General features: G+C 54.1%; 368 protein-coding genes, 4 tRNA genes and 4 pseudogenes (1 of these 376 only partly in view). 139 read left to right on the forward strand and 237 right to left on the reverse strand.

What is annotated here, in order from left to right; translation table 11 throughout:
* A protein-coding gene (locus EYC98_RS12610; RefSeq protein ID WP_279245696.1) for a PilZ domain-containing protein crosses the window boundary here: on the reverse strand, nt 1-225 show its 5' portion. The gene continues 156 nt to the left of window position 1, outside the view; 225 of the gene's 381 nt are visible here — the first part of the coding sequence; it begins with the start codon at nt 223-225; its stop codon lies off the left edge, out of view.
* Nucleotides 226-293: 68 nt separating this feature from the next.
* On the reverse strand, nt 294-923 hold the full coding sequence (locus EYC98_RS12615) for a TetR/AcrR family transcriptional regulator (RefSeq protein ID WP_279245697.1): 630 nt from the start codon (nt 921-923) through the stop codon (nt 294-296).
* A gap of 197 nt (nt 924-1120) precedes the next feature.
* Here EYC98_RS12615 and EYC98_RS12620 point away from each other — a divergent pair, with 197 nt between their 5' ends.
* Nucleotides 1121-2482: a cytochrome P450 gene (locus EYC98_RS12620; RefSeq protein WP_279245698.1), complete on the forward strand. Its 1362-nt coding sequence runs from the start codon at nt 1121-1123 to the stop codon at nt 2480-2482.
* 2 nt (nt 2483-2484) lie between these two features.
* Complete coding sequence (locus EYC98_RS12625; RefSeq protein ID WP_279245699.1) at nt 2485-2703, forward strand: ferredoxin; 219 nt, start codon at nt 2485-2487, stop codon at nt 2701-2703.
* Nucleotides 2704-2712: 9 nt separating this feature from the next.
* Here EYC98_RS12625 and EYC98_RS12630 read toward each other — a convergent pair whose 3' ends face one another.
* Together EYC98_RS12630 and EYC98_RS12635 are read right to left on the reverse strand one after the other, a co-directional pair.
* Entirely contained in the window at nt 2713-3006 is a 294-nt protein-coding gene (locus EYC98_RS12630) for a Dabb family protein (protein ID WP_279245700.1), read from the reverse strand.
* Nucleotides 3003-4199: an LLM class flavin-dependent oxidoreductase gene (locus EYC98_RS12635; RefSeq protein WP_279245701.1), complete on the reverse strand. Its 1197-nt coding sequence runs from the start codon at nt 4197-4199 to the stop codon at nt 3003-3005. The genes EYC98_RS12630 and EYC98_RS12635 overlap by 4 nt, the downstream gene beginning before the upstream one ends.
* Before the next feature lie 225 nt (nt 4200-4424).
* Between EYC98_RS12635 and EYC98_RS12640 the strand changes: the two genes are divergently transcribed.
* On the forward strand, nt 4425-5549 hold the full coding sequence (locus EYC98_RS12640) for an Rv3169 family protein (protein WP_279245702.1): 1125 nt from the start codon (nt 4425-4427) through the stop codon (nt 5547-5549).
* Nucleotides 5550-5566: 17 nt separating this feature from the next.
* Here EYC98_RS12640 and EYC98_RS12645 read toward each other — a convergent pair whose 3' ends face one another.
* From EYC98_RS12645 to EYC98_RS12660, 4 genes are all read right to left on the reverse strand, one after another.
* On the reverse strand, nt 5567-6643 hold the full coding sequence (locus tag EYC98_RS12645; protein ID WP_279245703.1) for a phosphotransferase: 1077 nt from the start codon (nt 6641-6643) through the stop codon (nt 5567-5569).
* Between the two features lie 103 nt (nt 6644-6746).
* On the reverse strand, nt 6747-7496 hold the full coding sequence (locus EYC98_RS12650; protein WP_279245704.1) for a thermonuclease family protein: 750 nt from the start codon (nt 7494-7496) through the stop codon (nt 6747-6749).
* Between the two features lie 398 nt (nt 7497-7894).
* Nucleotides 7895-7971: transfer RNA gene (locus EYC98_RS12655), tRNA-Asp, on the reverse strand.
* A gap of 46 nt (nt 7972-8017) precedes the next feature.
* Nucleotides 8018-8093, reverse strand: a tRNA-Val gene (locus tag EYC98_RS12660).
* 182 nt (nt 8094-8275) lie between these two features.
* Here EYC98_RS12660 and queD point away from each other — a divergent pair.
* Nucleotides 8276-8635 carry a 6-carboxytetrahydropterin synthase QueD gene (gene queD, locus EYC98_RS12665; RefSeq protein WP_279245705.1) on the forward strand — a complete coding sequence of 120 codons (360 nt, stop codon included), beginning with the start codon at nt 8276-8278 and terminating at the stop codon, nt 8633-8635.
* A gap of 419 nt (nt 8636-9054) precedes the next feature.
* Here the strand turns inward: queD and EYC98_RS12670 are convergent, their stop codons facing one another.
* From EYC98_RS12670 to EYC98_RS12680, 3 genes are read right to left on the reverse strand one after another with little or no spacing between them, the layout of a single operon-like run.
* Nucleotides 9055-9381: a DUF3301 domain-containing protein gene (locus tag EYC98_RS12670; protein WP_279245706.1), complete on the reverse strand. Its 327-nt coding sequence runs from the start codon at nt 9379-9381 to the stop codon at nt 9055-9057.
* Nucleotides 9381-9797: a PaaI family thioesterase gene (locus EYC98_RS12675; protein WP_279245707.1), complete on the reverse strand. Its 417-nt coding sequence runs from the start codon at nt 9795-9797 to the stop codon at nt 9381-9383. The genes EYC98_RS12670 and EYC98_RS12675 overlap by 1 nt, the downstream gene beginning before the upstream one ends.
* Nucleotides 9794-10813, reverse strand: coding sequence for a TIGR03617 family F420-dependent LLM class oxidoreductase (locus tag EYC98_RS12680; RefSeq protein ID WP_279245708.1), 1020 nt, complete (start codon nt 10811-10813; stop codon nt 9794-9796). The genes EYC98_RS12675 and EYC98_RS12680 overlap by 4 nt, the downstream gene beginning before the upstream one ends.
* Before the next feature lie 169 nt (nt 10814-10982).
* Between EYC98_RS12680 and EYC98_RS12685 the strand changes: the two genes are divergently transcribed.
* Complete coding sequence (locus tag EYC98_RS12685; RefSeq protein WP_279245709.1) at nt 10983-11762, forward strand: hypothetical protein; 780 nt, start codon at nt 10983-10985, stop codon at nt 11760-11762.
* A gap of 40 nt (nt 11763-11802) precedes the next feature.
* Here the strand turns inward: EYC98_RS12685 and EYC98_RS12690 are convergent, their stop codons facing one another.
* The 8 genes from EYC98_RS12690 to EYC98_RS12725 all read right to left on the reverse strand — a co-directional run bounded on the left by EYC98_RS12690 (nt 11803) and on the right by EYC98_RS12725 (nt 19011).
* Complete coding sequence (locus EYC98_RS12690; protein WP_279245710.1) at nt 11803-12789, reverse strand: HupE/UreJ family protein; 987 nt, start codon at nt 12787-12789, stop codon at nt 11803-11805.
* A complete protein-coding gene (locus EYC98_RS12695) occupies nt 12786-13712 on the reverse strand; it encodes a peptidylprolyl isomerase (RefSeq protein ID WP_279245711.1) in 927 nt (308 codons plus the stop codon). The genes EYC98_RS12690 and EYC98_RS12695 overlap by 4 nt, the downstream gene beginning before the upstream one ends.
* Before the next feature lie 22 nt (nt 13713-13734).
* Complete coding sequence (locus EYC98_RS12700; RefSeq protein ID WP_279245712.1) at nt 13735-14556, reverse strand: crotonase/enoyl-CoA hydratase family protein; 822 nt, start codon at nt 14554-14556, stop codon at nt 13735-13737.
* 7 nt (nt 14557-14563) lie between these two features.
* Nucleotides 14564-15127: a nitroreductase family protein gene (locus tag EYC98_RS12705; RefSeq protein ID WP_279245713.1), complete on the reverse strand. Its 564-nt coding sequence runs from the start codon at nt 15125-15127 to the stop codon at nt 14564-14566.
* 74 nt (nt 15128-15201) lie between these two features.
* A complete protein-coding gene (locus EYC98_RS12710) occupies nt 15202-16023 on the reverse strand; it encodes an FkbM family methyltransferase (RefSeq protein ID WP_279245714.1) in 822 nt (273 codons plus the stop codon).
* A complete protein-coding gene (locus EYC98_RS12715) occupies nt 16023-16544 on the reverse strand; it encodes an SRPBCC family protein (protein WP_279245715.1) in 522 nt (173 codons plus the stop codon). Before EYC98_RS12715 ends, EYC98_RS12710 begins: the two co-directional genes overlap by 1 nt.
* 82 nt (nt 16545-16626) lie before the next feature.
* A complete protein-coding gene (locus EYC98_RS12720) occupies nt 16627-17049 on the reverse strand; it encodes a PilZ domain-containing protein (protein WP_279245716.1) in 423 nt (140 codons plus the stop codon).
* 99 nt (nt 17050-17148) lie between these two features.
* On the reverse strand, nt 17149-19011 hold the full coding sequence (locus tag EYC98_RS12725; RefSeq protein ID WP_320415555.1) for a beta-ketoacyl synthase: 1863 nt from the start codon (nt 19009-19011) through the stop codon (nt 17149-17151).
* 118 nt (nt 19012-19129) lie between these two features.
* On the opposite strand from EYC98_RS12725, the gene EYC98_RS12730 reads away from it, so the two are divergent.
* The 3 genes from EYC98_RS12730 to ribB all read left to right on the forward strand — a co-directional run bounded on the left by EYC98_RS12730 (nt 19130) and on the right by ribB (nt 22504).
* Nucleotides 19130-20119, forward strand: coding sequence for a GlxA family transcriptional regulator (locus EYC98_RS12730; protein WP_279245717.1), 990 nt, complete (start codon nt 19130-19132; stop codon nt 20117-20119).
* Nucleotides 20120-20196: 77 nt separating this feature from the next.
* Nucleotides 20197-21378: an acetyl-CoA C-acyltransferase gene (locus EYC98_RS12735; RefSeq protein WP_279245718.1), complete on the forward strand. Its 1182-nt coding sequence runs from the start codon at nt 20197-20199 to the stop codon at nt 21376-21378.
* Between the two features lie 10 nt (nt 21379-21388).
* On the forward strand, nt 21389-22504 hold the full coding sequence (gene ribB / locus EYC98_RS12740; protein WP_279245719.1) for a 3,4-dihydroxy-2-butanone-4-phosphate synthase: 1116 nt from the start codon (nt 21389-21391) through the stop codon (nt 22502-22504).
* A gap of 3 nt (nt 22505-22507) precedes the next feature.
* Here the strand turns inward: ribB and EYC98_RS12745 are convergent, their stop codons facing one another.
* The 9 genes from EYC98_RS12745 to EYC98_RS12785 are packed head-to-tail and all read right to left on the reverse strand — an operon-like array spanning nt 22508 to nt 30829.
* Nucleotides 22508-23275: an enoyl-CoA hydratase/isomerase family protein gene (locus EYC98_RS12745; protein ID WP_279245720.1), complete on the reverse strand. Its 768-nt coding sequence runs from the start codon at nt 23273-23275 to the stop codon at nt 22508-22510.
* 23 nt (nt 23276-23298) lie between these two features.
* Nucleotides 23299-23973 (reverse strand): nitroreductase, encoded by a 675-nt coding sequence (locus tag EYC98_RS12750; RefSeq protein ID WP_279245721.1) that lies wholly within the window; start codon nt 23971-23973, stop codon nt 23299-23301.
* Entirely contained in the window at nt 23973-25124 is a 1152-nt protein-coding gene (locus tag EYC98_RS12755; protein WP_279245722.1) for a CaiB/BaiF CoA transferase family protein, read from the reverse strand. Before EYC98_RS12755 ends, EYC98_RS12750 begins: the two co-directional genes overlap by 1 nt.
* Before the next feature lie 15 nt (nt 25125-25139).
* Nucleotides 25140-25958, reverse strand: coding sequence for a crotonase/enoyl-CoA hydratase family protein (locus EYC98_RS12760; RefSeq protein WP_279245723.1), 819 nt, complete (start codon nt 25956-25958; stop codon nt 25140-25142).
* Nucleotides 25959-25998: 40 nt separating this feature from the next.
* On the reverse strand, nt 25999-27633 hold the full coding sequence (locus EYC98_RS12765) for an acyl-CoA synthetase (protein WP_279245724.1): 1635 nt from the start codon (nt 27631-27633) through the stop codon (nt 25999-26001).
* A gap of 4 nt (nt 27634-27637) precedes the next feature.
* Nucleotides 27638-28801, reverse strand: coding sequence for a thiolase domain-containing protein (locus tag EYC98_RS12770; RefSeq protein WP_279245725.1), 1164 nt, complete (start codon nt 28799-28801; stop codon nt 27638-27640).
* Nucleotides 28801-29862, reverse strand: a complete 1062-nt coding sequence (locus EYC98_RS12775) for a thiolase domain-containing protein (protein WP_279245726.1) — start codon at nt 29860-29862, stop codon at nt 28801-28803. The genes EYC98_RS12770 and EYC98_RS12775 overlap by 1 nt, the downstream gene beginning before the upstream one ends.
* Before the next feature lie 2 nt (nt 29863-29864).
* Nucleotides 29865-30380: a Zn-ribbon domain-containing OB-fold protein gene (locus tag EYC98_RS12780; protein WP_279245727.1), complete on the reverse strand. Its 516-nt coding sequence runs from the start codon at nt 30378-30380 to the stop codon at nt 29865-29867.
* On the reverse strand, nt 30377-30829 hold the full coding sequence (locus EYC98_RS12785; protein WP_279245728.1) for a Zn-ribbon domain-containing OB-fold protein: 453 nt from the start codon (nt 30827-30829) through the stop codon (nt 30377-30379). Before EYC98_RS12785 ends, EYC98_RS12780 begins: the two co-directional genes overlap by 4 nt.
* Before the next feature lie 328 nt (nt 30830-31157).
* Between EYC98_RS12785 and EYC98_RS12790 the strand changes: the two genes are divergently transcribed.
* Genes EYC98_RS12790 through EYC98_RS12800 form a run of 3 tightly spaced genes read left to right on the forward strand, consistent with a single transcriptional unit; the run spans nt 31158 to nt 32852 of the window.
* On the forward strand, nt 31158-31565 hold the full coding sequence (locus EYC98_RS12790; protein WP_279245729.1) for a PilZ domain-containing protein: 408 nt from the start codon (nt 31158-31160) through the stop codon (nt 31563-31565).
* A gap of 13 nt (nt 31566-31578) precedes the next feature.
* On the forward strand, nt 31579-31923 hold the full coding sequence (locus EYC98_RS12795) for a hypothetical protein (protein ID WP_279245730.1): 345 nt from the start codon (nt 31579-31581) through the stop codon (nt 31921-31923).
* The gene (locus EYC98_RS12800) at nt 31920-32852 is read left to right on the forward strand and encodes an AAA family ATPase (RefSeq protein ID WP_279245731.1); all 933 of its coding nucleotides are present in this window, start codon (nt 31920-31922) and stop codon (nt 32850-32852) included. The genes EYC98_RS12795 and EYC98_RS12800 overlap by 4 nt, the downstream gene beginning before the upstream one ends.
* On the opposite strand, the gene EYC98_RS12805 is transcribed toward EYC98_RS12800, so the two are convergent.
* The 21 genes from EYC98_RS12805 to EYC98_RS12905 form a co-directional block, all read right to left on the reverse strand.
* Nucleotides 32853-33785 (reverse strand): hypothetical protein, encoded by a 933-nt coding sequence (locus tag EYC98_RS12805; protein ID WP_279245732.1) that lies wholly within the window; start codon nt 33783-33785, stop codon nt 32853-32855. It abuts the gene before it with no gap.
* 62 nt (nt 33786-33847) lie between these two features.
* Complete coding sequence (locus EYC98_RS12810; RefSeq protein WP_279245733.1) at nt 33848-34738, reverse strand: ABC transporter ATP-binding protein; 891 nt, start codon at nt 34736-34738, stop codon at nt 33848-33850.
* A 2-nt stretch (nt 34739-34740) separates the two neighbouring features.
* Complete coding sequence (locus tag EYC98_RS12815; RefSeq protein ID WP_279245734.1) at nt 34741-35112, reverse strand: group III truncated hemoglobin; 372 nt, start codon at nt 35110-35112, stop codon at nt 34741-34743.
* A gap of 8 nt (nt 35113-35120) precedes the next feature.
* Nucleotides 35121-36524: a ribosome biogenesis GTPase Der gene (gene der / locus EYC98_RS12820; protein ID WP_279245735.1), complete on the reverse strand. Its 1404-nt coding sequence runs from the start codon at nt 36522-36524 to the stop codon at nt 35121-35123.
* A 21-nt stretch (nt 36525-36545) separates the two neighbouring features.
* The gene (gene bamB / locus EYC98_RS12825) at nt 36546-37730 is read right to left on the reverse strand and encodes an outer membrane protein assembly factor BamB (protein ID WP_279245736.1); all 1185 of its coding nucleotides are present in this window, start codon (nt 37728-37730) and stop codon (nt 36546-36548) included.
* 4 nt (nt 37731-37734) lie between these two features.
* Nucleotides 37735-38439: a YfgM family protein gene (locus tag EYC98_RS12830; protein WP_279245737.1), complete on the reverse strand. Its 705-nt coding sequence runs from the start codon at nt 38437-38439 to the stop codon at nt 37735-37737.
* The gene (hisS, locus tag EYC98_RS12835) at nt 38439-39722 is read right to left on the reverse strand and encodes a histidine--tRNA ligase (RefSeq protein ID WP_279245738.1); all 1284 of its coding nucleotides are present in this window, start codon (nt 39720-39722) and stop codon (nt 38439-38441) included. Before hisS ends, EYC98_RS12830 begins: the two co-directional genes overlap by 1 nt.
* A gap of 14 nt (nt 39723-39736) precedes the next feature.
* Nucleotides 39737-40861, reverse strand: a complete 1125-nt coding sequence (ispG, locus tag EYC98_RS12840; protein WP_279245739.1) for a flavodoxin-dependent (E)-4-hydroxy-3-methylbut-2-enyl-diphosphate synthase — start codon at nt 40859-40861, stop codon at nt 39737-39739.
* A complete protein-coding gene (locus EYC98_RS12845) occupies nt 40861-41793 on the reverse strand; it encodes a RodZ domain-containing protein (protein WP_279245740.1) in 933 nt (310 codons plus the stop codon). Before EYC98_RS12845 ends, ispG begins: the two co-directional genes overlap by 1 nt.
* A complete protein-coding gene (pilW, locus tag EYC98_RS12850; RefSeq protein WP_279245741.1) occupies nt 41780-42571 on the reverse strand; it encodes a type IV pilus biogenesis/stability protein PilW in 792 nt (263 codons plus the stop codon). The genes EYC98_RS12845 and pilW overlap by 14 nt, the downstream gene beginning before the upstream one ends.
* A complete protein-coding gene (gene rlmN / locus EYC98_RS12855) occupies nt 42568-43692 on the reverse strand; it encodes a dual-specificity RNA methyltransferase RlmN (RefSeq protein WP_279245742.1) in 1125 nt (374 codons plus the stop codon). Before rlmN ends, pilW begins: the two co-directional genes overlap by 4 nt.
* Before the next feature lie 3 nt (nt 43693-43695).
* Nucleotides 43696-44121 (reverse strand): nucleoside-diphosphate kinase, encoded by a 426-nt coding sequence (ndk, locus tag EYC98_RS12860; protein ID WP_279245743.1) that lies wholly within the window; start codon nt 44119-44121, stop codon nt 43696-43698.
* 176 nt (nt 44122-44297) lie between these two features.
* Nucleotides 44298-44498, reverse strand: coding sequence for a Fe-S cluster assembly protein IscX (gene iscX / locus EYC98_RS12865; protein WP_279245744.1), 201 nt, complete (start codon nt 44496-44498; stop codon nt 44298-44300).
* Between the two features lie 9 nt (nt 44499-44507).
* The gene (fdx, locus tag EYC98_RS12870) at nt 44508-44846 is read right to left on the reverse strand and encodes an ISC system 2Fe-2S type ferredoxin (RefSeq protein ID WP_279245745.1); all 339 of its coding nucleotides are present in this window, start codon (nt 44844-44846) and stop codon (nt 44508-44510) included.
* A complete protein-coding gene (gene hscA, locus EYC98_RS12875; RefSeq protein ID WP_279245746.1) occupies nt 44846-46711 on the reverse strand; it encodes a Fe-S protein assembly chaperone HscA in 1866 nt (621 codons plus the stop codon). Before hscA ends, fdx begins: the two co-directional genes overlap by 1 nt.
* A gap of 5 nt (nt 46712-46716) precedes the next feature.
* On the reverse strand, nt 46717-47247 hold the full coding sequence (gene hscB, locus EYC98_RS12880; protein WP_279245747.1) for a Fe-S protein assembly co-chaperone HscB: 531 nt from the start codon (nt 47245-47247) through the stop codon (nt 46717-46719).
* Between the two features lie 3 nt (nt 47248-47250).
* Nucleotides 47251-47577, reverse strand: coding sequence for an iron-sulfur cluster assembly protein IscA (iscA, locus tag EYC98_RS12885; protein ID WP_279245748.1), 327 nt, complete (start codon nt 47575-47577; stop codon nt 47251-47253).
* Nucleotides 47577-47966, reverse strand: a complete 390-nt coding sequence (gene iscU / locus EYC98_RS12890) for a Fe-S cluster assembly scaffold IscU (RefSeq protein ID WP_279245749.1) — start codon at nt 47964-47966, stop codon at nt 47577-47579. Before iscU ends, iscA begins: the two co-directional genes overlap by 1 nt.
* 17 nt (nt 47967-47983) lie before the next feature.
* A complete protein-coding gene (locus EYC98_RS12895) occupies nt 47984-49198 on the reverse strand; it encodes an IscS subfamily cysteine desulfurase (protein WP_279245750.1) in 1215 nt (404 codons plus the stop codon).
* Between the two features lie 30 nt (nt 49199-49228).
* The gene (iscR, locus tag EYC98_RS12900) at nt 49229-49708 is read right to left on the reverse strand and encodes a Fe-S cluster assembly transcriptional regulator IscR (RefSeq protein ID WP_279245751.1); all 480 of its coding nucleotides are present in this window, start codon (nt 49706-49708) and stop codon (nt 49229-49231) included.
* Nucleotides 49709-49873: 165 nt separating this feature from the next.
* Nucleotides 49874-50623: an RNA methyltransferase gene (locus EYC98_RS12905; RefSeq protein WP_279245752.1), complete on the reverse strand. Its 750-nt coding sequence runs from the start codon at nt 50621-50623 to the stop codon at nt 49874-49876.
* 84 nt (nt 50624-50707) lie between these two features.
* Here EYC98_RS12905 and EYC98_RS12910 point away from each other — a divergent pair, with 84 nt between their 5' ends.
* Complete coding sequence (locus EYC98_RS12910; RefSeq protein ID WP_279245753.1) at nt 50708-51505, forward strand: inositol monophosphatase family protein; 798 nt, start codon at nt 50708-50710, stop codon at nt 51503-51505.
* Between the two features lie 36 nt (nt 51506-51541).
* On the opposite strand, the gene secF is transcribed toward EYC98_RS12910, so the two are convergent.
* The 3 genes from secF to purL all read right to left on the reverse strand — a co-directional run bounded on the left by secF (nt 51542) and on the right by purL (nt 58273).
* A complete protein-coding gene (gene secF, locus EYC98_RS12915; protein ID WP_279245754.1) occupies nt 51542-52456 on the reverse strand; it encodes a protein translocase subunit SecF in 915 nt (304 codons plus the stop codon).
* Entirely contained in the window at nt 52453-54327 is a 1875-nt protein-coding gene (gene secD / locus EYC98_RS12920) for a protein translocase subunit SecD (RefSeq protein ID WP_279245755.1), read from the reverse strand. Before secD ends, secF begins: the two co-directional genes overlap by 4 nt.
* A gap of 67 nt (nt 54328-54394) precedes the next feature.
* Complete coding sequence (gene purL, locus EYC98_RS12925) at nt 54395-58273, reverse strand: phosphoribosylformylglycinamidine synthase (RefSeq protein ID WP_279245756.1); 3879 nt, start codon at nt 58271-58273, stop codon at nt 54395-54397.
* A gap of 130 nt (nt 58274-58403) precedes the next feature.
* Here purL and mltF point away from each other — a divergent pair, with 130 nt between their 5' ends.
* Nucleotides 58404-59831: a membrane-bound lytic murein transglycosylase MltF gene (mltF, locus tag EYC98_RS12930; protein WP_279245757.1), complete on the forward strand. Its 1428-nt coding sequence runs from the start codon at nt 58404-58406 to the stop codon at nt 59829-59831.
* Here the strand turns inward: mltF and tadA are convergent.
* Nucleotides 59828-60301 carry a tRNA adenosine(34) deaminase TadA gene (tadA, locus tag EYC98_RS12935; protein ID WP_279245758.1) on the reverse strand — a complete coding sequence of 158 codons (474 nt, stop codon included), beginning with the start codon at nt 60299-60301 and terminating at the stop codon, nt 59828-59830. The genes mltF and tadA overlap by 4 nt on opposite strands.
* A gap of 238 nt (nt 60302-60539) precedes the next feature.
* Here tadA and EYC98_RS12940 point away from each other — a divergent pair, with 238 nt between their 5' ends.
* Nucleotides 60540-61355 (forward strand): SDR family NAD(P)-dependent oxidoreductase, encoded by an 816-nt coding sequence (locus EYC98_RS12940; RefSeq protein ID WP_279245759.1) that lies wholly within the window; start codon nt 60540-60542, stop codon nt 61353-61355.
* Between the two features lie 11 nt (nt 61356-61366).
* On the opposite strand, the gene EYC98_RS12945 is transcribed toward EYC98_RS12940, so the two are convergent.
* The 13 genes from EYC98_RS12945 to guaB form a co-directional block, all read right to left on the reverse strand.
* Nucleotides 61367-62422 carry a sugar phosphate isomerase/epimerase family protein gene (locus EYC98_RS12945; protein ID WP_279245760.1) on the reverse strand — a complete coding sequence of 352 codons (1056 nt, stop codon included), beginning with the start codon at nt 62420-62422 and terminating at the stop codon, nt 61367-61369.
* Nucleotides 62415-63602 carry a Gfo/Idh/MocA family protein gene (locus EYC98_RS12950; protein ID WP_279245761.1) on the reverse strand — a complete coding sequence of 396 codons (1188 nt, stop codon included), beginning with the start codon at nt 63600-63602 and terminating at the stop codon, nt 62415-62417. Before EYC98_RS12950 ends, EYC98_RS12945 begins: the two co-directional genes overlap by 8 nt.
* A 105-nt stretch (nt 63603-63707) precedes the next feature.
* Complete coding sequence (locus tag EYC98_RS12955) at nt 63708-64562, reverse strand: SDR family NAD(P)-dependent oxidoreductase (RefSeq protein WP_279245762.1); 855 nt, start codon at nt 64560-64562, stop codon at nt 63708-63710.
* Between the two features lie 59 nt (nt 64563-64621).
* Nucleotides 64622-65608, reverse strand: coding sequence for an NADP-dependent oxidoreductase (locus tag EYC98_RS12960; protein ID WP_279245763.1), 987 nt, complete (start codon nt 65606-65608; stop codon nt 64622-64624).
* Nucleotides 65609-65960: 352 nt separating this feature from the next.
* Nucleotides 65961-66746, reverse strand: coding sequence for a hypothetical protein (locus tag EYC98_RS12965; protein ID WP_279245764.1), 786 nt, complete (start codon nt 66744-66746; stop codon nt 65961-65963).
* A gap of 407 nt (nt 66747-67153) precedes the next feature.
* Entirely contained in the window at nt 67154-67846 is a 693-nt protein-coding gene (locus EYC98_RS12970; protein ID WP_279245765.1) for a SapC family protein, read from the reverse strand.
* 39 nt (nt 67847-67885) lie between these two features.
* The gene (locus EYC98_RS12975) at nt 67886-69526 is read right to left on the reverse strand and encodes a ShlB/FhaC/HecB family hemolysin secretion/activation protein (protein WP_279245766.1); all 1641 of its coding nucleotides are present in this window, start codon (nt 69524-69526) and stop codon (nt 67886-67888) included.
* Between the two features lie 32 nt (nt 69527-69558).
* On the reverse strand, nt 69559-87129 hold the full coding sequence (locus EYC98_RS12980) for a leukotoxin LktA family filamentous adhesin (protein WP_279245767.1): 17571 nt from the start codon (nt 87127-87129) through the stop codon (nt 69559-69561).
* Nucleotides 87130-87499: 370 nt separating this feature from the next.
* On the reverse strand, nt 87500-88114 hold the full coding sequence (locus EYC98_RS12985) for a hypothetical protein (protein WP_279245768.1): 615 nt from the start codon (nt 88112-88114) through the stop codon (nt 87500-87502).
* Between the two features lie 68 nt (nt 88115-88182).
* Entirely contained in the window at nt 88183-88731 is a 549-nt protein-coding gene (locus EYC98_RS12990) for a DUF501 domain-containing protein (RefSeq protein ID WP_279245769.1), read from the reverse strand.
* A 479-nt stretch (nt 88732-89210) separates the two neighbouring features.
* A complete protein-coding gene (locus EYC98_RS12995) occupies nt 89211-91115 on the reverse strand; it encodes an acyltransferase family protein (RefSeq protein WP_279245770.1) in 1905 nt (634 codons plus the stop codon).
* Between the two features lie 108 nt (nt 91116-91223).
* Complete coding sequence (gene guaA / locus EYC98_RS13000; protein ID WP_279245771.1) at nt 91224-92798, reverse strand: glutamine-hydrolyzing GMP synthase; 1575 nt, start codon at nt 92796-92798, stop codon at nt 91224-91226.
* A gap of 51 nt (nt 92799-92849) precedes the next feature.
* Complete coding sequence (gene guaB, locus EYC98_RS13005) at nt 92850-94319, reverse strand: IMP dehydrogenase (protein WP_279245772.1); 1470 nt, start codon at nt 94317-94319, stop codon at nt 92850-92852.
* An 86-nt stretch (nt 94320-94405) separates the two neighbouring features.
* Between guaB and xseA the strand changes: the two genes are divergently transcribed.
* Entirely contained in the window at nt 94406-95785 is a 1380-nt protein-coding gene (xseA, locus tag EYC98_RS13010) for an exodeoxyribonuclease VII large subunit (RefSeq protein ID WP_279245773.1), read from the forward strand.
* 5 nt (nt 95786-95790) lie between these two features.
* Nucleotides 95791-96174 (forward strand): SirB2 family protein, encoded by a 384-nt coding sequence (locus EYC98_RS13015; protein WP_279245774.1) that lies wholly within the window; start codon nt 95791-95793, stop codon nt 96172-96174.
* Between the two features lie 42 nt (nt 96175-96216).
* On the opposite strand, the gene EYC98_RS13020 is transcribed toward EYC98_RS13015, so the two are convergent.
* Entirely contained in the window at nt 96217-96864 is a 648-nt protein-coding gene (locus EYC98_RS13020; protein ID WP_279246083.1) for a Crp/Fnr family transcriptional regulator, read from the reverse strand.
* 143 nt (nt 96865-97007) lie between these two features.
* On the opposite strand from EYC98_RS13020, the gene EYC98_RS13025 reads away from it, so the two are divergent.
* Genes EYC98_RS13025 through EYC98_RS13035 form a run of 3 tightly spaced genes read left to right on the forward strand, consistent with a single transcriptional unit; the run spans nt 97008 to nt 100379 of the window.
* A complete protein-coding gene (locus EYC98_RS13025; protein WP_279245775.1) occupies nt 97008-98459 on the forward strand; it encodes an adenylate/guanylate cyclase domain-containing protein in 1452 nt (483 codons plus the stop codon).
* Nucleotides 98452-98835 carry a response regulator gene (locus EYC98_RS13030; RefSeq protein ID WP_279245776.1) on the forward strand — a complete coding sequence of 128 codons (384 nt, stop codon included), beginning with the start codon at nt 98452-98454 and terminating at the stop codon, nt 98833-98835. The genes EYC98_RS13025 and EYC98_RS13030 overlap by 8 nt, the downstream gene beginning before the upstream one ends.
* Complete coding sequence (locus EYC98_RS13035; protein ID WP_279245777.1) at nt 98832-100379, forward strand: sensor histidine kinase; 1548 nt, start codon at nt 98832-98834, stop codon at nt 100377-100379. The genes EYC98_RS13030 and EYC98_RS13035 overlap by 4 nt, the downstream gene beginning before the upstream one ends.
* On the opposite strand, the gene EYC98_RS13040 is transcribed toward EYC98_RS13035, so the two are convergent.
* The 16 genes from EYC98_RS13040 to ffh form a co-directional block, all read right to left on the reverse strand.
* Entirely contained in the window at nt 100321-100776 is a 456-nt protein-coding gene (locus EYC98_RS13040; protein ID WP_279245778.1) for a hypothetical protein, read from the reverse strand. The two genes, EYC98_RS13035 and EYC98_RS13040, sit on opposite strands and share 59 nt — an antisense overlap.
* Before the next feature lie 161 nt (nt 100777-100937).
* Nucleotides 100938-102419, reverse strand: coding sequence for a lysine--tRNA ligase (lysS, locus tag EYC98_RS13045; RefSeq protein ID WP_279245779.1), 1482 nt, complete (start codon nt 102417-102419; stop codon nt 100938-100940).
* Nucleotides 102420-102445: 26 nt separating this feature from the next.
* Nucleotides 102446-103544, reverse strand: a protein-coding gene (prfB, locus tag EYC98_RS13050; RefSeq protein WP_338140839.1) for a peptide chain release factor 2 whose coding sequence is annotated in 2 segments (ribosomal slippage) — nt 102446-103468 and nt 103470-103544 — 1098 coding nt in all. Because the reading frame shifts where the segments join, the coding sequence is not laid out codon by codon here.
* Between the two features lie 95 nt (nt 103545-103639).
* Nucleotides 103640-104740, reverse strand: a complete 1101-nt coding sequence (locus EYC98_RS13055) for a permease (protein ID WP_279245780.1) — start codon at nt 104738-104740, stop codon at nt 103640-103642.
* Nucleotides 104733-105134, reverse strand: coding sequence for a Cu(I)-responsive transcriptional regulator (gene cueR / locus EYC98_RS13060; protein ID WP_279245781.1), 402 nt, complete (start codon nt 105132-105134; stop codon nt 104733-104735). Before cueR ends, EYC98_RS13055 begins: the two co-directional genes overlap by 8 nt.
* A 66-nt stretch (nt 105135-105200) precedes the next feature.
* On the reverse strand, nt 105201-106934 hold the full coding sequence (recJ, locus tag EYC98_RS13065; protein WP_279245782.1) for a single-stranded-DNA-specific exonuclease RecJ: 1734 nt from the start codon (nt 106932-106934) through the stop codon (nt 105201-105203).
* Nucleotides 106935-106939: 5 nt separating this feature from the next.
* On the reverse strand, nt 106940-108337 hold the full coding sequence (gene thrC / locus EYC98_RS13070) for a threonine synthase (RefSeq protein WP_279245783.1): 1398 nt from the start codon (nt 108335-108337) through the stop codon (nt 106940-106942).
* A 50-nt stretch (nt 108338-108387) separates the two neighbouring features.
* On the reverse strand, nt 108388-109692 hold the full coding sequence (locus EYC98_RS13075) for a homoserine dehydrogenase (RefSeq protein WP_279245784.1): 1305 nt from the start codon (nt 109690-109692) through the stop codon (nt 108388-108390).
* A gap of 1 nt (nt 109693) precedes the next feature.
* Entirely contained in the window at nt 109694-110881 is a 1188-nt protein-coding gene (alaC, locus tag EYC98_RS13080) for an alanine transaminase (RefSeq protein ID WP_279245785.1), read from the reverse strand.
* 109 nt (nt 110882-110990) lie between these two features.
* Nucleotides 110991-111731: a DsbC family protein gene (locus EYC98_RS13085; RefSeq protein WP_279245786.1), complete on the reverse strand. Its 741-nt coding sequence runs from the start codon at nt 111729-111731 to the stop codon at nt 110991-110993.
* A gap of 61 nt (nt 111732-111792) precedes the next feature.
* The gene (gene xerD, locus EYC98_RS13090) at nt 111793-112710 is read right to left on the reverse strand and encodes a site-specific tyrosine recombinase XerD (protein ID WP_279245787.1); all 918 of its coding nucleotides are present in this window, start codon (nt 112708-112710) and stop codon (nt 111793-111795) included.
* Nucleotides 112711-112764: 54 nt separating this feature from the next.
* Nucleotides 112765-113121, reverse strand: a complete 357-nt coding sequence (rplS, locus tag EYC98_RS13095) for a 50S ribosomal protein L19 (RefSeq protein ID WP_279245788.1) — start codon at nt 113119-113121, stop codon at nt 112765-112767.
* Nucleotides 113122-113205: 84 nt separating this feature from the next.
* Complete coding sequence (trmD, locus tag EYC98_RS13100; RefSeq protein WP_279245789.1) at nt 113206-113937, reverse strand: tRNA (guanosine(37)-N1)-methyltransferase TrmD; 732 nt, start codon at nt 113935-113937, stop codon at nt 113206-113208.
* A gap of 3 nt (nt 113938-113940) precedes the next feature.
* Nucleotides 113941-114477 (reverse strand): ribosome maturation factor RimM, encoded by a 537-nt coding sequence (gene rimM, locus EYC98_RS13105; RefSeq protein ID WP_279245790.1) that lies wholly within the window; start codon nt 114475-114477, stop codon nt 113941-113943.
* 15 nt (nt 114478-114492) lie between these two features.
* Nucleotides 114493-114741: a 30S ribosomal protein S16 gene (gene rpsP, locus EYC98_RS13110; RefSeq protein WP_279245791.1), complete on the reverse strand. Its 249-nt coding sequence runs from the start codon at nt 114739-114741 to the stop codon at nt 114493-114495.
* Nucleotides 114742-114952: 211 nt separating this feature from the next.
* Nucleotides 114953-116350: a signal recognition particle protein gene (ffh, locus tag EYC98_RS13115; RefSeq protein WP_279245792.1), complete on the reverse strand. Its 1398-nt coding sequence runs from the start codon at nt 116348-116350 to the stop codon at nt 114953-114955.
* A gap of 201 nt (nt 116351-116551) precedes the next feature.
* Here ffh and EYC98_RS13120 point away from each other — a divergent pair, with 201 nt between their 5' ends.
* Nucleotides 116552-117226 carry a cytochrome C assembly family protein gene (locus EYC98_RS13120; protein ID WP_279245793.1) on the forward strand — a complete coding sequence of 225 codons (675 nt, stop codon included), beginning with the start codon at nt 116552-116554 and terminating at the stop codon, nt 117224-117226.
* A gap of 81 nt (nt 117227-117307) precedes the next feature.
* Nucleotides 117308-118576, forward strand: a complete 1269-nt coding sequence (locus EYC98_RS13125) for an HlyC/CorC family transporter (RefSeq protein WP_279245794.1) — start codon at nt 117308-117310, stop codon at nt 118574-118576.
* On the opposite strand, the gene EYC98_RS13130 is transcribed toward EYC98_RS13125, so the two are convergent.
* From EYC98_RS13130 to EYC98_RS13160, 7 genes are all read right to left on the reverse strand, one after another.
* Nucleotides 118573-118764, reverse strand: a complete 192-nt coding sequence (locus EYC98_RS13130; protein ID WP_279245795.1) for a DUF1289 domain-containing protein — start codon at nt 118762-118764, stop codon at nt 118573-118575. The genes EYC98_RS13125 and EYC98_RS13130 overlap by 4 nt on opposite strands.
* Entirely contained in the window at nt 118761-119288 is a 528-nt protein-coding gene (locus tag EYC98_RS13135; RefSeq protein ID WP_279245796.1) for a gamma carbonic anhydrase family protein, read from the reverse strand. Before EYC98_RS13135 ends, EYC98_RS13130 begins: the two co-directional genes overlap by 4 nt.
* On the reverse strand, nt 119285-119899 hold the full coding sequence (locus EYC98_RS13140) for a CoA pyrophosphatase (RefSeq protein WP_279245797.1): 615 nt from the start codon (nt 119897-119899) through the stop codon (nt 119285-119287). The genes EYC98_RS13135 and EYC98_RS13140 overlap by 4 nt, the downstream gene beginning before the upstream one ends.
* A complete protein-coding gene (locus EYC98_RS13145; protein ID WP_279245798.1) occupies nt 119896-120237 on the reverse strand; it encodes a YqfO family protein in 342 nt (113 codons plus the stop codon). The genes EYC98_RS13140 and EYC98_RS13145 overlap by 4 nt, the downstream gene beginning before the upstream one ends.
* Nucleotides 120230-121342, reverse strand: a complete 1113-nt coding sequence (tgt, locus tag EYC98_RS13150; protein ID WP_478219250.1) for a tRNA guanosine(34) transglycosylase Tgt — start codon at nt 121340-121342, stop codon at nt 120230-120232. The genes EYC98_RS13145 and tgt overlap by 8 nt, the downstream gene beginning before the upstream one ends.
* Nucleotides 121343-121359: 17 nt before the next feature.
* The gene (queA, locus tag EYC98_RS13155; protein ID WP_279245800.1) at nt 121360-122424 is read right to left on the reverse strand and encodes a tRNA preQ1(34) S-adenosylmethionine ribosyltransferase-isomerase QueA; all 1065 of its coding nucleotides are present in this window, start codon (nt 122422-122424) and stop codon (nt 121360-121362) included.
* A 93-nt stretch (nt 122425-122517) separates the two neighbouring features.
* Nucleotides 122518-122802 (reverse strand): hypothetical protein, encoded by a 285-nt coding sequence (locus EYC98_RS13160; protein WP_279245801.1) that lies wholly within the window; start codon nt 122800-122802, stop codon nt 122518-122520.
* Nucleotides 122803-122957: 155 nt separating this feature from the next.
* Here EYC98_RS13160 and EYC98_RS13165 point away from each other — a divergent pair.
* The 5 genes from EYC98_RS13165 (at nt 122958) to EYC98_RS13185 (ending at nt 127608) form a co-directional block, all read left to right on the forward strand.
* Nucleotides 122958-123044 (forward strand) — tRNA-Leu (locus EYC98_RS13165).
* A 677-nt stretch (nt 123045-123721) separates the two neighbouring features.
* The gene (locus EYC98_RS13170; RefSeq protein ID WP_279245802.1) at nt 123722-124105 is read left to right on the forward strand and encodes a hypothetical protein; all 384 of its coding nucleotides are present in this window, start codon (nt 123722-123724) and stop codon (nt 124103-124105) included.
* The gene (locus EYC98_RS13175; protein ID WP_279245803.1) at nt 124098-125531 is read left to right on the forward strand and encodes a hypothetical protein; all 1434 of its coding nucleotides are present in this window, start codon (nt 124098-124100) and stop codon (nt 125529-125531) included. The genes EYC98_RS13170 and EYC98_RS13175 overlap by 8 nt, the downstream gene beginning before the upstream one ends.
* Nucleotides 125528-126346, forward strand: a complete 819-nt coding sequence (locus tag EYC98_RS13180; protein WP_279245804.1) for a hypothetical protein — start codon at nt 125528-125530, stop codon at nt 126344-126346. The genes EYC98_RS13175 and EYC98_RS13180 overlap by 4 nt, the downstream gene beginning before the upstream one ends.
* Before the next feature lie 125 nt (nt 126347-126471).
* Nucleotides 126472-127608, forward strand: coding sequence for a thrombospondin type 3 repeat-containing protein (locus EYC98_RS13185; protein ID WP_279245805.1), 1137 nt, complete (start codon nt 126472-126474; stop codon nt 127606-127608).
* Nucleotides 127609-127772: 164 nt separating this feature from the next.
* On the opposite strand, the gene EYC98_RS13190 is transcribed toward EYC98_RS13185, so the two are convergent.
* A complete protein-coding gene (locus EYC98_RS13190) occupies nt 127773-128123 on the reverse strand; it encodes an IS66 family transposase (protein ID WP_279246085.1) in 351 nt (116 codons plus the stop codon).
* Between the two features lie 6 nt (nt 128124-128129).
* Between EYC98_RS13190 and EYC98_RS13195 the strand changes: the two genes are divergently transcribed.
* The 3 genes and pseudogenes from EYC98_RS13195 to istB all read left to right on the forward strand — a co-directional run bounded on the left by EYC98_RS13195 (nt 128130) and on the right by istB (nt 130598).
* Nucleotides 128130-128354 (forward strand): hypothetical protein, encoded by a 225-nt coding sequence (locus EYC98_RS13195; protein WP_279245806.1) that lies wholly within the window; start codon nt 128130-128132, stop codon nt 128352-128354.
* 66 nt (nt 128355-128420) lie between these two features.
* Nucleotides 128421-129831 (forward strand): annotated as a pseudogene (gene istA / locus EYC98_RS13200) (IS21 family transposase).
* Between the two features lie 60 nt (nt 129832-129891).
* Nucleotides 129892-130598: pseudogene (istB, locus tag EYC98_RS13205) on the forward strand (IS21-like element helper ATPase IstB).
* 160 nt (nt 130599-130758) lie between these two features.
* Here the strand turns inward: istB and EYC98_RS13210 are convergent.
* A complete protein-coding gene (locus tag EYC98_RS13210; protein WP_320415559.1) occupies nt 130759-131319 on the reverse strand; it encodes an IS66 family transposase in 561 nt (186 codons plus the stop codon).
* Nucleotides 131320-131479: 160 nt separating this feature from the next.
* Between EYC98_RS13210 and EYC98_RS13215 the strand changes: the two genes are divergently transcribed.
* The 7 genes from EYC98_RS13215 to EYC98_RS13245 all read left to right on the forward strand — a co-directional run bounded on the left by EYC98_RS13215 (nt 131480) and on the right by EYC98_RS13245 (nt 139089).
* A complete protein-coding gene (locus EYC98_RS13215) occupies nt 131480-133273 on the forward strand; it encodes a DUF1800 domain-containing protein (RefSeq protein ID WP_279245807.1) in 1794 nt (597 codons plus the stop codon).
* Between the two features lie 21 nt (nt 133274-133294).
* Complete coding sequence (locus EYC98_RS13220; protein ID WP_279245808.1) at nt 133295-134713, forward strand: DUF1501 domain-containing protein; 1419 nt, start codon at nt 133295-133297, stop codon at nt 134711-134713.
* 354 nt (nt 134714-135067) lie between these two features.
* The gene (locus EYC98_RS13225) at nt 135068-135217 is read left to right on the forward strand and encodes a periplasmic nitrate reductase, NapE protein (RefSeq protein ID WP_279245809.1); all 150 of its coding nucleotides are present in this window, start codon (nt 135068-135070) and stop codon (nt 135215-135217) included.
* A gap of 4 nt (nt 135218-135221) precedes the next feature.
* Complete coding sequence (locus EYC98_RS13230; RefSeq protein WP_279245810.1) at nt 135222-135503, forward strand: chaperone NapD; 282 nt, start codon at nt 135222-135224, stop codon at nt 135501-135503.
* 14 nt (nt 135504-135517) lie between these two features.
* Nucleotides 135518-138007, forward strand: a complete 2490-nt coding sequence (gene napA, locus EYC98_RS13235) for a nitrate reductase catalytic subunit NapA (RefSeq protein WP_279245811.1) — start codon at nt 135518-135520, stop codon at nt 138005-138007.
* Nucleotides 138008-138019: 12 nt separating this feature from the next.
* Nucleotides 138020-138508, forward strand: coding sequence for a nitrate reductase cytochrome c-type subunit (locus EYC98_RS13240; RefSeq protein WP_279245812.1), 489 nt, complete (start codon nt 138020-138022; stop codon nt 138506-138508).
* A 2-nt stretch (nt 138509-138510) separates the two neighbouring features.
* Nucleotides 138511-139089 (forward strand): NapC/NirT family cytochrome c, encoded by a 579-nt coding sequence (locus EYC98_RS13245; protein ID WP_279245813.1) that lies wholly within the window; start codon nt 138511-138513, stop codon nt 139087-139089.
* A gap of 111 nt (nt 139090-139200) precedes the next feature.
* Here the strand turns inward: EYC98_RS13245 and EYC98_RS13250 are convergent, their stop codons facing one another.
* Nucleotides 139201-140541 carry an aldehyde dehydrogenase family protein gene (locus EYC98_RS13250; RefSeq protein WP_279245814.1) on the reverse strand — a complete coding sequence of 447 codons (1341 nt, stop codon included), beginning with the start codon at nt 140539-140541 and terminating at the stop codon, nt 139201-139203.
* A 174-nt stretch (nt 140542-140715) separates the two neighbouring features.
* Between EYC98_RS13250 and EYC98_RS13255 the strand changes: the two genes are divergently transcribed.
* Nucleotides 140716-141735, forward strand: coding sequence for an NADP-dependent oxidoreductase (locus EYC98_RS13255; RefSeq protein WP_279245815.1), 1020 nt, complete (start codon nt 140716-140718; stop codon nt 141733-141735).
* A gap of 104 nt (nt 141736-141839) precedes the next feature.
* Here EYC98_RS13255 and EYC98_RS13260 read toward each other — a convergent pair whose 3' ends face one another.
* Complete coding sequence (locus EYC98_RS13260) at nt 141840-142484, reverse strand: carboxymuconolactone decarboxylase family protein (RefSeq protein ID WP_279245816.1); 645 nt, start codon at nt 142482-142484, stop codon at nt 141840-141842.
* 233 nt (nt 142485-142717) lie between these two features.
* Between EYC98_RS13260 and EYC98_RS13265 the strand changes: the two genes are divergently transcribed.
* Complete coding sequence (locus EYC98_RS13265; protein ID WP_279245817.1) at nt 142718-145528, forward strand: hypothetical protein; 2811 nt, start codon at nt 142718-142720, stop codon at nt 145526-145528.
* A gap of 467 nt (nt 145529-145995) precedes the next feature.
* Entirely contained in the window at nt 145996-147318 is a 1323-nt protein-coding gene (locus tag EYC98_RS13270) for a flavin-containing monooxygenase (RefSeq protein WP_279245818.1), read from the forward strand.
* Between the two features lie 17 nt (nt 147319-147335).
* Here EYC98_RS13270 and EYC98_RS13275 read toward each other — a convergent pair whose 3' ends face one another.
* A complete protein-coding gene (locus tag EYC98_RS13275; protein WP_279245819.1) occupies nt 147336-148595 on the reverse strand; it encodes a cytochrome P450 in 1260 nt (419 codons plus the stop codon).
* Nucleotides 148596-148852: 257 nt separating this feature from the next.
* Between EYC98_RS13275 and EYC98_RS13280 the strand changes: the two genes are divergently transcribed.
* Complete coding sequence (locus EYC98_RS13280; RefSeq protein ID WP_279245820.1) at nt 148853-149539, forward strand: FadR/GntR family transcriptional regulator; 687 nt, start codon at nt 148853-148855, stop codon at nt 149537-149539.
* Nucleotides 149540-149546: 7 nt separating this feature from the next.
* Nucleotides 149547-151586: a TonB-dependent receptor gene (locus tag EYC98_RS13285; RefSeq protein WP_279245821.1), complete on the forward strand. Its 2040-nt coding sequence runs from the start codon at nt 149547-149549 to the stop codon at nt 151584-151586.
* Between the two features lie 24 nt (nt 151587-151610).
* Here the strand turns inward: EYC98_RS13285 and EYC98_RS13290 are convergent, their stop codons facing one another.
* Genes EYC98_RS13290 through tsaB form a run of 5 tightly spaced genes read right to left on the reverse strand, consistent with a single transcriptional unit; the run spans nt 151611 to nt 156597 of the window.
* Nucleotides 151611-152618, reverse strand: a complete 1008-nt coding sequence (locus tag EYC98_RS13290; RefSeq protein WP_279245822.1) for a tryptophan--tRNA ligase — start codon at nt 152616-152618, stop codon at nt 151611-151613.
* A 27-nt stretch (nt 152619-152645) separates the two neighbouring features.
* The gene (locus EYC98_RS13295) at nt 152646-153752 is read right to left on the reverse strand and encodes a tRNA-queuosine alpha-mannosyltransferase domain-containing protein (RefSeq protein ID WP_279245823.1); all 1107 of its coding nucleotides are present in this window, start codon (nt 153750-153752) and stop codon (nt 152646-152648) included.
* Complete coding sequence (locus EYC98_RS13300) at nt 153749-155068, reverse strand: M18 family aminopeptidase (RefSeq protein WP_279245824.1); 1320 nt, start codon at nt 155066-155068, stop codon at nt 153749-153751. Before EYC98_RS13300 ends, EYC98_RS13295 begins: the two co-directional genes overlap by 4 nt.
* A gap of 21 nt (nt 155069-155089) precedes the next feature.
* Nucleotides 155090-155881, reverse strand: coding sequence for an undecaprenyl-diphosphate phosphatase (locus tag EYC98_RS13305; protein WP_279245825.1), 792 nt, complete (start codon nt 155879-155881; stop codon nt 155090-155092).
* Nucleotides 155881-156597 (reverse strand): tRNA (adenosine(37)-N6)-threonylcarbamoyltransferase complex dimerization subunit type 1 TsaB, encoded by a 717-nt coding sequence (gene tsaB, locus EYC98_RS13310; RefSeq protein ID WP_279245826.1) that lies wholly within the window; start codon nt 156595-156597, stop codon nt 155881-155883. Before tsaB ends, EYC98_RS13305 begins: the two co-directional genes overlap by 1 nt.
* 70 nt (nt 156598-156667) lie before the next feature.
* On the opposite strand from tsaB, the gene mobA reads away from it, so the two are divergent.
* Nucleotides 156668-157231 (forward strand): molybdenum cofactor guanylyltransferase MobA, encoded by a 564-nt coding sequence (gene mobA, locus EYC98_RS13315; RefSeq protein WP_279245827.1) that lies wholly within the window; start codon nt 156668-156670, stop codon nt 157229-157231.
* Between the two features lie 86 nt (nt 157232-157317).
* On the opposite strand, the gene EYC98_RS13320 is transcribed toward mobA, so the two are convergent.
* The 17 genes from EYC98_RS13320 to rpoE form a co-directional block, all read right to left on the reverse strand.
* Nucleotides 157318-158100, reverse strand: coding sequence for a hypothetical protein (locus EYC98_RS13320; RefSeq protein WP_279245828.1), 783 nt, complete (start codon nt 158098-158100; stop codon nt 157318-157320).
* Between the two features lie 130 nt (nt 158101-158230).
* Nucleotides 158231-158878 (reverse strand): adenylate kinase, encoded by a 648-nt coding sequence (adk, locus tag EYC98_RS13325; protein ID WP_279245829.1) that lies wholly within the window; start codon nt 158876-158878, stop codon nt 158231-158233.
* Between the two features lie 77 nt (nt 158879-158955).
* Complete coding sequence (gene mazG, locus EYC98_RS13330) at nt 158956-159792, reverse strand: nucleoside triphosphate pyrophosphohydrolase (protein WP_279245830.1); 837 nt, start codon at nt 159790-159792, stop codon at nt 158956-158958.
* On the reverse strand, nt 159789-162020 hold the full coding sequence (locus EYC98_RS13335; protein WP_279245831.1) for a RelA/SpoT family protein: 2232 nt from the start codon (nt 162018-162020) through the stop codon (nt 159789-159791). Before EYC98_RS13335 ends, mazG begins: the two co-directional genes overlap by 4 nt.
* Nucleotides 162013-162909, reverse strand: coding sequence for a cysteine synthase CysM (gene cysM, locus EYC98_RS13340; protein WP_279245832.1), 897 nt, complete (start codon nt 162907-162909; stop codon nt 162013-162015). The genes EYC98_RS13335 and cysM overlap by 8 nt, the downstream gene beginning before the upstream one ends.
* 24 nt (nt 162910-162933) lie before the next feature.
* Nucleotides 162934-163308, reverse strand: a complete 375-nt coding sequence (gene acpS, locus EYC98_RS13345) for a holo-ACP synthase (RefSeq protein WP_279245833.1) — start codon at nt 163306-163308, stop codon at nt 162934-162936.
* Between the two features lie 9 nt (nt 163309-163317).
* Nucleotides 163318-164031 carry a DNA repair protein RecO gene (gene recO, locus EYC98_RS13350; RefSeq protein ID WP_279245834.1) on the reverse strand — a complete coding sequence of 238 codons (714 nt, stop codon included), beginning with the start codon at nt 164029-164031 and terminating at the stop codon, nt 163318-163320.
* A 14-nt stretch (nt 164032-164045) separates the two neighbouring features.
* A complete protein-coding gene (gene era, locus EYC98_RS13355; protein WP_279245835.1) occupies nt 164046-164945 on the reverse strand; it encodes a GTPase Era in 900 nt (299 codons plus the stop codon).
* On the reverse strand, nt 164932-165612 hold the full coding sequence (gene rnc / locus EYC98_RS13360) for a ribonuclease III (protein ID WP_279245836.1): 681 nt from the start codon (nt 165610-165612) through the stop codon (nt 164932-164934). Before rnc ends, era begins: the two co-directional genes overlap by 14 nt.
* A 7-nt stretch (nt 165613-165619) precedes the next feature.
* Complete coding sequence (locus EYC98_RS13365; protein ID WP_279245837.1) at nt 165620-165988, reverse strand: DUF4845 domain-containing protein; 369 nt, start codon at nt 165986-165988, stop codon at nt 165620-165622.
* 21 nt (nt 165989-166009) lie between these two features.
* A complete protein-coding gene (gene lepB, locus EYC98_RS13370; protein ID WP_279245838.1) occupies nt 166010-166849 on the reverse strand; it encodes a signal peptidase I in 840 nt (279 codons plus the stop codon).
* Between the two features lie 15 nt (nt 166850-166864).
* Entirely contained in the window at nt 166865-168661 is a 1797-nt protein-coding gene (gene lepA / locus EYC98_RS13375; RefSeq protein WP_279245839.1) for a translation elongation factor 4, read from the reverse strand.
* A 156-nt stretch (nt 168662-168817) separates the two neighbouring features.
* Nucleotides 168818-170200, reverse strand: coding sequence for a DegQ family serine endoprotease (locus EYC98_RS13380; RefSeq protein WP_420887180.1), 1383 nt, complete (start codon nt 170198-170200; stop codon nt 168818-168820).
* Nucleotides 170201-170240: 40 nt separating this feature from the next.
* Nucleotides 170241-170705 carry a SoxR reducing system RseC family protein gene (locus tag EYC98_RS13385; RefSeq protein WP_279245841.1) on the reverse strand — a complete coding sequence of 155 codons (465 nt, stop codon included), beginning with the start codon at nt 170703-170705 and terminating at the stop codon, nt 170241-170243.
* Complete coding sequence (locus EYC98_RS13390; RefSeq protein ID WP_279245842.1) at nt 170695-171645, reverse strand: MucB/RseB C-terminal domain-containing protein; 951 nt, start codon at nt 171643-171645, stop codon at nt 170695-170697. The genes EYC98_RS13385 and EYC98_RS13390 overlap by 11 nt, the downstream gene beginning before the upstream one ends.
* A gap of 7 nt (nt 171646-171652) precedes the next feature.
* Nucleotides 171653-172288 carry an RseA family anti-sigma factor gene (locus EYC98_RS13395; RefSeq protein ID WP_279245843.1) on the reverse strand — a complete coding sequence of 212 codons (636 nt, stop codon included), beginning with the start codon at nt 172286-172288 and terminating at the stop codon, nt 171653-171655.
* Nucleotides 172289-172307: 19 nt separating this feature from the next.
* The gene (rpoE, locus tag EYC98_RS13400; RefSeq protein ID WP_279245844.1) at nt 172308-172898 is read right to left on the reverse strand and encodes an RNA polymerase sigma factor RpoE; all 591 of its coding nucleotides are present in this window, start codon (nt 172896-172898) and stop codon (nt 172308-172310) included.
* Nucleotides 172899-173059: 161 nt separating this feature from the next.
* Between rpoE and nadB the strand changes: the two genes are divergently transcribed.
* Nucleotides 173060-174655, forward strand: a complete 1596-nt coding sequence (gene nadB / locus EYC98_RS13405) for an L-aspartate oxidase (protein ID WP_279245845.1) — start codon at nt 173060-173062, stop codon at nt 174653-174655.
* Nucleotides 174656-175080: 425 nt separating this feature from the next.
* Here the strand turns inward: nadB and EYC98_RS13410 are convergent, their stop codons facing one another.
* Entirely contained in the window at nt 175081-175410 is a 330-nt protein-coding gene (locus EYC98_RS13410; RefSeq protein ID WP_478219248.1) for an FAD assembly factor SdhE, read from the reverse strand.
* 189 nt (nt 175411-175599) lie between these two features.
* Here EYC98_RS13410 and ygfZ point away from each other — a divergent pair, with 189 nt between their 5' ends.
* On the forward strand, nt 175600-176316 hold the full coding sequence (gene ygfZ / locus EYC98_RS13415; protein WP_478219249.1) for a CAF17-like 4Fe-4S cluster assembly/insertion protein YgfZ: 717 nt from the start codon (nt 175600-175602) through the stop codon (nt 176314-176316).
* Here ygfZ and ung read toward each other — a convergent pair whose 3' ends face one another.
* Nucleotides 176317-177009 (reverse strand): uracil-DNA glycosylase, encoded by a 693-nt coding sequence (gene ung, locus EYC98_RS13420; RefSeq protein ID WP_279245848.1) that lies wholly within the window; start codon nt 177007-177009, stop codon nt 176317-176319.
* A gap of 94 nt (nt 177010-177103) precedes the next feature.
* On the opposite strand from ung, the gene EYC98_RS13425 reads away from it, so the two are divergent.
* Nucleotides 177104-177529, forward strand: coding sequence for a group II truncated hemoglobin (locus EYC98_RS13425; protein ID WP_279245849.1), 426 nt, complete (start codon nt 177104-177106; stop codon nt 177527-177529).
* Between the two features lie 8 nt (nt 177530-177537).
* Here the strand turns inward: EYC98_RS13425 and cofH are convergent, their stop codons facing one another.
* The 5 genes from cofH to npdG are packed head-to-tail and all read right to left on the reverse strand — an operon-like array spanning nt 177538 to nt 183156.
* Nucleotides 177538-180027: a 5-amino-6-(D-ribitylamino)uracil--L-tyrosine 4-hydroxyphenyl transferase CofH gene (gene cofH / locus EYC98_RS13430; RefSeq protein ID WP_279245850.1), complete on the reverse strand. Its 2490-nt coding sequence runs from the start codon at nt 180025-180027 to the stop codon at nt 177538-177540.
* On the reverse strand, nt 180014-180742 hold the full coding sequence (gene cofC / locus EYC98_RS13435) for a 2-phospho-L-lactate guanylyltransferase (RefSeq protein WP_279245851.1): 729 nt from the start codon (nt 180740-180742) through the stop codon (nt 180014-180016). Before cofC ends, cofH begins: the two co-directional genes overlap by 14 nt.
* On the reverse strand, nt 180742-181701 hold the full coding sequence (gene cofD, locus EYC98_RS13440; RefSeq protein WP_279245852.1) for a 2-phospho-L-lactate transferase: 960 nt from the start codon (nt 181699-181701) through the stop codon (nt 180742-180744). Before cofD ends, cofC begins: the two co-directional genes overlap by 1 nt.
* Before the next feature lies 1 nt (nt 181702).
* Nucleotides 181703-182473 carry a coenzyme F420-0:L-glutamate ligase gene (gene cofE / locus EYC98_RS13445; RefSeq protein ID WP_279245853.1) on the reverse strand — a complete coding sequence of 257 codons (771 nt, stop codon included), beginning with the start codon at nt 182471-182473 and terminating at the stop codon, nt 181703-181705.
* A gap of 5 nt (nt 182474-182478) precedes the next feature.
* Nucleotides 182479-183156, reverse strand: coding sequence for an NADPH-dependent F420 reductase (npdG, locus tag EYC98_RS13450; RefSeq protein ID WP_279245854.1), 678 nt, complete (start codon nt 183154-183156; stop codon nt 182479-182481).
* A 154-nt stretch (nt 183157-183310) separates the two neighbouring features.
* Here npdG and EYC98_RS13455 point away from each other — a divergent pair, with 154 nt between their 5' ends.
* The 3 genes from EYC98_RS13455 to EYC98_RS13465 all read left to right on the forward strand — a co-directional run bounded on the left by EYC98_RS13455 (nt 183311) and on the right by EYC98_RS13465 (nt 190413).
* Nucleotides 183311-184093 (forward strand): SDR family oxidoreductase, encoded by a 783-nt coding sequence (locus EYC98_RS13455; RefSeq protein ID WP_279245855.1) that lies wholly within the window; start codon nt 183311-183313, stop codon nt 184091-184093.
* Entirely contained in the window at nt 184090-186072 is a 1983-nt protein-coding gene (locus tag EYC98_RS13460; protein WP_279245856.1) for a pyrroloquinoline quinone-dependent dehydrogenase, read from the forward strand. The genes EYC98_RS13455 and EYC98_RS13460 overlap by 4 nt, the downstream gene beginning before the upstream one ends.
* Before the next feature lie 153 nt (nt 186073-186225).
* Nucleotides 186226-190413, forward strand: a complete 4188-nt coding sequence (locus tag EYC98_RS13465) for a DUF1631 family protein (RefSeq protein WP_279245857.1) — start codon at nt 186226-186228, stop codon at nt 190411-190413.
* 7 nt (nt 190414-190420) lie between these two features.
* Here the strand turns inward: EYC98_RS13465 and EYC98_RS13470 are convergent, their stop codons facing one another.
* The gene (locus EYC98_RS13470; RefSeq protein WP_279245858.1) at nt 190421-191647 is read right to left on the reverse strand and encodes an acyl-CoA dehydrogenase family protein; all 1227 of its coding nucleotides are present in this window, start codon (nt 191645-191647) and stop codon (nt 190421-190423) included.
* A gap of 118 nt (nt 191648-191765) precedes the next feature.
* Here EYC98_RS13470 and EYC98_RS13475 point away from each other — a divergent pair, with 118 nt between their 5' ends.
* Nucleotides 191766-192926 carry a helix-turn-helix transcriptional regulator gene (locus tag EYC98_RS13475; protein ID WP_279245859.1) on the forward strand — a complete coding sequence of 387 codons (1161 nt, stop codon included), beginning with the start codon at nt 191766-191768 and terminating at the stop codon, nt 192924-192926.
* Nucleotides 192927-192939: 13 nt separating this feature from the next.
* Here the strand turns inward: EYC98_RS13475 and EYC98_RS13480 are convergent, their stop codons facing one another.
* Nucleotides 192940-193839 (reverse strand): VOC family protein, encoded by a 900-nt coding sequence (locus EYC98_RS13480; RefSeq protein ID WP_279245860.1) that lies wholly within the window; start codon nt 193837-193839, stop codon nt 192940-192942.
* Between the two features lie 323 nt (nt 193840-194162).
* Between EYC98_RS13480 and hemN the strand changes: the two genes are divergently transcribed.
* From hemN to EYC98_RS13540, 12 genes are read left to right on the forward strand one after another with little or no spacing between them, the layout of a single operon-like run.
* On the forward strand, nt 194163-195566 hold the full coding sequence (gene hemN / locus EYC98_RS13485) for an oxygen-independent coproporphyrinogen III oxidase (RefSeq protein WP_279245861.1): 1404 nt from the start codon (nt 194163-194165) through the stop codon (nt 195564-195566).
* 37 nt (nt 195567-195603) lie between these two features.
* Nucleotides 195604-196365 (forward strand): fumarate/nitrate reduction transcriptional regulator Fnr, encoded by a 762-nt coding sequence (gene fnr / locus EYC98_RS13490; RefSeq protein ID WP_279245862.1) that lies wholly within the window; start codon nt 195604-195606, stop codon nt 196363-196365.
* A 48-nt stretch (nt 196366-196413) separates the two neighbouring features.
* The gene (locus EYC98_RS13495) at nt 196414-197013 is read left to right on the forward strand and encodes a Yip1 family protein (RefSeq protein ID WP_279245863.1); all 600 of its coding nucleotides are present in this window, start codon (nt 196414-196416) and stop codon (nt 197011-197013) included.
* Nucleotides 197014-197032: 19 nt separating this feature from the next.
* A complete protein-coding gene (gene ccoN, locus EYC98_RS13500; RefSeq protein ID WP_279245864.1) occupies nt 197033-198466 on the forward strand; it encodes a cytochrome-c oxidase, cbb3-type subunit I in 1434 nt (477 codons plus the stop codon).
* An 11-nt stretch (nt 198467-198477) separates the two neighbouring features.
* Nucleotides 198478-199086: a cytochrome-c oxidase, cbb3-type subunit II gene (gene ccoO / locus EYC98_RS13505; protein WP_279245865.1), complete on the forward strand. Its 609-nt coding sequence runs from the start codon at nt 198478-198480 to the stop codon at nt 199084-199086.
* A gap of 2 nt (nt 199087-199088) precedes the next feature.
* Complete coding sequence (locus EYC98_RS13510; RefSeq protein ID WP_279245866.1) at nt 199089-199265, forward strand: CcoQ/FixQ family Cbb3-type cytochrome c oxidase assembly chaperone; 177 nt, start codon at nt 199089-199091, stop codon at nt 199263-199265.
* Nucleotides 199262-200152 carry a cytochrome-c oxidase, cbb3-type subunit III gene (gene ccoP, locus EYC98_RS13515; protein ID WP_320415556.1) on the forward strand — a complete coding sequence of 297 codons (891 nt, stop codon included), beginning with the start codon at nt 199262-199264 and terminating at the stop codon, nt 200150-200152. The genes EYC98_RS13510 and ccoP overlap by 4 nt, the downstream gene beginning before the upstream one ends.
* Nucleotides 200153-200162: 10 nt before the next feature.
* Nucleotides 200163-201578, forward strand: a complete 1416-nt coding sequence (gene ccoG / locus EYC98_RS13520; RefSeq protein ID WP_279245867.1) for a cytochrome c oxidase accessory protein CcoG — start codon at nt 200163-200165, stop codon at nt 201576-201578.
* The gene (locus EYC98_RS13525) at nt 201578-202033 is read left to right on the forward strand and encodes a FixH family protein (protein WP_279245868.1); all 456 of its coding nucleotides are present in this window, start codon (nt 201578-201580) and stop codon (nt 202031-202033) included. Before ccoG ends, EYC98_RS13525 begins: the two co-directional genes overlap by 1 nt.
* Nucleotides 202034-202039: 6 nt before the next feature.
* Nucleotides 202040-204430, forward strand: coding sequence for a heavy metal translocating P-type ATPase (locus EYC98_RS13530; RefSeq protein ID WP_279245869.1), 2391 nt, complete (start codon nt 202040-202042; stop codon nt 204428-204430).
* Between the two features lie 26 nt (nt 204431-204456).
* Nucleotides 204457-204645, forward strand: coding sequence for a cbb3-type cytochrome oxidase assembly protein CcoS (gene ccoS, locus EYC98_RS13535; RefSeq protein ID WP_279245870.1), 189 nt, complete (start codon nt 204457-204459; stop codon nt 204643-204645).
* A complete protein-coding gene (locus EYC98_RS13540; RefSeq protein WP_279245871.1) occupies nt 204629-205381 on the forward strand; it encodes a sulfite exporter TauE/SafE family protein in 753 nt (250 codons plus the stop codon). Before ccoS ends, EYC98_RS13540 begins: the two co-directional genes overlap by 17 nt.
* A gap of 42 nt (nt 205382-205423) precedes the next feature.
* Here the strand turns inward: EYC98_RS13540 and EYC98_RS13545 are convergent, their stop codons facing one another.
* A complete protein-coding gene (locus EYC98_RS13545) occupies nt 205424-206299 on the reverse strand; it encodes an HTD2 family dehydratase (protein WP_279245872.1) in 876 nt (291 codons plus the stop codon).
* Nucleotides 206300-206313: 14 nt separating this feature from the next.
* Nucleotides 206314-207057, reverse strand: coding sequence for a dienelactone hydrolase family protein (locus EYC98_RS13550; RefSeq protein WP_279245873.1), 744 nt, complete (start codon nt 207055-207057; stop codon nt 206314-206316).
* A 56-nt stretch (nt 207058-207113) separates the two neighbouring features.
* On the opposite strand from EYC98_RS13550, the gene EYC98_RS13555 reads away from it, so the two are divergent.
* Complete coding sequence (locus tag EYC98_RS13555; RefSeq protein ID WP_279245874.1) at nt 207114-208280, forward strand: iron-containing alcohol dehydrogenase; 1167 nt, start codon at nt 207114-207116, stop codon at nt 208278-208280.
* Between the two features lie 4 nt (nt 208281-208284).
* Nucleotides 208285-208716, forward strand: coding sequence for an acyl-CoA thioesterase (locus EYC98_RS13560; protein WP_279245875.1), 432 nt, complete (start codon nt 208285-208287; stop codon nt 208714-208716).
* Between the two features lie 28 nt (nt 208717-208744).
* Here EYC98_RS13560 and EYC98_RS13565 read toward each other — a convergent pair whose 3' ends face one another.
* The 12 genes from EYC98_RS13565 to EYC98_RS13620 all read right to left on the reverse strand — a co-directional run bounded on the left by EYC98_RS13565 (nt 208745) and on the right by EYC98_RS13620 (nt 216522).
* The gene (locus EYC98_RS13565) at nt 208745-209416 is read right to left on the reverse strand and encodes an MliC family protein (RefSeq protein ID WP_279245876.1); all 672 of its coding nucleotides are present in this window, start codon (nt 209414-209416) and stop codon (nt 208745-208747) included.
* Nucleotides 209413-210561: a helix-turn-helix transcriptional regulator gene (locus tag EYC98_RS13570; protein WP_279245877.1), complete on the reverse strand. Its 1149-nt coding sequence runs from the start codon at nt 210559-210561 to the stop codon at nt 209413-209415. The genes EYC98_RS13565 and EYC98_RS13570 overlap by 4 nt, the downstream gene beginning before the upstream one ends.
* The gene (locus EYC98_RS13575; RefSeq protein WP_279245878.1) at nt 210551-211003 is read right to left on the reverse strand and encodes a hypothetical protein; all 453 of its coding nucleotides are present in this window, start codon (nt 211001-211003) and stop codon (nt 210551-210553) included. The genes EYC98_RS13570 and EYC98_RS13575 overlap by 11 nt, the downstream gene beginning before the upstream one ends.
* 4 nt (nt 211004-211007) lie before the next feature.
* A complete protein-coding gene (rarD, locus tag EYC98_RS13580) occupies nt 211008-211874 on the reverse strand; it encodes an EamA family transporter RarD (RefSeq protein WP_279245879.1) in 867 nt (288 codons plus the stop codon).
* A gap of 42 nt (nt 211875-211916) precedes the next feature.
* Nucleotides 211917-212639, reverse strand: a complete 723-nt coding sequence (locus EYC98_RS13585) for a TSUP family transporter (RefSeq protein ID WP_279245880.1) — start codon at nt 212637-212639, stop codon at nt 211917-211919.
* A gap of 109 nt (nt 212640-212748) precedes the next feature.
* Complete coding sequence (locus EYC98_RS13590; RefSeq protein WP_279245881.1) at nt 212749-212943, reverse strand: hypothetical protein; 195 nt, start codon at nt 212941-212943, stop codon at nt 212749-212751.
* A 21-nt stretch (nt 212944-212964) separates the two neighbouring features.
* Nucleotides 212965-213210, reverse strand: coding sequence for a hypothetical protein (locus EYC98_RS13595; RefSeq protein ID WP_279245882.1), 246 nt, complete (start codon nt 213208-213210; stop codon nt 212965-212967).
* 96 nt (nt 213211-213306) lie between these two features.
* Nucleotides 213307-213843, reverse strand: a complete 537-nt coding sequence (locus EYC98_RS13600; protein ID WP_279245883.1) for a hypothetical protein — start codon at nt 213841-213843, stop codon at nt 213307-213309.
* Between the two features lie 233 nt (nt 213844-214076).
* Complete coding sequence (locus EYC98_RS13605) at nt 214077-214421, reverse strand: hypothetical protein (protein ID WP_279245884.1); 345 nt, start codon at nt 214419-214421, stop codon at nt 214077-214079.
* A gap of 259 nt (nt 214422-214680) precedes the next feature.
* Nucleotides 214681-214911 (reverse strand): hypothetical protein, encoded by a 231-nt coding sequence (locus tag EYC98_RS13610; protein WP_279245885.1) that lies wholly within the window; start codon nt 214909-214911, stop codon nt 214681-214683.
* A 77-nt stretch (nt 214912-214988) separates the two neighbouring features.
* On the reverse strand, nt 214989-216140 hold the full coding sequence (locus EYC98_RS13615; protein ID WP_279245886.1) for a cytochrome P450: 1152 nt from the start codon (nt 216138-216140) through the stop codon (nt 214989-214991).
* Nucleotides 216141-216144: 4 nt separating this feature from the next.
* A complete protein-coding gene (locus tag EYC98_RS13620) occupies nt 216145-216522 on the reverse strand; it encodes a limonene-1,2-epoxide hydrolase family protein (RefSeq protein ID WP_279245887.1) in 378 nt (125 codons plus the stop codon).
* Between the two features lie 160 nt (nt 216523-216682).
* On the opposite strand from EYC98_RS13620, the gene EYC98_RS13625 reads away from it, so the two are divergent.
* Entirely contained in the window at nt 216683-217387 is a 705-nt protein-coding gene (locus EYC98_RS13625; RefSeq protein ID WP_279245888.1) for an OmpW/AlkL family protein, read from the forward strand.
* Between the two features lie 44 nt (nt 217388-217431).
* On the opposite strand, the gene EYC98_RS13630 is transcribed toward EYC98_RS13625, so the two are convergent.
* The 9 genes from EYC98_RS13630 to EYC98_RS13670 all read right to left on the reverse strand — a co-directional run bounded on the left by EYC98_RS13630 (nt 217432) and on the right by EYC98_RS13670 (nt 224775).
* On the reverse strand, nt 217432-217809 hold the full coding sequence (locus tag EYC98_RS13630; protein WP_279245889.1) for a hypothetical protein: 378 nt from the start codon (nt 217807-217809) through the stop codon (nt 217432-217434).
* Nucleotides 217810-217816: 7 nt separating this feature from the next.
* Nucleotides 217817-218560, reverse strand: coding sequence for an enoyl-CoA hydratase/isomerase family protein (locus EYC98_RS13635; RefSeq protein ID WP_279245890.1), 744 nt, complete (start codon nt 218558-218560; stop codon nt 217817-217819).
* 68 nt (nt 218561-218628) lie between these two features.
* Nucleotides 218629-218970, reverse strand: coding sequence for a DUF3307 domain-containing protein (locus EYC98_RS13640; RefSeq protein WP_279245891.1), 342 nt, complete (start codon nt 218968-218970; stop codon nt 218629-218631).
* A gap of 176 nt (nt 218971-219146) precedes the next feature.
* A complete protein-coding gene (gene dmpG / locus EYC98_RS13645) occupies nt 219147-220178 on the reverse strand; it encodes a 4-hydroxy-2-oxovalerate aldolase (protein ID WP_279245892.1) in 1032 nt (343 codons plus the stop codon).
* Between the two features lie 12 nt (nt 220179-220190).
* A complete protein-coding gene (locus tag EYC98_RS13650) occupies nt 220191-221105 on the reverse strand; it encodes an acetaldehyde dehydrogenase (acetylating) (protein ID WP_279245893.1) in 915 nt (304 codons plus the stop codon).
* Nucleotides 221106-221208: 103 nt separating this feature from the next.
* Nucleotides 221209-221994, reverse strand: coding sequence for a fumarylacetoacetate hydrolase family protein (locus EYC98_RS13655; RefSeq protein WP_279245894.1), 786 nt, complete (start codon nt 221992-221994; stop codon nt 221209-221211).
* A 152-nt stretch (nt 221995-222146) separates the two neighbouring features.
* The gene (locus tag EYC98_RS13660; protein WP_279245895.1) at nt 222147-223337 is read right to left on the reverse strand and encodes a flavin-dependent monooxygenase; all 1191 of its coding nucleotides are present in this window, start codon (nt 223335-223337) and stop codon (nt 222147-222149) included.
* A 149-nt stretch (nt 223338-223486) separates the two neighbouring features.
* Nucleotides 223487-223915 (reverse strand): GlcG/HbpS family heme-binding protein, encoded by a 429-nt coding sequence (locus EYC98_RS13665; RefSeq protein ID WP_279245896.1) that lies wholly within the window; start codon nt 223913-223915, stop codon nt 223487-223489.
* Nucleotides 223912-224775: an SDR family NAD(P)-dependent oxidoreductase gene (locus EYC98_RS13670; protein ID WP_279245897.1), complete on the reverse strand. Its 864-nt coding sequence runs from the start codon at nt 224773-224775 to the stop codon at nt 223912-223914. The genes EYC98_RS13665 and EYC98_RS13670 overlap by 4 nt, the downstream gene beginning before the upstream one ends.
* Nucleotides 224776-224883: 108 nt before the next feature.
* On the opposite strand from EYC98_RS13670, the gene EYC98_RS13675 reads away from it, so the two are divergent.
* Nucleotides 224884-225852, forward strand: a complete 969-nt coding sequence (locus EYC98_RS13675) for a D-2-hydroxyacid dehydrogenase (RefSeq protein WP_279245898.1) — start codon at nt 224884-224886, stop codon at nt 225850-225852.
* A gap of 83 nt (nt 225853-225935) precedes the next feature.
* On the opposite strand, the gene EYC98_RS13680 is transcribed toward EYC98_RS13675, so the two are convergent.
* The 3 genes from EYC98_RS13680 to EYC98_RS13690 all read right to left on the reverse strand — a co-directional run bounded on the left by EYC98_RS13680 (nt 225936) and on the right by EYC98_RS13690 (nt 230003).
* Nucleotides 225936-227135, reverse strand: coding sequence for an acyl-CoA dehydrogenase family protein (locus EYC98_RS13680; RefSeq protein WP_279245899.1), 1200 nt, complete (start codon nt 227133-227135; stop codon nt 225936-225938).
* A 139-nt stretch (nt 227136-227274) separates the two neighbouring features.
* The gene (pyk, locus tag EYC98_RS13685; protein ID WP_279245900.1) at nt 227275-228702 is read right to left on the reverse strand and encodes a pyruvate kinase; all 1428 of its coding nucleotides are present in this window, start codon (nt 228700-228702) and stop codon (nt 227275-227277) included.
* Nucleotides 228699-230003 carry a glycerate kinase type-2 family protein gene (locus tag EYC98_RS13690; protein WP_279245901.1) on the reverse strand — a complete coding sequence of 435 codons (1305 nt, stop codon included), beginning with the start codon at nt 230001-230003 and terminating at the stop codon, nt 228699-228701. The genes pyk (EYC98_RS13685) and EYC98_RS13690 overlap by 4 nt, the downstream gene beginning before the upstream one ends.
* A gap of 126 nt (nt 230004-230129) precedes the next feature.
* Between EYC98_RS13690 and EYC98_RS13695 the strand changes: the two genes are divergently transcribed.
* Nucleotides 230130-230708, forward strand: a complete 579-nt coding sequence (locus EYC98_RS13695) for a phosphoribosyltransferase (protein ID WP_279245902.1) — start codon at nt 230130-230132, stop codon at nt 230706-230708.
* Here EYC98_RS13695 and EYC98_RS13700 read toward each other — a convergent pair.
* Nucleotides 230700-231680, reverse strand: a complete 981-nt coding sequence (locus EYC98_RS13700) for an LLM class flavin-dependent oxidoreductase (RefSeq protein WP_279245903.1) — start codon at nt 231678-231680, stop codon at nt 230700-230702. The two genes, EYC98_RS13695 and EYC98_RS13700, sit on opposite strands and share 9 nt — an antisense overlap.
* A 150-nt stretch (nt 231681-231830) precedes the next feature.
* Between EYC98_RS13700 and EYC98_RS13705 the strand changes: the two genes are divergently transcribed.
* Nucleotides 231831-232568, forward strand: coding sequence for a trypsin-like serine peptidase (locus EYC98_RS13705; RefSeq protein ID WP_279245904.1), 738 nt, complete (start codon nt 231831-231833; stop codon nt 232566-232568).
* Nucleotides 232569-232586: 18 nt separating this feature from the next.
* Here EYC98_RS13705 and trhO read toward each other — a convergent pair whose 3' ends face one another.
* The 3 genes from trhO to EYC98_RS13720 all read right to left on the reverse strand — a co-directional run bounded on the left by trhO (nt 232587) and on the right by EYC98_RS13720 (nt 234964).
* Nucleotides 232587-233534 carry an oxygen-dependent tRNA uridine(34) hydroxylase TrhO gene (trhO, locus tag EYC98_RS13710; protein ID WP_279245905.1) on the reverse strand — a complete coding sequence of 316 codons (948 nt, stop codon included), beginning with the start codon at nt 233532-233534 and terminating at the stop codon, nt 232587-232589.
* On the reverse strand, nt 233531-233857 hold the full coding sequence (locus tag EYC98_RS13715; protein WP_279245906.1) for a BolA family protein: 327 nt from the start codon (nt 233855-233857) through the stop codon (nt 233531-233533). The genes trhO and EYC98_RS13715 overlap by 4 nt, the downstream gene beginning before the upstream one ends.
* Before the next feature lie 63 nt (nt 233858-233920).
* Nucleotides 233921-234964: an AraC family transcriptional regulator gene (locus EYC98_RS13720; protein ID WP_279245907.1), complete on the reverse strand. Its 1044-nt coding sequence runs from the start codon at nt 234962-234964 to the stop codon at nt 233921-233923.
* Nucleotides 234965-235098: 134 nt separating this feature from the next.
* Here EYC98_RS13720 and EYC98_RS13725 point away from each other — a divergent pair, with 134 nt between their 5' ends.
* Nucleotides 235099-236001 (forward strand): hypothetical protein, encoded by a 903-nt coding sequence (locus tag EYC98_RS13725; RefSeq protein ID WP_279245908.1) that lies wholly within the window; start codon nt 235099-235101, stop codon nt 235999-236001.
* Nucleotides 236002-236011: 10 nt separating this feature from the next.
* Here EYC98_RS13725 and EYC98_RS13730 read toward each other — a convergent pair whose 3' ends face one another.
* Both EYC98_RS13730 and EYC98_RS13735 read right to left on the reverse strand, forming a co-directional pair.
* Nucleotides 236012-237382 (reverse strand): sensor histidine kinase, encoded by a 1371-nt coding sequence (locus EYC98_RS13730; protein ID WP_279245909.1) that lies wholly within the window; start codon nt 237380-237382, stop codon nt 236012-236014.
* Between the two features lie 5 nt (nt 237383-237387).
* Nucleotides 237388-238071: a response regulator transcription factor gene (locus EYC98_RS13735; RefSeq protein WP_279245910.1), complete on the reverse strand. Its 684-nt coding sequence runs from the start codon at nt 238069-238071 to the stop codon at nt 237388-237390.
* A 61-nt stretch (nt 238072-238132) separates the two neighbouring features.
* Between EYC98_RS13735 and EYC98_RS13740 the strand changes: the two genes are divergently transcribed.
* The 5 genes from EYC98_RS13740 (at nt 238133) to EYC98_RS13760 (ending at nt 243691) form a co-directional block, all read left to right on the forward strand.
* Complete coding sequence (locus EYC98_RS13740; RefSeq protein ID WP_279245911.1) at nt 238133-238582, forward strand: RDD family protein; 450 nt, start codon at nt 238133-238135, stop codon at nt 238580-238582.
* 71 nt (nt 238583-238653) lie between these two features.
* Nucleotides 238654-240147, forward strand: a complete 1494-nt coding sequence (locus EYC98_RS13745; RefSeq protein WP_279245912.1) for a leucyl aminopeptidase — start codon at nt 238654-238656, stop codon at nt 240145-240147.
* 1 nt (nt 240148) lies between these two features.
* Complete coding sequence (locus EYC98_RS13750) at nt 240149-240568, forward strand: DNA polymerase III subunit chi (RefSeq protein WP_279245913.1); 420 nt, start codon at nt 240149-240151, stop codon at nt 240566-240568.
* A gap of 46 nt (nt 240569-240614) precedes the next feature.
* Entirely contained in the window at nt 240615-243380 is a 2766-nt protein-coding gene (locus EYC98_RS13755) for a valine--tRNA ligase (RefSeq protein ID WP_279245914.1), read from the forward strand.
* A 95-nt stretch (nt 243381-243475) separates the two neighbouring features.
* Nucleotides 243476-243691: a cold-shock protein gene (locus EYC98_RS13760; RefSeq protein ID WP_279245915.1), complete on the forward strand. Its 216-nt coding sequence runs from the start codon at nt 243476-243478 to the stop codon at nt 243689-243691.
* A 9-nt stretch (nt 243692-243700) separates the two neighbouring features.
* Here EYC98_RS13760 and EYC98_RS13765 read toward each other — a convergent pair whose 3' ends face one another.
* Nucleotides 243701-243847, reverse strand: coding sequence for a hypothetical protein (locus tag EYC98_RS13765; protein ID WP_279245916.1), 147 nt, complete (start codon nt 243845-243847; stop codon nt 243701-243703).
* A 268-nt stretch (nt 243848-244115) separates the two neighbouring features.
* Here EYC98_RS13765 and EYC98_RS13770 point away from each other — a divergent pair.
* Nucleotides 244116-244316: pseudogene (locus EYC98_RS13770) on the forward strand (cold-shock protein); the annotation flags it as partial.
* A 15-nt stretch (nt 244317-244331) separates the two neighbouring features.
* Here the strand turns inward: EYC98_RS13770 and EYC98_RS13775 are convergent.
* The gene (locus tag EYC98_RS13775) at nt 244332-244556 is read right to left on the reverse strand and encodes a SlyX family protein (RefSeq protein WP_279245917.1); all 225 of its coding nucleotides are present in this window, start codon (nt 244554-244556) and stop codon (nt 244332-244334) included.
* A gap of 134 nt (nt 244557-244690) precedes the next feature.
* Between EYC98_RS13775 and EYC98_RS13780 the strand changes: the two genes are divergently transcribed.
* Entirely contained in the window at nt 244691-245056 is a 366-nt protein-coding gene (locus tag EYC98_RS13780) for a translation initiation factor Sui1 (RefSeq protein ID WP_279245918.1), read from the forward strand.
* 42 nt (nt 245057-245098) lie between these two features.
* Here EYC98_RS13780 and EYC98_RS13785 read toward each other — a convergent pair whose 3' ends face one another.
* The 6 genes from EYC98_RS13785 to EYC98_RS13810 all read right to left on the reverse strand — a co-directional run bounded on the left by EYC98_RS13785 (nt 245099) and on the right by EYC98_RS13810 (nt 250628).
* Nucleotides 245099-245767: a TIGR04282 family arsenosugar biosynthesis glycosyltransferase gene (locus EYC98_RS13785; protein WP_279245919.1), complete on the reverse strand. Its 669-nt coding sequence runs from the start codon at nt 245765-245767 to the stop codon at nt 245099-245101.
* A 10-nt stretch (nt 245768-245777) separates the two neighbouring features.
* Nucleotides 245778-246458 carry a TIGR04283 family arsenosugar biosynthesis glycosyltransferase gene (locus tag EYC98_RS13790; RefSeq protein ID WP_279245920.1) on the reverse strand — a complete coding sequence of 227 codons (681 nt, stop codon included), beginning with the start codon at nt 246456-246458 and terminating at the stop codon, nt 245778-245780.
* The gene (gene arsS / locus EYC98_RS13795) at nt 246451-247413 is read right to left on the reverse strand and encodes an arsenosugar biosynthesis radical SAM (seleno)protein ArsS (RefSeq protein WP_279245921.1); all 963 of its coding nucleotides are present in this window, start codon (nt 247411-247413) and stop codon (nt 246451-246453) included. The genes EYC98_RS13790 and arsS overlap by 8 nt, the downstream gene beginning before the upstream one ends.
* Before the next feature lie 3 nt (nt 247414-247416).
* Nucleotides 247417-249327 (reverse strand): transglycosylase SLT domain-containing protein, encoded by a 1911-nt coding sequence (locus EYC98_RS13800; protein ID WP_279245922.1) that lies wholly within the window; start codon nt 249325-249327, stop codon nt 247417-247419.
* 119 nt (nt 249328-249446) lie between these two features.
* On the reverse strand, nt 249447-249968 hold the full coding sequence (locus EYC98_RS13805) for a VOC family protein (protein WP_279245923.1): 522 nt from the start codon (nt 249966-249968) through the stop codon (nt 249447-249449).
* 15 nt (nt 249969-249983) lie between these two features.
* The gene (locus tag EYC98_RS13810; protein ID WP_279245924.1) at nt 249984-250628 is read right to left on the reverse strand and encodes a carboxymuconolactone decarboxylase family protein; all 645 of its coding nucleotides are present in this window, start codon (nt 250626-250628) and stop codon (nt 249984-249986) included.
* A 105-nt stretch (nt 250629-250733) separates the two neighbouring features.
* On the opposite strand from EYC98_RS13810, the gene EYC98_RS13815 reads away from it, so the two are divergent.
* Nucleotides 250734-250810: transfer RNA gene (locus EYC98_RS13815), tRNA-Arg, on the forward strand.
* A gap of 93 nt (nt 250811-250903) precedes the next feature.
* Here the strand turns inward: EYC98_RS13815 and EYC98_RS13820 are convergent.
* Both EYC98_RS13820 and EYC98_RS13825 read right to left on the reverse strand, forming a co-directional pair.
* A complete protein-coding gene (locus tag EYC98_RS13820; RefSeq protein ID WP_279245925.1) occupies nt 250904-253858 on the reverse strand; it encodes an HD domain-containing phosphohydrolase in 2955 nt (984 codons plus the stop codon).
* A gap of 36 nt (nt 253859-253894) precedes the next feature.
* Nucleotides 253895-254641: a hypothetical protein gene (locus EYC98_RS13825; protein ID WP_279245926.1), complete on the reverse strand. Its 747-nt coding sequence runs from the start codon at nt 254639-254641 to the stop codon at nt 253895-253897.
* A gap of 238 nt (nt 254642-254879) precedes the next feature.
* Here EYC98_RS13825 and EYC98_RS13830 point away from each other — a divergent pair, with 238 nt between their 5' ends.
* Nucleotides 254880-255713 carry an SDR family oxidoreductase gene (locus tag EYC98_RS13830; protein ID WP_279245927.1) on the forward strand — a complete coding sequence of 278 codons (834 nt, stop codon included), beginning with the start codon at nt 254880-254882 and terminating at the stop codon, nt 255711-255713.
* Nucleotides 255714-255734: 21 nt separating this feature from the next.
* Here EYC98_RS13830 and EYC98_RS13835 read toward each other — a convergent pair whose 3' ends face one another.
* Nucleotides 255735-256256, reverse strand: coding sequence for a nuclear transport factor 2 family protein (locus tag EYC98_RS13835; protein ID WP_279245928.1), 522 nt, complete (start codon nt 256254-256256; stop codon nt 255735-255737).
* 6 nt (nt 256257-256262) lie between these two features.
* Nucleotides 256263-256793: a nuclear transport factor 2 family protein gene (locus tag EYC98_RS13840; protein ID WP_279245929.1), complete on the reverse strand. Its 531-nt coding sequence runs from the start codon at nt 256791-256793 to the stop codon at nt 256263-256265.
* A gap of 150 nt (nt 256794-256943) precedes the next feature.
* Between EYC98_RS13840 and EYC98_RS13845 the strand changes: the two genes are divergently transcribed.
* From EYC98_RS13845 to EYC98_RS13865, 5 genes are all read left to right on the forward strand, one after another.
* The gene (locus tag EYC98_RS13845) at nt 256944-258344 is read left to right on the forward strand and encodes an aromatic ring-hydroxylating oxygenase subunit alpha (RefSeq protein ID WP_279245930.1); all 1401 of its coding nucleotides are present in this window, start codon (nt 256944-256946) and stop codon (nt 258342-258344) included.
* A gap of 7 nt (nt 258345-258351) precedes the next feature.
* A complete protein-coding gene (locus EYC98_RS13850; RefSeq protein ID WP_279245931.1) occupies nt 258352-258678 on the forward strand; it encodes a Rieske (2Fe-2S) protein in 327 nt (108 codons plus the stop codon).
* Nucleotides 258679-258793: 115 nt separating this feature from the next.
* Nucleotides 258794-260113, forward strand: coding sequence for a DEAD/DEAH box helicase (locus tag EYC98_RS13855; RefSeq protein WP_279245932.1), 1320 nt, complete (start codon nt 258794-258796; stop codon nt 260111-260113).
* A 320-nt stretch (nt 260114-260433) separates the two neighbouring features.
* Nucleotides 260434-260640 (forward strand): transcription antiterminator/RNA stability regulator CspE, encoded by a 207-nt coding sequence (gene cspE, locus EYC98_RS13860; RefSeq protein ID WP_279245933.1) that lies wholly within the window; start codon nt 260434-260436, stop codon nt 260638-260640.
* A gap of 122 nt (nt 260641-260762) precedes the next feature.
* Nucleotides 260763-261632 carry an LLM class F420-dependent oxidoreductase gene (locus EYC98_RS13865; RefSeq protein WP_279245934.1) on the forward strand — a complete coding sequence of 290 codons (870 nt, stop codon included), beginning with the start codon at nt 260763-260765 and terminating at the stop codon, nt 261630-261632.
* A gap of 24 nt (nt 261633-261656) precedes the next feature.
* Here EYC98_RS13865 and EYC98_RS13870 read toward each other — a convergent pair whose 3' ends face one another.
* The 3 genes from EYC98_RS13870 to EYC98_RS13880 all read right to left on the reverse strand — a co-directional run bounded on the left by EYC98_RS13870 (nt 261657) and on the right by EYC98_RS13880 (nt 263537).
* Nucleotides 261657-262505, reverse strand: coding sequence for an SDR family NAD(P)-dependent oxidoreductase (locus EYC98_RS13870; protein WP_279245935.1), 849 nt, complete (start codon nt 262503-262505; stop codon nt 261657-261659).
* Nucleotides 262506-262520: 15 nt separating this feature from the next.
* Nucleotides 262521-262892: a VOC family protein gene (locus tag EYC98_RS13875; protein ID WP_279245936.1), complete on the reverse strand. Its 372-nt coding sequence runs from the start codon at nt 262890-262892 to the stop codon at nt 262521-262523.
* Nucleotides 262893-262997: 105 nt separating this feature from the next.
* Nucleotides 262998-263537, reverse strand: a complete 540-nt coding sequence (locus EYC98_RS13880) for a hypothetical protein (protein WP_279245937.1) — start codon at nt 263535-263537, stop codon at nt 262998-263000.
* Nucleotides 263538-263699: 162 nt separating this feature from the next.
* Here EYC98_RS13880 and EYC98_RS13885 point away from each other — a divergent pair, with 162 nt between their 5' ends.
* Nucleotides 263700-264242, forward strand: a complete 543-nt coding sequence (locus tag EYC98_RS13885) for a carboxymuconolactone decarboxylase family protein (RefSeq protein WP_279245938.1) — start codon at nt 263700-263702, stop codon at nt 264240-264242.
* A gap of 9 nt (nt 264243-264251) precedes the next feature.
* Here the strand turns inward: EYC98_RS13885 and EYC98_RS13890 are convergent, their stop codons facing one another.
* Nucleotides 264252-265247, reverse strand: coding sequence for an amidohydrolase family protein (locus EYC98_RS13890; RefSeq protein WP_279245939.1), 996 nt, complete (start codon nt 265245-265247; stop codon nt 264252-264254).
* On the reverse strand, nt 265244-266605 hold the full coding sequence (locus EYC98_RS13895; protein WP_279245940.1) for a serine hydrolase domain-containing protein: 1362 nt from the start codon (nt 266603-266605) through the stop codon (nt 265244-265246). The genes EYC98_RS13890 and EYC98_RS13895 overlap by 4 nt, the downstream gene beginning before the upstream one ends.
* Before the next feature lie 153 nt (nt 266606-266758).
* On the opposite strand from EYC98_RS13895, the gene EYC98_RS13900 reads away from it, so the two are divergent.
* The 10 genes from EYC98_RS13900 to EYC98_RS13945 all read left to right on the forward strand — a co-directional run bounded on the left by EYC98_RS13900 (nt 266759) and on the right by EYC98_RS13945 (nt 275202).
* Nucleotides 266759-267586 carry an enoyl-CoA hydratase-related protein gene (locus tag EYC98_RS13900; RefSeq protein WP_279245941.1) on the forward strand — a complete coding sequence of 276 codons (828 nt, stop codon included), beginning with the start codon at nt 266759-266761 and terminating at the stop codon, nt 267584-267586.
* An 11-nt stretch (nt 267587-267597) separates the two neighbouring features.
* Nucleotides 267598-268125, forward strand: coding sequence for a CDP-alcohol phosphatidyltransferase family protein (locus EYC98_RS13905; protein WP_279245942.1), 528 nt, complete (start codon nt 267598-267600; stop codon nt 268123-268125).
* Nucleotides 268122-269051 (forward strand): SDR family oxidoreductase, encoded by a 930-nt coding sequence (locus EYC98_RS13910; protein ID WP_279245943.1) that lies wholly within the window; start codon nt 268122-268124, stop codon nt 269049-269051. The genes EYC98_RS13905 and EYC98_RS13910 overlap by 4 nt, the downstream gene beginning before the upstream one ends.
* Nucleotides 269052-269118: 67 nt before the next feature.
* Nucleotides 269119-269622 carry a hypothetical protein gene (locus EYC98_RS13915; protein WP_279245944.1) on the forward strand — a complete coding sequence of 168 codons (504 nt, stop codon included), beginning with the start codon at nt 269119-269121 and terminating at the stop codon, nt 269620-269622.
* A 16-nt stretch (nt 269623-269638) separates the two neighbouring features.
* Complete coding sequence (locus EYC98_RS13920; RefSeq protein ID WP_279245945.1) at nt 269639-270058, forward strand: hypothetical protein; 420 nt, start codon at nt 269639-269641, stop codon at nt 270056-270058.
* 8 nt (nt 270059-270066) lie between these two features.
* Nucleotides 270067-271482, forward strand: a complete 1416-nt coding sequence (gene pyk / locus EYC98_RS13925) for a pyruvate kinase (RefSeq protein WP_279245946.1) — start codon at nt 270067-270069, stop codon at nt 271480-271482.
* Nucleotides 271483-271612: 130 nt separating this feature from the next.
* On the forward strand, nt 271613-273520 hold the full coding sequence (locus EYC98_RS13930; protein ID WP_279245947.1) for a DEAD/DEAH box helicase: 1908 nt from the start codon (nt 271613-271615) through the stop codon (nt 273518-273520).
* Complete coding sequence (locus tag EYC98_RS13935) at nt 273517-273975, forward strand: YaiI/YqxD family protein (protein ID WP_279245948.1); 459 nt, start codon at nt 273517-273519, stop codon at nt 273973-273975. The genes EYC98_RS13930 and EYC98_RS13935 overlap by 4 nt, the downstream gene beginning before the upstream one ends.
* An 84-nt stretch (nt 273976-274059) precedes the next feature.
* A complete protein-coding gene (locus tag EYC98_RS13940; RefSeq protein ID WP_279245949.1) occupies nt 274060-274851 on the forward strand; it encodes a hydroxyacylglutathione hydrolase in 792 nt (263 codons plus the stop codon).
* A 9-nt stretch (nt 274852-274860) separates the two neighbouring features.
* On the forward strand, nt 274861-275202 hold the full coding sequence (locus EYC98_RS13945) for a hypothetical protein (protein WP_279245950.1): 342 nt from the start codon (nt 274861-274863) through the stop codon (nt 275200-275202).
* Between the two features lie 49 nt (nt 275203-275251).
* Here EYC98_RS13945 and EYC98_RS13950 read toward each other — a convergent pair whose 3' ends face one another.
* Nucleotides 275252-276562 (reverse strand): aromatic ring-hydroxylating oxygenase subunit alpha, encoded by a 1311-nt coding sequence (locus EYC98_RS13950; RefSeq protein WP_279245951.1) that lies wholly within the window; start codon nt 276560-276562, stop codon nt 275252-275254.
* 186 nt (nt 276563-276748) lie between these two features.
* Here EYC98_RS13950 and EYC98_RS13955 point away from each other — a divergent pair, with 186 nt between their 5' ends.
* Complete coding sequence (locus EYC98_RS13955) at nt 276749-279010, forward strand: outer membrane protein assembly factor BamB family protein (protein WP_279245952.1); 2262 nt, start codon at nt 276749-276751, stop codon at nt 279008-279010.
* A 2-nt stretch (nt 279011-279012) separates the two neighbouring features.
* The gene (locus EYC98_RS13960) at nt 279013-280248 is read left to right on the forward strand and encodes a cytochrome P450 (RefSeq protein WP_279245953.1); all 1236 of its coding nucleotides are present in this window, start codon (nt 279013-279015) and stop codon (nt 280246-280248) included.
* On the opposite strand, the gene EYC98_RS13965 is transcribed toward EYC98_RS13960, so the two are convergent.
* The 5 genes from EYC98_RS13965 to EYC98_RS13985 are packed head-to-tail and all read right to left on the reverse strand — an operon-like array spanning nt 280232 to nt 284863.
* Complete coding sequence (locus tag EYC98_RS13965; protein WP_279245954.1) at nt 280232-280873, reverse strand: cupredoxin domain-containing protein; 642 nt, start codon at nt 280871-280873, stop codon at nt 280232-280234. The genes EYC98_RS13960 and EYC98_RS13965 overlap by 17 nt on opposite strands.
* The gene (locus EYC98_RS13970) at nt 280852-282519 is read right to left on the reverse strand and encodes a multicopper oxidase domain-containing protein (RefSeq protein ID WP_279245955.1); all 1668 of its coding nucleotides are present in this window, start codon (nt 282517-282519) and stop codon (nt 280852-280854) included. The genes EYC98_RS13965 and EYC98_RS13970 overlap by 22 nt, the downstream gene beginning before the upstream one ends.
* Nucleotides 282506-283150, reverse strand: coding sequence for a hypothetical protein (locus EYC98_RS13975; RefSeq protein ID WP_279245956.1), 645 nt, complete (start codon nt 283148-283150; stop codon nt 282506-282508). Before EYC98_RS13975 ends, EYC98_RS13970 begins: the two co-directional genes overlap by 14 nt.
* 19 nt (nt 283151-283169) lie before the next feature.
* The gene (locus EYC98_RS13980; protein WP_279245957.1) at nt 283170-284228 is read right to left on the reverse strand and encodes an alcohol dehydrogenase catalytic domain-containing protein; all 1059 of its coding nucleotides are present in this window, start codon (nt 284226-284228) and stop codon (nt 283170-283172) included.
* Nucleotides 284225-284863, reverse strand: a complete 639-nt coding sequence (locus EYC98_RS13985; RefSeq protein ID WP_279245958.1) for a class I SAM-dependent methyltransferase — start codon at nt 284861-284863, stop codon at nt 284225-284227. The genes EYC98_RS13980 and EYC98_RS13985 overlap by 4 nt, the downstream gene beginning before the upstream one ends.
* 73 nt (nt 284864-284936) lie before the next feature.
* Here EYC98_RS13985 and EYC98_RS13990 point away from each other — a divergent pair, with 73 nt between their 5' ends.
* Together EYC98_RS13990 and EYC98_RS13995 are read left to right on the forward strand one after the other, a co-directional pair.
* Nucleotides 284937-285677 carry a glutathione binding-like protein gene (locus EYC98_RS13990; RefSeq protein ID WP_279245959.1) on the forward strand — a complete coding sequence of 247 codons (741 nt, stop codon included), beginning with the start codon at nt 284937-284939 and terminating at the stop codon, nt 285675-285677.
* Between the two features lie 14 nt (nt 285678-285691).
* On the forward strand, nt 285692-286543 hold the full coding sequence (locus tag EYC98_RS13995) for an SDR family NAD(P)-dependent oxidoreductase (protein ID WP_279245960.1): 852 nt from the start codon (nt 285692-285694) through the stop codon (nt 286541-286543).
* Nucleotides 286544-286585: 42 nt separating this feature from the next.
* On the opposite strand, the gene EYC98_RS14000 is transcribed toward EYC98_RS13995, so the two are convergent.
* Entirely contained in the window at nt 286586-287356 is a 771-nt protein-coding gene (locus EYC98_RS14000) for a ferredoxin--NADP reductase (protein ID WP_279245961.1), read from the reverse strand.
* A gap of 115 nt (nt 287357-287471) precedes the next feature.
* Here EYC98_RS14000 and EYC98_RS14005 point away from each other — a divergent pair, with 115 nt between their 5' ends.
* The 4 genes from EYC98_RS14005 to EYC98_RS14020 all read left to right on the forward strand — a co-directional run bounded on the left by EYC98_RS14005 (nt 287472) and on the right by EYC98_RS14020 (nt 290195).
* Nucleotides 287472-288356 (forward strand): LysR family transcriptional regulator, encoded by an 885-nt coding sequence (locus tag EYC98_RS14005; protein WP_279245962.1) that lies wholly within the window; start codon nt 287472-287474, stop codon nt 288354-288356.
* 27 nt (nt 288357-288383) lie between these two features.
* Nucleotides 288384-288806 carry an alternative ribosome rescue aminoacyl-tRNA hydrolase ArfB gene (arfB, locus tag EYC98_RS14010; protein WP_279245963.1) on the forward strand — a complete coding sequence of 141 codons (423 nt, stop codon included), beginning with the start codon at nt 288384-288386 and terminating at the stop codon, nt 288804-288806.
* A 6-nt stretch (nt 288807-288812) separates the two neighbouring features.
* Nucleotides 288813-289337, forward strand: coding sequence for a SprT family zinc-dependent metalloprotease (locus EYC98_RS14015; RefSeq protein WP_279245964.1), 525 nt, complete (start codon nt 288813-288815; stop codon nt 289335-289337).
* Nucleotides 289338-289403: 66 nt separating this feature from the next.
* Entirely contained in the window at nt 289404-290195 is a 792-nt protein-coding gene (locus EYC98_RS14020) for a class II aldolase/adducin family protein (RefSeq protein WP_279245965.1), read from the forward strand.
* Here EYC98_RS14020 and EYC98_RS14025 read toward each other — a convergent pair.
* The 5 genes from EYC98_RS14025 to EYC98_RS14045 form a co-directional block, all read right to left on the reverse strand.
* On the reverse strand, nt 290187-291602 hold the full coding sequence (locus tag EYC98_RS14025; RefSeq protein WP_279245966.1) for a carotenoid oxygenase family protein: 1416 nt from the start codon (nt 291600-291602) through the stop codon (nt 290187-290189). The two genes, EYC98_RS14020 and EYC98_RS14025, sit on opposite strands and share 9 nt — an antisense overlap.
* A gap of 46 nt (nt 291603-291648) precedes the next feature.
* Nucleotides 291649-294066 carry a TonB-dependent receptor gene (locus tag EYC98_RS14030; RefSeq protein WP_279245967.1) on the reverse strand — a complete coding sequence of 806 codons (2418 nt, stop codon included), beginning with the start codon at nt 294064-294066 and terminating at the stop codon, nt 291649-291651.
* A 403-nt stretch (nt 294067-294469) separates the two neighbouring features.
* Nucleotides 294470-296422 carry a pyrroloquinoline quinone-dependent dehydrogenase gene (locus EYC98_RS14035; RefSeq protein WP_279245968.1) on the reverse strand — a complete coding sequence of 651 codons (1953 nt, stop codon included), beginning with the start codon at nt 296420-296422 and terminating at the stop codon, nt 294470-294472.
* 85 nt (nt 296423-296507) lie between these two features.
* Nucleotides 296508-297170: a peptide-methionine (S)-S-oxide reductase MsrA gene (gene msrA, locus EYC98_RS14040; RefSeq protein ID WP_279245969.1), complete on the reverse strand. Its 663-nt coding sequence runs from the start codon at nt 297168-297170 to the stop codon at nt 296508-296510.
* A 38-nt stretch (nt 297171-297208) separates the two neighbouring features.
* The gene (locus EYC98_RS14045) at nt 297209-299320 is read right to left on the reverse strand and encodes a molybdopterin-containing oxidoreductase family protein (protein WP_279245970.1); all 2112 of its coding nucleotides are present in this window, start codon (nt 299318-299320) and stop codon (nt 297209-297211) included.
* 138 nt (nt 299321-299458) lie between these two features.
* Here EYC98_RS14045 and EYC98_RS14050 point away from each other — a divergent pair, with 138 nt between their 5' ends.
* From EYC98_RS14050 to htpX, 7 genes are all read left to right on the forward strand, one after another.
* A complete protein-coding gene (locus EYC98_RS14050; protein ID WP_279245971.1) occupies nt 299459-300052 on the forward strand; it encodes a UbiX family flavin prenyltransferase in 594 nt (197 codons plus the stop codon).
* A 64-nt stretch (nt 300053-300116) separates the two neighbouring features.
* Nucleotides 300117-302051 carry an alkaline phosphatase D family protein gene (locus EYC98_RS14055; RefSeq protein ID WP_279245972.1) on the forward strand — a complete coding sequence of 645 codons (1935 nt, stop codon included), beginning with the start codon at nt 300117-300119 and terminating at the stop codon, nt 302049-302051.
* 134 nt (nt 302052-302185) lie between these two features.
* Nucleotides 302186-302374 (forward strand): hypothetical protein, encoded by a 189-nt coding sequence (locus tag EYC98_RS14060; protein WP_279245973.1) that lies wholly within the window; start codon nt 302186-302188, stop codon nt 302372-302374.
* Entirely contained in the window at nt 302375-303067 is a 693-nt protein-coding gene (locus EYC98_RS14065) for a VWA domain-containing protein (protein WP_279245974.1), read from the forward strand.
* Between the two features lie 9 nt (nt 303068-303076).
* On the forward strand, nt 303077-303796 hold the full coding sequence (locus EYC98_RS14070; protein ID WP_279245975.1) for a DnaJ domain-containing protein: 720 nt from the start codon (nt 303077-303079) through the stop codon (nt 303794-303796).
* A 117-nt stretch (nt 303797-303913) separates the two neighbouring features.
* Nucleotides 303914-304252: a hypothetical protein gene (locus EYC98_RS14075; RefSeq protein ID WP_279245976.1), complete on the forward strand. Its 339-nt coding sequence runs from the start codon at nt 303914-303916 to the stop codon at nt 304250-304252.
* A 191-nt stretch (nt 304253-304443) separates the two neighbouring features.
* Nucleotides 304444-305331, forward strand: coding sequence for a protease HtpX (gene htpX, locus EYC98_RS14080; RefSeq protein ID WP_279246088.1), 888 nt, complete (start codon nt 304444-304446; stop codon nt 305329-305331).
* Between the two features lie 15 nt (nt 305332-305346).
* Here htpX and EYC98_RS14085 read toward each other — a convergent pair whose 3' ends face one another.
* The 4 genes from EYC98_RS14085 to EYC98_RS14100 form a co-directional block, all read right to left on the reverse strand.
* On the reverse strand, nt 305347-306057 hold the full coding sequence (locus EYC98_RS14085) for an EthD domain-containing protein (protein WP_279245977.1): 711 nt from the start codon (nt 306055-306057) through the stop codon (nt 305347-305349).
* Between the two features lie 30 nt (nt 306058-306087).
* On the reverse strand, nt 306088-306432 hold the full coding sequence (locus EYC98_RS14090; RefSeq protein WP_279245978.1) for a nuclear transport factor 2 family protein: 345 nt from the start codon (nt 306430-306432) through the stop codon (nt 306088-306090).
* Between the two features lie 133 nt (nt 306433-306565).
* Nucleotides 306566-307618 (reverse strand): BtrH N-terminal domain-containing protein, encoded by a 1053-nt coding sequence (locus tag EYC98_RS14095; RefSeq protein ID WP_279245979.1) that lies wholly within the window; start codon nt 307616-307618, stop codon nt 306566-306568.
* A gap of 67 nt (nt 307619-307685) precedes the next feature.
* Complete coding sequence (locus tag EYC98_RS14100) at nt 307686-308690, reverse strand: LLM class flavin-dependent oxidoreductase (protein WP_279245980.1); 1005 nt, start codon at nt 308688-308690, stop codon at nt 307686-307688.
* A gap of 87 nt (nt 308691-308777) precedes the next feature.
* Between EYC98_RS14100 and EYC98_RS14105 the strand changes: the two genes are divergently transcribed.
* Together EYC98_RS14105 and EYC98_RS14110 are read left to right on the forward strand one after the other, a co-directional pair.
* On the forward strand, nt 308778-310847 hold the full coding sequence (locus tag EYC98_RS14105; RefSeq protein WP_279245981.1) for a DUF3604 domain-containing protein: 2070 nt from the start codon (nt 308778-308780) through the stop codon (nt 310845-310847).
* Nucleotides 310844-312043 (forward strand): CaiB/BaiF CoA transferase family protein, encoded by a 1200-nt coding sequence (locus EYC98_RS14110; RefSeq protein WP_279245982.1) that lies wholly within the window; start codon nt 310844-310846, stop codon nt 312041-312043. Before EYC98_RS14105 ends, EYC98_RS14110 begins: the two co-directional genes overlap by 4 nt.
* Nucleotides 312044-312064: 21 nt before the next feature.
* Here the strand turns inward: EYC98_RS14110 and EYC98_RS14115 are convergent, their stop codons facing one another.
* Nucleotides 312065-313231 carry an acyl-CoA dehydrogenase family protein gene (locus EYC98_RS14115; RefSeq protein WP_320415560.1) on the reverse strand — a complete coding sequence of 389 codons (1167 nt, stop codon included), beginning with the start codon at nt 313229-313231 and terminating at the stop codon, nt 312065-312067.
* A 218-nt stretch (nt 313232-313449) separates the two neighbouring features.
* On the opposite strand from EYC98_RS14115, the gene EYC98_RS14120 reads away from it, so the two are divergent.
* Complete coding sequence (locus EYC98_RS14120; RefSeq protein WP_279245983.1) at nt 313450-315822, forward strand: TonB-dependent receptor; 2373 nt, start codon at nt 313450-313452, stop codon at nt 315820-315822.
* A gap of 105 nt (nt 315823-315927) precedes the next feature.
* On the opposite strand, the gene EYC98_RS14125 is transcribed toward EYC98_RS14120, so the two are convergent.
* The 3 genes from EYC98_RS14125 to EYC98_RS14135 are packed head-to-tail and all read right to left on the reverse strand — an operon-like array spanning nt 315928 to nt 318493.
* On the reverse strand, nt 315928-316374 hold the full coding sequence (locus EYC98_RS14125; protein WP_279245984.1) for a nuclear transport factor 2 family protein: 447 nt from the start codon (nt 316372-316374) through the stop codon (nt 315928-315930).
* Nucleotides 316367-317239 carry an oxidoreductase gene (locus EYC98_RS14130; RefSeq protein WP_279245985.1) on the reverse strand — a complete coding sequence of 291 codons (873 nt, stop codon included), beginning with the start codon at nt 317237-317239 and terminating at the stop codon, nt 316367-316369. The genes EYC98_RS14125 and EYC98_RS14130 overlap by 8 nt, the downstream gene beginning before the upstream one ends.
* Nucleotides 317240-318493 carry a hypothetical protein gene (locus tag EYC98_RS14135; RefSeq protein ID WP_279245986.1) on the reverse strand — a complete coding sequence of 418 codons (1254 nt, stop codon included), beginning with the start codon at nt 318491-318493 and terminating at the stop codon, nt 317240-317242.
* Nucleotides 318494-318608: 115 nt separating this feature from the next.
* On the opposite strand from EYC98_RS14135, the gene EYC98_RS14140 reads away from it, so the two are divergent.
* The gene (locus EYC98_RS14140; protein ID WP_279245987.1) at nt 318609-319946 is read left to right on the forward strand and encodes a spinster family MFS transporter; all 1338 of its coding nucleotides are present in this window, start codon (nt 318609-318611) and stop codon (nt 319944-319946) included.
* A gap of 7 nt (nt 319947-319953) precedes the next feature.
* On the opposite strand, the gene EYC98_RS14145 is transcribed toward EYC98_RS14140, so the two are convergent.
* Entirely contained in the window at nt 319954-320601 is a 648-nt protein-coding gene (locus EYC98_RS14145) for a nitroreductase family protein (RefSeq protein WP_279245988.1), read from the reverse strand.
* Between the two features lie 107 nt (nt 320602-320708).
* On the opposite strand from EYC98_RS14145, the gene EYC98_RS14150 reads away from it, so the two are divergent.
* Nucleotides 320709-321359 carry a hypothetical protein gene (locus EYC98_RS14150; protein ID WP_279245989.1) on the forward strand — a complete coding sequence of 217 codons (651 nt, stop codon included), beginning with the start codon at nt 320709-320711 and terminating at the stop codon, nt 321357-321359.
* Here EYC98_RS14150 and EYC98_RS14155 read toward each other — a convergent pair.
* Nucleotides 321312-322499: an MFS transporter gene (locus EYC98_RS14155; protein WP_279245990.1), complete on the reverse strand. Its 1188-nt coding sequence runs from the start codon at nt 322497-322499 to the stop codon at nt 321312-321314. The two genes, EYC98_RS14150 and EYC98_RS14155, sit on opposite strands and share 48 nt — an antisense overlap.
* 68 nt (nt 322500-322567) lie before the next feature.
* Entirely contained in the window at nt 322568-323938 is a 1371-nt protein-coding gene (locus tag EYC98_RS14160) for a M20 metallopeptidase family protein (RefSeq protein WP_279245991.1), read from the reverse strand.
* 45 nt (nt 323939-323983) lie between these two features.
* Between EYC98_RS14160 and EYC98_RS14165 the strand changes: the two genes are divergently transcribed.
* Nucleotides 323984-325516, forward strand: coding sequence for a Ppx/GppA phosphatase family protein (locus EYC98_RS14165; RefSeq protein WP_279245992.1), 1533 nt, complete (start codon nt 323984-323986; stop codon nt 325514-325516).
* Between the two features lie 4 nt (nt 325517-325520).
* Here EYC98_RS14165 and EYC98_RS14170 read toward each other — a convergent pair whose 3' ends face one another.
* Entirely contained in the window at nt 325521-326918 is a 1398-nt protein-coding gene (locus tag EYC98_RS14170) for a DsbA family protein (protein WP_279245993.1), read from the reverse strand.
* Nucleotides 326919-327030: 112 nt separating this feature from the next.
* The gene (locus EYC98_RS14175) at nt 327031-327384 is read right to left on the reverse strand and encodes a glycine zipper family protein (protein WP_279245994.1); all 354 of its coding nucleotides are present in this window, start codon (nt 327382-327384) and stop codon (nt 327031-327033) included.
* Nucleotides 327385-327652: 268 nt separating this feature from the next.
* On the opposite strand from EYC98_RS14175, the gene EYC98_RS14180 reads away from it, so the two are divergent.
* Nucleotides 327653-329569: an AsmA family protein gene (locus tag EYC98_RS14180; RefSeq protein ID WP_279245995.1), complete on the forward strand. Its 1917-nt coding sequence runs from the start codon at nt 327653-327655 to the stop codon at nt 329567-329569.
* A 115-nt stretch (nt 329570-329684) separates the two neighbouring features.
* A complete protein-coding gene (locus EYC98_RS14185) occupies nt 329685-330533 on the forward strand; it encodes a CvfB family protein (protein ID WP_279245996.1) in 849 nt (282 codons plus the stop codon).
* 47 nt (nt 330534-330580) lie between these two features.
* Here the strand turns inward: EYC98_RS14185 and EYC98_RS14190 are convergent, their stop codons facing one another.
* Complete coding sequence (locus EYC98_RS14190) at nt 330581-331366, reverse strand: putative hydro-lyase (RefSeq protein WP_279245997.1); 786 nt, start codon at nt 331364-331366, stop codon at nt 330581-330583.
* 254 nt (nt 331367-331620) lie between these two features.
* Here EYC98_RS14190 and EYC98_RS14195 point away from each other — a divergent pair, with 254 nt between their 5' ends.
* The 4 genes from EYC98_RS14195 to EYC98_RS14210 all read left to right on the forward strand — a co-directional run bounded on the left by EYC98_RS14195 (nt 331621) and on the right by EYC98_RS14210 (nt 334129).
* Nucleotides 331621-331902 (forward strand): DUF427 domain-containing protein, encoded by a 282-nt coding sequence (locus EYC98_RS14195; RefSeq protein WP_279245998.1) that lies wholly within the window; start codon nt 331621-331623, stop codon nt 331900-331902.
* 45 nt (nt 331903-331947) lie between these two features.
* Nucleotides 331948-332367, forward strand: coding sequence for a VOC family protein (locus EYC98_RS14200; protein WP_279245999.1), 420 nt, complete (start codon nt 331948-331950; stop codon nt 332365-332367).
* Nucleotides 332368-332488: 121 nt separating this feature from the next.
* Nucleotides 332489-333169 (forward strand): type 1 glutamine amidotransferase domain-containing protein, encoded by a 681-nt coding sequence (locus EYC98_RS14205; RefSeq protein WP_279246000.1) that lies wholly within the window; start codon nt 332489-332491, stop codon nt 333167-333169.
* A gap of 60 nt (nt 333170-333229) precedes the next feature.
* Nucleotides 333230-334129 carry a DUF302 domain-containing protein gene (locus tag EYC98_RS14210; protein WP_279246001.1) on the forward strand — a complete coding sequence of 300 codons (900 nt, stop codon included), beginning with the start codon at nt 333230-333232 and terminating at the stop codon, nt 334127-334129.
* Between the two features lie 76 nt (nt 334130-334205).
* On the opposite strand, the gene EYC98_RS14215 is transcribed toward EYC98_RS14210, so the two are convergent.
* The 3 genes from EYC98_RS14215 to EYC98_RS14225 form a co-directional block, all read right to left on the reverse strand.
* Complete coding sequence (locus EYC98_RS14215; protein ID WP_279246002.1) at nt 334206-335879, reverse strand: N-acyl-D-amino-acid deacylase family protein; 1674 nt, start codon at nt 335877-335879, stop codon at nt 334206-334208.
* 143 nt (nt 335880-336022) lie between these two features.
* Complete coding sequence (locus EYC98_RS14220; RefSeq protein ID WP_279246003.1) at nt 336023-336391, reverse strand: nuclear transport factor 2 family protein; 369 nt, start codon at nt 336389-336391, stop codon at nt 336023-336025.
* Between the two features lie 68 nt (nt 336392-336459).
* Nucleotides 336460-336612: a hypothetical protein gene (locus tag EYC98_RS14225; RefSeq protein ID WP_279246004.1), complete on the reverse strand. Its 153-nt coding sequence runs from the start codon at nt 336610-336612 to the stop codon at nt 336460-336462.
* A 147-nt stretch (nt 336613-336759) separates the two neighbouring features.
* Here EYC98_RS14225 and EYC98_RS14230 point away from each other — a divergent pair, with 147 nt between their 5' ends.
* Nucleotides 336760-337584, forward strand: coding sequence for a hypothetical protein (locus EYC98_RS14230; RefSeq protein WP_279246005.1), 825 nt, complete (start codon nt 336760-336762; stop codon nt 337582-337584).
* Between the two features lie 3 nt (nt 337585-337587).
* Here EYC98_RS14230 and EYC98_RS14235 read toward each other — a convergent pair whose 3' ends face one another.
* Genes EYC98_RS14235 through EYC98_RS14245 form a run of 3 tightly spaced genes read right to left on the reverse strand, consistent with a single transcriptional unit; the run spans nt 337588 to nt 342362 of the window.
* Nucleotides 337588-338997 carry a WS/DGAT/MGAT family O-acyltransferase gene (locus tag EYC98_RS14235; RefSeq protein WP_279246006.1) on the reverse strand — a complete coding sequence of 470 codons (1410 nt, stop codon included), beginning with the start codon at nt 338995-338997 and terminating at the stop codon, nt 337588-337590.
* A gap of 15 nt (nt 338998-339012) precedes the next feature.
* Nucleotides 339013-340638 (reverse strand): acyl-CoA synthetase, encoded by a 1626-nt coding sequence (locus EYC98_RS14240; protein ID WP_279246007.1) that lies wholly within the window; start codon nt 340636-340638, stop codon nt 339013-339015.
* Nucleotides 340635-342362 carry a wax ester/triacylglycerol synthase domain-containing protein gene (locus tag EYC98_RS14245; protein WP_279246008.1) on the reverse strand — a complete coding sequence of 576 codons (1728 nt, stop codon included), beginning with the start codon at nt 342360-342362 and terminating at the stop codon, nt 340635-340637. Before EYC98_RS14245 ends, EYC98_RS14240 begins: the two co-directional genes overlap by 4 nt.
* Before the next feature lie 129 nt (nt 342363-342491).
* On the opposite strand from EYC98_RS14245, the gene EYC98_RS14250 reads away from it, so the two are divergent.
* The 4 genes from EYC98_RS14250 to EYC98_RS14265 all read left to right on the forward strand — a co-directional run bounded on the left by EYC98_RS14250 (nt 342492) and on the right by EYC98_RS14265 (nt 346714).
* Nucleotides 342492-343436 (forward strand): hemerythrin domain-containing protein, encoded by a 945-nt coding sequence (locus EYC98_RS14250; RefSeq protein ID WP_279246009.1) that lies wholly within the window; start codon nt 342492-342494, stop codon nt 343434-343436.
* Nucleotides 343437-343516: 80 nt separating this feature from the next.
* A complete protein-coding gene (locus EYC98_RS14255; RefSeq protein ID WP_279246010.1) occupies nt 343517-344446 on the forward strand; it encodes an alpha/beta hydrolase in 930 nt (309 codons plus the stop codon).
* Nucleotides 344447-344493: 47 nt separating this feature from the next.
* The gene (locus EYC98_RS14260; protein ID WP_279246011.1) at nt 344494-345915 is read left to right on the forward strand and encodes a WS/DGAT/MGAT family O-acyltransferase; all 1422 of its coding nucleotides are present in this window, start codon (nt 344494-344496) and stop codon (nt 345913-345915) included.
* On the forward strand, nt 345896-346714 hold the full coding sequence (locus EYC98_RS14265) for an SDR family NAD(P)-dependent oxidoreductase (protein ID WP_279246012.1): 819 nt from the start codon (nt 345896-345898) through the stop codon (nt 346712-346714). The genes EYC98_RS14260 and EYC98_RS14265 overlap by 20 nt, the downstream gene beginning before the upstream one ends.
* 57 nt (nt 346715-346771) lie before the next feature.
* On the opposite strand, the gene EYC98_RS14270 is transcribed toward EYC98_RS14265, so the two are convergent.
* The 4 genes and pseudogenes from EYC98_RS14270 to EYC98_RS14285 all read right to left on the reverse strand — a co-directional run bounded on the left by EYC98_RS14270 (nt 346772) and on the right by EYC98_RS14285 (nt 349364).
* Nucleotides 346772-347968: a cytochrome P450 gene (locus EYC98_RS14270; RefSeq protein ID WP_279246013.1), complete on the reverse strand. Its 1197-nt coding sequence runs from the start codon at nt 347966-347968 to the stop codon at nt 346772-346774.
* A gap of 228 nt (nt 347969-348196) precedes the next feature.
* Entirely contained in the window at nt 348197-348370 is a 174-nt protein-coding gene (locus tag EYC98_RS14275; RefSeq protein WP_279246014.1) for a hypothetical protein, read from the reverse strand.
* Between the two features lie 100 nt (nt 348371-348470).
* A pseudogene (locus tag EYC98_RS14280) lies at nt 348471-348665 on the reverse strand (Rdx family protein); the annotation flags it as partial.
* 573 nt (nt 348666-349238) lie between these two features.
* Nucleotides 349239-349364, reverse strand: a complete 126-nt coding sequence (locus tag EYC98_RS14285) for a hypothetical protein (RefSeq protein ID WP_279246015.1) — start codon at nt 349362-349364, stop codon at nt 349239-349241.
* A 406-nt stretch (nt 349365-349770) separates the two neighbouring features.
* Between EYC98_RS14285 and EYC98_RS14290 the strand changes: the two genes are divergently transcribed.
* Nucleotides 349771-350538 carry an SDR family oxidoreductase gene (locus EYC98_RS14290; RefSeq protein WP_279246016.1) on the forward strand — a complete coding sequence of 256 codons (768 nt, stop codon included), beginning with the start codon at nt 349771-349773 and terminating at the stop codon, nt 350536-350538.
* Nucleotides 350539-350569: 31 nt separating this feature from the next.
* Here the strand turns inward: EYC98_RS14290 and EYC98_RS14295 are convergent, their stop codons facing one another.
* The 10 genes from EYC98_RS14295 to nadE all read right to left on the reverse strand — a co-directional run bounded on the left by EYC98_RS14295 (nt 350570) and on the right by nadE (nt 362257).
* Complete coding sequence (locus EYC98_RS14295; RefSeq protein WP_279246017.1) at nt 350570-351232, reverse strand: acetyltransferase; 663 nt, start codon at nt 351230-351232, stop codon at nt 350570-350572.
* Nucleotides 351233-351324: 92 nt separating this feature from the next.
* Complete coding sequence (locus EYC98_RS14300; RefSeq protein ID WP_279246018.1) at nt 351325-351606, reverse strand: chorismate mutase; 282 nt, start codon at nt 351604-351606, stop codon at nt 351325-351327.
* 105 nt (nt 351607-351711) lie between these two features.
* Nucleotides 351712-352734, reverse strand: coding sequence for a phosphatidylinositol-specific phospholipase C1-like protein (locus EYC98_RS14305; RefSeq protein ID WP_279246019.1), 1023 nt, complete (start codon nt 352732-352734; stop codon nt 351712-351714).
* A gap of 346 nt (nt 352735-353080) precedes the next feature.
* Nucleotides 353081-355654, reverse strand: coding sequence for a TonB-dependent receptor plug domain-containing protein (locus EYC98_RS14310; RefSeq protein ID WP_279246020.1), 2574 nt, complete (start codon nt 355652-355654; stop codon nt 353081-353083).
* A 315-nt stretch (nt 355655-355969) separates the two neighbouring features.
* Nucleotides 355970-356593: a LysE family translocator gene (locus EYC98_RS14315; RefSeq protein WP_279246090.1), complete on the reverse strand. Its 624-nt coding sequence runs from the start codon at nt 356591-356593 to the stop codon at nt 355970-355972.
* 157 nt (nt 356594-356750) lie between these two features.
* Complete coding sequence (locus tag EYC98_RS14320) at nt 356751-358160, reverse strand: DUF2130 domain-containing protein (protein ID WP_279246021.1); 1410 nt, start codon at nt 358158-358160, stop codon at nt 356751-356753.
* A 178-nt stretch (nt 358161-358338) separates the two neighbouring features.
* Nucleotides 358339-358608: a hypothetical protein gene (locus EYC98_RS14325; protein WP_279246022.1), complete on the reverse strand. Its 270-nt coding sequence runs from the start codon at nt 358606-358608 to the stop codon at nt 358339-358341.
* Nucleotides 358609-358969: 361 nt separating this feature from the next.
* Nucleotides 358970-360205 (reverse strand): sulfotransferase family protein, encoded by a 1236-nt coding sequence (locus EYC98_RS14330; RefSeq protein WP_279246023.1) that lies wholly within the window; start codon nt 360203-360205, stop codon nt 358970-358972.
* 114 nt (nt 360206-360319) lie between these two features.
* On the reverse strand, nt 360320-361201 hold the full coding sequence (locus EYC98_RS14335) for a hypothetical protein (protein ID WP_279246024.1): 882 nt from the start codon (nt 361199-361201) through the stop codon (nt 360320-360322).
* 231 nt (nt 361202-361432) lie between these two features.
* Nucleotides 361433-362257 (reverse strand): ammonia-dependent NAD(+) synthetase, encoded by an 825-nt coding sequence (nadE, locus tag EYC98_RS14340; protein ID WP_279246025.1) that lies wholly within the window; start codon nt 362255-362257, stop codon nt 361433-361435.
* A 358-nt stretch (nt 362258-362615) separates the two neighbouring features.
* Here nadE and EYC98_RS14345 point away from each other — a divergent pair, with 358 nt between their 5' ends.
* Nucleotides 362616-363230 (forward strand): outer membrane protein, encoded by a 615-nt coding sequence (locus EYC98_RS14345; protein ID WP_279246026.1) that lies wholly within the window; start codon nt 362616-362618, stop codon nt 363228-363230.
* A gap of 142 nt (nt 363231-363372) precedes the next feature.
* Here the strand turns inward: EYC98_RS14345 and EYC98_RS14350 are convergent, their stop codons facing one another.
* Both EYC98_RS14350 and EYC98_RS14355 read right to left on the reverse strand, forming a co-directional pair.
* Nucleotides 363373-364149, reverse strand: coding sequence for an SDR family NAD(P)-dependent oxidoreductase (locus EYC98_RS14350; RefSeq protein ID WP_279246027.1), 777 nt, complete (start codon nt 364147-364149; stop codon nt 363373-363375).
* 178 nt (nt 364150-364327) lie between these two features.
* Nucleotides 364328-366586: a TonB-dependent receptor gene (locus EYC98_RS14355; protein ID WP_279246028.1), complete on the reverse strand. Its 2259-nt coding sequence runs from the start codon at nt 366584-366586 to the stop codon at nt 364328-364330.
* A 254-nt stretch (nt 366587-366840) separates the two neighbouring features.
* Here EYC98_RS14355 and EYC98_RS14360 point away from each other — a divergent pair, with 254 nt between their 5' ends.
* Together EYC98_RS14360 and EYC98_RS14365 are read left to right on the forward strand one after the other, a co-directional pair.
* Nucleotides 366841-367425, forward strand: coding sequence for a nuclear transport factor 2 family protein (locus EYC98_RS14360; RefSeq protein ID WP_279246029.1), 585 nt, complete (start codon nt 366841-366843; stop codon nt 367423-367425).
* 185 nt (nt 367426-367610) lie between these two features.
* Nucleotides 367611-370109 carry a N,N-dimethylformamidase beta subunit family domain-containing protein gene (locus EYC98_RS14365; RefSeq protein ID WP_279246030.1) on the forward strand — a complete coding sequence of 833 codons (2499 nt, stop codon included), beginning with the start codon at nt 367611-367613 and terminating at the stop codon, nt 370107-370109.
* An 83-nt stretch (nt 370110-370192) separates the two neighbouring features.
* Here EYC98_RS14365 and EYC98_RS14370 read toward each other — a convergent pair whose 3' ends face one another.
* From EYC98_RS14370 to EYC98_RS14390, 5 genes are all read right to left on the reverse strand, one after another.
* Nucleotides 370193-370531: a zinc-binding metallopeptidase family protein gene (locus tag EYC98_RS14370; protein ID WP_279246031.1), complete on the reverse strand. Its 339-nt coding sequence runs from the start codon at nt 370529-370531 to the stop codon at nt 370193-370195.
* Between the two features lie 139 nt (nt 370532-370670).
* A complete protein-coding gene (locus tag EYC98_RS14375) occupies nt 370671-371747 on the reverse strand; it encodes an SMP-30/gluconolactonase/LRE family protein (RefSeq protein WP_279246032.1) in 1077 nt (358 codons plus the stop codon).
* A gap of 217 nt (nt 371748-371964) precedes the next feature.
* On the reverse strand, nt 371965-373653 hold the full coding sequence (locus tag EYC98_RS14380) for a matrixin family metalloprotease (protein ID WP_279246033.1): 1689 nt from the start codon (nt 373651-373653) through the stop codon (nt 371965-371967).
* Nucleotides 373650-374369 carry a hypothetical protein gene (locus tag EYC98_RS14385; protein ID WP_279246034.1) on the reverse strand — a complete coding sequence of 240 codons (720 nt, stop codon included), beginning with the start codon at nt 374367-374369 and terminating at the stop codon, nt 373650-373652. Before EYC98_RS14385 ends, EYC98_RS14380 begins: the two co-directional genes overlap by 4 nt.
* 198 nt (nt 374370-374567) lie before the next feature.
* Nucleotides 374568-375605: a phospholipase A gene (locus tag EYC98_RS14390; RefSeq protein ID WP_279246035.1), complete on the reverse strand. Its 1038-nt coding sequence runs from the start codon at nt 375603-375605 to the stop codon at nt 374568-374570.
* Between the two features lie 110 nt (nt 375606-375715).
* Here EYC98_RS14390 and EYC98_RS14395 point away from each other — a divergent pair, with 110 nt between their 5' ends.
* Both EYC98_RS14395 and EYC98_RS14400 read left to right on the forward strand, forming a co-directional pair.
* Entirely contained in the window at nt 375716-376156 is a 441-nt protein-coding gene (locus EYC98_RS14395) for a hypothetical protein (protein ID WP_279246036.1), read from the forward strand.
* 329 nt (nt 376157-376485) lie between these two features.
* Complete coding sequence (locus EYC98_RS14400; protein ID WP_279246037.1) at nt 376486-377316, forward strand: fibrinogen-like YCDxxxxGGGW domain-containing protein; 831 nt, start codon at nt 376486-376488, stop codon at nt 377314-377316.
* Nucleotides 377317-377531: 215 nt separating this feature from the next.
* On the opposite strand, the gene EYC98_RS14405 is transcribed toward EYC98_RS14400, so the two are convergent.
* Nucleotides 377532-378074 carry a hypothetical protein gene (locus EYC98_RS14405; RefSeq protein WP_279246038.1) on the reverse strand — a complete coding sequence of 181 codons (543 nt, stop codon included), beginning with the start codon at nt 378072-378074 and terminating at the stop codon, nt 377532-377534.
* Nucleotides 378075-378380: 306 nt separating this feature from the next.
* On the opposite strand from EYC98_RS14405, the gene EYC98_RS14410 reads away from it, so the two are divergent.
* Complete coding sequence (locus EYC98_RS14410) at nt 378381-378911, forward strand: VPLPA-CTERM sorting domain-containing protein (RefSeq protein WP_279246039.1); 531 nt, start codon at nt 378381-378383, stop codon at nt 378909-378911.
* A gap of 137 nt (nt 378912-379048) precedes the next feature.
* Here EYC98_RS14410 and EYC98_RS14415 read toward each other — a convergent pair whose 3' ends face one another.
* Entirely contained in the window at nt 379049-379588 is a 540-nt protein-coding gene (locus tag EYC98_RS14415) for a methyltransferase family protein (protein WP_279246040.1), read from the reverse strand.
* A 440-nt stretch (nt 379589-380028) separates the two neighbouring features.
* Between EYC98_RS14415 and EYC98_RS14420 the strand changes: the two genes are divergently transcribed.
* The 4 genes from EYC98_RS14420 to EYC98_RS14435 all read left to right on the forward strand — a co-directional run bounded on the left by EYC98_RS14420 (nt 380029) and on the right by EYC98_RS14435 (nt 383109).
* Nucleotides 380029-380262: a thioredoxin domain-containing protein gene (locus EYC98_RS14420; protein WP_279246041.1), complete on the forward strand. Its 234-nt coding sequence runs from the start codon at nt 380029-380031 to the stop codon at nt 380260-380262.
* A 9-nt stretch (nt 380263-380271) separates the two neighbouring features.
* Nucleotides 380272-381270, forward strand: a complete 999-nt coding sequence (locus EYC98_RS14425) for a redoxin domain-containing protein (protein ID WP_279246042.1) — start codon at nt 380272-380274, stop codon at nt 381268-381270.
* A 162-nt stretch (nt 381271-381432) separates the two neighbouring features.
* A complete protein-coding gene (locus EYC98_RS14430; RefSeq protein WP_279246043.1) occupies nt 381433-382038 on the forward strand; it encodes a hypothetical protein in 606 nt (201 codons plus the stop codon).
* A gap of 87 nt (nt 382039-382125) precedes the next feature.
* The gene (locus tag EYC98_RS14435) at nt 382126-383109 is read left to right on the forward strand and encodes an MOSC domain-containing protein (protein WP_279246044.1); all 984 of its coding nucleotides are present in this window, start codon (nt 382126-382128) and stop codon (nt 383107-383109) included.
* 51 nt (nt 383110-383160) lie between these two features.
* Here EYC98_RS14435 and EYC98_RS14440 read toward each other — a convergent pair whose 3' ends face one another.
* The 4 genes from EYC98_RS14440 to EYC98_RS14455 all read right to left on the reverse strand — a co-directional run bounded on the left by EYC98_RS14440 (nt 383161) and on the right by EYC98_RS14455 (nt 386045).
* Nucleotides 383161-383511: a hypothetical protein gene (locus EYC98_RS14440; protein WP_279246045.1), complete on the reverse strand. Its 351-nt coding sequence runs from the start codon at nt 383509-383511 to the stop codon at nt 383161-383163.
* A 72-nt stretch (nt 383512-383583) separates the two neighbouring features.
* Nucleotides 383584-384420 (reverse strand): sterol desaturase family protein, encoded by an 837-nt coding sequence (locus EYC98_RS14445; RefSeq protein ID WP_279246046.1) that lies wholly within the window; start codon nt 384418-384420, stop codon nt 383584-383586.
* A 145-nt stretch (nt 384421-384565) separates the two neighbouring features.
* The gene (locus tag EYC98_RS14450; RefSeq protein WP_279246047.1) at nt 384566-384919 is read right to left on the reverse strand and encodes a hypothetical protein; all 354 of its coding nucleotides are present in this window, start codon (nt 384917-384919) and stop codon (nt 384566-384568) included.
* Between the two features lie 106 nt (nt 384920-385025).
* Nucleotides 385026-386045: an AraC family transcriptional regulator gene (locus tag EYC98_RS14455; protein WP_279246048.1), complete on the reverse strand. Its 1020-nt coding sequence runs from the start codon at nt 386043-386045 to the stop codon at nt 385026-385028.
* A gap of 157 nt (nt 386046-386202) precedes the next feature.
* On the opposite strand from EYC98_RS14455, the gene EYC98_RS14460 reads away from it, so the two are divergent.
* Nucleotides 386203-387081, forward strand: coding sequence for a metal-dependent hydrolase (locus EYC98_RS14460; RefSeq protein WP_279246049.1), 879 nt, complete (start codon nt 386203-386205; stop codon nt 387079-387081).
* Between the two features lie 141 nt (nt 387082-387222).
* Here the strand turns inward: EYC98_RS14460 and EYC98_RS14465 are convergent, their stop codons facing one another.
* Complete coding sequence (locus EYC98_RS14465; RefSeq protein ID WP_279246050.1) at nt 387223-388053, reverse strand: TauD/TfdA dioxygenase family protein; 831 nt, start codon at nt 388051-388053, stop codon at nt 387223-387225.
* 110 nt (nt 388054-388163) lie between these two features.
* Complete coding sequence (locus EYC98_RS14470) at nt 388164-388961, reverse strand: hypothetical protein (protein ID WP_279246051.1); 798 nt, start codon at nt 388959-388961, stop codon at nt 388164-388166.
* Nucleotides 388962-390027: 1066 nt separating this feature from the next.
* Between EYC98_RS14470 and EYC98_RS14475 the strand changes: the two genes are divergently transcribed.
* Complete coding sequence (locus tag EYC98_RS14475; protein ID WP_279246052.1) at nt 390028-390963, forward strand: zinc-dependent alcohol dehydrogenase; 936 nt, start codon at nt 390028-390030, stop codon at nt 390961-390963.
* Nucleotides 390964-391178: 215 nt separating this feature from the next.
* Nucleotides 391179-392408, forward strand: coding sequence for a carbohydrate porin (locus tag EYC98_RS14480; RefSeq protein WP_279246053.1), 1230 nt, complete (start codon nt 391179-391181; stop codon nt 392406-392408).
* A 160-nt stretch (nt 392409-392568) separates the two neighbouring features.
* Here the strand turns inward: EYC98_RS14480 and EYC98_RS14485 are convergent, their stop codons facing one another.
* Entirely contained in the window at nt 392569-393612 is a 1044-nt protein-coding gene (locus EYC98_RS14485) for a glutathione S-transferase family protein (protein WP_279246054.1), read from the reverse strand.
* Between the last annotated feature and the right edge of the window lie 215 nt (nt 393613-393827).

A 393827-nucleotide genomic window follows, 5' to 3' on the forward strand; every position in this document is an offset into this window, starting at 1 on the left:
ATGAAACTCGAGATCCCGCCCGCCATCTAATCGCAACATGAAGCTAAACGGGTGCGAATAATCTGCGTCCCAATCGTCGGGCTCGCTAACACCGAGGCCGGTCAATGAGATGTCGAGCAGTTGCAGGGGCCACACCTTAGAGCCCTGACGCACCTCAATCAGACTGTCCAGGGTCAAACGGGTAAATGCACGTCGCTCCTGAGTTGCCGCGAAGTTATCTGCCATGTCTATTCTACTCCAAGTAATCCGGGTCGCCCTGTCCACGCTCATTCAACACCGTTCTGTGGAGGGTATCAAGCTTGACCGGGGTACAGCATCTCCATCACTGTTGCCTTCAAACGCCGAATATAGCTGGCAGATTTGAAGCTAAGTGGCTCCAGAGCAATTTCAATCAATATTCCGGTCAACATACAATGCACCGTGTAAATCACCTCCTGAAACACTTTATCAGAAGCTTTACTATCGTGAAATATGCTGCGTGCCAGCTCCAGATGTGCGTCACGGCTGCGGCTAATCGACAGATCATTGGCGGGTCTGCCATGGCCCCGGGTCGCCAGCAATATTTCCATGGTCGCCATGTATTCTTGGCCCTGATAGTGACGCCAGGCAGCATCGACATATTTAGCGACACGGCGCAGCGGTTTGCCCTTGGTGAAGCTGCTGGCACTCAGAGTGTCATGAAACTTTGTATGTGAACGCAGCAGTATTTCTTCGAGAATCTCTTCCTTGCCACCAAAATGATGTTGTACCGCGCCCCAAGTCACACCGGCGCGGCGGGCAATCTTGCTGGAGCTGGCAGCCGAGTAACCCTCCTCCTTTATCAGGCTGATCACGGCACCGACAATGGCGTCTTTAGTCGCCTTGCTTTTCGCCGCCTGACGGCCCATTGCGTCTACGTCCGCCTGATTAAGCTTTACTGGCACAATATACTCCGCAGGCCTGCATCACTGAAGCTGGGCAATGTAGCAGAGATTGACTGACAGAACACGACTATTAGTAGCGCCGTGACTTGGCTGTCTTTATGCCGCCAACTTGTCGCTGCATAGGCAATAACCTATACTCATAAAAAATTGCAGTATAAATGTTTTCCCCTGCCCCGCATATAATTAGAGACGGCGCCATGAGTCAATCAGAACACTCCATCCCATTTGTCAGCGGTGCAAAAACCGCTGCGCAAGGTGGCCATTTTGAGGAGTTCAGCCAGCACCCCGCCTACTTCTTGACTCGGGCTCACGCCGAATGTGGTGAGCTAGCCGAGTTTGATATGGGAGGTACCCGTACGGTGCTGATGGTGGGACCAGAAGCGCATGAAGCGGTATTTCGCGAGGATGATATTAAGGTCAGCGCGCGCGAGGCGTACCAGTTTATGGTTCCAATCTTTGGTCAGGGTATTCAGTACGGAGCACCGCTGGACATCGAGCGCCAACAACTGCGCATGCATTCCCGCGGCCTCGCTAGCGAAAAAATGAATCACTACGCACCTATCATCGCCAAGGAAGCCCGCGACTGGATAGCAGAATGGGGGGAATCCGGGGAGTTCGACTTTTATGAAGGTTTCGCCGACCTAACCATAAAGACTTCAACGCATTGCCTGCTCGGCGCTGAGTTCCGCTACTCACTGACCGATGAGTTTGCCAGCCTTTACCACACGCTTGGCGCAGCCGCAGATGCCGGCGGCCTGCAGGACCCGGGCGCTCGCAAGGGCGCCTACGATGCCCGTGACAAAGCGCGGGCGCGGCTAGAGGAGCTGATTACCGAGCGGGTTGAGCGACGGCGGCTAGCCGGTGAAGTACACCCCGACCTGCTGCAAGTCTACATGGATGCGACTTACGCCGATGGCAGCCAGCTATCTACCAGCGAAATCGCGGGGATGATCGTCTGGTTCATGTTTGCCGGCCACCACACCAGCGCCAATACGGCGGCCTGGGTACTGGTCGAACTGGCCCGCTACCCCGAACTTGCGAAAACCGTTGTCGAAGAAGTGGACGCCGTGATAGCAACGGGCAATCAGTTTGACATGAAAGTACTCAGACGCATGTCAGCGCTGGAAGGTTTTATTCGTGAAACGCTACGCGTGCATCCGCCGCTGAATACCTTGACCAGACGTGTGGTAGAACCTTTCGAGTACAAAGGACACATCATCGACAAGGGCAAGAACGTTATGCTTTGCCCCTATGTGGCACACCGATTGGAGAGCAGTTTTGAGAACGCCCTGGAGTTCCAACCAGACCGGCCGGCTCCGGACAACCCCTTCGCACTGATTCCTTTCGGCGGCGGTCAACGCAAGTGTGTTGGCAACGCCTTTGCGATTTTGCAGGTGAAAGTGATTTTTTCGGTGCTGTTGAGTGAATACGAATTTGAGCTGGCTGGCCCACCTGGGGAGTATGCCGAAATCATGCCCTCGCTGATACTGCGCCCCTCCGACCCCTGCGTATTACGCTACCGCCGCCGCGCGCCGGGGAAATCGACGCAGGTGCAGTGAGCATGACGAAATATCGCGTAAAAGTAGATTTGATGTTGTGCCAGGGTCACGGCGTCTGCACCGAAGAATGTCCTGAGGTATTCAAGGTCATCGATATGGGAACCGGTTATCCCAAGGTCTCGCTGACCACCGAGAACCCTGCGGAAGAACTGCGCAGTAAAGTTCAGGATGCAGTGGATTACTGCCCCAATCGAACCTTGAGTATCGTCGAGATAGACTAGCTGGCTAGCTCAAATTTCGAACTGACTGGTCGCGTAAGACGCCATCACTTCCCCACACACCGGAAAGATCACATCCATGTGCGCACTATGGGTCGCGTAGGCAAGGAAATTCTCTTGTCTGGAAAACTGCGCTGTTACTGCCAACCCTGCATTACCCTCCAACAGTCCGAGATCGAGCCCCGCGTGAAAATTCTGCATATCAGGAATCAGCCCTGGCAGACGTTTGAAGGCCGCTAGTACTGCCTGCTGCTGCACGGAGTCAGTGTCCGCTTTGAACGTTATCAAAGTAATGTGCTGGATCATGATGAACCCGCCTTCTCCTTACCAGCGACTTCAGCGTCGTGGTGATCAATAGCCTTTTGAATACCACCCATATATTCGGCCATAAACCGATCTGCGTTGCTGGAGGCCCACTCCAGCGACGGCGTGCGATTATCATTACAATGCTGAAAATGTGGCATCACGTAACGCGCCAACAATTCATAAGATTTACGGGTGGCTTCATAGCTGGCCGCGTTGTGAGCCAGCGATAAAAATGCGCCAAAGCCTCCAGACTGTTCCTGCAAATTCTGGATATGCTCGACCAGATCATCAGGCGTACCCACCAGCCCCACGCCAAACGCGCCCAGTCCCCCGTTGCACCAGACTTCTATGGCTTCATCCAGGTCTTTCACCTGCGGAAACAACTCGCCACCAAATTTGTGGAAGTAGTTAAACATATCCATTAATCCATGCTCCAGATCCTGCCGCGCCTGCTCGCGAGTTTCCGCAATATGGAACGGAGCCACCACCCGCCAGGTACTGCGGTCCACGGTCTGCCCATATTCGGCGGCCTTATCTTCACAAATCTGCCAGCTATCGGCCAAAGCCTTAAACCCCTGCGGGCTGGAAGCCGCCACCGATAGCATGTTGGCACCGTACTGGCCTGCCAGGCGCGCTCCCGATGGAGAGATCGCCGAGGCCACAGTAATCTCCAGGTTCTCCTGATAAGGCAAAATATGCATACGCGCTTCATTCAGCGTAAACCAATCGGTGGACACGGTGACCACTTCTCCGCGCAGCAACTTGACCAGCACATCCAGCGACTCACCCATGCGTTCACGCAGGCGCTGAGGATCTACGCCCATCATATGAGCATCGGCTATTAGCTGACCCGGTCCTACCCCAAACATAATGCGACCACGAGTCTGGTGGTCCAGTTGGGCAATACGATCAGCCAGTATTAGAGGCTGGTGGTAGGACAGTGAACTTACCCCGGTGCCGAAGCGGATATGGCGGGTGCGCTCTGCTGCAGTTGCGATAAACACTTCTGGCGACGAAATACACTCGTAGGCACCCGAATGGTGTTCGCCAATCCAGGCCTCGTCATAATCCATCTCATCGAGAAATTTGACCAGATCCAGATCTCTCTCCAACGCAAATGTAGGGCTGGTGCGATCATTGTGAAACGGTGCCAAAAATGCGCCGAACTTGAGCTTTCTGGGTTTGTAAGTCACTGCTCTCTCCCGATATATTACATTTCTTGTGAAATGTTTTTGTACTATAAACGCGAGCGTTGATATTCGCAAGATTGAAGCCTTTAGCTGCGCAGGTTTGTACACCACCGGGTTTGGGCTACGTCTGCTTTCACGGTTGACCCGCATTTTTCACTTAGGCTAATCTAGTCACCTGCGCTACTAGCGCTACGCCATCATAGAACCCCCCTGCGCAGGAGCCACACCATGCTCTCCAAAATGGACGACTACCCTATTCATCAAACTGCCGAGCCGCTGGCGCAGACCGCCAGCAGCGACCGCTTCTGCTATGACCGCTTCTGGTACAACGGACACGCCCGCGACGGTTCTTTCTATTTCGGAGTGGGCATGGCGCGCTATCCCAACCTTGGCATACTCGATTGCGGCTTCAGCCTGGTCATCGACGGACGCCAGTATGCCTTCCACGGGTCACGCCGGGCACCGCAGGAGCCCAGCGAGACCAGTGTGGGGCCCTTCTCCCTGCAGATTCTGGAACCCATGGGCCGACATCGTTTGATCATTGGGGAAAACGAAACCGGTATCAGTTGCGACCTTATGTTCACGCCCTATACCGGCGCGATCCAGGAAGGAAGGCAAACCCTGCGCAACGAGCGCCACGTAGTCATGGATGCTACTCGCCTGGACCAGTTTGGACATTGGTCTGGCACGATTCAATATCACGGTCGAGAGCTGGTCGTAGGGCCGGAAACTTTTGGGCTTAAGGATCGCTCCTGGGGAGTGCGGCCTGTCGGCGACAGCTATACCGGCGGCGCGCCCATGGACAATTTTCAACCCGTGCACTTTACCTGGCTGCCTATTCACTGGGAGAACCGTTGCACTCTGGCAGGCTTTTTTGAGGATTCCGGTGGCTATCAATGGCACAACGACCAGGTCATAGCGCCCACCTATAAACGACAGGAGGACATTCCCGGAGTTAACGATGCCGGGGTTGATATCTGGAAAGGTACAGTCGGGCATAAACTTGAATTACACACGGGAACCCGCTGCGCCAGCGGCGGCGTTATCGAGATGCAGGATAAGGACGGTCGCAGGCTGGAAATATCCATCAAGCCAAAACTGCTGTATCGCATGAAAGGTATCGGCTACCAGCACCCGGAGTGGGGACACGGTAAATGGCATGGTGAGTTAGCCATAGACGGTGAAGTCTGGAACTGCGATGAAGCCGACCCGCTGGCGCTCGAGAATATGCACATCCAGCAAGTGGTTGAAGCGCGCTGCGGCGATGAAATTGGCCACGGCGTGCTGGAGCAAATATGGCTTGGGCCGTACCAGAGCTATGGCCTGGAGGATTGGTTTGACGGCGCTGAGTAGCGCCTCCCCGCTACCTTTCAACTAAGAAATTCTTGCGCATCCAGGTCAACACACTGCTGCAAGTGGCGTTGAATCATAGTCAGAAACATGCGGTCACCGCGCTCTTCAGCCCCACTAAAACTGGCACCTAACACAGTAATCAATATACCGTGCATCGCATACTCCCGGTATTGCTCCCAGCATTCAGATAGGTTCAATTCAACCCCTTGGTGCGCCAGTTGAACGCGATATTCCGCAACCAACTCACGCTCCCAGTCGCGGCGATCTTGCGACTGCAGACTGCCACCCAGAAAATAGGCCGCATCTGTCATTACACTGGTGTGTGAGGGCGTCTGCCAATCCACAATGATTGCAGTATCACCATTAAACAAAATATTCTCACAGCGAAAATCACCGTGCGCCAGGGTCTTGGCTCCCTGGTATCGATTCACAAAATGGGTGTACGACTCAATAAAGCGCTCACCAAACTGCACACACTCAGCAGAGATTCCATGACCAAATCTATCGAGGAACCCGGGCCAGTTCTGCTGCAGCAGAAGCTGGCCAAATGCACCACCATCTGCGGGATCCACTTTCATTACATGATCTGCGTCGGTAATCGTCTCATCACCGTAAAAGGCGGCGGCCAGCTTAGCCGCTTCCGCCAAAGCCGTACCCGCACGCGCGCGACTTTCACCGACCAGTTGACTACCCGGCTCCGCCGGCGCCATATCTTCCATCAGTAGCATAAAGCTGGTTTTATCCGGGCTCAGTTCACTGGCAAAAATCTGTGGCGTTCGCATGCTGGTGCGCTTGGCAAACTGACGGTAGAACATGACCTCGTTATAATATGCACCCTGCAAGCCCGCCATATTACGCGCAGTTTCATCCGTTGCCGGAAGCTTGGCCACCAGACTGGACGGCAAACCACCCGCATCGCCTTCATAGGTCATGGAGATTCGCGCGTTATCGCCCATTTTACCGGTACCTATGAGCACCCCAGACGCGCTCGCCACTCGACCCTGACCGAGGTGACCGGACTTTTGCAGACATTGCGTCAGAGCCAGCGGGGTTAACTCTGCGATTGTGGTTGGAAATTCTTGTTCAGTACTCATTCATGCACTCCATTACATCGCCTTGGCGGCACATTATCGGCTGTAAAAGCCTGGCTGGCAGCCAATGCCTAGACCTTTGACGCAGCCTGCACCAACTCAAATATCAACGCCTGCCATTGCGCCAGTCATAGGGGTTGATTGGCTGCGGGTCAGACCACAAACCCCAGCGCCGGGCCTTGGCTTCATCTTCGGCAGACTCATAACGCCCTCTATCCTCCGGCGACTGTTCCTTGGCGTAGTAACGATACCACCAAGCTAACCCTGCCAGCAGCTGCGCGTGGTTGGTATTCAGCGTCATGCCACAGCGTGAACAATCAGCGGGTTGAACCCAGACCTTACCCAGCACACGTCCATAACGATCAAGCTTGGTGTATTCAATCCTGACCGATTGTCCGGCTACCATTTGTGCCAGCTTATTCCGCGACTCCTGACCAAAGGGCTGATCACCTTCGGGAGCGTCGATACCCGACAGGCGAACTTTTCGCTTAACGCCACCACTATCAATTACGTCGATGGTATCGCCGTCGATAACAGCAACTACATCCACAACGATATCGACAACGACATCGCCAAAAGAGTCAGTGTTTGGCGGCGCCGTTGCCGAATCATGCCCAGCACCCAGAAGCGACCGGGCAGTGCCGTTGGCTTGCTGTAACATCGGCTCACTAGCTTGTTGCGCCTGCAGCACTAGTGGCGCAGCCCGGGCCTCCATCCAGCGCAAACTATCTGTAAGCCAGGTGACCTGCCCTTTATCCGCATACTGCCAAACGCTAGCCGCCGCCAGTATGAGCAGTAACCACAGAGATTTGTTGGGCGCAAAGCGCGTGTTTGAGTCGTTTTTCACTGTTCTCACTAAATTAGAGCAACCTGACAGAATTCTTGCAGCTTATACTTTTACGCCAAAAAAGGTCCAGCAAATACGCATCAACGGATTTTACGCGGCTCTTGTGCTGTTCTACAGCAAGACCGTAAACGTATCCTCATATACCCAATTTTCCATTACAGCACCTTCAGCGGCAGTGATGGGGGTACTCGAAGGCGTACCTGAAGATATTCCTGACGGAATACTTCAAGCGCTCCGGCAGTAGCCCAATACAAGGGACGGGAACCATTAGCCGAGGGCGAAATTTTGCGAGACAGGTAGGCCGCTGTAGTCATACATAGGCGTAAGCGTGATATTTTTGAGCTTGATCTGGCAAAGGAGTCTGGAAACAGACGCTCTGAGGCGCAGGACTTGCTACATCATCTAAATGGCGGACCGGACGGGACTCGAACCCGCGACCTCCGGCGTGACAGGCCGGCATTCTAACCAACTGAACTACCGGTCCAACGGTAGAAACTTGTGAAGACATAACCACAAGCGTACTCGAATAGTGGTGGGTGGTGACGGGATCGAACCGCCGACCCTCTGCTTGTAAGGCAGATGCTCTCCCAGCTGAGCTAACCACCCCCGAATCCGAGAACGCGCATTCTACAGTTTTATCGATAACTGTCAAACACTTACCCGTGAAAAATGTGCGATACCCATGACAGCTGAAACCGCAGCGCATTTCGGTGTAAAATTCCCGCCTTCGCGGCCGCCCGGCACTCTGCTGTAAGACCGCTCTGACCCCACAACGCGGATAGCCAGCCATGGATATTTACAAAGAGTTTCACTTTGAAGCGGCCCACCGCTTGCCCAACGTACCTCCCGGACACAAATGCGCGCGTCTTCACGGCCACTCCTTTCAGGTACGCCTTGTAGTCAGCGGACGTGTTGGTGATGACAGCGGCTGGGTCATGGATTTCGGCGATCTGAAGCGCGCCTTCAATCCACTCCTGGAAATGCTCGATCACAACTACCTGAATGACATAGCCGGCCTGTACAACCCCACCAGCGAAAATATTGCGCGCTGGATATGGACTCGACTAAAACCCGAACTCGAAGGGCTAAGCCAGGTAGAAATTAGAGAAACCTGCACCTCTGGCTGCGTCTATCGAGGCGAAGAATAGTTTTAGGTAACACGACGGGTTTTTCTTGACAAAAGCATTCACGCTACAGAAAAAGAGGTTTTGCACTTGGTCCTGTAGCGGTCTCTAGGGCGGGTCTGTGATTTGTTTCCGGTAACCCGCAGAAGTTACCTTTGGTAGCACCGCCTCAGCATGTTATGCACAACAGCTAGAGTTTGGGTTAACTTACCGAGGTTAGCAGTAACTTCAATCAAGTTGGTTTATATTAAGCTTGTAAGTTATTGATTAATATAGATATATATGTATTGAACAATTTTTAACCAATTTGTCACATTCCTGTAATCACGGCGTTTGCAGCAGTAAAAAACAATTTATCCACCGACTTACCCACAGTTTCTGTGGAAAACATTAGTAGCAACAATTGTTGCACAGGCACGCATTTTGTGCTCCCACGGTCGCTCTCAATGGAGTGTTGGTGTGCGTTCAGCCATCACCATTGCCTCCACTCTCTGACCCAACATTATGACGGTTCCAGCGACCCTTTGTTCACCGTCATAACTGTACTCGAAGCGGTACTGGCGCCAGAACCTCCAGCGCCCTGCCGCATCCCTGCTCAGCGACAAGCGCCCCACACTGACGGTGTCGTCCAGCAGTTGTGCATCATCAGCTACGCAAGCGCGCTTGGCAGCCTGCAAAGCCAGCTCCCGCACTCTCAGCGCCTGCCAAAAATATAGAGCCACTGCTCCAAAACCTAACAAGGTCGCCACTTCTCCGAGTGTAAAATGCATCACTCAGGCTTCTTCAAGCGCCGCACCACCGCTTGAAAGGTCAGTACCACAGCCCCTGACACCAGCAGTTGGCCGCTCACAAACGTCATTGAGCCACTCCTGCGCACGACTTCGCCACGACCTTCTACCCAATCATCCAGGCGTGCCGCAGACACAAAGTCGCTGGTAAAGCTGATGGTGGCGCAGTTTTCCTTCACGCCCGACAATGCCAACATCGTGACCACATAGTCAGCAAAGCACATCAGTACTCCACCGTGGACCGTGCCAATGCCATTGCAGTTCTGCGCGCTGGCCCGAAAACCCATAGTCAGGCCTCCATCAGATTTCTGATAGTAAAACGGGCCTATATAGTCCTCTGCGGGGCTTACGCCCGTCAGGCTTTTGTAGCCGTCTGGGATATCCAGTGCCTCACTCATGCTGCACCCCCGGCTTTAAGCTCAGTCAGTATGCCCTTCCAGGTCTCTGGAGGTAGCGCATACGGCGCGTAAATGCTGAGACGGGTGGTAAACTCAGCGTACTTGTCCTGTAACTGCCCGGCAATGCTCGCGGGTTCCCCGCACACGGCGAACGCCTTTAGCATGTCATCGTCAATAAGGTCGGTCATTTCATCCCACCGCCCCTGTTTTGATAATGTGTTCAGTTCCGGGTGCAGAGCTTCGTAGCCGATCGCCGCCATTGGCGCTAAGTAAGCCGGTGTTGAGCCGTAGAATGCCAGCAGGCCACACACTGTGCGACGCGCAGCCTCGTATTCTTCTTCCGTAGAGCCGGTGACCACGATGCCAGCCACTTGGGTGATATAGCCGTCACCGGTGCGCCCGGCTTTTTCCCAGCCACGCTGTAATGCGGGCAATTGCTGCTCAAGCAAAAACGGCATGGTGTTAAACGGATGCACGATCAGGCCATCGGCGACCTCACCCGCCACCGCGGTCATGCCAGGGCCCATCGCCCCCAGTAGTATGGGTGGAGCGCCCCACTCCAGTGGGCCGGGGTTAAACATTGGAGTCATTAATGTATGGCGATAGTATTTGCCGCGATAGTCCAGTCGCTCCCCATTCTGCCAGCAATCGAAGAAAGCTTTTACCGCCTCAATGTATTCGCGCATGCGCGAGGCCGGGGGGTCAAAGTCGATACCAAAACGTTTCTCAATATGGGCGCGCACCTGAGAGCCAATACCCAGCATAAAGCGCCCCTGGCTGAAGCGCTGTAAATCCCATGCCTGGTAAGCTATGTGCGAGGGGTTGCGCGGGAATGCTACTGCAATGCCTGTAGCTATCTTGAGCTCGGGGGCATGCTCGCTGGCTATAGCCAGCGGCAAAAACGGGTCACCAGCGCCCTCCAGAGTGTAAATGCCATCGTAACCAATATCGCGTAACTGCGCCGCTTCGCGCGCGGCATCTCCCAACTGGGCGTAGAAAGGTCCATCTATTTGCATAATCGTAGTTCTGCCTTCAAAGTCTATAACCGGCCTAGGGTTTCATTCCGGCCCCCCGCTGTCAAACCTGCGACCACTCACATCCGCACCGCTGCCTGATATGCTAAAACAGACTGTTACTGAATTGTGTTTTTGCTAAGATGTGCCGGCACTTAAACAGGAAGCCTTTATGAAAAACCGCATCATCCTATCCCTGCTCCTTCTACCGCTGCTGTTGGTCGCTTGCTCTAGCGCGCCCTCTTACAACGCCACGGTATTCCAGTACGATCTTCAACAGGAACTAATCGCCGATAAGCCGGTAGAGACCGTGGTGTTGGCCAGCATCAATTTGGGCGGCCCATCGCGAGGCTATCTAGAGGACTCCTCTGCCAAAATAGACAAAGCGGTGACCAGCTACCTACGCGAGAATGGCTACAACGTGATTTCCCAGCGCCGCTTCCAACAGCAGTGGAAAAGCGCCGTGCGCGCCTATGGTAATCCGATAGACCCCACCACCGGCCGAGTCAACCAGAAGACTTTTACGCTGTGCTTGATGCAGGTACGAGACGAACTCAAAAAGACTGATCAGGTAGATGCCATCGTCTTCACTGATATTATAGAGCGTGATATCACTTTCTCGGGCGGACTGAAACACCTCGCGCGCTGGGACGGCGTCAGCCGTAAGCCATCGCTACAGGGCCCGGGAGATGGCGTATCCACCGATTTTGACTGGAATCGCACGGCCAAGGCGGCATCAATCTGGGTCAGTGTCTATAATGAGGACTTGCAACGCGTCTTTACCAGCATTGGTGGTATGGACACCACCGAAGCTATCGATACTCGCTCTTCCAGCGGTGAATTTGTCCGCCGCCGCTCTATTCTGGACAATGATAACCATGTTCGCGAAGGCATAGAATTGGCGTTCCATCCACTGATTAAGATGAAAAACTACCCCGGCGACAAAAAATAGTCCGTCACGAACACAGGTGCTGACCCGCTCGGGTCAGCGCCTAGAATACCTCCAGGCCTCGCTCGATACACCACATCGCAGATAAAGCACCCAGCACATACACTGGCAGAGGCAGCCAACGGTGTTCCTGACCGCGAAACAGGTTGCGCACCAGCAACCAAAGCGCAAATATAAGGGCAATAAACGCCAGTTGACCAAGCTCGATCCCAATATTGAAGAACAACAGGGCCAGCGGTAGCTCACCCTGTGGCAGACCCACCTCAGACAGAGCACCGGCAAAGCCCATACCATGCAGTAGCCCAAATCCGCCGGCCAACCACCAGGGGTAATGACTCAGCAGCCCACTGCGATCTTTGCGGGACAATTCAAGTGCGAGGATAAAAACACTAAGCGCAATCGTGAATTCCACCAGCGCTACCGGATAGTCAAAATAACCCAGAGTGACCAGCGACAGCGTAATCGAGTGACCCAGAGTAAACGCCGTAATGGTCCACAGCAGTCGTTTGCCGCCGCCGACAAGCAGTAACAGACCAAACACAAACAACAAGTGATCGATGCCACCCCAGATATGATCTGCACCCAGCCAGCTGTATTCCTGTACAACCTGCAGTACCGATGGAGTTTCAGGTATGCTGAAGACTGGCTGCTCAGTGTTCAGCAGTGATTGGTAATAACTGCCATCCGCTGCTTCCAATGAAGCCAGCACTGAGGCCTGATTATCGCTCAAGCCTACCACTTCAACGTCCTGCCCTATCAGTCCCCCGTCGCATTGCATACGCCAGCTACGCACTACGCCAGTGCCTTCCATCTCTCCAGCCGCGTCGTCCATGGCACTGCACTGGGCGGGAAAGACCGGGCGTAAAGCCACCGAACTAGTGGTCTGAGCCGGTGTTTTCCAGACCACGTTGTATTGCTGCTCACCCACTTCCACCATACGCAGTAGCGAGGGGGCAAAACGATGTGCCTGACTGGCCGGGGCCAAAACTACCGACAGCAAAAGCAGCGCGGCAACGATATAAGCCTTCACAGTATCACCTCATAATCTTGTCGCAGCTCACTAACAGCATCTCTAAGCGCCTGTTGACGCTGCTCCAGCAACAAATCCCTGCTTATCTGCGGGCGCACTTCTTCAAGCTCTGCGTCTCGCTCCGGTTCTATCGCCTCCACCCAAACCAGATGCTGGCCGTAAGTGGACTGTACGGGACCGACCCATTGCTGGGGCTGTAACTCCTGCTGCTGCAGGTTGAGCACAAAGGCGCTACCGAAATGGCGGGCCAACTGCTCGGCTGACTGGGCCCGAAACAGATACCCGGGTAGAAAAGGCGAGCCCAACTGTCGAGCCTGCTCGGGGGAAAGCTGCTGCTCAAGAATTGCTGCCACCTGTTGCTCCAACTCTGCCTCACGATCACGACTGAAAAATACATGCTCAATGGTGTAGCGGGCGGGCCGTCGTAGCAATTCTGTATCACGAACAAAACGCTCACTAATGTCGGACTCGGATGGTTGCGCCAGCCTGGCCTGCGCCAGCAGCAGCTGCTCCATAGCCTGAATCAACCGCCGCTTAACCACTTCATCGCCAAGATGCAGTTCCATACGCAGCGCGTCCTCATACATCTCCTGCTCGGTTTTGTCCTCACCTAGACGCAGAAAACGGATATTACGAATCAAACGCTGCCGCACCACGTTATCGTAGAGATGCAGGTTCAGCGCTATCGCTTCCTGAAAGAGCATATCGCGATCCAGTTCTGCAGCAATCATAAAGTCAAGCTGCTCCTCACTGGGACTGCGTCCAGCGGTGGTAAACCATTGCCGCTGCAAGGACTCGATACGCGGCTCACTCAGTGGGCCCACACTGGGACGCGGTGGTGGATCAATCCAGCGGAAAAGGTAAAACAGGGCAAACCCCAGCAGAACAAAGTGTAGCCAGGGCCGGCTAAGAAGTTTCATCATCAGTTAGGTCTCGTGCAAACGTCTAATCTTCGTAAGTAATGGATTCACCGTTGGCCTGCGCCTGTATGGTGCCTAGTAAATCTTGCTGACTGAGCATGGCGGCATTCCAGGTAGCGATGTAGTTCAAACCATCGCTGACACTGTGGTCACGCCCGTAAACAATCATTTCCTTACTACCTCGAATCGCCAATGGCGACTTGGCGGCAATATCTCGGGCGATACCCATAACGCCGTCCAGTAACTCATCGCGGTTGGGGAAAACCCTGTTCACAAAGCCAATTCTGAGCGCCTCATCGGCCTCAAAACGCCTACCGGTATACGCCAGCTCGCGCACCATGCCATCTCCAATCAGGCGCGGCAAGCGCTGCAGTGTACCCACATCTGCGACCATACCGAGCTCTATTTCCTTGACCCCAAACCAGGCATCAGCGCTGCAATAGCGCATATCGCAGCAACAGGTCAGATCGATAGCGCCACCAATACAGGTATTGTGTATAGCAGCGAGCACCGGCACCCGACATTGCTCGATAGCACTCAGGTTATCTTGCATACGCAAAACAGTTCGTCTGAGTGCTTCGGCGCGACGGGCCGGTTCAGTGCTGCCGCCATCGCCAGCAATACCCGCAAACATTGTCAGATCCAGACCTGAGCAAAAGTGTTTGCCGTTGCCAGACAGCACCGCTACCCGAACTTCGGGCGCCTGGTCGATCCACTCGAAACAGTCCTGTAATTCGCGCCACATCGGAGCATTCATAGAATTTGCTTTGGTCGGCCGGTTCAGTGCTACTTCGGCAACGCCATCGCTGACGCATAATGACAATGTCTGGTATTGAGGAATTGTCATAGTGCTCTCACTGGTTCCAGTATTTGACATAATTATCCACCTCTCTTAACGGCAATTGCTTGGCTTCGCTGTCACGTGAACCCAGATACAGGAAGGCGACGATCTCTTGGCTGGGCTCATGCTCTAGAGCGGTTTTTACAGTGTGATCCGTAGCATAGCTGCCAGTGCGCCATACTCCTGCATAACCCATCGCTTCCGCCGCCAGCAGTATACTGTGCGCTGCGCAGCCCGCCGATAACAGCTGTTCATCGCGCGGTACTTTCGGATGCGGTTGCACTAGGCAGCTGACTACGATCAGCACCGGTGCCCGTAACGGAGCAGCACGTGCCTTATCCTGTGCAGCTGCGGCTGCCAGTGGATCGTTGGCGAGCAAGGCGTCCACAAACACTTGCCCGAGACGATCTCGCCCAGCACCGGTTATCACATTAAAGCGCCAGGGCTGCAGCCAGGCATGATCCGGCACACGCAGGGCGGCTTGCAGCAAGCCTTCAACCTGCGCAGCATCCGGACCCGGAGCGCACAAACGCGGCGCGGAGTTGCGCTGCTGCAAAAATTTCAAAACATCACTCATGATAAGACGACCCAATCAACGACGTGCAATGATGGCGACATTGGCAGGAAAACGCCAGCCTCAAACGCCCGGCTTTAGACCTCGCCGACCAGAATATTCATGAAGCCCTGATCTTCTGGCACCGAGTCGACATTGTCACACCACAGAGCCAGGTCAGCTTCCGGGGTGGCAACCAGACGATGTTCTATGTGATCAATAATATGAAAGGGCAACCCAAGTTGCGCCAGCAATTCCACCAATTCACGCCCGGAACTGTCCGCGGCGCGAAGAGCGGCAGGTGTAAGTTCAACGATCAGACGCAATCCAGCCCCAACAGTTTTTAATACCGGCATTAAGCCTGCGACTACTGCGCTCTCAGCACCCTGAGTATCAATTTTGACCAGATCCGGCAACAAACCATGTGTTGATAGGTACTCAGCGCCATTCAGCAACTGCACTTGCAGACTCTCACGGGTCTCATCCTGAGGAAACAACTGGTGATCGCCGCGATTCTCGAGATTAAGGTGTAACCGCGCAGTACCGCTGGTCGCTGCCAGAGCCGCTGCAACAGCAGTGGCCTGAGTAAGCTGATTGAGTTGGATGTTGTCCTGCAGTAGGGCAAAGTTAGCCGGCTCAGGCTCGAATGCTACTACTCTGCCCTGCGGCCCCACCAGATGAGCCGCGAGCACGCTGTAATAACCAATGTTCGCACCCACGTCCAAAAAACACTGACCAGGGCCCAAAAGACGCACGACCAGTTCGGTTTCGAACGCCTCCCAAATACCATGCTCGCGGATTTGTCGGGATACGTGAATGTCGGTTTTCTCATGCACGTAAAGGCGCAGACCGGCATTTACTCCAGTAACCCGCAGCGGAAAACTATCCACCATCGAGCGTACGGGCTTATCGTGCGTCATCAATGCCCTTGCTCGCTGCGCAACGTCGCCAACTGCTCGGAACTAACGGCTGCGCCGGTTTCATAATAGAGTTTCTGCGCCAGCGTGGTATCGCGCACGGCGTTCGACGCTACCCGTTCAATAAACAAACGCTGTAGTGCCTTACCGAGCCAACCCAGTCCCAGTCGATAACGCATGCGATTAGCCAGTAAGACCTTTCCATCCTGCTCTATCAAGCCATAGTCAAACCAGGCTTCGGTCATGGGCGGCAGCGGCCCTTTTTCACCCCGGTGCAAACGCAGGCTAAAGCCTTGGCCCTCATCCCAGCTGACCACAGTTTCATCAAGGGTCAGCCGTGTGCCCTGATAGACACGGCGACTGGCACCCACTCCGGTTCGCAATTCAGTGGTCATGTCGAGCCCGGTCAGCCCAGGCACATACAAATGCGCTTTACTCAAGTCACTGAGTTTTACCCATGCCTCATCGGCGGGCAGGGACACAGGTACCGAATACTCGACGGTATATATTGGTGTGGTGTTCATGGAATTCTCGCAGCCAGACATTGCTGCGCAGAAAAGTACTATAAATAGAAAGGCGCCGCCAGCGCTGTAGCGGTCATGGTGATTACCAACCCACGGCCTCGGCAAAGTCGCCGGCGAACTGCTCAATCCATTCTTGCGCCGCCTCATCGGTGGTAAGTAGGCGGCCTTCTGCATCGAGCACAGAGCGCCGATAGTCTTCGATCTGGCACAGTTGCGCGACCATCCGCGCCTTGAATGCTTCACTAGCCTCTGCAAACTGCAAGCCCGCCTCAATTGAACTCTTGTTGGCACGGCACCATACCACACGACCTCGCGCTCTGTAGTCGGGCCATATCTGTGGAATAGAGACGATTATCTGAGACCCTACTGGAACCACTTTGGGCAACTGGAATGCCAGCCCACCCGCAGAAATATTCAGCAGACGGGTTTGACTATGAACTTCCATTTCATCAACCACCTCTACTTCAATGGGTACTGTAATGGGGTGTCGAATATATTTACGCATGAGTCTTGTTCCACCGAGCTTTTCTATTAAGCGTTACCTTAATGTAAGCCGGTGAACGGCACAGATCACGCGCCAGCCACTGATTCTGTGACAGATCGCTCACATTTTGAGCATATCAGCGTACGGGTTCTCGAGCTCCAGAGAGATTTCGGGGCCTTTAGCACCCAGCCGCACACGGCGGTCCGTCAGCTCAATATCATCCTGCCCCAGTACGCCGTCATCAAACCGATAGGTAGGCCTGGATGTGCCGGCGCTCGCCGCGGCGTCATAAGTTGCCGCCCGCTCTTGCACACCTTCGTTCAAGCTCTGCCACTGTGCCATCGCTTTGTGGCCATGTCGTTGCTGCAGCATCTTATGGGTAACTCCGGGCGCTAATACTGTGGCTGATGCATTATTGCCCCCGAAGCCTTTGGCGTTAATTACGGCATACGCCTGTTGCTGCTTATCTATTTGTACATGCTCGTGAGAAAAAGACAGATTGGTCTGATGCACATCCTCGGCTAGCTCATCGATAGTGCTAATCCCCGGCAGCCAACCGTGACGCCAGATACCTAGAGTAGCGACCAACTGATCGGCTGCCGCGGCACCAATTGAGTGTCCCAGATAAGCTTTTACAGCTACTACAGGCCAGCTTTCGATGCCGAAAGCACCAGCAACCTGGCTCAGAATATGTGATTCGGTCACCCGGTTCTGTGGGGTTCCAGTGCCATGCGCCTGCACCAAACCCGACTCACGCAAGGCTTTTTCTCCCACCATATTTCGCGCAGCGGCTACCGCCTTGGCTACCGTAATATAGTTACCGACGCCAGGTGCTGCGATTGATTTTTTGGGACCATCTGCGTTCACGAAAACATCGCTGACCGAGCCGTAGACCGATGCACCGAGCTCCAGCGCCAGCTCATCATCAAACAGGACCACCATTTGCGCCGACTCAGCAATGGTAAAGCCACAGTTGTTTCCAAAGGGTCTGCAGGCGCGACGATGATCCGGGCCCTGCGATGGGTCCAGCCCATCCAACTCACACAACTCCTTGTCACTGGCCAGCGCACCCATCGCCGCATAACCTTCCATAACTTCCGGGGTAATCGGCGCCTCAGCATTGCCGACAATAACCACCCGACTGCGGCCACTTTGAATATCAGCGATACCATGGCGCAGGTTATAGAGAAAGGAGGCGCAGGCTCCCATACTGGTGCCCGTGGTACCGAGACTGCCCAGCACGTAAGCGTTGATAAAGTCAGCCGGCATCTCGGCAAAACCAAACGGACAGTACTTGGATGTCACGCGGCGTCCGTTGTAGATGGCCTTTAACATGCCGCCATTACCATCGGCGTCCAATTGGCTCATGCCGCTACCCGCATAAACTGATATCTGATCAGGTGCGACCCGCTGTTGAAGAACTTCCCAGGGGATACCGGTATTGGCCAGTGCATCAGAGGCGGCAAAAACCGTCATCTGCAAACCGCGGGGATGACTGCGTGACTGGTAGAGTTTGCCCGGCTCAAAACCGCTGGGCAATTGGCCAGCGGCCTTAACCTGCGCCTCACGCGTGGTCGGCAATAAAAATACCGCGCCCTGATCTATCTCTACACGCATGTAGAGGTCGTCTACCGGCGTTGCATGCCAGCCTGGCGGGAGCGGCTCGGGGAGATGTTTGCGCTGACTGGTGAAACTCATTGGCTGATGTCCGGAGTGCGCCACCATACGTCGATTCCAGGCTACCGCATCGACATCAAACAGATGGGGCTCAATGCGCCGAATCAAACTATTGCGGCCCAACAGTGCGCGGGTAGCATCGGTGCTGTCCCACTGCGTCCCCGTCAAACCCGCGAGCGATGCCCAAGTATCATCGGCAGTCTCCTGTGGCAAGGCCTCAATAACCATGCGTCTATAGCCATGATCCGACGAGCTCCTGCCAGCGGCATTAACACCGCCATATCCCACCACTACCGGTAACTTCACTATTTTCTGCCCTGCTAGACGCTAATTATCGAAGCCCTATTGTATAAATGAATGGCATTGCATTTATAAGCCATATGCGCCATTTTATACGCCAATAAAGACAGTGTGAACTAATGCCATGAAGCGCGTGATTGCCGCCGTTTATCCTCGTAGCCTTGCTTCCAGCCTGACACTCCCGATGGACGTGCTGCGTGCGGCCAGTCAAATAGCGCAGGCCTCACAACAGCCTGGCAGCACCCTGGAGGTAATGCTGGCGGGCACCGAATTGGCCCCAATCGCAACAGCGGGAGGATTGGAACTGACTCCGCAGCTGACGCTGGCGCAGGTCAACAGCTGCGATATGCTGCTGCTACCCGCACTCTGGCGCAACCCTGCCCCCGTGCTCAAGAGTCAGGCTGCCTGGATACCGAAGCTGCGCGAACTGGCAGCCTCCGGTACCGTCATTTGCAGTGTCGGTACCGCCAGCTGTTTTCTGGCTGAAGCTGGACTGCTTGATCATAAGGCGGCCACTACACATTGGAACTATTTTGCGGAATTTGAACGCCGCTATCCCAACGTGAACCTGAAGAAGCATCACCTCATAACCCAAAGCGAAAACCTCTACTGCGCTGGCAGCATTAACTCTATCACCGACCTGATGATACATATGGTTGAGGGCTGGTATGGCACCCGTGTCGCGCGCGCTGTGGAAAGCCAGTTCTCACCCGAGATCCGTCGCCCCTTCCGCGCCCACGCCTTTTTGTCCGGCGATGCCAGCATTCATCAGGACGAATTAGTCGTCGAGGCCCAGCAATGGCTGCAGGATAACTTGCATCAGCGCGTCAACATCGCTGATATGTTGCCATTATTACAGGTATCCAGTCGCACACTGCAGCGCCGCTTCCGACAGGCCACCGGACAAACACCGCTACAATACCTGAACCGCAAACGCCTGGAGGCGGCTACCGATATGCTGCGTGCCAGCAATCTCAATGTCAGTGAAATTGCCTGGCAACTGGGTTGGCAGGATGTCAGTTACTTCACCCGACTGTTTCGCCAGCACACCGGAATGACGCCCGCACGTTATCGCCAAAGCGTGCGCGGCAAGCTCTTCGGAACCCACGACTAGCTTCAGCCTTAGCTTGTCTCTAACACCCTGTTATGGCTAAATGGGCGCCCCCAAACCCTCTTGCTCTGGACCCTTTTATGACCGTGGAATCTGTAGTTATTGTCAATGGCGCCCGCACTCCCATGGGAGGCCTGCAGGGTGCACTTGCCGCCGTGCCCGCTCCGCAATTAGGCGCCATCGCGATCGAAGCCGCGGTAGAGCGTAGTGGCATTGCTGCAGACGAAATTGATGAAGTGTTCATGGGCTGCGTGCTACCCGCCGGGCTCAAACAAGCACCGGCCCGCCAGGCGGCTATTGGTGCCGGTATTCCTGTCGCTACCGGCGCGGTCACGGTTAACCGTATGTGTGCTTCAGCCATGCAGGCCACCATCTTTGCTCACGACAGCATCATCGCCGGCACCAATCAAACTGTTGTCTGCGGCGGCATGGAGAGCATGACCAATGCTCCACATTTGGCGATTGGCGCGCGCACAGGAGTGCGTACAGGTCATGCCACACTCGCCGACCATATGTTTATCGACGGGCTTGAAGACGCCTATACAGGCCGCGCCATGGGTTCTTTTGCACAGGACACCGCTGACCAGAATGGCCTGACACGGGAACAGATGGATGCCTACGCCATCGAATCACTCACCCGTGCCAAGCGAGCCATCGAAGACGGCAAACTGACTGCGGAAATTGTACCCGTAACAGTAAAGACGCGTGCCGGTGAAACCGTGGTCACTGATGATGAACAGCCCCACAAAGCCAATATAGACAAGATTCCCAGCCTGCGCCCTGCTTTCGCCAAGGACGGCACTATCACCGCCGCTAACGCCAGCTCAATATCCGACGGTGCCAGTGCACTAGTGCTTATGGCAGAAAGCGAGGCCAAGCGTCGCGGTCTAAAACCCTTGGCACGCATTGTCGCCCATGCGCGCCATTCGCAGGAGCCGGCAGAATTTACCACAGCTCCGATTGGCGCGATGGAAAAGCTTTTTGCAAAAACCGGCTGGAGCAAAGACGACGTCGACCTGTTTGAGATCAATGAGGCTTTTGCCATGGTCACAATGCTTGCCATGCGCGCCTTTGACCTGGACCACGCCAAGGTCAACATCCACGGAGGGGCCTGCGCACAAGGTCATCCCGTTGGCTCAACTGGCGCACGGATTATCGTCAGCCTGATGTATCAATTAAAACAATATGGCAAACAACGCGGCGTCGCCGGGTTGTGTATTGGCGGTGGCGAAGCCACTGCTATCGCCATTGAAATGTTGTAGGTCGCCACTCATGCCTCTTAATAGCGTAGCAGATATCATTGATGACATTCGTCAGGGCAAGATGGTCATCCTCATGGACGATGAAGACCGCGAGAATGAAGGCGATCTGATTATTGCCGCGGAAGCGGTGACTCCGGAAATCATCAACTTTTTCTCCAGTGAAGCCTGCGGGCTCATCTGCATGCCAATATCTGAAGCTCAGGCGCAGCAGCTACAGCTACCACTGATGGTGCGCAATAACCGCTCACAACATGAAACCAACTTCACCGTTTCTATCGATGCCGCCAATAGAATCGGCCCCGGCATCAGCGCAGCACAGCGCGCCCAAACCGTACTCGCAGCCGTCGCCGCCGATGCCAAACCAGAGGACATCATTCAGCCCGGGCATATATTCCCGCTGGTAGCCAAAGCCGGCGGAGTTCTGCGCCGCGCTGGTCACACAGAGGCCGGCGTTGATCTGGCGCGCATGGCCGGCTTTGCACCGGCAGCGCTGATCGTAGAGATTATGAATGAAGACGGCACCATGGCACGGCGCCCAGAGCTGGAGATTTTTGGCGAAAAGCACGGCATCAAAATCGGCACCATTGCCGATATGATCGCATATCGTGCTATGCACGAGCAGTCTGTTGACCTGAAGGACCGCCGTCAGATAGATACCGAATTTGGCGAATTTACGCTATTCACTTTCATGGATGCACTCGACGACATTCTGCATTACGCACTGGTCAAAGGTGAATTCAGCGACGCCGATCCAACATTGGTGCGCGTTCAACACATCAATACCCTGCGTGACATCTTCAGCACACGACTCACCGATGAGCAACCTGGATGGTCATTTCGTCGCGCCATGCAGCGCATCGCTGATGAAGGTACCGGCGTCATGGTTCTGATCGGGCAACAAGAATCCGCCGGACAACAGTTAGAGCAAGTACTGCAGTTTCCTGAGGTACCCACACCCGTTAACTCAACGGCGGAAGACGGTACTTATATCTACCGGTTAATTGGTACCGGCGCACAAATCTTGAAGCAGGTCGGTATTGGGAAAATGCGTGCACTGTCAGCACCCACGCGCTACAACGCTCTGTCCGGCTTTAACCTGGAAGTCACCGAGTTCATAGAGAGCTAACGGCTAACGAAAATTGGGGGTGCGCTTTTCCATAAAAGCCATAATCGCTTCTATATTTTCCGGGCTGCCAGCCTGACGCGCCATACCCTCGTTCTCTGCCGCAAACGCGGCTTCGATATGCGCCCGATGCGGCAGGCGCAGAGTTTGCTTGATTTCCTTGAGTGCATTGACAGGCCATTGTGCTATTTCAGCGGCCTTTGCCATTGCCTGAGGTAACAGCTCATCGTCGGCGTAACTGCGCGCCGCAATGCCGGTAGACACGGCGCGCTCGGCATCGATCCACTCTGCGGTATAAAACAGCTCTGCAGCGTTCTGTGCTCCGATATTAGCCTGCAGCATATAACTGCTGGCAAATTCCGGCACCAGGCCCAAGTTCGCAAACGGCAAGCGCATCCGCAAAGTTGAGCCGACATAGCAGATATCCGCATGAAACAATATGGTCGCTCCACCGCCAACTGCAACACCGCGGGCAGCACCGATCCAGGGTTTGCCAAAATCTGCGACCGCACGGGCGCAGGAATCAAACGGATGCTCGCCCGACTCTGTATCGGGGTCGCCACCGCCGAAACTGGAAAGATCAACGCCCGCGCAGAAATTGTCTCCCGCGCCTGTCAGCACCAGACAAACTACATTGTCATCCGCCTCAGCGGCACGAAACGTCTCACGAATTTGCACCCACATAGCATCATTGATCGCGTTTTTCTTTTCTGGACGATTCAGGGTGACCAGCAATACGCCGTCACGGTTTTCAGTCAGTACATAATCTGTCATGGGTTTTCTCCGCGGTCGCGCTACTAACTATGAAAATGAACGATATCGGCGAGCCCACCGCGATCGGTATGACAGGAGTTTACGGGGGCTTCCTCTACTTCGTAGCCAAAAGAAATACCAAATAGCAGTTTATTGCTGGCATCAACCTCCAGCACCTCACGCACCAGGTCGCACTGAAAACTCAGTGCTGTCTGCGGGCAACAGGCTGCACCGTGAGCCACCATAGATAACATCAGCGTCTGCGCATACATACCCAAATCACAGGCTTCGCGCAGACCTAAAGGTGCGGGCAGAAATAGAAAGGCTACATGCGGCGCGTCAAAAAAAGTGAAGTTACGCATGAAGCTGGCCTGACGTTTTTGTTTCTCTTCACGTTTGATCCCCATGGAATCATACAGAGCTTGCGCTGAGCCATATTGACGCTCTTTGTAGACCCCCTCATAAACACCGTCATAGGGGAAGTCTATGGTCATCTTGCCGGCCATAAAGTCTGCGGGCATGCGCTCGCGCAATACCTCCAGACGTTCGCCGGACGCGACATGTACCTGCCATGGCTGCGTATTACAGTTGGAAGGCGCACGCAGAGCAGCACTGAATATCTGCGCCAGTAGTTGTTCGCTCAGTGGCTCGGGCTTAAAGGCCCGCACCGACTTGCGTGCTGCAACAACTTGGGAAAATTCTTTGGCCAGTTCCGTCATTAAATTACTGCTCCAGATTCCTTAAGGGTAGCTATTGTAGCTTCAGTACAGCCGATTTCCTGCAATATTTCATCAGTATCGGCACCTGGACCTACCGGCAGGCGACTGATCTCTCCGGGGGTGCGACTGAACCTTGGCGCTGGCGCGGTTTGAGTAAAACCGGCGATATCGACAAACGACTTGCGGGCGATATTGTGTGGATGCGCAGGCGCTTCAGAGATCGATAACACCGGTGCGAAACAGACGTCAGTACCTTCCATAATCTGTGTCCACTCGTCGCGACTGCGAGTCATGATGATGGTGGCTATCTTTTCCTTCATAGGTCCCCACTGGGTCTTGTCGAACTGCGCAGCAAAGTCGACCTCACCTGACTCCAGCCCCAGCTTCTCCAGCAGCAGCGCGTAAAACTGCGGCTCAATGGAGCCAATAGAAACCCACTCGCCATCACTACATTGATAGGTATCGTAATAGTGCGCACCGCCGTCCAGCATATTGCTCTGACGACCACTGTCTTCCCAGAGTCCCACACCCTGAAAACCCTGCATGCAGGCCATCAGAGAAATCACGCCATCGGTAATCGCTGCATCTACCACCTGACCCTTGCCCGAAACAGAGCGCTCGAACAACGCAGACAGTATTCCCATAATCAGATACATGGAGCCGCCACCAAAATCACCCACCAGATTTAGCGGCGGTACCGGTCCAGAATCCTTACGGCCAATAGCGCCCAAGGCCCCCGTCAATGCAATGTAGTTAATGTCGTGTCCGGCAGCATGAGCCAACGGGCCATCCTGCCCCCAGCCCGTCATGCGCGCATAGATCAATTTGGGATTGCGCGCTAAAACCACATCGGGACCGAGACCCAGTTTTTCCATCACACCAGGCCGATAACCTTCAGTCAATACGTCAGCGGATTCGAGCAACTTCAACAGCGTGTCGACACCCTCTGGCGTTTTTACGTTAATAGCTATGGAGCGACGATTGCGCTGCAACACATCCCCGGGGGCGCCATCGGCGCTCATGGCACCACCTACCGGTCTATCGACACGAATCACCTCGGCACCAAGATCAGATAGCAACATGCAGGCAAACGGGCCGGGGCCTATACCTGCCATTTCAATCACTTTAAGGCCTTTCAGTGGTCCTGCCATAGCCAAGTTCTCCGGTTACTCGCCGGTAAAAACAGCGGGACGCTTTTCTTTAAAAGCGCGCATGCCTTCACGTGCATCGCTAGAGGCAAAGACTGGATTGGCAAGCTCGTCGGACGCGACCATGGCATCTTCCTCACTCATGCATTCCTGGTGCTCGCGCAACGAGCGCACCACGGCTTTGACCGCCAGCGGTCCATTCGCGCAAATTTTCGCGGCGATTTTTTTGGCCTCAGCCAAGGTCTGGCCTTTATCGACAATACGATTAATCAGACCGAATTCCAGTGCCTGCTGTGCGCTAATATGCTCACCACAAAGCAGAATCTCAGCCGCCAGGCAGTAAGGTATTTGACGCCGTAGGCGAACCGTTGAACCGGACATGGGATATAAACCGCGAGCCACTTCAGTAACACCGAAAATGGCATCCTCAGCCGCTACCCGGATATCGGTGCCCTGCAAAATTTCAGTACCTCCGGCCAGGGCATATCCCTCTACCGCCAGAATCAATGGCTTGTTGGGGCGATTGTCTCGCAGCAAAGCTTGCCAATGAATATTAGGCACGCTCCCCATCAGCTCCATAAATTCTTCAGTGGAGCGATGCTCACCGTCAGCGCCTGCTTTGAGATCCATGCCCGCGCAAAAAGTATCGCCGTTGGCGGTCAGAATGGCGCAGCGCAAGTCGTCATCTTCGTCCAACAGTCGCCAGGCTTTATACATGCCCAACAGCATCTCGGGGCTAAAGGCATTCTTCGCTTCAGGGCGATTAAGGGTCACGATCAGTACGTTGCCGTCCTGCTCAACGATGCAATTGCTGGTGCTGATATCCAGTTCAGCCATGATGCTATTCTCCCGTTATCTGATTGTTGTGCGCACTGATCTAGCCCACCAGAAACTGGCCGCCTAGCGCTATTTCCTTTGCCTTTGGGTAAGCTGGCTTACCACTGGGGGCACGAGGGATTTCAGCCACTACGTGCAGTTCGCGCGGTATCTTATAGCCTGCCACGTGCTTACGAGCCTCATCTTGCAATTCCGTTAACGTCACGGTGTTATCGCCACGCAACGCCACCACCGCCGTCACCTTGCTGCCAAAACGTTCATCAGGCGTATCAACGACTAAACAGTCAAATACAGCCGGATGCGCTTTAAGTGCTTCCTCGACTTCTTCCGGGAATATTTTTTCACCGCCGGAATTAATGCAGTTGGAACCGCGGCCATAGATCGTTATCGACCCGTCTTCCTCCAACCGTGCCTCATCGCCGGTCAGCAACCACATCTTGCCGTCCACGTTGACAAAAGTACGCGAGGTTTTTTCGGGGTCGCCGTAATAACCTACCGGGATATAGCCTGAACGAGCAAAGATACCCATCTCTCCGGGCTTGACGTGGCTATGAGGAACGCCCTCTTCATCGGTAATAACGTCCATGAAATCTGACTGCGCAACATTGCCCAGACCTTTCTCCTCAGATTTCTTTTCCCCGCTGTCAAAACCCATATTGCCCGACTCGGAAGACCCGAACGAGTTGCTAATAAAGACGTTGGGAAAGTGATCGCGAAACTCCTGCTGCTTTGACACTGAGAATACCGCGCCACCAGAACCGACACTGAATACCGAACTCAAGTCCCAGCGTCCGGGGTTGGCTTTAATAGCATCCAACAACGGTATCCCCATCGCATCACCGACAATGGAGATTGAATTTACTTTCTCACGCTCGACGATGTCCCAGACGGCAGCGCCGTCCAATGAGCGATCGGGGTTTAGTATGACGCTGTTACCTGCCAGTAACTGGATACAGGCATACCACCAGCAGGCGCCATGCATGAGCGGAGCCAGTGCCATACCCACGATCGGAAAATCACCAATGCGCGCAGCGATTTGCTCTGGCGCTGTAATCGGTCCGTCGGGATGAAACCAACCACCGCCACCCAGCGCGGCAAAAAAGAGATTTTTGTGCGGCCACATAACGCCCTTGGGCATACCCGTGGTACCGCCGGTATAGAGTAGAAACAAATCGTCGTCGCTGCGCTCGCCAAAGTCTGCCGCCTGACTCTGACCAGTCAATGCAGTCTCGTATTCCACCGACCCAATGCTGTCCAGATCTTCACCACTGGCATCAGCCACGGCGACAAAGACATCCAGCTCCGGTACTTGCGCCCGAATTTCAGCAATGTGCGGCGTAAATTCCTGATGATGAATAACGGCGACCATATCCGCGTTATTAAAGATGTAACTCAGCTCTTCCTGCACATAGCGATAGTTGACGTTGACCGGCACGGCGCGCAACTTAAAGCAGGCCATCATGCCTTCGAGGTACTCGTTACAGTTGTACATATAGAGCCCAACATGATCACCAGGCTTTACTCCACGTTCGCGCAGATAGTGGGCCATCTGATTGGCGCGGATATCCAACTCGGCAAAACTGGTGCGATCTTCACCGCACACCAGTGCATCGCGATCCGGGACCTTTTGCGCCACCATTTCGAACATATCAGCAAGATTAAATGCTTTTTTCATCAAATTACCCCTTGTCTGCGCTAACAACCCACATGGCGAAAAACTGTGCGCCGCCACCATAGGCATGACCCAGCGCAGTCCGCGCGCCTTCTACCTGATGCGCTCCAGCATCACCACGCACCTGACGCGCGGCCTCGGCAAAACGAATCATGCCGGAGGCGCCAATGGGATTCGACGAGAGTACGCCACCGGAGCAGTTCCAGGGAATATCCCCGTTCTCGTCCAGTGATGTCGCGCCTTCCATAGTAAGTTTCCAACCTTTGCCCTCTTCGGCAAAACCGAGATTTTCCAACCACATGGGTTCGTACCAGGAAAACGGCACATACACCTCGGCACAATCGAAGTCCTTTCTCGGGTTGGTGATACCAGCCTGGGCATAGACATCCGCAGCACAATCTCTGCCTGCCTGCGGGCTGACCTCTTCCCGGCCGGCATACATAGTAGGCTCACTGCGCATGGCAACACCGCGAATCCAGGCCGGTGGTTTTGGTGACTCGGATACCAGCGAAGCATCTGCTATAACCATGGCGCAGGCACCGTCTGAGGAAGGACAACTCTCCAGAAAACGTATCGGATCCCATAGCATCGGTGACTCTTCTACCTTGGCCATCGTTATATCAGGAAGCTGAAGATGCGCGAGCGGGTTGCGAGCGCCGTGCAGGCGATCTTTGGTAGCCACTTTAATACCGACATCGTACGGCGCACCCGAACGGCGCATATACTCACGGATAATCGGCGCAAAATAACCACCGGCACCGGCATTCAGATGCGGCGAGAACGGATGCGGACTGGATAGCGCCCACATCGCATTCGACTCAGACTGTTTCTCAAATGTTACAGTCAGCACGCGTTTAAACGTACCGCTCTGCACATGCGATGCAGCCACCAATGCTGTCGAACCACCTACCGATCCGGCCGTATGCACGCGCAACATGGGTTTGCCATTAGCGCCCAGGGCATCCGTCAGATATATTTCAGGCATCACAACACCTTCAAACATATCCGGCGCCTTACCGATAATCACCGCATCTATATCATCAAAACCCAGCCCTGCATCCTCCAGCGCTTTAACCGCCGCCTCGCGCAGTAAGCCCGCGATCGAAACATCGCCGCGTCGGGTTTGGTATTTGGTTTGGCCTATGCCGACCACTGCTGCCAAATTAGCCATTACGCTGCCTCCAAAACCGTGACAAGGTTATGTTGTAAACAAGGACCGCTGGTCGCATGAGCGAGCCCGCGCTTGATATCACCGTTAATGATACGTTGTGCCACCTCGCCAATCCGTGAAAGACCAGATGCCATCATCAGATTACCGGCCAACACGCCGCCCGACGGATTGACCACTGTCTCTGAGCCAAGGCCCAGTGCCCGCGTCAGGATGATTTCCTGATGACTGTAAGGTGCATAAATTTCTGCGACTTCAATGGCGCCATCACTGACACCTGCAACCGCAGCGGCCTGTTCGGTAGAAACCGAGCGAGTCAGGTCACGAGCCCCCAGATTATGCGTTTCGATACGATGATCAATACCACTGATAACCGCATAGGGCTTACCCCATTCACGTGCTTTCTCGACGGTACACAAGACCATCGCTGATGCGCCATCTGAAACCGGGCAGCAATCATGCTTACGCAGCGGCGAAACCCAAGTCTCTTCCGCCAGTAACTGTTCTACAGCCACCTCTCCCTTAAGCTGTGCGTGCGGGTTATTGGCGAGTGCGTTGCGACGCGATCGTGCCACTACAGCCGCCATGTCCGCCTCTTCCATGACACCCTGATCCAGCATCATGCGGGCCTGCATGGCCGCTAGACTGACCGTATCTACCCACAGCGGAGCCAAGTAGTACGGGTCCAGTTGTTGAGACAGCACGGTAGGCAGTTCGCCCGGCGATGACTTGCCGAAGCCATACACCAATGCTGAATCAGCATGCCCCATACGAATTTTCAGAATGGCTTCATACAGTGCCCAAGCCGCGTCCATTTCAACATGGCTTTCCTTAATCGGGGGCACCGCTCCCAGTGCATCAACCCCAAGTACAAACGCAAACGCTGCGCCCTGCTGATAGTCACAGCTCCCGGAGCAGGTAAAATCAACGTCCTGCGCGGTGCTGAGGCCAGCAGCGCCAAGTGCACTCTTGATCACCGGCATGATCAGCTCAACTTCGTTTTTGGCACCAGCGTTGCGCACACAATCCGACTGCGCAAACGAAACTATCGCTATATCCTTCATATTCAGACCTCCCAGCCAGTTACAGGTACTTTGCCAATGCTCTCGCTGGGTACATCAGGTTCGTCTAGCGGTTTAAAGTAGCGAATATTGTCCATAGCGTAATCCCACTCCTCCTGAGGTTTCCAAACTGCCTGCACGCGCTGTCCGCGATGCACGGTATCGTTGTCGCACTCGCTGAGCAGGTGAATAAAGGAAATGTTAGCGCCATCAGGTATCAGGTTGGCAATCACGTAGGGCGGCTGGATGGGGTTACCCGGGATCGGGATGTACACGATAGTAAAAGATTCCACCGTGCACTTGTCAGCTACCTCGACCTCTTCTGTGGTAGCCACACCACAAGCCGCGCAAGAACCCCGCGGCGGTAAATAGACGTTATTACAGGAGGGGCAGCGTTGCCCTACCAGTTTGCCCTGGCGTACCTGCGACAAAAATCGAGCCGTCGCTTCGCCCGCCGTAAAGTGATACTTGAGGTAAATCGGTACTTCGATACCGGTGATCATCTCACGTTCTTCGCTCATGACTCGTCTCCTGCTGCAACAAAGCCGTCTATATCTGTAATGAAGCCGCGCGTCTCCTCAGCCCAGCGCGCAGTCACGCGCATACCAGTACTGACCTCCGACTCAGCACTGGCGCGCAAAACATGCACCATCGGTACGTCGGCTCCGTCCAGCTTGATCAAAGCCCAAGCAAAGGGCACAGCCGACGGATGTGAGTCTCTGGGCTCCTTGACCCAGCACCAGCTGACCACTTCTCCGCTCTGCCCAACCTCGACGAACTCCGAAAGCTCCTCTGCTGTGACCGGGTCATACTCCATGGGTGGCACATAGACCTTGCCATCGCTGCCTTTAATACCAACGATGATCCGGTCACGCAGATCTGTGAGAAAACGGCCCACAACGGGGCCCGTAGAGCGGGTATAGGTAAATCCCAGCTCAAAATCCTGACTGAGTAGCTCCGGCTGTGACATAGGTGCCTCCTGATGATTGACGGCCCGAAAAGGGAGAGAAAGTATCGACCAGCCACTGCACCAACTCAATGGCGCATCCGACCAATTGGCACTGACAAATGTGATCACCGGATGCGTTAGCGGCCATTTTGGTCAATTGACGGTCCTGGAAAGTCCTGGAAGGCCCTATAAGGTCCGCTAATTATGGGAGCCAGATCACAGATCTGTTGGCTTTTATTGCTAGTCGTAATTTTTTACTTCAATGCATCCAGCGACAGACCTATTCTGAGTGACAAGCTGATCGCAAGGTCGGCATCTGATAACAAAGGTAACAGAGGTTTGTTAACCCATGTACGAGAGAAGTGGCGAGTCACTTGAGTTTCACAGCATTGAAACTGATGAACAGCTGGAACATTTTGCCAGGAAGTTTTTTCGGGTCCGGGTCCGCCACCTGCAGGGTCATTACCTCAGGCTGGGTTCGCTGAAACTGACGATTGCTGATGTTTCTGCCAGAGGTATCAGTCTGGTTTCAGACAAGGTTACCGCTATGGTACTCGGTGACCTGATCTCCAATAGCGAGCTGGTATTGGATCAGGAGCGATTCCAAGGCTTAAGTGGTCGCATCGTACATCACTCTCTGGATGGTGAAGGCAACACTGTCACCGGAATACAATGGCTGGAGCTCAACACTATTACCGAAAAGAGAATGGAAATAGTGGTCGAGAGCTTGCGACAAAAACTGTTCGACGACATCTAAGGACGCCGCATTAATGGCCGATTCCTGTGAAACCCCCGACATGGCACAAAGCGGCGACATCATGGAGCGCCTGTTGTCTGCACAAAGCCGAGATCCACATCCCTCTGCTGCGAAGCTGGATAGCCTGCTCTATCGTGACCCGGCAACCTCCCCTCCAATAGCAATAGCAACCGCTACCGACAACGTCGACCGACCACAAACACCCGACAAAAATCAGGTAGCGCTAGAGGTTAGGGGCACCCGAGCTAATATCCGCATCACCATAGCGGACGTGGCAAGACAGCCGACTACAATGAACAAGCTGGCCGACGTTGCCGTGAAGGCCATAGTCAACGAGCTGCGGAGAGGTATCGTATGAAAGTTATTGTCTGCCCAAAGTGCACTCGAAAACACAAGGTCAACGCTGCATCCTTGCCGCAGGCTGAGATGGTGTTTGCACGATGTCGCGCCTGTAGCCACAAATTCCCGGTACAACTCGACCAGCTGAGGCGTACCGAGGTAGGCGTTAGCTCACCTCAGTCAGGCGCGGGACGAGCAAGAAAAATATGCGTTACGCTCAGCAAAGGCGGGGTCGGCAAAACCACCACTGCCGTCCATGTCAGCGCTGCATTGGCCGAGTCAGGCAAGCGCGTGTTACTGGTAGATACTGACACTCAAGGACAAGCGGCGTATATGCTGGGGCTAAAGCCCAAAGCAGGCTTGACCGAGCTGCTCACTGGCGAACTTACGGCCGAAGATGCGATCACCCCGGCACGCGATAATCTGTGGCTGCTGGCAGGTGGACGCTCATTGGCAGGTGCGAAACGTATTATCGACAAAAAAAGCTTCGGTAGCGAACACACGCTCGCTGAAGCTCTGGCCGGCATCGATCGTCAATTTGACTTCATTATAATTGACACATCACCAGGCTGGGACCAGCTCACCGTAAACGTACTGTTCTACGCAGACGAGATCATGATACCGGTAGCGCTTGAAGTCATGCCGCTGCATGGGCTGTCCGAGTTCAGCAAGAGCCTGCAGGCCATCCAGCAGTATCGTAAGGATCTACGAATCAGCTATATCGTGCCCACCTTCATGGATAACAGAGTCCAGCACCCGCAAGAAATCTTTCAGAAACTGGTGGATGCCTACGGCACAAAAATTTCTAAACCCATTCACTATGACGAGCGTTTTAGTCACGCTCCGTCATACGGCAAGACCATCTTTGAGTATGCACCGGAAAGTCGCGGCGCAGCCGACTATCGCGATCTGGTAACCCGCATAGTCTGCGAAAAGATGGCAGCCTGACTACAACTCAAAGCGAAATTTACGCAGCCAGGCTGTTACAGCAAACATAACTGCAGCTGCTACCCAGCCCGCTACCAGCCACTGCAACCCCGGGCTTGGTTGCACGCCACCAGAATCATCTGACACTGGCGAGAATTGGGGCAGATACAATTGCCCCAGCGCTGAACTGTAACTACTCCCCAATACAACACGCTCAACCACGATCAACGCAATGGGTACCAAAATTGCTATCAGCACTGGAGATCGACTCGCCGCCGCGGATGCTAATAGCAGCCACATATAGAAAGGCACAACCCAGAGCAAACCGGTCAGTAGAGCCAAACCTTGCTGCGACCAGAGCTGCAATAGACTAAAGGGCTCCGCCCCCGCTACGGTTACTGAACCCACTACAGAGCCGGAGTCCATCGGCTGATCCCCCGTACCAAGGAGCAACCACAGCATCCCCTGACTGAGGCAGGATGCAAACAGGTAAATGGCCGGTGCCAGCAGTACCGCTACCAATAGCTTGGACCCAAGTTCCTGCCACTCAGCAACCGGCATCGACTTAAAGAACAAGATGCTGCGATCGCGCCGGTCGTTATAGAGCGTACCCAGCAAGTAGATAGTGCTAATCAATATCAACACCCATACAAACAGCAGGTGTACCAAAGGCAATAACACGGTGAGCAGACTGCCAGCATCAGGGGCACCCCCAAGTTGACCACCAACCGGACCTGTCGCTCCAGGCAGAGGCTGTTTACCAACCGCAGCACTGTTACCAACCTCTATCGGTTGATCAACCGTAACCGAGATGCTGACATTATTGCCGCTACTGGAAACCCAGGCGCCCACTTTATCCAGGTTAGTAGTCAATATCTGCTCGGCAGCGAACATCCCCAACAATACGATCAAGACCTGCGCCAACACCAGTATCGCAGGCGTTATTAGCAGCATCGTACGGTGCTCTGCAAATTCCCTTCGCAGCAGCCCGCGCAGCCGAACGCTGCTAGTAGAGATCACTGAGATTTGCCCATGCCGAGCTTGGCTAGAAATATGTCCGCAATCTCCGGCGCACGCAGCCTTCCCAGCGCAGCCAGTTCCTCTGCATCACCATCTTCAAACATCAGCACTGTACCTGCTGTGGTAGCGCGCTCGCTAATGGGAGCCCGTTGTCGAGCGAGTTCCAGTTGCTCTGTGGTCACTTCAATTTCAATGTAACGCTCGGCAAGTGCAGCTAAGGGCTGGTTCAAAATAACTTTACCGGCGTCCATAAACACCACGTCAGTAAGAATGCTCTCTACCTCCTCTATATGATGAGTAGAGATGACAATGGTGCGCTGATCATGGTGGTAGTCTCTCAAGAGTTGATCAAAGAAACGTTTTCTAAACAGAATATCAAGACCCAAGGTAGGCTCATCGAGAATCAACAGCTTCGCATCAATGGCCAACACCAAAGCCAAATGCAGTTGCACAGTCATACCTTTGGACAACGTGCGGATCTGAGTCTGCGGCGCAATGTTGGTATCTGCCAAAATTGCCTCCGCGCGCGAGCGATCAAAGCGTGGATGCACGCTGGCGGTATAATCCAACAGCTGGTGCACTCGCATCCACCGCGGCAATACCGCGGTGTCTGCAATGAAGCACACCTGCTCCTGCACACGGTGACGCTGCCGCCGAGGGTCACGCTGCATAACCAGAAGGTCGCCACGGCTGCGCTCTAGTCCAAGCAAACAGCGCAGCAGAGTAGTTTTACCGGCGCCGTTGGGGCCCACCAAACCAGTAATTGATCCTGGCTTCAAGGTAAGGTCTACGCCATCGACCGCCCGCACGGAACCGAAATGTCGCTGCAGAGATCGCGCCTCTACCACCGCGTTCGTGCCAAACTCCTGATTCATTGGTTCACCCATTATCAGCCCGCTTTAAGGGCAACTTGCATATTGCCTGCAATGGACGCCGCCACGCGCTTCGCACGCTCCGCTTTAGGTCCCGCCCAAGACTGATCTACGCTGTCCAGAAAAAGCTGCAACCAGCGCGAGAAATCGTCCGTGGTTAACAATTTTTTGGCATTAAGCTGACGATGAATATTCATAGTATGCCGCTGGTAATCGCTGCTACCGAGCAGGAGTTTGGCCCAATAACGTTTTATATGCGGCAAGTGCACTTGCAGATCGACCTGAGCCACGTCAATGAATATAGGCGCCAGTTGTTCATCCCGCAACAAGCCGGCATAGAAACATTCTACAAGTTCGTCAATGCGTTGCTGAGTATCCAGGTCCGGCATTGCCACCACTATTTCTTACGCTTGTTTTTCTTAACATGCTGCATGAGTTGGCGCTTACGCTGGATCTGACGACCGGTCAGCTTGTTGCGCTTGTCCGCATAGGGGTTGTCCCCGGTCCGGAACTCAATACGCACTGGCGTACCTGACAGTTTGCACTCACGGCGAAACACTTTTTCCAAATAGCGCTGGTAAGAATCCGGTATTTTGCCAGTCTGGCTACCATGAATAACGATGAGCGGTGGATTCTGGCCACCCGCGTGCGCATAGCGCAGTTTAATCCTGCGTCCATTGAGCATCGGCGGCGGATGATCCAAAACAGCGCCTTCCAGTACTCTGGTGAGATGGTTTGTCGACAGCTTGCGGGTCGCAGATTCATGGGCGGCGTTAACAGATTTGTACAAGTGGCCAACACCAGTTCCGTGCAGCGCGGAAATAAAGTGAATGTCAGCGTAGTCAATAAATTGTAGTCGTCGCTCCAATTCAGAACGAATACGGTTCTTGTCGTGACTCTCAAGCCCGTCCCACTTATTGAGGGCGACCACCAAACCACGTCCGGCTTCAATAGTCTGGCCCAGCAAATGCAGATCCTGATCGACCACACCTTCATGGGCATCCATCAACAAAACCACAACGTGAGCGTCATCGATGGCTTTAAGCGTTTTTACGATAGAGAATTTTTCCACCGTTTGCGATACATTCTTACGACGCCTGATACCTGCGGTATCGATCAAGGTGTACGCGATACCGTCCCGCTCAAACTCAATGTAAATGCTATCTCTTGTAGTGCCAGGGTGGTCGAATACCACCAGACGTTCTTCGCCCAACATGCGATTAATCAAGGTTGATTTACCCACATTGGGTCGGCCAATCACCGCAACCCGCACGCTACTGTCGCGCGCCTGCTCGGCTTCAGCGGTTGGCAGCGGGAACGACGTCAGAGCCTCCTCTACCAGCGCCTTAACACCGCGTCCGTGGCTCGCGGCGATTGCGTAAAGATTCTCCACGCCAAGTCCGTAAAAATCGACCAGCGCTATATCTTCGTTAATACCGTCAACCTTGTTCACGACTAGCAGGAATGGCTTGCTGGCGACGCGTAAGCGACGCACCAGCATTTCATCTGCCGGCGTTAGCCCGGCGCGGGCATCTACTAACAGAAACACCACATCGGCTTCATCAATCGCTGCCTGTGATTGCTGCGCCATATGGCTGTCAATGCCATCTTCCTCGCCGCTGATACCGCCAGTATCGATGGCAATAAAGGGGCGTTCGCCGATACGACCCTTACCGTATTTACGATCACGGGTAAGCCCCGGCAGGTTAGCAACCAGGGCATCGCGACTTCGCGTAAGTTGGTTAAACAGCGTGGATTTGCCGACGTTGGGACGCCCAACCAAGGCGATTACGGGAATCATGTAAAACTAACGCTTCGCAAACTAATCATCTAACCCCGTCACTCGATAGGCAACAAGCTTTCCCGAATTGGTATACACGTACAGAATATTACCTTCTGCCAACATACGTCCTCGGACACCCTTACCATCAACTTTAATCCGTCCGACAAACCGACCGTCTACCTGATCGAGAAAGTGCAGATGCCCTTCAAGATCGCCCACGACAACATAACCCTTAACTGCTTTGGGTGGACTCAGACGGCGGTTTTCCAGCGACGGTTGCTCCCAGCGCACGCCCTCACCATTGCGATAATAGGCAACCACTGAACCGGCAGAATCAGACACGTATATGTTGCCAAAACCTTGATCAAGACCCATATAGCTGGACGCATCCTGCTGCCAAATTTTACGCCCGGCGGAAATATCGATCGCCACCAGTCGTCCCTGATAACTGGCCACATAGAGCAAATTACCCAGCAGCAACATTTCACCGTCAATATCCACAATCCGATCTATTTCTGATCGTCCCTGGGCAACGGCAACGCGGGCCTCCCAACGCATACCACCAGTATTCAGATCAAGCGCTACCACCTTGCCGGTGGCCAGTCCTGCAATAACAATCCTGTCGGCTATGATTGGCGTGCTGGTGCCGCGCAGTGTCAGCACCGGAAGGTTGCTATCGAATACCCACAACTCCGCACCATCGCTGGCGTCCAGTGCCCGCAACTTACCGTTGTAGGTCTGCACTACCACAATCCGTCCGTCACTTTGCGGCGCGGCCAAAATTTCGCCGTCAAGCACGACGCGCCATTGCTCGCTACCATCACTGGCATCCAGTTTAATAACTGATCCATCACTGCTACCGAGCAATACGCTATCGGGGCCAATACCCACAGCGCCGGTTATCGGCTGATCAAGGTCCTGCTTCCACAATTTTTTGCCGTTGCTTTTATCCAGCGCCAGCACCAGACCATCAGTGCTGGCTGCATAGATAACATCGCCACTGATAACCGGTGCCAGATTATTAAAAATTTTGCCCTGCCCTTTGCCTACACTGCTACTCCAGACACGGTCGGCTTTCATTTCAGGCTCAAATTCAACCAGTGGCGCAGGCTCATTCGCATCGTCGTCATCATCAGCAAACCAGCCTTTGACGGTACTGCATCCACCGCTTAAAAGCAGGCTCGTGATCAAGACCAACCCGGCCACGCGACGAGTGTTACTCATTATCTCAGTCTTCACTGGTGACCAACTCCGGAATGGTAGCCTGCGGCTCGCGCAACTGAGCGATCGCCTGCAGCTTCAGTTCCAATATCGGGGCTGTGGCGCCGCTGTCGAGTTGCAGCGCGGCAGCGCGCCGATAGGCCTCTACCGCGGCGTCCAGATTACCCAATTGTTGCTGAATATCGCCTTCCGCTTCGGCATAGGCTGCGCTATACGTACCGACGTTTTCACCACGCAACATGGATAGCGCGGAATCAGGATCGCCGGCGGCGGCGACAACTCTAGCCAGGCGCAACTGCACCACCCGTTGCATATCAGTATCCGGACCACTATTTAGAACCCAGCGCAGCTCAGCCTCAGCGGTGACCAAATCTTCTTCACTAACCGCCAGCTTGGCCAAATGCAGTGCCGCGAAATGTGCGTACGTAGTGCCACTGAAATCTGTCTTAAGCGTGCCTGCAAGATGCCTGACGGTAACCTCTTGCTCGGCGCTGGCAACATTACCGCCAGAGACGTTAATGGCATCAAGCATGCTTTGGTAAACCGTCGATGCGGCTTCCGCCTGCTCGCCAGTGCGCTGCTGCCAGCTCTGCCATCCCAAACTACCGGCCAGGGCCAGAACGATAACAGCAATGGTAGATTTACCATTATCCTGCCACCACTTCTTCAGTGCCTCTACTTGTTCTTCCTCAGTACGAAATTCTTCGGCCATTAGTGCTCCCTCAATAACTCATCAATGCGACTCGCGAGTGCCTGCTGCGAAATCACTTCTTGCTGCCCGTCGCCAGCGGCGCTGCGCATCTGTTTTAGTCCAACCGTGTTTTGCTCTACTTCATTGTCGCCAAGGATCACCGCCAGACGAGCACCGCTTCGATCAGCTTTTTTTAGCTGACTCTTAAAGCTGCCACCGCCGCTATTGCAGTGGATATGATACTTTGAATCAGCCGTACGCAATGATTCAGCCAAGCGCAAAGCTGCCACTTCGGCATCAGCACCCGCTGCTACAAAATAGATGTCAGCGGCAGGGTTCTCACTTACCTTGCCCAGCCCTTGTAGCATCAATACCAGCCGTTCCATGCCCATAGCAAAGCCCGCCGCTGGAACCGGCTTTCCGCCCAGTTGCTCTACTAAACCATCGTAACGCCCACCGGCACAAATAGTACCCTGAGCGCCCAAGGCATCAGTCACCCACTCGAATACCGTGCGATTGTAATAGTCCAATCCACGCACCAGACGCGTGTTGACGGTGAAAGCGATACCGGCAGCCGTCAGGAATTCTTGCAAGCGAGAAAAATGTGCTTCAGATTCAGGGTCCAGATAGTCACGCAAGTCTGGTGCGCCATCGAGCAGCGCCTGCGTCTGTTGATTTTTACTGTCCAATATACGCATTGGGTTGGTCTGCAAACGACGCTGACTGTCCTCGTCCAACTCATCTACATAGTCATTCAGATAAGCCACCAGAGCTTCTCTATAACGTTGCCTCGACCCCGAGTCACCAATAGAATTAAGCTGCAAATGCACTTGGTCTGTTAGCCCCAGCGACTCCCAAAGTCGGGCCGACATGCACACCAATTCGGCATCCATATCAGGCGAAGCCACGCCAAAGCTCTCTACACCAATTTGATGAAACTGACGCTGCCTTCCCTTTTGCGGACGTTCGTATCGAAACATGGGCCCGGCGTACCAGAGTTTGGTGGTGCTTGCCGCCAGATTGTGTTGGCAAACTGATCGCACACAGCCCGCGGTACCCTCAGGCCGCAGTGTCAGACTCTCGTCATTGCGATCCGGAAAGGTATACATCTCCTTTTCGACGATATCGGTGACCTCACCAATACCGCGATGAAACAGATCCGTGAACTCGACCAGAGGTAAGCGAATTTCCTGATAGCCGTAGCTCGAAACTACGGCGGCAACCTGCCACTCCAGATACTGCCACAACGGCGTCTCCTGCGGGAGGATATCGTTCATGCCGCGAACTGAACGCACATTTTTCACTCGATCATATCCTGTCAATTCCTGGCAATAATGCTGTCGTCTTCAGCAACGCGCTGCTCTTCCAGACGTGTTGCACGTTGACGAATAACTTCTTCAAGATGATCGATGAAGTCTTCATTGCTGACTTTATGGTCCGGCTCACCATCGACATAAATAAGATTACTGGGGCTGGCACCCGTCAGACCCACGTCGGCTTCGCGTGCTTCGCCTGGCCCATTGACGATACAGCCAATAACGGCAACATCCATGGGAGTGCGCACATCCTCCAGGCGCACCTCCAACTCATTCATGGTTTTAACAACATCAAAGTTCTGTCGCGAACAGCTGGGGCAGGCAATAAAGTTGATGCCGTTAGAGCGTAACTGCAGCGACTTGAGAATATCAAAGCCGACTTTAATTTCTTCCACCGGATCAGCGGCCAAAGACACCCGTATGGTGTCTCCGATCCCATCCATCAGCAGCATACCAAGGCCAACAGAAGACTTTACCGTACCACCGCGTAAGCCACCTGCCTCTGTAATACCCAGGTGCAGGGGTTGTTCAATCTGGCTGGCGATTAACCGGTAAGCATCTACAGCCATAAACACCTGAGAGGCTTTAACGCTGAGCTTGAAATCTTGAAAATCGAGCTTGTCGAGTATATCGACATGACGCATCGCCGATTCCACCAATGCTTCCGCCGTGGGCTCACCGTACTTTCGCTGCAGGTCTTTACCCAGAGAGCCCGCATTCACACCAATGCGAATAGGTATGCCTTTATCACGGCAGCTCTCAACCACGGCTCTGACGCGATCGTCACGACCGATGTTGCCAGGATTAATGCGCAGACAGTCGACACCGTACTCGGCAACTTTCAGTGCAATCTTGTAATCAAAATGGATATCCGCGACCAATGGCACGTTAACCTGGCTGCGAATTTTCCGAAACGCCTCGGCAGAATCCATATCCGGAACCGAAACGCGAACAATATCAGCACCAGCGTCAACAATACGCTGAATCTGGCCAACGGTTGCCGGCACATCGCAGGTATCCGTATTAGTCATGCTCTGCACGCTAATGGGTGCATCACCACCCACTGCTACATCGCCAACCATGATTTGACGTGACTTGCGGCGCTTAATTGGAGATTCAGTGTTCATTATTCACCTACCGTAAATCTGGCAATCACCCGGCCCGGGCGACGTTTTATGGGTACCGCTTCGCCCAGGTAGGTCAGAGTTACCATTCGAGCATCTCCTACCAGCACATCAAAGGGCGCCTCTCCACCAACCTGCAGAGTATTCCCCGCATCATGCAGGTTGGCGTAAATCAGCTCCGCAGCAGCATTTCGAATTTCTATCCAACAGGCACCCGAAAAGCTGAAATTTAGCAGCGGGCCAGACTCAACAACCACTGGAGACAACATATCCGGAGCCTCGGCAGCCGGGTTTTCTATTGCTGCCGCCTGGATCGGAGGCTCAACCGCAGTGCTCTCGGATAGAGGTTCCGGCTCTGAACTCTGCTCCTGCAGGGGCTCTGACCCTGACCCCAACTCCAAGCCCTGCGCTTCGATAACAGCGTCGCTTGCAAGCTGCTGCTCAGTCATCTCACCCAGCGGCAGCGGCGACGTTGGCTCGGCGCCCGCCTCCTGCACAGCCGTTACGGCGGGCACTACTATCGGCTCAGCTTCGTCACCACGCAGATACCACAACAGAGCAACCAACAGTAATGCTGCCATAATACCTGCGGGAATAGCCGGCCCCAGCTTCTGTACCTGCGGAACCGCACGTTTAACACGTCGAGTGCGAGCTTTGTCGGCTTCATCGACATCAGGCAATGCTTCATAAGCTTCGATCAGATCTACTTCAGAGACACCAACCAATTTGCCATAGGCCTTGAGATAACCGCGTCCGAAATTAGGGTTACGCAGTTGGTCGAAACGATTGGACTCGATGGCGCCAACGTAATTGGGCAACCAGTTGAGTCGATCCGCCATTTCTCGCTGCGAGATGCCCTGGGCCTCACGTGCAGCCGATAGTAACCCGCCAGGAGCGCCTGAAGACTGCGCTGCTTTAGTGTCAGAATCCTCCACGCTGCACCGCTTTTTCGTAAGCCTGAAATTCCGCCGAGTCAGGATACATATTGCGCAAGGCAAGACCATAGCTCGCCGCTGCATTAGGGTCATTCAGCTTCTCAGCCAAGCGCACCCCTAACCACAACGCGCGCGGAGGCTGGCGTTTCACAATCGATTTATAATAATCGTAATAGCGCTCCGACAGCGCCCAGTCTTCGGCGCGGAACTCAATATGCGCGAGCTCCATCAGCGCCAGCGTATTGGTTCGATCCATCGTCAGTGCACGCTGAAGCGCGTCACGCGCACCAGAGTCATTCTCGAGCGCCAGTCGGCATAAGCCAAGATTCAGATATGCCCGAGGCCGCGACTCGTAGAGCGTATCCTGAATCACTATCTCCAACTGTTCCTCAGCATCGTCAAAGCGCTGCTGCTGGTACAGGAAGGCCGCATAGTTATTACGCGCCCTGGAAAAATCGGGTTCCTGCTCAAGGGCGCGCCGAAAGTGCTGTTCGGCGAGCTCATATTCACCCGTGCTCTGGTAAACCAGAGCAAAGGCTTCGTTAACTTCAGGCGCGTCAGGATCGATCTCAGCAGCCAATTTCAGATTGCGCTTGGCGTCCTCCCAATTCTGTTCACCAATATAGCTACGCGCCAGTGCCACCCGGCGCGTCAGCGCTGCTTCTGGCGATGCCTCGGAGGTAAACACTTGTCCTTCCTGAGTAACGCATGCCGGTAACAGCACTAGCAAACACGTCAGCACAGAAAACCTCAGCAACACCTTTATGAACATGCTCATCCGACTGTTACCACCTGTACCTGGTTGTTATTCTGCCTGTGCCGCTCCGCCCGTCGCGTACGGTCTACCACCTGCCCCACCAACTGGCCGCAAGCAGCATCAATGTCGTCACCGCGGGTTGTTCTCACAGTGACAATAAACCCGGCATCTACCAGCACCTGCCAAAAACGTGACACCGCGTTACCGCTTGGGCGTTCATAGCCGCTTTGTGGAAACGGGTTGAACGGAATCAGATTGATCTTGCACGGGAAATCGCTTAGCAGAACTGCCAGTTCGCGCGCCTGATCCGGCTGATCATTAATACCCGCCATCAGCGTATATTCAATGGTCACCACGCGCTTTTTGTCAGTCTGACTATCAATATAATTCCGACAGCTCGCCAGCAGTTGAGCGATGGGGTATTTGCGATTGATGGGCACCAGTTGATCACGTAACTCATCGTTGGCAGCGTGCAGAGATACAGCCAGCGACACTTCACTGCACTCGGCCAGCTTATCCAACGCTGGCACCACACCGGATGTACTCAGCGTTACGCGACGTTTGGAGATGCCATAGGCAAGATCCTCCATCATCAAATCCATCGCGGCGACTACATTGTCAAAATTAAGTAGCGGTTCACCCATGCCCATCATCACCACGTTGGTCACAATCCGGCCATTGCCGGACTGAAACGCATCGTAGGACTTGATCGCCAGCCAAACCTGACCAATGATCTCCGCTGCAGTAAGATCGCGCTGAAAACCCTGCTTGCCGGTAGAGCAAAAACTGCAGTCCAGACTACACCCTACCTGCGAAGAAACGCACAATGTGGCGCGTTTGCCCTCAGGAATGAGCACTGATTCGACCAACCCTCCGCCCTCAACCCGAATCGCCCATTTGCGGGTGCCGTCAACAGAATCCTGCTGGCTGACAATCTCCGGGGGGCGCACTTCAGCGATCTGCTTGAGCGTTTCGCGAAAGCTCTTGCTGAGGTTGGTCATCTGGTCAAAGTCATCAACCCCCGCATGGTGGATCCACTTCATCAATTGCTGGGCGCGAAAAGGCTTCTCCCCATGTTCGGCACAGAATTTCTGCATCCGTTCAAGCGGCAAGCCCAGCAGGTTGATGCGCTCAGCAGTCATAGCCTAGCGCTCGCAGATCTCACTAGCGGCGAAGAAATAGGCTATTTCACGCGCCGCAGATTCCGTGGAATCTGACCCGTGCACCGCGTTGGCATCAATCGATTCGGCAAAATCTGCCCGAATAGTGCCGGCGTCAGCCTCTTTTGGGTTAGTGGCACCCATCAGTTCACGGTTCTTCAAAACCGCATTTTCGCCTTGCAGCACTTGCACACACACAGGTCCTGAAGTCATAAACTCTATCAGGGCGGGAAAGAACGGACGTTCACTGTGCTCAGCATAAAAGCCACCGGCCACTTGCTCGCTCAATTGCAGCATTTTTACGGCCACAATTTGCAAGCCATTTTGCTCAAAGCGATTGTAGATTTCGCCCACTACGTTTTTGCCGACAGCGTCAGGTTTTACAATCGACAGGGTGCGCTCAACAGCCATTTCCAATATCTCCGTACAGTCAGTAGAACGGCCAGCGACGGATGCCGCAGGTGCGACAGGCCGATGACCTTGAATTAACCGGCCGATTATAGAGATTTTATGCGAATCTTTCACCCAAAATAAGCATTTCAGGCGAACTCATTTGACTTGGAAATCAGTGGTTTAGCTGTTGGATCTCAGCTTGCTTCCTCAATCCACGCGCCCTGAATAGCCTCAAGGATTTTCTCGCCACAGCGATTGGGGTCATCATCGAAGCCTTCCAGCTCCATTACCCAGCGGCGAAGATCAACAAAATTGACCGTCAACGGGTCGGTTTCCGGGTATTTCTCCGCCAATTCAATAGCGATATCCAACACATCTGTCCACACCAGACTCATAGCGACTCCTTAATGACGTTCCGAAACCATATTGATCGTGTAACGCGGAATCTCGACCACCAGATTCTCGTCATCGACTATAGCCTGGCAACTCAAACGGGAGTCCGGTTCCAGCCCCCAGGCCTTATCAAGATAATCATCTTCGAGCTCATCCGCTTCGGCCAAAGACTCATAGCCCTCACGAACGACCACATGACAGGTGGTGCAGGCACAGCTCATTTCACAGGCGTGCTCGATATCCACATGATTACGCAACAAGGCCTGACAGATGGTTTCGCCGCTGTCCGCCTCAATCACAGTCCCCTCGGGACATAATTGTTCATGCGGTAAAACTACAATCTGTGGCATCAGTCGGCCTCTCCCAGTTGATCCAGTTGCGCCACCGACAATCCGGTCAACGCCTGTTTAATACTTGCATCCATTCTTCTTGCTGCGAAAGATTCGCTGGCGCGGGCAAGACTGTCAGTAGCCATCTTAAGCGTCTGAATGTCGTCTAGCTCCTGCCCCGCCGCCAGTGCCGCCATTTGTGCCAGCAACGCCTCGCGCTCAGCCGTTTCAAGCAGCGTAGCGCCATCCTGATCGAGCGCACTTTGCAAATTCTCCAGCAGCTGCCTGGCGTCCAGCCGCTGCTCGGCCAGCTGTCGTGATTGCATGTCTTCTGCTGCAAACTCCCAGGAAGCGCGTAACATCTCTGCTATTTCGTCTTCTTCCAGACCGTAGGACGGCTTAATGGTAATCCCTGTCTCTACGCCGGTAGTTTCCTCACGTGCAGACACGTTTAACAGTCCATCAGCGTCTACCTGAAAAGTAACCCTGATTCTGGCAGCACCGGCCGCCATAGGCGGTATATCGCGCAGCTCAAAACGTGCCAGTGACCGGCAACCCTCTACCATTTCACGCTCGCCCTGCAGAACATGGATAGACATCGCCGTCTGGCCGTCTTTATAAGTGGTGAATTCTTGCGCCTTGGCGACCGGGATGGTCGTATTACGTTCAATGACGCGCTCCATCAAGCCGCCCATTGTTTCCAGGCCCAGAGACAATGGAATCACATCCAACAGCAACATATCGGAATCTGGTTTGTTACCTACCAGCACATCAGCCTGTAATGCGGCCCCCACTGCCACTACCGTATCAGGATCGATATCTGCCAGTGGCTCTCTGCCAAAAAACTCAGACACTGCGGCCCTTACCAGAGGCACCCGGGTAGAGCCCCCCACCAGCACCACACTGTCGATATCCGTCGTCGCCACGCCAGCATCTCGCAGCGCCCGCTTGGAGGCGAGAATAGTGCGCTTGACCAGCGGCTGAACCAAACCCTCCAACACCTCTCGTGTCAGGGTTAGCTCAGGCAATCCGGGGACAGTAAAATTAACCTGCTCGACGTCTGAAAGTGCTTGTTTAGCGGCGCGCGCCGCCGTCAACAGTGCTCGCGCCTGAGCGGGCTCTGGTTCCTGCAAACTGTATTCTTGCTGCGCCCAGGCGGCAATCAAGGCGTCGAAGTCATCGCCACCCAAGGCGCTATCGCCACCGGTCGCCAACACCTCAAACACACCTCGGTCCAGGCGCAGAATCGAGACATCAAAAGTGCCGCCCCCAAGATCATAAACCGCGACCACACCATCATCGCCGCTATCAAGTCCATAGGCTACCGCTGCAGCCGTCGGCTCATTCAGCAAACGCAGCACTTTAAGCCCGGCCAGCTGTGCAGCATCTTTAGTCGCCTGACGCTGCGCATCATCAAAGTAAGCCGGAACCGTGATCACCACGCCATCGATATCGGCACCAAGGGTGTTTCGTCCGCGCTCTGCCAGTACATTCAAGATGGCCGCAGAGGCTTCAACTGGCGTAATTTCACCGGCGCTGGTTAAAAAGCGCACCTGCCCCTCCTCGCCTCCGCCTAACTGATATTCTGACCCGGCCACATCATTCCGCGAGCGCCCCATGAAACGTTTAACTGATTGCAGGGTATCCAGCGGGTACTCGGAGGCCAGTGTCAGCGCAGCATTACCTACCTGCGGTACGCCTTGCGCCGAATAGTAAACCACCGAGGGCAACAGCATATTGCCAGCAGCATCCGGCAGAGTTTCCGCGCTGCCACTGCGGACACTGGCGACTAACGAGTTTGTGGTACCCAAATCGATGCCCAGGGCATGCTTACCCTCGTGCGGCGCCGCCGCTTGTCCGGGCTCAGAAATTTGTAGCAAGGCCATGTCTATTACCCTTCGAGTAACCAGCTTTCCATTTGTTCAGCTTCTGCGCGCAGTTTATCCAAATACTGCAGCTTTAAAACCGCGGTAGCCGAAATTTCATAATCCTCGGCTGCCAATCCGCTAGCAAGCTGACTCATCAACTGCGCCGAGTCGGCACCTATCTCTGTCAAAATATGGTCAAGTACGGGCTCCGGATCTACCAGGCCAGAAACGCTTTCCAGTTTTTCCCGCAAGTCCATTTGTTGTATCAAAAAACCGCCATCGACCTGCCGTGAGCTCAACACATCTCTGTCATACCCCTGCTGAGCCAACATATAGATGGCTCTGCGCAGAGGGTTACGCAAGGTTTCATAGGCTTCATTAACAAAGGCTGAGTACTGCACTGCCAAACGCTGCTCCTGGGGATTACCCGCCGCGTGGCGATCAGGGTGCAGTTGCTTTTGCAGCGCACGGTAGCGCTGGGCGACATTCTGGTCGTCTACCTCGAAACGCACTGGCAGATCGAACAGAGCGAAATATGACTGGGTTAGATCCAAGATTTAAACGGTGAAACTTTCGCCGCAGCCGCACTCGCCAGAGACGTTCGGGTTCTTAAATTCAAATCCCTCGTTGAGGCCTTCCTTTACAAAATCCAGTTCGGTTCCCTCAAGGTAAACCATGCTTTTGGGGTCAACGACCACTTTGACGCCATGGCCCTCGAACACTTCGTCCACCGCTTCGGTCTCATCGACGAATTCAAGCACATAGGCCATCCCGGAACAGCCGGACGTGCGCACACCAACGCGAATGCCTAGCCCACTGCCACGGTTATCGAGATAGCGGCGCACATGATTAGCGGCCGCTTCAGTGATGGTGACCGGTCGCATTAGACTGTCTCGCCACGCTTCTCGCGGAAATTCGCTACAGCGGCCTTAATCGCATCTTCGGCCAGCACTGAGCAGTGTATTTTCACTGGCGGCAGCGCCAACTCCTCAGCAATCTCAGTATTACGAATCTGCTCTGCGTCTTCAATGCGCTTACCCTTGACCCATTCGGTCAGCAGCGAGCTCGAAGCAATAGCTGAGCCGCAGCCATAGGTTTTGAACTTGGCATCTTCAATAACGCCGTCGTCATTAACCTTGATCTGCAAACGCATAACATCGCCACAGGCGGGAGCACCTACCATACCGGTACCTACGCTGTCATCGCTATCATCCATCTTGCCGACGTTACGCGGGTTTTCATAATGGTCTAAAACTTTATCACTGTAAGCCATAAATACTCCTTTTTACCCTAGTGGGCAGCCCATTCAATTGTACTAAGATCAATACCGTCTTTATACATATCCCAAAGTGGCGACAACTCGCGTAGCTTGTCTACCGCCTGCCGCAACTGCGCAGCGGCAAAGTCTACCTGCTCGTTGGTGCTAAAACGCCCGAAGCTGAAGCGCAGCGAACTGTGCGCCAGCTCATCGCTCAAGCCAAGCGCCCGCAGCACGTATGAAGGCTCCAGGCTAGCTGAGGTACACGCTGAACCGCTACTAACAGCCAGATCCTTCAGCGACATGATCAGCGATTCGCCTTCCACAAAGTTAATACTAACGTTGAGTGCACCCGGCAGACGAGCCTCTTCATCGCCATTGATATGCACTTCTTCAATATCGCTAATCGCATCCCAGAAGCGCGCACGCAAACCGCGCAGACGCTCTGCTTCAGCACCCATCTCTGCTTTGGCTATGGCAGCGGCAGCGCCCATGCCTACTATCTGGTGAGTGGCAAGGGTTCCAGAACGCATACCGCGCTCATGACCACCACCATGCATCTGTGCTTCCAAACGAATACGCGGCTTGCGACGAACGTATAAAGCACCCATACCTTTTGGCCCATACATCTTATGCGCCGACATGGAAAATAGGTCAACCTTCATCTGTTCCATATCAACCGGAATCTTACCGGCTGACTGCGCGCCATCGACGTGGAAAACCACACCGCGCTCGCGGGTCACTTCACCGATCCCGGCAATATCATTAATCACACCAATCTCATTGTTGGCATGCATAATACTGACCAGCGTTGTGTCATCGCGCAGAGCGCCTGCCACAGCTTCCGGCGAAATCAAACCGTTGCTATCGGGGTCAAGATAAGTCACCTCAAAGCCTTCACGCTCAAGCTGCCTGCAAGTATCCAGCACCGCCTTATGTTCTATCTTGGAGGTAACGATGTGCTTACCTTTTCGATGATTAAAATGGGCAACGCCTTTTATCGCCAAATTGTCGGATTCAGTCGCGCCGCTAGTCCACACGATTTCGCGTGGGTCAGCATTCAACAACTCGGCAACCTCACGCCGCGCATTCTCGACAGCTTCTTCGGCTTTCCAGCCAAACAGGTGCGAACGTGAAGCGGGGTTACCAAAGTTCCCCTCCATGGTAAGACACTCAGTCATCTTTTCGGCGACGCGCGGGTCAACCGGTGTCGATGCCAAATAATCCAGGTAAATAGGCAACTGCATGTACTACTACTCCTTCGGGTACGAACCGGCTTAGTGACTTACTTCGCGCAGCCGGAGATCATCAATGACTTCTTTACGCTCGTCCTGACGTGCAGATATATTTTGCACCTCGCGTCGCTCTACGAGACTCGACAGACTGATACTCGCTAGAAAGCCATGAATTTGATTGCTGAGATCACACCAGAGGTGATGCGTGAGACAAATTTCACCCTTCTGGCAGTCGGTAGAGCCACCGCAGCCGGTCGCATCTACATTTTCATTCACCGCGTCGACGATTTCGGCCACATATATTTCCTGGCCGGCTCGGCTTAAACGATAACCGCCGCCTGGACCGCGCACACTGGTAACCAATTCACAGCGACGCAACTTGGCAAACAACTGTTCAAGGTAAGACAGGGATATTGCCTGTCTGCCTGAGATATCTGCAAGGCTTACTGGACCGCTGTGCGCGTGAATCGCTAGATCCAGCATCGCTGTCACGGCGTAGCGTCCCTTGGTGGTTAATCGCATGCTCTGAACCTGCACTTCGGATGAGCCAGAATTATGCAATAACCGACTATTTTAATCAACTATTTAACCCAGTAAATTAGTCTGGTATCCGGTTTTCTGCTAGCTGCACAAATATCTTTATACTCTATAACTATCAACCACTTACATGGATTATAAAGAAATTTACTATTTCGCTGTAGAGCTTTTGTGCAGGGATTTCTGGGTTTCTGTCAAAATCCCGCGCAGGATATTGAGTTCCATTTCATCCAGATTCATACGCCCATATAAGCGACGCAGACGCGTCATCAGCTGGCGCGGAGCGACTGGGTCCAGAAACCCAATTTCGATCAGAGTTTGCTCCAAATGCTCGAGATAACGCTCTACATTCTCAGCCGTCGCAAAAGGAGCGTCCCACTCCGACTGCGCGTCACTCGATAAACTGCCCTCCAGAGCCAACATACGCAGTTCATAACAAACCACCTGCACCGCCATCGCAAGATTCAGGCTGGTGTAATCTTCGTGACTGGGGATATGCAAGTGCAGGTTACATATCTGCAGTTCTTCATTAGTCAGACCACGATCTTCGCGTCCAAACACCAGTGCCACCTGCTGTCCGCTATTCCTGCGCTCCAATACTTGCCTGGCGCAGGCACGCGGGTCCAGTGTTGGCCAGGGTATACGACGGCCGCGCGCACTGGTACCGACGATAAAGTGACAATCCGCCACTGCTTCTGCCAACGTTTCAACGACCGTGGCGTTTTCCAGAATATCGGCCGCACCCACTGAGCGCCAAACCGCCTGTTCGTCAGGAAAGCTGCGCGGTGCAACCAGCACCAGCTCACTCTGCCCCATATTCTTCATCGCGCGGGCAACTGCCCCGATATTGCCAGGATGGGTCGTGTTAACCAGCACTACCCTGACCGATTCATTACTCATGTTTATATGCCTGTTTTTGTGCGGCGCGCAGTGTACCAGATCTGCTATAATCGCGCGCCGTCGCCACCAGCAAGGAACACTCCCATGGAGCCAATGACCAACATCGCCCTTAGAGCAGCGCGCAAAGCAGGCGAGTTGATTGCGCGGGCCACCGATAACATTGACCACCTTGAGATTCAGTCCAAGAGTGCCAACGATTACGTGACCGAAATTGATGTCGGCGCCGAGCGCGAAATCATCTACCATCTCAGCAAGGCCTATCCCGATCATGGGTTTCTCGGAGAGGAGAGTGGCGCCAGCGGCAATGCCGACAGTGACTATCAATGGGTCATTGATCCTTTGGATGGCACTACCAACTTTATTCGCGGTATTCCCCACTTTGCCGTTTCTATAGCCTGTAAGTACAAGGGCAAGCTTGAGCATGCGGTGGTGCTGGACCCGATGCTGCGGGAAGAATTCACCGCCAGTCGCGGTCGCGGCGCGCAGTTAAACGGTCGTCGGATTCGAGTCAGCAAGCTGGCAGGATTGGAGAGCGCCCTGCTCGGAACAGGTATCCCGTTCAAGTCACAGCATCAGGAGCACCTACCCGCTTACACCGAAACGCTAGAAGCCCTGGCTGGTCAATGTGCCGGCATTCGCCGCGCTGGTGCCGCCTCGTTGGACCTGGCCTATGTGGCTGCCGGACGGCTCGATGGCTTCTGGGAAATAGGCTTATCCGAGTGGGATATCGCCGCTGGCGCCCTACTGATTACTGAAGCTGGCGGCCTGATAGGCGACTTCAACGGCGGGGCCGGTTTTATGGACAGCGGTAACGTGGTCTGTGGTAACCCAAAGTGTTTCAAGGCCGTACTACAGGTTGTCAAACCCGCACTGGGCAAATAACCGCAGGCGCAAATCGCGCCTGCGCGTCAGCTCGACTTAGACTACACCGCCATCTTCGGAGGAGGCTTCCTTCACCGGCACCATCAGGTCTTCTTTGCTGATGTTGAGCAACATCAGCACATTAGCAGCAACGTAGATAGAAGAATACGTACCGACAACAACACCCACCGTCAGCGCCAACGCAAAACCGTGAATCATCTCGCCACCAAAAATCAGCAATGCAGTAAGCACCAGTAACGTGGTCAAAGACGTGACCAGCGTGCGGCCCAATGTCTCTGTCAAAGAAACGTTAATCGTATGTGCCGCATCGCCCTTACGAATTTTCCGGAAGTTTTCCCGAATACGGTCCGAGACCACAATCGTGTCATTTAGCGAATAACCAATTACCGCCAACAGAGCCGCAAGTACAGTGAGATCAAACTCGATACCGAGGATCGAAAAGAAACCCAGCGTGATCACCACATCGTGCACCAAAGCCGTGACCGCGCCCAGCGCAAACTTCAGCTGAAATCTGAACGCTACGTAGATCATCACCAGGCCCAAAGCCATCAGCATGGCCAGACCACCTTGCTCACGTAATTCATCGCCCACCTGTGGACCCACAAATTCAATACGGCGCAATTCCACTTCACCCGGATACGTCGACTGCAGTAGTGCCAACAGCCGGTTACCATCTTTATCGGAGTAGCCCTGCGGCAAGCGAATCATCACGTCCCGGTCGGAACCAAAACTCACCACCACGGCACCGGCAAAACCCCCTTCGTCGAGGGTGCCGCGAATCTCCGACAGCTGCGCTACATCGCTGTAATGCACTTCAACCAGCGTGCCGCCGGTAAAATCCAGCCCCCAATTCACCTGCTTGATAAACAGTGAGCCCAGCGCGACAGTTATCAGCACCAGCGAAAATACGGCAGCAATACGTCGCTTGCCCATAAAGTCTAGAGTTTTCATTTGCGGCTCCCTCCAATCTGGATCGAATTGAGGGTACGTCCTCCGTAAACCAGATTAACAAGGGCGCGGGTTCCCATAATCGCCGTTAGCATTGAAGTCACAATGCCTATCGACAAGGTCACAGCAAACCCTTTAACGGGCCCGGTCCCTACTGCGTAAAGAATCACCGCTACCAGTAATGTCGTAATATTGGCATCCAATATCGTCACCACGGCGCGTTCAAAACCCGAGTGGATGGCCATCTGCGGCGACAGCCCATTCACCAGTTCTTCCCGTATTCGTGAAAAAATCAGCACGTTAGCATCTACTGCCATACCCACAGTAAGCACAATACCCGCAATACCCGGCAAGGTCAGAGTCGCCCCCAGTATCGACATACAGGCTATCAGCAGCACCAGGTTGGCGCTCAGCGCCACAATGGCTGCAATTCCAAACACCCGGTAATACAGCACCATAAACAGCACCACCAGACTCAGGCCTACCTGCACTGACATAAGCCCCTGGGCAACGTTTTCCGCGCCTAGCGAAGGTCCGACCGTGCGTTCCTCTACAAAATCCATGGGTGCCGCCAGCGCGCCGGCGCGCAGCAACAATGCTAACTCAGAGGCTTCCTGAACGCTGTCCAGCCCGGTAATCTGAAACTGAGCCCCCAGCGCCGACTGAATAGTGGGTGCTGTGATTACGCTTTTTTCGTCATAGGGCGTCTTGATAATAATTTCTTCGCCCTGTTCGTTGATTTCGTAACGGGTGCGGTTTTTACGCTCGATAAACAGCACCCCCATCCGGCGCTTGATGTTGTTACGCGTGGCGCGGTGCATCAGAGCGCCACCCTCACCGTCCAGACTGATATTGACGTTGGGGCGTCCGTTTTGGTCAAAACTGGACTGAGCGTTGGATACCCGCTCTCCGGTAATGACTATTTCACGCTCCAACCACTCACTGGCGCCAGCACGCGAGGCGCTGCGAAACTTGAACTGCTCACGTGATGAGGCACTCGCGTCGCTGGTAGCGACCAGCCTGAACTCAAGATTAGCGGTTTTACCCAGAATACGTTTTGCTTCAGCAGTATCTTGAATACCCGGCAGTTCAACCACAATTCGGTTATTGCCTTGCGGCTGAACTAAAGGCTCCGAGACGCCCAGTTCATTGACGCGATTACGCAGCGTGGTCAAGTTTTGGGTCAGTGCGTAGCTGCCAATTTCCTTACGTGCTGCTTCAGACAGCGTGGCCTTCAAGCCCCATTCCTCGGCCGTACGCTGCACCACCAGTTCCGGGTAAGTTTTACGAATCGCCGCTATCGCATCATCCCGCAGCTGCTCCGCTTTGAACACTCCGTGCATAGCGCCGGTATCATCTTGCTTGAGAATACCGCGCAAGCCTTCTTCACGCAGCAGCTTACGACTGCCCACGAAGAACGTTTCCATGCGCCGCTCAACCGCGCTGTCGATATCAACCTCGAGCTTGAAATGCACACCACCGCTAAGGTCCAGCCCGTATTTCATAGGCTGGGCGCCATAATCACTGAGCCAGGCTGGCGTCGTCTCAGCCAGGTTTAAGGCCACTACATAGCCGTCACCCAGCGCCCGTTTCAGCATCCGCTGAGCGCGTAACTGGTCATCGCGCTGACGCAGACGAATCAGTCCGCTAGCGGCCCGCTCACCGACTTCGGCACCAAAAAATTCAACCCCGCCCTCAGTGAGAGCATCGGTAGCACGTTTGAGCGTGCGCTCATCAATCAGCGTGGCGCTGGACTGACCGCTAATCTGCAAGGCAGGATCGGGCGCGTAAAGGTTAGGCGCCGCGTAAAACAGGCCCAACGCTACTATCATCAATAGCAGCAGGTTCTTCCACAGGGGGTAGCGATTTAGCATAGGGGTCTCAAATCGAAAGTTGCGACATTATAAGGAATTGCAAGGGCACAACAAGGGCACAGCAAGGTCAGCCCAGCCAGACGCGTGCATTGCGGAATAATCGCATCCACGCAGCGTCTTCGGCCCATTCAGCAGGAGCCCAGGAACATTGCACCGTACGGAATACTCGCTCCGGATGCGGCATCATGATAGTGACCCTGCCGTCAGCGCTGGTAACGCCAGTTATACCCCCACTGGAACCATTGGGGTTAGCCGGGTAGGTTTCCGTCACCGCACCCTGATTATCCACATACTGCAGGCTAATCAGGCCAGCGGCGACTGCCGCCTGCCGGGTTGCGTCCGAGGCAAAATCTGCGCGGCCCTCACCGTGAGCAACAGCGATAGGCATCTGCGAACCGCTCATGCCCTGTAAGAGTATCGACGCGCTATCAGGCACTTTAACCAAAGAGTAACGGGCCTCAAATTGTTCAGAAACATTGCGCACAAAACGTGGCCAGAGTTCAGTACCCGGGATCAGTTCCTGTAAAGAAGACATCATCTGACAGCCATTACAGACACCCAGACTAAAACTGTCGGTGCGCTCGAAGAACCCGGTAAAACTATCGCGCAGCTGGTTATTCAGCAAAATACTGCGCGCCCAACCCTGCCCGGCGCCCAATACGTCGCCATAGGAAAAGCCACCACAGGCCACCAGTCCCTTGAAGTCGGCCAGCTCGTACCTGCCGCTGAGCAGGTCAGACATGTGTACATCCACGCTCTCAAAACCGGCTCGATCAAACGCCGCTGCCATTTCTACCTGACCATTCACGCCCTGCTCTCGCAGCACTGCCAGACGCGGCCGCGCACCGGTGGCGATATAAGGTGCGGCAGTATTATCGTTGCAATCAAAGCTCAACGCCGCGCTCAGTCCCGGGTCGGCCTCAATCAACTGAGCGAACTCCTGCTCGGCGCACGCTGGGTTATCACGCAGTCCCTGCAAGCGATAGCTGGTTTCGCTCCACACCCGCTCCAGTTCAATTCGCGGCATATTCAGCAGTCGCTCACTACCGTTGGTCAACACTACCGCTTCACCAGCGGTGACGCTGCCCAGATCATGCAGCTGCCCGGCCAGACCGAGCGTGTCAGCAGCGGCCTTTACCTCTTCCAAAGCCGTTTCGCTGACCTGCAGCACCATACCGGCTTCCTCATTGAACAAGGCCGCCAGAGTCTCGCCGCCAAGGCCGGCAATATCCACCTGCCAACCACAGTGTCCAGCAAACGCCATTTCCAGCAGGGTAATAAGCAAGCCACCATCGGAGCGATCGTGATACGCCAGCAATCGCTGTTGCTGCAGCAGTTGTTGTACCAGCTCAAAGGCCGACTTCAGCAGCAGTGGTTGCTCTACGTCCGGCGCTTGATTGCCGATCTGGCTGTAAACCTGAGCCAATGCTGAACCGCCCAGGCGCTGCTGTCCGCCGCTAATATCTATCAGCAGCAGTCGGCTCGGGCCGCTACTGGTGCGCAATTGTGGTGTCACCGCCTTGCGCACGTCAGTAACCGGGCTAAATGCGGATACAATCAATGACACCGGCGCGGTCACTGCCTTATCGGTGCCCTCATCTTGCCAACTGGTGCGCATGGACATAGAGTCCTTACCCACCGGTATCGTCAAACCCAAAGCCGGGCAGAACTCCATTCCCACGGCTCGCACCGTGTCATACAAGGTCTCATCTTCCCGGCCATAGCCTGCGGCGCACATCCAGTTGGCCGACAGTTTAACGTCCGAGAGTTGCCTGATAGGTGCCGCAGCGATATTGGTAATCGCCTCAGCTACCGCCATACGGCCAGAAGCAGGGCCGTCGATCAGTGCCAAAGGCGTGCGCTCGCCCATGGCCATGGCTTCACCCAGTGTTGAATCATAGGAAACGGTGGTAATAGCGCAATCCGCGACCGGAACCTGCCAGGGGCCAACCATCTGGTCGCGACTGACCATTCCTGTCACGCTGCGATCACCAATGGTTATGAGGAATTTCTTGCTGGCCACGCTGGGCAGGCGTAGCACTCGATGCAAGGCATCATCCAAAGTCACTGACTGCAATTGCAGCGGCGCTTGATCCACAGTCTGGCGCGTCACCTGGCGATACATATGCGGCGCTTTACCAAATAGCACCGACATCGGTAAGTCGATGGGCGAGTCACCAAAGCTGGCATCGGTCAACTCCAGGTGCATCTCATCAGTTGCCTCACCGACGACAGCAAAAGGACAGCGCTCGCGCTCGCAGATAGCGCTGAACAGGGCCAGATGCTCAGGCTCGACCGCCATCACATACCGCTCCTGAGACTCATTACACCAGATTTCCAATGGCGACATACCCGGCTCATCATTGGGTACGTTGCGCAGTTCAAAGCGGCCGCCGCGACCACCATCCTTCACCAACTCGGGAAAGGCATTTGACAGCCCGCCAGCGCCTACATCGTGAATAAAGGCGATAGGGTTGTCTGCTCCCAGTTGCCAGCAACGGTCTATCACTTCCTGACACCGACGCTCAATTTCGGGGTTTTGGCGCTGTACCGAAGCAAAATCAAGCGCCTCGGCACTGTCGCCGCTGGCCATGGACGATGCCGCGCCACCACCAAGTCCGATCAACATGGCTGGTCCGCCCAATACGATCAATTGCGCACCGGCGGCAAAATCACCTTTCTCAACGTGCTCAGCACGGATATTACCGTAGCCCCCAGCAATCATAATGGGCTTGTGGTAACCACGCACTTCGCTGCCGGCAACGCCGTCTGCCTGCATTTCAAAACTACGAAAGTAACCGCACAGATTGGGCCGCCCAAACTCATTGTTGAAGGCCGCGCCACCAATCGGTCCTTCGAGCATGATATCCAGCGCCGATACAATCCGCTGCGGTTTGCCATAGGCCTGCTCCCAAGGCTGCTCCGCGCCTGGAATATTCAGGTTAGACACCGAAAAACCGCTCAGCCCCACCTTCGGTTTGGAACCTCTGCCGACTGCCCCTTCATCGCGAATCTCCCCCCCGGAGCCGGTACCGGCACCGGGGTGCGGCGCAATAGCGGTCGGATGGTTATGGGTTTCCACCTTCATCAGCAGGTGAATATCCTCGTCGCTGTAGCCATAGCTGCCCGAGGCGGGGTCTGGGTAAAAACGCCCCGCCCGGCTGCCCACAATAACGGCGGCGTTGTCCGAATAGGCCGAGAGCACGTCTTCGCCACCGACCGCATGGGTATTACGGATCATCTTGAACAGAGAATGCTCCTGCTCTACGCCATCAATAGTCCAACTGGCGTTGAATATCTTGTGCCGGCAATGCTCCGAGTTAGCCTGAGCAAACATCATCAGCTCGATATCGTTGGGATTACGCGCCATGTCGATAAAAGCCTGATACAGGTAATCCACTTCATCATCGGCCAATGCGAGCCCCAGCCTTGTATTGGCTTCCACCAGCGCGTCGCGTCCGCCGCCCAGCACATCAACACTTTGCAGCGGTCGCGGTGAGTCATGATGAAACAGGCTTGCTGCCGCAGCTGGCGAGGACAGCACCTGCTCAGTCATACGATCATAAAGCTGCGTTTGTAAGCTGTCTGCAACACCGCTTGCGGCTTGCACATACCACGCAGTACCGCGTTCAATGCGCAACACGCTGTCTAGCCCGCAGTTGTGCGCGATATCGGTAGCCTTACTGGACCAGGGCGAAATGGTGCCATCGCGAGGAGCCACCAGCACCAGCTCTCCGGGTCCACTTAATTCACCGTTATCAAAGTGACCGCCCAGCAACTGTTGCAGCGAGGTTCGCTCCGAGTTGCTCAAATCACGAGCAACCTCAACGAAAAAAACATGATCGCAGCTTAGCGCGTCCACCGAAGTGCCGTTCGCATCACATTGTTGCTGCAGTTTGGTCAGTCTAAAATCCGACAGAGCGGAAGCACCGCGCAGGATGAGCATACCGGAATGGGCCTCTGGACAGGGGGGTTTAAAAACCGCGACATTGTACTGTATTTAGCCGCGACAGGTTAGCGCAGGAGGCAAATTATTGGGTTTTGTCAGCGCGCGGGCGCAACGCTAGAATAGGGTCATGCCCCGCCTACCCCTACAGCTCTCATTTTGGCTTTGCCTGCTCCTCATCAGCGGCTGTGAAAACGGCGATAGCCTGGCTATGATCCTTGAAAAAGGCGAGATCAGCATTGCCACTCGCAACGCACCCACTACATTTTACCAAGTGCAAGACGAGGCCGCGGGCTTTGAATTCGTGCTCGCCTCACTGTTTGCTGAAGAACTGGGGGTGAACGCACGCTTTATCCAGCTGCACAATAAGGCCGACGTGGTGGAGAGTCTGCAGCGTGGTCAAGCCGATATGGCGGCCGCGGGAATGGCGCGAACGGCAGAGCGCGCGAGTCTGTTCGACGCAACCAACTCCTATGGCGAGTTACACCTGCAGATTGTGTATCTGGCAGGGACCAAGCGTCCCCGACAGATTAGCGACCTGGCGCAGGGACGCCTGGTTATTAGTAATAGTCAGCGTCATATCGATACCGTGACTTTTTTGCGCTCCCTGCAACCGGCGCTGGAATGGCGCCAGATAGACACCGAAGACAGTGCCGAACTTTTGGAGATGGTGACAGACAGGGAAGCTGACTTTGCGCTCATCGACTCGAATGAGTTTAAGGTTAACCGCAGCTTTTACCCGCGCATGCGGGTCGCCATGGAGCTGGATCGGGTCGATGAACTGGCTTGGCTCATGCCCGATGCTCGCGATAACACCCGCCTGCTCAACCGCGCCAACCAGTTTCTGGCCCGCGTCAGTGCAGACGGCACGCTGGAGCGACTCAAGGAGGAACACTTTTCAAGGGCCTGGAACAACAACCCGGTAGGATCTCAGACATTTAATCGCATGGTACGCACCAAGCTGCCTCGCTACGAAACCCTGATTCGAGAGGTGGCCAAGGAATACCAATTGGACTGGCACCTGTTAGCGGCAATTGCCTATCAGGAATCACATTGGAATCCGCGCGCACGGTCACCAACCGGGGTCAGGGGTATGATGATGCTGACCCGCTCCACCGCCAAAGAGCTGGGTATAGTCGACCGACTGGACGTGACCGAGAGCCTGCGCGGCGGTGCCCGCTACTACAAGCTACTCAAACGTCGGCTACCCGAGGATATTCTGGAGCCGGATCGCACCTGGTTTACGCTGGCCGCTTACAATATCGGCCGCGGACACCTGGAAGACGCCCGGGTGATTACGCAGCGCCAGGGCGGCGATCCTCACTTCTGGAAAGACGTGTCTCAGTACCTGCCGCTGCTACAAAAGAGCGCCTACTACAGCAAGGCCCGCTATGGCTACGCCCGAGGCTCAGAGCCCGTCACCTACGTCAAGAATATTCGCCATTACCACAGTATATTGGCCTGGCGCGACATCAATCAGAATCAACCGGCACCGCCTGTGAACAGCATCGAACTGCTGCCGCCTATCTTACGCGAGACCGGCCTCTTCGCTCTCTAACGGCGGCGCCGGAAGAAATTTCGCAGGCGCTGACTACTGGCCTCAGCCAGCAAACCACCACGCCAGGTAATACCGTGATTGTAAAAGGCTTCATCCAACAGTTGCAGCTGACTACAAACCGCACCGGCGCGCGGCTCGGTAGCAGCGAACACCAACTGCTCCACCCTGGCGTGAACCAGAGAGCCGACGCACATTGTGCAGGGTTCCAGCGTCACATAGAGAATACTATTGGGGACCCGATAATTATTCCTGGCCGCTGCTGCCGCCCGCAGTGCGACGACTTCAGCGTGCGCGGTGGGGTCGGCCGCCGAAATAACCTGATTCCACCCCTCTCCAACACACTCTCCGTCCTGCACTAAAACAGCACCAACCGGCACTTCGCCTGCATCGGCAGCGAGGTCGGCCAAGGCCAGCGCGCGCAGCATCCACTGCTCATCTGCTTCTGTAAAGTCGTTGCTGTCTACTTCCATGGCATGGCTAATCACTTCAATGAGCTTGGGATGTCTGGGCTGGGTATGATTGTAACTAGCAACTGCTGCAGGTTCCCACAATAACCGATGCTGCTACTGCTCTGCTGCGGAGTTTAACATTCGCTGCCACGTTCGGCACCGCCCAACACAAGAGCGCACAACAACCCGCTCTTTACCTGACCACACAAGTCAGCTAGCTTGCAGATAAACTTATGAATATGAGGCGAGGCAGCTTTTGATGTCAGAATTTTGCAGCAGGTACGGTCCTTGGGCACTGATTGCCGGAGGCGCACAGGGTATTGGCGAGGCCTACTCGCGCTACGCCGCCGGTCAGGGACTAAACGTCATAGTGTTAGATTTCGACGCCACTGCCTTAGCCCGCATCGAAAGCGAGTTGACCAACGAGTTTGACGTCGAATGCCTGCCCGTTGAAATCGACCTGGGCTCCGCCTCGATGCTTGCCAACGTCATTAGCGCCGTCGCTGAACGCGAGGTAGGGCTGCTGGTATACAACGCCGGTCTAGCCGACGTAGGACCGTTCTTCAAAACCGACACCGGACTGGACTTTGAGCTACAGCGCATCGCGGTAAACGTCACTGGCCCGCTGGTTTTGACCCACCACTTTGCGGCCCCTATGCTGGCCCGAAAACGCGGCGGCATTATTCTTATGTCATCCGGTGCCGGCTTGAAAGGTGCGCCCTACTACGCTCATTACTCAGCCACCAAGGCCTACGATATAGCGCTAGCTGAAGCACTCTGGGGAGAGTTCAAACCTTATCAGGTAGACGTACTGGCAGTGGCTGCGGGCATGACTTTGTCGACCGCTGCCAAGGGTTACCAACATCTGGATACCTCAGGTTTTCAGACTCCGCAAGAGTTGGTAAAGGAGGCCATGGAGGCCATCGGCAAGCAACCGCTGCTGGTGGCGGGACAACAACATCGTGCCGGTCACGAGAAAATGAAAAAGGTACCCGATGAACAATTGATTGGGTACCTGGCCAAGCATGCGATCGACAATTTCATGGACGGCAAGCCGCCCAAACAGGCTATCTAACAAGCCTCAGATCAGCTCAGACCGAGAATGCGGCGGTTGGCTTGCTCGTCGGACTCGCCGCCAGCAAAGTCGTCGAAGGCTTTATCGGTGGTGCGTATGATATGCCGATTTATAAATTCAACGCCCTCTCTGGCGCCATCCTCGGGGTGCTTCAAACAACACTCCCATTCCAGCACCGCCCACCCCTCAAAGTCGTACCTGGCAAACTGGCTAAAAATACCACTGAAATTCACCTGCCCATCGCCCAGTGAACGAAAGCGCCCAGGACGTTCTTTCCAGTCTTGATACCCACCATACACACCGCTACGTCCATTGGGGTTAAACTCCGCGTCCTTGACGTGGAACATCTTGATACGCTCATGATAGATATCAATAAACTGTATGTAGTCCAGTTGCTGCAACATGAAGTGGCTGGGGTCATACAGAATATGGCAGCGCGGGTGATTACCCGTGGCTTCTAAAAAGCGCTCAAAAGTCACCCCGTCGTGCAGGTCCTCGCCCGGATGGATCTCGTAGCAGAGGTCGACACCGGCGGCGTCAAACGCTTCCAGAATCGGTAGCCAGCGCGCTGCCAGTTCGGCAAAACCGGTTTCTACCAGACCCTGCGGTCGCTGCGGCCATGGATACATGGTGTGCCACAACAGGGCACCTGAGAACGTTGCGTGCTGTGTCAGCCCCAGATTGTGACTGGCCTGCGCGGCCCACTTTAATTGCTCTACAGCCCAAGCCTGACGTGCGTCCGGGTTGCCACGGCATGCCTCGGGAGCAAAACCATCAAACTGTTCATCATAGGCAGGATGCACGGCGACTAACTGGCCCTGTAAATGGGTCGATAGCTCGCTAATTTCCACTCCATTACCACGGCACACGGCATGTAATTCAGCGCAGTATTCCTTGCTCTTGGCTGCCTGCTCCAGGTCAATCAAACTACTTTCCCAGGTGGGTATCTGCACCCCTTTGTAACCTAGCTCGCCCGCCCAGCGCGTAATATTATCCAGACTATTAAACGGCGCCTCCGCGGCGACAAACTGCGCGAGAAAAATGGCCGGTCCCTTCATTTTAGACATGGTCTGTCTCCGTAGCGGTAGGTTGTAGTTCAGGCATATCGTGCCACTTAATTTCACTGGCGCTTGCGGCAACAGCCAGTTCGATAAACGCCATGCCCCGAACCGCTTCCTCGATACCGGGGCAGTCTGCGGCGCGCTCACTGGCCTCCAGACCCTGCTGCCGGGCACGCACCTGCTCTGCAAAGGCCAAATAGAGGTTAGCGAAGGCTTCCAGGTATCCTTCGGGGTGCCCCATCGGGACACGCGTGTTGGCGGCTGCCGCGACGCCCAGATAGTCGGCCCCGGTGCGCAGCATTTCGGTGGGGCGATCACTCCACTTTAGCCATAGCGTATTGGGCTGCAAATGTTCCCATTCAAGCCCACCCTTGTTGCCGTAGACCCGAAGGCGCAGGGCATTCTCCTCGCCCACACTGACCTGGCTTGCCGCGAGAGTCCCGCGGGCACCATTGTCGAAACGCAACAACATGGCGCCGTCATCGTCCAACTGTCGGCCCGCCACGAAACTGGTCAGGTCGGAACACACTTGCGCTATCTTGAGGCCTGAAACGTACTCGACCAGATTCGCTGCGTGCACTCCAATATCGCCCATGCAACCGCTGATTCCCGCCTGCTGCGGATCCAACCGCCACGTCGCCTGCTTGTTACCCTGTGCTTCCTCGGCATACGCCAGCCAGCCCTGCGTATACTCCACCGTAACCTTGCGGATTACGCCCAGTTCACCCGCAGCGATTCTGGCACGCGCCTCTTTGATAAGTGGGTAGCCGGTGTAAGGATGCGTCAAACCGTACAGCAGGCCAGTCTCCTTGACGATTTCCTGCAACCGCAGCGCTTGCTGCAAGTCCAGTGTCGCCGGCTTGTCGGAAAGCACATGAAAACCAGACTCCAAAGCCGCCTCGGCAATGGGAAAGTGAAGATGATTGGGTGTGACAATAACGACAAACTGCATTCGCTGAGAGGCCGGTAGCGCAGCCTCCAACCGCATCATGTCAGCGTAATCGGAGTAAACCCGGTCAGCTGCAAGATGCAGGGCGGCGCCAGAGCGTTGTGATCGACTCTCATCAGCACTGAAGGCGCCGCAGACCAGCTCAATCTCACCATCGATAGCCGCAGCCATGCGGTGCACCGCACCGATAAAGGCTCCCTCGCCCCCGCCAACCATTCCCATCCTGACTTTTGCCACTCTAATGCTCCTTACACGTTATACGGAAGTGCCGCGCGCCAAGGTTACACGGCTAAAGCGGGGGGTCAAACTATGCAACCGCCGATGGCGCGTGTAGCGCCTACACTAACCAGCTTGCAGCAACGCCGCGAGCTCTGCCGATAACTGCGGCTGCGGCCTATCAGTCAAAGTCTGCGCTCGTTGCTCCGCCATCTCTGCCGTCATCTCCGGATGCGTGGATACCCAAAAATTGCCGCTGGCAATCTGCGGCAATATTAACTGCGCTGCTTCGTTGGCGCTGATGCCACTGTGCGTGAGCATCGCTTTCATCTGCTCGCGGTGAAGTTCACTGATAGGGTCAGCGCCGCCTTCGGCGTCGATAAATATTCGGGTCGCGACCGGACCGGGTAAAATCACTGACACTTCTATAGGTGCCTGCTTCAGCTCCATTTCCAGGCGCAAACATTCACTGAAAGCCAGCACTGCGTGTTTACTCATGATATAGGCGGTTTGCACCGGCATAATACCCAAACCACCCACTGAGGAAGTGTTGGCAATGAACGCAGGCTTACCCGCAGCAATCATGCGTGGAGCGAACGCTCGAACACCGTGCACAACCCCGTTAATGTTGATTCCAAGAGCTTTATCCCAGGTTGCCGCCGGAATCTCCCAGCTAAAACCCAGCGTCTCGATACCAGCGTTATTGACTAGTAGTCGCACTTCGCCAAACGCATCATAAGCAGCATCAGCGAGTGCATCCAAAGCCTCTGGCTTACTCACATCAGTCTCCACTGCCAGCGCCCTACCGCCGTTCGCTTCAATAGTCCCAGCCAGTTCATCAATGCGCTGCTTGGAAATATCTGCCAGAACCACCGACATATCCAGCTCAGCGGCCTGCAGCGCTAACGCTTCACCGATACCGGAAGCAGCGCCCGTAATGACTGCCACTCCACCGCGTAACCTGTCCAATTGTTCAGTCATATTACTCTCCACTATTGAAAATTTTTCCCGCTACGTCAACGACTGCCGCGTGGCAAATCTCAGAATAACGCCGCTACTTTTAGCACAATCTTTCCCCGGTTGTGGCCGCCCTCTATCAACTCATGCGCCTGCGCCACATCGACCAATGGAAACTCTTTTATTGGCGGTAACTGAATCTCTCCACTCACCAGCAACCCCGCTATTTTTTCCAGAGTCGACGCGCAGTGGCTGTCATCCATGGTTGAAAAGTGATGCGTGATACCTCTACGCTCTGCTTCTGCCAAGGCGGCAACTGCGTCGCCGTCGTCTACCAGCGTGGGAATACTGACCAGCGTGCCGCCCTCAGCGACCAGATCAATCGCCCTTGGCAGGGTGCTGACGCCTACCGCATCGAGCAGAAAATCAAGACCCTTTGGCTGCCACGCCTGCACCGCCACTGCAATATCTTCGGTGCGGTAGTCAATCACGCGCTCGACCCCCAACGACTTCAGGTACTCCACGTTGGGACTACTGCAGGTAGCTGCTACCCGCGCGCCGCACCACTGCGCAAACTGAACCGCAAAACTGCCCACGCCGCCGGAGCCACCGTGTACCAGTACCTTTTGATCGGCTTGCAGCCCCCCACGATCGAACAAGCCCTGCCAGGCCGTTAACGCCGCCACCGGCAAAGCCGCAGCGTCGCGAAGCGCAAGCCCGGGTGGTATCCGGGCCACTCTGTCAGCGTCTGCCAAGGTGTATTCAGCATAACTACCCTGCCCGCCCTGACCATGATTGGTAGGCGTAAATACGCGGTCACCTATGGCTAAACCTTGCACCCCAACACCAACAGCGGCGACCACTCCGGCGGCATCAAAGCCAATAACATACGGGAAGCTATAGGGGCGATAGGCGGCAAGCATGCCCTGACGATTCTTCCAGTCCGCTGGATTGACACCTGCGTAGGCAACTTGCACCAGCACTTCACCGGGACCTGGAGCAGGCGTGGATAGCTCGGCGTATTCAAAAACCTCTGGACCGCCTGTCTCGCGGATTATCATGGCAAACATCAAGAACCCCTCCAGTTGACGGCTAAAGTGCACAATATGAACAGTATCTGATTGTGCAACAGGGGTTAGTGTACTCAACAATGACGCCGCTGCACCAACCTACTGGCATGGAGTACATGCAACCTGCCAGCCACGGTATGCACTGACAAACTCGGGAGAACAATGACTCAAGCGAACTCAGCTCGCCATCGAAATTAGCCGTCTCCGCTATACGGATCAGGTTGGATGGTAGCTAGACGTTCGGAAAGATATGAAAAAGTCTCAGACTCACAAATACAGCAAATGTTTGCCGAACTATTGCCGAACTATGGACGCCGGGACTAAGCCCGGGCAGGTGTTGTGAATACGAACCTCAGAATTTGAAGATGAAACCAACCAGGGGACCCGACATCTCAATCTCAACTTCAGTTTGCTCACCCATTGGGGTGGAACCCTTTAAATCCATACGCAGGTAACGATAGCCAACGTCAAGTGAAAACAGGCCCGATTGTCCGAAGGTGTAACCAACCGAGGCTTGTCCGTTGTAGATCCCTTCAGAGCCACCAAATGAATAATCTCCGCGCAACGTCCAATGCCAACGCGGCGTAAACTCACCGTAGGCACGACCACCTATCATCACATCTGTTTCAGAGGGACCCGTTTTAATGTTCAACGGCGTCATCATGGGGCCAGGCGGCATCACGGTTGCCTGCACATCAAGGTCTACGTTACGCAGTCCGGCCAACAAGTCGAAGCGTACCGCTGCGTCAGGCGCACTAAGTTGATAAATAGCACCACCTTCCCACAGTTTTAACGTCAAACTGGCATCCGTGTCCACAACAGCCGGCAGCGGACCGCCGGGGCCAACAGACGTCGATTTACTGTCACTCAAATCAATATAAATCGTATCTAGATACATGCCCCAGCGGTCGCGGCGACCTTCTACGCGCCCCATGAAGGCCGCGTCAAGTTTGTCCAGCAGGTCCGAGAACTCTGCTTCTCCACCAATACCGTCACCATCCTGTACCGACAGGTCTAACACTACATCAGATCCCCACAGGTAAGGTGCTACTGTCCATTCCCATTGCTCGGCTTCTTCCGCTCGGACCAGGCTCGCCATCATTAGAAGCGACGCGAGCGCTGCAGTTTTGAGTTTCATGTTGTAGGTGCTCCATTGTGTTGGTTGTCGATCAAGTTAGTGACTTCTCAGATCGTGTGATTGGCTCGCATGGACTACTTCAGCAGTACCCGTGCCATTGGCAGCAAAGTAACGGTAGAAAGCCGTTAGCAGTCTGGCAAACAAAACGGGTATTGCCATCCGCGACTCGCACCAGCAATGTATGCAACTGCGCCATCGCTGACCGGTTTTCTTAACACACGCAGAAACTCTAATGCTGTGGAAGTAGAGTAGCCCGACAGGCCCTCATTCAGATATCAACAAATCGTCAACATGGCAGTGTCTTACCGACATTACCAGTCATGATACTAGCAGAGAAGTATGCTGTGACTGGTGACCAGCTCGCCATGCCAGCAGGGCTGGCGGGCGAGACTATCTAGTGTGGCAATTTAGAGTTTATCGCTTAAGCGGTTGAGTGAGCCAAGTGAGTGCATATGGGCATAAATCCATGCGAGAAAGCCCTTACGAAACCAGGCACCTACTTTCTCGTTATCGAGGTCACCCAATTTGTCTTCATCAATAATAAATAACCCGTCAAGGCGCAGGGCGCTCTTGTCCACTGTCATGACTTGCAGCATAAAAGGCTTGAACATAGACAACTCAGACAGCTCGCTGCAAAATTCTCTTGTCAGCTGATGCTGAGCATCGAAGTCGGTTAAGAACGTAATGATACTATCGAGTGTCTCAGTATTTTTTCCCTCATCATCAAACAGCCTGTCACCCTCTTCTGAGAATCCAGCAGCAGTGCTGTCATAGCAAAGATCTTTACCTTCTGTTAGTGCAAAAGGGTAACGCCGGATAAAAGCGGGAATATAGTTACCCGTCCATTCACCTTCAGCGCCTATTTGTTCGTGCCCATCGCCGCGTAGAGACAAAAGTACTATCGGAAAGTAATTTCCCTCTTCGTCTTTGCTGAACAAAACCGGTAAATCCCGACTGGCCTCAAAGAATTCAATACCTGTCAAAGGGACCGAGTTGACGCCTTTTGAAAAGCCATAATCAGATGTTGCTGTGAAGCACAAATCCTTGTTAGTTTCCCGATTGAGCACTATCGGCTGCTGATAAAACATAAGCTCAGCCATGAAATCTATCCCCTTACTTGCAAAAAAAACAGAATAAGATCAGTCAGACCAATTCCAACTGAACCTGCCATAAAACACCCAGTCATCCTGATCTGGCAGAACATCTTCGGTAGGATGCGCGATGGTCGAGGTAAAAGAAAACCCGGGGCCGCCACTCCAGCCAAGCCCTGCACCCACTGCTTGAGCCGGCTGTGTGAGATCGAGAGCGTAAACTTTACCGGCGTCATAAAACAAAAAGGCATCCACGTTACCGCCAAACAGCTGGAACCCACCGTAGTGAGCCTCCAGGCTTAGCCGAAAAGCAGAATCTCCACTAATAAACCCAGCTTTATAGCCTCTCACTGAAGTAGCACCTCCCATCGAATACGCTACTGCACCCGGAATCAGATCCTCATCAGTATACTGGTAATCAAACTGCGCCAGTCCGTACCAATTAGATGCTCCCAGTCGATAGAAAATGCTGGAATCTCCGCTGAGCATCATAAAGTCCTGGTCACTGTCAGCCACCGCCTTGTTCTTGGTACTAACCCAGCCGAACATCTGTCTGGCAGACCACTGCCATCCGGAGCCCACCCAGGTAAAGTCGGCACCGGCATCCAGCCTGACTATTTCATAGTCGCTTATGATTTCTCCGGCCACCGTGGACTCTGAGTTTGAGTAATAAGCTGTCCCTAGTAAGTTTATCCAACGGTTGGTGGCAGAATGCGCCAGAAACGAGGATTCCAGGCTGATGCTATTGGATGATCCTTCAACCGATACATCCTTAAAGTCGCCGCTAACAACCTCGGTTTCATTCAGGGAAACTGTGCTGCCAAGCCGCCAGCGAGATGCTTTCAGCGGTGCGTTGTAATTTGCACTGAAAGCCAAGTTACCTTCCGTCGCGAGTGCGTAAACCCAGGCCCGGTCAGCGCCGCTAATGAGGCCATAGCGACGATAGATCGCCCCAACTTCTTCCTCGCCTGAGCTCTCGAAGCCATAGTTATCGGCAAACACCTGAAGGTTATTCTGTGCGACCTCATCAACCCGCAGCACCAGGTCAGTCAGTCCAAACGCTTTGCCTGCACGCAGTTCAGCTTGCAGGCGCGAGTCATTCACCCGGTTGTAACGGAGAATATCGACCTCAAGCAGGTTCATATCCTCCAATCTCTCGCCTTCCGCTGGGTTCAGCCAGCCTTCTACAAAATCTTCAGCGACATAACTGTTCCCTTCCACCAAGACATCGCCAAGCTGGCCTTCCACCAGCCTGATGACAACGGTACCGTTATCCACTTCTTGCTGAGGCAACAGCGCGGCTGCGGTAAAAATACCTTTCTGACGGTAAAGGCCATTTATGGCTGCGACCAGGCGATTCAGATCTGAGAGTCCTGTCTCTTGACCAATGTAGGGTTCCACCAGTGATCTAAGTTCGTCCTCGCTAAGCAGTTCCGATTGACTAAAGCGCACACTAGTGAGCACAAAGGTCTCTTCGTCGAGTTCGGACTGAGCTTCAACACTCGTCTCTTCTTCCTGCTCTCGTGTTTGCTCCAGCAGTTCCTCTCGCTGCCGCAGTATCTGCTCGCGGCGCATCAGATCCTGCTCTTGCCCGGCTGGATCAATAGCCGGAGGCAGTACTTGTGAAGAAACGCTGGAAGAAAATACGACAAGAACCAGGGATCGACCCAGTTGACTGCAAAAATTCATAGTTAGCCCGCTTATAGTTCTTCTGCAGTTCACTAGCCGCCACCGCCGCTAGCGGAAACTTCCAGCCATTTATAATCCGATTCCGGCAACTCCTGGCCAGCCACCGTATCAATAAAGCTGGCCTGAATAGCACCACCTTCAATACTTACGTTTTGGAGACGCTGAGTACCGGATACGGCGGGTAGGATTGGCTGTTTGTGCAGGTCCCTCTGTACCTGATTTTCCGTACTTAATCGCTGAAAAGCGTCCAGAATAGAAGCGCGTTCAACGGCTTGAACACCTGCCAACAAATCTTCTGGCGGAGCAAAAAACAGCGATACAGGATCACTGAAGCGCGAAACCACCGCATCAGTGCGCACCTCAGTTCCACTCATAGCCAGCCAGAACTCGCCATACGGCGTCAGCAGCTGAGCATCAACATTGATAGCGCCGGGCTTGATATTGTCCAACCTCATGGTCAGGGAATTGGACTCAATGTCGAGACTGCTGTCGACGATTCCCTCAGCAAGTCTCAGGGCGCCATCAAACTGCAATGACCCGGTGTTGGTATAGAGCTGTTCCAGCCTCAGCTTTGCAGTATTACGAACCGTCAAATCAATCGACTCTGCGCTACCACCACCAAAACCTGTCAGTGAAAGACGGGTTTCAGGCGCATCATTACTATCCACCTGGACATCGATGACATCTGACTCAAAAGCCACTGGCCCTCCTCCCGTCAAATCAAGCTGATTCACAGCCAGTCCCTGCCTGGCTGCAATGCTGCCCTCTTCCATCACCACTCGGTCAGCCTGCAAAGTTCCGTCGACCCAGAGATAAGGGTTACCTAGTAGATCGCCTAGCACCAGATCGCCACTGACCTGAAGCTGAACCTTGCCATTACGCGCGTCCATCAGGGGAGAGCGCATACCGCTTTGCGCAACAATATTGATATCACCCGTTGAGGTTTGTGCTGACAGCCATGGCATATCAACCACAAGCGGGCTACCGATTCCCGTTGCAGCCATTATCAGGCCCTCCGAGTCAGAGCCGCTGGCACGCACATGAAGCGGGCTATCGGTCCGGCCTTCAATAGCGCCACCGCTAATCAGGCTCAGCGCTTCTTCCCCGTTCCAGGCAGTGCTGACAGATGACAGCAACATGTCACCTACGCTGCCTATACTGACTTTGCCAGCAGTCGACAGGTAGGAATCACGTCCCATTACCAGCTCCGCACTGTCTACTATTGCGTCAGAACCGGCATCAATACTGCCATTCAGAGCGACCAGACCTGCGCCGGCTAACAGCGTCAATTCGCCACCTGCGACTATAGATTTGGCGATCGATAAATCACCACCCGCGGTGGCGCTGAGTGCATCGCCGCTGCTCAGTGTTCCACCGAGCCCCACGTGCTGGCCCGCTTCTAGCATCAGGGCGCCCTCTGCCACCATGGCAGCGGCCGAGACTACATCAGTCTTGGCATCAACAACCAAGTTGCCAGCACTGCTAACCACTTGCTGAAACAGAGCGCTGGCAGCGCTGTTGACCGTCAGGTCACCACCGGCTTGTAATAGTGCCAATACCGCATCTCCCTGTGTGCTATCGACAGAGAGCGTATCGCCGCTTTGCAAGCTGGCATCGCGACCCATCTTCACGGTCGAGCCCAGCAGGTTGACCGAGTTCATCGCAGCAAGTGTTACACCATTGCCTTGTTCTATCTCTTCCGCAGCCTGCAACGACGCCGACTGACCAATCTGAACATCTTCTGTCAAGTGTATGGCCGCATCGCTGTCTACCATCAACGCGCCGGTAGCTGTCACCAACCCCAGCCCAACACCCTGCTCTGCCGCAGTGATTTGTATGTCTCCGGCGCTGTCGATAACGCCATCAGACCAGGCTACACCGGCTCCGGACAGGCTCACCCCATCCACCGTAGAACGCAACAACGCATTGGGCGTCGCCGTGATCTGGCCCGCACTTGCAGCAAGTGCCAGGCTACTACCGGTCACATCCGATTGCACCGCAATGTCTCCAGTCGCTGACTCTAGCGATACCGTTTGCGCTACCTGCACACTATCCGTCAGGTCTATACTCGCTGCGCTGTCCACCACCAACTCGCCGGTAGCTGTCACCAGCCCCAGCCCAACACCCTGCTCTGCCGCAGTGATTTGTATGTCTCCGGCGCTGTCGATAACACCATCAGACCAGGCTACACCGGCTCCGGACAGGCTCACCCCATCCGCCGTAGAACGCAACAACGCATTGGGCGTCGCCGTGATCTGGCCCGCACTTGCAGCAAGTGCCAGGCTACCGCCGGTCACATCCGATTGCACCGCGATGTCTCCAGCCGCCGACTCTAGCGATAGCGTTTGCGCTACCTGCACACTATCCGTCAGGTCTATACCCGCTGCGCTGTCCACCATCAACGCGCCGGCAGCTGTCACCAGCCCCAGCCCAACACCCTGCTCTGCCGCAGTGATTTGTATGTCTCCGGCGCTCCCGATAACACCATCTGACAATGCAACACCGGCAGCGGACAGGCTCACGCCACCCACTGTGGAACGTAACAGCGCACCGGGCGCACCCGTAATTTGACCAGCACCTGCAGCAATCATCAGGCTGCTACCGGTCAACGTGGACTGCACGGCAATACCGTCATTAGCTCGCAACTCGATGGCCTGTGCGCTAACCACATCAAGCAATTCAATCGTACCCGAGCTCAATGCAGCCGGCGCAGCGGTCACAGTCAGGTCGCCGGTAACATCCAGTATTTGTAAACTAACGGCATCTATAGCACTTAAGGTCGCTTCGCCATCTACAACCACTTTAGTACCCGTCAGCATCTCGATACTTTGGGCATCGGCCAACAAATCACCCGCCGCAATCTCAACATCGCCGTTCAGGCTAAGAGCAGCGGTGGCCAGAAGATCCAGGTTGCCAGCACGCAAGGTAGAATCGCCCAGTCTGAGGCTGCCCGCATTCGCCTCCAATCGTCCCGAGTCAGCTGACACCGCAACTGCAGCCAGATCGACGCTGCCCGCTGTAATATCAATGGCATCAATCGCAGCCAGAGAAGCTCCGGCAGTCCCGCTCAAAGCGCCTGCGGCATTGAGCGTCAACGTATCGGCACTAATATCGCCAACCACGCCCACGCCAGCCTCGGCATCTACCTGGAACTGACCCGCGACCTGTATATCACCAAGCACCTGTGTTACAGCACCATTAAGATTCAACCACGCATTAGCGGCATTAATAGTAAGGCCATCTGGGCCGCTCACCGTGAGGTTCAGGCGGCTGTCCACGGCACCCAGGTCAAAGGCTCCGCTGTCCAGAAAAACCTGACTAGCCAACATAAACTGATTGCTATCATCGGCCAGGATACTATGGTCGTTACTCAGGGAAAGTATGCCACCCGCTTCTAAAGAGCCTACTTTCAAGTCACTGCCGAGGTGGGTCAGATACAAATCACCGACCGCTCCGGCCTGTCTCAGCGCACCGGAGACCTGTAATGAAAGGGCCTGCCCCAGTGTTCCTATATTGCCTTGAGTATTCGCCAGGAAGACATCCCGGCCTACAACGTTGATCACACCCGCGCTTGCTGAAATCTCGTTACCCACAATAATACGAACATCGTTGGTTGCGGAATGTATTTCGCCAAGCCGCAGCGCTGCTTCTGACTCAATGTAAATTTCATCGCGAGCAGACACGTTCAATTCGCCATTGGTCTCGACTTTGATCGGGTCCACCTGCGCCACGGTCAAAGTCACAGTGCGGCCATCCACTGTTTGCTGAATGTCACCAGGACCGGCTTTCAAGAGCGCTGTTTTCTGTTCATCGCTAACCGTACCCGGGTTATCCAGATCAATCGCAAACTCCATCGCTTCCAGGTTCTCACCGACACTGCCGGAATTGGCGACTATATTGATATTCGATGCGACTATATTGGGAGCCCGATCGGTGAGCTGACCGGCAGCATCTGCACTCAGGGCCGCTGCGGAGATACTGATATCCAACTGGCTTTGCTTCCACTGGGAGCCCTCTACCATTTGCGCGTACCAGTCACTACTCTCAGCAATTTCAAGCGTGAACTCGCTGTCATAAGCGCCGTCAAGCAGGTCGCCATACTCGTAGCCAACCAACACTCCTTTCTGCTCACGACCGATGATATCGTCAACGCTGGCGAAGCTCTCAGGCTCTGCCACCTGATCTGCAAACCAGCGCTTCGAGTCATCATATTCAGATTTGACCAGAGCAGTCAGCTCATCGACATCAGTTACTCCATAGCGCGCCTGCAGACCCGGCAGGAAATCGGGGTCAATCGCAAAGCCAGACTCGCTGTCGTCGCTTAACCTCAACTTTATTAACCAGTAACCGTGATAACGGCTGACAAACTGGTTTTCGTAGGCGCTGACATAGCGATCGCCAGAGCTACCGTCGAGCAGGCTCAGACTATCCCAGACCGCTGCCTGCTCAGCTAGCTCCTCGGCTGACTTGGCCTGCCCACCAATCGCGTTCACAACACTGCCATTGTCGGCACGCAGCACCACATTGTTACGTGCTGCAATACTTAGAATCGATAGTTCGCCATCGCGTTGAGATACCGCGATATCGGTCTCCGCATTCAGTGTAACGGCACCCGCCACATCAATTTCGAGAAACTCGTGGCTCGCAGGCTGGCCCATTGTGCCGATCTGTCCAATGCTACCAGTGCGACTCGTCAAGTTGATGCTGTCAGCACTTATCAGGGTGGAAGCGTCTCGGGCTACAAGGCTTTTATCTGCAACTCCAACAATGTTGTACAGACTACTCAGTTCACCGATCTCTATCGCATTACTGTTCAGCGCTGTAGCCTCAAAATTAATTGAGCCCTGCGTAGAGACGAGCGAAAGCTCGTCCGAACGTACCTTGAGTGCCTTACCGTTTTCGCCGATATTGCCATTGGCAGTAATACTGGTGATTGCCGATGTAATTTGTGCATTACCACTGAGGATCAAGTTGGCATCAGTATTAATAGATGTGGTGCCCAGAGGATTACTAATGTTGCCCGTTAGCTCCAGAGACGCCACTGAGTCCAGCGATACGCTGCCTGTAGACGCACCGGTAAATTCAAAACGAATAGAATGATCCGCCTTAATGTAAGTATTCGATCGCATGTGCAGCTCTTTGGCTATCTTGATCGACGGATCAGCAGCGACTAGCGCGCCTCCGTAATAGGGTGCGTAGCTCAAATTCCATGCGCTGAAGCCAGTTGACCGCTCCCAGCTACGTTCGAATTCATGCTGCAGAAAAGCCTTGGCGACGCCGTTACTACAGGCGCCCGGTGCCGCCCCGCAGTCTGTATAACGATAGGAATCCGGCTCCCCGCCCCAGTCTTTCTCGTAACCCCAGCTTCCAACAACACCCGCGTGCCTGGCAAAGTACCCATCCGGCGGCAGCTCTACATTGCGCTTTAGCGTTGCGCTATCACGGAAGTAGAAGAGCTGGCCCTGCTTGGGTGTATAAGTCGTCGAAACCGTCTCACCGGTACCACCGAAACTACCTTTATAGGCTCCGTCCAGGTAGGACACTGCCGTAGCCGACGTTTCGTACTGATCTATGCGATTGCCAGGCGTATGCACGTACCACTGTGACTTCGTTCGGTCTTTATCAAGGTCGGTGATCCGAATAATACCCTCTGGGTTGTCGCCAGGGCTAAGCTTGCCGACCACTAACTCTGTATTGGAAAGGTTGTTGACAGAAATTTGCCCCAGGCCATCCTTGACCACTATTTTCCCGTCTTCGCCCGTCGAGGAAATAGCCGCCCTGATTGCCACATAGCCACCACCACTCACAGGGACCTCCTCGACCTGTAGTTTACGAGTCCCAACATCATAGATCAGGGATATACCCTCGCTATTGGCGGTTTTAGAGATATCAAAATCGTAAGTCTTAACGCTATAAAACGACGGGTCGTAGTCCGGGAACAATGTGAATGGCTGATAATTTGGGTTGAAAAAGCTTCTGGTGAAATTCTCACCGGGCGACAATTCAACGGTATCGCCCGCGACCAGACCCAAATCACTCACATACTCACTGATGACACTATCAAAGCCAGTGCCTACATTGGCCGTCCAATTATTATCCCGGCCAACCCGGATGGTGCCATTGATATCCAGTCGACGGGCGTTAATGATCACCTTGCCACCAACCAACAGCTCTCCGCTAGGGGTTAGCTCGCCCACATCGATGTTAGGGTTAGCCGTAAAGCTGTTCTTTACATCCTGATAGCTTGCGGTTTCCTGGAGCTCGCCGCGTTTATCAGCTATTGCCCGGAAACCCCACTTTGTACCGCCCCTGGAAGTATCTGATCCAAAGTTATAAAAAGTAGAGGACGGAGTTGCCGCCGAGGAATCCGTACGGAAACCCCAGTTAAAGTAGACATTAATCTGATCGTAGCCATAGGGTTCAGCAGCATAGTAGGGTGTTGGGGACACTCCCTGAAAACCAAAAGCATTATAGCCGCCTAAGGCGGAGCCAGTGAACCACCCATTGAAGGCGTTTATGTTCGTAGCACCTATGGCTGTTGAATATTTGTCGCTCAAGTAATAATGGACAAAATCTACCTCTGAAGGCGACCAGCGTTGTACAAAATTAATTAGGCTGGAAGGCGAGCGAGTATATGCCTGATCAATATTGGGCTGATTGAGCAAAAGTGTACCCGCAACATCCAGATCAATAGAGGCAGCCTCAATCACCGCCTGCTGCAGCAAATCACCTTCACGTACAGTAATATCCACCGTCGACAAAAGGTTTCTCAACTCGGCATTGACAATGACGTCTGCATTGAGACGATTCGCACCCTTGGGATCGTGCACGATATACATGCCAGCCTTATAGGGAGAATCTACATCAGCAGGATCTACCCTGACTCCTAGGTCTTCGAGAATATCGCCAACCACTCGCGATGCCCCACCTGAGACATACACATTGCCACCATTCTTGTTAGCTATCAGAAGATTGCCAAGCTGCAGGTGCTTATCAGACTCGTTGACGATATCGATAGTGGCATTACCCAGTGCGGTGAAACGCTTTTCTTCCTGCGTGCCTTCTAACGTAATCGACTCGGCCACCAGGTTTATATTGCCGGCAGACGCACGCACATCTTTGACCTCTATGACCCTGTTTGCCTCCGCTGAAAGGTCATCGACAACAGCCAGCAGCAAGACTTTTTCAGCCCGCAAGTCCTCTATTTGTGCCAGGTAAGGGCTCACGCCGGTGGTTGAGGTTGTTGTCGTGGCGCCACCGCCGGAACCCGCTCCGGACCCATCTATCACCGCAACTTCGAGCTCGTCTCCTGGCAACCATGCATCCAGTGCACTCAGTTCCAGAGTAAGGGTCGCTGCGTAGCTGGGATCAGCAGTAGCGTCAACATTATCCAATAGCACTTGCACCTGGCCGCGATAAGAATCCACTGCACCTTGCGTCGCGAGCAGGATAAGCGCTTCGCCCGCCGCGCCAGACAGATCAGACGTGGACACCGGTGCTGCCTGCAGCTCAGCAATTCTGGCATCTAATTCGGCAATATATGCTTCTAACTGGCCGCGCGAAGAAAATGTATCGTCCAGTTCGGCAGCAGTGCCAAAACGGGCGAGGTTCTCGACAATGGCCCCATTTTGATTAACCCTGACAAGCTGCCGCGCATACTGCCCGGCCGTCACGGTGCCGGTTCCGAATTTCAAGGTATTGTCGCCGATAACCAACGACGAACCAAACTTGGTCTCAGCGCTAAAGAGTTCCAGATAGGGATTACGCTCAACACCCTGGCCGCTGGCCAGCAGTGTGCCTTGTATCGCGCCTATATTGACATCGCCATCGCTGCCGATCGAGAAACCATCACCCAGCACCAAACTGTTGTTCAAATACGATCGAGCGCGAGCCCTATTCCCCGCGGGAATTGGAGTCGCCGTCCAGTTATAGACATTTGCGCTGGCAGTAGCCTGCACCAGATTTTGCCCAAACCCGTCGGAGGACTTACCGGCATGAATACTGATTTCCTCGATAGAATCAACAAAGAAATCATCCCCAACTGATACGATGTTGCCGACGTTCACGTAAGCGTCAGCAACACCTCCAGCAACACCCGCAATGGCCCATACGGTCACATTGGCTGAAGACCTCGCCGCACCAGACGCATAGGCGCCAATGCCAACCGCCCCGATGCTATTTTCAAGATGAACATTGTCTTTGAGGGTAATGGTATTACTGACGTTAACATCGACATCGGACTCGGTGCCCGCGCCTTGCAACGCGCCGCCTACTTCCAGAACCGCTTGGTCAAAAACATTGAAGCGAGTAAGCGCGTCGATGGCGATCCGTTGTGTCAGAGCACCCGACAACTGTGAAACTTTAAGTTTGACGTTATCGCCCAGTTCCACCTGAGCTGCCAGACCCTTGAGGTTCTGGTATGACAGACCCGCGCTGCCGTTGGCTCCACCGCCACCACCAGCATTAATGCTCATTCCAAAATCCGAGTTGTAAGGAGTCTGGATCTGCCGCGCCTCGTTAATGGCATCAATATCTATATCTGAAGCTTCAAAACTTACGTTGTCGCCAAGTTCAACCCGCGCGGTTGTATCAACCTCTACATCAGATTCGGCGCCAGAGCCGCCGACAGCTGAAACCGTCAGCGAGCTGGTACCGGCAAAAAAGCTTACCTCGGTCTTGGCCGTGATTTGTACGTTACCGGCATCAACCGGCAACTCGTGATAGATGCCATCCCAGTCGTCCAGCAGTACAGCGGCAGAAAATTGCCCGCTACTGTGATCCCCCGCATCGACAACCGATTCTGCTGCGTTGCCGGAAAAGACACCGCCGCCGCCTGCTGTGGTGAATGCCTGGTTTTCATTCAAGCTGGTCGCATCGAGAATTAAATCTCCCTGCCGCCCTAAAAGGTAGCTCGGGTTACTGCCGAACTCCACCCGAGTGGAAGTAAAAGACTGCGCCAAACCGGTCTGATACCCGCCGGCTGCGAGGCCAATAAAGTAGCCGTCGGATTCTGCAATCTGAATGCCCGTGTGGCGGGCAAGAACCTTAAAGTTGGCATTCGGCAAGGTGACATTGTCACCAATCTGCGCAACTGATTGAGCATTGTTGGTCGCGTTGGCCTCTGAGCCAGCAATCCCTAACAGTAGTCCGCCTGAAGCCGCAAATGCCGCCGCGTAGGTGGATTGATAGTCCTCACGCGACCCGTCGCCAGTCTCGCTACGCACTTCAACATCACCAAAACCACCGAAGGTCACGCCATCGGCCACTACGGTCTTGGCCTCAGTGTTGGTTGTGGCATAGGCAAACGAACCACCCATTGAGGCTGATCCGGACAGTGTTACTCCAAAGGCGCTGGAGAACAGCTCTGGCGCAGACTGGGCTGTCAGCTTTAACAGACCGGTACCGGTACTAACCGAACCGTCCAGTGTTGCAGTGACTTTGGCATTGTCTTCTGCGGTTGTAATAACCCCTTGCAGAGCGCCACCGATACCGCCCGCCAAGCCGAAGCCCGTGGCTTTTACCAAGCCTGCGCTGCTGGCATCAATCGTCAGGTTGTTGTAACCGTCAACAGATCTCCCAGCCTTACCCAGCCAGGCATCCACCTTGCCGCTCTTTTCTGCATAACCAACGCTGACACCAACGGCTCCGGCGCCCAAGGTAACGCTCACATCACCATCTGCCACGGAAGATGGCCTGCCTGCATCAAGGCTACCGATCCGCACTTCAGTCGTATCTACAGCAGTGATGGTCAAGTCGCCGCTATCGCTGCCCGTCGCACCCGCGACTCCAGCAACCACACGCTGTTCACTGCGCGCATCATTATAGTTTACGACGACGGTTATGCCGCCCAGCGAGCCAACAAAGGAACTCGACTCGGCTGCCGCATCGGCGGCTGAAAGATTGCCCGCCCGCGCATCAACCACCACTGTGTCAGCCGAGAGATCTGTATCTACGGTGGCAATACTCATATCGTATAGCCGGGTGATACCTATACCGCCAGCAATACCGGCCAAAGAGACCTGGGCCGCACCTATACTCTGTGAAGAATGTATACGATTACTGCTGTTGACATTGAGTTCATCAACATCGGTACGGCCACCGGAAATTCTTGCTGCTGTTACGCTCTCTCCGGACAGCGCCAGCGATGTTCCGGACATCGTAGTAGTGTTAGAAGTACCAGATGTAGCGGCTGCTACCGATACACCCGTAGCAGTAATCTTGGCGCGATCTGCGGCAGTGATACTGGCGTTGGAGGCCAGAGTATCTTGTCCCAGCATGGAGTTAGCCACCACCCGAGAACCGTCAAATTCATCATCCGCATTGGTGCCATCATCAGCCGTCGTATCACCTTGGCCGAACATAGACACACCTATGCTAATCGCCGCAGCAAACTTGCCCGCCGCGCCGGCTATGCTTAAAAGCTCTGCCTCGCGCCGGGCGTTAGCGTCGATATCGAGCAACTGCGCGGATATGTCGGAGCCAACAATTTCGCCATAGACCTGACTGCGCCCGAGGACAACATTCGCCACGGCGCCAATACCAACCTTGCCGACACCAATGCCCGCAGCAGCGTGATTGGCTCTGAGTATCTCCTGAGCACTCACGGTAACAGTAGTGGCAGCGTCACTGGCATTCTTGCCGCGTAGCGTTGTGCTGTAACCACCTCCCGTGGAGTTTGCCCGACCATGAATCGCCGCGCGAGTCTCGCCTCGAAACTCAGTCACATCAATCATGGCTGCACCACCAAAACCCGGTGAAACACCCGCGCCAAAGGTGTAGCTATTCACGTCTTCGAAACGAGCGGCGTCAACCGCAACCGTTGTAACGTTGACTGCCGTTGTTCGCGTATCGCCTGCGTCACTGAGATCATTGCCTATAAGCGCAGTACTGTCACCACCCACAATGTTCACCGCCAGACCAAATCCAATGCCGGCTTTCGCGCCAATGCCCACTGACCCGGCAGCAACATTAGCTTCCTGGCGACGGTCAGACTGTACCGTCAGCTCATTGGCAGTAACGGTACCACCACGCAACCAGGCTCGGGTACTACCCGCTTGCTCGGTAATAACCACGGAAGCGGCCCCGCCCAGTCCTCCGGACCCCGCCCCGGCAGCAATCCCTGCCGAAACCGCCTGCGCCACCTTGGAACTCTTGGCCGCAATGTCTACTTCATCCGCATTGATCTGACTGTTTGACACTGTCGCCAGCGCCGATTTCTGCTGACTATTGGTTGCAAAGCCGGCAATGCCAGCGCTACCACTCAGCGATACAGCTCCGCCTGCTGATAACGCCAGGCCCGCCTCATGGGCACTGGCCCTAACGCGAACGTCGGCACCTGCTTCATCGGCGCTGCTCATATTGATTGTGCTATTGGTGATCCGGGCTTCAGTAGTACTGGTCGCTACGTTGGTAGCCACATTGGCCACCAGCGCAGTTGAGGACGCGCCGGCACCGCCAATCGATACGGATTGTTGCTTGGTACGACTGGTCGCATTGACAACCAATCCCGAAACATTCTCCGAGCTTTTCTCCAGACTCAGCAGGCTGAAACCCGTCGTCGCCTGATCCAGCAGGTCACTCGACTCCTCGGCTTCGGTATCGCCTTCTTCAACCTCCCCTGAAGTTGACAAGTCCAGCAGCGCGCCATAGTTGCTTAATTCACCCGTATCTACGGTCAGCAGGTTTGCGGCATTCTTACCTTTAGCGTCTACAGACGCATCCGCTATGTATGCCTCTGTTTTGCCAAACTCTATGGACGTGGTAATCGCCAGCGCACCGGCGTTACCGTCTACCCCTACGCCAATCGCACCGCTACCCACCAGATTCTCGCTGTAAGCATCGGCGTTCACGAGCACATTGTTGTAGGCGCTGACCGTAGCCTGATCTGCAATACGCGCAACCACGTTGCCATCAATAATTCCGGTACCTACCGAACCTGCCAAAGCACTGCCCTTGGCCAGAGCTACACCGGCATTGATCGTCAATAGCTCGTTATACCGCGCCGCATCCACCTTAATGTCCTGGACCTTCAAGGTCGTGCTACCACGTGTACTTGCGTCGCCCAGCACCTCGGCTGTCACATCGGAATCAACCCGATTGGTTCCAATTGCCGCGCCGGCACTGTCCCCACCGTTACTCAGCGCCACAATCCAGCCGGTAGCCACACTGTCGGTAAAGTCATAGGCCTGCACAACGACCGCACCGCCTTCGTCAGCACCGACCTCGCCGTCACGGTTGGTACCAACATCCTTAATGGATGCGGCAACCAACTGGTCAATATTATTAACGCCGATGGCGCCAGCAAACGCGGCGTTGCTGCCATTGGTTGCGCCTACGCCGATCGCATTACCCACCATCAAGTTGTGATCGTTGGTTTCGCCACTAATGGCACGCACGAGTATGTCACCACTAACCAACAGTTGTGTGTTGGCTATCCGCGCCCGAGTCTCGTGGGCGTCAGTACCCACCAGATTGACCGCAACGGCCAGGCCCGCTGCTCCGACTAGTCCAGGGCCCGCGCTGCCGGCGGTGCTGCCTGCAACGGCGCCCGCTACATTGATGAGATCCATGGCGTTGTTAGCGGCAACCAGGACGTTCTCAGCCTTAACAGTACCGCGGTCAACACCATTCCAGTCACCTATTTCAGCAATCACCTTATTGTTCAGTCGATTAACCGCAACAGAACCCACCCCTGCTCTGGAACCGGTAGCAACACCTACCCCAACAGAAACCGAGTACAGCAAAGAATCATCTCGTGCCTCAACGCTAACAGTGTTCGCCTCAGTATCGCTCTCTTCGGCGTTGACATCGGTATTCTTGATGCTCGCAGTAGTTTCACTGAAGACATCCGCATGGGCATAAGAAATACCGACATTGCTATCACCTACCTGAACCAGGCCAGCGACCGCGGTAATGCGTTTCCCTTCCAGTCCGGAGTCATAGCTGCTCTCGGCACCGCTTTCGGTGGTATAAATACTGCTGTTATCGATAGCATCTGCACCACTGAAATCAAATTCCTGATTCAGCGTACTACTGCCCAAGCCATCAATAAGCTGTTCAAGCGCTTCATCGCGTTGACTGCTGGCGTTCACGTAAAGACCTGAAACACCGTCAATAGAAACCCCATCAACATCCGCCAAGGTATCAGCGCCGATAGATCCTATGGCGAAACTGCCAGCATATCCCTTTGAATTTTCAACACCGGAATAACCACCACCCGCAGCACCAATACCGATGACATTAAATGACGACCCGGCTACAGTCACCTCATCAAAATTGCTGAGACTGCCTCCGTTAATCACCGCCTCTACGGCAGCGCCAGAATAGACATCTTCATTGTAGGCAGAAAACATAGCGGAAGGATCATTGATCTCTGCAAACGTAACAGCTAATCCGCCGCCCTTGCTACCGCCAACATACAAAGCGCCGCCGCCAACGCCGATATCGGAATCACTGTAGGCGAAAACCTCAAGATTCTCTGGTTCAACGCTTAAGGCATCATCCTCTGACACGGCTATATCGCTGTTATCGATACGTGCCGAGGTTCCATCGTAAATCTGAGCCCCGGAAATCGACAGCGCGCCGTTGTTGGTTTCCGTTGTCTGGGATGCCTTTGATACGGCAGCTGATAAGCCGATAGAGACGAGTTCGCCGCCATGCAGAGCAGCCACACTGACATTACCTGCCTGATTGATACTGCTGTCGGAAATACCAGCCAACGCGTCATTAAAACTAATCTGGTAGGCGATAGCACCGGCTATCGTATTCTGGCGCGCCGGCTGAGGGTTCGCATCCTTCAGATAAGAAACCGCCGCCGATCCAGCCACTGCGGCTGATATCACTTTCTCGAGGGCCTTAACGCTCACCTCTACTTTTTCACCACTGTCGTCACCTCTGTCTTCACTGCCAATGATGGCACCCTGAATAAAGGCCTTGGAGTCGATATTGTTGACCGCTACGGTAAAACTACCGGCGCCGCTGCTTCCAGTGCTATTCGCGTTGAGCGAGGGTGAGCTTGGGTCGGAAGATGCACCTTCAGAGCTGCGAGCCCGGGTGGTTACTGAATTTAGAGATGCATCTCCGTTGCCGGAGCTGGCAGAGTTAAACGCCGAACTCAGGCCATTCTTGAGGGAATTCCAGTAGGTCTGAGACTGGTTAGGGGTGCTCGAGGGGCCACAGTCTACCGAGGTAGTTACGGTGCAGCCACTGACGGTTCCTGCCAATGATATTGCGCCATTGGTACCGCCAGATCGCGAACGCACGGTGACGTTATTGGCCAGAATACCGCGTTCGACGGGGGGCCCATTGGGCGAGTCAGGCGCGGGACGGGAACCGGACTCAAGCTCTATCTCGACACGCTCGGCCTCAGCGCTATTGTCACCGATGTAGGCCTTGTTATCGCCCTGCGTGATATTCACTGCTATAGCGATGCCCTTGGCGCTATCTTTGGCACTGCTGGCAGCGCCGGCTATAGCCCAGTTACCGAAGCCGTGATCAGCTAACACTTCCAGTCCGGCTACATTAACTTTTGCCTGGTTGCTGAGCGACGCGTGATTGAGTGTTTCGCCATTGAGGATAGCGATCACGCCGTTGAAGCCCATACCACTGCTCGCGCCAGAAGACGGCGTAATCAGGAAGTGCCGTTCCTCGGTGTTGCTCTTGACCAACACGTTCTGCAAGCTGCCACCGATTTTAGCATTCAGCGTGGCTTGCCCAACCCCAGCTACCGCCGTGGCGTTCTGTTGAATAAAGCTGATGCTCCCGCCCACAGCTCCGCCACCGTCATTGGCGCCAACTCCGCTTGGGAGTCCCAAGGCGCCAATATTGCCAGCCATATTAATGCTTTCATTCAAGTTGTAAGCCTGGACATCAATGGCCGCTGCATCAAAATTGAAGCTGTATGTAATTTCTTTAAAAGGCCGCGATGAACCGGTAATACCCGGTGTTCTGAGTCTGCCAGCAACCACTCGGTCTACCGACCAGGGCTGACTCGAGCTTGTTGTGATATTCGCATTGTCGCCAATCCAGGCCTTGGTGTTCAGATCATTAACCACGACATTGACGGAGCCACCGGTGGCGGATGTCTGGGCATCGGCACCGGCATTGGCGAAAGAAGTCAATATATTGCTCTGTATACCGCCGACGCCATTAACAAAAGTCTTTAAGCGCTGCAGTCCACCTGCCAAACTTTCAAACTTGTCGTAGGTCGAAACCGCGGGGACTTTTTGCCGCGCCTGCACCGCTACACCGCTGGCATCGACTGTCACTGAGTCGCCAATCTCGGCAACCGCATCACTGGTATTGGTCGCGATATTCACCGCCACAGAGAGGCTGGCTTCCGACTGATTACTCACCTCCTCCGGCGAGGCGATAGCGGACTCAGCAGATGTTCGCCAGGCGCCCTGATCCTCGCCCTGTGCCGCATTGGGATTGCCCCCGGCAATCGCGACATTGTCAGTCCCGAGGTCGGTTTGTGCAATCACTGCCACTCCGCCGCTAGTAGCCACCGTAGGAGCCGCGTTCTGGCCCTCTACGTTTGTGCCCAGGTAGGCATAAGCCTCGTGATCTGAAAGGTTAAGCGTGAACGCCAGACCGCCCTTCAGATCAACCTTGCCCTGGCTGTTTTTGGGCACGCTGGTTCCGTCGGGTAGCTTGGTAAGATTCCCGGTTAAATAGTTTTGTACCTTGCCTAAACCATTGACCAGGCCTTTGAGTGCCTTGGTTCGCAACAGAGCCGGAGACCCCACCGTCACACCTGATTGCACAATCTGGTTAACAGTGCGGTCCAGTGCAGTGATGGTGACATTACCGTTAGCGGTGCGAACACCGCCCGCATCATCCGGGTTGAAGCTCGCACCCAGCTCAGCGGTGGCATTTGTGTCAAAGTCGCCTACCGCTACAGCCAGACCATAACTTGTGTTTTTAAGGCCGGCAGCCGTCGCCGTAACCTCGTAATAGTTCTGGTTCTCTGCGGCGACTTCCAGCCCGTTTCCAGTCACGATCGCGCCGGTCTCTATGATGGCGGTTGAGTTAACGTCTGATTCGCCAATAGCAATGGCCATGACCGCAACATTTGCATCATCAGCTATCAGGTCGACCGCGGAGGCAAGCATACCCGCCTCATTGTGTGACTCGACCGTGATCTGTCCACCCGCATTCAAGGTTGCACCTGTCTTGACGCGCGTTTCGCTGTTTGCGTCAGAGCTGGCATAAATTGCCGCCAAGGACGCCTGGGAAAACGCACCGCCCGCAGACAGCGGAATGGAGGTCGCCTGGGTCCAGGATAACGACTCACTTTCTAGCGAGATATCACCACCAGCCTGTAAATTGGCATTGCTACCTACCTCTACGCGGGCGGAGGCATCCGCGGCCAGGTAGTAGGCTGAAAGCCCGGTAATCAGACTTTGGCTAAGCTCAAACACCGGCACAACCGCCGATTCGTCGAACCATGAAGACACCGCCGAACTACTGGCGCTGGCCACTATTTCGTCGCCCCATATACTGCCATTCAGGGAGATTGAGGTACCGGCTTCCGCCAAACCAAAACCCACCCCACTTTCGGCAATCGCATCAATGCGAACATTACCTCCGACGTCCGCACCACCGTCTGCAGGAACAACCGTCCGACGAGCATCAATCTGACCACCACTCACCAGCGAAAAGTCTTCTGCTGAGATAGTAATACCACCGTCGGCTAACAGCGCTCCCGCAATTTTGACATCAACGCCAATGTCAGAAGAGCCGGAATCCTGAGGACGCGCGACATTGTCAGCACCCACAATCCGGATAGTTCCGCCGTCACTCTTAAGCGCTACCGGGGCCGTGTAATCGCCCACATTGACCGCCATGACATCCGCAAGCGACACATAGGATGCCTGTCTGGCGTTACCCACTGTAATACTGCCAGCAACAGTGACGGTATGCCCATGGAGGTCGACGCTGGTCTTGGCGTTGATCTTGCCACTGATTGAAATCAAACCACTGGGCGAGACCGCCAGAGAGTATGCCTCCGGCCCCTCGAGTAATCGGGCTGGAGCGTCGATCAGACTATCAATGTCCACGGCGGTCGGGGTTCGCACGGTGAGGCTGCCCACGTTAACAATCCCGCTCTCGCCAACCAGGAAACCATGGGAACTCGCGAACACCACGTCTCCCCCGAGTGCGCCATTCTTATAACTATTGAGAATGCCGTGTACCGCCGGCTGACTATCTTTTACGATATTAACCAGTTTACTGGCGTCTGCAGGCACCACGAGCTTGACGGTATTACCGGTACCGACCACGAAATGTTTGAACACATTGACCGGAATGCCAGCTTTGACATTATCGTTAGTTATTTGAAAGCTCTTGCCGCCAGTGCCAACTGGGTCATACTTCGCTGTCGCGCCATCGACAGCGATATTATGATCCACTGCGACAGCGTGCATAGCCCCGCTGGATAGCAGTAAGCCCCAACCGACAGAGCGCGGCAAGGAGCGTTTCCCGCGAAGTCCTGCACACACTTCTGCCACCGCGCGGGAGAGCGGACGTAGGCTCTTGGGGTTGCGCGTTAAGGATGCTGAAGGGGTCAAGGGGAGATTCTCTTCTTCGAGAACTTTACGCATTTTTCTAGCATCCATGTCAATTTTTTGATCCAACGCAGAAAAGTAACTCATAACAAGCTTTTAGGCAATATTCGTCACTCGGTTATGGCAAAGTTTGCGCACTGGTACCGGCTTCGCCTGATACGACGGAAGCCGCTGGCGCTTCACAAACAATCAGATATAGCAATAATCATGCCCCTTACTAAAATGCTTGTGTAATCAAAGCAGTAGAACGCCCCATTAGGCGACAGATTGGGCTGTTGTAAATAAACCTGACAGCCTGTACGGCGCACCTCCCATACGTGGGCGCAACCGCAGCCTCAATCAAAGGAAGGGCCGCAGCCACAGCAACAGACCGGCTAACTCCCGGTAGCTACACAATTAGCCGAGCCTACAGACAGGTTCTACTCGTGCCGGCCTGTTCCCGAATATCTTCCAGGTCAGTGATAACCTCTATTAACAAGACCTTGGCCTGCGTGGTAGAAGTCAATTTGCTATCGCGCTCTACCAATCCCGGAAGCATAGCCACAGCTGCGTTCTCTCCATCAGTCTCTGCCACACTCATCACCTCCAGCCAGTATCCGGCCAACGCGTAATCATAGTTTTTGTCTGTTTGGGCGGCCTCCGCATAAGCAATGGCCACCGTGTGCTTACACCTGGCCAACGCCTCCAGACCGCGATAGGCATCGTCTCCCAGCTCGCGACGCAAATCCTCCATTTCCGCAGCTACCCTACGGCGCTCCGCTTCCTGGTTACTCTCCGCCTTTTGGGAACCACGCACAGCACCTGTAACTGCACCCGTGCTGCCCCCCCATACCGCGCCACGAGCAGCGGCATCACCAACGTCGCCGCCAAATACCAGCGCCGTCATCATGCCACCGATAGCCCCCACCGCCGCACCACCCGCAGCACCCTCTGCGGCGCCGCGAGTAGACTCTGTGGAGCAGGCCGTAAAAGCCAATGTGAATACCACTGAGAGTAGTAAGACTCTATAACACTTATCCATGGGTAGTTTTCTCTGCCAGTTTATGAATGCGATCAGTAGGCTCATGTTTGAGCAGCGCCAGCTAACTCTTAGACTAGGTGCGAAAAAGAAATACCCTCAGCCAACCAATAGTCGTCAACCATGTCGCCCACTTTGTTAGGCACCACCAAGTGTGCTGCGTAATACGTATGCAAGCAGCGAATACGCGAGAAATTCTGGATACCCCCAATCCCTCGCTGCTGCAAAGGCGCCGAAAAACCCAGGTTCTCCAGAGTATTCTGCTCTTCTGGGGAGGTCAGCGAATGTCGCAAGTCGATATAAGCCTGATGCTGAGCAGCCAATTCCTGCTGTAATGTTGTCGAGGCATCGACCCGCGCCTGACATAAAGTGATAAACCCTCCCGCCTCCATTCTATCAATCGCATAATTCAACTGCTTATCAACCAGCCAAAATAGAGTAGGAAACGGTTTTTCATCGACCAGACTGGAGACCTGGATGACCACTGGCGACCCATTGTCTGCGCGTATCGCAATAGACTTTAAGCCACGGGGACTGCGACCAAGGAGCTCAGCAACAAGCTCAGAATCTGCTATCGAAACGTCAGGATCTACGGATAAAAGGGGAACATTGGTATTCACGGTAGGGTTCTTTATAAAGTGATGCTGCCATAATAACGTTAACGGCGGCCGGTGCCACGCCGCTTCAGACATAATTTCAAAAACTAAAAGCCGCTTTTTTCCACTACTCCAGCATGCCCGAGTAGGTTTTATGGCTCTCCGCTAACTGGCTCTTCAGCTATAGCACCAAGATTGCTGCGCATAATGTACAGACCGACCATCCTTTGTTTTCAGAGAGGGAGTCACAGCCCCGCGAGAGCTCTAACCGAAGCAAACAGCTTGGTGAACTGGTCTTGCGGCGGCGACATGGACTATTCCCACTCAATCGTATAGATCAGTTTAATATTTTTGCTGTTGGAAATTTTACAATTCTAATGCCCTACTTCAAGCACGCAATTGATAACTGCTTATAAATTACTTTTTGGACATGGCAATTAAGTCACACCTGTTAGTGCGTATCCTGTCCGCTGTACTTCTTCACAAAAAATAAATCTTTAACATTAGTCGCTATCTAATATAGAAGAGTTTTGAGTTAAAAACTTTCCAACCATAATGCTTGCCGGAATATTTATGTGGTCATTATCCCTGTATAAAATAGTTCGATCTTTCACCATATTGCATTCTTCATCTCCACAAAAAAGTACCGACGGATCTAATAATTCAGCTCCAAAATCAGAGGCTATTCTTTTTAGCATAGGAAGATATCTTCTCTGCGATTGAAAGTCAGAGATAGAGATGCCGCATTTGTGTTTCTTTTCATTGAACATCTTCACGTAATAGCAAAACTTAGCATCAAAAATAAAATCTGGCACATCAGCAACAATTATCAAATTTTTCCCAGCTTGACTAAATAAATTTAGCGTCTGAGTTAATCTTTCATTCAAAACATCTTCGCCATATCTGTCGTATTTTTTATGCCAATAGATAGAGTAAATAACCGTTTTGATTTCTGTGTTGTTTACAATGTAGTCGATTAAATACTGGTGGGTTTCCTCTCCTGCAAAAGCATCCCCTCCTCTTATAAGGTAAATGTAATCATTATTAGACTCTGCGTTAAGCCCTAAAAATAAATGCTCTGCGTGACTATCACCAAATATGGCAACATCAGGTGCATTATCCGACGATTGCTGGCACCTGATGAGCCCATCCCAAACCGGCGCTTTACTTAATATCACTTCATCTGAGCACAAAGAATAATTTTCCTTTACATATAAGTGAAATTCATCATGCCCAATATCACCAGAAGTTATATCTAAATTTTCAGTTGTGACGTAATCAAACCATCCATTTTTAACATCCGCATAGATTCCAATTGCGCTGATGATAATCATTCCAGCAATCGAAAAAACAAAAATAAACTTACGAGAAAAAACATGCTTGTTTCTAAAGGGTTTTTCAACGAAGCGCCAGCTAAGCCAGGCCATTACTAATGAAGCACTACATAAAATTAATAAAAGAACTTCGGAAATGTCTCCTACTGCTCTATGTCTTGCAAATGCCAGTAAAGGTTGGTGCCATAAGTAGGCGCTATAGGAAATGAGCCCGATACCAACAATAGCCTTTAGGCTTAGCAGATTATGAACAATAGTTTTTGGAACGGCACACAGAATCAACAAACCGGTTCCAATAGTTGGGATCAAAGCGTACAAACTTGGAAATGGAGTAGTTTCATCGAAGACGATGATCGAATAAGCGATCATACTAAAACCGAGTAAACTTAAAATTTGATTAAAAGTACGTGATTTTAGATGGGTTTTGTATTTCAAATAAAACGCAGCAAATACGCCAACCAACAACTCCCATCCTCTTGTGGGAAGGAGAAAAAACGTTCCTGATGTTATTTGGGGATTAGTGGCATATTGGGTTCCCAATACTGCTAAGCCTAAACTCAACAGGAAGACAAACGATAAAATTATTGAAATCCACTTTACCCCTAATCGCCAGGTTAACATTAAGAATATCGGAAATAGTATGTAGTACTGCTCTTCTACAGCCAGACTCCACGTATGGAGTAGCGGCTTGAGTTCAGCAGCAGTATCGAAATATCCGCTTTCTAACCAAAATAGCATGTTGGACGAAAAAAACGATACAGCAATAAGACTCTGACCAAAGTCTTTCAAATCACTTGGTGTAAGCCACAGCCACGCGAAGGGTAAACATGCAGCCATCACGAAAAACAGCGCCGGCAATATACGACGAGCTCGCCTTTCGTAGAAATTTACCATGCTGAATTTACCTTCAGCCATTTCTGAGATAATGATGGTAGTGATTAAGTAACCACTAATCACAAAAAATACATCAACACCAACAAAACCACCGCTGAACCATTCAAACCCAGCGTGAAAAAGGATTACTGGGATCACAGCTAGGGCGCGCAGCCCGTCTATCTCAGCACGATATTTCAAGTAATTTTCACCCGTGAAAAAAACGTTACTATTTAGTTACTGCCGCGTGATTCTCTGAAAGAGCGCCATAACCAGAATCTAATAAATCAAAAATTTACAAAAGAAAAGCTATTCCCACTCAATAGTCGCTGGCGGCTTGCTGGAAATATCGTAGGTAACCCGGGACACGCCGGATATCTCATTAATGATGCGGTTGGATACTTTTTCCAGCAATTCATAAGGTAGATGCGCCCAACGCGCGGTCATGAAATCGACCGTTTCTACGGCACGCAACGCGATAACGTATTCGTAACGGCGGCCGTCACCCACAACTCCCACCGACTTGACCGGTAGAAATACGGCAAACGCCTGACTGGTCTTGTGGTAGTAACCCGAGGTGTGCAATTCTTGAATAAAAATGGCATCCGCCTCACGCAGCAGATCCGCATATTCCTTTTTAACTTCACCCAAAATACGCACACCCAGACCGGGTCCCGGAAACGGATGACGATAGACCATGTCATGGGGTAGACCGAGTTCCAGGCCAATCTTACGAACTTCGTCCTTGAACAAGGTGCGCAGGGGCTCTACCAGGTCCATAGCCATGTCATCCGGCAGACCACCAACGTTGTGGTGCGACTTGATGACATGGGCCTTGCCCGTCTTGGCGCCCGCCGACTCAATAACGTCAGGGTAGATTGTTCCCTGAGCCAGCCATTTCACGTCCTCAATACCAACCGCTTCCTGGTCAAATATCTCAATAAAGGTATTACCAATAATCTTGCGCTTCTTCTCAGGGTCGTTAACCCCTACCAGTCGCGACAAAAACAACTCCTGGGCATTGCTGCGGATCACTTTGACACCCATATTCAGGGCGAACATATCCATAACCTGCTCACCCTCGTTTTTGCGCAACAAGCCGTTGTCGACAAAAACACAGGTCAGTTGAGCGCCGATCGCCTTGTGCAACAGCGCCGCCACCACAGATGAATCAACGCCGCCGCTGAGACCCAGTAGTACCTTGTCGGTGCCCACCTGTGCACGCACGGTGGCTATCGCATCTTCGACAATATTAGCTGGCGTCCACAGCGGTTCGCAGCCACATTGCTCCAATACGAAGTGCTCAAAAATACGCTTGCCCTGAGCGGTGTGAGTCACTTCAGGGTGAAACTGGATGCCCGAAAATGGCAGCTCAGTGTGGAACATCCCCGCAATCGGGCAGCTCTCGGTTTCCGCCATGAGCTCAAATTTAGGGGGGAGCTCTACGACTTTATCGCCATGGCTCATCCACACATCCAGCAAACCACGGCCCTGCTCATCAATGTGATCACGAATATCATGCAGCAGTGAGCCATTGCCCACTTGCGTTATCTGCGCATAGCCAAATTCTCGTACGTCGGAGCCAGCCACCTTGCCCCCAAACTGCTCGGCCATGGTCTGCATGCCGTAACAGATACCCAGTACCGGCACGCCCAGCTCAAACACCAACTGCGGTGCGCGCGGCGAACTGCACGCTGCTACGGATTCCGGACCACCAGACAGAATGATGCCGCTGGGATTGTAAGCACGAATATCCTCATCCGACATATCATAGGCGTGGATCTCACTGAACACGCCTACCTCACGCACGCGCCGCGCAATGAGCTGGGTGTACTGGGAGCCAAAATCCAGGATGAGAATCTTCTGGGAATGAATATCAGTCAAGCTGTTGTCCTGCGTTATGGGGTAGAAACTGCGGGGAACCCCCGCGGGGGGTTAGCGCACTGGATAATTGGGCGCTTCCTTGGTAATGGACACATCATGCACGTGGCTCTCACTCATACCGGCTGAGGTGACCCGCACAAACTCGGGCTTGCTGCGCATCTCTTCAATGGTATGGCTACCGGTGTAACCCATCGCTGAGCGCAGGCCGCCCATTAACTGATGCACGATACTCGCGACCGGCCCTTTGTAAGGCACCCTGCCCTCAATACCTTCTGGGACCAGTTTCTCGGCACCTTTACTGGCATCCTGAAAATAACGATCACTGGAACCCTGAGTTTGGGCCATAGCGCCCAAAGAGCCCATTCCTCGGTAGGATTTGTACGTGCGGCCCTGATAGAGCTCTACTTCTCCAGGCGCTTCCTCGGTACCGGCAAACATGCTGCCCATCATCACCGAATGAGCGCCTGCGACCATGGCTTTCGAAAGATCGCCGGAGAACCGAATACCACCGTCCGCTATCGCGGGGACACCAGTGCCCTTTAATGCGTGGCTGACATTGGCAATAGCAGTAATTTGCGGGACACCGGTACCCGTCACAATCCGCGTCGTACAGATAGAACCCGGCCCTATACCGACCTTGACCCCATCGGCACCGGCCTCAACCAGCGCCAAGGCAGCAGCAGCCGTAGCAATATTGCCACCGATGACCTGCATGTGCGGGTAATCCGCCTTAATCATCTGCACGCGCTGAATAACATTGGCGGAATGACCGTGCGCAGTGTCCACTACCAGTACATCTACACCCGCATGCACCAGCGCGCTGACGCGATCATCGGTATCCGGACTGGTTCCGACAGAAGCACCTACCAGCAATTGGCCTGCGGCGTCCTTAGCGGCTCGAGGAAAACTCTCAGCCTTGTCAAAATCCTTAACGGTAATCATGCCGCGTAGGTCGAAGGCATCATTGACCACCAGAATTTTCTCAATCCGGTGTTGATGCAGCAGTTGCTGTACTTCCTCAGAGGAGGCGCCTTCCAGCACGGTGACCAGCTTTTCACGGGTGGTCATGATACTAGCCACCTGTTTAGCCATATCGGTCTCAAAACGCATATCGCGCCGAGTGACAATACCAACCAAATCATTGCCTTTGAGCACCGGCACGCCAGAAATACCATTGGCCTGGGTCAGCTCCAGCAATTCAGCGATGGTCGCGTTCTGCTGGATAGTGATGGGGTCTGTGACGACGCCACTCTCATATTTTTTGACTTTGCGGACCTGCGCAGCCTGCTCGGCAATCGTCATACTCTTATGCACAACACCCAGACCACCTTCCTGGGCGATCGCAATCGCCAGGCGCCATTCGGTGACGGTGTCCATGGCCGCTGAAACCAGCGGTATATTGAGTTCGATTTCACGGGTCAACATTGTCTTGAGGCTGACGTCGTTTGCCGTGACATCAGAATATCCAGGCAACAGCAGCACATCGTCAAAGGTCAGGGCTTCCTGGGAGATACGTAGCATGGGCGTTTCTCTTCCGCTGCGGGGTTAAACGTGTAATTATAAATCTTCCGCGGTACCTGCGTAAATGAAAACAAGTTAATACCCTCTTGCAATCGACCCCAATTAACCCAGAAACCCTCTCTGTCAGCGAGCTTAACCGCCGGGTAAAGCGTGTTTTAGACAATCACTTTGATTTTCTGTGGGTTGAGGGTGAAATCAGTAACCTGGCCCGCCCTGGCTCTGGGCACTGGTACTTTAGCCTCAAAGATGACCGTGCACAGGTGCGTTGCGCTATGTTTCGCAACACCAATCAGCGTGTCCGCTTCGCCCCTGCCAATGGCGACCAAGTGCGTATTCGGGCTTCTGCATCGCTTTATCCGGGCCGCGGCGAGTTTCAGCTGGTAGTTGAGCACATGGAGGCGGCGGGTGCCGGCCGGCTGCAACAGGCGTTTGAGGCACTCAAGACAAAACTGCAGGCTGAAGGCCTGTTTGATACCGAACTCAAACAAGCTCTGCCGCAATACCCCGCCCATGTGGCCATCATTTCTTCACCAACCGGTGCTGCGATCCGGGATATGATCACCGTTTTCAAGCGCCGCAGCCCTGGCACCAGGCTGACACTCCTGCCGGTGGCGGTTCAGGGCGAAGCAGCCGCCCCCCAGTTGGCCGCTGCTGTGGGCTACGCCAATCGTTATCAGATGTCCGATCTACCGCCATTTGACGCACTAATCATCGGTCGCGGCGGCGGCAGTATCGAAGATTTGTGGGCGTTTAATGATGAAACTCTCGCCCGAGCTATAAACGCCAGCAAGATTCCAGTCGTCAGCGCTGTCGGCCATGAGGTAGATTTCACCATTGCTGACTTTGTCGCGGATGCGCGCGCAGCCACTCCCTCCGCTGCCGCAGAATTACTCAGTCCGGAGCAACCCCAGCTCATCGCCAGCCTGCGTTCTACCGAGCAGGCACTGTATCGGAGTATTAGCCGACGACTGCGCGCGGAACGAGAGGGTGTGCAAAATCTGCGCCGCCTGCTGAAACACCCCGGTGAACGCCTGCAGGAACAGTTTCAGCGCCTGGACGACCTCGAACTGCGCTTGAACTTGAGCTTATCGAACCAGATGGAGCGGCGGCGCCAGAAATTAAGCCTGACCCGCGCTCATCTGGGCCGACTTTCGCCAGAACGCGGCATCAGTCAGTATCGCTATGCTTTACACAATGCAATGGCAGCGCTGCGCTCATCGATGCGACTGCAGCTACAGACCCAGGGCAGTCGTCTTGGTCGTACCACCGGCATGCTCAACTCATTAAGCCCGCTGGCAACACTGGAGCGCGGCTATGCGTTAGTCACGACCGAGGACGGGGCGGTGCTGACAGATGCGAGTCAAACCCATGTTGGCGCGACTATTCATACTCGGTTGGCGCACGGGCAGCTCAGTAGTGTTGTTGATAGCATGAGTAGCGAGACAGTGAACAATAAGAATGAATAGCCGCCTTGCCTGACTACTACCCAGCAATCAAGTTGGTGCACATGGCCTGCGCCTGGATTTCGATTTGTGGGTTTATTCTGCGTGGGGTTTGGATGCTCAGAGGCTCCCCCCTATTACGATTGGCACTTACCCGGCGACTCGCCATGAGTATCGACAGCCTGCTATTGCTCAGCGCGCTGGGGCTGGCGACTATCTCTGGCCAGTGGCCTTTGCAGCAAGCGTGGCTGAGTGCCAAGTTGGCAGCGCTGTTGTTGTATATCGGGCTGGGAATGGTGGCATTGCACTGGGGCCGCAATCGAGTTGAGCGCGGGGCTGCGCTGGGAGCGGCAATTTTAACGTTTGCTTATATTGTTGGGGTGGCGACTAGCCGGCAGCCTATACCTTGGTGAGAATCTTGGCAGAATGAATTCTGCCAAACAGCCCAAACAGATCTAGTATTTCGCGGGCAGGCGCGAGTTGATGATGATGTGGCGACCTTCGAAGCGAATATAATCGCCGATGGTGAGGTCCTTGAGGATACGCGCTACCATTTCACGGGACGCACCGACACGGTCGGCTATGTCTTGCTGAGTGAGTTTCTCCGGAATTAGCAGAGTACCGTCACCGCGCTCCTCCGCCAGATCCATCAGCACGTTCGCGACCCTGCCATAGACGTCCTGCAGTGCCAGACTCTTGACGTCAGCAGTCAGCTTACGAACTCGGGCCGAGAGATTACGAATCAGCTGCCGAGAAATATTGGGGTGTTCGTCCAGCACGCGATTAAAGTCATCTTTGAAAATAATGCAGAAGCTGGATTTCTCTACCGTTCTTACCGAAGCGGAACGGGTCGAATCATCTAGCAAAGCCAGCTCACCAAAATAGTCACCCTGACCCTGAGTGTTCATGATGAACTCTTTGCCATTCTTATCACTACAGTAAACTTTTACCTTACCGCTTTCGATAATGAACAATGAGTCAGCCGGGTCGTTCTCGTGGATGACCACCGTATTTTTGGGGAAGGAACGGCTGCTGCTGCTCGAAGACAACGCATCCAATTCGGCTTCCGACAGCCCTTCAAATATCTCAACCTGTTGCAAAATCAAGGTCATACTCCAATCTTGGTCGCACTAGCCCCCGTGCGTTGATCTATGTTAACCCAAACTGTATCCGCTGCGCACTATTACTGAGCTACACGGCTAGCTATAATCCGTGTTCGACGTCACAAGATCAGGATTCAGTTTAATTGGCCAATAACATAGCTGGCAGTCCGTGGACCGACCATGTCTTTAAAGCCATGGCGGAGTTGCGTGGGCTGGAATACAGTCGTGCGGAGCTCAGCCGTGAGCAGTCGGATGATTTTGACAAGCTATTATCCGCCAGCGCAGCACTGGAAGCGCTACTCGCGGACCTTGACGAGCACAGCGAACACAATCTCCGCAATGTGCTGGGAGCGATGCGCGGCTATGCCGAGCTGTTGTGCGAAGACCTCACGGCAATACACAGCAATCTTCACGCCGTACTGCAGCGTTTGCTCAAAGCGATCACGTCTGCCGCTAGTGACAACAGCGCACTACGTAGCCTACAGGTTGTGGATGAGGCCGAATCCGGCACTATTCTGGCGGTCGATGATACCGCCGAGAACCTGGACTTGCTGGGACGCTACCTGACGCGCTCCGGGCACCGGGTGCTGACCGCCAGCAGCGGTGCCCAAGCGCTGGAATTATTAGAGCACAACTCTATAGATACCGTATTACTCGACCTTATCATGCCTGGCATGGACGGTAATGAGGTGCTCAACCGCATCAAGGCCAATGCAGAGTGGCGTGCCATACCGGTCATCGTGATCTCCGGCCGCCAAGACATGGAAGGTATTATTACTTGCATCGAGGCTGGCGCCGACGACTACCTGTTCAAACCCTTCAACCCGGTACTGTTACAGGCCAGGATCAAGGCCGGCCTGGAGCGCAAACGCTGGCATGACCTGGAAGATCAGTACCGCCAGCAACTGGAGCGCAATGAAGCTTTCATCCGATCTACCTTCGGCCGCTATGTATCCGATGAAATCGTCGCCAACCTACTGGAACAACCAGAAGGGCTAAGCCTGGGCGGTGACCTGCGCGAAGTCACCATCCTTATGTCAGATATTCGCAAGTTCTCGACTATCTGTGAAAACCTGGCACCCGAAAACGTTATGAAGTTGCTAAACACGTATCTGGGCACCATGTCAGACATCATTATGGCGCACCAGGGCACCGTCGATGAATTTATTGGTGACGGTATTCTTGCGATTTTTGGTGCACCTATCAGTCGCGACGACGATACTGAGCGTGCAGTGCAATGTGCACTGGAGATGCAGGCTGCGGTAGCTACCATCAACCGCGAATATGTCGAGGCGGGGCTGCCAGAGGTAACAATGGGTATCGGCGTCAACACGGGAACCGTGGTGGCCGGAAATATCGGTTCTGAAAAACGCAGCAAGTACGGCATCGTCGGACACCACGTAAATCTCACTGCACGCATTGAAGAGCGCACCGCCGGCGGTGAAATACTGGTGTCGCAAAGCACACTGGAGAAATTACCCACCGGCTTCACTACGGGGCGCCGCGAACAGGTAAAGGTCAAGGGCATTAACAAAAGCGTCGATATCATCCAGATTACTGCCGCACCTGTGACGGGAGCTGTTAGCGATGTCTGAAATAGTCCTATTAGTTGAGGACAATGAGCTCAACAGGGATATGCTGAAGCGGCGCCTTAGCCGCGCTGGGTTTGAGGTGGTAACCGCTGGCGATGGACAGCAGGCGTTGGACAAATTGCGCGCAGCACCCGCTAACGTAGTGTTACTGGATATGAATCTACCCATAAAAGACGGCTGGACCACCTGTAGCGAGATACGCCAAGACCCAGCCCTGTCAGACACGCCGATTATTGCACTGACAGCACATGCCATGAACGAGGATCGCGAGAAGGCCATGGCAGTCGGCTGCGATGATTACGCTACCAAGCCAATCGACTTTCCAGACCTGCTCGAGAAAATCGCCAGCGTGTGCCGCGGGCGGAGTAAACCGGGGTGAGCCTGACCCGGCGACTAACGCTGTCACTGCTGGCTATTCTGCTCATCCTGTCGCTGAATGTGGGGACTCATTTCTGGGGTAGTTTGGCGCGTACCGAAAGCATGGCAGCCTACCGACACTCCGTCGCAGCACAGCAACTCAGTACCAGTATCGGCCTGGAACTGGAGGACCAGCGCAAGCAGATTCGAATACTCGCAACTCTGCGTGAGACTACCGATGACCTACTGGACGAAAATGAACAACGGCGCGCCAGCGCCAGTCTGGATTCGATTGCCGGAGAAATAGACGCTCTCGGTCGTCTGTCCGAGGAGATTACACGCCCGCAATACAGCGCTCTGTGGCAGGTCAGCCAACGGCTAATTCCGGCCTGGCAAGTGTTCTACGATAATTACAATAATCCTGGCTACCAGGCGCCGGCAACCGGCGCAGATGCACCGGAAGACTATAGTGAGACCTTGGCCTTACTAAACCGACTGGAACAACGTCAGAGTTTCATTGCAGAACAACGCGCGATCATCATTGACCAGACTATCTCCCTCACTGACCGCATCACAGTTATCGGTTTTGTCGCCTCCATTTTCCTGACCAGTATTCTTGGGTTTTTTCTGATTCGTTATACCAATGAATCTCTCAGCCGACTGAAAACCGGCACCATGCGAATTGGCAGCGGCGATCTGAATTATCGTATCGACAATATTGAAGATAGCGGGGAACTCGGGGAACTGGCCGATGCGTTTAACGATATGTCAGATAAACTTCGCAACGCCATCGACGAGGTGCAGGAAGCTAAAGAGACCGCTGATCAGGCCAACCAGGCCAAAAGTAATTTCCTCGCCAATGTCAGTCATGAGCTCCGCACACCACTGAACGCCATCATCGGCTACAGCGAGATGCTCTTCGATGAACTAGGCGACGGCGGTGAAATAGACACACCGCAGGTGCAACAGGACCTCGACAAGATCATCCTGTCGGGCAAACAACTGTTATCGCTTATCAACGACATTCTTGATCTGTCGAAGATAGAAACAGGAAAGATGACCGTACACTTCGAGGAGTTCGATGCCGCTGCATTACTGGAGCAAGTGTGCGAGTCGGTGGCGCCATTACTGGAAAAACAAAGCAATACGCTGGAACTCAGCCTTAACTCTGATTTACCCATGCTCTACAACGATGCGACCAAGTTCCGCCAGGTGTTCCTCAACCTGCTGGGCAATGCTACCAAGTTTACTCATACGGGCACGATCAAGGTCACGGCTCAGGCTCGCCCAGACTCCCCAAACTGGCTTGATTTTACGGTAGCTGATAGCGGTATCGGCATGAGCGAAGATCAGCAGGAACGCATTTTTGAAGCATTTGTGCAGGCAGAAGACAGTACAACTCGAAACTACGGCGGTACTGGATTGGGGCTCGCGATCTGCAAAGAGCACTGTGATTTGATGGGTGGCTCTCTGGCAGTAGAGAGCGAGCTTGCCGCTGGAACGACGTTTACGGTGTCGCTGCCGGTGCGGGTTCAACGCCGAGAGTCAGATCACGCAGCCGTTTGATCGCTTGTTCGCGCTTGGCCAGTTCCTCGCGCAGTCTGGCGTTTTCTTGCTTCAGGTTACCGATACCAGAGTCCATCTCCAGAAAGGTCTCCAAAGAATCCTGCACCAATTGAATCTTTCCGTATAAGGGCTCGTGCGTCGCAATCTGTTGGCGCAGCTGTCGATAGCTATCGCGTGCGGCTTCGCTGTCATAGATCGGGCTGTCGGGAATAATACTCAGATACGCAATTGCAATCTTAGCCTGCAGATCTGCGCGGTCGGTTTTCTCCAGTCGCTGGTAGCGCTGAAAGTACTGCAAAGCTTCGAGATATTGCTCATCATGCAACGATTCAAAGCCCTTTTCCAGAAACGCTTCCTCGCCCGGCGAAGTTTCACACTGACAATTTCGCTGAGGCATATTGAGGGTAATTTCCTCTGCCGGCCCAGCCGAGCCTGAGCCACTTCCCGAAGGCGGTGAACTCGCACACCCCCCTACCAGCAGCAGGGCAATCAGACTCAGGACGATCGGATAATGATTCAACATGGACTCAGTGTAACATCGGCAAGGACCGCCGCCACCTATTCGGGTCGCATATGTGGAAACAGCAACACATCGCGAATAGACGACACATCAGCGAACAACATAACCAGTCTATCAATACCAATGCCCTGCCCTACTGTCGGCGGTAAACCGTACTCGAGTGCGGTGATATAGTCGGCATCGTAATGCATGGCCTCCTCATCACCAGCGTCTTTTTCAGCCACCTGATTGCGGAATCGTTCGGCCTGATCCTCAGCATCGTTGAGCTCCGAAAAGCCATTCGCCAACTCACGGCCACCGACAAAGAACTCAAAGCGGTCAGTCACAAATGGGTCAGCATCACTGCGTCTGGCCAATGGCGAAACTTCGGTAGGATAGGCGGTAATAAACGTCGGCTGATCCAATAAATGCTCGACCGTTTTTTCGAAAATTTCGATCTGGACTTTACCCAGCCCCCAGCTGTCTTTGAGGGGAATCTCCAAGGCTGTGGCGATTTCACGAGCCCCGGTAACGTCAGCCAGCCGCGCCGCATCCAGCTGCGGATTAAAGTGCAAAATGGAGTCGAATACGGTCATGCGCGCGAATGGCTGTTCCAGGTCGTATTCGGCTCCCTGATAATTCAATCGCGTTGTTCCCAGCACCGCCTCGGCCAGTTGACGCAACATGTCCTCAGTCAGGTCCATAGCGTCCCGGTAGTCCGCATAGGCCCAATAATACTCCAGCATCGTAAACTCGGGATTGTGACGGGTGGATAAACCTTCGTTACGAAAGCTGCGGTTAATTTCAAATACTCGCTCAAAGCCACCGACAACCAATCGCTTCAGATACAGCTCAGGCGCAATACGCAGGTACATATCCATGTCCAGCGCATTGTGGTGAGTTACAAACGGCTTAGCCGCGGCACCACCTGGAATCACCTGCATCATAGGTGTTTCGACTTCCATGAAGTCCTGAGCCTGCATATAGCGGCGAATAAAATCGACGATCGCCGAGCGCAAAATAAAGACGTTGCGTGATTCCGCGTTGACGATCAGATCTACATAGCGCTGCCGGTAGCGCATTTCCTGATCCGCCAGACCGTGATACTTATCGGGTAAAGGGCGCAGCGCCTTGGTCAGCAGTCGCGCCTCTTCCATATTGATGTAAAGATCACCCTTGCCCGACCGATGCAGTGGTCCACGTGCGGCCACAATATCACCCAGGTCCCAGCTTTTAATCTGCTTCAGGGTCTCCTCATCAAGCTCCTTACGGTTAACGTAGAGCTGAATTTCTCCGCTAACATCCTGAATCAACAGGAATGCACCGCGGTTACGGATCAAACGCCCGCATACGGCATACTCTCTATTCTCGGTTTCCAGCGTGGCTTTTTCGCTAGCTTCAAACTCACTCTGTAACTCGCCAGCAAAGCCGGTGCGACGAAAGTCATTGGGAAAGGCGTTACCGTGCTCACGTAGCTCGGTCAACTTGCCGCGCCGTTCCGCGATCAGCTTATTCGTATCCTGTGCATCAGTCTCTGTCATTACCTGCTCCGTTCCCGCCGCTTGGGCTACAGCCCGCTTTTCAGCGAGGCCTCAATAAACTTATCCAAATCACCATCCAGCACCGCTTGAGTATTGGAAGTCTCTACACTGGTCCGCAGGTCCTTGATGCGCTGATCATCCAGCACATAGGAGCGAATCTGGCTGCCCCAGCCAATATCAGATTTACTGTCTTCCACCGCCTGCGCTTTCTCAGAGCGACGCAGCATTTCCTGCTCATACAGCCTGGCGCGTAACATCTTCCAGCACTTGTCGCGGTTTTGATGCTGTGAGCGCTCGCTCTGGCACTGCACCACAATGCCCGAAGGCTCATGGGTCAAGCGCACAGCTGAATCAGTCTTGTTGACGTGCTGGCCACCCGCTCCGGAGGCGCGGTAAGTATCGGTGCGCACGTCCGCAGGGTTGATATCGATGTCTACGTTGTCGTCAATCTCCGGTGAAACAAACACTGAACAGAACGACGTGTGGCGACGATTTCCAGAGTCAAAGGGCGACTTGCGGACCAAGCGGTGCACGCCGGTTTCAGTGCGCAACCAACCAAAGGCATATTCTCCCTCAAAACGAATAGTGGCACTCTTGATACCGGCAACATCACCCGATGAGGCTTCTTCCAGGGTGGTCTTGAAGTTCTTGGCCTCGCCCCAGCGTAGATACATACGCAGTACCATTTCTGCCCAATCTTGTGCTTCGGTACCGCCAGACCCAGACTGGATGTCCAGATAGGCATTGCTGGCGTCCATCTCACCGGAAAACATACGACGGAATTCCAGCTTCTCTAACTGTCCGATCAGCCCAGCCAGATCGACCTCGATCTCCTCGACCGTGCTGGCATCTTGTTCTTCAACGGCCATTTCCAGCAGATCGCTGGCATCTGTGCAGCCCGCGTCCAGCTGTTCAATCGTATTGACGATAGTTTCCAATGCGGAACGCTCGCGCCCCAGCTCCTGGGCGCGCTCTGGCTCTTCCCAAACGCCGGGCTCGGCTAACTCCAGCTCTACTTCAGCAAGACGCTCTTTGCGGTTGGCGTAGTCAAAGATACCCCCTAAGCACATCGGTGCGCTCACTGATATCCTTGATCATTTGGACAATGGGGTTAACTTCCAACATAAACGGCGTGACCAGCTAGTGTAAAAGGCGCGCATTTTAGCGCAGCGGGCAGCTCAGCTCTAGTACCGCCGCACGCTAATTGCGCTGCACACCACTCATACGGGGAATTGGTTAAGCACAATCGCCAACACGATAATCTGCGGTAAGGTGATCAATGGTAAAAACAGCGCGATTTTCCAGGACCGGGTGGTATCTCGAATCGACATAATTTCGGTATAGTCGGTGGCTACACCGGCCATCAGAAAAGCAAAGGAATTACCGGGTGCAGACCCTCTATGCATAAGATCCGCAGCCACAGGGGTAGTGCCCTCGGAGCAAACCTCGATAATCGTGGCCGCCAGTATAGTCAGCCCCAAACCCGTCATAGTGGCTCCAAACCAGGTGGCAAAGACGGCTTCCGGCACCAACATACGGATGACTGAGGCCAGTAATATCCCAAAGAGACCCCACCGAATCACAATTCGCGAGCCGCGCACACCTTCGAGCAACAGGCGTCCGCTGCCGGCCATTGAAAATTGCCAGGAAGCTCGAAATTCACGCCATAAAAGCCCTGCGTTAGCCTCTGCATTAAGAAACTCACGATGTGGGTTCTCCGGCAGTCTACCCCGCGCCACCAGCGCATCAAAAATGGCACCGCTTATCAGTCCAATGACCAGAGACAGCGCAATAAACAGCAACGTCCAACCCACCCCTATCAGGCCAAAAAGAATCAACGTCAAGCTGAAGGAATTCCAGGGGCTGGCCAGCAAAAAGGCCATCACTTGACCCAACGAGGCCCCACGTTCATAGAGCTTCATTGCCACGGCGAGAATACCGTGGCTGCACAGGTCCAGAAATACGCCGGCGACTGTTGCCCTCAGTAATGAGCTGAACCCAGGCGCATAACCCAACACCGACATCACCAGATCGCGAGGGATATAACCAAGAATACCGACAAACACCACACCAATAGCCATGCCCCACCACATGCTATTGAACAGGTCGATGACCCCGTGAGACAGAATCGACAGGCGGCCAGGATCCAGCGATTCATGGGGCAGCCAGAGACCAATAGCGTAAAGCACTACCACCGAGCTCACGCAAAACCAGAGAAATCGGTCGGGCTTGCGAGGGCCTGCAGCGTGCCCCGAACAGTGATCGGTCGCAGCGTCGTCCGCAGCTGGCGCCGGCTTTTCTGTATCACAGCAATCACTCATGCGCGCTACCCCGACCCAGTTCATCGAGAATGGCGCAGTCCGGACCCTCGTTGCCGCTGCAACGGCTGGCCAGATCACGCAGCATCGACTGCATTTGCAGCAGCTCCTCAATGCGTTGCTCCAACTGGTCACACTTTTCCAGCACCAGGCTTTTGACGTGGGCACTGTGACGCTGGGAGTTACTCTGCAGCTCCAGCAACTGTCGGCATTCCGCTACAGAAAAGCCCACCAGACGGGCTTGATGTACAAATCTGAGCTGCTCTACCGCCGATACATCGTAGTAGCGATAGCCGTTATCCGCGCGACTCGCTGGCGGGATTAGTTCAATGTCTTCGTAGTAGCGAATTGTCTTACTACTGAGGCCGCTGGCGGCAGCGGCGGCGCTGATATTCATGGTCGTCTCCATCGGGCTACGACTACAATGTAAACCTTACAGCTGCTGGAAGGTCAAGCCCCTTCTTCAGACCGGTTCCAACACCTCTATCAGCATCTGCACCGTCTCTCGCCCCCGGAACTCGTTACTGTCCAGTTTATAGGCGACGCGCACTTGCTCAAGCTCGTGATCAGGCCACAATGCTGTATCGATATTAAAGGCTATAGCATCCAACAGCTGATCAGGTTGCTGCGGATGCGCCAATACCAGTTTCAGGTGGCGTTCACCGACAATCCGTTGCTGCACTAAGGTAAACACACCATCAAACACCGGTTCCGGAAAGTGCTGCCCCCAGGGTCCACCAAAGCGCAGCTGCCGCGCCAGCTCCAATTGCATCTGGGAGGCCGGCAGCTCACCATCCGATTCTATCGCCGCCTCCAATTCTACACCGTCGAGCAGGCGCTCAACCTCGTGCTCAAACAGGTCGCGAAAACGTTCAAAATCCTTGCGCTCAATGCTCAAACCCGCCGCCATAGCATGACCGCCGAACTTTATAATCAGACCGGGCGCCAGTGTCGACACGCGCTCCAGCGCGTCGCGAATATGCAGGCCGGGGATGGACCGCGCCGAGCCCTTAATAGTTGTTTCATCGCCATCGGCAAATGCAATAGCCGGTCGATGCAAGCGTTCCTTAATCCGCGCTGCGAGAATACCCACCACGCCCTGATGCCACTGCTTGTCATATAAACACAAGGCCGCCGGTGGTGTGGTGTCCGCACCGGGCAGAAAATCGTCCAGTTTACGCAAGGCATCGGCATGCATTTCACGTTCAATCTGCTGGCGGTCGCGATTAAAGTCATTCAGCTCACTGGCCAACGTGCGCGCACGTTGTGGATTATCGGCCAGCAGGCACTCAATACCGATGGACATATCATCGAGCCTCCCGGCAGCATTCAAGCGCGGCCCCAACGCAAATCCCAAATCTGCAGCCGTGAGCCGAGCCAGGGATCTTTGCGCTACTTCGGCCAATGCCACTATGCCGGGCCGCACGCGTCCGGCTCGCATACGCTTCAAGCCCTGCTCTACCAGCACGCGATTGTTATGGTCTAGCGGCACCACGTCGGCTACCGTTCCCAGCGCCACCAGGTCAAGCACCTCCGCCAGATTCGGCTCCGCAACACCGCTGCGCTGAAAATAGTCGCGCTCGCGCAATTGCGCACGCAGCGCCAGCATCACGTAAAAGATTACGCCCACACCGGCCAGGTTTTTACTGGCGAAACTGTCGCCGGTCTGATTCGGGTTGACGATCACATCCGCAGCAGGAAGCTCAGTTCCGGGTAGATGATGATCTGTGACGAGGGTTCGAATACCGAAGCCGGTGGCAGCAGCAACGCCACTGACGCTGGAGATACCGTTGTCTACGGTGATAATAATATCGGGTTTTTGCTGCGCAGCCAGCGCCACAATCTCCGGCGTCAAACCATAGCCGTATTCAAAGCGATTGGGCACCAGGTAAGCCACCTGCTGAAACCCCAACTGTCGCAGCACGGTGACTACCAGCGCCGTGCTGGTAGCGCCATCGGCATCAAAATCTCCGACGATGACAATACTGGACTGTTGCTGCAGGGCATCTGCGAGCATGACTGCCGCCGAGTCCAATCCCATTAAGTCATTGGGTGGTAATAATTGATCCAGGCTTAGCGCAAGGTCGGCTGTCTTGCGAACACCACGATTGGCATAGACCTGCTCCAATATCGGGTGCAGCCCAAAACCCGCCGCTGGCAGCTCTGCTTGCAAACGACGACGAATGGCTTTTTTCAAACGCTTTAGACTTTGATGTGCGCGATCATGTGCGCCTGAACCGCGCTCAAGTCGTTGGGCGTCACCGCGAAGCGTTCTTCGCGCTCAAACAGGTCGGACAGATGCTGGGGTAATGCAGGCTTCACACTAAGACCCGCCTCGGCAACGGCCGCCGGGAATTTCGCGGGATGCGCAGTAGCCAGGGTTATCACCGGTGTAGCTGATCCCGCACAAAGATCACGTGCCGCGCTGACTCCAATCGCCGAGTGCGGATCCAGCAGGTACTCACTGGTGTCATAGACGTGTTTGACCAGAGCGCAGGTTGTCGCATCGTCCACGCTCTGACTGCTGAACAACTCGCGTGCAGTCGCCATCGCTTCACTACTGAAAGTGATATCGCCGTGCTGAAAGGTATCCATTAACTCCGCTATGGCAGCACCATCACGCTGATAAAGATCAAACAACAGGCGTTCAAAGTTACTCGAGACACTGATATCCATGCTCGGTGAGAGCGTGTGCTGCAGCTGACCGCGATGGTAGACGGCGTTTTGCATAATCCGGTGCAACACGTCGTTGGCATTAGTGGCAATAATCAGCTTCTCGACAGGCAGCCCCATCTTCTGAGCCAGATAGCCGGCAAAAATATCACCGAAATTGCCGGTAGGTACTGAGAAAGATACCTTGCGGTGCGGACTGCCAACGGCCACTGCCGCGTAAAAGTAGTAGACAATCTGCGCCATGATGCGCGCCCAGTTGATCGAGTTGACGGCCACCAGATGGCGATCTTCAGGCAGAAAGCTGCGATCATTAAAGCTGGCCTTCACCATCGCCTGGCAGTCATCAAAATTACCTTCGACTGCGATATTGTGGATATTGTCACCGACCACAGTGGTCATTTGGCGGCGCTGCACATCGGATACCCGCCCATGCGGGTGTAGAATAAAGATATCGATATTCTTGCAGCGTTTGCAGCCCTCGATTGCAGCAGAACCGGTATCACCCGAGGTCGCCCCCATGATCACCACCTTGCGGTGTTGGCGTTCCAATATGTAATCCAGCAAGCGCCCCAGCAACTGCAGGGCGAAATCTTTGAACGCCAGCGTCGGGCCGTGAAACAGTTCCAACACCCATTCATTGGCGCCCAGCTGCACCAACGGGGCCACAGCTTCGTGACGGAACTCGGCGTAGCAGTCATCAATAATAGTGGCGAGGTCAGCTTCGGGGATCGACTCTGCCACAAACGGACTGATGATCCGCAGCGCCAACTCCGGGTAGCTCAAACCGGCCATGGCGGCGAGATCAGCGCTGGAAAACTGCGGCAGTGATTCGGGCACGTAAAGACCACCGTCAACCGCCAGACCGGTTAGCAGTACTTCTTCAAAATTCAGTGCCGGAGCCTGGCCCCGGGTGCTAACGTATTTCAACGCCACTCTCTCCTCTTACTCACGCCTTAGTGACAACGTAGTGCCGCTATTTAACCGTCCAGACTTTCTACCCGCAACCGGGCCACAGCGTCTACCACACTGGGCAAAGCCTCCAACTGAGCGCAGGCCGCATTAACGGTCGCACCCAATGCCTGATTAGTCAGGATAATAATAGGTACATGGCTGATACCCGCGGGCGGCTGCTTTTGAATCAAAGCTTCAATACTAATACCCGCATCACTGAGTATGCTTGCCACGTTTGACATCACACCCGGTTTGTCCTCAGCGCGCAAACGCAGATACCAGGCACAGTTGACGTCTTCAATCGGCACCACCTGGGGCACATCAGAGCCCTCTGCGGCGCCCAACACAGCAACGCTGGGGCTCTGACCGCAGGCCATATCACGAGCCAGGTCTACCAGATCAGCCAGCACCGCAGAGGCGGTCGGCTCAGCACCAGCACCAGCACCGTAGTATAACGTCGGACCTACCGCATCGCCCTCGACCAGTACCGCGTTCTTAACACCGTTTACGTTGGCCAGCAGACGCGACTCAGGAATCAGAGTTGGATGTACACGCATCTCTACGCCGCCGGCTGAGCGCCGGGCGATACCCAGGTGCTTTATGCGATAGCCCAACTCTGCTGCGTAATCCACATCTTCGGATTCCAGAGTACTAATGCCTTCAATATAAACCTTATCGAACTGCAGTGGCATGCCAAACGCGATCGCCGCCAGAATGACCAATTTGTGCGCCGCATCAATCCCCTCTACATCAAAGGTGGGATCAGCTTCAGCGTAGCCCAGGGCTTGTGCTTCGGCCAGGACATCGGCGAAGTCACGGCCTTTCTCACTCATCTCGGTAAGAATAAAGTTACCCGTACCATTGATGATGCCAGCCAGCCATTCGATACGGTTGCCGGACAGACCTTCGCGCAGCGCTTTGATGATCGGAATACCGCCAGCCACTGCAGCTTCAAAAGCGATACTCACTCCGGCAGCTCTGGCTTCGGCCAAAAGTTCGTTACCGTGCTCGGCAATCAACGCCTTGTTGGCTGTAACCACATGCTTGCCATGACTGATGGCCGTGCGCACCAACTCCAGCGCGGTGGTAGTGCCACCGATCAATTCCAGCACGATATCAACATCTGGGTCGCGGGCAACATCAAAGATATCGCGACTCACCTTGATTCCGGTGACGTCGACGTCAGGCTTGTCACTGCGTGTACCGATGTGCACAATTTCAATATCGCAGCCTGCCCGCGCACATATCTCTATGCGGTTGCGCTGCAATACGTTCAAAGTTCCTGCACCTACTGTACCCAGGCCGCAAAGCCCTACTCTGACCTTATCCATCTCAGGCAAAACCATCCTTCTTGATCATTCTCTTTATATTACGAATAGCCTGTCGGGTCCGATGCTCGTTTTCAATCAATCCAAAACGCACAAAGCCCTCACCATATTCACCAAAACCAATACCGGGTGAAACCGCGACCTGCGCATCACGCAAGAGCTTTTTACTGAACTCCAGGGACCCCATCTCGCGATAAAACTCGGGGATTTCTGCCCACACAAACATCGTCGCCTTGGGCGGCACCACTGGCCAACCCGCCGAATTCAGGCCGTCACACAGGACGTTGCGGCGACTCAGGTACAGTTGCCGAATTTCTTCCACACAGCTCTGATCACCCTCAAGCGCACTAATCGCCGCTACCTGTACCGGGGTGAACATACCGTAGTCCAAATAGGATTTCATACGCGCTAATGCGCCGACCAGCTGATGGTTTCCCACGCAGAATCCGACGCGCCAGCCTGGCATGTTATAGCTCTTGGACAGAGTAAAGAATTCACAGGCAACTTCTCTCGCGCCTTCAACTTGTAGAATAGAGGGCGCTTCGTAGCCATCAAAACACAGGTCTGCATAAGCCAGATCCTGTACCACCCAAATTTGATGTTCACGCGCTATTGCTACCACTTTTTCAAAGAAGGGCAGCTCCACACAGTGGGTGGTCGGGTTGGACGGAAAGTTAAGCACCAGCATCTTGGGCTTGGGCCAGCTGTTGCGAATAGCATTATCCAACTCGGCAAAAAACTCTTCCTCTCCCGCCATCGGCACGTGGCGAATATCGGCGCCGGCTATGACAAAGCCATAAGGGTGAATCGGGTAAGACGGGTTGGGTACCAAAATGGCATCGCCGGGACCTGTCGTGGCCAGTGCCAGGTGCGCCAGACCTTCTTTGGAGCCCAGCGTGACGATGGCTTCGGTTTCCGGATCCAGACTGACATCGTAGCGCCGTTGATACCAGTCACAAATAGCTTTACGCAGACGCGGTATACCGCGCGACTGGGAATAGCGATGAGTGTCGCCACGGCGCGCGGTTTCTACTAATTTATCAACGATATGGGACGGCGTCGGCTGATCGGGATTACCCATGCCGTAGTCGATAATATCTTCACCAGCGGCGCGCGCCTGCTGCTTCAAATCTCCGATAATGTTGAAAACATAGGGGGGTAGTCTTTCAATTCTCTGGAACTGATCTTCCACGACGGACACCAATCATTGGCCGGCTATGCGCCGACAGAAACAAGGGAGGGAACCTTACTGAGGCGCGCCGGACCTGTCAACGCGGCCCGCCACTACAGAGGAAGTTTGGTTAATTAATACCCAAGCGTGCAGCGAGATCGGCGGCGGAAAGATAGCCCGGTACCATTTGTCCACTTTCTAACACCATCGCCGGTGTTCCGCGCACACCCATCTCCTGCCCCAGCGCGAACTGATCGGCTACTGGATTGTCTTCACAGACGTTTTGAGCGATGCTTTCCCGATTCTTCAGCTTGTTCATTGCTGCGTTGGGATCTGCTGCACACCAGGCGCTGGCAATCTTTCGATAGGAATCACCGCCAATACCTGAGCGCGGATAAGCGAGGTAGCGAATTTCAATGCCCATCGCATTCATTTGCGGGACTTCCTGGTGCAGTTTCTGACAGTAGAAGCAGTCAACATCAGTAAATATCGTCACCCGCGCGCGGGTTTCTCCTGTAGCCGGGTAGACGATCATGTCCTGCATCGAGACCTCGGCCAGCAATGACTTACGACTGTCATCACGACGCTGCTCTGCAATATTGACCAGACCATCATCATTCACCGCAAACAGATCTCCGAGGAAAAAATGCGTCGCGTCTGCCGTAACGTACACCAGCGGACCGGCTGCGATCTGCACCTCGTACATGCCCTTGACCTCACTCTGTTTGATCGAGAGTATGTTGAAATCAGGACGTGCCTGAGTCAGCCGCTCACGGATTAGATCCTCCGGAGTTGCCGCCGCAAGCGCACCCTGCGCTACGCTCAGTAGTACAGCGAATGCAAGATATCTGCCTAAATGTGTAAAACGCATGCCTGTTTCCTTTCGTGAGTATCTACTTTGGAGCACATTGGTCCTGGTTGGTTCCCTGCTGCTAGCCACGCGGATGATGCTGGGCATGCAGTTCTTTCATTCGTTCTCGGGCCACATGCGTATAAATCTGCGTGGTAGTCAGGTCGCTATGGCCCAGTAGCAGCTGCACGACGCGTAAATCTGCGCCGTGATTGAGCAGATGAGTGGCAAACGCATGCCGCAGCGTGTGCGGAGATAGCGGACTGGTTATCCCTGCACGTTGCGCGTAGATTTTAATACGATACCAAAAGGCCTGGCGAGTCATTTGTGCACCCCGTCGACTGGGAAATACCGCCTCACTGGGCACATGCCCCAATAACTCGGCCCGCGGCCCCTGCATAAAGCGTTGCAACCAACTTAATGCTTCTTCACCCATGGGCACCAGGCGCTCCTTATTGCCTTTACCAATGATGCGCACCACCCCCTGATTAAAGCCCACCTGCGATACCTGCAGGGAAATCAGCTCAGTGACACGCAAGCCGCAGGCATAAAGCAGTTCGAGCATAGTGCGGTCGCGAAACTCCAGTATCAAATCCAGGTCTGGTGCCTGCAGCAGGCGCTCAACGTCGGCTTCGCTCAGGGATTTGGGTAGCGGTCGCCCCAAACGTGGGCTATCGATATCCAGGGTTGGGTCGCTAGTGACCTGACCTTCGCGCAGCTGATAGCGGTAAAAGCCGCGGATACAGGACAAAAAGCGTGCACTGGAGCGAGCGGAGTAGCCTTCGACAATGCGTTCACCGAGGTAATCAAGCAACTCGGACCGCTGCGCCTGCAGCAGTATCGCGCCGCGAGACTGCAGCCAGCTAGCGTAATGAGTCAAATCGCGGCGGTAGGCCATTAAGGTTTGGTCGGCGAGCCCCTTCTCCAGCCACAAGGCGTCCAGAAAGGCGCTGATAATCTGCGCCTCGGGGTCGCTAATGGTGAGCTGCGCTGGCGCCATAGTGTTTCTGCCCGAGTACAAAAAAGGGCGACTCGCGTCGCCCTTTCGGAGATCTTAGCGAGACAGCTTTTCCTTGATTCGAGCTGCCCTGCCGCTGAGCTCACGCAAGTAATAGAGCTTGGCCTGACGCACATCGCCGCGACGCTTGACCTGAATGCTCTCTACCAGAGGACTAAAGGTCTGGAAGGTACGCTCTACGCCAATACCGTGAGAGATTTTACGCACGGTAAACGCAGAGTTGATGCCGCGGTTACGCTTGCCCAATACCACGCCTTCAAAGGCCTGCAAACGCTCGCGACTGCCTTCCTTTACCTTGACCTGGACAACCACGGTATCACCGGGGGCAAACTCAGGAAGTTCCTTTTCCATCTGTTCCGCGTCCAGCTGCGAAATAATACTGTTGCTGCTCATGTTGTGCTCCTGTTAAAAATCTGCCCGAGGGCGTTGTCTGCTATCCGGCAGCGGAACCAGGTCCCGCGCACCGCTATGTGTCTGTTACTGCTGGCTCAAATGCGCCAGTATTGCTTCCTCTTCGGCACTCATTTGTCGCTGCTGCAACAAATCCGGGCGCCTTTTTAACGTTCTCTCCAGCGCTCGTTCCAGCCGCCAGCGTCGAATCTTTTCATGGTTGCCGCCCAGTAACACCTCGGGCACGCCCTTCCCCTGCCAGACTTCTGGCCGGGTATAGTGAGGACAATCCAACAGGCCATCGGCAAACGAATCCTGTTCCGCCGACAACTCATGTCCCAGTACCCCGGGTAACTGCCGCGTTACCGCGTCAATCACCACCATGGCGGCCAATTCACCACCACTTAATACATAATCGCCAATGGATAATTCCATATCCACCTGCGCTTCTATTAACCGCTCGTCTACGCCTTCGTAGCGACCAGCCAGTAATATCAGCGACTCTTGACCCGCCAGTTCCACTGCCGTGGCGTGGTCAAACGTCTTGCCCTGGGGTGACAAATAAATCACCTTGGCATCACCCCCGACCAGACTTCGGGTCTTGGCGATCGCCTGTTCCAGTGGCTCTGTCTTCATCACCATGCCTGGGCCACCACCATAGGGCCGGTCATCGACCGTGCCATGACGGTCCACGGCAAACTCCCGTGGATTGGTGAGGTGCAAGCTCAATAACTCCTGCGCCACCGCCCTGCCAGTAACCCCGAGCTCACTGACTGCAGCAAACATTTCGGGGAACAGAGTGACCACGCCTACCTGCATACTCTAGAACTCCGCATCCCATTCCACCGTCATGGTCTGCTGTACCAGGTCTACCTGTAACACCACGCTACCCCGTAACCAGGGTATAACTCGCTCGCGCTGGTCAATACTGCCCTCACAGGGCTTTACAACTACTACATCGTTAGCGCCGGTCTCCATCAGGTGATCCACACGCCCCAGCAGCTTATCGCCGCTAGTTACTGCCAACCCTTCAAGCTGGTGCCAGTAATATTCTTCCTCTGGCAGCACTGGCAGAGCCTGCGCTGCTATCGCTATCTCACAACCTTTCAGGCTCTCCGCTGCGGTGCGATCGTCAACCCCTGCAACGTGTCCTACCAGGCCCTTGCCGTGCACTTTACCGGCGTCTAGCGCCAGCGCTTGCCAGCTTTCTTGGCCCGGCTTACCCCGGTTTATCAACCAATCACCGTACTCGAGGAGATTTTCTCCCGGGTCGGTAAACGAGTGAATCTTCAGCCAACCCTTGATGCCGTAGGGTGCTCCAAAACGGCCAACAATCACTGGGGCGGCGGCGTCACTCATGCCGTCTGGCAGCCCTTAGGCAGCGGCTCTGTTTGTCTTGACCAGGTTAGCAACGCGATCAGAAACCTGTGCGCCCTGTCCTACCCAAAAGTCCACACGATCCAGGTCAACGCGCAGGCGCTCTTCCTGTCCACGGGCAATCGGATTAAAGAATCCAACACGCTCAATAAAGCGCCCGTTACGTGGGTTGCGGCTATCAGTCACGGTCAAGTGATAAAAAGGGCGCTTTTTGGAACCGCCTCTTGCTAATCTGATTGTTACCATCGTCTGCTAACTTCCTTTAAAGTGGTGGTATTTGCGTACATCGCAGTACGAGACACGCATACCTAACCGACCGGGGGGCCGGAAAAGGCGCGTATTCTACGCCAAAGCGGGGGCATTTTAAACCCCGTAGAAGAGAATTTCTTCAGGTATTTCCGCGCCTTAGCGCTACCTGCCGAGCCACTGGCGAGGCACCTTTACCGCAGCTGGGGCTCTACTTGAACGGCGGCATACCCGGGGGCATACCGCCAGGACCAGGACCACCGCCGCCCTGCATCATGCCGCCCATGCCACGCATCATTTTCTCCATACCGCCGCCCTTCATCTTTTTCATCATCTTCTGCATTTGCTTGTGCTGCTTCAAGAGACGATTAAGATCCTGCACCTGGGTACCGGAGCCCAGCGTGATGCGACGCTTGCGCGAGCCCTGAATCAGCTCAGGGCGCCGACGTTCAAGGGGTGTCATGGAATTAATCATAGCTTCCATACGAGCGAACTGCTTGACGTCAACCTGTTGCTGGGCCATTTGCGCCATGTTGCCCATACCGGGTAGCTTGTCCAGCATCCCGGTGATACCGCCCATACTGGTAATCTGCTGCAGCTGATCGCGGAAATCCTCAAGGTCGAAGCGCTTACCCTTCTGAACCTTACGCGCCAGTCGTTCAGCCTTTTTCTTGTCGAGCTTCTGCTCTGCCTCTTCGATCAGCGACAATACGTCGCCCATACCAAGAATGCGCGAAGCGAGGCGATCAGGGTGAAACGGGTCCAGCGCTGTAGTCTGCTCGCCCACACCCAGGAACTTGATTGGCTTGCCCGTAATCGCACGCACCGACAGCGCCGCACCACCGCGGGTATCTGCGTCAACTTTAGTCAGTACGACGCCGGTCAGCGGCAGTTTCTCATTGAAGGCTCGTGCCGTGTTCGCGGCGTCCTGACCGGTCATTGCATCCACCACAAATAAGGTCTCGACCGGGTTAATCGCCTTATGCAGACCAGCAAGCTCATCCATCATGGCTTCATCAATACCCAGACGACCGGCGGTATCGACCAGCAACACATCACAAAACTTGATACGCGCCTGCGCCAGTGCCGCCTCGACGATATCAATAGGCTGCTGCGAATCATCACTGGGAAAGAAGGTCACCCCCACTTCCTCAGCCAGCGTTTCCAACTGTTTGATAGCCGCAGGACGGTAAACATCAGCGCTTACTACCATTACCGACTTTTTATCGCGCTCTTTGAGCAATCGGGCAAGTTTAGCGACCGAAGTGGTTTTACCCGCTCCTTGCAGGCCGGCCATCAATACCACTGCGGGCGGCTGCGCCGTAAGGTCTAGGGCCTCGTTACTTGCCCCCATCAGTGACTCAAGTTCGGCTTGAACGACTTTAACAAAGGCCTGTCCGGGGCTGAGGCTGCGCGAGACTTCCTGACCGATGGCCCGCTGTTTCACCGCCTCGACAAAATCTTTTACCACTGCCAGAGCGACATCTGCTTCCAGCAGCGCCATACGCACTTCGCGCAGCGTCTCCTGGATATTATCTTCGCTCAGCGTGGCCTTGCCAGTAATACTGCGCAGGCTATGGGATAGACGGTCAGTCAGATTCTCAAACATGGATAGATCTCGCTACTATTGCTTATACCCGGACAAATCGGTACAAAGGCGGGAGTATACGTTACCGCGAAGTCATCCCCAACCATGGTTGTCACCAGTTTTACTGCCGCTGCTATTTATCTACTGGTCGCCACCTTGCAATACAGGTCGATCCGGAGCCAGCAGCCTGCCTCACGCACCGCAATACTGAGCCTATCCTGGATGGCTCTCTTGCTGCATGCCGTCTGCGCTATTGCCGCGATTCAGTACGCGGAGGGCATCAATCTTGGCTTTTTCAAGATATCCGCCATTATTTCTCTGATCATTAACCTGGCCTTTTTGCTTAATGTGCAGTGGCGGCCGGTCCAGAACCTGCTGATCATACTGTATCCGATAGCCGCCATCACAGTCGTCACTGCCTCCCTCGCCCCGGGTAATCAGACTCCTTTACATAACCTCACGGGCGGTATGCTGTTGCATATTGGCAGCTCTATACTGGCCTATGCCGTGCTCACACTGGCAGCCTGTCAGGCCGGCATGGTGGCTCTACAGGACTATCAGTTGCGCCATCGGCACCCCATTGGCCTGGTGCAAATCTTGCCACCGCTGCAGGTCATGGAAAAAATCCTGTTTGAAATGCTGTGGGCGGGCCTGCTGCTGCTTACCCTGTCAATCGGCTCGGGGATGGTATTTCTGGAGAACATGTTCGCCCAGCAACTGGCTCACAAGACGGTCCTGTCTATCTGCGCCTGGGCACTTTTTGCGGTGCTGCTCTGGGGGCATCACCAACTCGGCTGGCGCAGCCAGACCGCAGTGCGCTTTACACTAACCGGTTTCATTGCCTTGATGCTCGCCTACTTCGGCAGCAAGCTGGTACTGGAAGTTATCTTACAGTAGCAATAGCCACAATTGAGTGCTTGCGAGTCGACCGCTTTTTCTGCAAGATTGCGTTTTATTCCATTGCAGGTTTACCCCTAGTTGAACGAAGCACCGCTGGGTCTTCTCTTTTCCATTCTTGTAGCACTTATTTTTCTGTCGGGATTCTTCTCCAGTTCGGAGACCGGCATGATGTCGCTGAATCGCTATCGCTTAAAACATCTGAAGAGTTCAGGGCATAAGGGCGCCAAACGCGTCAGTAAGCTACTGGCCAGACAAGATCGCCTGATCGGGTTAATCCTTATCGGCAACAATCTGGTGAATATTCTGGCTTCCGCCATTGCTACGGTCATTGCCATTCGACTGTGGGGCGACGCTGGCATCGCCATTGCCACACTGCTGTTAACACTGGTGATTCTGATTTTTGCCGAGATCACACCCAAAACCCTGGCCGCCCGTTACCCGGAGAAAATAGCCTTCCCGGCCAGCCTGATACTGACTGTACTACTGCGAGTCTTTTACCCGCTGGTGTGGTTGGTGGGCGGCATTACCAACGGCATACTCAAACTGTTTGGCGTCAACCCTGCCGAGCGCGCCGACATGTCAATAACCACCGATGAACTGCGCACCATTGTGAATGAGGCGGGCAACCTGATACCGGACCGCCACCAGGGGATGCTGCTGAATATACTTGAGCTTGAAAGCGTGACTGTCGATGACATTATGGTGCCGCGCAGTGAGGTCTATGGCATCGACCTGGCAGAAGCCGACGAGGTGATTCTGAAGCGCATTCAAGCCTCGGAATATACCCGTTTGCCGCTCTATACGGATGATATCAATGAGGTCAGTGGTGTACTGCACATGCGCACCACCAGTCGTTTTATCAGCGAAGCCGGACTGGATCGCAACAAAATGCTGGCCGAAGCTGCCGAGCCCTACTTCATACCCGAAGGCACGCCACTGCACACGCAGCTGCTTAACTTCCAACGTAAAAAGAACCGTATGGCGGTGGTGGTTGATGAATACGGTGTGTTGATGGGCCTGGTGGCACTGGAAGACATTCTGGAAGAAATTGTTGGCGAGTTTACGTCTAATCTGGCCGAAACCATTGAAGATATTTATCCACAGAAAGACGGTTCCTATATTATCAATGGCAGCGCTACGGTGCGCGACATCAACAAATCGCTGGAATGGCTCCTGCCAACCGAGGGACCCAAAACCCTCAGTGGATTACTACTGGAGCATCTGGAGGGTTTTCCCGACGGCAACGTGTGCATCAACATCGAGGACTACCGACTGGAAATTCTGGAGCTGCGCGACAATGTGGTGCAGGCTGCGAGAGCCAGTGAGGCTTCTTCTCAAAGGCGCTAAAGGTCTATCACAGCACCTGCATCGCGCGCACGCTGCGCACACCGCGCCAGCACCTCACGCTTGCCATCATCATTGAGCATGCTCCAATCGGTTATCTCAATAGCACTGCGGTAGCAGCCCTGACAAATATCTTCCTCGTCGAGAAAACAGATAGAAACGCACGGTGAACTTATCTGCCGCTCACTCATCCCTTTTGTTCCTCCAGCCCCCGGCTGAAGCGGTGGCCATTTTCGACATAATGAACGGCGTTCATGGCAAATAGCTCGCGCTGCTCGGCACTCAACTCGCGCTTGATGCGCGCCGGCGTGCCCATGACCATACTGCCATCGGGAATTTCCATGCCCTCAGGTACCAGGCTATTGGCACCAATTACGCAGCCTTTGCCGATCTTCGCACCATTGAGCACCACCGCATTAATACCGATCAACGTGCCGTCGCCAATGGTGCATCCGTGCAACATGGCGTTGTGACCCACCGTGACATTAGCACCGACGGTCAACGGCACACCGGCGTCAACGTGGCACACGGTACCGTCCTGAATATTACTACCCGCGCCAATATGGATTAGGGCGCTATCACCGCGCATCACCACGCTGAACCAGACGCTGACGTCTTGCTCCAGCACAACGTTACCGATCACCGCCGCATTGGGGGCTATAAAATGCCCGCTGCCGCGTAGTTCCACTTCGTGCCCATCGAGGCTGTACATCATGTATCGTTTCTCCAATAAGCGCCCAACGGTAGCTGAGCAGCGTGGGTAATATTAACCAGGCGCACCAGCATGGCTGCGGTTATGCCCCAAATACAATATTGCTGATAATCATACCGCGGAACCTGCCGCTGCGCGCCGGCATATTCAAAACTGTCGAAGCTGAGATTACTGGCATCGGCCAAAAATTCCAGCGGCACGCTGAAGATTGTATCTAACTCTTGCGGGTTCGGCTCAAATTTGACCTCTCCCAACAGGCGACCCACGCAGGGCGTGACCTCAATACCAGTGCGCGTCACAACCGGAGCCATCGTCCCTAGCTGTTCCACCTGACGCGCGGGCAAGGCAACTTCTTCATTGGCTTCACGCAGCGCCGTAACCCAATGGTTGGAGTCTTCGGTATCGCAGCGGCCGCCGGGGAACGCTACCTCACCCGCATGCAGGCGCATATGATCAGCGCGGCGCGTTAGCAGAACCTCGGGCTCTGCCTCCAATTGCTTAAGTAACACCAATACCGCTGCCTGCGGCAATGTCGCGCTCTGCTCACTGGCACCGCCGGCGGACTCTAACGGCAGGGCCTGCTGTAAACGCAATAGCATTTTGTCTCGAGTCAACGGCTTGCTTGCTCCAGGCTCAAAGGCCAAAGATCATAGGCCGGCTCTTCATAAGGATGCGCTAGCAGCAGTGCCTCACGCGCAGAGTTGACCCATTCTTCGGCAACCACCATTTCAACTTTATACTCGGCCAGCTGCTCCAGCTGACCCAGCTCTCCAATATGCGGCTGGCTACCCACAAGCGGCCGAAACTGTCCCATACCAACGGTTTGCCAGCAGCAGTGCTCATAGTCACCAACGCGACCAGCGCCCGCCGCAAATAACGCCGACTTAACCGGCTCCAAATGCGATTCTGGCACATAGAAACACAGCTTATAAAGCTTGCGTGCTTCAGGCACCTTCGGGGCCCCGCTGCTGCTCCGCGTACCAACGTTCGCTGTACTGTTGCAAACTACCGGTTTCGATCGCAGTCCGCATCGCCTGCATATGCGTTTGGTAGTAGCGCAGGTTATGTATGGTGTTCAACTGCGAGCCCAATATTTCGTTGCACTTGTCCAGGTGGTGCAGATAAGCACGGCTGAAGTTTTTGCAGGTGTAGCAATCGCACTCCGGGTCAAGCGGCAAAGTACTGTGGCGGTGCATGGAGTTGCGCAGCCGCACTACGCCGCGGGAGGTAAACAGATGGCCATTGCGGGCATTACGCGTCGGCATAACACAATCAAACATATCGACGCCCTGCTTGACGCCTTCCAACAAGTCGGCGGGCGTACCCACCCCCATCAGATAGCGCGGACTCGCAGCGGGTATAGCACTGGTAATACCGCGCAGCACCTCCATCATTTCGTCTTTGGGTTCACCCACCGACAAACCACCAATCGCGTAACCATCAAAACCGATTTCGAGTAGTCCGGCCAGCGACTGCTGGCGCAGATCCACGTGCATACCGCCCTGAATAATGCCAAACAAGGCGGCACCACTGTCGCCATGGGCATCTTTACTCCGCGCAGCCCAACGCAAAGAAAGTTCCATGGAGTCCAGCGCTTCCTGATGCGTGGCCGGATAAGGCGTGCATTCATCAAATATCATCACGATGTCTGCGCCCAAAGTACGCTGTATCGACATGGATGTTTCCGGGTCCAGGAACACACTGGCACCATCGACCGGAGAGCGAAACTTGACGCCGGCTTCGCTGATTTTGCGCATTTCTCCCAGACTGAACACCTGAAAGCCACCAGAATCAGTCAGAATCGGACCCTGCCATTGCATAAAGTCATGTAGATCACCGTGGGCGGCAATCACTTCCATGCCCGGCCGCAGCCACAAGTGAAAAGTATTGCCGAGGATGATCTGTGCACCAATTTCCTCAATATCTCGGGGCAGCATGCCCTTGACCGTGCCATAGGTGCCCACCGGCATAAACGCCGGTGTCTCCACCACGCCGCGCGGAAACTCGAGGCGACCACGACGCGCTGCACCATCGGTGGCAGCCACGGCAAAACTCATCTGGCAATTATCAACACTCATCGCGCACCCCTTTGCGGCAGCAGAAACATGGCATCACCATAACTGAAAAAACGATAACGCTCCTCCACCGCTTGTTGATAGGCGCTCATGACTTGCTGATGTCCAGCCAGGGCACTGACCAACATAATCAACGTCGACTCCGGTAAATGAAAGTTAGTGAGCAACGCGTCTATTACCTGAAACCGATACCCCGGATAGATAAAAATTCGGCTATCCCCCTGCCAGGGTTGCAGTGTGCCGCCGCCTTCACTTGCAGCCGTCTCTAAAGCACGAACGACGGTGGTACCCACAGCTACCACGCGACCGCCGCGGGCCTGAGTGTCGGCTACCTGCTCACACAGTGCCGCCTCCACCTCGAGATACTCCGCGTGCATGTGATGGTCTTCTATGGCATCGGCGCGCACCGGCTGAAACGTTCCGGCACCCACGTGCAAGGTGATAAAACCCGTGTCCACCCCGCTCGCCCGCAGCTGTTCGATAAAATCAGCACTAAAATGCAGACCTGCCGTAGGTGCAGCTACCGCACCGTCACGTTCACCATAAACGGTTTGATAGCGTTCCCTATCGAGGCTTTCGTCTTCACGCTCGATATAAGGTGGCAGTGGCATGTGGCCGATCTCGCGCAGCATGTCCAACAGGCTGGCCTGCTCCTGAAGCTGCAAATGAAACAGCTCGCCCTGCCGCCCCAGCACCAACAATCGAGCGCGGGTTGCGCCCGGCTCCTGCTGTGCTCGCAGTAACAGCTCGGTGCCAGCACGCGGTGATTTACTGCAGCGCACATGCGCCAGCATCTCGGTATCGGAGAGCATACGCTCTACCAATACCTCAGCCTGGCCGCCGCTGGTTTTCTGGCCCCACAAACGGGCGGGTATAACCCGGGTATTGTTGAAAACCAGTAAGTCGCCGGGCTGCAGGATGTCCTGCAAATCCACAAACTGTCGGTGTTCGGTGCTGCCGTCGCGCCCATCCAGGCACAGCAACCGACTGCCCGTGCGTTGCGGCAATGGATAATCGGCGATCAGTTCCGCCGGTAGATCGTAATCAAAGTCACTGCGTTGCATAAAAGATAAATCCGCGTCCAAGCGTCGTGATTATACAGACCACTAAATCAAAAAAGCCGGCACAAGGCCGGCTCCTTCAGAACAAGTCGAACTCTACTTGTCCTTTTCTTCCTCAGCAGCTTCTTCTGCCGCAGGGGCTTCTTCTTCAGCAGGTGCTTCTTCGGCAGCCGCTTCTTCAGCAACTTCTTCTGCTGCTTCTTCAACTTCTGGCTCAGGCTCAGGCGCCGCAGCTACCGAGACGGTCAGCAGACCTTCCTCGACCAAAATGCGCACCTTCTCCTCACCGTTGACCTGACGCTTGTTGGCATCTTGCACAGCGTAACGCTTGTCACCGCGCTGATAGATGGTGTATTCGCTGGTCTTCTTAACAACTTTCATCGCCATTTCTCTTTCTCCTCGAGATACTCAGACAGACGGGGTAGCCCCGAAACAGGCGCGAAGTCTACAGATAATCGGAGAAATCGCAAGGGAAAGTCATTGAAGTCCGGCGTCTGTATAGATAGAATCCGCGCTCTGCAATATACCTTCCCTGTGCCGGAGTGGTGAAATTGGTAGACACGTCGGATTCAAAATCCGATGCTAGCGATAGCGTGCCGGTTCAAGTCCGGCCTCCGGTACCACTTTTTTGTTTTAACCCGAGCGCTCCAGCAGGCGTGCCGGCCGAATGTCGGACCATCAAGTACGGCCTCCGGTACCATCTTTATACAAATACTGAACCACCCAGCAGGCGTGCCGGCCGAATGTCGGACCATCAAGTACGGCCTCCGGTACCATTTAACACCCCCGCAATCTCTGATAATTGCGTACACCCTCCGAAAGCCCAGGCATTCGTATCTCAGCGTGTTGACTTGCTGATGTTTCAAACGCTGATGAAAACATCATTTCCTGAAGCTGACTATATGTGATAGCTAGCCGCAGGCTGCGCTCATGATCCATTCTCCGGACGCACTTAGCATAAGATCACCCAGCGCGGAGCACTGAGTCAGGGGCCCACCCGAATTGAAAAGACTTGAATCCGTTGTATAGACGCCCAAATTCTCTGTGCCAGACAAACTGAACAGAGCCAAATTCGCTAAAAACCCTGATAGTGCTGCTCATTTTGTGACCCGGGTCAAAAAACGATTTTGCTGGCTTTGATAAAGTGGAGAGAGTTGGTGAAACTGGCCCGTCAACACTAACCTGATCTTCGTCATGAAAACCAAGACCAGAGCACTGACACAACTTCTGCTTGTGAATATATACTGGCATTGGTATTGCTTGATCTCTTGTTATTAAAGGTTAAAAAAGGCATTGCTAAATGAATCGACGTGAATTTTTCCATCTCACAGCTGTTGGTGGAATTATTGCTTCATTCCCAACGGTTTCACTTTGCCGAGAAAGTATTTACCTCATGCCTTCAGGTGGCGATGATACCGAAGCAATTAACACTGCGTTGAAAGCCAGCGCTCGTATTGGCGTGCCCGTGATACTTTCACAGGGTGCTTATACTGTTACAGATAGTATTATTGTTCTAGTTGGCGCTAAGCTTATCTCGCAAGGGGAGTCTAGCTTGATCACATTTACTGGTCAAAGCACGCACGCAGCCATCACGATCCATAGACCATGCCATAGTGATGCTGTTAAGAACCTGCATGTAAAGGATAGCCGATCACTAGTTCCAATGACGGCCATGATTGGGTGATGAAATGTCTTTAGCTATTAGACTTGGTGATGCAACGACATCCCAGCAATTATTAAATGTTGTTACGTTAAAAAATCCTAAAGATTTCCCCATAGCTGCAACAGTTTCTAAAAATGGAACTGTTAATATTGATTCAGCGTCACTGCGATTAGATGAATTACCGGACAGAGGAATCTGGACAATACGTGTGAGGTTTACAGACTTGTCGCCTTGGACAAGTTATACGTATTCTATAGTTCAAGATGGTAAATCCATTGATGGATCTTTCCAAACATTGCCCGATAATCAAACAACGCCATTTTCCTTTATTATCGGCACGTGTGATGGCCCAAATCCTACCAATCCAACCAATACATATAAGACAATAAGGCAAGTTGTTGAGAATTCAACTATTCCGGTTCTCCATATGTTCATCATTGATGATGTGCATTATGCAGACAATTTTACTGTTGATGATCCAACAACTGGGTTTGTGTCGACAGGATTACCACAGGATACAGGCTTAGCAGGTGACTATGCAAAGTCATGGGCTGCAAACTATGGCCTGATACCTAGTGAACCAAAATGGATGATGCCAGATCGACAATGGGTATACAGGAACATTTCTTGTAGTTACTCAGGTGGCGATCATGCTATCGCGTCTAATTGGTGTAGAGGTGACGCGAATCCGGAAGGTCATGATAGGATGAGTAAAGATTGTATGAGAGGCCCTGGTAGCTTAGAAGATGTTGCTGGTAGTGAATGGGATTCTTTTTTTGGAAATATCAATCCAGATCCATTAAGAGCTGGACAATGGTATTGGGGAAAAGAGATGGGGCCAGTCAAGATGACGCTTTGGGATATGTCAAAAACATGTGAACCTTTTGACTCAAGGTTGCCAACTGACACGCAGTGTTACGGTGCTCAGCAAATTTCAGATCACATGAAGTATTTAGATGTAGATACGCACCCATTTAAAATAGGATTACATGAGTCAGGATTGACTTTAATGGGCCAACCATGGCTTGAATTTCATAGAACAGAAGCAGAGGCTTGGTATAAAGACTTTATAACGCGTCCTAACTTAAATGGCTCTAATGGGAGTTTTGTTTCTATTTATGGGGATAATCACACAGTACATACTTTAAAACTTGATGACTTTTGGGTGTGGAGCCCTGGGACATTAGGTGATGCAAGAGCTGTAGGAGGTATAAATGCTTTTAATCCAGATCGGTCATGGGGATGGGGTGGTATTCCCAAATATGGCGAATCCTCGAGTAAATTAATAGGTGACAGGTTCATACATAACTTCACAATGGTTACTGTTCACGCTGATAAATCACCTATGTACATTGATATTGCACACATTGATGGTGGCAGAGGTGTAGTTAAGTATTCTGCACGACTTATTCACAAGTCTATAAAGAATCAAATGGTAGAGCTATGATCTTTAACTGGTGCTATTACCCTCTTGAAACAGATGGAAATGTAAATGGAATTCAAAATCCATTGCCAAATTTTACTATTCAGCATGGCAACCCCTGGGAAGCAGGTAATGATTGGTTTAATGGTAACGGGCTAGATACAAGCATAGTATTACCTTGGGAATCAAATGTTGCTTTGTTTGATGGTCTGGCGTTGCCTGATAATGGTGCTTACATGCTTGGTTTTCAGATCCAACTTGGTGCTGCGCCACAATCTAATCAAACAATTCTCTTTTGCGGTCACGTAGGCAATGGAAATAAAGACAAAGATGGTATTAGAGTTGATTACAGAACAAATGGAAGGGTAAGGTTCACTTTCTTTAATAAAAATCATACAAATATTATCAAAGAAACTGATATTGTAAGTAATAGCCTAAGAAATATATTTTGCTATATTGACCATCGACCAGCAGGGATAGGAGTTGATAGCGCTAATGTTCATGTATATGAGGATGGTACAGATGTAAATGCAACTCCTTCAGGAGTCAGTTTAAGCTCATTAGGTAGTATATATCCACAGCAGGTAAATTCGGCTACAGCGTTGATAATAGGTGCCTATCAAGTAAATGGGCAACCATTTGCAGGTACGCATTACAACGGAAAGGTTAGAAGGATTCATATAATGAAGTTTGGTTCATTGGCAGAAGATACGCCAAGCAACATAGCTGAAATAATGAACGAACTTTCCCTGAAAAACATGATACCAACGGCTGCAGTTGTTCAAATTGCAGGCTTACCATTAGATGAAATCACACAAGACTTTGTAAGATATGTTTAATAAGCATAGTACAAGTAGTTGTTGGTTATAAAAAAACATCATACATGCTGCAAAATCACTCATTAATCATTTTATTACCTTTTCGTAGGCTTATACTTTTTTTGGCGTATTTATGTTCTTCTCTCATGAGTACACCATCTGTTGCTGATTTGGTAGACCGAGGTTTTGGTTTTATCTATGACACAGATTTAAATATAACATGGTTATACGATGCAAATTATGCTTCTTCTGAGCTCTCTGATACAAGAGTGAGTGACATCATAAGTGCCGTTGTTTCGGTTGATGGGCACGCATTATCTGCAAACGACTTTTTCAAAAATGCCTCCAGCGAGTATACCGGTCAGATGACATGGTGGGGCGCAAAAGCATGGGTTGATCAACTCGAATACTCTCACCCACAGCTTGGAATCATATATGATCAATGGCGACTACCTTTAGTATCCATATCTAATGGAAGCTGCGCTAACTTTGATGGCTCACCTAGAGCCGATACATATGGATACAATTGTGTAGATAGCGAGTTAGGCAGTCTTTATTATACTGAGTTAGGTGGTACATCCTCAATTACAACTTCAGGGATTGGTTCGAGCGATGATCAAGATTTATCCAAGTTTATAAATGTTCGTGAAAGTTTCTATCACTTAGATAACATCGCTAGCCCATGTTTGAATTTACCTGGCTCTGCCTGTAATGTGTATTTCAGCTTTTATAGTGGATTTCAGTGGGGTACTTTAAAAAGAAACATGAATTATGTCTGGGCCGCTCTTGATGGTGATATTGCTGCATTTGATGTTGATCAGGACACAATTACAGACTTAATCGATAATTGTCCAGTTAAGTCGAACACTGATCAGTTAAATAATGATCTTGATGGTCAGGGCGATGCATGTGATACCGATGATGATAATGACGGATTAACAGATGCTACTGAACAAATAATTGGAACGAATCCGTTAGCTATAGACACCGATAATGATGGGTTCTCTGATTACGATGAGGTTAGTGCTGCTAGTGACCCACTGGATGATGCCTCTATACCTATTACCGCAGATGGTGATCTAAACAATGATAGCATTGTAGATGCTCGGGACATTCTTCTTGGTCAGCAAATTCTGCTAGGAATGGTTCAATTAACTGCCGATCATCTGGCTCATGGTGATGTTGCGCCGTTAATTAGCGGTACGCCTTCACCAAATGGTTTATTTAATCTTGGTGACTTAGTTGTTATACAACGGAAAGTTATGGGCACAATTAGTTATTAAAAGCACTTGTCATATCAAATTTCTAGATTGAGAATGACCGCTATTGGCTGCGGTTTCAACCGGTCAATGCAACACACTGGTTAAATCGTTCTGCCGGTATTTCATAGTTTAGCGTTTTTCTTGGTCGCTCGTTTAGTGTAGGTTTCCGGTGAAGGACCCCGTAGCTAGTCAGGCATGTTCCATGGCATGAGTTTTTCTACATCGGCCATGTAAGCACTAGGCAATTTCTCAAACAACCAACTCAGGTAACTGTAGGGCTTTTTGCCGTTCGCCTTTGCACTTTCCACTAAACTATAAAGATTTTCACTAGCAGTGGCGCCGCGCTGACTATTACTAAATAACCACGATTTCCTACCTATCACAAAGAGACGTATCGCATTTTCGGCTGGATTATTATCAATCGGCCACTCACCATTCTCAATATATCGACTCAGCTCAGGCCAATACTCCAGGGTGTAATTCACGGCCTTGTCCAATGTCGTTTTCGGCGGTATCTGCTGCTGACTTTTGAGCAGCTAGGTGTGGAACTGCTTGAGAACTGGCACGCTGCTTTGCTGTCGGCAACGATGCCGCGTAGCGGCATCGCTATCCTTGGTTTGTTTTTCTGCGCCGTATTGCGTATTCCGGCCCAACGTGAACACCCATTCCGGGTTGAACGTGAACACTTTTCCAGTTTTTCCGGAATGGGTGTTCACCTTCCCGGAATCACTGCCCACGTTCAACCGGAATCTTTCTTAACGCATTGATATTCCATTGATCTGGTAGGCTCTCCGCTTTTTAGGGGAGAGACCATACCAGCCAAGAGGATCAAGATGCGTAAAATCAGAGATGTGCTCAGGCTCCGAATCTCTGGTGAACTGGCCGTTCGCCAGCTCAGCCTGAGCACCAAACTTAGTGTTGGCGGCATCCAGAAGCTGCTGAACACGGCCAAAGCCCTAGATCTGTCCTGGCCCCTGCCCTCGGATCTGGACGACAGCCAGCTGGCGGCGTTGTTTTATCCCCGTACCGATACGCGTCGATCCGAACGGTTTGAAATACCGGACTGGCCGGCGGTGCACCAGGAACTCAAGCGCCGGCACATGACCAAGCAGTTGCTGTGGGAGGAATACACCCAGCAATACCCCAACCGCTGCTACAGCTGCTACCGGCACTGGTGTGGCAGACAGAAGCGCTCCATGCGTCAGCACCATAAAGCCGGTGAGAAGTGTTTTTTGGATTACTGTGGTCCCACTGTGCCCATTATTAACAGCAGCACCGGCGAGGTGAAGGAAGCCTAGGTCGTCGTGGCGGTACTGGGTGCATCCAACTACACCTACGCCGAAGCCACCTGGAGCCAGTCTCTACCCGACTGGCTGGGAAGCCATGTGCGTACACTGGAATATTATGGGGGCACGCCAGAGCTAATTGTCCCAGACAACCTCAAAAGTGGTGTCAGCAAAGCCTGTCGTTATGAGCCGGATCTCAACCCCAGCTACCAGCAGCTGGCCGAGCACTATCATTTAGCGGTGGTGCCCGCCCGGCCCTACAAACCCAAAGATAAAGCGAAGGCCGAGAACGGCGTGTTGATTGTAGAGCGTTGGATACTGGCCCGGTTGCGCCATCACAGCTTATTCTCGCTGGCGGAGTTGAACAAGTGCATCCGTGCTTTGCTGAAAGATTTTAAAAAAAAACCTTCAAGCAACTGCCAGGATGCCGCAGCACAGCCTTTTAACAGCTGGATAAACCAGCGCTGCAGGCGTTACCCACCCAGCCGTACTGGTATACCGCCATCAAACCGGTAAAGGTGAACATTGATTACCATGTGCAGTACCAACAATACCATTGCTCCGTACCCCAACAGTATGTGGGTGAGCGACTGGAGCTGCATGCCGGTGAGATCCTGGTAGAAATCTACCTCCACCGCCAGCTGGTGGCCTCACATCCACGAAAATTTACCCCGAGGATCACCACCAACGCCGCTCACATGCCCAAGCGGCATCGTCCACATCAACAGTGGACGCCCCAACGATTGAAACGTTGGGCACAGGATATTGGCCCGGTCACGCAGCTGTGGGTGACAGGTCAACTGGACGGCTCAGCGCCAATACAGCCGGGCTGAACCGGCTCAAGCAGGTCAAATCCATCCTGCGCAGCAACCGTGACCAGCTACCCGAAGAACTCAGCCTCAGCGCTGAACTACCCCAGGACCACGAAAACGTGCGCGGGCCTCACAACTTCCATTAGGAGCACACAATGACAGCAACACTGACCATCTCACGTCTGCAGGATCTGCGCCTGGGCGCCATGGCCCAGGCACTGCAAAGCCAGCAGGAGCAAGCCGGCACCTATGAGGGCTTGTCGTTCATGGATCGCCTGGGGCTGCTGTTGGACCAAGAGTGTCTGGAGCGGGAGCACCGCAAACAGGAACGCCTGGTCCGCCAGGCCCGTTTTAAGCTCAGCGCCAGCATCCAGGAAATCGACACCAGCATCCGCGCAACATCAGGCAAGCACAGATTGCCCAGCTGGCGCAGGGAGGGTGGATTGATCGCGCTCGGAACTTACTCATCACCGGCCCCTGTGGCAGCGGTAAAACCTACCTGGCCTGTGCCCTGGGACACAGCGCATGTTTGCAGGGGCACCGCGCCCGCTATTACCGGCTGTCGAAGTTACTACTGGCATTGACCCAGGCCAAAGCAGACGGCAGCTATCAGAAGCAGCTGGCACAGCTCGCCAAGATCCAGGTACTAATCATCGACGACTGAGGTCTGGAGGCGCTCACCGCCGCGCAGCGCAATGACTTGATGGAAATTATGGATGATCGCCACGGCAATCAATCAACGATGATGATCAACCAATTACCGACCGATGAATGGTACGCGGCCATCGGTGACAACACCCTGGCAGATGCCATCCAGGATCGCCTCATGCATAACTCGCATCGTCTGCAACTGACGGGTGAGTCGATGCGCAAAATAATAGTGGATTTGACTGATGGTGAACACCTGGATTAGAAGGTGTTACTCGTGATGCGTTGAGAAATCAGGGGTTCACGTTCTCCGGAATGAGTGTTCACGATCACCGGAATACGCAATATAGCTTGCCAATAAAGTTAATCGCTATATCCGCTTTACCGGTCTTTCCCTTCGGTTGCGCCTTTTGCGCATCCATAAATTAGCGGCGACTGTGTGCCCAGCAGCACAGGTGGTTTAATCCCTGACGTTTAGCGACTTCCCGGTAAGGCTTATAACCATCAGTCATAAATGTGCCGGTAAAACCGTTCAGCAATCGAGCCGCCGTCGCCGCTGATCGGCCAGCGTCGTAATGGAACTGAACAACAGGCTTATCGGGTGGCCCACCACGCTGCACCCACATGTACGAGTTGCTCTCGGGTGTTTTTCCCGGCTCATTGAGAACCTTAACCCGTATTTCATCCATAAACAGAGCGGGGCTACTCATTAGCAGCTGTTTGATATAGTTTGTCAGTGGCTCGATCTTTTCGGCTACCTTTAAAACCGATTCCGACAGGGTTTTTCGGGAGAACTCAATCCCGTACCTATCAAGAATGCCGCTCAACCGATACAGCAGCAAACCATCAATATACTTGGATGTAATGATATACGCCATGGTACTGCCCGATGCAATGGACTTGGACAGCAGTAAATCGGCTTTGGGTGCACTTTTGATGGAGTCATCACAACCCTTACAGGCGTATTTCTTGCGAACGTGCTGTATGTGCGGGTTAGATGTTTTAGAGTTAGATTGTCAGGCGCTTACTAAAAAACCGCGGACAGCAACTCATTTTGTGACTTGAGTCTAAGAAAATATTTCTTGCCTTTGATAAAGCGGTACGGGTTGGTAACACTGGCGCTCCAACACTAACTTGATCATCGTCATGAAAACCAAGACCAGAGCACTGACACAACTTCTGCTGATCATCTTTATCGCGATCGGCTGCATAGCCTGTGGGGGCGAAGAAGTCGAGGGCGGAGGCTTTGCTCCGGGTTTGAGCGGATCGGATAGCGCAGCACCCAATGACGATCTCGATCCCGATCCCGATCCCGCGACTGAAGCTCTCACACCTGAGGAAGCTGCACGCTTTCTGAGTCAAGCTACCTTTGGACCTACCCAGGAGAGCATTGATCAACTGGCGTCATCCAGCCTGGAAGCCTGGTTTACGGACGAGCTGGATAAGACCGCCTCGCTGCACCTGCCCTATGTGCTCGCAAGTTTCGGTCCAGGTGAGGAGTTCCTGGACGAAAAAAACAATGTCAAATCTGATGTTATTTACGCCTCCGATTCCTTCTGGCTGGCGGCCATCGAGGGTGACGACCAGCTGCGACAGCGGATGGCGTTTGCACTTTCGCAGATTTTTGTTATCTCAACTAAGAGCCGTCTGGATCGGACACCGCAAACAGTCGCTGCCTACATGGACGTATTGACGGAGGGCGCGTTCGGCAACTACCGGGATCTGCTCGAGGAGATTACTTACTCTCCGGCCATGGGCGTCTATCTGACGTACCTGCGCAACCAGAAGGCCAATGAGACTATCGGTAGGGAACCCGACGAGAACTTCGCGCGTGAGATTATGCAACTCTTTACTATCGGTCTGGTGGAGCTTAATCAGGACGGCACCCCGGTAACGGACTCCGGCGGCGTTACGATAAAAACCTACAATAATGAAGATATCACAGGGCTCGCCAAAGTATTTACCGGCCTCAGCTACAATCACTCGAGTTATTGGGGGTCGCTGCAGGAGCTGCCAAAAGAGGCCTTATACCAGCCCATGGTCATGTTTGAGGAACATCACTCACCTGAAGAGAAAGCTTTTCTGGGGCAGTTCATCCGCGAGGGCGTCGATGGAGCTTCCAGCATAAGTAGCGCCCTGGATACCCTTTTCAACCATACTAACGTGGGCCCGTTTATCGGTCGCATTCTAATACAGCGTTTTGTCACCAGTGACCCGGAGCCTGCCTATATTGAGCGTGTGGCAGACGCATTTGACGCGGGCAGTTATACCTTGCCGTCAGGAGACGAGGTCGGTGAGGGACGTCGTGGGGATCTCACCGCAACACTGGCGGCGGTGCTGTTCGACGAAGTGGCGCGAGATAGGACGACAGCGCTTGAGTCCCTAAGTAATGGCAAGCTGCGCGAGCCGGTCATCCGATTTACTCACTGGGCGCGGGCATTCCGTGTTAACAGTGCGGACGCCAACAACGAAGTTATTCTGCGTGACGCTAGCAGCCCGAAGTATCTGGCGCAACATCCTTACGGATCGCCCTCGGTATTCAATTTCTATCGGCCAGGTTATGTCGCGCCTGGAACGGAAACCGGGGATGCGGGGATGACCGTACCGGAACTCCAGATATTCAATGCGACTTCTTCGGTGGGATACCCCAATGTACTTACTCTGTTTTCACTCGGTATAAGCCCGAAGATAGAGGACGGTTTTTCGCCTGCTTTCGTACCCAACTACAGCACAGAGATCTCGCTGGCGGAGGATGCTGGAGCCTTGCTTGATCACCTTAATCTACTCCTCACGCACGGCACGCTGCGGGAGGACACTAGGGCAAGAATAGCGGAGACACTGTCGCTAATACCGCCCAATAGCGACGAACAGTTGCTGGCCCGCGTTCAGCTGGCGAGCGTAATGGTGATGACAGCACCTGAATATATCGTACTGCGATGAATCGACAAGAGAACAAATATTATGCAAACGCGTAGAAATTTTCTTAAGCTCTCAGCCAGCGCCCCCCTGTTAATGGGAGCTGGTTCTTTGCTCGGTGGTATTCCGGCCATGAGCAGCCAGGCTGCAGAGGTTGGGGGCTACCGCGCATTAGTCTGCATCTTTCTGGATGGTGGTATGGATTCCCACGACACCGTCATTCCTTACGATAACACCTCTTACCAGAGCTTCGTCAGCCATCGTACTTCGCTGATGAATGCCTATGATTCGACCAACACTGACTCATCGAGAAACCGTAACAACCTGCTGCCACTGGATCCGGTCAGCGCGAGTTTCAGTGGCCGCCAATTCTCATTACCGCCACAAATGGCCGCATTGCACTCGCTGTTTGACCAGGGAAACGCAGCCATCGTTGGTAACGTGGGCCCGCTGCTTCGCCCCGTCGATAGCGCAGCATTGGAAGGCCGGGAAGATTTAACGCCTGCAAGATTGTTTTCGCACAATGATCAGATGTCGACTTGGATGTCATTCGCTCCTGAGGGCTCATTGACCGGCTGGGGTGGTATGTTCGGGGACGCCGTGACGGCCGTCAGCGCCAATCGAGAGCCCGTTTTTTCCCAGATTTCGTTGGGCGGAAATAGCGTATTTCTAGCGGGTGATACCGTCGGTGCCTACGAAATGGAAAAAGACGGGATACCCTCGATCGCCTTAATCGAGGAGGCGGGTAGAAACCTGCCGCTCACCAGCATACCGCTGCAGCTGCAAGGCCTGCTGCGCGACCACTTTGCCTCGGCAGGGAACAATCGCGGCAACCTGCTGGAGCGCGATATCATTGATCTAAGCCGGGTTTCGCTGGACGCGAACGATAAGATGCGCATTGCCTTAGAGGGAGCCCCAAGCTTTACAACCGAATTCCCACGCTCTTCACTGGGCAAGCAACTGGCGCAGATCGCCCGCACGATCGCCGTCAGAGATACACTGGGGGCGTCCCGCCAAGTGTTTTATGTAAGAGTCGGTGGTTTCGACACTCACTCTGACCAGACAACCACGTTACCTTACCTCCAGCAGGACCTATCCGACTCTATTGCCGCCTTCTACGCGGCGACCCAGGAACTGGGTGTCGAGCAGGATGTCACATCGTTTACTATGTCCGACTTCGGTCGCACACTCACGGCCAACGGTAACGGAACGGATCACGGCTGGGGTGGCCACCATTTTGTCGTGGGCGGTAGTGTGCGCGGTGGCGATATCTATGGCGATATCCCTAAGGCAGAACTGGGTCACGCGCAGGATGCGGGCAGTGGCCGTCTCATACCCACTATGTCGGTGCAACAATTTGCCAAGCCGCTGGGCTCTTGGTTCGGCTTGTCAGACGAGGATCTGAATACGGCGCTTCCCGGGCTGTCCGAATTCCCCACAGGTGGGCCCAATCTATTTGTTTAGTACTGCGCGGTGAGCCCCTAAACGCCTCGGAACAGTTTACGCTTGCGATTTCTACCGCAGGCCATAAGGTACTGGCGTTTTAGCGGGCAATACCCTTAGATCAGCAAAGCCAGTCAGCTCACCGCAGCCCGCTTACATTTCTTGTAAGTCGCACAGGATTCTGTGCACTAACCTCCCCCATATCGTCACTTTGTTCCGCACAACCCAAATTTTATGGATTTTTTACCGCAGTCATCTGACAGTGCATCTAATCTAGATTAGTATTGCGCCCGCAGAAGCGTTCCCATACCAAAACACGCGCGGTCCCACCTGCCACTCGTTCACCACAGCAAGCAGCACCACATGGAGCACCACATGGAGCAAGCACCTACCGAGGCGGAGGAAAGACAGACCTTCATACTGCTGGTCGTTTTCCTTGCACCCATATTATCGTTCATGATTGTAGGCGGTTACGGCTTCCTGGTCTGGATGAGCCAGCTGGTCCTCGGACCCCCGGGAGGTTGAAGTAATGAGACTTAATCGACGCGAACTTCTTGGCGGAAAAACCAACACACAACAGGGTCATGTTGCCAGTCTGGTGGTGCAATGCCTGCCGGACAAACAGAGCAAGACCTGCGCAGCGATAGAGGCACTGCAATCAGCGGAGATTCCGCTGCGTGAGGAAAGCGGCAAAATGGTCGTTTTAATCGAGGTCGAGAGCGAATCGGAGCTGTTGGAAACCATCACCGAAATAGAATCTATACCCGGCGTCATCAGCGTCAACCTGGCCTTCCACCAGGTGGATGCGTAAAGGAGCAACACCCCATGAAATCATCACGTCGAGATTTTATCAAAGCCAATGCCATAGCAACGGCTGCCGCCGCCGCTGGCATGAGCGCGCCCGTCAGCGCCTCCAATCTGGTGGCCACTGACAATAAACTGAAATGGGCCAAGGCACCCTGTCGCTTCTGCGGCACTGGCTGCAGCATGAATGTAGCGACCCGCGACAATCGGGTGGTAGCCACCCACGGAGACATTAAGTCACCCGTGAACAAAGGGCTGGCGTGCGTGAAAGGATACTTTCTGTCCAAGGTTATGTATGGCGAGGACCGATTGCAGCAGCCACTGCTGCGAATGACCGATGGCAAGTACGACAAGCACGGCGAATTTACCCCGATTAGCTGGGACGCCGCCTTTGACATCATGGAAGAGAAGTTTAAAGCGACGCTTAAAGAAAAAGGCCCACGCGGCGTCGGCATGTTTGGTTCAGGCCAGTGGACGGTATGGGAAGGCTATGCTGCTGCCAAATTGTTCAAAGCCGGCTTCCTCTCAAACAATATCGACCCTAACGCTCGCCATTGCATGGCTTCTGCAGTGGTTGGCTTCATGCGTACCTTTGGTATTGATGAGCCGATGGGGTGCTATGACGACTTCGAGCATGCAGATGCCTTTGTGCTGTGGGGTTCCAACATGGCCGAGATGCATCCGATTCTGTGGACGCGCCTGACAGATCGCCGACTCAGTAATCCCCATGTCAAAGTCTGTGTTATGTCCACTTACGAGCATCGCTCATTCGAGCTGGCGGATATTCCCGTTATATTCAACCCCCAGAGTGATCTGGCCATTCTCAACTACATTGCCAATTACATTATTCAAAACGACGGGGTCAATACAGACTTTGTCGACAAGCACGTCAATTTTCGTCGCGGCAATACCGACATAGGCTACGGCCTGCGCCCGGAGAACCCACTGGAGCAGGAGGCTGCCAATAGCGACAAGGCTGGTGGCTCACAGCCCATGAGCTTCGAGGAATTTGCCAAGTTCGTGTCCGATTACGACGCGAAAAAGACCACCGAAATCAGCGGTGTGCCGGAAAAACAACTGATCGAAATGGCTAAGCTCTACGCCGACCCCAAGACCAAGGTGATGTCACTCTGGACCATGGGGGTCAACCAGCACACTCGCGGTGTCTGGGTGAACAATATGATTTACAACCTGCACCTGCTCACTGGCAAGATATCCACACCCGGCAATAGCCCCTTCTCACTAACCGGTCAGCCCTCGGCTTGCGGCACCGCAAGAGAAGTTGGGACCTTTTCCCACAGACTGCCGGCAGATATGGTGGTAAACAATCCCGAGCATCGCAAGATAGCCGAGCAAAAATGGAAACTGCCCGCTGACGTCATCCCCGGGTGGGTCGGCTCCCATGCGGTGCAGCAGAACCGGGATCTCAAAGACGGCAAGATCAACGCCTATTGGGTTCAGGTAAACAACAATGTGCAGGCCGCGCCCAACCTCAACGAGGAAACCTTACCCGGCTATCGGAACCCGGATAACTTTATCGTGGTATCCGATGCCTACCCAACGGTAACCGCGCAGGCGGCAGATCTTATTCTGCCAACGGCCATGTGGGTGGAGAAAGAAGGCGCCTACGGTAATGCCGAGCGACGTACCCAGTTTTGGCACCAGATGGTAGATGCGCCTGGCGAAGCACGCTCGGACCTTTGGCAAATCGTGGAGTTCTCAAAACGTTTCACCACAGACGAAGTCTGGCCTGCTGACATTCTGAATGCCAACCCAGAGTTCAAAGGTAAAACGCTGTTTGACGTGCTCTATGCCAATGGCCAGGTGGATAAATACCCCCTGAGCGACATTGCGGAAGGCAATCGCAATCAGGAGTCAGAAGAGCTCGGCTTCTACCTGCAAAAGGGCCTGTTCGAGGAATACGCCAGCTTCGGTCGCGGCAAGGCTCACGACCTCGCCGATTTCGATACCTACCACGAAGAAAGAGGATTACGCTGGCCGGTAGTAGAGGGCAAAGAAACCCGCTGGCGCTACAAGGAAGGCTCAGACCCCTATGCCAGAGCAGGCACTGACTTTGACTTCTATGGCAAACCAGATGGCAAAGCCGTTATATTCGCCCTGCCCTTCGAGCCAGCGCCCGAAATGCCTGACGAAGAGTACGACCTATGGCTGTCCACCGGACGCGTGCTGGAGCATTGGCACTCTGGCTCGATGACACAGCGCGTACCGGAGCTGCACAAGGCGTTTCCGAACGCGGTGGTCTACATGCATCCGAGTGATGCAAGAAAACGGAAATTGCGGCGTGGCGACGAGGTACGGGTGATTTCCAGACGCGGTGAAATTAAGACCCGGGTAGAAACTCGCGGCCGCAACAAACCTCCCGTCGGCCTTGTTTTCGTGCCCTGGTTTGACGCCAGCCAGCTGATCAATAAGGTAACACTCGACGCCACAGATCCACTGTCAAAACAAACAGACTTTAAAAAATGTGCTATCAAGATTGAACGGGCATAGAGAGATATCACTATGAAAAATGTTATTGCAGTGCTGTCATTCTTGCTACTCACAAGCCTGACGAACTACGGCGCCTTGGCCGAAGAAAGGTTGATCACCGAAGGCGGTCAGACCACTGCCACCTTACGCAATGGCCCCATTGATGAGGAAGCCAGCCCGCCCAAGATGAGCAAGGTGGAGAACAATGATATTAAGCGCAAACGCGCCTATCCAATGCAACCGCCGACGATTCCGCACAAAATCGACGGCTACCAGGTAGACCTCAAGGTCAACACCTGTATGTCCTGTCACAGTCGCAAACGCACGGCAGAAAGCCAGGCGCCAATGGTCAGTGTCACTCATTACATGGACCGCGAAGGTAATTTCCTGGCAGATGTGTCTCCGCGGCGCTACTTTTGCGAACAATGCCATGTGACGCAGGCAGCAACCAAGCCCCTGATCGGCAACGACTTTATCGACATCGATCAACTGATCAACAACGATAGCCCGAAGAGCCACTGAACATGTTAAAAATCATCAAGCGTTACTGGCTCACTATATCCAGTCCCAGTAAGTACTACAGCCTGGGTTTTTTATCCTTAGGTGGCTTTGTTATGGGCATCATATTCTGGGGCGGGTTCAACACGGGCATGGAATTGACCAACACAGAAACCTTCTGCACCAGCTGCCACGAGAACATCTACGAGGAATTGCAGTCCACTATCCATTTCACCAATCGCTCAGGCGTCAGAGCCATTTGCTCAAGCTGCCATGTTCCCCACGAATGGACCGACAAAATTGCGCGTAAAATGCAGGCCTCAAAGGAAGTCTGGGCCTGGGTTACCGGCACCATCAATACACCGGAGAAGTTCGAGGCGAGACGCCGAACGCTCGCGGAAAACGAGTGGCACCGGCTCAAAGCCAATGATTCATTGGAGTGCCGTAACTGTCACGAGTTCGAATATATGGATTTCACCTGGCAGAGCGAACGCGCCGCTCAGCAGCACTCTACCGCCCTTATGAGCGGCGAGAAGACCTGCATTGATTGCCACAAGGGCATCGCCCATAAATTGCCCGATATGACAGGCGTAGAGGGCTTCTAATTCTGCGCCACTGCAGCGGCTCCACCCTTAACGATTCCAACGAAACTGCCGCCTGTTCGTGTCTGGCCTCTCGTACCGGCCAGACCTAGGCTGAGAGCTACAGCAAAAACATCACGCGGTATAAAGAATCGCCCGCTCGTGGGACAGTTCGCGGAAGCCATGCACACCATGATAACGCCCAATTCCGCTGTTATTGACGCCACCAAAGGGCAACCTATGCTCGGCCACATGCATGATGCAGCTGTTCACCGTAACGCCGCCAGACGTGGTGTTATCAAGCACTTCCTCAACAAAGTCATCGCTCTCAGAAAACACATATAACGCCAATGGCTTGGGCTGTCTATGCAGAGCATCGTAGACTTCTTGCACCTCTTTATAAGGGAAAATCGACAGTATCGGCCCAAAGGTTTCTTCACCCAGAATACGGGCGTCATCGGGAAGATTAGTAAAGATGGTCGGATGCACAGATAGCGTTTCTTCAATCACTTCACCGCCGCATACGACATGCGCGCCTTTTGCCTTCGCATCATCAAGGTAACCCCGGATACGGTCCAGGTTGCGGCGGTCGATGATTTTACCCGCCGCCTCGATATTCAACTCACCGTCTTGGTAGAACATAGCCTGGAATGTGGCCTGCGCTACGGCAATAAATTCCTCGGCCATAGCTTCGGGTACGTAGATATTTTCCGGACACAGACACACTTGCCCACTGTTCATGTTGCGCAGAAAGGCCACCTTGCCAGCCGCATCCTGCAGATTTGCATCGGCACCGATCACCACCGGGTTTTTACCCCCCAGTTCCAGAGTCACCGAAGCCAGGTGCTTCGCAGCGGCGGTCATTACCACTCTGCCCACCGCAGGGCTGCCCGTGAAGAATATGTGATCCACCGGCAAATCCAATAAATCATTGGCCAGCTCTACTCCGCCCTCAAAGACCGCTATCTCATTCTCGTCAAAGGTCTCACGAATAATTTTGGCGATCACGGCACTCACATGCGGGGCCATTTCATTGGGCTTTACCAGAGCGCAATTACCCGCAGCGATGATAGGAACCAAAGGTTGGAACACCAGGTTAAATGGGAAATTCCAGGGGCCAAACAACAGCACTACACCACGCGCCTCATAGACCATTCTCGCGCGCACACCTGGCGAGCCCGCAGAAGGCTCTACTTCTACCGGTGCCATCCACTCTGCGAGGTTGGCAATGGCATCATCGATATCAGTGTAGCAGGCATCCAGCTCTCCCTGTCCCCCGCCGTCGCCCTTACGCAAGTCGGCGTACAAGGCGGCTTTCACTTCGGCCTCATGGGCCTCAATCGCCGCACGCAGCTTCTGTAACTGTTCGATGCGCTGCTGAGTGCTGCGTTTCCGCACAGTCCATTGCTGCTGTGTCTGTAATTCGAAAATTCGTTCAAGATCGGCCTTGGATACGGCGTTGACAGGTGCGTTCATAGTGGTCTCCCAGAGTAATTGGCATCAGCGTCTAGATTCAGCCTGAGTATAGACCACTAAAACAACAAAATGACTACTGTCATCATCTATTCCGGCACAGTGAGCGTACACCCTGGGTGTTGTGTGTTATACCTTCGACCTGATCACCCTTTTAATAATACAGAGGAATAGAACATGGAAATCAACCGCCAATGGCTATTAGCCCATCGCCCCAATGGGATGGTCGGCAAGGGTAACTTTGAATACCGCGAAACTGCTGTCCCAGAGCCCGAAGATGGCGAGGTGCTGATCCGCAATCTGTATTTTTCCTTCGACCCCACCCAGCGCGGCTGGATGGAAGATAAAGAAAGCTACCTGCCGCCCGTGAAAATTGGCGAACCCATGCGAGCCGGCTCAGTAGGTCAGGTCCATGCCAGCCGTCACCCTGATTTCGCGGTTGGCGACATGGTTCAAACCACCGGTGGCTGGCAAGACTTCACTATTGTCGCTCCAGGCAGCAGCATCATGGGGTTGAACAAGTTACCTGAAGGGGTATCACCCGACCTGGCCCTTTCGGTGATGGGTATTACCGGACTCACCGCCTATTGGGGCATACTGGATCTGGGTGATCCGCAGCCTGGTCAAACCGTGTTGGTTTCCGGTGCCGCTGGTGCCACCGGTTCAGTGGCAGGGCAGATTGCTCGCATCAAAGGCTGTCGCGTCATCGGCATCGCCGGTGGTCCAGAGAAATGTGCCTGGCTGAAGGACGTCGCCAAATTTGACGACGTCATCGATTATAAAAATGAAGACGTGGATCAACGCATTGGCGAACTCTGCCCTGACAAAGTCGATATCTTCTTCGACAACGTCGGTGGCGACATTCTTGAAGCGGCGCTCAATCACCTGGCCATGAATGCCAGCGTTGTTCTGTGCGGCGGTATCTCATCCTACAACGCCACCGAGCCCGTACCCGGTCCCACTAACCTGATGAATCTGATTATCGCCCGCGCGCACATGAAAGGTTTTATCGTGCTCGACTACATGGACAGAATCCATATCGCCGTACCGGAGTTGCTGGGATGGATAGCCAGCGGTGAACTGGTTTACAACGTGGATATTCAAGAAGGTTTTGACAACATTCCCGATACTCTGAACCGTTTGTTTATGGGCAAGAATCTGGGTAAGCAATTGCTTAAGCTGGGCGACCCCGCCTGAGTATTCGGACACACCCATTCTTATAACTTGAAAACATAAAACTGCCTGCAGCCCCCGACTATGAATACTGACTCACAGTTCACCGTCGGGAGCTGTACCGGCAGCTAACGGTGATGGCTTTTATATTCTTGAAAACGCCCTTTCTTATAACCTGACTCCAACTGAATCCCCAGACTCTTGGCGAACTTACTTAAGCCATTGTATTGATTCACAATGAAGATAATCTCTACCACCTCAGCGGTGGAGTAGTTATTCATTAGATCGATCATTGTTTCTGGACTGACCTTCGTGCCCATCACCAACTCATCTGCAGTACGAATCAACAATAAATCCGACTCACTCAATTCACCTCGCGGGTCTTCGTCCAGCAATGCGTTCATGTCTTGTTCGCTAATCCCGGCCTTTAAACCACTAGAATAATGGTGTTCCCACTCATATTCTGATTGCGCTCTAAAAGAGGTTCGCAACGCCAGTATTTCAAGATCACGTGGGCTAATTTTTGTGACAGAGCCCAGCTTGGTGGCCAGGGGTAAAAATACATATAACAGGGTTGGATCGTGCGCGATGGTCGCCAGCATATTAATAGGGCTTTTATCATCTTCATCGTCAGAATCCAGAGCGGAAAACACCGCTTTCTGCGACAGACTCCATAATTCCTCACTCACCGGAGCAATAATGGGCTCGGCGGCCGCAACGTGGGTAGACCAGGCGGCAAGAAGAATCAGGCATAGGTTCGAGTACTTGTTCATACATCAATTCCGTAGATCGTAGGTCTAACTTAACTCCTCCAGGCTGGCAAAATCTAGCCCGGATCTGGACCCGGCATGGATAAAGCGATCAGACCCCTGATTTTCTCTGGAGCTGGTCTAGCCCAACCGTTGATTTCAGCTCACAGCGTTAGTGTAGCAATCTTCCTCCACAGTCCGTTCAAACGACCCATAAAGTTGCTACACTATTTTCAAAGCTCATAACGGATTATGCAATGCTACGATTATCAGGGACGATTGTTCTGGCCTTTTTTGCCAGTCTGGCACTGGCTGGCGGGGGCAAGCTCATCGATTCGCAGAATCGTATCGATTTGTCTGTTTCAAGTACGTTCAACCAAAATTTAGTAAACCATTGCACTCGCTCAAAGCAAGGACAACAGGCATTTGAATGCAAGGTTCACTGCGGCACCGTGCATGACAAGTTACAAGGTTTTACCACCCATATCAGCCGCGGCAATGTCTCGGTTGAAGTTATAAAAAGCAGCTTCGAGCAGTTTTTTAAGGGGGTTATGCAGTGCGCTCAAGTTTGGTCCCCGAATAAGCCACCTATTGACCTAAAACCCTATGCCGACCTGATTGACTACATGCGCGCGGGTAATCATCCGCTGCCACCTGCGGCGGGTCAGCAATCAGGCAATCAATATGCATTTGCGCCCCCACCGGGCACAGTGAAAGCACAGTCGCAGCAGCCAGTTCCGGCACCACGATCGGCACAAAAGTCTTCCGCTCCAGCCGTGGGTATCAGAAACAGCGCCCAGAGGGTTATTGACGAGCAACCCAAGACTCCCCTTGAGGCGGTCAAGAAGATGACTCGCTTGAACTACGCTAACGCCTGCTACGAGGCCGCCACTGCCCGCCGTGCCGATGCAGCCTGGCGAACAAAGTGTGAGCGTCCCTGCAATAACATTGCCGCCGGGGCGCGCCACCTAATGGGCAGCACCCAAACCCAGCAGTCGGTAACCAGATCAGCCACCTCTTTAAGCGGTCACATTCAGGAATGCGGTCAATACCTTAATCCGCGACATCCCTATATCCAGATGGCTGGTGGCATCACCCTGGAAATACTAAAACGGCCAACTGTTTTCGATGAATGGCGTGCCCGCGGTAAAGCTACGATCACTGCCCAAAAAGATAGCGACCCAACCGCTTATGTTGCCGAAATAATGCGCATAGCAAATGCAGCGCAGGCCTTCTGTGGACCAAGACGGGCTGACTGTGTGCAGCAATGTGCTGCGATGAAAGACCTCGCAGACCGTTTGGGTGTCGCAGCCCAGGCCAATGATCTGAGCGCCATGCAGGAGCCGCTGAGCCTGTTGCCGCAGACAGTGATGCTATGCAAAGTCATGTCAAACTCATCTCCGGAGCTACCGGCACTGACGGATCTACTAGCACACGTGAAAGCCAACCCTAATCTGTTTCTCACTGCGTCTAGCAGTTCTAAAGCACTCATCTACCAGCGACCAGATAATGATTTCGAATGGCCGTTACAGCTATCTGGGCAGGCTAGAACAACCACATCCAGAGACAACCCACACTTCAGCGGTATTCATCAGCTTGGACAGATGCAGCTCAGCTGTTTTGAGTCGGGCGCGGTTGACTGCCTACTGGCCTGCGCCAACGCCGTTGTCGTGTCTGATGCGGTGATAGAGCTGGCAGATAAAGGCGCTCACTCACGTCTGCCGGTGATAGAACAGTTGCAGGATGAATACATCCGCAGCTGCCATCAATTGCAGCCAAGTGGGAGTCAGTTTTCCGCAGCGGGCAGCACCACCGCCGCGCTGGCTCTGGCAAATTATGACTTCGCAGCCAGCACGGGTAGTCAGTCCTTGCCACCCTATCAAGGCGATAATCTTGATTTAACCAGATTGAGATATCCACCGGAGCCAAATGCACCCTATGACACTTTCTCGCCTGCCCGTGGTCGCTTGGTCAGTATGGAGTTCAAACAACTCGCTGACGCCATGCTTACTGTGCACAATTATTGTTTAGAGTCCGGCAGCCAGGACAGGTGCCCTCCACTTGCGCTTGCCGAATGGCTTGAGCCTGCCAGTCGCGTGCTTGATCCGAGCTTGCAAAATCCGCAGATCGCCGCCGATCTGGAGTACATAGTCGCGGCCTTTGCCCCGTCGCATACGATAGAGCGGCATAATAAAATGCTCGAGTATTGGGGGGTCACTGTAGGAACTGCATCGTCAACACACAAATTGGCCGGCCCGCAGTATATGAATGGCCTGCCGCATAAGGTTCAGCCGCCTAAAATCAGGCCGATTATGCAGCTTGCCGAAGCCGCGGCTGATGTGAACCCGGGGTTCAGTAACCGCAAAGGCATGCGCTTTTACTGCGGAGTAAGCGGACGTGCAGCCGCCAATCCGTTTTACCCAACCGGTCAGAACAATACCAGCTGCGAATACCTGAGTGCTTTGTACTACCGTGATTTTGATCAACTGGTGCGACTCGAGTCTCTGTTCGCGGAACCCATCGTGCGGAGAATGCAGAAGGATATTTCCGGGCCCAACAATCCCTGGGCGATTATCCTTGGCGCGCAGACGGAGGCCATGGCTAACAATATGGACCAGATGAGCATGATGCCCTTCCTCATCCCCAGCTATATTATTGATTTCTCAAACCACCGTGAACGTTGCCTACCAGCCGACACGCAAGAGTATACCTTTGCCAAAACAACGGTCACGGAGTACAAGAATCGTTGGGGGCATACCACTAATAGCAGCAAGAATGTGCAGAGCAACACTTACCGGGTAGCGCGCGAATGGGTCCCAATTCTGGATCGAAATAGCTTACAGCTGTCTGCTGAAGGCCTCGGTATGTACGAGATGTTTGACAAAAACTATTCCAGAAGCGCAGAAGCTCGAGCCGCCGAAACCGAATATGGTACCCGCAGGCCTGGCATTGGCAGCGTCACAGTCGATATCAACAGTCGAATGAGGCTTTCGTCATGCGACGATCCAGTCATGATAAAACTGGATCAACGGCTGCGCGAGTTTGCCAACTATCGCAGCGGGATCTAGCTGGCGGTGACGGGGCCGCCTCGATGACTGAGCTCTCGCTTAGGGCAGTTCGAAAACATACAGTGCCTCGCCTCCAGTCGGCTGGTAAATGTCGGGGCTGACCACTGCTGTCATCGCCCGAAACACGCCAATGCCCGTCGGCACTGCAATATACTGTTTGCCCTCAACACCAAAGCTGGTGGGGTAGCCGTGTGTTGGAGCCCCAAGCCTTGATTGCCAGAGCGTGTGTCACACAATTAGAGAGCCTCAGTTACCCGCTTGGCCAGCCATGGACACTGAAGCTAATGCAGCCACTGTACGTTCACTATTTGTTCGCCCGGCAGTGCCCTGGACAGCGCCATGGCGGTCAAATATTCGGGCGCCAAAGCCGCACCAGCCTTGCTTGACAGACGCTGACAGCCCTCCATACTGCGCTACCATAACGCCGCAACATGGCGTAATCAGTCGCAGTCACAGCAGGGGTTAATATGTCGGCAACAGACAGGGCGTGCATTATCGGCGCGGGCTGCTCGGGGTTCACCATGGCCAAGCGTCTCAAAGATCACGGCGTGGCTTATGACTGCTTTGAGATGTCCGACAATATCGGCGGTAATTGGTATTACAAAAATCCCAACGGCCGCTCTTCCTGCTACCAAAGCCTGCATATTGATACCTCCAAGTGGCGCCTTGCCTTCGAGGATTACCCTGTCCCTGAGTCATGGCCAGATTTTCCCCATCACAGTCAGATTCAGCAGTATTTCAACGACTACGTTGATCACTTTCAGCTGCGCGACACTATCACTTTCAACACCTCTGTCGAGGCTGCCGTGCGACTCGATAGCGGCGCCTGGGAGATCACCCTCAGTAACGGCGAAACCCGCCAGTATCGCTGGCTGATCGTAGCCAATGGCCACCACTGGGACGCGCGTTTACCAGACTACCCGGGGCTCGAGAGTTTTGCGGGTTACCAGACCCACTCGCATCACTATCTGGACCCCTTCGAGCCCTATGACTACCGCGGCAAGCGGGTGGTGGTGGTCGGTGCCGGCAATTCAGCGATGGATATTGCCTCAGAGCTTTCACAGCGACCGATCTGTGAAAAGCTTTTCGTATCGATGCGCCGCGGCGTATGGGTATTACCCAAGTACGTCAATGGCAAACCGGTGGATAAAACCCCCATGCCAGGCTGGATACCACGCCGCATGCTGCGGGCGCTGGCACGCCGAAAAATCAAGGAGCTTACCGGTAACCCCGAGGACTACGGCCTGCCGCGTCCGGATCACGAGCCGCTGGATGCACATCCCTCCATCTCCAGCGAGTTTTTAACCCGGGTCGGTAGTGGCGACATCACTCCCAAGGGGGCCATTGATCACATCGACGCCAACGGCGTGGTATTTGTCGATGGCAGCCGCGAGGACGTCGATGCTATTTTGTGGGCCACTGGCTACCAGATAAGTTTCCCGTTCTTTAGTGACCCGGCGCTACAGGCACCGGAGAATCGATTCCCGCTATTTAAGCGTATGGTGAAACCCGGCTACGAGAATCTGTATTTTCTGGGTCTGGCACAAGCCGTTCCCACTCTGGTTAACTTCGCCGAGCAGCAATCGAAATGGATAGTCGAGGCCATAGGTGGCGCCTATAGTCTGCCGACTGATGACAGTATGAAGCAGATCATCAACACCGATGAAAAAACCTATCTTGGGAATTTTTACGACACGCCGCGACACACCATGCAGTGTGAATTTGATCCCTATGTCGCCGACCTGCAAAAGGACCTTGCGCTCGGTCGCCGTCGTGCCGGCAAAGTCTAAAGCGCTGTGAAACCTATTCAGGCAGGCTTAAATTCAATATGCAGCTCCTGCAGCGAGCGCAGCAGATAGTGCGGGTGATAGCTGAAGGTATTTTTGTCTGGCGCAAACCACAGGTCATCAATACGCTCAAGCAAGGCCCTGAACGCCCAATATAACTCTCGGCGAGCAAGCGGCGCACCCAGACAATGGTGTTTGCCGGCCCCAAAGGCCATATGCCCGCCCGCACTCTTACGTTCCAGGTCTATGGTGGCGGCTCGTTCAAATCTATCGGTGTCACGGTTAGCTGCCGCATAGCGAATATTCAGCAGGCTACCGGCAGGTATTGTAATGCCGCTAATGGTGACTTCTCGCTTTGTTGAACGCATCAAACCCTGCACGGGAGACTCCAGCCTCAGTACCTCTTCGATAAAGTTATTCAGATAACGATCGGGGTAAGCTTTCAATTGCTGCCAGATGTCTTTGTTCTCTATTAACAACTTAACGCCGGCGGAAATGGCATTGGTCGTGGTTTCAGAACCACCAACGAAGGTATCAGCCATCATCTCAGCGTGCAGTTCATTGTCGTTTAGCGGTCTTCCCCAGTTCGCAATCACGGAGTTAACCAATACGCTGAGCAAAGAATCGTCGGGGCTACGTCGTAGCTTTTCGAAGATGGGCTGAAAATAATGCTGAGCTTCTATTTCCTTACGCACAGTTTCGAGCTCTGCTTCTTCATCAAGCATCAAACTGATGCGATGAAAGAAGGCCTGAGTCCATTCCTTGATACGCCACATATCACCTGCATCGGCACCCATCTGACGTCCGATAATAACCAGAGGTAAAGGGACGGCAAATTGACTCACCCATTCACAGTGGCCTGATTCGATGAAATCATCAATCAGCTGAAAAGCCAGATCCCGCACTTCGTCATCAAGCTCGGCGACTCTCTTCGGTCTAAAGGCTTCATTGTAAACCGCTCTAATGGCCTTGTGATCCGGGTCATCGCGGCCGGCAAGCGTAGGCGCGGGCAGCCAACCCTCTGCTTCAAAAAGGTCTACAACCTTCTGCTGCCGCGGCGACAACTGCTGGTCATCACCCATCATCTTTGTTTGATTACTGAAATTGACGTCATCGGTGAGAATCTGCTTCACATCATCGAAACGACTGATTACGTACATTCCGGTGGTGGGACACAGATAAACCGGGGCTTCTTCTCGCAAGACCTGATAAGCGTCATAGGGGCATTGCTGTGTCTCCACAGCAAACAGGTTCACATCAGACACTGTTGATTTGTTCATTCGCGAGGGCATCTTAGAAGCTAATACGTTAAGCCTTACTCTGCGTATTCACTTATCCAAAGTCAAGGTAAGGGCCCGGTGACTGGTAGCCGGTAATCTGGATACGAATTCATACCTTTCTCAGTGCTGGGCAGCGCCAGCGTAGCATTGGACCGGCAAAACGGTTGGGATAAGCTGCCACTTCAATTACAATGTCGCACTTGCGTCGGACCTACCTCCACACTAACGGTGGGCGCTATTCAGACGCTGGAGAATCCATGCACATTGAGGCCGTAAAGGTCCGTCGACTGTATCTGCAAGTCGCGGAACAACTATCCAGGCTAATCGCCGAGGGCGAGTTGCTGGTAGGAGAACGCCTGCCATCAGAGCGCGATCTTGCTGCCCGGTTCGGTGTCAGTCGCCCCACTGTCCGCGAGGCGATGATCACCATGGAAATCTCCGGCCTGGTGGAAATACGCTCTGGCTCCGGAGTCTATGTGCTGCCCCAATCGTCGCCGCAGGGTTCTGCGCCAACAGAGGAAGTACCGGGACCCCTTGAAGTACTTGAGGCAAGACGTGCGATAGAAGGTGAGACCGCGGCTTTGGCGGCAGCCCGAATCACCGAAACCGAGCTAACAGCACTCCAGCAACAGCTTAACAAGCTCGCCGATGCCAGCACCAGTATCAAACAGAAAGAAGCCGCCGACCAACAGTTCCATCAGCTGATTGCAGCGGCCAGCGGCAACAGCGCGCTGCACTCGACGATTGTCTGGCTCTGGCAACTGCGCAACCAAACATCTATATCGAACGCTTTTCATGAAAAACTACGCGCAGAAGGCTCAACACCGGTGCTGCAAGACCACACGGCAATTCTAGACAGCTTACGCCGACATGATGCCGGGGCCGCGCGCAACGCAATGCACACTCACCTAAATCGCGTTATCGATTACGCACTCAAAGACTGATTACACTATGAAGAAAGTTATTATCCTGGCGCTGGCAACTGTTGCCAGCCCATTAGTACAAGCACAAACCGTCGCGATGGAAGATGTGATTGTTACCGCACGTCAACAGCCGCAGCAGGCAGCCCGACTGCCGCTTGATTGGGCTGTGATAGAAGACAGCGACCTGGCCATGGTCGCCCACACCCATATCAACGAATCCTTCCAGCGTATCGCAGGTGGCTGGATAACCCGTGGCAATGGTCAGGAAAGCCTGACCGCTCTGCGCTCACCCGTATTTACAGGCCCTGGCAGTTGCGGCGCATTTTATGTTGCTGAAGATGGCATCTCCTTGCGTGCTCCCGGTTTCTGCAATGTTAACCAGCTTTTCGACGCCAATACTGAGCAGGCACAGCGAGTAGAAGTTATCAAAGGGCCCGCCAGTGCGCTCTATGGCTCCGGTGCCATGCACGGTGTCATTAACGTGCTCAGCCTGGCTGCCCCGGATGAACTTATGCATCAGGTCGGTCTCGAAGGTGGACCCCACGGCTATCTGCGCGGCAAATACCAGATCGGCAACCGGGTCGGAGCGCACGCCTTCGCCGCCGCTATCAATGCTACCGATGACGATGGCTACAAAGATGACTCGGGCTTTACCCAACTCAAGGGTACCCTGCGCCACGATTACAGCGGCAGCACTTTTAGCACCAGCACAATATTTGCTGGCGCCGATCTCGATCAGCAAACCTCAGGCTTTGTGCAGGGAGAGGACGCCTACAAAGACTCGGATCGTAAAAAGGAAAACCCCAACCCCGAAGCCTACCGTGAAGCCTGGTCGATGCGCCTGCACTCAACCATAGAAATCCCCCTGGATGAAGCCAGCAGCTTGAGTTTTACGCCCTACTGGCGCAAAAATGAAATGGAGTTTCTGCAACACTTTCTGCCCTGGCAGTCGGTAGAAGAAAACGGCCATGAGAGTTTCGGCTTAAACAGCAAGTTCTATCAACAGACCGAGTCGCTGCAGCTGGCAGCGGGCATCGACCTGGAATATACCGAAGGCTGGTTACTGGAAACTCAGGAGGAGCCTTTTAGCCCCAACCAACCCGCCGGCACTCACTACGACTACGACGTGGACGCCTCGCTGGCATCAGTGTGGAGTCAGGCTGACTGGGATTTCAGTGACAGGCTTAACCTGTCTGCCGGAGCGCGTTTTGAATACACCAACTATGATTACCAGAACCGCACCGACGACGGACCTGCCTGCGGTCCTGACTCGACACCCTCGTGCCGCTTTTATCGACCGGCCAGTGGTGAAGATGACTTCAAAAACTGGTCACTGAATGCCGGTGCACTGTTTGACATAAACGATTCGCACGCCGTGTTTGCTCGGGTTTCACGTGGCTTTCGAGCGCCGCAGGCTACTGAACTATATCGACTGCAGGCGGGCCAGGCCAACGCCGATCTGGACTCGGAGCAACTCGATGCGCTTGATATAGGATTTCGTGGCATCGTCGGCCAGTTTCACTATGAAGTGGGCGGATACTACATGAACAAGGGTGACGTTATCTTTCAAGATAGCAACCGACAGAACATCAGTGGCGCCAAGACTATTCATTACGGTGTTGATATTGCCCTGCGCTGGCAGCTCAATGACGCTTTTGATGTAGCTCTGGACACCAATCTGGCGCGCCATGAATATGACAGTGACATAAGTCTGCTGGGCTCCAGTGGCAATATCAAGGGCAACGACATCGACACTGCACCCCGTTATTTTGGCAGCCTCCGCCTGGGCTGGCAGATCCACGAGAATCATCGCACCGAGTTGGAATGGGTCAATATGGCATCCTATTATCTGGAACCGGACAATGCCCATGAGTACGACGGCCACAATTTACTCAACCTGCGCCTGACCAGCCAACTCACCTCGCGTATTCAACTGGGCGTTCGGGTCACCAATCTTACCGACGTCGATTACGCCGAGCGTGCCGATTTTGGCTTCGGGCAATACCGCTATTTTGTCGGCGAGCCGCGTTCGCTGTACCTGCAATTGCAGATGAATCTGGCGCCCTGAACGGGCGTCAACGGCCAAGCACTGTCACGTCAGCGGCGAAATACCTATGGCGTGACGTACTTTATCAAGTAGTTCGGAGGCGGTAGCCCGCGCCCTTTCACCACCTTTACGCAGCTCGTCTTCAACAAATTCGGGCTCCGCCATCAGTTGATTGTAGCGTTCACGGGCTGGCGCCAGCTCGGCATTAATCAGCTCAAATAGCTCCTTTTTGGCGTCACCCCAACCGATACCGGCGGCAAACTTCTCACGCATGTCGTCAACCTGCGCAGGCGTGGCGAACGCTTCCCATATCTGGAAAACGGTAGAATCATCGACGTCTTTGGGGTCGCCCGGTTCCAGCAGATTGGTTTTGATTTTGTTCAGTGACTTACGCAGTTTCTTTTCCGTCTCGAACAGGGGAATTGTGTTGTTGTAGCTCTTGCTCATCTTGCGGCCATCGAGCCCCTGAAGGATCGCGACATTGTCGTCAACGACGGCTGAAGGCAGCGTGAACACTTCCCCAAAGTGGTGATTGAAGCGTTGCGCGATATCGCGAGCCATTTCCACGTGCTGTATCTGATCACGCCCTACCGGAATATCATGAGCTCGAAACATCAGGATGTCCGCTGCCATCAACACCGGGTAGCTGAACAGCCCCATGGTGACGCCAAAATCAGGGTCTTCATTGGCTTCCTGGTTCGCTTGCACGGACGCCTTATAAGCGTGAGCACGATTCATCAGTCCCTTGGCCGTATTGCAGGTGAGTATCCAGGTTAACTCCAGAATCTCTGGAATATCACTCTGCCGATAGAATACAGAATTGTCAGTATCCAGGCCCAGTGCCAACCACGTAGTAGCGATCTCTTTACTGGACTGACGTATCTTTTCCGGATCCGTTGCCTTGATGATGGCATGATAATCCGCCAAAAAGAAAAAGGACTCGATGTCCTTATCACGGCTCGCGCGCACAGACGGACGGATAGCACCCACATAATTACCCAGATGGGGTGTACCGGTGGTGGTAATACCGGTCAGGACACGGTGTTTTTCCATGATCAGTTCCGCTAATCGAAAAGCGGCCTATGATACTGAGTTGGCTGGTATCTGGCTATGCATCAGATGCCGGTATCGTGATAACAGCCTGGTCGCAGAATAAGCTGACACATCAACCCGAGGCAGCGTCTGCGACACCGTGTGACGCAGCGCCAGATCAGCCAGCAACTCAACAGCTGCTTCATTGTCACGGTACAACAGCTCAGCCGGTATCCACTCTGGATAAACAACTCGAGCGGGCGCGACCGGGGTACACCCAGCAGCACAGGCCTCAAGCATGGATATGCCTTGAAAATCATGCAGTGCTGTCGATAACACTATCTGAGAGCTCTGCAGCAGCCGCACATAGTCACTACGCTGTTCGATGAAGCCCCATTGGCCCCGCGCGTCGTTTTGCTCTAGCAAGGCACGCAGCGCTTCAAACTCAGCGGGGCACTGGCGAAATTGCTGCCCCACCACGTGGAGCACAAAGCTGACATTACGCTGCACCAATGTTTGGGCTATCTGCAGCAGCTCAGCCGGGCCCTTGTCATATTCCCACCGATGATTCCAAACGATTTGCAGGGGCTCGGTTACTGCTGCGTCTATTGGCTGCCGCACTGCATCGAACCGTAAGGGTACCGCCAGCACCTCAGATTTCGCGGCAAGCAAGTTCGGTATCCCCGCAGGAACCCGGTCAGGAAACCGCCCGAGCATCTGGTCACAGCCGTGCAGAAAAGTGTTCATATTAAAGGCCGAATTAAACACCAGCCGATCTGCCGCCAGCGCGGCGTATAAGCTGACCATTTGCGGTTCCAACAGGCCATGACGGCCCTGGTTGTCGGGATAAGCGAACTGGTTCTCGTGGAAGTAGACAATGGTCGGAATGGCTGCCAGCGCCGGCACCAAGCCGCGCAAAGTGGCAATATCCACCATTGAGGTTGCCAGTATCAGGTCGTAGCCTGCTTCAAGCCGCTCTCGCTCGCTGATACTCCAATACAGCGGATTGCCTCTCACCCGCCAGGCAAAATGCCGTGGCGGCAGGCTCAACACCTGCCATTCAAAATCCTCCAGCCCCTGCTCCAGCTGCTCACGCCAATGACGATGACTGCCCGCCTCATAGGCCGACAGCAACAGCACTCGGGGCTTTATCATCCGGCGGCTGGCGCAGCAGCCAGCGCTTCTCCCCAGTTCACGTAGGCAGACAAAACCTGCGCCAGGCGGCATGGGTCTTTGCTACCGGTGAGTTCGCGGGGAGAATGCATCGCCAATTGCGGTACACCGACGTCCAGCGTTCTTACTCCGATTGCGGTTGCCGTAATTGGGCCGATAGTTGAACCACAGCCCATGTCATTGCGCACAGTAAAGGACTGTACCGGCACATCTACACTGGCACACAGCTGCCGAAACAGCGCTGCTGTCTCACTGTTGGTCGCGTAGCGCTGATTGGCGTTACTCTTTATGACCGGCCCGGCGTTCAGTAAAGGACCATGATTGTCATCGTGACGTGCGGAGAAATTGGGGTGTACTGCGTGAGCATTGTCGGCGGAAATCATAAAGGATCGCTCCACCAGCATCGCATAGTCAGTAGCAGTGGCAGCAAGGCGCTGCAGTACGGACAGCAGCAGCGGGCCGCTGGCGCCCGCAGCACTCTGGCTGCCCACCTCTTCGTGGTCGGTACATATCAACAGGCTGCTATGGCGACCGTCGCTGGCTAACAGGCCACGCAAACCAGCGTAACAACTCAGCAGATTATCAAGACGGGCACCGGCCAGCAGCTCATTATCCAGACCCAGTAAGGCAGCAGGCTGCACATCGTAAAAGCCCAACTCGTAGTCCAGAACTGCTTTGACGGACACGTCCAGGTTTTCTCGTTGCATCGCTGCCGCAAGTTCAGTCGCCAGCAGCGCACGAAAATCAATCTCATCACCACAACCCAGCAGAGGCAGGATATCGGTCTGGGCATTGATCGAACGCGAGCTGTTCGCCTCGCGATCAAGATGAATAGCCAGGCTGGGAATCACCGCCAGCGGACGCTTGAAATCTACCAACTGCTTGCGCAGAGTGCCGCTGTCATCTGTGAAGCTCACCCTACCCGCCAACGACAGGTCACGATCAAACCAGGGATTGAGTAACGCTCCACCATAAACCTCTACAACCAACTGCTGGTAACTCTTGTGATGTTTTTCAGGCTTCGGCTTGACCATCAGACAAGGGCTGTCAGTGTGCGCACCGATCATCCGCATACCCTCTAATGGGCCGGCCTCGGTACCATGCACAAATGCCACCAGACTACTGTCGTTGCGAATACTGAAGTAGCGTCCGGCGACACCGGGCCAGGCCTCTATATCGTTCAGCTGCACGAATCCGGCCGCAGTTAATTGTTGCGCCATAACCTTAACCGCATGAAACGGTGAGGTGGCGTTGCCCAGAAATTCGATAAAATCCTGATTAAAAGAAACGTCGTCCATGGTTAAGCTCCAGTGGTGTGACTACCACCATACATAGATGAGAAACAGGCCAAGCATGACCCTGTAGATGACAAAAGGCATAAAACCAATACGTTCCACCACCCTCAGAAAAAATGCGATACACGCAAACGCTGTGATTCCTGAGATCGCAGTAGCCAATGCCAGCAAGCTCCAGGATATACCAACGTCGTGAGCTGCAAGCTCCAGCCCTTGCAGCAGACCTGCCGCAGCAATGATAGGAATAGAGAGTAGAAAGGAAAACCGTGCCGCGGTTTCACGATTGAGACCACAGAAAAGTGCCGCAGTCATCGTGATACCTGAGCGCGAAGTTCCGGGTATCACCGCCAAGGTCTGCGCCGCGCCAATAATCAGCGCAGAGCGCAAAGTTAAGGTACTGCCACCGGTAGCCCGCGAGTCGGCCCAGCCCAGTAATAATCCAAAAACAATAGTCGCAGCAGCAATGACCAGCATAGAACGAAGATTAGCCTCAATAAAGTCGCCAAATAGCAGGCCAACCAGACCAGCCGGCACCGTCGCAAGCCCAAGCCAAAAAATCATCGCCGCATCACTATTCCAACCACCGCCGCTAATCCAGCGCAGCCCCCCCGCCGCTAACACCCCAAGTTCAGCGCGGAAGTAAATAACAACCGCTAGCAGTGAACCAACGTGCACCGCCACATCAAACACCAACCCCTGATCCGGCCAACCTAATAGCTGTGCTGGCAAAATCAAATGCGCTGAACTGGATATCGGCAAAAATTCAGTGAGACCCTGAATAATTGCCAACCATATCGCCTGATAAATATCAGTCATTAAACCGCCTTGCCCTGTTCAGAGAGTTTCTTCCAGCCAATATCATCACGCAGGTATACTGGAATAACCTGCTCGGGACGCAATGTCTTGTCAGCCAGGTACAAAGGTACCGCCAAGCGGATGATATCGCTCGATCGTGGCCAGATATCAGCTACTGTCAGGGTGAAACATTCGCGCACCGCCGGCGGCAATAAATCCTTGTAAGCCAACCCGTTACCCAACGCCAACATACGCTTGCCTGCGGGCAATGGCGGCAGCGGCACCTGACCAGGGCCAGCAACACCGTCTTCCAGCAGCGCCGTGGCAAGCCCGTTACAGATCTGGTAATACCCGTAATAGACTTCGTTGATTCGGGCGTCCAGCAGCACCAATAACACATCACCTTCATTCGCCTGCTGCAGCGAAAAAGCACCCTGAGCCATGCAGGCAAGGGTGGAGACCCCGACCACCGGTAAGCCCTGACTGTAGGCCAGACCTTGTACCGCGCTGGCTGCAATTCTTAGTCCGGTGAAAGAACCAGGACCGTGGTTATAAGCCAATACCTCAATACCCTGCGCTACTAAATCGCCGCCTTGCAGCAGTTGTTGCAACATGGGGAATAAGCGTTGATTGTGCTGCCGAGGCAGGTGCTCAAAATGCTCGCTCAATGCACCGTTGCATTGCATAGCGACCGAACAAACATCGGTAGAGGCATCAAGGGCCAATATGTTGGGCATGGTTTAGGCTTTCTCCGTTTCCGCAGCGCATTGTATGAAGGCGTACCCTGCCCATGCAATAATGATTGCAATGAAAACACTAGCGATTATCCTCGCCGGCGGTCAGGGTCTGCGTCTGGGCGGTATCGACAAAGGCCTGTTGCCCTATGCCGGCAGCACGCTCATAGAGACTATTCTGGCTGTAATCTCTCCACAAGTCGACCAGACTGTGATCAGCTGCAACCGCAATCTGGAACAATATCAACAATTCGGCTATCCCATCATTACTGACACACTGAGCGGCTATCAGGGCCCGCTTGCAGGCATTGCGGCTGCGCTCTCAGGCAAGCAGCAATGCGACGTCGCCATAACATTGCCCTGCGATAGCCCAAACCCTCCTGAAGATCTGGCACTTAAACTTGGCAGCCAACTAGCAGATGATAATTACGACCTGTGTTACGCCTGGGATGGCAACCGGGATCAATACCTGTTTAGCGCCATGCATTACCGCTGTCGCGCGCAGTTGGAAGATTATCTGGCCCGTGGTGGTCGCTCAGTAAAAGGCTTTCACCAACGCTTGCGTTGCAAACGTGTAGACTTTTCATCTCAGCCCCAGCGATTTATAAATATAAACGCGCCGGCGGATCTTCCCTAAACCCACAAAAAAAGGCCCGCAGTGCGGGCCTTTTTCTGAACCTTAGCGACAAACCATCTGCCGCTCGGCCTTACCGTACTTTTAGCCTATGACTTTTTTGCAGCTGCCTTGGCCTTGGGAACGGACTTTTTGGCAGCAGCTTTTTTGGGTGCTGCCTTTTTCTTAGGTGCGGCTTTTTTCTTGGGCGCAGCTTTTTTCGCGGCAGGTTTCTTTGGCGTCGCTTTCTTGGCTACAGCCTTCTTGGGAGCTGACTTCTTAGCGGCAGCCTTTTTCGGCTTGGATTTCTTAGCCTTATTCGCCTTAGCAAGGGCCTTCTTAACTCTTGCTTCAAGCTTCTTTTCAAGCGCCCGTAGCTTCTTGGCATCAGCTGCCATACGTTTCTTGGTCCAGGCAGCCGCGTGAGACGCCAATGCTTTCGCCTTATCCACTTCTGCTTTCGCCGCTAATGTAGCTTTTTGTGCAGCCAAACGCTCGCGCGCGGCCTCAGCCTCAGCTCTATGCTTGGCGTCTACCAGCGCCGTGTTCAGCGACGATTTGGTGGCGCTAGCTTTCGCACGTAGCGCTTTAACCTTGGCATTCAATTTTTTGGTTGCGTTAGCGGCTGCTTGAGCGGCACGCTTATCTGCTTTCTTGATAGAAGAAGAAGCCTTCTTGCGCGCAGCAGCGGCCTTTTTCTTGGCAGCTTCAAGATTCTTCTTTTCTGCAGCCATCAGCTTGTTAACGGCATCGAGAGCTGCAGAATGTTTGCTTACTGCCGGGTGAGACGCTGCTTTTTTCTTGGCAGTGGTTTTTTTGGCAGTCGGCTTCTTGCGCGCTACTGCTTTAGTTTTGCCTTTAGCTGCAGATTTTTTGGTGCTGGTAGTTGCCATCTGAGTTTTCTCCTAAGAATTTTTTTTACCGCGAATCCAAAATAGCACAGAAAAAATGCGGCGTACAACTCGCAAATCAATAGCCGCGGCGCGCAAAGTAATAAGCCCGTTCAAAAGCTCAGGTAAAGGTTCAGCCTTGCAAGCTGGAAATTATGCTCTGGCGAATATCTTCTACGCTACCAATGCCCGCAATGCGATGGTACTGCGGCGCGTTACTTCCTTCCAACGAAGAGTAAAATTCGATCAAAGGCGCAGTCTGGTCGTGGTATACCTGCAGGCGCTTACGCACAGTTTCTTCTTTATCGTCGTCGCGCTGCACCAACTCGTCACCGGTTTCATCGTCAAGCCCGGCTCGCTGTGGAGGATTATGCTCTACATGATATATCCGACCGGAAGGGGCATGGACACGCCGACCGCTAAGTCTGGCAACAATGGCTTCGTCTACTACCGCTATCTCTACCACGTGATCAAGGTCAACACCGGCCTCTACCATCGCCTCGGCCTGAGGAATGGTGCGCGGAAAACCATCGAACAAAAATCCGTTTTCGCAATCGGCTTGCTTAATACGCTCTTTAACCAAACCAATAATAATTTCGTCAGACACCAGACCGCCTGCACTCATCACTTCCTTGGCCTGCAAACCAAGCTCAGTGCCAGCGCTGACCGCTGCCCTGAGCATGTCACCCGTAGAAATCTGTGGAATAGCAAACCGCTCACAAATGAACTGGGCCTGAGTACCTTTACCTGCACCGGGGGCTCCAAGCAAAATTAGACGCATTGAGTAACTACCTGCCTATTCGGGGGGGTCAAGATACACAGCTAACTTCAGCAGTACAAGTCCCCCACCAGCATGCCCTATCTTGGAGCTTCAGGGGCAGCCTTAATGGATTCCCACGCTGCCTCTCGCTCTGCGGCAGACGCCTCTGCTATCGTCATTCCCTGAGCCTTTAAGACGGCTTCCATAGCTGTAAAACGCCGCTCAAACTTGAGCGTGGCGCGACGCAGCGCAGTTTCAGCGTCCGCGCCTGCATGCCTGGCCAGATTTACGCAGGTAAAAATTAGATCACCAAGTTCCTCTTCCGCACGTTCAGCGCTCTCATGTCGCGCCGCTGCAAACTCAGCCAGTTCTTCCTCCACCTTGGCCATAACCCCGTCAGTATCTAACCAGTCAAACCCGACCTGAGCTGCTCTTTTAGAAATTTTTTGTGCCCGACTCAACGCTGGCAGGTTTACCGGGACATCATCGAGCACACCAGTCTGGGCGCGTGCCCTGCGTTCCTTGCGCTTGATAGTTTCCCAAGTAGTCGCAACCTCGTCGACGGCGGTCGTTGCTGCAACCAGACCTTCAATAGCACCATCTGCAAACACATGCGGGTGCCGGCGCAGCAGTTTTTCAACCAGTGTATTAACGATACCGGGGAAATCAAACAAGTTTTGCTCGCGACCAAGCTGCGCATAAAACACCACCTGGAACAGCACATCACCGAGTTCTTCGCGAACATGGTCGTAGTCAGCTGCCTCAATAGCAGACACCAATTCATAGCTCTCCTCAAGCGTCGAATCTACAATCGACCTAAAGTCCTGCTGCAAGTCCCAAGGACATCCGTATTCAGGATCGCGCAGACGCTCCATGACCCGCAACAGATCTGTGATGGTGTAGTTGTTGTCGAGCTCGCTACTGGAGTTAGTCAAGATTGCTCTCCGCTATCCGCTATCCGTCGCGCCGAGATCACATTGCTCAGTCTGATCATGCGGTCCAGCAATTTTCCCAGCACCGCCAATTCAGCCACTTCTAACGACAGGCGTATGGTTGCCGCTTGTCCAGCGCTGGCCGAGTCCGTGTTAACCGAGCGCAGATTCACATTCACTTCCAGCAGCAGCTCAGTAATGTCACGGAGCAAGCCTTGGCGTTCATAGGCCTCGACCTCGACCTCAACAACAAAACCCTGCGTCGACGGCTCACCCCACGGTACCTCCACCATCTGTTCCGGATGCGAATATTGCAATTGCAGCAGACTCGGACAATCACGGCGATGAATACTCACGCCCTTGCCCTGAGTGACAAATCCAAGCACGGCATCCCCCACTGTCGGATTACAGCATCCTGCAAGGCGGCTTTCCAATTCGCCCACCTTACCCATAGTACCTGGCTCAGCCAGCTGCGCTGCTCGTCTGACCAAGCGCGGACGGACTAGCTTATCTGCCACCATCGGAAACAAGGCCTGCGCTGCCTGTAAAACCCGCGCTGCACTTAAATCGCCGGAACCTAAGGCCGTATACATATCCTCTACCGTGCCCTGCTGCAATTTCAGCGCCAGGCGTTTGTAGTCAACACTGGTTAAAGCCAGCCGCGAAAACTCGCGCTCTAGAAGATGTCGGCCGGAATCAATATTTTCTTGTCTGGAACGCGACTTAAACCAATTTTGCACCTGAACTCGCGCTCTAGAGGTGCGCAGGTAGCCCAAACCGGGCACCAACCAATCACGGCGAGGCTCACCCTCACTGGCAGTTAATATTTCAACTTGTTGACCGGTTTGCAAATGGTAGGTCAGCGGCACCAAGGCCCCGTTGACCCGGGCACCACGACAGCTATGCCCAACTTCGGTATGAATATGATAGGCACAGTCTAGCGGGGTGGCGCCCGCAGCCAAGTTAACGACGTCACCTCCAGGGGTGAACACATAGACCCGGTCCTGAGCAACATCGGTGCTGAACTGCTCAACTGCATCATCTACCTCACCGGTTTCTTCATGCCATTCCAGCACTTGCCGTAGCCAGGATATCTTTTCTTCGTAGCTGCTGGCCATCGCGGCATCGCCATCGGCGCCTTTGTAGCGCCAGTGAGCGCATACGCCCAGCTCAGCTTCCTCGTCCATTTCCCGGGTTCGAATCTGTACTTCCAGAACCTTGCCCTCGGGACCTATTACCGCCGTATGCAAGGAGCGATAACCGTTCTCCTTAGGATTGGCGATATAATCATCAAATTCATTGGGAATATTACGCCACAGGCCGTGCAGAACGCCCAATGCCGCGTAACAATCTTTGACTTCAGGCACCAACACTCGGACTGCACGAATATCATAGACCTGCGAAAAACCGATACCTTTGCGATGCATTTTGCGCCAAATACTGTAGATATGTTTCGAGCGTCCTCGCAACAGCGCATCGACACCAGCGCGACCCAAAGTTTCGGTCAGCTGAACTTTCACTCGATCGATAAACAGGTCGCGCTCCAGACGCTTACCATCCAGCAGCACAGCAATTTTCCGATAGGCCTCGGGATAGAGATAGCGAAACGATAAATCCTCCAATTCCCATTTGATCTGACCAATGCCCAACCGGTGGGCCAGCGGCGCGTAAACATCAAATACTTCTCGCGCCACGGGCAGGCGCCGCTCCTGGTCGTTTTTAACAGCTCTAATGGTGCGCGTGCGCTCGGCGAGTTTGATCAACGCTACGCGCACATCATCAACCATCGCCACCAGCATTTTTCGAATATTGTCTTTCTGAGCGTCCGCCTGTCCCAGCACCGGTGCATCACGCTCTACCCGAAGCGCACTAATTGCAGCCATGCGCTGAATACCTTCTAGCAAACGGCGGACGCTAACACCAAAACCGGCCTCAATCCCGTCCAGGTCAAGTAATTCCTGTTCAAAGGCGCAACACAACATGCCAGCGACCAGACTGTCGCGACCGAGGTGTAGGTCGGCCAGGATCTGCACAATATCAATGCCCGCAGGCAGGCATTCAGCAACCATTAAGGACGTCTCTGCTTCAGGCAGGGCCGCTACCGCCAGCGCAGCACGCAGAACATCGCTGCGGGCATCTTCACCAAGGTGAGGTGGCAGACTGGCCACCCAGGCCTCCAGATCGACCCGACCTTCGGCATCGGCATTGAACTCGGCCCTTGTCTTAACCATCGGCAAACACGCCGGTTGAGAGATAGCGATCGCCTCGGTCACAGACGATAGCCACGATCACAGCAGACTCATGTTCCGCAGCCACTTGCAGCGCACCCGCTACGCAGCCCCCGGAGGAAACTCCGCAGAATATACCCTCTTCGGCAGCCAGCCTTCGCATCATCACCTCTGATTCATGCTGGCCAATATCGATGACTCTATCAACCCTGGCCGCATCAAATATCGACGGCAGATACTCTTCTGACCAGCGTCTTATACCCGGTATGCTAGAACCATCCTGCGGCTGCAGGCCGACTATTTGAATCTCGGAACTCTGTTCCTTCAAGTACTGAGAGGTCCCCATGATGGTGCCAGTAGTACCCATCGATGAAACGAAATGGGTGATGGTACCGGCTGTTTGACGCCATATCTCCGGACCAGTTGATTGATAATGTGCCAGCGGATTATCGAGGTTGGCAAACTGGTCCAGCACTCGCCCTTCGCCGCGAGCCTGCATTTGCAGCGCCAGGTCCCTGGCACCCTCCATTCCATCGACCTGGCTCACCTCGATGAGAGTAGCCCCATAAGCTGCCATCGCCTGTTTACGCTCGCTGCTCATATGGGCAGGCATAATCAGCAGCATACGATAGCCCTTTATTGCGGCTGCCATCGCCAGCGCGATGCCGGTATTGCCGCTGGTTGCCTCTATCAATGTATCGCCCGGCTTGATCTCACCACGGGCTTCCGCTGCATTGATCATATTAAGCGCCGGTCGATCCTTGACTGAGCCGGCGGGATTATTACCCTCCAACTTAAGCAGCACCGTACTACCCGTGTTGGCGCTAATCCGTTGCAATCGCACTAGCGGGGTTTCGCCAACACAAGACTCGATGGTTGGATATTTGTTCATGTTCTTTGCACCATGTTTAAAATTTCAGGGCACCAAAACCGCAAAAGCGACCACGTAATCACTCTCGTCGGCGAGACTGAGTAGCATTTTGGACCCACCCAATTGCTGCGCCCGTTGCTCTGCTCCGCCGCGTAAAGTCACTAGCGGCGCCCCCTTGTCATCATGTTCAATCGTCATATCCTGCCAGCCAACGCCATGACCTATACCCGTACCCAGCGCTTTGACGATAGCCTCTTTAGCCGCAAAACGTTTGGCCAACAGACGCACTCCCAGGCGACTGTTGTCATACTCCTCCACTTCCACCGGGGTCAGAATGCGTTGCACAAAACGCACACCCTGCCGCTCAACAACGGCTTCAATGCGTACAATTTGTACAATATCGGTACCGATTCCTAACATCTGGAAGCATCAGTGAACATGGAATAGCTCCCGACTCTTGAGCGGTCGGTCCCCAAGATGCTGTCGCAATGCCTCACGCATAAGCCGCTTGGCGCAGCGCCGCGCCGGCAGGTCAAACTCCCCCGCGGACCAACGCAGCAAGTCATCGCCGCCGTAGCGTGACGCTCTAGCATGTCCTGCAGGCGCGGCTCGGGTGAGGCCATAATCAGGGTGAAACTGGTAATGCTCACCACTCTGTATAGGCTCTCCGGACTCACCATCAACGTCCAGCTCAAAACCGTAACCCAGTTCAATTAACAACCGGTATTCGAATTCCCGCAGACAGAGATCAAGCTCTGCGCCCTGGGCGAGCTGCTGCAAGACCTGTTCGTAAAGCGTAAACAACACCTCATTGGCGTCTTCAGGCTGTAACAAGCGCGCCAGAATTTCATTGAGGTAGAGACCGCAATACAGCGCCTTGCCGACCAATCGAGGCGCTGCCAGACGTGATTCACAGGCGGTAAGATTTTTAAGATCGCTGCGACCGCTCCAGGAGCAAAGAATTGGGGTGAATGGCTGCAGTAACGCACTCATGCCACTGCCGCTACGCTTGCCGCTGCGTTTGGCGCCCTTGGCAACCACCGCTACGCGGCCGTGGTCGCGCGTAAACAATTCCACCAGCAAACTGGTGTCGCGCCAAGCGCGCGTATGCAGTACCAAAGCTGGTTGCAACACTACCTTCATAGGACCGGTCGCTATTAATCCTCATAGCCCAGGCTGCGCAGAGCCCGCTCGTCATCAGACCACCCGGATTTCACTTTAACCCATAGCTTGAGCATAACTTTACTATCGAACATCAGCTCCATATCGCCTCGCGCCTCGGCACCGATACTGCGCAACCGACTCCCCTTGTCGCCAATGATAATTTGCTTCTGTCCGTTACGCTCCACCAAAATCAGGGCAGAGATATGCAGGATTGCTCCCGCCTGCTTGAATTCCTCTATCTCGACCGTAGTCGCGTAGGGCAGCTCATCGCCTAGCTGACGCATTATCTTCTCTCGGACTATTTCTGCGGCCATGAAACGTTGACTGCGGTCCGTAATCTGATCCTCTGGAAATAGGTGCGCTGCAGCAGGAAGCAGCGCGGTAATCTGCTCTTCGAGTGGCACAAGATTATGACTGCCCAACGCAGATATGGGCACGATGGCAACAAAATCTGCCTTTCCCGACAGCTCCTGAATATGCGGCAACAGCTCCCCTTTATCGGCCAGCAGATCGACTTTATTGATCGCCAGCAGCATGGGCACACCGCTATTGCGAACCTGCTGCAACACCATCTCGTCTTCGTCCGTCCAGGCGGTACGGTCAACCACCATTACGGCCACATCGACATCTCGGATGGCGCTGGTTGCGGCACGATTCATATAGCGATTAATCGCTTTTTCAGCGCGCTGATGCAAACCCGGCGTATCGACAAATAAAATCTGTACCGGACCCTCTGTTTTGATCCCCAGTACCTGATGGCGTGTGGTTTGGGGTTTGCGAGAGGTAATGCTGAGCTTCTGCCCCAACAAATGGTTAAGCAGCGTCGACTTACCGACATTGGGGCGTCCGACAATGGCGACGTAGCCGCTGCGCAGTACTTCAGCCTCCGACATTCAGCTGCTCCAGCAGACTGGCAGCTGCCGCCTGCTCTGCGCGTCGCCGACTGGAACCATCCCCTGTCGAGGTCGCACCAGAGCCAGCGAGTTTGCAGCGTACGCTAAAACGTTGGTCATGATCTTCACCCACTACCTCCAGCAACTCATATTCGGGCAACTTCTCACCACGCCCTTGCAGGTGTTCCTGCAAACGGGTTTTGGCGTCTTTGCTGACGCCAGGCGCAACCGCGCGCACGCGTGACTCAAACAGCTGTAAAATCAGTTTACGGCACTCGGTTTCATTCTGATCCAGTAGCAAAGCACCGAAAATTGCCTCGAGCGTATCCGCAAGAATAGAATCACGCCGATGGCCACCACTCTTCATTTCCCCCGCTCCCAGGCGCAGATAACTGCCCAGGTCCAGCTCGCGCGCCACCTCTGCTAACGTTTCTCCCTTAACCAAAGCCGCGCGCATTCGGCTCAATTCACCTTCCCGTGATTCCGGATAGCGCAGGTAAAGCTCGTGGGCAATGACATGATTTAGAATCGAGTCGCCCAAAAACTCAAGCCGCTCGTTATTACGGGCACCGCAGCTGCGATGAGACAGCGCTCGATCCAGCAGTTCCAAATCAGAAAACTGACAGTTCAGTTTCTTCAGTAGGGCGCTAATAGAACCAGCAGGCATAGCGGCCCTATTCAATCTCGAATTTCAGGTTGTCAAACATCAACACAGCATCTATACCATCGAACAGCGGAGTCCGGTCCTCATAACTTGCATCAATAATAATGACGCGTTTTTCACGATACACTTTCACATCTTTGACCGTTATCGCCTCTATTTGATTGGTAATGAAGGCATTGGTCAGCTTTTTCTGAACTTCACCCAACGACATCGAAATATTCGACGAATCCACAACGCTTTGGACTGTTGCCTGGACACTGCGCCCCTCCATATAGGTCGGCGCAAGGCGCAGCACCACCGTCAGGAAAAAGGCAAATAGCAACATAGCGACCAGTGCTTGGAGAACCGATACACCGGCCTGGCTTTTTAGTGATGTCATGACGATATCTCCGCTATAACTTTATTGAATCGCGCCTACGCGTGAAAAGCTTGGCAGGCTCAAAAATGAATCCCAGTGCATCCAGATAGCAAACGCCTTACCGACAATATCGCCCTCGGGCACCTGCCCCCACACTCTGCTGTCACTACTATTATCACGATTGTCACCCATCATGAAATAGTGACCTTCGCGAACTGTGACAGCAAAATTATCGTTAGCACGCGCCATATCGGTGCGAATCTCATGCTCGACGCCGCGCAAGCTCTCCTCAATCAGACGGAAACGGGGACGGGATGGCGGCAATTGCGCCAGCAGCTTTTGCTGTATCTCTTCTCCGTTGACGAACAAGCGTTTGTTCTCATAGCGAATTTCATCACCCGGCAGACCAATAACTCGCTTGATAAAATAGGTATCGTTCATATGCGGAGGGAAAAACACCATCACATCACCGCGCTGGGGTTCATTCAAGGCCATTACCTTGGTCCGCACCACCGGCAACCGGATGCCATAGGTGAATTTATTGACGAGAATATAGTCCCCGACCTGCAGCGTGGGCACCATGGATGAAGAAGGTATCTGAAACGGTTCTACCAAAAACGAACGCAACACAAAAACCACAAACAAAACTGGAAAGAACGATTTGGCGTACTCGACCAACAACGGCTCGCGTTCAATTTGGCCGGCGCGCTGCTGATATTCCTGCTGCTGCGACGAACTACTGGCCTCGCGTTCCGGATAGGAGCGCTGCAATTCACTCAAGCTACGCGCCCGGCGCGGCGCCAACAGCAAATAGTCAAACAACCAGATCAGTCCGCTGCCAAATACCAGCATTACCAATATCAAAGGAAAATCTATATCCATACCAGGATCTCGTTATCAGTCTGACATCAACACCGCATGAAACGCGGTCTGGGGTATCTCAACACTTCCCACCTGCTTCATACGCTTTTTACCCGCTTTCTGTTTATCCAAAAGCTTGCGCTTACGCGAAACATCGCCACCGTAGCACTTGGCCGTGACGTTTTTGCGCAGAGCCTTCACGGTTTGCCGAGCTACGATCTTGCCGCCTATAGCCGCCTGAATCGCCACGTCAAACATTTGCCGTGGAATCAGCTCCTTCATCTTCTCAGTAACAACTCGGCCGCGGCCCATAACCTGACTGCGATGCACAATCACAGCTAGGGCATCAACTCGCTCACCGTTAATCATCAAGTCTAGCTTAACCAGATCAGCCGGCTCAAAACGCACAAAGCTGTAATCCAGCGACGCGTAACCGCGACTCACTGACTTGAGACGGTCAAAGAAATCCATGACTACCTCGGACATCGGCAGCTCATAGGTGAGTGAAACCTGTTGTCCCAAAAACTGCATATCCTTCTGCACGCCGCGCTTATCAACGCACAAGGTAATAACATTCCCCAGATGTTCCTGCGGTACCAGAATATTGGCCTGAACTATGGGCTCACGCATTTCTTCAACTTCGCCCGCATCCGGCAGCTTAGACGGGTTATCGACGCTCAGCACCCTGCCGTCCTTATGCAGCACCTCATAGATTACCGTGGGTGCCGTGGTGATCAGGTCGAGATCGTACTCGCGCTCCAGTCGCTCCTGGATTATCTCCATATGCAGCATACCGAGAAAGCCACAGCGGAATCCAAAGCCCAGCGCATCAGAGCTTTCAGGCTCATAGAACAAGGAGGCGTCATTGAGTGTTAACTTGGCCAATGCCTCGCGAAAATCCTCGTAATCGTCAGAGGAGATAGTGAACATACCCGCGTAAACCTGTGGCTTAACTCGCAGAAACCCAGGCAGTGCATCGACATCCGGTTGACCCGCGTGGATGATCGTGTCACCCACCGGAGCGCCATGAATATCCTTAATACCCGCGACAACAAACCCCACCTCACCTGCCTGCAAGATGCCCGTTTCCTCACGCTTGGGAGTAAAAATACCTACGCTATCGATACCATGGGCGCGGCCAATGCTCTTTGCCACGATCTTATCGCCCTTGCGCAAAACGCCGTTTTTGACGCGCACCAGCGATACCACTCCCAGGTAGTTGTCGAACCAACTATCAATAATCAGGGCCTGTAACGGCGCCTCTCGATTACCCTCAGGCGGCGGTATATGCTGAATCAGATACTCAAGCGCTTCCTCAATACCAAGGCCCGATTTAGCGCTGACCTCACAGGCTTCCTGTGCGTCAATGCCAATAATTTCTTCAATCTCTTGCTTAACCCGCTCCGGGTCAGCCTGTGGCAGGTCCATTTTATTGAGGATTGGCAGCACCTCGAGGCCCTGCTCTAACGCCGTGTAGCAATTGGCAACGGACTGAGCTTCGACACCTTGCCCGGCATCAACCACCAGCAGCGCGCCTTCGCATGCGGCCAACGAGCGTGAGACTTCATAGGAAAAGTCGACATGCCCCGGCGTATCAATAAAATTGAGCTGATAGGTCAAACCATCCAACGCCGTATAGTCGAGCGTTACACTCTGCGCTTTGATGGTAATGCCGCGCTCGCGCTCGATATCCATGGAATCGAGAACCTGCACGTCCATTTCTCGCTCAGAAAGGCCCCCACACACCTGTATAAAACGGTCTGCAAGAGTCGACTTCCCGTGATCGATATGGGCGATTATCGAGAAGTTGCGGATTAGATCCAGATTGCTCACTAGGCTGAAGCCTGCTATTAGTTGTCGCTTGGGCCCGGCTACGTTGCGGATTGCCTCTGGCAACCCCCTACGACCCCAAGTCAGGAAAGGGCGCGATTGTACCCGATTGCAGATACAACCGCTATTGCCTCCCCGCTCAACTACGGCACTTGGCGGCTACTCTAACTTGAGCCCGATAAAGAGCGGAGAACCGCGCCGGATAAGCCGCAGCGGCGTTGATTTTCCAGGCTTTATCTTGTCCACGGCCCGCACAAAGGCTTGCACCGAATTGATCGGCGTAGAGCCAACCAAGGTAATCACGTCGCCGGCCTGAATACCCGCACGCTCGCCGGCACCCCCTGACTCCATCGCAGCGACAACCACACCGCCAGAAATACCCCAACGCGTTTGCAACTCTGCATCAACCTCCCTGACTTGAAGACCCAGTCGAGAGCCTGACTCGGCTTCCGCTGCTGCTAGCGCGATACTCGGTTTTTCGTCAGCATCAAGGCCTCCGACCTTCACCTTGAGCGTTTTGGAACGACCGTCGCGGATAACCTCCACTCGCGCTTTGGTGCCTGGCGGCACCAGCCCCACCACATGCGGCAGATCAGTAGAGGTAGGAATTTCAATACCGTCAAAGGTGACGATGACATCGCCCGCCTCTATACCAGCCTTGGCCGCCGGCCCATCGGGTTGCAATTGTGTCACCAGTGCACCGCGCGGCCTGTCCAGCCCAAACGACTCAGCCAAATTTTTGTCCACATCCTGGATCGTGACACCCAACCAGCCACGGGTCACCTGACCGGTCTCACGCAGTTGCGTCACTACGTTGTGCACGACACTGACGGGAATCGCAAAAGAGAGTCCGATAGAACCACCACTGCGGGTGAATATCTGTGAATTGACTCCCACCACTTCACCTTCAAGATTGAACAGCGGGCCACCGGAATTACCCGGGTTGATCGCCACGTCGGTCTGAATAAACGGCACGTAATTGTCATTGCTCTCATTGGGCAAGCTGCGTCCCTTGGCACTGACGATACCGGCGGTTACGGAATAGTCGAGCCCAAAGGGCGAACCAATTGCCAACACCCATTCGCCTACTTGCAGCTCTCCTGGCTTACCCAACTTAAGCACAGGCAGACCGCTGGCCTCCAGCCGTAACAAAGCAAGGTCGGAACGCGGATCCAGCCCCACGACTTCGGCGACGTACTCGCTCCGGTCCGTAAGTCGCACAATAATACTGCTGGCACCTTCTACTACATGATTGTTGGTTACCACATAGCCATCTTCAGAAATAATGAAGCCGGAACCCATCGACTGCCGCTGTTGCTGAGGCGGCCCACCACGAAACTCAAAGAAACGGCGTAAATATTCAGGAATTTCCTCCTCGGCACGCGCGTCAGATACCTGCTGATCATATTCGACCAGAATTTTGACTACCGCCGGGGTGTTCTCTTCTACGATAGGCCGAAAATCCGGCAGTAACACCCCCGTTGCCAATACCTGACTGACAGCCAACACATTAACCAATACGGCGACAATGGCCCAACGCATACTTTGCATCGATACTCCTATCAATAACATCCAAGAAAAATTACAGTCTGACGGGGCCCGCACGGCCCAATAACCGAGGCTGGTGATCACGGTTATTACGGTGCTTCCAGGCATGCAACCGCACTAATAACAGCCCGCTCCCAAACCCGGTCGCCGCACCCAGGCCTGCAGCCAAATCACCCGCTGCCACCGGAAATAAAAAATCGCCGAGGCTGGCACCGCCCAGCAGGCACAGTAGCGGCAGCAGATAGACCACGAAGGATCCTTTAACAACCACCTGCTCGGGTAATTCAAAGCGAACTTCTTCGTTCAATTGCAACGGCGGCTCTAAGGCCTCCGCCACAGGTACCCTGACATAATTACTGCGCCCACTGCCCATTTCATTCAGCAAACCATGACCGCAGCCTTTGCGAACAGCGCAGTTGCCACAGGTAGTCGCACGAATAGTCTCAACCCACAGCCCGTCATCTTCGAGCGCTACAATACGACCGGTTTCAGTCAGCATCAGCGACCTCCCACACAATGGAATCTGCAACCATGCGCGCAGTATTCACCGGCACTTCGCCAATCACGGTTACCAATACTGGGCTAGCCTCGATTTGCATACCGCGTGAATAGGCTGAGGTTCCGCCCTGTCGCGCAAGGCCCTCTCCGAGTTCAACAGAACCCTGCAGCGACTCCAGAAATACGCTAAACACCGCGAGTCCATCAGTAAAGGTTTGCTCGTGAGCATTATCGTGATGGCTGGTTGGCGCAAACCCTTCCGGTACCCAGCCAACCAGCCATGCGCGCACCGCTGCAGCAGGCGTCTTCGGCCCTGGGGGCTGGGGATGGTCGGTGTGATGAACCACTTCTACTTCGGTACCGGCAACAGCAGGGTTCGCCAACCCGAACTGCACATCAGCAAACTGAAAGCGCTCCAGCGTACGCCCATCTTGAGCCATCGTCTGGCTTTTCAGCAGCAGGCCGCTTTCCGTATCCAGTGCCATAAGGTAGCCATAGCGAAACATATCGCGGGGTAAAATTTGCAGCACCTGAGCAGTGCGACCCGCGACCAGAATTTCACCACCCAATTTCAATTTGTAGTGCGCGGCCATGCCGCAATCTTCAGCATCACCACCAAAGGCCAATCCCAGACGCACTAGTTTGCTGCCGGGATGAATACAATCCAGTGGGTGTTCGGTACGCATTACACTGCCACCGTCGCCGGTCAGGCGAGTAACGTGCGCCGTCTCGGCACTGTCAGTCACCTGATGGCGAATACGCAGGGTCTGCATTGAACTGCCGTGCTCGTAAGTAAAAACGCCGCTGTAGCTCACTTCCTGCAGGCTGTGCGACATTTTATCCAGCCACTGTCTTGCTGCCAGGTCTTGCTCGTTGCAATCGGCGGCAGCCGTATTGCCGACAAAGCCAAGCAGCAATAGCAGAGCGAGCAGTCGCGACATCAGCCGGCTAGTCCTGTGCATCAACCGGGAAACTGGCAACGCGCGCATATGGCATCATGCCCTGAGGCGTGTTCAAACTGGCTGCATCGGTATGCGGAACCAGATAACGTTGCAGGCGCTTGCGGGCTATTTGATCGTAACCCACTGCGACAGCAGGCTGAGCCACCACCGTTTGACCGCCAAAGCTGGCGGTCATAGCGGCACCGCCCAGCGCATTAACCGGTCCCACTGTAGAGACCTGATTGGCAATTTGCTGACTGCCGACAGCATCGGCAGCATCCGGACCAAGGCCGTAAAATTGACTAACTACCAGCACCACCGCAAAAACGGAGGCTGCAACAGCAAAGCTGGCCAGCGGTCGCAAAGCTGTGCTCACAAAACCTGACCCGGCGTTTGCTGATTCTACGTCCGACTCTCCATCCAACCCTGCTGCCACGCCGTCGGCAAATGCCAGATCGGCGAATTTTGGGCTCAACAAGGCCGCATCGCGGTCACCGCGTACCACAGCTGAGGCACCGTGCATGCGCGCCCAGGCACTACGCAACTCGCCTGCATCGCTGTGTTTCAGTAACCGCTGCAGCTCCAACTCGTTAGCTTCGTCATCCATCAGTGCCGACAGCGACTCTTGCATACGCTCATTCATTCATTTACTCCTTCTAACACTACAGTACTGGTTCACCCTGCAGCTGTGCCTGAACCTGTTTATCGATAGCTTCCCGTGCTCGGAAGATACGCGAACGCACGGTACCTACCGGGCAATCCATAATTTCTGCGATATCCTCGTAACTCAGACCATCAAACTCACGTAAAGTTACAGCCGAACGCAAATCATCCGGTAATTCGTTGATCGCTCGATTGACCACCGCCTTTAGCTCTTCACCAAACAGCGCATTTTCCGGATTTTCAAGATCTCTTAAGGCGGAACCGCTGTCATAATATTCGGCATCTTCTATTTCTACATCACTGCCCGGGGGACGCCGACCGCGCGATACCAGGTGATTCTTGGCGGTATTAATAGCAATCCGATATAACCAGGTGTAGAAGGCACTATCACCACGAAATCGTGGCAGCGCCCGATAGGCTTTGATAAAAGCCTCCTGCGCGACATCCTGGACCTCATGACTGTCCTGAATATAACGCGATATCAAGCCAAAGATCTTGTGCTGATACTTGAGCACCAGCAGATCGAACGCTCGTTTGTCGCCAGCCTGGACTTTCCGGACCAGTTGCTGGTCGCTATCACTTGCGGTCAATCGCCACTCCTCTCCATGTAACAGTCAGATAACCGTGTACACAAAAAGTTCCCGCAGCGACGACTGAATTGACCATTGAGGCCTGATTTCATACTACAATGACCATCTGTAAGTAATTGACTAACATACACTATTTAGCCAACTGAGGCAGCATCTAGACCATGTCACAAGTGCACCATCATGACGTACTCATTGTCGGCAGCGGCGCAGCGGGACTGGCCCTGGCGTTAAGCCTGCCGGAAACCATTAGCGTTGCGGTTATCAGCAAAGGCGACCTCACCCAGGGCTCCACCTACTATGCACAGGGCGGTATGGCAGCGGTGCTGGACGAAAACGACACCATCGAGTCCCACGTCGCCGATACCCTCGCCGCCGGCGCCGGCCTGTGTCGCGAAGAAGCCGTACGCTACACGGTCGAAAACAGTCGCGGGGCCGTGGATTGGCTGATCGCACAGGGGGTCAAATTTGACCTTCGCGATAAAGTTGGCAGCGACGAATTTCACCTCACCATGGAAGGCGGACACAGCCATCGACGGGTGATTCACTCAGCAGACGCCACCGGACGCGCCATTTCGGACGTACTGGTGGAAAATACTCTGGCTGCCAAGAATGTCACTATTTATCCACACCGGGTAGCTGTAGACCTGATTGTCGATGCAGATGGCTGTCAGGGCGCGTATGTGCTTGATCGACGCAACGACACCGTGGATGCTTTCCAGAGTCGCTTTGTAGCGCTGGCGACCGGTGGCGCCAGCAAAGCTTATCTATATACCAGTAATCCAGACGGTGCCAGCGGCGACGGTATTGCCATGGCCTGGCGCGCAGGTTGCCGGGTTGCCAATCTGGAGTTCAACCAGTTCCACCCAACCTGCCTGTACCACCCCCAGGCCAAATCCTTTCTTATCAGCGAAGCCGTGCGCGGCGAAGGTGGTCGCCTGCTGCTGCCCGACGGCACCCGTTTTATGCCCGCCTTCGATTCGCGCGCAGAATTGGCACCGCGCGATGTGGTCGCGCGGGCCATCGACCATGAAATGAAACGCACGGGCAGCGACTGCGTCTATCTGGACATAAGCCACCAACCGGCAGAATTTATCCAAAGCCATTTCCCGACCATCAGCAGTCGCTGCCTGGAGTTTGGCATAGACATCTGCAAACAGCCCATACCAGTAGTACCGGCAGCGCATTACACCTGCGGTGGCGTGGTGGTCGATACCTGCGGGCGCTCGGATGTCAGCGGCCTGTACTGCATTGGAGAGACGTCGTTTACCGGCCTGCACGGGGCCAATCGCATGGCCAGCAACTCTCTGCTTGAATGCCTGGTCTATGCCCGTTCCGCCGCCACCGATATCTGTCAACGCATGACCAACAAGCCACAACAATTAGCGGTACCCGCCTGGGACGAAAGTCAGGTCACCGACTCCGATGAAGACGTGGTCATTTCACACAATTGGGACGAGCTGCGCCGCTTTATGTGGGACTACGTCGGCATCGTAAGAACCGACAAGCGTCTGCAGCGCGCCCTGCACCGAGCCCAGTTGCTACAAGAAGAGATCAAGGAGTATTACAGCAACTACAAGGTCAGCAATGACCTGCTTGAACTGCGTAACCTGGCCATGGTCGCCGAGCTGATGATTCGCTGTGCGATCTCACGTAAAGAAAGCCGCGGTTTGCACTTTACGCTGGACTACCCAAACACGCAGGCAGTGGCAAAAGAAACCGTGCTCAAACCGGACAATTGGTATAACGCCGAGTGGTAGCGCCAGCCTAGCGACACTGGCAGCGAAGAAACACCTGTAACCGGCGCCATACCTCTGGCGCATAGTCATTACGCCATAACCACCAGCATTCAAAGGCGCCACACTCAGCACGAGTGCACAATACCACCGCGAACGAAGCTACCAGGGTGCGCTGAGACACCTGTAGCGGCCTATAATCCAGTGGCGGGCTTCCGGCAAAATCCTCACAACCTTCAGGCCCGCTCGGTTCTACCCCGACAAGCGCAAGTAAATGCAGCACCTGCGGACGATTCATTACAGGCCAGTTTCTGAACACCCACAGGCCGCCAGCTAGCAGGGCTAGCGCAGCAAACGGCCGGACTGGTAATTCGAGCAGCAGTAGGCTGGCACACGCCAGACCGTAAAGACCGCAAAATAATTGCCAGCGGCCCCTGCCAGGTACTAGCTCAAATGTCAGAGCGGACGAATTCGAGAATACGCCGGACAATAGCCGCTATCTCTTCATCTTCGGGCTCCACGCGGCCGAGGAACCAGCTGAATAAATCCTGGTCCTCGCACTCTAGTAGACGCTCGTAGCGTAATTGATCAGCAGCGGAAAGCTCACGAAAGCGGCGCTGCACGAACGGTTCCAGTATCAGATCCAGTTCCAGCATACCGCGGCGACTGTGCCAGCACAGGCGATTAAATTCTATGTCAGTTGTCATACCCACAGTATAATGGCTGACAAACTCTGGCGCAGCATCTATAGTTGCGCCGTGACTATCTATTTTGCTCAACTTCCACACCGCGGCGCGCTCTTAATCAACGGACCCGACCGCTCAAAATTCCTGCAAGGTCAAACCACTTGTGACGTATCTGCGGTCACAGACAAGACTGCCGTGCAAGGGGCGTACTGTACCCCTCAGGGTCGGCTGGTTTGCGATTTTCGTATTCTCTGCGATACCGAAGACAGCTGGTTACTGCAAATGGACCGCAGTATCTGCGCCCATGCCGCAGCAGCTTTCGGCAAATATATCGTGTTTTCCAAAGCCGAAATCGCCGATGCCAGCGACCAGTGGAGCAGCTTTGCCGTGTGGACCGACACTCCGGGCGAGTGGGCCAGCGGCTGGGAACTCAACGGACAATGGCAAGATGGACATGCCCGTTGGGTGCAGACCGACAACGAGGGTCAGCGATTTGAATGCCTGGTACCCACAAAGCACGCCGCTGAATTACACGCAGCACTGACCGCCGAGATGACGCCGGCAAGCGCCGAGGAATGGCAACTACTCGAAATCAGCGCCGGCATAGGACACGTTGAGGCCGCCACCATCGAAGAATTTATTCCGCAGATGCTGAATTATCAGCTAACCGGCCATATCAGTTTTACCAAGGGCTGCTATACCGGTCAGGAAGTCGTTGCCCGCATGCATTATCGAGGCAAACTGAAGCGACCGATGTATCTCGCCAGTTTTGACCAAACATCACCACCGGCAGCTGGCAGCCCACTCTATGCGGCGGGTAACGAGCAAAGTGTCGGCAATATTGTCAATGCTGCGGCGCTGGGCGATGGCTGCATGGTACTCGCGGTCATCACGACCAAGGCTTTAGACGGCGGCGTTCACCTGAACGACCCCGCCGGGCCGCTGCTAAGTCTGGGCGAACTGCCCTATTCCCTGGGCGCTACGGACAGCGAAAACTAGTCAGCCTGCTGCCGCGGCTGGCAGACTCCAGTCGATTGGGTCGAGCCCCTGTTGCTGCAAGTACTGGTTAGCCTCGACGAAGTGACCACAGCCAAAAAAACCACGATAGGCACTTAACGGTGATGGATGTGGTGCCTCCAGCACGCAATGCCGATCTCGATCAATAATAGCGCCCTTACGCTGCGCATAGGCGCCCCACAGCATGAAAACCACAGACTCGCGTTGCTCGTTGACAATACTGATGACGCGATCGGTAAAACGCTCCCAGCCTTTACCCTGATGTGACGCTGCCTGCCCGTGTTCGACGGTCAAGACACTGTTTAACAACAAAACCCCCTGCTGCGTCCAACCGGTGAGACAGCCCTGCGCTGGCATAGTAACGCCCAGCTCCGTCTCAAGCTCCTTATAGATATTCACCAGTGAGGGCGGCACCCGGACGCCCGGCAACACTGAAAAACACAGGCCATGAGCCTGACCGGGACCGTGGTAGGGGTCCTGCCCCAAAATAACCACTTTGACGCTGTCTAGTGGGGTTTGATCAAGCGCGCTAAAAATCTGCGCACTGGCGGGATAGATCGTCTTACCGGCCTGCTTCTCTGCACGCAGAAAATCCCCCAGCTGAATCATATAATCGCTATCAAACTCCGTCTGCAGGGCCCGCAACCAGGATGCTTCCAAACTGACTTTTTTCATCTTCGGTTCGTTCTCCTGACCTGAATCAGCTGCCGCACCACGCCATTGCGCGGTACAATAGGCCTACCATAATAAACAGCGGCAAGTTTTAGACATGAGCAAATACCAAACCCCCTACCAAGCCTTGGGCGAAGAAGGCATCCGCAAAATCTGTAATGCCTTCTACGACATTATGGACGAGTTACCAGAGGCTGCGGAGCTTCGTCGCATGCACGCTGACAATCTGGAACCAATGAAAGTCAAACTCGCGGACTACCTGACGGGCTGGATGGGCGGACCACCGCTGTACGCCGATAAACACGGCACTGTTTGCATGACCACACCCCATGAGCATTACGCCATTGGTCCCCGCGAGCGTGATCAGTGGCTACTGTGTATGGAAAAGGCGTTGGTGGCCACCGAGGTCGAAGAGGAAGTACGCAGTATGCTCAAAGAGCCTCTATTCCGGGTCGCTGACGCCGTGCGCAATCGCCCAGAATCAATCACCAATGATGATCCGAATATCATCGCCATTGGCTAACCCACCGATCAGCTGCTACTGACAATCACGCTGTTGCGCAGCAGTTCAGTAGGCTTCTTGCTGCGCTCATACTTACGCGCCGGCGTATTCACCGGATCTGCCAGCGGCTCCGCCTGCCGACCTGCGTCACGACGTTCCTCGGACACCGTGTTGTAACGGGTATCACGCTGCCTGGGCTGTCGTCCCAGCGCCTCTATAAACTCTTCCATCTGCGGCGGCGACCATTCCTGGCCGTGCTCAGAACCGGCAGCACGAGTAATACTCTCATTCATCAAAGTGCCGCCGATATCGTTGGCGCCGGCATTCAGGCAGGCGCCCACGCCGACCCGACCCATCTTGACCCAGGAGGCCTGAATATTGTCCAGCAAGCCGTGAAACACAATCCGTGAGACCGCATGCATCAACAGGGCTTCTCTGAAGGTTGGGCCCTTCCGCGCCTGACCTTTCAGATACATCGGCGCTTCCATATGCACAAACGGCAGCGGCACAAACTCAGTAAAGCCGCCGGTGATGGCCTGTAGCCCACGAACCCGCAGTAAATGCCGGGCCCAGTGTTGCGGCCCCTCGACATGCCCATACATAATTGTCGCTGTGGTGTTAAACCCTACCGCGTGTGCAGCCGACATAACTTCCAGCCACTGCTCCGTATTAATTTTGTCGGGACACAGTACCTGACGAATTTCATCATCGAGTATTTCAGCAGCGGTACCGGGCAGCGTGCCCAGCCCTGCTTCCTTCAGCTGCGTCAAAAATTCCTGCAGGCCAAGACCCAGCGTGTGGGCACCCTGCCAGACTTCCAGCGGTGAAAAAGCGTGCACATGCATATCTGGCGTCACGGCCTTAACCGTAGCAACAATATCCAGATAGGTCTGTCCTGTGTACTCCGGATGAATACCACCTTGCATGCAGACTTCGGTGGCTCCGCGTTCCCAGGCTTCCTGACAACGCCTCCCTATTTCGTCCGCATCAAGATCGTAGGGCCGACCGCGCAGATTTTCGCTAAGCTTGCCCTTGGAGAAGGCGCAAAATTGGCACTTGAAGTAACAGATATTGGTGTAGTTGATATTGCGATTGACCGCAAAACTCACGGTGTCTCCACATACTTCCCTACGCAGCGAGTCAGCCTCTTGGCAGACGTAGGAAAAATCAGCGCCGCGGGCCCGAAACAGCCGTTCGACCTGCGCCTCGGTTGGCGTACCGCCGTCACGACAGAGCTTAACGATTTCCTGTATTTCAGCGGCTACAAGGCTGATATCTATGTCTGCACTGACCTGCTCCAGCACAGATTCGGGAGGCTGCATATCTTCTCCCGGACACCACTCGTCAGTGCGCGGCAAACCCTCGGCGTCTATCCCTTGCAATACCGCCAGCTGTACTGAAGAGTCCAGCCAGCGTTTGTGATCCAAGGCATAAGCCGGATAAATAGTCATCCGCTCTGCCAGGTGCTTACCCGCCGCAGCGGTCTCTCGTGACAGTTTGTCCAGATGCGGCCAGGGTGCTTCAGGATTCACAAAATCCGGAGTCAAGGGTGATACGCCACCCCAGTCATTGATGCCTGCGTTCACTAACTGCGGCAGCACACCTGGACTCAGGTTCGGTGGCGCCTGAATATTCATCTGCGGCCCAAAAACAATGCGTGCTACAGCAATCGTCCACAGCAGTTCGTTAAGGTCAGGCTCTGGGGCCTCGGCCATCAGCGTCTCGGGCTTGGCGCGAAAATTCTGTACGATAACTTCCTGCAACTGGCCGTGCCGTAAATGGCTCTCGCGCAACAAAAGCAGCGCCTCAATACGTTCCAACCGGGTTTCGCCAATCCCAATTAAAATACCCGAGGTAAATGGCACCTGCTGTTCACCGGCCAACTCAATAGTTTCGAGGCGTCGCGCCGGCACCTTATCGGGCGAGCCGTAATGCGGCATGCCTTTTTCGCACAGGCGCTCGGATGCAGATTCCAGCATGATACCCATAGAGGCAGAGACTTCACGTAACGCCGACATCTCTTCCGCGTCCATGCAACCGGCATTAATGTGCGGCAACAAAGTGGTTTCTTCCAAAACCCGCCGCGCCACATGCGTCACGTATTCCAGAGTAGTGGCAAAACCCATCTCTTCCAACGCCTTGCGCGCCGCGCTATAGCGCAACTCGGGACGCTCGCCGAGGGTAAACAAAGCTTCCTTGCAGCCCATGGCCTGGCCCTGACGGCACAAGTCCAGAACTTCATCTTCGGACATGTAAGGCGCGCGCAGCTTGCGCGGTGTCTGCGCAAACGTACAGTAGTGGCAGACGTCGCGGCAAAGATGCGTTAACGGCACAAATACCTTGCGCGAATAAGTAATCAGATTAGTGTGGCCCTGATCGCGCAGACGCGCAGCAGTCGCTGCCAGCCGCGCTGTATCGTCAATCTCCGCCAGCGCTAGCGCAGACTCGGTATCAGGCAGATGTCCTTCCAGGCTGGCCTGCAGCAGGCCCTCCAATTGCAGATCTTCAAACTGCGTCATGTTTTACTTCCATGGCGGCCGTGCCCAGACCGCTGCTATCGACCGCCCGCAGGCGCTGTGAAATTTCATCAACCAGTAACAGCCCGGCACAATGCTCGGCTACTGGATCATTGACCAGATGATGGTAAAGGCGCAACAGATCTTCCGGCTCATCTACATCAAGCCCTGTACGCTCCGACTCTACCAGACGCACGCTTAAGCCGCGCTCTTCCGCCAACCGCGTGTGGGCTGCACAGGATGCCTGACCATAGCAAAAAGGTAATTCAGCGGCGGCCGGCAATACCATGATATTCGTCCCATCACGGTTTAGATCAGGGGCTATCACTATATCAGTGTCAGACGAGGCGTAGACTGCTAGCAACTGCTGTAAATCTGCGGCACATAACAACGGAATATCGCCATGCAAAACCATAAAGTCTGTAACTCCGCGCTCGGCCAGCATCGCGGTAGCGGCAGCCACCGAACCGTTGAGCCCGGGAGCACCAAGCCTGGCTTCTGCCACCCACTCTAGACCGTACTTATGCGCCAGCAGCTCAGCAGAGGGGTCATCAGAAACCACCAAAACGCCCTCCAACTCCGCCACGGACGCCAGCGCAGTCAGCACGTCCTCAACCATGGCCTGCATCAGCACCCGACGTTCGAAGGGCGCCAGCACACCAGATAGTCGTGATTTGGCCTTGACCAGATCTTTCAGAGGCAATACCGCCCAAACCATCAGGTCAACTCCTCTGCCAGCGCTAATACCGCTTGGCCGAGGCTAACGCGGTCGTCCAGCGATTTCATTATGGTTGGTCGCACAGCAACACTCATGTTTTCTGTTTCGATCATGGGCGCCAGTGTAGCGTCACTTTCATCGACAACAAAGCAATCTATGAGGCCCTCGTAATATTCGGCGACAGCGGCGGCGGTCACCGGAATTCCCAGTTCCGCCATCATTTTGGCGGCCGGCCCCTTGATAGCCAAGCCCGCAACAATAGGCGATATCGCAATCACCGGCGCCGCGGTGTTGCGTATTGCAATGCGCACACCGGGCAGACCGAGGATTGGATCAATACTCACGAACGGGTTAGACGGGCAAATAACCACGGCGCGCAGCTGTGGGTCCTCCAGTGCAGCCATTAGCTCTGGCAGCGGCTGCGCCTGCTCAATACCGGCAAATTCAAAACCGCTGACCGCAGGCTCGCACTGACGTCGCACGAAATAGTCCTGAAACCCCAGCCGCCCCTCGTCGGTTAGTACCTGAGTAGAAACAGGGTCATTAGTCATGGGCAAAATACGAGGCCCAATATTCAAACGTTGGCACAGTTCGGCAGTCACCTCAGCCAGGGTAGCTGCAGCGGCCAGACGGCTTGTCCGAAACACATGGGTCGCCAGATCCCGATCACCCAGCCGAAACCAGGTCGGCTCACCGAGGCGCTCCATAGCCTCCAGGAACTGCCAGGTCTCTCCCGCCAGCCCCCAGCCCAATTCCTGGTTGCTGAGCGCAGCCAAGGTATACATAACAGTGTCTAAATCCGGCGCAATATGCAGGCCGTAATGCTGAAAGTCATCGGCGGTGTTAGCAACAATGGTCAATTGCTCTGCAGGCACACAGTGAGAAAGCCCCAAGGCTAGCTTGGCGCCCCCTACTCCCCCGGACAGGGCTAGGTAATGGCCATCGACAGACGCATTCATATCAGCGGAACATGTCCTGAGCCGGGTTCCGTAACAGCGCACTGGAACCCACCTCGGCAGCACTCCACTGCGCGCCACGAATAAGCACCACCGGACAACCCTCGGCGGCCTGGCCCATGACAAAAGAGGCTGCGGCGGCAAGTTCATCGGCCACGGCAACCTCTGTTACTTCCAGCGATCGGCCGAACAGATCTGGCTCACCGACCTGATTGCGCAGTGGCTCGATGCCGGCAGTACCAATAGCCATACCTACTGTACCCATGCGCCAGGCACGTCCGGCGCTATCATTAATAATGAGTCCCAGTCGTGTGCACTGATAGTGTTGCTGCAAAGCCTGCCGCAGAACCTCTGCGCTGCCATCGGAGTCTTCCGGTAACAGCAGCACGGCAGGGTCTTCCTCGTTCGTGGGCAAGTTGGATTTATCAATGCCCGCATTCGCGTGCACGTAGCCCAGCTTATGCTCAACAATGACCACTCCCGGGCGCCGCCGCAGCACAGTCTTTGATTCCCGCAGGATAAGTTCTGCCTGCCGCGGATCCTTATCGGATGCCGCCGCCAGCTCCAGTGCCTCAGGCCCGGGCTCTACCGTCGACAATCTGACGTAGCGCCCCTCAGCCTTGGACACAATTTTCTGCGCCAGCACCAACACGTCACCGTCCTCCAAAGCCAGATCATTGGCTTGCAGTGATGATTTCAGCAGTTGTGCAAGATCGTCGCCAGGTTCTACCAGCGGAAAGTCCTGCAGCCCAACAAGCTGCATGGCCTGACTCACAAGGCTCAGTCCAACCCGGAGATCGTAATGCCAGCGTGGCACTTATACTGACGGTTGATATTGATCAACACAGACGTCAGCGCTTCGGCGGCCGCAGCATTATTGATAAGCCCGGCGTGAAAACCACGCATCCCGGCAGCTTCCACCAGCTCTATGACTGCAGCGCGCGCGTCTTTGCTGTTTCCACAGACCAGTACATCGCAGGCCAAACCGTGGCCTTCTTGTAAGTGGTGCGCGGCAACATTTTGAAAGGCAGAGACCACGTGGACTTCTTCACCCAGAATGTTTTGCGCAATCTGGCCAGCAGAGCCCTGCTCCGGCAGCTGCACCCTTCCGACCTTGGGTGGCACCAGCGGCACAGTGACATCAATCAATACTTTGCCCTGCAAAGCCGGCTTAACCAACTCCAGCGTGCTCGCCTGATGGCTGAACGGCACGGTAAGGGTAACAATTTCAGCAGCCGATGCAGCAGCCATGTTTTCCATGGCCTCTACGCCAATATCACCAACGCCCCGCTCCGCCATTATTTCGCGCAGATCGGCCGCTGCCGCTTCGGCTTTCTCCTGAGTCCTTGAGCCAATAATGACGCGATAACCCGCTTGGGCCCAACGTCGCGCCAGTCCGGTTCCAAGATCGCCAGTTCCGCCCAGTATTGCCAATACTGGCAAAGATTCGTTTGTCATAAAGAATATCTCGATGTGTAGTTGAATTTGCTGGCCGTCAATCGCCATTCACAGGCCAAGATTGCACCGCCAACGGGAAGGGAGGTACGATAAGCGCCGCCCGAGCATATTATGTAAATCAGTCACCATGCACAAGTAACAGGAAGTATACGCAATGGATAACCCGCTAGATCTTTCCGGCAAAGTTGCCATTGTCACCGGCGGCGGCAAAGGCGTTGGCCGCGGCATCAGCGAGCGCCTTCTGGAAGCTGGAGCCGACGTGGTTATTTGTGGCCGAACCGCTCCCGAAACGCTGCCAGCAGCAGCAAATCGCAGCGCTGTATTCACCGCCTGCGATGTGCGTGACGTAGAGCAGGTCCAAGCCTGCGTCGACTTCACCGTGGCGCAGTTTGGGCGCCTCGATATTCTGGTCAACAACGCCGGTGGTGCTCCGTTTGCTGAGGCTGCTACCGTCTCACCCCGCTTTTCAGAGGCGATTATCCGCCTCAACCTGATCGCGCCACTGAATTTCGCCCAAGCCGCCAATCAGGTCATGCAAACCCAGGCCAGCGGTGGCAGCATCATTAATATTGCCAGCGTCAGCACTATTCGGCCTTCTCCCGGCACCGCTGCCTATGGTGCCGCGAAGGCAGGCCTGGTCAATCTGGGCACTTCGCTGGCGGTGGAATGGGCGCCCAAAGTTCGTATTAACGCTATTATCTGCGGCCTCACCGAAACCGAACAATCGCACCTCCACTATGGCGATGCGGCGGGTATTGAGGCAGTCGGGCAAACCATCCCGCTGGGGCGGATGGCGGTTCCCAGAGATATCGGCGATGCCTGTCTGTTCTTTGCTTCCCCCTTGTCCTCTTACGTCAGCGGCGCCAATCTAGCGGTACATGGTGGTGGCGAGGCACCGGCCTTTCTGGATGCCGCTAACGTGGAAAAACCCGCTTGAATTTCTGCCATCCAACGCCACTGTTACTCGGTATGGTCGCCCTGCTCGCGATCGGCGCCAGCTGGCCCCATGCTGATGCGCAAACACCGCAAGATACCTCCACTGCAAACTGGCCCGCTTACGGCGGCGGCAATGATGCGGGACGTTATTCCCCACTCACACAGATCAATAGTGATAACGTGGGCCAACTGCAGCCGGCCTGGACCCACAATTCCGGCGACTTCTCTGACGGGCGCGGTGAATGGGCATTTACCAGCCTCCAGGTAACCCCTATCGTGGTCGATACCACGCTTTATTACTGTACGCCGTTCGGCCGCGTATTCGCACTGGACGCAGAAACCGGGAGCGAACGCTGGGTCTATGATCCACAGGTCCAAAATAAGCGCAGCGGCCTCTACCCCGCGGTTTGCCGCGGTGTGTCGTGGTGGTCGGACCCCAATGCCGACGGTGGCACTTGTTCCTCTCGTATTATCTACGGTAATCGCGATGCACAACTAATAGCCCTTGATGCAGCTACCGGACTTCCGTGCGAAGAGTTTGGCCAACAGGGCAGCGTCGCCCTGAAAGAAAGCATTGCCGGCGCCGCAGAGTGGGAGTACTACCCCACATCGCCACCCTATATAATCGGCGACCTGGCGGTGATTGGTGCAATGATTCCCGATAACGATCGGGTCGACGTGCCCAGCGGCGTGGTACGAGCTTTCAACGTTCGCGATGGCAGCCAGGTCTGGGCCTGGGAGCCAGTTTCAGACGCCTACCGCCAGCGCCATCGCGACCAACTCGGTAAAACCCTCTATCACCTTGGTTCGCCCAACGTTTGGGCGCCGATCAGTGGTGACCCCGAGCGCGGCCTGGTCTACATACCCACCGGCAATCCCTCTCCCGACCTTTACGGCGGCGAACGCGAGGGCAACGACTTTTATGGTTCCTCCGTGGTCGCGTTGAATGCGACAGACGGCACTGTACGATGGCACTTTCAGACCGTGCACAATGACGTTTGGGACTACGACGTCGCCTCCCAACCGACGTTGTTCGATATCGCCGGCGTTGGCGATGGCCGCCCCGGACTCGCCCAGGCCACAAAGATGGGGCATGTATTCCTGCTCGACCGGGAGACCGGAGAACCCTTGTACCCGGTGATTGAGAAGCCGGTACCGCAAAATGGCGTTCCCGGCGAGCAACTGTCGCCGACACAGCCGTTCCCTACCCACCCGGGGCCCCTACACTTGCCAGCCCAGCTCACCGCCGAAGATATGCATGGGTTTGCGCTATTTGACAAATGGGCCTGCCAAAAGGAACTAGCCAAATACCGCTCCGAGGGCATGTTTACCCCACCCTCTCTCCAAGGCAGCGTCACTTACCCTACCTCTACCGGGGGCATGAACTGGGGCGGCGTCAGCGTCGATCCGATCAATGGCATCCTCTATACCAATCAAATGCATCTCGCTGCAGTGGTACAGCTGATTCCTCGTGATCAGTACACCGCGCTGAATCCAGCCGAGGGCGGCTATCCGCTAGAATATTATCCAATGTCTGGCACCCCCTATGGAGTCAAACGCTTCCCGTTATTTTCGCCACTGGGTGCGCCCTGCAACCCTCAGCCCTGGGGTAGTTTGACTGCTGTCGACCTGCGCAGCGGTGACGTATTGTGGAGCCAGGCACTGGGCACCACGCGGGGCCAGGCACCTTGGCCATTCTGGATGCAGACCGGCACACCGAATACTGGCGGCTCAGTTGTCACCGCTGGCGGCCTGCTCTTTATCGCCGCCACAACTGACAGTTACTTCAGAGCGTTTGATGCCCGTAGTGGTCGCGAACTGTGGAAACATGACCTGCCGTATACTGGAAACGCCACGCCAATGACCTATAAAATCAGGTCAGATGGCCGTCAATTCGTTGTTATAGCGGCCGGTGGTCATGGCTGGTCTAGCCCAGGTGATGCCTTGGTTGCTTTCGCGTTACCCCGACAAACGCGTTGATTGGCAAGGAAAACGCGCACTTTGGTCACAAAACAGGCAGTAAATGGTCTTTAAACTTGCACCCCTGCACCATTGCAATAGACTTCATGGAAGCAAGATTGACCCGCAACAAAACCGTAAACTCCGCCACGGGTCGCGATCCGGGGAAAAAGAATGACAGAAACACTAGCGCTATTGCAGCATGAGCCCGTCGAGATTTTGGTCGACGGGCGCGCTGCATACGCGGGCGACATAAGCTCTGCAAGCGCGCATCACATGGTGTTGTCAAACACCAAACAGGCTAACGGAAAACTCGGCACCAAAGGGCTCACCGTGCACCCAGGTAAAGCCGCTGAAATAGTATTCCTAACGCTTTTTGACGATCAGGGCGCACAACTATCCACCTCGGTTACGTTGGAGTCCGTGCGCGGAGACAACTTGAGTGTGGTGCTGCGCAAGCCTGATGCCCCTGAATGCAGAGAAATTCTTAGTAAGCTGCGCCTCATAACCGGCGACGGCCCGGCGGAAGGCCCGGGCGACAAAAATGAAATACTGACCCAATTCCGCAAACGCTCACTGCACCGTATCGACCAGATTATGGACGATTTCCTGGGCAATCTCGCCGACCACCTGTTTGACAAGTCCGCCGACCCGCGCATGCGCAGCAGACAGGAAGAACTCTACGATTCCATGAACACCATCAAACGCAGTCGCCAGTCCATGCGCCAGTCGTTTACCAAACACATTGCTAATTATTTTGATGACCCTGACGCCATGAAACGTGAGACGGCAGAGCCCGTCAACGTTGAAGCCTCTGAGCTCAATCTCGTCGATATCAAGACCTTTGAAGAAGAACTGGAACTAGATCGTATCGTCAAAGGTGGCGAGTACCGCTATGCGGCGCCGCTCGAGTGCATGACCATCCGCTTTGCCGAACTCAACGACGTCGACCCATTAGATGTCGGCCTGCCGATTTCGGTCACACAGATTTGCCAATCCTTTCACGACACCCTCGAAAGCCGCGAATTACCAGACTCAGTAGCAGCTGACATCTATGCATTTTTCTCTTCCGACGTGGTGCGCCAGCTGGGCGAATTTTACGATTCACTGAACACCTTTCTCGCTGATCAAGGCATCAATCCAGGTATTGAAGAACAGGTAGAAAAGCACGGATCGGTGCTCAAGCTACGCAAGAAAAAGACGCCGCCAAAGCCCGATGTCGATCGCACCAGGAAGGATGAAACGCAAGAAAAAAAGCTAGATCATGAAGCAGAATCCGCACCAACGAGCAATTCAGCACAAGCCGGCACTGGCAATGAGGCCGACCGTGAGAACCAGCGCAGCGCTGACAATCGTCAGGGACGTGACAACCAGTTCGGTGCTGGCAACTCATCGAACCAGTCGCCAGAAAATCAGGCTATGCGCGGTGCTCCGGCAGGACCTGCAGGCACTAACTTCGGCAGCCCCAGTAGTAACAGCGCCGCCGCGACCGGCGCTATGCCCCAGTCCGGAAGTAACGTAGCTACCCCGGATTTCTCTGCAGGCAGCGGCGCGCAAGCAGCGCCGGCACAAGCCCCGACCGCAGAGGTGGGCGCTGGCCCCAGTAGTCCACATTTTAATCCTGACACTCTTTATCGATCGGTTATCGAGGCACTAAACTTTCAGCATCAGCACGTTGCCGGTGGCGCTATCAGTGCTGCTGGTGGAGCTAGCGCGGCCATACCAGCTGCCGCAGATGGCACAGGGAGCCTGGGAAACCAGGCTAACCCCGCCATGTTGGCTGCCGCGCTGTCTTCACTGCAACACAGCCCGGACGCGCGATCAGAAGTACAGTCCGCACAATCGCTGCGCGACTACCTGAGTGACAATCAGGGCAAAATAGCGGGTTTGAAGGGGACCGATGGCATCGGTGCGCAAAGCCTCAACCAGCTGGATTTGGTTGATAACCTGTTTGGCAGCCTGCGAACGGATATTGATGTCGCACAGGAGCTGCAGGGCTCACTCGGCGACCTGCACATTCCACTGGCCAAACTAGCACTCATGGAACCGCAGTTTTTCGTCGACGAACAGCACCCTGCGCGAGGCGTCATCGACAAACTGGCACTGCTATCGTCCTCCGCCAACTATCCTAACAGGGCACTAGAAAACCGAGTTTCTGGCGTCGTGAATAATATTGTTCAGGGCTATGAGACCGACAGCGGTGTTTTCGGTGAAGCGCTGACAGATTTGACGCGACTGGTCGACCAGCAGGAAATGGCGCTGGAGCGTAATGTAGAGCGTGTCGTAAAAACACAGGACGGACGGCAGAAGCTGCTGCGCGCACAGCTAGCCGTAGAAAAACTGTTAAGCAGCAGAATTCGCCCCCCCCGTGCACCCAAGTTGATGTTGGACCTGGTGGAACATGGCTGGCGTGATCTGTTGACTCTGACCCACGTTAAAGAAGGCCCCCATAGTCGCTCTTGGCGCGACTACACCAAGACGCTGGATCTACTGTCTCTTTGGCTAATAGAACAGCAGAAGGGTATTTCTGACGAGCAACTGCAAATGGAGCGTGCTCTGGAAGCGGAACCCTTCGTCGACATGATCCGTCAACAGGTCAGCACTGAGTTACCCAGCAATGTGGCGCTGGATCCAGTGTTGGAAGAACTGCTGGAAGTGCTATCCGGACATTCTCCTGTTCAATTAGTCGACATCGAGCATGCACCCTTCGAAGCGAAGGCCAGCCCCGCTGAGACTCGACAACGTATAGAAACACTGCCGCGACTGCGCCGCTGGGTCAAGCGGGTTGAAGAACTTGAGGCTGGAGTTTGGTTACGGTTCCGCGATGATGCCGGTAAAAAGCGTCGCATGCAGTTGGCCTGGATCAGTGAAGAAAAAGACCGCTACGTATTCGTCAACGAGCGCGGACAAAAAATGGCCGACCTCAGCAACGTCGAATTAGCGAGACAGCTTTCACGTGGGGTCAAACCACCCTCGCCCTCTGAGAAGCTATCACTGGTCGATCAGAGCATGTACAACACGCTCGAAACCGTACAAAAAACGCTAAGCTTTGACAATAATCGCGACTCATTGACCAAATTGATTAACAAGAAGGCCTTCTTGGGTCAGCTGGAACTGATGCTCAATCAGGCCAAAACCAGACACTCCCAACACGGTCTAATCTATATTGATATTGACCAGTTCGCCCTGGTCAACGAGGTTTATGACGAAGTAACCGGCGATCAGGTTTTGAGCGAATTTGCACGACTGCTGGCGCAACAACACAGCGACAAGATTTCCTCGGCGCGTCTGGAAGACGATAAATTCGCCGTCCTGCTGAAGGACCGCTCGATAGAACAAACCATAGCGCACGCTGAAAAAATTCGCTCGGATATTGAGCTCAGTCCGATAACGATTGATACCGATCGCGTCTCTTTCACCGTTAGTATCGGCGTTGCTTCCGTGCAGGACTTTCATGATTCGGTTGAACAGGTTATGGCCAATGCCGAGTTCGCCATGCGCAAAGCCAAGACCGACGGCCGCAACAAAGTCGTTGAGTTTCGCGATCAACAATCGCTGGCCGATGAATACAAATCTATTGAATCGGCGGCAATTGCCAAGATTGAAAATACTCTGAAGTCTGACAGCTTCGAACTAAGAGCACAGCCTATCGTTGCAAATGTGCCCAACTTTGCCGACTTGCCGGTTAAGTACTACGAGGTTCTTTTGGGCATCAAAGACGAGCACGGCGAACTCACATCACCGCAGGACTTTATCGTTAGTGCCGAGCGTTTCGGCTATATGGTAGAAGTGGACCGCTGGATTGTGAATGAGGTATTCGCCTGGATAGCCCGACAGATGGATGATCAAAAAGAGATCCCCAATCTGTCAATCAACCTGTCCGGCACCAGTATTTCTGACGACAGGTTCATGGACTACCTGTTCGAGAAAATCTCTGACTACGGCGTTGGCACCAACCGTATTTGTTTTGAAATAACGGAAACCGGAACCATCTCCAATATGACCAAGGCTGCGGATTTTGTGCGCGCCCTGAAGAATATTGGCTGTCGTTTTTCCATTGATGACTTTGGCACGGGGCTAGCCTCGCACAACTATCTGCGCGAACTCCCGGTAGACTATCTGAAGATTGACGGGACATTTATTGCCACTATTCATCAGAATGAAAAAGACTATGCCATGGTCAAATCGATCAATGATCTGGCGCACTTTCTGGGTCAGCAGACGATTGCGGAGTTCGTGGAAAACGACCAGATCATTGCCACACTGCGCACCATTGGCGTCGACTATCTGCAGGGTTGGGGAGTTGGCAAGCCAATACCGTTGACCGAGTTAACCAAATCGCTGCCGCGCCTGCAGACCTGATAACGGGTTATAAAAAGAAGTCTCCGTTCTCGAGTCCTAACATCACTGCCCCGTGGTTACGTCCATACTTACCCGGGGTATTCGCCACATGACCACGCCCAGAGTGCAGATCTCTGAAGTACCGATTCAGTGGGTGGCTCAAGAACATGCCACTAGCACCACAGCAACCCAACAAATTGTCCATCGCGGAGACACAGGCATCCGATACGGCGGCGGAGTCGTAGCGCATTTTCACGCGCTCATCCATAGTCAGGGGCTGATTTGAACGAACAGCTTCCATCATCCGATCAAAGTTCCGATGCAGAACCAATTTCTGCTGATCAACTACGATAGCCGCGTCAGCCAAGGCTTGCTGAGCAACCGGATCTTCTGCCGCTCGTTTGCCATCGTTAATTCCCACTCGCACGCCCATCACCTGGCGATAGCAATCGATAGCTCCCTGCAACGCACCGATACTCGATGATGAAACCGCACGCACAAATATCTGCCCGAATGGGATCTGGAACAGTGCTGCTTCATTGACCTGATTACCAGGACTGCTGCAGTTCAAACCATCCAACGCCTTGTGCGTCCTGTATTCAGGCACAAAAGCGTCGTTCACTATAATGTCGTGACTACCCGTACCCTGCAGCCCCATAACATCCCAGTTTTCTTCTATCGTGTAATCTGCCAACGGTACCAGGAAGGTCCGCATATCGGGCGGATCACTGGAATCCAGAGGCGGACACACCGCGCCCAAAAATGCCCACTGACAGTGCTTGCTGCCGCTGGAAAATCCCCAGCGACCGCTGAGCTGAAAGCCACCCTCTACTCGAGTCACTTTTCCGACAGGCATATAGGACGATGAAATCAGTACCGAATCGTCGTCGGACCAAACCTCGGCTGCGGCCCGGTCATCAAACAGTGCCAACTGCCAGTTATGAATTGCCACTACGCCAAGCACCCAGGCGCTGGACATGCAGCCTTCCGCCAGTGTCATCTGTACGTCGAAAAATACCTGTGGGTCGAGCTCAAAGCCGCCCCAACGCGCAGGCTGACAAATACGAAAGAATCCAGCACGCTGAAAATCCTCCACTGTCGCCTCTGGTAATTTACCCAGCGCCTCACATTCCGAGGCGCGCTCTCGCAGCGTAGGCACCATGTCTCTGGCGGCTTGCAGTAAGCTCGCCGCTAATTGCTCGGCGCCAGCAATAATCGGCGCGGACTCTGAAAGGCTGTTTATAGCGGTATTCATTGACGCTCTCCTTGAGGACTCAAGTCCCGATACGAGCGTAAGATTCTGCTCAGCAGTTGCTGCCTTTACATCACTCAAATAGGTTAAACTCCTGCAATGCTCCGCATAAACGCTGACTATGATGACAAAAATTGATCTGGAATATGATTCGCTGATCGGGTTGATCTATCAGGGCTGCCTGGAGCAGCGGCCCTGGGAGAGTTTTTTACCCAGATTGCGCCAGGTCATGGACGCGCACGCTGTCTCACTAGTGCTGCGACCACCCGCGGCTGGCGACCGCGGAGTTATATTAAACTGCAGGCGCGGCGGCGATGCGGTAGAAGAGCAACTCGCCGATCCCAACGACTGGGAAGCCATGATCTACCGCGAGCAGTTTTTTGCCATAGACCCCTTCATCAATTTGCCACCCGACAAAGTCGTAACGCAACAAGAGCTGGTACCGGATGCTGAGCTACTGAGCAGCGCCTACTACCGGGACTATCTTGAGCCCATTGGGGTTTTTCATATACTAGGTGCCGACACCACCGAGCCACAGGGGCTGATGGCGCGTCTTCGAATTGCGCGCCAGTTGCGTGAGTCTCCTTTTGCCGAGCCGCAAAAAGCGCTTTGTGCCAGATTATTACCGCATCTCAAACGCGCACTGCAAATACATGCCCGCCTGAACCACGCGACCTTGGAGCGAGATCTTTACGCCGGCGCCGTCAATCAGCTCTCCGTAGCCACGATTATTCTGGATGAACAAAGCCGCGTGTTAAACACCAATAGTCTGGCACGCGAATTACTCGCGGAGAACGATGGCCTGGCGCTTATAGAAGATAGACTGAGCTTGGGTGCGCGCAGTGAAAACGATCGTCTACAGCAGATAGTCGGAGCGACTATTAGCGCTCAACTAGCGGACGCTACCAGCATGGCTAGCGCACTAAGGGTGGCGCGGCCCTCCGGCCATCCTGATCTAGGCCTCGTGATCAGGCCGGTACCTGCTTCGGAGTGGGCGAAGGGTCAAGCTAGCCCCTGCGTCGCCATCTTCATTAGCGATCCGCATCATCAGGAAAACGCATCGACGCAGATGCTGACTGAATTGTTCCAATTGACCCCTGCGGAAGCCAATCTTGCTATCAAACTGGCGCGTGGCCTAAGCCTGGCGGAAGTTGCAGAGCAACAAAGCGTGTCTCAGCACACCACTCGCGCGCAACTTAAGTCCATCTTCGCCAAGACGGGTGCAACCCGTCAGGCTGAATTGGTAAGGCTGGTATTAAAGAGCGTAGCGTCGCTAGGTTAGCTCAGCACGGACCCTATGGAGCCGCGAACTTGTGCCCCCATATGCTGGGCAAGGCCGATTTAGTAGGCTTAAAGTTAGCCCAGTCTATCTGCAGTCCTTCGCAGCCAAACTCCATCGGGAAACCCGCGGGCGTGAGCATATAGAAAGACAGCATACGGTCGTTCGTATGGCGACCCAGAGTCGAGGTAACCGGTATATCGCGCGCCAACACGCGATCCAGGCAGTAACCCACCTCGTCTACCGACTTCACCTCAACCATGAGATGGATACAACCTACGGGGCTCTCACCCTGATACAGAGCCAAGCTATGGTGACGCGGGTTGTTCACATGCATGAACTTCAGTCCCAGGCCCGGATCGGCCGGATCGTCGCTGAATTTGAAATGCATAGAATCGGAGTCGCCAAAACCTAATACATCGCGATAAAACGCGTGTGTTTCATCCAGATTAGGCGCCGGCAGCACCGTGTGGCCAAACCCCATGTCACCATTGAAGCCAGTTTCAAAGCTGGGAATACCCACCGGCGAGACAAACTTCAGGTAATCTAGGTCAGCCCCGTGATAAAGCTCCAGCGTGTTGCCAGCTGGGTCCTGCAAACGCAAAAGCTCGCGTACTCGTCGCGCCTGACACTCAGCCTCAGTACCCGCTATGTAGTCAACGCCTGCAGCCTCTAGCTGGACCCGTGCGGTTTGAAAGTCGGCCTCGTCCTGCAGTTCCCAGCCACAAATCTGCAGCCGATCTGACGCGCCTTGCACTACAGCAAAACGGAAAGGTCTTTCATCCATTTTCAAGTAAACAGCGTCGTCCGGCATACCCGGCGCCACCATCAGCCCCAACACCTGTGTGCCGTAATCCAGCCACTTTTGCGGCTCGGTCGATTCTATAACTACATATCCCAGACTACGCACGTTCATGCGGTGGCTCTCCTGTTATCGGTTAAGCAATGCTAGACGTCATTTTGGTGGTCATGGGCATGTGCGTCAACCGATGTCCGACGCAGCTTGCATACGGTATAGGGATACATACCGTATGCAACACGATCGCGGAAATCACGCGTTGTTGCCTGCCGTGACTCGACCACAAGGATAATACCGATGCCTTGCACCGCCGTTACTTGACCTGCATCAAGACCAACCCTATTCACCAAGGTCAACACCCCAGTGAGCCGCCGGTTGTTGCTATTATCGCGTCAGTCACAACTATTTCGACCGTCACAACAAGGACAGCGCAAGTAATCATGGAGTCTTCTCTGCACACCCGCGACTGCGCATCTGAGCGGTTGGCGGAAAAGTATTCAGGCGCGGGGCCACGCTACACTTCGTACCCGACTGTGCCAAACTTCAGCTCCGACTTTCCAGTTGCCGACTTTATTGCCGGCAGGCGGGCACTGCCCCGCAGCATTCAACCCCTTTCACTCTACGTGCATGTCCCTTTCTGCCGTGACATCTGCTATTACTGTGCCTGCAACAAAGTAGTCACCCGAGAAAAAGGTGCCGGTCGCCGCTATTTGGATGCCCTGCAGCGTGAAATCAGCATGCAATCTGAGCTGTATGGGCAGCGACCGGTTACCCAGCTGCACTGGGGAGGCGGCACACCCACATTTCTCGATCACGCGGAAATTACCGAACTGATGCACGAGCTTGCCAGCCATTTTAAGCTGAGCGGCTCACCGCAACGCGAATACTCTATCGAAATCGATCCTCGTACTGTAGATAGTGCCACCATGGCTTTGCTCAAAGGCCTTGGCTTTAATCGTATTTCTCTAGGCGTGCAGGACTTTGATCCGCTGGTTCAAAAAGCTATTAACCGTATTCAACCTTACGCCAAGGTACGCAAACTGGTCGAGGACATCCGCCATCTCGGCTTCGGGTCATTAAGCTTCGATCTTATCTATGGACTGCCGCATCAGGACAGCTACAGTATCAACAGTACCATCGACAGGGTACTGGAGCTGCAGCCGGATCGAATAGCCTGCTATAACTATGCCCACCTACCAGAACGGTTTTCCTCACAGCGAGCCATCGACCGCCACCAACTACCAGACAGCAGCGCCAAGTTAGCGATGCAGATGTTGCTGGCAAAAAGACTTAAAGCAGGCGGCTATGTGCACATTGGTCTGGATCACTATGTGAAGCCAGAAGATGATCTGGCCCTGGCTCAACAGCGCGGACGCCTGCAACGAAATTTTCAGGGATACTCGATTCAGATGGCCCAGGATCTGGTCGCCCTGGGGGCGTCCGCAATCAGCCAGGTGGGGGACAGTTATTTCCAGAATGAACAAGATCTGGACGCCTATTACCAGCGCATTGAAGCGGGGCTTTCGCCGCTCAAGCGCGGCTGCACGTTAACCAAGGAAGACCGCTATCGACGCCACATTATTATGGGACTGATATGCAACCTGAAGCTTGACCTTCCAGCACTAGAGAGTCAGTTCAATCTCGATTTTGCCAGCCACTTCATTGCAGAACTGGAACAACTTGAAGGTATGCAGCAAGACGGTTTAGTCGAATTGAGTGAAGATGAGATAACGGTGACGGAAACCGGACGGCCGTTTCTTCGCATAATCTGCATGGTTTTTGACCAATACCTGCTAGAACCTCACCAGATCCAGCAAACCCTGCGCTATTCGGCCGCAGTGTAAAAGCATATACTGAGAGAAAACCTGCGGGATCACTACTATGACTATTCCACTGCGAGACACCACCACTGCGCCGAGACGCTGCACACACGACTATCAAGTTAGTTGCAGCAACTGCCGACTTGGCACTATTTGCCTACCTCTGGCACTAGAGGCTGATGCGATAGATCAACTGGACGAGATTATTCAGCGTGGCAGACCGCTACAGAAGGGCGATCATTTGTACCGCGAAAGCGACGATTTCAAATCCGTATTTGCAGTGCGCTCGGGATCTTTCAAAGCCTATCGAACCACCGACGACGGTCGTGAGCAGGTCACCGGGTTTTACTTCCCTGGTGAAGTCATGGGAATGGACGGCATCGCCAAGAATTCTCACGCCTGTTCCGCCAAAGCACTAGAAACTGCTGCCGTATGCGAGATTCCGTTTAACTCACTGAGTGACCTCAGTGTAAAAATGCCAACTCTACAGCGCCACTTCTTCCAGTTGATGAGTCGTGAGATTACCGAGGACCAGCAGCTGATTACCCTACTAAGCAAGAACACTGCGGAAGAGCGCATTGCCGCATTGATGCTTAGCATCTCCTCGCGCAATGCCCGCCGCAAACTGAGTGCGACCAACTTCAGGTTGCCCATGTCCCGTATCGATATTGGCAACTACCTGGGTCTGACGGTTGAAACCGTAAGCCGGGTTTTCAGCCGTCTGCAAAAGCTGGAAGTGCTGCAAGTCAGCAACAAGGAAATCGAAATTCTCGATTTAAAGGCGCTGCAGGATGTTGCCAACGTGATTATCGAGACAGAGTAAGAACACAAAAATCAAAAAATCAGCCAATAATCGGGGGAGCCAGAGAACATGATTAATCATGCGATTGGCGTACTATTTAGACCTGCCAGTGAGTGGCAGGACATTGCTCGGCTGCCCGAGAACAGTGTCAACAAACTCGTTCTATATCCGTGCATCATGGCATTACTCCCAGCGGTGGCCTGGTTTTACGGCACCACGAATATCGGCTGGACGGTAGGCGATGGTGACGCTATCAAACTCACCGCCGACAGCGCCCGGACCATTATTATTTTGTTCTACTTTGCCATGGTCGGCGCGGTTGTGGGTATCGGTTACTTTGTACACTGGATGTCACGAACCTATGGGGCTGACTCTAGTATCGCCAAGGGCATCGCTATCGTCGGCTTAACTGCGACCCCATTGTTTATTGCCGGGGCCAGCGGGTTTTACCCCATTCTGTGGCTCGATATGATTGTTGGCGTGATCGCGGTCTGCTGGTCTGTATACCTGTTGTATCTGGGCATACCCATCGTCATGGATATTCCTGAAGAGCGTGGTTTTCTCTTCTCCAGCGCAGTCATCGCTATTTGCCTGGTTATGGTTACTTGCATCATGGTGGGCTCGGTAATCCTCTGGGATTTTGGCGCCGCCCCCGCATTCACAGATTAGAAGGTCGATGGAAAACGCTATGAGCGAACTGAATTCTGCACTGGAACATCCCCAGTACAACTACAAGGTCGTGCGCCAATTTGCGGTAATGACCGTGGTCTGGGGTATCGTGGGTATGCTGGTGGGTGTACTGCTGGCGGCGCAGCTGGTTTGGCCGGTACTCAACTTTGACACTCCCTGGCTCAGTTTTGGCCGTTTACGCCCCTTGCACACCAACGCGGTTATTTTCGCTTTTGGCGGTTGCGCCCTGTTTTCCACCTCACTATTTGTGGTTCAGCGCACCTGTCAGGCCCGGTTGATTTCAGACAAACTTGCTGCATTCGTGTTCTGGGGCTGGCAGCTGGTAATTGTAGCGGCAGTGATAACACTGCCGATGGGCCTGACTACTTCTAAAGAATATGCTGAGCTAGAGTGGCCGATTGATATCCTGATCACCGTGGTCTGGGTAATGTATGCCATCCTTTTCTTCGGCACGATCATGAAGCGCAAGACTTCGCACATCTACGTAGCGAACTGGTTCTTTGGCGCCTTCATCATTACCGTTGCCGTGCTGCACATTATTAACAGCCTTGCGGTACCGGTGGGAATGTTCAAGTCCTACTCTATTTACGCCGGCACCGTCGATGCCATGGTGCAGTGGTGGTACGGGCACAACGCGGTAGGCTTCTTCCTGACAGCCGGCTTTCTAGGCATTATGTATTACTTTGTACCCAAGCAGGCTGGGCGTCCGGTCTACTCATACCGTCTGTCTATCGTGCACTTCTGGGCACTGATAGCCGTCTATATTTGGGCGGGACCACACCACCTGCATTACACAGCGCTGCCAGACTGGGCCCAAAGCCTGGGTATGATTATGTCGCTTATCCTGCTGGCACCGAGCTGGGGTGGCATGATCAACGGCATGATGACCCTGTCTGGTGCCTGGGACAAACTGCGCACCGACCCCATTCTGCGCTTTCTGGTGGTGTCCCTATCCTTTTATGGGATGTCTACCTTTGAAGGCCCGATGATGTCCATCAAGACCGTCAACGCGCTTTCCCACTACACCGACTGGACCATTGGTCACGTCCATTCCGGTGCCTTGGGTTGGGTCGCCATGGTGTCTATTGGAGCCCTCTATCATCTACTGCCGATATTGTTTGCCAAGCAGCAAATGTACAGTATTCCTTTGATTAACGTGCACTTCTGGATGTCGACCATAGGCACGGTGCTGTACATCGCCTCAATGTGGGTGAACGGTATTCTCCAGGGGCTGATGTGGCGCGCTTACAACCAGGACGGCACTCTCACTTACAGTTTCGTTGAATCGGTTGAGGCGAGCTACTCTGGTTATCTGGTGCGTCTGATTGGTGGCCTTATCTTCTTCGCCGGCATGCTTGTCATGGCTTATAACCTCTGGATGACCGCCCGCCAACCTCAGGACCGGTCGCAACCAGTCCCCAGTGCAGCCTGAAGGAGCCGAATATGAAACATGATGTGGTAGAGAAAAATGTCGGCCTGATGATGATCCTGATTGTGGTCGCTATCAGCTTCGGAGCCTTAGTAGAGCTGGTACCCCTGTTTTTTGATAAGCAGACCAATGAGCCGATTGCGGGCCTCAAACCGCATACCGCGCTGCAATTGGAGGGCCGCGATATCTATATTCGTGAGGGCTGCACAGTCTGTCATTCGCAGATGATTCGTCCCCTACGTGCAGAGACAGAGCGTTATGGACACTACAGCGTTGCCGGCGAGCATGTCTACGAACACCCTTTTCTGTGGGGCTCCAAGCGGACCGGCCCTGACCTGGCCCGCGTTGGCGCGCGCTATAGCGATGACTGGCACCGGGCTCATCTGTATAACCCTCGGGACGTAGTACCTGAATCGAACATGCCCTCCTTTCCCTGGCTCTTCGACAATGAGATCGACGGCACCAAAACCGGACGCAAAATGGCCGGCTTGAGAATGGTGGGCGTTCCCTACACCGACGAAGATATAGCCGGCGCAGAAGCGGCCGTAAGCGGCAAGAAAGAAATTGATGCAGTGGTCGCTTATCTGCAGCAACTGGGCCTACTGATCAAGGCCAAGCGCTGATCATGGATATCAATACGCTGCGCGGGCTGAGTACGCTGTTTTTGTTAGTGGTTTTCATCGCCCTGGTTTTCTGGGCGTATAGCGATCGGCGTAAAAAGGATTTCGATGAGGCGGCCAATCTACCGTTTGTAGATGATGAGCCCGTCGAGTCAAAAGATAAAGTTGGAGAAGATTCATGATGAGTAGTTTCTGGAGTGCGTGGATTATAGTCCTGACTGTAGTGAGTTTGGCGGGAATACTATGGATCCTGTTGGCCAATCGCACCGCGGGCGAGCAAGAGACGGACCGCACCACTGGCCACGCTGCAGACGGCATTGAGGAATATGATAACCCCCTGCCCTATTGGTGGTTTCTTATGTTCCTCTTCACCATCATATTTGGCGTGGGATATCTGATCGCCTACCCGGGGATGGGTAACTTCAAAGGTCTATTGGGCTGGACCCAAATTGGTCAGTGGGAGAAAGAAGTTGCCGCTGCTGATGAGCGTTTCAGCGGTGAACGCTTTGCCTATCTGGCGATGCCTATTGAAGAAGTCGCCGCAGTGCCCGCCGCCATGAAAATGGGACAACGTATGTTTGCCAATAACTGCGCCAGCTGCCACGGCGCTGACGGCAAGGGCAGCTATGGTTTTCCCAACCTGACGGACAACGACTGGCTCTATGGCGGCGAACCTGACGCGATCGTCGCCACTCTGGTGCACGGGCGTAAAGCCGCTATGCCAGCTTGGGGTGATGTCTTGGGTGATGAAGGTGTTCGCAACGTCACCGCCTACACGCTGAGCTTGAGCGGTCGCAACGTTGATGCCGAGCATGCAGCGGCTGGCAAGACCCAGTACGACATGTTCTGCGTTGCCTGCCACATGCCCAGCGGCGAGGGAAACCCTCTGTTTGGCGCGCCCAATCTGGCCAATGGCATTTGGCTCTACGGTGGCGATAGCATGCAGGTATCGCATTCAATACGAGCCGGCCGCAACGGTGAAATGCCCGCCTTCGCAGACTTAATCAGTGAAGACAAAATCCACATAATTTCAGCCTACGTATATAGTCTGAGTCGCAGTACTGACTAACGGGGACCCGATGTCTGAAGTTGATCTGATCCCGGTCGAGGAACTCGCACCGGCAGAAGTCGCCGAGCTTGATCTTTACCAGAAACGAGAAAAGATCTACACCCGAAAAATTGAAGGCTTTTTTCAGCGTATCAGGCTGTTTACCGGCTGGCCGTTGCTCATCGCCTATTTTTTGGTGCCTTGGCTAAGCTGGGGCGACCGTCCTGCGGTACTGTTTGATCTACCTGCACGTCAGTTTCATATCTTCTTTATGACTTTTTGGCCACAGGACTTCCCACTGCTCGCCTGGCTGATGATTATCGCCGCCTTTGCGCTGTTTACGGTAACCACGATTGCAGGACGCATCTGGTGTGGCTACACCTGCCCGCAAACCGTCTGGACCAGCATTTTCATGTGGATGGAGCAAAAAGCAGAAGGCAGCATGAATCAGCGGCGCAAGCTCGATGAGGAACCGTTTTCAATCACCAAGCTCTCCCGTAAACTCGCTAAACACGGTATGTGGATGGGCTTCGCATTTTTTACCGGGCTGACATTCATAAGCTATTTTTATCCGATTCGTGAGCTCATCGTTGACCTGATTACGCTGCAGGCGGGCATGATGGCCACCGCCTGGACTGTCTTCTTCACGCTCGCCACCTACATTAATGCAGGCTGGCTGCGTGAACAGGTATGCATGTACATGTGCCCCTATGCGCGCTTTCAATCAGTTATGTTCGATCACGATACGCTCATCGTGTCTTATGATGAACGTCGCGGTGAGACACGCGGCGCGCGCAAGCGCGACGCCGACCCGGCCAGTCTTGGCCTCGGAGATTGCATCAGTTGCCAACTGTGCGTACAGGTCTGCCCCACCGGCATCGACATTCGCGATGGCTTACAATACGAGTGTATTGGCTGCGCCCTGTGCGTCGACGCCTGCGACTCGGTTATGGACAAAATGGGTTATGAACCCGGGCTGATCCGTTACACCAGCGAGCGCGAACTGGAAGGCGGTAAAACTCACTGGCTACGACCACGCGTGATAGGCTATTGTCTGGCTGTGGTTGTCATGTGCAGCGTGTTTTCCTGGCATGTCCTAACTCGCGTGCCGCTGGAGCTAACGATTATCAGGGATCGTGACCAGCTTTACGTTGAAAGCCCCGATGGTGGGTTGGAAAACGTCTATCTCCTACAAATTGTCAATATGGACCAACAACCGCATCGCTACCAGATACGCATTGAGGGATTGGAAAATGCTCGTATTATCGGGAACCCACAGGTCACTGTTGACGCCAGCGAAGTGCGCACGCTACCACTTCGTGTTGCCGCCGACCGCGCCCAGTTCAGCCGCCCCAGCACCGAGTTTAATTTCGTGATCACGGCATTAGATGGTGCCAAATGGGAGGCCACCTCAGAAACTCGGTTCCTCACGCCGGTGAGTAATTGATGGACGAGCTGCCGTGGTATCGCTATATCTGGACCTGGGTCATCTTTGGCCTGCCTGCCATAGTCGTCGTAGCCGGTCTATCGACATGGTGGATAGCCGCTAACGATGCCGACTCGCTGGTGGTCGACGAGTACTATAAGGAAGGCCTCGCCATCAACCGTCGCCTCGACCATGAGGCTGCAGCTGCGCGGCTAAATATGCGCGCCGAACTGACGGTCGCGGACGCCATGCTAACAATCGTAATGAGTGGTGACGCAAAACCTGCGGCACTGTCGGTGCTACTGTCACATCCATTAGATGCAGATCTGGACCAGACGCTGCGCGTTCCAAAAGTCGGCGACAGGCTGTACCAGGTTCCAATCCAATTGCCATCACAGCCTCGCTGGCACTGGCGTATCAAGCCGCTTGCCAATACTGCACAGGAATGGCAGTTGCAGGGCGAGCTCATCCGCTAGGCAATTATGTCGCCACCTACAACCTGCTTCCATTGTGGTGAAGCCGTTCCCCGCGACTACACGCTTACTGCGCTTATTGATGGCATCGAACAACCCATGTGCTGCCCCGGCTGCCGTGCCGTAGCAGGTATGATCGCGGCCAGTGGTCTCGAGTCGTTCTACACCTTACGCACCGACTTTGCCCCCAGGCCAGAAGTCGATACGCCGATATCAGACGCCTATACACTGTTTGATGAACCTGAGAATCACTCCGGCTTTGTCAGCATGGTGTCCCCGGACATCCACGAAGCTCGCTTGCTTATTGCGGGGATCAGTTGCGCGGCCTGCACCTGGCTAATCGAAAACTCTTTGCGCAATCTGCCAGGTGTTGTCAGTGCAGAACTCAATCTGGCGCAGCACAGTCTGCGTGTACAGTGGCAGGAGTCTGAGTTAAAACTGAGCCGCATTTTTCATAGCATCGCCACGCTGGGCTACCAGCCTTATCCATGGAAACTGTCACTGGGCGCCGAGTTGATTGCCACCGAACAGCGGCAGTCGCTCAGGCAGTTGGCCGTGGCGGGGCTTGGCATGATGCAAGTGGGGATGTTTGCTATAGCTTTGCACGCGGGAGAAATTCAGGGTATCGCTGACGAATATCGCAGCCTGCTGCGCTGGGTGAGCCTGATTGTTTCCAGTGTGGTTGTGGTGTATTCCGCGCGCTCATTTTTTCGCAACGCCTGGATCAACTTACGGCAGAAGCATCTGGTGATGGATACGCCAGTGGCGCTGGCCATTGGCCTCGCTTGGACCGCCAGCGCCTACGCCACATTTACCAACAGCGGTCAGGTGTACTTTGACTCCGTATCGATGTTTACCTTTTTCTTGCTGCTTGGACGCTTCGTAGAACGGCGTACACGGCAGCAGGAACTGTTGCGCCAAATTGATCTGCAATCTTTATTGCCCACGACTGCGCGCAAGGCCGTGGACGGCGACTGGCAACAGGTACCCTGCCACGCACTCAACACCGGCGATACTCTATTATTGAACGCCGGGACTCAGGTTCCTGCCGACGGCCGGTTGCTCGTTGGCACTGCCAGCGTTGATGAAGCAGCACTCACTGGCGAGCATCAACCTCGTGCAGTGTGCCCAGGAGATACCGTCAGCGCCGGAACGGTTCTGCTTGAGGGTAATCCGCAGCTGGAGGTACTGGCGGCAGGTGATGCCACGCGCATTGCGCAGACGCTGGCACTGTCTGATGTAGCCCAGCAGCACAAACCACCCATCGCCCTGTTGGCTGATCACATAGCCAGCTACTTTGTTGCGGCGATACTGTTTATTGCGGGGGCGGTGGCATGGTATTGGTGGCAGCAGGATCCGCAGCGCGCGCTGTGGGTGACTCTGTCAGTGCTGGTAGTCAGTTGCCCCTGCGCGTTGGCATTGGCAACACCGGCCGCTCTCGCACGCGCCAGCACTGCCCTGAAGCGCCGCGGGCTGCTGTTATGTAAGGAGTCTGTGTTGGAAAAGCTGCGCGGCATCGATACGGTTCTATTTGATAAAACAGGCACGCTGACGCGCGGTGATCTCACCCTGGCTTCTACCCACACTTTTGCAAATACTGATGAACAATTGTGCCAGCAATTGGCCGCTGCGCTTGAACAGTACAGCAATCACCCGGCCGCGCGCGCCTTTGGTGACAGCGGCTCGGTGCAGCTAGTGCAACCCGTCAACACGCCAGGACGCGGTGTCAGTGCCAGCTGGCAGGGTCAGCACTACCGTATTGGCAGCGCTGAGTACGCCCGCGAGCTTAACCCGGGGTTACTGCAACACCCGGCAACAGAGGGTTACTGGATTGTTCTGTGTTCAGCTACCGCAACGCTGGCTTGGTTCCGACTAAGAGACCAGGTGCGACCGGAAGCGGCAAGCATTGTTGCCGAACTTAAGCGACTCGGCTTGCGCGTGGAATTGTTGACAGGTGATAGCTCCAGCGCTGGTAGCGAACTCGCCGCGAAACTGTCTATGGATGACTGTCACAGTGGCCAGAGCGCAGCACAGAAACTCGAATATCTGCGTCAGAAACAGGCTGCCGGCCACCGCGTGCTCATGGTCGGCGACGGTCTCAATGACGCCCCTGTGCTGGCTGCGGCTGACGTTTCTATCGCCGTTAGTGGTGCTACCGACCTGGCCAAGGCCAGAGCGGACGCAATCGTCATTAACAATCGCCTGCAACCGCTACTCGATGGCTTTATCTATTCCAAACGATGCTTCCACATTATTTATCAGAATATAGCTTGGGCGCTGGCGTATAATGCCAGCCTGATACCACTAGCAGCGGCAGGCATGGTGCCACCCTGGGCAGCTGCCATCGGTATGTCATTGAGCTCGCTGCTGGTAGTGACCAATAGCTTGCGACTGAAGTAACCGCGCTGCACGCGAAGAGGCAAACTATGGACAGCCTGTTTTTACTCATCCCCATCGCGCTGGTATTTTGTTTTATCGCCATCCGTTTGTTGCTGTGGGCTATAGACGCCGGGCAATACGATGACCTCGACAAAGAAGCCTCACGTATTCTGATGGACGATGCTCCCACCGGAGCTCCAAAAAGCTCCACCCAAGACGATGACTCCGGACGCTGACTGGCAGCCCGCCGCGGCGCTGGTGCTGGGTCTGTTGGGAAGCAGTCATTGTCTGGTTATGTGTGGAGGTATCGGCGCGGCGCTGGGCATGGGCACGGGCGGTAAAAGTCGCTGGTTCCTGTTGCTGCTGTTCCAACTGGGTCGCATAGCCAGCTATAGCCTGCTAGCGCTAACCATCAGCATCATTCCCAGCTTGTTCATAGCGGCCACCGGCGGCTTCAGCGTGCTGAGGATACTGGCCGGCCTGTTGCTTATCAGCATGGGTTTCTATATCGGTAACTGGTGGCGCGGTCTGGTGGCGCTGGAAAATATCGGGCAGTTACTGTGGCGTCAGGTACAACCGCTGACCCAGCGTATGCTGCCAGTGACCAGTGCACCCCAGGCCATTGGTATCGGCTTGTGCTGGGGCCTGCTGCCCTGTGGGCTCATATACACAGCGCTGGTTTGGAGCGCCAGCGCCAGCGGCGGTGAACCACTGCAAGCAGCGCTGCTAATGGCGTGCTTTGGATTAGGTACCCTACCCTCGATGTATTTAAGCAGCACCGCTGGCAAGCAGCTCATGCAGGTTTTGCAATCAAGACACTTGCGGCGCGGTGCTGCCATTATGCTGATGCTGATGGGACTGTGGACCATACTTGGCCCCGCCAGTATGCAGCATGGCGGACATGGCGATCACGGTAGCGGAACACAGCCTGAAACAGTGGCACCAGACCATGATATGCATCAGCACGGTTAACGGAGCGGTTGTCAGTTCAAAGCCGGGGACGATACTTAAGGTTCAATCAGCAAACGTAACCTGAGCCGTCAGCGCGGCCGCACCAGCAGGGTCAAAAACTGTCAGGCTAGCACCATCTGCTGCTACCGGCCCTCCACGCAAGCGCAGGGTCTGGCCAGAAAATAACGGGCTCAAAGCGCGAAAGCTGAAGTGTCCAACCTCCCGTGAATCATTCCTGCGCACCAGTTCTGACAATAACATCGCGGACAGTGGGCCATGCACTACCAGATCAGGATAAGCCTCCTGCTGCCGGGCATACTCAAGGTCATAATGAATACGGTGACTGTTAAACGTTAGCGCAGAAAAGCGCATCAGTAGCACCGGATCGCTCTCCACATCCAGATTCCAGTCAGCCGCTTCCAGAGGTGCCAGCTGTTTGTTAACAAGGGTACTGGATGCCGGTGCCGTCACTGCAGGTAGATAGATAAAATCCCGCTCCTCTTCCACACACAGCTCACCGTCTTGGGAGTAATGAAAACTCACCGTAACAATGAACAAACCACCACGCGAGTTGGGTTTTTCTTTGATCTCTTTAACCGTTTCCAGCAACTGCGTAGGAACGCCGATCCGCAGGCTGCGATGATAAAGAGTGCGACCACCGGCGAACATACGTCTGGGGTGCGGCACCGGGGGCAAAAACCCCCCTTTAAGAGGATGACCGTCAGGACCAATACGACTGCTGGGCGCAGTCTCAAGAAAGTAGAGCCAGTGCCACAAACCTGGCAGCACTGTCTCAGACACCGGCTCACGCCCTGGTTCAGGCGCAATCAGGGGTAAATCAAGTAGTGCAGTCATGGCCTGCACCGGCCACGGGTCCAGTACTGCGTCTGTGCGGCGCTCGCGCCCCACCCACTGCTGTAAATCTGCCACTTCTGTCACCAACCTAGCCTGCGTCAGCGACGCAGTGTCGCGGCCAGAAGTTGTTGCAACTTCGCCCAGGAGTCTGCGTCGGCTGCCTGATTGTAGGCCACCGGAATTCCATACAGTTCCCCATTACGGTCAGCTTCTGGGCTGCTAAAACCGTGCCCCGCACCGTCATAACCAATAATTTCGTAATCCGCACCAGCGGCCTTCATCTCTGCATCAAACGCTGTCACCTGCTCAGCAGGAATCATGCCGTCATCATTACCGTGGTAAACGGCTATGCGCGCTTTGATCTGCCCGGGCTGAGCGGGAGTTGCGGTTTCTAATACCCCGTGAAAACTGGCCACGGCTGCCAGATCCATCCCGGCGCGCGCCATAGCCAACGCCACTGCGCCGCCAAAACAATAACCAATGGCTGCTACCCGACCAGCATCAACTTCAGACTTGCCTCGCAGCCACTCGAGCGCAGCGCCAAAGCGTTGCGGTACTGCTGTCGGATCATCAAGAACCCCCTGCATCAGCGCACCGGCATCATCCGGAGTTAGCGCCTCGCGACCAGCGCCATACATATCGGCCGCCAGGGCACAAAAGCCCAACTCTGCGAGCATATCGACGCGGCGACGAATATAGTCATTGATACCCCACCATTCGTGAACAACGATCACGCAGGGCGCATTCGTAACGCCTTCGGGAGCCGCAAAGTACCCTCGCAATTCCGTGTCTCCGCTAAAATAGCTGACCTGGCTACCGGCACCTGAATTTACTGTAGGCATAACGGTTTAAACTCCTTAGAATCATTACCCGACAAGTATAACCAGCCGCCTGACTTATGAAAGCGTTTACCTTCAATACCACCAAATCCATCATCAGTGAGCCCGGTGCTTTGCAGCGGATCGGCGCTATTTGCGCCAGCCTGAATATTACCCGCCCACTGATCATAAGCGATGCCGGCATTGTCAAAATCGGACTGTTAGCTCAGCTCGAGGCAGCCCTGAGCGACGCCGACCTGCCGCTACTGGCGTTTACCGATGTAGTAGCAGACCCGCCTGAATCGGTCGTCGAGCAGGCACTGCAGCTGGCGCTGACGGAATCCGTTGACGGGGTGATTGGATTTGGTGGCGGCAGCTCTATGGACACAGCCAAGTTGGTCGCTTTGCTAGCACGGTCCGGCGAGAGTTTGGCGGACGTTTACGGGGTAGATCAAGCTCAAGGCCAGCGCCTGCCACTGGTTCTGGTACCGACAACCGCCGGCACTGGTTCCGAAGTTACCGCGGTAGCCATTGTTACCACGGGCGAGACCACCAAAGCCGGTGTGGTGGCCAATCAGTTATTACCCGACGTTGCCTTGCTGGACGCTCAGCTGACACTAGGGCTACCTGCGCCGATTACCGCTGCCACCGGCATCGATGCCATGGTGCACGCTATTGAGGCTTATACCAGCGCCCACAAGAAGAACCCCTACTCAGACATGCTGGCACGTCAGGCGCTGACCCTGCTGGCTGACAATATTCGCGAGGCGACCCACCAGGGCGATAGTGTCGATGCACGTCAGGCGATGCTGTTAGGCGCCTGTCTGGCCGGTCAGGCGTTCGCTAACGCCCCGGTCGCTGCTGTCCATGCCCTGGCCTATCCATTAGGTGGACACTTTCATATCCCGCATGGGCTGAGTAACTCATTGGTGCTGCCTCACGTGCTGCGCTTTAACGCTGAGTCAGACGTGGCCAGCGCGCAATACGCAGAACTAGCCAACCACTTACTACCTGAGCAGTGCTGCGGCGACGACCACAAAGATAGCGCGGCACTGATTAACTGGCTACAAACGCTAATCGCCGACCTGCAGTTGCCCGCGTCACTAGAAGCAATGAATATAGAAGCCTCTGCATTACCAGTGCTGGCAGCCGATGCAATGCTGCAGCAGCGTCTATTGATTAATAACCCCCGGGTCGTTGAAGAAGCCGATGCGCTGGCGATCTACCAAGCTGCCTGGAAGGATTGAATTCATGAGTCAAGAAATTCACCACCGTGAAGACTATCGCTGGTTCCAGCCAATCACCACACGCTGGCTGGACAACGATATCTACGGGCACGTCAATAACGTGATCTACTATTCCTGGTTTGACACCATCGCCAACAATTTTCTCATTACCGAAGGTGGCATAGATATACAGGGCGGTGACCGCATTGGCTATATTGTTCACTCACAGTGTAACTACAACAGCGCCATTGCCTATCCCGAATCCGTGGAGGCAGGCTTTCGTGTCAATCGTCTGGGCAACAGTTCAGTGGAATACGGAATAGGGATTTTCCGCCAGGACATTGATGATGCCGCGGCCTGGGGCACCTTCACCCATGTCTTTGTCGACCGTGTCAGTGAGCGCCCTGTGGCGATCGATGGCAAACTGAAGCAGGCGCTGGAATCGGTGCTGGTTTAAAGTAAGCCAGGTGCGCCAACTTTCACTTTCACTCCCACTGCCAGTCTGGTTCCAACGCCGAACCACAGCCCTGCAGGCGGCGCTCGTCTAACTCTACGATAACCGCGTTCTCAAACACTTCTCCGGACATAGTGTCCTGACAATGCTCGGTTTGCAGGGTGATTTTTAGCTGCTTGCCATTGGCGCTGGTCTGGTAGATTGTTGCCTCTTCTGACAGCAACGGATCAGGTGTATCAAATAGCCAGCGTTGCTGACCATACCCGGTAACCAGTAATATCTTTCCACCGGGGGTAATCTCCACCAACCAGCCCGGCTCCTGCCCTACTCCACGAAACTCCACGCCCCGACGTCGCGCCTCTTCCCAAGGTGCCCGTGCGGCGTTTAGGCGACAATTGGTGTAGCGAATACCGCGGATAGCAATAATCGCAGAACTTCCCTTGCTCCAAACACTGGTTTGGCCCACTTCATATTTTTCACCGGAGGCGCTAACCACTCGAGTCAGTTCATAGACTTCCTCGCCAGCATACAGGGCTAGCTGTTCTCCACGGACGCTGGCAACCAGCTCGTCCTGATCGCATTCGTATACCAGGGTGCGACTCATCTCAGCTTCCTGAGCTGGCTCCTCGGCCTGCTGACCGGCGCAACCCGCCAACAGTGACACGATAAGCAAGGACGGCCAGTAACCGTTGTGCAAGCTCATGCCAGCGGCGCCACGGACTTTAGAATCAATCGTACCAACATGGTCTGGCGACTGACCCCGGTTTTACTGAATACCGAGCGTAAATGGGTACGGGTGGTATTGCGACTGACCCCCAATTCAAGCGAGGCCTCGTCTAGCGTCAAACCATTGGTTAGTAACATCGTTAATGCTGCCTCAGTTGGTGTCAGACCAAACAAGCGGGTAATTACTTGAACAGGAGCTTCCGCCTGTGACTCGGGGTTGCTGATGAAAATAGCCACCGTCGGTATCGAATGCACCTGCCTGGCCTCCGCGCCAGGTACAGGCCGAATTAGAACACCCAGATCACCAGCGCCGCTGGGTCGCTCAACACGTAGGGCTTCGACTGCCATGATATCGTTGTGTTGCTGCGCCTGAAAGACCCGACTTACCAAAGCCAGCAGTTCATTGGTTTGCTCTCGCTTGCACAACACCAAGTGTCCATCAGACGCCGTGATTCCATCGCCCTCAGCCAATAAAGCCTCGGCCAGTTCGTTGCAGGACACAATAGTGCCATTTTCATCCAGCAGAATTGTCGCGACCGACATCTGCGCAACAACTCCCGCGTATACGGCTCTCTCACTTTCCAGGCGCCGCACACGCGTATGCAGTCGAATGGCGCGTTCAATATGTGGCAGTAAATCCTGCAAGCGCTGTTTTTCCGCTTCCCCAAATCGCGGCGCTCCGCGATAACGCCCGATGCGCATACGGGCATCAATCTCTCCGTTGACACGCAGGTCTACCGCCAAAAAGTCATACCAGTTTTGCGGCGCCAGTATTACCTGGTAAAACTCGCTGGCGAGCAACTCTGCTTCGCTCATGAACTCGCGCAGAGAAATAACTTTTCCAGCGGGTAAATTGACCATCGGATCTAGCAAGAATTGCCCTTGAGTATAGCTCTCAATATGGGAGGTGGAACCGCCATCGGATAGTAATTGCATGCGTGAGTTGGCGACGGGTGCGCTACTATCAGGTGCGCTCTGCAGGGGTGCATTGAGCAGTAAAGTAACCGCATCGGCAACGAATACACTGCGCAGTAAGGTTAAAAATGAACTCCAGGGAGGGTCTTCCAGCGGCCCTTCGTAGAGCGCACCCAGCAACTCGCCCAAGTCTGGATCAGTTGGCATTGGCCACTGTCAGTGAAAAGTTTGCGGTCCATGACTGGCGCCGGCGTGTGTTCCTCTGCTCATCGCTCTCGGCGTCAAAATCAAAAGCCGCAGCCGCAGTAAACTCATCGGCAAGGTGAAGCGCCTGCACGCTGACCGCCGCATAAGTCTCGCCGTCAATTTCAGCCCGCACAAAAACCAGTTCATTGCAGACCGCACAGTGGCAAAAACCAGCGCTATAGGTACCAAAGCGATGGGAATAGATAATATGGGGATGCTTCACCTGCACGGTGATCATGGCTTCGGGAGTGGACACGAAAGCATGTTGCTGGGGCGAACAGTATTCGCAGCCACAGCTTCGCACCGGCGTGGCACTGGCCTGCGTATTACAGAAATAGGTCACAGCAACGCCGCCACAGCGGCAGCCGCCCTCGTATTGGTGTTTAAAATTAGTCTCTGTCATGGCGCTAGCCTCTCACACTTCGCAGGCGCCGCAAAGTATCCGCTGCAACAAACCCCAAGCCCAGCCAGACCAGTGCAAAACTCGCCAACTGCACCGGGTTCATAGGTTCGCCAAAAATGCAGATAGCCACCAGTAATTGCGTACTGGGACCGATGTAGAAAACCAGGCCCAATGCCGACAGTGCCGTCAGCCGCGAGGCAGCCACGTAGCACATCAGCGGCACGGCGGTCATCACACCCGCCCCTATCAATATCAGGTCCACTTTGAGGCCATAGCGCCCTAATCCCGCGCCCCGCTCCAGAATGATCCACACCAATGCAAAGGGCGCCATTACCAAAGTCTCTAGAAACAGACCTTCTACCGCCTCCAGTGCCACGGCCTTGCGCACTGCACCATAGATACCAAAACTGACGGCAACCCCTAACGCCACCCAGGGCAGACCACGATTCTCTACGATAAGCAGCAACATCCCTATTGCGGCAAAGGCTATGGCGATTTGTTGGGCTCGGCCTATGCTTTCCTTAAACAGCACAATACCGATCACCACATTGATCAACGGTAGCAGAAAGTAGCCCAAGCTTGCTTCAGTGGCACGCTCATTCGTCACCGCCCACAGAAAGACACCCCAGTTGATTGCCTGCAAAGCGGCCGCGCAGCAGACGATCAACATGGTACGCGGGTTGGCAAGATGGGATAACGCGGCACGCAAATGCCCAACCCATAACAGACATAACGCCACAAAGGGTAGTGACCACAGAGCACGGTGAGCCACCAGGTCAGCGGCGCCCACCGGGTCAGCCTGCACCCAATAAAGAGCGGCAAAGCCCCAGATCAGGTAGGCTGTAGTCGCCAGTAACAGGCCTTTATTCATTATTGTGCTTCACCCCAAAACGCAGTGCGACAGCCCGCGAGGTTAACTTAATTCCGGCAATGAAATCAGTATCATCCGCAGCGCCAGTATCGTCACCAGGAGCTTGAACCAAAACTGAAAATTGCCCTGCGGCAGATACTGGCGCAAGCGCGTGCCAACCCAGGAGCCCGCTATGACCGCCAGCATCATACCCCCAATGAGTGGCGCATATGCCGCAAAACTAAAACCCAGCACAAGAAACGCCAACACCTTGAGTAGATGATTCAGCGCCATATAAACTGCAGTGTTCACCACCAACCAGTCGCGTTGCTTATTGCGCCTTGCCAACAAGGCAGCGCCCAGCGGACCAGTAGCACCCACCAGCATACCCACGCCGGTCTGGTAAAAGCCCAGCATCGCCATAGCAAAACCGCCATCACCCCCCGCCGCTGGCAACGGCAACCAGGTAATAACCAGTATCACTATACCGATCAATATCGGCAGCCAGTCGAGGTTAATAGCATCAATCAGTAGCCCGCCACCCGCAGCCCCACCCAGACCTCCAACAACAAACGGCAATATCAGCGAGCGATCGATATGACGCCAACCAAATAGTGCCCGAGAGCCATTGCTCGCCAACTGGGTCATGGCATGCACTGGGATTATAGCTAGCACAGGGACCACACCCGGCATCAGTGTTATCAGCGGCACGCCACCGCCCATGCCAAACACGCCTGCAAAAGCAGACGTCAGGAATGCGGCTAGCACCAGCCAGTATTCTCCCACTTTGGTTTCCCACTCCCAGATGAACTTATATTGTAGACCGATTTGCGGCTCAAGACTGATGCTGGCAATCGCTCACACATTCTTCAGTACTATTAACCGCCTATAAAAGTTAGGTTCCAAGGCGTCGACACAACCGCGCAACCACCTCCTCGGCTAAGAGCATAGTAACGACCACCACAATAAACGCGATGACGCCATGCCATGGACCGAGAAAACGTATCTGCTGGCCGAAGGCAAAATCGATCACACAAAAAATAATCAGTTTGGATACGAACAGGATTACCCAAGCGCTGAAGAAGCGCATGAACCGTGCAAAGCCTCCCTCTCATGCATTGAAGAACGCCGCCACGCGATGTTCAATTTTCAGGGTTATCGTCAGTAGCACCTGTAGCAGCAGCGCCACGGCAAGCGACACAGTGAATGAAGACAGCTCCACCATTTGCCAATACTCGGCATAAAGATTAATCACTACCAGATCAATCAAGATTGCTGTGAAGTAGCGCATAAACATGCGCTGCCGGGAGTCTGGTTCTTCGGCGGAGGCGACCTCCAAAAATCCGTGATCACTCATTACAAGTCAGGCCTGTGTAGTGTCTCACCCAGTAGGGGCAAAAATAGTGGTAGCAGTGTAACTGTTTAGGACAAAGTGCAGGGAGGCAGTCCTACCTCAATTAGCGGCCGCTCGCTTAGCCGCCTCTTGTATGCGGACATTTCTCCAAACAGGTAGAAGAAGCAGGCGAGAAAACATAAAACCAGCAATACACAATGTGTATATGATGCTAGCAATAATAGGTCCTGCCTCTCGGTGAAAGTAAATATCTGAAGCATTCATAACGTTAATCAAGATCAAAACCGAACTTGGGCTTTGTAAGATTAACGTCAATCTTACCAAGGATTTTGTTCTACCTACGCCCCTCATACTCTTTTGCACAGCAAGCGACCCCCAAGCCTGCAAACCTGCTGAGATTGCACTGCATATAGCCCAGAGCGTTGTTTCCTTGATATTGAAGGAGTATAGAAGAATGGCAATGGAACATATCAGTGACGTCAATAACGAGAATTGGAGAATCATTGTTAAACCAACGGCATCGCCGCGGCGTGTTTCTTTGTCACCAGAAAATTGAAAGGTTGCGATAATCCCTGCAAACCCCGCCAATGCGATAGATGCCTCAACTCCCAGTATTAGTATATCCAGCGTTTCCATTCTTTTTTTCCTTATTTTTAGCTGCCCAACAAGGGTACCCCGATGCCTGTTAATAGGCGAGAACGGACATCAGGGCTGATCAGATCCAGGACTGAGCTAACGTCTGCTTTCACCTCAGAGCGGACATTGGCCAGGGGCTTAAACCGGCCTATTTAGAGCCTGCTATGTGCCATGAGGGGACTTTGGTAATGTGCTCTATAACGACTACGCCCGCGCCATTCGAAAAATTTGAGTTATTCTAAAGTCTCCATATATCTCAATCCTTTGGGGCTCAGGAACGGCTTGAGCGGTGCGTCCAGCAGCTTGTGAGCACTGAATTCGCCCGCTGGTGGCATATACGGCATGTCACCGTAGTACACGGTAATGCCAAACTTTTCTTTTCGGAGACAACGTTTTTCCCTTTTGCGTTCCGAGATGGAATGATCGATTTCTTTGATGAACGCAGCAACAATAATCCGGAACACTTTCTCCTCATCTACACCATCTCGCAGTAGTCCTTCCGATTGCAGCCTCTGCAGCGTGTCGTGAGGCTCGCGGCCTTTTCCGATGCAAGTTGAAAGTTTAGTTGGTGCTCGCACAGTCAGATATCCTCGTAACTAGTGCCACTCATAATGTGCGCTCTCCATCTGTTTATTGGTCCTCAAGACACAAACAATTTACTTACCCCGAGCGTCTGGTATGAGCCGGAAGCAGACGCCTGAAATTAAGTTTAGCCTAATGTCCGTTCGTAGGCGAAAGCCGACGTTAGGGCAGATGGATTCCACGACCGGTTGAACCCGCACCTCAAAGCGGGCCCTTCAACTTTTCCTCAGCTTCCGCCTTTTCCATACCAAGATTTCATTCAGGTTCTTTTGCTCTCCTTGATTTAACCGCCAAGGAGATCAGATAGCACACTACGACTATTGGCCATATCAGTGTCCAGGGTAAAAAAATCGAAAAACCAACGACGCCTGGTGGCGTACCTGTTTCTATGAGAAAAGTACCTAATACAAGAGGACCAGCACCCAAAACCAAAAAAACAATAATGGCTGCTCTATTCTTTTTGAAAAACCGAATCTGGGTTTCCATGGCAGTCTTACCTTTCAGCCTTTAACATCCCTTTTTCAGTGTAGACCGATGTCGACTAATAGGCGAAAGCGGCCATCTCAATTAAGAATCGCCCGCAGTTCACGCGGCCCACGCAGTACACCCCCACAGATAACAACTTCGTGATCGGGGTCCAGCCTCGCATCGGGGAATTTCTGCAGCAGGACTTGCACGCCCGTCTCTATCACCCGCCTAGCCATATGACTGCCAAGACAGAAGTGCTCACCGTGACCGAAAGACAGGTGGCTGTCTGTTCGAGTGTAATCAAATTCACGCGGCCGCTCATACACCGCCGGGTCACTATTAGCGGCTGAAATGCACAACCGTACCTGCTCACCCTGATTTATCTGCGAGCCTCCTAGCTCAAAGCTACGCACGCACTCACGCGGGACCATCACTAGAGCCGGCTCCCAGCGCAGTACTTCCTGTAACAGCGCCTCCAGCGGCTTACCGCCGGCATGAGCCATCTCACGCAGAGTAGGATCGTCCAACACAACCGCCAGTGTTGTTCCCAGTGTGTTGGTACTGGTGTCGATGGCGGCGGGAAACAGGTTGCGACAGAAGGCAAATATCTCTTCATCAGATAAGGCACTCCCATCCACTTCTGTCTCCAGCAGTAACGAAATCATATCCTGTTCAGGTTTCAGTCTGCGGGCCGCCACCACGGGGCCGAGGTACTCACCCATTTCTGAACAGGCGCTAATGGCTGCAGGCAAATCGATATAGCTATGCATGATGCGATCAGCCCAGTCATGCAGCCGCGGCGAGTCGGCAGCCGGCAAACCCAACAGCCGGGTAATATTGTTAAAGGTATAGTGGCGGGTGAATTGACTCACCAGGTCCAGCGACTGACCGGCTTCGAAACCAGCTACCAATTTACGCGCTTCGTCGGTGAATACGGTTTCAGCCAATTCGCGCATTTTGCGCGGGAAAAACACCGAGGCAACCGCGGCGCGGTGCTGCCGGTGTCGTGTGCCCGTCATGGTGGGCAAGACCTCCCCCATGCTCGGCTCAAGCAGCTGTTTGTACGCCGCTGGCGCGGACAGAAACTCGTCGTCGCCAATCACCTGCCGTACTTCAGCATTGCCCAGTACAAGCCAGGTGGGCACTCCTGCGAAACTGACCCGCACTACCGGTGACTGTTCACGCAGCTGCGTTAATAACTGGTGCAAGTCGGGGAATTCGCCAATAGCAAAATCTATATCCGACATAGAGCTACGCTGGCATCTGGCCCATAAATTGGTTCATATCAAAATAGTCACGCCAGTGACAAATTTTTCCATCGCGCAACTCAAACACACCCATGACCGGCAACTCCACCCACTTGTCACCCATCAGGAATCGATCAATGCGCTCGTTCATGACCACTCCACTGGCACTCTCGGATTGATTAAGCACCACAAACTCTACCGTCGATGCCATTCCGGTAAAGCCTTCTATAGTCGTCCTGATCATGTCCTTACCCACATTGGGCGGATCTATCGGAATATTGGTATAGATTGCATCGTCGGTGAAGCATTCAACAATTCTGTCGATATCCATACTGGACCACAAACCGCAAAACTGTTGCACCAAATCGCTATTAGTTGCCATGCCGATATTCCTCCCAGAAAAACGAACCTCACTCTAGCGCATGCCGGAGTATTGCGAAACCCGATTGCTGAAAGCGCTCCCCCTTGATTGATATCAATACGGTCAACAGGCGCATTGGTTAAAATATTTATGCTGTAAACCCACCAGGAGAAGATACTAAATGTCGACCACAAAACTCATTGCGACAAGCGCTTTGCTTGCCACTGTAATCATTGCTCCCGCTATCAGTTTTGCCGACCAGGGCGACTGGATTATTCGCGTTGGCGCTGCAATGGTAGACCCGGACGCCTCAAGTGACCCCATTGATATCGCAGGACTGGTCACACTGGATGGTGTCGATGTCGACTCCGACACCCAACTGGGCATAACTGGCACTTATATGTTCAGGGATAAGTGGGGCGTATCACTACTGGCTGCCACACCATTCGAGCATGATATATCGATTTCCAATACGGACCTGGCGGCAGGTTCGACCAAGCACCTGCCACCCACTCTGACATTGCAATGGTACCCGCGCGGCGGCAACGACGGCTGGCAACCTTATCTCGGCCTGGGGATCAACTACACCGGATTTTTTGATGAAGAGGTAGACCCTGAATTAGAAGCTGCCCTTGGTGTTATTACCGAACCCGTCACCGGTGTCACTGACCCGGTTCCCGCAAGCTTGAGCCTGAACAATTCCTGGGGCGTGGCCCTGCAGGCTGGCATTGATATACCACTCAATGATCGCTGGGCGCTGAACGCTGGTTTGTGGTGGATCGATATCGACACCAAAGCTACTATCGGCACTGAGTTGGGCGACGTAAAGTTTGATGTTGAGCTGGACCCTTGGGTTTATATGATCGGTGTCGCGTATACCTTTTAAACGCGGCTGCACTCATTTCAATCGTGATGACGGCGCTGTCTACGTTACCGCTGCACCTGATACCGATAGCTCAGGCGCAGCGGCAGCGCATTTTTGTTGGTCCACATCAGACAATACTCTCGCGCAGCCGGCGCAACATAGCTGTACTTATACTCTCGCTGCTGTTTTAGATTGACCGGGAAACGCACCTGACTTTCCAGATGATAGTGAATATTGAAATCCACTTCTGCTGAAGCACTGAAACTAATTTCCAGCAAATCATTACGCTTTAACTTAATACACGGCTCTTCGTTGCTACGTGGCGCCAGTTCCAGCTCTTGTTCCTGCGCCTGCACAATTTCCGCAGCTGTTACTTTTGCTGCACTGTAGCTAATAGCAGCCAATACTACACAGACTGACAGTGTCCTTAGAGTCCGCTCCATCTAAACCTCACTCCCCAACAAAATGTGGCTCACGTTTTTCAAACAAAGCGCTGATACCTTCAATATTGTCCCGGGTTCCAGACAGCTTATCGAATTCCTGTAGCTCGAATGAAAGAGCTTCTTCTGGCCCCATGCCCTGTTGTCCGTTGACTACTCGCAAAATCGCTGCGACAGCAAGCGGCGCTTTGGCCGCCAATGCCTCGGCGCTGGCCCAGACGCCAGCTTCCAACTCTGAATGATTCTCATAGCATTGATGCAGCAGACCCAGGCGCAGCGCTTCGTCAGCCTCTACATGACGGCCCGTCAACAGCATATCGAGCCCTGCGGCACGGCCAACGGTACGCACGACACGATAAGCACCACCCCACAACGGCGCCGTTCCCAGTTCAACCTCAGGCAATGCCAGCCGGGCACTGGCATCTGCGTAGCGAAAATGGCAAGCCAGCGCCAACTCAAGCCCGCCACCCAGGCAATAGCCGCTGATACTCGCAATCACTGGTTTCTCCAGTAATTCGATACGTCGGTACAAGTCATGTCGTTGCTGGCAGAATGCCAGCGAACCAGCCGCAGCGATCGCGTCGGCTTGCTTCAGGTTGGCTCCCAAGGAGAAATGCTTGCCACCCGCACCATTGATAATAATCGCCCGCACCGAACGGTCGGCGCCCAAGCGCGTTACTGCCTCATCCAGCGCGGCCACCTGTTCAACACCGATAGGATTATAGGGAGTATTATCAAGGCTTAGTTCTGCCACAGCAGCCTGCCGCCGTTCTATCAAACCCGTTGCAAGCATAGTGTGGCCCTAGCGCAATAAAAGCAAAATTATAGCAGCAGAAAGCCTATATATCCGGCCTTACACAGCAGATGCAACGCCTGATCCTGGGCCAGCGATGTGCGCTTGGAGCATTTGCTATAGTCAATGACTGCGTGCAGGAAAACCTCTAGTAGACCCAACAACAGGCTGCCGGTAATCAAATACACAGCCCCGCCGTGACCTAGCGAGTGCGACCCCATCCAATAGAACCAGGCCGGAAATTCGCGATTACCGTCGGCGTGGAGTTCGCTCTGTGGATTTTTGGCGGCCGCCATAATATCCGGCTGCAGGACAAAATCCAGAACGGCATGTGCCACGAGGAGCTGAAAGGCTAGCTCAAGTACCTGCACAGATAAAAGTCCCAGTTCAATAAACGATGGGGAAGCATAACAGTGATGATTTGATCGCCCCAGCGGGTAGTGTGAACCGGTTCACACTTAAGTAAAATCAAGCCCCAATAACAAGCTGATTTGACACTTCTGCCGCGCATGCGCGCGGCGCCAATCAAGCCTTTTGTTGAGCGCGATCAGATCGTGCCGGCCTCGCGCGCCATATCCAACGCAAGGTCTTCAATCATATCTTCCTGACCACCGACAGTGCGGCGGCGCCCAAGCTCAACCAGAATATCCCGTGAAGACAGGTTGTATTTCGCGGCGCTACGCTTGGCGAACAGCAGAAAAGACGAATAAACCCCAGCGTAACCCAGAGTTAAGGCATCCCGATCGACGCGAACGATTTCGTCCATCATTGGCACAATCAAGTCTTCTGCAATATCCATTGCTTTGAAAGTATCAACGCCGGTCTCAATGCCCATGCGGTCACACACCGCTATAAATACTTCCAGTGGCGTGTTGCCTGCACCCGCACCCAGTCCTGCCATAGAACCATCGATACGATTAGCACCGGCGGCTACCGCCGCTATCGAGTTGGCAACGCCCATCGCCAGATTATGGTGGCCGTGAAAACCCAGTTCAGTTTCAGGTTTCAGCTCTTTACGCGCTAGCGCCACGCGATCAGTTACATGATCCGGCAACATATAGCCGGCAGAATCAGTGATATAGACGCAAGTAGCCCCGTAAGATTCCATCAATTTCAATTGAGTAACTAACTCATCCGCCTCAATCATATGTGCCATCATCAGAAAGCCCACCGTATCCAGACCTGCGATCTGACTCGCTACCCCAATGTGCTGCTCGGAAACATCTGCCTCGGTGCAATGGGTGGCAACTCGAATCGTGCTGATACCGCAATCGACTGCCATATGCAGATGATCTACGGTGCCGATACCCGGCAGCAATAAAGCGGAAACCTTGGTATTTTTCATCTCCTTGCAAACAGCGGTCAGGTATTCCTCGTCCGACGCCGCAGGGAAACCATAGTTAACACTGGTTCCGCCTAACCCATCACCATGGGTCACTTCGATCATGGGCACGCCAGCCTCATCCATGGCGCGCGCTACAGTGACCATCTGCTCAACGGTAATCTGGTGTTGTTTGGGGTGCATGCCATCGCGCAAACACATGTCGTGTACGGTAATCTTTTTGCCCGCCAGGTTCATCAGACTCTTCTCCTATGCTGCTGTACTGGTGGGCACGAAGGCACCACTGATAATCTGCTCGGCATACAACTCTGCGGTACGCAGACCTGCGGCTGTCATGATGTCGAGGTTGCCGGCGTACTTGGGCAAAAAATCTCCCAACCCTTCTACTTCCATGTAAATGGAGACGCGCTTGTCATCAAATACCGGACCATTCTTAAGTTTATATCCAGGCACGTACTTCTGGACCTCAGCGATCATGGCATGAACAGACTCGGTAATCGCGTCCTGATCCGGCTCGTCGACGGTCAGGCAATGAATGGTATCGCGCATGATCAGCGGTGGCTCTGCCGGATTGATCACAATAATAGCTTTGCCTTCAGCCGCACCGCCAACAGACGAAATGCCGCTGGCTGTGGTGCGGGTGAACTCATCGATATTCTTGCGCGTACCAGGACCCGCTGAACGTGAACTCACCGTTGCTACAATTTCGCCATAGGAAACAGCCTGTACTCGAGATACAGCAGCCACCATGGGAATAGTTGCCTGACCACCGCAGGTCACCATATTCACGTTCATGGCTTGCGCGGCTACCGCTTCCTCAAGATTAACCGAGGGTACACAGAACGGGCCTATCGCAGCAGGCGTGAGGTCTATCATCACCGCGCCCTGCTCATTAACCTTGCGACTATTCTCGGCGTGCACATAGGCCGAAGTGGCATCAAAGCAAATCTGCACGCCGTCCTCACGCATAGTGGGCAACATACCATCAACACCGTCCGCGGTAGTTTTCAGACCCAGTTCCTGAGCTCGCGCCAGTCCAGGCGAGTCCGCTATTACGCCCACCATCCACACCGGCTCAATCCACTCGCTGCGCATCGCTTTCACCAGCAAGTCGGTGCCGATGTTGCCCGGGCCAATAATGGCCGCTTTTATTTTCTGACCCATAATTCAGGTTTCCACTTTTTCGGAGCCGGATACGCCCCGCTCATTTAAACCATTCTGCTTACCAGCGCCTAATACCCTGCGGCGCCTTTAACAGTCTGACTCTCTATACAAAATTACAACTACAGCCGCCAATACCGGCAATCTCCAGCGACATCCGGTCGCCCGCTACCACCGGTATCAGCGGTGCCAGTGAACCCGACAAAATCACCTCACCCGCGAGAAAGGGAATGTCGAATTGGCCCAGCGTATTAGCTAACCAGGCCACTGCTGTAAGCGGGTTACCCTGCACGGCTGAACCCAGACCTTCACTGTGAAATTCGCCATTGCGACTAATCGTCATATGTAACGCTGGCAGGTCGACATCTCTGGGGTCTACTTCTGTGCTGCCCAGCACATAGACACCACAGGAAGCGTTATCGGCAACCGTGTCCTCAATTTTAATATTCCAGTCACGTATCCGTGAGTCGACTATCTCAAAGCACGGCATGATGGTTTCAGTAGCATCCAGAACATCTTGCTCAGTGATACCGGGACCTACCAGATCATGTTTGAGGCGAAATGCGATCTCGCCTTCGGCGCGCGGTTGAATCATGCAATCGGCAATCGAAATGTCGGCACCATCGGCAAAGACCATGGCGTCGGTCAGAAAACCAAAGTCTGGCTGAAATACGCCAAGCATTTCCTGCACCGGCGCGCTTGTCACACCAATCTTCTTGCCTGTGACGACCTCGCCATCGGCCAGTCGGCGTTGCAGCATGCGCAACGAAATATGGTAGGCATCATCGATAGTAATATCGGGCTCGCGCTCGGTCAGCGGCGCCAGCGTGTACTGTCCTCGCAAAGCCTCATACAGCTCGTCGCCAAGGGTCTCAATGTGATTGGCCTTCATAATACTGCCGTTCCAGAGTTCGGGGTCGCAATTATAAATCAAAGCCGCAGTGGGGTAATACCCATAACGCCGGCCATCGTCTTGCAGTGGCTAATAGTCTGTTAACCCAAACCAGCGCCGCCCAGTGTGCCAGGCAGCGCATTCTGAAACTGCTAGAGTCCGAAGTCTGCGTTAGGCTGACCGAACAGCACGCCGCCCATATTCATGGCGAACGGAGTCGAGTTATTAGCAACGTGGGCCTGACTGGCGAGAATATCCAGATGTCGCGACAGCAACTCGCTGCCCTGACGAATGCCACTGGAGCCAGCCGCTTTCAACATCTTTGACGACATTGCCAGACAGCGGTCCGCCACCATGGCAGAGTCGTAACGATAACGAATGCGATCTTCCACCGCTATTGGCTCACCCGCACGGGTGCAATCCATCATGGCATCAAAGTTACGGTACATAACCAGCTTCATCTGCTCGATCTCTGCTTTGACCTCGGCGGCCAGTAATTTAGCCATGGGGTCATCGCGCATTGGCACCGGTCCCGCCTGACGTGTCTTGGCCACCTCGACAAAATTATCCAGCGAGCCGTGCAGCGCACCCAGACTGGCGGTGCAGACCGCGCGCACAAACACCTGCATAAACGGCATGCGATAGAGTGGCGCTGAATTGATCTCATTGCCGGGGTTATCGCAATTGAAGCCATCAATCACTTTATGAGTACGATGCTCAGGTACAAACGCATCTTCAACGATCACGTCATGACTACCCGTACCCTGCAAACCAACCACATCCCAGTTGTCGGCTATTTCATAGTCGGCAATAGGCACCAGGAAGGTTCGGTAATTCGACATGTCGAAAGGCGCGTCTTCAGTGGGCACTACCGCGCCCAGGAACACCCATTTGCAATGCTCGCTGCCACTACTAAAGCTCCAGCGGCCACTCAGCTTAAACCCACCATCGACCGGGACAACTTTGCCAACTGGTGCATAAGACGAAGATATCAAAACCTCCGGGTCTTCAGCCCAAACGTCCTGAGCTGCCTGATCATCAAACAAAGCCAGCTGCCAATTATGCACTGCGACTACGCCCAGCACCCAGGCGCTGGACATGCAGGCTTTGGCGACTTCCAGACCAACCGCATAGAACACCTGTGGATCCATGGCGTAACCGCCAAATTGCTCGGACTGCAAGATCTTGAAAAATCCCGCCGCTTTAAAATCAGCGACGGTTTCATCCGGCACCCGACGTAAACTCTTGCACTCGGCAGCGCGCTCCCGCAACACTGGCTGCATATCTCGAGCTGCTTGTAACAAATGCTCTGCGCGGGGGCTCCCCATACTGTATTGATTCATACTGATGACCTTTTCATGGACTGACAAACTTTATAACGCGCTGCCTTCTGTGGGCAGACCCTTATTACACCGCCGAATCACTATTCTCGGCATCACCTGTTTGAGGTATTTTTCATAATTTATATTTATCAATTACTTATAGCTATTAATTAATGTAGTTTGGAGAAATAATTCAATGCAGCGGTGGCACATTCAACATCCTGCTCGGCAGTACTGGCGCCCCCGACACCGATAGCGCCAATCACCTGCCCCTGAGCCAAGATGGGTAAGCCACCCCCCAGCAGCGACATATCGGGTAGCTGAGCAAAGGCCAGCATTGCCGGTGGGTCGGCCACCAATGCGGTAGCCAGCTCCGCACTGCCAAGTCCCACCAACGCGGTACGGGCTTTACGCACTGCGCCGGCCTCGGAAATTAATAGTGCCCCATCCATTTGGGCAAACGCGCGCAAGCGGCCATTACTATCTACAACAGCAACGCTGATGGCCCAGCCCTGTTCACTGGCAAATTCCAATGCAGCAGTGACCGCCACCATGGCGGCCTGATGTGAGATCACTGACTGTGTGGCTTCAAGCTTCATTCGACAATGGCCTCGCCGAAGCTGGTTGTCTCACCAAAAAAGGCACGATGACTCGGCGGCTGTTTACCGTTGATATCTACCACACCGTATTCTTCACCCAGTTCTGCACCAATAAATACCCGACCGCTTTTTTCCAGCAGCTGCGGGTCACGCGCCAATTGATCGATCACTAAACCTGAAAATTCTGGGTTCTCTGCTGTCGCCGCGAGGTCAGCGTACATATCAGGCTCCGCTTCAAATACGGCGCGAGTGCGCTCGGTCAACAACAAGCCCATCCACAATGAAATGACCGCCACATTGTGGGGCCTGAAATCTACCGCCATATCGTGCGCCATCTTGTCCGCTGCCGCCTTACCCGCGCCATAAGCAGGCCCGTGCATATAGATTCTGCCACCAAAAGAAGAGGTATTAACTACCAGGCCAGAACCGCTGGCAAGCAGCAACGGAGCCGCGAAATAGCTGGCGGTATAATGCGAGCGCATACCGACATCGAATATCTCTGTCAGCGACAACGGCTTTTCCCAAAATGGTCCGCTGGCGGTCAGCCCATCAGGCACACAGGTGGCGTTATTCACCAGTATATCGAGCCGGCCCTGTTCACTGCGTACCTGCTCAAACAACGCCTCGACCTGGGCATCGTCGGCATGATCGCATATAACCGCAATACCCTTACCTCCGGCGGCGGTGACCGCTTCTGCGGTTGCGTAGACGGTTCCCGGTAACGGCGCATCACCCTCATTACGGGTGCGGCCGGTCACGTAGACTGTAGCGCCGGTACCCCCAAGAGCCACCGCTATGCCGCGACCTGCGCCACGACTGGCACCCGTTACAACAACAACCCGATCACTGACAAGTCCCATTACTGCCTCCAACTGCATTACGATTTGGTTTAGTATTAAGGCCCATCCTAGAGGAATCCCTATGGGCGAGTCCACGCTTGGCGCTCCACCCGTAGCAGTCTTCGGTTTATGGTATACCCACATGACCGGGTCGGCGACGATATGCCTGCACCCGTGAAACTACTGGTAGTGTCTCAACATGCAGAAGCTTTCCGCCAGCTTCTGCATAACGCTGCATTGCCCAATCTGGAAGTTCGCGCAGCGCCCGACCCTGCTCAGGCCCTGCCGCATTGCGACGCCGCGCAGGTTTTGTTTGGCGCCCCCGACATGCTGGTCCCGCTGCTGGATCATTGTCCACATTTGCAGTGGGTGCAGTCCAGCTGGGCTGGTATCCGACCCTTAATAGACGCTCCACGGCGCGACTATCGCCTCACCGGCGTCCGGGATATCTTTGGCAGGACCATGGCTGAGTACGTACTGGCCTGGATACTTGCGTTTCGCCGCGATGTGCTGTCGCGCGCCAACGCAAGACACTGGGATGACAGCCCCAACGGCAGCGTCCAGGGACAAATCATCGGCATTGCCGGTACCGGCTCCATCGGCGCCGAAGTGGCTCGCTTCTGCCAAAGTTTTGGCATGCAAACACGCGGGCTGAATACTGCGGGCACTCCTACAGAAAACTTCGATCGCTGCTATGACAGCAGCTCGATAACGACATTCGCCACCCATCTGGACTACCTTGTTGCCTTGTTACCAGACACGCCTGACACGGATGGCATTATTAATCACAGCGTGCTTGATGCGCTCAACCCGGGGGCAGTGCTAATCAATGCCGGCCGCGGTAACAGCATTCATTATCCAGACATGTTCCGGGCCTTACAGCGAGGTCAGCTTGGCCGAGCTGTACTCGATGTATTTCCGGAAGAGCCGCTGCCTCAATCAGATCCATTGTGGCAAATGGAAAATGTGACAATCACCAGCCATACGGCAGCGCCCACCAGCACGACAGCTATCGTCGACATTTTTTGCCAGAACTACAGCCGTTTTCAAGCGGGTGACGTGCTACTGAATGAGATCGATTTTAACCAGGGGTACTAACAGGTCTGTAATAAACCTGTGCACCTTGGTCAACTTTGCTACAGAGAATGGCGCCCCTCAGAATCAGGGCGCCTGCATTACTGTCAGCTGAACATATCCATATTGGGCTGACCGAAGAGCACTGCGCCGACATTCTTGGAGCCACTGTCGGGCTGATTGGCTGCGTGCTGGCGGAAGGCCAACATATCTTGAAAAATTTCGTTAACGCGATTGCCCTGATAAATAGCGCTCCCCCCAGAATTAGCCAGAAGCTGCTGCACGGCCTTAACGCAATCATCAACCGAACGCGCGGCGTCATAACGAAATTCAGCGCGCTCCAGGTCTGAGTAAGCTTCGCCGCGGGTCGCCTTATCCAGTAAGGTATCGTAGGCGTTCGCCATTTTCAGTCGGCAGGTACTAATCACCGACCTTGCCTCAGCTCCCGCCGACTGACTGGCAGGAAACTCCTTCGCCTGCATGCCCACGCTATTAAGCCGGTTGGCGTTGTACTCGCAGTATGCGTCCAGCGCTCCCTGCGTGGCACCCACAGCAGGCATTGAGACCGCCCGCACAAAAACCTGTCCAAACGGCAATTTGTAAATCGGATTGGTATTAAGCTGCTGCCCCGGGCTTACGCAGCGGAAGCCCTCGTCAAAGCCATGCACCCGATAGCTGGGGACAAAAGCGTCCTTGACCACCAACTGCTTGCTACCTGACCCCTGCAAGCCGGTAGTGAACCAGTCGTCCACTATTTCGTAATCCGAGCGGGGTATCAGAAAGGAAGAAATACCTGGCGCATCGCCTTCGTTGGCCGGCGGAATCATGCCACCCACAAAAATCCACTCACTGTGATCGCTGCCGCTGGAAAATTGCCACTGGCCGGAGAATCGATAGCCACCCTCCTCGGGAACAACCTTGCCCTTGGGGGCATAAGAAGAAGCAATCAGCGCATTGTCATCGCGACCCCAGACATCTTGCTGAGCGCGGTCGTCGAGCAGACCAAGCTGCCAGTTATGCACACCCAGTACGCTCAGCACCCAGCCACTGGAAGGGCAAGCGCGGGCTATCTCAAACACCACCTCGTAAAAGTGGCGCGGGTTCATCTCAAATCCGCCGTAACGTACTGGTTGCATCATCTTGAAAAAACCAGCCGCTTTGAAATCGGCAATGGTCTGATCAGGCACCCGTCTTAACTCACGTGCTTCGGGCCGGCGCTCGAGCAGGGTAGCGTGCATAGCGCGGGCCCGTTCTAAAAACTCCGAAGGCGTCACTATAACTTGTGATACAGCGGCTTCTGCTTGCATGGTATTCACCTCAATTCAAAACACTGAAGACAATGTACGCCATTTTTTAGCTTCTGGCTGGCATTCGGGTTCAAGCAAATAGACCAGTTTAAGCCACCGTAAGCCACGTCGCGCCTATGCGCTCCCGGTGTGAGACCCGTTACCTTACTTCTACGATACGTAAAACGTTGGTGCGGCCAGGGCTACCCAGCGGTAAACCAGCGCTCACCGTCAGAAAATCGCCGGGGCTGGCGAGGCCCAGCTCGACGGAAATCTCGCGCGCCTGAACCACCAGATGATTAAATGCGGTGTCTTCATTATAGCTGTCTACCAGCACGCAATTCGTGCCCCAGACGATACTCAGCCGCCGCGCTATTGCCGGCGCCGCCGTCAGACTCAATAGCACGCTGTGCGGACGCTCCCGCGCGGCACGCAAGCTGGTAAAGCCCGACGAGGTATAAGTCACTGTGACGCTGGAACCAATCACTCGTGACACCTCGCGCAGGGCGGCACAAATGGCATCGGCAGTCGTTGCCTCATGCTGCGGCGCCGCCGACTCCAATAATGTCAGGTAATGCGGATCCTTTTCTACTTCACTGATAATTCTGGACATCATCGCAACCGCAGCTACCGGGTAGTTACCCGCCGCCGTTTCTGCAGACAGCATCACTGCATCGGCACCCTCATAAACCGCATTGGCCACATCACTGGCTTCAGCCCGGGTGGGCACGGGTGCTGCTACCATCGAGTCCATCATGTGCGTGGCTACCACCACCGGAATTCCGCATTCACGGCAGCGTTGCACCAATCGTTTCTGTACGCCCGGCACTTGTTCCGGCGGCAGCTCAACTCCAAGATCTCCGCGCGCCACCATAATGCCGTCGACCAGTTCAAGAATGGCATCAATATGGGTGAGCGCCGAGGGCTTTTCAATTTTGGCCATGATCGCCATCTTGTCGCCCAGCAATTCGCGTAACTCAATCACGTCCTGCGGTCGTTGCACAAACGAGAGCGCAACCCAGTCTGCCTCAATATGCTCCATAACGAATGCCAGGTCGGCACGGTCTTTTTCCGTCATAGAGGGAATAGGCAGCTCCACATCTGGCACGTTAATGCCCTTGCGACTGGAAAGCTCCTGCCCGGCAACGACCTCAGCGGTAATGCTCTTGCCGTCACCTGATATTACTCGCAGCCGCACTCTGCCATCGTCAATCAGTAAGGTACTACCAGCGGTGAGTACCTCGAGAATCTCGGGGTGCGGTAGTGGAATCAAATCACTGCTGGAATCAGGCTCGGGCAAGCCCAGCCGCAGAACATCACCGGGAGCGATAGCGAGCTTGCCGGTTGCTAACTCTCCCAGGCGCAGTTTAGGCCCCTGTAAATCTACCAACACTCCCAACGGACGCCCGCTCTGCTCTTCTACATTGCGAATCAATTCGTAGCGGCGTAAATGTTCCGCATGCGTGCCATGACTGAAATTCATTCGAAACACATTCACACCGGCATTAACCAACTGCTGCAGTACCTTGGCCTCATCGCTGGCAGGGCCCACGGTGGCTACTATCTTGACCTTACGTCTGGAAGTCATGCTTCAGCTCCACTGCTGTCGATATAAATAGCTCGAAAATCGTTAACATTAGTATCGGTAGGTCCAGTAACAATCAGGTCACCCAGTGCATCGAAAAACAGCCAGGATTGATTGGCGGCCAGTAGCCCGGTGGCATCGAGCCCACGCTCACGCGCGCGTTGCAAGGTGGTTTCATCAATCAGGCTGCCCGCATTATTTTCGCTGCCGTCGATCCCATCAGTGTCCGCCGCCAGCGCCACAATACCAGGCGCCCCACCCAAAGCCAGCGCCAACCCCAGAGCAAATTCGCTATTCGGTCCGCCTTTGCCCTGACTGCGACCTACGCTGCCAAGAGTCACGGTAGTTTCACCGCCGGACAGCAATATACATGGAGCCGCCAGCGGTTGTCCGCGGTGACGCACTTGTTGCGCAATACCCGCCAACACTTTACCAACTTCACGGGACTCTCCCTCCACGGCATCAGACAAAATCATCACCGCCATTCCCTGTGCGCGCAGATGGTCCGCTGCAGCCTCCAGCGATAGCTGCGGCGCGGCGACCACATGTACTTCGTTGCCTACAAAAGCAGGATGCCCCGGCTTCGGCGTCTCGGCCTGATCGCTATCCAGGTAACGCAAGGCGCTGGGTGGTAATTTGAGTTCAAAACGTTCAATGACCGCCAGAGCATCCGCTACAGTTGCGGGGTCGGGCAGTGTCGGCCCTGAAGCGATGAGCTGTGCATCGTCACCAGGCACGTCAGAAATCAACAGTGTTACAACCCTCGCCGGCGCACAGGCCAAAGCCAGCCGCCCTCCCTTGATCGCCGATAGATGTTTTCTGACAACGTTAATCTCGTTAATGCTGGCACCACTGCTCAGCAGTTGGCGGTTGATCTCCTGCTTCTCGGCCAGACTTATATCGCCGCCGGGAAGTGACAACAGCGCCGAACCACCCCCGGATATAAGACATATAACCAGATCCTCATGGCTAAGGTCCGCGCATAATCCAAGTGCCTCTGTTGCCGCTGCTACACTATTTTCATCAGGCACCGGATGCGCAGCCTCGCGCACAGTTATACGTCCACAATCCGCCGCCTGCCCGTGGCGGGTGACCACCATGCCTGACAATGGGGCATCCCAGTTTTTGTCGATAAACGCAGCCATGGCCGCGGCGGCTTTACCGGCTCCCAACACCAGTGTGCGTCCGTGCGGCGCATCAGGCAGGTACTCTGTCATGACTTCTGCCGGTTGCGCAGCCGCGACGGCCACCCCGAACAGTTCGCGAAGTAAAGCTCTGATATGCGCTATTTTTTCTGAATCCATAAGTACCTTCCTACACTCATTAGAAGCCTCGTCGCCGCATCCTTGCCGGCTCAATGTTGTCGCTCTCTAGGCAAGATGCCATACTCCGTCGCTGTCGACAAACCCACTGGCTGTGAGAGTTCAACTTTGGATCCCCGTAAAACCTATATCAGCGCACAGCAGCTGCTGGACGATTCCTTCGCGCTGGGATTGCAGATACTTGAAAGTGGCTTCTACCCCGATTTTATCGTCGGCATTTGGCGCGGCGGAGCACCGGTGGGCATTGCTGTGCAAGAGCTATTGGAATATTTTGACGTGTCCAGTGATCACATAGCGATACGCACTTCACTTTATACCGGCATTAATGAGACTGCCTCACAGGTGCAGGTACACGGTTTAGGGTATTTGATCGAGCGCGCTGGAGCAGGCTCCAAAGTGCTACTGGTTGATGATGTATTCGACAGTGGTCGCAGCATTGAGCAAGTAGTGCACGACATCGATCAGGCGCACTCCGGCAGTGGCCCCGAGTTACGGGTCGCAACGCCATACTATAAACCTGGCAACAATCGCACCCAACGCAAGCCCGACTACTACTTGCACGAGACCTCAGACTGGCTGGTATTCCCCCATGAGCTCTGCGGTCTCAAGGCAACAGAACTGCTCAAAGACAAGCCTGGTATCGACAGTATTCGAAGCGCACTACAGGCACGCACTCAATCAGTCTGAGTGCAGCTGCGGAGCGACCTGCTCTGCAAATAAGCGCAAGCTCTGCCAACCCAACTCGGGCGGAGCACCCCCCACTAACGGCGCCAGATGCAAAGAACCACCCGCGCGCAGCTTCGCCAGCGCTTCAGCAGGCGTCAATACCGCGTACTTACCCTCCGCACGGAGTGTCTCAAGATCGGCGGCAAATGATTCTGCATAAGCGCGCCGGGTAGCGTGGCGCCAGCTACCGTAAGCCAGTGCGTCATATAGCATGTAACGGCCAATTTGCTGCCAGCCCAACTCGACATCTTCAGCCAGAAAGGTTGTAGTTGGATAGCCCGGCAATATCACCAGACCACCGCTAAAGTCCTGTTCAGTACATGCTTCACGATAGATTTTTACCAACTCCGCATCATCAATAGCAGGAAAGAACGGCAGTCGCAGACGCGCGGCACGGCGCGCAGCCGGCGCCGAGTTACCACCGATGGCCAACAGTGGGTGTGGCAGACTATAGGGTCTCGGCAATACCTGTACGCTGGTACCGCGGTAATCGAAAGGCATGCCAGTCCAAGCTTGCTGCATCACTTTGATGTTCTCTTCCAGCAGCTGTCCGCGCCGTTTCCAGTCGCGCCCCAGCGCCAGATACTCCTGCTCCCGATAACCAATACCGGTAATGACCGTCAAACGTCCCCGACTCAGTAAGTCCAACACCGCTATGTCTTCGGCGAGACGCAAGGGATCGTGCAGCGGCACCAGCAACGCTCCGATACTTAATAGAGCGTGGCGGGTGCGTGCGGCAATAGCGCTGGCCAGATTAAGCGGCGAAGGCAGAAAACCGTCAGTTGTATTGTGATGCTCTGAAAGGCCAATAACGTCTATGCCGCGAGTGTCACCCCACTCAGACATATCGAGCACTGCCTGATAAAGATCGGCAGCGCTGCTATCCCCGTTTGCAGGACAGCGCATATCAAAACGCATAACGACTTGGCTCACCAGTAACCCCTTTTAAGCTGAAGCATTCACCAGACTCGCATGATCTCCAGCCACCGCAGTCTGGTCAAGCACTCTACTCACGCGCTCTGGTTCTGACGTTACATCAGCCAAAGCTAACGACCTGCGATGCTTTTCCGCTATGCTGCCCCCATGCCCTATTTTCTCTTGCTGCCACTACTTTTGCTGCTAGCCATAGCCTCTCCACTGCTGGCCGAGCCGCGCCAGCTGCACAACAATAAGGCACCGGGGTGGATGGCCAGCGTCGGTAAACTGACAGTACCTGGGCAAAAATGGGAAGACGGCGAGCGCCACCATTACCAGGAAAATTGTAGCGGCACCTTAATCAGCAAAAAGAAGATTCATGACCCATCAGACACCCGGCACAGCGCGCGCTATGTCATCAGCGCGTGGCACTGCCTGGAATATTACAATGATTTATCCAAGGCTATCAGCTTCAGCCTGCCCAATAGTGAGATAGAGCACAACGCGGCACTGGTGATAAGCGGTGGCAGCATGAACGCCGACTGGGTATTACTGCGTCTGGACCAGCCCATTGCCATAGACGCCCCGATAGTGATTTGGACCGAGCCCGCCAGCATCGGTAAAACGACTCTTACCAGTGCCGGCTACTCCCGCGACCTGATGGCCGCCGACAATGGCAGACTACTGAGCTACCACCCGGACTGCTCGGTTACCGCGATCGCCAGCGCAGTGATTACTACCAATTGCCGCGCCGCCAAAGGTGCCTCTGGTGGCCCGCTGGTAGCGGTAGTTGAGGGTGAGGTCCGACTCCTGGGAGTGCTCTCTGCCGGCGACGGCGAAGCAGTCAGTTTGTATGTTCCCAGTGATCAGTTTGCGCGGCGCGTCGCTCCGTATCTGCGCCGCTGACGCAGACGCTAAAAGAAACTAACTGCTGTTACCGGTCTTTAGCTGGCGCTCAGGTGGCGCCGAGCCAATATGCGTTTCGCTGCGCTCCGCGGCGAGGTCCACCTGTTTTTGACGTTCGGCAAAACGCGTCTTCTGATCATCACTAAGTTCAGCGAAACAGTGCGGACAACAGACGCCCCGCTGATACAACTCTGACATCTTATCCTGCTGCGTAATCGGACGGCGACAACCATGACACTGGTCGTATTCGCCCTTCTCCAGCTGATGATTGACTGACACCCGGTTATCAAAAACAAAGCACTCCCCTTCCCACAGACTCTCCGCCTGCGGCACCTCCTCCAAGTATTTCAGGATACCGCCTTGCAGGTGATAAACCTCCTGAAAACCTTCTTCAAGCATAAATGCTGAGGCCTTCTCGCAGCGAATACCCCCTGTGCAAAACATCGCTACCTTCTTTTGCTTGCCCGGTTCTATATTGTTGCGCACGTATTCAGGGAATTCCCGAAAGCTGGTTGTATGCGGATCAACTGCACCCCGAAAAGTGCCAATTCCGACCTCGTAGTCATTACGCGTATCGATCACCAACACGTCGGGATCGCTGATAATATGGTTCCAGTCGTCAGGTTGCACATAAGTACCGACCCGCTTATTAGGATCGACACCGGGCACTCCCAGAGTGACGATCTCGCGCTTCAGTTTTACCTTCATGCGGTAAAAAGGCAGGTGATCGTCAAACGATTCTTTGTGCCCAATATCGGTAAAACGGACATCTCGCTTCAGGTAGGCAAGAACAATGTCTATAGCAGCGCGCGAACCGGCAATGGTGCCATTGATGCCTTCATTGGCCAGCAACAAAGTTCCCTTCACGCCGGCATCAAGACAAACATCCAGCAGGGGCTCACGCAATTGCTCGTAGTCATCCAGCGTCACAAACTTGTATAACGCGGCTACTACTATAGTGCTCACTGCCCCGCCTCTCCCTTGCTCCCGCCCAGGCACTGCGGTGAGTCAGGACTGGCGGCATTGCGTTGCTGCCACTCCTCCGGGGTATACGTGTGTAGCGCAAGCGCGTGCACTGGGCCGGCCAACTGCTCCGCCAAAAGTTGGTACACGGCCTGATGTCTAGCCACCTGTCGCTTACCGGCGAACGCCTCAGTCACCACTACCAATTTGAAGTGGGTCTCGGAATTTGCCGGCACACTGTGCTGATCGCTCTCGTTAACGACCTCCAGCCAAAGCGGGGCTAGTTCATCGGCAAGCTTTGTTTCAATGGTTTGTTGAATAATCATAGGCCGCATTATAGCGCAATCCGCCACCAAATCGCCCACCACAATGATGTTAGTTGCTGAGGGCTAAAGACCAGTGCCAGCAAGACTCGAGCGGTAATCACCTGGGGTTTGACCGGTCCACTTCTTGAAAGATCGATGAAAAGCGCTAGGGTCGGTGAATCCCATTTTTGCCGCTACCTGATTAATGGATAAAGCCCGATTATCCAGCAGCGCCAGCGCCGCTTCACATCGGCACTGGTCCTTCAACTGCTGAAAAGTGGTGCCCTCACGCTTGAGTCTGCGCCGTAATGTAGGTGCGGACATATTCAAAGCCGCACACAGCGTTTCAAAGCTGGGAAAACCCTGACTAAAATCGTAACCAATCATAGCCCGCAGTTGGGCGACCAGACTATTACTGTGCTGGTCATTGGTCATCACCATCAATTGGTAGGGCGCAGTGCGCAAAAATTCATGCAGCGACTGTTCGGTGTGAACTAACGGGTAGCGCAGGCACTCGCTGTCGAAGTACATTAAATTACTGGCCTGATTGTAGTAAATCGGACAGCCAAACAAATCTTCATATTTAGCCGGATTACGCGGCGGATCACCGGCAAAGTCAACGCGCTGCAAATCGATAGGCCGGCCGCTGAGCCAACCGAAAAACCGATGCCATACTGACAGGCCGTAGGCATCCGCCGCCCCTACCTGTCGCATCGCGCTACCGGGCATGTCGCGGTAGCCGACCCGGGCGTGACGGTCGGTGAAGTTAGCGTAGAGCTCTGCGCCACCACCAAAGAACGTGCGGTAAAAATCAGAGGCTCGGGAAATGGCTTTACCCAAATTCTCAGAATGAATAATGCAATAGCACATCATTCTGAAGGCCCCCGGAGATACCACCTTGTGCGGATGCATGCCAAAGGTCTCATCCTGCAGCAGACGCAGCGCCTTCTGATAAAGCTGCGAATACTGCATCGCGGTTATCTCTGCCTGCCAGCCTGCGGCACTCTCATCCAAAGGGTCGAAATCCAACCCCGCCGCGGTCAGCGCGGAGCCGAAATCGAACCCGCGTGCGGCAGCCATGCGGATCAGCGATGCGGCAAATTGGGTTGGAACCATAGCTGTTGGCATAAAGAGAGTCGCTGGACGTGACAGGCTGCAAAGGAGGCACCTCCTACAAGCATTGACGCGCGCGCCAGATAGCAGAGGGCCCTATTGCTGAAAAGCTTACCAGCTTTGGGTTCCAGGTCACAGTTCAAGCGTTTTTGGCCGTTGTTGACCCCAAAGTACGCGCCTATACTGACCTTATGGATGAACGCTATGACATCTATTATTCGGCCGGCATCCTCGATGACTTCGAGGAGGAAGCTGTACGCGCCAATCTGGCAAGGCTTTTTAAGGCGGGCGACGCCGCGCTCGACAAACTGTTCTCTGGCAATCCACAACCGGTTAAACGGGGTGTGGATAAGGCCGCTGCGCTCAAATATAAAACTGCGATGAATCGTGCCGGTGCCATTGCTATTATCAGAAAGAACACGCCTGCGCCAACGACGCAAACAGCGCCGGTAGCAACAACTGTTGCTGCACCCGTTTCGAATACTGCTGCCAGTGCCGAGCCTATGAGCATGGCTGACCGCGTGGCGGCATTGACTAAAGCCGGCGGCACTACCGCGGCAACCATGACTCTCGCCCCCACCGGTTCGGAAATTCTTAATCCTGAAGAGCGGATATCTGAGCAGGCACCAGACCTGGACTTGAGTCGACTCAGCATTGCCCAAGCACCCGACTTTGATGCGGAAAAAAGGCAAGCCAAGGCGGCCAAAAAGGAGTCAGAGTCAGATCCGGAGCCGAAGCCGCTCCCTGAACCGGTGCTTGAATCGGCGCCTGACACCAGTCACATAAGCATGGGTGAAGTAGGTGAAAACATTCCGCTGCTCGCTGAAGCTGCGGCTGCGCTTAGCCCCGATATCAGCCATCTTAGTGTTGGCGAGGTAGGCGAAACGATTCCCACCCTTGTTAGCGACGTCACTTCGTTGAGACCAGACACCAGTGCCATTGAGCTGGCCCCAGAGGGCAGCGATGTACTTGAAAATCAGTATCGCAAGGTAGAGTCTGGCAAGGCACCAAATACCGACCATCTTCAATTAGAGAAAGCAGCGGCGGATTAAAGCGCTCCGCTCAATACTCTCCGCCCAGACTAACTTCAACCCGCAAACCAGGACCGTTGTCTTTTAGCTGAATGCGGCCATGATGCATAGTGACTACGGCTCTGACCAAACTCAGCCCCAAGCCGCTACCGGGGTGCTCGCCACGACTTGATTCGAGTCGAAAAAATCGTCTGAACACGTTCTCACGGTCCGCGCTGGGAATTCCAGGCCCACTATCTGCGACGGTCAATAATACACCGCCAGGGCGCAGGGCTTTGACACTGATCAGGATAGTGCCTCCTGCGGGGGTATATTTAACCGCGTTATCAATCAAATTGACCATCATCTGAAACAGCAAATCACGATCACCATCAAGTTCAACGGCAACAATTTCCTGAGTTAGCTGCAACTCCTTATCCTGCGCCAGCGGCTCATAGAGATCAACGACATCAGCTACCAACGCTCCCACGTCAAAATGTGCAAAACTGGTAATACGGTTGCCTGCCTCCAATTGCGCGATGCGCAACAGCGCGTTGAAAGTTGCCAATATCTCGTCACACTCCTCCACCAGCAATTGCACACGCGGCATGTCATCACTGTCCGCTTCCTGCTGCAAGAGACTCAGATGATTGCGCATTCTAGTCAGTGGAGTGCGCAGATCGTGAGCTATGTTGTCGGAAACTGTTCGCACGCCATGCATTAATGACTGCGTCTGATCCAGCATCGAATTAAAGTTGACGATCAGCTGCCTGACATTGCCCTCCGAGTCACCCAGCGGAATCCTCTGCCCCAGATCACCCTTGACGATATTACTGATGCCAGCGTTGATATCCTCGATTCGTTGTAGCGTAAAACGAGCCGAAAAGTAGCCGCCCACAAGGCCCAGAATCAGGGTCGCAATCATGGTTCTCAAGAGGGTCGAGACAACCAACTGATTGGACTCGAGAATGTCGTTATAGCGCAATGCCGCCATGACATGGTAGCCATTACTCAGAAGCTCTGAACGTGCCACTAACTCTAGCGTCGGGACTCCACCAACCAGACCTGCAGCCTGACGCCCTATAGACAACCAGCCATCACCAAATTCGCGATACTCCGGCCATGCCTTAAGCGTGCCGGTCACTTTGGTATAATCGGCATCGGCCAACAGGTAGAAAAAGCTGCTTTGCTGGCGCTGCTGATCCTGAATATACTCCTCTATACCGGCAACGCCCTGCCCCTCATAGACTATAGTGAGCGTCTCTAACTCCTCCACAATAGACTCTTGCAGGTCCTCAAAATAATTATAGGCAAATACGCCGTAGAGAACGGCCATGCTGATGAACACTGCAATACTGAGCCCAACCACATAAGTAAACATGTAGCGAAAGGCAATACTGGTAAGAACCTGAAAGATTTTCACCGCAGTTACTCCGCCGGTACCCCGAGGATGTAGCCAGACCCGCGCACGGTGGTCAGCAGCGCCGGTTCAAAATCGCGGTCTATTTTCTGGCGCAGGCGGCTAATATGCACATCAATTACATTGGTCTGAGGGTCAAAGTGATAACCCCACACATCTTCAAGTAACATATCGCGTGTGACCAGTTGCCCACCATTGCGCATCAGACATTCCAGCAGCTTGTATTCCCTTGGCTGTAAACTTAGTTTTTGACCAGCCCGCGCGACCTGCTGGGTCAGCAAGTCCATAGTCAAATCGGCAACGACCAGGGTGGTCTGCGTACTGGCGTTCTGCAAATTGCGCCGCAGCAGCGCCTCTGTACGCGCTTTGAGCTCGGCAAAGGAAAACGGCTTTACCAAATAGTCATCGGCGCCGCATTGCAGCCCTTTCACCCTGTCATCCACCTCCCCCAGCGCGCTTAGCACCAGAGCGGGGGTATGGTCACCTTGCTCACGCAAGCGACTGATCAGGCTCAAACCGTCGAGGTGCGGCAACATGCGATCAACCAGCAACATTTCATACTGAGCAGCCACCGCCCGCTGATAACCGATTTCACCGTCGGCGACGCATTCTGTAGCATAGCCGGCGTCGCGCAGGCCATCCGCAATATACTGGGCTACCGCAGCATCGTCTTCAATAATGAGTATGGTCATAGCGGGCAATGTACCACGGACTGATGGTAGAATCTCACATCGAAAATTGCCGACTTTACCTATGCCTGATCACGTTTCTCCGCCGCTATGGCGCCGCCTGGGCGCACTGATTTACGATACCTGTCTGGTGCTTCCACTAGTCATGCTCAGTGTCGCCATAGCTATGGGTGTATACCTTGCAGTAACAGGACGCGCCGATGCCAGCATGGAGCAGCAAATGCTGCCCGCGACGCTGGTACGCATACTCTCACTGGCGACCGTAGCCGTATTCTACTGCGTTTTCTGGTTAAAAAAGGGCCAGACACTCGGCATGCAAGCCTGGCGTATCCGCTTGCGCAGCACCGATGGCACCAGCGTGACTGCCCGTCAGGCCTTGCTGCGTTGCCTGGGAGCTTGTGTGTCGCTGGCGGTCGGCGGCCTGGGATACTGGTGGTGTCTGTTCGATCGCCGCGGGCGCTACTGGCACGACTACTGGTCGGGCACAGAGTTGGAATTACTACCCAAAACCTGAAACTCGCGTTAGAGGGTGGTTAACGCGTAAACTTCACTGCAATCAAAAAATGACTGGCTTAAGGACTTAACATGGAAATCACGGCTCGCAAAATCGCCAATATACCGGCTCACAAAACCAGCTGCGCCATCGTAACGATAGCCAAGAGCAGGAAGCTGTCTGAGGCTGCCAAAGCCATTGATAGCGCCCAGTCAGGCTTAATCAGTGCTGCGCTCAAGCACGGTGAGATAAGCGGCAACGCCGGCGAAACACTGATGCTGCACGGCGCTGCCGACGCTGCCTCCGCTCGGATATTGTTGGTCGGCGTAGGCAGTTCTGCCAAATTTGATGCAGCTACCGCGCGCAAAACATCCACCGCCATAGTCAAGGCACTGCGCGCGGGAAAGTGTAAAGAAGCCTGCTTACACGGTACAGGGTTAGGCAGCAGCGACTACTCACTGGGGCAATTTTGCGAACTGCTCAGTCGCGACCTCAGCCTCGCCAGCTACGTCTACAGCGAGACCGTCAGTAAACCCCGCCCGGCACTGCCTTTGCGCAAGCTTGTCGTTAACGGCGGCGACGAGCTGACTGTTCGTGAGGCCAACAAATTCCTTAACCGCGGCCAGTATGTGGGTGATGGCATGAACATCGCACGCCGACTCGGCGATCTGCCTGGTAATATCTGCACTCCCACTTTCCTCGCCAGCGAAGCCCGCCAGCTCGCCAAGAGCAGTGCCAAGCTGAGTACGCGCATACTTGAGGAAAAAGACATGCTGAAGTTGGGCATGGGCGCTCTACTCTCAGTCAGCGCTGGCAGCGACCAACCCGCCAAGCTGATCCAGATGCAATATAAGGGAGCAGCCAGCACCCAAAAGCCTTACGTTTTGGTTGGCAAGGGCATTACGTTTGACAGCGGCGGCATTAGTCTAAAGCCTGGTGCCAAGATGGACGAAATGAAATACGACATGTGCGGCGCTGCCAGCGTGTTTGGCACGCTGACAGCCATCATAGCGATGGAGCTGCCGATCAATGTGGTAGCCCTGGTTGCCGCCTCAGAGAACTTACCCAATGGCCGCGCGACCAAACCCGGCGACGTGGTCACCAGCATGTCCGGGCAAACCATTGAAATACTCAATACGGATGCCGAAGGGCGTTTAGTGCTGTGTGACACACTCACCTATGCCGAGCGCTTCAAGCCAGCTGCCGTCGTCGACATCGCCACTCTGACCGGTGCCTGTATCGTCGCTCTTGGCTCCCAGGCTAGCGCCATGTATAGCAATAACGACAAGCTTGCCGAACAACTCAACAGTGCGGGCGAGATCAGCTATGACCGCGTCTGGCGCATGCCACTGTGGGAAGAATACCAGCGTCAGATAAACACCCCTTTTGCTGACATTGCCAATGTCGGTGGCCCTGCAGCCGGCAGCATTACTGCAGCATGTTTCCTCGCCAGATTCACCGAAAAATACCATTGGGCGCACCTGGACATAGCGGGCAGTGCCTGGAACAGCGCGCCCAAGGGCGCCACCGGCCGTCCGGTGGCGATGCTAACTCGTTACCTGATGGACCGCGCCGGAATCAAATAGGGTGACAGAGGTAGATTTTTACATACTCAGCGAGGATAGCAGCGACGCGCGCCAGTCTTTTGCCTGTCGCCTTACCGACAAAGCGTTCAAGCAGGGACGTCGGGTCTATATCCACACAGCAGACGAAGCTAGCGCCAAGCATCTGGATCAGCTGCTGTGGGACTTCCGCCCCCAGAGTTTTCTACCTCATTGCCTTGCCAGTAGCACTGCCGATGAACCGATTGTAATAGGCTGTAGCGACAGCCCAGGCAATCACAGTGATGTACTGATAAACCTGGCCCTGCAGGTGCCCGATTTCGTTGGCCGCTTTGAACGGGTTACCGAAGTGGTTACCCAGGCACCCGAGATCCGCGAACCGCTGCGCCAGTCGGCCCGCTACTACAAAGATCGCGGCTACCCGGTGAAGTTCAATAAACTGTAGCAGACACGTATAATCACGACCTTTTTCAGGAAACCATACAACGATCATGGATAAGACATACCAACCCGCCAACATCGAAACCCGGTGGTACCAGGAATGGGAGAGCAAAGGCTACTTCGCACCAAGCGGCAGCGGCGAGCCCTATTCCATTATGATTCCTCCCCCCAATGTAACCGGCAGCCTGCATATGGGGCACGGGTTTCAGGAGGCGATCATGGACGCTCTGATTCGCTATCACCGCATGCAAGGTTGCAATACGCTGTGGCAGGTGGGAACCGACCACGCCGGCATTGCCACGCAGATGGTCGTCGAGCGTCAACTAGAGGCCGCCGGCACTAACCGCCATGAGTTAGGGCGGGAAAAGTTTATTGAGAAAGTGTGGGACTGGAAGCAGGAATCAGGTGGCACTATTACTCAGCAACTGCGACGGCTGGGCTCTTCGCTAGACTGGTCACGCGAGCGCTTCACCATGGATCCGGGACTTTCTGCCGCAGTGCAGGAAGTCTTTATCAAACTGCATCAAGAGGGCTTGATCTACCGGGGCCAGCGCCTGGTGAACTGGGACCCGGCATTGCATACCGCCATCTCAGACCTCGAAGTGGTATCCGAAGAGGAAAAAGGCCACCTCTGGAACTTTAGATACCCACTCAGCGACGGCAGCGGACATCTGGTCGTCGCCACAACACGCCCCGAAACCATGCTGGGTGATACCGCCGTGGCGGTGCACCCCGAAGATGAGCGCTATGCACAACTGATCGGAAAGTCTATCGACCTACCGCTGACCGGACGCACGATTCCTATTATCGCAGACGACTACGTCGACCGCGATTTCGGCACCGGCTGCCTCAAAATCACCCCGGCTCACGATTTCAACGACTATGAGGTCGGCAAGCGCCACAGTCTGGAGATGATCAACATCTTCACTGACGATGCCGCTCTCAATGATGAGGTGCCCGAGGCCTATAGAGGTATGGACCGGTTTGTCGCCCGCAAACAGATTATTGCGGACCTGGAATCGGCGGGCCTGCTTGAGGGTGTTAAGGACCATACGCTGAAAGTACCGCGCGGAGACCGCTCCAATGTAGTCATCGAGCCCTATCTCACCCAGCAATGGTATGTAGACGCCAAAAAGTTGGCCCAGCCCGCCATCGACGCCGTTGAGAATGGCTCCATACAGTTTGTACCAAAGCAGTGGGAAAACACCTATTTTGCCTGGATGCGGGATATCCAGGATTGGTGCATCTCGCGGCAATTGTGGTGGGGACATCGCATACCCGCCTGGTACGACAACGAGGGCAACATCTACGTTGGTAACGATGAGACCAGTGTTCGCCAAGAAAATAACCTGGGACCGGAAGTCGCACTGCGTCAAGACGAAGATGTGCTGGATACCTGGTTTTCCAGCGCCCTTTGGACTTTTTCAACGCTGGGTTGGCCAGAGCAAACGCCAGACCTGAAAACCTTTCACCCCAGTTCGGTGCTGGTTACAGGCTTTGATATCATTTTCTTCTGGGTCGCCCGCATGATCATGATGACCCTGCACTTTCGCAAGGAAGTCCCTTTCCATACGGTTTATGTCCATGGATTGGTACGCGATAGCCATGGTCAAAAAATGTCAAAATCAAAAGGCAACGTACTGGACCCGATTGACCTGATCGATGGCATCGAACTAGATACTTTGTTAGAAAAACGCACCGCCGGCATGATGCAGCCAAAGTTGGCCAAGAAGATCGACAAGCAGACGCGCGAAGAATTCCCCGAGGGTATTGACGCTTACGGTACCGACGCCCTGCGCTTTACCTATTACTCGCTCGCCAGCACCGGCCGTGATATCAAATTTGATATTGGTCGCATTGAAGGTTTCAGAAATTTCTGCAACAAATTATGGAATGCTGCGCGCTACGCATTGATGAATTGTGAAAACGAGGAATGCGGAACAACCGAGGCTGAGTTCACGCTGGGCCTTGCGGACCGCTGGATCATCAGCCGCCTGCAGGAGACTGAACAGGAAGTAAAGCGCGCTATTTCGAACTATCGCTTTGATCTTGCCTCACAGGCCATCTATGAGTTCACCTGGAACGAGTATTGCGACTGGTATTTGGAACTGTCAAAACCCGTACTCTGGGACGACGACGCGGCGGCAGCGGCCAAGGTCGGAACCCGCCGCACCCTGATCAGAGTGCTGGAAGCGATCCTGCGCATGACCCATCCACTGATGCCATTTATCACCGAAGAAATTTGGCAAAAAGTAGCACCTCTGGCCGGTAAATCTGGGGCCACCATCATGCTCCAACCCTATCCGGAAGCCGACGAGACAAGCATAGACGCCCTGGCAAACGCCGATATAGAATGGCTGAAAGGCGTCATTGTTGGAATCCGCAACATTCGCGGCGAGATGAACATAGCGCCTGGTAAAGAGCTCAGCGTTTTACTACGCAATGGCGACAATAATGATCAGCGAAGGCTTGACGACAATGCGCAATACCTGAAAAAACTCGCCAAGCTTTCTGAAATCCGATTTTTAGACGCTAACGAATCAGCTCCCGCAGCTTCCGCGGCGCTGGTCGGCAAGCTTGAAATTTTGGTACCACTGGCAGGCGTTATCGACAAGGATGCCGAACTCGCCCGCTTAACCAAAGAAATGCAAAAGCTGGATAAGGACCTTGAGCGCCTTCGCGGCAAGCTGAGTAATAGTGCGTTTATTGATAAGGCGCCTGAGGCTGTAGTCGATAAAGAACGTGCCAAACTTGATTCTCAGGAACAGGCACTGGCGAAGCTGAAACAGCAACATGAGGAATTGGCGGAAATATAGACCCTACACAATCAGGCAACGGCTTCTATAAGAAAAACTCACGGTCGCATCATGCATGAGACCGGATGATATAAAAAAAGTCAGAGGGTAAGAAGATGAGTGAGCGCGTAACGGGCACAGTGAAATGGTTTAACAATGCCAAGGGGTTCGGTTTTATTACCCGTGGCGAAGATGATAGTGAAGACGTCTTCGTGCACTTTCGCTCCATCCAGGGTGAGGGCTATCGCACACTGAATGAAGGTCAGGAGGTGGAGTTTGCTGTCGTCGAAGGCCCCAAAGGATTACAGGCCGAAGACGTTTCCAAAGTCTGATTGCCAAGGCTATCGGGGAATCTTCTTGGCTTCTGTGGCTGACTCCGGCCTGGCAACTACCGCCAACAGGTGAATACCATCGCTACCACCCATTGCAGTGTCGAGAATGGCCTGCCGTAGTGGTATAGTGTCCGCCATTTTATAGACGAGTCCCATTATGAATCTTCCAGCTCAACTAGTTCTGGCTGTGGCCCTGGGTGTCGCAGCAACTGCTGCAACTATTGCTACCAAGGCCTCCACACCGCTGATGCTTGCGCTAATCATTATCAGCGCCACTGTTTTGACAGCCCTGCTTGGCAACCTGGGCCGCAAGCAGCCTGGGAACAATGCCGCCAAACCATCCAAAAATTTATCCAAGCAACCAGCCGCCAAGCGCAAGCAGCCCCAACAACAGGCGTCAACCAGCGGCGGAGCCCGTGAAGAAGGCGAAGTTAAGTGGTTCAATGGCTCAAAGGGCTTTGGCTTCATCATTCGCCCCAACGGCGATGAGATATTTGTTCACTTTCGGTCTATCCGCGGCGATGGCAACACCCGGCGCTCACTGCGCGACGGCCAGCGTGTTACCTACGAATTGGGCAATTCCGATAAAGGCCCGCAGGCCGAGGAAGTGGACGCGCTTGAATAAGTCTACGAACCTGGCTTAGTAATGCGGCGGCGGTGGCTCTGCGCCCACTGCCGGCTGCTGCTGAATCTCTCGATATTGCTGTCTTAGCACTCGGCTCTCAGTCTGCAACGTCTCGATGTCACGCTGCTGCTGTGCCAGGGCTTCATTCAACTGGCTGATCGTTTCCTCCTGAAACGCCAACTGGGTTTGCATATCGACGAGTTGCAGCGCCAGTTCTCGCAGTGCTTCTTTTTCGGACATCGTTTTTATACTCTTGCGCTATCGGCAGGTGTTTAGATGGCAAACCAGCTTAACATTCATGACTGGCACCAACAGCCAGACGAAATTATTATAAGCACAGCCGACCTCAGGGTACATCAATAGAGGCATTTGATATGGGCACGAAGAATCAATCTGGTAGCCGTGCGGTTTACTCAACAGACCGTGGCCGCCTGTGTCCGCAATGTCAGCGCGCCGTTGCTGACTGCGTGTGTGGCAAACAACGTCCCGCCAGCAGTAGTGACGGTATCGTTCGGTTGCGACGAGAAACCAAGGGGCGCGGTGGTAAAGCAGTCACCATCATCGACGGTGTGCCGCTGGCACCATTAGAGTTGAAACAACTTGCACGCGAACTCAAGCAGCGCTGCGGGGTCGGTGGCAGCGTAAAGTCTGACACCATAGAGATTCAGGGAGATCATCGCGATATCCTGAAGACCGAGCTGGAAAAGCGCGGTTTTAAGGTCAAACTGGCCGGCGGTTAAGCCAACGGTAAGCGCCTGTACCTGAACGGGTCAGGTACTGACTCAGTCTCGCGCCGCCGCTAACTCGGCGAGTCTCGCAGACAACGCCAGCGCCTGCGTGCCGTCCACCTGCAGGCTACGAAAGTCCTGTGGCAACCAGCGCAGATCCTCCGCCACATCGATATCCGGTAGCGCCTCTAGACTTGCGTGTGTGAGCCCATAACACCCTGCCGCACTTTGGCTCTGCTCGAGCACAACTGAAGTTCCCCAGCTAACACCCTGCAACCAGCCAGCGCAGGCACGGCGCATGCCCAATAGAACATAGCCGCCGTCAATGGCAGGCCCAAACACCACGTCCGTATTATCAAGTGCTGCTGCTGCCTGCTGGAGGTAGTCCTGCGTTATAGCCGGTGCATCACTGCCCACCAACACCACTTTCTCGTAGTCGAGCAACCCGTGAGCAAAAGCTGCCTCCATGCGCTCACCCAGATTACTACCCACCTGCTCACGGGTCTTCAGCACAGCGCCGGGATCAATCTGGCTCAACCAGCCGCCCGCGTCATCACCGGTCAACCACAACTGCACAGGTCCCAACCCACTGCTGCCCAAAGTGCCAAGTGTGCGCAGAACCATACTGCAATGCAGATCTGCGGCTAAATGCGCTCCCAACGCGGGAATCAGCCGTGTTTTGACCTGCCCGGCAATTGGCACTCGCGCAAACTGTATCAACAACAGTGACTGCCTAGCGGCCATAATATTGACGCGCTAAACGCGCAGGGTCGACTCCCAACCAGTAAGCCAGCCGCAAACGCCACATGGTCATAATGGTGCTCCATCGGCCATGCTGTAACCAGCGCCGCGGCGAGGTAATCACCGGCGTGGCAATAATGTGGGGGGCGCCCTGCTGCCGCAAACACTTACTGAATGCCACGTCTTCCATCAGCGCTATGGCAGGAAAGCCCTTAACCTGACGAAACAGTTGCGCTTCTACAAACAAAAGCTGGTCACCGGTAGCAACCCGCGTGATCCGCGAACGCTGATTCATACACCACGAAACCAGTCTCAGCAGTCGATCATTGGTATCCAAGCGTACGCGAAAAAAGCCCCACAGCGGCGCCGTCGCAAGCGCACTGTTCAGTTGTGATGCGGTACAGGTAAGTTGGGTGTCACTGTGCAAAAATGCCAGGTAGCGTCCTCGAGCCGCGCCGGCGCCGGCATTCATTTGCAGGGCACGCCCCGCCTTGGTCTGCAGTAAATGGTCACAGTGAGGCTTGGCCAGCTCGACGCTTGCGTCGGAGCTACCGCCGTCAACCACGACTATTTCAGCAGCAGGAAAGTCGCGCCTCAGTGATGCCAAGCTAACTGCCAGATGCGCTGACTCATTGAGAACAGGAATAACAAAGCTGAGCAGCGGCTCAGCCATCCAGCGCGCCACTGCAACTACTGCCCTGCCCGGCGGTACAGCCGTAGCAGTGTTCGGCGGTGTATATAGCTGCGCTATCAAGCGCATGGCCGTCCAAAAGATCAGCGATATGTACCCTACGATCACTCGTGAGCACTGGCATATCCAGCATTTGGTTGAAATCACAGTCGTAGACAAAACCCTGCCAATCAATGCTAATAAGCTCGCGGCACATGACTGAGTCCAGATTTTCCGTTGCAAAACTTTCCCGCAACATGCGCATATAGGGGTAGTACTGATCCTGAGACAACAATACCGCGCCAAAACGACTGATTGGCATATTGGTGATGGTAAACAATGAATTAAAGGAGATACCAAAGCGGGACTGCAGCTCACGCTTGTAATCCGACTGCAACTGTTCCTGCGGCGGTGGCAGGTTGGTGCCAACCGGGTTGTAAACCAGGTTCAACTGCAAATCTTCCTCTACGCCGTAGCCGAGCTGATTCAGTAACTGCAGCGCTTGAATACTGTCGGCGTAGACCCCCTGACCGCGTTGCTCGGCAACGTTTTCCTCTTCATAGCAAGGCAGCGAGGCGGTGATAACCACACCCTGGGCCGCCATAAATTCTGCCAGGTCTTCGTATCCAGGCTCTAACAGGATAGTGAGGTTACAGCGATCGATCACTTCTATGTCGCGCTGTCTGGCCTGCTCTACCAGCCACCGAAAGTGTGGGTTCATTTCTGGGGCCCCACCGGTCAGGTCCAGCGTTGCCGGCTGCAACCGGTCCATTAGCGCCACCACCTGCTGCGTGGTAGCCAACGACATTTCTTCGGTACGTGTTGGACCAGCATTAACATGGCAATGCACGCAGCTGAGATTGCAGCGATACCCCAGATTAATCTGCAGCGAACTGATGCGCTGGCGCGCGATAGCCGGGAAATCGCTGTTCAGTAGTAGAGGACGAGTCTCACGCATGGCTCAGTATTGCTCCTGCAACTCGCTGGCCTTAAACAACACGGTTGGCTTATCACGCAAGCCATCGTAAACCACCTGATAGGCGAGCACTGCCTGCACATAGTCACGTGTTTCTCGGAACGGTATCGATTCCACCCATTGCGCCACATCCATCGACTGCGCAGTATTGGCGCGCCAGCGCTTCACCCGATGTGGGCCAGCATTATAGGCGGCCAAGGTAAAGATTCGGTTCTCGTCGTAACGGTCCATCAGCTGGCGATAATAAGCTCCACCTAGTGAAATATTGGTTTCCACGTCATAGAGGTCCTCGCTGAGCGAGTTATCGCCAAGTCGCTTCGCCACGGATTCAGCAGTGCGCGGCATAAGCTGCATCAGTCCGCGGGCGCCGACGCGCGATCGAGCGTTCGGAAAAAATGCACTTTCCCTGCGCACAATCGACATCAACTCGGTATCGGTCACGTTATAGGTCTGCGCATAACGATCAAACAGCTGCGGATACGGTGTCGGAAAACGCAGCTCCAGCCTGTCGAAGGCCTTGGCCTTATTGGCAGCATCAATCGCAAAGCGGTGCCAGCCCTGATCGTTAGCATGTTGCGACAGACTTTCGCTACGCTCTGTCTTGGACCTGGCCAGCAGGTAACTCCATTCAGACTGTGCCAGCATTGGCTGCTGATGAAACATCAGCTCAGTAGCACGCTGCAATCCAGGCTCTTGCCGGGTGTCACTGGCGGCCAGCAATGGCGGTAAAGGCTTATGATTGAGTGAATAGTCTAACGCTACCTGCTCAGCGGCAAGAAAACCGTAATAATGTCGCTCCTGAGCCAGTTTCAGCCAGATCTCCTGAGCCGCGGCAGGCTCACCCGAATGCGCCAACACATTTGCGCGCCAGTAGCGCCATACCGAGGCCTCGCGAGCTGCTGGACTGAGGCCGTCCAACAGGGGGGCAAAGGCCACCCAATCATTGTCACGCAGCGTCCAACGCAGGCGTCGTTCCAATAGCTTGTCATCACCCGCACTCACAAGGTAGCTGTCTAGCCAGATAGTGTGGTCAGTAGCCTGTTTTCGCAAAATGGCGTCTGCAAGTGCCGCATTGGTGCGTGCCACGGCACTATCGGAATACGCGTAACGCTCCTGCAATTGTGGCCACAGTCGCATGGCATGATCAAGGTCAACCCGGGCTAGCCGGCGCAGGCCATGGCTGACAATGTCCATCGCATAAGCGCTGTCTGCCGGCAGCCTATCTGCCCGCGCTACGCGTCCGGGGTTGCGATAAACTTGCAACAACACCTCGTGCCACTGCTCTATTTCCTCACTGCCATAGCGCGCCACATAGCTCATTAGGCTACTACGACGATTATCAAACGCCTTGAGCATGCGCTGCCAGACAATATCATCTCCCAGCATATCGGCTTTGATCCAGGCTTTGAACAATGGGTCACAGGCATCAGGCCGCGAGGCTTGGTAGTTCCACAATTCCTCGGCACCCTTCCACGCTACCTCGGTATCGGCTTGCGACAATCGGGCGCTGTAGTAGTAGCACTGCAATTCGATATCGTTGGGACGCGCTGGAGAAACCGCCAAATAGTCCTGCCAACGCTGATCGCGCCCCGCCCGGCGTAAATATTTGTCCTTGAAACGCAACTGCAAAGGCGTCCCGGCACTGGCTTCAAGAAACTCCAGCGCTTGCGGCGACGGTACGTGCCGGATCCTCGACTCGAGGCGATAGAAATCAAGATATAGAGCTAGAGGGTAGTCCTGTAACTCATCGCGCCTTGCCGCGACGCTAGTCCAGTCGCTGACGGTAACGGCATCATGAGCCTGCTGATAGAGCTCGCGTTGCTGCTGGAGCTCAGTACCGGCAACTACCGGTAACATCCAGCACAAAGATAGAAGAGTAATTAGCTGACGTAGCATGGCAATCGTGTCGCAGAAGATGAGAGGTAGACTGCCTAATTCCCGTTTGGTTCACAAGCGATATTCACCTCCTGGCAACAATTCAGGATACATCGGACGCACCAACCGTCCCAGAGCGACTAACCTGGCTTGGCGACTTCCACGCTGGCAGGTGGCTTCGAGTAAGCCGGCTCGGTCGACGAAAGCGCAGCCAGTGCTGTGCGGCGATCCTCAGCGGTAAAGCTGCCAGTGGTCAGGCAAAACTCCACCATGTTGTCATTGGGGTCGCGGGTGTAGATGGAATGGCACCAGTTGTGATTCACCTCCAGCACGCGCAAGCCAGCATCCAGCCATTGCTGCTTGCGTCGCATCAAGTCGGCACGATCGATCACATCAAAGGAAATATGATTAATCACATCAGGAACCCCAGCTGCTCGCGACAGGTTAGTCTCAATCTCACCAACGCCCGGGACCTCATGTAGCTCCCAGAATGCGACAAATTTTGAATCGTCCTCCATCCGGTAAAAGAAGTGCTTGGCCCAGCCGCCCTCGTGAACGGGCTGCACCTCTACCTTCACTAGGTCGAAACCCATGACACCCTCGTAGAAGTCATGAATCGCCTGAATATCTGTACAGGCCAAAGCCAGATGGTGGTATCCCATAGCAGTTGCTCCTAATTAGCTGTCTTTATTGTCGTCGACCATATTCATGACATCGCTATCGCCGCCAGCCGGTGCCGCAATTTCAACAATGCGTTCATCTACATCATCGTATTCCAGGCGTAACGCCTTGCTCATAACCGCATGCATTTCATAAAGTGCGGTCACATACGTCAGCTCCAAAATTTCCTCGTCCGAGAGATGCTCTTTGAGCACTGCGAAGACCGCATCGCTAACGCGACCGCCTTCCAAAACCAGCGCGTCCGTATAGGCCAAAACCGCACGCTCTAACGCGGAAAAAAGATCGCTAACCTGCCAGTGTGCGATAGCCTGAATCTTGTCCTCCGCCAAACCGACTGAACGACAGGATTTACAATGCTGTGAATAAACGAACTGCGAACCACGGGTGTAGCCGGCACGGGTCTGACCCAGCTCACGTAGCTGCGGGTCAAGCTTGCGCGCAGGATCACGGTAGAACTGAAAACCCTTAATCGCGTGCTCCAAACAATCCGGTACCAGAGCAAATACGCTCCACCAGTTGCCTGGGGTTCCTGTCTCGGTTCCGGGCTCCTGCACCGGGTCGCGGTCACCAAACAGCATGTCGTACATCATGGTGGCTACCGGGCCAGCTTCTGACCGTGGCACCTGTCGCAAACGTGGCATAGCATGTCCTTATTTATTATTATTACTTTGCAAGATAACCCGACATGGCAGCGTATGCCAACCCTGCTGACCCTGCCACGCAAATCATGTAGACTTCCGCCCTTCGCCCTCGTAGCTCATCTGGATAGAGCACCGGCCTCCTAAGCTGGGGGTAGCAGGTTCGAGTCCTGCCGAGGGCGCCACTGCCTTTGCTGGCAGAATATGAGAATCGGCTCATTGCACAAAGCAAGCGAATCAAAAACCCGAGAGAGACCGAGCCGGACGCCAGACCATGGCTAACCAGCAGCCGCTAATACAGCCTTCACATCAACCTCATCAATCTGCTCCGGCAGCAGAAATTGCTCGGCATAGCGCAACGCAGTGCCGCTTTGCACGAACAGTCGAAACAGTTCGACATCTATATGGCTATCGGCCGCCATGCCGGCCATTATCTGCAGGGAATTTGCCAGTGTTTTCGGCTTCTTGTAGGGTCTGTCACGCGCCGTAAGTGCCTCAAAAATATCGGCAATTGCCATCATTCGGGCAGTCAGAGGCATATCATCTCGCAGCAATTTGCGCGGGTAGCCAGTACCATCCATCTTTTCGTGATGACCTCCGGCGATATCAGGCACATTCTGCAAATGTTCAGGAAAAGGCAACTGCGCCAGCATGATGATCGTCTGCACCATGTGATCGTTAATCTGGAAGCGTTCCTCTGGCGTTAACGTGCCGCGTTTCACACTAAGGTTATAAATCTCACCACGGTTATACCGATGCTCCGGAGCTTCAACTTTGAAACCCCAGGGATTGTCGGGTGCGTGTAGGTCGGAATCGGTACGCGCAAATATGTGCTGGGGTTTGTCCGCCAGCAGCGACTCCTGCACAGGTAACGATACAGGGTCTGAGCCTTCACGCCTCTGTCGCTCTTCCCAGGAAATCCCCAATTCGTCATCCAACGTTCGACGCCAGGTGCGCGCGGCTATTTTCTGCAAACGTTGCAGACTTTCATCATCCAGAAACTCCCCGCCAATGTTACATTGCGCAACGTGTTCAAACTCAGCATCCAGCTCCGCCCACTGCGCGTCCAGCGTGTGCTTCAACGCGGCTTCGTCCTGGCCGGACACGCGACCCTGCCAATAGTCAATTTCCGCATCGCGTTTGAGCACCTCAAAACGCGTGCGTATTTCATGGATACGATCATATATCGTCTCCAGCTTGGTGGCCTTATCAACCACGTACTCCGGGGTGGTGACCTTACCGCAATCGTGCATCCAGCCTGCAATCCGCAATTCCTCCCACTGCTCACTGCTCAGCGCGAAATCTCCAAAGATCGGGTCATCTGCTGCACAGGCAGCCTCTGCCAACATAAAGGTTAGCTCTGGCACACGCTGGCAGTGCCCTCCTGTGTAAGGGGACTTGGCATCAATGGCGTCTGCAATGACACGGATAAATGAATCAAGCAGGTCTTTCTGCGACTGCAACAGCTGGCGGCTTTCGATAGTCACCGAGGCAAAGCCAGACAATGCCTGTAGAAAACTAAACTTATCAGGTGCGTGCTGATCAACTACTTCTGCGGCCTGATCTACACGGTTCACCACACACAACAGTCCCGTGGTATCACCGCGACGCCCCCTTAAGGGCAGCGTCAGTATATCAATCTGCTCGGCACCCAAGGTTTCACAAAGCGCTCCTAGCCCAGGAGTATCGGGCTGCACCAGCAAGCTCTGATTACTGTCGCTACGCCAGGCCTGCACCAGCAAGTTCTCGGCATCCAGGGTTAATCGAGACGCCATAATCGCGCCCCGCGCTAGCGGATCGTCGATACCCGACAGCCCGGAAATCTCAAGCGCCGTGCGATCCTTGTCGAGCAACAACAGTGCCACCGCATCGGACTGGCTAACACTGTGAATTTCGTCACTCACTTTTTGCAACAGCCGCTCAAAATCCTGCTCCGCGGCCATAGATTGTATCAACCCCAGGAAGCGACTGATGGTGACCTGCATCTGATTCATGGTCTGAATCAGCTGATGGACCTCGCGGATATTGGAATCACTCTGATGCGGCGTATCGAAATCAAACCGGGTAATCCGCTCGGCGTAGGTGGCGAGATCGACAAGTGGACGCGCAACCGAACGAGCGACGCTCCAACCAATCACCAACGCAATCACAATCATTAGCGCTGTCACCACAACATCTCGCTGACGCAATGCCAATGCCAGCGATAGCAACTCAGAAGCGGGCGCGGCTACAACCAGCGTCGGTTCCAGACCGTCGTGCAAACCCACCTTGACCAGCGATCCATACCAATCCTGCCCTTCGTGCTCAAAGCTGTACCAACTCTGACCGGGCGTAAACTGGCTGGCAATTACCTGAAAAGGCGCATCGCGCAACTGCCCGATATCAGGCATCTCTGCATTATCATCACCGACCACAGCCTGCAGCCGGCGGTAACCTGAATAGGCAATAACTCGGCCGTCTTCAAGATACAAGGCGCTACTTGCACTGGGCGTCAGCGGATTGCTCGCCAAAGTGTCTGAGAGTTGAAACAGCGGCACATCCGCAGCCACTACGGCCGCACCGTCGGGAGAACTGCGCGACAGCGTGAAGCCCTGCGTTTGCAAAAAATAGAACCAGTAGGGATCCGTATGCGCATTCTTACCGGGGTCGGCACGGGCTGCCAAATACCAGGGCCTGGAGCTGGCCAGATAAGGGTCGGGCTGAGCCGGCTCCCGTTTAAGGACGGCCAGAGTGTGGTCAAGAAACAGGCGTTCGCGCAGCAGAGTTCCACTGCTGCCCCTACTGATACTGTCCACCACATAACTGGCGGAATCTGGTGCAGCAAAAAATCCGCGCTGCTCGCGCAGGCGCGCATCTTCTTCACCGGGAATACCGACCAGTCGAATCACAAAATAGTCGTCGTCCGCATAGCCTACCTGCAGCGCCGAGATGCCCCGCTGGGCTAGCAGAATCTCTGCTAGCTGTCCGGCATATTGCAGACGCTCCTGCAGGGTTTGCGCTGCGGTTAGCGGCGAATAAGAGAGCGCAGTCAGACTCGAATCTACAGCTCCATAACGACTGCGATAATCCAGCCTTAATGCTTCTCCGGCTGCGTCAAAATCACCTACAGCCTTATCAAGTAGTAAAGCACTAACGGTTTGCTGATTGCTCCAGGTTACGGCGACACCCACAACTACAATCAGCGCCACGATCACCAACGAAAGCTGCACCCGCAGCGGATAGTAACGTCGCATACTCAAAACTCCTGACCGCAAAGTCCTGATTGAGAATCAGGGAGCACCGTCAAACTGGCCTACAATTTCTGCAACCCTTCCCTGCAGCTCCAGCAATACCGCCAGTACCTCATGACCGTCAAGGAAATTGGTATTGGCAAAGACAATGCCAAATCGCGCACTGCTGTTTGTGCCATAACGTAGCCCTGCCCCGCCCAGACTTTGCGGATTAATACTCTGCGAACCGCGGGTATTGATCTCTCCCATGGTCATCAGGGTATTCCCAGAGGCATCAGTGACTTCCAGATTAAGGACCGCGAACACATCGACCCTGGGTCGCAACGGACGCTGACGATCCAGCCCCAGTAAATGCTCAAGCACATAAAGACGTGAATCCAACTCGTTCAGGTAAGGCCGTAGTGTCCTAATATGCGCCACAAAAGACGGTGAGGCACCCTTTAGCGCTATACCAATCTGCTTCTCAAACTTTAACTCATCAGGACAAATCGGAAAATGGGCGCTCTGATCCGGGTCCACATGATTACTCACGATCGCTGCCACCGCCAGACAATCCAGACTGGTACGCAGGTTGGCCAATGCATCACCCACCAAACCCGGCACTTCTGGCGGTAGCGGCCGGTCGAAATATGCGAGCACAGTGAGCCCTGGCACACCCTCCTCTTGCACCGTTTCGATCCGGTGCTCGTTATAACGGATGTAGGTGTCCAGTAGAGTTTGCAAGGCCTTAAGGTGATGATCGGCCCTTTCCAGTTTCAGTCTGGCGGCCGACAAATCCAGTCGCATTGGCGCTGCTCCCGCAGTTCATCTGAGTATCCGTTCAGATTAACATTCTGATGGTGTTTAAGCAGAAAAAGCGGCCCAAACTGCGAACTGCGTCAGCATCCGGGGCTACAAATAGTGCTTTGCGGCTTTGTCGACCTCCACCATCATCGGAGAAGCTAAAAATAATTATTCGGGCTGGCGGTGAACAGTCTCCTTTTATACTATGCACGCACCTAAAAATAATCGATAAGGTTCTAGTATGGCAAGGTTTGACAACCATAGCGTGGTCGTCACTGGCGCCGCCAGCGGCATTGGCGAGGCAACCGCACGCGGTATCGTGGCAGAAGGCGGCAATGTCGTTATCGCAGACTTGCAGGAAGAGCGTGGTCGGGCGCTAGCAGCCGAACTGGGCGTAGCAGCGATTTTCCACAAGACCAACGTTTGCGAAGAAGCCGATATTGAGGCCGCTGTAGCGCTTGCACAAAAGCAGTTCGGCCAATTGACCGGTATGGTCAACAATGCCGGCATTGTCGGCGCCATAGGTTCCATTATGGAAACGTCGGCAGAGGCTTACGACCACACCATGGCCATATTGGCGCGAGGTGTATTTTTGGGCATCAAACACGCTGCACGCGCTATGGCACCACATCGCCGTGGCTCCATAGTATCGCTGGCAAGCACCGCCGGTATCGTTGGCGGCCTTGGCCCTCACGTATATACCATGGCAAAGCATGGCGTAGTGGGTCTCACCAAGTCAGCAGGCAGCGAGTTGGCGGCTTATGGTATTCGCGTCAACGCGGTAGCGCCAGGCAATACGGTTACCGACATGACCAGTGCAGTCGTCACCGACGACCCCCATGACCATGCCACTACGACTAAACGCATTGCTGAAACCTCACCACTGGGCATAGCCGGCATGCCTGAAGATATAGCTAACGGCATCATGTTTCTGCTCAGCGATGAAGCGCGCTATACCACTGGCCATACGCTGGTAATGGACGCCGGGCAAACTAGCGGCGGACCACCTGCAGCTTTTTTCTCGGTAGACGCAGAAGTCGTCTTACACGCCGGCCAGCGCACCAAAACGCCTTAGCGGCATGTGCCAGGGGCGCGCTTACTTTGGTGCGCGTCGCCCTGCGCGATCGTAAACCGCGTCGTCTCCACGGCTACCCCTTAGCCCATCGGGGGCCTGCTCAAAGTAACTATCACTGCTGGGTGCAGTGGTACTCCAGTCATTGCGTTCGCTGCGATAAACCATCTTCCAAACGCCCTCACGGCATTCATAACGATCGATATAGCGGCCCGCGATAATCATGTCCTGAAACCCATCCTCAAGTGGCATCTTATGGTAAGCGCTGAAGTACACTTCACCAAAAGCTTCATCACCCTCGACTTCTATGAGAATCTGTCCGAGCATATGGTGGTTGGCCGCATGCTCACTTAGCGCAGTTAATGCGAATTCTATAAATGGACCCGGTGGACCATTGTAGAACCCATATTCACAGTAGGCATCTTCGAAAAATACCGACGCCAACAGGTCACCGTCTAAACGGTCCAAGCCGCGACTGTAGAGTGCAGACAATTCGCTGCAGGCCTGTTTGGCCACTAACTCGCGCATCTGTGCTTCTATCGCCATAACTAATTATCCGCCAATTCCAAGAAAGTCATAAAGTGGGTCTTCCATGCCGTTACTGCCCTTATGCAAGTCTACAAAACTCTCGGACTCTCTTGCGTCGCTCAGTTTACGCTCCCGCGACCAGTCCATCACTACCAGACGATGCTGCAGTTTCCACTGGTCACCGTGACGCACCAAGGTATCCAAATAACGTCCGCTAAAAATCATTTCACGTTTGGCACCAATCATCAGATGGCTAGCCGTAACATAGCTCTCCGTCCGCGCCTGGTGCATGAAAAAGTGCACAAGGGTATTGGTAACCGCATGATGCGTTAATTCGTAAGCTGCTGTTAAAGCCGGCACCACCGCTTCAGCAAACACGTGGGCTGAGCCCTTGAAGCTGCCGTAATCGACCTCCGCGTCTGGCCAGTAACATGCTCGAATGCAGGCCACATCCCCACGATCAAGACCGCGGCTGTGGTTATGCAGCACATCCTGAATTGCTATTCGATCAGCGATTTCTTCCAGCGCTGAAATCTTACCAATATCTATAGCCATACCCGAGTCTCCGCTGACAGTTTTTTTGTCCTTAGCATAAATGCTATAAACGCTTATAATTGCTAATAATAACAAAAATGAGTCACAGGTCTTCTGCTGTACTCCTCAATTTTTGACATAGGCGCCGATGAAGCCAAAAAGGAATCCATAGTGACAGCCACTTCAGACACCCAGCCCGGCTCAGCCCGCGCTCCAGGACCCAGCGTAGCAGATACTCTACGCAGCGACTCTATAGCTCCACCACCGCCCCTACTCGAGCAAAGCTACCAATTCCTGGGCGACGCTGAGATACCTTTCAGTCGCTATACCGACACTACATTTTTCCAAAGCGAGATGGAAAAGCTATGGCCAAAGTCGTGGCAGTGGGCTTGCAGGGAAGAACACATACCTGACGTTGGTGACCATTACGTCTACGACATTGGCAAATGGTCCGTCATCGTCGTGCGCGCGGAAGACAATGTCATTCGCGCTTTTCTCAATGTCTGCTCGCATCGCGGCACCCGCATCCTGTCGACAGAGGGTGCCGGCTACAGCCAGTCATTGACGTGTCCTTTTCACGGTTGGTCCTGGGACCTTAACGGTCAACTGACTCAGCTGCCCGGCCGCTGGGACTTCCCTCACGTCTCTGATGCGAGCCATGGTTTAGATGAGGTCAGCTGCGAGCGCTGGGGCGGTTTTGTGTTCATTAATATCGACCCCCAAGCTGCTACGTTAGACAACTACCTTGATTGCCTGCCAGATCACTTTAAGCACTTTCCACTGGAACAGCGCAGAATAAAGTTACATGTAGAAAAGGTCTTGCCCTGCAACTGGAAAGCGGCCCAGGAAGCTTTCATGGAAGCCTATCACAACGTCGAAACACACAACGCTCCTAACGGCGCCAATGCCCAGTACGATATCTTTGGTAAGTATGTCAGCCGTTTCATTCATACCATAGGCAGCTACAGCCCTGAGTCATTGGCCGACTACGCCGGTGACCGCTGGCGCAGCCCGCCACTGACAGAGACCGAGCAACTGCAAGCGCTAGGTGTGACCGACGCTGCCGCTGCTGAGCAGGCAGAGCAACATACGGCGCGTGCGGTCGCTGCCGCAATCTATCGAGAGCAAATGTCGGCTGATATGGGTGTCGACCTGTCTGCCTGCAGTGACAGTCTGATGCTGGACTCCATTGAGTACCACCTGTTCCCGAATATGTTCTTCTTCCCCGGCATCAGCATACCTATGTGCTATCGCTTCCGCCCCAATGGCATGGACACAGACACCTGCATTTTTGACTTGATGCTGCTGGAGCCAATAGCAGAGGGGGCTGAGCACCAGGAACCACCAGAGCCCATTAAGCTGAGCATTGACCAATCCTATACCGAAGCGGAAGGACTGAGTTGGCTGGCACCGGTATACGATGAAGACACCGGGAACCTGCAAATGCAGCAACAGGGATTCAAGACCAGTACCCGCGGCGGGGTAACTCTGGGTAATTACCAGGAGTCGAGAATCCGCCGTGTGCATATGACTCTGGATGAATTTCTCGACGCGCCAGTGACGGAGGCATAGCAGCTAAATGAGCGATAGCAACTATACAGTCGTCGCACGAACCGAAGCTCTGCCTGCAAAATCAAGTTTGCGGGTAGAGCTCAAGGGCCACGATATCCTGCTCTGCCACATAGAGGCGGGCATATTCGCAGTGACAAATCTCTGTTCTCATGCGGAGGCGCAGCTGCATGAGGGCAAGCTCAAGGGTCATAAGATTCTATGCCCCCTGCACGGTGCCGCCTTTGACGTGCGCGACGGGACCGCCCTGACTCGTCCCGCCACCAAACCCCTGTGCAGCTATCGTGTAAAAGTCCTGGGTGACGATATTCTGATAGAGCTGCCAGAGACTAACTGAGCGCCTCTCTGCGGTGTGGCCGGCGCTTGCAATGGCAACCCAGTAAGGTAACATCCGCGCCCTTCGCACTCGCTGACAGTGCATGTCTTCGTCAGCAACCAACCCAGAGAGCCTGATGACGACATTTAATGACCTCGGCCTGGCCGAGAACCTGCTGCGTGCGGTTACAGCGCAGGGCTACACGACCCCTTCACCGATACAAGCCAAAGCCATCCCGCTAATATTGGCCGGCCGCGATGTCATGGCAGCGGCCCAGACCGGCACCGGAAAAACCGCCGGCTTCACGCTGCCTTTGCTACAGCGCCTGGACAATGGAAAACCCGCTAACCCCAATAGATGTCGCGCCTTGGTCTTGACGCCCACCCGCGAATTGGCAGCGCAGGTCGAGCAGAGCGTCGTGACATACGGGCAATTCACCAACACCAGCTCAACGGTTGTTTTTGGCGGCGTAAAAATGAACCCACAGCTGACGAAGCTGCGCGGTGGCGTGGATGTATTGGTGGCAACCCCGGGGCGCTTGTTGGATCTGCACGGTCAAAAGGCAATCCGCTTTGACGACGTAGAGGTACTGATTCTGGACGAAGCAGACCGAATGCTCGACATGGGCTTCATCCATGACATCCGCAAGATTATCAATCTGGTGCCCAAGCAGCGGCAGACCTTGATGTTCTCCGCCACCTTCTCCAAAGAAATTCGGCAGATGGCAGGGCAATTCCTCAAAGACCCCAAACAGGTTGAAGTTAACCCTGCCAATGCCACCGCCGAACTGGTAAAACAATGGGTTCACCCGGTCGACAAAAAACGTAAGGCCGAATTACTCTGCCACCTTATAAACAGTAAGGCCTGGAACCAGGTACTGATATTTTCGCGCACCAAGCATGGCGCAGACAAACTCAGTAAACAGCTGGAAAAAAATGGCATCAGCGCGGCCCCCATTCATGGCGACAAAAGTCAGAACGCCCGCACCCGGGCACTGGAGAGCTTCAAGAAAGGCAGAATACAGGCGCTGGTGGCTACAGATGTCGCCGCCCGCGGCCTCGACATTGAGCAGCTACCGCAGGTGGTTAACTTTGATCTGCCCAATATAGCCGAAGATTACGTGCATCGTATCGGTCGCACCGGCCGCGCGGGCTCAGCCGGACACGCCTATTCCCTGGTGAGCGCCGATGAGGCCGATTATCTGGCTGGTATCGAAAAGTTGATAAGACGTAAAATTGATCGTATCGACATCGAGGGTTTCGAACCCGACCACGACGTGCCTGAAGGGCGGGCCGGGCGGGTTGCCGCGAGTAACTCACGACGCGAGTCGGGACGCAGTGCCCATAATCGCGGCAATAACGGCGGTAAAACCAACAATAGCAATACCACCAATAGCGGGCGCCGCCGAGGTCGTAGTGGCGGTAATCGGCAGGGTAATGGCCGGGGGAACAAATGAGCCTGACGCCGATATATGAAATAAAGTGTTACTTATCAATCAGATAGGCAGTAATTCAACAGTTACACGGTGACGGCATATAAACGCCTGCCGGCAGCATACGGCTCAAAAGTAGAAAAATTACCAGAATTTATTGTTGTGAAAAATTTTACTGCCTGCAAAACGCGAGCTAAACTAATTAAGCCTGAGATTCAGCGCAATTTATGCTCGACACTACGTAGCTACTTTCGTGTACATCGTTTCGTTAACCATAAGTAAAAACTGATTCCCGGCGTCGCGACCGATAAAGGCGCAACACGTATCAATTAAGGAATAGTTATATGAGCACAACAACTGGCACAGTAAAGTGGTTTAACGAAACTAAAGGCTTTGGCTTCATCGAGCAGGAAAGCGGACCCGATGTCTTTGTCCACTTCTCTGCCATCTCCGGCGACGGCTTCAAGACGCTGGCCGAAGGCCAAAAAGTGCAGTTTACTGTCACGCAAGGTCAAAAAGGCCCACAAGCTGAGAACGTCCAGGCGGTCTGATAACAGCTAATCGATATAGGAGCGCATAGCGCTCCTTTTTTTTTGAGTCCATTTTATTACAGGGCATCCCTGCTGGCGCCTGATTGTATGCCCGCACGCCCGAGACCGCGGAGTTTGTTTCTGTGAAATTCGTTCTTTCCACCTCTTTTAGCAGCGTATCCCATCTGACTTCCCTGGCACCAGTGGCAGATAAGCATGGCTGGCACTCCATGTCATTCTCGGACCACGTGGTACACCCTGCCACCATTCGCACCCCCTACCCTTACACCGATGACGGCAGCCGCCGCTGGGAAGCGTTTACCGATTGGCCCGATCCCTGGGTAATGATGGGTGCACTGTCCACCATCACTGAAAAACTGCGCTTTACCAACAATATTTTTGTGCTGCCCATGCGCAACCCCTACCTGACCGCAAAGGCCATCAGCACAGCAGCCATCGTTTCCAACAACCGCATTACACCTGCCATTGGTGTCGGTTGGTCGCGCGAGGAGTTTGAGCTGATGGGACAGGATTTCAGTAATCGAGGCAAGCGCACCGATGAAATACTGGAAATTATGCGACTGCTATGGAGCGGCAAAATGGTGGAGTACCAGGGCCAGTATTATCAATTCGATAGCATGGAAATGAACCCCGCCCCCAGCGCTTATATCCCTATCTGGATTGGCGGCATTTCAGATCCCGCCATGAAACGTGCCGCGCGCATCGGTGATGGTTGGGTAACGGATCTGCAAACCAGCGACGAAATCATTGAATGCGTCGGTCGCATTCAAACCTGGCGCAGAGAATATGGCCGCGAACAAGAGCCGTTTGAGATTATGGCAACACCATCGGACGCCTTTGACGTCGACGGTTATCGCCGATTGGAAGACGCCGGTGTTACCCATATCCTGACCATGCCCTGGCCGTTCTACCACGGCGACACCGATGATCTGGAAAAGAAAATCGATGGGGTCAAACGCTACTCCGACGACATCATCAGCCACTTTAGCTAAACCCGGACCTGAGCCCAAAGCAGACTAGATTTCAGGCGCGAGAAACTCCGGGTTCCGTGCGGCATGAACGTCGTCCAGTCGCTTATGGGCGGTTTTGATCCAGGGGTCATCCGCAGGCGGCAACAGGTAAAACTGCCGCTCTAATACTCCCTGCAACACCCGCTCTGCCAGCACCCGCGGCGGCTTCGACTGGCTGGTAGCATCGCTAATGGCCGCATGCGCAAACTCATGCATTGCGGTCTGGTTTTCCTCAGCCAAGGTGGCCGGTCTGTTACGACGCGCCCGTGCGATCTCGGTATCAGCCAGTTCGGGGCACAAGCAAGACACGCCAATCTGCGGCGCCGACAGCGCAAGATCGTGATACAGGCACTCACTCAACGCCAGTGCGGCATGCTTGGTCATGTGGTAAATACCGGCGATGGGCAAAGTGCACAGCCCCGCCATAGAGGCCGTATTCACAATATGGCAGTCCTGTCCGTGCTCGATCATCGCAGGCACAAAATGCCGAATGCCGTGAATAATGCCCCATTGATTAACCCGCATCACCCACTCAAAGTCGGCTTCGGTTTGCTCCCAAAGCAGGCCACCGGTGTAAACACCGGCGTTATTGCACAGCAAGTGCACATTGCCATAGGTCTCAGCCGCAGCGCTCGCGAGCGCTGCCACCGAGGCGTCGTCACCGACATCGGTCACAACGCCCAATACCGCTGCGCCCTGTGAGCGAAGTTCTGTGACGCGCTTTTCCAGAGCGTCTGTTTCAATATCCGCCAGTACCAGCTGCATGCCCTGCTCTGCAAAAACCTGCGCTAACGCGAAGCCTATGCCGCTGGCCGCACCGGTAATAACTGCGGTCTTACCTGTTAAATCCTGCATTCCTGAAATCCCGGATTATGCGAACTGGTAGAAACAGGCTTTGTTCCCGTCAGGATCCTTGAAATACGCACCGTAAAACATATCCGGAATACGCTGCCCAGGCTCGCCGTCACTGGTGGCACCGAGCTCAAGCGCACGGGCGTAAAGCTTTTCGACCATTTCTTTTGAGCCGGGATCAATAGCGACCATGGCACCATTACCGGGGTGTGGCGCGTTCTCGTCATAGGGAGTACAAACCGCCAACATCGCCTTTTCGCTGCCGTTACCAATAAAGGCAATCCTGCCAGCGTCCATTACCACTGAGGCACCAAGCTCTTCAAGCAAGTCGCACCAGAATGCCTTGGACTTCTCTATATCGTTAGTACCTATTGTTACGTACCCAATCATGTCTATTCCTCTTTAACGTTAATGGCAGCTGAATTCAGCGCGATAGTATAGCCGAGTGCGGCGCACCGAAGTCAACGGTGGCGGCACTCATGAACTCAGCTAGGTTCAAATAGTCAGGTTGAGAATCAAGAGGGTATAACCGCTGAAGATCGGAGACCAAATTACAAACCGTGAAGGGACGGCAATCACCAGTGCCATGAGCGCCACTCCCAGTGCGGGAAAGACCAATGCCGGCACCAAATCCACGCCAAACATGACGTAATTCACATAGGGGCCAATCAGGAAGTAGGCCAGCATGGAAACCGCCGAAAGGCGCCCCAGTCGCTGATTATGCGAGAGCATATCCAGATCACTTTCCGAAGGATCTGGTAACGCCAACTCGGCGGAACCGTAAACAAATATTGAGCCCACCACCAGCGTCAGAAAATCAGAGAAGCCCCAGTTGGGCAAATCGCGCAATCGCCACCCTACCCACCAAAGCTGCAGGATGTAGGCCATAACCGTTAGTCCCCATAGAGCCGAGGCCCAGTGAAAAGACACCCGGCTATGGGCACGCACCAGCAAGCTAGCTGAGTGCAACACCCGGGTTAGCGCCAGACCAAGGATGATGGATACGGCAACAAAGATATACTCGTGCTGAGTCAAACGCTGAGTTCCTCTTACAAACGGCTTATTGTTTTAGACAACATAGTAGCGCGGAGCTGCGCGGATTACACCGCGACCGCAGACCGGGTCAGTTACCATGCTTTGGTTGCATTACCTCGGTTACACTACCTGATTATAGAACTACAGCAAGAGGTAAGTAAGATGCGTTTGAATACTCCAAGAATTCCAGCATTAACGCCCGCCGAGTGGAGCCCCAAGGCCACTGAGATCATGAGCCCATTCGTCGCCGATGGCCGTGACTACAATGTGTTTCGCACCCTGATGAACCACCCGGATCTCGCCAAACGATGGTTGGTATTCGCCAATCACGTGCTGGCGCGAAGCACCCTGCCAGAGATTGATCGTGAACTATTGATACTGCGCATCGGGCATCTATGCAGGGCCGACTATGAATGGAACAAACATGCCGAAATATCGCGTTATCTGGGCATGAGTGAAGCGTTGATCAGTAGCTCAAAATCAGGCCCGGACACCCCTAAACTGCAGCCATTTTATCGTCTGCTGCTAACCGCCACTGATGAGCTGCATACCGACGCCCATATCACTGACGACACCTGGAAGGCGCTAAGCGAACATTACAGCGTGGAGCAGATGATGGATCTGGTCTTTACCGTGGGCCAGTACAATATGGTTTCCATGGCGCTAAACAGCTTCGGCGTTCAGCAAGACAGCCCTCGCACCTGACGGTAATGTTCAGGGTGATTTCTGCAGGCGGTAACAGGCTACGGCTGTATCATGACACAGCCAATCCTGGTCCGTGGCACTATAGCTGGCCGCTATTTTCTTAAATGCATTCCATAGTGACGCGTAGCTACAGTTGCGTTTATCCACCGGAAAATTGCTCTCGAACATGCAGCGCTCGGGCCCGAAGCAGCTAATGGCATACCGGTAGTAATGCCCGGTAGCCGCCACAATCTCATCCGCATTCAGCGGTTGCTTCAGGCCGCGCACGCCATTCACCGCCATTAATAAACCACCCAGCTTGGCATAGACATTGGGACAGGCCGCCAGGGCCGCAACCTCGACCTGCCATTGTCTGAAAATTGCATCCTGTTTGCCCGCATACGGACCAATACCCAGCGGCCCGCCAAAATGATTGAGCACGATAGTAGTGTTCGGAAATGCTCGCGCCAGCTCAGTCAGTTCGCGCAACTGAGGGTGATACAACCAGGCGTCAAAGCTCAGACCACGCGGCGCCAACTCGACAAAAGCTGCCTGAAACTCATCGCGCAACAGCAAATGTTGTGGCGGATTGCTGTGAGAGGTGCGAATCTCAGGGGCAGCATCATAGGAAGCACAATGACGAATGCCGCGAAATCGTGGACTCAGCGACTTATGTTGGTCCAGCACTGCACCCACCTGCTCACCCAACAACATATCGGCAAAACCAACAATACCGGCGCACCCGCGCATGGATCCGTAACTTCCGCTGCTGCACATCGCGGCAACGCCATTCACAAACTCAGTTTCACCCAACGGTTGCAGAGCGGTTGGACCTGAGCTGCGGTACATGGCTCCGCATTCTACAAAAACAGTGCTCACGACATTATGGCCGCAGCCAGTATCGGCCAGTAACTCAGGCAGCATATACGGCGCGGTGGCATGATCCCACAAGTGGTGATGGGGGTCACACAGCGGCCTCTCGGGGTCGATAATGACTTCCTCTGTGACCATTGCGCTGCCGCTCAATCTACTAGCGCCTGATAGGTCAACACTTTGAACTCACGTGCCAGTCGGGTCTGGTGCGGCAGGCTCTGCACCATAAATATCCCAATCAACTGCTCCTGTGGGTCAATCCAAAATCGGGTTCCGGCAGCACCGCCCCAGCTAAACTCACCGACACTGCCAGTTTGACTCATGGCGCCCAAGTCGAGCGCCACGGCAAAACCCAGACCAAAACCCATACCGCCACCCATAGCGGAGGGCATGGCTACCTCTCGCAGATGATTCGTGGTCATTAGCTCTACAGTCTTGGGCGATAACAAACGCACGCCATTTAACTCCCCGCCGTTGAGCAGCATCATGCTGAAGCGCATATAGTCGTCTGCAGTTGAGATCAAACCAGCGCCGCCACTTTCGAAGGTAGCACCTACCTTGTAATTGACATCCGTGCGCGGGTCCGCAGGCACCAGCCCGGAACCGCCGACTACGGGACCGGCTGCGCCCCATGCACCGCCTTCGGGTGCATACAGTGTGGCTACTCGAGGCCACTTTTCAACAGGCACTACAAACGAGGTATCAGCCATAGCCAAGGGGGTAAAAATACGCTGTTGCAGAAATTCGCCAAAGCGCATCCCAGACAGTGCTTCAATCAGGCGCCCCTGCACATCTACTGCTATGCTGTAATGCCAGCGCCTGCCTGGCTCGTATTGCAACGGCAGTTTACCCAGTCGCTGCACAAACTCTTCGATAGTCGGCGCTTCAAACAGCTCCGCCTCGCGGTACAACTTGTCCACTTCAGACTCACCGAAAATACCGTAGGTCAGTCCTGCGGTGTGACGCAGTAGATCGCGTATTGTCGGCTGACGCAGCGGTGCCCGAGTTTGCCCCACCCGCGAATTATCGCCAGCGCTGCCTTGCTGGATCTCGGTACCGTCAGAAACATAGCCGCCGTCAGCATCAGCGCTGGAGAGAGCCAACTGCAGATCAGCCAGCTCGGGCAAATATCGGGCCACCGGGTCATCGAGGAAAAACTTGCCCTCTTCGTACAGCATCATCAAGGCTACTGCCGTCACCGGCTTAGTCATCGAGTAAATACGATGCATGGTGTCCTTGCGCATCGGGCTATTATCCTCGCGGTCACTCAGCCCGTATACCTCGTTGTAAATAATCTTGCCGTTGCGCGCAATCATACCCTGCCCGCCTACCATGACACCGTCGGCGACCGCCTGCTGCATATGCTTATTAATGCGCTGCAGGCGCTCTGCGGAGACGCCTTCGTGCGCAGCTTTGCCGGTTTTCAGGTCGCTGGCAGTGGCCCAGCTGGCCAGCAACAACAGACATACAGTGCGCACCAGCGCCGGGGCGACAGATTTGAGTGATTGCATTACTACTCCCCGGAACCATGCTGCGGCACGAACCGCTGAAAAGGCACTTGTTATGACGCCATTAACTATGGCACTTTAGTCGCCAACAATAATAGTAACGTAATTCACTCAGCGTGCGAACGTTCACGGGCAGCGCCCTGTAAAGGAGAAGTAATGGCACTAACGTCAATTGATACCGGTACCGATGAGCTACTAGCCACCCTCGAGGATGGTATTGCGCTGCTGACACTGAATCGCCCGGAAAATCGTAACGCCTTATCCGAACCTATGCTCGATGCCCTGGCAATGTTGCTAGATCGTTGCGAAAAGGACGCCGCTATCCGCTGCGTGGTGCTGACCGGGGCCGGTGGCGCCTTCTGTGCCGGTGGCGATGTCAAAAGCATGGCTGAGTCAGACGACCCCGGCAGTGCTGAGCAGACATTGGATGAAGTCATCCATCGTCAGCGCCTGTTGCAACGCGCCACTGCGGGGAAACTTTACCAGATGCCTAAGCCCACTATTGCCGCTTTGTCCGGCGCTGCCGCTGGTGCCGGCATGTCGCTCGCCCTGGCCTGCGATCTGCGCGTCATGTCGACCCGGGCCTTTCTGGTCACTGCTTTTGCCCGGGTTGGGTTTTCCGGAGACTATGGCGGCAGTTACTTTCTGACGCAGCTACTAGGCACGGCTAAGGCTCGCGAGCTCTTCTATTTATGTGAACGCGTTTTGGCCGAGGAAGCGCTGGAGCTGGGCCTGACCAACTGGGTGGTGGAGCCTGACACACTGCGCGACGATACGATGTTGATCGCCAGGCGCCTGGCTGATGGCCCTACGGCGGCGTTTCGCTATATGAAGGAAAACCTGAACCGAGCCATCAACGGTGACATGCAGGAGTGTCTTGATATGGAAGCCACGCATCACGTGCACAGTCGCTTTACAGAAGACCACCGCGAGTCTGCGCTAGCCTTTGTAGAGAAGCGAGAGCCCGTGTTCAGAGGACGCTAGCGGAGACCTGCGTGGGTCTCGCTAACTGGCTCAGTCTATCACGGCTAGTGCTAGCGCCAGCCACCGTCTATACCATCCTAACCGAGCAATGGGGTATCGCATCGGTTCTGGTAGCACTCGCCATTATCAGCGACCTGATCGACGGACCCGTCGCTCGAGCACGTGGCGAGGCGAGCGCCGCAGGCGGCTTGCTAGATCATGGTAGCGATGCCATTTACGTTAGCTGCTGTCTGCTAGCCGTCGCCTGGGGCGGATATATTCCTTTATTACTGCCCATTCTCGTCGTCGCTTCCTTTAGTCAGTATGTGATGGATTCCAAGGCGTTATCGGGCCAACAACTGCGGAGCAGCAGTCTGGGGCGCTGGAATGGGATAGCTTACTTCGCCCTGCTGCCCTGCCTCTTGCTGCCACCGGCAGTATTCGCTACCTTTCTTCCCCCGGCACTATTAAGCACAGTGGCCTGGGTACTAATCACAAGTACTCTAGTGTCGATGCTAGACCGTGCCTGGACCCTGTTACAACTGAGAAGACACCAATGAGCCTACCCCACTGTATCGCCATTACCGGAGCTAACGGTCATCTCGGCCTAAAACTGCTTAATGCGCTCAGCGACCAACCGGTCAAGGCTCTGGTGCGCTCTGCGAGTGCAGCTAGCACTGTGACTGCATACGTTGCGGACAATCAACTACAGAATGTCACCATCGAGGTCGTCGACTACCAGGACACGCGACAGATGCAGAACGCACTCGAGGGTACCGACTATTTAGTTCATCTGGTGGGCATCATTAAGGAGTCCGCCAGCAACACTTTCGATGACGCCCATATTCACGCCAATCAAGTGCTATGCCATGCAGTAGCCGGCAGCAGCATTCGGCACCTCTGCCACCTGAGTCTGCTGGGGGCGGATGAAAACTCGCGCAATACCTGCCTGCAATCCCGAGGCACAGCAGAGCGCCTATTACTTAACAGTGGCGTGGCGACGTTAATCCTGCGCATTCCCATGGTCCTGGGGGGCGATGACTACGCCAGTTACGCGCTGCGCAAGCGCGCCCATGCCAGTCTCAGTTTTAGTTTTCGTGCCGCCAGCCTGGAGCAACCGATTGCGGCCAGAGACGTTCTGGCTGCCGTGCTCAACGATATAGCCAGAGCACAACAGGGCGCGAGTGTCGGTAACCAGTTGCTCGAACTAGCTGGTCCGCAGAGTCTACCGAGAGCCGAGTTGTTCGAGCGTGCAGCGGCGACCCAAGGCAATAGCACCCGAGTAATATCACTACCCCTGTGGTGTGGCATGGGGCTGGCCTGGTTGCTGGAAAAACTGTCTTCCACACCGCCGGTAACACGAGCCATGCTAGGCGTGCTTGATCACGACGATAATATTGAAGCGCAAGTGACTGCGACCACGTTGGGAGTCACCTTGACGAGCCTGGACGCCACCTTGAAGGAATGCTTGGCAGAATCCCAATAGGGTATTCAAACCAACAGTCAGGCCTGCTAACGTAAGCTTTCTATAACAACAATAAGAGAGGATCACCGTGAAAATTATCAAATTTTTCGTGTATAGCATTCTGTTTGCGGCACTGATTGTGGGCGGAGTTCTGTTCGGTGCACGCTTCGCTGACGGTCCATTGGAGATTATTGCCGGAGGCCCTTTTAGAAGCGGCGAACTGGTTACCGGACCAGAGCCTGATTGGAGTTTTGTGCGTGACCTGGAAACAGTGGAGTTCCAACTAGAAAGACCACCGCGTTCACGCACCACCTGGATTGTAGAGCACGAAGGAAGAATCTATATTCCCAGTGGCTATATGACCACTGCATGGGGCAAGATATGGAAGCAATGGCCACTGGAGGCCGAGCGCGACGGGAGTTCTATTCTTCGCGTCGGCGACCAACTCTACCAGCGACAGCTGATTCGTAGAAAAACCGGGCCAGAAGTAGCGGCTGTGGTAGCGCTGATCGCAGAAAAGTACAATATTCCGGCTACCCCCGAAGCTGTGGCCAGTGATTACCTCTGGCTATTTGAAATGGCCCCACGTTGAAAGCTGGAGACATCTAATGACAGCCGCCCTCGAGACCCTGCGTAACAACCTCGCTCTTCGGCCCTGGTGGATGAACCTGATCCTGGCGTTCTGCGCCTATATGACTTTTATCTATGTGCCCTGGGATCTGTTTATCAAACCGGTGGCGGTAGATCAGGAAGTATGGTTTGGTTTTATGCTAACTGGCTGGGCAGCCAAGGCCACCACTCCCCTACACTGGCTAATTTACGCCGCAGGTACAGTAGGCTTCTGGAGAATGCGGCGCTGGATGCACCCCTGGGCGGTGCTATATGTGCTGCAGATCGCGATCGGAATGTTTGTCTGGTCAATGCTGGATGACCGCAGCCCGGGGTGGTACACCGGCGTTATCGCTGCCCTGCCCTTCATCGGCCTTGCCATCGCCCTGTGGCGCAGCAAGCCTCGCTTCAATACCTGAGATGATCTATGAGCGTCACCCGTAAAACCAAGATCATATGCACTATAGGCCCTGCAACCAGCAGCTATGCCATGCTGGAAAAGCTGGCTCTAGCCGGCATGAACGTGGCACGCCTGAATATGTCGCACGGCGACCATAAATCTCACGCCGAAGTCATCAAACGCTTGCAGAAACTCAATATCAAACTCAAGTACCCGGTGGCTATTCTACTCGACACCCAGGGCCCGGAAATCCGCACTGGCGAAGTCGAACACGCCCTCGACCTAAAAGAAGGCGAGGTTATCTCAGTGGTTGCACGCGGCGCCGAAGACGTTGAAGAAAATTCTCTGATGGTGAATTACAGCGACCTGATCCGCGACATGAACGTGGGTGACCGGCTGACAGTCGACAATGGCCTGATTAACCTCGAAATCCTCGACGTCGAAGAGCGCGTGCTGCACTGCCGCGTGATTGACGGCGGCATGCTCAAGAGCAAGAGCCATGTCAATCTACCCGGCATTAGAGTCAATTTGCCAGCTATTACCGAAAAGGACCGCAACGACATCAAGTTTGGGCTCGACATGGACGTGGACTATATTGCGCTGTCTTTCGTACGCGACGCGGGTGACATTCACCAGCTGCATGAACTGCTGGGTTCCAAGCAAGGCAAGGTCAAAGTTATTGCCAAGATCGAAGACCAGGAAGGTGTGCGCAACGTCAACGAGATCATTGATGCTGCCGACGGGATCATGGTCGCCCGCGGCGATCTCGGCTGTGAGATGGATTTCTGGGAGTTACCGCACGCCCAGCGCCGCATCGTGCGCTCCTGCGCCCAAAAAGGTAAGCGCGTTATCGTCGCTACTCACTTGATGGAGTCGATGATTGAAAACCCCATGCCAACCCGGGCCGAAGTCACCGATGTCGCCAATGCGGTTTACGAAGAAGCGGATGCCATCATGCTATCCGGGGAAACCACCATTGGTAAATATCCCATTAAGTGCGTTGAGAGCATGGTCAAGATTGCCGAAACCATAGAGAAACACCGCGGCCTGCAATTTACCGAAGACCTCATTAAGAGTGATCACAAGCAAAATATTGCTGCCAGCGCCGTGCATCTTGCCGAATCACTGCCAGCACGGGCTATTGTGGTCATTACCCGGCGTGGTCGCATGGCCAACTATGTCACCAACTGTCATCCGCAGCATTCGGTCATATACGCCTTCAGCAACGATGGTCGTACGCGTCGGCAGATGGCACTGAACCGCAATGTCTATCCTCACAAGCTGATGTTTTCCAAAGACCCGGAGAAAACCCTTAAAAAGGCCTTTTCGATCCTGTTGAAGAAGGAAGGTTTTCAGCCCGGCGATCAAGTTGTAGTGATTTCAGACACCCTCAGCGGCTCGGGCATTGATGCAGTCCAGATACGCGAGCTACCAGACGCCTGAGCCGGCGCAACGCTTTCGTCAACGATCTCTTGCCCGGCGGCACCTACAGCGCTCCCTTTTGGCACCGAAAACCTGTAGAATACGCACCCCTTTAGTTGGCGCCAGCCAGCATCCTATACAGGCTACTCCCATGAGTGAACCCGCAAGCCCGGTCTCCTTTGCCGACCTGGGTCTTCCCGACATACTGTTGAAATCTCTGAAGCAGGTTGGCTACGAAGCGCCCTCCCCGATTCAGGCTGCTACGATACCTGCTCTGTTACAGGGTAAAGACATGCTGGGCCAGGCTCAGACCGGCACCGGTAAAACCGCTGCCTTCGCTCTACCGATACTGGCAAACCTAACGCCTGGCGCCAAAAAGCCAGCCGCGCTGGTACTCTGCCCGACCCGCGAATTGGCGATTCAGGTCGCGGAAGCCTTTCAAACCTATGCCCGCGGCATTGATAAATTTCATGTACTGCCACTCTACGGTGGGCAGGATATGCGCGGCCAACTGCGGCAGCTGCAACGCGGTGTCGACGTGGTAGTCGGTACTCCAGGCAGACTGCAGGATCACCTGAATCGTAAATCTCTGGACCTGTCAGCCTTGCGCACCGTGGTGTTAGACGAAGCCGACGAAATGCTGCGCATGGGTTTCATCGACGACGTTGAAAACATTCTCTCGCACGCGCCCGATGAGGCTCAGACGGTACTGTTCTCAGCGACACTTCCGGAGCGCATCAAGAAAATAGCTGGCAAGTTTCTGAACAAGCCTGAGCATGTCAAAATTGCGGCATCATCAAGCACCGTTGACGCGATCGACCAACAGTACTGGTTACTCAACAACAATCAGAAACTCGATGCCCTGACCCGCCTGCTCGACGTTACTGAGTTTGACGGTGTCATTATTTTCACCCGAACCCGCGGCACCACCGTCGAATTGGCGGAAAAAATTAGCGCCCGAGGATACGCCTGTTCACCTATTAACGGTGACATGAGCCAGTCTAATCGCGAACAGACCATCTCGCGTTTGAAAAAGGGCAAGATTGATATTCTGGTCGCCACCGACGTCGCCGCCAGGGGCCTGGATGTCGATCGTATTACACTGGTTGTCAACTACGATATCCCCTACGACAGCGAAGCTTACATACACCGCATTGGCCGCACCGGACGCGCTGGTCGCGAAGGCAAGGCAGTTCTGTTTATTACCAAGCGCGAGCAACGTCTGCTGCGAGCCATCGAAAAATCAACGGGTAAAAAGATCGCGCCGGTGCGCCTACCCAGCGCCAAAGAAATCAGTGAGCAAAGGGTTGAACGCTTCAAGCAGGAAGTCAAAGCGACCCTGGCAGAACCCGCCTCGCCCCTGCTGGCTGCCGTAGCCGAGCAACTCTGTGAAGAAACTGGCGCCACTCCTCAGTTGCTGGCAGTCAGCCTGATTGCCATGTTACAAAAAGACCAGCCACTGGAAGTGGCCGAAGCGCCTTTGCAAAGGCAGGCACCGGCACTTTCTGACAGCGCCAGGGCCCCTATGGCTGAGTACAAGAGCAAAAACGACAGCCGCAGTAAGAATAGAAACGAAAGCAAGAGCAAAAACGAGAGCAAGCGCAAGCCGGCAGACAAGCCCGTAGGCAGCAGCAAAACTGAAGGCGCCGCTGAGTCAGACAATGAGGGCGGCCCGCTAACGATGGAGACCTATCGCATCGAAGTTGGCCGGCAGCATGACGCCAACGCTGGCAATATTGTCGGCGCCATCGCCAACGAGCTAGACATCGACAGCCAGTACATTGGCCGCATCGAGCTCAATGATGACCACAGTACCGTCGATTTACCCGAGGGCATGCCGCCAGAGCTACTGGAGGCATTTGGCAAGATTCGCGTCAAGTCGCGACCGCTCGCAGCCAGCCTGGTCGGTAAATCTAACGAGAGTCATAAGCCCAAGTCGCAGAACCGTGCTGACAAATCAGCCAAAAAACCGGGCAAGACCAAGCGAGCTACGGGCAAAAAGTTCAGCACCGGCAAAGCCGACAAGCCTGCGCGTAAACCGGCCAAGCCCAAAGAGTGAAAGTCTGGGTAGACGCCGATGCCTGCCCGCGGGTCATCAAAGACATTCTGTACCGCGCCGCACAGCGGGTCGAGGTTGAACTGGTTTTGGTTGCCAATCAGGCGCTGCAGGTCCCGCCCTCGCCGCTAATTAGCAGTCGGCAGGTAGCTGGCGGCTTTGATGTGGCTGACAACTACATTGTCGCTGAAGCCGAGCCCGGCGATCTGGTTATTACCGCAGACATTCCTTTAGCAGCAGAAGTCGTCGAGAAGCAGGCCTACGCCTTGAACCCGCGCGGTGAGCTCTATACCCGCAGTAATATTCGCCAACGCCTGGCAATGCGTGACTTCATGGAAACCATGCGCGACAACGGCCAGGCCAGCGGTGGCCCACCACCGCTGAATCAACAGGACCGTCAAGCATTCGCCAACGCGCTGGATCGCTTCCTCGCGGAGCATCACAGCTCAAAAAAGTGAGCACCTGACCAGGTCTGCGGCCCGCAACTATTTACCAAACCGTCAGCGATCACTACACTGCCCTCTCCAGTGAGGCGCAGCGTTATGATTATTGAACAAGTGTGGACCGGCAATGCATTCCGAAATTTCAACTATCTGATAGTCTGCCCTGAGACCGGCGAAGCGATGGCGGTCGACCCGCTGGATCACGAGAAATGCCTGGCCCGCGCCAACAGCAACGGCTGGCAAATAACCCAGATTCTTAATACCCATGAACACTTTGACCATATAGGCGGTAATGCTGATGTGGTTGCGGCCACCGGTGCCAAAATACTGGCGCACGCCAATGCTCGCGACACTATCCCGGATATGGACCGAGGGCTACTGGCGGGTGACATCATCAAGGTGGGGCGCACGGTCGAGCTAGAGGCGCTGGACACACCCGGGCACACCATGAGCCATGTTTGCCTACTATCGCACACAGAGACTCCTGCCCTGTTCTGCGGCGACACCCTGTTTAATGCCGGGGCAGGCAATTGCCATAATGGCGGACACCCTGAAGAGATGTATAACACCTTCGCCAACCAACTGGCGAAATTGCCCGACAACACGTTGATTTATCCGGGTCATGATTACCTGGGCAACAATCTGGAATTCACCCTGGATCGCGAGCCCGACAACCAGCGCGCCCAAGCCCTGCTTGATGAGGTCGCCAACCAGAACCTGGATGCAGCGCTGGTCACTTCGCTGGCGCTGGAAAAAGAGATCAATACCTTTTTTCGACTGCATAGCCCCAGTGTCATAGCCAGACTGCAAGAGGCTTTTCCGGAGCTCGATGAAAACCCCGATTCACGCACTGTTTTCCTGAAGCTCAGGGAACTGCGCAACAGCTGGTAGCCGCAACTCATGAACGAACCCCAGGCCGATACTCGAACGCCCTCGCCGCCCTACGGCTACTCCAGGCTCTGTCTCTATCCGCTAGAGCAGCAGCTGCGCATTGTTGCTGAGTTCTACGTACACAATATTCGCCCCAGTCGGATCGCCTATCGTATGGGTATCGATATTGATCTGGTGGATAAGCTAATCGGCGGTGAGGTACATCAGGAAGCCTTTAACCAAATGGTCATATACTATCGCAAGCGCCGCCGCAGCCAGCGCTTAAGCCAGGCCAAGAAGCTGACCGGGACGGCGAGAGTAGAGCTTCAAGAAGGTATTGAACGCGATTTTCGCGAGGCAGACCCGCTTTAGACCGCGCGCCATAGCCCTAACATAACGGGCTTAGGAGCATCCGCAGCAATCACCGATCGAAGGCCTCTTTGTGCCCGATACACTGGTCCAGATACTGGTGGAAATGCGCCACCCTGCATTCAGTCTCGTGTAACCAGACTCCGGCAAAGCCCTCAGAATGCATACCCTGCTGAGCATGGCGTAACAGTGATAAATCCTGGTCGATAGTCGGGGTCATGCTATGGCGTCCGGCAATAACGTCTTCATAGGTAAAGCTCTCATGCTCAGGTCGCTGTTGCGGCTTGGGCTGCGCCGCATCTTCAGTCAACATTTCAAACGAAAACTTGTCCAGATAGCTCTGGTTGGGGTCGGTCGCATGCGGCCGCACCCGCATCAGCCACATCATTTCAGGCTGATAGGTACACACCATGTTCGGAAATACGTTGGTCTGCATCACATCAGTGAGTTCCTCGTCACTGAAATTACTGAAATGAGGCATAGGTCCTGCCGCCAGTTTTCGTTTGGCAGCACGGATCGCGGGCTGGATCTCCTCGACCCTGCCCACAAAATCATTGGCATCCAGACCCAACGCTGAAAGCTGCATCTCCAGTAATTCAGGTGGACTGTCGGGCTGCGAAAACTGCGCGTCCGTCGTCGCACCGGGCACCCACACACGGGTGTGACCGCCCGCGTAAAGATCACTGCGCGCATTGCTGCAATCGACAAAGCTGCGGTGCTGAGGGTGCAGGTAATGGACATGATAGAGCTCACCAAAATTGTCTACCACCGCTTTCCAGTTACAGTTAACCAGTACAGTTTGATCCTGCATCAGCGTCATCGCCTCAAACTGATAGTGCTGCATAAGCGGCAGCATATCGCGCAGGAATTCTGCTAGCGGTGGTGCTGCTGAATCAAGGCATACCCATACTAACCCCAAGGCAGTCTCACAGCGCACCTCCTCCAGATTGACGCGGTCCTCTGGCAGACCATGCTGAAAATGGTCACTGGCCGGCGCGTAAGTCATTTCACCTTCAGGGTTATAACGCCAACTGTGATAGGGGCAGCGAAAGCTATCACGCTTACCGCAAGGCTCATCCACCAGACGCACGCCACGGTGCTGACAAACATTGTAAAATGCGCGCGGGTCGCCATCTTTGTCGCAGGTCAAAAGCAAACTCTCAGCACCGATTTCGTACACCACAAAATCCCCCGCTTCCAGCAGGTCACTAAGGGGAGCGGCCACCTGCCAGGTTTTGCTCCATACTGTTTGCCATTCGCGCTGCATCCAGTCATAGGATATATAGCGCTCTTTCCCAAAATTGCGCACCGGTTGCGGTAGCGGCTGCGTGCTGGACTGCACGATAGAAGGTACGTCTGCCATTGCGGCTCCTGAGTCAATTTGATAACGCTGAAGAACATTAAGTCTACGTCATCAAATAATCAATTGCAGGTGCTGCCTGCATGGCCGTTCACGCCAGCAAACCCTGACCGCAAACACCATTTATTCGTAGTGGCGAGCGCGCTATCCTGACCCGGCAGGCAGTAAAGCCGCCATAAGAGCTTACCGGTGCAAAAGACAATCAAACCTATGCAACAGCTGGCACGAACTGGAAACACCCGTCAGCGGCTAACAACTGTCTGCATTAGCTGGCTGCTGCTGTTAGCCGGGTGCAGCGATCCGCACACCGGCAGCCGCTATGCAGCTGTGGAATCGCCACTAGCGCAACCCGATACCGAATGGCGCCATTATCTCGGCGACTCAGCGTTCACACACTATTCATCACTACAGCAAATAGACGTTACGAACGTAGGTCAGCTGCAAGAGGTGTGGCGCTACCGAGCCGGTGGCGAGCTGCCTCACGGCGGCAGCCAAATGACCTGCAACCCTCTGATTGTCAAAGCCATCCTTTACTGCACCGGTCCCGACCTCAGCGTATTCGCTCTGGACGCAGCCACCGGTAAAGAGCTGTGGCGCACCGCCACCGATGACAGCTTCAGCCGTCACGGTATCAATACACTGCGCGGTCTGAGTTACTGGGAAGATAAGACCCAGAACGAAAATCAGAGCCCGCAGCGGCTTCTAATGACAGCAGGCGGCCACCTGTATGCGCTCGATGCACGCACCGGTCAGCCCATTGCGGACTTCGGCGACAACGGTAGGGTCAGTCTGCATACCGGTTTGCCCGACTGGGCCAGTGACAGCCTGGTGGTCACCACCACCCCGGGCACGGTCTACGGCGACCTATTGATTCTCGGCAGCCGCGTCTCTGAATTCAAAGGCGCCGCGCCCGGTCATATCCGCGCCTTTGATATTCGCAGTGGTGCACTGCGCTGGACCTTTCGCACTATTCCCGCCGCCGGCGAATTCGGCGCCGAGACATGGCCCTCCGCCTCCCTTGAGCGTGCCGGTGGTGCCAATGCCTGGGCTGGCTTAGCGGTTGATCAGAAGCGCGGCATGGTGTTCGCACCTACCGGTTCCGCCAGCTTTGATTTCTACGGTGGCGACCGTCACGGGGACAATTTATTCGCCAATTCACTGGTCGCTCTAGACGCCAACAACGGAGAGCGTCTGTGGCACTATCAGTTTGTACGCCACGATGTGTGGGACCGGGACTTACCGTCACCACCCAACCTGATCACCGTACAACGTGACGGCAGCAGCATTGACGCAGTTGCGCAAGCCACCAAGAGCGGCCACGTCTTTGTGTTCGACCGCGATAGCGGCCAGCCCTTGTTTCCCATTGAAGAAATCACCGTAACCGGCACTCCCCTGCCGGGCGAGAGTCTGGCTGCCAGTCAACCACTGCCGACCGCGCCACCCCCGTTTACCCGCCAACAGTTTGCAGCTTCAACGCGAGACGCGGCAACCGTGGCTTATCTGCAGCAAAAACTAAGCACCTTTCCACCGCACCAACCCTTTCAGGCCCCGGACACTGGCGGCACGATTATCTATCCCGGTATCGACGGCGGCGCCGAATGGGGCGGCATGGCCTGGGATCCACAGAGCAGCCTGCTGTTTGTGAACGCCAACGAAGTCCCCTTCCAGCTGGCGCTCACCGAGCTGCCGGAAGGTCAGGGAGATGGCATTGAAGTAGCTTATATGATGCTCTGCTCCGGTTGTCATGGCGGCGATCTGGCCGGTGATGGGGTTGGTATACCTTCGCTGCGTGATCTTGGCGACCGTCTGTCGCCATTGGAGGCATTGCGAGTAGTGCGTGAGGGTCGCGGACGTATGCCGGCGTTTACCCAGCTGAAGTGGTACGAGCAAGCGGCGACACTCTGGTACGTTTACAACTGGGATGCCAATGACGTGGTTCCAAGCCACGGTACCGACCAGGATGACACAGCAACCACCCATGACAGGTCGCGCAACTATCTCAACGCCGGCTATCAACGCTTGCTGGATCAAGATGGTCTGCCCGCTTCAGAGCCTCCCTGGGGCACCTTGACGGCGATTGACGTCGACAACAATCGCATTGCCTGGCGCACCCCGCTGGGAGATTACCCCGCCGCAACGCAGCTGGGGTTGAGTGGACTGGGCGCTGAAAACTACGGTGGCCCGATAGTCACCGCCGGCGGACTGCTATTCATAGCCGCCACGCCGGACGCTCAGTTTCGTGCCTTCGATTCCGGTACTGGCCAACTATTATGGCAAACTAGGCTCGACACTGCCGGCTATGCCACTCCCGCGACTTACGCCGTCAATGGGCGTCAGTTTGTCGTTATAGCCGCAGGCGGTGGTAAGCTGGGCACGGCATCTGGCAGCGAATACATTGCCTTTGCCCTGCCCACCACCGACCACAACACCACGACAACAGTAGCGCATTAGTCATGTTGAAAAGCCCCGCTGAATTTGATCTGCTGGCGCCCAACACTGTCGAAAACCCCTACCCGTTCTTTGCGTCACTCCTACGCGAAGCGCCGGTCTACCAATTGCCGGGAACCAACGTTTACCTGGTCGCCTCGGCACAGCTGATAGATTCGGTACTGCAAAACCAGGACGACTATTCGGCCAACCTCACCGGCATACTGGTCACCGGCACAGATGGTAAGGCGGAGCTGTTCGACCTAACCCAGTTTGGCAGTGCCGTCGACGCTATCGCCAACGCCGACGAGCCAACCCATAGTGTGCATCGCAGGCTAGTACTGCCGCAGCTGACGGCGCGCAAGGTAGCCGCGATGGAGCGAGAAATACGCGACTGGAGCCAACAACGGATTGAAGATTTCATCAGCGCTGGCGGCGGCGATTGGGTGACAGCAGTTGCTGATCCCATACCTGTACTGGCCATGTCGCGACTGGTCGGTCTGCCGCCAGAAGACTTACCACAGTTATTAAAATGGGCCTTCAGTGGCGGCGAGATACTCGCCGGGACAACCACGCTGGAGCAGATGGTGGCACTCGGCAGCGCTACCGCAGATATGGCCGGTTACCTGAACAAACAATTACAGCAGGCGCTGCAGGCACCGCACAAAAACACCTCAGAATGCGTTCTGGATGAACTGGTTGCGGGTATACGCCTTAAGCAAATCAGCGAAGCCGAAGCAGTATCTATTATGGTGGTACTGGTGGGTGCGGCAGGAGAGTCCACCTCCAGCCTGACTGGCAGTGCCGTACGCATACTGGCACAGAATTCAGATTTACAGCGGCGGCTACGTCAGCAGCCGTCCCTGATTGATGCCTTCATCGAAGAAGTGGTGCGCCTGGAATCACCCTTCAAAGGTCACTACCGGGTGGTCAAGCGTGCCACCACTCTCGGCACTATCACGCTACCAGAACAAGCCAGAGTCCTGCTGTTGTGGTCGGCGGCCAATCGCGACCCGGATCACTATGCGGCGGCGACCAGTGTTGACCTGGAGCGTGAGCGCCCCCGCGACCACCTCGGTTTTGGGCGCGGTATACACTTTTGTGTCGGCGCACGCCTGGCACGTCTGGAGGCCAAAATTATGCTGGAGGAATTGCTTGTGCAAACTTCAGACTTTCAACTGACGGCAGATCCGGTGCATGTACCCAGCATCTTTGTGCGGCGACTGTCGCAGCTACCATTGAAGGTCAGCGGCCCCGCCTAACCCACAGGGTGGCTACTATAATACCCATCAAAAACACGGCTGACAGCGGCAACCAGCTGCCGCGCGGCAAATAACTATCTCGGTAAAACGACCTACTGACCCCCGGCACGCTCCATAGATTACCGCTGCCTTTGCCCACCACCAGTTGTCCCTTCATACCTTTCTCCATGTGCTGGGCCATATCGCAATGAATCAGGTAAGTGCGGTCATCCCCGGGCACGATAAATGTGCCGCTCACGCTGGCGCCGGCGTTGGCTTCCAGGTGAAACATGCCGGTGGGATACAGGTACTTCGGCAAACCATGCACCATCCACTGATGGCGCACTTCATCGCGATTGCTAAAATTGACGGTCACCCGCGCACAGGGCTCAACCCGCACTTCATGCATGCTGAGACCAAAACTGGTGCCCGGTACTGCCGCGGCAAACTCCTGCCCGGCGGCGATATCAAAGTCATAGTCACGGGAGATCGCATCGCAGCCGCGCGGCAGGCGGTCATGATTGGCATTCATCACCATACCGGCTGTATCTAGCTGCATATTGTGATGGCCAGCGTGCTGAGCCAAAGCGCAAGTCGGCGCTAAAGCCAGCAGCCACAGTAGTGCTAGCGTCCTGATCTTAGCCATGACAATAGTGTTCCCAGCAGACCACCCAGAGCCAGCATCAGCACACTCAGGCGCAGCAACAATATCCAATCGGGGCCCGGGTCTCCAAACAAGCCCGGTGCGTAGCTTTGCCACACTGGCAACTGCTTGCGGTAGTAGGCTACTGTGAAATAATTATCCCAGGATACACCTTGCGTGCGCGGCCAACCCGACTCCCCCATATACTCTTCGTAAACAATGGCGCTGATATTACCGCCCGGCCCTATACCGTCATTGGTGACGCCCTGATACTGATGGTCATGAAAGGGCCAGATACCCGGCCCATAGGCGTGAACACCATCGTTCTCCAATATCAGGTCCAGCTCGGCTCGCTGTGAAGTTGCCAACCACACCACGTCGCGCGCCGAACGAGCCGCTTCGGGAACCGCACTGCCATCCTCTGCAACCACAACAAATTTGTGGCCATGGGTATGTAATGCAATGCCCTTGGCGCCGCCGTTTACTACCCGCAATTTAATCCGGTCGCCGGGCGCGGCAACCACCAGTGACTCTCGAAATGTGTAAGGGAAAGAGCGGCCATTGAGCGTGAAGTAATCCATGCTGGCGTCGGTAATATCGTACTCACGATGCATGGAGCGCGTGATCACACGGGGGTCATTACTGTGCTGAATTCGCTCACTGAGCTGCTGATCTAGATCCAGGTAATGCAGGTCATACTCCTGCTGATAAGACTCGCGCACCGCCACCGCCGGCGCGCGCACTTGCCCGGCACCGACATTGATGGTTTGGACCCAGTTATTCGGACGGTTTTCCTCAATCACAAACAGCCCCTGTAAACCCATCATCACGTGCACATGAGGCTGTACGTGACAGTGATAGAACATGGTGCCGGCGTGCCGTGGGGTCAGTTCATAGCTGCGTGCCATGCCCGGCATCACCGGTACTTCACTGGTCAGCGGCACCCCGTCATTGCCAGCGCCGGTAGCCGTAGTAAAGCCATGGTCGGCACCGTGCAGGTGCAGCGTGTGTGGCATGTAGTGGGTATTTTCCAGCGTGATGATAACGCGATCACCCTGCTCAACCCGCAGCGCTGGCGATGGCAGGCGCAACGCGCTGCGCGCCTGATTAGATTCAAAATTCTCGGTTGCCATACCTGCCAGCTTGGGCGCAAATACCCAGAGCCCGGGTGTAATACCTGGCGCCAACGCATAGCTAGTCACAGGATCACGGGACTCCGCTGAACTGCCGTTAAGTTCAGCGACCTCCAGTCGAATGTGAATCACATCCGGATCACCGTCGCCGTCCAGATCAGCGCCTTTTTCTACCGCGTCTGCGGTCAGGCCGCTGCGCATCAAGACCCTATGCGATACATTATTGGTGCCACGCACGGCAGCAGCAACCAACCACGGATTGTCCGCCACACAACCGGCCACCGCCTGCACCGTAACGCCCTCAATCTCTTGCTCATCACGCCAACCGGCCTCACCGCCGGGGCAATAATCCTCCGGCGTTTCAGCATTTGCCGCCAGTGGTCCTGGCAGGCTGCGCCAGGGGGCCGCTCCGAACCACTGTGTCAGTGCTATGCGCACGGTATCCGGATACCACTGCGGCGGCCAAGCCAACAGCACTAATGCGATACAGATCAGAGCGAGTCTAGTGCTGCGCATGGATACGTCTCCACCACAGGCCGCCCAGCAGCAGTGCAAATGCCAGTAAGGCCAGCCAGGGCAAGTGGTTAGGTTTAGCTACGGCAAATGGAAACACTGCTCGATACATGATGTCCTTGTCGGGATGGGGTGCAGTGACAATGCCAATGTAATCACCGGCCATTTGAAAGTCGTATTCTGCCAACAGTTGATTGCCTGAAAACACAGCAGCCGGCTGATAAAATACAGTGCGCGCGTCCAGATCTTCCAGCGCCGCAATATTCTCCCAGCGAGTAAAAATACCCCAGTCATCATCATCGCGAATAATTCGAAAGTCCACACCGACCTCCTTCATGCTGCCATGCAAGTAGTCCAGAACAAACAGGGTGGGACCGGTATCAGGCAGGTCCTCGCAAAATTCACTGTCGCCACGGGTCTCTGATTGGTAGACGGTAAAATGAGCAGTGTATAGCCCAATTTCGATCATACAACTGCCCGCTTCGCCAACCACGCCACCTGCCGACCACACCACGGCCGACTGTGGCATTAGCCACAGACACAGCAGTGGTGCAATTAGCCACCGCCACAAAACTGCCGAACGCTTACCGCGACATGATTTGTAGCCATCATCTGGTGTCGATCGAGCTGACATTAGCAGGCCGCTCAAGCTACTAACCTGAGGTCCGAATCACGGCGCGCGCCGTCAACTCACCGGCGCCAAGCCGCCGATAAGCCTCACCAACATCCGCGAGCTCAAATACTTCTACTTCATTGACTAGCGCGCCCTCCGCGGCCAACGCTAACACGGCCTGAGTATCCGCAATCGTGGGCCCCATAAAAGAGAAAATCTGTGCCTCTTTACTTGCCAGAGCGTGAAACAGTGGTTGCGGGTAGCCGCCCATTTCTCCGCCTACCAGCCCATAACTGCCTAGCTTACCCAGCACAGCTATACCGGCAGCAATCGTTTGCTCGTTGCCGACAAAATCCAGCACTGCTACTACTCCCTGGCCTTCAGTCAGTTGCATCACTTCGCGCCCGAGATCCACTGCACTGCTATCGACGCAAATATCTGCTCCCAGACTGCGCGCGTGCTCAAGCTTGTTACTGGCGATGTCCGCGACAATCAGTCTGGCCTGCGTTAGTAGCTTAATATACTGGACGGCAAAACTTCCCAAACCACCCGCTCCAATGACCAATACGTTAGCGCCCGGCAATAACTGCGGTCGAATTCTATTAAAGCCATGCCAGGAGGTGGCGCCCGCATCAGTCAGTGGGCCAGCGGTGAGCGGCTCCAGGCCCTCCAGTGCAATCAGCGAACGCTTGTCTCTTACCAGCACGAACTCGGCTAGCCCACCATCAAAACCGAAGCCACGACCCACACCATTATGCCCACAGACATTATCATGGCCGCTGAGACATTCGTGACAGCTGCCGCAGGATGTCGGCGATACCAGGGCGACCGCCTGTCCCTGCTGTAAACCAGTCACTCGACTCCCCCAACGCTCAATCCACCCGGCCGTTTCATGGCCCAGCGTAAACGGCATTTGCCAGCCCAGTGTCGGACCCAACTGACCTGGCATATGCATCATATGCAGATCGGAATGACACAGGCCGTTACCGGCCACCCGCACCAGTATCTCGTCGGGCCCGGGCTCAGGCACCTCTACTTCCATCAGCTGCGGAGGCTGCTGCCACTGCAACATGCGGTAAGCAGACATGGTCTGGCTCATGCTGACGCAGCTCCAGTGCTCGCGTGCGCAGAGCCCCAATACTGATAGCCGGCAAATCTGGGCGTATTGGGTAAATACATTTCTTCCAGATCATCGATAACAAAGCCGCCCTCGGCCAATAAACCGGGAATTTTCCGATGCAGATTACAACCGCCCATCAGCGGCCGCCACCAGGGATTAATACGCTCCTGCCACCGCTGTATATTGGCGTCCGGCGCTTCCCCGTGCTCACAGAACAGCAGCTCACCGCCTGGGCGCAGTACTCGCGCCATGCCCGCCAGTGCAGTCACTGGATCGGGTATCGTACAGAAGGCATAGGTGACCAGCACGGTGTCCACCGAATTGTCATCAAGGGGAATTTGCTCGCCCGGCAAACCGATAAAATCGACTGGAAACGGCAAGTCTCTGGCACGCTCGCCAGCCAACTTCCAGGATTCCTCCGACGGGTCCAGACCAATCACGCGCGTTACCCGCTCGGTATCGTAGTAAGGAAGATTATGTCCGGTTCCAATACCAATCTCCAGTACGGTGCCGCTGGCACGGGGCACAATTTTTTCACGTTGCTTCAGTATCGGTTTGGTACCACAGCCACAATTTACCAAACGCGGCACTATATGCTTATCGTAAAAACCCATTATCAAGTATCCGTTGACCAAACCTCTATTATAGGCACAATCAGTGTTCTGCAAAGACAACGAGGCAATCTTAATGATTGACGTACATTACTGGCCCACCCCCAATGGTAAGAAACTAACCATCCAACTCGAGGAATGCGGGGCCGATTACGAAGTAATCTACTGCAGCATCGGCAGCGGCGATCAGTTTAAGGACGAGTTTCTGAACATCTGCCCCAACAATCGTATGCCGGCGATTGTCGATCATGACCCGGCAACCGGCGATGAGCCGCTATCGGTATTCGAATCCGGTGCTTGCATGATGTATATCGCCGAAAAGACCGGCCAGTTCGGTGGCCGCGATGAACGGGAGAAATGGGAAGTCTACCAATGGGTCATGTGGCAAATGGCCAATCAGGGGCCGAAGACCGGCGAGCGCGGCCACTTTGCCAGACTGAAGGACAAACAGGGCGACCAGAGCTATGCCATGGCCCGTTTCAACGATGAACTGCACCGCATTTACGGCGTACTGAATAATCGCCTCTATGACCGCCGCTACCTCGCGGGTGATGCCTATACGATTGCCGACATGGCCTGTTACCCCTGGGCCTGCGGCTGGGAAACGCAGGGCATTGATCTGACAGAATTCAAATACGTAACACGCTGGCTAGACGAATTGGCACAGCGCCCCGCACTGCAGCGCGGCATGGCAATAGGCAGTGACCTGACCCAGAGCTACTCTGAGGTGCCAGAACAAGAACGGCAGCGCATTGTCGCCCTGCTCTACAATCAACGCGCCCGTCCCGCACCAGAGACTGGCGGCATCGACGTCTGAGGAGACTGAAAGCTATGGCAAGATTAGAAGGAAAACGGGCAGTGATTACGGGCTCTTCGCGCAGCCTGGGCCGGCATTTTGCACTGGCTATGGCACGCGAAGGTGCCTCGCTGATCATCAACGGTACCAACCAAACTGCGCTCGAGGCCACCGCCGATGAACTGCGCGCGCTGGGCGCGAATGTCCACTGCGTGGCGGGCTCAGTCGCCGAGTCTGCGGTCTGCAGCGAACTGGTCAATACCTGCGTTGAGAAATTTGGCGGCATCGACATTATGGTCAACAACGCCGGTATTGTGCGCGACCGCACGCTGATGAAAATGAGCGACGAGGACTTTGACGAGGTCATTGGCGTAGACCTGCGCGGACCGTTCATGTGCACAAGGCAGGCAGCTCAAGCCATGCGTGAACAAGAATCCGGTGGCCATATCATCCAGATTACCTCAGCGTCAGGGCTCATTGGGAATTTCGGCCAAACCAACTATGCGGCCGCCAAGGCCGGGCTTATGGGCATGATGTATACCGCCGCCAAAGAGCTATCGCGCTATAACATTCGTAGTAATGCCATGTGGCCGGTAGCTCGCACGGATATGACCCAACCGCTGGTCGACAAGGCTGACATGAGTGCTAAGGAAATGGGCTTTGGCGAGCCTGAGGATGTGGCGCAGGGACTGGTCTGGTTAGCCAGTGACGCCGCTGCCGCCATGAACGGCCAGTGCCTGACCTGCAACGGCCATAAAGTGGCGCTGTGGCACTCTCCCGCAGAAGATCATATCAAGCAGCAGGATAGCCCGCTAAGCATCGAGGACATTGAGGCACATTTCGCCGGGGTAGATCCACTGCCTGTCTATAGCAGCCGCGGCAAGTAATGGGGGGGGCTTGCGCTCCCGTGCAAGCCCCGAAGATTTAGCCTATTCGACGAAGGCACGCTCCACCACATAATGACCCAGCTCGCCATTGCGCGTCTCACGGAAACCACCCTGCTTGAGTAACCCGGTCAGGTCCTTAAGCATTGCCGGACTTCCGCACAGCATAAAACGGTCATGCTCAGGGTCTAACGCCGGTAAACCAAGATCCCGAGTCAGTTTTCCGATACGCATCAGGTCAGTGAGACGTCCGTTGGTCTGAAACTTCTCACGGGTCACCGTTGGGTAGTAAATCAACTTCTCGCGCACCACGTCACCAAAATACTCGTTCTGGGGTAAATGGTCAGTAATGATGTCCTGATAGGCCAACTCATCAACGTAGCGGCACCCGTGGGTCAAAATAATCTTGTCAAAATTTTCGTAAATCTCCGGGTCGCGAATAATGCTCAGGAAAGGCGCCAACCCGGTGCCAGTCGCCAACAGGTACAAATGCTTACCGGGTAACAGGTTGTCTTCTACCAGCGTACCGGTCGCCTTGCTGTTTACCAGAATCTCATCGCCCACATTGATATGTTGCAGCTGTGAGGTGAGCGGACCGTCCGCAACTTTGATGCTGAAGAACTCCAGCTCTTCGGCATAGTGTGGGCTCGCCATGCTATAAGCACGCAGCAGTGGTCGCCCCTCCTGTTCCAGGCCTATCATGGTGAAATAGCCGCTCTTGAAACGAAAGCCGGGATCACGAGTGGTTTTGAAACTGAACAGGTTGTCAGTCCAGTGATGCACCTCGGTGACTTCTGCACGCAGTAATTCAGCCATGTCCGTGACTCCTTAACTCTTGAATTGGACTCCAGCATAATGCGCGCCGTTATATTTATAAAACGGTTAATAATGATATATAATATCGCTTTTACCGATATAAGGAGTACAGCTCTTGCGCTATACCCTGCGTCAGTTGGAAGTTTTTCTGGCTACAGCCAACAGTGAGAATATCAGTCGCGCTGCAGACCAGTTAGCCATGTCACAGTCAGCCGCCAGCGGTGCTTTACGCGAGCTGGAAAACCAGTTTCAAGTGCAGCTATTTGACCGCGTCGGCAAACGCCTGCATCTCAACGAACGCGGCAGAAGCCTGCGTCCCAGCGCTCAGGCACTGATCGAGCAAGCAGCCACTATCGAGAGCGAATTAGCTGGGCAGGCCACTAGCGGTCACCTGCGTATCGGCGCCACTTTGACCGTCGGCAATTACCTGGCGGTCGGCATGATCGCGCAATTTCGCGAGCAGTACCCACAGGCCAGTGTCGCATTGGAGGTTGCCAACACTGAGCATATCGCCGCAGCTGTCGCTAACTTTCAGCTCGATGTCGGGCTCATTGAAGGCGAGCTGCACCATCCGGAGTTAGACATTATCCACTGGCGCGACGACGAGCTGATCGCCTTTGCCGCACCCGACCATCCGCTGGCCCAGCGCAAGTCACTGCAAGACGATGACCTCAAAAAAGCCCGTTGGATAGTTCGGGAACCCGGCTCCGGCACCCGCCAGACCTTTGATCGCGCCATGCACGGCTTGCTCAGCGAACTGGAGATTGATCTGGAGCTGCAGCATACCGAAGCCATCAAGCGTGCCGTAGAGGCTGGGCTTGGTATCGGCTGCCTGTCCAGAATCTGTCTGAAGGAAGCTTTTGCCCGCGGTTCTCTGGTGCCTCTGGACATTCACTGGCGTGACTTCAGCCGCAGCTTCAGTATTATCTTGCATCGCCATAAATATCGCGGTCCGGCGTTGCTGAACTGGTTGCAGTTGTGCCATACAATGCCCGTCTGAAGTTACTATCGAAAACCGGTCCAATCGATGCCAGATTTACAAATCAACAGCCATTTGCGAGTCCCGGAAGCTGAGCTTGAGTGGCAGGCCATCCGTGCGCAGGGTGCCGGCGGACAGAACGTTAACAAGGTCTCCAGCGCCATTCACCTGCGCTTTGATGTGCCCCGTTCCTCACTACCGGAATACTGCAAGGAACGACTGCTGGCCCTGCGCGACCAACGCCTGACCAAGGACGGCGTGCTGATCATCAAGGCACAACGCTTCCGCACGCAAGAAAAAAACCATGACGACGCCTTGCAACGGCTTCGCGAAATTATCCTCAAGGCACTCGTTGTACAAAAACCACGGCGCGCTACCAAGCCAAGTCGCAGCTCGCAGCGCAAGCGAGTCGACAAAAAAACCCAACGCGGACACACCAAGCAGCTGCGCGGTAAAGTGCAGGATGATTGAACGGCAATGATCGAACCCATAGACGATGAGCGCCGCGCCGAGGTGATCGCGGCCACGAATCAGTACCTGCAGCTGGCCGAGACCGTGTACCAACACCCGCTGAAAGAAGTCCAAATACGCTTCGATCTTCCCGGCAGTAGCGCCGGCATGTTTAAAGTCGCAGGCGGCAACCGCATTATTCGCTACAATCCCTGGCTGTTCGCAAAATACTACCCCGAGAACCTGACCGGTACAGTGCCGCATGAGGTGGCGCACTTTGCGGTGCACTGCCACTACCGACGCCGGGTTAAACCCCATGGGCCGGAATGGCTGGCGCTAATGCAAGCCTTCGACGCTGACCCCAGCGTCACCTGCAGCTTTGATCTCAGCGGCATTCCCCAGCGCCGCCAAACGCGCTACAACTACCGCTGTGATTGCCGCCTGCACGAAGTCTCAGCCCGGCGTCACAACACCATGGTGAGGGGCAAGGGACGCTATCAATGCCTGCAATGTAAAGGTGAACTAACGCCCACCCAACTGCCGTTTGAGTAGCCACGGCGTTTCGCCCTCCCCGCCCAAAGCAGCTATACTCGTTTTTCCCTCGACTGGAGCAGAACTATGAATCAACCCGCCAATGACATCATCATGAACCGCGAAGCTGGTGGTGACATGATGAAAATGCCTGAAACTCCTGACGAAATTCGTGAGGATCGCAAGAACAAACTAGCCGCCGCGCTGCGCCTGTTCGGTAAATTTGGTTTTGATGAGGGCGTCGCTGGTCACATTACTGTCCGCGACCCGGAGCGTACCGACCACTTCTGGGTTAACCCCATGGGCAAGTCGTTTAAACTAATGACCGTATCGGACCTGCTGCTGGTCAGCCACACCGGCGAAATTGTGGAAGGCCATGGCATGCTTAACGGCGCTGCGTTTACTATTCACGCCAATATTCACATGGCCAATCCAAACGTCACTGCGGCCGCCCACTCGCACTCGATTTACGGCAAAGCCTGGTCCAGTCTGGGACGCCTGCTTGACCCACTCACTCAGGACGCCTGCGCTTTTTACGAAGACCATGTGCTGTTTGATGATTTTACCGGTGTCGTGCTGGACAACAGCGAAGGTGTTAAAATTGCCGAGGCATTGGGCGACGCAAAAGCTGCTATTTTACAGAACCATGGCCTGCTGACCGTGGGAGAGACCATTGAAGCTGCCGCCTGGTGGTTTATCACCATGGAGCGCAGCTGCCAGGCCCAGCTCATGGCAGAAGCCGCTGGCACGCCCAAGCTGATCCGTCCCGAAGCAGCCAAGCAGACTTTCAAAACTGTCGGTGTTCCGATAGCCGGCTGGTTCAATTTTCAGCCGCTGTACCAAACTATCATTGACGAACAACCAGAGCTGCTAAGCTAGCTGCTCTTCATCAACCCACTCACCGTGGAAGCCCTGCGGCACACGCACCGGTAGTTGTACTTTCGCAACCGGTGCGGCTTTGATGTTATTGGCATCCAGAATCCACAGCGCGCTCTTCTGGTCACGTCGGTCATAGACATAACTCAGCAAATAGCCTTCATCTTCAGCCTTGGACGTGGGTACGAAAAACGCCTCGTTAGGCGCAAAATGTGAGGCCAGATCGTGACGTTCACTACTGCCGAGTTGCATATCAAACTTCATAAACCCGGTGGCCCCGTCGTATGCCATTTCGCCTAGTGACTCCTCCGCGCTAAGGCCATACCCATACCGGTAAGGCCGCGTCCACAATCCTCGGTGTATTTGCGGAAATTCCATGGCCTGCTCATCGCGACGATCAACCGCCACTGAACCGGTTGTCAGATTCATGGTAAACCGCGTCAGGTAGGCCGGATGGTTAAAATCGTGTGAGTCCTTTACCCATAGCTTTTCGTAACGGGCGGCATCCAGTACCACCTCGTCGCCCTGCTCAAACGCATTCATAGTGTGGAAGATAAAGCACGGAGGGACATCAAACCAACGCACATCCGCGTCTTTGCCGGTGCGCGGCATAATACCAAACCGACAGGGCGCGGAATCATCCCAGCGAAACGGCAGACCATCGCCGGTCACCGCCAGCCGCATCGAAAATATAATCGGCATTTCCATGAAGATGACGTAATTTTCGGTCACCGCAAAATCATGCATCATGCTTGGGCCTTTAGTGGTAATAGGCTCAACCTGCACCATCTCACCGGCAGCGTTAGCTCGCATATAGGTTAAATACGGCTCCATGACGTTATAGCCGAATAGAATCAGCTCTCCGGAGACCGGGTCGACCTTGGGATGTGCCGTCATATTTGTCTTTAAACGACCTGCGTAATTGTAGGGGCCTATGGTCGCCAGATCCGTGGGATCAATTTCATAGGGGTAGCCAAACTCGCCCAACGACAGTAGCTTGCCACCGTGATGAATGAGCGAAACTGCACTGCTAGTATCCGCCAACTTGGGCGGGCCCATGCCGCCGGTTTCTTCGCGCAGCACCGGTGTATCAACGTAGCGATTGCGGTACCAGAGTGCCTTACCGTTTTGCAGTCGCAGCCCGTGCAGCATTCCGTCGCCACCAAAAAAATGATCGCTGGGACCGGTGTGCTCGTTGGGACCATTGCGCACGTAGAGTCCACTAAGCTCGGGAGGTATGGCGCCCTCCACCTTTAGGTCAGTGACCGTAACCTGCTCTGAAACGGGCGGATAGTTTCCCTCACGCCAGAACATATAAGGCTGCTCTTTACTGCAACCTGCCAACAAACCGGCACCGCCCAGACCAGCAATTCCAGCCCCTGTATAGCGTAGGAAATCTCTGCGTTGCATAGCCTGCCCCTGGTCCCCTTCGAGCCCGTCAGTCACACCTGATCGATTAGAACGACCACTTCAATTCGGCGCCATACATGCGCGGCGCATTGGCGGCATAGCCACCGACACCCGCCGACTCCAGCAGAGCAGTGCCACCGACCACGTAATCTTCGTCGGTCAGGTTGGTTCCATACAGAGAGCCAATCCATTTGCCATCGTTCGATATCCAGGTAACTCGCCCGCTGACATCAAATTGCTCGTCCTCCAGCCACAGTTCGGTAACGCAACTGGTGGAGTCAAAACAGTAATCAACGTTTTTCTTTAAACTGGCCTGCAGGCGCGGAATAATCGCGCCAATGCCCGTGTTAAACGTGTACTGGGCCGCCAGGAAATAGGTTTCCTCTGGCAGGCGGGGCAAATTCTCATTGGAGCGATCTACGTTGCACTCATCAACCAGGACCAACGCCAAGTTAATACGATCACAGCCATCGGAGATAGGATCGCCAGCCTCCGCGTAGAGTAATTGCACATCCTCAAATTCATCGATATCACCATCGTTGAAGGTGGCATTGAAGAACAGTTCAAGATTTTCCGTGGCCAACCATATGGTTTCTATCTCGATCCCACTGATGGTGGACTTGGCGGCATTGATGGTCGCGCCAGCCGGCGAGTTTGTAGTCGTGTTTATCACCAACGTAGTCAACTGGCGATTAGTGTAATCCGCGTAAAACATCGCCGCATTGAGCCGCAAACGCCGATCGAGAAGATCGAGTTTGATACCCAGTTCGTAGTTAGCGACTTCCTCCGGCTCGAAGGTCTCCAGCTCTCCGCTGGGCGCTTCTGATAAACCCCCAGACAGAAACCCCTCACTGTAGGTCAGGTAGATACTGCCAGTATCCACCCAGCTCCAATCGGTAATCAGATACTGTAGGCTACCCATGAAACTGGTGTCATCGGCTCCAACATCCTCCTGAGTGTAATCGGTTTCGGCAAAATTAAAATTAGGATTGTACTCAAACACACTACGATCCACCGACCAGGCACCTGTGAAGGCAGCATTGACCGCGCCGCCATTTTGGTCCAGCGTGGCTGGCTCAAGTGCATAGCGCTGACGCGACAATTCACGCTCTTCGTCGGTGTAGCGAATGCCCAGCGTGGTGCGCCAGTTATCATTAAACGACCACTCCACCTGAGAGAATGCCGCGAACGCTTTGTTCTTTGCCTCCAGTAAGGTAGACGTGCTGTTAAGCATAAACAAGCCGCCGATACCGGGATCAAATGGACCCAGGAAATTGGTCGCTATGTTGCCATCGGTTTGCTCATCGAAGTAAAAGAAGCCGGCCACATATTGCAACCGGTCATCGGCTGCGCTGCCGCTTAACTCGAACTCCTGCGTGTATTGATCGGTTTCCCGATGCGAACTTTGCGGATGCACTAATTGCGTACGATGCAGCCAGGGTAGACCGGTATGATCCAACTCATCGTCCTGAGCCGCTTTGGTATAACGCCAGGCGCTCACACTCTTAAACGACATATTGTCGTTAATTTCCCACTCAGCGGTGAACGACAGCCCTTTATTCTCGGCTTCATAGCCACCACCAAGATCTGATATCACCTTTCGATCGTCACCCAAATCTGCAGCGTCCTGACAGAAATCATCGTAAGTGCGACCGGTCGAGGGTGTTACCTGCAGCGTATCAAACAAAGCTGCCTGCCACCCCGTTACGCCATCGACTGGCACACAACGCTGGGGCCGCGCTTTCTGGTCGGTATCGGCATAGTTGGCATTCAAGTCCAGGGTCACGGTATCGCTGGCATTCCAGCGCAACTGCCATATGGCGTTGACCCGCTTTTCATCAACGTAATCGTCACCATCGAACTGGTTCTCAATGTAGCCATCGCGATTAACACTATTGACCGACAGACGCGTCGCAAAATCTTCCCCAAGAGGAATGTTAATCATGGCTGAGCCATCCATGCGGCCGTAATTGCCTACCCGCGCCTCAATGCTGCCCTGAAACTCGTCCTGCGGCCGATTGGTAGTAAAGACCAGCGCACCGCCAGTAGTATTCTTACCAAATAGAGTACCCTGTGGGCCCCGCAGCACCTGTACTGAAGCAATATCATTAAGATCCAGCAAGGCACCATCAGGACGACCTACGTACACATCATCGATATAGATTCCCACACCGGAATCAATGTTCGGGCCACTGTTGCGTTGTCCGATACCGCGAATATATATATTGGCCAAAGGTGCATTGCCGTTAGCCGACTGCACCTCAATATTGGGTGCTATGGAGTTGAGATCAGCCAGATTACGAACCCCGGCCTCGCGCAGGGCTTCCGCGCCCAATGCGGTTACCGCAATAGGCGTCTCTTGCAGACTTTCCTGGCGCTTTCGCGCGGTGACAATAACTTCTTCGAGAATAGCGTCCTCTGCCATCACCACCGGACTGGTGGCGGTTCCCAACAGTGTGCTCACGGCCAGAGCCATAACGCACGGTTTGCAAAAAGCTCGCGTCGACTTAGCTATCATCAGCAATACCTCAATTTATTATTAGTAGTTAGGGTCGTCTAAGACTGATAGAGCTCCACTGTAAGAAATTATGCACTGCGGCACAAGGTAATTGACGGCGCATTTTCCCGCCATCCTAACACCGCTTAATAGGTTCGTTAGCACTGCCTTAGAACGCCCATCAGACGCTATCAGTGCGCGACCCAGCCACCCCGGGGGTGCTCGCTGGCAAGCGTGCGGCCTCCTCTGTCGATTGTCGTAATATAGGTAAACCCGATCCAGAAACTGACTGTGGCCTTGGAATACTTCAGGAAAATTCAATAGAAACCCGTGCGCCTGTTATGGCCGAAAGAATTCGGGATCAGCAGTTCTATTTAACCGGTAAGGCAAATGCCATGATGTGGTCTCCCGGCGGGCTACCACCGCCCCAGTGACCACCAGCGGCGATCAACACATATTGACGGTCACCTACCTGGTAAGTCATAGGCACCGCATTTGCCCCTGTCGGCAGCTTGCCCTCCCATAACTGCGCCCCGGTTTTTACATCAAACGCGCGCAGGGTGTGGCTATTGGATATACCCGCGAACACCAGCCCACTATCAGTCATCATGACTCCGCCCAGCCCCGGTAAGCCCTTGATCCACCAGACCGGGAACGGCGCCAGATTGCGCGTGGTACCCAGCGGTACACTCCACAGGACTTTACCCGCATTGAGATCTATTGCATCCAGCGTACCCCAGGGCGGCTTAGTACACGGTATCCCCAGCGGAGACATAAACATGCCGACTTGCACGCAGTGCGGTGTGCCCTTCATCTGTTGCGACACTCCCTCGCACTGCTGGCGAGGAATGAGCCGCGTTATGCCCGGAACCCGGTTTGTATACACCACCATCACTCCGCTATCCGGGTGGATAGCCGGTGAGCCCCAGTTATTGCCGCCTGCGTTGGCCGGGCTGTTGAGCGTGCCCTCAACAGAGGGCGGTGTGTACCAGCCGAGGTTGTTGTACTCGGCTATTTTCTTGGCACAGGCCCATTGATCCACTAACACCATGCCCCAGACATCATCCGCAGTAACGATGGGATCAACAAGATGGGGGATATGGGTTGGAAAGGGCTGGGTCGGAGACAAGTACTCGCCCACCACTGCTCCAGTCTGCGGCACCGGCCGTTCTTCTACCGGCCACAGCGGTTCACCGGTTTCCCTGTGCAGCGCAAACGTCATCCCCATCTTGGTGACCTGCACTACCGCTGGCACGGTTTCACCATCGACCTGTAAATCCACCAGCGTGGGTTGTGCGGGCACATCGTAATCCCATATATCATGATGAACGGTCTGAAAGTGCCAAACCAACTCACCGGTGGAGCCTCGCAGCGCCACTACAGAACTTGAATAGTAGTCCGACCCTTGCCGATGACCGCCGTAGTAATCTGGTGTGGTATTACCCGTCGGCAGAAACACCAGGTCGCGCTCCTCATCAACAGAGATAATCGACCACACATTGGTTGTACCCGCCCGAAACTCACCCCCTGCCTCCAGAGTGCGATCGCCCGGTGCAACCGGGTGCCAGGCCCACACCAACTCACCCGTGCGCACGTTGTAAGCACGAATAACACCACTGGGTGAATCTGTGCGCTGATTGTCCAGCACCAGCGCGCCGGTAATGACGTTTTCACCCAGGATAGCTGGCGGCGAGGTTATGCTGTATTCAGCCGGGTGATGCTCGACCATACCGTGGCTGGTATCGACCTCCCCGGTATCACCAAAGTCTTCACAGCGTCGACCGGTGGCAGCGTCCAGAGCGATCAAACGCGCGTCCAGGGTTCCCAGTAAAATTCGGTGTTCACAAAAACCCTGTTTACCTGATTGCCAGGAACTGACCCCACGACAATTGGACAGTAAATCGGCGTAGTGATCAATCTCTGGGTCGAACACCCACAGTTCTTCGCCGGAGTTAGCATCCAATGCGAACACCCGGTTAAAAGGTGTGCAGTAGTAAAGCCGGTCTTCCACAACAATCGGCGTTACCTGCAGTGAACTTTGGCTGATATAGCCTTGCGGAAGAAATCCTTGCGCTGACCCGGGTATTTTACCGGCCTCGCGGATATCACCCGAACGGTGCTCCCACGCTAATTCCAGGTGCGCCACGTTCTCGGGCGTTATTTGATTGGCGCGAGAAAAGTGACTGCCGCCTGCTGTCGCCCCATAGGCAGGCCACTCGCTGGGTACGCCAAGGGGAATTTCGCCAAGACGTTCGGGCGCTGGCGTGCAGGCGACGCTTAACAAGAAAGCCAGAGCCAAGGTCGATAAGTAATATCTATTCACGATAGGAAACCTTCGATCCTCATGGCCCGAGCTTTCATCGGCAGCATTTATAGAGCGTTTGCGTAAGCTCCGGCAGGCACGGCAATCAGACGGCGACGCCAGCCACTCCCTGTGGACAGCTGACACCGGTGCCACCAAGACCGCAATATCCGCCGGGATTCTTCGCCAGATACTGCTGGTGATAATCCTCGGCGTAATAAAAGGCGGTGGCTTCTTCTATTTCTGTAGTAATCGCGCCCACACCGGCAGCATCCAGAGCCTGCTGAAACGCGGCCAGAGAAGCTTCTGCTGCAGCTTGCTGAGAGCTGCCGAAGGTGTATATTCCAGACCGATACTGGGTACCCATATCATTGCCCTGACGCATACCCTGAGTCGGGTTATGTCCCTCCCAAAAGTGTTTCAGTAATGTTCCATAATCTACCACTGACGGGTCAAAAACGACCAGCACCACCTCATTGTGTCCGGTCTGACCACTGCAGACTTCCTGATAGCTAGGATTGGGGGTGACGCCAGCGGCATAGCCGACAGCGGTGGTATAAACACCGGGGATCTGCCAGAAAATGCGCTCCACACCCCAGAAACAACCCATGCCAAATACCGCCTGCTCCAGATGTTCCGGAAAGGGGGGCTGCAGCGGATTGCCATTCACATAGTGCTGCGCGGGCACGGGTATAGCGGTGTCACGCCCGGGCAAAGCGCTGGCTGCGTCTGGAATACTGTGCTTCTTGCGAATACCAAATAAACTCATTGTTCTAACATCCTTCTGCTGACTTTCTTACCTGCGTCTTACACTACCTCCAGACGCACCGGAAAACCACTCATTCGCGGCATAGCATTAATCGAAGCCAGGTCACTACTGGTGCTTATCAGTAGATTGGTATTACTGCCCTGCTCCAAATAATCATCCGCATCAGGCAAACCACCGAAGCCGTGACTGACTGACACGACACCCTGTCGCACGCTAGGATCAGCCGCTGCGATCGCCTCAATGCTGCCATGCTCCGAGCACACACGCAGTCTGTCGCCATCGGCACAACCTTCCGCCTGCAGGTCCAATGGGTTAACAAAGACCCGGTTATAAGGCACCCTTTGTTTAATGGACGGCAGGTCGCGACAGGCACTGTTAAGCGTGTCACGCATGCGCCGCACCGCAAACCGATAACCAAAGTCACGACTGGGTGCCTGAGCATAGACAGACTGCAGCTCCGCCGCGACATCGGCGGGTAGTAGACTAAAACGAGTCTGCAGCGCCGGGTCAGCTGCTGTTACCCGCTGCGGCTTATCCACGTACACTCCGCGCTCATGCGCCTTGAGATGTTCGAGGTCAAAGTCCGCGTGGACCATCGCAATCTGCAACAAGTCCTCGGTGGTGGGCGCCTCGCTCATATCAAGTGGCGTTTCAAAATAATGCAGCGTCACGTCCAGACGTCGCGCCAGTTCCCAGAAGTAATGATGATCGTCATACACTTCCGCCCCACTTGGCGGAGTCGCTACAGCAGGCGTGTAACGAGTATAGGGTGCAAAGGTCACCAACTCTTCGTAGATAAATAGCGGCAGGTCGGCCCGCTCGTAGGGCAATGTCGGCGGCAGTATGTAGTCAGCCAGTTGCGCAGTAACGCTCATGAAAGGCTCAATGACTACCAGCAAATCCAATGCGCGCAGTGCCTCCAAGATGCGCCGCTGATCTGGCACCGCGGCGGCCGGGTTACCGCCGTGAACGATAAGACAACGCACTTGCCCGTCACCGGGCTGCAAAATTTCTTCAGCTAAAGTACCGGTTGGTAACTCCTCTTCGATCAGACCGTAATCACCAACGCGGCTTTGATAACCCTGCTCCCACCAGCGCGGCGCTGGAATCACCTGGGCCGGACGCGGCCAGCGCGGCTTCAGTACGCCCGGATTAGGAACCTCCTCTCCCTCGCGAAGAAAGCGGCCGCAAATTACGTTCAGCGTTTCTATTAAGTGTTCCGCCAGATTCGGATAAGCCGACATGTCCGGACCCGTTGCGCTGGTGGCGCAACCGCGACTTGCATCATAAGCAAAAGCGCGGGCTACCGCGTATAACTCAGCACTGCTGATGCCAGCGCGAGAGGCGACCCAGTCCGGCGTGAAGTTCGCCACTGCAGACCTCAGCTCATCGAGCTGTCCGGCATGGTCGGCACAGAATTCTTTATCCTCCCATCCCTCTTTCAAAACGATATGAAGAAGACCTGCCATCACTGCAGCATCCTCTCCCGGCAGTACCTGCAAATGAAGATCGGCGAACTTGGCTGTTTCAGTTTCCCTGGGATCCACAACAATTAACTTCATGCCGCGCTCACGCGCTGCCTTGAGGCGCTTGACCGGATTGCGGTTGTCAAAGCCTGTGGTAGAAATTGTTACCAGCGGATTAGCGCCTAAAAGCAGCAGCACCTCGGCTTTGTCGAAAGGATCGCGACCGGCGGGCCAGATACCAATACGGCCAGCACTCACCGCTTTAGAAGATTGATCAATAGTGACCGAAGAAAATGACTTATGACTGCCAAGTTCCTTGAGCAAGCTTGCCAGCAGCTTAACCGAAGAAGATGTGAAGAAACCGCCGCCGCCTTTATAGCCGGCAATACTGTCGGGGCCATAGCTATCGCGCAGCGTGCTGATGCGTTCGGCAATTTCGTCCAGCGCCTGGCTCAATTCCACACGCGCAAAGGTGCCATCAGGCTGACGCTTCAGTGGGTGCAAAATACGCTCGGGGCTATTGTGAGACTCCGTGGCTTTCATGCCTTTGTAACAGGCGAAGCCGAGCGTCTGCGGATCATCCTGATCCCCACGAATACTCTGCAAGCTACCCTGGTCATCCACCTCAACGACTACCCCGCAATGCCCCATACACATGCGACAAAAAGACAGTGCCTGCTTCATTCCGAACCCCACTTAACTGAATTATGGCTGTCCGACAGTGTACCGCCGAATCGCGACGGCTTCATCGTCCATAAGCAGTAGAAGCTTTGACCCTGATTTCAGATTCTGCGATGCTCTCACGTCAGCAAAGGACAGCTCATGAAAAAGCGAATTATAATTGGTATCAGCGGCGCCTCAGGCGTCATCTACGGCATTCGGGCCCTACAACACCTGGCCGAAATGGATACCATCGAAAGCCACCTGATCATCAGCGACGGCGCGGCCTTGAACATAGCCGTGGAGACTGATTTCAAGGTGGCTGATGTTAAGGCCATGGCTGATGTGGTTCACAGCAACGACAACCTCGCTGCGGGTATTGCCAGTGGCTCCTACCGGGCCGATGCCATGGCAGTGGTGCCCTGCAGCATCAAAACGCTGTCCGGTATCGCCAATTCCTACGCCGACAACTTGCTGGTTCGGGCCGCCGATGTCACTCTCAAAGAGCGCCGGCCACTCATTTTAATGGTCCGCGAAACGCCATTACACAAAGGCCACCTGGAACTGATGACCCGTGCCGCAGACTATGGTGCAGTTATTCTGCCACCCGTCCCGGCCTTTTATCAGCAACCTGCCAGCGTCACCGAAATCGTCGACCAGAGCGTGGGCAAATTATTCGACTGTCTCGACATAGAACATGACCTGATGCGGCGCTGGGGCGGCAAAAAGACCAAACCCACCAGCTCTGGGCAATAGCGCCTGCTGGTCAAATAGTCTAAGTTAGTCCGGTTAATCACAGTAATCATTAAGAGGCATGAGCATGACCCTCCGACGTCGCAGTTTCCTGCAGCTGGCTGGCACCTGCCTGGTAACTGCCACCGCACCCTTTAGTGCGACACTGATTGCCGCCGTCCCCAGCACCACAAGAATCAGTTTCCCCCAGGGCGTTGCCTCAGGCGACCCCACTGACAGCAGCGTTATTTTGTGGACGCGCGCGGAACCGCTGCAAGCCGGAAACGTAGAACTCGTATTGCAGGTTAGCCTCAACGACGACTTTGAAAGTGTTGTAGCCGAACAAACACTGATTGCACTGCAAACCGAAGATTACACCGTGCGCGCCCATGTTAAGGGCTTGAACGCCGGGCAACATTACTTCTACCGCTTTGTCGCCAAGGCTGGCGGAGAATCACGTCGCGGGCGCACTATGACCGCACCCAGTGCCGACAGTGAACAACCGGTGAACCTCGCCTTTGCCAGCTGCCAGAACTTCGAACTGGGTTATTTTGGCGCGTGGCGGCGCATGGTAACCGAAGACAGCGCCCGCCCGGCGGACGAACAAATTCAGTTTGTACTGCACTTGGGCGACTTCGTTTATGAACGGTATCAGAACCAGGTCGTCGAAGGTGATCGCGTTATACGTGATTTCCCCGCTTATCCTGACGGCTCCAAGGCAGAGACCGGCAGTCGGACCTGGGCCCGCACACTCGCCGATTACCGTCATTTATATAAAACCTACCTGAGCGATCCTGATCTGCAGGACGCCCGTGCCCGCTGGCCCTTTATCTGTACCTGGGACGATCATGAATTTACCAACAATTCGTTTCAACACTTCAGCACCTACGACGATGTGATCAAACCAGAACTACAGCGCAAACAGGATGCCAACAAGGCCTGGTTTGAGTTCATACCGGCGCACGTAGAGGACGACACCGACAATCTTCAGATATATCGCGATCTGCGCTGGGGTATGCTTGACCTTTTCCTAACCGACTTACGCTCATACCGCAGCGCTCCACCGGTGCCCAGCGGATTGATTGAGGAACTGGGTCTGGCGGCGATACCGCTAGAGTTGATCGATATCTGCGATGCCGGGCGCAACTACAATGGCGGCCAGGCACCTGAACTGCTGCCCTTTGGCGACGGCACCACAGCGAACCCGGCCCTTGCACGCGAGCCAGCCAGTCTCTTCGGTACCACCCAAAAACAATGGTTTCGTGACAAACTGGGTAGCTCCGACGCGCACTGGAAGGTCTGGGGCAACAGCTTGCCAGCACTGCCTATGAGACTGGACCTTAGCAGCATACCGCTACAGGGCCTCGACGACTCGGCCCTCTCGCAGGACTCCTGGAGCGGCTTCCCCGGTGAATACCGCGAATTGATGCAATTTCTGGAAAGCGAACAGATAGGTCCTCTCGTATCCTTGTCCGGCGACCACCATTGCCAGTCTGCCGGCACTCTGGTGCTCGACCAGTCTGAGCCGGACTCACCGCCAGTAGCGGTGGATTTCAATGTGACCGGCATCAGTTCAACGCCCATGCATACCTACGTCTGGCACTCCGCCAGCGGCGGCAGCAGCCCTACTTTTATGGACATGGTGAAGTGTGAACTTGAGGGTAAGCCGGTCAATACGTTCAATATGACCATGACTCAGGGTTCACTGGCAGCTATCGCTTACGCCAATAGCGGCTGGGAAACACTGTCCGACTGGCTCGGCCCCAACCACGCCAACCCCGGACTGAGCTATATTGACAGTGACAGCAATGGCTATGGTTTGGCGAGTTTTAGCTTGCAGCAGTGCTCGGTGCAGTTAGTCACTATCGTTCCACCCACGCAACCAACAGGGCCAGATGGAAGTGCTATTCAACATGTGGCGAACTTCAGTCTACCCCATTGGTCCAAAAATCAGCGGCCGCAGTTACAGGGCCCAGAATTCAGCGGCAAGCCACCCTTTCCCTGGGACAAAAATCAGAGCTGAAAACTTTGTCATGCAAATGCAACAAAAAATCGCTATCCTAGACTCACCTTATAGGTAAACCATGAAGAAAGATTACCCGGGAAAGCGGTAATCAGTCGGACCATAGAGACGAAAATAGAAGAGAAAGTAACGTTATGAACACGGTAAACAATTTTAACGCTTCCGAGCTATGCAGCTCCAAGTTATGGGAAGTCATCAGCAAGCACGCGCAGGAAAGAGACACTACTTCAGAGCTTCAAGCGGCCATAGAAGAACTGGCAACGCGTAGGCACTACCTGCAAGAACTGGAGTCCATGGGCTTATTCACAGCCCATCGTCGTTGATTGGCACAGCCACCCAGCCGCCGCTCCAGCAGCGGTGAGATTGCCCAGTTTCTCAATCGCAGTAAGCAAGTAGCGACATCAGCCGCAGCAGGCGCGCGGCTGATTTTTGCCGTCGATGCCACTGCCAGTCGCCAACCCACTTGGGATCAGGCCAGCAAGCTTCAGGGTGAAATGTTTCTCAGCACCAGCAATTTGGGCGGTCTGGCCGTACAGCTCTGCTACTACCGAGGCTTCAATGAGCTGCGTGCCAGCCAATGGCTGCAAGACGAAGCGGCCTTATTGCGACAGATGAGTGCAGTGCGCTGTGAAGGCGGGTTAACCCAAATTCAGCGGCTACTGAACCACGCCCTGCGCGAACACCGCGCCCTACCCGTCAAGGCCATGGTCTTTATTGGCGATGCCATCGAAGAAAGCGTTGATGCGTTATGCGGCAAAGCTGGCGAAGCCGGTCTGGCAGGGCTGCCCCTGTTTATGTTTCAGGAAGGCCGCGAGCGCAAAGTAGAGCAAGGCTTTCGAACTATGGCGCGCCTGAGCGGTGGTGCGTATGCGCGTTTCGACCATCACAGTGCCGCACAATTGGCTGCACTACTGGGTGCGGTGGCGCGTTATGCGGCGGGAGGCCGTTCGAGTCTGTTGGAATACGAGCAAAACTCCGACAGCGAGGTTAAACTGTTGCTTGATCAACTCAAGTAAGGCGTTGTTGTGCCCAGATTAATCCTGCTACTGGCGATAATGTTCGCTGGCTATATCATTTACCAGCGTATCAAGTCGCAAACTCCTGCGCAGCGCAAAAAATCCTACATCCAACTGGGGCTGGCAAGTTTAGTGATTGTGGTCGTGGTAGCCACGCTGACCGGACGCATGCACTGGCTGGGAGCCGCTATAACCGGACTCGTCGTGGGCGCCAGCCGTCTGCTGCCTATGCTTATTCGTATGTTCCCGGCGCTACAGTGGCTGCATCGAAAACACGCCGCAGCGCAGCCCGGTAGCGGTAACCAACAGTCCAGTGTCGAAACCAGTATTTTGCGCATGAGCCTGGATCACGATACGGGCGCTATGAACGGAGAAGTCATCAGCGGCGAATTCGCCGGCCAATTCCTCAACGACCTTGATCAATCACAGCTACTCCGCTTACTCGATTGGGTGCAGAAATCTGATCAAGACTCCGCACGTTTGCTGGAGACGTACCTGCAAAAACGCTTTGGCGATGAGGCCACGTTTAGCCGCACGCCCCCGGCCGACAGCAACGGTTCCATGAATCGGAGCGAGGCGCTCGCGGTGCTGGGTTTGAGTGAAGAGGCCAGCGATGAGGAGATAGTCGCAGCGCATCGTTCCTTGATACAAAAATTGCACCCCGACCGCGGTGGCAATGATTACCTTGCCGCCAAAATCAACCAGGCCAAAGACCTGCTACTGGCTTAATCTGCAACCTGGGCAGCACGGATTACCTGACTGCAATAGGCTGGCAGCGCCAGACTGATACCGCTACACTGCGCGCGCGCTGACGCCAAAACACAACCGAAGGAGAGCATCGCAGCAATGAGTGAAACATTTCTGGTCTGTAATCAACTGCAACAATTCTGGGGTAAGAAAAAGGCCTGGGTGGATGGCAGCGACCGCAAGCGTATTCTCTGCAACAAGCATGAAGACGAGGCGGTCAACCTGCTGGTTGAACTCAGTTCCAAAGATATAGACCTGCGCGGTCAGGTGACCCCTGCAGAGTTGGACGACAAGGGCTTACCCGTCGTCGAGCCTAGTGCCCACCGCATTGTAGAAGTAGAAATTCCAGTACCCGAGTCAACTCCCGAGTCAGTCACTACACCCGTCGCCGAAACGGCTGATGACGATGCCAGAGCATCGGAAATCACAGCATCCTGATTATTATTATTTTATAATATTCAATAGCTTAGGGTTTACTTGTAAAGTATTTAGTTAAAAGATCGAGGCTATTGTAGATACGATCGTCGCCAGGGTCTAACTGCAACAAAGCGGTCAATAGCCTTTAAAACCATTAGAATGTCCCCATATTCACAATCTATTCAACTGTTAACAATGGAAACATTTTCATGATGCGCATCCTGCTTTTTCTGGCCACCAACTTTGCCATCTTGCTGGTTGCAGGCGTGGTACTCAACCTGCTCGGCTTTGACTCAATCATGGCCGCCAACGGGGTCGATCTTAACCTCAGCGCCCTGTTAGTGTTCTGCGCCGTATTTGGTTTCGGCGGCTCTCTAATATCACTGTTCATCTCCAAATGGATGGCCAAGCGCGGTACGGGCACTGTCATCATCGAACAGCCTCGTGGCGCCGATGAGACATGGCTTGTGCAGACCGTCAAAGAGCTGGCCGCTGAAGCTGGCATCGGCATGCCTGAGGTGGGTATTTTCCCCAGTCAGGCCTCCAATGCCTTCGCCACAGGCTGGAACCGCAACAACGCCTTGGTGGCAGTCAGCGCCGGCTTGTTAGAACGGTTTTCTCGCGATGAGGCACGCGCAGTTCTGGCCCATGAAATCGGACACGTGGCCAATGGCGACATGGTTACCATGACCCTGATTCAAGGTGTGGTGAACACCTTCGTGTTATTTTTCTCACGCATCATCGGCCACACGGTGGACCGGGTGATCTTTAAGAATGAGCGCGGCTACGGTATTGGCTACTGGGTCACCACCATCATCGCCCAGATCATCCTAAGCTTTCTGGCGTCCATGCTGGTCATGTGGTTCTCACGCTGGCGCGAATACCGTGCCGACGCCGCTGGCGCCAGTCTGGCCTCTACCGGCGCCATGGTGGCAGCATTGGAGCGCCTGCGAGCTGAACAGGGACTTCCGCAAGATATGCCGAGCGAAATGGTGGCCTTTGGTATTAGCGAGCAGATGAAGGCAAATGCCACCCGTCTGTTCAGCAGTCACCCGCCGCTGGAAGATCGTATTCGCGCCCTGCGCGAGAATGCAGGCTAAGTGACGGAGGGTCAGCTAGGGCTGGCCCAGCGCCTTCAGGGTGTATTCGCTGGTAGGAATAACATCGATCTTGTCAAAGTCGATAAAGCGCGTGCAGCTGGCAATCATCGCCTGCAGGTTAGCCTGATACTCGACCTCGTCGGCAGCCCCATAAAAGGCGTGCTGTGAGGTCATCGCCTCGGGCGGGAAATGTTCTTCAATAATGGCATCAAACGGTGGCGCGGCGTATGTCATTGGACGCGCTATAACGTTTTGACGATAGCCAAAGGTTGACTGGGTTTCTATCGCTACCTGGGTATGACTGCCATGCCAGATTTCCAGCCACTGCTGTTCACTCAGACGCTGCGGACGCTGCAAGAAAACGACCTGTGCCATGCCATACGTGCGCTCACCCTGCTGCGGCGGATGCTCGGTATTCACAATAGGTTCGGATTCCGTCACCAGATAACCCGCCATACGTTCTACGTACTTTTCAATGGCCGCTTCCAGCGGTTGGCGATAGACCGAGCTATCCAACCACACTGAAATAATAGCATCCATCGTCGGCCGACAATTGCCCTGAGCCAAGCCACTGGCGGCGGCGACATCACTGTCGACGACTGACACGCGCAGCGCGCGTGGCTCAAGGGCCAATAGCTCCGGGCCTAACTGATCCAGCAATACCGCGCGAAACTCATCACCGCTTAACCCGGATGCCTTCCAGACCGGATACATTATTTTTTCCATGGTGCACTGCCTCCCGGATTGAATGTGTGCCTACATACTCCAGTAGGCACGCATAGACACTACCTTACCGGCATCATTGAACTCAAACACGTCGATAATCTCAATGCGCAGATCATCACCGACGACCGCATTAAAAGGAAATGCAACCGCATTGCCAGCGCAACGAGGCGTACCGGTCAGTTCCAGAGTAGTGGGTCCCGGCACTGACATTTCGTAAAACGCTTCGATTGCGGCCATGCCAACATGAGGCTCACTGCCCACAGGGTCTTCAACCACCGCATCGGTGGCAAAAATATCGCGAATAATATCCATATTGGATTCGGCAAATGCTTGTATATAGCGATTCACAACCGCAATTTTGTCAATAGCTTCCACAGTGTTCTCCTTTGATAATTGATGCGCTCAGGGTTGCGGCCAACTATACATCGTTTCGCGGACAGCAGACGTTGCAGGCGTGATTGATAGCCATGGGTTCAATTTCTCGTCCAGAGGCGCCACGGCTTGTGCTTCAGCCGGTGCGCAATACCGTATCGCCCAGGTGACCGAACAGTGAGTATTCGGTTTCGTAAATGTCATCCACCTGCGCCTCTGCCTGCTGCCACAGAGCCTCCTCACCGGGGCGTTCGGCCAACTGCTGCATGGTCGGTGACAAATCGTTCCACAGTACCGCGGCCTGATGCGCCAACTGCTCAGTGACAATACTGACCAGATCCGGGCGCTGCTCGCGAGCCCAGCTCATGAATACTGCAAAGTGATTCCGGAAAAAGCCACCGCCGGTACCATACTTGATAATCGCATTGTCTACGTAACGCACATGATCAGTCGCATCGTCTAACTGGCGCCAGCTATGCAAATGCCGCGAAAACGTCAGCAGCCCTTTCAGCCCCACCGCAATCTCATGGCCTCCGCCACCTTGCGCCGCCCCCATCAGGTCCAGCTGCGAGTGGTCCATACCGTGCATGCGTGTCACCGTCTTATACAACGCCAGCCCGCAGGCATCGGGCAGGCTATGGCGCACCGAACCAGAGGTAAATTGTCCCCAGGCATTGAACGTAGAAATGGCCTCCGGAGGATTGCGACTCAACCGCAGCGCCTGCATGGAACAGGTTTCCGGTTCTGCGCGCACGCGGTCGGCAATGTAAACCTCCTCGCGCTCCTCATCGAAACCCAGCAGCACAAATCGATGGGCGGGAAAATGCACTTTAAACTCACGGTAATCCAGATACAGAATATCGCCACTGAGCATAGTGGGTTTACCGGCGAGCACCGCCTCGCGAACGTCAGCCCAAGCCTTGTCATTATCGGGCTCCGCCTGTTCGCTATAGTCCATGCCCAATGTCTCAGCCAGATCTACCTCCATGGAGGAACCTCGGCCAAATAACATGAAAGGCGGCTTAGCCTGCTCATAGGTGAAAAACACGCTATCGAGCCCAGCGCCCAGCCCGAACACCACGCCCTCATCCAACTCCAGACCGGTGTAGTGATAGATAAGATTACGCATCGCCCCGCTACCGCAGTGGCCGGCCGGAAGATTACGGTAGTTTTCGATCATAGCCCGCATTATCAGGGTTTCCTTCTATTTTCATTACTGTGTTGCGCGCAGTGTGCCATGGTTACGGTTTAGAGTCTCAGCCCTTAAGCTCAGCGCGCACGGTCGGCAATACTTGCTCGGCATAAAGACGCAGGCAATCCCAGCCTGCGTCCAACGGCATACCACCGATAAGCGGATGCACAGTGGCAAAAAATTCAGCGCGGTTCAGATGCCGTTCTATGCACTCCTGCGGGGTAATAATTTCGTAGCGCGCTTCGGCTCGCAGCGCCTCTACGCTGGAGCTGGCAAACTCCAACGGTCGCTGCAGGCCCTCCTCCTTCCAACTGCTATATTCAATCGCCTCCACCAGAAAGTGATGGCCCAGCTGATCCCAGGCAGCCTCCGGGTCATCATGCAAGAACATCACTGAAAAATCTGCCGGCGGCGTATACACAAAACCGTTGCTGTGGCCGTGCTTGGTCAACTCCTCGTAATACAGGGCCTCCAGTTCCGGATCGGCAATGGGCGGACCAAAGGGCAAGCCGCGCCGAGCCGCACGTCGCGCCGCTGGTTTACTCATACCACCCACCAGAAACATCGGATGCGGTCGCTGAAACGGTTTGGGGGTTACATTGATCAGCTGACCGTTGTATTCAAACGGCTCATCGCCCCAGGCCGCCAACAGGGTGTCCAGTACGTGATCCATCCACGCACCGCGCGTTGCATAGGGTTTGTCCATGGCACGAAATTCCTTCTCGCGATAGCCCATGCCTGCCACAAAAGTCAGTCGACCGCCGCTGAGCAGATCAATAACCGCGAGATCCTCCGCCAATCGCACCGGATCGTATAGCGTAACCAACAGCGCCATGATCCCAATGCTGCAATGCTCGGTGCGTGCGGCCAGCGCCGCTGCCATCGTTAGCGGGGACGGCAACCAACCGTTTTCTGCGCAGTGGTGCTCTTCAACATTCACCGAGGAAAAACCTTGAGCGTCAGCGTATTCGGCCATGTCCAAAGCAGCCTGATAACGCAGAGCTGCGGCCTGCGGCTCAGACTCGGTACCGGTGAGGTTTATTCTCAGGTTACTACTTATGTTTGCCACGGCTCAGCCTTCCAATCCAATCGTCAGCGGTTACTATAGACTCAAAATTTTCCCAACAACAAATAATAACCAGGGAAGCTTGTCCCAATGGCTCGATTACTGAAGATACTACTGGCGCTGTGCGTGCTGTTACTACTGACCGCGGCTGCGGCGGCAATGTACCTGCGCTACGAATTTGAGAATGCTCGCAATGAGGCCGTCACCATTGAGCAATATTTCGCTCGGCCTGCTCTGCGCTCCCAGTATGCAGCACCCACACGCGAGCCGTGTCGGCAGGTAGCACCGCAGCGGCAAGCATGGTTTGGCGCACTGCATATACATACCAACGCGTCCTTCGACGCAGCCGCCTTTGGTGTGACCCTTAACGCCGATGATGCCTACGCCTTTGCACGCGGCGCGGCCCGCGAATACCGATTGCAGGACGATGCGGACGATGTTGAGGTACCGATAGTACAACTGTCCAGACCCCTGGATTTTGCTGCGGTTACCGACCATGCCGGTAAGCTGGGCGAACGGCGCATATGTTATGACCCGATGCAGCCGGGCTATGACGCGCTGGCGTGTAAAATCTTTCGCGGCGATCTCCGACTACCGCTGGACGATGCCATGCAGCCGCTGATGCGTCTGGCGTCACAGGCCATTTTCTCAAGCTATCGATCCGCACGTGTCTGCGGTGCCGATGGTGAGGACTGCCGCGAGGAGGCCGCCACCGCATGGCAGGAAAACCAACAAGCCACCGAGCACTGGTACGACCGCTCTGCAGATTGCAGCTTCACCAGCTTTCACGGCTATGAATATACCCTCGCTAAAGACGGCGCTAATTTGCACCGCAACGTCATTTTTGGTTCAGCATCGGTACCCCCAGCGGTGATTAGCGCCCAGGATATGACGCAACCAGAGCAGCTGTGGCAGTGGCTGGAGCAAAGTTGCCACCAGCAGGGCGAAGCCTGCGATGTCATCACCATTCCACACAACAGTAACTGGAGCAGCGGCCGTATGTGGTTCCCCTACTCCCTGCAAACCCATTTGAGCCCTGAGCAGCAACGCGAATTTGCCGCACTGCGACAACGCATGGAACCACTGGCAGAAATCATGCAGGTAAAAGGCGACTCTGAATGCCGCAATGGACTGAGTACTGTCTACGGCGCGGCCGATGAGCTCTGTGATTTCGAAAAACTGCGCCCGCCCACCGAAACTATTGAAGACTGCGGTGAGCTGATGGGCTCCGGCAATATGCGGCTGGTAGGCTGTCTGTCGCGATTCAGCTACGTACGCTACGCGCTCAGCGCCGGCTTGGCCGAGCAGGAAAAACTGGGTGTGAATCCTTTCAGGTTAGGTATTATCGCTGCCACAGACAATCACAACGGCACTCCCACCGCAGACAGCGAAAGCAATTATATGGGCGCGAATGGCCCGGACCGTGAGGCACGTCATCGCCTGCGCGGCACGGTAGAGGTTCCCGGTGGTATCGCCAAGGGCTCGCCGGTGCGCTATAACCCCGGCGGGCTGGCTGGAATCTGGGCACAGCAAAACACGCGGCAGTCGCTGTTCACCGCCATGCGCAACCGCGAAACCTTTGGCACCAGTGGGCCCCGCATCGAGCCCCGTTTTTTTGGCGGCTGGAATGTGCCGGAAACGCTGTGCCAGGACCCCGCTATGATCAGCAAAGCCTATGCAGCCGGGGTGCCCATGGGTGGGGAGCTGAATGGCTCAGCACTGAGCAACGGCGCACCCCAGTTTGTTGTCAGCGCGAATCAGGACCCGCAGGGCATGCCGCTGCAAAAAATTCAGGTCATCAAAGGCTGGGTTGACGCCCAGGGCACGCAGCAGGCTGTTTATGAAGTCGCTGGCAACGGCGCTAACGGCGCCAGTGTCAGCGCCGCCGATTGCACCCCGCAGGGTAGCGGCTTCGCCCAACTCTGCAGCGTCTGGCGCGACCCTGATTTCGATCCCGCGCAGCGCGCGGTCTATTATGCCAGGGTGGTAGAAAATCCAAGTTGTCGCTGGAGCACCTGGCAATGCAATGCAATGCCCGCCGCTGCACGCCCAACCAGTTGCAGCGATCCTGAAGTGCCCAAGTTTATTCAGGAAAGAGCCTGGACCTCGCCGATCTGGTACAACCCGGCCCCCAACGCTAGTGCGGAGACAAAACTGTGAAATCTATTCTTGAAGGTGTGCGTGTACTCGATTTAGCACAAGTGCTGGCCGGGCCATTTGGTGCGGCCATGCTGGGTGATCTGGGCGCCGACGTGGTGAAAATTGAACCCCTACGCGGCGACGAATCACGGCATCTGGGCCCCGCTACCGGCAAGGACAGCGCAATGTTTATTGGCGTTAACCGCAACAAACGCGGCATGGCCATCGACCTCACTTCAAGCGCAGGCCAGGAAGTGCTGCAGCGCCTGGTCAGCGGCGCCGACATCATCGTTGACAATATGCGCCCCAGCGCCAAAGCGCGTCTGGGTATCGACTACGCAACTCTTGAGGCTATCAACCCGCGTATTATTGCTGTCAATGTCAGCGCCTTTGGCACCAGCGGTCCCTATGCGGGCCGACCCGGCATTGATCCTCTGGCGCAGGCGCTGGGAGGTATAATGTCGATCACCGGGCATCCTGGGGCGGCACCACTGAAGACCGGCAGCCCCATCGTCGATGCCACCACCGCACACCTGGTGGTAATTGCCGCTCTGGCAGCGCTGCGCCGCCGCGACCATACCGGGCATGGCGAACTGATCGAGGTTAATCTGCTGGACGCCCTGTTCAACCTGCAACCCACCATCATGTCCCAATATATGGTCGCCGATTACGTGCAACCGCCCACCGGTTGCGGCAGTGAACTGATGGCGCCTTACGGTCTGTTCCAGAGTCTTGAAGGCGACTACTGGCAAATTACTGCATTGACACAGAAGTTCTTTGGCAATTTGTGCAAAGCCCTTACCGCCGAGCATCTGCTCGACAACCCCGACTACGCCACCAACGAACTACGCATGCAAAACCGCGCAATATTGGAGCAGGAACTGGCGGCACTAGTGAGCCGCTTTGAATCGACTGACCTGGCGCAACGCTTCGCTAACAATGACGTAATGGCAGCTCCGGTCAATTCCATTCCCGCCGCCACCCGCGACCCCCAGCTACTCCATAACGGCATGATCACCCACACCGAGCACGCCGCGCTGGGAACCATCAAAACCGCAACCTTACCCTTGCACTTCAGTGCTGAGAACCAGCCGGGCGCTCCGAGTGCTGCACCCGTTCTGGGACAGCACAATACCGAGGTACTCGTGGAACTGGGTTACAGCCAGGAAGCGATCAGTGAACTGCTGGTACAGGGCGTGTTGCACAGCGAAGGCTGAGTTCTAAAAGACCCGGCGATTCTAGTAGGAGCGTGGCAAATCGAGCACATGCTCGGCAATATGCGAGAGAATCAACTGCTCAGTAACTGGCGCTATCCGCGTCAGTATGACCTCGCGCAGCAGCCGCTCGACATGGTATTCCTTGGCATAGCCCATACCACCCAGGGTGAGCACGGCCTGGGTACAAGCGTCAAAGCCAGCCCGCGCACCCAGAAACTTAGCCGCGTTAGCCTGCGGACCACAGCTCAGCCCGGCGTCATACAGAGCCGCCGCCTGCAAACACATGGCCTGCGCTGATTCCAGATACATCCACCGTTCTGCCAATGGGTGCTGAATGCCCTGGTTCTGGCCAATAGGTCGATCGAACACAATCCGCTCGCCGGCATACCGGGCAGCACGTGCTACCGCATCCTGACCGATACCGATAGCCTCCATACCTATGAGGATGCGTTCAGGGTTAAAACTGTGCAGCAAGTACTCAAAGCCCTTGCCCTCCTCACCGATGCGATCGCATTCCGGCACCAGCAGATCGTCAATAAATACGCTGTTGCTGTCGACTGCCTTGCGGCCCATCTTGGGTATTAAGTGCACCTCAACCTTGCTCCGGTCCAGGTCGGTGTAAAACAGCGTCAGTCCGGCGGTGGGCTTGTGGCAGTCTTCCAGCGGCGTAGTGCGCGCCAACACAATCATTTTATTGGCAACCTGAGCCGTGGTGGTCCAGAGCTTACGTCCCGTGACGCGATAGCCGCCAGCCACCTTTTCTGCACGGGTACTAATGCGACTGGTATTCAACCCTGCATCGGCTTCAGTCACCGCAAAGCAGGTCTGATCGGTGCCGGCAATGAGTGGGGGTAACCAGCGCTGCTTTTGCTCTTCAGTACCAAACACCACAATGGGGTGCGGCCCGAACAGGTTGATATGTATAGTCGAAGCAGCCGCCATGGCACCACCATACTTGGCCACCGTATTCATCATCAGGGCAGCTTCCGTTACTCCCATTCCACTGCCGCCCTGAGCCTCTGGCATAGTAATTCCAAGCCAGCCACCGGACGCCATAGCGGCGTGGAATTCACGGGGGAATTCACCGCTTGCATCCAGTTTCAGCCAGTAGTCCTCACCAAAGGATTCACACACCCTGGCAACCGCGGCAATGATAGTATTTTGTTGATCGGTCAGTAGAGTATTGATAGTTAGACTCCCTAGGCGTAAATCAGCCTAATCTTCACCTAAACATGTAATTAATAACAGTTTTTCAGTACAACAACGGAGCTAAAATAAACCCGGTTTAAAAGAAAATAGTTACTTCTGTACCGCTGGAATTTCCCAAGGGCATACCAGAACGCTACACGCTGGTTCCCAAGGATGAAAGGCCAGACGATAAAAATTAATTAGTGAGGAAACAAACCATGCCTAATAGCAGCTATACATTCCATAAGACCTTGCTCGCCAGCACCATAGCGGCCACGCTATCCGTGCCTGTGTTAGCTCAGGATATGGCCCTGGAAGAGATCGTTGTTACAGCCCAGAAGCGTTCTGAGTCTTTACAAGATACGCCTATCTCCATCGCTGCCTTTAGTACTGAAGAACTTAGTATGATGGGCGTCTATGAGGCGGGTCAGGTTGCTGATTACACCCCCAACCTGGAAATCAGCCGTCAGCCAGCGAGTCTTGATAACTACGGCTACAGTATTCGCGGTATCGGCTCAGGTGAAACCAACCTGCTGGCGGAAAACACCGTTGGCCTGTATCTCGATGGTGTCTATATCGCCAGAAACACCGGCGCGACCTTTGACATTGTCGATCTGGAACGCATAGAGGTTCTGCGTGGACCCCAGGGCGCTCTGTATGGACGTAACACCATCGGTGGCGCGATCAACCTGATCACCGTCAAACCCGCCGATGAATTTGGCTTCCAGCAGAAATTCACCGTCGGCAACCGGGATTTCCTGCGCTCCAACACCACCGTAGATACCGGCAAGTTGGGTGACATGTTCTCCGCCAAGATCACTTTCAACTACAACGAAAAAGACGGTCTGGTTAATAACATAGTGCAAGGCAACAAGCTCGGTGAGCAAGAGTCAAAAGCCGGCCGCATCGCACTGCGATTTACCCCGACTGACAATTTTACCGCTGACTACACCTACGAAAAGTCGGAGCGTGAGAGCAACGGCTCCCTCGGCCAGCTCGTCCACATGCGTCAGCAGCTGGGCGGTATCGTAACCGGTGGTGCAATTACTCAGCAGGCCTTCGAATTTGCGAACCAAGATCGACTCAACAGTCTGTCGACAGCATTTTCACCGGACAAAGACACCTACTCAGATATCGAGATGCACGCCTTGACTCTGGAGTGGAACCTCAACGACAACATGACGATTAAGTCGATCACTGCCCAGCGTGAATGGGACAGCGGCACCACCGGCACTGATTTTGGTTCCTTTCAGTCCGATGGCGCTACCGTGTTACGCGCTGATGCATTCTTCAATTTTACCCCAGTACCTGCAGGGGAATACGTATCCACCTTCCGGGCGGAGCGTGTCAGCGACAACAAGCAGCTGACGCAGGAATTCCAACTGATTGGTGACGGCTTTGATCAGAAGCTGCAATATACCGTAGGCGCTTATTACTTCGAAGAAGAAAGTAATGAGGACAACCCACAGGAATTTGTTTTGCCCATGGCACTGCTATCCGGTTTCGTTGATCCCTCGACCTATGGCCTTGATGCCGTCCTCAGCACACCTATCTTCCAGTACGGTGCGGAGAATGAGTCGATAGCCCTCTACGGGCAGTTCACCTGGTCTTTCACCGACGCCCTGGATGTAACCGCTGGCATTCGTTATACCGAAGACAAAAAAGATGCCTACCTGCGTAACAGCAATATCGGCGGCGGCATCCCCACTGCCAACGCAGAGGATGAATGGGATAACACCAGCGGCTCGCTGACCGTTAACTACGCCTGGAACGATGATATTCGCACCTACGCCACGATTTCGCAGGGCTATCGCTCCGGCGGCTTTGCCCCTCGCGTCTCTACTGCGGAAGATTTTCAACTCGGCTTTGACGAAGAAACCGTCACCAACTATGAACTGGGCTTGAAGTCAGAGTGGATGGATTCACGTCTGCGGGTTAACGCTGCCATGTTCTATACTGAGTATGAAGACGCACAGGTCAACAGCTTCAAAGCTGGCACCGGTGGTGCCTCATCTGTAGTGGATAATGCCGGCGAGTTGGAGATCACGGGACTGGAACTTGAGATGACCGCCATATTGACTGAAGGCCTGCGCCTGATGCTTAACTACGGTTATACCGATGCTGAATACAAGGAGTTCCTCACGGGTCGTATCGATCCAGTAACAGCATTCCCCAACCCGAGTAGCGAAGCTGACGCTGATGGCAACGAAGATGTTTCTGACGTCGCTATTGTGCCACGAGCGCCCAAGCACAATGGTGCGCTGATCCTGTCTTATGACTTCCAGCCGCTCAGCTTTGGTATGCTCAACGCACGAGTAGAAGCCACTTATAAAGATGAGATGGTATTCCACCCACAGCAGAACCTGTTCGACTCGACTGAAGAGCAGACTATGATCAACGCTCGCCTGACCCTGTCGGAGATGGAAGTACTGGGTGGTAATCTGATGTTGTCTGCCTGGGGTCGCAACCTGACTGACGAGGAATACCGTGAGTGGGGTATCGACTTTGCCACCCTCGGTGGTGTCATTGATTCGTTCAAGGAGAAGCGCAGCTACGGTATGGATCTGGTTTACCGGTTTGGCGCTAACTAAGCACCAGCTACAGTGCTAAATTCAAGGCCGCTTTCAAGCGGCCTTTTTTTTTGCCTCTGAACTATCCAAACAGAAGTGGGCAAGAACGCCTGCAGAGCGGTCGCTCTAAGTCAAAGCAGATGAATCGTAGAGCAAGTGTGCAGAGCAATCGCCCATCAAATCAACGAACATTTTGCGTTCTTCGAAACGCCAGCCGGCATCGCTGCGGACAAAGGTATCGTGATAGCGACCGGAAATAATCGGCTGCAGTGCCAGAGCATCTGTCGCTTGAATAACGGTGAAGTAGGAGCGCGCCCTGCCCTCATCGCCATCAACCTCGATAATCACATTCGTGGTCAGATGTTTAGTCTGCGGCGTACCGGTAGACTCATAGATACGACAAGCCTGCTGATACATGGCCAACACCGCTTCGTATCCGCCAACGTGGCTATCCTGGGCCGGCGCTACAATAGCAGCCTCGCGAAACAATTCCGCCACGGACTCCAGTTCACCAGCATCAATGCGCTCGGCATACGTGTAAATCAAATTCTCAATCAATCGGCTATCATTCATCGCTTACACCTGTATCAGTAGGGTAGTCTGCAGAGAGGGTAACCTGCTGCCAGGTATCGAGATCAGCAGTGACCCCCGCCAGTTTCTCGCGGTAGCTGGCCAACACGCCAGCGCCCAGCAGCAGTTGTACAGGAGGCTCGGGATGATAGGCGATATCAACAAACACCTGGGCCCCGCGCACCGGGTCACCCGGTTGCTTGCCATCCATGTCTGCAATCATATCCAACCGCGAGCCCACATGTTCGGCATAGTCGTCCAGACGTCGTTCAGACCGGTGCATAGAACGTCCCGACCAGTCGGTACGAAAAGCACCCGGTTCAACCGAAGTTACCCGTATGTTTAACGGCGCGACTTCTTTGGACAGCGCCTCCATCAGGCCCTCAAGCGCATACTTTGATGCACTGTAATAGCCGGTACCCGGGTTCGCCATCAAACCTGCTTGCGATGAGTTGTTAATGATACGGCCGCCACCCTGGGCTCGCATCAACGGCAACACCGCCTGAGTCAAAGCCAGCGCGCCAAAGAAGTTGGTTTCAAATAGCGCTCGCACTGCGTCATCTTCGCCCTCTTCGACCGCTGCTACATAGCCATAGCCAGCATTATTCACTAACACGTCAATGCGCCCAAATGCTTCCACCGTAGCGTCCACGGCGGCGGCGATCTGTTCCGGCCGGGTCACGTCCAATGCCAGCGCGAGTGCCTGCTGCGGATAGCTGGCGCAGAGTGACTCCAGCACTGCAGGATTACGTGCAGTGACAGCCACCCGGTCACCGTGAGCCAACGCAGCAAGCGCTATTTCGCGGCCGAAGCCGGTAGAGCAACCGCTGATCAACCAGCACTTGGGTTCAGTATTCTCTGCTGCCATCTATCTTTTCTCCTCGGTAAGACGCCATTGATAACTATCGCTGCGCTGTTGGCTGAGAGCAAGGCGCTGCGCGGGCGACACCCGCTGATCGGCCGGTGCTGTTGCCAAGAATTCATCCAGCGGCATTAAACGTGAAGTCACTCCCAGCTCGTCATTGGCCTGGTCCGCTTCAAACTCTGCCCAACGCAGTGTCAGAATACCGGTATCCATGTCGTCGGGGTCCAACCAATTGTGCACACCGGGATCCACCGTCGACAGTACAAAAGTGTAGGTACCGTCCGCGTTGGCTCGCGATTGCATCATGTTAAGGCAACCATTGCGTTCAACAATATTGTTAGTGGTGCCCCAGTAGTTGGTAATCGGAGCGATAAAATACTCAGCCCCACCCATATTCACGTCAAGCACCAACACCTGACCGGGATCAGGCAGGTGAAAATGGCCCATAATATAAATTTGATTCCGCAGCGCGCCGTCCGTATCCCGGTCGATGGTGAAAATGAAATCATTGGCGGGTTTGTCCAGCGCCTGGTTATTCCAACGCACCGTATTAGTCGCCCATTTCCGCATATATTCCGCTGCCAAAGCCAGATCTTCTTCCGCCAGCCGCGGTCCACGCGAAGGCACTTCGCCGAGCCGCTTAACGCTCAGCTCGTTGACCCGATCGCCAGACCAGTCTGCCAACACATCGCGGATATAGAATTCTTTGGCAGTGGCACAACTCTGGATATGATTAACTCGATCGCCAGCAGGTTCACTGTCCACGCTGATAGTAAAGCTGCCATCAGCATCTACCACCAGGTCCTTGCCTGACAATAGCCCCACCGTTCTCATATCCGGATCCCACAGGGTAAAGTAGTTTTCAACCAACCGCTGCTCGGCAACCTTGCCGCTGATTAAGTAGCGTTCATCGCCACTCACTGGAATGACCCGGTAAACACTGTCCGGGTTATCAATACCCCAGCGCGAACCAGGAATATCAAGGTTACCCAGTCGGTGCGGAATGCGCGAGATAGTGATGACCTTTGGATACAAAGGGTCTTGATTCAGCGCCCAGATAACAGCGCCAAACATCACCTCATCGAAGGCAGCCTCGAAACAGGACTGCATCGCAGCACCAGGATTTACCGCCGCCAACCACTGCTCCCGCACCTCAGAACGCACTTGCTGTAACTGCTGTCCGCGATAAAGCTGCAGAGCGTAACGTTCGTGGTCGCGCTGCTGCCGCGTATCTATTGGGTTATTCTGTACAGTCATTTTGTTATCCTTGTATACACTGAATACCAACACCCCAGAGCGTAAACCAAGGTGGCGGAAATCACCAACCCGGCAGGTGCCGGACGAGGCAGAAACAGGGACGGTCTATTTTGTTATGACAGATTCTTCAAACGGCGGCTATCCGCGGCCCCGCCAAGCCTGGTCCATGCTGGCCGCACTATTTCTGGCTTACACCTTGTCCTTTGTCGACCGTCAGATTATCACCCTGCTGGTCGGCCCCATCCGCGCCGATCTGGGCATCAGCGACTTTCAATTCAGCCTGTTGCATGGCTTTGCGTTCGCGCTGTTTTTCGCTGTGCTGGGTTTACCGGTGGGACGTCTGGTCGATCATCGCAGTCGCCGCCACATCGTCGCCTGGGGCATTGCCATATGGAGTGCCATGACGGCCCTGTGCGGACTGGCAACCAGCTTCTGGCAGCTTTTCCTGGCTCGTATGGGCGTGGGTGTGGGTGAGGCAACGCTATCGCCCGCCGCTTACTCGATGCTCAGTGACGCTTTTCCGCCGCAACAACTGACCCGGGCGGTGGCGGTCTATAGTACCGGTGGAACGCTGGGCACGGGGCTGGCATTGATCATTGGGGGCGCAGTGGTGCAACTCGTCAGCGCAGCCAGCAGCATAGACATTCCTTTGCTGGGAACCTTTAAGCCCTGGCAGGCCAGCTTCTTGATAGTAGGTATTCCCGGCTTACTGGTGGCAGGGCTAATGCTCACTGTGATTGAGCCGAATCGTCAAGGCGTGCTCAGAGATACCAGTGACGTACCCATCGAACTGCCGGTTGGCAAAGTCGTGAAGTATCTGTGGGAGCACCGGGCCAGCTATGGTGCACTCTTCATTGTCACGTCCTTGATGACCGCTCTCAGCAGCGGATTCATTATGTGGTATCCGACCTTCCTGATTCGCATACACGACTTCAGCATGGCAGAGGCCGGCTACAGCTTTGGCATGCTTTTTCTGGTCTTCGGCACTGTTGGAGTATTACTGGGAGGTTGGCTGGCCACCGCGCTAATGGCCCGTGGCTACGCGGATGCACATTTACGCGTCATCGTACTGGCGGCCAGCCTGGCGCTGATACCTTATTTGGTCGGGCCGCTAATGCCCAACGCAGCCCTGGCACTGGGCTTTATGGCTGCTGCGATCACGGCAACCCAGATGATTGCAGCGGTCTGCGTAGCGGCCATAGCAACTATTACACCTAACCAGATGCGCGGTCAGGCTTCTGCGGTGTTTATTCTCGCCATTAACTTCATCGGTTTTGGCCTTGGGCCCAGCATCATTGCCTTCGCCACGGATTTTATATTTGCCGATGATATGGCGCTGCCTCGCTCTATGTCGTTAGCAGCGCTACTCATTGCACCGGCCAGTATCGTATTGTACTGGCGCAGCCTGCCCCATTACCGCCGCCATCTGGCCCAGTCGGAAGCGTGGCGCTAGTGCGAGCCTAGTCTTCCGACCAGCTGTTCCAATGAGTAATTTCTTCCGGTGGCTGCCGCTTGGCAATTTTGAAGTCAGTGCCGAGCGTATAGGCAACCGGCAGTAGCGCTACCTGCATCACTTCATCGGGTATACCAAACAGTTCAGCCACCTCAGCTTCCCAAGCCAGATGCAACGTGGTCCAGGCCGAACCCAGGCCGCGGCTGCGCAAGGCTAACTGAAAACTCCACACTGCGGGCAAAATGGAACCGTAGACGGACGCCACTTCAACATGCAAAGCGTCAGGCGCAGGCCTGCCTACCACGCAGGGAATCACCAATGCCGGCACTTCAGCCATGTGCTCAACCAGATAATCGGCAGAGTCATAAACCCGCGTTGTCTGATGATCCTCAGGTGGCACATTTTGCTTGAACTCATTGAGCATACTGGCACCGCGGCCATAGATTTCAGCCACGGCTTTACGCTTGGCCGGGTCGTTGACAATTAACCAGCGCCAGAACTGGGTATTTGAACCGGTGGGGGCCTGTTGCGAAAGTCGTACACAGTCCAACAACACTTCACGTTCAACGGGGCGACTAAAGTCCAGTCGCTTGCGCACAGCTCGAGTAGTACTTAATAAATGATCAGTTTCTTCAAGATTAAACGGGCCGGTCATAATATAGTCCTGTGATCTGATTGGGTTTATGATACGTAGTTTTAAATAACCTGAACTATAACAGCCTCGCAAGCAATCACCATAATCAAGGGGCGTTGGAGAGCACCATGGACGCAGTCGATACTGAACAACCCGCAACAGCAGAGGCAGCCCCAGAGCAGACCACAGCTGCGAGCGCCACCCTGCAGCTGACCGACAGTCAGAAGCTGATCAAACATGGATTAATTCAGGGCAGCATCGCTCTGGCGGCCTTTAGCATGTGGGCCGCCACGGACGCCTGGTTAGCCGTTACACAACTACCCCTTGCCAACCTACTGTCAATTCTCACGGCGATTATTGCGGGCGTGACAGTCAGCACAGTCATCCACGAATGGTTTCACTTTGCCGGCGCCAAGCTGGGCGGCTCACGCTATACGATACCGACGCAAACCGGTTTCTTCGTCTACGACTATAACTACGCTGACAGCAGCGTGCGCCAGTTTTATATTATGAGCCTGGCCGGTCAACTCGGCAGCGTGGTCGCCATCGTCGGCTTCTACACGCTAATTCCACTGGATACCTCAGGTCGCTTTATGCTGCTGGCTGCTGCGATAGGCAGTGCTCTGTTTGGCGGCGCCATTGAATGGCCGGTTATGCTGCGAACTCGACACAGCCACAATCCACTGGCCGAATTAAGCAAGATCACACCGCGGGTATTCAACCGCAGTTTATCATTCGGTCTCTTCAGCGGCCTGCTGGTATTTTTCAGTTTCGCTTAACCCAGGCCCCGCCGCTGGCAACGCCAGAACCAGCAACGCGGCCACCCCGGCCAAAAGCGCACAACCCGCAAAAACCCACTGATAGCTGCCCGTGCTGTCAAACACGAACCCCGCCAAAGGCAGACCCACCAGACCCAACGGCAACATCAAAGGCGCCTGGGCACCGTTCACCCGCCCCATCACCTCGGCGGCAAAATGGGCGCTGTTGAGATAAGGGTGGAATGGTATGAAACCTCCGCCGGCGGCTCCCAGCAACGCGGTGCCGCAAATCGCAAGCCTGTAGCTCTGACCCAGCATCAGGGTTAACAGTCCGGCAATCAATAATCCGATAATCACCAGTGCAATCAGTTTCAAATGCGCCCGTAGCTGATCGACAAAGACTGCCACAAACACTTTCGCCAGAAACCCGGCCCCCCCCGCCGCCGCTATAAACGTTGCTATATCCCTATTATCAAAGCCCAGGTTGGTAAAATGCGGGCCGTAGGAAATCACAGCGACCACTACCGCATTGCCAATCACGGCAGCCGCTATCCCAATCACCCAGAATGCCCGCCGCCGCATAAAGCTGTGATCGGCGACGACGTTGGTGGCGCCAACATGGACGCGTAGGGACTCAGGCGGCAAGCGCGGCAGACCCACTCGGATGGTCACCAGTAATATCAGACCGACACCGCAAGCAAGCAGCGTTACGGTCTCGCGCCAGTCCCGGGTATCCATTAACCACGCCACAATGTAAGGCAACGCCACTGAACCCACACTGACACCCATTGCCGCCAGTCCCAGTGCGCGTGCGGCGCTCGCCTGATAGGTCTTAACCAGTAATGTGTTCAGAATTAGTGGACCGTAAAGACACTGGCCAACGGCAAATCCGAGAAAGCCCAATGCCAGCCAGGCTAAGGTAGCGGCGGTCGAGAGCGCCAACAGCGCAGTGACCCCAATCAGTACCCCAATCAACATAAGGCTGCGAATGGAATAGCCATCGGCAAACCGTCCCGTCAACGGACCCACCAGCGCCGGCGCCAACAGAAAGAATACCGGGCCGATATTAATGACCGCCACACCCACGCCGAACTCGGCGGCAACAGGTGCGACAAAAAAACTGAACACACCCAGCAAGCCAACCGACAGTAACTGGCACACGGCAGCAACTGCAGTGGTACTCCAAAGCGGTCTGCTTAGCCCCACTGGCCGCACGACCTCAGCGGAATTCAGCGGAGTAACTCCAGGGCGGCGGCTGTCATAGCGCTAACACCGGTAGCCAGTGTCGGTTCCACATCGGGATAGAAAAACGGCGAATGCAGAGAAGGCAGGGCCAAATCGCCCGCCTGAGCCTGAGCATAACGTTGTGGCGATACCGTCCCAAGCCGAAACATGAAGCCCGGTATACGCGGCTCAGTACGTCCGTAGCGGGCAAAATCCTCACCGCCCATAACTTTTTCCACCGCTTGCACCTGCTCAGCACCCAGAGCCCGTTCAAACGCGGCGACCGTGCGTGCCACCAATGCCGGATCGTTCCACAGTGCCGGCGTATACTCCTGCTTAACCGTTACCAAGGGCAACAAGTCTTCGTCAAAGCCCAGTGCACGCGCCTGGTTAAGTGCGATGCGTTCAATACCGGTCAATAACTTCTGTCGTACCGCATCACTGTAGGAGCGCACCGTAAGCTGCAGGTCCACCCGGTCAGGAATAATATTGTGTTTACTGCCGCCGTGAATGGAACCGACTGTCACCACTGCGGGCTCCAGCGCAGCGATTTCACGGGAGACCAGGGTCTGTAGCGAAGTAATAATGGCTGCCGACAAAACCACAGGATCTTTACCCATATGCGGGTAGGCGCCGTGACTACCAACTCCGCGTACAGTAATGTCCACCGAATCAACATTGGCCATCATAAAACCGGAAACATAGCCCACCGTGCCCGCTGCCAGTGTCGGCGAAACGTGCAACGCCAGATTGTAATCGGGACGCGGAAATTGCTCGAAGAGGCCATCTTCCAACATGCTGCGCGCACCAGCACCCCGCTCTTCCGCCGGTTGTCCGATGATCACCAGGGTGCCACGCCACTTGTCGCGCTCAGCGGCGAGTCCGCGTGCAGTTCCAATAGCCACTGCCATATGCATATCGTGGCCACAGGCATGCATCACCGCAACCGGCTGGCCGGTCAGTTCGATTCCCTGAGCCTTACTGGCAAAGGAAAGTCCGGTTTGCTCAGCCACAGGCAGCCCGTCCATGTCGGCACGAATCATCAACACCGGGCCGTCGCCATTGCGTAATACGCCGACGACACCGTGGCCGCCAATGGTATCCGTTAGCGTTGCCCCGCTTGCCTGCAGGCGCTCGCGCACGGCAGCGCCACCGACACCGACAGTCACTTCAAAGCCAGCCGCTTTTAGCTCGCGGGCGTACACTGCGGCAGTGTTTTGCTCCTGATAGGACAACTCTGGATTAGCATGCAGATACTGATAGAGCTGCAACAGCGACTGCTCAGCGGCGTGCGCCCAGCCAGTAGCACCCAGCCAGAGTATTGCGCATAAAACTCGCGACACTGCGTGCTGCATAAAGAATCTCCGTGCAATCATCAACTTTTCCTTTACCATAACAGAAACCCGATTCGACGCGAGCTTATGTTTTCTGAAAACAGTACCAATGACGGTGACGGCACATCAGAGCTACCTGCAGGTGCTACGCTAGCTGCGCTTGACCTCGGTTCCAACAGTTTTCACCTGATTATCGCCCGCTTTGAACACGATGAACTGCGGGTCATTGAAACCCTGGCGGAGAAAGTACAACTCGGCGCCGGTCTTAAAAACGGTCAGCTGGACGGCGCAGCCATCGAGCGCGGCCTAGAGTGTCTGGCTCGATTTAAACAAGTACTGGACAGCGTCGAACCCTATAGAACTCGCGTGGTCGGCACCAACGCATTGCGTAAGGCACGTAATCGGCGCGATTTCACCGGCCCCGCGCAACGACTGCTGGGCACTCCAGTGGATGTGATTTATGGCCGTGAGGAAGCGCGCTTGGTTTATCTGGGCGTTGCCCACAGCCTGGCCGATGATAAACAATCGCGGCTGGTCGTTGATATCGGCGGCGGCAGCACCGAGTTTATTGTCGGCGAGCGCTTTGAGACACGCGAGCTGGATAGCCTACAGCTGGGTTGTGTATCACACAACAGCCGCCATTTTGGCAACGGCAAAATCAGCAAGAGACGTTATCGATCAGCCTATACCGCGGCTCGCCTTGAGGTGTCCCGCGTGCGCCGAATCTATCAGGCAGGTAACTGGCAAGAGGCAGTCGGTTCTTCTGGCACTCTACAAGCCATTGAGTCGCTACTGCAGATACACGGGTGGTCCGAACTAGGAATCACCCGTGAGGGTCTGAACAAACTGGAGCAGAAACTCTTGAGTTTTAGCAATCTGGACGAGATTGACATTGAAGGTCTCACCGAAAACCGCCGTAACGTTATCCTTTCGGGCACTGCAATCACCTCGGCACTGTTCGACGAATTAGAAATAACAGTCATGCGAACCTCACCGGGCGCGTTGCGCGAAGGTGTACTCTATGACCTGCTCGGGCGACTTTCTCACGAGGATGTTCGCGAGCGCAGCATTCAGGCCCTTAGCCAGCGTTACGGCGTTGACCAGTCTACGGCTGAACTGGTCCAGCAACGCGCCAGAGTGCTGTATCTGGCGACGCGTAAAGGCTGGAAGCTGGATAAGTCAGACTGGAAGCTACTGCGCTGGGCCAGCCTGACCCATGAAATCGGCATGGCGATGTCACACAAGAAATACAATCAGCACGGCGCCTACGTATTGAGGGCTTCTGATCTACCCGGTTTTTCCCAGGATGAGCAAGAAACGTTGGCACTGCTTGTACTCTGCCACCGTCGAGGAATAGCCGCGTCCAGCTTTTCTCGCTGGGAACAGACGGCCAAGCTGCACATACTGAGACTGATATGTTTACTGCGTCTGGCCAGCTTGTTCAAATATGTTGAGCAACTGGAATACTTGCCCGAATTCAGAGTGCACGCTGAAGACACCAGCTTAAACCTGGAGTTTCCCAGCGGCTGGCTGGTTCAACACCCACAAACCATGCAGTCGCTCAAGCAGGAAAAAACCGTACTGGCAAAAGCCGGCTTAAAATTGCACGTCAGCGGCTAGGCCGCTAAGGCACAAGTCGCTCATGCTGTTCTAGTGCAGAACGCAACTGCTCCTGAATCACCCGAGCTACCAGCCACAAGCGGTCCTGTCCCCAGGACACTAGCAGCTCTTTACCGTCACCATCCAAAAGCCTATAGGCGGGAACCCCCCAGATATTGCTTTGATACATCGTTTGCCGACTGCTTTCAAACTGCTCTTGCCAATCTGTGTCAGCCAAATGAGCTTGGGCTTCCTTCCAATCGAGGCCAGCCCGCTCTACCACTTTACGCAAGCCGCGATCAGAGCCTGTATTGACGCCCTCAAACCAGGCCGCGTGCAAAAAACTACTGAGTAATTCGGCGCCCTTGTTATTAGTCTGTGCCCAAGGAAACAAAGCGTATGCGCGTTTTACCGGTGTACCGATAGGGTCAAATATTTTCCCCCACTCAATACCCAAAGCATGCGCCTCGCGAGCCGCGTCTGCGATAATATAAAGCCCTTTGGTGCGCGATAGTGAAACCCCGCGCATCACCATAGGCAGCACTGGCCGCAATACCAGTCGCACGCCACTCGCCTCAGCCAGCGCTAACGTGCGATCAAAAATAATTGAAGTATAGGGACTACGCAGGGACGGATAAAACTCCAGCGTCATACTACCGCTATCACAGCGCGGCCCTAAATCTATCTTGGGCCTGGGCGCCACCAGTTTACGGCCGTCACCACGTCTGAGGCCAAGTCCCGATAAGCGCTCTTCAAGGTGATAGAGTCGGTCGACACCCCAATACCATTCACCCGCATAATAAAACATGGCGCCAGAATAATGCCCTTGCTGCGTCTGCAGCGCAGTGCCCTGGCCGATCACTTCTAACGCTTCAGCTTGATCACAGGCTTTGTAGCGCTGCGCCAATTGCTCCAAGCGTGCGCTACTGTTTTCCCACAGTGCATCACACACCAGTGGCAACAGCTCGCGCCGCTGCGGTTGCGACATGCCCGCCAGAAGCCGGCTGGCGACATCCACGTTGCGCGCGCTGGGCATGTCAGCTTTACTGGGAAACTTAAGCCCGTAATGAGGTGCCACCGCGGCGCAGTCATAGCAAGAGTATTTTTGCAGCAGTATTGGCTCTGGAGAGTTGTCGCCGCTAGGCCCCGCAACCAGATGCACCTGTAGTTCAATTTTGTAATTAGCACAAATGGCGTCCAGCAACTGAGCTGCGAGATAGCTATAGGGGTCGTCGACCTGATGATAGTAATGCACCTGATGCGGTTCATCGTTTTTAACGCGCTGCTTTTCCGCGCGCCGCCATAGATTCTGGCGCCGCTTTTGGCTGGCGACATGCGTAGTTACGCGTGAACCGATCCAGCGAACCAGGCCAGAGGGGTTACTAGAAGCGATGCCACCCTGATCTTCAAACTTGGGGGCCATGATTACTCCAGTGTCGATGTAAAAACGTAGAATTTGGAACCGTGACAAGATTACCAATGCTAGACATGAAATGAAATGCAGAAGGCGGAGAACGGCGCCCCCGCCATACTATTTAGTTGAGTACGCGATACCCGCGACCACGCAGACAGTTTTTCAGAACCTGGGATTTCTCTCGCTCGCCCATTTGCGCGGAACGCGCAGCTCCGCTTATTGCTCCAACTCCGGCTCCCTTACCGGCATCACCCAATACCGCACCAGTGGCCCCACCCACCGCGCCGCCAGCCACAGCACCCTTGGCGACACCTTGTTCAATGCGTACCTGATCGGCGTAACTTTGACAATCCGAAAGATCTGATTCATAGCGCGACATATCAACACCTTTGGTATCGATGATGGGCTGGGGGTGCGATTGACATCCCGCCAACGCTAATAGAAATAGAGCTAATGCTACCTTTCCAATGCGCATGAGCGCCTCCTGTCGTGTTGCGTACAGTGTAGCGAAATGATCCCACTACCAGGCAGATTATTTTGCTGGCACCCGGTTTACTACGACAGTCACTTTACAAAACTTTACTCGCTGCTGGCAGCTACCTTTGTCGAGTTCAACCCTCTGCATGCAAAGCTAAAGGGTTAATCAGGCGTTCAACACTTGAATCACATAAAGTCATGTGAAAACCAAGCCCGCTTGGCCTACACTAGCGTTACATTCCTTTGTTCCGCGGACGGTCCTATCAATGAAAACACTGGCAACAATACTCGGCGTACTGGTATTCCTGATCATCGCAGCAGTCGTCGCTATACCCATGCTTATCTCGGTTGACGATCTCGCCGCGCCAATCGCCGCAGAGGTCAAAACGGCCACTGGACGCGAGCTGACGGTTGCGGGAGACACTTCCTTATCAGTCTTTCCAAGCCTGTCGGTGCAGCTCAATGATGTCTCACTGTCGAATATGACGGGCGGCACCCGCGACGCCATGATCACGATGCAACAATTGGATGTGCATATACCGTGGCTGGCCCTATTCTCTGGACAGCTCAGTGTTGAACGCTTTGTCATCAGACAGCCCAACATTCTGCTAGAGACCGACGCCGGCGGCATGGGCAACTGGAACCTGGGCCCAACGGCAGAGCCAACCGCCGAGGCACCCGCAGAAGGGGGCGTGGCTTTGCCCGCTGGGTTCGATATCAACTTAGGGAAAGTCGCGATCGAGGACGGCAGCCTAACCTACCGAGATGGGGTCACCGGCGCAGAGACCCAGCTCAGTAATCTGCAGCTGACAGTCACACTACCATCGCTGCATAAAGAACTAGGGATTAACGGCGCCCTCACCTATATGGATGAAACGTTTGAGCTAAGCCTGGCCGTCAATACGCTGGCGAAAATACTCGGCGGTGAACCGTTTGACATGGCCGCCAGCATAAACTCGCGACTAGTAACGCTAGACTACGCCGGAAACATAGCCGCTGACGCCAGCCTGACCGGCTCGCTTAACCTGCAGGCTGACTCGGTGAAAGCGTTGATGGCGTGGCAACAAATAGACATGGAAAGCAAAGACAACGCTCTCAACCAACTGACGCTGGGTGCTGATATCAGTTTTGGTAACGACCAATTGGCAATGAATCAGCTCAAATTGACACTGGATGCACTGACAGTCACCGGATCCAGTACGATCACACTGGCAGAAACTCCTGCTGTAAAGGCCAATATAGACTTGGGCTTACTGGACTTGAACCCGTACCTACCGAACGAGTCTGCCAGCGAAGCAGGCGCACCGCCGGTTGCCGACGCTGAAGCCGCATCAACCCCGATAGTCTGGGACGACACTACGATAGACTTGTCTGGTCTAGGCGCGGTTAATGCCGATATAAAGCTGCGCACCACAGGCCTGGTGTTCCAGGACATCAAACTGGGTGAGACTACACTAGCGCTGCTGCTGCAGAACAGTAAACTCAAGGTGCAGCTGACCAAATTCGAGGCCTACGAGGGCACCGGCAATGGCCAAATCACGCTCAATGCCGCTAGCCAGCCCTATCGTGTCAGCACCCGTTTTGACCTCACTGGCATACAGGCACAACCGTTATTGCGCGACGCCGCGGGTTTCGACAAACTGATGGGGAACGGGCAACTTAACATTAACTTGAATACCAACGGTATCAGTCAGAAATCATTCATCAAAAAATTGGCCGGGAACGTGGGCTTCGCCTTCAACGACGGCGCGGTAGCGGGCGCCAATATCGCGCAAATGCTGCGCAGTTCCGAGAGTCTGCTTAAAGGTGATGTTGGCGGCGCCAACCTGAATGCCAGTTTTGATGAGGCGGCGCAAACAGACTTTTCTGAGATGAAAGGTACCCTCAACTTTACCAACGGGGTTGGAATAAATGACGACCTCAGCCTGGCAAGCCCGCTACTACGGATAACCGGTGCCGGCAAGGTGGACCTACCTGCCACCAAGGTTGACTACGTGGTCAAAGCGCGACTGGTTACTAGCATCGAAGGTCAAGGTGGCGGTAAGGCCAAGGGAGTTGGCATACCGATTAAAGTCATTGGCCCCTTTCATGACCTGAGCATCAAACCAGATTTCAGCAAAGCCGCCGAGAACGAACTTAAGGATCGGGCCGGTAAAGAGCTATTCAAACGTTTTGGGCGCTAGTTAGCTATCTCGCTGCACTCTCCAGTGGGGGGTGCGGTGCATACATGAAGCCGGGTAACCGCTAGTGGCCCCATCCAAAACCCGATAGACTGCGCAGCCCAGTCGGACCGTCTCTATGCTTAAAATTGGTCATTTCAACACGCTTGTCGTGCAAGACAAGACCTACAACGGCCTCCTGCTGGACGGCGGCAGTTTTGGGCCCGTCAGGATCCTTGACGCCGAAGGCTCTGCGAGCGAAGAAGTCGGCGATACCGTTGATGTATTTGTTTATCCCGACAGTAAGGGATTGCTGCAGGGAACGCGACAGGCACCGCTGGCCTGTCTGGGAGAAGTCGCCTGGCTTGAAATTGCTGAAGTGAATGACATCGGGGCTTTCGCACACTGGGGACTCCCGAAGGACCTGTTCATACCCTTTGCTGAGCAAACCAGTGGGCTGCAGGCGGGAAAGAAAGTCTTGGTACGGGTCTATCTGGATAACCAGAGCCGCCTCGCGGGCAGCATGCGACTGGACCATTGGGTAGACGATGACGCCAGCCGTTGGAACAGCGGCCAACAAGTCGCCCTCATCATCGGCGACCGCACAGAATTGGGCTACAAGGCTATTATTGAACATCAGTGCTGGGGGCTGCTGTACAGCAACGAGCTACAGCAACCGCTGCGCAAGGGCATGCAGCTCGAAGGTTACATCAAACGTATTCGCAGCGATGGTCGCGCCGACCTTAGTCTTGAAAAACCGGGCTACTCAAAAAGTCGAATCGATACCGTCGCTGAGCAAATTATGACGACTCTGGGGGAGAACGATGGCTACCTGATGCTGAACGATAAGAGTTCGCCAGCGGCGATAATGTCCATTTTCGGGGTCAGTAAAAAAGTATTTAAACAAGCCCTAGGGGCGCTCTACAAGCAGCAGCGAGTGCAGCTTGACGGTCGTGGCATCAAACTCAACGAGACCGATGCAGAGTAGCGTAGATTTGGCAGCCAATTTAAGTACAGCAGAATCTGGGTTACGCTTTAAAGCACCGCTAATTGGCTATTCAGTAAATCAGTCACCAGCATGTCGCCAGGACCGTGCGATATACAGAACGGCGGCCGCGAGCTCTGCACAATGCTCTGTGGCGTGACGCCGCAACCCCAAAACAGCGGCAGTTCATCTTGCCCTACCGTCACCGCGTCGCCGTAATCCGGCAACGCGATATCATCGATTCCAATTAGCTGCGGATTACCGAGATGGACCGGGGCACCGTGTACTGAAGGAAATCGACTGCTTATCTGGATGGCACGAATGGCGTCTGCAGCGGCAAACGGGCGCATACTCACAACCATATTGCCGTGCAGCCGACCGCTGCCTGCACAGGCAATATCGGTCTGATACATGGGGACGTTTTTACCCTCGGCAATATTGCGAATCTCCAGCCCTGCTGCCAGCAGAGCCTCTTCAAAGGAGAACGAGCAGCCAATCGCAAATACCACCAGATCGTCGCGCCAATGGTCCATCAGGTTGTCTACCGCCGCAACCTGCTCTCCATTTTCAAACACTCGATAACTGGGTACATCAGTGCGCACATCCAGGTCTGAGCCCAATGCAGGTAACAGCGGCGAGCCCGGCTCCGACATCGCTATCAGTGGGCAGGGCTTGGGATTCTGGTGACAGAAACCCATAAACTCCATCGCCCAGTCCTCGGGCAGAATCATCAGATTGCACTGCACATGGCCGCCCGCCAAGCCTGAAGTGTTGCCCTTATGCTGCCCGGAACGAATGGCTTGGCGCAGTTGCTGCGCGGCATTGTGAATGCTCATAATCATCAATCCTGTTCCAAATGCAGCGGACAGCTAAAAGCTGAAAGCACGCTCTATACTCCTTACAATAACACGCTGATGGCAGTAACAGCAGCCGAAGCTTTGTGGACCATCCGCTTGGCGACAATCCATGGTCCAACCTATACACGGGGGTTTTTATCGCCGCAAAACCCTCTTATCATGCGTTCTTGACGCGACCCTGCGTACCACAGATGGCTGGCCTGACATCAATAACGGCCGCAAAGGAGATACAGATGAAGGCAGTATGGAATGGCACAGTTTTAGCGCAGAGCGATGCTACCGTTGTAGTAGAGTCCAATCATTACTTCCCACGCGACTCTATTGTAAAAGAGTATTTTCAGGAGAGCAGCAAGACCACCCATTGCCCGTGGAAAGGCGACGCCAACTACTACTCTATTACCGTAGACGGCAAAACCAACACGGACGCTGCCTGGCATTACGACACCCCCAAGGACGGCGCCAGCGAAATAGCGGGCATGGTCGCATTCTACGGCAGTGTAGAGGTCTCAGCCTGATCACCCTACACTGAGAATGCGGTTGATGACGCAGGAGACGAAACCATGATCAAGCCAGTTGCTATAGACCATATTGTGCTACGTACTGAGTACGTGCAGGAGCTGGTTGATTTTTACTGCCAGGTTATTGGTTGCACCATAGAACGGGAAACTGAAGCCGAACTTGGTCTGACCCAGTTACGGGCCGGTAATGCGCTCATAGACATCGTCGATGTTAAGGCCACATTGGGCCTCAAGGGCGGTGAAGCGCCGCGACAAACCGGCAACAATGTGGACCATTTCTGCCTGCAGATTGAAGCCTTTGAGGAACAGGCCTTGATCGACTACCTGCGTTCCAAAGGTGTAGCTTGCAGGGGTTTCGCCGAGCGCTACGGCGCTCAGGGCATGGGACGCTCGATCTATATCAAGGACATTGCCGGCAACAACCTGGAATTGAGGTCAGTGCAAGAACATCAAACACAGTAGTCAATGGTCTGATCTCGAAGGCTATTGGTGAAATTTTCAGATTGTTGACTCAGCCCGGTTCCATTAGGATGCGTGGCTGCGCGAGCCAAGCGACCTAATTATGCAACGACGGATATCGATAATGAAAAAGATTCTAATTCCAGTGACCAACCACGCCACACTAGGCGACACTAATCAAGCCAATGGCACCTATGCACCAGAGCTGACACATGCTCTGCACGTGTTTCTAGAGGCGGGCTTTGAATACGATCTCGCTTCGATCAAAGGCGGCAAGGCACCGCTCTATGGCACTGATGTTGAAGGCGACGCCGTTAACGACGCGATACTGAACAATGCAGAATTTCAAACGCGTTTGGCCAATACGATGGAGCTATCTCAGGTGGCGATTGCTGATTACGACGCTATCTTTTACCCCGGTGGCTTTGGCTTGCTATCGGACCTGGCCAGCAATGAAGATTTTGCCCTGCTCAGCGCCACGCACTATGAAAACGGTGGAATTCTGGCAGCGGTATGTCACGGCCCTGCGGGCCTGCTACCTATTACCCTCAGCAATGGCCAAAAGCTACTCAGCGATAAGTCGGTGACCGGATTTACCCGTGAAGAAGAAATCGATTTTGGAACTATCAACGATATCCCATTTTTGCTGGAGGAAGCTCTCACCCGCAACTCTGCGCGATACAGCAAGGTTCAACCCTGGGGCGTATTTGTGGTTGAGGACGATCGCGTCATTACCGGACAGAACCCCGCTAGCGCTCACGCGGTTGGCGAGGCTGTCACCAAAATTCTGCTGGAACAAGCGTAACCCGTGATCCCGTTAAGCAGCCGCTGAAAACTGGCCCTGAAATTTTCATCGAGTCACACTATGCGTAAGCCACCCGTACCTTCTAGCGGCAATCTTATTGTCGCCATTTTCATGACTGTCGGGCTATCAGCCTGCGGCGAAAGCGAACCGTTGACAGAGCAACGCTACGCGCCGGTTGATGAGCTGATCATTCAGGTTACTAGCGCGGTGGCTTCGCTGCCGCGACTGAGTCTGGTTGCGGATATTGACCATTCCCGAATGGCGGCGGAAACCGGAGCAGTCATGCCTCCCGCGCGAGTGATTATTTTTTCCGATGCTGCCTTAGAAACTAACTTGCTACAACAAAACCAGTTGCTGGCGGTAGATCTCCCGCTGAGAGTACTGGCCTACGAGGAAAAACCGGGAGTCGCGAAAGCTATTTATAACGAATTTGACTATTTGCTCTCTCGGTACTCGCTGGCGGAAAACAGTGCGTTACGCACCGCCCATGACAAAGCCTACGAACAGGTACTGGCGGGAATCCCCGCAACTTCACGCACTGCATTTTCCGACAATTCCATGCAGCCAGACGGGATGGTAACCATTAGCAGCCCTTACAATTTTGCTAAGACTATAGAGCTTATTAAAGCCGCCATAAACGCGCAGGACGATACTGTTGTATTTGGCGAGGTCGACTATCAAAAAAGTGCACGCGCCAACAGCTTAGAACTGCGACCAACCACTCTGATACTATTCGGCGCGCCCGCGCCTGGGGCCGCTGCGATGCAGAAGGCTCTGACACTGGGCTTGGATGCATTTTGTCAGAAGTTTCTGGTATGGCAAGACGAACAGGGAAACGTGCATCTTAGCTACAATGACCTACTGGCGCTGGCCGAGCGCCAAAATGTTTCCAAGAGCATCCCGCTTCGAGTGATCAACTTTCGGCTGGCAAAAACGTTCGAGGCAGCGCTTGATCAATAGTCATTGGGAACACTAACTGCGTTGCTGGCAAGCATACTGCTCCACCAAAGCGACCCCGAATCGCCATGTCTCTCCTTCAGGAGCAGTCTGCACCGCCACGCAGCAGCCTTCCTGGCATAGCCCCTGTGGCCTCACCGTTCTCAAACGTGAACTCGCCGCGCTTGATGGTAGCGGTATAACCGCGTGCCTTCTGAATAAGCCGCTTACCCTCGCTCGGCAGATCATAAACCATTTCCGGGGCTAGTAATGACAAGGCCTCGAAATCGATAATGTTCATGTCAGCAAGGTAGCCAGGCGCGATCAAACCTCGATCATTAAGCCCATACAGACTTGCAGTATTGCGAGTCATACGATTGACAATCAATTCCACCGGCAGCTTCTCCGCCCGGTCGCGAGCCACATAACTCAACAGGTAGGTGGGTGCGCTAGCATCGCACAGCACCCCGCAGTGAGCGCCGCCATCGGATAGACCGAACACACTATCGTCGCGCGCAATGGCGTCAAAAAATGGGCTGAGATCGCCGTCATACCCGCTGAAGAAAAAGAGTATCTGCCGCTGCTCAGCCAGCGTATCCATGAGCACATCCAAGTGGTGCTCGCCACGCTGCTCGGCAACGCCCATTATACTGTCGCTTGCGGCAGGCTCGTATGACAGCGCTTCATCCAAGGGGTACATCTGCTCATAGCTGCTGGTGAAGCGCCGGGCATCGGCATTGCGGTGGTGGACCGGCTGCTCCGTTCGTATTTTCTCGCGAAACTCGGGGTCGCGCAGGTGCGCTATACGCTCGCCCAGCGGCAAGTGATGAATAGCCTTGTAGCTGGGGAAAATCGCCAGCGGGTTGATGGTGCCCTCCAAACTCATCAGGATAGATGCAGGACGGGCTCCTACCTGGGGACGAAACTCCAGGCCATCCTGCCGGAGTCGATCTGCCAGTGCCCAGATTTTCAACTCGGGCTTTGGCACTGTCAATACTGTAACCGGGCGCCCCGTATTGCGAATAATCGCCTCGATCCAGTCCAACTCAGCATCATCTTCCAGGTAATCGGTGATGATCTCGATGGTGCCGTGGTCCAGCCCCTTGAAGGCGTTGCCCAATGCCAGCATTTCCTTGGCCGCGGCGTGTGTTCCGGGTACGTGTTTGCCGTCCTTGTCGAGGTGACCGTAAAACCGCGAAGTGGAAAAACCCATAGCGCCAGCCTTAAGCGCCTCCCTGGTCAGGCTTGCCATGCTGGCGATATCCGCATCTGTAGAGTCGTCATAACAGCGATCGCCCATCACGTAACGGCGCACCGCCACATGCGGCACCTGAGAGCCAACATCCATCACGTATGGGGTATCGATCGCGTCCAGGTATTCTGCATAGCTTTCCCAACCCCAGGGGATGCCTTCGTCCAAGGCGGAGCCAGGAATGTCTTCCACGCTCTCCATGAGTTCGATAAGTCGCGTTTCATCGCCGGCGCGAACCGGCGCAAAGCCCACCCCGCAATTACCCATGACCGTGGTAGTCACGCCGTGCCAGCAACTGGGCGTCAGGTGTTTGTCCCAACAAACCTGGCCGTCGTAATGGGTATGAATGTCTACAAACCCCGGCGTAAGCAATTGCCCCCGCGCATCAAATTCTCGCGTGGCCGGCCCGAGGTTATCCCCTACTTCAGCAATCAGTCCGTCCTTAACACCTACCGCACCCTGAAACGCGGACTGGCCCGAACCGTCGACGATAGTTGCATTGGTAATCTTCAAATCGAACATGGAAGCTGCTCCTGTTGAGCGCAACGGGACTAATGGAGTTAACCTGACTATATTTCAAGTAGATTCCAGATAGCAACCTTGGTGGCAGCAACGCGAAAGCAAGAAAAGCTGACACCACCTCGACACTGAAGCCATCGCCACTGCTAGTTGTTGGGCGCCTGTTTAAAGGCGCTAGTGTCATAGTAGTCTCGATAATAGGTGAGCTTACCGTCTGCAACTTTATAGATGCCACACCCTTCAACGCTGCGGTCAGGCATCATCGCTTCCCATTTGCACCAGGCCGCATCGGTACCACCGCAGATCTCACGCGCCTCAAAGTGCACCTGCTGCTCCGCAGTCGCCTCGTTCATAGTCTGCATAAACACAGCAATATTCTTTTTGCCGACGACCGTGCCATAGAGCGGATCCTCCAGTACAGCGTCATCAGAAAAAAGCTCTATCAACCGCGTGTAATCCCCTGCGTTTTGTATTTCCCAGAACTGCTCAATGAGTTCCCGTGCTGTCGATGGCATAGTTATCTTTCTCCTAATAATTTTGGGCGCAAGTCAGATTTTCAAAGCAACAGTTGAAGCTATCTGAACTAGAATTTTCCATTGTCGTTCTTCCACGAAGATTGCGGCGCAATTGCCTCACTAGTATCCCAGTGCTCAATGACTTTGTAATCTGACAGTAGGAAAAAGTCGTAGAAGGCAATGTCAGCAGTAACGGTGGTGCCTTCACTAACCGGCAGCACAAAGTTGCCGTGGACTAGAATGCTGGGAACCCCACTGCCAACTCACGGTTTGTAGCTGATAGCGAAACCTTCACCGAAACAGTACCATCGTAACTGACTCGAAACACTCTCAATAGTCGAACACTGCTTATTGCACAGGAAATCACAGTGACTAAACCCTGCAACTGGAAAGGCACGGCATTTAACACCTCACCGCAGTCCGCCAATGAAATTCACAGCGACGCGATGGCGCGCAGCTATGGCTTTCGCGGAGGTCTGGTTCCCGGGGTCACTGTATCGGCCTATCTGACCCATCCAGCGGTCGCAGCATGGGGGCTCGACTGGCTAGAACACGGCGGTGCAAAGGTAAGCATCCTCAACCCGACCTACGATGGTGACAGCTTCGCTGTAGCATTAGATAACGTCACAGACTCGGGCTATCAAGCGACGCTGACAGACGCAGGCGGCACGGTAACTGCCAGTGCAGAAGTCTACCGTGACCATCAGCGTCCAGCGCCTATTTTGCGCGGCGATACGTTGCTACAGCCAGACAGTACGGCGCCGACAGCGATACCGGCAACAATGTATGAGATGCGCAAACACGGCATGTCGGCACTGGCTATCAATTGGCGTGCAGGGGTAGAGATGGAAAGCTATCTCAAAAACGCAGCAGCCATGGCACCAAGCCATGCACCCACGAGCACCGGCCCCGGCTTTGCCAATACTGCGTTTTTGCTAGGCCTGAGCAACTGGGTGCTGGCCGACAATGTCAGCATGAATCCCTGGATACATATGCAAACTCAATCCTGGAATTATGCAGCAGTAAAACCTAATACCAGGCTCACTGTCGAGTGCACCATTACTGACTTGTTCTCACGCAAAGGACACGAGTTTGTCGACGTGGAAGTTAACGCTTTTAATGCCGACAATAGCCAACCGGTGATAACCATAATGCTACGTGCAATCTATCGGGTGCGCGCCGCAGCAAACTGACGTTCAGCCCGCCGCTTTCGTCGCCGCTTCCAGCTCCAGCAGTGCCTGTTCCAGGCCGTCAGCTATCAGCTGAACGTCGGGCAACAGTTTCATACACCCTACCATAGTGAAATTGACATGGCCGGCGTAGCTCCAAAGAGTGATGTTTAAACCAATACCTTCCACCAGCGGGCCCGCCGAGTACAAGTCCTCAACCACATTGCCCAATGCTTCAAACTGCGTGCGCGGCCCAGGCACGTTGGAAACAGATAGATTCGCGGGCGGACGATAGCCTGGCTTATCGGCATCCTGATGGGTATAAGCGCGATGAGCGGTAGCCTGCTGAATCAACGGTGGCACGTAATGCGCCATCAGGCCGAAGGTGTCACGCCCCACTACTTCCAGCTCAGCCTTACCTATCTCGCTGGTAGCGCGAATAGCTTCGTAGCGTGTTACCGGATCGTCAATCTGAATGTGTAATAGCGTAGTAGTCACCGCAGTCGAATTGCCCGACTCACGATCACTGGCGCCGGGTTCGCGGGATACCGGAATCGTCGCCAACAGCGCTTCATTAAAAGGCTGATCATGCTGCTGCAAGTAGGCCCGCAGACTGCCCGCCACCATACCCAGCACCACATCATTGAGCGTGCCCTGTAGTTGGCTTTTTAGAGTCTTAAGTCGATCCAGATCAAACTGCGCCATGGCGAAGCTTCGACGTGAAGACAACGCACGATTCCAGGGCGCCTGCGGCAGGTCGCCATTAATGCTCATCAACGTCGGTGATGTGGCGGGATCGGCAACTTTTTTAATGGCCAAACTACCTCGATACAGGGCGCGAAAAAACGACGGTAGATTACCAATGTCGTATTTAATATGGTCATAGACCGCGTCCCAGAACAGACGCCCTTTGGAGGGAATGGCCTCCGGCTGCCACGCTGGTGCCACTGAATCGGGCTGATGATAACCGCTCTGCCAAACGCGCATAATGAAGTTAACGGAGGCCATGCCATCGGCCAGCGTGTGATGTATCTTCTGCACCAGTGCAATACGCCCATCTTGCAAACCTTCAATCACCCAGAACTGCCACAGCGGGCGGGTCTGGTCGAGCGGGTGGCTGGCAATATGCGCGATAACATCTTCCAGCTCTGCCTGCCCACCGGGCGCCGGTAGTGCAGCACGATTAAGGTGATAGTCGAGATCAAACTCGGGGTCTTCTATCATCACCGGATGATGTAAACCGAACGGCACAAACACCGGTCGCTGGCGCAACATTGGAACCTCGTGCAACAACCGCGGAATCGATGCGTGCACCGAATCAAAATCAAGTACCGCGTCCTCCCCCAGCCGCACCAGAAATATTTTCAGGGTGTGCATCGGGGTGGTGAGTGTCTCCCGATACAACCAGGCGGCGTCCTGTCCATGTAACCTGTACATTGCGCAGCGCTCCGCTTATTCCAGCGCTTCCAGCGCGGCTTGCTTGGCCCAAGGGTAATCTGCCTTGCCTGCAGGCGAACGCTTGATAGCGGCCAGACAGACAACCTCTCGCGGCATTTTGTAGTTGGCCAGGCGGCTGCGACAAAACTCTCGGAGGTGCTCCAGCGACATTGCTTCGCCGCTGCGTGTCTGACATACAACAACCACCTTCTCGCCGTAGCGCTCATCGTCCAGACCAACCACAACCACATCGAGAATGTCATCGTGTTCTTTAACGCGTGATTCCACCTCTTCCGGAAACACTTTCTCACCTCCGGTATTGATACTCACGGAGCCCCGGCCGTGCAGGAATATGCTGCCATCGGCCAGTACGGTAGCGAGGTCACCGGGTATCGCCCAACGCTCTCCATCCACGACCACAAAAGTCGCGGCAGATTTCTCCGGTGCGTTGTAATAGCCAATGGGTACATGACCTTTGCGCGCCAAATAACCCATCTTGCCAGAGCCCGGGCTAATGGACTGGTTGTCTTCGTCCAGTACGGTCATATGGGGATTCACCATAAAGCGCGGTTCATCGTCGTCAGGCGCACCACGGGCGCTGACCTTGCTGCCCATCAGACCGGTCTCCGACGAACCCAGTCCATCCAGAATCATGGTGCCGGGTGTCAGCGCCAATAACCGCTCTTTGGTTGCGGGCGAGAACAGCGCACCACCAGAGGCTACTACTAGCAGCGCAGAAGTATCCCAACGCTCCGGATGTACGGCCAGACAGTCGATCAATGGATTAGCCATGGCATCACCCACAATCACCATCATCGACACACCCTCGTCGTTGACCGCCTGCCAGATATCCTCGGCAATAAACTTGCCGCGTGATGGAATCACAATCTTGCCGCCGCTAAGCAGTGCGGTAAACGCGCTCCACTGAGCCGCTGCGTGCATAAAGGGCGGAGTCGGCAATATCACCAGAGGCTCATCTCCAATACGCTCCACCAGCTGCTCAGGAGCTGTGATAGGGCCTTCAGTCTGCTGCACATCACCCCCGCCCATAGCAGCAAAAAAGATATCTCGATGATGCCACATCACACCCTTCGGCATTCCCGTGGTACCACCGGTGTAAACGATATAGATATCATCGGAATCTCGCGGTGGGAAGGTTCTATCGGCAGCCCCGCCAGCCAGGGCTGATTCGTAGTCCAGGTAATCAGCATTACCCTCCTTCCCCGAACCATCGGCAACCACGTACACCAGGCGCAATGCCTCTATGTCTGGGGTGACCTGCGCCACCCGCGCCGCAAACGACTGATGAGTAACCAGCGCGACCATGTCGGCATCCTGATAAAGATAAGCCAGCTCGCCTTCGACATAGTGGAAATTAATATTAATGGGCACCGCACGCAATTTGTAGGCAGCCAACATACACTCCATGTACTCGCTACCATTGCGCAATTGCAGACCGATATGATCGTTGCGCCCTATTCCCTGAGCCTGCCAGCAACTGGCCAGGCGCGTGGCGCGCTCATCCAATTGTTGATACGTTAGCCGCCGCTCCTCACTGACAATCGCGGTGCGTGCAGGCACAGCGCTGGCGACGGATTCGAACAGATCAGCTAAATTAAAACTCCGGGCCGTGGTGCTCATGAGCCTGCTCCTGAGTTATTGGCAACTGATTTTTCCCGTAGTGGCTTTTTCCTAGCGGCTACTTTTGGCTTTGCCAATGGCTTCTTGCTGGTCACTGCTTTTCTTTTTACCGCCGGTTTTTTCCTGGCTGCGGTCTTATTTTTTGCGGCCGGCTTGAGTTTTCTGTCCACGCGAGATTTCACCGCAGTCTTTTTACGCACCGGTTGCTCCAGCCCGGCGGCGACACGCAACGCCTTCAGCCCCTGCTCCAATCCTGTAACAAATACGTCGGGATCGCTTACCACTGCACCATCACAATGAAAACCCAAAGTAATCGTCTTGTGCACAGACGTAATGCCGCCGCTAACCGCGAGAATATCAACCGCAGGGATCATGGGAATACTCTCGCTCATCAACCCGTTAGCCACATAGACCGGCTGCCGTGGTCCCGGTACATTGCTAAACAAGGCGTTAGCCAAGGTCATTTTATCGCTAAAGCGGGCCAGCAGTTCAAAACGCCCCGCCAGATACAGGCTGGCGTCCAGAGCAATGGGGAAGATCAAATCCGCCAGCTCACCAACGTCTACTACCGGGTCCCGGGGGCGCGTGAACTCTTTGAGTTCCAGCGCATCGTTGTGAATGGCCTGCAACCGGGCCACCGGGTCACTAATGGTGTTGTGCAGGCACAATCTGCCAGCGGTCACCTGATTACCGCCGGTACCCGAGGTATCCGAGCGCGTGCTCACTGGCACGCCACACCACAGATCAAAATCTACCTGCTCACCACGTGAATCAAAGTAGCTCTCCATAGCGCACGCGTAGAGAAACAGACCCATGTCATTGACCGTCACATCAAAATGACGGGCTACTAGCTTGATATCGGGCAGAGACAGGGTTTTCCAGCTAACCGAACGAGTGTCGGAATACTTGCTGATATTAAGAGATGTCGGTTTAACATCTGGCATCAGTGGCCCGGCAAGCTCTCTATCGGACTCCAGAAAATCGCGAACACCCGTGCCGAAGGCACCCAGAATAGGGCCGGTGTTTTGCAAAACAAAACGTGGCGTTTTCAGCAGCAGGCGCTCTCCGGATTCAACCAGAGCCTGACCCAATAGGCGCATAGGGCCTGGAGGCACCACAATGTCGCGCACACTGGTCACTAGCGGCTCAGGTGTCACCGGCTCTGCGTCATACATTGAGGACAGGGCTTCTACCAAGCCTACCCCGTCAGCTACCGCGTGGTGAATGTTGCACATTACCGCCAGCTTGCCACCGGCAAGTCCGTCGATAATGGTCCAGCGCCACATTTGTGACAGCGTGAGTGGCACCGCAGAAAGCTCCGCCAGCCGCTGGGCAAGCTGCGGATACTCACCGGGCGCCGGCAGTGTCTCGACAAATATGTGGTCCCAGATATCAAAATCAGGGTCCTCCATTTTATGCACAGTACCCAGCCGCAGTGGGTCTTGAATAAAGCAGTTACGTAACAGCCCGATGCTACCTAGACGGTTAGCCAGATGCCCCGCAATAGCGTCTGCATCCAACTTGTCACCGGCAATGGCGGGCTCCAGAATAGAAGCACCGCCCATCACGGCGCTAATAACCTGATATTGATCCGCTTTATAAAAGAACTGGTCAAATAGCCCCAGTTTGTCCATGAGTGCTACTCCTGCATTATTTTTGGTGATGACGCCCGAACCGGCATGCCCCAGCCTGCCGCAGTCTTGCCAACCTTGTTTTGATTGCATGAATCTGGCCTGCGTGAGCTCCAAATGCAACTGCGGCACCGGTTAAATTGATGTAGGTCATTAACAAGCGCCCCGTGTTTACCCCACACTGAATTACCGGCACTTGGTCGTTAATTGCAGTAGGCTCCCATGAGCAAGCAAGCGAAGAAAAAGACCGTTAAGACTCACGATGGCAGCATGGCCTATAAGAGCGGGGCGTGGTCTTTTTCCGCCGCCGGTCCGCGAGTCATTGATAAGAAAGCGCAGAACCTGGGCGGGATTGTCGAGCAACTCAACAGCGAACATCGTTATTTCAGTGCCCTGCTCGATCAGCTGGAAGTCGAGAGTGAACGACTGCAGCCAGGCAAGATTCCAGATTACCCACTGCTATTGGACATTGTCGACTACCTGGTTAACTACCCGGACCAGTTTCACCACCCCCGCGAAGATCTCCTGTTTGGCGAGCTACTCAAGGTGGACAAGAACTTTGCAACAGATTTGAAACGGCTGATACGCGAACACAAAACTCTGCGCAGCTACAATGACAGCTTGTTCGCTGAGCTAAATCGAATCGCTGACGGAAGGCCGGTGAACCGTCCAGAACTGCGGCGCAGCCTGCAGCGCTATATTGATGGCTATCGCAAGCACATGGGCTTTGAATCAACCTCAATTTTCCCGAAAGCCAAGGGCAGCCTGAATGCGGATGCCATGGCCCGGCTGCAGGAAAAAACCAGCGCCATCGACGACCCATTATTCGGGGCCCAACTACAGAACCGTTATCGGCGCCTGGGGCGCAGCCTGCAAAGCCGCATCGAAGGCTTCAGCGCCGAGCTCGCCAGCCGCGAAATAGCCGGCATCGAGTCAGCCATTAGTGGCACATCTATCGCAATGAACCGTATTCAGGCGCTACGAGAAGGCTTAACAGAGGTCAATCGCACGGCGCTACAACGCAACAAAGACACCCTGAAAGACCTTATACCGCGCCCGATTGGGCTGGTGACACTGCCTGCCGCCCTGATGCGTAATCACGGCCAATATTTACAAGACAGTGTGAAGGCGCTCCGCATTGCGCTAACAGACGAGGTTAGAGACTGAAATATTCACAAGTCCGGCGGTCGCACCAACAATCCTAGCAGCCGCACACGCGCCATTGCGCGCCTAAGCAGGAGAACAGCATGCCAAGTTGGCAAGCTCAAGTAATGAACACATGCACACGGCTGATGATGAAGCCGCTGATGCGCTTTGGCAGCGTCGATTCGATGCGTTCGATGACCGCCACCATCGACGAACAGATGGAAAAAACCATGCCCGAGGACCTGCGAGCCAAAATGGTGAGTGGCCCCGGTTACGAAGGTGAATGGGTTAACATTGGCAACAAGCGCCCCAAGAAAGTCATTCTGTATTTCCCGGGTGGTGGTTTCATCATGCGCATCGCCACTCAGCACAAAGCCTTTGTCGCCAAGATCTGTCGCGCAGCCAACTGTAAGGCGCTGCTGGTTCATTATAGCCTGGCCCCGGAAATTCCCTTTCCCGGAGGACTGGAAGACTGCCTGGCGGCCTACCACGACCTGCTGAAGCAGGGTGTCGATCCTCAAAATATCACTCTGGCAGGCGATTCAGCGGGTGGCGGACTGGTGCTCAGTACCCTGCTGGCCCTGCGTGACGAGGGCACCGCCCTGCCACGCAACGCCATCATACTGTCACCGCTGGCAGACCTGACCTATAGCGGCGAATCGCGCAAATTCAATAGCTGCAAGGACCCGATGCTACCCAACCACCGTAGCTCTGAGATGCACGAACTCTATATTGGCGAAGCCATACCCGAAGACCGATTCATATCGCCCATTTTTGCAGATTTTGATGATCTTCCGCCCATCTTGGGCATGGTTGGCAGTACGGAAATACTGCTCGACGACACCATCCGTGCGGCAGAAAAAGCCAAAGAGGCAAGCGTGCCGTTCTTCCTTGAAGTCTGGGAAGCGATGCCTCATGTGTTCCCCATTTTCGGACTGTTGCCCGAAGCCCAGGTTGCCATTGAGCGCATGGGCATGTTCATCAATAGCAGCCAACTGGATCCACTGCCTGCCCAGTATGGAACGCACTAGACTGATATGAAAGAAGCAACCGAGCACTCCGCGTGGGTTAATCAACTGTGAAGCGACTACAGGGTATGGATGCGCTGTTTCTGCATACTGAAACGGCCACGCAGTATATGCACACCTTGAAGGTGGCAATCTTTGAACCCCCGGCCGACGGCAGCCCCTATTCCTTTGCTGACCAGATGGAGCACATCGCCTCTACTATTCATCGGGTGCCACCGTTTCGCTGGAAGGCGTTACCCATACCTTTTAACCTACACAACCCGATATGGATCACCGACCCACACTTTGACCTCGCCCTGCACGTACATCGCGCGGCTCTGCCTGCACCAGCAGGTTCTGATCAGCTAGCCGAATTTATCGAGAACATCGCCAGTACGCCGCTGAATCGCGAGCGACCGCTGTGGGATTTATGGATGGTGGAAAATTATCTGGGTGACAAGATAGCTGCGGTGTCCAAAGTACATCACGCTCTGGCCGATGGAGTCGCCACGGCGGAATTGCTGGAGGACTTCATGACGCCGGAAGCTGGTGCTGAAATTCCAGCACCTCCGCCACTTGCCATCGAACAGCCACCGCCGCTCTGGCGTATGCTGGGCGCCGCGCTGGTCGACCTGATTAGAGACTTGGTCCGTATTCCCGCCAAAGTCATGGCAGTGCGCGCAGCCAAAGCACACCAGAAAGAACGTAACCTCAGCCCCGAAGAGCGGCCTCCCGAGCCTTATAGCGCGCCGTTCACCTTACTTAACCGACCGATCAGTTCACACCGTAAATTCAACTTTTTTACCGTACCATTGGCGCGAGTCAAAGCTGTTAGCGCCGCTTACGGGGTGACTATCAATGACGTCGTGATGAATATGGCTGCGCAAGCAGTGCGGGAATACCTGATAGAACATAACGACTTGCCCTCCCAGTCATTGACTGCCTCTATCCCAATTTCTACGCGGGGCAAGGAGGCCGAACACACCTACGGCAACAAGGTCGGCTCTCTGTGTGTATCCCTATGTACTGATATCGCCGACCCAGTCGCCAGACTGCAAGCTATTCATGCAGCTATGGCAGCTTCCAAGCTGGATTTTGAAGACACCGCAGGGGGCCGCGCCGCGGATGTAGTTGGGCTACTACCGCCAGTGTTGGTGAGAGCTATCGGCAGCTACTCTCGTCGCCTCTCCATGCAGGGTAAGTCGCCGTCTTACAATCTGATCGTGTCCAATGTGCCGGGCCCGCGCGGCGAGCTGTTCGATGACTATCTGGCCATGTCGGAGTTCTATTCCATTGGTCCGATACTGGAAGGCATTGGACTGAACATCACCGCGTGGAGCTTCCGCGACAATCTGAGCTTTTCGATTCTGTCGTGCGTGCGCGCCGTACCCGATCCTGGCGTGATCCGCACGGGGCTTATACGCGCACTCGATGATATGGAGAACGCCCAGAACAATTCGCAGGGGGACCACGGTGAGCGCGCCGCCACTTAAGCCCGGCCGAGCACTGATCACTGGTGCCTCTGCCGGTATCGGTGAAGCCTTCGCCCACGAATTTGCTCGCCACGGTTATAATCTGACTCTGGTTGCACGCCGCGAACACAAACTACAAGCACTGGCAGCAGAGCTAAAAAAAACCTACGCTATCGACGTCTCCACCTGTGCCTGCGACCTGCTTGACCCATCCAGCATTGAGCGCATTAGAAAAACCTGCAGCGATCAGGAAATTGATATTCTGGTGAACAACGCTGGAGTCATGTACCACGGTGATTTCAAGGAACAGCAACTAGAGAGCATTGATTCAATAGTGCATTTGAATGTCGCCTGCCTGACCAAGTTAAGCAGCGTATTCCTGCAGCCAATGCTACGGCGTGGCGGCGGTCGCATTCTCAACATAACCTCTACCACCGGTTTTCAGGCCGGCCCCACCATTGCAGTTTACGCCGCCAGCAAGGCCTACATCCTGTCATTCACCGAGGCGCTGGCAGAAGAACTGCGCGACAGCGGGGTGTACGCTACCGCTTTTTGCCCGGGGTTTACCGACACCCACATGGCAGCAGAATCTTTTGGTGAAGATATCAAAAACGAGCCAATGAGTGCTTTTCTGATGATGTCGACTACTGACGTGGCCGCGCTGGGCTATCAGGCCTGCATGCAGGGCACTACCATCAGTGTGCCAGGTTTCGCCAACAAACTGGTCAGTGGCATCACTCGACTCCAGCCCAAATGGATGAGCCGACGCCTGCAGGCCTGGATGTACCGCAACATGTTGGGCGGTGCAGAGAAAAACTGAGACAGTTCACTGGCAGCTAGCAGCAACGCAGCCTGCCACAATCAGAAAATGCTCAGCTCAGGGAACCAGAATAGGTAGCTTGGTGATAACGCGTTCGGCTATCCACTCACCATCTACCTCTATCTCTTCCTTAATGAGGCGTGAGCCTTTGTCCACGTTGGCGAGCATACTTGGCAGCACATACGAAAAATACTTAAGTGCGATCCGACTACCGATGCATGAATAACGCGAACCACCAAAAATATTATGATTGTCGCGAGTAAACTCTCGTTTGAAGTTCAGTGTGAGAGGTGCATCCCAATGAGTCGGGTCCATGTTAACGCCGGGATAGAATATAAATAGACTATCTCCCACGGCTAAATCCTTGCCTCGCAAAGTGAACGAATTATGAACCTGACGGGAAAGCGCCTTGACGTGATTATCCCTGCGCAAGAACTCCATAATAATACTCTCACTCACCCTGTCGGGATTCTCTCTGAGAGGAGCAACGGCATCAGGGTAACGCATTATATTCCGCAGCATCAGCGCAGTTGAAACGCTTAAGGTATTGGGCGTCGACTGCACGAACGTTACCAAACTGGCGATACCATCGTTGTCATCAAATCCCGCTTCTCTGGAGGCGCGAGAAAACTCATCTAGCAGCGTACCTGCTGGTGCATTATTAAACTGCTCAGCGACATAAGCCCGCGTGCGCGACATGGCTTCATCGCCCTTTCTGAGCATTGCCTCGTTATCGAAATGTTCGAATGACTTTACCAGCGCCACACTATCATCGTACAGACTGGTAAGCTGAGCGTCGGTATACGTGAAACCCCAGGCAGACAGCAGCATGCGCATAGGCAGCAACCTTACTTCGATCATGTAATCGTCGTGCCGTCCAGATTGACGAAACCGCGAAAACGCACGTTCGATATCGTCGACGCGCAACTTATCGAGCAGCATAGTCAGATATCGACCTAACAAAGCCTTAGCTTTCACATCGGTCAGCGAGTATTGGTAGTGCCAGGCCCGCGCGGGATAATTCTCAGAAAAGAGTTTGTTCGCCGCTTCGTCAACACTCACTGGCTCACGAGCAACATTTTTATGGGCTGCAATCAAATCGTGACAATCTTCAAAGCGAAAACAAAAATTCATGCCCTCGGAGGTAAATCCCAGAACCTCTTCTTGCTCATATAAATGCTCTATAAAGGGGTAGGGGTCCAGAGTAAAAGCAGCATCGAATACTGATACTTCAAGCGGCACAAAGTGCGACATTGTAAGCCCTCTCAAACACTAGCCGCCGTATGACGACACCTCAAGTTTATAATATAACCGGGTGAAAGCCTGATCATCCAGATTCAGGGATCAGATGCCGCGCAATACAGCGGGTCAAAGTCCCTCGCCTCAATCGGACGATGGCTGATACTGCCACCCACCAAAGTTGGCTGCAGGTCAATTTGTGTCATATTCAGTCCGCACTTGGGTGCAAACGTGGAACGCCTACTACTCCGGCACTGTTTCTGAGTCTGGCGAGGCGTCTGAATCAGGCGCCTCGGCACCTTCTAACAGCTCATCGGTATCGCCCTTCTCCAGCTTTCTGGCGCGCTTTTCCTCCTTTTTCTTTTTCTTGGCGATCTCTTTCTGTCTTTTCTCAAACGAATAATTGGTTCTTGCCATTAGACTTCTCTCTAGCTAATTAGATTACAAAACATGAGTTCCTGCCTGTAAAGGCACCGTAATACTGGCTCATTTCGACAGATTTTGCTGGAACTTAGGTTCAATTCGCAAGCTTACCGTGATTCGGCAGCAACTTGGCAACAAGTTGCTCATTGTCTGGAAAAACTCCCGTTTCAAATTTCGAATACACGAGTCTGCCATCGACCTCTACGTCAAATATGCCCCTTCCCTTAGGAATAAGTTCAGATGAGACGCCTAGCGCTGTTTCGATTGTAGCAGCCAAACTGACCGCCTGCGGCTTATAGTTTCACTGAGCACAGTATGTGATCGAAACTTTCATATTGCCCCCTTGCTTCTAAAGGCGTTACGGACGACCCGGAACGGCTCGCCGCTCAAGACCAGCTTAGCTGGGCTAGTTGCATTAATGCTAGCCAGCACCCCCCTATGCTTACTGTTTGAGCTTAGGCGACGCCACCGCGACAGTAAAGCACGGTTTGAGGACAACCAATCCCCTCATCACAGAGTAAGCAATCGCTCCAACCTGCGTTCTAATACTGCCGGACCAGAACCACTGGGAGTCCCTATAGAGAAAAGCTAAGCTGTATTCATCCGTTCATCCGATCGTTCCCCTCGACATGCCTCAAAGGCATCGTCAAGAGTCTGGGAAAGCGCATTATTAGCATAGTCTGTGGAGGTACCAAGCGGTATCAGAATGCCAGCGGCAGTCGTCACAAGTCCAGCAGCACTGTGTGGCCGAACTCATTCGTCTACACACCGCAAATAATCAGATGTTATGGGTGATGATTTAGGGCTCACGCGCCCTATGCGTTGTGACGTAAGCAGAATTCAAGTGTGCGCTGACGCTAAACTAATGACTCACAAGGCTCAACGCTGACAACTCCAGACCGTAAATCGATAGATTCTTGACCCCGGCATTGCGCAAGCGAGTGGCAACCCTACGCTCAACTTCATCATCACCAGTACCGAGACTCAAGACACGCACATGGTCCCCACTAACCGCCTTATCGCGGATAAGCCTGGCATAAAACTGGTAAGGGTGCTCAGTACCAAAAAATCTGCGTTACGCGCGGAGCCAGTCAGTGGGCAGACCACCCATTAGTGATGTCGGGTAGCCCGAAAACGATGCCAGATTTCCGAAAAGATTTTTCTCTCTTTCACTGCAGGAAAGTACGCGCTTAATGTCTTTGAAAATCATTGGCATTCATTACTTGCGCTCTCACGCATCAAGTTAAACCATGTCCACACCGGAAGGAAGCAGAGAACGTGTATCTACAGTATGGCGCCAAGAAGAAAGAAATAGCCTATAGTCTATACAGCTTTTAGACAGACAAAATGTTTGAATTTATTTACGCAAGCAAAAGATGAGCTGGGGAACAGGAATGACAAAAAGCCTACAAGGGAAAGTGGCGATTGTGACCGGTGGGAATGCGGGCATTGGCAGGGCCACAGCAAGACTATTCGCAGCCGAGGGCGCGAAGACTGTTGTCTGCGCGCGACGAATTGAAGAAGGCGAACAGACGGTCAGAGACATAGTCGACGCCGGTGGTATTGCCACTTTCATTCAAGCTGATGTATCCAAAGCGGCCGACGTTAAGGCGTTGATCGATCAAACCGTGCATCTGTATGGACGCGTAGACTGCCTGTTTAGTAATGCCGGAATTTCTGGCAACCCTGGCACACCCATTGTGGACCTGGAAGAGGAAGAATGGGATCAGGTTATTAATATCAACCTGAAAGGCGTGTGGTTGGGCATGAAGTATGTCATTCCAGTGATGCAACAGAACGGCGGAGGCTCAATTATCAACATGTCATCGATATACGGTCTCATGGGGTCGCATCTGCAGATGCCTGCTTACACTGCTAGTAAGCATGGCGTTATTGGCTTGACCAAGTCAGGAGCAAGAGACTACGCCCCCGATAACATTCGAATAAACGCTATCTGCCCAGCCTATATCCATACCGAAATGGTGGATGGCCCGATGGCCGCTGACCCGCAACTGGCCACGACAATTATGGGGCTGCATCCAATAGGCAGACTCGGAACCGTTGAGGAAATTGCTGAAGCTGTTTTGTGGCTGGCGTCGGACAAATCCTCATTTGTTACCGGCCACTCTTTAACAGCGGATGGTGGATTAACACTCGGTTGATAGATCTGGGGCGGATCTTAACAAGCTGCTCTCACGAATACTTATCGCCTTGCTCGCGCTTTCGAATTGTTTTTGCCGGAGTTCCGTAAGCTGTCACAAATGATTCGACAGAACTCATTAGCAGCGACCCAGCGCCTATAATCGTGTGCTCACCAACCTTTATTCCTTGAATCAGAACCGCTCCGGCCCCGACCGCTGAATACTGGCCGATCTGACAATTTCCACCGGTTAACGCGCCTGGAGCCAGGCTGGAAAAGTCCTCCATTATTGAGTCGTGGTCCAACGAGGCGTTGGTATTAACAATGCAAAATTTTCCCACGGAAGAGCATGGATTGATCGCTACGCCAGCCATTACCACGCTACCCTCCCCTACCGAAGTTTCTAACCCCATAGAGGCCTTCGGGTGAACAGCAGAAACGAACACAAGCTCCGGGCTAATGGCTCTAACCCCCTCAACTACCTTGGCACGAGTGAAGTTATCTCCAATCGCAACGATAGCGCCCTGAATGGCGTGAGACTCTATCAAGGTTGGCAAATCCTCTTCTGTGCCAAGTACTGGATAGCCTAGCACCTTCGCACCGACTTCCAGGCCAGGATCCAGTAAGCCTACAACGTTATGTTTGCCCTCCTGCTGCACAATGTCGATGATAACTTTGGCATGGCCTGAAGCACCAATGATTAGGATATTGCCCATAGTGTCCATCTAACCCCTAACGCTTAACAACGCGATGATAACTCGCGCGACGACTTAAAGATTCGGTCACAGCCAGCGACAGGATCATCTGACTATGTGTTCTCCGCAATCTGCTCATGATTACGAACCACCCTTTCAATAACGGCCGCTAAGTATGATGCAGCAAACTCTGGATCGACTCCATACTGACTAGCCAGCTCACTCATACGTTGAAACTGTATAGCCTCACGTGCTGGGTCCTTGGCAGTTAAACCATTGGCAGCTTTATAGTAACCAACCCTGTCGGTGACTTTAAACCGCTCGGCAAACATCGCAACGATGGCGTTGTCGATGTTATCGATACTCTTACGAAGATCATCTAGCGTTTCCAACATTACCCCCTGAACACTTAAACGTGTATTCGACCATCCCATTATTAGCGCAACTGCCTACAGATGCTTTCACATTTATGATACTCAGCGGGGGGTTGATCCCACAAGCTATTGCAACAACTCCTCGCTGCACTTTCCTGCATTCACCGGATTGCACCTGGCCACACCATCTCCCGGAATTGTCACCTGATAGTCACTAAACTCTGGATTGGGTACCGGATAATCAGTACTGATAAAATGCGCGCCGCTGCTCAGCGCCGCTTCGCGCCGAGCTGTGTCACCGGTGCGGGCCTGCTCGGTATCCGCATCTGCTCTGGTCCGAACCATATAACCCAGTTGCACCATCATATCGATTTCTCCAGGCACCGCAGTAGGGCTATTGCGCTTCAAAAACGCTGCTTCAGGCGTACCTGGCTCAGAATCAGTAAACAACACACGACCTGTCAGTGACGGGTGACCGGCTATGTAGTTGTCTCGTATCGACCCACCATTATCCAAGGCAAACATAACTCTGCCTCGCGCCTCAGACAAAGGTAACCAGCCTTGCGTCAATACAGCCAGCTCGAGTGTCGCAAAGTCTCCGCGAACATCATCAGGTACAATGAGTTGGCTATCAGGAAACACACTACGAATTTCTATATCCACCTGATTTAGAGCCTCCGGCCCAAACTCCAAGGGTATTGCAAAACCAAGATCCAGCGGATCAGCGATAGCTTCATCCTTGGTCTCTACCAGAACAGTAATCGGCAAGTGCCCGGGATTGGCATCTGACCAGGTTTTAATTTCCTGTAAGCAAAGCACAAAGGTATAGCAGGTTGTCTCATAGTCGATTTCCTGCACGTGAAGAACTTTCAGACCCGGCTCGTCCAACGCAGAGATCCCGGACGCCGCAGGCTCACCAAACAGCGTGCGCCCCTGGTGATCAGCATAAAGCGAGCCATCCGGATCATGGAAGACGTCCAGCTCGATCTGTCGGATGCCCTGCTGCCCAAACTGCTCCTGCAATGGTATATGTGTATATGCCAGAGTCGGCGCCACCTCGGGAATGAACGCTAGTAGCAGCTCAAAAATATCGGCCCTGGGTTGAATGTGGTAACTGTTGTGTGTGCCCAGGTACTGCAAGTTGTTCATCAGGATATCGTCATCCGCGAAATTGCCAGAAGTATCCGAAGAATTGGTACAGCTTGCCAAGATCAAAGCGCAAGCAATAACCAAGAAAAGAGCCGCCGACCGGAAAACATTGCTACCTGAACACATCATCGACACCCTTACTTATTATTGGAGTTACCATAAGCGTAATTGGCTTCAGGCACCAGAGCGCCTGGCTGAATAATTCACCTATGCCACCGTTGAGAATTATGGGCTGGAGACCCAGAGGCTATAGTGCTCAATTTTTGTAGTGCTGCGCCTTGCGCCCATAAAAAATGCCCGGTTGTTTAAGCCGGGCATTTCAGAACTACTCGATGTAACTCAGACTTTAGAATTCAACCGAAAAGCGAGCGTACCAAAAGGCACCGTTAAAGCCATAGGGAGATGTGACCGCATACTTCGCGCCAACGGCATTGAAAGTTCCATTGACTTCATCATCCGGGTACTCATCAAAGATGTTCTCACCACCGACAGTGACCGTGTAATGCTCAGCAAAGGTATAGCGAGCTTCAATATCCACCAAGAAGGTATCGCCGTACGTATGCGCGTCAGAAGCATCTCCTGCACTAAACAGACCGCCAGTTGTTGACCACTCATCATAGTAGTTAAAGCGAACCAATCCGCCGAAACCACCCCGCAGATAGTCAAAGCTCAGTACCGAGTTATTTTCAGGAATCTGGTTTTCCAGGTCAAAGACACGGGCCGCATTGATAGCAGATTCTTTAACATCAGAAATTTCCTGCTGATTGTAGTTGTGACGCCAATCAACCATCAGGTTACCCGCGCCGATTTCGAAAGACTTGCTAACGGCTAAATCCACACCGCTCACGTTGCTTTCAAAACCGTTGACGAAGTACTTGGCACCACTGCCCAGCAGTAGATCCGCATTGGGATAGCCCGAGGCGTTGAGGTCGTCTACGTTTTGCTGATTAATGGTGAAATTAGTCAGCGCCAGACGGTCCTCAATAGTGATGTCATAGTAGTCGACGGTAATCGTCCAGCTATCACCAGGGGTCCACACCAAGCCCGCAGTGAAGCTGACGGACTCTTCCATTTCCAGAGGCGCCGAACCCAGCGACATTGCCACCGGATTGCTGACAGGGTAGGTTCCGTCGGGAATCAAGTTGCCATCGGCGTCAGCTGCTGTGGTGATATTCAGCGTGTTCACCTGGCCCGGGGTAGGAGCGCGGAAACCCGTGCTGAAGGTACCACGAAGGGCAAACTCATCAGTGAAGTCATAACGGGCGGAGAGCTTGTAGTCTACGCTATCGTCAAACTCTTCGTAGTCCTCATAACGAACCGCAATCGCTGCAGACAATTGATCGGTAAAGTTGTGCTCTGCATCGACGTACATCGCCCAGCTGTCACTATCCCAGCTGCCGGTTGTTTCATCGAAGGATCCCTGGAAACCATCTGAACCGACGCCGAACTGCGCAAAGGTGGGGCCAACTTCCGTAGAAGCCGCATCGCCTGCACCGATTTTGTACGTCTCACGACGCCATTCGCCGCCGAAACCAAGGTTCAGGCCGCTGTCGAAACTCTGGACAAAATCCAGGTTTACGCCGCTTTCTTCCTGAGTCAAAGTACCTGGCGTAAAGCTGGTGGGTGAAAGAAGACCCAGGCTGGGGTTAATACTGTCACTGAGCGTGTACTCCACTTCGTTCTCGCCATAGCGACCGCGAACATTGTAAGTCAGGCTATCATTGATATCGCCACGACCGCCGACTACAATTTCAAAGTCAGTGATATCCGCTCCAAACAGCGGGCTGTAACCGCCCGGGAACTGCGATGCAATCGGGTTGGTCAGCTCGTAACCGCTGGCGTGAGTGTCATTGGCGGTGATGTAGTCGTCGGGGCTAAGGCCCTGAGCGAGGATCGAATCCACCAGACTCTGCGGCGCAGCATCGGCAAAGCCGTCGCCGTCACTATCGGTCTTCAAAGTGTCACGAGCCGGCAGGCCGGTAGTTGCATTGTTTAGGTCGCCTGGCAACACTGGTCCGCGATAGAAGAACCCGCCTACAGTTTCGCTGCTCTGGTAAGTACCGTGGGAGAACAGCTCAAACTTTTCACTGAACTCGTAAGCCGTGTTGTAAACCAACTTGGTGGATTCAATTTCGGGATCACCCCAACGCTGACCCAGTCCATTGTAGGGAACCAGTTCATCGCCAACGATGTCGCCGACACCAGCTGCGTCTCCACGAGCTTGACCGCGGCTAGTTGTATCAGAATCACCATATTCACCGGTCAGGTTCATGAAACCGTTATCACCCAGCTTGAAGCCACCGTTGATACCAACAGTAACTCGCTCGCCGTCACCGGCGTCATATTCGCCATACTGGACTTTGGCCTTAAAGCCTTCATCAGCATCATCAAGTATCAAGTTCACAACGCCGGCAATAGCATCTGACCCGTACTGGGCTGAAGCGCCATCACGCAATACTTCAATGCGCTTCAAAGCCAGAGATGGAAAGGCGGAAAAATCTACGCCCTGTGAACCCTGGTTAATGGTGCCCAGTGGCGCCGTCTGCAGGTTAACCAGTGCAGAGCGGTGACGACGTGTGCCGTTGACCAGTACCAAAGTATGGTCAGGAGACAAGTTACGCAGCGTTACCGGACGTATGAATGCCGTACCATCAGCAATAGGGAAACGCTGTGTGCCAATAGAGGGGGCGATCTTACTGAGCGAATCAGTCAAATCGAAAGCTGCTTGATTTTGTACCGCGCCGCCACCAATAACATCAATGGGTGACAAGGTTTCCGTGGGGGACAAGCCCAGCTTTCGAGTACCGGTTACAACAACTTCTTCCAGGGCTACATCTTCTTGCGCAAAGCCTAGCTGAGCCGTCAGTGGGAGTGTGGCCAAAATAGCACTGGCCATAACAGATTTTTTAAAGAGGTGCATGATTCCTACCTTTGTTTGGGTGTGGGGTATGCTTTTTTGTTTAAACAAAAATTATTATGAAAAACACCCCGCAATTTTAGCCTGCGCCAGAATGGTGCGCTTTCAGCCATTGTGGGAATAATTCACAGTATTGTTATTGAGGTAAAAGACTCACCAGACTATGAAGCGTCTAAATAATGCTCCGGTGTGCACTGCATAAAGGCGACATTTACTACAATACCGTAGGATCAAAGCCGTATTTGAAGCCTGCTAATATTTGAATGCCAGCTCGCTTTTCCTGCCCTATGCCTGCGGAAGCGAATTTACGCAGCTGTGTCATAGATAAAATGCAGCCATCACAGCGTATTCTCTAACCAACTCATAGGCTATGGGTGCAATTGAAACCAACAGCAACAACGCCATACAGATATTAAACAACCTCTGATGCAATGGGTCTCTAAGTAGTTTCTTGAGCCAAACACCAAATACCAGCCAGGAGCCAACGCAAGGAAATAACACGGCGAAAAAGACCGCCGTTATTAGAAGAACCTGCGCATATATATCTTCGCCTGCAGAGGTATAAGTGGCTACCGCCCCGGTCGCCATGATCCATGCTTTCGGATTGACCCATTGAAACAGCACCGCCTGCAAAAAAGATAGCGGTTTCCGCTCTGCCGAATCCAGAGCCTGTGGCGCAGAATTAGCGATTAGCCACGACAAATAGATTAGGTAAACAATACCAACTACCTTAATGACTTCATGGAACACGGGGTATGCCTCGAAAATGAAGCCGAATCCCAAGCCCACTAAGGCCACCATTGCCGGAAAGCCCAAACAAATACCAAAATAATGGGGCAGGCTACTGCGTATCCCAAAATTAACCCCGGACGCCATCATCATAATATTGTTGGGTCCAGGCGTAATTGTGGCCGAGAAGGCAAAAATAACTATTGCAAACACAAGCTCCAAGCTCTGATTTCTCCTTACGTGATCTAACACAGCCGAAGGGGCGAGTTGCGGTGAGTCTAGCGGTACTTTTTGTACGCCAGCTTACTTTCTTCCGGGTTCAAGCTAGAGCTAAAACATGAAGTCATCTGATGGCTGATCTGCAGATTTCCTATTCATCATTGGTGGAACTCTGATCAGACAGCTCATCAAACTTGGCCGCCATGGTGGGATTACCCCGCGTCAGTTTCTTGATCGTCACATCCTGTGCCTTGTTATTGGCAAGACGCAGATTTCGATCAGTGCCCAATAAAGCGTCCTTGGTTTTTTGCAGGTGGTCTATGGATTTATCGATCTCATCAATGGCGGTTTGAAACTTTCTGGAGGCCAGCTCATAGTTTTTTGCAAATGCGGTTTTGAAAGTATCAAGGTCACTTTCAAAACTGGTGATATCCACATTTTGGGCTTTAACCAGCGCCAGCTCTGTCTTGTATTCAAGCGACTTCATCGCCGCGTTACGTAGCAGGGTAATGATAGGAACAAAGAACTGCGGGCGCACAATGTACATCTTCGGGTAGCGGTGAAAAACGTCTACGATTCCAGTGTTGTAGAGTTCGCTCTCTGGTTCCAGCAGGGATACCAGCACCGCGTACTCACAGCCCTTTTCTGCGCGATCTTTATCCAGCTCTTTCAAAAAGTCCTCATTCTTCTTTTTAGTTGCCGTTGTATCGGTTTCGTTCTTCATTTCAAACATAATCGAAACGATCTCGGTACCTGCCTCGTCATTATCGCGAAAAATGTAATCGCCCTTGCTACCCGCACTGGCGTCGTTGTCTTTCTCGAAGTAGGCTCTGGGAAACGCTGTCGCTCTAATGCGGTTGAATTCCGTATCGCAGTGCTGCTCCAGGGTCTCGCCTACCATCTTGGTCGACAGACGAGCCTTCATGTCGCGCAGACGCTCTATCGCATCGTCACGATCTTTGATTTGCGTCTCATACTTGTCCTTGAGAGAATTTTCGGACAGCTCCTTTTCAAGCTGCGCTCGCTGAAGGCCACTATTGAGCTCATCCCGCTCCTTCTCCACCGCGCTCACCGCCTCTGTAATGGCCAGCTTATGCACAACTTCAGTATTCCCCAGCCTCGCCTTCAATTCTTGTATCTCTGCGTCCTTGGTCGCAGCGGTTTCCTGAAGCTCCTTGGCCAACGTTGTTTCGGCGAGCCTGCTCGCGGCCTGATTGTCATGCTGCGCCTGCTTGAGCTGATTGGCGAGTGCGTCGCGCTCTCTCTCCATGTCGCTTAACGCCTCCGCGACAGCCAGCTTGCGAGCTACCTCCCCCGCATCAAGCTCGGCCTTCAATCCCTGAATCTCGGCGTCTTTGGCCGCGGCAGTCTTTTGCAATTGGCTGCTGACTTCGTTCTTGGCCAGCTCAATAGCTGTTAGCTTGTCCTGTTCGGCCAGCTCAAGCCTGTCGTGTAACTGCTGATCAAACTCACTGTCGCGAACCTGCTTGAGAATATCGGCATACCCCGCCTCATCAATCTGGAAGGCCTTGTTGCAGTGCGGGCAAATGATTTCATGCATGTTTGCTTGTGTTCCTTGTATAGCGAGCTGCGACGGCTAAGGCACGCTGGTTCTGCGACTGGCCTTGGCACGATTCCTGTACTGAATGAGCTTAGCCCTAGTAAAGACCAACCGCTAGCAGGACTAGCGAATCGGATAGAAAAATCGTAGCTGAGTTTAGCGATGACACCACCCGGGCTCAGCGCGTGCGCCAGCTGCTCGCCGAGTGAGGGTCGGGTTCAATCCCAGCACTTTTCCGACACACCACTGCAACACGTTTTGCCACTATTTCCGTATGTGCGGCAATGGCATCCACATGCTGCGAATTGGCAGCGCCCTGCTCTCTGGCTTCCCGCAGAAACTTGAGAATAACACCCTCCTGGACCTTGAACTTGACCCAGCGATAAAGGGCAACATGGCCGGCAACCGCCACCAGCACTACAAACGCTATGGTAAGTTCTGATTTCACCTTAATCCTGTTGGCACTCGTGCGGCACTGTAGGTGGGTCTAGATGTGGGGCCGAATTCATTCGGAGAGATTATTACAGGAGCAAGGCCTCTTGGTCGAACAAATTCGACCCCACAGCTCGCCCACCATTACGACCCTCGCCCTTTTCCTGCCGCCCTTGGCATACTCCCAGACAATAAAAATAACAAAAAGCAGTAATATGGCCGAAATCGAATGCATGATGATACCGCTGACTGGGAGACTCTCTTCTACTCAATTCGCCGTCGCTTTCTTGTTTTCGCGATAAGCAGCACAGCGCGGCCCATAAGGACAAACCGATCTGTTAGAGAAATGAGCACGTGCCAAACCTAATCTCCATTTTTCAAAGATCAAAACGTCGGCAATAATCCGCAAACAGCGAACCGTGTTTCTCCTGCGTTAAGCAGAACTGTTCAGGTGTGTAGCGATGTTCGCCATGCTTATCCCGCGGCCGCTGGCTTAGATAGCTCTCCATCGCATTGCGTACGGTATCGGTGAACTCAAAGCCAAAATGACAATACAGGTCTTCGATGACTTTAAGTGGTGCCGCAATCATATCCTCAAACTTTACGTCAAAGATTCGACTATCTTCGTCGGTGAGCGCCGCCCGCTGCTGCATTCCCAGCTTTAGCATTTCAGAGAAGTATTCCGCTTCACCCTGCGCGATAGCGACCGGGTCAATGTCATCGCTAAAAGCGCTGTGCAGCGTGCACGATAGACTAGCAATTGATGGCAGCACTTCCATTGGCGCTCTATGCGTTTGTACAATCGCCGCATCCGGGTACTGCTTGATCAATACGTCAAGATAGGCAAGATGCGGGGGCGTTTTTAGCACCCAGCGCTGCTCCATGTAATCTACCTGCATATGCTGCAGAAACTGCTTGTGCCACTGGTAGGCAGCGGTCATATCCTGATGCAGGGCCCAATGACGGTATTCAGGGATGTGGAAAGTAACTCCGAACTGGTCAGAGAGAAAATGGGGAGCCAATAGCGCCACACATTCTTGTGGCAACTCTGCCCCCATTGCGTGAATCGCTTGGAACCCTGGAGCCAACAGCTCCAATTTCTGCACGCCTTTTTCCACCTCAGCAATGCGCGGATCACGATGATAAGTTTGGCGCTGCGCAGGGGGTATCGGATCTGCAACCTCCCAGGTACTGGGGGCTCGGTGCGCTGGGTCTTGAGCCAATAGCTCATACAAAATAGTGGTACCGGTGCGCGGTAACCCCAGAACGAACAAGGGCCGGGTGATTTTTTGCTCGGCTATTTCAGGTCGCTGTTTGCGATACTCAATCAGGTTCAAACGCAGTGTTAGGTTCTCCATCAACAAGCGATGGACCCCAATCCGGCCCATTTGCGACAGATTGGCTTCATGTTCCAGCGATGCGGCAAGTTTCTCCAGTGCCGGAATAAAGCTTTCATCACCGAAGTCGGTTAAGCCCGTCTTTCTCCTTGCCTGTAGAATGAGTGCGGCGGTGGGCAGTAATGAGGGCCTTTGAATCCCCAGTTTACTCAAACCGCGCCCCATTCGATTAAGGAGTTTTATAGCCGTGGGTTGATTGGGAGAAGGATATTGCATGTGAGCTGTTTTCCTAAACTGTTTCCGGTTCGATAACAAAAGCTAGCGTATCACCGATTGTGATTGGAAAGAGTTAGGTGAGGTTTAGATTCTCACCGCTATTGATTATCAACGCTAGCGATCATCATATGCGGTGTCATGACGTGCCATAACGTCCGACGCCATTGTCTTCAGGTCGGTGATAAAGTCTGGATCGTAGTCATAGCCGCTAAGATCAACATCAAAGATGGCCTGCAACCATACCAATTGACTCAATTCGACCAACATCGCCTCTGGGTGACCCAGTTGATCTCTATAAATGCCCAATTTTTCGTCACCGGAAATCAAGGCCTCTACGTCTGGCAGGTTGCCCTGGTCATACAATCTGTAGAGCTCTACCGCTCCATCACCGTAGGGAATACAGTAAAAAACATTGTCGGGGTATGCCGTTCGTAAAGCATCGATAAACGCACTATGAAATAGTGCATGGTTGTCCACCGCAGTGGCTTCGTAGGCATCGAAACCTGAACGTGCGGGCCCAGTTGGCCAGGGCAAAGCGATAAAAAATTTTGTCTCTGGATTCTGTGCCAGCGCGTAGTCCACCCAGTTCGTATAGCCCTCCAGACCGAGGTAATCACCGTGAATGGTCATACCAAAGAGATCGATATCTCCAGCGTCCAATATCGCCTGTATTTGCGATCTTTTGTCAGGCTGTAGCCAGAGACCCTGAGGTGATCCGGTGCCGCCACCTGAAAACACAACCTGCTGGGTGTGATCCTCAATGCCAATGCGCTGAACATGAGATGGCATACCTTCAGCAACCGGCTTAAAGAAGCTATGACCGATGAAAAGTGCGTTATAGCCAAACCCAACCGGTGTATTTTCAGGCGGTTGAATAACTGGGGTTTCTGGAGTTTCTGGAGTTTCTGGAGTTTCTGGGGTTTCTCCCACATCACCGGCGTCGATGTCGTTGCCACTACCACCCCCACCACAAGCAATAAGTAGAGACGTAAGCATAGCGGTGATTAGCGCTTTGCTTAGCTGCGCTTTCAATTGACAATGTGTGTTCGTAATAAAAATCTTTACTCCTTAGATCGCATATTTTGGCGTTAGTCTACACTCAGCGCCAGCTACTGGTAGGCGCGTGGGTCCGAATTCATTCGGGCAGATTACGCCAGCCGCAGAGCCTATTGGTCGAATAAATTCGACCAATAGGCCTTGTGTTCCATAGTCCCTAACAGCAAGGCATTAATCATAAATTGTGGGTATTGGAACCCGCTTGTGTTGAGTCTTGGTAAAGATCTCAGTGAGCTTCTTCGCAATCTGCGGGTCTACCGACTTTCCTTCAAGAAAATCATCGATCTGGTCATAACTCATTCCCAGCGCCTGTTCATCGGACTTTTGGGGTGACAAGGATTCCAAATCTGCGGTCGGTGCTTTCTGCATTATTTTGACAGGTGCACCTAAATGACTGGCAACTTGTCTTACCTGGCGCTTGTTCAGGCCGAACAATGGCGCAAGATCACAAGCCCCATCACCATACTTGGTGTAAAAGCCGGTGATATTTTCGGCTGAGTGATCGGTCCCCAACACTAAGCCATCCAGCATCCCTGCAATTTCATACTGGATAACCATCCGTGTGCGCGCCTTCACATTACCTTTCACAAAATCTTGCTTGCTATCACTGGCAACCAACAAACCACTTTCTTGCATTACCTGGCAGGTCTCACTATGAATCGCGTCTGCGCCTGGCTGCACATTGACCGAAATTGACTCACTGGGCTGAATGAACTGAATGGATGCCTGTGCGTCATCTTCGTCTGCCTGAACGCCGTAAGGCAGGCGCACCGCAATAAAGCGATAACCCCCCTCGCCTTCACTATTCAGTTGATCGACAGCCAGCTGCGCGAGACGCCCAAGCGTGCAGGAATCAATACCGCCACTGACGCCCAAAATCAGCGTCTTTAGACCGGCAGCTTGTAACTGAGACTTTATAAAACTTACTCTCTGAACAATCTCTGCTTCAACATCGATCTCTGGCAACACGCGCATTTCAGCGATAATGGACTGCATGACTTCAACTCTGTGAGGGTAAATGGACTTTGATGATAATTAATTTCGCCGGCAAATTCAGCCAAAACCTGCAGCTAGACACTGGTTTATCAGGACAAACTTGTTTATCGCCGCAATCCGAACATATGTGAGTGTCATATAGGAGGCTGTGGCTAGACCAAACCGGCCCAAAATTGTCTACGCCACTGGTTTGTGCCTGGCGATCAACACGCCTGCCGGCATGCGGTAAAACCCGAATTTTGAAAGATTAGAAAACGCACGCTCATCATACCCGCAGAGCCCTCACACAGGTGGCATGCGGCGGATGCTCCAGTATAGTATGTGTCCATAGCAGTTACCTTGAGATCGAAAAATCCACATGAAATACATTTTCCCCTTATTGCTATTCGCCTGCGTGACGCCAACTGCTTTCGCCGCGGATCTAACTATATTGGCGGGTTATCAAACCAACCCGGATTTCAAGATCAGCGCTGTCGGCCCTGCTGAAGACGGCGATAACTTTGACGACCTGGCCTTAGATGACGGTCCAAGCCTGAGCATCGCATGGGACTTTGTGTTTAAACGCAACCCCGACCAGCGCATTGGATTTTACCTTAGTCACCAGCAAACTGATTTTGACACCGCCGATCTTGGTTCTGATACAGGCATGAAAATAACCCACGTGCACTTCACCGGTACCAGTTACTACCCCAACGGAAAAATGGAGCCTTTTGTGAGTGCCGGCGTAGGCGTTGGAATATTTGCGCCTGAAGATAGCGACCTTTCAAGCGAAACCAAGTTCTCCGCCCAGATTGCAGCTGGGACTAACTACAAGTTTACGGAGAACCTATTACTGCGCTTTGACATACGTTGGCTGCCGACTTTCTTCAATGGTTCTAGCGCCATATTTTGCAACGGTGGCTGCGTGATAAGAGCTGAATCGGACACTTACAGCCAGATACAAGCCAATATTGGTCTGATGTTTCGCTACTAAACCCATGGCAGTTCATCAACTAGCAAGAAGTCCGGCGGCCCTGGTGAATCCGGCGGAGAACCGGGAACGCTGCGACGCAGAGTGCTTAATAGTTGAGACGCCCCACTCGTTTCGACCACATATGCCGTTACGGGCCTGGGTCTTACTGGCGTTGTGAGGAAATATTCCCGCCGTCCACTACCAGTTCGGCAGCGGTGATATAACTCGCTTCAGAGGACATCAAAAAACGCACCGCACTGGCTACTTCGGCTGAATCACCCAATCGCCCTAGCAGTATATGCCGCTTAAACGCTTCCAGCACCTCAGGTACCGCCTCCAAGCCCTGCATCAACATAGGCGTCTCTATTTGCCCCGGGGAAACCGAATTGATTCTAATGCCGTGCATCGCCAGCTCATCAGCCAACGCGCGTGACATGGAAAGTACGCCCCCCTTTGACGCGCTGTAGGCCGGGTTCATCATGTTACCGAGCGTGGCGTTAATTGAGGCAATACCTACCACCGCAGACCCGGATTGGGACTTCATATCTGGCAGAATGGCCTTAATAATAAACGGAAGCGCGCGCAAATTGATATCCAGTACCGCGGACCAGGTCTCTGGGGTTAACTGCTCCAGTGTCGCCACACCGCTTATACCAGCGCCGTGTACCAAACCCCCGATAGGACCCAGGGCCTCGCGGCTGGCTATGACACCGGCACTTATCTGGTCAAGATCTGAGACATCCACGGCCAGGCCAATGGCTTTGACGCTGTGCTCCTGCGCAACAGCGTCGGCGACAGCTCCAGCTTTCCCTGCGTCAAGATCCCAAACCGCCACGGGCCGCCCAACCTGTGCCAACGATTCAGCACAAGCCCTACCTATTCCTGAGGCGGCGCCGGTAACAATAACCGGTGTTGCCGGCAGATAATTGATCGATCTCATCTTGGTATCTCCAGGAATAGTTGGACGGTATCCGTAGCGGTGTACAGAGGACTATACATAGCACAGCCATGTGCTAGCCCTATCAATCCGGAAACGAAAATCCAGCCGCCCTCTCATCCAGCCAAGAATGGCGGATGAGAGAACATGAACGGGGGAAAGCGGTTGTCCCGTCTATTGCCTAGAATGAATACTTGAGACGGACGCCGTAGTAGCGCTGAGAGTTACGGGCGAAGATATTTGCGAGTGATGTGGCGCCGCCGTAGAGCTGGCGCAAGTCTGCAATTCCAGAGCGGTAGTTTTCATCGGTGAAATTGTTGACGAAGGCAGTGACGCGATAACGACCTTTGTCCTTTTCATTGATGCCGATACTGAGATCGCCAACGCCGTAGCTATCTTGCGCGGTTAAAGGATTCTGCAACAGCGAAAAGTTCACCTCATCTTGCCAGACATAGGAGGCATTAACGAAGCCGTAGAAAGGCATACTGCCCAAGTCCGCTTGATAGTCGGCTACGATATTCCACTTCCACTCGGGAGAATTAGGTAAATCACCACCTGAAATATCTTGAGTCCCGTCGATACAGCCGGTCTCTTCAATTTGGCCGTCGTAACAGCTCGCCCCTACCCACTCATCGATGGTCGCGTCGATATAGGAAGCGCCAAAGGTCAACGTGAGATTTTCACCAATCAGCGCTACGCCTTCCAGCTCCAAACCTTTGGTTTCGAGTACACCAACATTGTAGAGGTTGGCGTCAAGGCTGCCATCTTCGGCTATCTGAGTACTCTGAGCCTGATAATCCTCGTACTCGGTCCAAAATGCGGTCAGGTTCAACTGCAGTCTGTTATCTAACAGCATACTCTTGACGCCCAATTCGAATGACTCCGAGGTTTCCGGTGCTACCGGATTGTCCGCTTTGCCTTGATTAAAGCTGCTAGTCATGTCGTAGGCCTGGCCCTTGTAACCTGTCGCTAAGCGCGCATATAACATGGTGTCCTCGCCCAGGAAGTGCTGTAGCGAAAGATTCCCGACGATTTCCGAGTCACTATCGCTCGCAGATATGGGCGCGTCTGGACTTGATATGTTCTCTACCCAATGAGCCGATATTTCTTCATCGTTCCAGCGCAGGCCGCCGGTAAGACTTGTGGATTCTCCAAAGCGAAGGGTAGCCTGCCCAAATAGCGCCATAGTCTCAGTTCCCGCCGTACCATCCCAGTCGGAGGGAATGATGGGAAGACCCAGATTACGTTCGAAGCTTCTGTCAGTTTCGGCGTCCGCATAGTAAGCCCCAACCAGGTACTCATAGCGGTCGTAGCTAGGTGAGGCCAGGCGAAATTCCTGAGAGAAGAAATCTGTCTCTGTCGTCGACACAGAATAATTGCCGCCGGTAACCGCGCCACCTGTGAAAAGGCCGTAGACATCCACATCCGAAAAATCGACGTCGCCATCATTACCGTACTCCCACTTGTCAATGGCGGTTATGGAAGTAAAGACAAATTCACCAAGACCGACGTTGAAACGCAAGTTACCGCCAGTAGTCTCAGTTTTGTCCTCGGGGCCATCCTCTGAACGAAAGTCGAGGTTTTGGTCAGAGGGGGTAATGCCAGGAGCCACTTCACCGGGAACAAACCCAAAAACGCTCGCACTGGGGTCTAGGTCCAGCCAGGTAAGCGCACAGCAGGTGGATTCGTCTTCTGAATAGTAGGCGGTCAGCACACTCTGGACGTTGTCATTGATATCCCACTGCAACTTGCCACGCAAGCCCTTACTCTTCTCACTGTTGACGTCATCGTTAATGGTCAAGTTGTTGACAAAGCCATCCCTGTCACTCCAGTGCCCGGTTATGCGATAACCCAATGCATCCGTGATCGGACCTGAAACAGAACCCAATATCCGCTCTTCATCGTCGTCTGTCAGCGTCACTTCAACCGACCCTTCAAGCTCTTCAGAAGGTGACTTAGTGACAATACTGAGTACGCCGGCTGATGCACTTTTTCCAAACAAAGTGCTTTGCGGGCCGCGCAGAACCTCAATACGTTCAATATCCACCAGGTTGCCAATAGCCTGCCCTGCCTGAACACTTGATACATCGTCAATCAGCACCGCCACGCTTTGCTCAACACCGACACTGTAAACATCCGTGCCGATACCGCGCAGTCGAAAACTGCTGTTCTGCTTGTTGTCACCCACACCTACGGTCAATGACGGCGTCAGCTTCACCAGATCTTGGGTCTGATTAATTCCAAGGTTTTCGATCATTTCGGAGCCAATGGCTGTAACCGCCACAGGAATATCCTGTGAGCTCTGCACACGCTTCTGGGCCGTAACAAGAACTTCTTCCAACTGGCGGCCTTGCGCCAGCACGGCTGGAGCAGCGAGTGTTGACGCGAGCGCGACGCTAACGGCAGCTACGAGTGTTTTTTGGTGATGATTACGGTGCATATTCAAGCCCTTTATAGTTTTTTTAATCTTTTGCTGCGCGACATTATGCCGATATTGAGCCGCATATCAATGAGGATAGGTGGCGTCAGGACTCACAGCTGTTGTTATGTTATGTCGCTAAAAGGGAATACTGCGATACAAATTTATCCCCTGTGCCTTCACATTAGGTATTCTTGAGCCCGCAACAACAGGTAGTTTCATTTGCCGATGGCAAACAACATAATAAACCACGCTAGTATTCAGGTAGTAACGCAATGAAGAAACAGGCGACTTTGATCTTTGTTCTGTTGATGCTGCTCGCCAGCAGAGGGTATTCAATGGAGTGTAACAAGGGGCTACTAGAGACTCAGGCGATTCAGCAAATCGAGTATCTCAGACGCTGGTATGCCAACGCCACGGACTTGATTGGGGTTGCTACTCCGCAGTCTATTGCGGAGGGCCGGGCGATCTACCGGCGAATCTTCGCGAAAGAGGCGCAGTTGTATGCGGGCTCCGACGACGAGCCGCGCGTCGGTCCAGAGGCGTGGGCGGAGCTGGTACTTGAGGCTCTCGGAGACTTGGGCCCGACCCAACATCTTATTGGTACGCAGTTGGTAAAAATCAAATCGCTCAAATTTGATGACGACTGTAATATCGTCACTGGAAGCGCCTATATGGAAAGTTATGTGCAAGCATGGCATGAGTTAAAGGATGATAGAGTCTGGTTGTTTCTCGGTACGTATGAGGACGACGTGGGTTACACCTCAGGCGGCGGCTGGCAGATAGAGCGCATGCACCTGCGGCAGGTCTCGGCAGAACGACGATACCGGGATACCGCTGTAGGCAGAGCGGCCGATTAGGCTCCCGATCTCTTGCCGAAAGCGATTCATGTATATCCAGTTTTGACGCGGATCTTGCCAGGTTTCGCATCGGTTAGTCGCGGGAGGCCTAGCTGCTTCCAAGCTCCAGGGTGAACTGTTAGTCTTGATCCAGATTCGAAACCCTTGGCATTTACGCCTCCAAACATTATTGAAAGGAGTAATTCGTGCACCTGAAAAAATTACCGATGGACCTCACACTCGATTTGAAGGGCCTGATAATTTCTACAGTGATCGCAATGTCGAGCGCATCTGCAAGCGCCGGGGACGCAGGCCCTATTGGTAGTAGCATAGAGGCTCCGCGTACCCTTGTTGGGTACAGCAGTGAGCTGTCCGTTAGGCCAGGAGATCCTATCAAGTTTATGGTTAACGCCGTGAATGGAGGCGCCTACGAGGCGGACCTGGTTCGAGTACTCAACGGAGAGTCTCGGTCGATTTATGGCAAATTATTCGAGGTTAAGAAGGTCGATGCCAGCTTTGACGGTGAATATCAGGGTAAGCCTCAGTCTCTCAATCTTGGCTCCTATATTCATGTAGAAAAAACCAAACCGCTGGATAAGCTAAGTAGCTTTACCGTTGGCGCCTGGATTTATCCAGTATTTGATCCCACAGAATTTGTCCCGCCTGACCTGGACAATCCTGACCCCTTTCATCCACCGACGCTGACGATGGCACCCAAGATACTGGATAAGGCCCAGACAATCGTGTCCCGTTTTGATGCGACTACAGCTTCCGGTTGGGCGTTGCGACTGACCCCTGATTTTCAGCTGCAATTTGTAATAGGTGGAGGCGACGGAGAAGTACAGTCCGTGACAATCCCTGACAAGCTGCGCGATTGGGATTGGGCCTATGTGGCCGCGAGCTACGACGCCGAGTCGCAAACCGTATCCGTGCATCTGCGAGAGAAGCCCTATGCTCCAGGTGACCAATTTACTGCACGCAACCTTGTGGCGGCAGGAGCGGTTGCCCCCCCTACCCATTCAGGCCCTCTGCGTATCGCTGCTTCCCGGGGTGGCGCAGGTGCCGCTGCCGCGCCTTTTGAGAAACCGGTTGATATCTTTAACGGCCGGCTCCAGGACATCCGTATCGTCAAAAGCGCACTGACGGCAGAGGATATTGATTTATTGTCGTCAGAAGAAGCACCCAAGAAATTGCGTAGAGGTTTGGTAGCCAATTTTGATTTTGCCCAGAGTATGAAAACTGCGCAGGTGGCTGATATCTCCAGGAGCAAGCTAACCGGGGCTGTAGTGAACCTTCCCAATCGAGCCGTTCGAGGCCGCTTCTGGAGCCCTGGCACCATTAACTGGACAGACGCGCCTGACGACTATGACGCCATCACCTTTTACGCAGACGACCTATACGATGCGCAATGGAGCAGCGATTTTGAGTTCACAATCCCTGCCGATCTGGCCAGCGGCGTATATGCCGCCCGGCTGAAACAGGGAGATTTTGTTGAATATATCAGCTTTTTCGTAGCCGCCCCTAAACATGGACCCAAGGCGAAGCTGGCCTTCTGGGCGTCAGAGTTTAATTATATCGCCTATGCCAACATCTCTCTTGGCGTGACCGCAAAGAAAAATTACCCCAGCCATAACTGGAACGAAGCCGATCTGGAATTTATGGCTGACAATATCGAGTATGGCACCGGAGGGGTATACAACACTCATGTCGATGGTCGGAACTTCGGCTACGGTTCGCGCCTGCGACCCGACCTACAAATGAAGCCCGGAGCAATGACTTACAACTTTGCGGCAGATCTACATATAGTAGCGATGCTCGAACATTTTGATATCGAATACGATGTCATCACCGACGAACTGGTTGATCTCGAGGGTGAAGAACTCCTCAATCAATACACGGCCATCATCAGCTCGACCCACCCAGAGTATGTCACCACCAGAATTGTCGATTCAATTGAGACCTTCACCCAAGGCGGAGGTCGATTTATGTACGTAGGCGGCAATGGCTATTTCTGGTCTGTAGGCAGCCATTCCGAATTACCCGGTGTTATGGAGAGCCGAAATTTCTTTGACATCACTGATCGATATCTCTCCAACGGTGAACGCGGTGGTTTGATGATTGAAACCGGACGTGCATCTGGACCGATTTTCGGGAATGAAATGTCCGCCATGATCTTTAATGGATCAAGCCCCTACCGTCTGCTGGAAGATGCCAGCAACCCGCGTGCCGCCTGGATTTTCGAAGGACTCACGGAGGGTGACGTGTTTGGTGATTACGGTATTGATCGGGTACACGGCGCAGCTGCCGGCTTTGAGATCGACAAATATAATGCTGCCAACGGAGTACCCCGCCACGCCCTGCAACTCGCGACTTCAGAAAAACTCCGGGAAAAGGTTGAGGATTTGAAACTCTCAATGATGCCTCTGTCGATTTACTACCATCCTGAAGACACAGAAGTCCACGGCAAAGCTGACATCGTATTCTTCGAAACGGCGAATGGTGGTGCCATGTTCTCTACGGGGTCTATCACCTGGATGAGTTCGACGCCGGAGAACAACTTTGACAATGATGTTGCTCGTATTACCTTGAATGTCATCAATCGCTTTATGGATCCAACACCCTTTCCGGCTATAGCCGAAGAGGAAGTGGACGACGTTGATCGCCTGCCTGCAAACCCGGAGTATGAACATGCCGATCAGCAATAGCGCTCATCAGACGGATTGATACTGCCGATGCGTTTAGCTGTGCTCGGACAGTCCCGTGAATTATGACTGGGAGCTATAAAACTTCATCGGCCCAGTAATTCCATAACCGCGGTAGTTGCTACGCGACTACCGTAGGGAATTGCTTCAAGCTCGACTTTGTAGTCTCCATTATGATTAAAGTAGGGAGGCCTGTTCCCTGCGTCCATAAAGGCTTTGGGGCTCGCAATGCCAATCATAATGTATGCAAGAGGCACATCTTCGTAACTCCCCAGTAGTATATGGGCGTCTTCAGACGCCATAGCCGCAGGAGCCGTGTCGATGATTGCATTCTTATTAAAACCACCCTCAAAGCTACGGGAAAGTCGCGCTATTAATGAGGCGTCGTTGACCAAAATAGTGCTCTTCCAGATTCTGAATTTCATGATGAAATGAGTCTCCTTTTTACCGGCTGTAGGTTGCAAAAGAAGAATTTTCCTATTCGCTCTATCACTCAAACCTGCCAAGGTTCTGAATATTGATGTTCATGTGCACCCTCAGAGAAATGGCAGATTAAGGACCACTTTAGTTAATGCTATTAATCTTTAAACGCATTAGCTTTTTGGGTGACGTGATATAAAGCTGAGAGAACGTATCATTTAGCGTCATATTAGTGACTTGCCCTAGCACAATCTTACCCAGCAATGCTCCTTCAGGCGATAAAACTCCCACGCCATTTGGTATAGAAACAAAAAGAAAATCGCTAGGATGCACTACCATGCCATCGGTAGACCCAGAACCTTCAGAAATCAATTGTTTGCCATCAAAGAACAGGCGTGATTTTTCGAAGTTGCCCTGGTGATCAAGCTCAATGGCCACAATTTGTGCCTTATTCTTTGCCGAATCACTGACATAAAGAACTGACTGGTCATTTGATAAAGCAATACCGTTTGGCTTGCGAAGACGCTTGGTAACAGCAATCAGTTCGCCAGATTTTGTTAAACGAAACACGCCAAAAAAATCCAATTCAATATCGGGGCTTTTCTCGAAACCCGACAGGCCATAGGGCGGATCGGTAAAATAGATGTCACCTGAACGATGCACTACTAAATCATTGGGGCTGTTAATCGATTTGCCACGATAGTGACTTACCAGTATGTCGTAGTCCGGAGTTGGCTGTGTGATTGGTGCCAGCATCCGCGCCAGTGTTCTATTGCTTTGCTGGGCCAAAAGCAGGCTACCATTCTCGTCAATGGCCAGACCATTGGACCCCCGCCACAATTGACCCAAACCGTCGGGCGCATGCCCTGAAGGCTGCAGGTACACGCTTAAGCCCCCCGCATCACTCCACTGATAAACCTTACCCACTGCCACATCAGAAAACAGCAGCGAATCCAGACCCTTTACCCAGACAGGACCCTCCGCCCATTCAAGTTCACTGGCGAGGATTTCAACCTGGCTATCGACTTCGATGAATTCATAGAAGCGGTCGTCATAAACAACCATTTCCACATCCATCAACTGTGTTGGATTTGCAGTAGCGAAAGGCGCAAGTAGACAAGAGAAGATAATCGGAACCAGGTGGCGTGTAGAAGCCGCCGATACAAAAAACCAAATGTACCTGCACAGCTCGACTGCTAACGCTTTCATTGAAAATTTCATGCCCAGAGCTTTTCATACTCTTCAGGCGATTGATAGTTCAAGCGTGAGAAGTCATAGAAAGTAGTACTGACACAGCGAGATCCGACTAATGCCTGAAAGTGTATGGTGGCAAAAGATGTGGTTACTTGCTGTGGTGATGTGCGTACCGCCAAGATCGTTTGACATCATTATGTCTATACTGCGAGCGTCAATACCCTCTATTAACGGCTGCCCGGCGTTAAAAAGTGATTTGCCCGGTAACTTTCTGGAGAATCCGCAATAGGTCACCTAACTCGAACTGACCGTCGGCCTGAGGGACACCGGCTATCAGCGGAGCAACATCTCCCCGCCGCAGTTCGGAAGCAGTTAGCGATAGCGATCCGAGCAGAAATTGCTGTCCGATTAGAACATCGGCCAAGTTCACCTCGCCATCGCCGTTAATGTCTCCATTCCCCGGCCCCGGTACGCTGTCTTCTTCCAGAGGATCACTGCCGGAAATAACCTCATCACCATCGGAGTAAGTATCTCCGTCGGTATCGAAAAGCATTGGATTGGTCAGGTACAGGTTGGTTTCGTCGATGTTGCTAAGTCCGTCATTGTCCTGATCGGGGTCACACAGATCGCCAAGACCATCAACATCAAGGTCATTTTGATCGGGATTTTCAACTAACGGGCAATTGTCCTTAACATCTGGATCAAGAACCGCGGCGAACGGGAAATAACCTCCGCCAAGCCAATCGCTGCCATCGGTCGACCGGTAGCCGACGCCCAGTGAGTAGCTCGCGCCCGCACTGATAAACCAACGACAGCTGGATAGTGCCTGCGCGACGACAGCGACGCCAGTACCCGCGGCTATCGTGGCCGGATTGGAAAACTCATACTCTTGGGCACCATTAAAGAATGTGGGCACACCGGTTCCAGCGGCCAACACTTCAGACGCCAGGATCTCACCGCCGGGCGTGCCCGCAGTGTCCAGCGTCCGAATAGATAGAATGAGGTCGCCGCTGGGGCAGTCTATCGGCAGCGCTATCGTAGTTAGCGATCCGGTGAATGGGATGGGAAAGGTCATGGCCCGGTAATCAAAGTCAGATCCGCTATCGGGCCCGAATGGGAAAAAGCTGCCGCTCAAGCTATCCAGTCCGTAAGACACGGCTTCACCTTCAGTGTCATAGACGTCGTCGCCATCAATATCTGCATCACAGGCGTCACCTTGAGCATCGCCGTCGACATTGGACTGAGAGCTGTTTGCAACGCTTACGCAATTGTCCTGAAACAAACCCCAGCCGTCCGCATCGCTATCATACAGCGCTGCTGCCCCGGCGATATCGTCGGCTTGTGGAACCTCGGTATTGCCTGTCGTTGGTCGCATGATGGCACCGCCCGCCGAGGTGTGATTCAAGCCCAGTCCATGCCCCAGTTCGTGTACAGCGACCCGCCTGAATTCGGCAACCCCACTCCAACTCCCGTTGTACAGGTCCCACTGTTTGGTGTTGTTGAAAACCGTGCCTGTTTTAGTGGCATTGGCGCCAGAAAACCAGGTTTGCTGTACCGCCAGCGTTCTGCTGCCAAAAGCATTGCCACAGCCTGTCTCGGCAAAAATCACACCGTTACCTGGGTCCACTGAAGGCACTACACATGGGTCGGATGACCCATTATCTATGGTGGCTGTGTAGTTGAACGTCGAAGTAGTATTCCAAATGCCCAAAGCCTCAATATAGGCGCTTTGCAACTCGGCCGTGCTGGGGCCGCCTGCCACCACGTTGGGCTCATTGACGCCAGGCGGATTGGATGCAGTAAGGTCAACATTAATATCAGCTTGTCCCTCCGCCCAAAAGAAGCTCGCCAGCTCATAGCCATTGGCAGCGATGCTGTGGCTGAGCACAATCGTCAGTGCTACCTGCACGGCTTTACCCCGCAGCGTATTCACTTGGGATTGACCGGTGTTTCTTCGCTGCTGCCATCTCGAGAATCTGCGGGCAAGAGTCCAAGCAGTGCCCGCTTGAAGCTGGCTTTGTCCAGCCCGGGCTCAGAGTCGTCTGGGCCGCGTCCCAATCGAAGGCCTAGCGCATCGCCCTGGCTCAGCGGGACATCGTTGGACATTCCCCTTGCCTCTTTACTGCGCTGCTTCGCGGCCCCTACCTTGGCCTCTGCATCCACTTCCACCGCTAGCACCGGCGAGTTGCCGGCCGTGAGGACGCGTTCGCGACCTTTCTGATCGAGTGTAATTTTGAAATGACCCTGGCTCCAGCCAAGCAGTGGATTAACTTGCTGGCGAGCAGGATCCTCCAGAAAATAAATGCCGCGCTCACCGGGAATGGGGTAGGTCATGCTATCTACTTGCAAGGTGAGATCATCGACTGATCCGCCGGCGAAAGTCAGCGTGACGGTCTCCGCACGCAGGCTGCCCTTGATAACATCGATGACCCGGAAGGACACATGGGTGAAAATCGAGGTTCGCTGCGCATTCCAGCGCGCTTCACTGGCAATGACCTCACCCTCGAAAATTACCGCAGCCTCATTGACGAGTTGGCGCATATCTACTGCCAACACCGAGGTGGCATAAAGCGTGCGCGGCGCGGCCAGCAAAAACAAAACCAGCGCTAGCCAGCTTATGAAGCTGGTACGTGATGTGCACTGATTCATATCCAAGCCTCCCCTTCCCATAGTTGATGATATCGTATTCTCGTGTTGCTGCAGAGTCGAACAATGAATGCGAGTATACAAAATACCGCGCTAGACCATGTGTAGAATTGTTACTCGGGTGCGCCCATGCTTTCAAACTCTAACTCTGGGCAGGGATGAGAAAAGACCTTGGTTCCCTAGTTATATTCACTGATGGCCCTAAAGCCAATCGTTCAGTGCGATCCCAATGCCGATTCGCTTGGTGTCGTTTTCCATATCAATCAGGTTTTCGCCGTATCCGCTATACACCTGCACAAAACCCTTAAGATGGTAAACCAGTGGGAAGCTCCAGTTAAGTTCGACACCGCTTCGGTTGTCACTACTCAAATTATTTTTTAGCCCCAAAAAAAACAAATGGTCGCGATGCTGGTACGCAAGACCCAGCTGAACACGCCCCATATAATCTTCAATATTGGGGTTGTCCTCCGCGCCTTCTGGTTCTTCGATTCTTACCCAGGTTTTTACTGAAGCAACAAAGTTGCCTTTATCAAGTGCGAGCCCTGCAGTCACTCGATTCCAGCTTCTTGACAGTGGATCGATCCGTCCATTTGACTGGTGATTCAGTCCTATTGTGGCTAACCTCGCATTCCAGCCAAAAACATCAAATTCCGTGGGTATTTGCCAGATGAGCTCTGGCTCATGGTTAGTTTCACGAAAAGGCTCAGATGCGATAGTGTCCGCATAGAGCTGCCAGTATGACTGCTGGGTGTAGCCCAACCATATTGAGGAGCCGCGCCAGAGATCACGCGCCAAGAGTGTCTTGATACTCAACTGAAACTTTATCTCAGCGTCGCTAAATGACTCTCCGAGCGGATCATATACCGAGTAATCGCTGGAGGCGTTATAGGTTACTGGAAGTATGTAATTTGGGCGGTGCGGTGTCATCGAAAAGCGCTTTTCAGCTAGCTCAAGTTCCTGTTGATTCCTCGAGATAAGCGGCAATTGCGCGTTAGACTCCGAAGGCTCAGTAGCGGTCTCTACTGCAGTGGCAGCTATAGCTGACTGACTAAGTATTTCGTTTTGGTTTTCTGCGGTGATATCTATTTTGACCTGCGAGTCCGCAGGGCTGTAGTAAGCGTCGTAGCAACTCAAGCGTGCAACATCATCTCCAAACGCAGCGCAGAGCTCTGGCGCAGTTCCTGCGTACGAGTTGGCAACAGCAATAAATGTGCAAAACCCCAGCGAGATTGGTTTCATAGTAATACCCGATAATTATTGAATTTAGGCTAATGAAGTGACGTCTGATTGTCGAGCGCATAGGGGCCTCCGGAGCGTCGTAGTAGCGGTTTTGGGGGAAGATCGCGACATTGGTCACACCTGAGAGAAAGAATGAGCAGGCAAAGCTGGGAAGGATTAGTGCGGGCAGACAAGCCTATGCACTTCAGCTAGCAGTACCCACGCACACACAGTCGGATCTACGCTCCAATAAACTGATCTATAACAATGTGGGTGCCGGACTACTTATCCCTGGAGCAGCAGTCACCATTGCCTGGGACATGCGCGGCTCGGTGAAAGGTGCCGATGGCATTGTATTTGTCCAGCTTAACTCCGAACGCGCCGGTTTTGGCGTCTCCAAAGCAGAGCTCTGTACTGATGGCCCGATATTCGCCAAGCATGACTGGCAGAGATTTGTATGGAGCACCACGCTCGCCCCTGACGTTGGCGGTAGCGTGACGCTACACCTGAGTTCCCATTGCCCACCTGTAGCCGGGCGCGGTGTAGGTTCTTACTGCGACTCGATGCCCTGAACGGGCCCGCTGCTGGAGGCGTCCGCTTTCACCTCTTATGTGACCTTTCCTTTTTGTCAGGATTTTTTACACTTAAAACTGAGGGTTATTAGTGCCTAATCCCATATAAACCGTCGTTATGGTCAGTTTTTACGCACCATAGCCCGAGAAACGACCGCTTCCACCTCTCTTCACCTTTTTCACAACATATGGCTATTAGTCAGTAAATATTACAGTTGTCGACTTATCTGAGCATCTAACTTACCTAACTACTTGATTGCATTACCTTGGCATGATTAATGCATGTCTTTACAGTTACTTAAAGGGAAGAGATTCAGAAGGAGCGTAAAATGAAATATCGTCTAACCCGGACACTCACAGTTGCAGCCCTAACAATCACGCCAACTCTGCACGCCAACGCGACGTTAATGGATGGTTCGAGCTTCGCTGATGCCGGTACTTCCGCGAAACAGATACTGAGCGACGGATATTCCGCTGGCAATGGGATTTACTGGATTGATCCTGATGGCCCGGGAGGCAGTACCGCCTTTCAAATTTATGCAGATATGACGGTTGAGGGTGGCGGCTGGACTCTCGGTCTAAATAGCGTTAATGGGGACCCTTCGTCAAGTACGGATATGGTCTCCAACACCGGCACGGTTGGTTTAACTACCAGCCAAACTCGCGATATGTCGAATCTCGCCATTGGTCGGGAAGCGCAATTGAGGCATGTAATATCCGACTTAGCTGGGAGCATTGTATTTGATGGGTATTACACTGGGTTTTACCACGGCACAATGGCAGACACCGCAGACTGGACGGTCTTGTCTGGTAGTTTGGCTGCGGTAGGCTTGAATTATCATGTTGGACAAGACTGGTCTACATCTACAAACGACGTAGATAATTGGGCTCAAAATTGTGCAGTCAGATTTGGTAATCCTTGGTACCACAACGCGTGCTGGACAACGATACCGGTGCAAACGGATGCGAATTGGCCCTTGAACACACCTGTTTATGCGCCGAATTGGCCGGTCAATAGACAACAACCAGCCGGTCAATATTCAATTTATGTCAGGGAGTCGGTCACGCCAACGTTTGCAACCGTCCCCACACCCGCCACCCTCGCCCTATTCGGCCTGGGTCTCGCTGGCCTTGGATGGTCAAGGCGCAAGAAAGCGTAAACAATACTCCTGATAAGCCCGCTTCGGTGGGCTTTTTTATGCCTGATATTTGGGGTTTCTAATGTCTCAAAGTAGGCGAAAGCCGACATTAGCGGTGATCGGATTCCAGGGCTGAGCTAACGACCGCTTTCACCTCCTTAGAGACATTGATATCCCGCTAGCTACTCGCCAGCTCCACACAAACCCGACTACCGCTCTGGCCTCATAACTGCCATTCAACCTGCGGTGACATCCGCAAGTTTAGCCGCCTCTTGTATGCGGACATTTCTCCAAACAGGTCGGAGCAGTAGACGAGAAAACATAAAGCCAGCAATAGTCAGTGCATATACGATACTCGCAATAGCGGGGCCAGCCTCCCTGTGAAAGAATATATCTGAGGCATTCATAAGGTTGACCAAGACCAAACCAACAGTCGGCAATTGAATTAATTGGGCCAACCTTCCCAATTTTTTTGTCCTTTGAACGCCGCTCAGATGCTGGTACACGACATAAGTTGCCCAGGTCTGCACAATTGCTACTAGCGCGCTACATATGGCCCATAGGGTCGTTTGCTTGACGTCAAAGGAATACAGAAGAATGCCGATAGAAGAGACCAGTGCCGCCAACAACGAGAATTGGAGAATCATTGTCAAGCCAACGGCGTCGCCTCGCCGTGTTTCATTTTCGCCACTAAATTGAAAGGTTGCGATAATGCCTGCAAATCCCGCCAATGCGATAGCTGCTTCAACTCCCAGTATTAGTATATCCAGAGATTCCATGCTTTCTTTCCTTAGTATTAGTTGTCCGATGAGGATACCCTGATGGCGACTCCAGGGCGAAAGCAGGCTTATGGGCCTGGATCGGCCCTGGTGGGGTAGATGACCGCTTTCACCTCAAAAGACACAGGATTTGGCACCAGTCTCTGCGCCATCAATGTGAAGATATTTGTGTCAGGTTTCTTTACATTCGCCGGGCCACTTTACTGACCATCATTCGTAAGTTGTTGATCTATATGACTTGGTATGAATCTTGCTTTCATTAAATTATTGGTGATCTCTCGTACAGAAATACGAAGGCATGTATTAATGAAAAGACTAAAGACAGCAATCTTCATTTCAATTTTTGCCTTATCGAGTGGTGCAAATGCTGCTCTCACATCTCGCCTTGATGGTCAGGCAATATACGACGATGTTTACGATCTCACGTGGTATACGACAGTATTCAATGGGAACCTTTCATCCGTTAGTTCATCTATTTCGAATCTTGATGTGGAAGGCATTACTGGGTGGCGGTTGCCAGATCATAATGATCAAGAATACCAGACACTGCGCGCCCAGATTGGCACAGGTGATAGTACGCTGTCACAAGAGCTCTTTGGCGGCACGTTGGTGGATAACACATACTTCACCGGAACAGCCGCAGGAGCATTTCCATTCACCGACGTGTGGAGCTTTTATTGGGACCGAAACCTGGCGGTTGAGCAGTACAGTTCTAATGTCTTGGCGGGAATAGCTGTACAGACGGGTGATATTGCGGCAGTCCCCATCCCCGCCGCAGTCTGGCTATTTGGCTCTGCCCTTCTAGGACTTGGTGCAATCAAGCGCAAGAAAAGTTAAAAAAGAAGAAGAGCCTTACTCGCGAGGGCTTTCTATTGCCTGCTAATTGATAGAGCTAACGTTCGCTGCCAGGTGCGATCTCAAAGGAGACATTAGAAGCTAAGGGCTCTGACGCCTTAAGTTACTAATCAGGTCTCTCAGTATATACCGGGAATTAACCGATATGGCACGCGTAGCGCGTAGTCTCGATAGCCCGGCAACTCTTCACGTAAAGTCTGGTCTTCAAGTACCGTTCTAATCACTGTGGTGATTAATGCCACCGCCGCAGGAATCAGTGCCCATACCGAGCCCAGAGCAAGAACAATACCGAACAGTGAAAGAATAGTTCCGGCATAACCCGGATGCCGCACAAACCGGTAACAACCGCTGTCACACACCACATGCCCTCGATCCGTGCGAATGCAGACAACGCTATAAAAAAACCGGTTCTCTACCAATGCCCATACAGCGAAGGCATATCCGAGCGCGATTAAAATGAAGCCAATCACAATGAGCCAAAGTGGAAATTCGGGGGACCCGTTATAGCGGTGGTCCAGCCCGGCTGCAATGACCATAAGGAACCCGATGCTCAACGCCATCAGTGGGGCAAGCACTTTGTCCCAGGCTTTTGCGTTTTGGAAATTTTCAATATTTTGTCGTTCGGCCAACAATCCGGGATGTCGTTGTTCCGCCCACATGCGCCCTCCTATACCAACTGCAAAGATCAGTAGAGAGTAAGACCACGCCTGCCACCAACCGAGGTCCCCACCGCATATCAGTAATGTAAGCGGGATAAGGAGATATACCACTACTAATCTGATCCACTGAAGCAGGGATACTGTTTGAGCCGCCTCTTCACTAACCGTCTTCGCTGACATGTCACTCCCCAAAATAAAATGGATTTGTGTGTGCCTAAAAACTATTCGCAGGGAATCGGTCTATTTAATACCGACTCTCATTATGCAGACAAACAATAGATGGCCCACTTTGGGCCTTCCAGCCCAAGTATTCTAGCCTAGCTCCGATGTCCGCTAATAGGTGAGGGTTCAATCGGGGTTGCTGGGTGGCCTTGCTCGGTGGTTTTCATGTGTGTTTGAAAGTGGAGACAGGCGGGTTCCCCCTGGTCTAAACTGACACCATGCAAGATAACGAATTCAACGAGTATACGGACGAGTTTGGCCAAACTGCGCCGCTACCAGCCAGCCACGGTCAGCGCAAACCGCCGCCGGTCGACTTTCAGTTTGGACCTGCCGAGGGTGAACGGTTCCCTGATTGCACACTTAGGGACGCCGACGGCGTTCGGATTAACCTGCACGAGGACAGAGGCAGCGCCAAGGCAGCTGTTCTTTTCTTTCGCTCGGCCGTATGGTGACCCCCCTGCATGACGCAGCTGGTCGAGCTGCGAGACGCGTATAAAAAATTTCAGGCGGCGGGCGTCAAGCTCTATGCCATTTCCTATGACCGGCCCGATGAGCTGGCAGAATTTGCTGCCCACCACGACATCAACTTTCCGCTACTGTCTGACAAAGGCTCCAGGCTGATCAGACAACTGGGTATTCTGAACACCCATGTGACGCGCGATCAGGTGCCCTTCTATGGCATCCCCTACCCCGGCACCTATGTATTGAATGAGCAGGGCGTTATCACTGGAAAGCTATTCGGACGCAATCACCACGCCCGCTTCACCGGTGAGTCTATGCTGGACAGCGCGTTGGGCGAAATTCTTATCGGCGAAGATGAGCCGATGGCTAGTACGGACGACGAACAGGTCAACATAACCGCAGTCTGGCACGGGGGCGGCGGGACAGTGAAGGCCTCGGTGGTGCGCGAAATCGTAGTACGCTTTGAGCTGGCTGAAGGACTGCACATCTATGATGAACCGGTGCCGCAGGGCATGGTCGCGACGCGTGTGGAGGTTACCGGTCCTGAAGGCTTCCACACCGGTGATATGCGCAAACCAGCCACCCACACCCTCGAACTTCCAGAACTGGATACAGCGCTGCAAGTCTGGAGTAACCAGGTGGATCTTGCGATTCCGGTCTGGGTGGATGACAGCGTCGTTAGCCTGCTTGGCGAGCAGGCAGAAGTTGACCTGGAAATCGCACTGAAGATTCACTACCAGGCCTGCGACGATCAGGTCTGCCACATTCCGCAATCGCGAGACCTTACGCTGAGGGTTCCATTCGCGTCGTACACCGCGCCCAACCTGTTCAAGCGCGTTGCCGGACTGGACATTTCAGCAATGGACAGCCAGCAACTCATGAAACGCAAAATACGGCGAGGGCTGCTTCGCTCGCCCATAGGTGGCCTGCGCTTTCTGCGTAAAATGGCCAGCGATATGAAGAAAGGTCCAATGGGGAAAAGGCGCGGCAGTAGCTAACCCCCAATATTAGGTCTGAGAAACTAACAACTGCCTCACACTGATTGTCGCCCAAGCTAAGGCTAGTAGATGAGCGGATAGGATAAAATAGACATGGGTATCCCGTGTATTTTCTGTAAGTTTGCAGTGTCAGGTCCTAAAAAAAATTCAAGGGAGTAAGAGATGAGTGAGTCCGAATCAATATCGAAATTGCGGCTGGCATTGGCTGGGGTTTTGCTCTTTGTGAGCGTCGCTGTTTTTGCGGTTCGCTTTGTGCACGCAGGCGCCTACGCCATGCCCACTACCGGGGTGATGGCCAGCGGAATTGGCGCACTGGTATTGGGCGGGCTATTGCTATGGCCATCGCTTCCGCGTCCGCTTGGTATGCTGGCGATGATCGTGAGCCCTTTAGTAATGTTCTTGGGGCTCTACGCAACGATGGCCGAGTTGGAAGAAGTGATTTCGATCTATGCCACCAATAGCGCTGGCAAGACAGTTGACCTGAGGCTATGGGTTGTCGATCGCGAAGATGGGGCGTGGGTAGGCATGCCGAGCGCTAAAGCGATGGAGCACTCTCTCGATGGTGCACGCCTTGAAATGCTTCGCGGCGGCCAGACACAGTGCGTTGTGCCTGCGCTCTACGAAGACCGGCCAACGGTGCGTGCAATCCATACCCTGAAGGTAGAGAAGTACGCCGTGGCGCGCGCCTCGGGAGCCATAGGTCTATACCCGCTTGAGGCAAAGGACACCACGGTCGCCCTGAGGCTGGATTCCTGCCCTGGAGGCTGATGGGTTTGTATTTCTCGCGCGTCTCCCCAATCATAGAAACAGTTGTCTATACTGGTTTCGCTAACAATTCTGCGAGAGCGCACATCAATGAAGATACAGATAGGTACGGTAAAGGAGCTTTGGCGCTATCCCGTAAAGTCCATGCAAGGCGAGTTACTGCAGCAAGCGCAAATAGAAAAGATCGGCCTGATTGGGGATCGTAGCTGGGCGATTCGCGATGAGGCCACGAATGAAATAAACGGTGTCCGAAAACTGCCGCGCCTGTTGAACTGCACCGCTCGGTTCGAAGGGCAGCCCCTGCCCGGCCAGACAGGTAGCGATGTTCCCGCTGTGCAGGTGCAGCTTCCCGATGGCACCCTGTTCCTTAGCCGGGATCAGCAAAGTAGCAAGCTTCTCAGTGCGTATCTGAAAAAGGAAGTTAGCCTGCAACCGGTGCAGCCTAAATCGGATAAAGAATTTTACCGCCTGAAGACGCTCACCGGCGAGCAGGCGATGAAGAAGCAGTTTGACGCCAGGGGCGGAATGCCTAGTTTAGGTTCTCTGTCCTGGTCTAAAATGCTGGAGCTTGGATCCTATGTAACACCCAGGGGCAGTCTTTACGATGTATATCCGCTGCATATACTAACCAGTAATTCGATAGCAATGCTCAATTCTCTTGAGCCTGAAGCTGATTTTCAACCGCGACGTTTCAGGCCGAACATTTATATTGAGAGCGCCCAGAAAAGTAACAATCTGGATGAGTTCGACTGGGTTGGCGGAGCACTTTTTATCGGTGACACCGTCATCAAATGTGAATCAAGGACGGTGCGCTGCTCTATGCCGGCACAACCCCAGCCGGGTTTGGAAAAAGACAGCAAAGTACTGCGTACGCTCGAGAAACACACAGAACGACACCTCGGCATCAATGCGTCAGTATTACGTGGGGGATGCATCCGCGATGGCGATCCGGTTTTCTGGAAGCCAGAGTCACGCCTGTCACCCCGCCGGTATTTTCAACCGGTTTCAGATCGGATAAAAAATTCGCTGATTCAACGCGGGCTAAAAGCGATCGATGACAAGGCGAAAAGCTAACCCGCGGGATAAGGGGTCAGAGCCCTTTCTGGGATAAGGGGTCGGAATTCCTCACGCGCGGTTTCCCGCGCGTATACAGAACCAGACAAGAATCAGACCCACTACTGTTTCGGCGAGCAGAACGCTCAGCGCTAATACAGACTCGCTGGTGCCGAGAGCCGGGTCGAGTTTCATAAATATCATGGTATAAAGCTTTCCACTCATATAGGCCCATGTTCCCAACTGCAACAGCTGCCCTTCGAGACGCTCAAGCGAGCGCAGCGAATATAGCAGGACCGCGATAGCAACATAGTCATCAACCGATAGTGGCCAGAACTTATTGGTGGTTAATAAGACAGCCGTTTCACCGATAAAAAGCAACACGCAGAAGGCTATGCTATAAATTCGCAGCGCTTTAATCATACTTTTCTCTCTTTTCCCTGGGTCAAGTGGGCGACTGAATGAACACACCCCAGCCGCTCGTTTGCCTCGTTATTATTCTTCGTTCGACGTAATGACCTTCAACATAGATTTCCATCGAAACGGCAGCAGCAACTGTCGCCACCAGGACTGCGGGAACTGAGCATCGTTCTCACCTAACCCCAACTCATCAATATCTTGCGCAGACTTGGGAAGACAGCGCGTACCAAACACAATATCGAAAAGGATCAAGTTGTTGCCGTAATTGCTATTACTGTGCCTGATAATCGATGAGTGGTGCCACCGATGCAGCTCGGCTCCCGCGAAGACCCAATTAAGCCAGCCCAATTTGTAACGCACATTGGCGTGCTGCCAGTTGCCATGTAAAGCTGTGAATAACGCCACCAGAACCACCACCACAGGAGGTGCGCCAAAGAGAGCCAACGGTATCGCAGATGCTAACCCGCTGAGGCAAAGGTCTACAAAGTGGAAGCGCGGTGCATTCAAGAAGTACAAGCGTTTGGCACTATGGTGTACTGAGTGAAAACGCCAACCGATATGCCATTCATGAAAAAGCCGATGCCGCGAGTAAGTGCCCAGCTCACTCACCACAAGACCCAGCGCAGCCTGACACCACAGTGGCCACTGAGTTGGCCAGGTTATAAGCGCGAATGACGCCGCGGGCTCTTGAATGATGGTGAAGAACGCATAGATAAGCCCGGCTCGAAGTAACTGCGACAGCGGCAGGGAAAACAACTGGTGAAATATGTCGGTACGAATATCGCCATATGACTTTCGCCATTGCAATGTGTGCGGGTGTATCCACTCCATTATTCCCGCTGTAAAGAGACTTAGAACTCCGAAGGGAATAATCGCTGCTAGATTGTCAGGGTCGATGATCGTCAAAATCACAGCAAAAGGCAGCAGTACACATGCCGGGTATACCAGCCAGGTAACTGCTGCTCTTGATCTTGAAGATCCGTAATCTACTGTTTTGGGGGTTGTTATAATGTGCCACCTCCTTAAGTGACGTGTCCTATTTATTTACTTACATCCGTCATCGATACGCCATCGCCCGAACCACAATACACTGCACTGAATAACCGAACCCCCATCGAACTTCATCATCAATGGATATATCAGCGATAAACCTGGTGTCAGCGCGCTCGCTCTTGGCATCCTTGATCGCCTGCTCCGTAGTTGGCGGCTCACCGTTAGCAAACAGGTATAGCGCTTGAGTTTGACAGCTGCGTCCCTCAACAAGGCCCAGTTTCTCTGCAGGACTGCCCGTCATCGCCCCTGGATAGCTACTGGTCACAAATGACCCGTGAAGCGACGTCGTACAGCCGCCCAATGCCATCAAAAGACATGCGCCCGCCAATGCAAACACCCGTACCTTCAACTTATACACTGCGAATTTTCCTTCTATCTGACGGCCACTAGAATATGAGATGCAGCGGCCACATGACACTATTCACGACTGAGAATCACAAAAGAATGAGCCCGAATCGACAATACTAAATCATGCTGGCGCGGAAATCTTGGTCAGTTAACTTGCCGCTACCGCGAATAGCTGAGGGCGTAGTCTGGGACCAGCGTTTGAATGATCTGCGAAAATTGGTGGCATCGCTAAACCCCAGCAAGCTGGCTATTTCCGCAACCGGAAGATTTGTGCCGTTAAGATATTCCAGAGCCAGCCGATAACGCACTTTATCCAGCAATTGCTGATAACGATTCCCTTCCTTCGCTAAATGGCGTTGCAGCGTGCTCTCACTCATATGCAATTGCCCCGCCACCTTGGCGCTGGTGGGGAACTCGCAGCCGGCCTGCAACAGAATTTGCTGCACCCTCTCGCTCACCATACCCCCTTCACTGTCGCGTGATATCAAGCGGTCACACTCACGCCTAAATATATCGCGCGCTATCGGGTTGGACGTGGATATCGGCGAGTTAAGGCTGGCATTGTCGAAAAACATAGCGCTGCGCACCGCGTTAAAACGTACTTCATCGCCAAAAATAGCTTGATATTGGGTCAACTCGGCCGGGGCCGAATAGCCAAACCTCAAATTCAGGACAGCCGTTTGCCGACCCAATAAAATACTGCCGCTGTTTACGATGGCGGCATACAGTACTTCGGTGTAGAAGCGCTGCAGAGCCTGCGGTAAATGCGCCGCCCTCACCCACAACTCCACTTCACCTTCATGTTGCTGCAATTCAATACCAATGCTGGGCAAAATGACGCGGTTGTAGCGCACCAGGAGTTTCAAGGCATCGCCAATAGTCGCGCTGGTCATCAAGGCATAACCGAAGATTCCCTGAGAGGCGATGCTGATTTGGCTACCAAATCTGAGCCCAAGTTGATCGTCTTTTGACAACTCAAGCGCATTGGTACACGCAATATCAAGCTGACGGGCAGTCAGATTAAGTGCTGCCTGAGACTCGAGCTCCTGCGCACCTGTATTGTGCAGCAGTCGCTCGCGGGATACGCCGCTGGGCTCCAATACTTGCAGTAATGTCGCTATGTAATAGGAGTGCATGATGCCCCTTGATTGTATTTAACCCTATATGTGACTGTATTTAACTCTTAGTATGGCGGCATTTAACCCGCTAGTTGATGGCATATAACCCCATTAGCCCGTACCAAGTCAACTAGGATGGCACCTCGTTACTAACCCACACCCTCGGAGCTCAGTCATGTCTTCCACAGCACAAGCCGCCCTCCTCTCCAACCATCCTTCTGCCACTGAAGTTCACAGCCAGGTAACCACGCCCGCTAGTGTGCAGATCAAACCCCGCAATCGCTCGCATGATATTGCTCAAGCGCTGCAGGGAGATTGGCTGGATAACAACGCGTTTCTTACGGCGGTCTTCAACGGCATGTCCATCACGTTCCCGGCCGGGGAAAAATTTTTCATCGATAGTGTCAGACATTTTGGTGATGACATTACAGACCCAGCCTTAAAGGAGCACATCCGCGGATTTTGTGGCCAAGAAGGCTTCCACCGTCGCGAGCATCAGCGTTACAACGAAGCACTGTGTACAGCTAGAGGATACGACCTGGAAAAACTCGAAGGGAAGTTGACCAAGCGTCTGGCCTGGGCACAAAAAAATCTTTCGCCGCTGCAAAACCTGGCGATTACCGTCGCAATAGAACACTTCACAGCAGTGCTGGCTGAGTTGCTGTTGCGCTCCGATTCGGTGATGAATAAGGCCGACCCGTCAATGCGCGAACTATGGCGCTGGCACGCCGCCGAAGAAATGGAACATAAGTCTGTTGCCTTCGATGTTTACCGCGCAGTCGGGGGCAGCGAAGCGCTGCGTGTTTCCGTCATGAAGCGCGCCACATTCTTTATTGGTTTGGAGCTCATGCGAGCGCTGCTTTATATCCTGCGTAAAGAGGGTCAACTGTTTAACATCAAGCTATGGCGCTCTGGAATCACCGGATTGTTCGGTAAACAGGGTGCCTTCAGCGGTGGCCTGGCTCCCTACAAAGAGTTTTACGCCGAAGGCTTTCACCCCTGGCAACAAGATACCCAGCACTTGTTGGTTGATTGGGCAGCTGAGGCGGCCTAGCACACGTGGGGTGGGATTGGATCAGGGCTCCAGAAAAGAGCTCTGCCCCCTTTTACAGAGCCCTTTTTGCGGTGGATAAGGATAAGGGGGCAGAGCCCTTTTTGCGGCATCGTAAAGGACTCTGACCCCCAATTCACAAATTCAGGCATCAAAGTACGGCCGATCGCCGGCTATGGTGACGCGCTCCATCTTACGTACGGCGGGGAAATAGTCCGACGTGGCAAAGTGCTGGCAGACGCGGTTGTCCCAAAACGCTATTGAGTTTGCCCGCCACTTGAAACGGCACTGAACTTCCGGGTTCCATGCCGACTTGAACAACTCGTCCAATAGTAATTTGCTTTCCTCGTCATCCATATCTTTGATATGACTGGTAAAAGCTCCGTTGACGTAGACAACGCGCTGCTTGGTTTCGGGGTGTGTTCTAACGATGGGGTGCTCCATGAGGGGGTATTGCTCGTGAAGCTCCTCCGGAGTTTTCTTCAACCGTCTGGCGAATACGCGCGCGATATCATGCACCGCTATGCGGCCGCTAATTCTTTCTCTGGTTGCCTCTGACAGCCGGTCGTAGGCGAGCGCCATGTTAGCGAACAGGGTGTCACCGCCCAGCTGCGGCACCTCGATGGCGCGCAGTACGGAGCCCAATGAGGGTTGTTCACGCCAGGTCACGTCAGAGTGCCACATGTTTTCTGAGCCTCTGGAATTCGGGCCATGTTCGATGCGTAATACTTCCGGGTTCTCTTGCGCCTTGGGCGTCGCCGGATGCACTTCAAGTTCGCCGAAATGCTGGGCGAAGTCTATATGCTGCTGCGGTGAGAGTTTTTGATCCCGGAAAAACACAACCTTATGCTCCAGTAGCGCTGCCCGAACGTCTTCGATCAGGCCTGCTGTTATCTGGGTGAGATCAATCCCCAGCATTTCAGCCCCTATGGCGGGGGTTACTGGTTCAACTCGTATCTGTTGGGCATCACCCATGTGCAAGCCTCCTGCTGTTGAGAAGACCAGCTTATCTCATTTTGAATAAGGGGTCAGAGCCCATTGCAGCAACATCATAAAAGCATAAAAGAACTCTGACCCCTTTTGTGCTACAGCAGATTTTCTTGATCTATTTTTATATTCTGTTCACCCCTGACTATACGAGCAGATACGCGTTCAGCCATTTTCTCGGCAAGATCCTGAAGACCATCAAGAATCGCCTCTTCGTACATCGCTCCCTGGTTTTCATTCCACTGCACTATGGGCGCTGTAGCAGATTTGTAGTCAAACTTGGCCTTGCCAAAGTACTCCTCTCCATTACTATGAGTCCACGAGAAGATCAGGTTACCAGTCAATACCAGGTACATTTCTTCGTCGTCCAGCTGTTGAACGGTAATGCTTGATAATAAAGGCGAAACAATGATGTCGGCCTGTTCACGTTGCCGCGTTTCATCAGCAGGCACCTGACTAATCAGTCGGTTGTGCATTTCTAGTTGATAATCGTATTTGTCGCTCACGCTTGCCAGGTTGCGATTAATACTGTCGGCGTGTTCCCCTTCTGCAGCCGTGGCCGCGCCATATATAAGACCACCAGCACCTCCAGTTACCATTCCGGCCATTCCCATCGTCGAGATACAAAGACCTGCCAGAGGTCCCGTGGCGCCACAAAGCAGCACCCCGGTAAGCATCCCGGCAACACCCCCGGAAGCGGAACCGGTAGTGGCCGCATCAAGAATACGCTGATCTTTATCTTTCAGCTTCTCGATGGAAGGTAAATCTGCGGCCTGCACAATAGCCACGGACTTGAAGTCAGGAATAGTAATGTATTCAATCTTCGCGGGAGTTGCGCAGCTTAAAATCATCGCACCCAGCAAAAGCTGCAAAACGATCTTGAACATAAGAGTCATAAATTTCTCCTTTCTACCAAATCTAAGAATCACACTCTGAGTGAGTATCCGGCAATGATCTGAGTCAACAATAGTTCTGGGGCATCCATTGACTCTACAAAACATTCACAGGCCATCGAGAGAGGGGTCCGAGCCCATATCGGCAACACTGAAAAAGGGCTTTGACCCCTTTCTCGCCCCTTTCTCGCTCTCCCTACTTATAGGCTTGTGGTGCTGTGGTAGCTGTAACATTGTCTAAATGTGATACTGAACTTGCACCAGATCTTGTCAGCGCAAAGTTTCTGATGGACGAGGACTCCATGTGAGATTGTCAGAATCTTTGCTACACTCAGAGCGCAGTGCAACAAATTTGCAGAAACTTGCCGACAAATTGCTTCACGGGGTGACACGATGAAAACGAAACTTCTAGCACTGGTGGCAATAACACTTTCAGGCGGCGTTTACGCAGCCCCGACGATATCGCAGTTCGAAAACTACCTTGCGGTGCCGACTAGCGAGCCCATGAGCGTTGAGTTCTCGGACGACGATCTTGTGCCAATGCTTAGCACTGTATTGAGCGAGAGTCCCCAGTCAGTCGCGGCTATTAGTTCTCATACATCTGCGGTTTTAGCGCCTACTGGTGGTTCGGGCGGCAGCGGAACCATTGGCACGCCCATCACTCCCCCCTCAGTCGTCCCAATCCCGGCGGCAGCTTGGCTATTTGGCTCCGCACTACTGGGGCTAATTGCAACGAAGCGCAGAAAAGCGTAAATAGGATCAATTTACCCAGTCGACCTACTGAGCGAGTTTTTATCTGAAAGTTGATAACCCTATCGCCGGCGTCCAGTCGACAGCGGTCAGTCACACACGCAGGCATTACGGTGACCTCTTAATAGATCGTATGGCTGTAGCTGGAACAAAGCAGACATCACCGCTGAAAGGTCTCCACTGAGCCAACAACGGCTTTTAGTGCAGGGACACACGCACCCCCTGCTTAAAACCGGAGAAGGGCTCTGACCCCTTATTCACCTTATTTCAAAAGGCCTAACAGAACACAGCGGCTGCGGCCTCCAAAATGAGAGATACCATGAAAGCGATTAAGGTTTTTGATAAGAAACCAGAGCTGGTAGACGTTCCCGAGCCCAGCGGAGCAGGCGTAAAGGTCAAAGTAGTTTCGTCTTCTATTTGTGGTTCGGATATCGACTTGATGGCACAGAATGCGTTCGGCGATCACATTATTGGCCACGAATTTGCCGGCGTTGCGGAAGATGGACGCGCTGTTGCCATCGAGCCGATTACCGGCTGCGGACAGTGCTCCACCTGCGATGAGGGCTACCGTGTACATTGCGAGGCCGGGACTTTCGTGATGGGGGTTTTGGGTGATGGTGGCATGGCAGAATATGTCAGAGTGCCCGCCGCCAATCTTGTCGAGTTGCCCACCGGGCTGGATATCAGCACTGCCTGCCTGGTTGAACCGCTAGCAGTGGCTGTGCATGGCTTGGATCGTGCACGGGTGAGACAAGGTGAGCGCGTACTGGTTATCGGCGCAGGGCCCATAGGCCTGGCCACTGGCGCTGCATTGCGTTCACGCGGCATCGCTTACGATATTGCGGCACGCCACAATCACCAGCAAGCAGCAGCGGAAAAAATGGGTGCAGGATTAATCCCAAGGGGCCATTACGATGTCGTCATAGATGCGGTGGGCAGCTCGGCTTCCTTGCAACAAGCGGTGCAGATGACCAAGCCTATGGGGCGTGTAGGCCTGGTAGGTGTCTCCTGGGGAAACTTGGAGCTGGAGCCCGCCTTTAGCACCGGCGAAGTCGAACTGATCCCCTCGCTGGGATACAACTGTAAAAGCCCCAACCGCAATTTCGAGGAGGCCGGGAAAATATTGCACGCCTATCCAGATGTCGCGGAGTCACTGGTCACGCACCGATTCCCCCTGGATGCAGTCACCGAAGCTTTTGCAGCTGCAGCCAATAGGTCCGCCGGCGCGATCAAGGTTGTTTTTGATATTACTTAGCGCCGCGAACACGAGATCAGGTTTTGAAAAGTTAACTAATCGTGGCTAAGGGGTCAGAGCCCATTTTTGTGGCATGGTAAAGGACTCTGACCCCTATTTCCTATAGCGAAGGAAAATACACCTCTATCAAATAGCCGGTTAAACTATCGAAGTCGCCATGCGACACCCCAGAGTTTCCCGGCGCCTCATACGCCAACAGCATAGGATTCGCGAAGATGAGTGTGATTTCCAAAGGTCTTTTTGTGGCGGCGACCGTACTGCTCACCTGCGGTGTGCCTCGCACCTGGGCCGCGCAACTGGACGGCGCCCTAGATGCGCTGGCGACGGGTGAGCACTACCTGAATGTCAGCCTGGTGCCCTTGTACCAGTATGCCTCCAGAGCCGATACCGATACCGGGAACTACACATTTGATGTTATAGGCAAGTTCACCCTGCTCGATGCTCCCGCCCGCTCAGCGGTGGGCAATACCGACCTGGTGTTCTGGGTCAATTCCTCGGACAAGTTTGGTGGTCTGGACTCGACCACAGAGCTGTCGCACAAGGCCGGCTTGCTCTGGGATACCAACGATATCGCTGCAGAAAGTTCCAGCACCACCATCCTGGTACTGGGCCTTGAACAGTGGTTGTTCCAAGACCGGGTCTCAATGGGAATGGGTAAGTTCTTCCCCGGACAGGTGTTCCTGTCATCCGCCTACACCGCCGATAACTCCAATGGCTTTACCAGTAAAATGATCTCCGGCAACCCGGTGGTATCCTGGTGGGAGTCGATCGGCATTGGTGCGAATGCGGCCTACTGGGGTAAGCACTGGTCCATCCAGGCTGCCTTTGTCGACAGCAAGGCGGAACAGGACCTGGACTTTTCAAGCTTTGCCGATGGTAAGTACGCTTATCTACTGGAATCTACTTATTCACCCCCCAACGATGACGGCGATACCGCCATTGGAGCCGTCATCTATTACATCGACGAACGCGAGCAGCGGGAGTCGGAGTCCGGCGTGGTGGCACAATTCACCCATGAATGGGGCGACAGCGCAAAGTACGCCGTGTTTGGTCGCTACTCTTTCAGGGATGGGGGTGAGAGCCAAAATCTGGATGATCCCTCTATCGAAGCAGCGCTGGAACAGGGTGGCTTACTCGGCGTCGCCTGGAACCGCCCCTTTGGACGAACAGATCAACAGCTGGCGGCATCACTCATATACGGAAAACCGGCGGACTATCGCAAACAGCAGGGCTTCGATACACAGTACGGCACCGAGATTTTCTGGAAGTGGCAACCCCGATCCTGGCTCACGATCATCCCCAACCTGCAGTTGACACGAAATTTTGAAGATAATTTGGAGACGGTTGTCGGCTTGCGCATTGGCGTCGGTATTGAACGAAACTGGGCTGAATCATCTGTTTTTAGATCTGTGCAGGCTGAACCGCCGCGAGCTAAGGGGAACTGACGCCAGATACCTGCACACCGAAATGTGGATAAGGGGTCAGAGCCCATTTTTGTGGCATCGTAAGTAATCTGGCCCCTAGTTCAGTCATCAAGCGCAGCGCTTCCTTCGGGGCCTTTGCCAAGTCGGATACCGCTTGCGGACAATGTTATGTGAGACTGTCCTACGCAAGATAATGCTCAAGGATGCCACGCCCAGCGAACACTTCCTTGATTGTGATGTTTGTGTCTGCACCCAAACGCAGCAATTCGTCCTGCACATGTAATCGCGCCACGTTCAGGCGTTTCTGGGTACGGGCCCGAGTGAGTCCGAAACCATAGTCGTACTCATAGTACTTCTCACCGGCCAGCCCCGCGGCTATATTGGCGGTGGCGAACTTAAAGTAGGTTCCCTGCAAGTAATCCAACAACACGCTAAGTGTATCGGGTAGCTGATCTTCTTCAGGCCAGGAATCGGTTGTAGTGTCCCAGTCGGTGAAGAAGCGCTCGGTGTAATCAAACATCATTTCCCGGTGTTCTCCCAGCCAGCTCGTAGGTTCCGGGTCACATATGAAGTGGGCTTTGCTGGCCCCAGCCAGGGCAAAATCCGCGAGACAGGGGCGTTGGCCCAGCAGAAAGTCGTTATTCGCAAAATGCGCTGCCAGCGCGTCCAGCATATTCTGGAAGTCGCCCTTGACGGCCTCCGCCTGATCTGGCCCCACGCCATTATACTGACACACATTCTTGCCAAACCCCTCGTACATCATCGGGCCAATACCAGCCAGTTGCTCTAGCTCGTCAGCTGAGAACGGGGTCTCGATGGATCGGTCCAGCATCATATTGGCGCCAAAACGCGGGCCTACCCAAGTTACGTTGTCCGGGTAGCACCAGCGGCTGTGCACGCATACGCGCCCAAGCCAATGATTGAAGGCATCCTCCAGAATGTAGCAGCAGGCGCGCTGCAGTGGTGACTCAGGAACTACGGGGTGCTGCGGGAAACGCTCGTTGAGCATTGGGCCAATGGCGATGGTGTCGTTGAGCAACCATTTGTCCGGAGTCGCCAGAAGCGGGATAAAGTGGGTACCGGCCCGTGCCTCTAATTCGGCTTTGCGCTCCTCCGTCTTGAAGCGCCAGCTCCAGGGTATATTTTGGAACCGCAATTGGGCCTCTAGCTTGCGCGTGAAGAAGCTCATCTCGGAGCCCACTAACTGATAGTCGCCTTTATACATGTCTAGTCCTTTATTACGCTGGCCGTTGCGAAGCTTACCCTACTCACGCCAAGTGAGTCAGATAAGGGGTCAGAGCCCATTTTTCTATAAAGGGCTCTGCTTGGATTCAAGAATCAAGTGCAACACGTATCAACCCTCCGTCCATTTCACGCTCCATTAGTTCTTGCGGTGTTTTAAACCCAAACCGCTTGCGAGGTCGCGTATTCAGAAGCCAA

The organism is Candidatus Litorirhabdus singularis, from assembly GCF_026262625.1.
GTDB lineage: Bacteria > Pseudomonadota > Gammaproteobacteria > Pseudomonadales > Halieaceae > Litorirhabdus > Litorirhabdus singularis.

Coding starts and splice junctions, on each gene's coding strand:
- EYC98_RS14085 (WP_279245977.1), bottom strand. CDS start 306,057: ATGGAAAAAATAATGTATCCGGTCTGGAAGGCATCCGGGTTAAGCGGT.
- EYC98_RS14055 (WP_279245972.1), top strand. CDS start 300,117: ATGACCCTCCGACGTCGCAGTTTCCTGCAGCTGGCTGGCACCTGCCTG.
- EYC98_RS12970 (WP_279245765.1), bottom strand. CDS start 67,846: ATGGCTGAGCTTATGTTTTATCAGCAGCCGATAGTGCTCAATCGGGAA.
- EYC98_RS14425 (WP_279246042.1), top strand. CDS start 380,272: ATGACGCAGCTGGTCGAGCTGCGAGACGCGTATAAAAAATTTCAGGCG.
- EYC98_RS13560 (WP_279245875.1), top strand. CDS start 208,285: ATGAGTCAAGAAATTCACCACCGTGAAGACTATCGCTGGTTCCAGCCA.
- EYC98_RS13705 (WP_279245904.1), top strand. CDS start 231,831: ATGCCCTATTTTCTCTTGCTGCCACTACTTTTGCTGCTAGCCATAGCC.
- iscA (WP_279245748.1), bottom strand. CDS start 47,577: ATGCGACCGGTCACCATCACTGAAGCGGCCGCTAATCATGTGCGCCGC.
- der (WP_279245735.1), bottom strand. CDS start 36,524: ATGATTCCCGTAATCGCCTTGGTTGGGCGTCCCAACGTCGGCAAATCC.
- EYC98_RS13650 (WP_279245893.1), bottom strand. CDS start 221,105: ATGGGTCAGAAAATAAAAGCGGCCATTATTGGCCCGGGCAACATCGGC.
- EYC98_RS14235 (WP_279246006.1), bottom strand. CDS start 338,997: ATGTACAGGTTACATGGACAGGACGCCGCCTGGTTGTATCGGGAGACA.
- EYC98_RS13565 (WP_279245876.1), bottom strand. CDS start 209,416: ATGAGCTTGCACAACGGTTACTGGCCGTCCTTGCTTATCGTGTCACTG.
- msrA (WP_279245969.1), bottom strand. CDS start 297,170: ATGAGTTTATTTGGTATTCGCAAGAAGCACAGTATTCCAGACGCAGCC.
- EYC98_RS13120 (WP_279245793.1), top strand. CDS start 116,552: ATGGCTCTCTTGCTGCATGCCGTCTGCGCTATTGCCGCGATTCAGTAC.
- EYC98_RS12815 (WP_279245734.1), bottom strand. CDS start 35,112: ATGCCGGACCTGGATACTCAGCAACGCATTGACGAACTTGTAGAATGT.
- EYC98_RS12695 (WP_279245711.1), bottom strand. CDS start 13,712: ATGATGAAACTTCTTAGCCGGCCCTGGCTACACTTTGTTCTGCTGGGG.
- napA (WP_279245811.1), top strand. CDS start 135,518: ATGAAATCATCACGTCGAGATTTTATCAAAGCCAATGCCATAGCAACG.
- ygfZ (WP_478219249.1), top strand. CDS start 175,600: ATGGACCGCAGTATCTGCGCCCATGCCGCAGCAGCTTTCGGCAAATAT.
- EYC98_RS14220 (WP_279246003.1), bottom strand. CDS start 336,391: ATGCCATCGACAGCACGGGAACTCATTGAGCAGTTCTGGGAAATACAA.
- EYC98_RS13855 (WP_279245932.1), top strand. CDS start 258,794: ATGACGACATTTAATGACCTCGGCCTGGCCGAGAACCTGCTGCGTGCG.
- EYC98_RS13085 (WP_279245786.1), bottom strand. CDS start 111,731: ATGCGTTTTACACATTTAGGCAGATATCTTGCATTCGCTGTACTACTG.
- EYC98_RS13365 (WP_279245837.1), bottom strand. CDS start 165,988: ATGACATCACTAAAAAGCCAGGCCGGTGTATCGGTTCTCCAAGCACTG.
- EYC98_RS13280 (WP_279245820.1), top strand. CDS start 148,853: ATGCACATTGAGGCCGTAAAGGTCCGTCGACTGTATCTGCAAGTCGCG.
- EYC98_RS13305 (WP_279245825.1), bottom strand. CDS start 155,881: ATGACTGATATTTATCAGGCGATATGGTTGGCAATTATTCAGGGTCTC.
- EYC98_RS13940 (WP_279245949.1), top strand. CDS start 274,060: ATGATTATTGAACAAGTGTGGACCGGCAATGCATTCCGAAATTTCAAC.
- EYC98_RS13030 (WP_279245776.1), top strand. CDS start 98,452: ATGTCTGAAATAGTCCTATTAGTTGAGGACAATGAGCTCAACAGGGAT.
- cspE (WP_279245933.1), top strand. CDS start 260,434: ATGAGCACAACAACTGGCACAGTAAAGTGGTTTAACGAAACTAAAGGC.
- EYC98_RS13495 (WP_279245863.1), top strand. CDS start 196,414: ATGATTAATCATGCGATTGGCGTACTATTTAGACCTGCCAGTGAGTGG.
- EYC98_RS12780 (WP_279245727.1), bottom strand. CDS start 30,380: ATGAGCGAAGAACGTGAGATGATCACCGGTATCGAAGTACCGATTTAC.
- EYC98_RS14205 (WP_279246000.1), top strand. CDS start 332,489: ATGAAAAAGATTCTAATTCCAGTGACCAACCACGCCACACTAGGCGAC.
- EYC98_RS13740 (WP_279245911.1), top strand. CDS start 238,133: ATGCCTGATCACGTTTCTCCGCCGCTATGGCGCCGCCTGGGCGCACTG.
- EYC98_RS12750 (WP_279245721.1), bottom strand. CDS start 23,973: ATGACGGAACTGGCCAAAGAATTTTCCCAAGTTGTTGCAGCACGCAAG.
- EYC98_RS13295 (WP_279245823.1), bottom strand. CDS start 153,752: ATGATAAAGCCCCGAGTGCTGTTGCTGTCGGCCTATGAGGCGGGCAGT.
- EYC98_RS14215 (WP_279246002.1), bottom strand. CDS start 335,879: ATGTTCGATTTGAAGATTACCAATGCAACTATCGTCGACGGTTCGGGC.
- EYC98_RS14255 (WP_279246010.1), top strand. CDS start 343,517: ATGCCAAGTTGGCAAGCTCAAGTAATGAACACATGCACACGGCTGATG.
- EYC98_RS13425 (WP_279245849.1), top strand. CDS start 177,104: ATGAGCAAATACCAAACCCCCTACCAAGCCTTGGGCGAAGAAGGCATC.
- EYC98_RS14050 (WP_279245971.1), top strand. CDS start 299,459: ATGAAAAAGCGAATTATAATTGGTATCAGCGGCGCCTCAGGCGTCATC.
- EYC98_RS12715 (WP_279245715.1), bottom strand. CDS start 16,544: ATGAACACCACACCAATATATACCGTCGAGTATTCGGTACCTGTGTCC.
- trmD (WP_279245789.1), bottom strand. CDS start 113,937: ATGCAGGTAGGCGTGGTCACTCTGTTCCCCGAAATGTTTGCTGCAGTC.
- pilW (WP_279245741.1), bottom strand. CDS start 42,571: ATGAGCATGTTCATAAAGGTGTTGCTGAGGTTTTCTGTGCTGACGTGT.
- EYC98_RS13835 (WP_279245928.1), bottom strand. CDS start 256,256: ATGGCGATAGAAGCACAGATGCGCGAGTTAGTGGCCAAACAGGCCTGC.
- EYC98_RS14390 (WP_279246035.1), bottom strand. CDS start 375,605: ATGAAACCAATCTCGCTGGGGTTTTGCACATTTATTGCTGTTGCCAAC.
- EYC98_RS14200 (WP_279245999.1), top strand. CDS start 331,948: ATGATCAAGCCAGTTGCTATAGACCATATTGTGCTACGTACTGAGTAC.
- queD (WP_279245705.1), top strand. CDS start 8,276: ATGGATATTTACAAAGAGTTTCACTTTGAAGCGGCCCACCGCTTGCCC.
- pyk (WP_279245900.1), bottom strand. CDS start 228,702: ATGACTTCCAGACGTAAGGTCAAGATAGTAGCCACCGTGGGCCCTGCC.
- EYC98_RS14120 (WP_279245983.1), top strand. CDS start 313,450: ATGCCTAATAGCAGCTATACATTCCATAAGACCTTGCTCGCCAGCACC.
- EYC98_RS13380 (WP_420887180.1), bottom strand. CDS start 170,200: ATGCGTTGGGCCATTGTCGCCGTATTGGTTAATGTGTTGGCTGTCAGT.
- EYC98_RS13950 (WP_279245951.1), bottom strand. CDS start 276,562: ATGGCAGACGTACCTTCTATCGTGCAGTCCAGCACGCAGCCGCTACCG.
- EYC98_RS12905 (WP_279245752.1), bottom strand. CDS start 50,623: ATGAGTAATGAATCGGTCAGGGTAGTGCTGGTTAACACGACCCATCCT.
- secD (WP_279245755.1), bottom strand. CDS start 54,327: ATGCTAAATCGCTACCCCCTGTGGAAGAACCTGCTGCTATTGATGATA.
- adk (WP_279245829.1), bottom strand. CDS start 158,878: ATGCGTCTAATTTTGCTTGGAGCCCCCGGTGCAGGTAAAGGTACTCAG.
- EYC98_RS13480 (WP_279245860.1), bottom strand. CDS start 193,839: ATGAACGTGCGTAGTCTGGGATATGTAGTTATAGAATCGACCGAGCCG.
- EYC98_RS14360 (WP_279246029.1), top strand. CDS start 366,841: ATGAAGAAACAGGCGACTTTGATCTTTGTTCTGTTGATGCTGCTCGCC.
- dmpG (WP_279245892.1), bottom strand. CDS start 220,178: ATGAACCTGGCGGGCAAAAAGATTACCGTACACGACATGTGTTTGCGC.
- EYC98_RS14410 (WP_279246039.1), top strand. CDS start 378,381: ATGAAAAGACTAAAGACAGCAATCTTCATTTCAATTTTTGCCTTATCG.
- EYC98_RS13260 (WP_279245816.1), bottom strand. CDS start 142,484: ATGAACAAGTACTCGAACCTATGCCTGATTCTTCTTGCCGCCTGGTCT.
- mobA (WP_279245827.1), top strand. CDS start 156,668: ATGAAAACACTAGCGATTATCCTCGCCGGCGGTCAGGGTCTGCGTCTG.
- EYC98_RS14095 (WP_279245979.1), bottom strand. CDS start 307,618: ATGCGGGCTATGATCGAAAACTACCGTAATCTTCCGGCCGGCCACTGC.
- EYC98_RS13735 (WP_279245910.1), bottom strand. CDS start 238,071: ATGACCATACTCATTATTGAAGACGATGCTGCGGTAGCCCAGTATATT.
- fdx (WP_279245745.1), bottom strand. CDS start 44,846: ATGCCACAGATTGTAGTTTTACCGCATGAACAATTATGTCCCGAGGGG.
- EYC98_RS14245 (WP_279246008.1), bottom strand. CDS start 342,362: ATGCAATCAAAACAAGGTTGGCAAGACTGCGGCAGGCTGGGGCATGCC.
- EYC98_RS13465 (WP_279245857.1), top strand. CDS start 186,226: ATGACAGAAACACTAGCGCTATTGCAGCATGAGCCCGTCGAGATTTTG.
- EYC98_RS13575 (WP_279245878.1), bottom strand. CDS start 211,003: ATGACAGAGACTAATTTTAAACACCAATACGAGGGCGGCTGCCGCTGT.
- EYC98_RS13530 (WP_279245869.1), top strand. CDS start 202,040: ATGTCGCCACCTACAACCTGCTTCCATTGTGGTGAAGCCGTTCCCCGC.
- EYC98_RS13470 (WP_279245858.1), bottom strand. CDS start 191,647: ATGAATACCGCTATAAACAGCCTTTCAGAGTCCGCGCCGATTATTGCT.
- EYC98_RS13850 (WP_279245931.1), top strand. CDS start 258,352: ATGAGCGATAGCAACTATACAGTCGTCGCACGAACCGAAGCTCTGCCT.
- EYC98_RS13220 (WP_279245808.1), top strand. CDS start 133,295: ATGCAAACGCGTAGAAATTTTCTTAAGCTCTCAGCCAGCGCCCCCCTG.
- EYC98_RS13825 (WP_279245926.1), bottom strand. CDS start 254,641: ATGCGACTGGATTTGTCGGCCGCCAGACTGAAACTGGAAAGGGCCGAT.
- EYC98_RS14075 (WP_279245976.1), top strand. CDS start 303,914: ATGAGTGAAACATTTCTGGTCTGTAATCAACTGCAACAATTCTGGGGT.
- EYC98_RS14160 (WP_279245991.1), bottom strand. CDS start 323,938: ATGATTGCACGGAGATTCTTTATGCAGCACGCAGTGTCGCGAGTTTTA.
- EYC98_RS13590 (WP_279245881.1), bottom strand. CDS start 212,943: ATGCGCTTCTTCAGCGCTTGGGTAATCCTGTTCGTATCCAAACTGATT.
- EYC98_RS12755 (WP_279245722.1), bottom strand. CDS start 25,124: ATGGCAGGACCACTGAAAGGCCTTAAAGTGATTGAAATGGCAGGTATA.
- cueR (WP_279245781.1), bottom strand. CDS start 105,134: ATGAATATCAGCGCCGCCGCTGCCGCCAGCGGCCTCAGTAGTAAGACA.
- EYC98_RS14460 (WP_279246049.1), top strand. CDS start 386,203: ATGTCTTCCACAGCACAAGCCGCCCTCCTCTCCAACCATCCTTCTGCC.
- ccoS (WP_279245870.1), top strand. CDS start 204,457: ATGGACAGCCTGTTTTTACTCATCCCCATCGCGCTGGTATTTTGTTTT.
- EYC98_RS12760 (WP_279245723.1), bottom strand. CDS start 25,958: ATGGCTGAACTGGATATCAGCACCAGCAATTGCATCGTTGAGCAGGAC.
- EYC98_RS12800 (WP_279245731.1), top strand. CDS start 31,920: ATGAAAGTTATTGTCTGCCCAAAGTGCACTCGAAAACACAAGGTCAAC.
- EYC98_RS14375 (WP_279246032.1), bottom strand. CDS start 371,747: ATGAAATTTTCAATGAAAGCGTTAGCAGTCGAGCTGTGCAGGTACATT.
- EYC98_RS14190 (WP_279245997.1), bottom strand. CDS start 331,366: ATGAGCATTCACAATGCCGCGCAGCAACTGCGCCAAGCCATTCGTTCC.
- EYC98_RS13455 (WP_279245855.1), top strand. CDS start 183,311: ATGGATAACCCGCTAGATCTTTCCGGCAAAGTTGCCATTGTCACCGGC.
- EYC98_RS13680 (WP_279245899.1), bottom strand. CDS start 227,135: ATGCAAGCAGAAGCCGCTGTATCACAAGTTATAGTGACGCCTTCGGAG.
- EYC98_RS12710 (WP_279245714.1), bottom strand. CDS start 16,023: ATGACGCACGATAAGCCCGTACGCTCGATGGTGGATAGTTTTCCGCTG.
- lysS (WP_279245779.1), bottom strand. CDS start 102,419: ATGACAGAGACTGATGCACAGGATACGAATAAGCTGATCGCGGAACGG.
- EYC98_RS14025 (WP_279245966.1), bottom strand. CDS start 291,602: ATGCAACGCAGAGATTTCCTACGCTATACAGGGGCTGGAATTGCTGGT.
- queA (WP_279245800.1), bottom strand. CDS start 122,424: ATGCAACGCAGTGACTTTGATTACGATCTACCGGCGGAACTGATCGCC.
- EYC98_RS12785 (WP_279245728.1), bottom strand. CDS start 30,829: ATGTCACAGCCGGAGCTACTCAGTCAGGATTTTGAGCTGGGATTTACC.
- EYC98_RS13980 (WP_279245957.1), bottom strand. CDS start 284,228: ATGAGCCAGACCATGTCTGCTTACCGCATGTTGCAGTGGCAGCAGCCT.
- EYC98_RS13895 (WP_279245940.1), bottom strand. CDS start 266,605: ATGCAATCACTCAAATCTGTCGCCCCGGCGCTGGTGCGCACTGTATGT.
- EYC98_RS13510 (WP_279245866.1), top strand. CDS start 199,089: ATGGATATCAATACGCTGCGCGGGCTGAGTACGCTGTTTTTGTTAGTG.
- EYC98_RS13615 (WP_279245886.1), bottom strand. CDS start 216,140: ATGTCGGATATAGATTTTGCTATTGGCGAATTCCCCGACTTGCACCAG.
- EYC98_RS14135 (WP_279245986.1), bottom strand. CDS start 318,493: ATGACTGTACAGAATAACCCAATAGATACGCGGCAGCAGCGCGACCAC.
- EYC98_RS14140 (WP_279245987.1), top strand. CDS start 318,609: ATGACAGATTCTTCAAACGGCGGCTATCCGCGGCCCCGCCAAGCCTGG.
- EYC98_RS13985 (WP_279245958.1), bottom strand. CDS start 284,863: ATGGGTTTTTACGATAAGCATATAGTGCCGCGTTTGGTAAATTGTGGC.
- tgt (WP_478219250.1), bottom strand. CDS start 121,342: ATGAGTTTTGCCGTGGCTGCCACCGATGGTGCAGCGCGTCGTGGTCGC.
- EYC98_RS14020 (WP_279245965.1), top strand. CDS start 289,404: ATGAATCAACCCGCCAATGACATCATCATGAACCGCGAAGCTGGTGGT.
- EYC98_RS14405 (WP_279246038.1), bottom strand. CDS start 378,074: ATGGAATCTCTGGATATACTAATACTGGGAGTTGAAGCAGCTATCGCA.
- EYC98_RS14060 (WP_279245973.1), top strand. CDS start 302,186: ATGAACACGGTAAACAATTTTAACGCTTCCGAGCTATGCAGCTCCAAG.
- hemN (WP_279245861.1), top strand. CDS start 194,163: ATGGAGTCTTCTCTGCACACCCGCGACTGCGCATCTGAGCGGTTGGCG.
- EYC98_RS14145 (WP_279245988.1), bottom strand. CDS start 320,601: ATGACCGGCCCGTTTAATCTTGAAGAAACTGATCATTTATTAAGTACT.
- ribB (WP_279245719.1), top strand. CDS start 21,389: ATGCCTCTTAATAGCGTAGCAGATATCATTGATGACATTCGTCAGGGC.
- EYC98_RS12795 (WP_279245730.1), top strand. CDS start 31,579: ATGGCCGATTCCTGTGAAACCCCCGACATGGCACAAAGCGGCGACATC.
- xerD (WP_279245787.1), bottom strand. CDS start 112,710: ATGGCGCCAGCGCAGCTCACCATTAGCGACCCCGAGGCGCAGATTATC.
- rimM (WP_279245790.1), bottom strand. CDS start 114,477: ATGAGTGACGCCGCCGCCCCAGTGATTGTTGGCCGTTTTGGAGCACCC.
- EYC98_RS13715 (WP_279245906.1), bottom strand. CDS start 233,857: ATGATTATTCAACAAACCATTGAAACAAAGCTTGCCGATGAACTAGCC.
- EYC98_RS13240 (WP_279245812.1), top strand. CDS start 138,020: ATGAAAAATGTTATTGCAGTGCTGTCATTCTTGCTACTCACAAGCCTG.
- EYC98_RS14430 (WP_279246043.1), top strand. CDS start 381,433: ATGAGTGAGTCCGAATCAATATCGAAATTGCGGCTGGCATTGGCTGGG.
- EYC98_RS12965 (WP_279245764.1), bottom strand. CDS start 66,746: ATGAAACTCAAAACTGCAGCGCTCGCGTCGCTTCTAATGATGGCGAGC.
- EYC98_RS13775 (WP_279245917.1), bottom strand. CDS start 244,556: ATGTCCGAAAAAGAAGCACTGCGAGAACTGGCGCTGCAACTCGTCGAT.
- cofC (WP_279245851.1), bottom strand. CDS start 180,742: ATGGTTTGGGCGGTATTGCCTCTGAAAGATCTGGTCAAGGCCAAATCA.
- iscU (WP_279245749.1), bottom strand. CDS start 47,966: ATGGCTTACAGTGATAAAGTTTTAGACCATTATGAAAACCCGCGTAAC.
- EYC98_RS13675 (WP_279245898.1), top strand. CDS start 224,884: ATGGTATACCCACATGACCGGGTCGGCGACGATATGCCTGCACCCGTG.
- EYC98_RS13620 (WP_279245887.1), bottom strand. CDS start 216,522: ATGGCAACTAATAGCGATTTGGTGCAACAGTTTTGCGGTTTGTGGTCC.
- EYC98_RS12895 (WP_279245750.1), bottom strand. CDS start 49,198: ATGCAGTTGCCTATTTACCTGGATTATTTGGCATCGACACCGGTTGAC.
- EYC98_RS13800 (WP_279245922.1), bottom strand. CDS start 249,327: ATGCTACGTCAGCTAATTACTCTTCTATCTTTGTGCTGGATGTTACCG.
- EYC98_RS14045 (WP_279245970.1), bottom strand. CDS start 299,320: ATGAAGCAGGCACTGTCTTTTTGTCGCATGTGTATGGGGCATTGCGGG.
- EYC98_RS13135 (WP_279245796.1), bottom strand. CDS start 119,288: ATGATGTACAGCCTCGATGGGCACGAAGTGGAACTACGCGGCAGCGGG.
- EYC98_RS13875 (WP_279245936.1), bottom strand. CDS start 262,892: ATGATTGGGTACGTAACAATAGGTACTAACGATATAGAGAAGTCCAAG.
- EYC98_RS13885 (WP_279245938.1), top strand. CDS start 263,700: ATGCGTTTGAATACTCCAAGAATTCCAGCATTAACGCCCGCCGAGTGG.
- EYC98_RS14330 (WP_279246023.1), bottom strand. CDS start 360,205: ATGCAATATCCTTCTCCCAATCAACCCACGGCTATAAAACTCCTTAAT.
- EYC98_RS12700 (WP_279245712.1), bottom strand. CDS start 14,556: ATGACAATTCCTCAATACCAGACATTGTCATTATGCGTCAGCGATGGC.
- cofD (WP_279245852.1), bottom strand. CDS start 181,701: ATGAATGCGTCTGTCGATGGCCATTACCTAGCCCTGTCCGGGGGAGTA.
- EYC98_RS13960 (WP_279245953.1), top strand. CDS start 279,013: ATGTTGAAAAGCCCCGCTGAATTTGATCTGCTGGCGCCCAACACTGTC.
- EYC98_RS13910 (WP_279245943.1), top strand. CDS start 268,122: ATGAGCCTACCCCACTGTATCGCCATTACCGGAGCTAACGGTCATCTC.
- EYC98_RS14210 (WP_279246001.1), top strand. CDS start 333,230: ATGCGTAAGCCACCCGTACCTTCTAGCGGCAATCTTATTGTCGCCATT.
- EYC98_RS12625 (WP_279245699.1), top strand. CDS start 2,485: ATGACGAAATATCGCGTAAAAGTAGATTTGATGTTGTGCCAGGGTCAC.
- purL (WP_279245756.1), bottom strand. CDS start 58,273: ATGCTCATCCTGCGCGGTGCTTCCGCTCTGTCGGATTTTAGACTGACC.
- EYC98_RS14105 (WP_279245981.1), top strand. CDS start 308,778: ATGGCTCGATTACTGAAGATACTACTGGCGCTGTGCGTGCTGTTACTA.
- EYC98_RS14350 (WP_279246027.1), bottom strand. CDS start 364,149: ATGAGATCGATCAATTATCTGCCGGCAACACCGGTTATTGTTACCGGC.
- iscR (WP_279245751.1), bottom strand. CDS start 49,708: ATGCGATTAACCACCAAGGGACGCTACGCCGTGACAGCGATGCTGGAT.
- EYC98_RS14475 (WP_279246052.1), top strand. CDS start 390,028: ATGAAAGCGATTAAGGTTTTTGATAAGAAACCAGAGCTGGTAGACGTT.
- EYC98_RS12705 (WP_279245713.1), bottom strand. CDS start 15,127: ATGAGTGATGTTTTGAAATTTTTGCAGCAGCGCAACTCCGCGCCGCGT.
- EYC98_RS14275 (WP_279246014.1), bottom strand. CDS start 348,370: ATGGCAAGAACCAATTATTCGTTTGAGAAAAGACAGAAAGAGATCGCC.
- EYC98_RS14335 (WP_279246024.1), bottom strand. CDS start 361,201: ATGCTTACGTCTCTACTTATTGCTTGTGGTGGGGGTGGTAGTGGCAAC.
- EYC98_RS13930 (WP_279245947.1), top strand. CDS start 271,613: ATGAGTGAACCCGCAAGCCCGGTCTCCTTTGCCGACCTGGGTCTTCCC.
- EYC98_RS13245 (WP_279245813.1), top strand. CDS start 138,511: ATGTTAAAAATCATCAAGCGTTACTGGCTCACTATATCCAGTCCCAGT.
- EYC98_RS13660 (WP_279245895.1), bottom strand. CDS start 223,337: ATGAATCAATACAGTATGGGGAGCCCCCGCGCAGAGCATTTGTTACAA.
- EYC98_RS14415 (WP_279246040.1), bottom strand. CDS start 379,588: ATGTGGGCGGAACAACGACATCCCGGATTGTTGGCCGAACGACAAAAT.
- EYC98_RS12670 (WP_279245706.1), bottom strand. CDS start 9,381: ATGCATTTTACACTCGGAGAAGTGGCGACCTTGTTAGGTTTTGGAGCA.
- EYC98_RS13320 (WP_279245828.1), bottom strand. CDS start 158,100: ATGGCAACTACCAGCACCAAAAAATCTGCAGCTAAAGGCAAAACTAAA.
- EYC98_RS13945 (WP_279245950.1), top strand. CDS start 274,861: ATGAACGAACCCCAGGCCGATACTCGAACGCCCTCGCCGCCCTACGGC.
- EYC98_RS12940 (WP_279245759.1), top strand. CDS start 60,540: ATGTCAGAATTTTGCAGCAGGTACGGTCCTTGGGCACTGATTGCCGGA.
- EYC98_RS12790 (WP_279245729.1), top strand. CDS start 31,158: ATGTACGAGAGAAGTGGCGAGTCACTTGAGTTTCACAGCATTGAAACT.
- EYC98_RS13820 (WP_279245925.1), bottom strand. CDS start 253,858: ATGCGACGTTACTATCCGCTGCGGGTGCAGCTTTCGTTGGTGATCGTG.
- EYC98_RS13180 (WP_279245804.1), top strand. CDS start 125,528: ATGATCTTTAACTGGTGCTATTACCCTCTTGAAACAGATGGAAATGTA.
- EYC98_RS13300 (WP_279245824.1), bottom strand. CDS start 155,068: ATGGACGACGTTTCTTTTAATCAGGATTTTATCGAATTTCTGGGCAAC.
- tadA (WP_279245758.1), bottom strand. CDS start 60,301: ATGGAAGTAGACAGCAACGACTTTACAGAAGCAGATGAGCAGTGGATG.
- EYC98_RS13755 (WP_279245914.1), top strand. CDS start 240,615: ATGGATAAGACATACCAACCCGCCAACATCGAAACCCGGTGGTACCAG.
- EYC98_RS13275 (WP_279245819.1), bottom strand. CDS start 148,595: ATGAACAAATCAACAGTGTCTGATGTGAACCTGTTTGCTGTGGAGACA.
- EYC98_RS13550 (WP_279245873.1), bottom strand. CDS start 207,057: ATGCCTACAGTAAATTCAGGTGCCGGTAGCCAGGTCAGCTATTTTAGC.
- EYC98_RS14345 (WP_279246026.1), top strand. CDS start 362,616: ATGAAATACATTTTCCCCTTATTGCTATTCGCCTGCGTGACGCCAACT.
- EYC98_RS14485 (WP_279246054.1), bottom strand. CDS start 393,612: ATGTATAAAGGCGACTATCAGTTAGTGGGCTCCGAGATGAGCTTCTTC.
- EYC98_RS14370 (WP_279246031.1), bottom strand. CDS start 370,531: ATGAAATTCAGAATCTGGAAGAGCACTATTTTGGTCAACGACGCCTCA.
- EYC98_RS13720 (WP_279245907.1), bottom strand. CDS start 234,964: ATGCCAACAGCTATGGTTCCAACCCAATTTGCCGCATCGCTGATCCGC.
- EYC98_RS14015 (WP_279245964.1), top strand. CDS start 288,813: ATGATCGAACCCATAGACGATGAGCGCCGCGCCGAGGTGATCGCGGCC.
- npdG (WP_279245854.1), bottom strand. CDS start 183,156: ATGACAAACGAATCTTTGCCAGTATTGGCAATACTGGGCGGAACTGGC.
- EYC98_RS13040 (WP_279245778.1), bottom strand. CDS start 100,776: ATGCCTCAGCGAAATTGTCAGTGTGAAACTTCGCCGGGCGAGGAAGCG.
- arfB (WP_279245963.1), top strand. CDS start 288,384: ATGCCAGATTTACAAATCAACAGCCATTTGCGAGTCCCGGAAGCTGAG.
- EYC98_RS13475 (WP_279245859.1), top strand. CDS start 191,766: ATGATGACAAAAATTGATCTGGAATATGATTCGCTGATCGGGTTGATC.
- EYC98_RS12765 (WP_279245724.1), bottom strand. CDS start 27,633: ATGAAAAAAGCATTTAATCTTGCTGATATGTTCGAAATGGTGGCGCAA.
- htpX (WP_279246088.1), top strand. CDS start 304,444: ATGCGCATCCTGCTTTTTCTGGCCACCAACTTTGCCATCTTGCTGGTT.
- EYC98_RS13780 (WP_279245918.1), top strand. CDS start 244,691: ATGGGCACGAAGAATCAATCTGGTAGCCGTGCGGTTTACTCAACAGAC.
- EYC98_RS13265 (WP_279245817.1), top strand. CDS start 142,718: ATGCTACGATTATCAGGGACGATTGTTCTGGCCTTTTTTGCCAGTCTG.
- EYC98_RS14470 (WP_279246051.1), bottom strand. CDS start 388,961: ATGACTCTTATGTTCAAGATCGTTTTGCAGCTTTTGCTGGGTGCGATG.
- ccoN (WP_279245864.1), top strand. CDS start 197,033: ATGAGCGAACTGAATTCTGCACTGGAACATCCCCAGTACAACTACAAG.
- EYC98_RS13655 (WP_279245894.1), bottom strand. CDS start 221,994: ATGAAGGCCAATCACATTGAGACCCTTGGCGACGAGCTGTATGAGGCT.
- EYC98_RS13555 (WP_279245874.1), top strand. CDS start 207,114: ATGAAAGCGTTTACCTTCAATACCACCAAATCCATCATCAGTGAGCCC.
- EYC98_RS13990 (WP_279245959.1), top strand. CDS start 284,937: ATGATTGACGTACATTACTGGCCCACCCCCAATGGTAAGAAACTAACC.
- ccoP (WP_320415556.1), top strand. CDS start 199,262: ATGATGAGTAGTTTCTGGAGTGCGTGGATTATAGTCCTGACTGTAGTG.
- EYC98_RS13075 (WP_279245784.1), bottom strand. CDS start 109,692: ATGGATAAGGTCAGAGTAGGGCTTTGCGGCCTGGGTACAGTAGGTGCA.
- nadE (WP_279246025.1), bottom strand. CDS start 362,257: ATGCAGTCCATTATCGCTGAAATGCGCGTGTTGCCAGAGATCGATGTT.
- EYC98_RS13610 (WP_279245885.1), bottom strand. CDS start 214,911: ATGGAAACCCAGATTCGGTTTTTCAAAAAGAATAGAGCAGCCATTATT.
- arsS (WP_279245921.1), bottom strand. CDS start 247,413: ATGCGTGAGACTCGTCCTCTACTACTGAACAGCGATTTCCCGGCTATC.
- EYC98_RS12645 (WP_279245703.1), bottom strand. CDS start 6,643: ATGAGTACTGAACAAGAATTTCCAACCACAATCGCAGAGTTAACCCCG.
- EYC98_RS12975 (WP_279245766.1), bottom strand. CDS start 69,526: ATGAATTTTTGCAGTCAACTGGGTCGATCCCTGGTTCTTGTCGTATTT.
- EYC98_RS13625 (WP_279245888.1), top strand. CDS start 216,683: ATGTCGACCACAAAACTCATTGCGACAAGCGCTTTGCTTGCCACTGTA.
- EYC98_RS13230 (WP_279245810.1), top strand. CDS start 135,222: ATGAGACTTAATCGACGCGAACTTCTTGGCGGAAAAACCAACACACAA.
- EYC98_RS12775 (WP_279245726.1), bottom strand. CDS start 29,862: ATGAAGGATATAGCGATAGTTTCGTTTGCGCAGTCGGATTGTGTGCGC.
- EYC98_RS12770 (WP_279245725.1), bottom strand. CDS start 28,801: ATGGCTAATTTGGCAGCAGTGGTCGGCATAGGCCAAACCAAATACCAA.
- EYC98_RS14320 (WP_279246021.1), bottom strand. CDS start 358,160: ATGCATGAAATCATTTGCCCGCACTGCAACAAGGCCTTCCAGATTGAT.
- EYC98_RS13055 (WP_279245780.1), bottom strand. CDS start 104,740: ATGAGTGATTGCTGTGATACAGAAAAGCCGGCGCCAGCTGCGGACGAC.
- iscX (WP_279245744.1), bottom strand. CDS start 44,498: ATGAGTCTGGTGTGGACAGATGTGTTGGATATCGCTATTGAATTGGCG.
- lepB (WP_279245838.1), bottom strand. CDS start 166,849: ATGGATATAGATTTTCCTTTGATATTGGTAATGCTGGTATTTGGCAGC.
- EYC98_RS14000 (WP_279245961.1), bottom strand. CDS start 287,356: ATGGCTGAATTACTGCGTGCAGAAGTCACCGAGGTGCATCACTGGACT.
- EYC98_RS13790 (WP_279245920.1), bottom strand. CDS start 246,458: ATGGCTGAGCCGCTGCTCAGCTTTGTTATTCCTGTTCTCAATGAGTCA.
- EYC98_RS13225 (WP_279245809.1), top strand. CDS start 135,068: ATGGAGCAAGCACCTACCGAGGCGGAGGAAAGACAGACCTTCATACTG.
- EYC98_RS13570 (WP_279245877.1), bottom strand. CDS start 210,561: ATGCCAACTGATCCAGACTTGGGCGAGTTGCTGGGTGCGCTCTACGAA.
- EYC98_RS13335 (WP_279245831.1), bottom strand. CDS start 162,020: ATGGTTAAGACAAGGGCCGAGTTCAATGCCGATGCCGAAGGTCGGGTC.
- EYC98_RS13160 (WP_279245801.1), bottom strand. CDS start 122,802: ATGAAAGTTGTTAAGAAGACCAGCGAATACACCATCTATCAGCGCGGT.
- EYC98_RS14290 (WP_279246016.1), top strand. CDS start 349,771: ATGACAAAAAGCCTACAAGGGAAAGTGGCGATTGTGACCGGTGGGAAT.
- EYC98_RS14355 (WP_279246028.1), bottom strand. CDS start 366,586: ATGCACCGTAATCATCACCAAAAAACACTCGTAGCTGCCGTTAGCGTC.
- cofH (WP_279245850.1), bottom strand. CDS start 180,027: ATGACGCAGTTTGAAGATCTGCAATTGGAGGGCCTGCTGCAGGCCAGC.
- EYC98_RS12675 (WP_279245707.1), bottom strand. CDS start 9,797: ATGAGTGAGGCACTGGATATCCCAGACGGCTACAAAAGCCTGACGGGC.
- rnc (WP_279245836.1), bottom strand. CDS start 165,612: ATGCCTGCTGGTTCTATTAGCGCCCTACTGAAGAAACTGAACTGTCAG.
- EYC98_RS14175 (WP_279245994.1), bottom strand. CDS start 327,384: ATGCGCATTGGAAAGGTAGCATTAGCTCTATTTCTATTAGCGTTGGCG.
- EYC98_RS12745 (WP_279245720.1), bottom strand. CDS start 23,275: ATGACAGATTATGTACTGACTGAAAACCGTGACGGCGTATTGCTGGTC.
- rlmN (WP_279245742.1), bottom strand. CDS start 43,692: ATGACTGCTGAGCGCATCAACCTGCTGGGCTTGCCGCTTGAACGGATG.
- EYC98_RS14130 (WP_279245985.1), bottom strand. CDS start 317,239: ATGGCAGCAGAGAATACTGAACCCAAGTGCTGGTTGATCAGCGGTTGC.
- EYC98_RS14165 (WP_279245992.1), top strand. CDS start 323,984: ATGTTTTCTGAAAACAGTACCAATGACGGTGACGGCACATCAGAGCTA.
- EYC98_RS14125 (WP_279245984.1), bottom strand. CDS start 316,374: ATGAATGATAGCCGATTGATTGAGAATTTGATTTACACGTATGCCGAG.
- EYC98_RS13805 (WP_279245923.1), bottom strand. CDS start 249,968: ATGGGATACCACCATCTGGCTTTGGCCTGTACAGATATTCAGGCGATT.
- EYC98_RS12910 (WP_279245753.1), top strand. CDS start 50,708: ATGGAGCCAATGACCAACATCGCCCTTAGAGCAGCGCGCAAAGCAGGC.
- fnr (WP_279245862.1), top strand. CDS start 195,604: ATGACTATTCCACTGCGAGACACCACCACTGCGCCGAGACGCTGCACA.
- EYC98_RS13765 (WP_279245916.1), bottom strand. CDS start 243,847: ATGGGACTCGTCTATAAAATGGCGGACACTATACCACTACGGCAGGCC.
- EYC98_RS12810 (WP_279245733.1), bottom strand. CDS start 34,738: ATGGGTGAACCAATGAATCAGGAGTTTGGCACGAACGCGGTGGTAGAG.
- EYC98_RS13745 (WP_279245912.1), top strand. CDS start 238,654: ATGGAAATCACGGCTCGCAAAATCGCCAATATACCGGCTCACAAAACC.
- EYC98_RS12945 (WP_279245760.1), bottom strand. CDS start 62,422: ATGTCTAAAATGAAGGGACCGGCCATTTTTCTCGCGCAGTTTGTCGCC.
- EYC98_RS13965 (WP_279245954.1), bottom strand. CDS start 280,873: ATGGCTAAGATCAGGACGCTAGCACTACTGTGGCTGCTGGCTTTAGCG.
- ispG (WP_279245739.1), bottom strand. CDS start 40,861: ATGAACACTGAATCTCCAATTAAGCGCCGCAAGTCACGTCAAATCATG.
- EYC98_RS14250 (WP_279246009.1), top strand. CDS start 342,492: ATGAGCAAGCAAGCGAAGAAAAAGACCGTTAAGACTCACGATGGCAGC.
- pyk (WP_279245946.1), top strand. CDS start 270,067: ATGAGCGTCACCCGTAAAACCAAGATCATATGCACTATAGGCCCTGCA.
- EYC98_RS13975 (WP_279245956.1), bottom strand. CDS start 283,150: ATGTCAGCTCGATCGACACCAGATGATGGCTACAAATCATGTCGCGGT.
- rarD (WP_279245879.1), bottom strand. CDS start 211,874: ATGAATAAAGGCCTGTTACTGGCGACTACAGCCTACCTGATCTGGGGC.
- EYC98_RS13595 (WP_279245882.1), bottom strand. CDS start 213,210: ATGAGTGATCACGGATTTTTGGAGGTCGCCTCCGCCGAAGAACCAGAC.
- EYC98_RS14420 (WP_279246041.1), top strand. CDS start 380,029: ATGCAAGATAACGAATTCAACGAGTATACGGACGAGTTTGGCCAAACT.
- EYC98_RS12680 (WP_279245708.1), bottom strand. CDS start 10,813: ATGCAAATAGATGGACCTTTCTACGCCCAGTTGGGAGATGCCGCGCGC.
- EYC98_RS13390 (WP_279245842.1), bottom strand. CDS start 171,645: ATGTCGCGACTGCTCGCTCTGCTATTGCTGCTTGGCTTTGTCGGCAAT.
- EYC98_RS14440 (WP_279246045.1), bottom strand. CDS start 383,511: ATGATTAAAGCGCTGCGAATTTATAGCATAGCCTTCTGCGTGTTGCTT.
- EYC98_RS14180 (WP_279245995.1), top strand. CDS start 327,653: ATGAAAACACTGGCAACAATACTCGGCGTACTGGTATTCCTGATCATC.
- tsaB (WP_279245826.1), bottom strand. CDS start 156,597: ATGCCCAACATATTGGCCCTTGATGCCTCTACCGATGTTTGTTCGGTC.
- EYC98_RS12685 (WP_279245709.1), top strand. CDS start 10,983: ATGAAAAACCGCATCATCCTATCCCTGCTCCTTCTACCGCTGCTGTTG.
- EYC98_RS14385 (WP_279246034.1), bottom strand. CDS start 374,369: ATGAATCAGTGCACATCACGTACCAGCTTCATAAGCTGGCTAGCGCTG.
- hscA (WP_279245746.1), bottom strand. CDS start 46,711: ATGGCCTTGCTACAAATTTCTGAGCCCGGACAAGCGGCGGCGCCGCAC.
- EYC98_RS12985 (WP_279245768.1), bottom strand. CDS start 88,114: ATGGATAAGTGTTATAGAGTCTTACTACTCTCAGTGGTATTCACATTG.
- ung (WP_279245848.1), bottom strand. CDS start 177,009: ATGAAAAAAGTCAGTTTGGAAGCATCCTGGTTGCGGGCCCTGCAGACG.
- EYC98_RS14310 (WP_279246020.1), bottom strand. CDS start 355,654: ATGCACCTCTTTAAAAAATCTGTTATGGCCAGTGCTATTTTGGCCACA.
- EYC98_RS13290 (WP_279245822.1), bottom strand. CDS start 152,618: ATGGAAAAACACCGTGTCCTGACCGGTATTACCACCACCGGTACACCC.
- EYC98_RS12955 (WP_279245762.1), bottom strand. CDS start 64,562: ATGACTGAACAATTGGACAGGTTACGCGGTGGAGTGGCAGTCATTACG.
- EYC98_RS12640 (WP_279245702.1), top strand. CDS start 4,425: ATGCTCTCCAAAATGGACGACTACCCTATTCATCAAACTGCCGAGCCG.
- EYC98_RS14150 (WP_279245989.1), top strand. CDS start 320,709: ATGGACGCAGTCGATACTGAACAACCCGCAACAGCAGAGGCAGCCCCA.
- EYC98_RS13970 (WP_279245955.1), bottom strand. CDS start 282,519: ATGCGCAGCACTAGACTCGCTCTGATCTGTATCGCATTAGTGCTGTTG.
- EYC98_RS13170 (WP_279245802.1), top strand. CDS start 123,722: ATGAATCGACGTGAATTTTTCCATCTCACAGCTGTTGGTGGAATTATT.
- rplS (WP_279245788.1), bottom strand. CDS start 113,121: ATGAGCAGCAACAGTATTATTTCGCAGCTGGACGCGGAACAGATGGAA.
- EYC98_RS12730 (WP_279245717.1), top strand. CDS start 19,130: ATGAAGCGCGTGATTGCCGCCGTTTATCCTCGTAGCCTTGCTTCCAGC.
- EYC98_RS14435 (WP_279246044.1), top strand. CDS start 382,126: ATGAAGATACAGATAGGTACGGTAAAGGAGCTTTGGCGCTATCCCGTA.
- EYC98_RS12630 (WP_279245700.1), bottom strand. CDS start 3,006: ATGATCCAGCACATTACTTTGATAACGTTCAAAGCGGACACTGACTCC.
- EYC98_RS12960 (WP_279245763.1), bottom strand. CDS start 65,608: ATGTTTGCCATGATAATCCGCGAGACAGGCGGTCCAGAGGTTTTTGAA.
- EYC98_RS14400 (WP_279246037.1), top strand. CDS start 376,486: ATGAAATATCGTCTAACCCGGACACTCACAGTTGCAGCCCTAACAATC.
- EYC98_RS14300 (WP_279246018.1), bottom strand. CDS start 351,606: ATGTTGGAAACGCTAGATGATCTTCGTAAGAGTATCGATAACATCGAC.
- EYC98_RS14480 (WP_279246053.1), top strand. CDS start 391,179: ATGAGTGTGATTTCCAAAGGTCTTTTTGTGGCGGCGACCGTACTGCTC.
- EYC98_RS13840 (WP_279245929.1), bottom strand. CDS start 256,793: ATGGCTATAGATATTGGTAAGATTTCAGCGCTGGAAGAAATCGCTGAT.
- EYC98_RS13270 (WP_279245818.1), top strand. CDS start 145,996: ATGTCGGCAACAGACAGGGCGTGCATTATCGGCGCGGGCTGCTCGGGG.
- EYC98_RS13395 (WP_279245843.1), bottom strand. CDS start 172,288: ATGAATGAGCGTATGCAAGAGTCGCTGTCGGCACTGATGGATGACGAA.
- EYC98_RS13285 (WP_279245821.1), top strand. CDS start 149,547: ATGAAGAAAGTTATTATCCTGGCGCTGGCAACTGTTGCCAGCCCATTA.
- EYC98_RS14195 (WP_279245998.1), top strand. CDS start 331,621: ATGAAGGCAGTATGGAATGGCACAGTTTTAGCGCAGAGCGATGCTACC.
- nadB (WP_279245845.1), top strand. CDS start 173,060: ATGTCACAAGTGCACCATCATGACGTACTCATTGTCGGCAGCGGCGCA.
- era (WP_279245835.1), bottom strand. CDS start 164,945: ATGTCGGAGGCTGAAGTACTGCGCAGCGGCTACGTCGCCATTGTCGGA.
- rpsP (WP_279245791.1), bottom strand. CDS start 114,741: ATGGTAACAATCAGATTAGCAAGAGGCGGTTCCAAAAAGCGCCCTTTT.
- bamB (WP_279245736.1), bottom strand. CDS start 37,730: ATGAGTAACACTCGTCGCGTGGCCGGGTTGGTCTTGATCACGAGCCTG.
- EYC98_RS14185 (WP_279245996.1), top strand. CDS start 329,685: ATGCTTAAAATTGGTCATTTCAACACGCTTGTCGTGCAAGACAAGACC.
- EYC98_RS13670 (WP_279245897.1), bottom strand. CDS start 224,775: ATGGGACTTGTCAGTGATCGGGTTGTTGTTGTAACGGGTGCCAGTCGT.
- EYC98_RS14305 (WP_279246019.1), bottom strand. CDS start 352,734: ATGAACAACTTGCAGTACCTGGGCACACACAACAGTTACCACATTCAA.
- guaB (WP_279245772.1), bottom strand. CDS start 94,319: ATGCTACGTATCTCCCAGGAAGCCCTGACCTTTGACGATGTGCTGCTG.
- secF (WP_279245754.1), bottom strand. CDS start 52,456: ATGAAAACTCTAGACTTTATGGGCAAGCGACGTATTGCTGCCGTATTT.
- EYC98_RS14240 (WP_279246007.1), bottom strand. CDS start 340,638: ATGAGCACCACGGCCCGGAGTTTTAATTTAGCTGATCTGTTCGAATCC.
- mltF (WP_279245757.1), top strand. CDS start 58,404: ATGCCCCGCCTACCCCTACAGCTCTCATTTTGGCTTTGCCTGCTCCTC.
- EYC98_RS13995 (WP_279245960.1), top strand. CDS start 285,692: ATGGCAAGATTAGAAGGAAAACGGGCAGTGATTACGGGCTCTTCGCGC.
- EYC98_RS13810 (WP_279245924.1), bottom strand. CDS start 250,628: ATGCCACGTTTGCGACAGGTGCCACGGTCAGAAGCTGGCCCGGTAGCC.
- ccoG (WP_279245867.1), top strand. CDS start 200,163: ATGTCTGAAGTTGATCTGATCCCGGTCGAGGAACTCGCACCGGCAGAA.
- acpS (WP_279245833.1), bottom strand. CDS start 163,308: ATGTTAGGAATCGGTACCGATATTGTACAAATTGTACGCATTGAAGCC.
- ndk (WP_279245743.1), bottom strand. CDS start 44,121: ATGGCTGTTGAGCGCACCCTGTCGATTGTAAAACCTGACGCTGTCGGC.
- EYC98_RS13130 (WP_279245795.1), bottom strand. CDS start 118,764: ATGAGTGAGCGGCAGATAAGTTCACCGTGCGTTTCTATCTGTTTTCTC.
- EYC98_RS13525 (WP_279245868.1), top strand. CDS start 201,578: ATGGACGAGCTGCCGTGGTATCGCTATATCTGGACCTGGGTCATCTTT.
- ccoO (WP_279245865.1), top strand. CDS start 198,478: ATGAAACATGATGTGGTAGAGAAAAATGTCGGCCTGATGATGATCCTG.
- EYC98_RS13215 (WP_279245807.1), top strand. CDS start 131,480: ATGAAAACCAAGACCAGAGCACTGACACAACTTCTGCTGATCATCTTT.
- EYC98_RS14270 (WP_279246013.1), bottom strand. CDS start 347,968: ATGTCGCACTTTGTGCCGCTTGAAGTATCAGTATTCGATGCTGCTTTT.
- EYC98_RS13540 (WP_279245871.1), top strand. CDS start 204,629: ATGACTCCGGACGCTGACTGGCAGCCCGCCGCGGCGCTGGTGCTGGGT.
- EYC98_RS13250 (WP_279245814.1), bottom strand. CDS start 140,541: ATGAACGCACCTGTCAACGCCGTATCCAAGGCCGATCTTGAACGAATT.
- EYC98_RS14465 (WP_279246050.1), bottom strand. CDS start 388,053: ATGGGTGATGCCCAACAGATACGAGTTGAACCAGTAACCCCCGCCATA.
- recO (WP_279245834.1), bottom strand. CDS start 164,031: ATGAAGGTAGTGTTGCAACCAGCTTTGGTACTGCATACGCGCGCTTGG.
- EYC98_RS14455 (WP_279246048.1), bottom strand. CDS start 386,045: ATGCACTCCTATTACATAGCGACATTACTGCAAGTATTGGAGCCCAGC.
- EYC98_RS13185 (WP_279245805.1), top strand. CDS start 126,472: ATGAGTACACCATCTGTTGCTGATTTGGTAGACCGAGGTTTTGGTTTT.
- EYC98_RS12805 (WP_279245732.1), bottom strand. CDS start 33,785: ATGCTGCTAATAACGCCTGCGATACTGGTGTTGGCGCAGGTCTTGATC.
- EYC98_RS13760 (WP_279245915.1), top strand. CDS start 243,476: ATGAGTGAGCGCGTAACGGGCACAGTGAAATGGTTTAACAATGCCAAG.
- EYC98_RS13920 (WP_279245945.1), top strand. CDS start 269,639: ATGACAGCCGCCCTCGAGACCCTGCGTAACAACCTCGCTCTTCGGCCC.
- EYC98_RS13665 (WP_279245896.1), bottom strand. CDS start 223,915: ATGAAGCTTGAAGCCACACAGTCAGTGATCTCACATCAGGCCGCCATG.
- EYC98_RS13385 (WP_279245841.1), bottom strand. CDS start 170,705: ATGCTGACTGAAACCGGTCGTATTGTAGCGCTCGAAGATGACGGGCTG.
- EYC98_RS12620 (WP_279245698.1), top strand. CDS start 1,121: ATGAGTCAATCAGAACACTCCATCCCATTTGTCAGCGGTGCAAAAACC.
- EYC98_RS12980 (WP_279245767.1), bottom strand. CDS start 87,129: ATGCGTAAAGTTCTCGAAGAAGAGAATCTCCCCTTGACCCCTTCAGCA.
- EYC98_RS13900 (WP_279245941.1), top strand. CDS start 266,759: ATGGCACTAACGTCAATTGATACCGGTACCGATGAGCTACTAGCCACC.
- cysM (WP_279245832.1), bottom strand. CDS start 162,909: ATGAACAAATATCCAACCATCGAGTCTTGTGTTGGCGAAACCCCGCTA.
- EYC98_RS14170 (WP_279245993.1), bottom strand. CDS start 326,918: ATGGCCCCCAAGTTTGAAGATCAGGGTGGCATCGCTTCTAGTAACCCC.
- EYC98_RS14295 (WP_279246017.1), bottom strand. CDS start 351,232: ATGGGCAATATCCTAATCATTGGTGCTTCAGGCCATGCCAAAGTTATC.
- EYC98_RS13690 (WP_279245901.1), bottom strand. CDS start 230,003: ATGGATTCAGAAAAAATAGCGCATATCAGAGCTTTACTTCGCGAACTG.
- EYC98_RS13255 (WP_279245815.1), top strand. CDS start 140,716: ATGGAAATCAACCGCCAATGGCTATTAGCCCATCGCCCCAATGGGATG.
- EYC98_RS12735 (WP_279245718.1), top strand. CDS start 20,197: ATGACCGTGGAATCTGTAGTTATTGTCAATGGCGCCCGCACTCCCATG.
- EYC98_RS13600 (WP_279245883.1), bottom strand. CDS start 213,843: ATGGAAACGCTGGATATACTAATACTGGGAGTTGAGGCATCTATCGCA.
- EYC98_RS13830 (WP_279245927.1), top strand. CDS start 254,880: ATGGCAAGGTTTGACAACCATAGCGTGGTCGTCACTGGCGCCGCCAGC.
- EYC98_RS13870 (WP_279245935.1), bottom strand. CDS start 262,505: ATGCAGGATTTAACAGGTAAGACCGCAGTTATTACCGGTGCGGCCAGC.
- EYC98_RS12720 (WP_279245716.1), bottom strand. CDS start 17,049: ATGCGTAAATATATTCGACACCCCATTACAGTACCCATTGAAGTAGAG.
- ffh (WP_279245792.1), bottom strand. CDS start 116,350: ATGTTTGAGAATCTGACTGACCGTCTATCCCATAGCCTGCGCAGTATT.
- EYC98_RS12830 (WP_279245737.1), bottom strand. CDS start 38,439: ATGGCCGAAGAATTTCGTACTGAGGAAGAACAAGTAGAGGCACTGAAG.
- EYC98_RS13630 (WP_279245889.1), bottom strand. CDS start 217,809: ATGGAGCGGACTCTAAGGACACTGTCAGTCTGTGTAGTATTGGCTGCT.